This window comes from Amorphus suaedae (genome assembly GCF_053629675.1).
This window is the reverse complement of sequence record NZ_JBRJIT010000001.1, coordinates 1,701,672-2,155,815: the sequence shown is the minus strand read 5'-3', so window position 1 is coordinate 2,155,815 and position 454,144 is coordinate 1,701,672. Positions and strand designations below refer to the sequence as shown.

Annotated in this window: 403 protein-coding genes, 3 tRNA genes, 4 pseudogenes and 2 riboswitches (2 of these 412 only partly in view); of the genes and pseudogenes, 215 read left to right on the top strand and 195 right to left on the bottom strand. The window is 68.4% G+C overall.

The window, feature by feature from the left end; translation table 11 throughout:
* The 7 genes from AB7M35_RS09685 to cobM all read left to right on the top strand — a co-directional run.
* Positions 1–458, top strand: the 3' portion of a protein-coding gene (locus AB7M35_RS09685) for a HupE/UreJ family protein (protein WP_453959233.1). Its footprint begins 133 nt before the window's first position; 458 of the gene's 591 nt are visible here — the last part of the coding sequence; its start codon lies off the left edge, out of view; its stop codon occupies positions 456–458.
* Positions 459–642: 184 nt separating this feature from the next.
* Positions 643–1,851: a sirohydrochlorin chelatase gene (locus tag AB7M35_RS09680; RefSeq protein WP_453959231.1), complete on the top strand. Its 1,209-nt coding sequence runs from the start codon at positions 643–645 to the stop codon at positions 1,849–1,851.
* Positions 1,848–2,504, top strand: coding sequence for a precorrin-8X methylmutase (locus AB7M35_RS09675; protein WP_453959229.1), 657 nt, complete (start codon positions 1,848–1,850; stop codon positions 2,502–2,504). The genes AB7M35_RS09680 and AB7M35_RS09675 overlap by 4 nt, the downstream gene beginning before the upstream one ends.
* Positions 2,501–3,706, top strand: a complete 1,206-nt coding sequence (gene cbiE / locus AB7M35_RS09670) for a precorrin-6y C5,15-methyltransferase (decarboxylating) subunit CbiE (RefSeq protein ID WP_453959228.1) — start codon at positions 2,501–2,503, stop codon at positions 3,704–3,706. Before AB7M35_RS09675 ends, cbiE begins: the two co-directional genes overlap by 4 nt.
* A complete protein-coding gene (cobI, locus tag AB7M35_RS09665; protein ID WP_453959226.1) occupies positions 3,703–4,410 on the top strand; it encodes a precorrin-2 C(20)-methyltransferase in 708 nt (235 codons plus the stop codon). Before cbiE ends, cobI begins: the two co-directional genes overlap by 4 nt.
* Positions 4,401–6,227, top strand: coding sequence for a precorrin-3B C(17)-methyltransferase (gene cobJ / locus AB7M35_RS09660; protein ID WP_453959224.1), 1,827 nt, complete (start codon positions 4,401–4,403; stop codon positions 6,225–6,227). The genes cobI and cobJ overlap by 10 nt, the downstream gene beginning before the upstream one ends.
* Positions 6,224–7,027: a precorrin-4 C(11)-methyltransferase gene (cobM, locus tag AB7M35_RS09655; protein WP_453959223.1), complete on the top strand. Its 804-nt coding sequence runs from the start codon at positions 6,224–6,226 to the stop codon at positions 7,025–7,027. The genes cobJ and cobM overlap by 4 nt, the downstream gene beginning before the upstream one ends.
* Here the strand turns inward: cobM and AB7M35_RS09650 are convergent.
* Positions 6,999–7,745, bottom strand: a complete 747-nt coding sequence (locus AB7M35_RS09650) for a cobalt-precorrin-6A reductase (RefSeq protein ID WP_453959222.1) — start codon at positions 7,743–7,745, stop codon at positions 6,999–7,001. The genes cobM and AB7M35_RS09650 overlap by 29 nt on opposite strands.
* A 3-nt stretch (positions 7,746–7,748) precedes the next feature.
* The gene (locus AB7M35_RS09645; protein WP_453959220.1) at positions 7,749–8,846 is read right to left on the bottom strand and encodes a cobalt-precorrin-5B (C(1))-methyltransferase; all 1,098 of its coding nucleotides are present in this window, start codon (positions 8,844–8,846) and stop codon (positions 7,749–7,751) included.
* Between the two features lie 32 nt (positions 8,847–8,878).
* Here AB7M35_RS09645 and cobA point away from each other — a divergent pair, with 32 nt between their 5' ends.
* The 3 genes from cobA (at position 8,879) to AB7M35_RS09630 (ending at position 15,192) form a co-directional block, all read left to right on the top strand.
* Complete coding sequence (gene cobA, locus AB7M35_RS09640; protein ID WP_453959217.1) at positions 8,879–9,712, top strand: uroporphyrinogen-III C-methyltransferase; 834 nt, start codon at positions 8,879–8,881, stop codon at positions 9,710–9,712.
* Positions 9,702–11,009, top strand: coding sequence for a cobyrinate a,c-diamide synthase (locus tag AB7M35_RS09635; RefSeq protein WP_453959215.1), 1,308 nt, complete (start codon positions 9,702–9,704; stop codon positions 11,007–11,009). The genes cobA and AB7M35_RS09635 overlap by 11 nt, the downstream gene beginning before the upstream one ends.
* Positions 11,010–11,361: 352 nt before the next feature.
* Complete coding sequence (locus AB7M35_RS09630) at positions 11,362–15,192, top strand: PAS domain S-box protein (RefSeq protein WP_453959212.1); 3,831 nt, start codon at positions 11,362–11,364, stop codon at positions 15,190–15,192.
* Between the two features lie 219 nt (positions 15,193–15,411).
* On the opposite strand, the gene AB7M35_RS09625 is transcribed toward AB7M35_RS09630, so the two are convergent.
* From AB7M35_RS09625 to AB7M35_RS09615, 3 genes are all read right to left on the bottom strand, one after another.
* A complete protein-coding gene (locus AB7M35_RS09625) occupies positions 15,412–16,251 on the bottom strand; it encodes a DUF2189 domain-containing protein (RefSeq protein WP_453959210.1) in 840 nt (279 codons plus the stop codon).
* 229 nt (positions 16,252–16,480) lie between these two features.
* On the bottom strand, positions 16,481–17,440 hold the full coding sequence (gene dusA / locus AB7M35_RS09620) for a tRNA dihydrouridine(20/20a) synthase DusA (protein WP_453960688.1): 960 nt from the start codon (positions 17,438–17,440) through the stop codon (positions 16,481–16,483).
* A 481-nt stretch (positions 17,441–17,921) separates the two neighbouring features.
* Positions 17,922–18,200 carry a thiamine pyrophosphate-dependent enzyme gene (locus tag AB7M35_RS09615; protein WP_453960686.1) on the bottom strand — a complete coding sequence of 93 codons (279 nt, stop codon included), beginning with the start codon at positions 18,198–18,200 and terminating at the stop codon, positions 17,922–17,924.
* 36 nt (positions 18,201–18,236) lie between these two features.
* On the opposite strand from AB7M35_RS09615, the gene AB7M35_RS09610 reads away from it, so the two are divergent.
* From AB7M35_RS09610 to AB7M35_RS09590, 5 genes are all read left to right on the top strand, one after another.
* Positions 18,237–19,928, top strand: a complete 1,692-nt coding sequence (locus tag AB7M35_RS09610) for an amidohydrolase (protein WP_453959207.1) — start codon at positions 18,237–18,239, stop codon at positions 19,926–19,928.
* Positions 19,929–20,040: 112 nt separating this feature from the next.
* Positions 20,041–20,997 (top strand): TAXI family TRAP transporter solute-binding subunit, encoded by a 957-nt coding sequence (locus AB7M35_RS09605; RefSeq protein WP_453959206.1) that lies wholly within the window; start codon positions 20,041–20,043, stop codon positions 20,995–20,997.
* A gap of 26 nt (positions 20,998–21,023) precedes the next feature.
* Positions 21,024–22,979, top strand: a complete 1,956-nt coding sequence (locus AB7M35_RS09600) for a TRAP transporter permease (protein ID WP_453959203.1) — start codon at positions 21,024–21,026, stop codon at positions 22,977–22,979.
* On the top strand, positions 22,976–24,706 hold the full coding sequence (locus tag AB7M35_RS09595; RefSeq protein ID WP_453959200.1) for an amidohydrolase: 1,731 nt from the start codon (positions 22,976–22,978) through the stop codon (positions 24,704–24,706). Before AB7M35_RS09600 ends, AB7M35_RS09595 begins: the two co-directional genes overlap by 4 nt.
* A gap of 10 nt (positions 24,707–24,716) precedes the next feature.
* Entirely contained in the window at positions 24,717–25,679 is a 963-nt protein-coding gene (locus tag AB7M35_RS09590) for an alpha/beta hydrolase (protein WP_453959198.1), read from the top strand.
* On the opposite strand, the gene AB7M35_RS09585 is transcribed toward AB7M35_RS09590, so the two are convergent.
* From AB7M35_RS09585 to dctP, 10 genes are all read right to left on the bottom strand, one after another.
* Positions 25,676–26,380, bottom strand: coding sequence for an ABC transporter ATP-binding protein (locus tag AB7M35_RS09585; protein ID WP_453959196.1), 705 nt, complete (start codon positions 26,378–26,380; stop codon positions 25,676–25,678). The two genes, AB7M35_RS09590 and AB7M35_RS09585, sit on opposite strands and share 4 nt — an antisense overlap.
* Positions 26,377–27,144 carry an ABC transporter ATP-binding protein gene (locus AB7M35_RS09580; RefSeq protein WP_453959194.1) on the bottom strand — a complete coding sequence of 256 codons (768 nt, stop codon included), beginning with the start codon at positions 27,142–27,144 and terminating at the stop codon, positions 26,377–26,379. The genes AB7M35_RS09585 and AB7M35_RS09580 overlap by 4 nt, the downstream gene beginning before the upstream one ends.
* Positions 27,144–28,988 carry an ABC transporter permease gene (locus tag AB7M35_RS09575; RefSeq protein ID WP_453959192.1) on the bottom strand — a complete coding sequence of 615 codons (1,845 nt, stop codon included), beginning with the start codon at positions 28,986–28,988 and terminating at the stop codon, positions 27,144–27,146. The genes AB7M35_RS09580 and AB7M35_RS09575 overlap by 1 nt, the downstream gene beginning before the upstream one ends.
* 61 nt (positions 28,989–29,049) lie before the next feature.
* The gene (locus tag AB7M35_RS09570; protein ID WP_453959191.1) at positions 29,050–30,267 is read right to left on the bottom strand and encodes an ABC transporter substrate-binding protein; all 1,218 of its coding nucleotides are present in this window, start codon (positions 30,265–30,267) and stop codon (positions 29,050–29,052) included.
* Positions 30,264–31,160, bottom strand: a complete 897-nt coding sequence (locus AB7M35_RS09565) for an N-acyl homoserine lactonase family protein (protein WP_453959188.1) — start codon at positions 31,158–31,160, stop codon at positions 30,264–30,266. Before AB7M35_RS09565 ends, AB7M35_RS09570 begins: the two co-directional genes overlap by 4 nt.
* Positions 31,161–31,386: 226 nt before the next feature.
* Positions 31,387–32,118 (bottom strand): class II aldolase/adducin family protein, encoded by a 732-nt coding sequence (locus tag AB7M35_RS09560; protein ID WP_453959186.1) that lies wholly within the window; start codon positions 32,116–32,118, stop codon positions 31,387–31,389.
* Between the two features lie 35 nt (positions 32,119–32,153).
* Positions 32,154–33,935 (bottom strand): thiamine pyrophosphate-binding protein, encoded by a 1,782-nt coding sequence (locus AB7M35_RS09555; protein ID WP_453959184.1) that lies wholly within the window; start codon positions 33,933–33,935, stop codon positions 32,154–32,156.
* Positions 33,936–34,003: 68 nt separating this feature from the next.
* Entirely contained in the window at positions 34,004–35,317 is a 1,314-nt protein-coding gene (locus AB7M35_RS09550; RefSeq protein WP_453959182.1) for a TRAP transporter large permease, read from the bottom strand.
* Between the two features lie 8 nt (positions 35,318–35,325).
* Complete coding sequence (locus tag AB7M35_RS09545) at positions 35,326–35,829, bottom strand: TRAP transporter small permease (RefSeq protein ID WP_453959180.1); 504 nt, start codon at positions 35,827–35,829, stop codon at positions 35,326–35,328.
* 67 nt (positions 35,830–35,896) lie between these two features.
* Positions 35,897–36,871, bottom strand: a complete 975-nt coding sequence (dctP, locus tag AB7M35_RS09540; protein WP_453959179.1) for a TRAP transporter substrate-binding protein DctP — start codon at positions 36,869–36,871, stop codon at positions 35,897–35,899.
* 245 nt (positions 36,872–37,116) lie between these two features.
* Between dctP and AB7M35_RS09535 the strand changes: the two genes are divergently transcribed.
* Together AB7M35_RS09535 and recQ are read left to right on the top strand one after the other, a co-directional pair.
* On the top strand, positions 37,117–38,007 hold the full coding sequence (locus tag AB7M35_RS09535; RefSeq protein WP_453959177.1) for a LysR family transcriptional regulator: 891 nt from the start codon (positions 37,117–37,119) through the stop codon (positions 38,005–38,007).
* A 112-nt stretch (positions 38,008–38,119) separates the two neighbouring features.
* Positions 38,120–39,916, top strand: a complete 1,797-nt coding sequence (recQ, locus tag AB7M35_RS09530) for a DNA helicase RecQ (protein ID WP_453959176.1) — start codon at positions 38,120–38,122, stop codon at positions 39,914–39,916.
* Positions 39,917–39,964: 48 nt separating this feature from the next.
* On the opposite strand, the gene AB7M35_RS09525 is transcribed toward recQ, so the two are convergent.
* The 5 genes from AB7M35_RS09525 to AB7M35_RS09505 all read right to left on the bottom strand — a co-directional run bounded on the left by AB7M35_RS09525 (position 39,965) and on the right by AB7M35_RS09505 (position 46,460).
* Positions 39,965–41,545 (bottom strand): sulfatase family protein, encoded by a 1,581-nt coding sequence (locus AB7M35_RS09525; RefSeq protein WP_453959175.1) that lies wholly within the window; start codon positions 41,543–41,545, stop codon positions 39,965–39,967.
* Positions 41,542–43,536: a TRAP transporter permease gene (locus tag AB7M35_RS09520; protein ID WP_453959174.1), complete on the bottom strand. Its 1,995-nt coding sequence runs from the start codon at positions 43,534–43,536 to the stop codon at positions 41,542–41,544. The genes AB7M35_RS09525 and AB7M35_RS09520 overlap by 4 nt, the downstream gene beginning before the upstream one ends.
* 66 nt (positions 43,537–43,602) lie before the next feature.
* Positions 43,603–44,562 (bottom strand): TAXI family TRAP transporter solute-binding subunit, encoded by a 960-nt coding sequence (locus tag AB7M35_RS09515; RefSeq protein WP_453959173.1) that lies wholly within the window; start codon positions 44,560–44,562, stop codon positions 43,603–43,605.
* Positions 44,563–44,634: 72 nt separating this feature from the next.
* The gene (locus AB7M35_RS09510; protein ID WP_453959172.1) at positions 44,635–45,615 is read right to left on the bottom strand and encodes a LysR substrate-binding domain-containing protein; all 981 of its coding nucleotides are present in this window, start codon (positions 45,613–45,615) and stop codon (positions 44,635–44,637) included.
* A gap of 230 nt (positions 45,616–45,845) precedes the next feature.
* The gene (locus AB7M35_RS09505) at positions 45,846–46,460 is read right to left on the bottom strand and encodes a DUF938 domain-containing protein (protein ID WP_453959169.1); all 615 of its coding nucleotides are present in this window, start codon (positions 46,458–46,460) and stop codon (positions 45,846–45,848) included.
* A gap of 264 nt (positions 46,461–46,724) precedes the next feature.
* Between AB7M35_RS09505 and AB7M35_RS09500 the strand changes: the two genes are divergently transcribed.
* The 5 genes from AB7M35_RS09500 to AB7M35_RS09480 all read left to right on the top strand — a co-directional run bounded on the left by AB7M35_RS09500 (position 46,725) and on the right by AB7M35_RS09480 (position 51,700).
* The gene (locus AB7M35_RS09500) at positions 46,725–47,225 is read left to right on the top strand and encodes a MarR family winged helix-turn-helix transcriptional regulator (protein WP_453959167.1); all 501 of its coding nucleotides are present in this window, start codon (positions 46,725–46,727) and stop codon (positions 47,223–47,225) included.
* A gap of 169 nt (positions 47,226–47,394) precedes the next feature.
* On the top strand, positions 47,395–48,996 hold the full coding sequence (locus tag AB7M35_RS09495; RefSeq protein WP_453959165.1) for a UbiD family decarboxylase: 1,602 nt from the start codon (positions 47,395–47,397) through the stop codon (positions 48,994–48,996).
* A gap of 120 nt (positions 48,997–49,116) precedes the next feature.
* Positions 49,117–50,085 (top strand): ABC transporter substrate-binding protein, encoded by a 969-nt coding sequence (locus AB7M35_RS09490; RefSeq protein ID WP_453959164.1) that lies wholly within the window; start codon positions 49,117–49,119, stop codon positions 50,083–50,085.
* Between the two features lie 8 nt (positions 50,086–50,093).
* The gene (locus AB7M35_RS09485) at positions 50,094–50,900 is read left to right on the top strand and encodes an ABC transporter permease (protein WP_453959163.1); all 807 of its coding nucleotides are present in this window, start codon (positions 50,094–50,096) and stop codon (positions 50,898–50,900) included.
* An 11-nt stretch (positions 50,901–50,911) separates the two neighbouring features.
* Positions 50,912–51,700: an ABC transporter ATP-binding protein gene (locus tag AB7M35_RS09480; RefSeq protein ID WP_453959161.1), complete on the top strand. Its 789-nt coding sequence runs from the start codon at positions 50,912–50,914 to the stop codon at positions 51,698–51,700.
* Between the two features lie 14 nt (positions 51,701–51,714).
* Here the strand turns inward: AB7M35_RS09480 and AB7M35_RS09475 are convergent, their stop codons facing one another.
* Positions 51,715–51,981: a hypothetical protein gene (locus tag AB7M35_RS09475; protein WP_453959159.1), complete on the bottom strand. Its 267-nt coding sequence runs from the start codon at positions 51,979–51,981 to the stop codon at positions 51,715–51,717.
* Positions 51,982–52,120: 139 nt separating this feature from the next.
* Here AB7M35_RS09475 and AB7M35_RS09470 point away from each other — a divergent pair, with 139 nt between their 5' ends.
* Positions 52,121–53,734, top strand: a complete 1,614-nt coding sequence (locus AB7M35_RS09470) for a GMC family oxidoreductase (protein ID WP_453959157.1) — start codon at positions 52,121–52,123, stop codon at positions 53,732–53,734.
* Between the two features lie 18 nt (positions 53,735–53,752).
* Here AB7M35_RS09470 and AB7M35_RS09465 read toward each other — a convergent pair whose 3' ends face one another.
* Positions 53,753–54,367: an isochorismatase family protein gene (locus AB7M35_RS09465; RefSeq protein ID WP_453959155.1), complete on the bottom strand. Its 615-nt coding sequence runs from the start codon at positions 54,365–54,367 to the stop codon at positions 53,753–53,755.
* A 47-nt stretch (positions 54,368–54,414) separates the two neighbouring features.
* Here AB7M35_RS09465 and AB7M35_RS09460 point away from each other — a divergent pair, with 47 nt between their 5' ends.
* Entirely contained in the window at positions 54,415–55,068 is a 654-nt protein-coding gene (locus AB7M35_RS09460; protein ID WP_453959153.1) for a TetR/AcrR family transcriptional regulator, read from the top strand.
* Between the two features lie 145 nt (positions 55,069–55,213).
* Positions 55,214–55,327, top strand: a pseudogene (locus tag AB7M35_RS09455) (hypothetical protein); the annotation flags it as partial.
* A 15-nt stretch (positions 55,328–55,342) separates the two neighbouring features.
* Here the strand turns inward: AB7M35_RS09455 and AB7M35_RS09450 are convergent.
* The 12 genes from AB7M35_RS09450 to AB7M35_RS09395 form a co-directional block, all read right to left on the bottom strand.
* Positions 55,343–56,170, bottom strand: a complete 828-nt coding sequence (locus AB7M35_RS09450; protein WP_453959151.1) for an alpha/beta fold hydrolase — start codon at positions 56,168–56,170, stop codon at positions 55,343–55,345.
* A gap of 4 nt (positions 56,171–56,174) precedes the next feature.
* Positions 56,175–57,239, bottom strand: a complete 1,065-nt coding sequence (locus tag AB7M35_RS09445; RefSeq protein ID WP_453959150.1) for a threonine aldolase family protein — start codon at positions 57,237–57,239, stop codon at positions 56,175–56,177.
* Positions 57,240–57,255: 16 nt separating this feature from the next.
* Positions 57,256–57,813 (bottom strand): DoxX family membrane protein, encoded by a 558-nt coding sequence (locus tag AB7M35_RS09440; protein ID WP_453959148.1) that lies wholly within the window; start codon positions 57,811–57,813, stop codon positions 57,256–57,258.
* Entirely contained in the window at positions 57,801–58,589 is a 789-nt protein-coding gene (locus AB7M35_RS09435; protein WP_453959146.1) for an HvfC/BufC family peptide modification chaperone, read from the bottom strand. The genes AB7M35_RS09440 and AB7M35_RS09435 overlap by 13 nt, the downstream gene beginning before the upstream one ends.
* Positions 58,579–59,469 (bottom strand): MNIO family bufferin maturase, encoded by an 891-nt coding sequence (bufB, locus tag AB7M35_RS09430; RefSeq protein WP_453959144.1) that lies wholly within the window; start codon positions 59,467–59,469, stop codon positions 58,579–58,581. The genes AB7M35_RS09435 and bufB overlap by 11 nt, the downstream gene beginning before the upstream one ends.
* A gap of 102 nt (positions 59,470–59,571) precedes the next feature.
* Positions 59,572–59,877, bottom strand: coding sequence for a BufA1 family periplasmic bufferin-type metallophore (locus AB7M35_RS09425; protein ID WP_453959141.1), 306 nt, complete (start codon positions 59,875–59,877; stop codon positions 59,572–59,574).
* A 121-nt stretch (positions 59,878–59,998) separates the two neighbouring features.
* Positions 59,999–61,159: a DNA replication/repair protein RecF gene (gene recF, locus AB7M35_RS09420; RefSeq protein ID WP_453959140.1), complete on the bottom strand. Its 1,161-nt coding sequence runs from the start codon at positions 61,157–61,159 to the stop codon at positions 59,999–60,001.
* A 17-nt stretch (positions 61,160–61,176) separates the two neighbouring features.
* Positions 61,177–62,295: a DNA polymerase III subunit beta gene (dnaN, locus tag AB7M35_RS09415; RefSeq protein WP_453959138.1), complete on the bottom strand. Its 1,119-nt coding sequence runs from the start codon at positions 62,293–62,295 to the stop codon at positions 61,177–61,179.
* A 363-nt stretch (positions 62,296–62,658) separates the two neighbouring features.
* Positions 62,659–64,110 carry a chromosomal replication initiator protein DnaA gene (gene dnaA / locus AB7M35_RS09410; RefSeq protein WP_453959136.1) on the bottom strand — a complete coding sequence of 484 codons (1,452 nt, stop codon included), beginning with the start codon at positions 64,108–64,110 and terminating at the stop codon, positions 62,659–62,661.
* Positions 64,111–64,254: 144 nt separating this feature from the next.
* The gene (locus AB7M35_RS09405; RefSeq protein ID WP_453960685.1) at positions 64,255–64,695 is read right to left on the bottom strand and encodes a rhodanese-like domain-containing protein; all 441 of its coding nucleotides are present in this window, start codon (positions 64,693–64,695) and stop codon (positions 64,255–64,257) included.
* 723 nt (positions 64,696–65,418) lie between these two features.
* Positions 65,419–65,685, bottom strand: coding sequence for a 30S ribosomal protein S20 (rpsT, locus tag AB7M35_RS09400; RefSeq protein WP_453959134.1), 267 nt, complete (start codon positions 65,683–65,685; stop codon positions 65,419–65,421).
* A 423-nt stretch (positions 65,686–66,108) separates the two neighbouring features.
* Positions 66,109–66,882, bottom strand: a complete 774-nt coding sequence (locus AB7M35_RS09395; RefSeq protein WP_453959132.1) for an enoyl-CoA hydratase — start codon at positions 66,880–66,882, stop codon at positions 66,109–66,111.
* A gap of 295 nt (positions 66,883–67,177) precedes the next feature.
* Here AB7M35_RS09395 and zapE point away from each other — a divergent pair, with 295 nt between their 5' ends.
* From zapE to AB7M35_RS09350, 9 genes are all read left to right on the top strand, one after another.
* Positions 67,178–68,326: a cell division protein ZapE gene (gene zapE, locus AB7M35_RS09390; protein ID WP_453959131.1), complete on the top strand. Its 1,149-nt coding sequence runs from the start codon at positions 67,178–67,180 to the stop codon at positions 68,324–68,326.
* Between the two features lie 141 nt (positions 68,327–68,467).
* Positions 68,468–69,430 carry a malate dehydrogenase gene (gene mdh, locus AB7M35_RS09385; protein ID WP_453959129.1) on the top strand — a complete coding sequence of 321 codons (963 nt, stop codon included), beginning with the start codon at positions 68,468–68,470 and terminating at the stop codon, positions 69,428–69,430.
* Positions 69,431–69,493: 63 nt separating this feature from the next.
* Entirely contained in the window at positions 69,494–70,684 is a 1,191-nt protein-coding gene (gene sucC / locus AB7M35_RS09380) for an ADP-forming succinate--CoA ligase subunit beta (protein WP_453959128.1), read from the top strand.
* Positions 70,685–70,782: 98 nt separating this feature from the next.
* Positions 70,783–71,694, top strand: a complete 912-nt coding sequence (gene sucD, locus AB7M35_RS09375) for a succinate--CoA ligase subunit alpha (RefSeq protein WP_453959127.1) — start codon at positions 70,783–70,785, stop codon at positions 71,692–71,694.
* Positions 71,695–71,936: 242 nt separating this feature from the next.
* Positions 71,937–74,900 (top strand): 2-oxoglutarate dehydrogenase E1 component, encoded by a 2,964-nt coding sequence (locus tag AB7M35_RS09370; protein ID WP_453959124.1) that lies wholly within the window; start codon positions 71,937–71,939, stop codon positions 74,898–74,900.
* Between the two features lie 58 nt (positions 74,901–74,958).
* Positions 74,959–76,527 (top strand): 2-oxoglutarate dehydrogenase complex dihydrolipoyllysine-residue succinyltransferase, encoded by a 1,569-nt coding sequence (odhB, locus tag AB7M35_RS09365; protein WP_453959122.1) that lies wholly within the window; start codon positions 74,959–74,961, stop codon positions 76,525–76,527.
* A 39-nt stretch (positions 76,528–76,566) separates the two neighbouring features.
* Positions 76,567–77,325, top strand: a complete 759-nt coding sequence (locus tag AB7M35_RS09360) for an SDR family oxidoreductase (protein WP_453959120.1) — start codon at positions 76,567–76,569, stop codon at positions 77,323–77,325.
* A gap of 68 nt (positions 77,326–77,393) precedes the next feature.
* The gene (gene lpdA / locus AB7M35_RS09355) at positions 77,394–78,794 is read left to right on the top strand and encodes a dihydrolipoyl dehydrogenase (protein WP_453959119.1); all 1,401 of its coding nucleotides are present in this window, start codon (positions 77,394–77,396) and stop codon (positions 78,792–78,794) included.
* A gap of 239 nt (positions 78,795–79,033) precedes the next feature.
* Positions 79,034–79,615 carry a DUF1003 domain-containing protein gene (locus AB7M35_RS09350; protein WP_453959117.1) on the top strand — a complete coding sequence of 194 codons (582 nt, stop codon included), beginning with the start codon at positions 79,034–79,036 and terminating at the stop codon, positions 79,613–79,615.
* Between the two features lie 573 nt (positions 79,616–80,188).
* On the opposite strand, the gene AB7M35_RS09345 is transcribed toward AB7M35_RS09350, so the two are convergent.
* From AB7M35_RS09345 to fabA, 11 genes are all read right to left on the bottom strand, one after another.
* The gene (locus AB7M35_RS09345) at positions 80,189–80,557 is read right to left on the bottom strand and encodes a lipopolysaccharide assembly protein LapA domain-containing protein (protein ID WP_453959115.1); all 369 of its coding nucleotides are present in this window, start codon (positions 80,555–80,557) and stop codon (positions 80,189–80,191) included.
* 139 nt (positions 80,558–80,696) lie between these two features.
* Entirely contained in the window at positions 80,697–80,990 is a 294-nt protein-coding gene (gene ihfB / locus AB7M35_RS09340) for an integration host factor subunit beta (protein ID WP_453959114.1), read from the bottom strand.
* Positions 80,987–81,988, bottom strand: coding sequence for a signal peptide peptidase SppA (gene sppA / locus AB7M35_RS09335; protein ID WP_453959113.1), 1,002 nt, complete (start codon positions 81,986–81,988; stop codon positions 80,987–80,989). The genes ihfB and sppA overlap by 4 nt, the downstream gene beginning before the upstream one ends.
* 199 nt (positions 81,989–82,187) lie before the next feature.
* Entirely contained in the window at positions 82,188–83,507 is a 1,320-nt protein-coding gene (locus AB7M35_RS09330) for a bifunctional folylpolyglutamate synthase/dihydrofolate synthase (protein ID WP_453959111.1), read from the bottom strand.
* A 12-nt stretch (positions 83,508–83,519) separates the two neighbouring features.
* The gene (accD, locus tag AB7M35_RS09325) at positions 83,520–84,476 is read right to left on the bottom strand and encodes an acetyl-CoA carboxylase, carboxyltransferase subunit beta (RefSeq protein WP_453959109.1); all 957 of its coding nucleotides are present in this window, start codon (positions 84,474–84,476) and stop codon (positions 83,520–83,522) included.
* A gap of 34 nt (positions 84,477–84,510) precedes the next feature.
* The gene (trpA, locus tag AB7M35_RS09320; RefSeq protein WP_453959108.1) at positions 84,511–85,362 is read right to left on the bottom strand and encodes a tryptophan synthase subunit alpha; all 852 of its coding nucleotides are present in this window, start codon (positions 85,360–85,362) and stop codon (positions 84,511–84,513) included.
* Positions 85,350–86,564 carry a tryptophan synthase subunit beta gene (gene trpB, locus AB7M35_RS09315; protein WP_453959106.1) on the bottom strand — a complete coding sequence of 405 codons (1,215 nt, stop codon included), beginning with the start codon at positions 86,562–86,564 and terminating at the stop codon, positions 85,350–85,352. The genes trpA and trpB overlap by 13 nt, the downstream gene beginning before the upstream one ends.
* 49 nt (positions 86,565–86,613) lie before the next feature.
* Positions 86,614–87,330 carry a phosphoribosylanthranilate isomerase gene (locus AB7M35_RS09310; protein WP_453959104.1) on the bottom strand — a complete coding sequence of 239 codons (717 nt, stop codon included), beginning with the start codon at positions 87,328–87,330 and terminating at the stop codon, positions 86,614–86,616.
* On the bottom strand, positions 87,327–88,196 hold the full coding sequence (gene fabI / locus AB7M35_RS09305; RefSeq protein ID WP_453959103.1) for an enoyl-ACP reductase FabI: 870 nt from the start codon (positions 88,194–88,196) through the stop codon (positions 87,327–87,329). The genes AB7M35_RS09310 and fabI overlap by 4 nt, the downstream gene beginning before the upstream one ends.
* Before the next feature lie 85 nt (positions 88,197–88,281).
* Positions 88,282–89,499 carry a beta-ketoacyl-ACP synthase I gene (gene fabB / locus AB7M35_RS09300; protein ID WP_453959102.1) on the bottom strand — a complete coding sequence of 406 codons (1,218 nt, stop codon included), beginning with the start codon at positions 89,497–89,499 and terminating at the stop codon, positions 88,282–88,284.
* Between the two features lie 261 nt (positions 89,500–89,760).
* Positions 89,761–90,291, bottom strand: coding sequence for a 3-hydroxyacyl-[acyl-carrier-protein] dehydratase FabA (fabA, locus tag AB7M35_RS09295; protein ID WP_453959100.1), 531 nt, complete (start codon positions 90,289–90,291; stop codon positions 89,761–89,763).
* Positions 90,292–90,702: 411 nt separating this feature from the next.
* On the opposite strand from fabA, the gene irrA reads away from it, so the two are divergent.
* Positions 90,703–91,158: an iron response transcriptional regulator IrrA gene (gene irrA, locus AB7M35_RS09290; protein WP_453959098.1), complete on the top strand. Its 456-nt coding sequence runs from the start codon at positions 90,703–90,705 to the stop codon at positions 91,156–91,158.
* A 111-nt stretch (positions 91,159–91,269) separates the two neighbouring features.
* Here the strand turns inward: irrA and AB7M35_RS09285 are convergent, their stop codons facing one another.
* On the bottom strand, positions 91,270–91,821 hold the full coding sequence (locus AB7M35_RS09285; protein ID WP_453960683.1) for an SH3 domain-containing protein: 552 nt from the start codon (positions 91,819–91,821) through the stop codon (positions 91,270–91,272).
* Between the two features lie 303 nt (positions 91,822–92,124).
* Between AB7M35_RS09285 and AB7M35_RS09280 the strand changes: the two genes are divergently transcribed.
* Entirely contained in the window at positions 92,125–93,120 is a 996-nt protein-coding gene (locus tag AB7M35_RS09280; protein WP_453959096.1) for a 2-hydroxyacid dehydrogenase, read from the top strand.
* Between the two features lie 35 nt (positions 93,121–93,155).
* On the opposite strand, the gene AB7M35_RS09275 is transcribed toward AB7M35_RS09280, so the two are convergent.
* Positions 93,156–93,743, bottom strand: a complete 588-nt coding sequence (locus AB7M35_RS09275; RefSeq protein WP_453959094.1) for an N-acetyltransferase family protein — start codon at positions 93,741–93,743, stop codon at positions 93,156–93,158.
* Positions 93,744–94,209: 466 nt separating this feature from the next.
* Between AB7M35_RS09275 and AB7M35_RS09270 the strand changes: the two genes are divergently transcribed.
* Positions 94,210–94,731 (top strand): AprI/Inh family metalloprotease inhibitor, encoded by a 522-nt coding sequence (locus AB7M35_RS09270; RefSeq protein WP_453959092.1) that lies wholly within the window; start codon positions 94,210–94,212, stop codon positions 94,729–94,731.
* Between the two features lie 141 nt (positions 94,732–94,872).
* Here the strand turns inward: AB7M35_RS09270 and AB7M35_RS09265 are convergent, their stop codons facing one another.
* Both AB7M35_RS09265 and AB7M35_RS09260 read right to left on the bottom strand, forming a co-directional pair.
* Entirely contained in the window at positions 94,873–95,676 is an 804-nt protein-coding gene (locus AB7M35_RS09265; protein ID WP_453959090.1) for a lipid II flippase Amj family protein, read from the bottom strand.
* A gap of 95 nt (positions 95,677–95,771) precedes the next feature.
* Positions 95,772–97,046, bottom strand: coding sequence for a DUF2254 domain-containing protein (locus tag AB7M35_RS09260; RefSeq protein ID WP_453959088.1), 1,275 nt, complete (start codon positions 97,044–97,046; stop codon positions 95,772–95,774).
* 292 nt (positions 97,047–97,338) lie between these two features.
* Here AB7M35_RS09260 and recA point away from each other — a divergent pair, with 292 nt between their 5' ends.
* The 3 genes from recA to AB7M35_RS09245 all read left to right on the top strand — a co-directional run bounded on the left by recA (position 97,339) and on the right by AB7M35_RS09245 (position 102,995).
* Positions 97,339–98,430, top strand: coding sequence for a recombinase RecA (gene recA / locus AB7M35_RS09255; RefSeq protein ID WP_453959086.1), 1,092 nt, complete (start codon positions 97,339–97,341; stop codon positions 98,428–98,430).
* A 438-nt stretch (positions 98,431–98,868) separates the two neighbouring features.
* Positions 98,869–101,538 carry an alanine--tRNA ligase gene (alaS, locus tag AB7M35_RS09250; RefSeq protein ID WP_453959085.1) on the top strand — a complete coding sequence of 890 codons (2,670 nt, stop codon included), beginning with the start codon at positions 98,869–98,871 and terminating at the stop codon, positions 101,536–101,538.
* A gap of 152 nt (positions 101,539–101,690) precedes the next feature.
* Positions 101,691–102,995 carry a cyclic nucleotide-gated ion channel gene (locus AB7M35_RS09245; protein ID WP_453959084.1) on the top strand — a complete coding sequence of 435 codons (1,305 nt, stop codon included), beginning with the start codon at positions 101,691–101,693 and terminating at the stop codon, positions 102,993–102,995.
* Positions 102,996–103,159: 164 nt separating this feature from the next.
* Here AB7M35_RS09245 and AB7M35_RS09240 read toward each other — a convergent pair whose 3' ends face one another.
* Positions 103,160–104,725: a 2-isopropylmalate synthase gene (locus tag AB7M35_RS09240; RefSeq protein WP_453959083.1), complete on the bottom strand. Its 1,566-nt coding sequence runs from the start codon at positions 104,723–104,725 to the stop codon at positions 103,160–103,162.
* A gap of 573 nt (positions 104,726–105,298) precedes the next feature.
* Between AB7M35_RS09240 and AB7M35_RS09235 the strand changes: the two genes are divergently transcribed.
* Together AB7M35_RS09235 and AB7M35_RS09230 are read left to right on the top strand one after the other, a co-directional pair.
* Complete coding sequence (locus tag AB7M35_RS09235) at positions 105,299–106,513, top strand: NADP-dependent isocitrate dehydrogenase (protein ID WP_453959081.1); 1,215 nt, start codon at positions 105,299–105,301, stop codon at positions 106,511–106,513.
* A 247-nt stretch (positions 106,514–106,760) separates the two neighbouring features.
* Positions 106,761–107,663, top strand: coding sequence for a class I SAM-dependent methyltransferase (locus AB7M35_RS09230; RefSeq protein ID WP_453959080.1), 903 nt, complete (start codon positions 106,761–106,763; stop codon positions 107,661–107,663).
* 75 nt (positions 107,664–107,738) lie between these two features.
* Here the strand turns inward: AB7M35_RS09230 and AB7M35_RS09225 are convergent, their stop codons facing one another.
* Positions 107,739–109,124, bottom strand: coding sequence for a multicopper oxidase family protein (locus AB7M35_RS09225; protein ID WP_453959079.1), 1,386 nt, complete (start codon positions 109,122–109,124; stop codon positions 107,739–107,741).
* 235 nt (positions 109,125–109,359) lie between these two features.
* On the opposite strand from AB7M35_RS09225, the gene AB7M35_RS09220 reads away from it, so the two are divergent.
* The 3 genes from AB7M35_RS09220 (at position 109,360) to AB7M35_RS09210 (ending at position 111,324) form a co-directional block, all read left to right on the top strand.
* Positions 109,360–110,100, top strand: coding sequence for a CatB-related O-acetyltransferase (locus AB7M35_RS09220; RefSeq protein WP_453959077.1), 741 nt, complete (start codon positions 109,360–109,362; stop codon positions 110,098–110,100).
* Positions 110,101–110,189: 89 nt separating this feature from the next.
* The gene (locus tag AB7M35_RS09215; RefSeq protein ID WP_453959075.1) at positions 110,190–110,900 is read left to right on the top strand and encodes a helix-turn-helix transcriptional regulator; all 711 of its coding nucleotides are present in this window, start codon (positions 110,190–110,192) and stop codon (positions 110,898–110,900) included.
* A gap of 52 nt (positions 110,901–110,952) precedes the next feature.
* Positions 110,953–111,324 carry a VOC family protein gene (locus AB7M35_RS09210; RefSeq protein WP_453959073.1) on the top strand — a complete coding sequence of 124 codons (372 nt, stop codon included), beginning with the start codon at positions 110,953–110,955 and terminating at the stop codon, positions 111,322–111,324.
* A gap of 109 nt (positions 111,325–111,433) precedes the next feature.
* Here AB7M35_RS09210 and groL read toward each other — a convergent pair whose 3' ends face one another.
* Together groL and groES are read right to left on the bottom strand one after the other, a co-directional pair.
* Positions 111,434–113,068, bottom strand: a complete 1,635-nt coding sequence (groL, locus tag AB7M35_RS09205) for a chaperonin GroEL (protein WP_453959071.1) — start codon at positions 113,066–113,068, stop codon at positions 111,434–111,436.
* Positions 113,069–113,117: 49 nt separating this feature from the next.
* Positions 113,118–113,432, bottom strand: coding sequence for a co-chaperone GroES (groES, locus tag AB7M35_RS09200; protein WP_453960681.1), 315 nt, complete (start codon positions 113,430–113,432; stop codon positions 113,118–113,120).
* 336 nt (positions 113,433–113,768) lie between these two features.
* Here groES and AB7M35_RS09195 point away from each other — a divergent pair, with 336 nt between their 5' ends.
* From AB7M35_RS09195 to AB7M35_RS09180, 4 genes are all read left to right on the top strand, one after another.
* Positions 113,769–114,038, top strand: a complete 270-nt coding sequence (locus tag AB7M35_RS09195) for an usg protein (protein ID WP_453959070.1) — start codon at positions 113,769–113,771, stop codon at positions 114,036–114,038.
* Between the two features lie 142 nt (positions 114,039–114,180).
* Positions 114,181–114,543 carry a PH domain-containing protein gene (locus AB7M35_RS09190; protein ID WP_453959069.1) on the top strand — a complete coding sequence of 121 codons (363 nt, stop codon included), beginning with the start codon at positions 114,181–114,183 and terminating at the stop codon, positions 114,541–114,543.
* 320 nt (positions 114,544–114,863) lie between these two features.
* Positions 114,864–116,201 (top strand): hypothetical protein, encoded by a 1,338-nt coding sequence (locus AB7M35_RS09185; protein WP_453959067.1) that lies wholly within the window; start codon positions 114,864–114,866, stop codon positions 116,199–116,201.
* 287 nt (positions 116,202–116,488) lie between these two features.
* Complete coding sequence (locus tag AB7M35_RS09180) at positions 116,489–118,471, top strand: autotransporter domain-containing protein (RefSeq protein ID WP_453959066.1); 1,983 nt, start codon at positions 116,489–116,491, stop codon at positions 118,469–118,471.
* A gap of 117 nt (positions 118,472–118,588) precedes the next feature.
* On the opposite strand, the gene AB7M35_RS09175 is transcribed toward AB7M35_RS09180, so the two are convergent.
* The 5 genes from AB7M35_RS09175 to AB7M35_RS09155 form a co-directional block, all read right to left on the bottom strand.
* Entirely contained in the window at positions 118,589–119,401 is an 813-nt protein-coding gene (locus AB7M35_RS09175; RefSeq protein ID WP_453959064.1) for a transporter, read from the bottom strand.
* A 157-nt stretch (positions 119,402–119,558) separates the two neighbouring features.
* On the bottom strand, positions 119,559–120,260 hold the full coding sequence (locus AB7M35_RS09170) for a Crp/Fnr family transcriptional regulator (protein ID WP_453959063.1): 702 nt from the start codon (positions 120,258–120,260) through the stop codon (positions 119,559–119,561).
* Positions 120,261–120,559: 299 nt separating this feature from the next.
* Positions 120,560–121,549 (bottom strand): HAD family hydrolase, encoded by a 990-nt coding sequence (locus tag AB7M35_RS09165; RefSeq protein ID WP_453959061.1) that lies wholly within the window; start codon positions 121,547–121,549, stop codon positions 120,560–120,562.
* A gap of 76 nt (positions 121,550–121,625) precedes the next feature.
* The gene (locus AB7M35_RS09160; protein ID WP_453959059.1) at positions 121,626–123,191 is read right to left on the bottom strand and encodes an arylsulfatase; all 1,566 of its coding nucleotides are present in this window, start codon (positions 123,189–123,191) and stop codon (positions 121,626–121,628) included.
* A 383-nt stretch (positions 123,192–123,574) separates the two neighbouring features.
* The gene (locus AB7M35_RS09155; protein ID WP_453959057.1) at positions 123,575–125,269 is read right to left on the bottom strand and encodes a tannase/feruloyl esterase family alpha/beta hydrolase; all 1,695 of its coding nucleotides are present in this window, start codon (positions 125,267–125,269) and stop codon (positions 123,575–123,577) included.
* 201 nt (positions 125,270–125,470) lie between these two features.
* Here AB7M35_RS09155 and AB7M35_RS09150 point away from each other — a divergent pair, with 201 nt between their 5' ends.
* The gene (locus AB7M35_RS09150; RefSeq protein WP_453959056.1) at positions 125,471–126,574 is read left to right on the top strand and encodes a glycosyl hydrolase family 8; all 1,104 of its coding nucleotides are present in this window, start codon (positions 125,471–125,473) and stop codon (positions 126,572–126,574) included.
* A 54-nt stretch (positions 126,575–126,628) separates the two neighbouring features.
* Here the strand turns inward: AB7M35_RS09150 and AB7M35_RS09145 are convergent, their stop codons facing one another.
* A complete protein-coding gene (locus AB7M35_RS09145) occupies positions 126,629–127,633 on the bottom strand; it encodes a SphA family protein (RefSeq protein ID WP_453959054.1) in 1,005 nt (334 codons plus the stop codon).
* Positions 127,634–127,877: 244 nt separating this feature from the next.
* On the opposite strand from AB7M35_RS09145, the gene AB7M35_RS09140 reads away from it, so the two are divergent.
* Together AB7M35_RS09140 and AB7M35_RS09135 are read left to right on the top strand one after the other, a co-directional pair.
* Entirely contained in the window at positions 127,878–129,422 is a 1,545-nt protein-coding gene (locus AB7M35_RS09140; protein ID WP_453959052.1) for a sulfatase-like hydrolase/transferase, read from the top strand.
* A 590-nt stretch (positions 129,423–130,012) separates the two neighbouring features.
* The gene (locus tag AB7M35_RS09135; RefSeq protein ID WP_453959051.1) at positions 130,013–131,200 is read left to right on the top strand and encodes an MFS transporter; all 1,188 of its coding nucleotides are present in this window, start codon (positions 130,013–130,015) and stop codon (positions 131,198–131,200) included.
* Here the strand turns inward: AB7M35_RS09135 and AB7M35_RS09130 are convergent.
* The 4 genes from AB7M35_RS09130 to AB7M35_RS09115 are packed head-to-tail and all read right to left on the bottom strand — an operon-like array spanning position 131,186 to position 134,655.
* Positions 131,186–132,664 (bottom strand): flavin monoamine oxidase family protein, encoded by a 1,479-nt coding sequence (locus AB7M35_RS09130; RefSeq protein WP_453959050.1) that lies wholly within the window; start codon positions 132,662–132,664, stop codon positions 131,186–131,188. The two genes, AB7M35_RS09135 and AB7M35_RS09130, sit on opposite strands and share 15 nt — an antisense overlap.
* The gene (locus AB7M35_RS09125; RefSeq protein WP_453959048.1) at positions 132,661–133,335 is read right to left on the bottom strand and encodes an HAD family hydrolase; all 675 of its coding nucleotides are present in this window, start codon (positions 133,333–133,335) and stop codon (positions 132,661–132,663) included. The genes AB7M35_RS09130 and AB7M35_RS09125 overlap by 4 nt, the downstream gene beginning before the upstream one ends.
* Positions 133,332–133,913 (bottom strand): D-lyxose/D-mannose family sugar isomerase, encoded by a 582-nt coding sequence (locus AB7M35_RS09120; protein ID WP_453959046.1) that lies wholly within the window; start codon positions 133,911–133,913, stop codon positions 133,332–133,334. The genes AB7M35_RS09125 and AB7M35_RS09120 overlap by 4 nt, the downstream gene beginning before the upstream one ends.
* 1 nt (position 133,914) lies before the next feature.
* A complete protein-coding gene (locus AB7M35_RS09115; protein ID WP_453960679.1) occupies positions 133,915–134,655 on the bottom strand; it encodes a class I fructose-bisphosphate aldolase in 741 nt (246 codons plus the stop codon).
* On the opposite strand from AB7M35_RS09115, the gene AB7M35_RS09110 reads away from it, so the two are divergent.
* From AB7M35_RS09110 to AB7M35_RS09090, 5 genes are all read left to right on the top strand, one after another.
* Complete coding sequence (locus AB7M35_RS09110) at positions 134,572–134,844, top strand: hypothetical protein (protein ID WP_453960733.1); 273 nt, start codon at positions 134,572–134,574, stop codon at positions 134,842–134,844. The two genes, AB7M35_RS09115 and AB7M35_RS09110, sit on opposite strands and share 84 nt — an antisense overlap.
* Before the next feature lie 849 nt (positions 134,845–135,693).
* Entirely contained in the window at positions 135,694–136,413 is a 720-nt protein-coding gene (locus AB7M35_RS09105; protein WP_453959044.1) for an EAL domain-containing protein, read from the top strand.
* Between the two features lie 1,103 nt (positions 136,414–137,516).
* Positions 137,517–142,937: an autotransporter domain-containing protein gene (locus AB7M35_RS09100; protein WP_453959043.1), complete on the top strand. Its 5,421-nt coding sequence runs from the start codon at positions 137,517–137,519 to the stop codon at positions 142,935–142,937.
* 259 nt (positions 142,938–143,196) lie between these two features.
* Positions 143,197–143,739, top strand: a complete 543-nt coding sequence (locus AB7M35_RS09095; protein ID WP_453959041.1) for an invasion associated locus B family protein — start codon at positions 143,197–143,199, stop codon at positions 143,737–143,739.
* A 496-nt stretch (positions 143,740–144,235) separates the two neighbouring features.
* Complete coding sequence (locus tag AB7M35_RS09090; protein WP_453959039.1) at positions 144,236–145,372, top strand: helix-turn-helix transcriptional regulator; 1,137 nt, start codon at positions 144,236–144,238, stop codon at positions 145,370–145,372.
* 77 nt (positions 145,373–145,449) lie between these two features.
* On the opposite strand, the gene AB7M35_RS09085 is transcribed toward AB7M35_RS09090, so the two are convergent.
* From AB7M35_RS09085 to AB7M35_RS09030, 12 genes are all read right to left on the bottom strand, one after another.
* Positions 145,450–145,815: a transposase gene (locus tag AB7M35_RS09085; RefSeq protein WP_453959037.1), complete on the bottom strand. Its 366-nt coding sequence runs from the start codon at positions 145,813–145,815 to the stop codon at positions 145,450–145,452.
* A gap of 340 nt (positions 145,816–146,155) precedes the next feature.
* The gene (locus AB7M35_RS09080) at positions 146,156–147,373 is read right to left on the bottom strand and encodes a GIY-YIG nuclease family protein (protein ID WP_453959035.1); all 1,218 of its coding nucleotides are present in this window, start codon (positions 147,371–147,373) and stop codon (positions 146,156–146,158) included.
* Positions 147,366–149,411, bottom strand: a complete 2,046-nt coding sequence (locus AB7M35_RS09075; RefSeq protein WP_453959034.1) for a DEAD/DEAH box helicase — start codon at positions 149,409–149,411, stop codon at positions 147,366–147,368. The genes AB7M35_RS09080 and AB7M35_RS09075 overlap by 8 nt, the downstream gene beginning before the upstream one ends.
* Positions 149,408–151,135: a GmrSD restriction endonuclease domain-containing protein gene (locus tag AB7M35_RS09070; protein ID WP_453959032.1), complete on the bottom strand. Its 1,728-nt coding sequence runs from the start codon at positions 151,133–151,135 to the stop codon at positions 149,408–149,410. The genes AB7M35_RS09075 and AB7M35_RS09070 overlap by 4 nt, the downstream gene beginning before the upstream one ends.
* Before the next feature lie 178 nt (positions 151,136–151,313).
* A complete protein-coding gene (locus tag AB7M35_RS09065; RefSeq protein ID WP_453959031.1) occupies positions 151,314–151,895 on the bottom strand; it encodes a hypothetical protein in 582 nt (193 codons plus the stop codon).
* Positions 151,892–154,642 carry a class I SAM-dependent DNA methyltransferase gene (locus AB7M35_RS09060; RefSeq protein WP_453959028.1) on the bottom strand — a complete coding sequence of 917 codons (2,751 nt, stop codon included), beginning with the start codon at positions 154,640–154,642 and terminating at the stop codon, positions 151,892–151,894. The genes AB7M35_RS09065 and AB7M35_RS09060 overlap by 4 nt, the downstream gene beginning before the upstream one ends.
* 90 nt (positions 154,643–154,732) lie before the next feature.
* A complete protein-coding gene (locus tag AB7M35_RS09055; RefSeq protein ID WP_453959027.1) occupies positions 154,733–155,836 on the bottom strand; it encodes a tyrosine-type recombinase/integrase in 1,104 nt (367 codons plus the stop codon).
* 4 nt (positions 155,837–155,840) lie between these two features.
* Positions 155,841–156,284 (bottom strand): helix-turn-helix domain-containing protein, encoded by a 444-nt coding sequence (locus AB7M35_RS09050; protein ID WP_453959025.1) that lies wholly within the window; start codon positions 156,282–156,284, stop codon positions 155,841–155,843.
* Positions 156,285–156,331: 47 nt separating this feature from the next.
* Entirely contained in the window at positions 156,332–156,544 is a 213-nt protein-coding gene (locus tag AB7M35_RS09045; RefSeq protein WP_453959023.1) for a helix-turn-helix transcriptional regulator, read from the bottom strand.
* A 132-nt stretch (positions 156,545–156,676) separates the two neighbouring features.
* Positions 156,677–157,369, bottom strand: coding sequence for a hypothetical protein (locus tag AB7M35_RS09040; protein ID WP_453959021.1), 693 nt, complete (start codon positions 157,367–157,369; stop codon positions 156,677–156,679).
* Between the two features lie 94 nt (positions 157,370–157,463).
* A complete protein-coding gene (locus AB7M35_RS09035; protein WP_453959019.1) occupies positions 157,464–158,678 on the bottom strand; it encodes a tyrosine-type recombinase/integrase in 1,215 nt (404 codons plus the stop codon).
* Between the two features lie 166 nt (positions 158,679–158,844).
* Positions 158,845–158,929 (bottom strand) — tRNA-Leu (locus tag AB7M35_RS09030).
* A 615-nt stretch (positions 158,930–159,544) separates the two neighbouring features.
* Here AB7M35_RS09030 and AB7M35_RS09025 point away from each other — a divergent pair.
* Positions 159,545–160,519 (top strand): complex I NDUFA9 subunit family protein, encoded by a 975-nt coding sequence (locus tag AB7M35_RS09025; RefSeq protein WP_453959018.1) that lies wholly within the window; start codon positions 159,545–159,547, stop codon positions 160,517–160,519.
* Positions 160,520–161,130: 611 nt separating this feature from the next.
* On the opposite strand, the pseudogene AB7M35_RS09020 reads toward AB7M35_RS09025, so the two are convergent.
* Positions 161,131–161,928: pseudogene (locus tag AB7M35_RS09020) on the bottom strand (undecaprenyl-diphosphate phosphatase); the annotation flags it as partial.
* 267 nt (positions 161,929–162,195) lie between these two features.
* Between AB7M35_RS09020 and AB7M35_RS09015 the strand changes: the two are divergent.
* From AB7M35_RS09015 to AB7M35_RS09000, 4 genes are all read left to right on the top strand, one after another.
* On the top strand, positions 162,196–162,888 hold the full coding sequence (locus AB7M35_RS09015; RefSeq protein WP_453959017.1) for a glutathione S-transferase family protein: 693 nt from the start codon (positions 162,196–162,198) through the stop codon (positions 162,886–162,888).
* Between the two features lie 82 nt (positions 162,889–162,970).
* Positions 162,971–164,092 (top strand): tRNA epoxyqueuosine(34) reductase QueG, encoded by a 1,122-nt coding sequence (queG, locus tag AB7M35_RS09010; protein ID WP_453959015.1) that lies wholly within the window; start codon positions 162,971–162,973, stop codon positions 164,090–164,092.
* A 140-nt stretch (positions 164,093–164,232) separates the two neighbouring features.
* On the top strand, positions 164,233–165,165 hold the full coding sequence (locus tag AB7M35_RS09005) for an SDR family oxidoreductase (RefSeq protein WP_453959013.1): 933 nt from the start codon (positions 164,233–164,235) through the stop codon (positions 165,163–165,165).
* Positions 165,166–165,239: 74 nt separating this feature from the next.
* Positions 165,240–165,551: a hypothetical protein gene (locus AB7M35_RS09000; RefSeq protein ID WP_453959011.1), complete on the top strand. Its 312-nt coding sequence runs from the start codon at positions 165,240–165,242 to the stop codon at positions 165,549–165,551.
* Between the two features lie 23 nt (positions 165,552–165,574).
* Here AB7M35_RS09000 and AB7M35_RS08995 read toward each other — a convergent pair whose 3' ends face one another.
* The 5 genes from AB7M35_RS08995 to rpsD form a co-directional block, all read right to left on the bottom strand.
* Positions 165,575–166,663, bottom strand: a complete 1,089-nt coding sequence (locus AB7M35_RS08995) for a TRAP transporter substrate-binding protein (RefSeq protein WP_453959009.1) — start codon at positions 166,661–166,663, stop codon at positions 165,575–165,577.
* Complete coding sequence (thiD, locus tag AB7M35_RS08990) at positions 166,660–167,478, bottom strand: bifunctional hydroxymethylpyrimidine kinase/phosphomethylpyrimidine kinase (RefSeq protein WP_453959008.1); 819 nt, start codon at positions 167,476–167,478, stop codon at positions 166,660–166,662. Before thiD ends, AB7M35_RS08995 begins: the two co-directional genes overlap by 4 nt.
* Positions 167,475–168,140 (bottom strand): thiamine phosphate synthase, encoded by a 666-nt coding sequence (gene thiE, locus AB7M35_RS08985; RefSeq protein WP_453959007.1) that lies wholly within the window; start codon positions 168,138–168,140, stop codon positions 167,475–167,477. Before thiE ends, thiD begins: the two co-directional genes overlap by 4 nt.
* Complete coding sequence (locus AB7M35_RS08980) at positions 168,133–168,882, bottom strand: hydroxyethylthiazole kinase (RefSeq protein ID WP_453959005.1); 750 nt, start codon at positions 168,880–168,882, stop codon at positions 168,133–168,135. Before AB7M35_RS08980 ends, thiE begins: the two co-directional genes overlap by 8 nt.
* Positions 168,883–168,977: 95 nt before the next feature.
* A riboswitch (TPP riboswitch) is annotated at positions 168,978–169,078 on the bottom strand.
* A gap of 122 nt (positions 169,079–169,200) precedes the next feature.
* Positions 169,201–169,818, bottom strand: coding sequence for a 30S ribosomal protein S4 (gene rpsD / locus AB7M35_RS08975; RefSeq protein ID WP_453959004.1), 618 nt, complete (start codon positions 169,816–169,818; stop codon positions 169,201–169,203).
* Positions 169,819–170,077: 259 nt separating this feature from the next.
* Here rpsD and AB7M35_RS08970 point away from each other — a divergent pair, with 259 nt between their 5' ends.
* The 3 genes from AB7M35_RS08970 to AB7M35_RS08960 all read left to right on the top strand — a co-directional run bounded on the left by AB7M35_RS08970 (position 170,078) and on the right by AB7M35_RS08960 (position 172,516).
* Positions 170,078–170,977 (top strand): helix-turn-helix domain-containing protein, encoded by a 900-nt coding sequence (locus AB7M35_RS08970; RefSeq protein WP_453959002.1) that lies wholly within the window; start codon positions 170,078–170,080, stop codon positions 170,975–170,977.
* A gap of 97 nt (positions 170,978–171,074) precedes the next feature.
* Positions 171,075–171,776 carry a YbhB/YbcL family Raf kinase inhibitor-like protein gene (locus tag AB7M35_RS08965; RefSeq protein ID WP_453959000.1) on the top strand — a complete coding sequence of 234 codons (702 nt, stop codon included), beginning with the start codon at positions 171,075–171,077 and terminating at the stop codon, positions 171,774–171,776.
* 50 nt (positions 171,777–171,826) lie between these two features.
* Entirely contained in the window at positions 171,827–172,516 is a 690-nt protein-coding gene (locus AB7M35_RS08960; RefSeq protein WP_453958998.1) for a class I SAM-dependent methyltransferase, read from the top strand.
* Between the two features lie 21 nt (positions 172,517–172,537).
* Here AB7M35_RS08960 and AB7M35_RS08955 read toward each other — a convergent pair whose 3' ends face one another.
* The 6 genes from AB7M35_RS08955 to AB7M35_RS08930 form a co-directional block, all read right to left on the bottom strand.
* A complete protein-coding gene (locus AB7M35_RS08955) occupies positions 172,538–172,879 on the bottom strand; it encodes an antibiotic biosynthesis monooxygenase family protein (protein WP_453958997.1) in 342 nt (113 codons plus the stop codon).
* Positions 172,880–173,065: 186 nt separating this feature from the next.
* Positions 173,066–174,145 carry an ABC transporter ATP-binding protein gene (locus AB7M35_RS08950; RefSeq protein ID WP_453958995.1) on the bottom strand — a complete coding sequence of 360 codons (1,080 nt, stop codon included), beginning with the start codon at positions 174,143–174,145 and terminating at the stop codon, positions 173,066–173,068.
* The gene (locus AB7M35_RS08945; protein WP_453958994.1) at positions 174,142–174,963 is read right to left on the bottom strand and encodes an ABC transporter permease; all 822 of its coding nucleotides are present in this window, start codon (positions 174,961–174,963) and stop codon (positions 174,142–174,144) included. Before AB7M35_RS08945 ends, AB7M35_RS08950 begins: the two co-directional genes overlap by 4 nt.
* A 34-nt stretch (positions 174,964–174,997) precedes the next feature.
* Positions 174,998–176,062 (bottom strand): extracellular solute-binding protein, encoded by a 1,065-nt coding sequence (locus tag AB7M35_RS08940; RefSeq protein ID WP_453958992.1) that lies wholly within the window; start codon positions 176,060–176,062, stop codon positions 174,998–175,000.
* Positions 176,059–176,838, bottom strand: coding sequence for an ABC transporter permease (locus tag AB7M35_RS08935; protein WP_453958990.1), 780 nt, complete (start codon positions 176,836–176,838; stop codon positions 176,059–176,061). Before AB7M35_RS08935 ends, AB7M35_RS08940 begins: the two co-directional genes overlap by 4 nt.
* 51 nt (positions 176,839–176,889) lie before the next feature.
* Positions 176,890–177,564 carry a TIGR00725 family protein gene (locus tag AB7M35_RS08930; RefSeq protein ID WP_453958989.1) on the bottom strand — a complete coding sequence of 225 codons (675 nt, stop codon included), beginning with the start codon at positions 177,562–177,564 and terminating at the stop codon, positions 176,890–176,892.
* A 27-nt stretch (positions 177,565–177,591) separates the two neighbouring features.
* Here AB7M35_RS08930 and AB7M35_RS08925 point away from each other — a divergent pair, with 27 nt between their 5' ends.
* Positions 177,592–178,398: a DeoR/GlpR family DNA-binding transcription regulator gene (locus AB7M35_RS08925; RefSeq protein WP_453958988.1), complete on the top strand. Its 807-nt coding sequence runs from the start codon at positions 177,592–177,594 to the stop codon at positions 178,396–178,398.
* Positions 178,399–178,431: 33 nt separating this feature from the next.
* Here the strand turns inward: AB7M35_RS08925 and AB7M35_RS08920 are convergent, their stop codons facing one another.
* Together AB7M35_RS08920 and AB7M35_RS08915 are read right to left on the bottom strand one after the other, a co-directional pair.
* Positions 178,432–179,475 (bottom strand): aldo/keto reductase, encoded by a 1,044-nt coding sequence (locus AB7M35_RS08920; RefSeq protein ID WP_453958986.1) that lies wholly within the window; start codon positions 179,473–179,475, stop codon positions 178,432–178,434.
* A gap of 158 nt (positions 179,476–179,633) precedes the next feature.
* The gene (locus AB7M35_RS08915; protein WP_453958984.1) at positions 179,634–180,641 is read right to left on the bottom strand and encodes an LLM class flavin-dependent oxidoreductase; all 1,008 of its coding nucleotides are present in this window, start codon (positions 180,639–180,641) and stop codon (positions 179,634–179,636) included.
* A gap of 211 nt (positions 180,642–180,852) precedes the next feature.
* Between AB7M35_RS08915 and AB7M35_RS08910 the strand changes: the two genes are divergently transcribed.
* Both AB7M35_RS08910 and AB7M35_RS08905 read left to right on the top strand, forming a co-directional pair.
* Positions 180,853–181,443 (top strand): TetR/AcrR family transcriptional regulator, encoded by a 591-nt coding sequence (locus tag AB7M35_RS08910; protein WP_453958982.1) that lies wholly within the window; start codon positions 180,853–180,855, stop codon positions 181,441–181,443.
* Between the two features lie 95 nt (positions 181,444–181,538).
* A complete protein-coding gene (locus AB7M35_RS08905; protein WP_453958980.1) occupies positions 181,539–182,639 on the top strand; it encodes an alkene reductase in 1,101 nt (366 codons plus the stop codon).
* Between the two features lie 239 nt (positions 182,640–182,878).
* On the opposite strand, the gene AB7M35_RS08900 is transcribed toward AB7M35_RS08905, so the two are convergent.
* Both AB7M35_RS08900 and AB7M35_RS08895 read right to left on the bottom strand, forming a co-directional pair.
* Positions 182,879–184,057, bottom strand: a complete 1,179-nt coding sequence (locus tag AB7M35_RS08900) for a class II histone deacetylase (protein ID WP_453958979.1) — start codon at positions 184,055–184,057, stop codon at positions 182,879–182,881.
* A 95-nt stretch (positions 184,058–184,152) separates the two neighbouring features.
* Positions 184,153–185,214: a class I SAM-dependent methyltransferase gene (locus AB7M35_RS08895; protein ID WP_453958978.1), complete on the bottom strand. Its 1,062-nt coding sequence runs from the start codon at positions 185,212–185,214 to the stop codon at positions 184,153–184,155.
* 272 nt (positions 185,215–185,486) lie between these two features.
* On the opposite strand from AB7M35_RS08895, the gene AB7M35_RS08890 reads away from it, so the two are divergent.
* Together AB7M35_RS08890 and AB7M35_RS08885 are read left to right on the top strand one after the other, a co-directional pair.
* A complete protein-coding gene (locus tag AB7M35_RS08890; RefSeq protein WP_453958977.1) occupies positions 185,487–186,065 on the top strand; it encodes a TetR/AcrR family transcriptional regulator in 579 nt (192 codons plus the stop codon).
* A gap of 137 nt (positions 186,066–186,202) precedes the next feature.
* Positions 186,203–187,291 (top strand): GlxA family transcriptional regulator, encoded by a 1,089-nt coding sequence (locus tag AB7M35_RS08885; protein ID WP_453958976.1) that lies wholly within the window; start codon positions 186,203–186,205, stop codon positions 187,289–187,291.
* On the opposite strand, the gene AB7M35_RS08880 is transcribed toward AB7M35_RS08885, so the two are convergent.
* Positions 187,273–188,373: a class I SAM-dependent methyltransferase gene (locus AB7M35_RS08880; protein ID WP_453958974.1), complete on the bottom strand. Its 1,101-nt coding sequence runs from the start codon at positions 188,371–188,373 to the stop codon at positions 187,273–187,275. The genes AB7M35_RS08885 and AB7M35_RS08880 overlap by 19 nt on opposite strands.
* 100 nt (positions 188,374–188,473) lie before the next feature.
* Between AB7M35_RS08880 and AB7M35_RS08875 the strand changes: the two genes are divergently transcribed.
* Positions 188,474–189,538: a GlxA family transcriptional regulator gene (locus AB7M35_RS08875; RefSeq protein WP_453958972.1), complete on the top strand. Its 1,065-nt coding sequence runs from the start codon at positions 188,474–188,476 to the stop codon at positions 189,536–189,538.
* A gap of 4 nt (positions 189,539–189,542) precedes the next feature.
* Here AB7M35_RS08875 and AB7M35_RS08870 read toward each other — a convergent pair whose 3' ends face one another.
* From AB7M35_RS08870 to AB7M35_RS08860, 3 genes are all read right to left on the bottom strand, one after another.
* Entirely contained in the window at positions 189,543–190,154 is a 612-nt protein-coding gene (locus AB7M35_RS08870) for an N-acetyltransferase family protein (protein ID WP_453958970.1), read from the bottom strand.
* A 172-nt stretch (positions 190,155–190,326) separates the two neighbouring features.
* Positions 190,327–190,890 carry a TetR/AcrR family transcriptional regulator gene (locus AB7M35_RS08865; RefSeq protein ID WP_453958968.1) on the bottom strand — a complete coding sequence of 188 codons (564 nt, stop codon included), beginning with the start codon at positions 190,888–190,890 and terminating at the stop codon, positions 190,327–190,329.
* 12 nt (positions 190,891–190,902) lie between these two features.
* Positions 190,903–191,376, bottom strand: a complete 474-nt coding sequence (locus AB7M35_RS08860) for a nuclear transport factor 2 family protein (RefSeq protein ID WP_453958966.1) — start codon at positions 191,374–191,376, stop codon at positions 190,903–190,905.
* 175 nt (positions 191,377–191,551) lie between these two features.
* Here AB7M35_RS08860 and AB7M35_RS08855 point away from each other — a divergent pair, with 175 nt between their 5' ends.
* On the top strand, positions 191,552–192,082 hold the full coding sequence (locus tag AB7M35_RS08855; RefSeq protein WP_453958964.1) for a GNAT family N-acetyltransferase: 531 nt from the start codon (positions 191,552–191,554) through the stop codon (positions 192,080–192,082).
* 40 nt (positions 192,083–192,122) lie between these two features.
* Here AB7M35_RS08855 and AB7M35_RS08850 read toward each other — a convergent pair whose 3' ends face one another.
* The gene (locus AB7M35_RS08850; RefSeq protein ID WP_453958963.1) at positions 192,123–192,659 is read right to left on the bottom strand and encodes a hypothetical protein; all 537 of its coding nucleotides are present in this window, start codon (positions 192,657–192,659) and stop codon (positions 192,123–192,125) included.
* Between the two features lie 607 nt (positions 192,660–193,266).
* Here AB7M35_RS08850 and AB7M35_RS08845 point away from each other — a divergent pair.
* A complete protein-coding gene (locus AB7M35_RS08845) occupies positions 193,267–194,139 on the top strand; it encodes a hypothetical protein (RefSeq protein WP_453958961.1) in 873 nt (290 codons plus the stop codon).
* Positions 194,140–194,208: 69 nt separating this feature from the next.
* Here AB7M35_RS08845 and AB7M35_RS08840 read toward each other — a convergent pair whose 3' ends face one another.
* The 3 genes from AB7M35_RS08840 to AB7M35_RS08830 all read right to left on the bottom strand — a co-directional run bounded on the left by AB7M35_RS08840 (position 194,209) and on the right by AB7M35_RS08830 (position 199,904).
* Complete coding sequence (locus AB7M35_RS08840; RefSeq protein ID WP_453958959.1) at positions 194,209–195,594, bottom strand: pyridoxal phosphate-dependent decarboxylase family protein; 1,386 nt, start codon at positions 195,592–195,594, stop codon at positions 194,209–194,211.
* Between the two features lie 233 nt (positions 195,595–195,827).
* Entirely contained in the window at positions 195,828–199,088 is a 3,261-nt protein-coding gene (locus AB7M35_RS08835; RefSeq protein WP_453958957.1) for an autotransporter outer membrane beta-barrel domain-containing protein, read from the bottom strand.
* Between the two features lie 147 nt (positions 199,089–199,235).
* On the bottom strand, positions 199,236–199,904 hold the full coding sequence (locus tag AB7M35_RS08830; RefSeq protein ID WP_453958955.1) for a DUF998 domain-containing protein: 669 nt from the start codon (positions 199,902–199,904) through the stop codon (positions 199,236–199,238).
* Between the two features lie 366 nt (positions 199,905–200,270).
* Here AB7M35_RS08830 and AB7M35_RS08825 point away from each other — a divergent pair, with 366 nt between their 5' ends.
* On the top strand, positions 200,271–200,729 hold the full coding sequence (locus AB7M35_RS08825; protein WP_453958954.1) for a DUF1236 domain-containing protein: 459 nt from the start codon (positions 200,271–200,273) through the stop codon (positions 200,727–200,729).
* Positions 200,730–200,857: 128 nt separating this feature from the next.
* On the opposite strand, the gene AB7M35_RS08820 is transcribed toward AB7M35_RS08825, so the two are convergent.
* The 3 genes from AB7M35_RS08820 to AB7M35_RS08810 form a co-directional block, all read right to left on the bottom strand.
* Entirely contained in the window at positions 200,858–201,601 is a 744-nt protein-coding gene (locus AB7M35_RS08820; RefSeq protein ID WP_453958952.1) for an N-acetylmuramoyl-L-alanine amidase, read from the bottom strand.
* Positions 201,601–202,299, bottom strand: coding sequence for a TerB family tellurite resistance protein (locus AB7M35_RS08815; protein ID WP_453958950.1), 699 nt, complete (start codon positions 202,297–202,299; stop codon positions 201,601–201,603). The genes AB7M35_RS08820 and AB7M35_RS08815 overlap by 1 nt, the downstream gene beginning before the upstream one ends.
* Before the next feature lie 129 nt (positions 202,300–202,428).
* Positions 202,429–204,639 carry an alpha/beta fold hydrolase gene (locus AB7M35_RS08810; protein ID WP_453958949.1) on the bottom strand — a complete coding sequence of 737 codons (2,211 nt, stop codon included), beginning with the start codon at positions 204,637–204,639 and terminating at the stop codon, positions 202,429–202,431.
* A 171-nt stretch (positions 204,640–204,810) separates the two neighbouring features.
* Here AB7M35_RS08810 and AB7M35_RS08805 point away from each other — a divergent pair, with 171 nt between their 5' ends.
* From AB7M35_RS08805 to AB7M35_RS08795, 3 genes are all read left to right on the top strand, one after another.
* Positions 204,811–205,278 carry an Hsp20 family protein gene (locus AB7M35_RS08805; protein WP_453958947.1) on the top strand — a complete coding sequence of 156 codons (468 nt, stop codon included), beginning with the start codon at positions 204,811–204,813 and terminating at the stop codon, positions 205,276–205,278.
* A 223-nt stretch (positions 205,279–205,501) separates the two neighbouring features.
* Positions 205,502–206,269 (top strand): trimeric intracellular cation channel family protein, encoded by a 768-nt coding sequence (locus tag AB7M35_RS08800; protein ID WP_453958945.1) that lies wholly within the window; start codon positions 205,502–205,504, stop codon positions 206,267–206,269.
* Between the two features lie 170 nt (positions 206,270–206,439).
* Positions 206,440–207,912 carry a pyruvate kinase gene (locus AB7M35_RS08795; protein WP_453958944.1) on the top strand — a complete coding sequence of 491 codons (1,473 nt, stop codon included), beginning with the start codon at positions 206,440–206,442 and terminating at the stop codon, positions 207,910–207,912.
* Positions 207,913–207,952: 40 nt separating this feature from the next.
* Here AB7M35_RS08795 and AB7M35_RS08790 read toward each other — a convergent pair whose 3' ends face one another.
* Positions 207,953–208,705: an SDR family NAD(P)-dependent oxidoreductase gene (locus tag AB7M35_RS08790; RefSeq protein WP_453958942.1), complete on the bottom strand. Its 753-nt coding sequence runs from the start codon at positions 208,703–208,705 to the stop codon at positions 207,953–207,955.
* A gap of 98 nt (positions 208,706–208,803) precedes the next feature.
* Between AB7M35_RS08790 and AB7M35_RS08785 the strand changes: the two genes are divergently transcribed.
* The 4 genes from AB7M35_RS08785 to AB7M35_RS08770 all read left to right on the top strand — a co-directional run bounded on the left by AB7M35_RS08785 (position 208,804) and on the right by AB7M35_RS08770 (position 213,927).
* The gene (locus tag AB7M35_RS08785; protein WP_453958940.1) at positions 208,804–209,706 is read left to right on the top strand and encodes a cupin domain-containing protein; all 903 of its coding nucleotides are present in this window, start codon (positions 208,804–208,806) and stop codon (positions 209,704–209,706) included.
* An 868-nt stretch (positions 209,707–210,574) separates the two neighbouring features.
* Positions 210,575–211,462: a 5'-methylthioadenosine/S-adenosylhomocysteine nucleosidase family protein gene (locus tag AB7M35_RS08780; RefSeq protein ID WP_453958938.1), complete on the top strand. Its 888-nt coding sequence runs from the start codon at positions 210,575–210,577 to the stop codon at positions 211,460–211,462.
* Between the two features lie 30 nt (positions 211,463–211,492).
* Positions 211,493–213,433 (top strand): HEAT repeat domain-containing protein, encoded by a 1,941-nt coding sequence (locus AB7M35_RS08775; RefSeq protein ID WP_453958936.1) that lies wholly within the window; start codon positions 211,493–211,495, stop codon positions 213,431–213,433.
* The gene (locus AB7M35_RS08770) at positions 213,430–213,927 is read left to right on the top strand and encodes a deoxycytidylate deaminase (protein WP_453958934.1); all 498 of its coding nucleotides are present in this window, start codon (positions 213,430–213,432) and stop codon (positions 213,925–213,927) included. Before AB7M35_RS08775 ends, AB7M35_RS08770 begins: the two co-directional genes overlap by 4 nt.
* A 63-nt stretch (positions 213,928–213,990) precedes the next feature.
* On the opposite strand, the gene ilvD is transcribed toward AB7M35_RS08770, so the two are convergent.
* A complete protein-coding gene (ilvD, locus tag AB7M35_RS08765; protein WP_453958932.1) occupies positions 213,991–215,667 on the bottom strand; it encodes a dihydroxy-acid dehydratase in 1,677 nt (558 codons plus the stop codon).
* Positions 215,668–215,866: 199 nt separating this feature from the next.
* Between ilvD and AB7M35_RS08760 the strand changes: the two genes are divergently transcribed.
* The 3 genes from AB7M35_RS08760 (at position 215,867) to infA (ending at position 218,896) form a co-directional block, all read left to right on the top strand.
* The gene (locus AB7M35_RS08760; protein WP_453958931.1) at positions 215,867–216,766 is read left to right on the top strand and encodes a LysR family transcriptional regulator; all 900 of its coding nucleotides are present in this window, start codon (positions 215,867–215,869) and stop codon (positions 216,764–216,766) included.
* Positions 216,767–217,125: 359 nt separating this feature from the next.
* Entirely contained in the window at positions 217,126–218,712 is a 1,587-nt protein-coding gene (locus AB7M35_RS08755) for a DEAD/DEAH box helicase (protein WP_453958929.1), read from the top strand.
* Positions 218,630–218,896, top strand: a complete 267-nt coding sequence (gene infA / locus AB7M35_RS08750) for a translation initiation factor IF-1 (RefSeq protein WP_453958928.1) — start codon at positions 218,630–218,632, stop codon at positions 218,894–218,896. The genes AB7M35_RS08755 and infA overlap by 83 nt, the downstream gene beginning before the upstream one ends.
* A 142-nt stretch (positions 218,897–219,038) precedes the next feature.
* Here infA and AB7M35_RS08745 read toward each other — a convergent pair whose 3' ends face one another.
* Positions 219,039–220,235 (bottom strand): TIGR03032 family protein, encoded by a 1,197-nt coding sequence (locus tag AB7M35_RS08745; RefSeq protein WP_453958927.1) that lies wholly within the window; start codon positions 220,233–220,235, stop codon positions 219,039–219,041.
* A gap of 83 nt (positions 220,236–220,318) precedes the next feature.
* The gene (locus AB7M35_RS08740) at positions 220,319–220,996 is read right to left on the bottom strand and encodes a TetR/AcrR family transcriptional regulator (RefSeq protein WP_453958926.1); all 678 of its coding nucleotides are present in this window, start codon (positions 220,994–220,996) and stop codon (positions 220,319–220,321) included.
* Between the two features lie 294 nt (positions 220,997–221,290).
* On the opposite strand from AB7M35_RS08740, the gene AB7M35_RS08735 reads away from it, so the two are divergent.
* The 10 genes from AB7M35_RS08735 (at position 221,291) to hpxZ (ending at position 233,467) form a co-directional block, all read left to right on the top strand.
* Complete coding sequence (locus AB7M35_RS08735) at positions 221,291–222,487, top strand: ABC transporter substrate-binding protein (RefSeq protein WP_453958925.1); 1,197 nt, start codon at positions 221,291–221,293, stop codon at positions 222,485–222,487.
* 79 nt (positions 222,488–222,566) lie between these two features.
* A complete protein-coding gene (locus tag AB7M35_RS08730) occupies positions 222,567–223,442 on the top strand; it encodes a branched-chain amino acid ABC transporter permease (RefSeq protein WP_453958923.1) in 876 nt (291 codons plus the stop codon).
* Positions 223,439–225,928: a branched-chain amino acid ABC transporter ATP-binding protein/permease gene (locus AB7M35_RS08725; RefSeq protein WP_453958921.1), complete on the top strand. Its 2,490-nt coding sequence runs from the start codon at positions 223,439–223,441 to the stop codon at positions 225,926–225,928. Before AB7M35_RS08730 ends, AB7M35_RS08725 begins: the two co-directional genes overlap by 4 nt.
* A gap of 32 nt (positions 225,929–225,960) precedes the next feature.
* Positions 225,961–227,199 carry an amidohydrolase family protein gene (locus tag AB7M35_RS08720; protein ID WP_453958920.1) on the top strand — a complete coding sequence of 413 codons (1,239 nt, stop codon included), beginning with the start codon at positions 225,961–225,963 and terminating at the stop codon, positions 227,197–227,199.
* The gene (locus tag AB7M35_RS08715; RefSeq protein ID WP_453958918.1) at positions 227,196–228,404 is read left to right on the top strand and encodes an amidase; all 1,209 of its coding nucleotides are present in this window, start codon (positions 227,196–227,198) and stop codon (positions 228,402–228,404) included. Before AB7M35_RS08720 ends, AB7M35_RS08715 begins: the two co-directional genes overlap by 4 nt.
* A 159-nt stretch (positions 228,405–228,563) precedes the next feature.
* Complete coding sequence (locus AB7M35_RS08710; RefSeq protein ID WP_453958917.1) at positions 228,564–229,586, top strand: TRAP transporter substrate-binding protein; 1,023 nt, start codon at positions 228,564–228,566, stop codon at positions 229,584–229,586.
* The gene (locus tag AB7M35_RS08705) at positions 229,583–230,134 is read left to right on the top strand and encodes a TRAP transporter small permease (protein ID WP_453958915.1); all 552 of its coding nucleotides are present in this window, start codon (positions 229,583–229,585) and stop codon (positions 230,132–230,134) included. The genes AB7M35_RS08710 and AB7M35_RS08705 overlap by 4 nt, the downstream gene beginning before the upstream one ends.
* A 19-nt stretch (positions 230,135–230,153) precedes the next feature.
* Positions 230,154–231,443, top strand: coding sequence for a TRAP transporter large permease (locus AB7M35_RS08700; RefSeq protein WP_453958913.1), 1,290 nt, complete (start codon positions 230,154–230,156; stop codon positions 231,441–231,443).
* Between the two features lie 42 nt (positions 231,444–231,485).
* A complete protein-coding gene (locus AB7M35_RS08695; protein WP_453958911.1) occupies positions 231,486–233,078 on the top strand; it encodes a gamma-glutamyltransferase family protein in 1,593 nt (530 codons plus the stop codon).
* A 14-nt stretch (positions 233,079–233,092) separates the two neighbouring features.
* A complete protein-coding gene (hpxZ, locus tag AB7M35_RS08690; protein ID WP_453958910.1) occupies positions 233,093–233,467 on the top strand; it encodes an oxalurate catabolism protein HpxZ in 375 nt (124 codons plus the stop codon).
* Between the two features lie 51 nt (positions 233,468–233,518).
* Here the strand turns inward: hpxZ and AB7M35_RS08685 are convergent, their stop codons facing one another.
* From AB7M35_RS08685 to AB7M35_RS08670, 4 genes are read right to left on the bottom strand one after another with little or no spacing between them, the layout of a single operon-like run.
* Entirely contained in the window at positions 233,519–234,313 is a 795-nt protein-coding gene (locus tag AB7M35_RS08685) for a cyclase family protein (RefSeq protein ID WP_453958909.1), read from the bottom strand.
* The gene (locus AB7M35_RS08680; protein ID WP_453958907.1) at positions 234,310–235,554 is read right to left on the bottom strand and encodes an SDR family NAD(P)-dependent oxidoreductase; all 1,245 of its coding nucleotides are present in this window, start codon (positions 235,552–235,554) and stop codon (positions 234,310–234,312) included. The genes AB7M35_RS08685 and AB7M35_RS08680 overlap by 4 nt, the downstream gene beginning before the upstream one ends.
* The gene (locus tag AB7M35_RS08675; RefSeq protein WP_453958905.1) at positions 235,554–236,723 is read right to left on the bottom strand and encodes a thiolase family protein; all 1,170 of its coding nucleotides are present in this window, start codon (positions 236,721–236,723) and stop codon (positions 235,554–235,556) included. The genes AB7M35_RS08680 and AB7M35_RS08675 overlap by 1 nt, the downstream gene beginning before the upstream one ends.
* Entirely contained in the window at positions 236,720–238,336 is a 1,617-nt protein-coding gene (locus AB7M35_RS08670; RefSeq protein ID WP_453958903.1) for an AMP-binding protein, read from the bottom strand. The genes AB7M35_RS08675 and AB7M35_RS08670 overlap by 4 nt, the downstream gene beginning before the upstream one ends.
* A gap of 98 nt (positions 238,337–238,434) precedes the next feature.
* On the opposite strand from AB7M35_RS08670, the gene AB7M35_RS08665 reads away from it, so the two are divergent.
* A complete protein-coding gene (locus AB7M35_RS08665; RefSeq protein WP_453958901.1) occupies positions 238,435–238,971 on the top strand; it encodes a winged helix DNA-binding protein in 537 nt (178 codons plus the stop codon).
* Positions 238,972–238,981: 10 nt separating this feature from the next.
* On the opposite strand, the gene AB7M35_RS08660 is transcribed toward AB7M35_RS08665, so the two are convergent.
* Positions 238,982–239,731 carry an SDR family NAD(P)-dependent oxidoreductase gene (locus tag AB7M35_RS08660; protein ID WP_453958899.1) on the bottom strand — a complete coding sequence of 250 codons (750 nt, stop codon included), beginning with the start codon at positions 239,729–239,731 and terminating at the stop codon, positions 238,982–238,984.
* Positions 239,732–239,941: 210 nt separating this feature from the next.
* Here AB7M35_RS08660 and AB7M35_RS08655 point away from each other — a divergent pair, with 210 nt between their 5' ends.
* From AB7M35_RS08655 to AB7M35_RS08635, 5 genes are all read left to right on the top strand, one after another.
* A complete protein-coding gene (locus AB7M35_RS08655) occupies positions 239,942–240,988 on the top strand; it encodes a TRAP transporter substrate-binding protein (RefSeq protein WP_453958898.1) in 1,047 nt (348 codons plus the stop codon).
* Between the two features lie 128 nt (positions 240,989–241,116).
* Positions 241,117–241,656 (top strand): TRAP transporter small permease subunit, encoded by a 540-nt coding sequence (locus tag AB7M35_RS08650; RefSeq protein ID WP_453958896.1) that lies wholly within the window; start codon positions 241,117–241,119, stop codon positions 241,654–241,656.
* The gene (locus AB7M35_RS08645) at positions 241,653–242,999 is read left to right on the top strand and encodes a TRAP transporter large permease (protein WP_453958894.1); all 1,347 of its coding nucleotides are present in this window, start codon (positions 241,653–241,655) and stop codon (positions 242,997–242,999) included. Before AB7M35_RS08650 ends, AB7M35_RS08645 begins: the two co-directional genes overlap by 4 nt.
* A gap of 302 nt (positions 243,000–243,301) precedes the next feature.
* Positions 243,302–243,691 (top strand): DUF983 domain-containing protein, encoded by a 390-nt coding sequence (locus AB7M35_RS08640; RefSeq protein ID WP_453958892.1) that lies wholly within the window; start codon positions 243,302–243,304, stop codon positions 243,689–243,691.
* 139 nt (positions 243,692–243,830) lie between these two features.
* The gene (locus tag AB7M35_RS08635; RefSeq protein ID WP_453958891.1) at positions 243,831–245,207 is read left to right on the top strand and encodes an aminotransferase-like domain-containing protein; all 1,377 of its coding nucleotides are present in this window, start codon (positions 243,831–243,833) and stop codon (positions 245,205–245,207) included.
* 469 nt (positions 245,208–245,676) lie between these two features.
* Here the strand turns inward: AB7M35_RS08635 and AB7M35_RS08630 are convergent, their stop codons facing one another.
* Positions 245,677–247,743 carry a sensor histidine kinase gene (locus AB7M35_RS08630; protein WP_453958890.1) on the bottom strand — a complete coding sequence of 689 codons (2,067 nt, stop codon included), beginning with the start codon at positions 247,741–247,743 and terminating at the stop codon, positions 245,677–245,679.
* 140 nt (positions 247,744–247,883) lie between these two features.
* Here AB7M35_RS08630 and AB7M35_RS08625 point away from each other — a divergent pair, with 140 nt between their 5' ends.
* The 3 genes from AB7M35_RS08625 (at position 247,884) to AB7M35_RS08615 (ending at position 257,511) form a co-directional block, all read left to right on the top strand.
* On the top strand, positions 247,884–248,591 hold the full coding sequence (locus AB7M35_RS08625) for a response regulator transcription factor (protein ID WP_453958889.1): 708 nt from the start codon (positions 247,884–247,886) through the stop codon (positions 248,589–248,591).
* A 493-nt stretch (positions 248,592–249,084) separates the two neighbouring features.
* Entirely contained in the window at positions 249,085–256,137 is a 7,053-nt protein-coding gene (locus tag AB7M35_RS08620; RefSeq protein WP_453958887.1) for an autotransporter outer membrane beta-barrel domain-containing protein, read from the top strand.
* A 177-nt stretch (positions 256,138–256,314) separates the two neighbouring features.
* Entirely contained in the window at positions 256,315–257,511 is a 1,197-nt protein-coding gene (locus tag AB7M35_RS08615; RefSeq protein WP_453958885.1) for a TIGR03032 family protein, read from the top strand.
* A gap of 204 nt (positions 257,512–257,715) precedes the next feature.
* Here the strand turns inward: AB7M35_RS08615 and AB7M35_RS08610 are convergent.
* Positions 257,716–257,922: pseudogene (locus tag AB7M35_RS08610) on the bottom strand (transposase); the annotation flags it as partial.
* Between the two features lie 630 nt (positions 257,923–258,552).
* Here AB7M35_RS08610 and AB7M35_RS08605 point away from each other — a divergent pair.
* On the top strand, positions 258,553–259,716 hold the full coding sequence (locus AB7M35_RS08605; RefSeq protein ID WP_453958883.1) for a tyrosine-type recombinase/integrase: 1,164 nt from the start codon (positions 258,553–258,555) through the stop codon (positions 259,714–259,716).
* A 27-nt stretch (positions 259,717–259,743) separates the two neighbouring features.
* Here AB7M35_RS08605 and AB7M35_RS08600 read toward each other — a convergent pair whose 3' ends face one another.
* Together AB7M35_RS08600 and AB7M35_RS08595 are read right to left on the bottom strand one after the other, a co-directional pair.
* Complete coding sequence (locus AB7M35_RS08600) at positions 259,744–259,872, bottom strand: hypothetical protein (protein WP_453960732.1); 129 nt, start codon at positions 259,870–259,872, stop codon at positions 259,744–259,746.
* 87 nt (positions 259,873–259,959) lie between these two features.
* A pseudogene (locus AB7M35_RS08595) lies at positions 259,960–260,214 on the bottom strand (very short patch repair endonuclease); the annotation flags it as partial.
* Between the two features lie 106 nt (positions 260,215–260,320).
* On the opposite strand from AB7M35_RS08595, the gene AB7M35_RS08590 reads away from it, so the two are divergent.
* Complete coding sequence (locus AB7M35_RS08590) at positions 260,321–261,853, top strand: DNA cytosine methyltransferase (RefSeq protein ID WP_453958881.1); 1,533 nt, start codon at positions 260,321–260,323, stop codon at positions 261,851–261,853.
* A gap of 11 nt (positions 261,854–261,864) precedes the next feature.
* Here AB7M35_RS08590 and AB7M35_RS08585 read toward each other — a convergent pair whose 3' ends face one another.
* Genes AB7M35_RS08585 through AB7M35_RS08570 form a run of 4 tightly spaced genes read right to left on the bottom strand, consistent with a single transcriptional unit; the run spans position 261,865 to position 270,473 of the window.
* A complete protein-coding gene (locus AB7M35_RS08585; RefSeq protein ID WP_453958879.1) occupies positions 261,865–263,550 on the bottom strand; it encodes an NERD domain-containing protein in 1,686 nt (561 codons plus the stop codon).
* The gene (gene drmB / locus AB7M35_RS08580; protein ID WP_453958877.1) at positions 263,550–265,409 is read right to left on the bottom strand and encodes a DrmB family protein; all 1,860 of its coding nucleotides are present in this window, start codon (positions 265,407–265,409) and stop codon (positions 263,550–263,552) included. The genes AB7M35_RS08585 and drmB overlap by 1 nt, the downstream gene beginning before the upstream one ends.
* Positions 265,399–268,593, bottom strand: coding sequence for a helicase-related protein (locus AB7M35_RS08575; RefSeq protein ID WP_453958875.1), 3,195 nt, complete (start codon positions 268,591–268,593; stop codon positions 265,399–265,401). The genes drmB and AB7M35_RS08575 overlap by 11 nt, the downstream gene beginning before the upstream one ends.
* Before the next feature lie 5 nt (positions 268,594–268,598).
* Entirely contained in the window at positions 268,599–270,473 is a 1,875-nt protein-coding gene (locus AB7M35_RS08570; protein ID WP_453958874.1) for a UvrD-helicase domain-containing protein, read from the bottom strand.
* A gap of 372 nt (positions 270,474–270,845) precedes the next feature.
* On the opposite strand from AB7M35_RS08570, the gene AB7M35_RS08565 reads away from it, so the two are divergent.
* Complete coding sequence (locus tag AB7M35_RS08565) at positions 270,846–271,118, top strand: helix-turn-helix domain-containing protein (RefSeq protein WP_453958872.1); 273 nt, start codon at positions 270,846–270,848, stop codon at positions 271,116–271,118.
* 558 nt (positions 271,119–271,676) lie between these two features.
* Positions 271,677–272,075: a hypothetical protein gene (locus AB7M35_RS08560; RefSeq protein WP_453958871.1), complete on the top strand. Its 399-nt coding sequence runs from the start codon at positions 271,677–271,679 to the stop codon at positions 272,073–272,075.
* A 162-nt stretch (positions 272,076–272,237) separates the two neighbouring features.
* On the opposite strand, the gene AB7M35_RS08555 is transcribed toward AB7M35_RS08560, so the two are convergent.
* Positions 272,238–273,260, bottom strand: coding sequence for a rolling circle replication-associated protein (locus AB7M35_RS08555; RefSeq protein WP_453958870.1), 1,023 nt, complete (start codon positions 273,258–273,260; stop codon positions 272,238–272,240).
* 135 nt (positions 273,261–273,395) lie between these two features.
* Between AB7M35_RS08555 and AB7M35_RS08550 the strand changes: the two genes are divergently transcribed.
* The gene (locus tag AB7M35_RS08550) at positions 273,396–274,466 is read left to right on the top strand and encodes a PGN_0703 family putative restriction endonuclease (protein WP_453958868.1); all 1,071 of its coding nucleotides are present in this window, start codon (positions 273,396–273,398) and stop codon (positions 274,464–274,466) included.
* A 69-nt stretch (positions 274,467–274,535) separates the two neighbouring features.
* On the opposite strand, the gene AB7M35_RS08545 is transcribed toward AB7M35_RS08550, so the two are convergent.
* Positions 274,536–274,625 (bottom strand) — tRNA-Ser (locus AB7M35_RS08545).
* A 435-nt stretch (positions 274,626–275,060) separates the two neighbouring features.
* Here AB7M35_RS08545 and rplU point away from each other — a divergent pair.
* The 21 genes from rplU to AB7M35_RS08440 all read left to right on the top strand — a co-directional run bounded on the left by rplU (position 275,061) and on the right by AB7M35_RS08440 (position 294,063).
* Positions 275,061–275,384, top strand: a complete 324-nt coding sequence (gene rplU, locus AB7M35_RS08540; RefSeq protein ID WP_453958866.1) for a 50S ribosomal protein L21 — start codon at positions 275,061–275,063, stop codon at positions 275,382–275,384.
* Between the two features lie 67 nt (positions 275,385–275,451).
* Positions 275,452–275,721 carry a 50S ribosomal protein L27 gene (rpmA, locus tag AB7M35_RS08535; RefSeq protein WP_453958864.1) on the top strand — a complete coding sequence of 90 codons (270 nt, stop codon included), beginning with the start codon at positions 275,452–275,454 and terminating at the stop codon, positions 275,719–275,721.
* 161 nt (positions 275,722–275,882) lie between these two features.
* A complete protein-coding gene (locus AB7M35_RS08530) occupies positions 275,883–276,413 on the top strand; it encodes a GNAT family N-acetyltransferase (protein WP_453958862.1) in 531 nt (176 codons plus the stop codon).
* 230 nt (positions 276,414–276,643) lie between these two features.
* On the top strand, positions 276,644–277,684 hold the full coding sequence (gene obgE, locus AB7M35_RS08525) for a GTPase ObgE (protein ID WP_453958860.1): 1,041 nt from the start codon (positions 276,644–276,646) through the stop codon (positions 277,682–277,684).
* A complete protein-coding gene (proB, locus tag AB7M35_RS08520) occupies positions 277,681–278,835 on the top strand; it encodes a glutamate 5-kinase (protein WP_453958858.1) in 1,155 nt (384 codons plus the stop codon). The genes obgE and proB overlap by 4 nt, the downstream gene beginning before the upstream one ends.
* Complete coding sequence (locus AB7M35_RS08515) at positions 278,829–280,133, top strand: glutamate-5-semialdehyde dehydrogenase (protein ID WP_453958856.1); 1,305 nt, start codon at positions 278,829–278,831, stop codon at positions 280,131–280,133. Before proB ends, AB7M35_RS08515 begins: the two co-directional genes overlap by 7 nt.
* Positions 280,130–280,762, top strand: a complete 633-nt coding sequence (locus AB7M35_RS08510; RefSeq protein ID WP_453958854.1) for a nicotinate-nucleotide adenylyltransferase — start codon at positions 280,130–280,132, stop codon at positions 280,760–280,762. Before AB7M35_RS08515 ends, AB7M35_RS08510 begins: the two co-directional genes overlap by 4 nt.
* A 235-nt stretch (positions 280,763–280,997) precedes the next feature.
* A complete protein-coding gene (rsfS, locus tag AB7M35_RS08505; protein WP_453958852.1) occupies positions 280,998–281,414 on the top strand; it encodes a ribosome silencing factor in 417 nt (138 codons plus the stop codon).
* A 76-nt stretch (positions 281,415–281,490) separates the two neighbouring features.
* On the top strand, positions 281,491–281,973 hold the full coding sequence (rlmH, locus tag AB7M35_RS08500; RefSeq protein WP_453958850.1) for a 23S rRNA (pseudouridine(1915)-N(3))-methyltransferase RlmH: 483 nt from the start codon (positions 281,491–281,493) through the stop codon (positions 281,971–281,973).
* 362 nt (positions 281,974–282,335) lie between these two features.
* Positions 282,336–283,493 (top strand): murein hydrolase activator EnvC family protein, encoded by a 1,158-nt coding sequence (locus AB7M35_RS08495; protein WP_453958849.1) that lies wholly within the window; start codon positions 282,336–282,338, stop codon positions 283,491–283,493.
* Positions 283,490–284,818: a S41 family peptidase gene (locus AB7M35_RS08490; RefSeq protein WP_453958848.1), complete on the top strand. Its 1,329-nt coding sequence runs from the start codon at positions 283,490–283,492 to the stop codon at positions 284,816–284,818. Before AB7M35_RS08495 ends, AB7M35_RS08490 begins: the two co-directional genes overlap by 4 nt.
* 195 nt (positions 284,819–285,013) lie before the next feature.
* Positions 285,014–285,514, top strand: coding sequence for an RNA pyrophosphohydrolase (locus AB7M35_RS08485; RefSeq protein WP_453958846.1), 501 nt, complete (start codon positions 285,014–285,016; stop codon positions 285,512–285,514).
* 223 nt (positions 285,515–285,737) lie between these two features.
* Positions 285,738–286,433 (top strand): BA14K family protein, encoded by a 696-nt coding sequence (locus AB7M35_RS08480; protein WP_453958845.1) that lies wholly within the window; start codon positions 285,738–285,740, stop codon positions 286,431–286,433.
* Positions 286,434–286,637: 204 nt separating this feature from the next.
* Positions 286,638–287,195 carry a BA14K family protein gene (locus AB7M35_RS08475; RefSeq protein WP_453958843.1) on the top strand — a complete coding sequence of 186 codons (558 nt, stop codon included), beginning with the start codon at positions 286,638–286,640 and terminating at the stop codon, positions 287,193–287,195.
* Between the two features lie 98 nt (positions 287,196–287,293).
* The gene (locus AB7M35_RS08470; RefSeq protein ID WP_453958842.1) at positions 287,294–287,869 is read left to right on the top strand and encodes a hypothetical protein; all 576 of its coding nucleotides are present in this window, start codon (positions 287,294–287,296) and stop codon (positions 287,867–287,869) included.
* Positions 287,870–288,184: 315 nt separating this feature from the next.
* Entirely contained in the window at positions 288,185–289,045 is an 861-nt protein-coding gene (purU, locus tag AB7M35_RS08465) for a formyltetrahydrofolate deformylase (protein ID WP_453958840.1), read from the top strand.
* A 203-nt stretch (positions 289,046–289,248) separates the two neighbouring features.
* Complete coding sequence (locus AB7M35_RS08460) at positions 289,249–290,826, top strand: FMN-binding glutamate synthase family protein (protein WP_453958838.1); 1,578 nt, start codon at positions 289,249–289,251, stop codon at positions 290,824–290,826.
* Positions 290,827–290,937: 111 nt separating this feature from the next.
* A complete protein-coding gene (gene gloA, locus AB7M35_RS08455; RefSeq protein WP_453958837.1) occupies positions 290,938–291,378 on the top strand; it encodes a lactoylglutathione lyase in 441 nt (146 codons plus the stop codon).
* Positions 291,379–291,440: 62 nt separating this feature from the next.
* The gene (locus AB7M35_RS08450) at positions 291,441–292,433 is read left to right on the top strand and encodes an amidoligase family protein (RefSeq protein ID WP_453958835.1); all 993 of its coding nucleotides are present in this window, start codon (positions 291,441–291,443) and stop codon (positions 292,431–292,433) included.
* Positions 292,430–293,164, top strand: coding sequence for a gamma-glutamyl-gamma-aminobutyrate hydrolase family protein (locus AB7M35_RS08445; RefSeq protein WP_453958834.1), 735 nt, complete (start codon positions 292,430–292,432; stop codon positions 293,162–293,164). The genes AB7M35_RS08450 and AB7M35_RS08445 overlap by 4 nt, the downstream gene beginning before the upstream one ends.
* Entirely contained in the window at positions 293,161–294,063 is a 903-nt protein-coding gene (locus tag AB7M35_RS08440) for a DMT family transporter (RefSeq protein WP_453958832.1), read from the top strand. The genes AB7M35_RS08445 and AB7M35_RS08440 overlap by 4 nt, the downstream gene beginning before the upstream one ends.
* Here AB7M35_RS08440 and AB7M35_RS08435 read toward each other — a convergent pair.
* A complete protein-coding gene (locus AB7M35_RS08435; protein ID WP_453958830.1) occupies positions 294,021–294,236 on the bottom strand; it encodes a DUF1674 domain-containing protein in 216 nt (71 codons plus the stop codon). The genes AB7M35_RS08440 and AB7M35_RS08435 overlap by 43 nt on opposite strands.
* A gap of 120 nt (positions 294,237–294,356) precedes the next feature.
* Between AB7M35_RS08435 and htpX the strand changes: the two genes are divergently transcribed.
* From htpX to purH, 4 genes are all read left to right on the top strand, one after another.
* On the top strand, positions 294,357–295,325 hold the full coding sequence (gene htpX / locus AB7M35_RS08430; protein WP_453958828.1) for a zinc metalloprotease HtpX: 969 nt from the start codon (positions 294,357–294,359) through the stop codon (positions 295,323–295,325).
* Positions 295,322–296,704, top strand: a complete 1,383-nt coding sequence (rsmB, locus tag AB7M35_RS08425) for a 16S rRNA (cytosine(967)-C(5))-methyltransferase RsmB (RefSeq protein ID WP_453958826.1) — start codon at positions 295,322–295,324, stop codon at positions 296,702–296,704. Before htpX ends, rsmB begins: the two co-directional genes overlap by 4 nt.
* Before the next feature lie 271 nt (positions 296,705–296,975).
* Positions 296,976–298,637 carry a heparinase II/III family protein gene (locus AB7M35_RS08420; RefSeq protein WP_453958824.1) on the top strand — a complete coding sequence of 554 codons (1,662 nt, stop codon included), beginning with the start codon at positions 296,976–296,978 and terminating at the stop codon, positions 298,635–298,637.
* A gap of 149 nt (positions 298,638–298,786) precedes the next feature.
* Complete coding sequence (purH, locus tag AB7M35_RS08415; RefSeq protein ID WP_453958822.1) at positions 298,787–300,403, top strand: bifunctional phosphoribosylaminoimidazolecarboxamide formyltransferase/IMP cyclohydrolase; 1,617 nt, start codon at positions 298,787–298,789, stop codon at positions 300,401–300,403.
* 77 nt (positions 300,404–300,480) lie between these two features.
* Here purH and AB7M35_RS08410 read toward each other — a convergent pair whose 3' ends face one another.
* The 3 genes from AB7M35_RS08410 to mutM all read right to left on the bottom strand — a co-directional run bounded on the left by AB7M35_RS08410 (position 300,481) and on the right by mutM (position 303,163).
* A complete protein-coding gene (locus AB7M35_RS08410; protein ID WP_453958821.1) occupies positions 300,481–301,374 on the bottom strand; it encodes a leucine-rich repeat domain-containing protein in 894 nt (297 codons plus the stop codon).
* 314 nt (positions 301,375–301,688) lie between these two features.
* Positions 301,689–302,237 carry a hypothetical protein gene (locus tag AB7M35_RS08405; RefSeq protein ID WP_453958819.1) on the bottom strand — a complete coding sequence of 183 codons (549 nt, stop codon included), beginning with the start codon at positions 302,235–302,237 and terminating at the stop codon, positions 301,689–301,691.
* A gap of 44 nt (positions 302,238–302,281) precedes the next feature.
* Entirely contained in the window at positions 302,282–303,163 is an 882-nt protein-coding gene (mutM, locus tag AB7M35_RS08400; RefSeq protein WP_453958817.1) for a bifunctional DNA-formamidopyrimidine glycosylase/DNA-(apurinic or apyrimidinic site) lyase, read from the bottom strand.
* A 128-nt stretch (positions 303,164–303,291) separates the two neighbouring features.
* Here mutM and ubiE point away from each other — a divergent pair, with 128 nt between their 5' ends.
* Both ubiE and ubiB read left to right on the top strand, forming a co-directional pair.
* The gene (gene ubiE / locus AB7M35_RS08395; protein WP_453958815.1) at positions 303,292–304,074 is read left to right on the top strand and encodes a bifunctional demethylmenaquinone methyltransferase/2-methoxy-6-polyprenyl-1,4-benzoquinol methylase UbiE; all 783 of its coding nucleotides are present in this window, start codon (positions 303,292–303,294) and stop codon (positions 304,072–304,074) included.
* A gap of 4 nt (positions 304,075–304,078) precedes the next feature.
* A complete protein-coding gene (ubiB, locus tag AB7M35_RS08390) occupies positions 304,079–305,662 on the top strand; it encodes a 2-polyprenylphenol 6-hydroxylase (protein ID WP_453958813.1) in 1,584 nt (527 codons plus the stop codon).
* 42 nt (positions 305,663–305,704) lie between these two features.
* Here ubiB and AB7M35_RS08385 read toward each other — a convergent pair whose 3' ends face one another.
* On the bottom strand, positions 305,705–306,490 hold the full coding sequence (locus AB7M35_RS08385; protein ID WP_453958811.1) for an alpha/beta hydrolase: 786 nt from the start codon (positions 306,488–306,490) through the stop codon (positions 305,705–305,707).
* Between the two features lie 126 nt (positions 306,491–306,616).
* Here AB7M35_RS08385 and AB7M35_RS08380 point away from each other — a divergent pair, with 126 nt between their 5' ends.
* Positions 306,617–307,777: a glycosyltransferase family 4 protein gene (locus AB7M35_RS08380; RefSeq protein WP_453958810.1), complete on the top strand. Its 1,161-nt coding sequence runs from the start codon at positions 306,617–306,619 to the stop codon at positions 307,775–307,777.
* A gap of 224 nt (positions 307,778–308,001) precedes the next feature.
* Positions 308,002–308,544 carry a translation initiation factor IF-3 gene (infC, locus tag AB7M35_RS08375; protein WP_453960676.1) on the top strand — a complete coding sequence of 181 codons (543 nt, stop codon included), beginning with the start codon at positions 308,002–308,004 and terminating at the stop codon, positions 308,542–308,544.
* 404 nt (positions 308,545–308,948) lie between these two features.
* Here the strand turns inward: infC and AB7M35_RS08370 are convergent, their stop codons facing one another.
* The 4 genes from AB7M35_RS08370 to AB7M35_RS08355 all read right to left on the bottom strand — a co-directional run bounded on the left by AB7M35_RS08370 (position 308,949) and on the right by AB7M35_RS08355 (position 311,011).
* Entirely contained in the window at positions 308,949–309,233 is a 285-nt protein-coding gene (locus AB7M35_RS08370) for a DUF6460 domain-containing protein (RefSeq protein ID WP_453958809.1), read from the bottom strand.
* A gap of 119 nt (positions 309,234–309,352) precedes the next feature.
* The gene (locus AB7M35_RS08365; RefSeq protein ID WP_453958808.1) at positions 309,353–309,853 is read right to left on the bottom strand and encodes a periplasmic heavy metal sensor; all 501 of its coding nucleotides are present in this window, start codon (positions 309,851–309,853) and stop codon (positions 309,353–309,355) included.
* On the bottom strand, positions 309,850–310,299 hold the full coding sequence (locus AB7M35_RS08360) for a hypothetical protein (protein WP_453958806.1): 450 nt from the start codon (positions 310,297–310,299) through the stop codon (positions 309,850–309,852). Before AB7M35_RS08360 ends, AB7M35_RS08365 begins: the two co-directional genes overlap by 4 nt.
* Positions 310,300–310,360: 61 nt before the next feature.
* Entirely contained in the window at positions 310,361–311,011 is a 651-nt protein-coding gene (locus AB7M35_RS08355; RefSeq protein WP_453958805.1) for an RNA polymerase sigma factor, read from the bottom strand.
* Between the two features lie 296 nt (positions 311,012–311,307).
* Between AB7M35_RS08355 and AB7M35_RS08350 the strand changes: the two genes are divergently transcribed.
* The 4 genes from AB7M35_RS08350 (at position 311,308) to AB7M35_RS08335 (ending at position 316,554) form a co-directional block, all read left to right on the top strand.
* Positions 311,308–313,266: an acetoacetate--CoA ligase gene (locus tag AB7M35_RS08350; RefSeq protein ID WP_453958803.1), complete on the top strand. Its 1,959-nt coding sequence runs from the start codon at positions 311,308–311,310 to the stop codon at positions 313,264–313,266.
* Positions 313,267–313,324: 58 nt separating this feature from the next.
* A complete protein-coding gene (locus tag AB7M35_RS08345) occupies positions 313,325–314,668 on the top strand; it encodes a DUF2252 family protein (RefSeq protein WP_453958801.1) in 1,344 nt (447 codons plus the stop codon).
* A 177-nt stretch (positions 314,669–314,845) separates the two neighbouring features.
* Positions 314,846–315,733, top strand: coding sequence for an HpcH/HpaI aldolase/citrate lyase family protein (locus tag AB7M35_RS08340; protein WP_453958799.1), 888 nt, complete (start codon positions 314,846–314,848; stop codon positions 315,731–315,733).
* On the top strand, positions 315,733–316,554 hold the full coding sequence (locus tag AB7M35_RS08335; protein WP_453958797.1) for an exodeoxyribonuclease III: 822 nt from the start codon (positions 315,733–315,735) through the stop codon (positions 316,552–316,554). Before AB7M35_RS08340 ends, AB7M35_RS08335 begins: the two co-directional genes overlap by 1 nt.
* Positions 316,555–316,568: 14 nt before the next feature.
* Here the strand turns inward: AB7M35_RS08335 and gluQRS are convergent, their stop codons facing one another.
* Entirely contained in the window at positions 316,569–317,471 is a 903-nt protein-coding gene (gluQRS, locus tag AB7M35_RS08330) for a tRNA glutamyl-Q(34) synthetase GluQRS (RefSeq protein ID WP_453958795.1), read from the bottom strand.
* Between the two features lie 141 nt (positions 317,472–317,612).
* Between gluQRS and AB7M35_RS08325 the strand changes: the two genes are divergently transcribed.
* A complete protein-coding gene (locus tag AB7M35_RS08325; RefSeq protein ID WP_453958793.1) occupies positions 317,613–318,254 on the top strand; it encodes a DNA-3-methyladenine glycosylase family protein in 642 nt (213 codons plus the stop codon).
* An 89-nt stretch (positions 318,255–318,343) separates the two neighbouring features.
* Here the strand turns inward: AB7M35_RS08325 and AB7M35_RS08320 are convergent, their stop codons facing one another.
* Positions 318,344–318,604: a GlsB/YeaQ/YmgE family stress response membrane protein gene (locus AB7M35_RS08320; RefSeq protein WP_453958792.1), complete on the bottom strand. Its 261-nt coding sequence runs from the start codon at positions 318,602–318,604 to the stop codon at positions 318,344–318,346.
* A gap of 213 nt (positions 318,605–318,817) precedes the next feature.
* On the opposite strand from AB7M35_RS08320, the gene AB7M35_RS08315 reads away from it, so the two are divergent.
* The 14 genes from AB7M35_RS08315 (at position 318,818) to pnp (ending at position 334,477) form a co-directional block, all read left to right on the top strand.
* Positions 318,818–319,471, top strand: a complete 654-nt coding sequence (locus AB7M35_RS08315; protein WP_453958791.1) for an alpha/beta hydrolase — start codon at positions 318,818–318,820, stop codon at positions 319,469–319,471.
* A gap of 119 nt (positions 319,472–319,590) precedes the next feature.
* Positions 319,591–320,148 (top strand): HNH endonuclease, encoded by a 558-nt coding sequence (locus AB7M35_RS08310; RefSeq protein ID WP_453958790.1) that lies wholly within the window; start codon positions 319,591–319,593, stop codon positions 320,146–320,148.
* 372 nt (positions 320,149–320,520) lie between these two features.
* The gene (locus tag AB7M35_RS08305) at positions 320,521–321,291 is read left to right on the top strand and encodes an SDR family NAD(P)-dependent oxidoreductase (RefSeq protein ID WP_453958788.1); all 771 of its coding nucleotides are present in this window, start codon (positions 320,521–320,523) and stop codon (positions 321,289–321,291) included.
* Positions 321,292–321,417: 126 nt separating this feature from the next.
* Complete coding sequence (locus tag AB7M35_RS08300; RefSeq protein ID WP_453958787.1) at positions 321,418–322,344, top strand: ABC transporter ATP-binding protein; 927 nt, start codon at positions 321,418–321,420, stop codon at positions 322,342–322,344.
* Positions 322,341–323,102, top strand: a complete 762-nt coding sequence (locus tag AB7M35_RS08295) for an ABC transporter permease (protein WP_453958786.1) — start codon at positions 322,341–322,343, stop codon at positions 323,100–323,102. Before AB7M35_RS08300 ends, AB7M35_RS08295 begins: the two co-directional genes overlap by 4 nt.
* Before the next feature lie 337 nt (positions 323,103–323,439).
* Entirely contained in the window at positions 323,440–324,039 is a 600-nt protein-coding gene (gene rimP, locus AB7M35_RS08290; RefSeq protein ID WP_453960675.1) for a ribosome maturation factor RimP, read from the top strand.
* A 71-nt stretch (positions 324,040–324,110) separates the two neighbouring features.
* Positions 324,111–325,721: a transcription termination factor NusA gene (gene nusA / locus AB7M35_RS08285; RefSeq protein WP_453958784.1), complete on the top strand. Its 1,611-nt coding sequence runs from the start codon at positions 324,111–324,113 to the stop codon at positions 325,719–325,721.
* Positions 325,722–325,770: 49 nt separating this feature from the next.
* On the top strand, positions 325,771–326,415 hold the full coding sequence (locus AB7M35_RS08280) for an RNA-binding protein (RefSeq protein WP_453958782.1): 645 nt from the start codon (positions 325,771–325,773) through the stop codon (positions 326,413–326,415).
* A 50-nt stretch (positions 326,416–326,465) separates the two neighbouring features.
* Complete coding sequence (gene infB, locus AB7M35_RS08275; RefSeq protein ID WP_453958781.1) at positions 326,466–329,462, top strand: translation initiation factor IF-2; 2,997 nt, start codon at positions 326,466–326,468, stop codon at positions 329,460–329,462.
* Positions 329,463–329,537: 75 nt separating this feature from the next.
* Positions 329,538–330,200, top strand: a complete 663-nt coding sequence (locus tag AB7M35_RS08270) for a class I SAM-dependent methyltransferase (protein ID WP_453958779.1) — start codon at positions 329,538–329,540, stop codon at positions 330,198–330,200.
* A gap of 36 nt (positions 330,201–330,236) precedes the next feature.
* Complete coding sequence (rbfA, locus tag AB7M35_RS08265; protein ID WP_453958777.1) at positions 330,237–330,638, top strand: 30S ribosome-binding factor RbfA; 402 nt, start codon at positions 330,237–330,239, stop codon at positions 330,636–330,638.
* Positions 330,635–331,636 (top strand): tRNA pseudouridine(55) synthase TruB, encoded by a 1,002-nt coding sequence (gene truB, locus AB7M35_RS08260; RefSeq protein WP_453958775.1) that lies wholly within the window; start codon positions 330,635–330,637, stop codon positions 331,634–331,636. Before rbfA ends, truB begins: the two co-directional genes overlap by 4 nt.
* Positions 331,637–331,870: 234 nt before the next feature.
* Entirely contained in the window at positions 331,871–332,140 is a 270-nt protein-coding gene (gene rpsO, locus AB7M35_RS08255; RefSeq protein WP_453958774.1) for a 30S ribosomal protein S15, read from the top strand.
* 213 nt (positions 332,141–332,353) lie between these two features.
* Complete coding sequence (pnp, locus tag AB7M35_RS08250) at positions 332,354–334,477, top strand: polyribonucleotide nucleotidyltransferase (protein ID WP_453958773.1); 2,124 nt, start codon at positions 332,354–332,356, stop codon at positions 334,475–334,477.
* 101 nt (positions 334,478–334,578) lie between these two features.
* Here the strand turns inward: pnp and AB7M35_RS08245 are convergent, their stop codons facing one another.
* Positions 334,579–335,508: a LysR substrate-binding domain-containing protein gene (locus AB7M35_RS08245; RefSeq protein WP_453958771.1), complete on the bottom strand. Its 930-nt coding sequence runs from the start codon at positions 335,506–335,508 to the stop codon at positions 334,579–334,581.
* A gap of 277 nt (positions 335,509–335,785) precedes the next feature.
* Here AB7M35_RS08245 and katG point away from each other — a divergent pair, with 277 nt between their 5' ends.
* Both katG and AB7M35_RS08235 read left to right on the top strand, forming a co-directional pair.
* Entirely contained in the window at positions 335,786–338,005 is a 2,220-nt protein-coding gene (katG, locus tag AB7M35_RS08240) for a catalase/peroxidase HPI (RefSeq protein ID WP_453958770.1), read from the top strand.
* 478 nt (positions 338,006–338,483) lie between these two features.
* A tRNA-Arg gene (locus tag AB7M35_RS08235) sits at positions 338,484–338,560 on the top strand.
* Between the two features lie 252 nt (positions 338,561–338,812).
* On the opposite strand, the gene AB7M35_RS08230 is transcribed toward AB7M35_RS08235, so the two are convergent.
* The 4 genes from AB7M35_RS08230 to AB7M35_RS08215 all read right to left on the bottom strand — a co-directional run bounded on the left by AB7M35_RS08230 (position 338,813) and on the right by AB7M35_RS08215 (position 342,532).
* Positions 338,813–339,523 carry an arylmalonate decarboxylase gene (locus AB7M35_RS08230; protein WP_453958768.1) on the bottom strand — a complete coding sequence of 237 codons (711 nt, stop codon included), beginning with the start codon at positions 339,521–339,523 and terminating at the stop codon, positions 338,813–338,815.
* Positions 339,520–340,998 carry a tripartite tricarboxylate transporter permease gene (locus AB7M35_RS08225; protein WP_453958766.1) on the bottom strand — a complete coding sequence of 493 codons (1,479 nt, stop codon included), beginning with the start codon at positions 340,996–340,998 and terminating at the stop codon, positions 339,520–339,522. The genes AB7M35_RS08230 and AB7M35_RS08225 overlap by 4 nt, the downstream gene beginning before the upstream one ends.
* A gap of 69 nt (positions 340,999–341,067) precedes the next feature.
* Positions 341,068–341,541 carry a tripartite tricarboxylate transporter TctB family protein gene (locus tag AB7M35_RS08220; RefSeq protein WP_453958764.1) on the bottom strand — a complete coding sequence of 158 codons (474 nt, stop codon included), beginning with the start codon at positions 341,539–341,541 and terminating at the stop codon, positions 341,068–341,070.
* A gap of 28 nt (positions 341,542–341,569) precedes the next feature.
* Positions 341,570–342,532, bottom strand: a complete 963-nt coding sequence (locus AB7M35_RS08215; RefSeq protein WP_453958762.1) for a tripartite tricarboxylate transporter substrate binding protein — start codon at positions 342,530–342,532, stop codon at positions 341,570–341,572.
* A 168-nt stretch (positions 342,533–342,700) separates the two neighbouring features.
* Here AB7M35_RS08215 and AB7M35_RS08210 point away from each other — a divergent pair, with 168 nt between their 5' ends.
* The 3 genes from AB7M35_RS08210 (at position 342,701) to AB7M35_RS08200 (ending at position 345,578) form a co-directional block, all read left to right on the top strand.
* Entirely contained in the window at positions 342,701–343,861 is a 1,161-nt protein-coding gene (locus AB7M35_RS08210) for a mandelate racemase/muconate lactonizing enzyme family protein (protein ID WP_453958761.1), read from the top strand.
* A 4-nt stretch (positions 343,862–343,865) separates the two neighbouring features.
* Positions 343,866–345,014 carry an alpha-hydroxy acid oxidase gene (locus AB7M35_RS08205; RefSeq protein ID WP_453958759.1) on the top strand — a complete coding sequence of 383 codons (1,149 nt, stop codon included), beginning with the start codon at positions 343,866–343,868 and terminating at the stop codon, positions 345,012–345,014.
* 66 nt (positions 345,015–345,080) lie between these two features.
* Entirely contained in the window at positions 345,081–345,578 is a 498-nt protein-coding gene (locus AB7M35_RS08200) for a MarR family winged helix-turn-helix transcriptional regulator (RefSeq protein WP_453958758.1), read from the top strand.
* Between the two features lie 43 nt (positions 345,579–345,621).
* On the opposite strand, the gene meaB is transcribed toward AB7M35_RS08200, so the two are convergent.
* The 10 genes from meaB to AB7M35_RS08150 form a co-directional block, all read right to left on the bottom strand.
* Positions 345,622–346,644, bottom strand: coding sequence for a methylmalonyl Co-A mutase-associated GTPase MeaB (gene meaB / locus AB7M35_RS08195; protein WP_453958756.1), 1,023 nt, complete (start codon positions 346,642–346,644; stop codon positions 345,622–345,624).
* 58 nt (positions 346,645–346,702) lie between these two features.
* Positions 346,703–347,254: a DUF1131 family protein gene (locus AB7M35_RS08190; protein WP_453958754.1), complete on the bottom strand. Its 552-nt coding sequence runs from the start codon at positions 347,252–347,254 to the stop codon at positions 346,703–346,705.
* A 95-nt stretch (positions 347,255–347,349) separates the two neighbouring features.
* Entirely contained in the window at positions 347,350–347,760 is a 411-nt protein-coding gene (locus tag AB7M35_RS08185; RefSeq protein ID WP_453958752.1) for a DUF3574 domain-containing protein, read from the bottom strand.
* 112 nt (positions 347,761–347,872) lie between these two features.
* Positions 347,873–348,568, bottom strand: coding sequence for a 5,6-dimethylbenzimidazole synthase (gene bluB, locus AB7M35_RS08180; protein WP_453958750.1), 696 nt, complete (start codon positions 348,566–348,568; stop codon positions 347,873–347,875).
* Between the two features lie 42 nt (positions 348,569–348,610).
* A riboswitch (cobalamin riboswitch) is annotated at positions 348,611–348,850 on the bottom strand.
* Positions 348,851–348,944: 94 nt separating this feature from the next.
* Positions 348,945–349,400 (bottom strand): hypothetical protein, encoded by a 456-nt coding sequence (locus tag AB7M35_RS08175; RefSeq protein WP_453958748.1) that lies wholly within the window; start codon positions 349,398–349,400, stop codon positions 348,945–348,947.
* Between the two features lie 800 nt (positions 349,401–350,200).
* On the bottom strand, positions 350,201–350,683 hold the full coding sequence (locus AB7M35_RS08170; protein ID WP_453958746.1) for a cytidine deaminase: 483 nt from the start codon (positions 350,681–350,683) through the stop codon (positions 350,201–350,203).
* Positions 350,684–350,691: 8 nt separating this feature from the next.
* Positions 350,692–352,854 carry a methylmalonyl-CoA mutase gene (gene scpA / locus AB7M35_RS08165; protein WP_453958745.1) on the bottom strand — a complete coding sequence of 721 codons (2,163 nt, stop codon included), beginning with the start codon at positions 352,852–352,854 and terminating at the stop codon, positions 350,692–350,694.
* Positions 352,855–353,229: 375 nt separating this feature from the next.
* Positions 353,230–355,203: a methylmalonyl-CoA mutase family protein gene (locus AB7M35_RS08160; RefSeq protein ID WP_453958743.1), complete on the bottom strand. Its 1,974-nt coding sequence runs from the start codon at positions 355,201–355,203 to the stop codon at positions 353,230–353,232.
* A 164-nt stretch (positions 355,204–355,367) separates the two neighbouring features.
* Positions 355,368–355,778, bottom strand: a complete 411-nt coding sequence (locus AB7M35_RS08155) for a DUF4332 domain-containing protein (protein WP_453958742.1) — start codon at positions 355,776–355,778, stop codon at positions 355,368–355,370.
* A 113-nt stretch (positions 355,779–355,891) separates the two neighbouring features.
* Positions 355,892–356,278, bottom strand: a complete 387-nt coding sequence (locus tag AB7M35_RS08150) for a DUF2267 domain-containing protein (RefSeq protein ID WP_453958740.1) — start codon at positions 356,276–356,278, stop codon at positions 355,892–355,894.
* Positions 356,279–356,458: 180 nt separating this feature from the next.
* Between AB7M35_RS08150 and AB7M35_RS08145 the strand changes: the two genes are divergently transcribed.
* The 5 genes from AB7M35_RS08145 (at position 356,459) to AB7M35_RS08125 (ending at position 361,878) form a co-directional block, all read left to right on the top strand.
* A complete protein-coding gene (locus tag AB7M35_RS08145; protein WP_453958738.1) occupies positions 356,459–358,051 on the top strand; it encodes a helicase HerA-like domain-containing protein in 1,593 nt (530 codons plus the stop codon).
* Between the two features lie 81 nt (positions 358,052–358,132).
* Positions 358,133–358,345: a hypothetical protein gene (locus AB7M35_RS08140; RefSeq protein ID WP_453958737.1), complete on the top strand. Its 213-nt coding sequence runs from the start codon at positions 358,133–358,135 to the stop codon at positions 358,343–358,345.
* A 245-nt stretch (positions 358,346–358,590) separates the two neighbouring features.
* The gene (locus AB7M35_RS08135; protein WP_453958735.1) at positions 358,591–359,973 is read left to right on the top strand and encodes a dipeptidase; all 1,383 of its coding nucleotides are present in this window, start codon (positions 358,591–358,593) and stop codon (positions 359,971–359,973) included.
* A gap of 66 nt (positions 359,974–360,039) precedes the next feature.
* Entirely contained in the window at positions 360,040–360,633 is a 594-nt protein-coding gene (locus AB7M35_RS08130; protein WP_453958734.1) for an HdeD family acid-resistance protein, read from the top strand.
* A 168-nt stretch (positions 360,634–360,801) separates the two neighbouring features.
* On the top strand, positions 360,802–361,878 hold the full coding sequence (locus AB7M35_RS08125) for an NAD(P)H-dependent flavin oxidoreductase (RefSeq protein ID WP_453958732.1): 1,077 nt from the start codon (positions 360,802–360,804) through the stop codon (positions 361,876–361,878).
* A gap of 24 nt (positions 361,879–361,902) precedes the next feature.
* On the opposite strand, the gene AB7M35_RS08120 is transcribed toward AB7M35_RS08125, so the two are convergent.
* Positions 361,903–362,565, bottom strand: a complete 663-nt coding sequence (locus tag AB7M35_RS08120; protein ID WP_453958730.1) for a haloacid dehalogenase type II — start codon at positions 362,563–362,565, stop codon at positions 361,903–361,905.
* A 321-nt stretch (positions 362,566–362,886) separates the two neighbouring features.
* Between AB7M35_RS08120 and AB7M35_RS08115 the strand changes: the two genes are divergently transcribed.
* Positions 362,887–363,741, top strand: coding sequence for a branched-chain amino acid aminotransferase (locus AB7M35_RS08115; protein ID WP_453958728.1), 855 nt, complete (start codon positions 362,887–362,889; stop codon positions 363,739–363,741).
* Positions 363,742–363,949: 208 nt separating this feature from the next.
* On the top strand, positions 363,950–364,546 hold the full coding sequence (locus AB7M35_RS08110; RefSeq protein ID WP_453958726.1) for a superoxide dismutase: 597 nt from the start codon (positions 363,950–363,952) through the stop codon (positions 364,544–364,546).
* Between the two features lie 88 nt (positions 364,547–364,634).
* Here AB7M35_RS08110 and AB7M35_RS08105 read toward each other — a convergent pair whose 3' ends face one another.
* The 4 genes from AB7M35_RS08105 to AB7M35_RS08090 form a co-directional block, all read right to left on the bottom strand.
* A complete protein-coding gene (locus AB7M35_RS08105) occupies positions 364,635–364,952 on the bottom strand; it encodes a hypothetical protein (RefSeq protein WP_453958724.1) in 318 nt (105 codons plus the stop codon).
* A 132-nt stretch (positions 364,953–365,084) separates the two neighbouring features.
* Positions 365,085–365,435, bottom strand: coding sequence for a hypothetical protein (locus tag AB7M35_RS08100; RefSeq protein ID WP_453958722.1), 351 nt, complete (start codon positions 365,433–365,435; stop codon positions 365,085–365,087).
* A gap of 168 nt (positions 365,436–365,603) precedes the next feature.
* On the bottom strand, positions 365,604–365,849 hold the full coding sequence (locus AB7M35_RS08095; RefSeq protein WP_453958720.1) for a hypothetical protein: 246 nt from the start codon (positions 365,847–365,849) through the stop codon (positions 365,604–365,606).
* 135 nt (positions 365,850–365,984) lie between these two features.
* On the bottom strand, positions 365,985–366,716 hold the full coding sequence (locus AB7M35_RS08090) for a DUF1194 domain-containing protein (protein WP_453958718.1): 732 nt from the start codon (positions 366,714–366,716) through the stop codon (positions 365,985–365,987).
* Positions 366,717–366,942: 226 nt separating this feature from the next.
* Here AB7M35_RS08090 and AB7M35_RS08085 point away from each other — a divergent pair, with 226 nt between their 5' ends.
* Entirely contained in the window at positions 366,943–367,773 is an 831-nt protein-coding gene (locus tag AB7M35_RS08085; RefSeq protein ID WP_453958716.1) for an MBL fold metallo-hydrolase, read from the top strand.
* Between the two features lie 10 nt (positions 367,774–367,783).
* Here AB7M35_RS08085 and AB7M35_RS08080 read toward each other — a convergent pair whose 3' ends face one another.
* From AB7M35_RS08080 to msrB, 4 genes are all read right to left on the bottom strand, one after another.
* Positions 367,784–368,203 (bottom strand): PIN domain-containing protein, encoded by a 420-nt coding sequence (locus tag AB7M35_RS08080; RefSeq protein ID WP_453958714.1) that lies wholly within the window; start codon positions 368,201–368,203, stop codon positions 367,784–367,786.
* Positions 368,203–368,436, bottom strand: a complete 234-nt coding sequence (locus AB7M35_RS08075) for a type II toxin-antitoxin system prevent-host-death family antitoxin (RefSeq protein ID WP_453958712.1) — start codon at positions 368,434–368,436, stop codon at positions 368,203–368,205. The genes AB7M35_RS08080 and AB7M35_RS08075 overlap by 1 nt, the downstream gene beginning before the upstream one ends.
* Before the next feature lie 132 nt (positions 368,437–368,568).
* A complete protein-coding gene (locus tag AB7M35_RS08070) occupies positions 368,569–370,689 on the bottom strand; it encodes a S9 family peptidase (RefSeq protein WP_453958710.1) in 2,121 nt (706 codons plus the stop codon).
* Complete coding sequence (gene msrB / locus AB7M35_RS08065; RefSeq protein WP_453958708.1) at positions 370,679–371,113, bottom strand: peptide-methionine (R)-S-oxide reductase MsrB; 435 nt, start codon at positions 371,111–371,113, stop codon at positions 370,679–370,681. Before msrB ends, AB7M35_RS08070 begins: the two co-directional genes overlap by 11 nt.
* Before the next feature lie 283 nt (positions 371,114–371,396).
* On the opposite strand from msrB, the gene AB7M35_RS08060 reads away from it, so the two are divergent.
* From AB7M35_RS08060 to AB7M35_RS08025, 8 genes are all read left to right on the top strand, one after another.
* Positions 371,397–373,787 (top strand): putative monovalent cation/H+ antiporter subunit A, encoded by a 2,391-nt coding sequence (locus AB7M35_RS08060; protein WP_453958706.1) that lies wholly within the window; start codon positions 371,397–371,399, stop codon positions 373,785–373,787.
* The gene (locus AB7M35_RS08055) at positions 373,784–374,203 is read left to right on the top strand and encodes an MnhB domain-containing protein (protein ID WP_453958704.1); all 420 of its coding nucleotides are present in this window, start codon (positions 373,784–373,786) and stop codon (positions 374,201–374,203) included. Before AB7M35_RS08060 ends, AB7M35_RS08055 begins: the two co-directional genes overlap by 4 nt.
* Positions 374,203–374,580: a Na+/H+ antiporter subunit C gene (locus tag AB7M35_RS08050; RefSeq protein WP_453958702.1), complete on the top strand. Its 378-nt coding sequence runs from the start codon at positions 374,203–374,205 to the stop codon at positions 374,578–374,580. The genes AB7M35_RS08055 and AB7M35_RS08050 overlap by 1 nt, the downstream gene beginning before the upstream one ends.
* 40 nt (positions 374,581–374,620) lie before the next feature.
* Positions 374,621–376,150: a Na+/H+ antiporter subunit D gene (locus AB7M35_RS08045; protein ID WP_453960673.1), complete on the top strand. Its 1,530-nt coding sequence runs from the start codon at positions 374,621–374,623 to the stop codon at positions 376,148–376,150.
* Positions 376,150–376,623, top strand: coding sequence for a Na+/H+ antiporter subunit E (locus tag AB7M35_RS08040; RefSeq protein ID WP_453958700.1), 474 nt, complete (start codon positions 376,150–376,152; stop codon positions 376,621–376,623). Before AB7M35_RS08045 ends, AB7M35_RS08040 begins: the two co-directional genes overlap by 1 nt.
* Complete coding sequence (locus AB7M35_RS08035; RefSeq protein ID WP_453958698.1) at positions 376,620–376,943, top strand: cation:proton antiporter; 324 nt, start codon at positions 376,620–376,622, stop codon at positions 376,941–376,943. The genes AB7M35_RS08040 and AB7M35_RS08035 overlap by 4 nt, the downstream gene beginning before the upstream one ends.
* Positions 376,943–377,347: a monovalent cation/H(+) antiporter subunit G gene (mnhG, locus tag AB7M35_RS08030; RefSeq protein ID WP_453958697.1), complete on the top strand. Its 405-nt coding sequence runs from the start codon at positions 376,943–376,945 to the stop codon at positions 377,345–377,347. Before AB7M35_RS08035 ends, mnhG begins: the two co-directional genes overlap by 1 nt.
* A gap of 295 nt (positions 377,348–377,642) precedes the next feature.
* The gene (locus tag AB7M35_RS08025; protein ID WP_453958696.1) at positions 377,643–378,077 is read left to right on the top strand and encodes a MucR family transcriptional regulator; all 435 of its coding nucleotides are present in this window, start codon (positions 377,643–377,645) and stop codon (positions 378,075–378,077) included.
* Between the two features lie 140 nt (positions 378,078–378,217).
* On the opposite strand, the gene AB7M35_RS08020 is transcribed toward AB7M35_RS08025, so the two are convergent.
* Complete coding sequence (locus tag AB7M35_RS08020; RefSeq protein ID WP_453960670.1) at positions 378,218–378,406, bottom strand: hypothetical protein; 189 nt, start codon at positions 378,404–378,406, stop codon at positions 378,218–378,220.
* Positions 378,407–378,795: 389 nt separating this feature from the next.
* Between AB7M35_RS08020 and AB7M35_RS08015 the strand changes: the two genes are divergently transcribed.
* Both AB7M35_RS08015 and AB7M35_RS08010 read left to right on the top strand, forming a co-directional pair.
* Positions 378,796–379,167, top strand: a complete 372-nt coding sequence (locus AB7M35_RS08015; protein WP_453958695.1) for a helix-turn-helix domain-containing protein — start codon at positions 378,796–378,798, stop codon at positions 379,165–379,167.
* Entirely contained in the window at positions 379,164–379,706 is a 543-nt protein-coding gene (locus tag AB7M35_RS08010) for a DUF6456 domain-containing protein (RefSeq protein WP_453958693.1), read from the top strand. The genes AB7M35_RS08015 and AB7M35_RS08010 overlap by 4 nt, the downstream gene beginning before the upstream one ends.
* 45 nt (positions 379,707–379,751) lie before the next feature.
* Here AB7M35_RS08010 and AB7M35_RS08005 read toward each other — a convergent pair whose 3' ends face one another.
* Positions 379,752–380,189, bottom strand: a complete 438-nt coding sequence (locus AB7M35_RS08005; protein WP_453958691.1) for a SufE family protein — start codon at positions 380,187–380,189, stop codon at positions 379,752–379,754.
* A 72-nt stretch (positions 380,190–380,261) separates the two neighbouring features.
* Entirely contained in the window at positions 380,262–380,672 is a 411-nt protein-coding gene (locus tag AB7M35_RS08000) for a DUF5330 domain-containing protein (protein ID WP_453958690.1), read from the bottom strand.
* 319 nt (positions 380,673–380,991) lie between these two features.
* Between AB7M35_RS08000 and AB7M35_RS07995 the strand changes: the two genes are divergently transcribed.
* Both AB7M35_RS07995 and AB7M35_RS07990 read left to right on the top strand, forming a co-directional pair.
* Positions 380,992–381,741: a peptidoglycan-binding domain-containing protein gene (locus tag AB7M35_RS07995; RefSeq protein ID WP_453958689.1), complete on the top strand. Its 750-nt coding sequence runs from the start codon at positions 380,992–380,994 to the stop codon at positions 381,739–381,741.
* Between the two features lie 53 nt (positions 381,742–381,794).
* On the top strand, positions 381,795–382,133 hold the full coding sequence (locus tag AB7M35_RS07990) for a DUF1491 family protein (protein WP_453958687.1): 339 nt from the start codon (positions 381,795–381,797) through the stop codon (positions 382,131–382,133).
* A gap of 10 nt (positions 382,134–382,143) precedes the next feature.
* On the opposite strand, the gene AB7M35_RS07985 is transcribed toward AB7M35_RS07990, so the two are convergent.
* Together AB7M35_RS07985 and AB7M35_RS07980 are read right to left on the bottom strand one after the other, a co-directional pair.
* Positions 382,144–382,890, bottom strand: coding sequence for an EAL domain-containing protein (locus tag AB7M35_RS07985; RefSeq protein WP_453958686.1), 747 nt, complete (start codon positions 382,888–382,890; stop codon positions 382,144–382,146).
* Positions 382,891–383,134: 244 nt separating this feature from the next.
* The gene (locus AB7M35_RS07980) at positions 383,135–383,854 is read right to left on the bottom strand and encodes an EAL domain-containing protein (RefSeq protein ID WP_453958684.1); all 720 of its coding nucleotides are present in this window, start codon (positions 383,852–383,854) and stop codon (positions 383,135–383,137) included.
* 226 nt (positions 383,855–384,080) lie between these two features.
* Between AB7M35_RS07980 and AB7M35_RS07975 the strand changes: the two genes are divergently transcribed.
* On the top strand, positions 384,081–384,593 hold the full coding sequence (locus AB7M35_RS07975) for a YcgN family cysteine cluster protein (RefSeq protein ID WP_453958681.1): 513 nt from the start codon (positions 384,081–384,083) through the stop codon (positions 384,591–384,593).
* A 42-nt stretch (positions 384,594–384,635) separates the two neighbouring features.
* Here the strand turns inward: AB7M35_RS07975 and AB7M35_RS07970 are convergent, their stop codons facing one another.
* A complete protein-coding gene (locus AB7M35_RS07970) occupies positions 384,636–385,109 on the bottom strand; it encodes an Lrp/AsnC family transcriptional regulator (protein ID WP_453958680.1) in 474 nt (157 codons plus the stop codon).
* 150 nt (positions 385,110–385,259) lie between these two features.
* Between AB7M35_RS07970 and ald the strand changes: the two genes are divergently transcribed.
* The 7 genes from ald to AB7M35_RS07935 all read left to right on the top strand — a co-directional run bounded on the left by ald (position 385,260) and on the right by AB7M35_RS07935 (position 391,863).
* Positions 385,260–386,396, top strand: coding sequence for an alanine dehydrogenase (ald, locus tag AB7M35_RS07965; protein ID WP_453958678.1), 1,137 nt, complete (start codon positions 385,260–385,262; stop codon positions 386,394–386,396).
* Positions 386,397–386,594: 198 nt separating this feature from the next.
* Positions 386,595–387,611 carry a TRAP transporter substrate-binding protein gene (locus AB7M35_RS07960; protein WP_453958677.1) on the top strand — a complete coding sequence of 339 codons (1,017 nt, stop codon included), beginning with the start codon at positions 386,595–386,597 and terminating at the stop codon, positions 387,609–387,611.
* On the top strand, positions 387,608–388,156 hold the full coding sequence (locus AB7M35_RS07955; RefSeq protein WP_453958675.1) for a TRAP transporter small permease: 549 nt from the start codon (positions 387,608–387,610) through the stop codon (positions 388,154–388,156). Before AB7M35_RS07960 ends, AB7M35_RS07955 begins: the two co-directional genes overlap by 4 nt.
* On the top strand, positions 388,153–389,457 hold the full coding sequence (locus tag AB7M35_RS07950; RefSeq protein WP_453958674.1) for a TRAP transporter large permease: 1,305 nt from the start codon (positions 388,153–388,155) through the stop codon (positions 389,455–389,457). The genes AB7M35_RS07955 and AB7M35_RS07950 overlap by 4 nt, the downstream gene beginning before the upstream one ends.
* Positions 389,458–389,497: 40 nt before the next feature.
* Positions 389,498–390,643 carry a cobalamin-independent methionine synthase II family protein gene (locus tag AB7M35_RS07945; RefSeq protein ID WP_453958672.1) on the top strand — a complete coding sequence of 382 codons (1,146 nt, stop codon included), beginning with the start codon at positions 389,498–389,500 and terminating at the stop codon, positions 390,641–390,643.
* Between the two features lie 141 nt (positions 390,644–390,784).
* Positions 390,785–391,390 carry a glutathione S-transferase family protein gene (locus tag AB7M35_RS07940; RefSeq protein ID WP_453958670.1) on the top strand — a complete coding sequence of 202 codons (606 nt, stop codon included), beginning with the start codon at positions 390,785–390,787 and terminating at the stop codon, positions 391,388–391,390.
* A complete protein-coding gene (locus AB7M35_RS07935; protein ID WP_453958668.1) occupies positions 391,387–391,863 on the top strand; it encodes a PaaI family thioesterase in 477 nt (158 codons plus the stop codon). Before AB7M35_RS07940 ends, AB7M35_RS07935 begins: the two co-directional genes overlap by 4 nt.
* A gap of 40 nt (positions 391,864–391,903) precedes the next feature.
* On the opposite strand, the gene AB7M35_RS07930 is transcribed toward AB7M35_RS07935, so the two are convergent.
* Positions 391,904–392,659 (bottom strand): SDR family NAD(P)-dependent oxidoreductase, encoded by a 756-nt coding sequence (locus AB7M35_RS07930; protein ID WP_453958666.1) that lies wholly within the window; start codon positions 392,657–392,659, stop codon positions 391,904–391,906.
* A 135-nt stretch (positions 392,660–392,794) separates the two neighbouring features.
* On the opposite strand from AB7M35_RS07930, the gene AB7M35_RS07925 reads away from it, so the two are divergent.
* Positions 392,795–393,703: an AraC family transcriptional regulator N-terminal domain-containing protein gene (locus tag AB7M35_RS07925; RefSeq protein WP_453958664.1), complete on the top strand. Its 909-nt coding sequence runs from the start codon at positions 392,795–392,797 to the stop codon at positions 393,701–393,703.
* An 86-nt stretch (positions 393,704–393,789) separates the two neighbouring features.
* Here the strand turns inward: AB7M35_RS07925 and AB7M35_RS07920 are convergent, their stop codons facing one another.
* The 3 genes from AB7M35_RS07920 to AB7M35_RS07910 all read right to left on the bottom strand — a co-directional run bounded on the left by AB7M35_RS07920 (position 393,790) and on the right by AB7M35_RS07910 (position 396,217).
* A complete protein-coding gene (locus AB7M35_RS07920; protein ID WP_453958663.1) occupies positions 393,790–394,428 on the bottom strand; it encodes a LysE family translocator in 639 nt (212 codons plus the stop codon).
* A 134-nt stretch (positions 394,429–394,562) separates the two neighbouring features.
* Complete coding sequence (locus AB7M35_RS07915; protein WP_453958661.1) at positions 394,563–395,723, bottom strand: iron-containing alcohol dehydrogenase; 1,161 nt, start codon at positions 395,721–395,723, stop codon at positions 394,563–394,565.
* Positions 395,724–395,833: 110 nt separating this feature from the next.
* On the bottom strand, positions 395,834–396,217 hold the full coding sequence (locus AB7M35_RS07910) for a winged helix-turn-helix transcriptional regulator (RefSeq protein ID WP_453958660.1): 384 nt from the start codon (positions 396,215–396,217) through the stop codon (positions 395,834–395,836).
* 119 nt (positions 396,218–396,336) lie between these two features.
* Here AB7M35_RS07910 and AB7M35_RS07905 point away from each other — a divergent pair, with 119 nt between their 5' ends.
* Positions 396,337–397,128, top strand: a complete 792-nt coding sequence (locus AB7M35_RS07905) for an SDR family oxidoreductase (protein ID WP_453958659.1) — start codon at positions 396,337–396,339, stop codon at positions 397,126–397,128.
* 70 nt (positions 397,129–397,198) lie between these two features.
* Here the strand turns inward: AB7M35_RS07905 and AB7M35_RS07900 are convergent, their stop codons facing one another.
* On the bottom strand, positions 397,199–397,849 hold the full coding sequence (locus AB7M35_RS07900; RefSeq protein WP_453958658.1) for a TetR/AcrR family transcriptional regulator: 651 nt from the start codon (positions 397,847–397,849) through the stop codon (positions 397,199–397,201).
* A 268-nt stretch (positions 397,850–398,117) separates the two neighbouring features.
* On the opposite strand from AB7M35_RS07900, the gene AB7M35_RS07895 reads away from it, so the two are divergent.
* Positions 398,118–399,545: an HlyD family secretion protein gene (locus AB7M35_RS07895; RefSeq protein WP_453958657.1), complete on the top strand. Its 1,428-nt coding sequence runs from the start codon at positions 398,118–398,120 to the stop codon at positions 399,543–399,545.
* A 244-nt stretch (positions 399,546–399,789) separates the two neighbouring features.
* Positions 399,790–401,304, top strand: a complete 1,515-nt coding sequence (locus tag AB7M35_RS07890) for a DHA2 family efflux MFS transporter permease subunit (RefSeq protein WP_453960667.1) — start codon at positions 399,790–399,792, stop codon at positions 401,302–401,304.
* A 105-nt stretch (positions 401,305–401,409) separates the two neighbouring features.
* Here AB7M35_RS07890 and AB7M35_RS07885 read toward each other — a convergent pair whose 3' ends face one another.
* Positions 401,410–401,799, bottom strand: a complete 390-nt coding sequence (locus tag AB7M35_RS07885; protein WP_453958655.1) for a hypothetical protein — start codon at positions 401,797–401,799, stop codon at positions 401,410–401,412.
* 211 nt (positions 401,800–402,010) lie between these two features.
* Positions 402,011–402,748 carry a sulfite exporter TauE/SafE family protein gene (locus AB7M35_RS07880; RefSeq protein ID WP_453958653.1) on the bottom strand — a complete coding sequence of 246 codons (738 nt, stop codon included), beginning with the start codon at positions 402,746–402,748 and terminating at the stop codon, positions 402,011–402,013.
* A 114-nt stretch (positions 402,749–402,862) separates the two neighbouring features.
* On the opposite strand from AB7M35_RS07880, the gene AB7M35_RS07875 reads away from it, so the two are divergent.
* The 5 genes from AB7M35_RS07875 (at position 402,863) to AB7M35_RS07855 (ending at position 407,604) form a co-directional block, all read left to right on the top strand.
* Positions 402,863–403,624, top strand: coding sequence for an IclR family transcriptional regulator (locus tag AB7M35_RS07875; protein ID WP_453958651.1), 762 nt, complete (start codon positions 402,863–402,865; stop codon positions 403,622–403,624).
* A gap of 115 nt (positions 403,625–403,739) precedes the next feature.
* Positions 403,740–404,699 (top strand): ABC transporter substrate-binding protein, encoded by a 960-nt coding sequence (locus AB7M35_RS07870; RefSeq protein ID WP_453958650.1) that lies wholly within the window; start codon positions 403,740–403,742, stop codon positions 404,697–404,699.
* Between the two features lie 61 nt (positions 404,700–404,760).
* Complete coding sequence (locus tag AB7M35_RS07865; RefSeq protein ID WP_453958648.1) at positions 404,761–405,516, top strand: ABC transporter permease; 756 nt, start codon at positions 404,761–404,763, stop codon at positions 405,514–405,516.
* Between the two features lie 11 nt (positions 405,517–405,527).
* Complete coding sequence (locus AB7M35_RS07860; RefSeq protein ID WP_453958647.1) at positions 405,528–406,355, top strand: ABC transporter ATP-binding protein; 828 nt, start codon at positions 405,528–405,530, stop codon at positions 406,353–406,355.
* A complete protein-coding gene (locus tag AB7M35_RS07855; RefSeq protein ID WP_453958646.1) occupies positions 406,339–407,604 on the top strand; it encodes an amidase family protein in 1,266 nt (421 codons plus the stop codon). The genes AB7M35_RS07860 and AB7M35_RS07855 overlap by 17 nt, the downstream gene beginning before the upstream one ends.
* 110 nt (positions 407,605–407,714) lie before the next feature.
* Here the strand turns inward: AB7M35_RS07855 and ampH are convergent, their stop codons facing one another.
* Positions 407,715–408,845: a D-alanyl-D-alanine-carboxypeptidase/endopeptidase AmpH gene (gene ampH, locus AB7M35_RS07850; RefSeq protein ID WP_453958644.1), complete on the bottom strand. Its 1,131-nt coding sequence runs from the start codon at positions 408,843–408,845 to the stop codon at positions 407,715–407,717.
* Positions 408,846–409,128: 283 nt separating this feature from the next.
* Between ampH and AB7M35_RS07845 the strand changes: the two genes are divergently transcribed.
* The 4 genes from AB7M35_RS07845 (at position 409,129) to AB7M35_RS07830 (ending at position 415,554) form a co-directional block, all read left to right on the top strand.
* Positions 409,129–410,826, top strand: a complete 1,698-nt coding sequence (locus AB7M35_RS07845; protein ID WP_453958643.1) for a ShlB/FhaC/HecB family hemolysin secretion/activation protein — start codon at positions 409,129–409,131, stop codon at positions 410,824–410,826.
* 206 nt (positions 410,827–411,032) lie between these two features.
* Entirely contained in the window at positions 411,033–412,619 is a 1,587-nt protein-coding gene (locus AB7M35_RS07840) for a serine hydrolase (RefSeq protein WP_453958641.1), read from the top strand.
* 92 nt (positions 412,620–412,711) lie between these two features.
* Complete coding sequence (locus AB7M35_RS07835; protein ID WP_453958639.1) at positions 412,712–414,307, top strand: serine hydrolase; 1,596 nt, start codon at positions 412,712–412,714, stop codon at positions 414,305–414,307.
* A gap of 47 nt (positions 414,308–414,354) precedes the next feature.
* Complete coding sequence (locus tag AB7M35_RS07830; protein WP_453958638.1) at positions 414,355–415,554, top strand: serine hydrolase domain-containing protein; 1,200 nt, start codon at positions 414,355–414,357, stop codon at positions 415,552–415,554.
* A gap of 45 nt (positions 415,555–415,599) precedes the next feature.
* On the opposite strand, the gene AB7M35_RS07825 is transcribed toward AB7M35_RS07830, so the two are convergent.
* The 3 genes from AB7M35_RS07825 to AB7M35_RS07815 form a co-directional block, all read right to left on the bottom strand.
* Positions 415,600–417,081: a methyl-accepting chemotaxis protein gene (locus AB7M35_RS07825; protein ID WP_453958636.1), complete on the bottom strand. Its 1,482-nt coding sequence runs from the start codon at positions 417,079–417,081 to the stop codon at positions 415,600–415,602.
* Positions 417,082–417,245: 164 nt separating this feature from the next.
* Entirely contained in the window at positions 417,246–417,740 is a 495-nt protein-coding gene (locus tag AB7M35_RS07820; RefSeq protein WP_453958634.1) for a copper chaperone PCu(A)C, read from the bottom strand.
* Between the two features lie 200 nt (positions 417,741–417,940).
* Positions 417,941–418,450 carry a hypothetical protein gene (locus tag AB7M35_RS07815; RefSeq protein WP_453958632.1) on the bottom strand — a complete coding sequence of 170 codons (510 nt, stop codon included), beginning with the start codon at positions 418,448–418,450 and terminating at the stop codon, positions 417,941–417,943.
* Between the two features lie 141 nt (positions 418,451–418,591).
* Between AB7M35_RS07815 and AB7M35_RS07810 the strand changes: the two genes are divergently transcribed.
* On the top strand, positions 418,592–420,973 hold the full coding sequence (locus AB7M35_RS07810) for a mechanosensitive ion channel domain-containing protein (protein WP_453958630.1): 2,382 nt from the start codon (positions 418,592–418,594) through the stop codon (positions 420,971–420,973).
* Positions 420,974–421,037: 64 nt separating this feature from the next.
* Here AB7M35_RS07810 and AB7M35_RS07805 read toward each other — a convergent pair whose 3' ends face one another.
* Entirely contained in the window at positions 421,038–421,868 is an 831-nt protein-coding gene (locus AB7M35_RS07805; RefSeq protein WP_453958628.1) for a sulfite exporter TauE/SafE family protein, read from the bottom strand.
* Between the two features lie 413 nt (positions 421,869–422,281).
* Between AB7M35_RS07805 and AB7M35_RS07800 the strand changes: the two genes are divergently transcribed.
* The 4 genes from AB7M35_RS07800 (at position 422,282) to AB7M35_RS07785 (ending at position 426,080) form a co-directional block, all read left to right on the top strand.
* Positions 422,282–423,010 (top strand): PIG-L deacetylase family protein, encoded by a 729-nt coding sequence (locus tag AB7M35_RS07800; RefSeq protein ID WP_453958627.1) that lies wholly within the window; start codon positions 422,282–422,284, stop codon positions 423,008–423,010.
* Positions 423,010–423,702, top strand: a complete 693-nt coding sequence (locus AB7M35_RS07795) for a 4-carboxy-4-hydroxy-2-oxoadipate aldolase/oxaloacetate decarboxylase (protein ID WP_453958626.1) — start codon at positions 423,010–423,012, stop codon at positions 423,700–423,702. The genes AB7M35_RS07800 and AB7M35_RS07795 overlap by 1 nt, the downstream gene beginning before the upstream one ends.
* An 8-nt stretch (positions 423,703–423,710) precedes the next feature.
* Positions 423,711–424,769: a 4-oxalomesaconate tautomerase gene (locus tag AB7M35_RS07790; RefSeq protein WP_453958625.1), complete on the top strand. Its 1,059-nt coding sequence runs from the start codon at positions 423,711–423,713 to the stop codon at positions 424,767–424,769.
* 102 nt (positions 424,770–424,871) lie between these two features.
* The gene (locus tag AB7M35_RS07785) at positions 424,872–426,080 is read left to right on the top strand and encodes a LysR family transcriptional regulator (RefSeq protein ID WP_453958623.1); all 1,209 of its coding nucleotides are present in this window, start codon (positions 424,872–424,874) and stop codon (positions 426,078–426,080) included.
* A 9-nt stretch (positions 426,081–426,089) separates the two neighbouring features.
* Here the strand turns inward: AB7M35_RS07785 and AB7M35_RS07780 are convergent, their stop codons facing one another.
* The 4 genes from AB7M35_RS07780 to AB7M35_RS07765 all read right to left on the bottom strand — a co-directional run bounded on the left by AB7M35_RS07780 (position 426,090) and on the right by AB7M35_RS07765 (position 430,625).
* On the bottom strand, positions 426,090–426,773 hold the full coding sequence (locus AB7M35_RS07780) for a dienelactone hydrolase family protein (protein ID WP_453958621.1): 684 nt from the start codon (positions 426,771–426,773) through the stop codon (positions 426,090–426,092).
* A gap of 115 nt (positions 426,774–426,888) precedes the next feature.
* Positions 426,889–427,776 (bottom strand): amidohydrolase family protein, encoded by an 888-nt coding sequence (locus AB7M35_RS07775; protein WP_453958619.1) that lies wholly within the window; start codon positions 427,774–427,776, stop codon positions 426,889–426,891.
* Between the two features lie 5 nt (positions 427,777–427,781).
* Complete coding sequence (locus tag AB7M35_RS07770) at positions 427,782–429,512, bottom strand: thiamine pyrophosphate-requiring protein (protein ID WP_453958617.1); 1,731 nt, start codon at positions 429,510–429,512, stop codon at positions 427,782–427,784.
* 123 nt (positions 429,513–429,635) lie between these two features.
* On the bottom strand, positions 429,636–430,625 hold the full coding sequence (locus AB7M35_RS07765) for a DODA-type extradiol aromatic ring-opening family dioxygenase (RefSeq protein WP_453958616.1): 990 nt from the start codon (positions 430,623–430,625) through the stop codon (positions 429,636–429,638).
* Positions 430,626–430,850: 225 nt separating this feature from the next.
* Here AB7M35_RS07765 and AB7M35_RS07760 point away from each other — a divergent pair, with 225 nt between their 5' ends.
* A complete protein-coding gene (locus AB7M35_RS07760; RefSeq protein ID WP_453958614.1) occupies positions 430,851–431,645 on the top strand; it encodes a siderophore-interacting protein in 795 nt (264 codons plus the stop codon).
* 11 nt (positions 431,646–431,656) lie between these two features.
* On the opposite strand, the gene AB7M35_RS07755 is transcribed toward AB7M35_RS07760, so the two are convergent.
* The 11 genes from AB7M35_RS07755 to hemN form a co-directional block, all read right to left on the bottom strand.
* Positions 431,657–432,199 (bottom strand): methylated-DNA--[protein]-cysteine S-methyltransferase, encoded by a 543-nt coding sequence (locus AB7M35_RS07755; RefSeq protein ID WP_453958613.1) that lies wholly within the window; start codon positions 432,197–432,199, stop codon positions 431,657–431,659.
* An 85-nt stretch (positions 432,200–432,284) separates the two neighbouring features.
* Positions 432,285–432,914, bottom strand: a complete 630-nt coding sequence (gene ureG, locus AB7M35_RS07750; RefSeq protein ID WP_453958611.1) for an urease accessory protein UreG — start codon at positions 432,912–432,914, stop codon at positions 432,285–432,287.
* Entirely contained in the window at positions 432,911–433,846 is a 936-nt protein-coding gene (locus tag AB7M35_RS07745; RefSeq protein ID WP_453958609.1) for an urease accessory protein UreF, read from the bottom strand. The genes ureG and AB7M35_RS07745 overlap by 4 nt, the downstream gene beginning before the upstream one ends.
* Entirely contained in the window at positions 433,836–434,453 is a 618-nt protein-coding gene (gene ureE / locus AB7M35_RS07740; protein WP_453958607.1) for an urease accessory protein UreE, read from the bottom strand. Before ureE ends, AB7M35_RS07745 begins: the two co-directional genes overlap by 11 nt.
* Positions 434,454–434,631: 178 nt before the next feature.
* Positions 434,632–436,341 carry an urease subunit alpha gene (ureC, locus tag AB7M35_RS07735; RefSeq protein WP_453958605.1) on the bottom strand — a complete coding sequence of 570 codons (1,710 nt, stop codon included), beginning with the start codon at positions 436,339–436,341 and terminating at the stop codon, positions 434,632–434,634.
* Between the two features lie 68 nt (positions 436,342–436,409).
* Complete coding sequence (locus AB7M35_RS07730) at positions 436,410–436,904, bottom strand: GFA family protein (protein WP_453958603.1); 495 nt, start codon at positions 436,902–436,904, stop codon at positions 436,410–436,412.
* Between the two features lie 50 nt (positions 436,905–436,954).
* Positions 436,955–437,314, bottom strand: a complete 360-nt coding sequence (locus tag AB7M35_RS07725; protein WP_453958601.1) for a GFA family protein — start codon at positions 437,312–437,314, stop codon at positions 436,955–436,957.
* Complete coding sequence (locus AB7M35_RS07720; RefSeq protein ID WP_453958599.1) at positions 437,311–437,616, bottom strand: urease subunit beta; 306 nt, start codon at positions 437,614–437,616, stop codon at positions 437,311–437,313. The genes AB7M35_RS07725 and AB7M35_RS07720 overlap by 4 nt, the downstream gene beginning before the upstream one ends.
* A 90-nt stretch (positions 437,617–437,706) precedes the next feature.
* Positions 437,707–438,009, bottom strand: coding sequence for an urease subunit gamma (locus AB7M35_RS07715; RefSeq protein ID WP_453958597.1), 303 nt, complete (start codon positions 438,007–438,009; stop codon positions 437,707–437,709).
* A gap of 121 nt (positions 438,010–438,130) precedes the next feature.
* Positions 438,131–438,988 carry an urease accessory protein UreD gene (locus tag AB7M35_RS07710; RefSeq protein WP_453958596.1) on the bottom strand — a complete coding sequence of 286 codons (858 nt, stop codon included), beginning with the start codon at positions 438,986–438,988 and terminating at the stop codon, positions 438,131–438,133.
* A gap of 152 nt (positions 438,989–439,140) precedes the next feature.
* Positions 439,141–440,493 (bottom strand): oxygen-independent coproporphyrinogen III oxidase, encoded by a 1,353-nt coding sequence (gene hemN, locus AB7M35_RS07705; RefSeq protein WP_453958594.1) that lies wholly within the window; start codon positions 440,491–440,493, stop codon positions 439,141–439,143.
* 176 nt (positions 440,494–440,669) lie between these two features.
* Between hemN and AB7M35_RS07700 the strand changes: the two genes are divergently transcribed.
* The 6 genes from AB7M35_RS07700 (at position 440,670) to AB7M35_RS07675 (ending at position 445,996) form a co-directional block, all read left to right on the top strand.
* The gene (locus AB7M35_RS07700) at positions 440,670–441,719 is read left to right on the top strand and encodes an AbrB family transcriptional regulator (RefSeq protein ID WP_453958592.1); all 1,050 of its coding nucleotides are present in this window, start codon (positions 440,670–440,672) and stop codon (positions 441,717–441,719) included.
* A 148-nt stretch (positions 441,720–441,867) separates the two neighbouring features.
* Positions 441,868–443,529 carry a cytochrome-c oxidase, cbb3-type subunit I gene (gene ccoN, locus AB7M35_RS07695; protein ID WP_453958590.1) on the top strand — a complete coding sequence of 554 codons (1,662 nt, stop codon included), beginning with the start codon at positions 441,868–441,870 and terminating at the stop codon, positions 443,527–443,529.
* 15 nt (positions 443,530–443,544) lie between these two features.
* The gene (ccoO, locus tag AB7M35_RS07690; protein ID WP_453958589.1) at positions 443,545–444,279 is read left to right on the top strand and encodes a cytochrome-c oxidase, cbb3-type subunit II; all 735 of its coding nucleotides are present in this window, start codon (positions 443,545–443,547) and stop codon (positions 444,277–444,279) included.
* Positions 444,280–444,283: 4 nt separating this feature from the next.
* The gene (locus tag AB7M35_RS07685; protein ID WP_453958587.1) at positions 444,284–444,475 is read left to right on the top strand and encodes a cbb3-type cytochrome c oxidase subunit 3; all 192 of its coding nucleotides are present in this window, start codon (positions 444,284–444,286) and stop codon (positions 444,473–444,475) included.
* A gap of 6 nt (positions 444,476–444,481) precedes the next feature.
* Positions 444,482–445,351, top strand: coding sequence for a cytochrome-c oxidase, cbb3-type subunit III (gene ccoP / locus AB7M35_RS07680; protein ID WP_453958586.1), 870 nt, complete (start codon positions 444,482–444,484; stop codon positions 445,349–445,351).
* A gap of 357 nt (positions 445,352–445,708) precedes the next feature.
* Positions 445,709–445,996, top strand: a complete 288-nt coding sequence (locus tag AB7M35_RS07675) for a DUF1127 domain-containing protein (protein ID WP_453958584.1) — start codon at positions 445,709–445,711, stop codon at positions 445,994–445,996.
* 507 nt (positions 445,997–446,503) lie between these two features.
* Here the strand turns inward: AB7M35_RS07675 and AB7M35_RS07670 are convergent.
* From AB7M35_RS07670 to AB7M35_RS07655, 4 genes are all read right to left on the bottom strand, one after another.
* On the bottom strand, positions 446,504–446,797 hold the full coding sequence (locus tag AB7M35_RS07670; protein ID WP_453958582.1) for a hypothetical protein: 294 nt from the start codon (positions 446,795–446,797) through the stop codon (positions 446,504–446,506).
* Between the two features lie 307 nt (positions 446,798–447,104).
* Positions 447,105–447,866, bottom strand: a complete 762-nt coding sequence (locus AB7M35_RS07665) for a YrhK family protein (protein WP_453958580.1) — start codon at positions 447,864–447,866, stop codon at positions 447,105–447,107.
* A gap of 85 nt (positions 447,867–447,951) precedes the next feature.
* Positions 447,952–449,097, bottom strand: a complete 1,146-nt coding sequence (locus tag AB7M35_RS07660) for a helix-turn-helix domain-containing protein (RefSeq protein ID WP_453958579.1) — start codon at positions 449,095–449,097, stop codon at positions 447,952–447,954.
* A 122-nt stretch (positions 449,098–449,219) separates the two neighbouring features.
* Entirely contained in the window at positions 449,220–451,217 is a 1,998-nt protein-coding gene (locus tag AB7M35_RS07655; RefSeq protein WP_453958577.1) for a copper amine oxidase, read from the bottom strand.
* Between the two features lie 282 nt (positions 451,218–451,499).
* Between AB7M35_RS07655 and blaOXA the strand changes: the two genes are divergently transcribed.
* Positions 451,500–452,306 (top strand): class D beta-lactamase, encoded by an 807-nt coding sequence (blaOXA, locus tag AB7M35_RS07650; RefSeq protein WP_453958575.1) that lies wholly within the window; start codon positions 451,500–451,502, stop codon positions 452,304–452,306.
* 79 nt (positions 452,307–452,385) lie between these two features.
* On the opposite strand, the gene AB7M35_RS07645 is transcribed toward blaOXA, so the two are convergent.
* Positions 452,386–453,318: a GGDEF domain-containing protein gene (locus AB7M35_RS07645; protein ID WP_453958573.1), complete on the bottom strand. Its 933-nt coding sequence runs from the start codon at positions 453,316–453,318 to the stop codon at positions 452,386–452,388.
* Positions 453,319–453,798: 480 nt separating this feature from the next.
* Positions 453,799–454,144: the end of an acetoacetyl-CoA reductase gene (gene phbB / locus AB7M35_RS07640; RefSeq protein ID WP_453958571.1), read on the bottom strand. Its footprint extends 383 nt past the window's final position; the window shows 346 of its 729 coding nt (coding positions 384–729); its start codon lies off the right edge, out of view — the gene reads right to left on this strand; it ends in the stop codon at positions 453,799–453,801.

Here is a 454,144-nt window from a genome sequence, read left to right as displayed (position 1 = left end):
ACATGCTGGCGATGATCGCGGTCGGCCTTCTCGGTGCCTCCCTCGGCGGCCGCTGGATGTGGGCGCTGCCGGCGACCTTCGTTGCGGTGATGATCGCGGGCGGTATCGCCGGCGTCTCCGGCGCCCCGCTGCCCCTCGTCGAGCTCGGCATTAAGGGCTCCGTGGTGGTGCTCGGCCTCGCCATCGTGTTCGGCGCCAACGTCTCCGGCGTTGCCGCGGCGGCGCTCGTCGCCGTCTTCGCCCTCTTCCACGGCCATGCCCACGGCACCGAGATGCCGGCCTCCGTCGCCGCGCTCGAGTACGGCGCCGGCTTTGTCGCGGCGACCGCGATCCTCCACGCGGTCGGCCTCGGCCTCGGCCTGTCGACCGGCTTCCTCGCCGGCCGCACCGGCGTCGTGGCGCGCCAGATGGGCGGCGGCGCCATCGCCGCGCTCGGCCTCGTCGTGCTGCTGGCCTGACGGCCGGCGCGTTCCGGCCGCGGCGCTCCGGCGCCGCCGGCCGGTCCGGCACGCTCGCCGTCGCCCCGGTCCGGGCCCCTCGGGGCCGGCCGGGATGCGCTCACGTGGTTGAAACTGGAGCCGTGATCACCGGCCCGGCGAGGTCGCCGGCCGGCGGGGCTCCGGCATTTGAAAGGCTCACTCCATGACCGGCACCGACGCCCAGGCGCTCGGCGTTATGATCTGTGGTCACGGCTCCCGCTCGCAGCCGGCGGTGGCCGAGTTCGCGACCGTGGCCACCGCGCTCGCCACCCGCTTTCCCGACTGGCCGGTGGAATACGGCTACCTGGAGTTCGCCAACCCGGTGATTCGCGACGGCCTCGACCGGCTGCGCGAGAAGGGCGCGACGCGCATTCTCGCCGTCCCCGGCATGCTGTTTGCCGCCGGCCACGCCAAGAACGACATCCCGTCGGTGCTCAACACCTACGCCGCCGCCAACAACATCCGCATCGACTACGGGCGCGAGCTCGGCATCGACACCAAGATGATCCGGGCGGCCGGCGACCGCATCCGCGCGGCGCTGGAGGAGGCCGACCGCACCTACGGGCCGCGGCCGGTCAGCGAGACCTGCCTGGTGGTCATCGGGCGCGGCGCCTCCGATCCGGACGCCAACTCCAACGTCTCCAAGATCGCCCGTCTGCTCTGGGAAGGCTTCGGCTTCGGCTGGGCCGAGACCGGCTATTCCGGCGTCACCTTCCCGCTGGTCGAGCCGTGCCTGGAGCACGTCGCCCGGCTCGGCTTCAAGCGGGTCATCGTGTTCCCGTACTTCCTGTTCACCGGCATCCTCATCGACCGGATCTACGGCTTCACCGACGCCGTCGCCGCCCGCCATCCCGAGATCGAGTGGATGAAGGCGCCCTATCTCAACGACCATCCGCTGGTGGTCGACACGCTGGCCGAGCGCGTGCGCGAGATCCTCGAGGGCCAGAACCTCATGAACTGTGCGCTCTGCAAGTACCGCGAGGCGGTGCTGGGCTTCGAGGGCGAGGTCGGCCTGCCGCAGGAGAGCCACCACCACCACGTGGAAGGTATGGGCGCCACGGCGCCGGGCTCCTCGGTGGCCGACTGCGCGCTCTGCGACACCTTCTGCACCGGCGAATGCCGCCTCGTGGGGGCGGGCCACGACCGCGGGCACGGCCATCATCACCATGGCCACGGCCACTCCCACGATCACGGAGACGGCCACACCCACGCGCACCATCACGATCACGACCATGACCATGCGCACAGCCACGATCATGGCCATTCGCATGATCACGGCCACGATCACGCCCACCATCCCTATCCCCACGCCGACCACCCGCTCGGACCGGTGAGCGTGCTGTCGCGCCGCGGGACCGGCTCGGACACGTGACCGGCGTCGGCGACAGGGTGCGCTTCGACTATCTCCGCGATCCCGCGGCGATCTACCGGCGCTCGTTCGACCTGGTGGCCGAGGCCTGCGATCTCGGCGCGCTGGCGCCGGGCGACCGGCCGATCGCGGTGCGCGTCGTCCATAGCTGCGGCATGCCGGACATCGTCGGCGACCTCCGCTTCGGCGGCGAGGTCGGCGCCGCCGTGCGGGCCGCCGTCGTGGCCGGCCGGCCGGTGGTGGTCGACAGCCGCATGACCGCCAACGCCATCCATTCCGCCGCGCTGCCGGCCGGCGCGCGGGTCGTCTGCGGCCTCGATCATCCGGACGTCGCGGCCCACGCCGACCGGCTCGGCACCACGCGCTCCGCCGCCGGTCTCGCGCTGCTGCGCGCCGAACTCGACGGCGCCGTGGTGGTGGTCGGCAACGCGCCCACCGCGCTGTTCGCGCTCCTGGAAACCATGCTCGACGACGGCGTGCGCCCGGCCGCGATCCTCGGCTTCCCCGTCGGCTTCGTCGGCGCGGCCGAATCGAAGGACGCCCTGGTCGACCACGCCGGCGACGTGCCCTTCGTCACCGTCCTCGGCCGCCGCGGCGGCAGCGCCATGGCCGGCGGCGCACTCAACGGGGCACTGCTCGGGGGAGGGGACGCATGAGCGTCTGGCTGACCGTCATCGGCATGCACCCGGACGGACGTCTCGCCGAGCCGGACCGCGCCCGCGCGGCTCTCGACGCGGCCGACGCGGTGTTCGGCGCCGCGCGTCACCTGGAGGCCGCCGGCGTGCCGGCCGAGCGCCGACGCCCCTGGCCGACGCCGTTTTCCGAGGGCCTCTCCGCGCTGCATGCGCGAAAGGGCACGCCCACCGTCGTGCTCGCCACCGGCGATCCCATGCACTTCGGCATCGGCGCCACCCTCGCGTCCCACGTTCCGGCCGACGAGATGGTCGTGCTGCCGGCGCCGTCGGCGTTCTCGCTGGCCGCCGCGCGCCTCGGCTGGCCCCTCGACGGGGTTGCCTGCGTCTCGCTGCACGGCCGCTCGGTGGACGCGCTGGCCCGCCATCTGCAGCCGGGGGCGCGGATCATCGCGCTCACCAGCGACGCCGCAACGATCGCCACCGCCGTCGGCCTGCTGCGCGGCCAGGGCTTCGCCACAAGCGAGGTCGTCGTGCTGGAGGCGATGGGCACCGACCGCGAGCGCCGCACCGACATCGAGCCCACCGACATCGTCGGCGGCGCCTTCGACGATCTCAACACGCTGGCGATCCGCGTCCGCGCTTCCGAGGGGGCGTTGACGCACCCCGCGGTTCCGGGGCTCGACGACGACGCCTTCGCCCACGACGGCCAGCTCACCAAGCGCGAGGTCCGCGCCGTCACGGTGGCGGCGCTGGCGCCGGCGCCGGGCGCGCTGCTGTGGGATCTCGGCGCTGGCTCCGGGGCGGTCGCCATCGAGTGGATGCGCGCCGCCCCCCATGCCCGCGCCATCGCCTTCGAGAAATCGGAGGAGCGGCTGGCGATGATCGAGACCAACCGGCGCGCCCTCGGCGTGCCGGAACTGGAGATCGCCGCCGGCGACATGCCGGACAGCCTCAAGGACCGGCCGGCGCCCGATGCCGTCTTTCTCGGCGGCGCGGTGTCCGACGCCGCGCTGTTCGACACCGTCTGGGCGCGCCTTGCGCCCGGCGGCCGGCTGGTCGCCAACGCGGTCACGCTGGAGGGCGACGCGGCGCTCATCGACCGCCAGGGCCGTCATGGCGGCGACCTCGTGCGGATCGACGTGGCCGAGCAGGACGCCGTCGGCCGGTTCCGCGCGCTGCGCCCGCGCATGAGCGTCCTGCAGTGGCGGGTGGTGAAGTCATGAGCGGCGGCCATCTCCATGTGGTGGGCGTCGGCCCCGGCGATCCGGACCTCCTCACCTTCAAGGCGGCGCGGATCATCGCGGCCGCCGACGTGCTCGCCTATCCGACCACCGAGAGCGGCCAGGCCCGGGCCCGCCAGATCGCGGCGGCCCACATCGCCCCCGGCACCCGCGAGATCGGCTTCCTGATGCCCATGCGCACCGAGCGCGAGCCGGGGCAGGCGGCCTACGACGAGGCGGCCGAGCGCATCTCGGCCGAGCTCTCCGCCGGCCGCACCGTCGCGCTGCTCTGCGAGGGCGACCCGATGTTCTACGGCAGCGCCATGTACCTCTTCGAGCGCCTCGCCGCGCGCTTTCCCACCACCGTGGTTCCCGGCGTCACCTCGCTGACGGCGTGCGCGGCGGAGGCCGGCCGGCCGCTCTGCGCCCGCAACGAGGTCCTGAAGGTGCTGCCGGCGCCGCTGCCGCCGGAGCGGCTCGCCGCCGAGCTCGCCAGCTGCGACGCGGCTGCGATCGTCAAGGTCGGCCGCCACATCGACACCGTCCGCGGCGTGCTGCGCGCGCAGGGGCTGGAAGCCTCCTCCGTGCTGGTCGAGCGCGCGACGGCGCCGGACCAGGCGGTGACGCGGCTGGACGCGCTGCCGGAGGGCGCGCGGCCCTATTTCTCGACCATCCTGGTCTACCGGGGAGAAGAAAAATGGCGATGACGCCGGCGCTCTTCGTGCTGACCGAGCGCGGACTGGAAACCGCCGAGCGGGTCCGCGAGATCCTTGGCGACTGCACCGTCGTGGCCGGCCAGTCGGCGCGGCGCGACGAGACGGTCGCCGGAAGCTTCGGCGAGGAGATGCGCGCGGCGTTCGCGGCCGGCCGGCCGGTCGTCGGCATCTGCGCCACCGGCATCATCGTCCGCCTGCTGGCGTCGGCGCTCGCCGACAAGCAGTCCGACCCGCCGGTGATCGCGGTGTCGGAGGACGGCTCGGCCGTCGTGCCGGTGCTCGGCGGCCACCACGGCGCCAACGACATGGCGCGCAAGCTCGCCGCCGGCCTCGGCGGCGTCGCCGCCGTCACCACCGCCGGCGACCTGCGCTTCGGCGTCGCCCTCGACGATCCGCCCCAGGGCTGGAGCCTGTCCAATCCGTGGGACGCCAAGGCGGCCATGGCGGCGCTTCTCGACGGCGCCTCGGCGGTCATCGACCCGGCGCTCGACTGGCTCGACGATGCCCGCCTCCCGCGCTGGGAGTTCGGCGAGGTGCGCCTGCTCGCGTCGGTGGCGCGCGCCTGGCCGCTGGACGATGACGACGACGGCATGGAGACCACCGCGCTCATCTACCGGCCGCGCTCGCTGGCGCTCGGCGTCGGCACCGATCGCGGCTGTCCGCCCGAGGACCTGATCGCCCTGGTCGACCAGGCGCTGGAGGACGCCGACCTCGCCGACGAGGCGATCGCCTGCGTGGTCTCCCTCGACCGCAAGGCCGACGAACCGGCGGTCCATGCGCTCGCCGCGCATCTCGACGTCCCGGCCCGCTTCTTCACCGCCGAGGAGCTGCGCGCCAGCGAACCGCGGCTCGCCAATCCGTCGAGCGTCGTGCGCGCCGAGGTCGGCGTCGCCGGCGTCTGCGAGGGTGCAGCCCTCGCCGCCGCCGGTCCGGAAGGCAGGCTGGTGGTGGAAAAGGTGAAGTCGGCGCGCGCCACCTGCGCGATCGCCATCGCCCCGCGGCCCATCAATCCGGCCGCCGTCGGCCGGGCCCGCGGCCGCCTGTCGGTGGTCGGCATCGGCCCCGGCCAGCAGGAATGGCGCAGCGGCGAGGTGACCCGGCTGCTCACCCGCGCCACCGACTGGGTCGGCTACGGCCTCTATCTCGATCTCGTCGCCGATCTGCAGCGTGGCCAGGCCGAGCACCGCTTCGACCTCGGCGCTGAGATCACCCGCGTGCAGCACGCGCTGGCGCTCGCCTCCACCGGCCGCGACGTGGCGCTGATCTCGTCGGGCGACGCCGGCATCTACGCCATGGCGACGCTGGTCTTCGAGTGCCTCGCCGATGCCGCCGCGACCGATGCGGAAAAGCGGGTCGAGGTCGTCGTCGCGCCCGGCATCTCCGCCGTCCAGGCCGCCGCGGCCCGCCTCGGCGCGCCCATCGGCCACGACTTCTGCTGCATTTCCCTGTCCGACCTTTTGACGCCGTGGGAGGCGATCGAACGCCGCATCCGCGCCGCCGCCGAAGGAGATTTCGTCATCGCATTCTACAATCCCCGTTCGCTCCGCCGCCGCGACCAGCTGCCCCGCGCCATGGCGATCCTCGCCGAGGCGCGGCCCGCCGACACGCCGGTGATGGTCGCCGGCGACCTCGGCCGGCCGCGCGAGCGGCTGGCGGTCACCACCATCGCCGACTTCGATCCGGCGACCGTCGACATGATGTCGCTGGTGCTGGTGGGCTCGTCGGCGACGCGGACGCTGGAGCGGGGCGACGGCAGCGTGCGGGTCTACACGCCGCGCGGCTACGAGGCGAAGCGGGGGGCGGCATGACGGTCCATTTCATCGGCGCCGGCCCCGGCGCGCCCGACCTCATCACGGTCCGCGGCCTCGCCCTCATCAAGTCCTGCCCGGTCTGCCTCTACGCGGGCTCGCTGGTTCCGGTCGAGGTGGTCGCCGAGGCCCCCGAGGGCGCGCGGGTGATCGACACCGCCCCCATGAACCTCGACGAGATCATGGCGGAGATCGAGGCGGCCCACGCTGCCGGCCACGACGTCGCCCGCGTCCATTCCGGCGATCCGTCGATCTACGGCGCCATCGGCGAGCAGATCCGCCGGCTGAAGGCGGCCGGCATTCCCTACGACATCACCCCCGGCGTGCCGGCCTTCGCCGCCGCCGCCGCCGAGCTGGGCCTGGAGCTGACGCTTCCCGACGTGTCGCAGACCGTCATCCTGACGCGCACGGCGATGAAGTCGTCGTCGATGCCCAATGCCGAGGACCTAGCGACGCTGGGCGCCTCGGGCGCGACGCTGGCGATCCACCTGTCGGTGCGCAACCTCCGCCACGTCGAGCGGGAACTGGTGCCCCACTACGGCGCCGACTGCCCGGTGGTGGTGATCTTCCGCGCCACCTGGCCGGATCAGGAGATCCTGCGCGGCACGCTGTCGGACATCGCGGAGAAGGTGCGCGCCGCCAAGCTCACCCGCACCGCCCTGGTGCTGGTCGGGCGGGTGCTCGACACCGAGGACTTCACCGATTCCGCCCTTTACGACCCGAACCACAAGCACATCCTGCGGCCGGGCAAAAAGAAGAAGAAGGAGACGGTCAGGGAGCGGCAAGATGCCGGCGGATGAGCGTCACGCACGCCTCGACGTCGGCGGCATGGGCCGCCGGCTGGCCGCCCGGCCGGTCGACCATGATCACCGGGATCCCGCGCTCGCGCGCCGCCTCCAGCTTGGCCGCGGTCGCCGCCCCGCCCGAGTTCTTGGTCACCAGCACGTCGACCTTGTAGCGGGAGAGCGTCGCGCGCTCGTGCTCGAGGCTGTAGGGCGGGCGATCGCGCACGAGGCGGATGCGCTCGGGCAGCGGATGCTCGGGCGTCTCGATGGTGCGTGCCACGATGGTCACGTCGGTGCGGCGCAGGAACGGGCAGAGCTCCTGGCGGCCGACGGTGACGAACACGCGCGCCCCGGGGGCGAGAGCCGCCGCCGCCGCGCCGAGGTCGGCGACATGGGTCCAGCTGTCGCCCTGCTCGGCGGTCCAGCCGGGCCGCTCCAGCCTGAGATAGGGGCGCTCGGCCAGCCCGGCCGCGCCCTTCGCCGCCACCGAGATGCGCGCCGCGAACGGATGGGTGGCATCGACCAGCAGGTCGACCGCCTCGGCCGCCAGGTAGTCGGCGAGGCCGGCCTCGCCGCCGAAGCTGCCGCGGTGGATCGCGCCCTTGCGCGGCATCGGCTCGGCGGTGCGGCCGGCCAGCGCGGTCACCACGCTCAGCCCGCCGTCGTCGGCCAGCCGGTCGGCCAGCGCGCGCGCCTCGGTGGTGCCGCCCAGGATCAGAATCTTCGCCGTCATGGTCTAACCGTCATGGGCGATGATCCGTCCGCTCCGGTCGACCACCAGCACGTCGACGGCGACCGGATGGCCGGCCACCACGCGCTCGGCGCGCTCCCGCGCCGCCCGGGCGACCGGGGCGGCGAGGTCGATGCCGTCGGTGGCCGCGATGGACAGCGCGTCGGCGGCCGTGTTGGCCGCAAGGATCGCCGCGCACACCTGTTCGCTGGCGCCGGCGGTCCGCGCGGTCTGCGCCAGCCACTCGAAATCGACCTGGCTGCGGCCGGAATGCAGGTCCAGGAACCCCTGGGCGAGCTTGGTCAGCTTGGCGAAGCCGCCGGCGACGGTCACCCGGTCGACAGGGTGGTTGCGCAGGTACTTCAGCATCCCGCCGACGAAGTCGCCCATGTCCAGGAGCGCGATGTCGGAGAGGCCGTGATGGGCCTTCACGGCGGCCTCCGAGGTCGACCCGGTGGAGCCGGCCACATGGGTGAGCCCCGCCGCGCGCGCCACGTCGATGCCCCGGTGGATGGAGTGGATCCACGCCGAGCAGGAGAACGGATGGACGATCCCGGTGGTCCCGAGGATCGACAGCCCGCCGACGATGCCGAGGCGCGGGTTCCAGGTCTTCGCCGCCAGCTTCTCGCCGGTGGGCACCGAGATCTCGATCTCTACGTCATGCGGTCCGCCGAGCCCGTCCGCCAGCTCGTTGACCACGTCGCGCATCATCTGCCGCGGCACGGGGTTGATGGCCGGCTCGCCGGGCGGGATGGGCAGACCCGAGCGGGTCACGGTGCCGACGCCCTTGCCGGCGCGGAACACGACGCCGGTGCCGCGCACGCCCCGGCGCACGGTGGAGACGATCAGCGCGCCGTGGGTCACGTCGGGGTCGTCGCCGGCGTCCTTGATGATGCCGGCCGAGGCCCAGCGGTCGCCGTGGTCCTCCTGCGCCAGCGCGAAGGCGGGGCGCTCGCCCTTCGGCAGCAGGATCTCGACGGGATCGGGAAAGCTGCCGGTCACCAGCGCGGTGTAGGCGGCCTTGGTGGCCGCCGTGGCGCACGCGCCGGTGGTCCAGCCGCGCCGCAGCGTGCGGCGCATGTCGGCGGGCGGTGCGGTCAGCATGGCGGCGCGGTCTCCGCCCCGGGAGGTGCCGCATGAGCGTGGACACCGGCGACCGGACCTTCGCGGCGCTCGACCGCGCGGCCTTCCCCGAATTCGAGCCCGGAACCGTGTGGCTGGTCGGCGCCGGACCGGGCGCGCCCGGGCTGCTGACGCTGCTCGGCTACCATGCGCTCACCCGCGCGGATGCGGTCGTCTACGATGCGCTGGTGGGGACCGAGATCCTGGACTGGGTACCGCAAGGGACGCTTCTCGAATATGCCGGCAAGCGCGGCGGCAAGCCGTCCGCTCACCAGAACGACATTTCCACCCGCCTGGTCGACCTGGCCCGCTCGGGCAAGCGCGTGCTGCGACTCAAGGGCGGCGACCCGTTCATGTTCGGCCGCGGCGGCGAGGAATGCCAGACCCTTGCTGCGGCCGGCGTGCCGTTTCGCATCGTGCCCGGCATCACGGCCGGCATCGGCGGTGTCGGATATGTGGGGATACCGGTCACCCACCGCGATACCAACCACAGCGTTCTGTTCCTCACCGGTCATGATTCGTCCGGCACCGTGCCGGCGGGCGTGAACTGGTCGGCGGTGGCCACGGCCGCGCCGGTGCTGGTGATGTACATGGCGGTGAAGAATCTCCCCGACATCGCCGCCCGGCTGCTGGAGGGCGGCCGCGCGCCCGCCGATCCCGTCGCCATCGTGTCCCATGCCACGCTCCCGGAGCAGAAGGTGGTGGATTCCACCCTCGGCGAGGTCGGCGCCCTGGCGGAATCGGGAACGCTCACCACGCCGGCCATCGTCGTCGTTGGTCCCACAGTCAGCTTGCGCCAGGATGTCGGGCGCTATGTCGAGCGCATGGGGGTCGGCCGTGTCGGCTGACGAACCGGAATCCGTCGGGCTGGTCGTCGCGGCGCCGTCGTCCGGCTCCGGCAAGACCGTCACCACCCTCGGCCTCGCGGCCGCGCTGCGGGCCCGCGGCCTCCGGGTCGGCGTCGCCAAGGCGGGTCCGGACTACATCGATGCCCGCTTCCACGACGCGGTCTCGGTGCGGCCGGCGCCCAATCTCGATCTCTGGGCGATGCGGCCCGATCTGGTCACGTCCATCGCCGCCGACGCGGCCGCGGGCACCGACGTGTTCCTCGTCGAGGGGGTGATGGGCCTGTTCGACGGGCCGGCCGCCGGTCCCGGCTCCACCGCCGATCTCGCGCGCCACCTCGACCTGCCGGTGGTGCTGGTCGTCGATGCCTCCCGGCAGTCGGCGTCGGTGGCCGCCCTGGTCCACGGCTTCACCTCGTTCGACCCGACCGTCGATGTCTGCGGCGTCATCCTCACCCGCGTCGCCAGCGACCGCCACGAGGCCATGCTGCGCGCCGCCCTGGAGGCCGCCGGCCACCTGTGCCTCGGCTGCGTCCGGACCGACCCGGCGCTCGTCCTGCCGTCCCGTCACCTCGGCCTGGTCCAGGCCGGCGAGCATCCCGATCTCGCCGCCTTCGCCGAGGCCGCCGGCCGCGCGGTCGCCGCCGGCGTCGATCTCGATGCGCTCCTGATGACGGCGGCGGCACCGCCCGAGGCCGCGCGGCCGGCGACCCTCGCGCCGCTCGGCCAGCGCATCGCGGTGGCCCGCGACGCGGCCTTCGCCTTCGCCTATCCGCACCTGCTGTCCGGCTGGAAGGCCCAGGGCGCCGAGATCATGGCGTTCTCGCCGCTCGCCGACGAGGCGCCGGATCCCGGCGCCGACGCGGTGTTCCTGCCGGGCGGCTACCCGGAGCTGCACGCCGGCCGGCTTTCGGCTGCGGTCCGCTTCCACCAGGGGCTTCGCGACCACGCCGCCGCCGGCCATCTGGTCTACGGCGAGTGCGGGGGCTTCATGGCGCTCGGGCGCGGGCTCGTCGACGCCGATGGCGTCGAGCATCCGATGGCCGGGCTCCTCGACCACGTCACCAGTTTCGCGGAGCGCCGCCGCAGCCTCGGCTATCGCCGGGTCCGCCACGCCGGCCCGCTGCCCTGGCCGGCCGAGCTGCGCGGCCACGAGTTCCACTATTCCTCGCAGACGAGCCCGGCGTCGGGCACCCCGCTTTACGAGGTCGCCGACGCCACCGGCGCGGTCCTGCCGGCGGCGGGAGCGGTGCGGGGATCGGTGTGCGGGTCCTATCTCCACATCCTGGACGGCGCCTGAGCCGGTCCGTCCGTTCGCGACGGTCGTCCCGCCCGCCGGTCCGTCGGGATGTGGATTCGCGGGCGCCGGGCGCCGGCCTGGTGCGACTCTGAAATTGAACTGGATGCGGCTTCCGCCGGGATGGCGTAAAGTTGATAGACGGTGTGCAGAAGTACGCTTAGGAGGTCTTATTCGCGGCTCGCGCTGAAGTCGTGAGATGTCCCGTCTGACAATTTGATGATACGCTCAATGCAATAGGGCGGTGGCGTGTCTTGGCGTTGCCGTACCCGGCTTTCGAACGGCAAAGACTCCTGCACCCATGACGAAGCGCGTAGGTTCTACGGATCGGTCTGGCAGGCCGGGCACGAAAGAGATGGCTCGCGCCATTCGTCGGTCGTTCAACGAACTGGTTGCACGCAGCTCGTCGCCGTTTCAGGCCCTCCTTCAGCCGGCTGCCCTGCTGCTCCTGGGCATCGCCCTCGGCGAGGTCGCCCCCGGCGTCGGCTTCCCGCTCCTGTTCCTCGCCTCCGTGGTGGTGGCCTGCGTCAACATCCTGCTGATGTTCAACTTTCGCCGTTCGGTGCGGCGCGGGGACAGGCCCAACTACTGGCATGGATGGTTCGTCTTCGGCGCGGCGCTGAGCGGCCTCGTGTGGGGCATTGCGGCGCTGGTCCTGTTCCACCCCGAGCAGGGCACCGGCCTGTCCGGCTTTCTGGTGCCGCTCTTCCTCGGGGGCTTCTCCGGCGGCTATGCCGCGTCGCGCGCCGCCAGCCCCGTGTCGGTGATCGCTTTCGTCGTCCTCTCCATCGGCCCGCTGGTCGGCGTCCTGATCGCCAGCGGAACCGGCTCGGCCTACGGGCTGGCCGGCATCCTGTCGTTGTATAGCGCGCTTCTCGGCCTGCTTTGCCTCAACAGCTACAGGTCGTTGCTGGAGGCCACCTCGCTGCGGCTGGCCCGCGATCGCATGAACGCGCAGTTGCGCGAAAACGCCGCAACCCTGTCGAAGATCGCCGCCAACCTGCCGGGCATGATCTTCCAGAGCGTCATCCGGCCGGATGGCACCGGCTATCTGACCTACACGAGCGAGGGCATCCGCGACCTCTTCGGCCTCTCGCCCGAGGAGGTGTACAAGGACATCACGCCGATCCTGGACCGGATCGATCCGCGTGACCGCCCGCGGGTCATGGAAAGCGTGGCCCGGGCGACCGAGCAGGTGCGGACCTGGTCCGACGAGCACCGGGTGATCCACCCCCAGAGAGGCGAGATCTGGGTCGAGATCAACGCCACCCCGGAGCGGCGGGGCGACGGGAGCCTGCTGTGGCACGGCGCCGTGCGGGAGACGTCCGAGCACCGCCAGCTGATCGACCGGATCCGCGTCCAGGCCATCGCCATGGACGCCGCCGACGCGGGCATCGCGATTCTCTGCGCGGCGACCACCGACCATCCCATCGTCTACTGCAACTCCGCGTTCGACAGCATGGTCGTCGAGCCGGAGGCCTCGGCGCGCGGCCGCACGCTGAAGGAATTCCTGGAGGACGAGGGCGGCATCTTCGGCGCGCGCCTCGAGGCCGCGTTCGAGAGTGGCGCGCCGACGCCGTTCCGGCTGCGCTTCCGCCGCCGCGGCGGCGCGGCGTTCTGGGGCGAGGTGACGCTGTCCCAGGTGCATCGCCCCGATGGCATGCTCTCCTACTTCACCGCGGTGATCAGCGACGTCACGGACCGGCTGCGGATCGAGGCCGACCTCAAGGCGAGCGAGGCGCGCTACCGGTCCATCGTCGAGGATCAGGTCGACCTCATCTGCCGGTTCCGGCCCGACACCACACTCACCTTCGTCAATCCCGCCTACGCCCAGGCCTTCGGCCGTTCGATGGACGAGCTGGTCGGGCGGCCCTTCATCGCGTTCCTCCCGGCGGCCGATCGCTCCCGGGCGCTCGCCCATCTGAGCCTCGTCACCCCCGACGATCCGATGCGGTCGTTCGAATACAAGGTGGAGCTGCCGAACGGCGAGATCCGCTGGCAGTACTGGACCGACCGGGCGATCTTCGACGACGACGGCGCGCTGATCGAGTTCCAGTCGATCGGCCGCGACATCACCGATCGCAAGCGGATGGAGGCCGAGCTGCGCTCCAGCGAGGCGCGCTACCGCTCCATCGTCGAGCAGCACCTCGACATGATCGTGCGGTTCACCCCCGACAGCGCCATCACCTTTGCCAACGAGATCTATTCCCGGCAGATCGGCGTGCCCGTCGGCGAGATGGTCGGCTACCGCTTCATCGAGCACGTGCCCGAGGCGGAGCGGCAGATGGTGCTCGACCACTACGCCAGCTTCACGCTCGCCGAGCCGTGGAAGACGTTCGAACACACCGCGGTCCTCAAGGACGGTCGGGTCCGGCTGCACCAGTGGACCGACCGTGCCCTCTTCGACGCAGCCGGAAACGTCGTGGAGATCCAGTCGATCGGCCGCGACGTCACCGACGCGAAGCAGCGCGAGGACCGGATCCGCCTGCTGGCGGCCGTGTTCGAGGCGACCCGAGACGGCGTGTTCGTGCTCGATGCGCGCCTCAAGGTGGTCACCGTCAACGAGGCGTTCGCCCGCATCACCGGCTACAGCCAGGCGGAGGTCGCCGATCAGGACCTCAGGCGCATTCCGCCGGTCCAGGCGACCGCCGAACTCATCGGCGAGATCCGCCGGTCGATCCGCGAAAGCGGCTTCTGGAAGGGCGAGACCTGGGGCCGGCGCAAGGACGGCAGCCTCATCCCGCTGCTGTGCTCGGTCAACGTCATCCACGGCGAGGGCGGCGAGGTCCTCAACTACGTCGGCGTCTTCACCGACATCACCCGCCTCAAGCAGACCGAGCAGCGGCTGGTGGAGCTTGCCCACAACGACGAGCTCACCGGCCTGCCGAACCGGCGCAAGTTCGTCGCCGAGCTGAAGACCGCGCTCACCGTCGCCGGCCGCGACGGTCACGGGGTGGCGGTGCACTTCCTCGATCTCGACGACTTCAAGTACATCAACGACACCTACGGCCACGAGATGGGCGACCGGCTGCTGATCGGCGTGGCCGAGCGGCTGCGCACGGCGCTGCGCGATTCCGACATCGTCTCGCGCTTCGGCGGCGACGAGTTCCTGATCCTGCAGAAGTCGGTGCGCTCGAAGCTGCAGGCGAGCGCGCTCGCCGAGCGGGTGCGGGCCTGCTTCGAACGCCCCATCGAGATCGACCGCGACCGCGAGATCTTCGTGGAGACCTCGATCGGCATCGCCCAGTTCCCCGAGGACGGGGCCGACGCGATGGACCTGATCGGCCATGCCGACGCGGCCGCCTATCACGCCAAGCGCAGCGGCAAGGGCAGCTACCAGTTCTACGACGGCGCCTTCACCCGCGCCTCCGCCCAGCGCCTCGACGTCCAGGCGAAGATCCGCGGCGCGCTCGCCCGTCAGGAGTTCGTCGTCTACTACCAGCCCGTCGTCGACATCACCGGCACCCGCACCATCGGCATGGAGGCACTGGTGCGCTGGCAGAGCCCGGACCGCGGGCTGGTGCTGCCGGGCGAGTTCGTGCCGATCGCCGAGGAGACCGGCCTGATCTTCGAGATCGACCGGATCGTGCTGTTCGAGGCCTGCCGGCAGATGCGCCTGTGGCAGACGCGGATGCTTCAGCCGGGGCTGGTCTCGGTCAACCTGTCGCCGCGCGAGCTGGTGGTCGACGACACCGAGACCACCATCCGCTCGGCGCTGGAGTATTCCGGCCTGCCGGGCGAGTTCCTGGAGATCGAGGTCACCGAGACGGCGCTCATGCATTCCGGCGACCGTGGCGACCGGCTCTTGAAGCGCCTCAAGGAAGGCCTCGGCGTCAAGATCGCCATCGACGACTTCGGCCGGGGTTCGTCGTCGCTGGAGCGGCTGCACGAGATGCCGGTCGACAAGCTGAAGATCGACCGCTCCTTCGTCACCGCCATCGACACCTCGGTGGAGAAGTACGCGATCTGCGAGCTGATGGTCGTGCTCGGCCAGAAGCTGGGGCTGACGATCCAGGGCGAGGGCGTCGAGCGCGAGGAGGAGTTCGCCACCCTGCGCAAGCTCGGCTGCGGCCAGTTCCAGGGCTTCCTGTTCGGCAAGCCGATGACAGCGGCGGCGATGGAGCAGCGGCTCCGGCTGGAGGGCGCGGCCAACGACGCGAGCGCGCGGGGGACGTCGGCGCACTGAGCGCTCGCAGGCGAAGTGGGCACCGGTTCGCCGTCCGCGAGCGCGGCAAGACCAGAAGCGCTCGCAGGCGAAGTGGGCACCGGTTCGCCGTCCACGCGCGGGAAGACCTGCCATGGTTTCGGGCAAAGGGGGAGCGCTTCGACGTCGCCAGGCGCGTCGGCGCGAAGGCGCGCGCCGTCTATCCGCCCGTCGGGCGGGACGTCCGGCGCGGGCGGGCGGTCAGTCGACCGCGCGGCGGTAGAGATGCCAGGTGGTGAAGCCGATCACCGGCAGCGCCACCAGGAGCCCCACCAGGAACGCCGCCATGCCGGCGGCCACGACCACCGTCACCAGCGCGCCATAGACGAGAAAGGCCCCCGGGCTCTTCATCACCGCCCGGGCGCTGGTCGTGCAGGCGGTGAGCACGTCGACGTCGCGGTCGAGCAGCATCGGCGCGCCGACCACGCCGATCAGGAAGGTGGCGCCGGCGAACAGGGCTCCCACGGCGGTACCCATAATCGCGTAGCGCGCGCCTTCGGCGGTCGTCAGCACCAGGGAGATGATCTCGCCCAGCGACCAGCCGGGATGGCCGAACATCTCGTCGTGCAGGAAGTCGGCGCTGGCGATCCAGACGACGGAGAGGATCAGCAGCACGCATCCGAAGATGGCGATCTGGCTGCCGCCGTGGCGCAGCCCGGCGCCGACGACGGCGGGCAGGGTGATCTCCTCGCCGGTTTCCAGGCGCCGGCTGATCTCGTAGAGGCCGAGCGCGACGCCCGGGCCGAGCAGCAGGAAGGCGCTGAGCGCCGGCACGATCAGGTAGTCGCGGTCGTTGGCCAGAAGCACCGCCAGGATCACCGCGCCCGCCGCCGCGTAGACGAGGCCGAAGCCCATCCCCGCCAGCGGGTGTTCGCGCCAGTCGGCCATGCCGGCGCCGAAGGCGTCCCGCACGTCGCCGAGCGTGATCCGCCGCACCGTCGGCTTGCCCTGGTGCGTTGCCGCTTTCGGGCGATGGCCATTGGCTCCCAGATCGCCGTGGATCATCGTCGTCCTCCCGAAACTCGTGCTTCTGGTCGCCATGGCGGCAACCTCCTTCTTGCGGGGCCTTTCGGGAGCCTCCCCGAAAACTGTTACCCAAGCTAGAAGGAAAATACGTCCCCGGGGTTGCTTCAGATCAACCGTCGAGCGCGGAGGTCGAGTTGGGGGCATCGGCGCCGTGGCGGCCCGAGGGGATGTGCCGGTCGGGGGCGGCGGGGAGGGAGATCGGGTCGCGTGGCCGCGGCGCCCGGATGCGGCAGGGCGTAAGGGCTCAGGCCGCCTGGCGGCGTCCCGCCAGCTGCCGCCGCGCGGCCAGCGCATCGGCCAGCACCTCGGCGCCTGCATCGGCGCGGCAGGCCTCTTCGGCCAGCGCCCGCCGCCAGGCGCGGGCGCCCGGCGCGCCGTGGAACAGCCCCAGCATGTGCCGGGTCAGCGTCGCGGGGCGGGCGCCCGCCGCCACCAGCTCGGCGAGGTAGGGGATCATCTCGGCGGCCACCTCCAGCGGATCGGGATCGGGCGCGGTGCCGCCGTAGAGCCGCCGGTCCACCTCCGCCAGCAGCGCCGGCGTGTGGTAGGCGGCGCGGCCGAGCATCACCCCGTCGACACGGGCCAGGTGCGCCTCCGCCTCGTCCAGCGTCGCGATGCCGCCGTTGATGCCGACGAACAGCCCGCCGAGGCGCGCCTTCAGCCGGTAGACGCGGTCGTAGTCCAGCGGCGGGATGGTGCGGTTGTCCTTGGGCGACAGCCCCTGCAGCCAGGCCTTGCGGGCGTGCACCCACAGCGCGTCGGTGCCGGCATCCGCCACCGCGTCGGCGAACCGGTCGAGGCCCGTCTCCGGGTCCTGGTCGTCGATGCCGATGCGGCACTTCACCGTGACCGGGATCGACACCGCCGCCTTCATCGCGGCGACGCCGCGCGCCACCATGTCCGGATCGGCCATCAGGCAGGCGCCGAAGAAGCCGTCCTTCACCCGGTCGGACGGGCAGCCGACGTTGAGGTTGATCTCGTCGTAGCCGAACGCCTCGCCGACCCGCGCCGCCTCGGCCAGCAGCGCCGGCTCGTTGCCGCCGAGCTGCAGGGCGATCGGGTGTTCGGAGGCCGAAAAGCCGAGCAGCCGCTCCCGGTCGCCGTGCACCACGGCCTGGGCGGTCACCATCTCGGTGTAGAGCAGCGCGTGCCGCGTCAGCTTCCGGTGAAACGCCCGGCAATGCCGATCCGTCCACTCCATCATCGGAGCCACAGCGAAGCGATGCTCGCCGAGCCTGGCCGTCTTCTCCGGAAGCCCGGCGGTCTCGGCCGTGTCTTTGATGCCCGGTTGCGTCACGTTCGTCCTATTTCGCCCATTTCGGTTCGGAGCTGCGACAGTGTCGCAGGCGTCCATGCGGATGTGGTAGCGCCGGGGCACGATTGTAGAGCGTACCCGCATGAATGGATCGAAAGCGTATCTAGCGCAGATCTCCATTCGAAAGAACGGGGCAACCGTCCTTCGGGAGAACCGCACCTTCGATCGTCGCCGCGGTCGCTTGGATAAGCACACTCGAGAGGGAGTTGCGAACCCGGAGAAGCGGGCTCGCACTCGACCGTCGCGAACGACCGAGCCCATCTCGCAGTCATCTTTTCGGTCTACCCGCACCCGCAGGCACTGGAGATCAACGGTCGTTCCCGGCGGGAACGACCGTCTCGGGCTTGCAGGAAGCGCAGTCGCCGCGCCGTCAGGCGACGCGGTCGCCCTTCTTCATCTTCACGGCCCGGTTGTCGACGCCCGGCAGCATCTTCGCCGGATCGCGGGTAACGACGACGTCGAGGACCACCGGCCCCTTGTGTGCGATCGCCTGCTCCAGCGCCGCGGCGATGTCGCCTGGCTGTTCCACGCGGATCCCGGTCAGCCCCATGGTGCGGGCGATCTCGGCATAGTTGGTCTCTGCGAGGTCGGAGGCGTGGTAGCCCGCCTCGCAATCACCGAAGACGGAATTTCGTTTTTCCTGGGTGATGTGGTTTTGTGGTCTCTTCGATTGGTGGAGGCCCGGGTGACGACAGGATCAGTACCCGACCGAATCGTCCTCGGTCGCATTCAGACGCTCGATGAACGAGATGCCACCGGCGAGGCCGTTCTGATCTCGTCCGGCAGGGTGGTCGCCATCGGCGGCCGGGCGGACATCCTCCGCTTGCGCGCGCCGGGCACCGAGGTCGAGGACTTCGGAACCGCCGCGATCGTTCCGGGCTTCAACGACGCCCACGCCCATCTCGACAGTTTCGGCCTGACGGAGCTGCGCCCCGCGCTGGGCGCGCCCGCCTCGGTTGCAGAGCTTCAGGCGCGCATCGCCGAACTCGTCGCCATAACGCCGGCGGGCGAATGGATCGTCACGATGCCGCTCGGCGAGGCGCCGCATTATTTCGACCAGGCGACCTTTCTCTCGGAAGGGCGCCTGCCGACACGGTGGGAGCTCGACGCGGTCGCTCCGGACCATCCGGTCTACATCTCCAGCCCGCACGGCTACTGGGGCGAACCGCCCTGCTACGGCATCCTCAATTCCAGGGGGCTGGCTGCGAACGGGATCGACCGCGATACGCGGCCGCGGAGTGCCTCCGTCGACATCGCCAGGGATGCCTCCGGCGAGCCGACGGGCGTGATCGTCGACCGCAGCCCGTTGCAGCTCTCGGAGCTCGACATCCTGACGGACGTCCCCAGGTTCACGCCCTCGGAGCGCCGGGAGGGGCTGCGGCGGGCCATGCGCCTCTTCGCGGCCAAGGGCACCACCAGCATCTACGAGGGGCACGGCTGCGCGCCGGACGTCGTCGATGGCTTCCGGCAACTGCACGAGGCGAACGAGCTCCTCGTCCGCACCAGTCTCGTGGTCAGTCCGACCTGGTCGACCGTGGCGGAGGCGGAAGCGGCGATGTCCGACTGGCTGGCCTTTGCCCGCGGCAGGGGGCTGGGCGACGACATGTTGCGGATCTCCGGGATCTTCGTGGCTTTCGGCGGGGATCCGGTGGTTCGCGAACTCGTCAACCGGCGCAAGCGCGACCTCGGTTGGGGGGCAAGCGTTCGACAGGTGAGCACGCCCGAGGAATTCGAGCAGCTGTGTTTCGCCGCGGCCCGCACCGGCCTGCGTGTCCACACGCTTGCCTCCGACCGGCTGCGCGACCTGGTGCCGATCCTCGAGCGGATCTCGGCCCGCTATCCGCTTCCCGGCCGGCGCTGGGTGGTGGAGCACATCAGCCGGGCGGAGGCCCCGGATCTCGATGCCCTCGGCCGGCTCGGCGTCGGTGTGACCCTGATCCCCGTCCACTACCTCTGGAAGTCCGGCCACAAGTTCGCCGGCCTGGACGAGGCGCAGCTCGACCTGCTGTCCCCGGCCCGTTTCCTCGTGGAGCGCGGGATCCCCGTCGCCGCCGGGACCGACGCGGTTCCGAACGATCCGCTGTTCACAATGTGGTCGATGATGGCACGCCGCTCGCGCACGTCCGGCCGGGTGATGGGGGAGGGCGGATGTCTCGATGCGCGCACCGCGCTCCGCCTGGTGACCACCGCCGGGGCCTGGTTCAGCTTCGAGGAGCATCGCAAGGGCCCGCTGTCGCCGGGATATTGCGCCGATCTGGCGGTGCTGTCCGCCGATCCGACCGCCGTGCCGACGGACGCGGTCAGGGAGATCGCGTGCGTGGCCACCATGGTGGGCGGCCGGTGGACGCATCGATCCGACGGTCAGGTGGACGGATAAAGCGAAGATCGTTGCGAAAATCGATTTTCCGACTTACGCTTTCGATCAAACAAGGCCGAAACGGCCAGATCCGGCTCCAGCCGGGCGACCCCTTGACCAGAGAGGTGATGAAATGCGGACTCGTTTTCCGTCCAGAGTGTGTGGTGTCGTCGGTGGCCTTCTCGGTGCGGCGATCGTCGCGGCGGGTCCGGCCGCGGCGCAGGGCGCGATCGGCGTCGGTTCGGCCCAGGCCGGCGTGACCGTCCAGTACGCCACCGCGATCGCCAAGGCGGTCTCGGAAGGCACCGACTACCAGATGCGTACCCAGCCGCTGGCCGGCACCGGCCAGTATGCGCCGCGGGTCAATGTCGGGGATCTGGAGTTCGGCGTCTCGAACATCATCGAGACCACCTATTCGCAGAAGGGCAGCGGCATGTTCGAGGGGCGGCCCAATCCGAACCTGCGGCTCGCCGCCACGCTGTTCTCCGCGCCGATCACCTTCTTCGTTCCGGAACCGTCGGGCATCGAGGCGCCGGACCAGCTGGAGGGGGCGCGCGCGCCGAGCGGATGGAACGCGCAGCGCCTCGGCGAGTATCTGTTCGAGGGCTTCTTCGCCAACAAGGGACTGTCCTACGACATGGTCCGGCCGGTTCCGGTGACCGGCCTTCGCAGCATGTGGGAGCTGTTCGGCCAGGGCGAGCTGGATTTCGCGCTGGGAGCGCTGAATGGCGCGGTGCTGCAGGAGCTTTCGGCGAAGGTGGGCGGTCTGCGCTACTTCCCGCTGGACGAAAGTCCGGAAGCGGTCGCGCGGCTGCAGGAAGTCCTGCCCGGTGCATACGTCACGGCGGTGAAGGTCCGCGACAGCGACGAGGTCGTGCCGTCGCTCGCCTACGATTTCGTTCTGTTCACCAGCACCGAGATCGACGACGAATTGGTCTACGATGTCGTCAAGGCGCTGCACGAGAACACCGAGTCCCTGGCAGCCTCGGTCAACGGATGGGATCCGAAGTTCGCGATCGCCGACAGCCCCGTCGAATACCACCCCGGTGCCATCAAATACTACAAGGAGGTGGGCCTGTGGCCGAACTGAGGTCCGCAGGCTGAGGCGCGCGGCAGATGACGGATACCTTGGCCGAAGCGGAAAGCGAGGGCGGGGCGCTTCCGCCCCCCTCGTGGCCCGTGTCGATCGCGGCAGCCGCCATAACGGTGATCGCCGTTCTCTGGGCGGTCGGCTTCTTCTGGCGGATGGGCTACGCGGTCTATACCGAGCAGCCGCTCGCCGCGATGCTGGGCCTCGGCCTGTTCGTCGTCTTCCTGACCCGCAGCTGGGGCGGCCACAAGGTCGCCCGTCCGGGCTGGTCGGGGATTGCGCTCGCGGTGCTCTCGCTCGCCGTATGCGCCTACATCGCCTACGACTATCCGCGCCTTGCCCAGGACATCTATTACAATCCGGTCGAGACCTTCATCGTCGGAGGCCTTGCCGGCCTGCTGGCGCTCGAGGGCGTCCGCCGGGCCTCGGGCTGGCCCCTGGTGATCGTGTTCGCGGTGTTCTTCGCCTACGCGCTCCTCGGCCACCTGGCTCCAGGCGTCCTCCAGGGCCGCAGCGTCCCGGTGTTCCGGCTCGCTCCGATCCTCGGGCTCGACAGTTCCGCGCTGTTCGGAACGCCGCTCGCCGTGGTCGGCACGATCGTCATCGCCTTCATGCTGATGGGACAGCTGCTGTTCGTCACCGGGGGCGGTGAGTTCTTCACCGACCTGGCGAAGTCGCTCACCGGCCGGCAGCGCGGCGGCGCGGCGAAGATCGCGGTGCTCGCTTCCGGTTTCTTCGGGTCGATCTCGGGCAGCGTCGTCGCGAATGTGACGTCCACCGGCATCATCACCATCCCGATGATGAAGCGGACGGGCTTCAAGCCGCACGTCGCCGCCGCCATCGAGGCGGTCGCGTCGAATGGCGGCCAGCTGATGCCGCCGGTGATGGGCGCCGCCGCGTTCCTGATGGCCGACTTCCTCGGCATCGGCTACGGCGAGGTCATCCTCGCGGCGCTCATTCCGGCGATCCTGTACTTCTTCGCCGTCTTCCTCCTGATCGACTTCGAGGCCGCGAGGGAGAAGATCGCGCCGCCGCCCGATGCGTTGATGCCGAAGGCCCGCGCGGTTCTCAAGGAAGGCTGGTTCTTCTGCGTTCCGTTCGCCGTCCTGCTCGTGCTGATGTTCCGCTACAACCTGAACCCGGAGACGGCTGCCCTGGCCGCCGCCGCGACCATCTTCGTGTTCGGGCTGTTTCGCGGCTATGGCGGCAACCGCATCGGCTTCGGGTCCATCTGGCAGGCGCTCGTCGCCACGGGGATGACCTCCGTGCAGATCCTGGTGATCTGCGGGGTCGCCGGCATGATCATCGGCATCATCAACGTGACGGGCCTCGCCTTCTCGATCGGCCTGGTCCTGACCCAGATCGGCGGCGCCAGCCTGTTCCTGCTGCTTTTGGTCACCGGCTTCATCTGCATCCTGCTCGGCATGAGCATGCCGACGACGAGCCTCTACATCCTGCTGTCGACGCTGGTGGTGCCGTCGCTGATCGACCTCGGCGCGATGCCGATCGCGGCGCACTTCTTCGTGCTCTATTTCGGCATCATGTCGTTCGTGACGCCGCCGGTCGCCTTCGCGGCGTTCGCCGCGGCGAACATCGCCGACGCCTCGCCGATGCGCACCGGCTGGACGGCCATGCGCTTCGGATGGGTCGCCTACATCGTGCCCTTCGTGTTCATCTACTCCCCGTCGCTGCTGATGCAGGGCGATCTCCTCCACATCGTCGTCAGCTCGGCGACGGCGGCGCTCGGCGTCGCCTATGTCTCGGCCGCGATGATGGGCTATTTCCGTGTCGCGCTGTCGCCGGCGAAGCGCGTTGCCGCGGTCCTGGTGGGCGCCTGCCTCCTGGTGCCGAGCGATGCGCTGCCGTTCGGGATCGCCTTCAATATCGCGACCCTCGCGGTTGCCGTGCTCCTGATGGTCGCGGAAGCGCGACGGCCGGCCGCGGCCGCGAGCCCGGTCACAGACAAGCCGGTGCTCGAGTGACCGATCTCGTTCTTCTCAACGGCGTCGTGCACACCGTCGACGCGACCGACAGCGTCCAGCAGGCCGTCGCTGTTTCTGCCGGCCGGATCGTCGCCGTCGGGACGAACGAGGAGGTTCGGGCGCAGGCGTCCCCGGGCGCGCGGATGATCGACCTCGCCGGCCGCACGGTCGTGCCGGGGTTCGTCGACGCCCACCCGCACCTGGACGCGGTCGGGCTGCGGCTGTCCAAGCCATCGTTCGGCCTCCCGAGGTCGATCGAGGACGTGCTTGCGGTGGTGCGCGGCGAGGCGGCGGCGCGGCAGCCGGGCGAGTGGATCGTCTGCAATCCGGTCGCCAGCGAACCGGATGTCTTCGCCTATCCCGCGGCGCTCGCCGAAGGGCGCTGGCCCGATCGGTACGACCTCGATAGCGCCGCTCCGGACAATCCGGTCTATATCGAACCGGAGGCGCTGACGGCTCCCGGCGTGGCGATCGTCAACTCGCTCGCGCTGAAGATTGCCGGGATCACGGCGGACACCGAGGTGCCCGACGGCGTGCGGATCCTCGTCGATGCCGACGGCCAGCCGACCGGGGTCATCGAGGACGACAATTTTCCGAAGCGGCTGCCGGACCAGTACGGGACGATGCGCCCGAACTGCGCCCTGTTCCCGATGATCCCGCCGCTCACCCACGACGATATGGTGGCCGCCGTCCGCACCGGCATGCGCGCCTTCAATCGGCGCGGCGTGACGGCGATCTACGAAGGCCACGGCATCCCGAAGCCGCAGCAGCGCGCCTATCTGGACCTCTACCATCGCGGCGAACTCACCATCCGCACCTATTTCGTGGTCTCGTTTCCGGTCCCGCTCTACCGCGATCAGGCCGGCGGTCGGGCCCTGATCGCGGAAACGTCGCTCTATGCCGGTGGCAACGGGTTCGGCGACGACCTCCTCAAGCTCGGGGGGCTCGGCTTTTCCTTCGACAGCGCGACGGCGATCGGCGCCTCGCTGATGCGCGAGCCCTATGTCGGCGCGCGCGGGGTGCCGTGGCACGGCGTGCAGCACGTCGACGAGGCGACCTTCGAGCAGATCGCCCTGGATGCGGCCAAGGCCGGTCTCCGGGTCCAGGTCCAGTGCTCCGGCGGGCTTGCGATCGACAAGGTGCTGGCGGCGTTCGAGGCCGTCGACCGGCAGGTACCGCTTGCTGGAAAGCGATGGGCGATCGAGCACTGCCAGTTTCCGTCGTCGGAGAACATGGCCGTGTGCCGGCGCCTCGGCCTGGTGGCGACCAGCACGGCGAACTTCCTGTGGAACTACGGAGACATCTACCGTCGGTCGCTCGGGCAGGAGCTTTCCGACGACGCCGTGCCCTATCGCGACTGGATCGATGCGGGCGTGATGATCGCGCAGTCCACGGACGGGCGACCCTCCGATCCGCTGTTCGCGATCTGGCAGATGCTGGCGCGCCAGGACGGCATCGCCGGCGGCACGTTCGGGCTTCCGCGGCAGAAGATCACGCGGCAGGAGGCGCTGCGCCTCTACACCTACAACGCCGCCTACTGCGCCTTCTGGGAGAACGTGATCGGCTCCATCGAGCCGGGCAAGTATGCCGATCTCGCCATCCTCTCCGACGACATCATGACCATTCCCGAAGACGCCATCCCCGACGTCGCGGTGGAGGCCACCTTGCTCGGGGGAGACATCGTCCATGACGCCGGCGTGTTCGATGCGGGCGAAGCGGCTCGGTAAAGGAGGATCAATGAGCGAAACGAGCCAGGCGGGGCAGGGCGGCCTCTTCGAAAACCTCACGGACGAAGACCGCGCGACGCTGCATGACATCCGCAGCGGTTGGAACTCCGGCGTCGACGCCCGCCGGGCGAAGGTGATGCGCATCTATGCGCCGCTCGCCGCCGCCCGTCCGAAGGATGGCATGCGGATCCACCGCGACCTGTCCTATGGCGATGACGACCGCCAGATCCTCGATGTCTTCGCCCCGGAAGGCGTCCGCGGCGCGCCGGTGCTCGTCTATGTCCACGGCGGCGCGTTCGTGCTCGGCAACAAGAGCGCCGACGGCGTGATCTACGACAACGTGCTCGCCTGGTTCGCGCGCCAGGGCTTCGTCGGCGTCAATGTCGAGTATCGCCTCGCGCCGGCAGCCGGGTTTCCGGGCGGTGCATTCGATACCGGCCTTGCGGTCCGCTGGATCGCGGAGAATATCGCGGAGTACGGCGGAGACCCGGACCGGATCGTGGTGATGGGCCATTCCGCCGGGGGGACCCATGTCGCGTCGTATCTTCTCGATCCGGACGTCGGCATCGACGTCGCCGCCGGCGTGAAGGCGGCCGTCCTGGTCAGTGCGCGGCTGAAGGCGGACATGGATCCGGAGAACCCGATGCGGGAGAACGTTGCCGCCTACTTCGGCGACGATCCGGAGTTCCTCGCCGCGCATTCGCCGACGACGCTCGCCAGAAACGCCCGCTGGCCGATGCTGGTGGCATTCGGCGGCTGCGAGAACCGCTACCTCGATCTCTACGGGCTGGAGTTTGCCTCCCGCGTCGGGGCGGCGACGGGAGTGGCGCCGCGCGTCGTGCAGCTTCCCGAGCACAACCACTTCTCGATCGTGGCGCATTTCGACACCGGCGAGGAGGTGCTGGGCCGCGAGATCCTGCGCTTCCTGGAGTGGGAGGCCGGCATCGCCGCGCCGGCGCGCGAGCGCGCCTAGACTGCGAGATAGGCGGCGCGCAGCGCCTCGTCGTCGAGCACCGCCCTGATCGGTCCGTCGAACCGGATCTCGCCCTTCTCGATGATGAAGGCGTGGGTGGCGACCTCCGCCGCGAAGAACATGTTCTGCTCCGACAGCAGGATGGTAACCCCCTCGTCGCGCAGCGACTTCAGCATGCCGGCCATCTGCTGGACGATAACGGGGGCCAGGCCTTCGGAGGGCTCGTCCACGAGCATCATCTTCGGCGCGCCCATCAGGGTGCGGGCGAGCGTCAGCATCTGCTGTTCGCCGCCGCTCATCTGGTTGGCGCGCCGGTTGCGCATCTCCGCGAGGTTCGGAAAGACCGTGTAGATGCGCTCGGGAGACCAGCCCGCCGTCATGCGCCCCCTCGGCGCGCCGACCTTCAGGTTCTCCTCGACCGTCAGGTCGGTGAAGATGCGCCGGTCCTCGGGCACGAAGCCCAGCCCTCGTCGGCAGATCTCGAAGGGACGGAGGCGGGAAATGTCGTGACCGTCGAAGACGATGCGCCCGCTCTTCTGCGCCATCAGCCCCATGACGGAGCGCAGTGTCGTGGTCTTTCCGGCTCCGTTGCGGCCCAGGATCACGCCGATCGAACCCTTGGCGATCGACAGGGAGACGTCGGAGAGGATGTGCGCCTTGCCGTAGTAGGCGTTGAGGCGCTCCAGGGTGAGGATGCTCATCGGGCGGTCTCCACCGGCGGGGCGGCGCTGTCGGATCCGCCGAGATAGACCTCCCGCACCTGCGGGTCGGCCCGCACCTGCGCGGGATCGCCGGACGCGATGATCCGGCCACGGTGCAGCACCTCGACCCGGTCGGCGTAGCGGAAGATCGTATCGACGTCGTGGTCGGTGACGAGGACGGCGATCGAACGCTCCCGGGTCAGCGACTGCGCCAGCCGCATCAGCGCGTCGCGCTCGCTCGGCGACATGCCGGCGGTCGGCTCGTCCATCAGCAGCAGGCGCGGCTCGTTGGTCAGCGCCAGTGCGAGCTCCAGGCGCTTGAGGTCGCCATAGGCCAGGACGCCGGCGGCGCGCTCGGCCTGGTCCGCCATGCCGACGGCTTCCAGAAGCCGGTCGGCCTCGTCCACGTGGCGCTCGCGCGTGGCGCGGCCGATCGCGTAGCGCCGCCCGTGGTGGGAGAGAAGGCCCACCTGGACGTTCTCACGGACGGTCATGGACGCAAAGGTGGCGGTCACCTGGAAGGACCGCCCGACACCGCGGGCCCAGATCCTGACCGGCGACAGCCCGAGCAGCGTCTCGCCGGCAAGCTCGGCGGTGCCGGAGTGGGCGGGAACCTGGCCGTTGATGGCGTTGAAGCAGGTCGTCTTTCCGGCGCCGTTCGGCCCGATGAGCGCGACCATCTCGCCGCTCGCGACGTCGAGATCGACACCGTGGACGACGGTTCTGGCGCCGTAGCGCACGACGAGGTTGCGGACCTTCAGCATCAGGGCGTCTCGCTGCCGCGCACCAGGCGGCGCGCGATGCCGGACAGCCCCTGGGGCAGCAGCAGCACCAGGGCGAGGATGAGGGCGCCGAGGACCGCGCGCCAGAGGTCGGTATGGCGCATGACCTCGCCTTCCAGCCCCTGCATGGTGGCGGCGCCGATCAGCGGCCCGAAGATAGTCTGCACCCCTCCGAGGAGCACCATGACGAGGGCGTCGATCGACCGCGTCACATGGATGTAGTCGGGGAAGACGCTGCCGTTGGCGAAGGCGAAGAAGCCTCCGGCGAGCCCGGCCGCCGCGCCCGCGATGACGAACCCGAGCCAGCGCGTCCGGCGGATCTCGATCCCCAGCGCCTCCGCCCTGAGGCCGGAATCGCGGGCGGCACGCAAGGCGTAGCCGAGCGGGGCGTGGAGCAGGTGGCGCATGATGAGGACGGCGAGTATGCCGCCGACGACGACGGCCTCGTAGAAGATGGTCCGGTCCTGGAAGATGCCGCTCGCCCAGACGCCGATGATGCCGTTGTCGCCGCCGGTCACGTCGTACCACTGGAACGCCACCGACCACGCCATCTGGGCGAAGGCCAGGGTCAGCATCGCGAAGTAGACGCCGCTGAGGCGGACCGACAGCCATCCGAACACGACCGCGCCGGCGGCGCCGGCGCAGACCGCCGCCGGCATGGCCGCCAGGAAGGGCCAGCCCAGGTCGCGGGTGACAAGCGCCGCGGCATAGGCGCCGAGGCCGAAATAGCAGGCGTGGCCGAACGAGATCATCCCGCCCGGCCCGAGGATGAAGTAGAGGCTGGCGGCGAAGATCATCATGATGACGAGCTGCACCGCGATGGTGATCTGGTAGCTGCCCACGACGAGCGGCAGCGCGGCGAGCGCCAGGGCGAGGGCCACGCCGGCCAGGGTCGCGAGGCCTCCCGCCCGCCGCAGCGGCGGCTCCATGGAGAATTCGTGGGGCTTGTTGAGCGACTCCGGCCGGCCGAACAGGCCCCAGGGGCGGATCACCAGCGTGACCGCCATGACGAGGAAGGTCAGCACCAGCGTGAGCGAGGGAAACAGGACGGTTCCGGCCGCGTGCAGCAGGCCGATGATCAACGCGGCGACGAAAGCTCCGGGGATCGATCCCATTCCGCCGATCACGACCACCGCGAAGGCCTCGGCGATCGCCGAGTTACCCATGCCGAGGTTGACGGCTTCACGCGGGATCTGCAGCGCTCCGGCCAGTCCCGCGAGCGCGCTGCCGAGGAAGAAGACGCTGGTGAACAGCCACACCTGGTTGACGCCGAGGGCGCCGACCATTTCCCGGTCCTGGCTCGCGGCGCGCACGAGGATGCCCCAGTGGGTCCGGCGGGTGAGCAGCCAGAGCCCGGCGAGCACCAGCGGGGCGATGGCGATCAGGATCAGGTCGTAGACCGGGATGGGCTGGCCGAACAGGCGCACCGCGGCGGGGATGCCGGGCGCTCGCGGACCGAGCAGGTCCTCGGAGCCGAACACCAGCAGCAGCGCGTCTTCGGCGATGAGGGCCACGGCGAACGTCGCCAGCAGCTGGAACAGCTCCGGCGCGCCGTAGAGCCGGCGCAGCAGCGTCAGCTCCAGGAGCGCCCCGAGAAGCCCGCAGAACAGGGCGGCCCCCACGATGCAGAGCCAGAAGCCGACGGGGCTGCTGCCGAAGTTCACCGCCAGCCAGTACCCGACATAGGCGCCGATCATGAGCAGCGCGCCGTGGGCGAAGTTCACGATCTTGGTGACGCCGAAGACCAGCGACAGCCCCACCGACACCAGGAACAGGATCGAGGCGGTCGCCAGCCCGGCCATGATCTGAGCGAACCAGAAGCCCATGTGCTCCGAAACCGAAGGAGGGAAGGGTGGGCCGCCGCGTCGCGACGGCCCGGCTGTGCCGTCAGTCCTTCGGGCGAAGCGCCCGGGCGTCCTCGTCGCTCGGCAGGACCGTCTCGCCGGATACGTACTCGAAGTCGGTCATCGTCCCCTTGCCGTCCTCCAGCGCGATGGTGCCGACGAACATGCCGAGGGTCGACTGATGGTCGGAGGCGCGCATGGTGATCGGGCCGAGCGGCGTGTCGACCTTAAGGTCGCCGAGCGCCTCGATGATCGCCTTCGGCTCCGTCGACCCGGCCTTCTGGATCGCGGCGGCGACGACGTTGGCGGTCACGTAGCCGCTCAGCGAGCCGGCGCGCGGATAGGTGCCGTACGCCTTCTGGTAGGCCTCCACGAAGCGCTTGTGTTCGGCGAGCTCGATCTTGTCCCAGGGGTATCCGGTGACGATCCAGCCTTCGGGTGCCTCGGCGCCCAGCGGATCCAGAAACTCCGGCTGTCCGGTCAACACGCTGACGACCGTCTTGTCCTCGAACAGCAGGCGGTCGTTGCCTTCGCGGACCAGCCGCACCAGGTCGGGGCCGAACGTGGCGTTGAAGATCGCGTCCGGGTTCTCGCGCGCGATCACCTGGGCCACGGCGCCGGCATCGATCTTTCCGAAGGTCGGGTACTGCTCGACGACGAACTCGACCTCGGGCTTCTTCTCCTTGAGGAGGGCCATGAAGCTGTCGGCGACGGAATGCCCGAACTCGTAGTTCGGGGCGATGACCGCCCAGCGTGTGGCGGGAAGCGTGGCGGCGACGTTCGCCAGCATGGCCGCCTGCATGTAGGTGCTGGAGCGGACCCGGAACGTGAAGTTGTTGCCGTGCTCCCAGGTCAGCGCATCGCTCAGCGCCTCGGAGGCGACGAACGGGATCCCGGCCTGCTTGGCGTACTCGGCGACGGCGAGGCCGATATTGGAGGCGAAGGTGCCGGTGATGACGGCCACCTTCTCGTTCAGCGCCAGCTCGTTGGCGGCGCGCAGCGCGTTCTCCGGCTTGCCGCCGTCGTCGCGGGTGATCAGTTCCAGGGGCCGGTCCAGCACGCCGCCGGCGCTGTTGATCTCGTCCACCGCCATCGTCAGACCGTTGCGGTAGGGCTCGGCGAACGCGGCCATCGTCGAGTAGCTGTTGATGTCGCCGATCTTGATCGGATCGCCGGACTGGGCGAGCGCGCCGCCCGCCGCCAGCGGCGCGAGCAGGACGGTCGACAGGATGGCTGCCGGAAGCCGGTGTCTCTTGGTCATCGTGATCCCCTTGTGGTTTGCTGATCCACCCCGGTCAGCCGTGATCGGCCCGCCCCTGCGCGCAGTTCCGCGACGGGGTTGGCGCCCGCAACGAAGCTCGGAACCTGCTCGAACAGGCGCATGTCGTGGCCCGGAGAGATCCGGTGGAAGGCGTCGTCGCCGACCAGCTTCAGGATGCGGCGGTAGCAATCGACGAGATTCCACGCGTTGCCTTGGTGATAGCCGGGCGGCCACATGCGCTCGAGATTGGCGTAGGTGACGACGTTGTCGCCGGCGATGACGTAGGGACCTTCCGGGGTCCGGAGCTCGATCCACTGGCAGCCGAAGCAATGCGCGTCGGCCTCCAGGTGCAGGACGAGGCCGGGATGGATTTCCGCGTCGCCGTCGAGAAAGCGGACCCGGCCGGACTGCACGGCGTGCTCGATCGACGGCCAGTCGTCGGGATTCATCGAAGACATCGGCCAGCGCGCCTTGCTGCCGCCGTCGGAGGCGGCAACCACGTCGCGCCAGCAGCGGTATTCCCGCTCCTGGAGATAGATCGGCACCTCGGGAAAGGCGGCGAGATTGCCGGCGTGGTCGAAGTGGAGATGGGTCAGGATGATCGCGTCGATATCGGCGGGGGTCAGGCCGACCTTGGCGAGGACCTGGTCCGGGGTCTCGAAATCATCGAAGCGGCGGCCGGTCATGGACTCGCCGCCGGAGAAGCCCGTGTCCACCAGGAAGACGCGCCGTTCGTCGGGGGTTTCGGCCACGATGACCGAATAGATCATGGGGATCGGGACCGTCCCCTGATTGCTGGCAACCGGGGCCCCTTCGAGGAAGTCCCTGTGCATCTGCCCCTTCGCGAAGCAAAGCGTCCAGGCCGAGTAATCGGGGTTTTGGGCTGCCGTCATCACCACCTCACGAATTGCGAGTAGGAAATAGAAAATCGAGAAGGTCAAGAAATATCGTTTTTATTGCCTTCAACTGAATGCGAGGGGGAGAGTTGGCTTTGCCAGTGGCGGGGTCGTCGACACTGTCCCGGCCGCCGCAGCTACAGGGTTCGGCCCGTCGGAGCGACGGGTCGATCATCGATTTTCCAACCCAGCCCCTGGTTGAGGCCCGGTTCCGGCCGCACGCCTACGATCCGGACGGCCGGGCGGGGGCGTCGCCGAGCTGGCGCACGTAGTAATTCCACGAGTGCGAGATGTGGGTCGGCTGCATGATCTGGCCGTGCCGGCGGGCGCGTTCCTCCGCCGTCGGGAACGCGCAGCGCATGCCCGACGACAGCCCGAGCACGTGGGCCCGGCAGGCGTGTTCCAGGAACACGCCGATCATCGTCGCGTGGGGGATCGAGGTGCCGCAGAAGGTGACGCCGTGGTTCGCCATCATGATCGCGAACGCCGTCGGTCCGAGGGCGGCCGCCAGGTCGGCGCCCAGCTCCGGGGTGTTGATCAGCGCCGACGTGCTCTCGTGGCGCGGCAGCTCGGTGAAATAGTCGGCGTCGAGCGTGAACGGCAGCAGCGGGTCGATCGAGGCGGAGAACAGGCAGGCGTGGAACGGGTGGGTGTGGGCGGCGACCTGCACGTCGGGGCGGGCCCGCAGGATCTCCGAGTGGATGACCCACTCGGAGTGGCGCCCGCCGTCGCCGGCAAGCTGGTTGCCCTCGAAGTCGAGGAGGATGAAGTCGTCCGGCCCGGCGATCTCGCCGAGGCCGGCGGCGTTGCGCTTCAGCCAGAGGCCCCGCCCCTCGGGGTCGCGCAGCGACAGGTGGCCGAGGGTCATGTCGCCGTGCCCCTCCATCTCGAGGATCCGCGCGGCGCGGGCGAGGTCGTCGAGCAGGGCGTGCGGCGTGCTGATGGCGGCGGTCATGGTCGGCTCCGGTGCGTCGGCGGGCGATCGTCGGGTCAGGACGGCTTGCGGTTCAGGCTGGTGGCCATGGCTTTGGAGTAGCCGGGGAGAACGCGGGCCTCGACGACGCACACGCCGCCGTCCCGAACGGTCTTCACGGCCTTGCGGACGGCCTCGGTGAGCGCGGTTCCGGTCGCGACCGGACCGATCGCCTCCGCGCCGAACGAGCGGGCGAGGCCGGTGACGTCGACGTCGGGGTCGGCGATGCGCTGGCCGATCCACTTGTTCTCCACGGGCCGGCCGCGTTCCCGGGCCACCCGTTCCTGGTGGACCTCGTCGTTGTAGAAGGCCCCGTTGTTGCAGACCACGACCAGCAGCGGCAGGTCGTAGTGGACGGCGGTCCAGAGCGCCGACGCCGCCATCAGGAAGTCGCCGTCGCCCAGCACCGCCACCGGCAGGCGCCCCGTTCCCTTCAGCGCCAGCGCGGCCCCGACGGCGATGCCCGGACCGGACCCCAGCCCGCCGCCGCCGTCGCCGCCGAGATAGTCGAGCGGATGGTGGAAGTGCCAGAGCGGTCCGTCCCAGCCGAGCGGCAGCTTGGCGAAGGTGACGGTCTCGCCCTCCAGGCCCCGCCCGAGCGCGGCGGCGAGCCCCGGCACGTCGATGGGCTCGTCGGGATCGATGTCGGGGGCGCCGGGCGCGGTCGGAAGGTCGCCGAACGGCGCGTCCGGATCGCCCAGGCCGAGCGCCTCGGAGAGGTCGTCGACGGCGGTGTCGGGATCGCAGGTCAGGTGGCAGTCGACCGGCGGCAGCGCCTGGTGGTCCTTGCTCCAGCCGCCGTGGACGTGGTGGTCGATGGAGGCCTGGACGATGCGCGTCTGCGGGCTGCCGGCGGCGCCGAACGCCGTCTTCAGGGTGCCGGCGAGGTCGATCCAGTCGAGGCTGAGCACGACGTCGGCGGCCCTCAGCGTCGACAGCGCCTCCGCGTCGAGGAAATAGCCCGGCGCGCCGCTGTGCAGCGGGTGGTCGGTCGGGAAGCTCGCGGCGGTCTTCAGGTCGGTGATCACCCGGGCGCCCAGCGCCTCGGCGAGCGCCACGCGCCGCTGCCATCCCAGGGTCGACCGCGAGACGCGGCCGCACAGGATCACCGGGGTCCGCGCCGCGCGCAGAAGCGCCACCGCGTCGGCAACGGCCTGGCGCGCCGCGCGGGCCGGCGGCGGCGGCACGAAGCGGGCGACGTCCGGCGCGGCCACCGGCGCCGTCAGCGCCTCTTCCTGGACCGAGGCGTCCATGCAGACGTAGGTGGGTCCCTGCGGCGCCGTGCGCGACAGGAGGTTCGCCCGGAGCACCGCCTCCAGCGTGGCCGGGACGGAGGCCGGCTGGTCGTCCCACTTCACGAACGGGCGCACCAGCGCGCCCTGGTCCTGGGCCGTGTGGATCCAGTCGATCCAGGGGCGCCGCTTGGCGGCGTCGACCGGCCCGGTCGCCCCCAGCACCACCATCGGCACCCGGTCGACCCAGGCGTTGAAGATCCCCATCGAGCCGTGCAGCAGGCCGACGTTGGAATGCAGGATGGTGACCATCGGCTCGCCGGTGACCTTGGCGTAGCCCTGGGCGATGGCGACGGCGGTCTCCTCGTGCAGGCACAGCAGCATCTGCGGGTCGCGGTTGCCGTTGAAATTGACCAGGCTGTCGTGCAGGCCGCGGAAGCTGGCGCCCGGGTTGAAGGCCACGTACCGGAAGCCGAGGGCGCGCAGCAGCGCGGCGATCGCGTCGCTGCCCCAGCCGGTGGGGGTCTCGGCCGGAACCGGCCGTTCGATCTCGTTCGGCACGAGCATTGGGGTCTCCGCGTCAGGATGGGCGCAAGGCGGGGGCGGGGTCGCCGGAAGGGGCGTCTGGGAGCCGCTCATCGCGACAGGCTCGGCAGCCACGTTCCGAGCTGCGGGAAGCCGACGATGAGGGCGATCGCGATGATCTGCATGAGCGTGAAGGGGGCGGCCGCCAGGTAGATCTGCCGCATCGTCGTGCTGCTCGGCACCACGCTCTTCATGGTGAAGAGCAGCAGCCCGAACGGCGGCGTGGTCTGCCCCACCTCCAGCGCCACCAGCATGAGCACGCCGAACCAGATCGGCTCGACGCCGACCTCGCGGACGAGCGGAATGAAGAAGGGCAACGTGATCAGGATGATCGACAGCGGGTCCATCAGGCAGCCGAGCAGCAGCACTACGACCAGCATCCCCAGCACGACGACGAGGGGGGTGAGCTCGAAGGAGTTCAGCAGCGAGAGCATGCCGCCGGTCGCGCCCGAGAAGGCGAGGATCTGCGAGAAGGTCAGCGACGCCGCGATGATGAAGAAGATCGTGACGGTGATCTTGCCGGTCTGCAGCAGCGCCTTGTTGAGCGCCTTCCAGCTCAGGCAGCGGTAGCAGGCCGCCGCGATCACCGCGCCGATCGCGCCCAGCGCCGCCGATTCCGTCGGCGTGGCGAAGCCGGTCAGGATGCTGCCGACCACGATCACGAACAGCGACATCAGCGGCAGCACGTAGACCAGGAACGGGCGGACCCGCTCCCAGGCCGTCATCGGCGGCGCGTCGTAGACCGGCGCCAGCGTCGGGTTCAGCGTGCAGCGGGTGATGATGTAGGCGACGTAGAGCGTGGCGATGATCAGCGCCGGCAGGATGCCGCCGAGCAGAATGCCGGTGATGGAGATGCCCGACATGCTGCCGAGCAGCACCGCCATCGACGAGGGCGGAATGAGCATCGCGAGGCCGCCCGACCCCAGGATCGGGCCCAGCGACATGCCCGGGTGGTAGCCGCGGCGGCCCATTTCCGGGATCAGCGTTCCGCCCAGGAGGGCGGTGTTCGCCATCGAGGAGCCCGACAGCGCCGCGAACACGGTGCCGCACGAGACCGCCACCAGCGACAGCCGGCCGGGAATGCGCACGATCAGCCGGTCGATGGCGTCGATGGCGCGGAACGCCACGCCGGTCTGGAACATGATCTCGCCCATCAGCACGAACATCGGGATCGGCGAGAGCGAGAAGTTGATCAGCCCCTCGTAGGAGTTGCGCACCAGCTGGGCGAGGCCGGCCTCGCCGCCGAAGAAGATGATCGCGCCGATCACGTTGGCGCCGAAGAAGGCGAGCGCGACCGGCACCCCGAGGAACATCGGCACCATGACGGCGGCCATGAGGAGGAGAAAGGCTGCTTCCCAGCTCATCGCGCGCCTCAGACCGTGATGGTTTCGTGGGGCGCGGCATCGCCGTCGCCCGACCGGCGGACGAGCTGGCGCACGAGCTCGACGGTGAACAGCAGCATGCCCGCCAGGATGACGGCGAACAGGACCCATTCGGGGAAGACGAAGTTCTTGTAGACCATGCTGCCGGACGACCACGCGTCGGCGAGCGCGGTCCAGGCGGAGAAGCACACGGTGGCCGAGATGGCGATCGAGATGATCCCGACCGCCGCGCTCAGCACCCGGCGCGTCCGCCCGCGGGTCCGCATCAGCAGCATGTCGACCGAGACGTGGGCGCCCCGGCGCAGCGCCGGCGTGATGCCGATGAACGTCATCGCGAACAGCGAATACTCGATCAGCTCGAGCATGCCCTTCAGGCCGATGAAGCCGAGGTTGCGCAGGAACACGTCGATGCCAATCGCGATCGCGATCAGCCCGATCAGCATGCCGGGGATGTATTCCAGCACGTCGAGAAGGCGGTGGTACGCACGCGGCATCTGACGATCCCTGCGGCCAGAGGGCGGGGTGCGGACCGGAGGACGATCCCTCCGGTCCGGCGGGGCCTTACTTGTAGACGAGCACGCGGAGCTCTTTGCCGAACTCCGGCGCCTGGGCCTCGATGTTGTCCCACGAGGACTCGTAGGCGAGGGTGCGCAGCTTCTCGCCTTCCGCCGCGTCGAGGGTGATCACCTCCATCCCCTCGCTCTCCAGCGCATCGGCCGCGGCGGCGTCGCCGTCCACCAGCGTCTGGGCGATCTCGGTCTCGGTGTAGTCGCCGATCGTCTCCAGGAAGGCCCGCTGGTCGTCGGTGAGGCCCTTCCAGGTGTCCAGGTTGATGGCGATCAGCACGCTGGAGGCATAGAAGCCCGGCTCGATGCGGTACTTGGTGACCTCCTGCCAGCCGCTCGGCTTCACCTCCGAGGGGATGTTGATGTAGGCGTCGATCACGCCGCGCTCGAGCGCGGTGTAGATCTCGCCGCGCGACGTCTCGACAGGCACGGCGCCGGCCGCGTCGACGAAGGCGCGGTAGGTGCCCGTGGTGCGGATGCGCAGGCCCTTCAGGTCGTCCACCGAGTGGATCGGCTTGTTGGAGAAGATGTTGAACGAGACCTCGCCGAAGTGGGCGAGCGGATAGGCGTTGGCGCGCTCGGCGAGAACCGTCTTGAGGGCGTCCCAGGTGCCGTTCTCGCGCATCTCGGAGAGCGGGATGGACGGCTGGCTCAGCCCCTCGATGCCGGGGACGAGGCCGGACAGGTAGCTCGGCGGCACGCCGATGATGTCGACGATGCCGCTGCGCAGCGCGCTGCCGAGCTGGCGGGACGGGATCGCCTCGGGACCGACGATCCCGTCGATCTTCACCAGCCCCTCGCCCTTCGCGTTCACCGCGGCAACGAAGTCCTCGAACGCCTTGCGGAACAGCGAGTCGCCGGCCGGAATGAAGTAGGCCGCCTTCAGGGTGGTTGCTTCCTGCGCCGAGGCGGCGAACGGCGCGCCCACGAGCGCCGCGCACAGGCTGGCGGCGATGGCCAATCGTTTCATCGAGTCTCTCCCACTTGCAGTATCCGAGCTGGGACGATCGATCGGACAGCGCCTGTCGCTCGGCGCGCGTCCGCCCCTCGTTTCGTCGTCCCCCGGAACGAACCGCCAGGCCTTGCTGCCGACGGATCCGGACGGTTTCCAGTGTCGGGCCGCCCCAATCCATAAGGCAAATAGGATTTGAGCATTCAGTCGATGCCGGATTGATATAGCTTGGGTCCGGCAATCGCCTGGCGTGGAGGCTCCCCGTGAAGATCGCCCAGCTCCGCTATTTCGCCGAGATCGCCGACACCGGCAGCTTCACCGCGGCCGCGGTGAAGCTCGGCGTGGCCCAGCCGGCGCTCAGCCGCCAGATCCGCAACCTCGAGGAGGAGCTCGGCTCCACGCTGCTGCTGCGCCACGGCCGCGGCGCGGAGCTCACCGAGGCCGGCATCCTGCTCCTGGAACGCGCGCGCTTCCTGCTGCACGCCGTCGAGGAGACGAAGCTGGAGCTGATGTCGCGCGCCGAGACGCCCACCGGCACCGTCCGGCTCGGCTGTCCGCCGTCGCTGGCGCGCGCCGCGGTGCTGGGGCCGCTCACCGATTTCCTCGCCCGCTATTCGCGCGTCTCCGTCGTCCTCGAGGAGGCCTCCAGCGACTCGCTCCTGCAGGGCGTGCTCACCAACGCCCTCGACCTTTCCATCGTGACGACGCCGCCGCCGCATCCGGACCTCGTCATCCAGCCGCTGTTTCAGGAGCCGATGTGGGTGTTCACGGCGCCGGGGGCCTGCGCGCCGGGCACGCCGTTCAGCCTGGAGGAGGTCGTGGCCATGCCGCTGATGATCTCGCGCCGGCCCCACGGCGTGCGGGTGGAGCTGGAGCGGCGGGTTGCGGCCGCTGGCCTCGCCATGACCATCGTGCTGGAAACCAACGCCTGGCAGGTCATCCGCGACCTCATCCTGGCCGGCGTCGGATGCTTCGTCGCCTCCCGCTCGGCGCTGGAGGAGGACGTGCGCAACGGCTTCCTGTCGGGCGGTCCGGTCGCGGACTACACCGTCTCGCGCGGCCTCATCCGCCGCGCCGATCGTCCCATGTCGCGCGCCGTGATGGAGTTCAGCCAGGTGCTGGTCAACACCCACGCCGCCCGGGACGGCCGCTGACCGCCTTCCGGGAAAAACCCTCGGGCGCGGACGCCGCGCTCCCTCCGCTGTCGTGATTTCGGGGCGGGGCCGCTATAAGGGGCGTTCCCGTGATTCACCCAAGCCGAGCCCGATGACCGCCGCCCTCGACACCCTCAAGAGCGTCTATGGCTACGATGCCTTCCGGGGGCCGCAGGCGGAGATCGTCGACCACCTGATCGGCGGCCGCAACGCCTTCGTGCTGATGCCGACCGGCGGCGGCAAGTCGCTCTGCTACCAGATCCCCGCCATCGTCCGGCCCGGCATGGGGCTCGTCGTCTCGCCGCTGCTGGCGCTGATGGCCGACCAGGTGACGGCGCTGCGGCAGGCGGGCGTCCGCGCCGCCGCCCTCAACTCCGACCTGCCGCCCGACGAGCGCCAGGCGCTGTGGGACGACATCCGCGGCGGCCGCCTGGACCTCCTCTACGTCGCCCCGGAAACCCTGCTGCGCCCCGACGTGCTCGACCGGCTCGCCCAGGCGCCGCTGTCGCTGATCGCCATCGACGAGGCCCATTGCCTGTCCCAGTGGGGCCACGACTTCCGCCCCTCCTACCGCCAGCTCGACGTCCTCGTCTCCCGCTTCCCCGACACGCCGCGCGTCGCGCTGACGGCCACCGCCGACGCGCCGACCCGCGCGGAAATCCTCGCCCACCTCGACATCGCCGACGCCGACGCCTTCATCGCCGGCTTCGACCGCCCCAACATCCGCTACGCCATCGAGGAAAAGGACAATCCGCGCGCCCAGCTGAAGGACTTCCTGAAGCGCCACCCCGGCGAGAGCGGCATCGTCTACTGCCTGTCCAAGCGCAAGACCGAGGAGACCGCCGCCTGGCTGCGCGAGCAGGGCTACGACGCGCTCGCCTATCACGCCGGCATGGACAAGGCGGTCAGGGCCGCCAACCAGACGCGCTTCCAGCACGGCGAGGCGGTCATCATGGTGGCGACCATCGCCTTCGGCATGGGCATCGACAAGCCGGACGTGCGCTTCGTCGTCCACATCGACCTGCCCGGCAGCATCGAGGCCTACTACCAGGAGACCGGCCGCGCCGGCCGCGACGGCCTGCCGTCCGACACGCTGATGCTCTACGGCTACCAGGACATCGCGCTGCGCAGCCGCTTCATCGAGGAGACCGACGCCCCCGACCAGCGCAAGCGGACCGAGCGCCAGAAGCTCGACGCGCTGCTCGGGCTGGCCGAGACGGCAAGCTGCCGCCGGCAGGTGCTGCTCTCTTATTTCGGCGACCGCTGCGAGCCCTGTGGCAACTGCGACACCTGCGCCGTGCCGCCGACGCTGTTCGACGGCACCATCGCCGCCCAGAAGGCGCTGTCGTGCATCTACCGCACCGGCGAGCGCTTCGGTCAGGCCCATGTCGTCGACGTGCTGCTCGGCGTGCAGAACGAGCGCATGGCCCAGTTCGGCCACGACCAGATCTCCACCTTCGGCATCGGCACCGAGCACGACAGCCGCGCCTGGCGGGCGATCCTGCGCCAGCTCATCGCGCTCCGCTTCATCGACGTCGATCTCGCCGGCCATGGCGGCCTGTCGATCGCCCCCGCCGGCCGCAACTTCCTCCGCGACAAGCCGACGCTGATGCTGCGCGAGCCCACCGCGCCCCGCGCCCGCCAGGGCAAGGCCGCGCGCACCGCGGCGCAGTCCTCCATGCCCGAGGCCGACCGCGCGCTGTTCCAGGCGCTCCGGCAGAAGCGGCTGGAGATCGCCCGCGAGAACAACATCCCGCCCTACGTCATATTCCACGACAAGACGCTGATCGAGCTGGCGGCGGCCCGCCCCACCTCGCGCGCCGAAATGGCGACCGTACCCGGCATCGGCGAAGCCAAGCTCGAGCGCCACGGCGCCGCCTTCCTGGCGGTCATCGCGGACCACGTCTGACGCGGCCGCGCGAAGAGACGGTGCGCCGGGCGGCCCCCGTCGCCGCCGTCACGCCCGCGCGGTGGGGCAGAGCCGCATGTCGCGCAGCGCCAGCTGGCGCAGGCAGAGCTTCTCCAAGAGGTCGGCCTTGCGGGCCGATGCCTCGGTCGCGTCCCAGAGGTTGGCCATCTCGTCGGGGTCCTCGGCGAAGTGATAGAGCTCGCCGCGCCCGGGCGCCTGCTCGAACAGGCTGAGCCGCCAGCCCTCGTGCACCACCGACAGGATCGCCGAGCGCGCGTCGGCGTCGGCGAACACCGAGATGCCCGGGTCCTCCACCACCACCGGCAGGTTCGCCGCATCGGCCGCGAACAGGTCGCGCCCCTGCATCCCCACCGGCACCTTCAGGCCCGCCCGCTGCAGCAGCGTCGGCGCGAAGTCGATGGCGCTCGCCTGGATGTCGGTGGTGGCCTGGGCGCCCGCCGCCTGCGGGTCGCGCCACAGGAACGGCACCCGGATGACGCTCTGGTAGTGCAGGCCCATCTTCAGCACGGTGCCGTGGTCGCCCATGTAGTCGCCGTGATCGGACATGAAGCAGACCACCGTGTCGCGGTCGAGCCCGCGCGCCTTCAGCGTCGCCATCACCCACGCCAGCTCGTCGTCGATGAACGAGATCGAGCCGTAGTTCAGCGCCAGGATGCGGCGCATCCCGGCGGCGTCCACGTGATACGGCCAGTGCGAGTTCGGGTCGGTGTCGCCCATCCGGTAGGCTTCCAGCACCGCCTCCGGCAGGTCGTTGCGGTCGCGCACGGGGCTGTCGAACGAGGCCGGCAGGTCGAGGCTTTCCGGGTCGTACATGTCGAAGTAGCGGTCGGGCGGCGTGAACGGATGGTGCGGATCCGGGAACGACATCACCAGCAGGAACGGGTCGTCGGCCGTCTGGGCCTCCAGGAAGGCGCAGGCCTCCTCGGCCACGTAGCGCGTCGGATGCAGCGCCTCGGGCACCGCTGTCCGCCAGCACTGGGCGGTCCGCTCGCTCTCACGGTCGAGCGCGTTTTCCGGCCCGCGCAGGCTGTCGGGATCGGGATGGCGGTCGCGCAGCCAGCCGGTGTAGTGGCCGTCCACCTGGTCGCCGTGGCCGATGCACAGGCGCACGTGCTCGAAGCCGTAGTAGGGCTCCGGCAGCGACGCGGCTGGGTCGGCGTGCCAGCGGCTGCGCGCCTCCAGCCCGTAGCCGTCGCCGGTGCGCTGGGTGCGCCACGCGCGGTGCACGCTCGCGTCGACCTCGTCGCCGGCACCGCCGGTCTTGCGCGGTGGCGCGGGGATGTTGGTGACGTTCTGGAAGTGCGCCTTGCCGATGAGCGCGGTGCGGTAGCCGGCCGCCCGCAGCACGTCGGCATAGGTGACGCTCTCCGGCGACAGCGGGATGCCGTTCTGGCGGCAGCCGTTGACGGTGGAGATCTGCCCCGTCGCCAGGCAGGCCCGGTTCGGCTGGCAGATCGGGTTGGAGACGTAGAAGCGGTCGAAGCGCGTGCCGCCCCGGGCGATCGCGTCGATGGTCGGCGTGCGGACCTGGCGGTTGCCGTAGCAGCCGAGGTGATCCCACCGCTGCTGGTCGGTCATGATGACGAGAAAGTTCGGACGGCGGGTCATGCGGATTCCACGATTGGGCCGGCAGCCGGAGCGGGCGACCGTGCGGCGAGCGCGCTGCGGAGGTTCCACAGCGCCAGCAGGCAGCCCAAAGCGGCGCCGGCAAGGTCGGTCCACAGCGGCAGCGTGTCGGTGTGCGGGATGAGGAGGAGCAGGCCGGCCACGCCCAGCAGCAGCCGCTGCACGGGTGGCACCCGGGCGAACAGCCGGCCGACCACGGCGGCGGAGATCAGCCAGACGCCGCCGAGCGCGGTGGCGGTGGCGAGCACCACGTTGCCCGGGTCGCCGATCAGCAGCAGCGCCGGGGAGCAGACGAAGATGAACGGAATCGCGTAGGCCGACCAGCCGAACGCCATCGCCGACCAGCCGGTGCGCATCGGCCCGGCGCCGCTGATGCTCGCCGCCGCGAAGGCGGCGATCGCCACCGGCGGCGTGATCATCGACATCATGCCGAAATAGAGGACGAACAGGTGGGCGGCGATCGGCTGGATGCCCACCTCCACCAGCGCCGGAGCGATCAGGGTGGCGAGCAGCAGGTAGACGCCCAGCGTCGGCATGCCCATGCCCAGCACGATGCTGGCGACCGCCGCGATGACCAGCAGCGCCGGCAGGTTGCCGGCCCCGAGGCCGACGAGCGACAGGGTGATGGCGAAGCCCAGCGCCGAGACGTTCATCACGCCGATGACGATGCCCGCTGCGGCGCCGATCATCACGATGTCGGTGACCGCGAGCCCCGTGGAGGCGAGCACGCCCGGCAGCGCCCGGAGCGACAGGCCCATGCCGCCGGGACCGTTGCGCAGCCGCAGGCCGAGGCCGATGACGACGACCGTCGCGGCGGCGAGCACGGCGGCGTACTCCGGCTGCTGGTTCAGGCTGAACAGCGCGTAGATCAGCACCGCGAACGGCAGCGCGAAGATGCCGCCGGAGGCCAGCACCGCGCGCATCCGGGGCAGCGTCTTCGGGTCGGCGGCGACCAGGCCGTCGCGGGCGGCGAGCAGGTCCACCTGGATGAACAGCGCCGCGTAATAGAGGAGCGCCGGCACCAGCGCCGCCAGCACCACGTCGGCGTAGGAGATCTGCAGGAGCTCCGCCATCAGGAAGGCGGCCGCCCCCATCACCGGCGGCATCAGCTGGCCGCCGGTGGAGGCGACGGCCTCGATGGCGCCGGCCTGGTGCGGCCGGTAGCCGGCCTTCTTCATCAGCGGGATGGTGATCACCCCGGTGGAGGCGACGTTCGCCACCGCGCTGCCCGACACCGATCCGAACAGGGCCGAGGCGGTCACCGCCACCTTGGCCGGGCCGCCGCGATAGCGGCCCATCAGCGACATGGCGAGGTCGGTGAAGAAGGCGCCGCCGCCGGCCTGGTTGAGCAGGTTGCCGAACAGCACGAAGGAGACGACGACGGTGGCGACGATCAGCAGCGGCAGGCCCAGCAGCGCGCTGCTGTCGTTGCTCAGGTAGACGATCAGCCGTTCCGGGGAGACGTGGCGGCCCTGCAGCGCGCCGGGCACCAGGTGGCCGAGCAACGCGAACCCGATGCTCGCCAGCACCAGCACCAGCATCGCCAGCCCCGCCGCCCGGCGCAGCCCCTCCAGGGTCAGGACCAGCAGCACGGCGCCGACCACGAGGGCGTCGGTCGGCCGCATCCACAACCGCTCCAGCAGCGACGGGTAGTAGAGCGCCACGTATCCGGCGGCGGCCAGCGCGGCGGCGGCCGCGAGTGCGTCGTACCAGGGCAGCCGGCCGCGCTCGCCGCCGGAAAGCGGCCGCGACAGGTAGACGACGGCCAGCGCGATGCCCAGGAAGGCCGCGACGAACTGCTCGTTGTAGAAGGCGACGCCGAGAAGGCGCGGCACGTCGATCGCCCAGGCGACCGAGAGCACCGGGATCAGTCCCGCCAGCGTCGCGGTGATCGCCCCGGTCAGGCGCCCGCCGGGCAGGCGGGCGGCGCCGGTCTCGATGCCGTCGGCCGGCAGCTCAGTGGTGGTCGACATGTCCGGCCCCTCGCCGCGATGCGCCGCCCGCCGCCGTGGCGGCGGTCTGCCTGATCGGAAACGGCGCTACTTGGCGCCGACGCCGGCCGAGGCGAAGTAGGCCTGGGCCGCCGGCTGGAACGGCACGTCGGCGACCGGCTGGGTCACCAGGGCGCCGTCCATCTCGCGGAAGCCGGGGAAGATGCCGACCAGCGCCTCGCGCTTCTCCCAGATTGCCTGCGCCACCTTGGCCACCACCTCGTCGCTCACCTCCGGTCCGGCGAACAGCACGAAGGTGCCGGACATCATCGGCGTCGGGCCCATGATGCCGGGCCGGTTCGGGCGCGGCGCGACGGTGGCGACGTAGGCGCCGGGCGTCAGCTTGCGGATGGTCGCGTCGGCCTCCTCGGTATCGGGCACGGCCAGGAACCGCACGCCGCCCACCGACGCGTCGGCCTGGGAGACGATGCCGGAGCCGGGCGAGAAGATCGCCGCGTCGACGCTGCCGCTCATGAACGCCTCGACGCCGCGGATGCCGTTGGGCACCGGCACGACGGTCACGTCGTCCATGCTCATGCCGACGGTGGCGAGCGTCGACGCCTCGTAGTTGGCGAGCACGCGCTGCTGCGGGAACTGGCCGGCGACGCGCTTGCCCTTCAGGTCCGCGAGCGCCTTGATGTCGCTGTCGGCCTTGACGATGAACCCCGACGAGAACGGCAGCAGGTTCGCCACCACCCGGAGCCCGTCCATCTTGTGGCCGGAGAACTGGTCGGCGCCGGCATAGGCCGCGGCGACCATGTCGCTGGAGGCGATGGAGAATTCCAGGTCGCCCATCTGCACCTGGGGGATCGTGGCGTCCGGCCCGCCGGCCGGCAACACCCGCATCTGCAGGCCGGTCTCCTCGGTGACCACCCGCGCCACCGCCGCGCCGATGGTGTAGGCGAGCGATCCCTGCGGCAGCGTGCCGATGCTGTAGGTCTGCGCCGCGGCCGGTCCGGCCGCCGCCAGCGTCACGGCGAGCGCCGCCCCAAATGCCATCCGTTTCATGCCAGGTCTCCCGTTCCCCTTGGATTGCGGAAAAGGCTAGCACGCCTTGGATATGTGCATTTTATGCAAAGTTCACTTGTGACTATGCCTGTTCTGCATATCGCTCGGCGCCAGCCCCATCTCGGCGCAGGTGGTCTCCAGCAGCCGGGCGAAATAGAGCTCCAGCGCCCGCCGCTGGCCGCCCTCGCGCCAGAACAGGCCGACCTCCTCGACCACCTCGTCGATGCCGACGGCGAGTTCGGCGAGCGCGCCGGTCTCCTCCTCGCGGCGGAAGGTGCCGACGGGCAGGAACATCACCGCGTCGGAATCCAGAAGCAGCGCGCGGGCGATGCCCAGTGCGCTGATCTCCATCCGGTCGCGGGGCAGCGGCAGGCCGCGCCGGTAGAACACGCCCTCGATCATCGGCCGCACCGGGGCGCTGGCGGCCGGCAGGATCCACGGCGCGTCGAGCAGGTCGGCGAGGGCGGCGGCGCCTGCCCGGCGGGCGGGGTGGCCGGCCCGGGCGAACACCCCCCAGCGCTGGCGGTAGAGCGGCTGGGTGGTCAGTCCGTCGCCGCCGTCGTGGGGGCGCAGCCGCCCGATGACGAAGTCGAGGTCGCCCGAGCGCAGGCTCGCCGCCATCTGCTGGTAGAGGCCCTCGATGACGGTGACCATCAGCCCCGGCCGCTCCCGGCGCGCCTCGATCAGCGCCTGGGGCAGGGGGCCGCCGGCCCCGTTGGGCAGCGTCCCAATGGTCAGCCGTCCGGCGTGGCCGCGCTGCAGGTCGTCGATCTCCTGGGCGGCCACCCGCATGGAGGAGAGCGCGGCGCGGGCGTGCGAGACAAACACCTCGCCGGCGGGCGTCGGGCTGACGCCGCGCGGCGAGCGGACGAACAGCGGCTGGCCGACGATCCGCTCGATCTCCATCACCGCCCGCGACACCGCCGGCTGGGTCATGTTCATCCGCCGGGTGGCGTGCAGGATGCTGCCGTGCTCGGCCACCGTCGACAGGATCTGGAGCTGGCGCAGGGAGAGGCGCGACAAGAGCAGCGTCCTGTCGTCTCGATCGGCCATGGGGTCCCCTCCCGCTGCCTCCGGTGCCGCCGGCACGCGGGCCCCCCTCCCGGGCGGGACCGAACGCTTCTGCCTGCGGTCCATTCCGTCTGGCACGGAATGCGCGTCACGGCCAGATGGCACTCTCGTCGCTGCGCGTGGCCACGCGCGCAGGAACGCGCGAAAAAGCGCAAGAACGCGCAGGATCGCGCACCCGAAATCCGGCGCGTTCCGCTGCGCGCGCGCACCTCTCAGGCGTCGGCCACCTTGCGGAAGACAACCGTGAAATTGTTGGCGGGCATCTCGACGATCTCCTCCAGCCGCAGGCCCGCGGCCTCGGCTTCCGCCGCGACGTCCGCCAGGTCGCGGATGCCCCAGGCGGGATCGCGGGCCTTCAGGTCGGCGTCGAAGGCGTCGTTGGAGGGCGCCGTGTTCCGGCCGTCGCGGCGGAACGGCCCGTAGAGCACCAGCGGCGCGCCTTCGGGCAGCAGCCGGCCGGCACCGCGCATCAGGGCGGGCGTCGCGGCCCACGGCGCGATGTGGATCATGTTGATGCAGACGACCGCGTCGGCCTTGGTGACCGGCCAGTCTCCACCGATGACGTCGAGGTCGACGGGCGGGCGGACGTTGGCGAGGTCCTCGGCGGCGACCCAGGCCGCGATCGACCGGCGTCCCTCGTCGCCGGGCTCGCTCGGCTGCCAGTCGAGGCCGGGCAGGGCGCGGGCGAAATGCACCACGTGCTGGCCAGTGCCGCTGGCGATTTCCAGCACCAGCCCGCGATCCGGCAGCACCCGCCGCAGGACCGACAGGATGGGATCCCGGTTGCGGGCGACCGCCGGGGCGTCGCGCCTGTGATCGGTGCTCATGGGCATGTCCTGCGGCGTTTCCTGGCTTCAGGGCGGTCCGGGCGAGCGCTCCGGCATGACGGCTTTGCGGCCCGGCCCCGCCGTCTGGCGTCGGGCTTGCATTGCAACTTGTCCTATACTCGCCTGCCCTGACCGGCCGCAACGGCCGGTCCCGTCCCTGGAGCCGGGGGGCTCTCAAGGGAGGCAGGTCTGCGGGCGACGAGGATCCGGGGCCTGTCTTGCAGTCGACATCCCGCCTTCCCGGGCGACAGGAGGAATGGATCCATGCCGCAGACCCAGGGGCCGGAGCGCGCCATCGAGGACACGCTAGACATCGAGCCGCCGCAGCCGCTGCAGCAGGAAACGGTCGGCTACCTGATCAACCTGATCGCGCGGCTGCTGGCGCAGTCGCTGAAGGCGCGCAACGGCGCCGGCGGCGTGATGCCCGGCCAGTACCCGATCGCACTGGAGCTGCTGCGCCACGACGGCGCCACCCAGCGCGACCTCTGCGAGGCGGTGCGGATCGAGCAGGCGACGGTGGCCAACACCCTGAAGCGAATGGAGCGGGACGGCCTGGTGGAGCGCCGGCCGACGTCGGACAACGCCCGGCTTGCCACCAACCATCTGACGCCGCTGGGACGGCGCCTGGCGGCCATCGCCGTCGAGAATGCACTGGATGTGAACCGGGTCGCGTTCGAAGGTCTCGACCCCGCCCAGTGCTCCGAACTGCGCGAAACGCTGAGTGGAATAGCGTTCCGTCTCGAAGCGGAGTTGAGGAAAAGATAGTCTCCTTTGCTCAATATTTGCGCACGACTGGATCCTAGACAGTTATAGCTAGCTATGAAATGATTTTGGTCAGGCCAAGGCTTGGCGGACGACAGTAAACGAAGTCGATCCAGCCGGCACACGCAGTTCAAGAGACCGGATCGGCCGCCGGCGGAGCCGCAGCGCCACCATGCACGATACCGAATCCTTCCGCGGGTTTCTCGACCGGCTCCGGGCCGATGGCGAGATGCTCGACCTCGAGCAGCCGGTCGACATCCGTCACATCGCGACGCTCGTCGACCAGTCGGACAAGGCGCTCTTCTTTCACAACGTCATCGGCTACGACCGGCCGGTGGTGTCCGGCATCATCCGCACGCAGAAGCGCGCGATCATGTCGCTCGGCTGCACCACCTATCCCGAGATCGAGGCGAAGCTGAAGAAGGCGATCGACCATCCGGTCGAGTCGCATTCCGTCCAGGGCTCGTCCACCGACGAGGTGGTACTGACCGGCGACGACGTCGATCTCTACCGCCTGCCGATCCCGATGAGCTCGATCTACGACGGCGGCCCGATGATCACCGCGGGCATCACCATCGCCCGAGATCCGGACTACGGCCTCAACGCCGGCATCTACCGCTTCATCGTCAAGCAGAAGAACCTGACGGGCATCGACATCGTCACGCCCAACAACATGCGTCTGTTCGCCCAGCGGGCGTTCGAGGCGGGGCGGACCTGCCCGATCTCCATTTCCATCGGCAACCATCCCTACGAGATCATGGGCTCGGGGTTCCGCGCCCCGCTCGGCATGGACGAGATGTCGGTCTCCGGTGGCCTGCGCGGCGGACCGGTGGACCTGGCGCCGTGCTCCACCATCGACGTGCCCTACATCGCCAATTCCGAGATCGTGCTCGAGGCGGAGATCCTGCCGACCGGCTGGGTCTATCCGGAGGGCCGCTTTGGCGAGTTCACGCGCCTGATGGGCGGCCTGCACTGGAACCCGATCGTCCGCATCAACGCCATCCGCATGCGCAAGGACGCGGTCTACTACGCGCTGCACATGCCGTGGGAGAACACCTGGCTGGCGGCGCCGACGCGCTACACGGCCATCCGCCAGGCGCTCAAGACCGCCGGCGTCCAGGTCAAGGACATCAACGTCACGCTCGGCGGCTGCGCCTTCTGGCACGCCGTCATCTCCATCAAGAAGCAGGCCGGCGAGGGCAAGAACGCGCTGCTCGCGGCGCTGTCGGTGATGGACCTCAAGCATGTGGTGGTGGTCGACGACGACATCGACGTCTTCAACCCGGTCGACGTGGAATGGGCGATCGCCACCCGCGTGCAGGGCGACAAGGACATCATGGTCGTCACCCACGCCCGCGGGAAGCCGCTCGACCCGAGCCTGCCGCCGACGCCTCCGGGCCAGGTGCCGACGACGGCCAAGGTCGGCATCGACGCGACCATCTCGGAAGGCATTCCGAAGGAGCGCTACGAGCGCATCGCCTACGCCTACGCCGACACCGCCAAGATCGACGACTACGTCGGCGGCAAGTCGGACGCGCCCGGCACCGCCGGCGACGAGGCCGACGTGGACGCGCTGGCCGACCAGATCGCCGAAATGATCGGCGCCGAGCCGCGCTACTACACCGACATCGCCGACGCGTTCTCCAGCTACGACTTCGTCACGGTCGCCAAGGCGCTGGGCCGCCTGCACGAGACCGAGCGGCTCTGGCAGGACCCCCGCGGCCGCATGTGCCTGCGCGGCTCCGAATTCGCCGCCAAGCCGCCGGGCGCCTGAGCGCCGCCGTGACCCAACTCCGACACGACTCGTACTGACCACCGAAGAAACGCCTGGAGATAGAAGCAGAGCGGTGGAATCGCCTCAGGACCAAAACGCTTTCCTGAAAGGGGACAATCCATGCTTCCAGTGTTCCGACGTCTGACTGTTCTTGCCGCCCTCGTGCCGGTCATCGGCCTGGGCGCGCTTCCGGCCCACGCTGAAACGGAGCTCAAGGTCGGCGCCGCGGCGAACTCCGCCGGCTCCCTGCCCATCGTCGTCGCCGACCAGCAGGGGCTCTTCAAGGAAGAGGGCCTCACCTACGAGCGCATCGACTTCAAGGGTGGCGCGCCCGCCGTGCAGGCGCTTGCCGCCGGCTCGATCGACATCTGCATCTGCGCGGCCGACCACGCCGCCCGCCTGGAACAGCGTGGCCTCGGCGGCGCGGTCCTGGTGGCGCTCGCCAGCCAGCACAGCTACGCGCTGATGGCCAACGCCGACTCGCCGGCGAAGGGCTTCGCCGACCTGAAGGGTCAGAAGCTCGGCATCACCTCGGCCGGCAGCCTGACCGACAACACCATCCGCTACGCCATCAAGGAAGCGGGCTTCGACGCGGACAAGGACTTCGAGCTGATCGCCATCGGCCGCGGCGGCGCCATGCGGGCCGCGCTCGAGACGGGGGCCATCGCCGCCGGCATGTTCACCACGCCGGACATCCAGCTCAACCTGGCCGAGGACGGCAAGTACAAGCTCGTCGAGGACTTCCGGGTGATGAAATACCCGGCCCAGGATCTGGTCGTCACCGACTCCTGGCTCGAGAAGAACCCCGAGACGGCCGAGAAGGTCACCCATGCCATCGTCAAGGCACTGGCGATGATCCAGGAGGACCCCGCGGTTCTGAACGAGGCGATCAAGGAGATGTTCCCGAAGTTCGACGACGCGCTGGTCACCCAGGTCGCCAAGGACGTCGCGGCCGGCTACCTCTCCCCGGACGGCGTCATGAGCGAGGAAAGCTACCAGGTCCTCAACGACATGCTGGCGGCCTCCGACCCCAGCTACAAGGCCGTGCCGTACGAAGACGTCATCGTGACCAAATACTTCGCGAAGTGAGCGGCACCATGACCGACACGGCAAATGCGGACGAGCGACAGCTCGTCCGCCAGGGCAACGGACGGAAACTGCTGGTCGGTCGCAAGGCGCTCGAGCAGATCGCGGTCATCGTGGTTCTGCTCGGGCTCTGGGAGTTCGCGTCCCGGACGCTTCTCAACCCGTTCTGGTGCAGCCGGCCGACCATGATCGCCGAGCGCATCTGGGAGCTCGCGGTCAGCGGCGACCTGTGGATCCATACCAGCACGACGGTGCAGGAAGCCGGCCTGGGCCTGCTCCTCGCCGCCGTGATCGGTATTCCGCTCGGCATCGGGCTCGCCCGCGCGCCGCGCATCGCCAGCATGTTCGATCCCGTGATCATGGGCCTCTACGGACTGCCGCGCGTCGCCCTCGCGCCCCTCTTCATCCTCTGGTTCGGCATCGGCCTGTTCTCCAAGATCATGATGGCCTTCACCATGGTGGTCTTCATCTTCCTCCTGAACGTCATGGAGGGCATCCGGACCATCGACCAGGACCATCTCGACCTGATGCGCTCGATGCGCGCGGGCCGCTTCTATCTCGTCTACCGCGTGCTGCTGCCGGCCGTCGTGCCGTGGATCCTGGCCTCCTTCCGCATCGGTGTCGGGCTTGCCCTGATCGGCGCGGTCGTCGGCGAGCTCATCGGCGCGAGCCGGGGCCTCGGCTGGTACGTCGAGAGCTCGGGCGGTCAGCTCGACACCACCGGGGTGTTCACCGGCCTGGTCGTGCTGATGGTCCTGGCGATGCTCGCCAACCAGCTCATCGGGTTTGCGGAACGGCGGGTGATCAAATGGCGCTGAGGGAGTCCACCGTGACCGCAGAACCCACCTCGTCGGCCGTGACGGCCAAGCTGAGGGATCTCCGGATCGCCTTTCCGCGCCCCGACGACGATCCGCTCCTGGTCATCGACGGCATCTCGCTGTCGGTGGGAGAGGGCGAGTTCGTCGCCGTCGTCGGACCGAGCGGCTCCGGCAAGTCGACCATCCTCCGGGCCATGTGCGGCCTTCTCGCGCCGCAGAGCGGCGACGTGATCGTCAACGGCCGTCACGTCACCGAGACGCCGGCCGAAGTCGGCTTCATGTTCCAGAAGGACGCGCTGCTGCCCTGGCGGACCGTCGCGGAAAACATCCGCGTCGGCGCCGAGCTGGGCGGCACGCCGGCCTCTGAGCGGGCGGAGCAGGTCGCCGGGCTGATCCGGCTCCTGCGGCTGGAAGGCTTCGAGAACGCCTGGCCGAAGCAGCTCTCCGGCGGCATGCGGCAGCGCGTATCGCTCGGCCGACTGCTCGCCTACCGCCCATCGCTGATGCTGATGGACGAGCCGTTCGGGGCGCTCGACTACCAGACCAAGATCGCCATGGGGTTCGAGCTCCTGCGGGTCTGGGAGGCGGAGCGGCGCTCGATCGTCTTCGTCACCCACGACATCGAGGAGGCGGTGGCGCTGGCCGACCGGGTCGTGGTGTTCAGCGCCCGGCCCGCCACGATCGTCGCCGAGTACAAGGTCGACCTGCCGCGTCCCCGTCACACCCGCGCCATGCGCCAGGATCCGGCGTTCACGCGCCTGACCGACGCGATCTGGTCGGACCTCGCGCTTCCCGACTGAGGGCGCGCGCCGGCCTACCCGTCGCCGAACAGCCCGCGGACGGCTTTGGTCGAGCCGTCCGCCATGCCCATGAACTTCGGTCGCCCGGCGAGCTCTCCGACGAACAGCGACGTCCCGTCCGCCAGCTGTTTCTTGACCGCGTGGTAGAGCCGCGACTGGCTGGCGTCGGTCGTGCACACGAAGAGGCGCGGGCCGAGCGCCACCGCCTCGCCCGGAAAGTCGAGCGGCCGGTCCGGATCGTCGCCGTTCCCGGCTCCCACGCTCACTACGAAGATTGCCATCCTCTCTCCATCCCTGCCTGATGATGCCCCGGCGGACTTGCGCCGGAGCCGCTTCGCGATTCACAGATAGGGAAGAAGACGTCGTCGAGTCTCCCGCCGTCTCGGGAAGGGAGCGAAAAGGCGTGCGGGAGGGGAACCGGTGCAGGACCTGGGGAACTACGACTACATCGTCGTCGGCGGCGGCTCGGCCGGCTGCGTGCTCGCCAACCGGCTGTCGGCCGACCCGCGCCGCAAGGTGCTTCTGCTGGAGCGCGGCGGCCGCGACAACTGGATCTGGTTCCACATTCCGGTGGGCTACCTGTTCGCCATCGGCAATCCCCGCGCCGACTGGATGTTCACCACCGAGGCCGAGGCCGGCCTCAACGGCCGCAGCCTCGCCTATCCGCGCGGCAAGGTGCTCGGCGGGTCGTCGGCCATCAACGCCATGCTCTACCTGCGCGGCCAGGCGGCCGACTACGACGCGTGGCGGCAGATGGGGCTTGCCGGCTGGGGCTGGGACGACGTGCTGCCGGTCTTCCTCCGCCACGAGGACCACATCGACGGCGCCGGGCCGTTCCACGGCAGCGGCGGCGAATGGCGGGTGGAGCATCCGCGCATGCGCTGGAAGATCCTCGACGAGATCCGCACCGCCGCCGAGGGCGTCGGCATCCCCAAGGTCGACGACTTCAACACCGGCACCAACGAGGGCTCGTCCTACTTCCAGGTGAACCAGAAGGCCGGACGGCGCTGGAGTGCGGCGCGCGGCTTCCTGAAGCCGGTGCTCGGCCGGCCCAACCTGCGCGTCGAGACGGACGTGCACGTCCACCGGCTGGTGATCGAGGAAGGCCGGGCCCGCGCCGTGCTGTTCGACCGGGGCGGCGAGGAATTGAGGGCGTCCGCCGACGGCGAGATCGTGCTGTCCAGCGGGTCGGTCGGCTCGCCGCTGATCCTCGAGGCGTCCGGCATCGGCGATCCGGAGCGGCTGTCTGCCGGCGGAATCGATGTCGGGTGCGCGCTTCCCGGCGTCGGCGAGAACCTGCAGGACCATCTGCAGATCCGGCCGGTCTACCAGGTGAGCGGCATTCCGACCCTCAACGGCCTCTACGCCAACCTGTTCCGTCGGGCGATGATGGGCGTCGAGTACGCGCTGCGCCGTACCGGGCCGCTGACCATGGCGCCATCGCAGCTCGGCGCCTTCGCCCGCACCTCCGACGCCTATGCGACGCCCAACGTGGAGTTCCACTTCCAGCCGCTATCGCTGGACAAGTGGGGCGACGGGCTGCACCCGTTCGACGCCTTCACCGCCAGCGTCTGCAACCTGCGTCCCACCAGCCGCGGCTCGATCCATCTGGGCCGCGCCGGGGACGGCACGCCGAAGCCGCTGATCAGTCCGCGCTACCTCTCCACCGAGGCGGACCGGCAGGTGGCGGTGGACTCGCTGAAGCTGGTGCGGCGGATCGTCGGCCAGCCGGCGCTCGCTCCCTATCAACCGAAAGAGTATCTGCCGGGGCCGCAGGTGGAGAGCGACGCCGACCTCCTGAAGGCGGCCGGCGATCTCGGCACCACCATCTTCCACCCGGTCGGCACAGCGAAGATGGGCACCGACGACGACCCGATGGCGGTGGTCGATGCGCGGCTGAAGGTGCGCGGCGTCGACGGCCTACGGGTGGTCGACGCCTCGATCATGCCGACGATCGTCTCCGGCAACACCAACTCGCCGACCATCATGATCGCCGAGAAGGGCGCCGGGATGATCCTCGAGGATGCGCGCTGAGGCTGGTGGGCGCCGGCCTCAGCCGAGTGCCGCGACGATGGCGTCGACGGAGCGCACGCGGCTGACCCGTGGCAGCGTCCGTTCCACCGCCACGGCATGCAGATCTCCGAGCGAGCTGCAGGCGTCTTCGGCGACAATCACCGAATAGTTCGCCTGCCAGGCATCGCGGGCGGTCGTTTCGACGCCGAAGTTCGTGGCAATGCCGCACAGGACGACCGTGTCGATGCCCCGGCGGCGCAGCTGCAGGTCGAGCTCGGTCCCATAGAAGGCGCTCCACTGCCGCTTGGTGACAGAGAAGGCGGCGGGCAACGCCTGGATTTCAGGAGCAAGATCCGACCAGCCGTCCGCGGATCCGCCCTGCGGCAGCATCATCGGCTGGTCGACAAGCCCGTGCGGCGTGTCGCTGCCATCCCCGGCGAAGGCGATGCGGACCGGAACGATCGGTGCCTTGGCTGCGGCGAAAGCATCGCCGAGGCGGGCTGCGGCCGCCACGACGGCGGAGCGGTCGTATGGGGCGAGGGGGAAGGACAAGGTTCCGGTCTGGATGTCGATGAGGACCAGCGCGGTCGTGCTTGGGTCGAGCGAAAGTGGCATTGTGATCTCCGGGCCGGAACGAACCGATGCGGCCGCCATGACGGATAGGGATATGTGAGGACGTCCTCACAAAAATATTTATGAGTATGAGCTCACAAAAGTCAACGCCGGCTACGGACGCTGCCGCGAAGACCGCCAAGGCACCAGCCCGCAAGCGCGGCCGGGCCCGTGTGGCGGCCTTGCAGAAGGCGGGTGCCGAGGTGTTTGCCGAGACGGGATACGAGGCGGCGACGATGACCGGGATCGCGGCGCGCGCCGGCGCCTCTATCGGCTCGCTCTATCAATTCTTCCCGGACAAGGAGCAGCTCGCTGCGGCGATCCACGGCGCCGCCCTGGAGGATCTGGTCGCCCGGATCGATGCGCTGGTCTCGGTGTGCTCCGGAAGGTCGCCGGCCGAGACGTCGGACCGGCTGTTCGCCGCTTTCGACGCCTTCCTCGACGACCATCCCGCATTCGCGGTTCTCGGCGACCGCAAGACCATCGACCCGGCGGCGAAGACGCAGGCGCGGGCCCGGCTTCGGAGCGTCCTTTCCGCCCTCTTCGCCTCGGTCTCGCCCGAGGTTCCCGAACCGCGACGTCCGGCACTCGCGGCGGTCGCGCTGCAGCTCATGCGTCTCGTCGCCATCATGCGGACCGACGATGACCCGGCGATCCGCAAGACGGCCGGCCACGAGTTGAACCGCATGTTCCGCCGCCACCTCGAAGAGGCGGCCGGAGTCGGATCCGATTCGGCGGTGTGAGGGGACCGGCCTGGGGCATTTCCCGTCGGATCGGCGCGCCCGGACTGCGGAGCAAATCGCTCAAGGGGCCGAATCCGGAGCCATTTCCGATTGATCTGCTGCCCCCGACCTGGACGGAAACGGCTCCCTTTCGCCCGGAGACCCGATGGCGGTGGTCGACGCCTCGATCATGCCGACGATCGTCTCCGGCAACACCAACTCGCCGACCATCATGATCGCCGAGAAGGGCGCCGGGATGATCCTCGAGGATGCGCGCTGAGGGCGGGCGTCGGGCTCAGCCCGCGCCGAAGAGGCGCAGCGCCGCGGCGACGATCGCCTCCGGGGCATCCTCCTGCACAAGATGGCCGGCGCCGGGGACCTCGGTCAGCTCGCAGTTCGGGAGCATCGCGGCGAAGCGCCGGCCGGTCTCGATCGGGATCCAGGCGTCTTCGGTTCCCCAGAGCAGGCGGACGGGGCAGCGGAGCGTGCCGTAGCGCCCCTCGATCTCGTCGGTGTAGGCCATGTCCATCTGGGCGATCTGGCGATAGAAGGCCGGCTGCCCGGCCTCCCCCAGCCAGGGCGCCAGGTACGGGGCCAGCGCCGCATCGTCCATCGACCGGCTGACCGCGCCGCGGATGTAGGCGGCCAGGATCGCGCGCTGCAGATAGTCCGGCACGCCGGCAAACGCCGCCTCGTGCTGGCGGACGTGCTGGACGAACGGCGAGCCCCACGGCCGGATCGCCACCGGATCGACCAGCAGCAGGTTCTCGTAGTCGCGGCCGTTCAGGAAGTGCGCCCTCAGCACCGTCGCGCCGCCGAAGTCGTGGGCGACGACGCTGGGCCGCTCAAGCCCCCAGTGATCGAGGAGGGCGGCGAACACGTGGTTCTGCACGCCGAGCGAGACGTCCTGTCCGGCCCGCTTCTCCGACTGGCCGTAGCCGAGCAGATCGAAGACGTGAACCTGGAAGGTGCGGGAAAGCTCGCGGGCGATCCGCCGCCAGACGTAGGACGAGAACGGCGTGCCGTGGACGAGCACGACCGGCCGGCCTTCTCCGAACCGGTCGCAGGCGATCGCCTGACCCTGGAAATCGAACCGGTCGCGAAGATCCCAGTCTGTGCTCATGGATCTAGGCGTCGTTGGTGCCCAGCGCGGCGAGAAACGCGTCGATCTCGGCGTCGGTGGTGGCGAAGTTGGCGATCATCCGCACCCGCGTCTCGCCAGGGCGTGGCGCCTCGTCGGCGGTGGCTCCCCGGGTTCGCCAGGGATAGAGGGTCGCGCCGGCGTCCTGGACCCGCTTCAGCGTCTCGTCCTCGATGTGCGCGAACACCTCGTTGGACTGGCACGGCCAGGCGAGCCGGGCCTTCGGCGAGGCCTCGATGCCGGCCGCGAGCCGGGCGGCCGCGGCGTTGGCGGCGCCGGCGAGCTCCAGCCAGTGGCCGCCCTCCAGCATCGCCAGCATCTGCGCGGCCACGAAGCGGCTCTTGGAGAACAGGTGGCCGGCCTGCTTGCGATGGGCCTCGACCTCGGGCGCCTTCGCCGCGTCGAAGACGACGATCGCCTCGCAGCACCAGGCGCCGGTCTTGGTCAGGCCGAGGGAGAGGATGTCGACGCCCGATTCCCAGGTGATCTTCGCCGGACTGACGCCCAGGTGCGCGACCGCGTTGGCGAATCGGGCGCCGTCCATGTGGACCGCCATCCGCCGGCCATGGGCGGCGTAGCCGATCGCGGCGATCTCCTCGGGCGTGTAGACGGTGCCCGCCTCGGTCACCTGGGACAGGCTGACGACGCGCGGCGTGCCACGCTGGAAGGAGCCCTGGGGATAGTGGCCGAGCACGGCCTGGAGCGCCTCGGGAGTGATCTTGCCGTTGGCGCCGGGGATCGAGACGAGCGTGAGCCCGCGTCCCAGGAAGGCGGGGGCGCCGCCCTCGTCGACGGCGATGTGCGCGTCGGCGTGGCAGAAGCCGATGCCGCCCGGGCCGGAGGTGGAGGCGAGCGACAGGGAGTTGGCGGCGGTGCCGGTCGCCACGAAGTAGACGTCGAGATCGGTCTCGAAGACCTCCCGGAGCGCGGTGGTCGCCTTGGCGGTCAGCTCGTCGGTGCCGTAGGCGGGGGCGAGCCCGGTCGCGGCCTCGGTGAGCGCGGTCGCCACCCTGGGGCTGACGCCGGCCCAGTTGTCGCTGGCGAAGTTCATGCGGTCTCCGTCGGGATCAGCGACGCAGACTTCGGCCAAGAAGCGCGTCGAGCGAGAGGAAGCCCGGCCCCTTCAGGACCAGGACCAGAAGGACGAACACCCAGAGCGTCCGCTGGTCGGCGATCAGGGAGCTCGGGTCGCGGCTGAACAGGCTGCCGACGGTCTCGGCGCCGACGTCGTGGCCGTTGATATCCGTATAGGTCATGACGGCGATGAAGGCGATCATGCCAACCGATGCGAGCCGGGTAAACAGGCCGACCACGATGAGGATCGGCAGCACGAACTCGGCGTAGGTCCCGAGATAGACGATCAACTTGTCGGGAAACACCGGGATCGCCGACGTGTTGTAGCTCACCTCCTCCATCAGCTTCGGCAGGATCTGGGCGTAGGCGCCGACCGAGACCTGGAAGAATCCCAGGACGCCGTCGCCGACCTTCGTCAGCGCCGAGCGGAAGAAATAGAGGAACAGGACGGCGGCGAACACGAACCGCGCCGCGAGGCCGAGGAACCAGCCGCCGAGGATCCGGTCGAGGGCGTTGAACGCGCTGGCGTGGAGACGCATCAGGATGGACATGGTCGGTGGCCTTCTTCTTGTTGGACGGTGAGCGCGCCGGCGGTGAGGAGAAGCGTCAGGCTTTCGGCGAGATCGAAGCCGGCGTGGGCGGCCGCGGCGGTCTCGGCCGCCGCGGCGAGCGGCAGGCCGTCGCCGAGGGCGCGGGCGAAGGCGGCGGTGCCGGCCGGCAGCCGGTGCACGCCGACCTCGATGCCCGGGCGGACGACGAGCGCATCCTCGCCGTGCGCCGGCAGCACCGCGGGCACGGGACCGTCGCCGCGGTTGGCGCGCCAGATGGTCACCAGCGGATGGACCGAGCAGACGATGCGCGTTGCCGGATGAAGCGCGAGCCGGGTCTCCGCCAGCCGCTCGGCCGGGATCCGCGCCAGCGCCCCGGCGGCGAGCGGCGCGGCCTCGGCGGCGTGGTAGGCCGCCAGCCAGGCCGCTTCGAGCCGCGCCACGTCCGGCACGTACGGGTAGGCGGCCAGGCTCTCCAGGCCGGCGAGGAAATCCGGAAAGGTCGCGCCGTAGCGGAACAGCAGCGGCGAGGCGGGCTTCTCGGCGGCGGCGTAGGCGCGGGCGGCGGCCCGGAAGTACGCCTCGCCGACGAGGCGCCGGACGGCCGGGAAGGTCGCCGCAAGGGCATGTACGAGGGTCGCGGCGACCGTGTTGCGATAGACCTGGAAGCGCTTCGGATCGCGGGCGCCGTCGGGTCCGGTCAGCCCGTCCGGCAGGTCGGCGCCGGCATCGCAGACGGCGGTGAGGAAGCCGGCGCGCCGCAGGTGCTCAGACGGCATGGCGGACCTCCGCGCCGGACGCGATCTCTCGCAACACCGTCTCGGCCCGGGCCGCCTCGCCGGCGAGCACCGGCCACACCGGCACGTCGCTGTCCCATTCGATGAGGGTCGGGATCGGCCGGCCGGCGCGCGCGAGCGCGCGGGCGTAGAGGCCCCACACGTCCTCGCAGACCGCGCGGTCGTGGGTGTCGATCAGCAGCGGCCGGCCGGCGGAATCGCGGTCGGGGGCGTGGCCGCCGAGATGGATCTCGCCGACGACATCCATGGGAAACGTGGCGAGGTAGGCGTCGGGATCGGCCTGCCGGTTGGCGCAGGCGACGGCGACGTTGTTCACGTCGAGGAGCAGCCCGCAGCCGGTCCGCCGCGCCAGCTCCGCCAGAAAGTCCGTCTCCGCCAGGCTGGTCTCGGCGAAGGCGAGGTAGGTCGACGGATTCTCGATCAGGATCGGGCGGCCGAGCGCCTCCTGCACCTCGTCCACGTGCCGCGCGACGGTGGCGAGCGTCGCCTCGGTGTAGGGCAGCGGCAGCAGGTCGGGCACGTAGACGCCGTCGTGGGTCGACCAGGCGAGATGCTCCGACACCAGGCCCGGATCGGTCCGCGCGACGACCGCGGTCAGCCGGGCGAGGTGGTCGCGGTCGAGCGGGCCGGTGCCGCCGATCGACAGGCCGACGCCGTGCACCGACACGGGGTAGCGCTCGCGGATCGCCGCCAGCAGGCGGTGGGGCGCGCCGCCGTCGCCCATCTGGTTCTCCGCGTGCACCTCGAAGAAGCCGACGTCGGCGCCGTCGAGGATGTCCCGCACGTGCTCGAGCTTGAGCCCGACGCCCGCGCGGGCCGGAATGGCGGCCGCCACGCGGGCGGAGAGCGCCGTGGCTGTCATGGGATCCATCCTCGCCGCGCCGGATGCCGGCGGCCGGGCCGTATTCAAACCCTTGCACAATTGCCGTTCGTCCGGATCCGACAGATCCGGAGGGGCCATGCCCTAGGAGGCGGACTTCTCCGGCAGGTCGCGGTCGAGCTCCTTAAGGCTGCCGTGGCGGTCGCCGGGCAGTTCCATGGTGGTGCAGGTGCCCCTGGGAACGAGCTTCCAGGCGTTGCCCTGGTAGTCGACCGTCGAGGTCGCGGCGCAGGTGGTGCCGGGACCGGCCGCGCAGTCGTTCTCGCCGGCGAGCGCGACGCCGAAGCATTTCTCCTTGTCCTCGGCGGCGGCCGCCGGCGTTGTGGCGGCGGCGAGCGCGCTGGCGATCGCCCCGGCCAGCGCGGCGGTCGAATAGGTCTTCGCGGTCATGTGGATCCCTCCCTGGATCGGGGCGCGCAGCGGTCACCGCCCCGTCGTCGGCACCAGAAGACCCGATCGGGCACGGCAAGCGAAAATCAACAGCCCGCGACCGGCGCGTGACCATCGCCGGTCAGGCGGAGAGCGTGCCGTTGGAGACCTGGAACACCTGCGCGCGCGCGCCGATCGCCTCGAACAGGATGGGATCGGTGCCCGTCATGAAGGTCTGCCCGCCGAGGCGGTCGAGCCGGTCGAACAGCGCGGCGCGGCGGCCGGGATCCAGGTGGGCGGCGACCTCGTCGAGGAGCAGGACCGGCGCGCGCGCGTTCTCCTCGGCGACCAGGCTGGCGTGGGCGAGCACCAGGCCGATCAGCAGCGCCTTCTGTTCGCCGGTGGAGGCCTGGGCGGCCGGCATCTGCTTGTCGGCGTGGGTGACGACGAGGTCGGTCCGGTGGGGGCCGGTGAGGGTGCGGCCGGCCGCCCGGTCGCGCGGCCGGCCCTCGTGGAGGAGCCGGCGGAAGGCGTCGGTGAGGGCATCGAGGTCGCCGCCGAGTTCGTCCGACAGGGCCTCGATGGTGCCGTCGAGCGCCAGCTCCGCCCGCGGAAACGAACCGTCGTCGGTCGCCACCGACGCGAACGCGCCGCGGAAGCGGCCGACGAGGCGGGCGCGGGCCCGGGCCATGGCGGCGCCGTGGCGGGCGATCTCGGTCTCGATGGCGTCGAGCCATGCCGCGTCGGCAGAGGGATCCTCCAGCAGCCGGTTGCGGTGGCGGACCGCCTTCTCGTAGGCCGAGGCACGCGGCCCGTGGGCGGCGTCGAGGCCCATCACCAGCCGGTCGACGAACCGCCGCCGGTCGCCGGCCGGCCCGGTGAACAGGCCGTCCATGGCGGGCGTCAGCCAGAGCACGTCGAGGTGGGCGAGCAGCGCGTCGGAGGTTCCGGCGTCCTCGCCGTCGATGCGGATGCGGCGTGCCCGCGGCGCGCCGGGTTCCGGCTGCAGCCCGGTGCCGATGGCCACCCGCGCGCCCCGGCTTTCCAGCCCGACGTGGACGGTCCAGCCGCCCGATCCGCCGACCCGGGCGACGGCGTCGTAGGTGGCGCGCCGGAGGCCGCGGCCCGGCGACAGGAAGGAGACCGCCTCGAGCAGGTTGGTCTTGCCGGAGCCGTTGGCGCCGACGAGCACCACCGAGCGGCCGTCGAAGGCGACCGGCAGGGCGGCGTAGTTGCGGAAGTCGGTCAGGGTGAGGGCAGTCAGCGCCACGCGGGCGACGGACGGGGAAGCCGCGTCCGTCATGCCGGGATCCGCCGGGGTCACACCCGCATCGGCATGAGAACGTAGAGCGTCCGGTTCTCGCCGATGTCGTGCACGAGGGTGGGGGAGCCCGGATCGGCGAGCTTGAACTCGGCGGTCTCGGTCTCCAGCTGGCCGGCGATGTCGAGCAGGTAGCGCGAGTTGAAGCCGATATCGAGCGGCTCGGCGTCGTACTCGACGGCGAGTTCCTCCGTGGCGCTGCCGGAGTCCGGATTGTTGACCGACAGCACCAGCTTGCCCGGCTGCAGCGACAGCTTCACGGCGCGGCCGCGCTCGCTCGACACGGTGGACACGCGGTCCACGGCGTTGGCGAACTCCTGCCGGTCGACGTGCAGCGACTTGTCGTTGTTCTGCGGGATCACCCGGACATAGTCCGGGAAGGTGCCGTCGATGAGCTTGGAGGTGAGGACGACGGTCTCGAACGTGAAGCGGATCTTCGCGTCGGACAGCTCGATCTTCACGGTCTCGTCGGCGTCCTCGATCAGCCGCTGGATCTCGCTGACGGTCTTGCGCGGCACGATCACGCCGGGGATGCCGTTGGCGCCCTCGGGGGCCGGGACCTCGGCCTGCGCCAGGCGGTGGCCGTCGGTGGCAACGGCGCGCAGCATCGGGCCCTCGGGGGTGTCGACCGAGTGGAGGTAGATGCCGTTCAGGTAGTAGCGGGTCTCCTCGGTGGAGATCGCGAACTGGGTGCGGTCGATCAGCCGCTTCAGCTGGCCCGCCTTCAGCGCGAAGGAGTGGGAGAAGCTGCCGGTGGTGATGTCCGGGAAATCCGCCTCGGGCAGGATCTGCAGCGAGAAGCGCGAGCGGCCGGCCGACAGCGTCAGCGTGGCGCCGTCGCTGTTGGTCTCCAACACGATCTGCGCGCCTTCCGGCAGCTTGCGGACGATGTCGTGGAACATGTGGGCCGGCACCGTGGTGGCGCCGCCCTGTTCGACCATCGCCGGAACCTGCTCGGTCACCTCGATGTCGAGGTCCGTCGCCTTGAGGTTCAAGGCGCTGCCGTCAGAACGGATCAGGACGTTCGACAGAATCGGGATCGTGTTGCGCCGTTCGACCACGCGATGCACGTGGGTGAGCGATTTCAGCAGGTGGGCCCGTTCCAGTGTCGCGCGCATGGCCTTGAGACGTCCGAAATGCTGTTGTCTACGAAGGACGGTCGACGCTTGGGATGCCGTCGCCCGGCCCGGGGGCTGGGGCTGCCGCTAAGTGCCGGCAGGTCGCCTTCGGGGGAGCGCAAGGTGCCGTCTACGGGGGCGGGATGCAAGCCCCGGGGGACGCTCATCCGGCGAAAAAGTGCCGCATCCGAGCCTTTTGGGCAATGCGGCGCCGCTTCTTCCGCGTGCCGGGGCTCGAAATGCCGCCGGCGGGGCTCTCCTGGCGGTCCCTCGTCGCCGGGTCCGACGCGGATCCGCCAGCCGCGGGGTGTGCCCGAGGCTGGCGGAAAGGGCGTCCGGAGAGGAAGGGGAAGGGCCCCCGGATCAGGCGTCGAGGAGCCGCTTCAGCGTCTCGATGTCCTCGGCGAGCGTGCCGTCGGAGCCCATCAGGCTGTCGATCTTGCGAACCGCGTGCAGCACCGTGGTGTGGTCGCGGCCGCCGAAGCGCCGGCCGATCTCGGGCAGCGAGCGCGGGGTGAGCGACTTCGCCAGATACATAGCCACCTGGCGGGGACGGACCACGGCGCGGGTGCGGCGGGCGGAGAGCAGGTCGGCCTTCGACACGTTGAAGTGCTGGGCGACGACGCGCTGGATGTCCTCAATCTTGGGACGGCGGCCTTCGCGGGCCTTCAGGAGGTCCTTCAGGGCGCCTTCGGCCATCTGCATGTTGATGGCCGCGCCGGTGAGCTGGTTGTGGGCGACGAGCCGGTTGATGGCGCCGTCCAGGTCGCGGCCGTTGGTGGTGACCGAGCGGGCCACGAACTCCAGCACCTCGCCGGGGAAGTCGAGCTCCGGGAAGGCGGCCTTCTGGGCGCCGATGCGGCTGGTCAGGATCTTGGTGCGCAGCTCAAGGTCGGGCGCGCCGATCTCCACCGACAGGCCGCCGCCGATGCGCGAGCGGACGCGCTGCTCCAGCCCGTCCAGCTCGCCGGCGGGGCGGTCGGCGGCGATCACCACCTGGCGGGCGCCGTCCACCAGCGCGTTCAGCGTGTGGCAGAATTCTTCCTGGACCTTGCCGCCGTGCAGGAACTGCAGGTCGTCGATCAGGAGGAGGTCGATGTCGCGCAGCATGTCCTTGAAGGCCAGCGCGGTCTGGTTCCGGAGCGCCACCACGAACCGGTACATGAAGTGCTCGGCGGTCAGATAGAGGACGCGGCGGGGCGCATGCTGGCGGGCCTCGGCGGCGATCGCCTGCAGAAGATGGGTCTTGCCGTAGCCGACGGCGCCGTGGACGAACAGCGGATTGAAGGCGGCCTTCTCGCCGGAGTGGGCCAGCGCGACCTTCCGGCCGGCGGCGAGCGCCAGCATGTTGGACGGGCCTTCCTCAAAGCTGTCGAGGGTGAAGCGCGGGTCGAGCGGCGACCCGTCGAGCGCGTCGTGGGCATCGACCTCGCGCGGCGTCGGCGTGGTCATGCTCGGCGCGGTCGTCTGCGTCGGCCGGGAAGGGGCGGAGGACCGTGCGGCCGGCACCGACGCGAGGGGACGGGACGTGGCGCAGGGGCTGCGGACGGCGCTGCGCACGACGTACTCGATGCGCCGGATGTCGCCGGTTTCCTTCTGCCACAGCTGCACGATGCGGTCGCCGTAGTGGTTCTGCACCCACTGGCGGATGAACGGCGTCGGCACCGAAAGCTGCACCACGGAGGCGGCGCGGCTCTCGAAATTGATCCGGGCGAACCAGCTCGAATAGACGTCTTCGCCCAGCTCATGCCGCAGGCGTGCTTTCACACGTCCCCACTGGTGGTCGGGGGCTGGTTCGATCTGCGCCGTCGCCATCGTGTAGTCTCCTAATCCGCTTGTCTCTTTCGTCCGCCTCAGTGACCGGCCCGGTTTTTGGTGCGCTTTTCGCGCTGATTATATGAGCCGGCTATGCTTTTTGCGGCGCTGCGCGCCGCCACAGTCCATGTTCGCGTCAGGTCCTCAGGATTGAATCCACGGGAGTCCGGCGGCCTTCCAGCCCGCCACGCCACCGCGATGGTGGTGCGCGTCCTGGGGCCCCTCGAAGCCGTCGGAGATGTTGTAGGCTGCCCGAAGGCCGGAGGCCGTCATGGCGATCGCCGCGGCGCGGCTGCGCGCGCCGGAGCGGCAGAGGAAGAACACGGGGGTATCGGCCCCGGCGTTCCGCTCGCGGAGCGCTTCTGACACGCCATCCACGAACCCCGGGTTAACGTCCATCTCCGGAAAGCGCTGCCACTCCACCAGCACCGGCTCCTTGCCGGCGCCTCGCAGGTCGGCCAGGCCGACGAACGTCCATTCCGCGCGGGTCCGCACGTCGACGAGCACGGAGGTGGAATCTTCGGAAAGAACCTTCCAGGCGTCGGTGCTGGGGATGTCCCCCGCATAGGCTTGTTCGGACGTCATCGACAAAATTTCCCTCGTGATGTCGCTGCGGCAGCGCCATCGAATTCAACGTTCGAATGGTCAAGGCTGAAGCCGCTCGCCACCGCATCGGCGGCACAGCAGGGTTCAGTTGTCTGGTGTCGGAAGGACAGTGTCCCCGTGGCGAATGATAACGAGTACCACTCTCCATTACTCAAAGCATGAAAAGTATACGCGTGATTTACTACAAATTTTGGATTTATTGTTATCTGCAACAGGGTGGCCCCCGCTGATGACTTGAAGATACACAGGCCCTTCGCGGGCCGCAACCGCCAGAGATGACCAAATCGTAAACGCCGGGTCGGTTCGGCGGTCGCCGTCCCGATCCGTTGTGTTCGGCGAATCGGGCAAGCCATTTCGACTCAAAGGATTCCTGTCGCCGGGGGGACGGAAACGGCGGTCGGAACAAAGGCGGCAAAAAAATAATTGGCGGGCTACTTGACTCTTCAGGCCTTAGGCAAAACCCGGGAAGCTTGAATCGACCTATCCCTAAGCCTATGAAATCGCGGGATTTTCCGTGACACGGAGCGGGTGGGCGCGAAGGCTCCGGAATGCCCCGGAATTCTTAGCCGGGTAACGCTTGTGGACAGAAGTGGAAACCCGCGAAGGCCGCGGATCCGGGCTGTCGGAGGCCAAAAAAAATCGGGCCCGGCGATGCCGCCGGGCCCGATTTTGAACGTCTCGATAAGGCGACGATGCCGGCTGTCAGGCCGGCAGGCCCTTGATGCGCTGCGCCAGTCGCGAAACCTTCCGCGAGGCGGTATTGCGATGAATAACGCCCTTGGTGGCCGCCCGCATGATTTCGGGCTGCGCCTGGGTGAAGGCGGTCTTTGCCGCGGCGGCGTCGCCGGAGCTGATCGCTTCTTCGACCTTGCGCACAAAGCTGCGCATGCGGGACCGGCGCGCCTTGTTCACTTCCGTGCGGCGCTCGATCTTGCGAGCCATTTTCTTAGCCGATCGCGTGTTGGCCATCGACGCTCCTGTCCTTGTTCCGATCGACCCGTTTGGAACCCCCAGCGGTTCCGAACGAATGATCCCGTTCGCATGTCCGGAACCGCTGTGTCGCGACGGCGTGGTCGCGGGCCGTTCCGGGTCGGGGCGGACCAGCCGGCGAACGCGCGGACGCGGACGGGCTGCTCCAGTATTCTGTCCCGGTCTTCCGATCGTCGGTGACCCGAGGGGCCAGCCAGACGCGGAAGGATCCGGTCGCTCGAGGACGCCGAAGCCGCGGTCCGAAACGATGCTTCGGGGAAGCCCGTCTCAACACCGTTACAGCAGCACGGCATCCTTGGATAAGGGCGCGTCTATACGCCGCCGCGGCGCCCCGGTCAACGGTGAAAGGGCATCGCGGCGGTGCGCGCGAAGCCCAATGCCGCGGGGTCCGGCGCGGCGGGCCTACTTGTTCCGGAACTGCGGCGTCCGCTTGGCGGCGAACGCGTCCATGCCTTCCTTCTGGTCGGCGGTGGAGAACATCGCGTGGAACAGCCGCCGTTCGAATCGGACGCCCTCGGCGAGCGTCGTCTCGTAGGCGCGGTTGACGCTCTCCTTGGCCATCATGACGATCGGCTGCGAGAAGCCGGCGATCTTCTCCGCCGCGGCGATCGCCTCGCCGAGGAGCTCGTCGGCCGGAACCACCCGCGAGACCAGCCCGGAGCGCTCGGCCTCGGCCGCGTCCATCATCCGCCCGGTGAGCACCATCTCCATCGCCTTCGACTTGCCGACGAAGCGGGTGAGGCGCTGGGTCCCGCCGGCGCCGGGCATGACGCCGAGGGTGATCTCCGGCTGGCCGAACTTCGCGGTGTCGGCGGCCAGGATGAAGTCGCACATCATGGCGAGCTCGCAGCCGCCGCCGAGCGCGTAGCCGGCCACCGCCGCGATCACCGGCTTGTGCATCGTCGCGACCTGGTCCCAGGAGCCGATGAAGTCGCCGACATAGGCGTCGACGAAGTCCAGCGTCGCCATCTCCTTGATGTCGGCGCCGGCGGCGAAGGCGCGCTCGGAGCCGGTGAGCACGGTGCAGCCGAGGTTCGGGTCCGCCTCGACGATGCGCAGCGCGGTGACGAGCTCGCCGATCAGCGCCCCGTTCAGCGCGTTCATGGCCTTCGGACGGTTGAGCGTGATGATCGCGACCTTGCCGCGCGTCTCGTAAAGAATGTTCTCGTAGGCCATGGGTCCTCCCCTGGATGCAGCCGGCGGGCGCTGTCCGGTGCCGGCACGTCGCCGCGATCTCGCGCACGTTTGCCCGCAGGGCGGCCTGCGGGCCGGTGGGGTGCGCCGACCGGGTGTCCTGCCAGAAGCGGTAGCGAAGCCGTGGTGTCCTTTCAACCTCGATCAGCGCCCGCCGCAACCTTGCCGCCCGCCGCTGCGTTGGCCAGGGCATTCCCCCGTCCGGTGGGATCGGTTAGGTGATCAGCCAGTCGAGGGCCGTTCCGCCCGCCTCTCCGTGTCCAAGGGTATTAGAAGTATGCCGACAGCCTCCGTGCTCGATCGCTACGACGCGCTGGTCGCCTCCGGAAGCTTGGATCGCGATCCGGCGCAGGAGGCGGTGGCCCAGCGCCTGGGCGAGCTGTGCGACAGCCTCGCCGATCGCCCCGAGCCCGGCCGCTCCGGCAGCATGATCGGCCGGCTCCTGAAGGGGCGGAGCTCGGGCGTCGTCAAGCTGAAGGGGCTCTATCTCTGGGGGGAGGTGGGCCGCGGCAAGACGATGCTGATGGACCTCTTCTTCGAGGCGGCCCCGGTGGAGCGCAAGCGGCGCGCCCACTTCACCAACTTCATGGCCGACGTCCACGCCCGCGTGCACAAGACGCGGCAGGCGATCGCCGCCGGCGAGATCAAGGGCGACGACCCGATCCCGCCCGTCGCCGCCTCGATCGCCGAAGAGACCGAGCTCCTGTGCTTCGACGAGTTCTCCGTCACCGACATCGCCGACGCGATGATCCTGGGCCGGCTGTTCACCCGCCTGTTCGAGCGCGGCGTGGTGCTGGTCGCCACCTCCAACGTCGCCCCCGACGACCTCTACAAGAACGGCCTCAACCGCGGCTTCTTCCTCGGCTTCATCGATCTCATGAAGCACAACGTCGAGGTGGCCCGCCTCGACGCCAACGCCGACTACCGCCTCGACAAGCTGGCCGGCACGCCGATGTACTTCCTCACCGGCGACGAGGAGCAGGTGGCGGCGATGGGCCGGCTGTGGCGGCGCCTGCTCGGCGGCCGCGAGCCGGCGCCGGAGAAGCTCACCGTGGTCGGCCACCCGGTCGCCGTGCCCCAGGCCGCCGGCGGCCTCGCCCGGTTCGCGTTCGCCGATCTCTGCGAGAAACCGCTCGGCGCCAGCGACTATCGCGCCATCGCCGACCGCTACCACACCGTGTTCGTCACCGACGTGCCGCCGCTTTCCCCGGAAAAGCGCAACGAGACGAAACGCTTCATCACCCTGATCGACGTTCTCTACGACACCCACGTGCGGCTGATCGTGTCGGCGGCGGCCGAACCCGATCACCTGTTCACCGGCGACGAGGGCACGGAAGCCTTCGAATTCCGGCGCACGGCCTCCCGTCTGGTGGAAATGCGCTCGGCCGGCTACGTCGAGGCCTGCGAGACGATGCCGATGACTTGATCGGCAAAACCGGCCGAATTGGGCGGGCGTCGTGTCTTGAACCTCTCTGCCAAAGGGAGTAGTGACACCCCCGGTTCGCCCTCCGGCGCCACTCTGTATTTTCTTCTCCGTTTCGCAATCATCACAAGGGGACCGGTTCTCATGGCGCGCACCAAAATCGCATTGATCGGCGCCGGCCAGATCGGCGGCACGCTCGCGCTCCTGGCAGGCTTGAAGGAACTGGGCGACGTCGTCCTGTTCGACATCGCCGAGGGGACGCCGCAGGGCAAGGCGCTGGACATCGCGCAGGCATCCGCGGTCGAGGGCTTCGACGCCGAGCTCACCGGCGCGAACGGCTACGAGGCCATCGCGGGCGCCGACGTGGTGATCGTGACGGCCGGCGTGCCGCGCAAGCCGGGCATGAGCCGCGACGACCTGCTCGGCATCAATCTGAAGGTCATGGAACAGGTCGGCGCGGGCATCCGCGACAACGCTCCGGACGCCTTCGTCATCTGCATCACCAACCCGCTCGACGCGATGGTGTGGGCGCTGCAGAAGTTCTCCGGCCTGCCCACCAACAAGGTGGTCGGCATGGCCGGCGTGCTCGATTCCGCGCGCTTCCGCTATTTCCTCGCCGAGGAGTTCAAGGTCTCCGTCGAGGACGTGACGACCTTCGTGCTCGGCGGCCACGGCGACACCATGGTGCCGCTGGTGCGCTACTCCACGGTGGCCGGCATCCCGCTTCCCGATCTCGTGAAGATGGGCTGGACCACCCAGGAGAAGCTCGACCAGATCGTCCAGCGCACCCGCGACGGCGGCGCCGAGATCGTCGGTCTGCTGAAGACCGGTTCCGCCTTCTACGCGCCGGCCTCCTCCGCCATCGAGATGGCCGAGGCCTACCTGCGCGACAAGAAGCGCGTGCTGCCCTGCGCCGCCTACCTCGACGGGGCCTACGGCCTCGACGGGATGTATGTCGGCGTGCCGACCGTCATCGGTGAGGGTGGCGTCGAGCGGATCGTCGAGATCACCCTCGAAGGCGAGGAAAAGACCGGCTTCGAGAAATCGGTCGAGTCGGTTCGCGGTCTGATGGACGCCTGCAAGGGCATCGCTCCGCAACTGAAGTAACATGCCGAGGGCCGGGTCGCCCGGCCCTCAGATTTTCGCTCCGCGAGAGGCCGGGAGACGCACGTGAACATCCACGAATATCAGGCCAAGGAAGTGCTCAAGGGCTACGGCGCGCCGGTAGCCCAGGGCATTGCCATCACCGATGCGGCCGAGGCCGCGACTGCTGCCGGCAAGCTTCCCGGACCGCTTTATGTGGTGAAGAGCCAGATCCACGCCGGTGGACGCGGCAAGGGCAAGTTCAAGGAACTCGGCCCCGACGCCAAGGGCGGCGTCCGCCTTGCCAAGTCGGTCGACGAAGTTGCCGCCTTCGCCAAGGAGATGCTCGGCAACACCCTCGTCACCAAGCAGACGGGCGACGCCGGCAAGCAGGTCAACCGCCTCTACATCGAGGACGGCGCCGACATCGACCGCGAGCTCTACCTGTCGCTGCTCGTCGACCGCACCGTCGGCCAGGTGGCCTTCGTCGCCTCGACCGAGGGCGGCATGGACATCGAGACCGTCGCCGAGGAGACGCCCGAGAAGATCGTCACCATCGCGATCGACCCGGAAGCCGGCGTGACCGACGCCAACGCCAAGGCGCTCTGCGACGCGCTGAAGCTCGAGGGCGCGGCCCGCGACGACGGGATGAAGCTCTTCCCGATCCTCTACAAGGCGTTCACCGAGAAGGACATGAGCCTTCTCGAGATCAACCCGCTGATCGTGATGACCGACGGCCGCCTCCGCGTCCTCGACGCGAAGTGCTCGTTCGACGGCAACGCGCTGTTCCGCCACGACGACATGAAGGCGCTGCGCGACGAGACCGAGGAGGACGCCAAGGAGATCGAGGCGTCCAAGTACGACCTCGCCTACGTGGCGCTCGACGGCGACATCGGCTGCATGGTCAACGGCGCCGGCCTCGCCATGGCGACCATGGACATCATCAAGCTGTACGGCTCGGAGCCGGCCAACTTCCTCGACGTCGGTGGCGGCGCGAGCAAGGAAAAGGTCACGGCGGCGTTCAAGATCATCACGGCCGATCCGAACGTCAAAGGCATCCTGGTCAACATCTTCGGCGGCATCATGCGCTGCGACATCATCGCCGAGGGCGTCGTCGCCGCGGTGAAGGAAGTCGGGCTGAAGGTGCCGCTGGTGGTGCGCCTCGAGGGCACCAACGTCGACAAGGGCAAGGCGATCCTCAACGAGAGCGGCCTCGCCATCACGGCGGCGGACGATCTCGACGACGCCGCCAAGAAAATCGTCGCGGCCGTGAAGTAACGCAGGTCAGCGGGTCCGGGCGGGGCGTCTTCGAGAAGACGAGGCGCCAGTCCGGACCGTTACTTCGCGACTTGATGCATAGGTAAAGAAGGCACGTTATGTCCATTCTCGTCGACAAGAACACCAAGGTGATCGTGCAGGGTCTGACCGGCAAGACCGGCACCTTCCACACCGAGCAGGCGCTCGCCTATTACGGCACCCAGATGGTCGGCGGCACGCATCCCAAGAAGGGCGGCGAGAAGTGGCACGGCACGGCCGGCGGCAAGCCCGTCGAGCTGCCGATCTTCGCGTCCGTCGCCGAGGCCAAGGACCGGACCGGGGCGACCGCCTCGGTCATCTACGTCCCGCCGGCGGGTGCCGCTGCCGCCATCGAGGAGGCGATCGACGCCGAGATCGCGCTGATCGTCTGCATCACCGAGGGCATCCCGGTGATGGACATGGTCAAGGTGAAGGCGAAGCTCGACAAGTCGAACTCGCGGCTGATCGGCCCGAACTGCCCCGGCGTGCTGACGCCCGAGGAATGCAAGATCGGCATCATGCCGGGCAACATCTTCCGCAAGGGCAACGTCGGCATCGTCTCGCGCTCCGGCACGCTGACCTACGAGGCGGTGTTCCAGACCTCCAACGAGGGCCTCGGCCAGACGACCGCCGTCGGCATCGGCGGCGATCCGGTGAAGGGCACCGAGTTCATCGACATGCTGGAGATGTTCCTCGCCGACGACGCGACCCAGTCGATCATCATGATCGGCGAGATCGGCGGCTCGGCCGAGGAGGACGCCGCCCAGTTCATCGCCGACGAGGCGAAGAAGGGCCGCAAGAAGCCGATGGTCGGGTTCATCGCGGGCCGCACCGCCCCGAAGGGCCGCACCATGGGCCACGCCGGCGCGGTGGTTTCCGGCGGCAAGGGCGGCGCGGAAGACAAGATCGCTGCAATGGAAGCGGCCGGCATCAAAGTGTCACCGTCGCCGGCGCAGCTTGGCAAGACGCTCTCCGCTCTGCTGAAGGGCTAGGCGGAAGCAAGATCCGGTCTGGCGCGCGCGTCTGACCGATACGAATTGACTTCCGGGCAGCTGGCCGACGCCGATTTCAACCATCGGTTTCCGGCGATCTGCCCGGAATTGCTCTCAAGGCCTCGAAGGCGGGGCAGGGATGTGTTTGGATATGTTGCGTCTGCAGGACGGTGACGCCATCTTGCAGTCGGCACGGCGCAGGACAAGGAGGGGGCCCTACGGGGCCCCATAGCGTTAAAGCGATGGCATCACAGGATCCGAACGAAGCGTTTCGGCAAACGTCCTTTCTCTACGGCGGCAACGCCGCCTATCTCGAAGATCTGTACGCCCGTTTTCAGACCGATCCGGATTCGCTGGACGCTGAGTGGCAGGCTTTCTTCTCCGCGCTGAAAGACGATAAGAATCAGGTACTTGCCGAGGCGCGTGGCGCCCCCTGGCAGCGCCCGGACTGGCCGATCCCGGCGAACGGCGAGCTGGTCTCCGCCTTCGACACCGACTGGCGGCGGTTCGAGGTCGCGATCGGCGACAAGATCAAGGGCAAGGCCCAGCAGAAGGGCGTCGAGATCTCCGAGGACGAGGCGCTGCGGGCGACCCGCGACTCGGTCCGCGCGCTGATGATGATCCGCGCCTACCGCGTGCGCGGCCATCTGCATGCCGATCTCGACCCTCTCGGCATCGCCCGGCTGGAGGATCACGACGAGTTGAAGCCGGAGAGCTACGGCTTCACCGAAGCCGACCTCGACCGCCCGATCTACATCGACAACGTGCTCGGTCTCGAGTTCGCCTCCATCCGCGAGATGAAGGCGATCCTCAAGCGCACCTACTGCTCGACCATCGGCGTCGAGTTCATGCACATCTCCGACCCGACCGAGAAGGCCTGGATCCAGGAGCGCATCGAGGGCCCGGACAAGGGCATCGAGTTCACCGACAACGGCAAGAAGGCGATCCTCAACAAGCTGATCGAGGCCGATGGCTTCGAGAAGTTCCTGGGCGTCAAGTACACCGGCACCAAGCGCTTCGGCCTCGACGGCGCCGAGGCGCTGATCCCGGCGCTCGAGCAGATCATCAAGCGCGGCGGCAACCTCGGCCTGCGCGACATCGTGCTGGGCATGCCCCACCGCGGCCGCCTGAACGTGCTCGCCCAGGTGATGGGCAAGCCGCACCGCGCCATCTTCAACGAGTTCAAGGGCGGCTCCTACACCCCCGACGACGTCGAGGGTTCGGGCGACGTGAAGTACCACCTGGGTGCCTCGTCGGACCGCGAGTTCGACGGCAACAAGGTGCATCTGTCGCTGACGGCCAACCCGTCGCATCTGGAAATCGTCGATCCGGTCGTGCTGGGCAAGGTGCGCGCCAAGCAGGACCAGATGTCCGACGCCGAGCGCACGATGGTGATGCCGGTGCTGCTGCACGGCGACGCCGCCTTCGCCGGCCAGGGCGTCGTGGCGGAGTGCTTCGGCCTGTCGGGCCTGAAGGGTCACCGCACCGGCGGATCGCTGCACTTCATCGTCAACAACCAGATCGGCTTCACGACTAACCCGCGCTTCGCGCGCTCGTCGCCCTATCCGTCCGACGTGGCGAAGATGATCGAGGCGCCGATCTTCCACGTGAACGGCGACGATCCGGAAGCGGCGGTCTACTGCGCGAAGATCGCGACGGAGTTCCGTCAGCAGTTCCACAAGCCTGTCGTCATCGACATGTTCTGCTACCGCCGCTTCGGCCACAACGAGTCCGACGAGCCGGCGTTCACCCAGCCGCTGATGTACAAGGTCATCCGGGATCACCCGTCGACCCTGGACATCTACGCCAAGCGCCTCGTCGACGACGGCGTGGTCTCGAACGACGAGTTCGAGGGCATGAAGCAGGCGTGGCGTGACCGGCTCGAGCAGGAATACGAGGCGGGCGAGGGCTTCAAGCCGAACAAGGCCGACTGGCTGGACGGCCGCTGGAGCGGTCTCGGCATCGCCGACAGCCCGGACGACCCGCGTCGCGGCAAGACCGACGTCGACGCCGACACGCTGAAGCAGATCGGCGAGAAGCTCACGCAGATCCCGGAGGACTTCCATGCCCACCGGACCATCAAGCGCTTCCTCGACAACCGCCGCACGATGATCGAGACGGGCGAGGGCATCGACTGGGCGACCGGCGAGGCGCTGGCGTTCGGCTCGCTGCTGGCGGAAGGCTTCCCGGTCCGCCTGTCGGGCCAGGACGTCGAGCGCGGCACCTTCTCGCAGCGTCACTCGGTGCTCTACGACCAGGAGACCGAGGACCGCTACATCCCGCTCAACAACGTCTCGGAGAACCAGGCGCGCTACGAGGTCATCAACTCGATGCTCTCCGAAGAAGCGGTGCTCGGCTTCGAGTACGGCTATTCGCTCGCCGAGCCGAACACGCTGGTGTGCTGGGAAGCCCAGTTCGGCGACTTCGCCAACGGCGCCCAGGTCATCATCGACCAGTTCATCTCGTCGGGTGAGCGCAAGTGGCTGCGCATGTCGGGCCTCGTGCTGCTGCTGCCGCACGGCTACGAGGGCCAGGGTCCGGAGCATTCGTCGGCCCGCCTCGAGCGGTACCTGCAGCTCTGCGCCGAGGACAACATGCAGGTCGCCAACTGCACGACGCCGGCCAACTACTTCCACATCCTGCGCCGTCAGATCCGCCGCGACTTCCGCAAGCCGCTGATCCTGATGACGCCGAAGTCGCTGCTGCGCCACAAGAAGGCGGTGTCGCGCCTCGACGAGATGACGCCGGAGACGAGCTTCCACCGCATCTTGTTCGACGACCTCGATCCGAACACCGGCCACGAGGGCGGCGGTCTGGTCTCCGACGACAAGATCCGGCGCGTCGTGCTGTGCTCGGGCAAGGTCTATTACGACCTGCTTGAGGAGCGCGAGCAGCGCGGCGTCGACGACGTCTACCTGATGCGCGTCGAGCAGCTCTACCCGTTCCCGTCGAAGTCGGTGCTGAACGAGTTCAAGCGCTTCCCGAAGGCGGAGATGGTGTGGTGCCAGGAAGAGCCGGCGAACATGGGCGCCTGGTCGTTCGTGCGTCCGTTCCTGGAGTGGGTGCTGGCGCAGGCCGGCACCAACCAGACCGCGCCGCGCTACGCCGGCCGCAGTGCCGCGGCGTCGACGGCCACCGGCCTGATGTCGAAGCACCTCGCCCAGTTGAAGGCTTTCCTCGAGGAGGCGCTGGGCCCCTCGTCCTGAGGCGGCCCACCGTCCCCCCGACCCCGAATTAGATCACAAGCATACGGAAACAGGCGCCATGGCCAGCGAAATCCGCGTTCCCAACCTCGGGGAATCCGTCACCGAGGCGACGATCGCCCAGTGGTACAAGAAGGAAGGTGACACCGTCGCTCAGGACGAGCCGCTGGTGGAACTGGAAACCGACAAGGTGACCGTCGAAGTCCCGGCCCCGAGCGCCGGCACGCTGGGCGAAATCGCGGTGAAGTCGGGCGAGACCGTCGAGGTCGGCGCGCTCCTGGGCATGATCTCCGAGGGCGGCGGCGCCGCCGCGGCGAAGACCTCCGGCTCCGACGCGAAGAAGTCGGAGGCCCCGAAGGCCGAAGAGAAGCCCGCGCCGAAGGCCGAGGCGTCCGAGGACAAGCCGGCCGCCGGCGGCGGCGAGGACGTGTCGATCAAGGTGCCGTCGCTGGGCGAGTCCGTCACCGAGGCGACGATCGCCAAGTGGTTCAAGAAGGAAGGCGACAGCGTCGCCGAGGACGAGCCGCTGGTGGAGCTGGAGACCGACAAGGTCAGCGTCGAGGTTCCGTCGCCCGCCGCCGGCACGCTCGGCTCGATTTCCGCCAAGGAAGGCGACACCGTCGAGGTGGGCGCGCTGCTCGGCAAGGTGACCCCGGGCGCCGGCGGATCCGCCAAGGCGTCGTCCGCTCCTGCCAAGAGCGAGGCTCCGGCCGCCAAGCAGAGCGGCGGCTCCGACGGTGGCATGCCGCCGTCGCCGTCCGCCTCCAAGCACATGAAGGAGGCGGGGCTCTCCGCCGATCAGGTGTCCGGCTCGGGCAAGCGCGGCCAGGTCCTCAAGGAGGATGTGCTCGCCGCGGTCGAGAAGGGCCTGACGGCCGGCAAGGAGGCAGCCCCCCAGGCGCCGCGCGGCCCGTCCAACGACGAGGACGGCGCGCGCGAGGAACGGGTCAAGATGACCCGCCTGCGCATGACCATCGCCCGCCGCCTGAAGGACGCGCAGAACGCCGCCGCCATGCTCACCACGTTCAACGACGTGGACATGGGCGCGGTGATGGAGCTCAGGAAGTCCTACAAGGACCTGTTCGAGAAGAAGCACGGCGTCCGTCTCGGCTTCATGGGCTTCTTCGCCAAGGCCGTGATCCAGGCGCTGAAGGAGATCCCGAACGTCAACGCCGAGATCGACGGCAACGAGATCGTCTACAAGAACTACTACCACATCGGCGTGGCGGTCGGCACCGACAAGGGCCTCGTGGTGCCGGTGGTGCGCGACGCCGACCAGCTGTCGATCGCCGGCATCGAGAAGACCATCAACGACTTCGGCAAGCGGGCCCGCGACGGCCAGCTGAAGCTCGACGAGATGCAGGGCGGCACGTTCACCATCTCCAACGGTGGCGTCTACGGCTCGCTGATGTCGACGCCGATCCTCAACGCGCCGCAGTCGGGCATCCTCGGCATGCACCGCATCGACCAGCGCCCGGTCGTGCACAACGGCCAGATCGTCATCCGGCCGATCATGTACCTGGCGCTCTCCTACGATCACCGCATCGTCGACGGCAAGGAAGCCGTGACGTTCCTGGTGCGCGTCAAGGAGGCGATCGAGGATCCGCAGAGGCTCGTGCTGGATCTCTGATCCGGCACCCGGGAGGTCGCGTTCGCCAGATGGTTAGTCGTGGCTGACGGAGTTCTCATCGTGACGGGTGGCAGCCGCGGCATCGGGGCTGCCACGTCCCGCATGGCCGCCAGGGCCGGCTACACCGTGCTCGTGAACTACGCGCGCGATGCCGCCACCGCCGAGGCCCTCGTCGGCGAGCTCCGCTCGGCCGGCGGCAGCGCCGAGGCCGTCCAGGCCGACGTCGGCGACGAGGCGGCCGTGCTGGCCCTGTTTGAGGCGGCCGACCGGCTCGGACGGCTCGCCGGCCTCGTCAACAACGCCGGCGTCGTCGATCTGGTCGCCCGCGTCGACGAGATGTCGGTGGCGCGGCTGCGCCGGATGTTCGAGATCAACACCATCGGCCTCATCGTCTGCGCCCGCGAGGCGGTGAGGCGCATGTCGACCCGCCACGGCGGGGAGGGCGGCGCCATCGTCAACGTCTCCTCGGCCTCCGCAAAGCTCGGCTCGCCCGGCCAGTACGTCGACTACGCGGCGGCCAAGGGCGCGGTGGAATCGTTCACCGTCGGCCTCGGCCGGGAAGTCGTCCGCGAGGGCATCCGGGTCAACGCGGTGCGGCCGGGGATCATCGACACCGAAATCCACGCCAGCGGCGGCGCGCCCGACCGCGTCGCCCGCGTGAGCGACCAGATGCCGATGGGCCGTGTCGGACGGCCCGAGGAGGTCGCGGAAGCGATCCTCTGGCTTCTCTCCGACGCATCGTCCTATACAACGGGCGCGATCATCGACGTTTCCGGCGGCCGAGCCGTCGCGCCCTGAACCCGATGTCGGTGTGGCGCCCGTAGCGGCGAATGTGCCGGCCAAGTGATCCCAAGAGAGGCAATCTCATGTCCAGCTACGACCTCATCATCATCGGAACCGGCCCTGGCGGCTATGTCTGCGCGGTGCGCGCCGCCCAGCTCGGCATGAAGGTGGCCGTCGTCGAGAAGCGCGCCACCCACGGCGGCACCTGCCTCAACGTCGGCTGCATCCCGTCCAAGGCGCTGCTGCACGCCTCCGAGCTCTACGAGGAGGCCGGCCACGGCTTCGCCGGCATGGGCATCAAGGTGCAGCCGGAGCTCGACCTCGCCGGGATGCTGGCCTTCAAGGACGACGGCGTCGACGGCAACGTGAAGGGCGTCGACTACCTGTTCAAGAAGAACAAGATCGAGGCCTTCCACGGCACCGGCACCATCGAGGCGCCGGGCAAGGTGAAGGTCACGCCGGAGGACGGCGAGCCGCAGGTGCTGGAGACCAAGGCGATCGTGATCGCCACCGGCTCCGAGGTCTCCAGCCTGCCGGGCATCGAGATCGACGAGAAGAAGATCGTCTCCTCCACCGGCGCCCTGGAGCTCCCGGAAGTCCCGAAGCGGCTGATCCTGATCGGCGGCGGCGTCATCGGCCTGGAGCTCGGCTCGGTCTGGCGCCGGCTCGGCTCGGAGGTGACGGTGGTGGAGTTCCTCGACCGCATCGTGCCGAACGAGGACAAGGAGATCTCCAAGCAGTTCCAGCGCATCCTCCAGAAGCAGGGGATGACCTTCAAGATGTCGTCGAAGGTCACCGGCGTGGTGCCCGAGGGCGACGCGCTGAAGGTGACGGTGGAGCCCGCCAAGGGCGGCGACGCGGAGACGCTGGACGCCGACGTGGTGCTGGTCTGCGTCGGCCGGCGCCCGTTCACCGACAATCTCGGCCTCGACGAGGTCGGCGTCGAGCGCGACGACAAGGGCCGGGTGAAGACCGACGGCCATTTCAAGACCAACGTCGACGGCATCTACGCGATCGGCGACGTGATCACCGGCCCGATGCTCGCCCACAAGGCCGAGGACGAGGGCATCGCCGTCGCCGAGATCCTGGCCGGCCAGGCCGGCCACGTGAACTACGACGCGATCCCGAGCGTGGTCTACACCTATCCGGAGGTCGCCTCGGTCGGGAAGACCGAGGAGGCGCTGAAGGCCGACGGCATCGAGTACAAGGTCGGCAAGTTCCCCTTCACCGCCAACGGCCGCGCCAAGGTCAACCGGACCACCGACGGCTTCGTGAAGATCCTCGCCGACGCCAAGACCGACCGCGTCCTCGGCGTGCACATGATCGGCCCGGACGTGGGCAACATGATCGCCGAAGCCGTCCTCGGCATGGAGTTCGGGGCGGCGGCGGAAGACATCGCCCGCACCTGCCACGCCCATCCGACGCTGCCCGAGGCGGTGAAGGAAGCGGCGATGGCCGTCGACGGTCGCGCCATCCACATGTGAGTTCGCCCGCCCGGTGCCCTCGGGGCTGGCCGGGCCTCCGATCTCACTCGCAGCACGCGCAAGCGCCCGCATCCTCGATGCGGGCGTTTCGCGTTCCGGCCCCGCCGCGCGGCCGCGTGGCCCTCGCCCGGCCGTCATCCCGGCGCTAGGCTCGCCGCCATGGACCGACTCGCGATGCCGGTTCAGGTCGGCCGGCGGACCGGCGACGGATCGCGGGGCGTGCGTTCGGAGAGATCGAAATGGACCAGAATGTCAGGGGCCTGGCGGAACGCCTTCTGCAGCGCGGCTACGAGGATCTGCCCGACCGGGAGAAGCGCGTCCTGCGCCAGGTGGCCAAGCGCGTGGCGATCTCCCAGAACGTCAACGAGCGGTTCAGCGAGAAGCTGACCTTCGGTCAGTGGCTGGCCGACAGGGTGGCCGCCTTCGGCGGCTCCTGGAGCTTCATCATCCTGTTCTTCGTGGTGCTGATGCTGTGGGTGGTCCTGAACACTGTGTGGCTCTCGGCCAGCGAGGTGTTCGACCCCTATCCGTTCGTGTTCCTGAACCTGGTGCTGTCGATGCTTGCGGCGATCCAGGCCCCGGTCATCATGATGTCCCAGAACCGGCAGGCCCAGAAGGACCGCCTCGCCGCCACCTACGACTACGAGGTCAACCTAAAGGCCGAGGTCGAGATCATGAACCTGCACGAGAAGCTGGACGACGTGCGGATGCGCCAGCTGGAAACGCTGCTGCGCCTGCAGGGCGAGCAGATGCAGTGCCTGAACGATCTGTTGCGGAAGTCCGGGGCTACGGCGGCGCGAGAATCAGACGGTCAAGACTAGCCGTAGCGCGCTGCGCCCATCTATTCAGTAACTAGGCGCAAAAACGAAGCGTAATTTCAATAGAAATTAACTAAATTTTAGCTTTTGGCTCCACCAAGAAATTGAGCGCTGACATAATCTGCAGGCAGCTATCCAGTTTCCTGCGCTGGAGTCTGGTGGTTGCACGAATACGGCAAGGTATGACTTGCCATATGGTCCCACGCCGTACGGCCCCTTTCCGTACCCCTTAACATCAGAAGCTTTATGCTTGATGTTTAAATGCTTGAGGCCGTTGGCCAACTCGCTGAGTACTCTAATGTCGGGATTTTGCTCTGCGAGATGAGATCTAAATATTATCTCATCTCTGGAGGCGAGGGAGTCTATATCAAGCAATTCATCTTTTTTCAGCTTGTGGAATGCCCAGTCCGGAAGGTGATTTATTAGCAGTATTGAGTTGTATGCAGCCAGAATGTCTTCTGGGGACTGGGAAAAAGCCTCAGATGATCGCTGGCAAAGTGAAAAATATTCGCGAACAGAGGTTATGCCGAAAATTTCACTGCTTGATCTGTCGCGCGCCATACTTGAGCCGAACCATCAGGCGCGGTGGGTGAGCCCGAGCGGTTCGCCGCGGCGCGAGGCGGGCAGGGCGGTCATGGTGGGCTCGGGCGGCGCCTTGCGGATGGTCTCGACCTCCTCGCGCAGGTGGCGCGCCTCGGCCCGCTTGCGGCGGGCTTCGCGGCGGAAGCGGCCCTGGCGCAGCCATACCGACAGGCCGCCCAGCACGACGCCCAGCGCCAGGCAGGCGAAGATCACCCAGTAGAGCGGGAGCGTGATGGCGAGGCCGGTCTCGGCGGGACGGAAGGGGTCGAGGGAAATGCGCACCGGCCCCCGGTTCGCGACGGCGAGCAGGGCGAGAAGGATGGCGATCGGAACGAAGATCAGGGTCTCGATAAAGCGCTTCACGGCGGTCCAGTCTCCTGATCAGCCCTGTGTCGGACGATATCACCTTATCGGTGCTGTGGCAGCCTCGCGTCGGGCATCGCCGAAGGCGCGGGTCAGGGGCAGCGTCGCTCGCGGCGGGCCGGCGCCCCGGCGCGGCGTCTCAGTCCCCGTCGTATCCGTTGTTGAGACGCTCGCGCATCTCCTTGCCCGTCTTGAAGAACGGGACGTGCTTGGCATCCACCTCGACCTGGTCGCCGGTGCGCGGATTGCGCCCGACGCGCGGCGGCCGGCTCTTCACCGAGAAGGCCCCGAAACCGCGCAATTCGACGCGGTCGCCGCGCGTCATCGCATCGGAAATCTCGTCGAGGATCGCGTTGACGATGTTCTCGACGTCGCGCTGGTAGAGATGCGGGTTTTGCTCAGCAATCCGCTGCACCAATTCCGATTTGATCATGGGACCCGCCTCTGTCGCCCAACGTCTTCGGGTGGATTTGGACCGTGCCAAAGCGACACCAGACCGTCAAGCTGCACGGGTCCGCCAAGTGAGAACGGCAGCGCGCCATCGATGCCGACGGCGCCAAGCAGCCGGTCGGCGACCCGATAGGCGATCCGCGAGGTGAACGGAAGGTCCTCGAACTCGTCGGTCGTCTTCCAGGTCCGCACCGGCAGGGTGACGTCGACGCCGCGCTCGCGGCCCAGCCAGTCGACCGCCTGCGCCTGGTCGCCGATCTCGTCGATCAGCTTGGCCTGAAGCGCCTGGTTGCCGGTGAACACGCGCCCGTCGGCCAGCGCGCGGGCCGTCGCGTCGTCGAGCTTGCGGCGCTCCACCACCAGTCCCACGAACCAGTCGTAGGAATCCATCACGATGCCCTGGAGCATGTCGATGGCGGCCGGCGGCGCCGGATCGAACGGCGAGGGCTCCGCCTTCAACGGGCCGCTGTGGACCATGTTGACCTCGACGCCGAGCTTGGCGAGCAGGTCGTGGATCTGACCGTACTGCATCAGCACGCCGATCGAGCCGGTGAGCGAGGTGTAGTGGGCGATGATGTGGTCGGCGGAGAGCGCGACCATGTAGCCGGCCGAGGCGCCCAGCGTGCCGATCTGGGCGACGACCGGCTTCTTCTCGGCGAGCTTGCGCAGCGCGTTGTAGGTGACCTCGCCGCCGGTGGTGCTGCCGCCCGGCGAATTGATGAAGAGGATGACGCCCTTCACGTTGTCGTTCAGCGCCATCTCGTCGATCAGCTCGACGGTGTCGCGGTCGTCGGTGATCACGCCTTCGATGGGCAGGCGCGCGATCTGCGGCGTGTTGCGGCCGATGCCGTCGGTACCGAAGAAGGCGAATGCGATCACGGCGATCACCGCCACGATGGCCACGACCGCAAGCGCGCGCCAGACCGTAACCGACCGGCGCAGCCTGCGGCGATCGACCAGGACATCGGCATCAAGGCTCATTGCGGTCTCCTTTCCCGGCTCCGTCTCCGGGAGCGGACGATCGGTCCCGGCGGTCGCTGTCGGCGTCCGGAACGGGCGCGACCATACATGATCTGGCGAACCATGTCCGTTGTGAATTCAAGGACTTGTTGCCGATTTCGTGGGCATGCACCGGTCGTAAACGCCCGCGCGCGGGCGGCGTTCCGCAGGGCGTGACGCCTCAGACGGGCGGCGTCCCGTTCTGGGCCAGCACGTCGCCGGCCAGATAGAGCGACCCGCAGATCAGGATGCGCGGCGGCGGCTCGAAGCGCCAGCTCTCCGACAGCAGCCGGAGCGCGGTGAGCACGCTCGACACCGGCTCGGCGGTCACCCCGGCCGTCTCGGCCATGTCGGCGAGCGGCCCCGGCTGGATCGCCGCTTCCGAGCCGAACACCGTCACCGTGAAGACGTGGCGCACCAGTCCCGAGAACGGCCGGAAGAAGCCCACCGGATCCTTGGTGGCCAGCATCCCGCTGATCAGGAACAGCGGCCGGGAGACCCGGTCTTCGAGGTCCGCCATGAAGGCGGCGAGCGCCTCGCCGGCGTCCGGGTTGTGCCCGCCGTCCAGCCAGATCTCGGCGCCCGGCATGGCCGCGTCGACGATCTTGCCGCGGGTGAGACGCTGCAGGCGGGCCGGCCACTCGACGTTCTGCAGCGCCTTCTCGGCGCTGTCGAGGCCGGACCACAGCCCGCCGGCGCGCAGCGCGGCGATCGCCGTGCCGGCATTGGTGATCTGGTGGCGGCCCGGCAGGCGCGGCGGCGGCATGTCGAACAGCGCCGTCTCGTCCTGGTAGATGAGCCGGCCGCGCTCTTCCATGACCGACCATTCCTGGCCGCCGAGGTGCAGCGGCGCGCGGGCGCGGGCCGCGGCCCGCTCGATCACCGCGGTGATGGCGTCGGACTGGGGCGCGGCCACCACCGGCCGCTCGCGCTTGATGATGCCCGCCTTCTCCTCGGCGATCGCCTCGACGGTGTCGCCGAGGAAGCGCTGATGGTCGAGCCCGATCTGGGTGATCACCGAGACCAGCGGCTGGTCGATCACGTTGGTCGCGTCGAGCCGGCCGCCGAGGCCGGTCTCCAGCAGGAGCACGTCTGCCGGCTGCTCGGAGAACAGCAGGAAGGCGGCCGCCGTGGTGATCTCGAAGAAGGTGATCGGCGCGCCGTCGTTGGCCTGCTCGGCCCGCTCCAGCGCATCGGTGAGCATCTCGTCGTCGACGAAGTGCCCGCCGCCGGGCGCGGCCAGCCGGATGCGCTCGTTGAAGCGCACCAGATGCGGCGAGGTGTAGACGTGCACGGCCTTGCCGTCGGCTTCCAGCGCGGCGCGCAGGAAGGCCGTCGTCGATCCCTTGCCGTTGGTGCCGGCGATGTGGATCGTCGGCGCCAGCCGCTTCTCCGGATTGCCGAGCGCGTCGAGCAGGCGCGTCATGCGCTCCAGCGACAGGTCGATGACCTTCGGGTGGAGCGTCAGCAGGCGCTCCAGGATGGCGTTGGTGTGATCCATGGAAGGTGCGGCTTAGGCTGTCTGGTCTGCGGGGACGCCGTCCGCCGCGACGGCGGGGCGATCGCCCTTGGCCGCCGCGAGCGAGGCTTCGGCCAGCGGCACCGGCAGCGAGGCGGGGTCCGGCTGGTGCGTCAGCAGCCGCAGGGTGCGCGCGAGCGTGGCGCGCATCTCGTGCCGGTGGACGACCATGTCGACCATCCCGTGCTCCAGCAGGTACTCGGCGCGCTGGAAGCCCTCGGGCAGCTTCTCGCGGATGGTCTGGGCGATGACGCGCGGGCCGGCGAAGCCGATCAGCGCGCCCGGCTCGGCGATGTGGATGTCGCCCAGCATCGCGTAGGACGCGGTGACGCCGCCGGTGGTCGGGTTGGTCAGCACGACGATGTAGGGCAGGCCCGCTTCCTTCAGCGCCATCACGGCCGCGGTCGTGCGCGGCATCTGCATGAGCGACAGGATGCCCTCCTGCATGCGCGCGCCGCCGGAGGCGGCGAACAGCACGAACGGCAGGTGCTCGTGGCGGGCGAGGTCGAGGCCGGTGATCAGTGCCTCGCCGGCGGCCATGCCGAGCGAGCCGCCCATGAAGTTGAAGTCCTGCACCGTGACGACGGTGTCCAGCGTCTCGATGCGGCCGCGGGTGACCATCACCGCGTCCTCGCGGCCGGTCTTGGCGCGGGCGTCCTTCAGCCGGTCGGAGTAGCGGCGCTCGTCGCGGAACTTCAGCGGGTCGGCGACGACCGACGGGGTCGCGATGGTCTCGTAGGCGCTGCCGTCGAAGAGCAGCTCGAGGCGCCGGGCGACCGGAATGCGCATGTGCACGCCGGAGTTCGGCACCACGTACTGGTTGGCCTCGAGATCGCGGTGGAACACCATCTCGCCGGTCTCGGGACACTTGATCCAGAGCTTTTCAGGCACCTCCCGCTTGTTCAGGAAGGAGCTGATCTTCGGCCGGATGACGCTGTTGATCCAGTTCACGGGTGAAACCCCTCGGTCATGCGTGGACGCGCTCTCAGGCGGCTGCGCCGGTGCGCGCGGTGCGGATCCCAGCGGAAAGGCTGCGCACCATATCAAGCACGGCGGGCACGGTCGCCGCCGTTGCCTTACCGCCGTCATCGAGCGAATTTGCGACGGCGCCGACCAGCGCCGAGCCGACGACGACGGCGTCGGCCGCGGCTGCGATCTCGCGCGCCTGTTCGGGCGTCCTTACTCCAAAGCCGACCGCCACGGGAAGGGGGGTGTGCCCGTTGATCCGCTGGACGGCCGCCGACACGCGCGCCGGATCGGGCGCCGCGGTGCCGGTGATGCCCGCGATGGACACGTAGTAGACGAAGCCGGAGGTGTTGGCGAGCACCACCGGCAGGCGGGCCTCGTCGGTGGTCGGGGTCGCCAGGCGGATGAACGCCAGTCCCGCCTTCAGCGCCGGCAGGCACAGCTCGGCGTCCTCTTCAGGCGGCAGGTCGACGATGATCAGCCCGTCGACGCCCGCCTCGATCGCGTCGGCAAGGAAGCGGTCGCGGCCGTAGGAGTGGATCGGGTTGAAATAGCCCATCAGCACGATCGGCGTCTCGTCGTCGGTCGCGCGGAAGGCGCGCACCATGTCGAGGGTCTTCGGCACGGTCTGGCCGGCCTTCAGGGCGCGCAGCGAGGCGGCCTGGATCGCCGGTCCGTCGGCCATCGGGTCGGTGAACGGCATGCCGAGCTCGATCACGTCGGCGCCGGCGGCCGGCAGCCCGTCGAGCATCGCCTGGCTGGCGGCCTGGTCGGGGTCGCCGGCGGTGAGGAAGGTGACCAGGCCGGCGCGGCCCTCGGCCTTCAGCTTCGCGAAGCGGGTGTCGAGGCGGGCGACGGTCACAGGTCCCATCCCATGGTCTTGGCGATGGTGTGGACGTCCTTGTCGCCGCGGCCGCACAGGTTCATCACGATGATCCGGTCCTTGTCCATGCCCGGCGCCATCCTGGCGACCTGGGCGAGCGCGTGGGCGGGTTCCAGCGCCGGCAGGATGCCCTCGGTGCGCGCACACAGCGCGAACGCCTCCAGCGCCTCCTGGTCGCCGATCGGCACGTAGGAGACGCGGCCAGTCTCCTTCAGCCACGAGTGCTCCGGCCCGATGCCCGGATAGTCGAGGCCGGCGGAGATTGAGTGGCCCTCGAGGATCTGGCCGTCGGCGTCCTGCAGCAGATAGGTGCGGTTGCCGTGCAGCACGCCCGGCCGCCCGGCGGTCAGCGACGCGCAGTGGCGGTCGCCGTCGAGCCCGTCGCCGCCCGCCTCGACCCCGGTGATCGCCACGTCGGGGTCGTCGAGGAAGGGATGGAACAGGCCGATGGCGTTGGAGCCGCCGCCGACGCAGGCGACGAGCTGGTCGGGCAGCCGTCCCTCGGCCTCCAGGATCTGCGCCCGCGCCTCCCGGCCGATCACCGACTGGAAGTCGCGCACGAGCTCGGGGTAGGGGTGCGGCCCGGCGGCGGTGCCGATCAGGTAGTAGGTCGAGTCGACATTGGACACCCAGTCGCGCAGCGCCTCGTTCATGGCGTCCTTCAGCGTACCGGCGCCCGAGGTCACCGGGATCACCTCGGCGCCGAGCAGCTTCATGCGGAACACGTTGGGCTTCTGCCGCTCCACGTCGGTGGCGCCCATGTAGACCACGCAGGGCAGGCCGAAGCGCGCGCAGACGGTGGCGGTGGCCACCCCGTGCTGGCCGGCGCCGGTCTCGGCGATGATGCGGGTCTTGCCCATGCGGCGGGCGAGCAGGATCTGGCCGAGGCAGTTGTTGATCTTGTGGGAGCCGGTGTGGTTCAGCTCGTCGCGCTTGAAGTAGACCTTGGCGCCGCCGAGCTCCTCGGTCAGCCGCTGGGCGAAATAGAGCGGCGAGGGGCGGCCGGTGTAGGTGGCGTGCAGCCCGTCGAGCTCGGCCTGGAAGGCCGGGTCGGCCTGGGCGGCGCGGTAGGCGGCCTCCAGCTCCAGGATCAGCGGCATCAGCGTCTCGGCGACGAACCGGCCGCCGAAGACGCCGAAATGGCCGGAGGCGTCGGGTCCGGATCGGAAGGTGTTCGGCTGGTGGGTCACGACGGTTCGGCTCGCTCGGGTTTCGGGACAGGTCGGACGGGACGAGGCTTCAGGCGGTTTCGCGACGCGGCGCCGCGCCGGCGGTGGTCTGCTCGGCCCGGCGCGCCGCCGCGACGAAGGCGGCGATCCGCGCCGGATCCTTGCGGCCCGGGGCGGCCTCGACGCCCGACGAGACGTCGACCGCGGCCGGGCGCACCCGCGCCACCGCGTCCGCGACGCTGTCGGGATCCAGCCCTCCGGAAAGCATGAACCGCAAATGGGGGTCAAGCGTGGCGAGCAGCGACCAGTCGAAGGCGGCGCCGTTGCCGCCGGGCCGGGTCGCGTCCTTCGGCGGCTTGGCGTCCAGCAGCAGGTGGTCGGCGGCGTCGCGGTAGAGGTCGAGGCGGGCAAGGTCGGCCGCCGTCGCGATGCCGATCGCCTTCATCACCGGGAGCCCGTGGGCGCCGCGCGCCGCGCGGACGCGCTCCGGGCTCTCCGACCCGTGCAACTGCAGCATGGTCGGCGCCACGGTGCGCGCGATGTCCGAAAGCGCCCGGTCGTCGGCGTCGACGGTCAGCGCGACGATCCCGGCCCGGCCCCGGGCGCGCGCGGCCAGCGCGGCGCCATCCTCCAGCGACAGGTGCCGCGGGCTCGGCGGAAAGAACACCAGCCCGATCATGTCGGCGCCGGCGTCGAGCGCGGCGTCCACGGCGGCCGCGTCCGTCAGTCCGCAGATCTTGATCAGCAGGCGGTCAGCCGCACCGTCCGCGCGGCCGGACGGGCTCATCCGCTCGCGCGGGTCGGCTCGATCGGCCGCCCCGCCGCCTCCATCTCTTCCTCGACCAGCTCGCGACGCTCTTCGGCCTTGAGCTCGTCGAGCTGCGGCATGGAGATGATGTTGTAGCCGGAATCGACGAAGTGGATCTCGCCGGTCACGCCGCTCGACATGTCGGAGAGCAGGTAGAGCCCGGTCCCGCCGATCTCGTCGATGGTCACCGTGCGGCGCAGCGGCGCGTGCTTGCGCTGGTAGTTGAACATGAGCCGCGCGTCGGTCACGCCGGCGCCGGCGAGCGTGCGCACCGGACCGGCGGAGATCGCGTTGACGCGGACGTTCTGGCTGCCCAGGTCGGAGGCCAGGTAGCGCACCGAGGATTCCAGCGCCGCCTTGGCGACGCCCATGACGTTGTAGTTCGGCATCACGCGGCTGGCGCCGCCGTAGGTGAGCGTCACGATGGAGCCGCCGTCGGTCATCAGCGCGGCGGCGCGCTTGGCGGCTTCGGTGAACGAGAAGCAGGAGATCACCATGGTGCGCACGAAGTTCTCGCGGCTGGTGTCGCAGTAGCGGCCCTTCAACTCGTTGCGGTCGGAATGGGCGATCGCGTGGACGAGGAAGTCCATCGAGCCCCACGTCTCGCGCACCGTGTCGAACACGGCGTCGACGGAGGCGGTGTCCTCCACGTCGCACGGCACCACAAACGGCGAGTTGACGGAATCGGCCAGCGGCTTCACGCGGCGGCCGAACTGGTCGCCCTGATACGTGAAGCCAACTTCGGCGCCCTCGTCGGCGAGGCGCTTGGCAATGCCCCAAGCGATCGAATGGTTGTTCGCGACGCCCATCACGAGGCCGCGCTTGCCCGCCATCACTCCCGCCATTCGATCAACCTCCTGGAGCAGAACGGACCGTTCCGCTCTTGCCGTTCCGATGTCTAAGGGACGCCGGGCAAGGGCCCGTCGCCGACTACCCGTCGTAACGCTTCAACACGATGGATGCATTGGTCCCGCCGAACCCGAAAGCGTTCGACATGACGCATTCCAGATCGACGTTGTCCTGGCGCTCCCGCACGATCGGCACGTTCGCGAACGCCGGGTCGAGCGTCTCGATGTTGGCCGATTCGCAGATGAAGCCGTGCTTCATCATAAGGAGCGAGTAGATCGCCTCGTGGACGCCGGCGGCGCCCTGCGAGTGGCCGGTCAGGGACTTGGTCGCCGAAATGGGCGGAATGTTGTCCCCGAACACGGTCTGGATCGCCTCGATCTCGCGCAGGTCGCCGATCGGCGTCGAGGTGGCGTGCGGGTTGATGTAGTCGATCGGGCAGCCGGCCTGGTCGACGGCCATGCGCATGCAACGGGCGCCGCCTTCGCCCGACGGTGCCACCATGTCCATGCCGTCGGAGGTGTGGGCATAGCCGACGAGCTCGGCGTGGATGGTCGCGCCGCGCGCCTTGGCGTGTTCCAGCTCCTCGAGCACCAGCACGCCCGCGCCGCCGGAGATGACGAAGCCGTCGCGGTTGGCGTCATAGGCGCGAGAGGCCTTGGCCGGCGTGTCGTTGTACTTGCTCGACATGGCGCCCATGGCGTCGAACAGCACCGACAGCGTCCAGTCCAGCTCCTCGCAGCCGCCGGCGAACATGATGTCCTGCTTGCCCATCTGGATCTGCTCGTAGGACGAGCCGATGCAGATGTTGGTGGTCGCGCAGGCGGCGGAGATCGAGTGGTTGAGGCCCTTGATCTTGAACCAGGTGGCCAGCGTCGCCGACGCGGTCGACGACATCGCCTTCGGCACCGCGAACGGTCCCACGCGGCGCGGGCCCTTGTCGCGGGTGATGTCGGCGGCTTCGACGATCGTGCGGGTCGACGGTCCGCCGGAGCCCATGATGATGCCGGTGCGGATGTTGGAGATCTCGTTCTCCTCCAGCCCGGCGTCGGCGATGGCCTGGTCCATGGCGACATGGTTCCAGGCGGTACCGCCGCCGTGGAAGCGCATCGCCCGGCGGTCGACGACCTCCTCCGCGTTCAGCGTCGGCGCGCCCTGGACCTGCGAGCGGAACCCGAGTTCGGCATATTTCTCGGCCCGCACCACGCCTGGCCTGGCGTCGCGCAGCGAGGCCAGAACCTCATCGGTGTTGTTGCCGATCGACGACACGATCCCCATGCCGGTGACGACGACACGTCTCATTCAGGCCTCCGTAGGTGTTCGCCGGCGCCGAAGCGGCCGGGGCGGGCGACCGTGCCTGCCCGGCGCTCCTTCACATCGAAGCTGATCATTTCCTGGACCTCCCGGCGAGTCCAAATGCCTCCGGTGCACGACCAAGATGGGTGACGGCACCCATCGCCCGGGATCGTGACCAATTCCCTTAAGCTGGAGCGGCCGGTCCGCGGCCACAAGGCCGCATTCCGGACCGGTCATGCCGTCTCGGCAGCGCGAGCGGCTCGCCGGTCAGGCTGCGGCCGGCGCTTCGTCCACGAACAGGCCGACCCGAAGGCCCTGGGCGCTGAAGATCTGTTCTCCGTCCGCCTTCACCCAGCCGTCGCCGATGCCGAGCGTCAGCCGGGAGCGCATGATGCGCTTCACGTCGACGCCGTACTCGAGCTTCTTGACGGTCGGCAGCACCATGCCGGTGAACTTGACTTCGTTCGTCGACAGGGCCCGTCCGCGGCCCGGCGCCCCGAGCCAGCCAAGGTGGAAGCCCAGCATCTGCCACAGGGCATCGAGGCCCAGGCAGCCGGGCATGACCGGGTCGCCCTTGAAGTGGCAGGCGAAGAACCAGAGGTCGGGCCGGATTTCGAGTTCGGCGGTGATGTGGCCCTTGCCGTGCGCGCCGCCATCCTCGGCAATCGACGAGATGCGATCGAACATCAGCATGGGCGGAAGCGGAAGCTGGGCGTTTCCAGGACCGAACAGCTCACCGCGACCGCACGCCAGGAGATCCTCGTACTCGTAACTGGAGCGGCGTTCTTCAGTGGTCATGCCGGTATCGTTTCCCTATGTCCCTTTGGCCCGGGCAGATGGTGGGCGCACCGGCGGTGCGCTGCCATGCCCCAGGCTCCCGTCGTCGCGTTCCCCGGCCCATGTTCTGTGAACAATCGCGAGGAACACGCGACGGGCGGTTTCCTAACACAGGCGATCCGGGTCGCAAAGCCACCGTTGTGGGCACCGCTTCCCGTCCGAAGCTGCGACATCATGGCCCGGCCGTCGGCCGAATGTTGCGGCGGGCGGGGCGCACTGCTAATTTAGACTATTGTGATCGGCTTTTAATACGGTTACATACGCAACGATATTCCCTGTTGTGGAAATCCGCCGGAACAGGCACGGCTTTGTTTTGGCCCAGCTCGACGCTATGTACGCGTCATGACCACTGTCGGAGACAAGGAGACAGCGATGCAGGTTGCCCGCTCGCATCACGACCACCTTCATGCGGCCGCGACGGCGCGGGACATCAAAGCGATGCTGCGTGAAGCAGGGCTCCGTCCGACCCGCCAACGCGTCGCGCTCGCCGATATCCTGTATCGGCACGGCAATCGCCACATCTCCGCCGAGCAGCTGCACGAGGAGGCGATCTCCGCCCGCGTGCCGGTCTCGCTGGCGACCGTCTACAACACCCTGCACCAGTTCACCCAGGCCGGCTTCCTGCGTGAAGTCGCGGTGGACGGCACCAAGACCTATTTCGACACCAACGTCACCGACCATCACCACTTCTTCAACGAGCTGGACAACACGGTCGTCGACATTCCGGGCAGCGGCCTGTCGATCGACGACGTGCCGACCCCGCCGGAAGGCATGGAGATCGTCCGCGTCGACGTGGTCGTCCGCATCCGGCCGATCCAGCGCAGCTAGGATGCTTCCGGCGCGGGCGGTGACCGCTCCGCCGGATCCCTTCGGGGACCGAATCGACTTCGCATCGGCGCCCCTCGGGGCGCCGATTTGCGTTTGGGGGCCCGGCGGGCCTCAGTCGAACGTCTCGTTCGGGTAGACGCCGAACAGCGTCTTCTGGGAAATGAAGCCGTGCCAGTTGGAGCCGGACACCTCGCACCAGGCTCCGTCGCAGCTCTTCACGTCGCCCAGCACCTTCGGCTCCAGCAGGGCCGCGACGCGTCCGTTGTCGTCGGCGGCCACGTAGATGGGCACCGGATCGGTGCGCCAGGGGGCCACCAGCGCGGTGCGGCGCGACGACAGCAGGCTGTGATAGACCCAGCCCTCCGCGCCGTCCGAATCGCGGATGCGACGCCAGTTGTCGAATTCCTGGACGACCTCCACGGGCCAGCCGGTGCGCTTGAAGGTCCATTTCACGGCATAGTCGGTGCCCGGTCCGGCGCGCACGTTCACCTCGGCGGACTTCAGGCTCACGAAGCGCGGCAGCGGCAGCCCGCTCGGGCCCTTCTGGACGGCGCCGGGCGTCTGGGCGATGGCGGGGGCGGGCAGGCAGGCGAGGACGCCTGCGGCGAAGAACAGGCCGGCGAGCCAGCGCCGGCGCGTGAGTGCTGTGGTCAAAACGGGCACTGCCTGGCTCATGGATGGATCTGGGGACCCTAACCGATCCCCGGCGGCGATGACATCGGGACTCTCGGAACGGGTGGTCACGGGGTGGTTTCCTCGCGTCGGATGGCGCGGCTGTCCCCAGGCTGACGCCCTCGTTCGGCCTGCCCGCGCGCAACCGAGGGGCGGTGGTGCAGTGCCGAGTTGAGTTTCAGGCGCGGTCTGCTAGACGTTCTGACCTTGTGCCGGGGGGTGGCCGTCTGATCAGATGGACGCTTGCCGGTATAGGGTAAAGGAAGCTTCAACAGCTCTGGCGAGTGGCGCGCAATGGCAAAGAAAAAGCCTCTGGTGGTGGTCACCCGGAAATTGCCGGATGCCGTTGAGACCCGCATGCGCGAGCTCTTCGAGACGCGACTCAATCTCGACGACAAGCCGATGACCCAGGCCGAACTGGTCGAGGCGGCGAAGGTCGCCGACGTGCTGGTTCCGACGATCACCGATCGCATCGATGCCGCAGTCCTGTCCCAGGCCGGTCCCAACCTTCGTCTGATCGCGAATTTCGGCAACGGTGTGGACAACATCGACGTCGACACCGCGACCAACCGCTCCATCACCGTCACCAACACGCCGGGCGTCCTCACCGAGGACACCGCCGACATGACCATGGCGCTGATGCTGGCCGTGCCGCGCCGCCTGATCGACGGCATCCGGGCCATCGAGGCCGACGCATGGGGCGGCTGGTCGCCCACCTGGATGCTCGGACGGCGCATCTGGGGCAAGCGCCTCGGCATCGTCGGCATGGGGCGCATCGGCACCGCGGTCGCCCGCCGCGCCAAGGCGTTCGGCATGTCGATCCACTACCACAACCGCCGCCGCGTCTCGCCCGAGCTGGAGGAGAGCCTGGAGGCGACCTACTGGGACAGCCTCGACCAGATGCTGGCGCGGATGGACGTGGTGTCGGTGCATTGCCCGCGCACGCCGGCCACCTTCCACCTTCTGTCGGCGCGCCGGCTGAAGCTGATGCGGCCGGAGGCCTACATCGTCAACACGGCGCGCGGCGAGGTGGTGGACGAGGCGGCGCTGATCCGGCTCCTGGAAAACGGCGAGGTCGCCGGCGCCGGGCTGGACGTGTTCGAGCACGAGCCGGCCGTCAATCCCAAGCTGATGGCGCTGACGCGCTCGGGCAAGGTGGTGCTGCTGCCGCACATGGGCTCGGCCACCATCGAGGGCCGCATCGACATGGGCGAGAAGGTGATCATCAACATCCGCACCTTCATGGACGGGCATCGCCCGCCCGACCGCATCCTGCCGTCGATGCTCTAGCGCCCGGTCCGATCGGACGCTGAGTGTTGAGCCGCTCAGCCGCGGGTGGTCATCAGCCGTCCCACGTCGAACATGACGTTGGCGACGCTGGAGCTCTCCTCGATCGCCTCGCGGGCGTAGGTGAACACCGTCCGGCGCGGGGGCGCCACGTGCCCCACGACCTCGTCGCCGATGATCTCCAGGTCGGCGGCAAAGCCCGCCGCCAGCCGGCGCATGGTGCGGTTGGAGGCCTGGCAGGTCACGATCACCCGGCGGATGCCGCGCGCGCAGGCGGCCGACAGGATCCGCTCCATCAGCGCGGAGCCGATTCCCTGGCCCTGCCAGTCGCTCTCGACCGAAAAGGCGGCTTCGGCGGTGGAAATGTCCATCGCGCCCAGCGGATGCAGCTCGGACACGCCGCGCAGGACGTCGTCCTCGAAATAGCCGTACAGCACCGCATCGCTCGCCATGGTGCGCGCGGCGTAGGCCTCGAGGAAATGCTCGGACACGGCCAGGCCGAAGCGGCCGCGCCGGGTGACGGGGTCGAGGCGCAGAAGATGCAGGCGGAAGCCTTCTTCGTCGCTTCTCCGCAACCGCCGGTACTGGCCGGTGCGGCTCGGTGAGTTCATGTTGCGGTGCGGCATTGGTTGCTCCTGCAATCCGAAGACAACCCGCGCTCAGGCTTCCATCCCAGTCGATTCTTCGCGTACACCCTGAATAGGTGTGGCATGCTGGCCGGGCAAGACGGCGCGCCGGGACCCAGCCATGCTTATTGTGCACTGCACAGTATGGCGTGGGGATGTCCGCTTTCCGACGGCGCCGCGGCCATGCTCCGGCGGGACCGTCCCGACCGAGGCGGCCAGCGCGGTATGTCCGGCGGGCATTGCGAAAGCGCGGGCGCGGCGTCAAATGCAAAGACGGCGCGATCGGCCTGATTCAAGCCATATCCCGGGGTCATCAAGGGGCCGTGCAGGCCCGCTTAGACTGGCCGCGCGAAAAAAAAAGCGGAAAAACTGCCGGCAGACGTCAAGGTTGCATAAACTTTCTGCGACCAAACACGTTGTTGGATCTGTATCCCGATCGAGGAAGCGGAATAGGAAGTCTGACGACATGCCCTTCAAGACATGGACCTTCGCCCTGGTGGCCACCGCGGTCGCCCTGGCCGGCTGCACGAGCACCTCGACGCGCTATGCGACCCCGCTTCCCGCGACGCCCAGCCAGCCGGTGAGTTCCGGGCAGCTGCGTCCGATCGAGCCGACCCCGCCGCCGGTCGAGCAGCCGGTCGTCGAGGAGGAGCAGGTGACCACCGAGACCCAGGTCGCCGCGCTTCCCGACCAGACCGCCGCGCTCGACCTCCAGCGCACCGATCTTCTCGGCGGCTGGGGCGTCACCTCCGGCGGCGAGACCTGCCAGCTGTTCATGACGCTGACCACGTGGACCGGCGGCTACCGCGCCTCGACCCGCGGCTGTCAGGGCGAGGAGCTCTCCAAGGTCTCCGCCTGGGAGCTGTCGGGCAAGCAGATCGTCCTGAAGAACAGCGAGGGCGGCAACGTCGCGACGCTGCTGGCCACCCAGGCCGACAACTTCAACGGCGCCACCGTCGGCGGCCGCGCCATCTCCGTCTACCGCTAGGGCCTTCACGACCGGGTGGTCTCACCCGGTCGACCGGAAACGGCCCGACGCCACGACGCCATCCAGAAGCCGTCCCGCATCGCGCGTGCGGGGCGGCTTCCGTGCGTCTCGCCGACCCCGTGCCGACCCCTCAGTCCCGCGTCAGAGCAGCCGCGCCACCCAGGCGATCAGGTGGGCGCTCGGCACCAGCAGCGCCTGCGCCAGCAGCGTGCCGAGCAGGCGGCTCGCCACCATCCACACCACCACCCGCCGGAACCGGGGCTCGCTCTCGCGGCCGCGCACCACGTCGTCGGTGAGCCCGGCCAGGTACGGGTCGATCACCACGAACAGCGCGATCGTCGCCACTCCGTTGACGATCGACGACAGCGTGGCGGCGGTGACGCGGAAGGCCGGATCGATCGAGCCGGCGTAGATCGCCGCCAGCACGCCCACCGTCCACAGCGCGTTCGCCACCACGTTCAGCGCCAGGATCGACCACGAGACGTCGCGGCCGGGGCTGAGGCCCCGGAGGTTCGCCAGCCGCGGCAGCGCCAGCGACCGCCGCAGCACAGTGAACCCGGAAGGCGTCATCGCCCGGGCGACCAGTCCGGGCACCGAGCGGTCGCGGGCGAAGCGGTCGACGCCGCTCACCGCGATGCGCTGCATGGTGGGGATCATCAGCCCGCCGACGATGGTGGCGAGCGACGCCGCCCCGAGGATCAGGCTGAAGTCGAGCAGCAGCGGGTGCGCCACCAGGCCGAGGATGTCGGTCTCCACCCGCTTGGCGATGAACGGCCCCTGGAACGAGTTCGACGTGCGCGAGACCAGCACCAGGATGTTGAACAGCGACAGCGCCGTGGCGATCCGCCCGGTGCGCACGCCGGCGATGCGGAACGCGTAGGCCAGCGTGCCGACCAGGTGGATGACGAAGGTGAGGGCGAGGATGAAGGCGAGCTGCAGATCCACGTCGCGTGAACCCCGGGAAGCCCGGCTGTCAGGCCGGCGCCGGCGGGGGGACGGGGCCGCCTGAGGCGGAGATTACAGCCACCATCGCGGCGGGTTCATGGCCGAGCGGCCTCCGGCGCGGGTGTTTTTGCGGCCATCGCGACGGCGCGCACCCGTTCCTTTTCCTCCTCCAGGTGGAGCGCGGCCTCGCTGCGCTTCAGCGCCATTTCCGACTGCCGGTACGCGCAGGCCGCGAACTCGGGGCCGCCGATCTCCGCCAGCGCCGTGAAGGCCTTCTGGAGCCGGATCTGCACCTCGGCGAAGCCCGCGCCGTCCCGGGCGATCGGCGTGAACATGTCCTCGAACAGGTCGTCGGTCTCCAGGCGGGCGAGCCAGATCCGCGAATAGAGCTGTTCGCCATCCTCGGCCGCCTCGGCGGTTGCGTGCCATTCGGCCAGAACGCGCACCCCACGGCCGATGATGTCGATCGCCGTGCCCGGGTCGTTGATGCCGGGCGAGAGCGCCCGCGAGGCGATCTCGGCCAGCACCGACAGGCCGAAGCGGGGGTCGCTGTCGTAGGTGCGCAGGTCGTCGATGGAGAACGAGCTGGCGATCAGCGGGCGGGCCTCCTCGATGTCGTTGCCGTTCACCCACGCCAGCGGAAAGCGCGGATGGACGAAGCGGCCGGGCGGCGCGTTGATGTAGATGTCGACGGCGTGGTCCTCGGCGATGTCCGCCAGGCCCGCCATCGCCAGGTGCTGCACGTAGCCGACCCGGTCCGGGTAGATGGCCACCGCATCGGGCGGAACGGAGCCGAGCGGCCGGGCGCCCAGCGTCGGGCTGCGGCCCCGGGCGGCCAGCGCGGAGCGCGTGGCGTCTTCCACCCGTTCGGTCGGCTCCTCGATCCGCCCCATGCTCGACAGATGGTCGATCCAGCGCAGCATGGTCAGCACGATCAGCAGCACGACGACGGTGGTGACCGCGAACAGGATCACCCGGCCGCGATCGCCGTAGGCTCCGGTGGACAGAGCGATGATCCCGACGAGGCTGAACAGGAACGAGCCGATAAAGGTCCCGAGCGCGTTCTGGGCGGTGCTGTCCTGCAGCAGCAGCCGGGTGGCGCGCGGCGTCACGTTGCTGGTCACCGACGAGTAGTGGGTCACCATCACGCTCAGCGAGAAGGTGGTGACCGCCAGCATGCTCGAGGCGAGGATCTTCAGGATGTCGTCGACGGCGTCCGCGCCGATGGTCGCCGACAGCTTGTAGGGGATGAACGGGCCGATGACGGTGGCCGCGAGCGCCGAGATGACGGCGAGCACCGCGAACAGGCTGGCGCGAACCCACAGCTTTCTCGTGATCTGCAGGAGGATCCATTGCCACTTGGAAAGCATGCGTGTCCCGATCGTGCTGAGGGCGTGCGGACCCGAGACCGCGACGGTGGTCAACGGCGCCCGCCCCTTTTTGGTTCGCAGTATGTTACGGGAGGGGCAGGACAAATCGCCATCGAATTGATTCTCCGGGCTTTCCGGCGGAGCGAAAGTACCGCGCTGACCCGGCCGATGGACGCCATCGAAAGGATGAAACTTCAACCGTGAAAAAAGAACATATTGCGAACATGAACAAAACGAGTACACTCACCTTGTTTGAAACGTACCCGGCGTCGTGAGACATAGGAGACCACGAATGGCGCAGTCGAATCTGAAGTTGGTCGAGGGATCCTCCATGGACAAAAGCAAGGCGCTGGACGCGGCGGTCTCCCAGATCGAGCGATCGTTCGGCAAAGGCTCCATCATGAAGCTTGGCGCAGGCCAGGTGGTCGAAGTGGAGTCCGTGCCGACCGGCTCGCTGGGGCTCGACATCGCGCTCGGCATCGGCGGATTGCCGCGCGGCCGGGTCGTCGAGATCTACGGACCGGAATCGTCGGGCAAGACGACGCTGGCGCTGCACACGGTGGCGGAAGCCCAGAAGAAGGGCGGCATCTGCGCGTTCATCGACGCCGAGCACGCGCTCGACCCGATCTATGCCCGCAAGCTCGGGGTCGGGATCGAGGACCTGCTGATCTCGCAGCCCGACACCGGCGAGCAGGCGCTGGAAATCTGCGACACGCTGGTGCGCTCCGGCGCCATCGACGTCCTCGTCATCGATTCGGTGGCGGCGCTGACGCCGCGCGCCGAGCTCGAGGGCGAGATGGGCGACCAGCTGCCCGGCCTGCAGGCGCGGCTGATGAGCCAGGCGCTGCGCAAGCTCACGGGCTCGATCTCGCGCTCCCACACCATGGTCATCTTCATCAACCAGATCCGGATGAAGATCGGCGTCATGTTCGGCTCGCCGGAAACCACCACCGGCGGCAACGCGCTCAAGTTCTACGCCTCGGTCCGCCTCGACATCCGCCGCATCGGCGCGATCAAGGACCGCGACGAGGTGGTCGGCAACCAGACCCGCGTGAAGGTGGTGAAGAACAAGCTCGCCCCGCCCTTCCGCGAGGTCGAGTTCGACATCATGTACGGCGAGGGCGTGTCGAAGGTCGGCGAGCTCCTCGACCTGGGCGTCAAGGGCGGCATCGTCGAGAAGTCCGGCGCCTGGTTCTCCTACGACAGCCAGCGGCTCGGGCAGGGGCGCGAGAACTCCAAGCAGTTCCTGCGCGACAATCCGGACGTCGCGGCGACGATCGAGGCGGCGATCCGGCAGAACGCCGGGCTGATCGCCGAACGGATCGTCGGCGTGGCGGAGCCGGACGCGGAAGGCAGCGAGGCGGATCTCGCCGCCGACGGCTAGGACCTGATCCGAGCGGGCGGAGACGCCCGATCGATCGGACACGGCTCCGGCACCGACCGCCTGGGCACCGCGCCCCGGGCCGGTTCACCGGCTCTCCGGCGCCTCCATTGCATCCGGCCGGCCCCCTCGGGCCGGCCGCTTTGCGTCTGGCGGGGTCTTGTCTGTCCGGCGCCTGGCGGTCAGCGCCCGCGACAGGCCGTGCCTTCCGTCGGAAACGGCCTGCGTCCACAAGACCGACCGCCCGGCTTCCGGCTCTGATACGCTCGTTCCGCGACCCGGAGGGCGGCAGGGCTGGGCCCGCGCGGCATCGAACCCCGCGCAACGCAGGCGGCGTGTTCACCGCGATCGAAGACGCGCTGTGGACAGGACCGGGTGCACGTCTATAAATCCGGCAAAACGGAGATCCGGCGGGAGCCGCCGGCACCAACGGGCAGTTTCATGAGCGGCGTCAACGAAATCCGGTCCCACTTCCTGGAGTACTTTGCGCGCGAGGGACACGAGATCGTCTCGTCGAGCTCGCTCGTCCCGCGCAATGACCCCACCCTGATGTTCACCAACGCCGGGATGGTGCAGTTCAAGAACGTCTTCACCGGCCACGAGCACCGGGCGATCCCGCGCGCGGTGACGGCCCAGAAGTGCGTTCGCGCCGGCGGCAAGCACAACGACCTCGACAACGTCGGCTACACCGCCCGCCATCACACCTTCTTCGAGATGATGGGCAACTTCTCGTTCGGCGACTATTTCAAGGACCGGGCGATCGAGCTCGCCTGGAACCTGGTCACCAGGGAGTTCGGGCTGCCGGCCGACCGGCTCATCGCCACCGTCTATTCCGAGGACGACGAGGCCTACGACCTCTGGAAGAAGATCGCCGGGCTGCCGGAGGATCGGATCATCCGGATACCGACCTCCGACAACTTCTGGCAGATGGGTGACACCGGCCCGTGCGGTCCGTGCTCGGAGATCTTCTTCGACCACGGTCCGGATGTCCCCGGCGGTCCTCCCGGGTCGCCGGACGAAGACGGCGACCGCTTCATCGAGATCTGGAATCTCGTGTTCATGCAGTTCGACCAGCAGCCGGGCGGCGAGCGGCTGTCGCTGCCGAAGCCCTCGATCGACACCGGCATGGGGCTGGAGCGGGTCGCGGCGGTGCTGCAGGGCGTCCACGACAACTACGACATCGACCTGTTCCGGGCGCTCATCGCCGCCTCGGAGGACCTGATCGGGGTGCCGGCGGAAGGCTCCCAGGCGGTCAGCCACAAGGTCATCGCCGACCATCTCCGCGCGACGAGTTTCCTCATCGCCGACGGCGTGATGCCGTCGAACGAGGGCCGCGGCTACGTGCTGCGCCGGATCATGCGGCGTGCCATGCGCCACGCCCAGCTTCTCGGCGCGCGCGATCCGGTGATCTTCAAGCTGGTGCCGACGCTGGTCCGGGAAATGGGCCGTGCCTATCCCGAGCTCGGCCGGGCCGAGGACATGATCGCCGAGACGCTGGAGCTCGAGGAGGACCGCTTCCGCCGCACGCTGGAGCGCGGCCTGGCGCTGCTCGACGAGGCGACCGAGCCGCTCGGCCAGGGCGCGACCCTCGACGGCGAGACCGCCTTCAAGCTCTACGACACCTACGGCTTCCCGCTCGACCTCACCCAGGACGCGCTGCGCGGTCGCGGGCTCACCGTAGATGTCTCCGGCTTCGAGGCGGCGATGGAGCGCCAGCGCGCCGAGGCCCGCAAGGCCTGGTCCGGCTCCGGCGACGCCGCCGTGGAGACCGTCTGGTTCGCCGTGAAGGACCGCGTCGGGGCGACCGACTTCCTCGGCTACGAGACCGACGTCGCCGAGGCGATCGTCACCGCGCTCGTCGCCGACGGCAAGGAGGTCGACCGGCTCGAGACCGGCATGAGCGGCGCGGTGGTGCTGAACCAGACGCCGTTCTACGGCGAATCGGGTGGCCAGGTCGGCGACACCGGCACCATCTCCGCCCAGGGCGTGCGCTTCCGCGTCACCGACACCCAGAAGAAGGCCGACGGCGTCTTCGTGCACCTCGGCACCGTCGAGGAAGGCGTCCTGGTCCGCGACCTGGCGGTCGATCTGGCGATCGAGTCCGAGCGCCGGACGGCCATCCGCGCCAACCATTCCGCCACCCATCTCATCCACGCGGCGCTGCGGCAGGTGCTCGGCACCCATGTCGCCCAGAAGGGTTCGCTCGTCGCGCCCGACCGGCTGCGCTTCGACTTCTCCCACAACAAGCCGATTTCGGCGGAGGACGTCGCCAGGATCGAGGACATCGCCAACCGCATCGTGCTGCAGAACGACCGCGTCTCCACCCGCCTGATGGCGCTGGAGGATGCCGTCGAGGCCGGCGCGATGGCGCTCTTCGGCGAGAAGTACTCCGACGAGGTGCGCGTCGTGTCCATGGGCCATGAGCCCGGTGCCAACGGCCGCAACACGGTCTATTCGATGGAGCTGTGCGGCGGCACCCATGTCGGCCGCACCGGCGAGATCGGCCTGGTCACGGTCGCCTCCGAAAGCGCGGTGTCGGCCGGCGTCCGCCGCATCGAGGCGTTCACCGCCGATCACGCGCGCCGCTATCTCGACGGCCAGGACAAGCGCCTGCGCGAGGTCGCCGGAGCGCTGAAGGTGTCTGTCGCCGACGTGGTCGAGCGCGCCGCCGCCCTCATGGAGGACAAGCGCCGGCTGGAGCGCGAACTCGCCGACGTCCGCAAGAAGCTCGCGCTCGCCGGGCCGGCGGTCGCCGGCGGCGGCGACGAGGTGAAGACGGTCGGCTCCACCCGGTTCATGGGCCGCATCGTCGACGGGATCGGCGGCAAAGACCTGAAGAGCCTGGTCGACGACGCCAAGCGGAAGATCGAATCCGGCGTCGTGGCGGTCATCGGCCGCGCCGACGACGGCAAGGCCGGCATCGTGGTCGGCGTGACCAGCGACCTGACGGGCCGGTTCAACGCCGTCGATCTGGTGCGCGCCGGATCCGAGGCGCTCGGCGGCAAGGGCGGCGGCGGCCGTCCCGACCTCGCCCAGGCGGGCGGTCCCAACGCGGCCGACGCCGACGCCGCCATCGCCGCGGTCGAGGCGGCCGTCGCGGCCGTCGGCTAGGGCATTTGCCGTCCGGGTCGCCTCGATCCGGAGGCGACGGAACGGCGCAAGGTCTTCGGTCCGGGGCCCATTCTCATCGATCCGGTGATGCCGGCCGATCGGGGAAGGCTCCGGGTCAGGTAGTGCGGGCACGCGAGGCGGGGAGGGGCTGAATGGCATCGGACGGCCGCACCGCCGGGCGTGGACCGGGGAACGGTCGCAGGCGCGCGCCCGTCGCCGTGGCGCGTCCGGTTCCGCTCGGCTGGCGCGAGAGGGCCCGGCGCAAGGCCTATTTCCTGCTGGAGAGCGACGGATCGCCCGACCCGTGGGCGCTGGCGCTCCGCTACGCGCTGATCGCGCTCGTCATCTTCAACGTCGTCATCGGCCTTGCCGCCACCAGCCCCGAGATCCGGGGCGGCAACGAGCCCCTGTTCATCGCCATCGAGCTGGTCACGCTGGTGCTGTTCGCCATCGAGTACGCGGCGCGGATCTGGTCGGCGGTCGAGCATCCCCGCTATCACGGGCTGCCGCACTGGAAGGCGCGCCTGCGCTACGCGCTGACGCCTGCCGCCCTCATCGACGCCATGGTCATCCTGCCGCTCGCGGTGGCGCCGTTCGTCGCCATCGACCTGTCGTCGTTCTTGTTCCTCAGGGTCGTCCGGCTGCTCAAGCTGTTCCGCTATTCCAGCGGCATGGCGGCGCTCGGAGAGGCGGTGTTCGCGGAGCGTCGGGCACTGCTCGCCTGCACGGTCATCCTGGTGGCCGTCGTCCTGATCTCCGCCACCAGCATCACCCACGCCGAGCGGTCGGCCCAGCCGGAGATCTTCGGCAGCATCGTCAAGTCGCTCTGGTGGGCGGTGGTGACGATCACCACGGTCGGCTACGGCGACGCGGTGCCGGTCACCCCGCTCGGCCGGTTCATCGCGGTCGCCACCATGGTGGTCGGCTTCGCCTTCATTGCGCTGCCCACCGCCATCCTGTCGTCCTCGTTCGCCGAGGTGATCCGCCGCCGCGACTTCACCATCACCTGGGGCATGATCGGCCGGGTGCCGGCCTTCGCCAGCCTCGACGCGGCCACCATCGTCCGCATCATGCCGCGCCTCGTCGCCCGCACCTACCACGCCGGCGACATCGTGGTGCACCTGCACGAGGCCCCCGCCGATCTGCACATCCTGGTGTTCGGCACCCTGGAGGGTGAGCCGATGCCCCCGGACCGGCAAGACGACGAGGCCGAAGCGGCCGGGGATGTCCCCGCCGACGGGGCAGCGAGTGACGAACCGCCCGAGCCGGTGATCTTCCGCGAGGGGGATATGTTCGGCGGCCCGATTGTGCTGACGGACCTCGGGACCGATGGCCCGGTGGTCGCCACCGTCACCGCCCGCCTCCTGATCCTGCCGGAGGACGACCTCAGGGTCATCGCGCGTCGGCGCCCGGACATCTTCGCGGTGCTGGCGAAGGGCGGGCCCGCCGAGAGCTGAGGCGCGTGCGCGCGCGCAGAAACGCGCAAGATCGCGCAGATTCGCGCATTTTCGCGCAGCCTGCCGCTCGCGCTGCGCGCGCGCAGAACGCGCAGCCGCTAAGCACGAAAAAAGCCCGCGATCCTGCGATCGCGGGCCTTCGGTTTCGTCGCCGGGCGAGGGAGTTAAGAGGCCTCGCGGACGCCCTGGGCGTGGATGCGCTTGATGGCGATCTTGTTGAGCGCGGCCACATAGGCCTTCGCGGAGGCGACCATGGTGTCCACGTCGGCGCCGCGGCCCGAGGCGATCCGGCCGCCGTCCTCCAGCCGCACCGAGACCTCGGCCTGGGCGTCGGTGCCCTCGGTCACGGCGTGCACCTGATAGAGCGACAGGCGCGCCTCGTGCGGCACGATCTGCTTGATCGCGTTGAAGGTTGCGTCGACCGGACCGGAGCCCTGGGCCTCCTGGGTCACGTGCCGGCCGTCGATCTCCATGGTGACGATCGCCTTCTGCGGCGCGCCGGTGCCTGCGATGACGGTCAGCGAGATCACCCGCATGGTCTCGCCGGCAATCGCCATCTGATCCTCGACCAGAGCCTCGATGTCCTCGTCGTAGACGTGCTTCTTCTGGTCGGCGAGATCCTTGAAGCGCTTGAAGGCATCCTCGAAGGCGTTCTGGCCCAGCTCGAAGCCCAGTTCCTTCAGCTTTTCGCGGAAGGCGTGGCGGCCGGAATGCTTGCCCATCACCAGCGAAGTCGACTTCACGCCGACGTCCTCCGGCTTCATGATCTCGTAGGTCTCGGCATGCTTCAGCATGCCGTCCTGGTGAATGCCGGACTCGTGGGCAAACGCGTTCTTGCCGACGATCGCCTTGTTGTACTGGACCGGGAAGCCGGAGACCGTCGAGACCAGCTTGGAGGCCCGCATCATGTAGGACGGGTCGATGTTGGTGCGGTAGGGCAGCACGTCGCCGCGGGTGCGGATCGCCATCACCACCTCTTCCAGCGCGGCGTTGCCTGCCCGCTCGCCGAGGCCGTTGATGGTGCACTCGATCTGGCGCGCGCCGCCGGCAACGCCGGCGAGCGAGTTGGCCACCGCCATGCCCAGGTCGTCGTGGCAGTGGACCGAGAACGTCACCGCGTCGGCGCCCGGCACCTTCTCGATCATCGTCGCGAACATCGACCGGTACTCGTCCGGGGTCGCGTAGCCGACCGTGTCGGGCAGGTTGATGGTGGTGGCGCCGGCCTTGATGGCCGCCTCGACGCAGCGGCACAGATAGTCGAGCGGGGTGCGGGTCGCGTCCATCGCCGACCACTCGACGTCGTCGATCAGGTTCCGCGCCCGGCCGACCGTCGCCGTGATGATGTCGAGAACCTCTTCCTGGTTCTTGTTCATCTGGTGGGCGAGGTGGATCGGCGAGGTCGACACGAAGGTGTGGATGCGGCCGCGGCGGGCGTCGCGCACCGCTTCGCCGGCACGGTCGATGTCGGCGATGACGGCGCGGGCGAGGCCGGCGACGACGGAGTTCTCGGTGCGCCGGGCGATGGTCTGCACCGCCTCGAAGTCGCCCGTGGAGGCGATCGGGAAGCCGGCCTCGATGATGTCGACGCCCATCGCGTCGAGCACCTCGGCGACCTGTACCTTCTCTTCCAGCGTCATCGACGCGCCGGGCGACTGCTCGCCGTCGCGCAGCGTGGTATCGAAGATCTTGATCTCGGCCGGAGCGTCGACCGTCGGGGTCTGGGTGGTCATGGCTGTATCTCTCTCAAGGTCGGCCCGCGCAGGCTGATGATGAAGATGCGCCGGGGCCGAGGGTGTCCTGGGCTCGCCTCGTCAATCCTCCCCTGAGAGCCTGCCCGAACGGGCTGCCAGCACTCAGGGGCAGCTAAGGAGGAGAATCCGGCCGAGAAGAAGGGTGCGGGCGCTTGCGGCGTCCGTTGTCAGTGCGATCCGGAGCTTTTTCGTCTGCTCGACGGGCACGCTGAGTTTCCCGGTTTGATCACCCGAATGAACGGTCCGGTCGGACCGCTGGCAAAATCTCTACTGAAAACGCGGTGAAAGTGCAACAGGCGCGCCGGACGCGGCGTGGTGCGGATGGGAAGGTGCGATCGCAGCGTCCCGGCGCGGCCCGGGCGCGCGCATCGGGATCGGGTCTGCCGGATTTTGTTGGCCGGCCGGGGGCGGAATGCGATGCCCATTCTTCACTTTTCGGGTGTCATGACCTAGAAGAACGGCCGCACCCAGAATTTTTTCGCGTGCGACCGGCCGCCGGGGTCCTCCCGCCGGCTCCGGTTCGTTCAGGCTAGCACCGAGGTCCGTTCCCACATGGCAAAGATCAAAGTCGATAACCCGGTCGTCGAGCTCGACGGCGATGAGATGACCCGGATCATCTGGGACTACATCAAGAAGAAGCTGATCCATCCCTATCTCGACATCGACCTTCAGTACTACGACCTCAGCGTTCAGAAGCGGGACGAGACCGACGATCAGATCACGATCGATGCGGCAAACGCGATCAAGGCCTGCGGCGTCGGCGTGAAGTGCGCGACCATCACCCCGGACGAGGCGCGCGTCGAGGAATTCGGCCTGAAGAAGATGTGGCGGTCGCCGAACGGCACCATCCGCAACATCCTCGGCGGCGTGATCTTCCGCGAGCCGATCATCTGTCGCAACGTGCCGCGCCTGGTGCCGGGCTGGACGAAGCCGATCATCGTCGGCCGTCACGCCTACGGCGACCAGTACCGCGCCACCGACTTCCGCTTCCCGGGCAAGGGCAAGCTGTCCATCACGTTCGTCGGCGAAGACGGCCAGACCATCGAGCATGACGTGTTCGACTCGCCGGGCGCCGGCGTGGCGATGGCCATGTACAATCTCGACGAGTCCATCAAGGACTTCGCCCGGGCCTCGCTGAACTACGGCCTGATGCGCAACGTCCCGGTCTATCTCTCCACGAAGAACACGATCCTGAAGGCCTACGACGGCCGCTTCAAGGACATCTTCCAGGAGATCTTCGACAGCGAGTTCAAGGCGCAGTTCGACAAGGCGGGCCTGACCTACGAGCACCGCCTGATCGACGACATGGTCGCCGCGGCGCTGAAGTGGTCGGGCGGCTACGTGTGGGCCTGCAAGAACTACGACGGCGACGTGCAGTCGGACATCGTGGCCCAGGGCTTCGGCTCGCTCGGCCTGATGACCTCGGTGCTGATGACCCCGGACGGACAGACCGTCGAGGCCGAGGCCGCCCACGGTACCGTCACGCGCCACTTCCGCCAGCACGAGCGCGGCGAGGAGACCTCCACCAACTCCACCGCGTCGATCTTCGCCTGGTCGCGCGGCCTCGCCCACCGGGCGAAGCTCGACAACAACGACGACCTGAAGACCTTCGCAGAGACGCTGGAGAAGGAAACGATCGGCGCGATCGAGGACGGTCACATGACCAAGGACCTCGCGCTGCTGGTCGGCGCCGACCAGGCCTGGCAGTCGACCACCGGCTTCCTCGACACGGTCTCCGACCGCGTCGCCAAGGCGATGGGGATGTAACCAGCATCCACCGCGACGGCGATCTCTCCGGCGTTTGACCGGCCGGTCGACCCGGAAGTCCCTCCGTTTGCAGACTGCAGACAAGGCCCGCGCCCTCTCGGCGCGGGCTTTTTCGTGGGCGCGGTGATGCTTGAACCCGCGCGCATGTGACGCAATACTCGCCTTCGGATTGCGGGGCTGGTGGGCCCGCTGTGATGTAAGAGCGCGTTGCCGGACATCGGGCTCGCGCCGGATGGAGGGGGCGAGGATGAACCAGCGAGAGGCATTCCGGCCCGTCGACCGGGAAACCGCGGGAACGCTGTCCGCGGCCGAGGCGATCCAGTACCACTACGACAACGAGACGCGGTTCTTCTCGCTGTTCCTGGATAAGACGCTGTCCTACAGCGCGGCGCGCTTTCACGTGCCCAACCGGGCCGCGCCGGTCCTCGACAATCTCTACGACGCCCAATGGGCGAAGATCCGCTTCCATCTCGATGCCCTGCAGCTCACGCCGGGCGCGCGCATCCTTGACGTCGGCTGCGGTTGGGGCGCGGTGCTCGCCGCCGCGGTGACCGAGTACGAGGCGCGCGGCGCAGTGGGGCTGACGCTCTCCAGGGACCAGCGCGACCATATCGAGGGGCGCAACCTGAAGGGTGTCGAGGTCCGGCTCGCCGACGTCTACGAGGCGGAGCTGGACGGGCCGTTCGACGGCATCGTCTCCGTCGGTGCCTTCGAGCATTTCGCCCGGCCGTCGATGGACAAGGCGGAGAAGATCGAGGCTTACCGGGCGTTTTTCGAGATCTGCCACAAGAACCTGATGCCCAACGCGCTGCTGTCGCTGCAGACCATCGTCTGGGACACGCCGACCTTCGAGGAGGCCAAGACCTGGATCCCGGAGACCGTGTTCCCGCAGTCCGACATCCCGTTCATCGACGAGGTGGTGACCGCCAGCCACCCGCTGTTCCGGCTGGAATATCTGGAGAACCGGCGCGAGGACTACATCCTGACGCTCGACCAGTGGATCAAGAACCTGCGGGCGAAGAAGGACGAGATCGTCGCCACCTGGGACCAGGAAAAGTACGACTTCTTCGAGCACTACCTGCGCAATTCCAAGCTCGCCTTCGCGCGCCGCAAGAACGCGCTCTCGCGCTTCGTGCTGCGGCGGCGGTAGCGCGCGGGACCTGCGCGTTCTTGCGCGTTTCTGCGCTTTTTTGCGCGCGCGCAGACAACAGCCGCGCGCAGCGCCTCAGGTGACGCGGAAGAAGCCGGTCATGCCGGTCTTCTGGTGCTCGATGATGTGGCAGTGGAACACCCAGTCCCCGAGATTGTCCGCCTTGAGCGCCAACTGCACCTTCTCGTCCGGCCGGATGAGGTAGGTGTCGGTGTAGAGCGGCAGGACGGGTCCCTTGGTCGACTGCAGGACCTTGAAGGTCATGCCGTGCAGGTGGATCGGATGCGAATGGGGCGTCCGGTTGGCCATTTCCAGGACGTAGGACTGGCCGAGCTTCAGCTCGTAGAGCGGCTCGTGGGGATCGGGCGTGTCGCCTGACCACGGCACCTTGTTGATGGCCCAGAAATTGTAGCCGAGCGATCCGCAGAAGCTTTCGGTCACCGGGGCGCCCTCGGCGGTGGCGGACAGCTCCAGCGGCAGCACCGTGGCGCTGCCGAGGTCGGCGACGCCGATCGGGTTGGCGGGGAGGGCGGTGACGTCGCCCAGCGCACGGCCCAGCGGTCGGCCGGTCGCCCGGAAGCTGGCGACCACGTACGGGCTGCTGGTCTGGTAGTTCATCAGCCGCGCCGTCGCGCCTTCCTCCGCCGGCATCAGCACGGCGAGGTCGAGGCGCTGGCCGGGGCCGAAGGTGAGGCTGTCGAAGGCGAACGGCTCGGCCACCGGGTTGCCGTCGACGGCAACGACCATCGCGGAGGCCCCCTCCAGCTCGAATCGGTAGATGCGGGTGACGTCGGTGATGGCGATGCGGACCCGCGTGAGGCCGCCGGCCGGCACGTCGTACTGCGGCGCGACCTTCCAGTTCGCCGTATTCACGGTTCCGAAGGTGCCCGAGCGGGCGGCGGTGCGCGGCTTGAACTGGGCGATGAACTGGCCCTTGCCGTCGAGCCGCCAGTCGCGAAGGTTGAGGGCGACCTCGTGGTCGAAGGGTGGATCGTCGGGGTTCTCGACGATGAACAGCCCGGCCAGCCCGTGCCCCATCTGGGTCAGCGTGTTGCAGTGGGGGTGGTACCAGAAGGTGCCCGCGTCGGGCGGCGCGAAGGCATAGTCGAAGGTCTGGTCCTGGTAGACGTAGGGCTGGGTCAGGAAGGGGACCCCGTCCATGGCGTTGGCGATGCGCATGCCGTGCCAGTGGATGGTCGTCGGCTCGCTGAGCCCGTTGACGAGACGGGCCGCGAACGGATCGCCCTGGCGCACCCGGATCACCGGCGGCTCGGGCCCGTCGTTCCAGGTCATCACGCCCTTCGTCGTGGAGGTCCCGTCGAGGACGGCGGTCGTCTCGTGAGCCTTCAGCTCCATCGGCATGGCCGCTCGGACCGAACGCCAGGTGCCGGCCACGCCCAGGCCCGCACCGGTGAGGGAAAGAAGTCCGCTGGTCTTCAGGAGATTTCTGCGGGTGATCACGGCGGTCTACTCTTTCCGGGCAAATCCGAGATAGTTTAGAATTGTTATCATAAAGATGTCGGCCGGAATTCCCGACGGGTCGGCATGTATAATTCGAGGCAATCCCTGAATGGGCGAGGTGGCGCGCCAACGCAATGCGGCGTTCTTTCGCAGGAGGATCGGGGATGGGCGCCGTCGGTGCAGCGCCTTCCCGGCGCATGCGCGAGGCCGGTGACTTGCGCAGCCGGCGCGTCCCGTGCTTTTGGCTGTCCCGGGGCCGCCGGAGGCCTCGACCGCCCAGAGCAAGGAATTCGCCGTGCCGCTTCTCGACCCCGCCAAGAAACACCCGATGACGATGCCCGACGGGATGGTGGTCGAGCAGACGGTCCACCTGTCGCAGGTGATCGACCATCCGCGGATCGAGGTCGGGGATTTCTCCTACTACCACAATTTCCAGGTGCTGCCGGACTACGCCGCCTTCCTGGCGCCGTACCTGTTTCCGCTCAGCCCGGAAAAGCTGGTGATCGGCAAGTTCTGCCAGTTCGCCCACGGGGTCCGCTTCATCACCAGCTCCGCCAACCACGACGCCAGCGGCTTTTCCACCTATCCCTTCCCGACCTTCATGCTGACGCCGGGGATGACCCGCGACGACATCCTGGCGCTGTTCGACATCCCCGGCCGCAAGGGCGACACGGTGATCGGCAACGACGTGTGGATGGGCATCGATTGCCTGGTGATGCCGGGCGTGACCATCGGCGACGGCGTGATCTGCGCGGCGCGTTCGGTGATCACCCGCGACGTTGCGCCCTACACGGTCGTCGGCGGCAATCCGGCCCGGCCGGTGCGGCGGCGCTTCGACGAGGCGACGATCGAGGCGCTCCAGGAAATCCGCTGGTGGGACTGGCCGGCCGAGGTGATCGAAGCCAACCACCGGGTGATCAGCGGCGGCGATCTCGATGCCCTGCGCCGGGTGGCCGCGTCGGTGTCGCGCGGCTAGCGGCGACGACGGGCAGGGACGCGCTCGAGAGTTGGGCTCGTCGAACATCCTGACATGATCTGGCAGCAGCATCGTGCGATGCTGGGACCATGTCGCGCTCCCAACGTCTCTTCGACCTTCTGGACCTGCTGCGCACCCGCCGGCGCCCGGTGAGCGGGCAGGTGCTCGCCGACGCGGTGGGCGTGAGCCTGAGGACGGTCTACCGCGACATCGCCACCCTGCAGGCCATGGGCGCCGCCATCGAGGGGGAGCCGGGGCTCGGCTACGTGCTGAAGCCCGGCTTCCTGATGCCGCCGCTGATGTTCTCCATCGAGGAGCTGGAAGCGCTGATCGTTGGCTCGCGCTGGGTGGCGGAGCGGGGCGACGACCGGCTGAAGGGGGCGGCCACGGAGGCGCTGTCTCGCATCGCGGCGGTGCTCCCGAAGGACCTCCGCGACGAACTCGATGCCTCCACCCTCGTCATCGGTCCCGGCCGGGAGATCCCGCCGGACGCGCTCGATCCGGCGCTGCTGCGCGCGGCGATCCGCGCCGAGCGCAAGCTCGCGATCGACTACGGCGATGCCTCCGGGGCGGCGTCGCGGCGGACCGTCTGGCCGTTCGCGCTCGCCTACTTCGATCAGGTGCGGGTGCTCGCCGCCTGGTGCGAGCTGCGCCAGGACTTCCGGCACTTCCGCACCGACCGGATTCGCTCGGCGGAGATGCTGCCCGAGCGCTATCCGCGGCGGCGGCAGGTGCTGGCGCGGGAATGGGAGGCGGCGCGGGCGCGCCGGCAGGCGGATGAGGCTGCTGACAAAAACTGACAGCAGGTGCGTCTAGGGTCGGTTCCATCGCAACACGGCAACGGAGCCGACCATGACCGCCCATACCGTTCTTCTCTACGTGTCCAGCCCCGAAGCGAGCGCCCGCTTCTACGCCGACCTGCTGGGCCTGGAGCCCGCGCTCGTCAGCCCGCCGTTCGCCCTCTTCAAGCTCGCCTCCGGCACCGAGCTCGGCCTCTGGGATCCGAACGTCGTCCAGCCCGCGCCGGACGGCGGGGCGGGCGGCGGCGAACTCGGCTTCAAGGCGGCGAGCCCGGAGGAGGTCGATGCCACCTACGAGACCTGGAAGGCGCGCGGGGCGACGATCACGCTGCCGCCCACCAGCCTCGGTTTCGGCCGCAGCTTCGTCGCGGTGGACCCCGACGGCCACCGGCTGCGCGTCTACGCGATGTCCCACGACGTCTGAGGGCTCGGGCCCCCGGGGGCGCGACACGAAAAAAGGCGCGGGATCGCTCCCGCGCCTTCGATCGTGTCCAGGAGGCTCGGGCGGCGAACCGCCCGAGCCGACTTGGACCTTAGTAGTCCATGTCGCCCATGCCGCCCGGCATGGCGGGAGCGCCGCCATCCTTCTTGGGCTTCTCGGCGACCATCGCTTCGGTGGTGATCAGCAGGCCGGCGATCGAGGCGGCGTCCTGAAGGGCGGCGCGCACGACCTTCGTCGGGTCGATGATGCCCATCTTAAACATGTCGCCGTATTCGCCGGTCTGGGCGTTCCAGCCGAAGCCGAACGTATCGTTCTCGAGGATCTTGCCGACGATGACCGAACCCTCTTCGCCCGCGTTGATCGCGATCTGGCGGGCCGGAGCCTGGATCGCCCGGCGAACCATGGCGATACCGGCCTTCTGATCGGCGTTCGCGGAGTTGAGGCCGTCGAGCACCTTCATGCAGCGCAGGAGAGCGACACCGCCGCCCGGAACCACGCCTTCTTCGACGGCCGCACGGGTGGCGTGCATGGCGTCGTCGACGCGGTCCTTCTTCTCCTTCACCTCGACTTCGGTCATGCCGCCGACGCGGATGACGGCAACGCCACCGGCGAGCTTGGCCAGACGCTCCTGCAGCTTCTCACGGTCGTAGTCCGAGGTGGTCTCCTCGATCTGCGCCTTGATCTGCGACACGCGGGCTTCGATGTCGGACTTCTCGCCCGCACCGTCGACCACGACGGTCTCGTCCTTCGTGATGGAGACCTTCTTGGCGGTGCCAAGCATGTCGACCGTGACGTTCTCGAGCTTGATGCCCACGTCCTCGGACACCACGGTGCCGGCGGTCAGGACGGCGATGTCCTGCAGCATCGCCTTGCGGCGATCGCCGAAGCCCGGCGCCTTCACGGCCGCGACCTTCAGGCCGCCGCGCAGCTTGTTGACCACCAGGGTGGCCAGCGCCTCGCCCTCGACGTCCTCGGCGATGATCAGAAGCGGACGGCCCGACTGGACCACGGCTTCGAGCACCGGCAGAAGCGCCTGCAGGTTGGAGAGCTTCTTCTCGTGGATGAGGATGTACGGATCGTCGAGCTCGACGCGCATCTTCTCCGCATCGGTCACGAAGTACGGCGAGATGTAGCCGCGGTCGAACTGCATGCCTTCGACGACTTCGAGTTCGGACTCGAGCGACTTGGCTTCCTCGACGGTGATGACACCCTCGTTGCCGACCTTCTGCATCGCCTCGGCGAGGTAGCGACCCACTTCGGTGTCGCCGTTCGCGGAGATGGTGCCGACCTGGGCGATCTCTTCGTTGGAGGAGATCTCCTTGGCCTTCGCGGCGAGCTCGGCCAGAACCGCCTGGACGGCGAGGTCGATGCCGCGCTTCAGGTCCATCGGGTTCATGCCGGCGGTCACCGCCTTGGCACCTTCCTTGACGATCGCCTGGGCGAGAACGGTCGCCGTGGTCGTGCCGTCACCGGCCATGTCGTTGGTCTTCGAGGCCACTTCGCGCACCATCTGGGCGCCCATGTTCTCGAAGCGGTCTTCCAGCTCGATCTCCTTGGCGACGGTGACGCCGTCCTTGGTGATGCGCGGGGCGCCGTAGGACTTTTCGATGACGACGTTGCGACCCTTCGGGCCGAGGGTCACCTTGACCGCGTTGGCCAGCGTGTCGACGCCCTTGAGCATCTTGTCGCGAGCGGCGGTCGAAAACTTAACTTCTTTGGCAGCCATAGTGATGTTCTCCCTTGAGAGACTGCGTTGACGGCAAGAGCCGTGCGGATTACGCGGCGGCCTTGGCGGCGGCGGTCCCTTCCAGGACACCCATGATGTCGCTCTCCTTCATGATGAGGAGATCTTCACCGTCGATCTTCACTTCGGTGCCGGACCATTTGCCGAAGAGGACGCGGTCGCCGGCCTTGACGTCCGGCGTGACGAGTTCGCCGGCTTCGTTGCGGGCGCCCGGGCCGACGGCGATGACTTCGCCCTGCTGCGGCTTTTCCTGGGCGGTATCCGGAATGATGATGCCGCCGGCGGTCTTGGTTTCGGATTCGATACGGCGGACGACGACGCGGTCGTGTAGCGGCCGGAACTGCATGATGTGTTCCTCCTGATGAACCAGATTTCTGATTTCGGTGACTGAAAGTCCCCCGCACGGGCCGCATCCGTCTTCGGCAGGCGGGCCGTGTGGTGCTGAGATGGGAGGGCCCATCACCGGTAGCAAGGTACCTGACACACTTTCTTGGCACTCGCCAGCGGAAAGTGCTAACAGCCCCGCCGCGCCGCCGGCCATCCATGCGGACGCGAGATTGGCAGCAATCGCGGGGGCGTGCTGCCAACTATCTGAAATCAAACATAAAAATGGAAAGCCGTCTTGCCTTCGGCGGGGTTGCAATGCACCATTTCACAGGCGCTTGCAACACCGAGGGGACCGATGATCGATTCCGCTTTCGACCGCCAGATGGACGGCTACGGGCTGACCACCGCGAAGATCCTCTACCGGATGCCGGATCACCCGGCGCTGCTGCAGACCTATCTGTGGCAGGACTACGATCTCGCGCCCGCCTTTCCCGAGCTCAAGCGCTTTCTGGAGTTCTGGCGCCGCGAGCTCGACGGCGCGCTGCATTCGGTCGACATCGGCTACCGGCAGCTGATCGGCGGCTGGGAATGGCGGTCGGTGGACGCGCTCTCGCACCTCCACTGATTTCGTCGGCGCGAAACCGTCGCGATTTGGGTAGGGTGGCCTCGCGGGCCGTGCAGGCCGGCGCCGATGGTCGCGTGGGCGACGTCGCTCCGGCAGCGCGCACCCGCTTCGCGCCGTCTTTCCGCAGGTCAGGATTTCCCCGATGCCCATCCGCTACCAAGCCCATCCGTCGATGTTCAAGAGCCATCCGTTCCTGTTCATCCTGTGCGTGATCCTGATCCCGGCGGTCGTCGGGGTGATCGCGCTGATCGTCTGGTGGCTGTTCAACCGCGCCACCACGGTCACCGTCGGCGACGAGCGGATCGCGCTGGACCGCGGGCTGCTGTCGAAGGAGCACACCGAGATCGAGCTGTCGTCGATCCGCACCGTGAAGATCGACCAGTCGCTGCTCGACCGCATGCTCGACGTCGGCACGCTGCGCATCTACACCGCCGGCGACGCGCCGGAACTCGAGATGAAGGGCCTTCCGGAGCCGGCGAAGCTGCGCGAGGTCCTGCGGCCCTGAGCCGCCCTGCCGGCCGTGCAAGGCGGCCGGATCGCCCGCGGGCGGACGATGGGGCAGGTCGGCGATGGAACGCCGCCGCGCCAGCGCCGTTGCTGTCCGGGGCCCGAAGCATCGGGTGATTCTTCGGAAATCGGGGCGGTCGATCGGCCGCCGCCACACCTTCTCCCAGTTTTGGCGTAGATGTTCGGCGCGAGAGGCGTTGAACATCGCATCCAGAAGTGGATGCTGATCACACCCGTGCCGGCGGAGACCGCCGGCACCACGGCGAAAACGGTGTTCCGAACCAGGCCGGTCCGGTGCGCTCGACGGGAGAGACTTCTTTGACCACAGCGCGATTTCGTTGCAGCGCCTGCGGAGAGCCGCTGGTTCGCCCCGTTCTGAGCTGCCCCTATTGCGGCGCCTTCCGATCGGCCGTCGCGCTCGACGGGACGGAGCCGCCGCCGCCGCGCGCCGACGGCGATGCGCCCGAGACCCTGCCGCCGGAGGCCGCCTGGAGCGAGCCAGCCGAGGCGCCCCGTCGCGACGAACGCGACGTGGCCGAGGCGGACGAGATCCATCCGCATCCTGCAGACATGCATCCCGCCGAGGCGCCGCGCGACGTCGCGCCCGACCCGGCCTTCGTCCCGCCCGAGCCGCCGATGGCCGAGCCGGTCCGGCCGGCGCCGCCGCCGATCGACGACGAGCCGGCCGGCCCGACGCTGGAGACTGGGGCGGACGCGGATCGCGACGACGCGGACGATGAGCTTGAGGAGCCGTACGAGGAGACCGCCGGGCCGCGGCCCGCCGAGGACCGCTCCGTGCTCGGCGCGGTGCCGGGCGCCGGACGCGCGGCCGAGCCCGATCGCGGCCGCCGCGCCGGGCGGGTCGAGCCGACCGTGTCGGGCGGACGTCCGCGCCCGCCGCTCACCGCCGAACCCCGCCGCGCCGGACGTCTCGATCGCGGCGCCGCCGTGCCGCCGGCCGACGACGAGGCGACCGTCGAGCAGGACCGTGACGACGACGGCGTCGAGGGGCCGCGGGAGCCGGCGATGCCGCGCGCCCCGTCGCGCCGCCGGCGGGCCGAGCCGGAGCTGCGCCGTCCGGTCGGCGAGGCCGCGGCGGCGGGCAGCGCCTGGCTGGCGTCGGACGCCCGGGACACCGACGGCGAGGACGAACCCTCCATCGACGACGTGCTGGAGGAGGCCGAGCCGCAGCCGCGCCGCAGGGGCCGGCGCCGCGCCCGGGACGACTACGGCTCCGCACAGGACGATCATCGCGAGAAGCGGCGCGGCAACGGCGGCTGGATCGCCCTGCTGCTGTTCCTGCTGGTGATCGCCGGCGGCATCGCCTACGCGGTCTACTGGATCGACAAGGCCGGCCTCACCGATCTGCTCCGCAGCCCCAACCACGAGGTCTCCAGCCTCGGCGAGGCGAGCGAGGTGTCGGTGCCGGGGGAATGGACGACCGTTCCGACGCCCGGCGCGGGCGGGGCGAGCGAGGTGCTGGTCAGCGCCGACGGACCGTTCCGCATGCGCGTCGACGGCACCGTCTACACCCTCGACGGCTCGACCGCCGTGCGGGTGCCGGTGAAGGACTCCACGCTCCTGGAGCTGAAGGCGCTGGGCAACCCCGTCACCGCCAGCGTCACGCGCCTCGGCAACGCCGCCGGCGCGCAGTAGGGGCGGTCAATCCCGGGCGCGCCAGCGCGCGCCCGGCCGGTGGATTGCGCGCGGCGATTGCCCCATCGGTTGCAATCTGAGGTCATTCCTTTGCTAGGCTCGTCACCTGCTCGGTAATCGACCGGAGGTGGCGGGTGGGACAGCGATTGCCGGGGCGTGCCGAAGGGGAGCGGGCCGGTTGCGGCGCGGCCGGCATGCCCGGCCGGCCGGGGAACGCGCCGACGACGTCTTCCTCCCGTTCATCGCGGGGCCGCCATGGCCTCGGAGCCGCTCTCGCCGGCCTCCTCGTGGTCGCCGCCACCGGCGTGGCCGAGGCCCAGAACTGCAAGTCCGACGGCGGGCTGCGCTATCTGGGGAACGCCGCTGACGCGTCCGAATCGGTCTGGCTGTCGGGCACGGTGGCGGGGTCCTTCGAGCTCGAGGCGGCCCAGCAGAGCCAGGTCGTCGACCAGTGGTCGCTGACCAGGAGCGGGCTGCACGTGTCGCGCTCGCCGGTGGTGTCGTCCGGCAACGGCGGGACCCACAAGCTCTACGCCACCGGCAACGGCAAGCCGTGCCTCATCGATACCCAGAACCAGAAGGGCGGGATCACCCTGCCGCCCAACATCACGCTGCCCGGCATCGTGCTGCCGCCGATCGGCAACCTGTTCCCGGACTTCCAGCTTCCCTCGCTGCCGGGCGGCGCGACGCCGCCGATCGGCAACGTGCCCATCGGCGGGCTGATGCCGACCCGGCCCGGCGCGCTGCGGCCGCCATCGGGGGTGACCCCGCCGGTCGGGACGGTGCCGCCGACGGGGGTGATGCCGACGCGGCCCGGGGCGCTGCGGCCGCCGTTGGGAGTGACGCCGCCGATCGGAACGGTGCCGCCCTCGGGCGTCATGCCGACCCGGCCGCCGGGGACGGCCGTGACACCGATCGCGACACTGCCGCCGACGGGCGTCATGCCGACACGGCCCGGTGCGCTGCGGCCGCCATCGGGGGTGACGCCGCCGATCGGAACGCGGCCGCCTGCCGGGGTGATGCCGACCCGGCCGCCGGGGACGGCCGTGACACCGATCGCGACACTGCCGCCAACGGGGGTGATGCCGACGCGGCCCGGCGCGCTGCGGCCACCTTCGGGAGTGACACCGCCGATCGGGACCGTTCCTCCGACGGGCGTCACGCCGACCCGGCCGCCGGTCGGCGGCCTCACGCCCACCGTTCCGCCCACCGGCGGGCGCCCGACGACGCCGACGCAGCCGCCGACGGGCCTGACGCCGACGGTACCGACCGCTCCCGATCGGCCCGGCGGCGTCGCGCCCGGCGCGGTGGCGCGGGGCGAGGAGGGGGCGGCGCTGCCGGAGGATCCCTGTTTCGACGTGCCGCGCGACGACGAGGATGCGGCGGAGACCGAGGCGCGGCGGCGCGACTGCCTGCCCGCGCTGCTGGAAGGGCCGCCGCTGACGACGGGCCGCGATCTCGCCCCGCCGAGCCTCTGGAACGCCTGGAGCGACGCCAAGCTGGTCGGCGTCTCCGACCGCCGGTTCGGGCTCGACATGGATTCGCTGTTCGGCAGCGCCGCCATCGGCATCGACCGGAAGGTGCGCGAAAACCTGATCGTCGGCGTGTCGCTCTCCTTCGACCAGGGCCGCACCACCGGCTACGACGGGACGCTGGAGGTGAACACGCGGGGGGTGTCCATCGGCCCCTACGCGGCGCTGCGGCTCTCGGAGCACTGGGCCACCGATGCCTCGCTGAGCTTCGGTCAGGTGGAAAGCGACCTGCGCCTCAGCGTGCTCGACGGCAGCTACACGACCCGGCAGGTGACGGGCACGGTCAACCTCTACGGCCAGTACCTGCTGCGCGGGTTCTTCCTGCGTCCGAAGGTCGGCATCACCTACGCCTACATGAACAGCGATGCCTACGATCTCGCCGGCACCGTGCGTGGTCGCGCGGTGCGGGTCGGCATGCCGAGCGACGCGTACAATTACGGCGTGGCGACCGTCTCCGCCGAGGTCAGCCGCCTGTACGTCCTCGACCGGGGCACCTACCTGATGCCGTTCGCGGAGCTGGGCGTCGACTACGAGTACGAGCGGCCGGGCGACGGCGAAATCCTGACGGGCGACCTGCAGCTCGCGACCTCGTCGCCGTGGGCGGGGTCGCTGGAAGCCGGCGCCCGGATGCTTTTCTCCAACGCGCTGCAGGTGGAGACGAGTGCGGCCTACCGGAGCTTCGGGCAGGCGAACCTGGACATCTGGGAGGGCCACCTGAACGTGTCGATCGCGTTCTGAGCCGCCAGGCGGGGACGGGGCGGTCGACCGCCTGCGCCGGGCGATGCGCCGACCGCGGGCGATGGCCCCGTAGCCGTTGTCTTTCGCCGGCCCGGCACGCAGACCGCCGGCACCGCTCTAGTTCTTCTTCGGGAACAGGAAGGTGATGCCGACCTTGCCGCCGAAGCCCTCGGCGGCGGCGGGCCCGCTCGCCGCCCAGTAGCGAAGCCCCGCCTGCAGGCTGATCGGCTGGCCCTGGATCGTCACCAGCTTGCTGACGGCGGCGTTGATGGGGACCGACCAGTCCTCGGTCTCCCAGTCGTAGGTCGTCTCGGTGTTCAGCGAGAAGGTCCAGGCGTCGGCGGTCGTGTAGGAGAGGAAGGGCTGCAGGAAGGTGGCATTGATCGGGTTGCGGTCGTCGTGGCCGGCAAACGACCAGATGTGGTTGGCGAGCAGCCCGTAGGTCCAGGGGCCCGTCTGCTTCAGGGCGACGCCGGTCGGACCGGCCCCCCAGCGTTCCGAGCCCAGCAGCGGGTCTGTCGCGGTCGGCAACAGGAACACGGGGCCGACGCCCCAGGTGAGGCCGCCCGGACCCGTCGCCCTGGGCGACAGGAACAGGCTCTGGACCGTGTCGCTGAGCCCGAACTGGCGACCGGAATTGCCGGCAATGTCGTCCTGCCAAACGATCGGCGTGATCGTCCGGGAGATGACGTTCCAGTCGTCGCTCAGCGCAATCGGGATCACCGGCTGGATGGTGACGCCGGTGCGGTACCCGTCCTCCGGCCCGAAGCCGCGGTCGTAGTTGTAGATGAACGGCACGCTGATCAGCGACGCGATGGGATTGGAGAGCTGCTTGGCGAGGTCGGCGTCCTGGGCCCGCGCCTGATGGGGGTGGGCGAGGGCGGCGAGCACGGCCGAGGAAAGAAGTGCCATGATCGTGAAGCGTGGCATGACCCGAAGCTCCCGACACCGGTCCGGCGAGGACGAGAACGATCCGGGGACTATAGACAATCTTGAGGCCTGAAATGCACTGAGAATTGCAATTTGAGGTTTTGAGTCCCTGGTTGCTTCAGCGGACTGCTTGGCGCCGAAGCCGAAGCCCGCGCGGTCAGCCGGGCGCGGTGGCGGCCTTCTTCAGGGCAGCAAGGTCACGGATCACCAGGTGGCCGTAGCCGACGTCGACCAGACCGCGCGCCGACAGCTCGGAGAGGATCCGGCCGACCGCGTTGCGCGACATCGCCGACAGCTCCGAAAGCTCAGTCTGGGTGACGTCGATGCGCAGACCGCGCGTCTCGCCGGCGCGTTCGAACGCGTTGCCGGCAAGCCGGCACAGGATGGCGGCGACGCGCACGGCGGGGCTGGCGATCAGCATGTCGTCGTAGGCCCTGAGCGCCATATCGAGGTTCATGATCGCGTTCACGGCCACGTGGCGCCAGAAATCGGGGACGGAGGCCGCGAGTTCGTCGATCGCTGACAGGGGAAGCACCATCAGGGACGTTGGCCGCCGGACCACCACCCCGACACGGCGGGGCTCGCGGGTGATCGCCATCCCCTCGCCGAACCAGAAGCCCGGACGGCCGAGGTGGGCGAGGTAGGGGCCGTGCTCGCGCGGCGCGATCATCACGGCCAGCGATCCGGACACCAGCCCGAACATGCCGCCCGTCTCGTCGCCCAGGTGATAGACGGCCTCGCCCGGTCCGTAGGACCGCAGCGCACAGCGGTCGAGGATGGCGGTCCGGACGGGCTCCGGAAGCCGCGACAGCCATCCGCGGGTCGACAGGACGTTTCGTGCGGCAGCCGTCTCCGGCATCGATCTTCCTCGTTGGCACGCGGCACGTGATGGCCCGCAGCGTGGAGGTGCTGTGCGAGCTTCGGTCAGAGGATGACCTCCGTCGATCCCCTTTTTACGGTTCGGAAGCCGATACGGATTTTCGTGAGGCTGCGCTCCGCAGGCTGCCGGGCGGCAGGGCGGTGGTACGGGCAACGGGAGGGGGAAGGAACGGGCGCGGCACCTGAACTCGTGCATCGGCCGGCCGCCTCGTCAGGGAGTCGTGCGGACGCGGTTGCGGCGGCGGCCGCAACCCGGTCGGGCGCGGACCGCGCCACGCCCTACTGGAGCTCCCACGGGAAGACGGTGCGCCAGTCGGTCTTCATGTCGACCACGGTCCAGCCGCGGTCGCCGGCCTGGTCGAGCGCCTGGTCCAGGCCGCCGATCTTGGAACCCCGGTCGTAGGCCCATTCGCGGTCCGCATCGGTGTGATGGACCAGGATGGCGAGGCCCTGGCGGGGGCCGCCCGTTGCGAACTGGAGCATCTGCAGGTCGCCATCGGAGTTGCCGCCGGCGATGACCGGGCGCCGGCCGATGTGGTGGTCGATGGCGACGGGCTTGCCGGCCTTGTCGTCGTAGAAGAACAGTTCCGGCAGCTTGCGGGTGTCGGCGCGATTATCGGAGAGCGCGAACTCGGCCTTGATGCTGGAGCCGACGACCTGCTCGGGCGGAATGCCGTAGGTGGTCTCGGCGAAGGCGCGGATGAAGTCGATCCCTCCGCCCGAGACGATGTAGGTCCGGTAGCCGTTCTCCCGCAGATAGGAGAGCAGCTCCAGCATCGGCTGGTAGACCATCGTGTCGTAGGGCTGGCCGGTCTTCGGATGTCTGGCTGAAGCGAACCAGGCCGTGACCTCGTCCTTGAACGCGTCGGTGGTCATGCCGGCGTGGGTGAGGGCGATGATCTGCAGAAGGCCCTCGTGCCCGCCGGCGAGGACGCCTTCCATGTCGCCCTCCGCGGCCGCCTTGATGGCCGGGCTGCGCTCCTTGATCGACGGGTCGGCGGCGGCCATCTCGCGCGTCCTGTCGAGGGCGAAGGCGAGCTGGAAGTAGAACGGCTGCTCGGCCCACAGGGTGCCGTCGTTGTCGAAGACGGCGATGCGTTCCGACGGATCGATGTAGCGCTCGCTTCCCGGGGTCGTCGTCGCCGCGACGAAGTCGACGATCGCCGATTTCGCCGCGCCGGAGTTCCAGGACGGCAGCGGATCGGCCAGACCCGGCACCATGCCGGCCAGCACGAAGAGAGCGACGATTGCCAGTCGAACGGCGCGCATGGTCCAGCTCCGCTGCATGATCCCCGGAGCCGCCGGAACCGGTGCGGTCCCGGCGGCTCCTGTCTGTCGGCCTGCCTCAGTTGCCCATGCCGGACTTGATCTGCTCCTCGATGGTGCTGAGGTTGAAGGAGCCCGGCGTCTGGCTTGGCGGATACTCCTGCATGGTCTTCAGGAACTGGCCGGCCAGGGCCTGGATCGGCACGATGATGAAGGCCCGCTCGAGCAGCCAGTCGTAGTAGACGTTGGCGTTGTGCTGGGCGCGTTCGAACGGGTCGCGGCGCAGGTTGAAGATCTGCGGCACGCGCAGCTCGACGAAGGGCTCCTGCCAGACGCCGAACGCCTCGCCGCGGTTCTCCAGGAACACGACCTTCCAGTCGTCGTAGCGGGCGGCGACGATCTGGCCGTCGTCGTTGACGTACCAGAACTCGTGCCTCGGCGAGGTGTCGGTCTCGCCCTCCAGGTAGGCGGTGAGGTCGTAGCCGTCGATGTAGTTGCGGTAGTGCCGGCCGTTGAGGTCGACGCCCTCGCGGAGCTCTTCCTTGATGTTCGGCTCGCCGGCGATGGTGGCGAAGGTCGGCAGCCAGTCCTCGTGGGCGACGATGCCGTTGAGGGTGACCCCTTCGGGGAAACGCCCCGGCCAGCGTACGAAGGCGGGCACGCGGTAGGCGCCCTCCCAGTTGGAGTTTTTCTCGCTGCGGAAGGGTGTGGTGCCGGCATCGGGCCAGGTGTTGTAGTGGGGGCCGTTGTCGGTGGAGTACATCACCAGCGTGTTGTCGGCGATGTCGAGTTCGTCGATCAGCGCCAGCAGCTCGCCGACGTTCATGTCATGCTCGACCATCCCGTCGTGATACTCGTTGCCGCTCGGCCCCGAGATGCCGGTGTGCTCCTCGCGCACATGGGTGCGGAAATGCATCCGCGTGCCGTTCCACCAGACGAACCAGGGCGTTCCCGCCTCCGTCGCCTTGATGATGAAGTCCTTCGCGGCCTGCACCGTCTCGTCGTCGATGGTCTCCATCCGCTTCCTGGTGAGCGGGCCGGTGTCCTCGATGCGCTGGGTGCCGTCGCCGTTGGCCCAGGAATGAATGACGCCGCGCGGTCCGAACTGCTCGCGGAAGGTCTTGCCGTTGGCGAGCATCATGTCGCCCGGATAGTCGCGGTTCTCCGGCTCTTCCTCGGCGTTAAGGTGGTAGAGGTTGCCGAGGAACTCGTCGAAGCCGTGCATGGTGGGCAGGTGTTCGTCGCGGTCGCCCTGGTGGTTCTTGCCGAACTGGCCGGTGGCGTAGCCCTGCGCCTTCAGCACGGTCGCCATGGTGACGTCGGTCTTCTGCCAGCCCTGTTCGGCGCCGGGCAGGCCGACCTTGGTCATGCCGGTGCGCACCGGCACGTTGCCGCCGATGAACGCCGCGCGGCCGGCGGTGCAGCTCTGCTGGGCGTAGTAGTCGGTGAAGGCGATACCCTCATCGGCAATACGGTCGATGTTGGGCGTCTGGTATCCCATCATGCCGCGGTTGTTGTGGCTGATGTTCCAGGTGCCGATGTCATCCCCCCAGATGACCAGGATATTCGGCTTCTGCGGCTCCTGGGCCGTCGCGGCTCCGGTGACCGCCACCGCGAACGCGGTCGCAAGCAGCAAGCGTTTCATGGAACGTCTCCCCTGTATCGTCCGACGTCGTCGCGTGTGTCGGCGCGTCTGCTTTTCTTGTTTCTTTGTCTGGTCGTCCGGTGGCTCGTCTGTCGTGTCGGGTGCGGCGCACATGGGCCTCCGGCGCGGACGCAACCGGTGGTCTGGCGCGCCGGACAAGGCCCCGGAGGGCGCGTGAAGGCCACCGTGACCGGCCCATGGCGCGGGACCATGGGACCGGTGGCGGCGTTCCGTCGGCATGTCTTGGGGGAAGATTAGGGGGCGGTCGGGCACGGGATTGCACCAAAGGTTGCGATCTCCCGAAAAGTTTATTGCCACCTGCCGCAGCCCGCCCGGGGGGCGCCGCGGGCGCGGGCGGCCCGAAGGCCGCCCGGCAGCGTGGACTATTCGCAGCGGAAGCTGGAGGCGTCTTCCAGGTCGCCGCTGCCGTCGTAGCGGGCGACCGTCGGCCAGGCGCAGAGCGGGCGGCTGCGCGTCCGGCTCCAGCCTTCGGGGATCTCCAGATTGTCGGCGCGGACGGTGGCGACCGGGGAGGCGGGCGCTTCGTCGTTCTCCACCCAGTCGACCAGGTCGCGGAACAGCGAGATGTCGTCGGTGGACGGGCCGCCCGAGCAATGGGTCATGCCCGGGATCGGGTAGAGCCGGGCGACGGAGGCCGCGTCGCCGCCGGTGTTGGCGTCCAGCTTTTCGTACCAGGCGATGGTGTCGTTGATGGAGAATGTCGGGTCGCTGACGCCGTGGAAGAGGATCATCTTGCCGCCGCTCGCGCGGAAGTCGGCAAGGTCCGGGTCATCGGCATGGGGCGGCGTCATGAACGCCATCGGGGAAACGGGGAAGGCATCCGTGGTGGCGAAGATCTTCTCCGCGTCCGTGTCCAGGTCGAACCCGGACTGGAAGGCGCGAAGCGCTTCCGGCGTGCCGTCGACCTCGGTGGGGGGCGTCGTGAAGATCATCGCCAGCGATGCTCCGCCGAGCGTCGTGGTCAGCGGGTAGTTGTCCCAGGGCTTCACCTTGCTCTCCAGGCGCCACAGCCGCCAGTTCTCGCCGCCGAGGCCGGTGTCCCAGGGGAAGGCGGCGTAGAGCGACCGGCCGTCGGAGGTCGTCGGGCCGGCCAGGAAGCCCTGCAGGGCGGTCGTCTGCGCCTTCGTCAGGCACCCGGAACCGCCCTCGGCGCCGCAGGCAAGCGTCGCCGGGTCGAAGGTCGCCTGGCACTGCCGAAGGTCCCCGATGATGCCGTCTTCCGCCCCGTCCAGCGCGTCGCACGCCGCGCGCACCTTCTCGCCGACCAGCCGCATGTCGTCCCGGGAGAAGGCGGAGCGAAGCTCGAGCCCGTTGCGCTCGGCGGCCTGGATGTCGTTCGGGCCCTTCAGGGCCGCCTTCGGCAGGTTGAAGCCGGGGGCACCCGCCAGGATGCCATCGTAGAGATCCGGGGTCCGTTCGGCCGCCACCATGCCGTGCCGCCCGCCGTTGGAGCACCCGACCATGTAGGAATAGGCCGGCGGCTCGCCGTAGCGGGCGTTGAGCACGTTGACCGCCAGAGCGTAGAGCTTCGGGGTGGACTGGTAGCCGTAGTCGAGCCGCGCCTGGGCATCGAGCCCGAACGCGCTGCCGCCGGCCAGCCCGCGTTCCGGGAAGCCCTTGGCGTCATGGCCCGCGTCGGAGCTGAGCACGGCATAGTGGTGCGAGAGGGCGTTGTCGGCGGTCCCGCCGCCGAGGAGTTTGCCGACGGCCGGCACGACCACGCCGTCCGCGCCGCCGTTCGCCTGGTGGAAGAAGCGACCGTTCCACGTGTCCGGCAGACGCATCTCGAAGCCGATCGCGAAGCTCTTGCCGTCGGCACCGGTGCGCTGGTCGAGCGCGCCGCGCAGGATGCAGTGCGGCACCGCGGCCTCCTCCATGCCCTCCACGTGCTCGACCGAGGTGATCGCCAGGTTGTCCGTGCCGATCGCCTCGGCCGTGAGCGTGTCGCACGGGGCGGGCGAGGCGTCCTGGGCGCCCGCCGCGGCGGGCGCAAGGGCTGCCAGCGCGCATCCGAGGAGCACGGTTCGGCGGGTGGCGTCCTTCGGTCGATGGAACATGGTGATCCTCCCTGGTCAGGCTCAGGCGGCCTGTTGTGTTTTGCCGGAAGTATACCTCAGGGCCCCTGACATTCCAGTCCTCCGGCGGCGCGTGCGAGCGGCTCAGTGAGGCGGTTTTGAAGCAGCGCGCCCGGAGCGATGGTACACTCGGGGATCCGTCGCCCGTTCTGGGGCAGGGGAGGCCGGGGGAGGCGCTTCGCCATGAGGACGCACCGACTTGCAGGGGCATTGCTGGCGGCGGTTGCCGCGTTCGCCGGCGCGGGAGCCGCGGTCCGCGCCCAGGACCTCTATCAGGGCCCCGTGGCGACCCAGATGAGCCCGGAATTCTACGAGTGGTACCGCTACCAGGCGACGCCGTTCTTCAACCGCTACATGAAGCCGGACGGGCGGATCTTCGATCCGGAGAACGGCGGCATCAGCCACTCGGAAAGCCAGGCCTACGGCATGGCGATCGCGTTTGCCGCCGATGCGCCCGAGACCTTCGACCTTGTCTGGAGCTGGACGCGCGACACGCTGCGCAATCCCGACGGCCTGCACGCGTGGAAGTACGACCCCTATCGCGGCATCGTCGACCGCAACAACGCCACCGACGCCGACCTGATCATCGCGGCGATCCTGAGCCTCGCGGCGAAGCGCTGGAACCGCGGCGACTATCTCGCCTATGCCGCCGAGACGGCGCGGGCGCTCGGCAACGCCGTCCTGGTCGAGTACCGGGGACAGGTGGTGATGCTGCCCGGCAGGGAAGGCTTCCTGCCGCCGTCGCAGCCGGACGGGCCGGTGGTCAACCTGTCCTACTACCACTTCGACATGATGCAGATCGTCGCCGACCTCGCCCCCGGCCAGCCGTGGCATCGCGCCATGCAGGCGGGCTGGTCCTTCTATGAAAGCGTGCTGCGCAACTGGAATCCGAGCGACTGGACCTCCGTTGCGGATCCGAGCCATCCGGTCCCGGCGCGGAACTTCCCCAAGCGCTCCTCCTACGATGCGATCCGCGCGCCCATCAACATGCTGTCGGTGCCATGGGGATCCCGACCGGAGCTCCTCGCCATCGTCGACGACCGCTACGAGCAGCATGGCGGCCTGCCGGGCATCTACGACCCCGCGATCGGCCGGCGGGTGGGCGACATGGACGGAAGCGGCTACCGGATCATCGCCGCGGCGATCGACTGCGTCGCCGACGGCAACCCGATCCCGCTGGAGCTCCTGAACTTCCGCCCGGAGACCTATTTCGGCTCGGCGCTGCACCTGATGGTGATCCACCAGCTCTACACCAAGCACCCCTCGTGCATCCGGCTTAGCGGCTGAGCACGCCGGCGGCCGGCCGGGCGCGGCCCGGCCTCTGGCTGACGGGCGCGGACGCTATTTGCCGACGCCCAGCGGGAACGACACCGTCAGGAAGCCGGACGTGCCCTGAAGCCGGTTCTCGACCGCGAACTCCTGGTAGACCTTCGCCTTGAACGACACCGGCGTGCTGGCGATCTTGGCGTCGTAGGCCATCGTCCCGCCGATGGCCGCCACCTGGCCCTTGAAGTCGCCGAGGGTGGCGCCGGGTCCGCTGTCGGCGGTGATCTGGCGGTAGTAGTAGCCCGCCACGCCCAGCGAGAAGGCCGGCGTCAGATACTTCGTGGCCGCCCACTCGGCGTGAAACTCGGTGCCGGTGCGATAGTCGGTGGCCGGGTTCTCGCCGTTGAAGGTGACCCCGAGCGCGGCGGAAAGATCGATGCCGCGGGTCATGTCCAGCCACGTCGCGGCGCCGTAGAGATCCATGCCCCAGCGATGGAAGGCGAGGTTGGCGATCTGGCCTTCCTGGTAGTCGCCGATCGGGACGTTCACCAGCGTCCCGGCCGTCCAGTGAAAGTTACCCGCGTGCCAGCCGATCGAGGCCCCGACGACCGGATCGCCGACGGTGAAGACGTCGTCGTCGATCGACGCGCCGAGACCGAGGCCCGGGACCGCCGCCCGGGCCGAGACATTCTGGGTTCCCACCGGGATGGTCGCCTGGAGCGCCAGGTTGCCGCCCATGAGCGGGACCTTGGTGGACCACAGCCCGGTGAGAAGGTCGATGGCGGCGGTCGCTTCGACGTCGGCGACGATCCGCCCGCCGATGGGCAGGTCGCGGCTGGCGCTCGCCGAGCCGCTGTAGAGGTAGAGGTCGTTCTGGATGTAGACGCCGGGCGGCGGCACCACCCCGGCCAGCGCGGCGCGCGTGCCGAGAAGATAGAAGCCGGTGCCGCTCTCGGCGGCTTGCGCCCGCCCGGCCTGCCCGGCGATGGCCGTGATCGCCGCTATTGCCAGCACCGCCGTGACGTATCGCGCGCCCGCGCGACGACCGGCGAAGATTTCGCGTCCCGTGGCCTTGCCCATGGCTGTCCTCCCGCTCGGGCCGCCGTGACCCGTGCAGCTTCCGGACCCCCGCCGCCTCCACCCGCGTAGTTTCCGGGGCGGAGGATATCAGCCAAGCCGTAATTCCCGGTAGTGGGGCTTGTCCAAGTTCAATCTTTCGTGTTCGGCGCCGTTCGGCGGACGCGGGGCTTCTGTCCGGCGGGGCGCAACCTGTGATAGGCTGCGGGCAAAGAAAGATACGTGGCATCTTGAGGGAGGGTGCGCCATGTCCACGGCATTCTGGAAGACGGCCGCCCTGGCGGTCACGATGATCCCCATCGCTCCGCTGGCCGCGCAGGAAGACCGCCGGCCGAACATCCTGGTGATCTGGGGCGACGACGTGGGGATGTGGAACATCTCCGCCTACCATCGCGGCATGATGTGCTGCGAGACGCCGAACATCGACCGCATCGCCGAGGATGGCATGCTGTTCATGGATCACTACGCCCAGGCCTCGTGCACGGCGGGGCGCGCGGCCTTCATCACCGGCCAGTACCCGGTGCGTCTCGGTCTGAGCACCGTCGGCCTGCCGGGCTCGCCCATTGGTCTCCAGCAGGAGGATCCGACGCTTGCCGAGATGCTGAAGCCGCTCGGCTACGCGACGGGCCAGTTCGGCAAGAACCATCTCGGTGACCGCGACGAGCACCTGCCGACGGCGCACGGCTTCGACGAGTTCTTCGGCATCCTCTACCACCTCAACGCCGGCGAATACGTCGAGCAGGACGACTATCCGACCGAGGCCGTGGAGGCGGCCGGCCTCGGCCAGCGCGGCATCATCCACTCCTACGCGGCCAAAGACGGTGGCGCGCAGCGCATCGAGGACCTGGGCAACTTCGGCACCGAGCGGCAGAAGACGCTGGACCAGGAGGTTCTCGACGAAAGCAAGCGCTTCATCCGCGAGGCCGTCGCCGACAACAAGCCGTTCTTCGTGTGGCACAACACCACCCGCATGCACTACCGGACCAACCTCGACGACCACTACGCCGGCATCACCGGGACCGGGAACGTCTACGCCGACGGCATGACGGAGCTGGACGACGACGTCGGCGAGCTTCTCGACCTGCTCGAGGAGCTGGGCGTGGCCGACGACACGATGGTGATGTTCTCCACCGACAACGGCGCCGCCTCGAACTCCTGGCCGGACGGCGGCAACCAGCCGTTCCGGGGCCAGAAGGGCGTCGGCGGGTACGAGGGCGGCTTCAAGGTACCGATGGCGGTGAAGTGGCCGGGCGTCATCCCTCCAGGCACGACGACCGGCGAGCTGATGAGCATGGAGGACTGGGTTCCCACCATCATGTCCGAACTCGGCCAGCCGGACCTGAAGGAGCGCCTGCGGGACGGGACCGAGATCGGCGACCGGTCCTACAGGGTCCACCTCGACGGCTACGACCAGGAACCGATCCTGACCCGGTCCGGACCGAGCAACCGCAAGGAGTTCTTCTTCTTCACCGAGACGACCTTCCACGGCCTGCGCTACGGCGAGTGGAAGTTCCTGTTCACCGAGCAGGACAAGTGGTTCAACGGCGTCCAGAACAAGATGACGTCGCCGCTGATCACCCGGCTCGACCTCGATCCCTTCGAGCGCTTCCACGAGGCCCGCGGCTTCGACGAATGGCAGGAGAACCGGTCTTGGGCGCTGACGCCGGCGATGGCGGTCGTCCAGCGCTTCGTGCAGTCCTTCGAGGCATTTCCGCCCCGCCAAGCGAGCATGAACCTCGACACCAGCACGATCATGACCGACATCACGGAAGGCGCCACGCCGAACCAGTGAGGCTGCGGGACACTTGCGGTCGGGCGGAAGCGTCCGGCAGACAAGGCGTCGCTTGGGGCCGGATATCGTGAGCCATTCCTGCTCATTCTGAGCCTTTTCCGCCCGCATCGTTCGATCCGAGCGGAACGGGCGTCGGTCGAATCAGGACGCGAAACGCGTTCATCAAACGCTGGGCCAGCACTCCCCTCAGCGAGCGCAGACGGCCTGGGTGCACTTGCTCGACCTTCCCTACGCCGGCGCGACCAAACGGCGGGCTGGGCTTCGCCTCATATTCGCGCGCGGTTGTATCGGGGCGAGTGCAAGGCAACGACCGCCGACCCGGAGGTCGCTTTTGCGGCGCGCGCCTGCATGATCTCGATGCTATGCAACGGGTGACGGCGAAACGCGCGCCGCCAACGTTTCGTTCGCCCTTCGCCGATCTCGGTGGCGCGGCCGAAGCGCTCGTGAACGGGGCTCTTCTGGTGCGCAAGGCGCCGGTCGGGCGCCGCCATCTGCCTGGTCGGCAGCGCGTGCTCTGTCGCCGTCGAGTCCCTCCCGAAATGGCGATCCGGCCCGGGACATGTCCCCCTGTTCAGGAATGCGGTGTTTCCATGAGCCGAGACGTCCAGCCGAGGCTCCTCACGGCGCTCTGCTACGCGGCGATGATGTGCCTGGCGATCGGGATCAATCTGCTGCCGGTGTTTCTCACCAGCATCGGCGCCAGTTTCGGCGACGGCAGCGCGCTGAGCCGGGAGGAACTGGGCCGGCTGGGCGCGGCGGCGTTTGCCGGACTGGTGGCGGGCATCCTGTTGACCGGGACGCTGGCCGATCGGTTCGGTGCCAAACCGTTCGTGCTGCTGGCCAATGTTCTGACCGTCCTCGGACTGCTGGGGATGGCGGCGTCGCCGACGTTCTCGGTGCTGCTGGCCATGGTGTTCGTGGTCGGGCTCGGCGCCGGGATGCTCGACATGATCCTGAGCCCGGTGGTGGCGGCGCTCAATGTGGAGCGGCGCCTCGCGGCCATGAACTGGCTGCACTCGTTCTATCCCGTCGGAGCCGTGGCGACGATCCTGATCGGCACGACGGCGCTGGCATTCGGTGTCGGCTGGCGTGTGGTGTGCGGGCTGACCGTCGTCCTGCCGCTCGCGCTGCTCCTGGCCTTCCTGCCCATGCGCTTTCCGGCCCTGGCCATCGACACGGGGCGGACGTCGGTGCGCGCGCTCTGCTCTAAATCCTGGTTCCTGGTGGCGTTGGCCGTGATCTTCCTGGGCGGGGCGACCGAGCTGGGCATGGCACAATGGCTGCCGGCCTACGCCGAGACGTCGCTGGGGTTTTCGCCGACGGTGGCGGGCGTCGGGCTGCTGCTGTTTTCCATTGCCATGGCGCTCGGACGCATGGCCGTGGGCGCGCTGGAAGGGCGGGCGAACGCCTATGCCGTCCTCATCGCGGGCGGCGCGCTTTCGGTGGTGCTTTTCCTTCTGGGGGCGTTCCTGGACAATCCCTTCTGGGCGCTCGCGGCCTGCGTGGCGGCAGGGTTCACGGGCAGCAGCCTCTGGCCGACGATGCTCGCCGTGGCGGCGGATCGATACCCGGGTGGCGGCGCCGGCATGTTCGCCGTGCTGGCGGCGTTCGGCAACGCGGGAGGGATCCTCATGCCCTGGGTCATCGGCGTCGTGGGCGATGCGCGCGATCTGCACTGGGGGCTGGCGACGTCGGCCATCGCGCCGCTGCTCATGCTGCCGCTGGTCTGGCTCCTGTTTCGCCGGGAAACCCGCCCGTCGGCCTCACTTGCCGGGTAGATCGAGCGTCCCGGCCAGCTTGCGGGCCAGCCTGGCGCCGCTGTGCAGCGCACCCTCCATGTAGCCGCCGAACAGGAGGCTCGTGTACTCGCCGGCGAAGAACAGGCGATCCTGGAAGCCGGCCTCGAGGTTCGGATAGACGGTGGTGACCTCTCCGAGGTCCGGACAACTGTAGCCGCACAGCGTCCACTTCTCCTCGGGCCAGCCCATGAACATGGTCTTCTCGACGTGGGCGGCATAGCCGGGGTAGATCGCCTCCAGATAGCCCTTCATCTTTTCGTCGCGCGATGCCGGGCCGAAGTCGAGGCAATCCTGCGCCGCCTGCCCGCCAGAGAAGACGCTGAGACAGGCGGGCTGGTCGTCCGTCACGCCCTGCGCGTCGGTGCCTTCCCAGGTTTCGCCGACAGGGGTGTCGGTCAGCGAGATGGGCTGGAGGCCGCTCTCCCGCCAGAACGGACGGTAGACTTTGGAGAGATATTTGACGGTTGGACCGGTGGACGGCTGGTATCCCGCGGGCAGCCCCGGCTCGATCTCGAAATGCGTCCAGGCGCTCGGCGGAACGGTCAGGACGACGGCATCGCCCTCGACGGTCTTTCCGTCGGCCTGGTCCAGGGCAACGCCGGACGCGGTGAGACGAATGCGGGAGACGGGCGTGCCCAGACGAATCTGGTCCTGGCCGATCGCCTCGGCGAGCTTGAACGCCAGTGTCTGGTTGCCGCCGACACAGCGGTAAACCTCCGACTCGATCCAGAAGCGTTCATGGCCGCCGCCGGCGACGCCGGAGATCGCGCCCAGGTAGCTTTCCCGCTCCGGCCAGGCCGCGTTGTCGTTGGCCAGCAGCGTCAACGCGCCATGCCGCGCGTCGTCGTCCACGGGCCAGGAGGCGAACGCGCTCGCCACGCTCAGGCGGTCGAGGCGGGCGGCATCCGGCGTTTTCCATGGGGCGTCGAGATCGACCGTTCGGGCGTCGGCGTTCATTTGCTCCAGGACCTGCTGGAGGCGATCCCAAAGCGACACCAGCTCGGCGTCTTCGTAGCGCCTGCCGTTCAGGATGATCGGTGCGGCCTCTTCGTCGAGCTCGGTGACGTCACGGAATTCCAGCCCGAAATGGTCGCCGTAGGCCATCCAGGTCGGGTGATTGGAACCGATCAGCTCGGCGCCGCCTTCGACCACGCGACCCTCGATGAACCTGTCCAGCGACAGAACGCGGCCACCGACGCGGTTGCGGGCTTCGAGCACCGTGACCCGGGCGCCGGCCTGGCGGAGCTGGAAGGCGCAGCTCAGGCCGGCAAATCCCGCGCCGACGACGACCACGTGCGGCGCGGCCGCGGCGGCGCCGGCAAACCGTCCCGAGAGCAACAGGCCGCTGCCGGCCAGCGCCCCTTTCAGGAACTGGCGGCGGCTGGGCCCGCCCTGCGTCGCGCCGACCCGACGGGCGATGCTGCCCAGATGGCCGGGTCTCATCGGGCGCCCTCCGGCAGGGTCGAGAGCCAGTCCACGGCTGCGTGGAGCGAGGGGAAAACCCCCGATGCCTGGGCCGCGATCTCCGGCGTCGCCGGCAGCAGATCGGGGATGAGGACCACGGACATGCCGGCGGCGCGCGCGGCAAGCACGCCGCTGTGGGCGTCCTCGAAGACGAGGCAATGCTCCGGCCGATGCGCCAGCGATTCCGCGACCTTCAGGAACGTCTCGGGATCGGGCTTGCCGCGGCGGATCTGGTCGCCGCCCACCACGACGGAGAAACGGTCGAGCATGGCGTGGCGCTTGAGGCGCTCGCGGGCTTCCTCCGTCCTGGTCGAGGTGCCGACGCCGCAGGGGATGTTCCTCTGCGCCGCCCAGTCGAGGGCGGCGTGAACCCCCGGCTTGAGGGGAATGCCGTCGGCCTCGACGATTGCCTCGTATCGCACGCGGGCATCGTCGCGGAAGCGCTCCAGCGGGAAACGCTCGCCGAATTGCGCGACCAGGCGCTTCTCGCAGTCGGCGATGGTGATGCCGATCAGGGTCATGAAGATCTGGTCGGTCAGATCGAAGCCCAACGCCGCGGCCGCGGCCGACCATGACCGCTTGTAGACGCCCTCGGTATCCAGGAGCAGTCCGTCCATGTCGAAGATGAGCGCGTGGGGTTGCTGCTTCATGGCTGCGCGTCCGTGTTGAAGCCGCCGAATTCCGGAGCTTCGTCAGGCTCTATGGCGTGGAAGATATCCACCCTCGGGTCGGCGAAGAAGTTGTCCGTCGCCTCGTCGCACCACGTGCTCACCTCGCCGATGAGCGTATCGGGCGCGGAGGGCGAGAACTCGTGCCAGATCCCGGGCACGAGGGTGATGCGTTCGCCGGGGGTCAGCACGAAGGCTTCGCCGGACGCGACGGTGCGCTCCTGCCCGTTGACCTGAACGCGCACGGACCCGGTGGCGGGGTGCGTCAGCGGATTTTCTTTCCAGAGCGTCATCCGCACGGCGCCGGACCGGCAGATGATGTCTTCCTTCTTCTTCCCGTGCGTATGCGTCGGCGTGACCATGTCCGGCCGCGCGTACATGATCTTCTCGCAATACTCCGGTTCGTTCGCCAGGAGCACCTCGACCAGCCCGGCGGAGCTGTAGTGGCCAAGACCGAAATCCGTGGCCGCCCACTGCGGTTCGGGCGGCAGCGCCCAGTTCATCCGCCGAAGACACGCGGCCGCCTCGCGGCACAGCAGGTTGACGTCGCTCTGCTTCATGTCAGCCTGCCTGCTTGTCCGCGTTCAACTGCTTCAGGGCCTCCTTGGCGGACATGCCGCCATGCAGAATGGCCTGCAGCGAGCGGGTCATCGCCGCCGGGTTCTCGTGCTGGATGACGTTGCGGCCATAGATGAGCCCGGCCACGCCCTGCGCCACCAGGCGCTCGGTGTGCTCCAGCACCTCGAGGTCCGAGGCCTTGCTGCCGCCGCGAACGGTGACCGGAACGCCCGAGGCCGCCTCGACCACGAGATGGAACTCCTCCTCGGGTTCGGTCGAATCGGTCTTGATGATGTCCGCGCCGAGCTCGGCCGCCATGCGCGCGAGCGTGGTGACGCGCTGGGGGTTGCCGTCGCCCACATAGCCGTCCGCGGTCTTCCGGAAGGACAACGGCTCGATGCCCAGCGGCATGCCGTAGCGGTCGCAATCGCTTTTCACCCGAAGCACGTTTTCCACGCACTGGTTCAGCATTTCCGGATGGCCGTCGATGTCCAGGAGGTTGAGCAGGATGCAGGCGGCATCCAGGCGGAGCGCGATCTCCACCGCGTTGTCGAACACCCGGCAATGCAGGTGCGAGACGGGCAACTCGGTGTTGTAGAAGTTGGCGGGATCGACACGGAGCATCAGGCCCGGCTTGGCCCTGCCCGGAAGGCGCTGAAGATGCGGCGCCTCGCCGACGGAGAGCAGGACTCCGTCCGCGCCAGCCTCGGCAACCGTCCCGACGATCTTCGGCATGTTCTCGATGCCGGGAAGAAAAGCGGCGTTGTTGAAAAGCGCGTGATCGATGGCAACGATCAAACTCCGCTGCGAAGCGGGGTCGAAAAGGCGCTGCAGCCGGAATTTTTCCATCGTATTCCCCCAATTTCCAATATATTCTACTTCGTACTTGTAGTCATCGTGCCGCTTTACTGCCCGAAGTCGACGCTTGTGTAAATTGTAGTTTCAGAATTACGCTCTCGGGACCTTGCCGACTGGAACGCCCCGTGCCCTGCGGAGGCGCTTTTCTCCCGTCCGCGGGCGATGCGGGGGAAGCGCGATTTCGCCCCCAGACGCGCGGTCGCCGGGCCCGCAGCGATCCCGCTCCCCGAAGGCTGCGCCGTCATCCGGCACCAGCGCCGGCGGGTGTATCGGATCAGACCGGTTGCCCCCGATCCGGGCAGCCGCAAAGGCCCCGGCCAGGAGGTCAGCGCTGCGCGGTGCCCTTCATGGGCAGTCTGGACGGGATGTGCCGGCGGTCTCAGCGAGCCATTGTGCCTCTCACGCGTGCGTCCCCGGCCCCGAGATGCGGAGCGCAGGTCGAGCCGTCGCGTTGGTGTCTCAGAGACGTGGCTGGAAGTTTGCCTGCCGGCGTCGCGCAGGCCGGTCACCGAGCGGTGCAAAGACCGACTCGAAGCGTCCGGCCATTCGACTTGCAGCGATGCAATCGGTTCGACCCTGCAGAGGCGTCTCCCGGCTTCGGATCTGTCGTCGGCGACCACAAGGACGTTCTGTCATGTGATCCGTGGCTCGATCGCATCCATCCGGATGATCGCGCGCGCGCTTTTGGCTGTGACCGAAGCCTGGATTGCTTGCATCGCACGACCGGGAGTCACTATCCGTGTCGATCATCAGGATAGTGCTCCAAATCTAGTGCATTTGACCTAAAAATAGTCCATTTGATCTAAGGTAATCGCCTATTCAATTCAAATGCTTTAGAAAAATATCCGCGTCTTATTTGACGAATTCAGGATCATAACTTATGACATAGCTGATGGTGTGGTCGATCGGATCGGATGATCGGAAATGGTGTCCACGATTGCGTGCGATTTTACCATCGCCTTTCAGCCGGTCGTAAATCTGGCCGATAAAAGCACCATGGCGTATGAGGCTCTGGTTCGAGGGCCAAAAGGGGAACCTGGCGAGACTGTTCTTCTTAACGTCAGTCCCCATTCTCGCTGCGAATTCGACAAGGTGTGCCGGAGAGCTGCCTTTCGTTTGGCCGAAAAGCTTCAGCTTTGCGAGACGGGAACCAAGCTTACCGTCAATTTTCTGCCAAGCTGCATCGACCAAACTTCTGATTGGTCGCCCGCCGCCCAGTTCGCGTCAGAGACGGGCTCCTTGGCACTCGACCGGATCATCTTCGAGTGCCGCGATTCAAAGTGGCTGGATACAGGCAGCGCAATCCGCGCCTTCCGGGAATATCGATCCTCCGGATTTCTCACCTCCCTCGACAATTTCGGCCCAACGGCCCCCAGCCTTGAGCTGCTCTCGCAATTTCAGCCTGATTTTGTGAAGCTCAGCGTCAGTGTGGTGCGCGGTGTAGATAGCGACGTCACAAAGCAAAAAGTGGCCGCTCACGCGCTTCGCTACCTTCGCGATCTCAACATTCAGCCAATTGGTGTCGGTGTGGAGACGTTAGGCGAACTTGAAATACTAAGAGACCTTGGCCTGCAACTGTTCCAAGGCTATCTCTTCGCTCGCCCCGCGCCTGGGTGCCTCGTCGCGCCCAACTTTCCCAGCTGATCTCGAGTTTCGTATCCATATCGCATGTGTTTGAGCCCGTTCGGAGGTCGGATTCGAACTTTTTTGCGATGTTGATTCAGATTTCAAAGTAAAGAAGAATGAGTCTTATTTTGATAATTGATTTATGATTTATATTAATACTTATTGTTTTGAGTTTTCGTCGGCGGGTGCAAACTAGATGTATTATAATATAAATCTGTAATTAGCCCAAGCCTGCCCCCGGCTTGAAGCTGGGTGATGGGCGGCTCACGGCATGATTCTTCGCCGTCTCGGCGAAGCTGGAGACCCGATGCGGTATCGGCGACGCCGTTGCGACGATGAAGGGTTGCACCTCATCGCTCCACTCCAACCGCAGGCCCCGAAGGCGATCACCGTGCTTCAGAGACCAGACGGCCGGGATTCGACGGCAATCACGGCAACAACAGCCAAGCCCGGTACACACTAGAATTGAGGACAGGCAGGCTCCGGGTGGCTGGCCGTTCACGGGCCGTTTCCGCGAGTTCTCATGCCGCCTTGCGGCAGAATCAAACCACTTCACGCCGATATCTTGCGGGAGGTCAGGGCCCGTGGCTCATCCATATGTTGCATAAATGCGCCAATCACGGGTTTCCCGTCGAAACCAGGGCTCTGCGCGGTCAAAATTCGCGCTGGAGATTGCGGATCAAATTAATCAATTTTTATCAGCTACTTATAGGTGTGCCGGATTGTGGAGGCAGGCCCGGGAAGGGCGAGCCGTGGACCTCGCTCACGTAAACCTAGTTCATTTGCATCATTGACCTTGGCAATACCTGTGCAGCAGCTTCTGCCTACTTCGCACGTAGTATTCGGTGGAAGCAGAGGGGCTGGGCGGTATGCGCGGAATTGGGCGGGTGAATGTGCGCGGGTCGGGTAGTCCGGACCGAGTCCTGCGCGATCGTGACAGTCTGTTGACCCGTAGCGCGTTGACGCCCGTCCCAACGTCTCTTCGGGCGAGCAGAAGGCGTAATGCCGCAAAGGCCGTGGTCACTGGAGGCGCCGCGGCGTTCGTCGCTTCGCTCGCCGCAATGGCTCCTGCGACTGCCCAAACCCTCAATGGCACTGGGCAGGCGGATTTTGATGCCTTTATGGCTCAGGCGACCCAGCCAGGCGCCGACTATACGGTCAACGTCACCGCCGGCCCCACATCGAACAACATTGTCGTCGGGTCCGATCTTGTGCTGCCGGGGGAGGCGACCGGTATCGATCTGAACTTCCTCGCGCCGACCAGCAATCTCTCGGATGCGGCCCGTGTGAGTGTCGAGAGCGGCGCCCAGTTCACTATTCAGGATGGAGCCAATGTCACGTTCGAAGGCAATGGCCGCTTCAACTTCGGCACGGGAGGCGCAGTCGGCTCAGGCCTGATGACCGGCGGAAGTCTTACCCTGGGCAATAGTGGCACATACTCGACCTTCAATATCGGCTTTGGTGTGACCGGAACGGGATCGCAGTCCGGCAGCGGAACCTATACGCAGAACGCCGGCCACGTGCAGCTCAACGGCAGTGCGCTCCAGATCGGCGTGCAGGACGCCCTTGGCCGCTACTCCATGAACGGCGGCAGCGTGAACCTGACGCGTGGGTCCACGATCTATGTGGGTGAATACACCCACGGCGACGGCGTTCTTCAGATAAGCGGGAACTCACAGTTCACGACCGAAGACGTTGCATCCGGTAGTGGTACGCAGATCTTCATCGGCCAGAACGGGGGTGTTGGCACGATTCTTCAGGACGGGCAGGGGTCGCTGGTCGATATCGATTCCGGGGCCAACGCGTTCTGGTTCGGTAGCACAGACGGCGGTCCTGTCGGCGGACACGGCACGTACGACCTGCGAGCCGGACAGTTTAAAGTCCAGGGCACCAACGGCATCATTTTCGGCCAGGGTAGCGGTACCACCGGCGATTTCCTCCAGAGCGGAGGCGAATTCACTGCCAATACCCGGGTCGTAATCGGCGGCGCCGGCACCGGCACCTACAATTTGTCCGGCGGCACGTCGACGATGAACAACGGCCTTGTGGTTGCCTCCGCGGGCGGCAGCACCGGCACGGTCAATCAGACCGGCGGTGCGCTGACCGTCGTGGGCGGCCTGTCGCTCGGGTCAAATACCGGCGTGGCCACCTACAACCTCAATGGCGGCACGTTCACCGTCGATGGGATCACCGGCAACGCAAGCTCCGGCTTGACCTTTGGTGGCGGCACGTTGATCGCCTCCCAGAGCTTCGCGACCTCGTCCGCCTTTGCGACCAACTTCGCGGCGACGTCAGGGATCACGGTCAACGGCTCGGACACGGTCACCTGGAACAGTGCAATCACCGGAGCCGGGGGGCTGACCAAGACCGGCACCGGCACGCTGGCTCTGACCACTGACAACAGCACCTACACAGGCGCGGTTTCCTTGCAGGGCGGTACGCTCGCGCTCGAAGCAGCGAATGCGCTGAACGGCAATTCCCTCGCCACCGCGGCCGGGACGACGTTGGACATCACCGGGCTGGCGACCGGGGCGACCGTCGCGATCGGCGGGCTCTCGGGCGGCGCAACCATCAATCTGGGCGATAGCGACCTGGTGGTCTCCATTGCCTCGGGCCAGCAGCAGGCCTTCACGGGGACGATCAACTCCGATCAATGGGGCTATGAATCGAATCCCGGAACCTTTCACAAGATCGGTGCGGGCGACCTGCTGATCAACGGCTCGACGATGAACAAGGGTGAAAGTTTCATCGTCGCCGGCTCTATGACCCAGAGCGCCGGGTCCACCGCGTGGTCGAATATCAACGTGGGCAGCGGTGCCGGCGCCGACGGGACGCTCTTCGTCTCGGGCGGCGACCTGACGCTGAATGTCGGCATGCGGGTCGGCGATTTCGGCGGTACCGGCGTGGTCAATCAGACGGGTGGCACGGTCACGCTGCAGCAGACTTGCGACGACAACGATCGCTGTGCGTCCCTCAATGTCGGCAATCAGGGCGGTACCGGCACATACTCCATCAGCGGCGGCAGTCTCGTCCTCGCCGGCGGCAGCCACACCATCGGTCGCAGCACCGGTTCGCGAGATGCAAGCACCGGCACCCTCAACATCAGCGGGACCGGCTTGGTTGAGGTGCGTCCGGATGACAGCCGAGGGTTCATGGTCATCGGCGACCGCGACAACAGCACCAACAACAGCACGGGCGTCATCAATCAGACCGGTGGCACGCTGCGGATCGTCGACAATTCCGAGCTTTACCTCGGTGGTTATGGCTCCGGCACATACAACCTGAACGGAGGCGTGCTCGAAATCGGTTCCGACAACCTCCTTGGCCTCTACGGTGGCGGCAACACCACCGGCCGCTACGACTTCAATCTTGGGGGCGGCACGATCCGGGTCATCGGCAGCGACCTCGTAACGGCGGTCGACGCCGAGCTCACGGGCTCGTCGACATCGACCATCGACACCAACGGGTTGAACGCGACCTGGAAGGGCACCCTGACGGGTACCGGCAATCTTGCCAAGGCCGGCGTCGGCACACTCATCCTGCCCACGGCCAACAGCTTCACCGGCGGTGTGTTCCTGCAGGGCGGAACGCTTTCCCTTGAGACGTCAACGGCCCTCAACGGAAATGCGCTGACGACGTCCGGCGGGACAGTCTTCGATATCTCCAGCCTGTCCGGGGCCACCGTCAACATCGGAAGCCTGTCGGGCGGCGGCACCGTGTCGCTGGGAAACAATGAACTCGTGTCGACGATTGCTTCCGGTCAGATGCCGGCCTTCTCCGGTACGATCTCGTCGGGCGGCGCCGGTACCTTCGTCAAGGCCGGGGCAGGGACGCTGGAGATCGGCGGCTCCACGCTGTCGAACAGCCAGGCCTTCGTAACCGCCGGTGGGCTCAGCCAGGGCTCCGGCACTTCAACCTGGTCGACCCTCAACCTCGGGCGCGGCTCTGGAACGGCCGGTACGCTTAGCGTGTCCGGCGGATCTCTCACCGTGACAAATGCGCTGAGTGTTGGCGCCTCGGGCGGGAGCGGCATCATCCAGCAGACGGGTGGCACACTGGCTCTGGCCAGCGGCTCCGCTCTGACTCTCGGCGGCACGGGGACGGGCACGTACAATCTCTTGGGTGGCACGCTTGCTGCAGGCGGCAGCAGCCTCAATGGCTCGACCGGCCGATACGCGTTCAACCTCGGCGGTGGTACGCTCCAGGTAGCGGGAAGCGACCTCAACACCTCGGTCAATGGGACACTGAACGACGGCACAGCCTCCACGATCGACACCAATGGGTTGAATGCCTCGTGGGGCGGCACGCTGTCTGGGTCCGGTGCGCTGCGCAAGAGCGGTGCCGGAACCCTGAGCCTGCTCAATGCCAACTCCTATACCGGCGGCACCTATCTGAACGGCGGCACCCTCAGCGCAGTCCAAGGGGCCGTTGGCACCGGCAAGCTGGTGTTTGAATCCTCCAGCACCTACGCGTTCGCCAGCGGCTTCACGCTTGCCAACGACGCCACCTTCAATGAAGGCGCTATCGGCAGCTTCAGCGTCGCCCAGAACGATACGGCGACCCTGTCCGGCCAGCTCTCCGGCGCTGGCGGGCTTGCGAAGGTCGGTCTGGGCGAGCTGCTTCTGACGGGGGTGAACAACAGCTATACCGGCCCGACGCAGGTCAATCAGGGCCGCCTGGTGGCCACCACGGCAGGCGCTGTTTCGGATGTCTCTCCGGTCAGCGTGGCCAACGGCGCGGTGTTCGAGCTTCGCGGTGTCGCCGAGCAGATCGAAAGCCTCGATGGCGACGGTGAGGTCGTGCTCGGTGAAGGCACGCAGCTGTCGGTCATCGGAACGAACAACTCCACGTTTGCCGGTTCGATTACCGGGACCGGCGGCCTCAACAAGGGCGGCTCCAGCTCGCTCACGCTTACGGGCATCAACACCTACAGTGGACCGACCGCAATCGATGGCGGAACGCTCTCGGTGGTCGGAGAAATCACCAACTCCGATGTGGCGGTCAACGCGGGTGGCACACTCAAGGGCACCGGCCGCGTGAAGAGCTTCGTGGTCAATGCCGGCGGCACGGCCGCTCCGGGCTTGTCGCCCGGGACGCTCACCGTGACGACCAACCTCACGTTCCGTCCCGGCTCGACCTACGTGGCTGAGATCGAGAACGGCGTGAGCGACAACATCATCGTGCAGAGCGGCGTCGCGACCATCGAGGACGGCGCGAACCTGAGCCTGCAGCTGACGGGCGCCCCGACCCTCGAGCAGTCCTACACGATCCTTCAGGCCCAATCGGGGTCCATCGTGTGGAACGATGGCTTCACGGTGACGAGCAACTTCTCCCGGCCGCTGATCGAGAATGCCGTGCAGTATTCGCCTTCGGCCGTCACCGTTACCTATGCGGGGCTTGCCGCCCCGTGGTCGACGGTGGTGAGGGGCACGAATGCCGGAGCGGCGGCCAATGGCGTGCAGTCCCTTGGCCTCGGCAATCCGGTCTACAACGCGGCGGTCTTCCTGGAGGACGAGGGGCGGATCGACCGAGCGTTCTCTCTGCTTTCCGGCGAAATCAACGCCTCGGCCAAAAGCGTGCTCGTGGGTGACAGCCGGTTTGTCCGCAATGCGGTGTTTGATCGGTTGGTCATGGCCAGCGGAGGTGCCGGGGCAAGCGGCATGACGACGGCCCCCCTCGGCTATGCATCGAATGGGGACGGCGTTGCCCCCACCGCAGACCCGATGGGGACGGTCTGGGCCGAAGGGTTCGGGTCCTGGGGATCGACCGACGGCGACAGCAATGTTTCCAGTCTCGACCGGAACAGCAGCGGCGTGTTCATCGGCGCCGACAAGTTGGTCAGCGCGTGGCGGCTGGGTGTGTTCGGCGGCTTCAGCCACACCAACTTTGATGTCGATAATCTGAGTTCCAGCGGAGACGGCGACAGCTACCACGCGGGTCTGTATGCCGGAACGAACTGGCAGAACGTGCTGTTCCGCGGCGGTGCGGCCTACAGCTGGAGTGATCTCTCCACGACCCGGTGGGCAAGTCTTCCGACGTCCCAGACGCTTTCGGCCGACTATAGCGCAGGTACCGGTCAGATCTTCGGCGAGGTGGGCTACGACGTCCAGGCCGGACAGGTGGGGTTCCAGCCGTTCGCCGGTCTCGCCTATGTGAACCTCCACACCGATTCGTTCACCGAGACGGGCGGAGCTGCGGCCCTGACGTCTGCCAGCGACTCGACCAGCGTGAGCTACACCACTCTCGGCGTCCGCGCTTCCGCAGACTTCGTCTTGGGCACCCTTCTCGCTCGGGCCGACGGTATGGTCGGATGGCGTCATGCCTTCGGGGATGTGACGCCGGAGACGAGCTACACCTTTGCGGCGGGGGGCGCCCCCTTCACCGTGGAAGGCGTGCCGATCGGAGAGAACGCCTTCCTGCTCGACCTCGGCCTGAGCGCATGGGCCCACAACGGGGTGAGCGTCGGTGTGGCCTACAGCGGCGAGTTTGCCAGTGACGCCAGCGACCAGAGCGTCAGTGGCAACGTGAGCTGGACCTTCTGATCATCTGCTTCTCTGCGTGGCCCTGCCAATCGACATGGCTGTGGCTCGCGCCGTCCAAGCGCGGGCTACCCATTTCGGGCGCCGAGGCTGCCTCGGACGCCAGCTTTGGCAGGGCAAGACCCACTCGGGGGGCGATCAGAATCGAGCAATCGCCCGACACTTTCCGGGGTTCGGCAGCGGACTGGACCAACGCGAAGCGAGGGAACGGAGTATGGGCTCGACGATGCACAGCACGCGGAAAGGCGGTGGCGAGGGACGCTTGCGGGGGCTTTCCGGCGGGCTCGCCGCAGCATTCGTGCTGATGCTTGCTGCGCTGGCGACGGGCGGGCAGGCGCGTGCCCAGGGACAGGGACAGCCCCCGGCCGGGGCGACGGCCAAACCGAGCACTGCGCCGGAGGCGCCGTGGTCTGCGCAATGCATCGCGCCCAGCCGCGACGCGCCGCCCAACTGCCAGATCGAGCAGCGGGCGGTGGTGACGGAAACCGGGCAGCTGCTGCTTCTGGTGACCATCGCGGTGCCGGGCGACTCGCGCCAGCCGGTGATCACCATCCGCACTCCGCTGCAGCTGTTCCTGCCGGCGGGCGTGCGCATCGACATCGACGGGCGCAACGCCGAGAAGCTGGAATTCCGCACCTGCGACCAGCAGGGCTGCTACGTGCGCAATCCGATCTCCAGCGCGACGCTGGCCGCGATGTTCAAGGGCCTGAAGCTGAACATCATCCTTGAGAACCTCAACAACCAGCAACTCACCGTACCGATGTCGCTGTCGGGCTTCACCGACGTCTACGGCAAGGTCCGCTAGACCGGCCGATTTGCGGCGTTCATCGCCGCGTAGCCTGTCGATGGGGGCTCGGACAGGCAGCACGACAAATGAGAAGCGATCCAAGGCAAGGGGGAGCCAGTGCTCGATCTCACACGCGACGCTGCGTCGGTCTTCGGCAGGGGCGACGGTCGGCCTTCCAGTGGAGTGTCAGTAAACGCCGAGGAGAGAGGCGGTTCGTTGGGGCCAAGACCAAGACGAATACTTTTGCCAAAAATGCTTCAGCTTCTGTGTTCTCCCTCGACGTATTAAGCAAAGAATTCAGTAATATTTCATGATAACAATATAATAAAATAATACAAAATGTTAGAACGTCGTTTGCGGCCTGACAGTTACTTATCACGGATATCAAATAGTAATCTAATTACAGTGTAATAGATAATCTAAATAGTTGGAGACATGCCGATTCGAAGATTTATTTGTGGTTATTGTACTAAATCAATAAAACTAAATACGAATTAGTTATGGTTGGGGGTCTATGCGGCCGTCTGAGATTGAGACTATTCAAAAGTTATACCAGGGACACGCTGATCCGACAGCTTATCGGTCGGCGTTGGATGCTTTCTCTGCGCCCTTTCCGGGCATTCGTACCTTGTTGCACGTCGAAGGCTGGAGGGATCACGTCTTCTCACTATCCAGTGTCTATTGGAATTTAAGCTTCGAGGAGATTCAGGAGGCTGCCCAACTCTCACATCTCAATCCGTTCCTGAGCGAGGGGGATGTGAAGAAGTTTGGCCGGCGATTTTTCAGTTCTTTAGAGTATATCTCCCAGGATGAGGTCAGAAAAAGCGAGTATTACGATATTGTCCTGAGGCCGAAGGACGAGTTGGACACGGCCTACGCCTTCACGGTCATCGAGGACCAGAGGTCATTTTTTGGCTTCAGTGCGACAGTTCCAGCTGGCTACAGTGAGGCCGACCGCATTGAGCTGAAAGGGGCAATGGAGCGCATTCGTCCCCACGTCCAGCGGTCTTTTCAGATTGCCCGCGAAATTATGAGGCGTACTGCGCACGATCAGGCCGGTCTGCTTATCGAGCAGATAGGGACCCCCGTCGCTGTTTTCGACGATGCACATAGACTTATCGCCCAAAACATCAGGGCGGAGACGTTCTTCGGTAAGAACGACGCACTCTCTCTCTCGTCCGAAGGGGTAATCATCTCTCGGGATAAAGCAACGGACGATTGTCTTCGTGTCGCTTCCGCCCGCGTGATGAGTGACCTTCTCGCAGTCGGGCCGGTACGGGTGTTGCGAGAGGGGCGGTCTAGATTGATTCTGTATTTTGTGCCTGTCGCGGGATATGAGGGTTTCAACCCGCTTGTCAGGCCATTTATTCAAGGGTTTCCCGCCTATTTGGTCTATATTCTCGATCCGGACGATGTCGATCCCGCGCCTCGCGAATTGTTAGTCAAGGGAATGGGACTCTCCGGTGCCGAGGCACGACTTGCTATGCTGCTGCACGATGGTGTCTCGGTAAAAGAGGCAGCCGAACGATCCGCCATTACCTATGCCACTGCTCGAAATCAACTTGCCTCGATAACTCGAAAGCTGGACCTTACGCGTCAGTCGGAGTTGGCTGCGCTACTTGCCCGCATCACGGCTCGGATACCGCGTTGAGGAGCGTGCGGGCGGGCAGATGACCAGGGTGTTGTCAGGGGCAATGGCGGACCAGCGCGCACAAAGATCGCAGACTTTCATGTTGTTCTGAGCGGGCCCGGTCCTTGAACAGATTTGCGGGTGGTCGTGGCTGCTCTCCACGCCTGTTGATCGGCTTCGATGCTGCTGAAGTGGACCATGGTGGGCGGCTCTCCGCCATGGGAGGCGTGAGGCCGCTGGTGGTTGTAGAAGGCGATCCAACGACCGATGCCTGCCTTGGCCTGCGACCCGGTCTTCCATGCGCGCAGGGAGACGCATTCATACTTCATCGACCGGCAAGGCTGCTCGATGAAGACGTTGTCGAGGCAGCGTCCCTTGCCGTCCATGGAGATCCGGGTTCCGACCCGCTTCGGCCGGTCGGTCCAGGCGAAGGACGTGGGCTGCGAGCCTTGATCGGCATTCATGATCTCTGGCGGGCCGAAGCGATGGTTCGCCTCTGTTGGTTTCCCTGTGCGGGTCCGAGCCCTTATTGGGGCCAGCTACCAACAAAAATACCAACAAGCGAAGTGGACGCCAACAGACGCCCCCGGACCACGCTGGACTGCAGATAACAAAAAAGCCCGGAAATCCGGGCTTCTTGGTTCATTTCGGACTGTCTGAGACAGGGAAATGGTGCCAGGAGAGGACTCGGCCGATACGATTAATAGATTGATATTAATCGTTAAAATAAACTCAGCTTGGATCGATACCCCCAACCATACCCCCACTGGCTCGTCGTTAGGGCGTAGGCGCTGGCTCAATTTTCTAGGCGGAGGGACCGATCTTGCGCAGTTTCGCGAGAGACGGATCGTAAACAAAATTCTCAATGCTGCCGTCCCTGATCTTCTCAATCGCCTCGTCGATTACGAAATAGGGCACAAGAAACCATTCACGCGGGACGACAGGCTGGCCGAAACGATCCTTGATCTCGATGTCGAGGCGGGCCGGGCCGAAAACCCGATGGATCAGGTTTTCCAGCCGGGTTCGGTTGATGTTGAACAGCTTGTAGGTGGCGACGACCTCGACATCGGCAAGGAGGAAGGTCGGATCGAGCTTCGCGTTGGCAATGCGTCGTTTGATGTCACCACCAGTGACACCGATCTTGTGAACAAGGCCACGATTGGCGGCGACGACAGGGTTATCCGATGTGCTGCGCAGGACGTAGATAGTGCCACTGGCAAGGTCGTCCGGCTGGCTCTCGCCGGAGAATAGTGGCCCGGCATTCGGTTCCGACACGCGACGGCTGGTCTCGTCCTTGTAGAGGGCGCGTTGCAGGGAGCGGAGCAACAGGTTGCTTTCCGTTCCGTTGGAATAGATGACGCGCAGCCGGGCATCGCTCTCGCCATTCGGCGCTTTGAAGGGAGCACCGACTTCGGCGACGTAAGCGGTCTGGCCCCCAAGGATGAAAAACTCTCCAGCCGTGATGCTGGTTTTCAGGAAACCCGCGTCCTTGCGAATGGGCTGAGTGATGCGCTCGCCGCTGTCGAGGCCGTTTTGCACGGCGACGAAGAGGGGCTTGAACCGGTCGAAGTCCTCACAGCGTTCGCGGTTGGCGATTTCCTCGGCGGCGCGCTTGTCTGCAGACGATCGGACATGACGAAGTTCGGTGATGTCGCCGGGGGCGGTATCGCCCACGCCGAGCTGCGCCAGAAGTTCGTCATCGTCGAGTTCGTCGGATACTTCTCCCGCTATGGGAGGCCCGCCGGCCAGAAGCCCTTGATGGTCGAGCGGTTCGATAACCGCGCGGCAGTCAGCCTGGTCCCGCAACCGGTCGAGCCTAACGGCATAGATGCGCTCGAAGATGTCTCGATCCTCACCATGCTGTGGCGCGCGCCCGTGCTCTTCGACGAAACGCTGGATCTCCTCGAAGCCGGCGATGATCCGCTCTTCGCGCGGCGTCCGGCTGGACGCCTTCTTAGCCTCGGTCTCGACACCGAGTTCAGCCAGCAGGGCGTCGTCTTCGTCGGTGAAGCCCTTAGCCACGCGCCGCCTCCGACTGCATGCGTTGAAGGAAAGCCACGCCCTCGGCCATGCGCTTTTCCCAGGCGTCCGGCGACGTGATCGAAGGCAGCCGGCCGCGCTCCTGCTTGAATCTCAGGGCTCGCTTGGCAAGCTCCCGCGCCTCCTCGATGGTGAGGTTGACGCGCTTGGCCCCAATCACGGCCGCGACCTGTTTAAGGCTCTCCTCGGTCATCGCCTTGGAAAGAATGGCATAGGCTTCGCCGAATGGATTGATGCGGTCGATCAGGTCGATGTCCAGTTCGCGGACGTCCATCAGGATCTTTCGGATCCCGTCGATCAAAGCCGTGTTCCCCGTGCTGGACGCTTCTCCACCCGGATTGAGCAGTGCCTTCGCCTTTTGCGTCAGGTTGAGCGCCGCGACGGCGTGCTGACGTACGGCCTCCTGATCCTCCTGATTCAGCTCGGGGTATTTATCCTTGATGATCTTGCCCATGCGGAGCTGGGTCAGATCTTCCGGCACCAGATCGGCATCGAACAAGCCGCGCTCGATCGTGGTCTTGTCCTGCACGAAGCTGGCAATGACCTCGTTCAGATCTTGTCGGCAGATGCGCTGCGCTTCTTCGCTCTTCGGCTCGACAAGGCCCTTGATCTCGATCTGGAATTCGCCGGATTTATCGTTGAAGCCGACATTCGTTTTGTTCGGATCATAACCGCCCTCGCCATAGTCGAAGCCGTCCACCGGGCCGCTGGCCGGGTTCTTGGGTTTGAACTCGAAGCGCGGCGCGAGCACCTGCTCCATAAGCAGGCTGGCGGCGATGGCTTTGAGCGTGTCGTTGACGGCCTCGGTAACGGTTTCTTCCGAGGCATCCGGCTCGGCGATCAGGTTGGTGAACCGGGCGCGCAGCTTGCCGGGCGCGTCGCGGGTGGCGCGGCCGATGATCTGAACGATCTCGGTCAGGCTCGACCGATAGCCCACCGTCAGCGCGTGTTCGCACCAGATCCAGTCGAAGCCTTCCTTCGCCATGCCCAGTGCGATGATGATGTCCACGTGGTCGCGGTTGTTCTTCTGGCTGGGGTCCTTCAGCGCGGCAGACACGCGCTCGCGCTTGGCCGGGTCGTCGTCGACCAGATCGGCGATGCGAAGGATGCGGCCGTCAGCCGTGCGAACAAGCTGGAAGCCGGTCGCCGGATCGGAGCCCTGCCAGTCTCCCAACTCCTCAATGATGTGCTCGACTTCCCGGATCTTGTCCTTGGTGCTCTCGCGCGAGTTGACGCTCGGAATATGGACAATGGTTTTCTCGGAAGGATTGAGCACCTTAAGGATGTCGTCGGCGTAGGAGCCAGCATAGAAGAAATAGCCGATGTCGAGCTGCTTTAGGTACTCATAGCCGTTGAGCTGCTCGTAGTAGGTATAGGTGACTTCGTCGAACTTTAACTCGTCTTCGGGCGCAAGCACGGCATCGGCATCGCCCCTGAAATAGGAGCCCGTCATGGCGACGATGTGCACGCGGTCGCGAGCGAGGAGCGCTCCAAGATGCAGGCCAAGCTTGTTGTCCGGGTTGGCCGAGACGTGATGGAACTCGTCTACGGCGATCAGCCGGTCGTCGAAGGCTTCCGCCCCAAGCCGGTCCACGGCGAAGCGGAAGGTGGCGTGAGTGCAGACGAGCACCTTGTCGTCGCTCTTCAGAAACGCCTCGACCGAATTGACCTTGCCGCCGTTGTCCGCGCCAGGGGCGTTGCAGAGGTTCCATTTGGGCGCGACGGTCCAGTCGGCCCAGAAGCCGTGCCGGGACAAGGGCTCGTCGTGGAAGCTCGCGCCGATGGACTTTTCGGGCACCACGATGATTGCCTGCCTGCACCCCTGGTTGGCGAGCTTGTCCAGCGCGATGAACATGAGCGCGCGGCTCTTGCCGGAAGCCGGCGGTGACTTGATGAGCAGGTACTGCTCGCCCCGCTTTTCGTAGGCAGCCACCTGCATGGGCCGCATGCCCAGCTCATTCGCCCTCGTTGAGGCTCCGGTTCCGGAGTAGGAAACGGAGACAGTGGGGGTCTGTTTCATGGCTGAAGGTTCACGGTCGGGATGGAGCCGTCGCAGAGCGTTCTCATGTGCTGCGCGATCACTTTCGCCCGGGCGTCCAGGAACGCTTCGTAGTCGCCACTGACGAGCGCTTCATAGGGGATCAGATGGCTGGCAAGGCGATGGCGAACCTCGGATTCGCCAAGGCTCGCTGCACGTGCCCGTTCCTCGATATATTGCTTCGGGGAGCTGGCCGCGATCTTGCGGTTCGTTGCCCAGCTGATCAGCGCGCAGTTCAAGGCGCAGCTGACCCGATCATCGTCGCGGTCTCCGCCCAGCGCGTGGACTGGATAGATGTGGTGGAACTCGCGTCGCGTGACGCTCTCGGGGCTGGCCTTTGCGCCGTTGGCGAAATCGTGCCCCCCGGCACGGAGCGATGTGGCGAGAATTGCGCGAGGCAATCGGTCCCTCCGTCCCGGCCAGCCGGCGAGCTTCAGCTCTTCCGGTTCGGGAAGCCTGTAGAGCTCTTCGTCGAAAAGTTCGCACTTCACCTGTGATGAGCGATCCTGAAGCAGTTCCTTGATGGTGCGATAGTCCATGAAGGAGCGGGTGGCCGACGTTTTTCCGTAACGGTCGGTGAAGCAGCAGCGCCAGAGGACCTTGCGCAGCATCGATCGCGCATATCCCTCATCATCGAATCCGTCTTCACGGATATCCGCCCACAGGGCGCACAGCAGGTAGACCGCCACGTCGGTTGGAACGCACTTGTCATTGAAGATCGCTTCTTCGCGCAGAAATGTGAGGCCGCGTCGAAAGCCATTCATGATCCGTGGCCAGTTTTTGGCGAAGGTTCCGCCGAAGTCCTTTTCCAGATACGTCTTCTTGAGCGGTGGCCTGCCATCGATCAGCGCGGCAACAGAGAGAAGGATGTCTTCGATCCGCCCGAACTCCTTCGCTGCAGGGACCTCCTCGAAGAGCTCGGCCACCTTCTCGTGCAACGATTGCCCGGCTGCCTCTTCCAACTGCGCCACGACGATGTCGAAGTCCTTCAGCGGTGACGCCGACGTGTTCATCTTGATGAAGACATCGAGGGCCGTCTCCCGGCTGGTCTCCACGCCAAGGGAAAGGAAAGGCACCATGTAGCTGGCGACTCGCTGGCGCAGTTCGTGGATCCGGCTTAGCTGGGTGAAAGACAGTTCATGTCCTCCCGAGCGAACGGCGCTGAGCCATTCCTCCAACTTCTTCTCGCCTCCACGGCCAGGTCGGAAACAGCTGAGAGGGATCCGGCCGCGCTCGTAAGTATCAGGCGGATTGTCTACCCAGACCGGCTGACGCACGCCCTTGCGATCCCACCGCTTGACCCGCTCGATTAAGGGCAGGTCAGGCTGCGGGGCACCCTCATCGGCGCCTTCTTCGGGTTCGGCGGTCATATCGAGAGCGGCAAGAAGGGTCAGATCATCATAGTTGTCTGTCAGGCCGCGCCAGAGCGCGGTCATGCGTTGCTGGCCATCTAGAAGATGCATGTTTGGCCGCCCGCTCGGGGCCGGGGCGCCGACGATCGGTCGCGAAAGAAAAGGTTCATCGTTGCCGATTTCCAGGATGAGGAGCACGCCGACCGGCAACGGCGGCTTGCGCAGGATGTTCTCGAAAAGACCGACGATCTGGGCGTGCTTCCAGGCCTCATGCCGCTGAAAGCGGGGCAGTACGATCTGCCCCTGCTCGATCATCGAAAACCACTGTTCAATGGATTTGCTTCTGGCTTCCAAGGCTCCCCCCGTCGTTCTTGGCTCGGTCTGCGGCGGTCATCCGCGTGTATGGCTCAAACAGATAGTCCAGCCGCATGGTCATGATCCTGTTCCCGCATGGCCAATGGAAAAGGCCCGTTGACCGACGTTTTTCTCTTTTGCAGGGATCGGGGCCTGATAGGCGGCACGGAGAAACGTCTCAATAGTCGCCGTTTTCGAAGGCGGAGATTTTCTTTTCAAGATACCAGATGGGGTCCCAGTCGCTGTTAAGCGGGGTGTGGCTCTTCGCTGATATCCCGAAGTTGCGACGGAGGTCGTTCGCAAGCTCCAGAGCGTCCAAGCCTAGCCGGGCATAGCCTTCTCTGCGTGGTTTGAAGAAATCATCATAGTCCGGCGGATCTGCATGTTCGCTGCAGGCGGAAATGTGCCTGTCCGTGCTTTTTGCCTTGTTCGGCAGGGCGAGCGTGCGGTGCATCAGCTCCTCAGGCAGGCTACGCCATGCGATGTCATCCGGAAACGCGGGCGGCTGAGGCGTCGAGACTTGCTCTTCGTGGTACTCCTCGCCGTGTTCAGTGCATCCTGCCGGGCGTCCCTGCGCCGTGCCATCATCATAGACGACGTCAAGGCAGTCACTGGCATAGTCTTCCAGGATGCAGATCAGGCGGATTGCCGAATAGGACCCTTCACGGCGGCGTTGGAGCCAGGATGTCCATACGTCCTTCGAAATTGCGATCACGCTTCCGACGACGACGCCAATCAGCCCGATGAGCGCTTCGCTCATGCCGCGCCCTTCGCCGCCGTCATCTCCGTATAGAGCTCGAACAGCTTTTCCAGCCGCTCGGTATCGTTGCGGAAGCGGCGGCCGATATAGATGCGCTCCAGCACCTCGTCGTTGCGGTCGTGGGCGGCGCGCAGGTCGTCCGGCATCGTTTTCGGATCGTAGAGATCGGCGATGGTTGCCGGGAAATGCGCCTCGCGCGCCAGCAGGATGTCCTCGGCGCAGCGGGTCAGGTCGGCCTTGTTCTTTTCGGTCAGCCTGGGAACGGGGAAGGTGTTCCAGCCAAGGGTGTTGGAATATGCAAAATCGGTTCGCGTACGACCACAAACCGTAGCGATCCAAGACAGGTGGAGCTTTGAGGATAGAAATGCCAAAACCCACAGAGGTTCATCAAGCAGCGCGAAGCTTTGACTAGTGAGAACCGTCGGGGCGCGCACTATACCCACAGGAAGGTGCTTCCTGTTTTCAGAAGTAATTCTGGGGAGGACGATGGTCCATGATTTCGCCTCTCGCATTTCACGAAACTGGTGCGCTGTTTGAGCCATCTGGTTTGCGCCCTTGTCGCGGCTGCTCAAGCGAAGAGAGCGAACCTCTAAAACTCTTTGTCGAACTCCTTCATTTTTGAGTGCGTCATCGAGATCATCGTCGTTGATCCAAAGGCAATAGACGGGCTCTCCACGAATGAAGTCCGCAGATCCGACGATAGGTCTAATAAATCTTTTCCGATCTAGGTCGGAGAGATTAAGTTTATCTACTTCTGATAGAGGCATTCGCAAATATCCGCCGTCTACAACCTTGTTCCCGAAAACCATTTTGGGAAGGCTGGGTGCTGGTGTGCTTTGTTTCTCCACTATGACGTTTTCGCCTGGGGCGAGATAAGCGTTTATATTCGCTGCCTCTCTCAAAACAGTTTCTCGCCGCTCATTCCAAGAATATAAGTATCGAAGGGCGCCTGCGTGATCAGAAATCCCAATAATGGCGACTGTGACGCCTGCATTGTGTGATGCTAAATTTGCCCACTTGAAGCTCGTGTGCGCGAAAGCGATCTCGTGACCTGTCTGAAAGACTAGTGGCCAGAGGATGGGTACCTGCTGCCCCTGACAGATCGAGTTGGTGGACACAAAAGCGGAGGTTGTATTGGTCTTTGTGCCGTAATCGGCGGCCTTCATGAACCAGCCGGCGACGTAGTCGAGCGATTTCCAGCTCTTGGTTCTATGGCCGAAGATGGCCTCCAAATCTGACTTCTGCTCGGCCGTCTGCCAGGTCGATCCAAGATAAGGCGGATTTCCGCAAATATACGTCTCGCCGCCTTCGTTTTCGAAATCGATCTGCGCCTGATCGAGCGGCGTTTGAAATAGGTCATCGGCCTGGTGCTTCACGCCCGTTCCCGTGGGCGGGCAGATACTGAGCCAGTCGATGCGGAGCGCGTTGCCGCAGGTGATCCAGTTCTGCGCGTCGAGGGGCAGGAAATCCCGGAGCGCCTCTTTCTGGCCGCGATAAACGACGTCGCACTGATATTCCGCGATGATTAGAGCGAGGCGGGCGATCTCGGCTGGGAAGTTGCGCAGTTCGATGCCCCGGAAGTTAGTGAGCGGAATGTCGCTCTTGCGCCCGTCTTCCTTGCGGCGCCGATTGATCTCCGCCTCGATCGCCCGCATTTCCTTGTAGGCAATGACCAGAAAGTTGCCGGAGCCGCAGGCCGGATCGAACACGCGGATGCGCGCCATCCGGCCCCGCAGGTTCAGGAGCTTGCGGGCGTTATCTCCGGCCGCCTCCAGTGTCTCGCGCAGATCGTCAAGAAAGAGCGGGTTCAGCACCTTCAGGATGTTCGGCACGCTCGTATAGTGCATGCCGAGCGCACCGCGCTCCTCGTCGTCGGCGACCGCCTGGATCATCGAGCCGAAGATGTCCGGGTTGATCTGCTTCCAGTCCAGATTACCGATGTGGAGCAGATAGGAGCGCGCGATGCGGCTGAAGCGCGGCACCTCCAGGCTGCCGGAGAAGAGGCCGCCGTTGACGTACGGGAAGTGATCGGCCCAGGGGCGCAGCTTCGCCGCCGCGCGCTGCGCGATCGGAGTGTTCATGGCGCGGAAGATTTCGCCGATCACATGCTCCGTGTCGGAGGCGTCCCGCGCGCTCATCTGCGCAATGGTGGCGGTGAACACGCCTTCGCCGTTGAAGATGTCGGTGTCCTCGGCGAAGAAGCAGAAGATCAGCCGGGCCATGAAGTGGTTCATGTCCGGACGGCGGGCATCGGTGCCCCAATCGGGATTATTCGACAGCAGCTCGACATAGAGCTGGTTCAGGCGCCGGGTGGCGCGGATGTCGAAGGCGTTGTCGCGGATCTGCTTGACGGTGGTGATGCCGGCGAGCGGCAGGAACAGGCCGAAATGGTTGGGGAAGTCGGCATAGGCGCAGGCGACCGTCTCGCCCGAGGCCAGATCCTCCGCCTCGAAGATGTCGCCGTCGGTCGCCAGAATAAACTTCGCCTTGGCCCGCGCTGTCGCCGGGCTGGCCTTCAGGCGGCCAAGGGTTTCCGTGACCTCACCGGGAGCGGCGGCGGCGATATGGATGTTGTTGGTCTGAAGGACGCCGCCAACGTCGGATTTGTTGGACTCGCCCTTGCGAAGGCGCTTGAGGGTCGTTTCCTTGTTTCCGAATGCCTGCAGGAAGAGATAGGGGAACTCTTCGGCGTCAAACGGCTGCTCGGCCAGATCGGAAATGGCCTTTTCGATTTCGACAGCGTTCATGCCCACTCCTCGCGCCAAACCTGAGATTGCGACAGGGCGCGTTGGTCGGCATTGAACCCGAATTCGCCGAGAGCGCAAACGCTGTCGTGCTCATCCGGCCCGCCGGGCGCCGTGCCGGGCCAGCAACGCCGCCAGCTCGCTCGCCAGCGCTTCGCCCTCCGGTGCTTCTCCAGCCATCGCGCCGATCACCTCGCCTTGCCGATGCGGGTCGATTCGCCCGTATGAGGTGAGCGTGGTGGAAATGTTGTCGTGGCCGAGGTTCTGGCTCCAGGCCTTCAGCTCCTCCGGTGTTCGGCACATGGTTTGTGCCAGATGGCCGAGCGTGTGCCGGAACGAGTGCGGCGGGAAATAGGGAAGGTTCGCGCGGGTAAATGCCTTCCGGAATATCTCCCGTACCGGTGAGGCATTGCTCCAATGCTCCCGCTCGATGCCAACCGGTTCGAACGCGCCGTTCTCGGCAAGGCCCATGCGGGTTCGCGGAAAGATTGGATCCGTCGGCCCAAAGAGGTGGACTGTCCGCAGTTCCTCAATCCAGTCGATGGCGATGGCGGCGAGGTCGTCACCCACGGGAAAGAAGAAGGTGGCGATGGCCTTGGCGAACTTGGTCTCGACGGTGTCGGGGTCCTGCCGAACCAGCGGGGGCGTGCGCGCCGTATCCACATGGCCGAGCGACAGCGACACCAGCGCGCGGTCGCGGATGCCGGTCAGGAGCATGAAAGCGAGCAGGGCCCTATTCCTGCGGTCCAGAACGCTCTCGGTCGGCACGGCGGCGATCGCGGCGCGGACCTGTTCGAGGCTTGGGAAGTCCCGCAGCTTGGGCGCCTTTGCGCGCGCGGCGTCCCTGTTCGAAGGTGTGAGATAGTCGATGTCGGCCCGATGAATCCGGGACTTGAAGCCAGGCTGCCAGGCGAGCCAGATGAAGAAGTCCTTCAAGGTCGTGAGGGTCGTTGCCTGTGTCGAAGCGCTCAACGTCTCGCCGGTGCGGACGCCTTCCGTTCCGGCCAACCGCTCCTTGAAGCCGATCGCCTGTTCGCGCCGGAAGGTCTTGAAGTCCTTGCGGCCGGTGTACGCCTCATACCGCGCGAGCGCCTTGCGCACCGCGTCGAGGGTGGCTTCGCTCTTGCCCTTGGCTTCCCGCAGGTAGCGGATGTAGTCCCGTTTCAGGCGCTCATTGGACGGGTTCACTTTGGTCATCGGTTCATGCCTCCTGGAAAGCACGGTTTGCGTTGGGTTCGGAACAGTCATTCATTCGTTCCGAACCCAGCGTGTGCAGGTCGATCAGGAGGGCGAGTGCCGGAATGTCGGCGCACCGCACCGTGCGATGCATGGGGGTCTCGCAGAGGGCGCAGAGAGCGGCAAGCCGGGCGATCTTTTCGTTGCGGTAGGATAGGTCCGCCGTCCTGCCCCAGGGCGGGCGCGGTGCGCGGCACCGGAAGCAGTAGAACTCGTCGGGGCGGCACGTCTGCCGACGCTTCTCTCGGCGCTTCGCAAGGAAGGCCTTCAGGTCCGCGCCATGGATCAGGAGCGGGCGCCTGTCATCGATCGCTTGCAGGCCTTCCTTCAGCCACCGTCGCACCGTGTTGCGGTGGACGCCGAGGAGTTTCGCCACCTCGGCAACCTCATAGGTGACGCCCTGCTTCACGCGTTGGGCGGAAGGCCGTCGCCGAGTGTTCCGGCCGCGCATGGGCGTCACCCCCGTCGGCCGGTCGCGATGCGCTCGTCGATCCAGTCATCGACCTCCGCCTCGATCCAGGCGACGCATCGTTCCGACAGGGCGATGGGCTGGGGGAAGCGTCCCTCGCGCATGTAGGCGTAGATCGTGCTTCGGCTGAGGCAGGTCCGCGCCTTCACCGCTTCGAGGCGGATGAGGGAAGGGCGGCGTTCGGTCCCATTCGGTGTCATCGGTTTCATCCGTGTCTTGCTGAACATGGATGGACGATGAGCCGTTTGCTGACAGCGAAATAGCGGGCTGCGTTGGAAAAAACCAAGCGTAGCCAGAGCTATAGAGCCTACCTCGGGATAACCGGCGCTTCCCTAAAACGGTATCTCGTCATCAAGGTCGATACCGCCATAACCCTGGGGACGGTTGCTCGTAACCGTAGGGTGCGCTTGGCCAAACCCTCCCCCGTGTTTCGTCTCAACTTTGGGGGTGGTTGGGGCGCCTCCTGAAGGCTTCCAATTCGCCACCTTGGCAATTTCCTCGATTCCGGTGGCGTTCGGTGTGCCGTCTTTGTTCACAAGGCCGAGTTCAGCCGCGTGCTCTTTGAGCCAATTCTCCAGCGCCTTCTTTGGCGACTTGCCGCGCAGACGGTCGGGATCGGAGGTTACGGCCTTCCAAGCGGCATTCGCGGCGGAGAGCTTAACCGCGTAAAATGGACTGTATCTATCCTCGACCTGTTCGCGCGGCGCAGGAGCGTGGAAGAAACCGCCGGCGACGCCTGACATGACTAGCCAGACTTTAAGTTGGCCGACGTCAATAAGGCTTGAGTAAAAATCGATGCCATCGCCGTGGCTCTCCCCATATACTGCCTTGTGGAGATGGAGACGTTCATCTTCGATCGAATGCCGAAGAGCGCTTATTATCGGTAAAACCTCGTGCCGCGTTTCTTTTGACCAGTCCTGGAATAAAAGATCCTCAAAGTCTGCGGGATCGCGCTCGGTCATGAGAAGGGCGATTTGATAGATCGTGAACTGCTTAACGATGCGCCATCGCTCTAGATTGGCCATGCTGCGTCACCACCTGATTCGCTCTTGTTAGTCTCGAATCAATTGGCGTCGATTCCAATGCCGTCTGAAGATGACCGATGATCGGTCATCGCAGCTATGCGTTGGCCAACTGCGGAACGGCGCCACCAACGCGTAGCGTGTCAAGGTGGTCTGCCCACCACGCCATCATCTTCACGCGTTCGTCCCAATGTTCGCCGCGCAGATAGGCTCGACGAACTTCGTTATTTTCGGTGTGCCCTAACTGGCGTTCGATCGCGTCGGGGTTCCACAATCCGCTTTCGTTGAGGAGCGTAGAGGCCGTGGCACGGAAGCCGTGTGCCGTAGCGACGTCTGGTCCAAAGCCAAGGCGGCGCAGCGCTCCGTTCAGCGTGTTCTCGCTGATAGGCTTCTTCGCCGCTCCGATGCACGGGAAGGCGAATGCGTTAGCTCCTGTGACGGCTTGGAGTTCGCGCAATATGACGATTGCCTGCGGTGGCAATGGTATCCGGTGAGGGCGGCGCATCTTCATCCGCTCGGCCGGGATGGACCATACCGCCTTTTCAAAGTCGAATTCCGGCCACCGCGCAGCGCGCAACTCTCCAGGACGGGGAAAAAGGATCGGCAAAAGGCGCAATGCGGCTGTTGTCGCCGGCTGGCCACCGTAACCGTCAATTGCCCGCAGCAAGATGCCCAGTTCCGTCGATGAGGTGACAGCCGGTCGGTGGCGCACTTTTGGAGTGGTCAGGGCGCCCCGAAGGGCAATCGTCGGGTCGTTCTCGATCCGGGCGGTGGCGATGGCGTACCGGAAAACGGAGCCGGTGACGGAACGAAGCCGCCGTGCCGTCTCATGATGCCCTCTTGCCTCCACTTGCCGAAGTGCTGCCAACACGTCGGCAGAACTCACGGTCGCGATATCTCGGTCGCCGAAGTGGGGGTATGCGAAGTCCAGGAGCCAGCGCCGCTTTCCCAGCGTGATATCGGCAAGCCCTTCGCGTGTGAGCTTTCCAAGGTGCTCCTCGGCGACTGCACGAAAGGTATTTACCGGTGCCGCCTTGGCGGCCTGTTGCGCGTGCCTCTTGAGTGCGGAGGGGTCCAGGCCCTCGGCGAGGGCTTTTCGTGCCTCATCCCGGCGCTCGCGCGCCCGCGCCAGCGATACGTCGGGATAGGCGCCGATAGAAAGGAGCTTTTCACGCCGCTCAATGCGGAATTTTAGCCGCCAGAGCCGTGACCCCGTCGGATTGACTAAAAGGTAAAGGCCGCCACCGTCCGCAAGCTTGTAAGGCCGATCTTGCGGCTTGGCGTTTCGGATGGCCGTATCGGTCAGGGGCATTGGGAGAGGGCATCCGCCGGGGGTATCGCGTCGATACCCCCGAACATACCCCCACATCGGCCGGCTGCCAACGGGTACCCCCGGACCGTCCCGGACCTTGTTGGCCGGGAGGTTCTAGCGTTTCCGTGGATTTTCGGAGCTTTTGAAGCTTCACTAGAAGCCGCGATGGTGCCCAGGAGAGGACTCGAACCTCCACGCCTTGCGGCACACGGACCTGAACCGTGCGCGTCTACCAATTCCGCCACCTGGGCTGGTGCGGCCCTCCACCTACGGCGCCGGCCGGGCGATGTCAATCAGTCTGACGCGGCTTGTTTCGGGTCGGGCGGATTTACCCACGGATCTCGTCGCGATGGGGCCGACAGGGCAGGGGAGAGGCGTGCGGTTCGCCACCGGACTGGCGGAGGGGAGCGGTCGCGGCGCCGGGAGCGGGGCGCTCCGGAACCTCGGCCGGATCTGGGTGGCTCGGGATACGGTGTGCGGTCACCGCGCCGTGTGGGCTGTTCGGTCGAGGCCATTGCCGGGGCGGGGCGGGAGCCCGGACGCGGCGGCAGTCCGAGCGAGGCGCGGGACCGGACAGTTGGGCCGAGGGGGGCGGGCCAAGCGGCTGGTCTTTCAAGGCGCGTGCACCAATTGTCCCGTCAGCCGCATCGGCCGGGGCGGACAAGAGGGATGGTCCGGTGCGGGCTCGTCGCGGGACCCAGCAGGGAGATCGCGGTGGAGCGCTTCCGGCACGGCCTGCTGCGACCCGGTCCTGTGAAAATGCCGCTCGCAGACTGGTTCCAACGCGTCCGGAAAAGCTCTAGAGAAGGGGCCGAAAGCGAAGCGATGCGGGCAGCGGCCGCGACCGGCGCGAGGAGATGGGAACGATGAACGAGATCCGTGGCGACAAGCTGGTGACGGTCTTCGGCGGGGCCGGTTTCCTTGGCCGCTATGTGGTCCGCCAGCTGGCGCAGCGCGGCTGGCGCATCCGCGTCGCCGTGCGCCGCCCGGATCTCGCCGGTTTCCTGCAGCCGCTCGGTTCGGTCGGCCAGATCAAGCCGGTGCAGGCGAACGTGCGCTACCGCGAATCGGTCGACGCCGCGGTGCACGGCGCCGACGCGGTGGTGAACCTCGTCGGCATCCTCGCCGCCTCCGGCCGCCAGTCCTTCGCCGCCGTCCAGTCCTACGGCGCCGCGCAGATCGCCGATTCGGCGCGCGAGCACGGGCTCGACCGGATCGTGCAGATCTCGGCCATCGGGGCGGACGCGGAATCGGAGTCCTCATACGCCCGCTCGAAGGCCGAGGGCGAGGCCGCGGTGCTGGAGACGCTGCCGGCCTCGGTGATCATGCGTCCGTCGATCCTGTTCGGGCCGGAGGACGAATTCTTCAACCGCTTCGCCGAGATCGCCCGGCTGTCGCCGGTGGTTCCGGTGGTGGGCGCCGACACGCGGTTCCAGCCGGCGTTCGTCGGCGACGTGGCCGAGGCGATCGCCTGCGCCGTCGAGGGCAAGGCCCGCCCCGGCGCGGTGTACGAGCTGGGCGGCCCGCAGGTGAAGACGTTCCGCGAGCTGATGCAGATCATGCTGGACGAGATCGACCGGCCGACGAAGCCGATCGTGGCGATCCCGTTCGGGCTGGCGACGCTGCAGGCGAAGCTGATGAGCGTGCTGCCGAAGCCGCCGCTCACCACCGACCAGGTGAAGCTGCTGAAGTCCGACAACGTGGTGTCGGCGGCGGCGGAGGCGAACGGCCGGACCTTCGCGGGCCTGGGCATCGTGCCGGACACGCTGGCGTCCGTGCTGCCCACCTACCTGTGGCGCTTCCGCCCGACCGGCGAGTTCAGCCGCCAGCAGCACTCGTAGAGCCTGGAGCCCTTTCCGTCCGGATCGCTCAGATCCGGCCGATGGGCAGTGCTCCCGGACTGATTCCCCTTGAGATAGCGTGTTGCGGGACGCGCAGACCGCCATGCGGCGGGCTCGTTCGCGGCCGCCCGTCGGTGGGCCGTGTCCGCCGTGGCGCTGGCGCGCCGGCATTGGCTGGCCGCGTAGGCGCTCCAGGACCCCCGTCAGGGCTTGCGGGGCGGCAGCGGCGGGTTGGTCTTCGGCAACGGCGGCAGCGTGGCTGTGGTCGCCTGCGGCTGCGGCGCTGGCGCGGTGTTAGGGGCCGGCGGCTTAAGCTCGATCTGCGGCGGTTCGCGGAACCGCTGGTCGAAGGCGCTTTCGTTGAACCGCGGGACCCCGTCCTCGGCGACGCTGCCTGCGCTGTTGTCGGTCTCGCCGGTTTCGCTGCTGTTGCCGTTGCCGGCCTCGGTGGGGGTGGGCACGATGGCGCGCATGGCGCCCTCGCTGGCGTTCTGCGGCGCCGGCACGATGATCGGCCCGGCGCTCGGCGGGGCGGCCAGCGAGGTGGATTCCGGCAGCGGGCCGGCGTCACGCGGCGGCAGCGCCGGACGGGTGGCGGTCGCCGGCGAGGTGAGGAACAGGGCGATCAGCCCGACGATGCCCACCGCGATCCGCCAGTAGGCGAACGGCGCGAAGCCGTGGCGCGAGACGAAGTTCAGCAGCGAGCGCACGACGATCACCGCGGCAATGAAGGCGGCGACGAAGCCGATGGCGATCACCAGCGCGTCGTCCATCGAGAGGGCGTCGCGGTTCTTGTAGAGGTCGTAGGCGAAGGCGCCGGCCATGGTCGGCAGCGCCAGGAAGAAGGAGAACTCCGCCGCCGAGCGCTTGTCGGTTCCGAACAGCAGCGCGCCGCCGATGGTGGCGCCGGAGCGCGAGACGCCCGGCACCAGGGCGAGCGTCTGGAAGCAGCCGATGGTGAGGGCCAGCCAGAGCGGGTAGGAATAGGCGTCGGTGTAGCGCGGCCTGAGCGGCATCCGGTCCAGAAGCAAGAGCAGGACGCCGCCGACGATCAGCATGGTGCAGATGAGGGCCGGCGATTCGAACAGCACCGCCTTGATGAAGCCGTGCAGCAGCACGCCGGCGACCGCCGCGGGAAGAAAGGCGACGACGATGCCGATGAGGAACCTTCGGGCCTTCGGATCCGTTGGAAACGCCACCACCATGTGCCACAACCGGCTGAAGTAGACCCAGAGGATTGCCAGGATCGCGCCCAGCTGGATCAGCACTTCGAAGGTCTTGCCGGTGCTCTGGAAGCCGAGGAAGTGGCCGAGGAGCAGGATGTGGCCGGTCGAGGAGACAGGTATGAACTCCGTGAGCCCCTCGACGAATCCGAGGATCACGGCGCTGACGATGGTATCTGCCTCCATGGGAGCTCCGCTGCCTAGTCTGTCTGATCATGGTCAAAAGCGAAAAAACCGGGCTAAAGATCACACCATGCACGCCTTCCGGCCCGCATGCCCAATCCTCGCCATGACTGAGGTGTTGGGTCCGCGTGCGCGGCGGCGGCGAGTGACCCGCCCGGTCGTTTAAACTGACTGTTAACCTATTAGATTCGAACGGTTTTCCTCCACCGCTTTTCCGCACTTGGGACTGCCGGTAAATCCAAGTTCCCCTTCCCAGGCGCGACGCGCGAGATGTTCACGGTCTATCATCATCCCTTTTCCCCGTCCTGCCGTTTCGTTCGCCTCGCGCTCAGCGAGTACGAGACGCGATTCGATCTCGTGGCGGAGCAGATCTGGCAGCCGCGCGAGGCGTTTCTGCGGCTCAATCCGTCGGGCGAGGTGCCGGTCGTCATCGAGAACGACGGGCCGCCGCTGTGCGGGGCGAGCGTCGTCATGGAGTATCTGGAGGACACCCGCGGCTATGCCGCCGGCAAGCGCCGCCTGATGCCCGACAATCCCGATGCGCGCGCCGAGGTGCGGCGGCTGACGGAGTGGTTCCTGTCGAAGTTCCACGACGAGGTGTCGGGGCCGTTCGTCGGCGAGCGCATCTACAAGATGGAGATGCCGCCGGCGGCGGGCGGCGGCGCGCCGGACTCCGCGTCACTGCGCGCGGCGCGGGCGAACATGAAAAACCATCTGCGCTATCTCGGCTATCTGGTGTCAACGCGCGACTGGCTGGCCGGCGACACCATCACCTTCGCCGACCTCGCGGCGGCGGCGGCGCTGTCAGCGATCGACTATCTGGGCGAGGTGCCCTGGCAGGAAGACGCCGCGGCGCGGGCCTGGTACGCGCGCATGAAGTCGCGCCCGTCGTTCCGGCCGATCCTCTCGGAAAGTGCGCGGGGCGTGCGGCCGTCGCTGCACTACGCGGACCTCGACTTCTGACGCCGCGCCGTTGCGCGTCGCCCAGACCCGGACGAAGGTGAGCGGACACACGACACCTGCGACCGCGACGGTTCGGAGGGACATGGCCCAGGACCTTCAGACGGACGAACGGCCCGCGCCGCAGGCGCGGCTGTCGGCGTTCGTCAAGGCGCGGGCCGCTGACCTCGGGTTCGACGCGGCCGGCGTCCTGAGGTCGGATGCGGTGCCCGGCGAACTCGGCGAACGGCTGTCGACCTTTCTCGCCAGCGGGCGCCATGCCGGCATGGACTGGCTCGCCGACAAGGCGGAGTGGCGCCGCCACCCCAACGCGCTGTGGCCCGATGCCCGGTCGATCGTGATGGTGGCGCTGAACTACGGGCCGGACCTCGATCCCCTTGAGGTGCTCGCCTGCCGCGACCGCGCGGCGATTTCGGTCTATGCGCGCCACCGGGACTATCACGACCTGATCAAGGGCCGGCTGAAGACGCTGGCCAGCCAGCTGGTGGCGCGGGCGGGCGGCGACGTGAAGGTGTTCGTCGACACCGCGCCGGTGATGGAGAAGCCGCTGGCGGCGCTGGCCGGGCTCGGCTGGCAGGGCAAGCACACCAATCTGGTGTCGCGTGAGCACGGCTCCTGGCTGTTCCTGGGGGCGCTCTTCACCACCCTCGATCTCGCTCCGGACGCCGCCGAGACGGACCACTGCGGGTCGTGCCGGCGTTGCCTCGACGTGTGCCCGACGGACGCCTTTCCCGCGCCCTACCAGCTCGATGCCGGGCGCTGCATCTCCTATCTCACCATCGAGCACCACGGCCCGATCCCGCATGAGTTCCGCAAGGCGATGGGCAACCGGATCTACGGCTGCGACGACTGCCTCGCCGTCTGCCCGTGGAACAAGTTCGCGACTGCGACGCAGGAAGCCAAGCTCGCGGCGCGCGACGATCTGGTCGATCCGCCGCTGCGCGAGCTCGCGGGCCTCGACGATGCGGCGTTTCGCGCGCGGTTCTCCGGATCGCCCATCAAGCGCATCGGCCGCAACCGGTTCGTGCGCAACGTGCTGGTAGCGATCGGCAATTCGGGCCGGCCGGAGCTTGCGGACGCGGTCGAGCCGCTGATCTCCGACCCCGATCCCGTGGTCCGGGAGGCGGCGGGTTGGGCGCTCGGCGAACTTCTGCCATACGATACGGCGACCGGGATCGGCGCAACGCATGCGCCCCGATCGCCATGACCCCGGTCCGGAGCGATCCGGACCGGTGACCATCGATACCAGACCCCAGGGGCATCACAGGGGTGGTGAGCGGGGTTCCGCTTTCGCCGCGCCTCCCTGGGCCACCAGTCCGATCCACTGAACACAATGGGAGGCCGTGCGTGCTGACCACCACCAACGAGCCCAGCTCCGATCCCCACGCCACCGGCGAGGGGTCCACGATCCGACTGGTCTGTCTGGGGTTCGGCTACAGCGCCAGCGCCCTTGTCGAGCGCCTAGACACGCGACGGATCGACGTCACCGGCACGACGCGCGACCCGGAAAAGGCAGACTCGCTGCACCGGCGCGGCATCCGCACGATCCTGTTCGACGGCACGAAGGCATCGCCGGCGCTCGCCGACGCGATCCGCCATGCCACGCACGTGGTCGTGTCGGCCGCGCCGAACGAGCAGGGCGACGCCTTCCTCTGGCACCACGAACGCGACCTGGAGAAGGCCGAAAACCTCAAGTGGGTGGGCTACCTGTCGACCATCGGCGTCTACGGCAACCATGAGGGCGGCAAGGTAGACGAGCGCACCGCCTGCCTGCCGACCACCGACCGTGCGGTGTGGCGGCTGGCCGCCGAGACCGCCTGGTCGGCGTTCGGCAACCGCACCCACGTGCCGGTGTCGCTGCTGCGGCTCGCCGGCATCTACGGCCCCCGCCGCAACCAGCTGAAGCAGCTCGCCGAAGGCACGGCCAAGCGCATCATCAAGCCGGGCCAGATCTTCAACCGCATCCACGTCGACGACATCGCGCTGACCATCGAGCGGGTGATGGAGCGGCCGGCGTCGCGCATCTACAACGTCGTCGACGACAAGCCGTGCCCGCCGCAGGAGGTGGTGGAGTTCGCCGCCCGGCTGATGGGCGTCGAGCCGCCTCCGGAAGTCCCCTTCGAGGAAGCGAACCTGTCGCCGATGGCGCGCACCTTCTACGGAGACGTGAAGACCGTCTCGAACCTGCGGCTTCATGACGAGCTTGGCGTCCAGCTCCAATACCCTACCTATCAGGAAGGGTTGCGGGAGCTGTGGGAGTCTGGCCGGTGGCGCGGCTGAGCCGTCCCTCTCCCGGGGATGAGACATTCTCCCAAGAAGAGACATGCTCTCAAGAAGAGACGAGGGACCGCGCGATGACGGGCAACACGAGACGCAGGCGCCTGGTCGCTGGCATGGCCGCCGCCGCGCTGCTGGCGGCCACGATGACCGGCGTGAGCGCGCCGGCCGAGGCGCAGAGCACCCAGCAGCGGCTGCAGAACCAGCAGGAAAACTCCCGGCAGAACCTGCAGGGATCGACCAACCAGCTGAACCAGAGCCTGCGCAACACCCAGAACCAGATCAACAACCGGGCCAACATCCAGGGCCTGGAGCAGCGCCAGACGATCCAGAACATGCAGCAGAACCAGATGCAGCCGACCTACCAGCGGGACCTGAACAACCGCTGACCGGTCGGGATGCCGCCTGGAGGTCAGCCCATGCGGGCGCGCAGGTAAGATTCGATCGAGTAGGTGCCCCAGCCGCCCATGGTCGCGCGGGTGTCGCGATAGGACTGCACGATCCGTTCCGACATGGGATCCTTGGCCGCGATGGAATCGTAGATCGCCGCGGCGATCGGCTCGGCCGCCGCCAGGATATCCGCCGGCACGAGGCGGACGTCGGTGCCGCCGGCCCTGAGGGCCTTCAGGCTCTCCGCGTTGCGCCAGCCGGCCTCGGACAGCGCGCGGGCGTGCTCCTCGGCGCAGGCGGCCGCCACGACGGCCTGGAGGTCGGTCGGCAGCGCGTCGTATACCGCCTTGCGGACGATCACTTCCCCGGTGCCGTTCGGCTTGTTGAAGCCCGGGCCGTAGTAGTACTTCGCGACCTTCTGCATCCCCAGCGAACTGTCGCTGTAGGGGCCGAGCAGCTCGGCGCCGTCGACGAGCCCGGACTGCAGCGCTCCGAACACCTCCGACGTGGGCATCGACACCGGCGTTGCGCCGAGCTGGCGCAGGATTTCCGCGCCGAGGCCGACAATGCGGACCTTCAGCCCCACCAGATCCTCTTTGGACTCCATCGGCCGGTTGAACCAGCCGGCCATGTTGAACTCGGTGTTGCCGGCCATGAACGGCTTGACGCCGAAGTCGGCATAGAGTTCGTCCCACAGCGCCTGGCCGCCAGCGGCGTCGATCCAGGTCATGTGCTCGCGCGGCGTCAGCCCGAACGGTGCGGTGGTGAACAGCGGCGCCGACGGCATCTTGCCGGACCAGTAGATCGCGGCCGTGTGGGCCATGTCGGCGGTGCCGTTCTGGACGGCGTCGAAGGTCTCCAGCGCCGGCACGAGCTCGCCCGCGGCGAAGATCTCCACCGTCAGACGCCCGCCCGAGAGCCGGCCGATGGCTTCGGCGACCCGCTCGGCGGACACGCCCGGCCCTGGCAGGTTCTTCGGCCACGAGGTGACCATGCGCAGGCGCTGCGTGTCGCCGGCGATGGCCGGCCGGGCGAGTGCCGCGGTGCCGCCGGCGGCGACGGCGCCCCTGATCAAGGCGCGGCGGCTGAGCTTTGGTGTCGGATCCGTCATGTCGATCCTCCCTGCCAGAATGCGTGGAAATGGTGCACGGGGCCGTGCCCCTTGCCGATCGTCAGCGTGTCGGCCGCAGCCAGCGCCGCCGTGAGGTAGACCTTGGCGGCCTCGACGGCGTCGGCAAGCGGCATCCCCTTCGCGAGACCCGCGGCGATGGCCGACGACAGCGTGCAGCCGGTGCCGTGGGTGTTCCTGGTGTCGATGCGCGGGGCGACGAACCACCGCGGCGCGGCATCGCGGGTGACCAGGATGTCGGCCGACTCCTTGCCCGTCCCGTGGCCGCCCTTCAGCAGCACGGCCTCGGGCCCGAACGCCAGCAGGCGCTGGGCCTGGGCGGCCATCTCGTCGCGGGTGGTGGCGGCTTCGCCCTCCAGCAGCCGCGCCGCCTCGGGGAGGTTCGGGGTGATGACCAGGGCGCGCGGCAGCAGCACGTCGCGCACCTCCGCCACCGCGGCATCGTCCAGGAGCGGGTCGCCGGAGGCGGCGATCATCACCGGGTCGAGCACGACGTTGCGGGCGCCATGGGCATCGAGGGCATCGGCCACGGTGCGGATCACCACCGGCTTCGACAGCATGCCGATCTTGGTGGCGTGGACGGTGAGATCGTCGAACACGGCATCGATCTGCTGGCGGATGAAGGCGGGCGGCACGTCGTGGATGGCGCGCACGCCCTGGGTGTTCTGGGCGACGAGCGCGGTCATCGCCGAGGCGCCGAACACGCCGAGGGCGGCAAAGGTCTTGAGGTCGGCCTGGATGCCGGCGCCGCCTGTGGGATCGGTGCCGGCGATGGTCAGCGCAATCGGAGTGCTCATGAAGTGGCGGTCTTCCCTGAGGTGAGGGCGGTGTCGACGATATGGCGGAGGTCCCCGGCGGCGGCGGCCGGATCCGCGGCCTTCGAGACGGCGGAGATCACGGCGACGCCCTCGGCGCCGGCGGCGATCACCGAGGCCGCCGTGTCGGCGGTGATGCCGGCGATGGCGACGCGGCCGAGGTCGGGCGCGCGGGCGTCGAGGAAGGCGCAGATCTCCGCCAGGCCGTCGAGGCCGATGGGGGCGTTACGGTTCTGCTTGCTGGAGGTGGCGAACACGCCGCCGATGCCGACGTAGTCGACGAGCTTGACGGGAACGGCCTCGGCCTCCGCCATGGACCGCACGGTGAGGCCGACGACCGGATCCGGGCCGAGGAGGCGGCGGGCGTCGTCGGGGGCCATGTCGGTCTGGCCGATGTGGACGCCGTCGGCGCCGGCGGCGAGCGCCACGTCGATGCGGTCGTTGATGAGGAGCGGCACGCCGCTGCCTTCGATCGCCGACAGGATGGCGCGGGCTGTGGCGACGAGTTCGCCGGTCTCGGCGGTCTTGTCGCGGTACTGGAGCAGCGTCGCCCCGCCGTCGACGGCCAGGCGCGCAAGCTCGGCGAGCGGCCGGCCTTCGGCGTGTTCGGGGTCGAGAATCACGTAGACGCGGACGTCAACCACGGCTGATCCTTGCGTATCGTTCGATGATGTCGGGGTCGATCTCGCCAATCTCGTCGATCAGGCGGACGGCGAAGGTGCCGGGACCGGGATTGCCTTCCGCGGCGCGCTCGGCGGCCACACTCCACGCGACGGTGGCGGCGGTGGCTGCCAGCAGCGAATCCGTTTCCACCGCCCGGCAGGTGGCGATCAGGGCGGACAGCGCGCAGCCGGTGGCGATCATCCGCGCCAGCAGCGGATGGCCGTTGTCGACCAGGATGGTGCGGTCGCCGTCGGACAGGCTGTCGCGGGCGCCGGTGACGGCGACGACCATGCCGTCGCTGCCGAGGTGCGGGAAGAGGGCGGCCATCTCGGCGGTGTTGCCGCGCACGATGGCGGGCCGGGCCTCGATGAGGCCGAGCGCGAAGGCGCGGCGTGTGGCCACCCGGTTCACCTTGACCGGATCGAGCACCCAGGCCTTGCCGTGTTCGCGGGCGGCGGCGACCGCCACCTCGATGCCGGCGCGGCGTTCGGGATCGAGCGTGCCGAGGTTGACCAGCAGCGCGTCGGCGCTTTCCACCAGCGCCGCCACCTCGTCGGCGTGGATGGTCATCGACGGCACGGCGCCGAGCGCGGTGAGCACGTTGGCGGTGAAGTTCTGGGCAACGGTGTTGGTGATGCAGTGGACCAGCGGCGCCCAGTCGCGGACGCGGGCGATCACCGCGCCGACGGCGGCGGCATCGATCCTGCCGGAGGCGCCCGTCATGACGCGCGCGCGTCCCGACCGTCGACGCGCGATCGACGGGTCCGTTGGCCCGGCAGGCTGATCTGGTGGAAAAGGGGGCCGCCCAAGGCGGCTTTGAAGGCCGTCATCTCAATCCCTCCGCCGGCATGACCCGGATCAGGTTCGCAGGGTTGGCAGGATCGCCTCTCAGCCCGTCCGGGCACCCCTTTGAGACAGTTCGCAAGATGTAGCCAGCACCGTCCCGTTGCGCAAGGGGTGCGGCTTCAGACCGTGCGGGTCAAACGAAAAGGCCGCCCCGAAGGGCGGCCTGAACGGTGTCGCGATGACCGGAAAGGCGGATCAGCGCGAGTAGAACTCGATGACCAGGTTCGGTTCCATCTTCACCGGGTACGGCACGTCGCCGAAGCCCGGAGCGCGGTTGTAGACCGCGGTCATCTTGGAGTGGTCGGTGTCGATGTAGTCCGGCACGTCGCGCTCGGCGAGGCTGACGGACTCGAGCACCAGGATCATGTCCTTGGAGCGCTGGCGCACCTCGATGACGTCGCCGACCTTGCAGCGATAGCTCGGGATGTTGACCTTACGGCCGTTCACCATCACGTGGCCGTGGTTCACGAACTGACGCGCGGCGAACACGGTCGGCACGAACTTGGCGCGGTAGACGATGGTGTCGAGGCGGCTCTCCAGCAGGCCGATCAGCCGCTCGGAGGTGTCGCCCTTCAGCCGGACGGCTTCGTCGTAGATCTTCCGGAACTGCTTCTCGGAAATGTTGCCGTAGTAGCCCTTCAGCTTCTGCTTGGCGCGAAGCTGAATGCCGTAGTCGGAAAGCTTGCTGCGGCGGCGCTGGCCGTGCTGGCCGGGGCCGTACTCGCGCTTGTTGACCGGGCTCTTCGGGCGACCCCAGATGTTTTCGCCCATGCGGCGGTCGAGTTTGTGCTTCTGCGAATGGCGCTTCGACATAAAAACCGTGTCCTTCGTGTTGCGATGTTCTTGAGAACGGATGTTCTTTGGGAACGATGGACACGCCCCCTCCTCTGCCCAGATGGTCAGGGCTGACAGGGACGGTGCGAAGCTACGCCACATCCCACGGGTGCGTGAAATCCGCCAGCGTTGCCGCCAGCGAAGGGCCGTGAGATAGGCGATAGCGGCGCCCAAGTCAAATCGGCCGGTGAAAACCGGGCGCCAGCATGAGCCGCCAGTGCGACCAACGGACCGAGCCATGACCCAGAACCGATCCGGCGATCCGCGCCGTGCGCTGCTCACCGCCCTCCGTCCCTTCGCGGAGATCGACACGCGCCATCTCCTGGAGGCGGACCAGCATACGCCGATGACCGCCTTCGTCACCCGCACCCGCGAGGCGGTGGGCGAACTCGTCATGCCGGCGGCGGCGCTGGTTGTGGTGATCGAGGGGACCAAGGAGGTGCTGTGGGGCGCCGAGCGCCGGACCTACCGCCCGGGAGATGCCATCGCGCTCGCGGCGGGCACGCACGTGGACGTGGTGAACGTGCCGGATGAGGGCACCGGCGTCTACCGGGCGCTGTGCGTGACTTTTCCGCGCGACCTGGTGATCGAGGCGGCCCGGCTGTGGCCGAGCCTGGCGGACGCGCGGGCGGAGCCGGGTACCGCCGTCGCCCTCGACGATGCCCTCGGCTCGGCGATCGTCCATGCGGGCGAGGCGCTGGCCGGACAGGCGGGCACGTCGCGGCGGGTCGTGGAACACCGCATCATGGAGATCCTGCTGGTGCTTGCCGAGCGGGGCGTGCTGCCGATCGCGCCGAAGTACGTGGAGCGTTCGGTCGTCGAGGCGGTGCGGCTGATGATCCGGCACAAGCTCGACTTCGCGTGGACGCCGGCGCTCGTCGCCGGGCGGCTGTCGATGTCGGAAGCGACGCTGCGCCGGCGGCTGAAGGGGGAGGGCGAGACGCTGCGCGGCCTCCTGCTGTCGGAGCGCATGCGCGCGGCGCGGGTGATTCTCGCCGAGCGGGACGCCGACGTCGCCGATGCGATCGCCGCGACGGGCTACACGTCGCGCTCGCACTTCGCGCGCCATTTCCAGGAGGCCTTCGGCGTCCTGCCCTCCGCCGTGCGCGGCAGCCGCCGCGTCCGCCCCGACGCCTGATCGGTTCCGGCGCATTCCTGACCGGACCGGGTCCGCCCGCCGCCCCGCTCCCGCCTATCGTCCCGTCCGCAAGATCCCGACGAGATGGAGACGGAGCATGGCTGGATATCGGATGGCGAGGATGGGCATTGCGGCGGCGGCATTCGCGCTGGTGGCCGCGTCGGCGGCGGCCGGAGAGGCACTGGACGTGACCATCGGGGATGTCGATGCCGCGGGCCGGTTCGCCGACAGCGCCGCCTTCTGCCCGCCGGAGGGCGCGGCCGAGACCAACGTCAGTCCCGAGGTCCGCTGGGGCGCGGGGCCTGACGGCACGAAGTCCTACGCCCTGCTGATGACCGACGCGGACGTCCCGGCAGACCTGTCGCTCATCAACAAGCCCGGCGTGACCATCGCGACCGACGCGCCCCGGGTCACGATCCACCACTGGGTGCTGGTCGACATCCCGGCCTGGCAGAGCGGGCTGGCGCGCGGCGTGGAGAGCGAGCGCCTCGTCGCCGGCGGCAAGCCGATCGGCCGGACCGACCACGGCCTGCGCGGCGCCAACGTCTTCACCGCCTTCCTCGCTGGCAACGCCGACATGGCCGGGACCTACGGCGGCTACGACGGCCCGTGCCCGCCGACCAACGATCTGCGCGCCCACCGCTACCGGATCGAGGTCTTCGCGCTCGACGTGCCGACGCTCGGGCTGAGCGGCGCCTTCACCGGCGCCGATGCCGAAGCCGCCATGAAAGGCCATGTGCTCGCCCGCGGTTCGGCGACGGCCACCTACAGCCTCAATCCGGCGGTGGCCGGCCAATGACGGACATGCCACAAACGGCACCAATCACCGCAGAGCCGGAGAACCGCGCCATGACGGCGTCGCCATCGCCTTCCGCCCCGATCTTCACCCGCCACGCCCGCGCATATGATGCCATGCGGCGCGGGTTCATCCCGTGCTTCGACCGCTTCTACGGAACGGCGCTGGATCTCATCGGCAATCTCCGCCGGGAGCAACCGCTCCGCGTGCTGGATCTCGGCGCCGGCACAGGGCTGTTCGCCGCACTGCTGCTGGAGCGGATGCCGGATGTCCGGGTCACCTGCCTCGACGCATCCGAGGGGATGCTGGACGAGGCACGTGCCCGGTTCTCCGGCGACGATCGCGTGGACTTTGCCCTCGCCGACATGGCGACCGCCGACCTGGGCGGTCCGTGGGACGTGGTGATGTCGGCGCTGGCGATCCATCACCTGGAGCACGAGGCGAAGAAGGCGCTGTTCGCCCGGGTGCGCAACGCGCTGGTGCCCGGTGGGCTGTTCGTCAACGCCGAGCAGGTGTTGGGCCCCACTCCGGCGCTGGAGGAGCGCTATGGCCTCAAATGGCTCGCCGACATTCGGGCGGCCGGCGTGCCCGAGGACGAGATCGCCAAGGCCCGCGAGCGCATGCGGTTCGACCGGTGCGCCAGCGTCGAGGACCAGCTCGCCTGGATGCGTGAGGCGGGCTTCCGCGACGTGGACTGCAGCTTCAAGAGCTGGCGGTTCGCGGTGCTGAACGGCCGGGCATGACCCGGCCGTCCGGCGCCGGGGCTATCCCTTGCCGACGCGGGCTTGCGGCGCCTCGAGGGTGAAGACCACGTCGTAAAGGCCGGGCGACGCCGTGGCGAACGCCTTGTTGCCGTCGAGGTAGCCGCGCTCCTTCAGGTGCTCGATCACGCGGCGGGCGGCATCGAGGTCGGCGCTCTGGGCGTAGTTCACCACCCGCGTTCCGTCGCGGCTCCTGTGGAGGCTGGCCGACAGCCAGCCCGGGACGCGGCTTGCTTCGCGTGCCGCCTCTGAGAGGTAGGCGATCAGCCTGTCCTGGCCGCCTTCGGGCACGGTGAAGACGTTGATCTGGGTGACGATGTCGGTGTCGCTGCGGATGATCGGCATGGATGTCTCTCCTCGGTCTGTCGAGGCGCGAGACGCCGAGGGCAGGCGGGAGGTCGACGAGATAACCGCGGACACGCGCCAAGCCCTCGGCGCGGAGCGCGCCGGTTGCTTGCCGCGGGCTCGCCCGAAGCGGGCGAGGCGGAGCGCCGGGTTCCGCGACGGGCGCGGCAGCCGGCGGGGGCGGGCTTACCGATGCCGCCCCTGGTCCTTTTCGACGTGCTCAGGATCGGCGATCGAGGCCGCCGGCGCAAGCAGCCCGTCGTTGTCCACGCCGACTGCGATGTCCTCGCCAGGAACGTAGGGGCGGGCGCCGGGCGCGTAGGCGACGAGCGCCTCGCCGCGCGGGCCTTCCAGGTCGAGCCGCTGGCGGGCGCCCTCGAACAGCGCCGCGGTGACCCGAAACGTCAGGCCACCGCCGTGGCCGACGACGGCCGCCTCCGGCCGGAAGGCGAGCGTCGTCGGACCGTTTGGTCGGCCCGGCACCGGCACGGTCCCGGCGGCCGTGGTGAAGACGCCATGCTCGACGGTGCCGTCGAGCCGGTTCACCGGACCGAAGAAGCCGGCCACATAGTCGCTCTGGGGGGAATAGTAGACGTCGCGCGGGGAACCGACCTGCGCGATGCGGCCGCGGTCCATCACCACCAGCCGGTCGCCCAGCGTCAGCGCTTCGGCCTGGTCGTGGGTGACGTAGAGGGCGGTGGCGCCCTGGGCGCGGATCATCGCGGCGATCTCGGCGCGCAGGCCCTCGCGCAGGCCGGCGTCGAGGGCGGTCAGCGGCTCGTCGAGCAGGATGATGCCGGAGCGCGGCGCGAGCGCCCGGGCCAGCGCCACCCGCTGGCGCTGGCCGCCGGAGAGCTGGTCGACGCGCCGGCCGGCGAACTCCTCCAGCCGGGCGGTGGCGAGCAGCTCCTTCACGCGCTCGGCGCGCTCGGTGCGCGACCAGCCCTGGACGCGCAGCCCGTAGCCGATGTTGCCGGCGACCGACATGTGCGGGAACAGCGCGTAGGACTGGAACACCATGCCGACGCCGCGCTTCTCGATCGGGAGCGCCGTCACGTCGACACCGTCGAGCAGCACCTTGCCGCCTGGATCGGGGGTGTCGAGGCCGGCGACGAGGCGCAGCAGCGTGGTCTTGCCGCAGCCCGAGGGGCCGAGCAGCACGACGATCTCGCCGGCGGCGATCGACAGGTCGACCGGGGCGAGCGCGCGGGTGCCGTCGGCGTAGGTCTTGGCGCAGCCTTCCAGCCGCAGCTCCTTGCCGTTCATGCCGTCCTCCGCACGCGCGGCCGCACCAGCTCGGCGACGCCCATGACCGTGCAGGCGAGCGCGATCAGGACAAGGGACATGGCGGCGGCGGCGGGCAGGTCGGCGCCGGAGTCGGAGATCTTGGAGTAGAGGACCATCGGGAGGATTGCGATCTGGGTTCCGGAAAGGGCGAGCGCGGTGCCGTAGGCGCCGAGCGCTACCGCCGCGCAGAGCGCGAAGGCGACGAGGCAGGCGGGCGCCACCTGGGGCAGCAGGATGTCGCGGAAGGCGCGCAGCGGCGAGGCGCCGAGGGCGCGCGCGGCGTGAAGCTGCTCGGTCTCGAAGTTGGCGACGACCGGGAAGATGACCAGCACGGCGCGCGGGATGAGGTAGTAGCAGTAGGCGATGGCGAGCCCGGCCGGGGTGTAGATCAGCCCGCCGACGACGGCCGGATCGGCTCCGAGATCGGCGAGCAGCATCGTCACGAAGCCGGAGCGGCCGAACACCAGGATGAAGCCGTAGGCCACCACCAGCCCCGAGAACGACAGCGGCACCGCGATCACGGTGAGCAGCATCGTCCGCCGCGCCGGCGACAGCCGTGCCAGGTGCAGCGACACGCCGAGCCCGACCGCGGTGGAGACGAACGGCGCCAGCGTGCCCAGCACGGCGCTGCCGACGAGACCGCGCCAGAACACCGGATCATCGAAGACGGTCGCGAACGCGCCGCCACCGTCGGAGAAGGCCTCCGTCACGATGCCGGCGAGCGGCCACACGAGGAAAAGGACGAGAAAGGCGCCGGCGGGAACCGCCAGCGCCCATTTCAGGACCGACGCGCGCATGATGCCTCCGGCGCGCCGTCCGTATCCGCGTGGATCATTGGCCGAGCACGGCCTTTGCCCACGCCGCGTCAATCTCCGACTTCATGGCCTTCGCCTTGGCGACGTCCAGCGGCTGGAGCTGCGGGGCGGCGGGCATGGCGTCGGCGACGCTGTCGGGCAGCTTCACGCCCGGCACCGAGGGACGCACGTAGCCGTCGGCGAAGCGGGCCTGACCCTCGTCGGTCATGATGAAGTTGAGCCACAGCTTCGCGGCAGCCGGGTTCGGGCCGTCCTTGACCATGCTGATGGCGTAGGGGGCGGCGGCGGAGGCTTCCTCCGGCATCACGACCTCGACCGCGTCGCCCATGCCGTCCTTGAACTTGGCCTTCAGGCCGTCGTTCTCGTAGCCGATGTAGATCGGGATCTCACCCTTGAGGAACTGGGCGTAAGGCGTGGTGCCGACGGTGCGCAGGACGTTGCCGGACTTGTGCAGCTTGGCGAGGTAGTCGATGCCCGGCTGGATGTCGTCCATGGAGCCGCCGTTGCCGAGCGCCGCGCCGAACACGACGACCTGGCCCTGGCCCGTGGAGCGGGGGTCGAGATAGACGATCGAGCCCTTGTACTTCTCGTCGAGCAGGTCGGCCCAGCTCTGCGGCACGTCCTTCACCAGGTTGGTGTTGACCAGGAAGGCGACGTTGAGGGTGTGGATTGTGAACCACTTGCCCTCCGGATCCTTGAACGGATCCGGCAGCTTGTCGAAGTTGACCGGCTGGAACGGCGCCACGACGTCCTTGTCGACCGCGTCGAGGGCGGAGCCGGCGAAGTAGTAGGCGGTGTCGGCCTGGGGCCGGTTGCGCGACTTGTCGAGGGCGACGACCGTCGCGGCGGAGCCGAGGTCGTTGTAGACCATCTCGACTTCCGGATAGCGCTCCTTGAAGGCCTTGAACTGGGCGCCCCAGTTGGCCCAGGTCGGGCCGGTGTCGAAGGAGACGACCATGCCCTCTTCGGCGGCCTGGTCGTAGAGGGTCTGCTCGCCGTCATAGAGCTCCGGCCCGTCAAACGCCTGGGCGGAGGTCGCGAGCGCGACCGCCGCCGCGGCGGTGGCGATGAACATCTTCATGAGAGGGACTCCCTGTTGGTGACCGCGGACAGCGTCGCCGCGGCGGTTCCGGTGAGAAGCGAAAGCACGAGGAGAATGACCGTCGCCGCGCAGGCGAAGCCCGTCGCGCCGTAGAAGGCCTGCAGGAGGACGATCGGGTAGGTGCGGTCGAGAAAGCCGGCGATCAGGTTGGACAGCTGGAACTCGCCGATGGAGATCGCCGCCACCGTGACGAGGCCGGTGAGGAGGCTGGTGGCCGACACCGGCACGACGATGTCGATCAGCCGCCGCCAGAAGCCGGCGCCGAGTGAGCCGGCCGCCGCCTCGAGCTCGCCGAGCTTCAGGGCCGCCATGTCGTTCATCAGCGTGGCGACGAGGTAGGGAAGGGTCAGCAGGACGTGGCCGGCCACCAGCAGGAAGAACGAGCCGAGCCAGGGCGTCATCGCGGTGGAGAAGGCGATGATGAAGCCGAAGCCGAGGGTGATCTCGGGGGCGGCGACCGGCACCAGCATGACGAGGCGCACCAGCCGTGAGGCCGATTTCCGGCCCGACGTCACCGCCGCGTAGGCTAGCGGCAGGCCGAGGAGGGCGGCGACGAGGCAGGTCGCCCCGGTCACCCGCAGGCTGGTCCAGAAGGCGCGCGCGAAGCTCGGGTCGTCGAACACCGCCCGGTACCACTCGCCGGTCATGCCGGTCGGCAGCAGCGTGTTCGTCCAGCTCTCTCCGAACGAGCCGACCGCCAGCAGCGCGATCGGCAAGGCCAGATAGACCAGATAGGCCCATGTCACGAGAGCCATCGTTCCCCCCTTGGTGGTCGAGTTCTTACATATCGCGGGCGATTGTAAGTTTTATGACGTTAGCGAGAGGCGTCCGTCTTGTTGGGTGTCGGTCTGCACGTCGGCGTCGTCGAGGGAGAGAAGATGATGCACCAGACGGTCGATGGCCGCATCGGCATCGCTGCACGTCACGGCTCCGGGCACGTCCGGGGCGCCTTCCAGCGCCAGCACCAGCCGCTCCCATTGCAGGCCGTAGGCCATTTCCGACAGCGTGCCGTAGCCGCCGCCAACCGCGATGAGGGCGGTGCAGGCGCGCGCCAGGATGGCGTTGCGGGCGGCGCCGATGCCGGTGGCGATGGGAATCGCGACATAGGGGTTGGCGCCGGTCCACTCCTCGTCGGGAAGCAGGCCGATGGGCTGTCCGCCGGCTTCGAGATTTCCCCGGCAGGCGGCTTCCATCACGCCGCCCTTGCCGCCGCACGCCATCTGGACGCCGAGCGTGCCGAGGGCGTGTCCGACCTCGTAGGCGACCTCGTTCTGGCGGCCGTTGGGCTCGCGGGGGCCGATGACGCCGACGGGAATGCGGCGCACGCGGGCGCCGGACATGACCAGGCGGAGCCCCTCGCGGGCGCCGATGGTGGTCAGCCCGGCCGGCGCGTCACCCGCCACCCAGGCGGCCGCCCAGGGATCGAAGCGCTCGTTTCCTCGCCAAAGAATGCCGTCGCCGCTACGCTTGAGAAGTGGCATGCGCGATCTCTTGTGTGGTAATTCAGAATGCCGATGAACGAAATCTTACATGATCCGGACGCGATGGGCGAGCGGCGTGAGCAGATTCTTTCCGTGCTGCGCGAGGCGGGCTTCGTCACCATCGACGGGCTCGCCCAGCGCTTCGGCTGTTCGGCACAGACCGTGCGGCGCGATCTCATCGCCATGGACCAGGCCGGACTGCTCAAGCGCTTCCATGGCGGCGCCGGGCTGACCGAGGCCGTCGCGCGGCCGAGCTACACCGCCAAGCAGGGCATCAACACCTCCGGCAAGGGGCTGATCGGGCGGGCGGCGGCCGCCCTGGTGCGCTCCGGCGACACACTGTTCTTCGACGTGGGGACGACGGTGGAGGCGGCGGCGACAGCGCTGGTGAAGACCCTCGACCAGAAGGGACCGTCCGACCTCCGCGCGGTCTGCGCCGGCCTGAAGGCGGCGATGATCCTGGCCGGCGCGCCGGGGGTGAAGGTCGAGGTGCTGCCGGGCGAAGTCAATACGCCGGACGGCGCGATCACCGGCGCGGCCGCCACTGCGGCGCTGGCGGACCTGCGCCTCGACCACGCGTTTCTCGGCGTCTCCGCGTTCGACGCGGACGGCTCCGCCTGGGATTTCGACCCGGCGAAGGTGGCGGTGAAGCGCGCCGGCATCGCCGCGGCGCGCGACGCGTGGGCGCTCGCCGACGCCAGCAAGTTCGCGCGCGCCGCCGGCCGGCGGGTCTGCACGCCGCGCCAGCTCCGGGGCGTGATCACCGACGCCCACCCGGCCGCCGACCTCGCGGCGGCCTTCGAGGCGGCCGAGTGCGCGGTCGTTCTGGCGTAGGCGCGGCGGAGAAGGCCCGGCCGCGCCGACGTCTCAGCGCTTGCTTTGCGCCAGCTGGTCTGCCCGGTAGCGGGACTGCCGCTCCAGCATCCAGCCGGGGTATTCGGCGGGCAGCGCGGTGACCGCATCGATGGCGGCAAGGTCGTCCGCCGACAGCTCCACATCCACCGCCCCCAGATTGTCCTCAAGCTGGTCCACCCGCTTGGCCCCGACGATGACGCTGGTCACCACCGGCTGGTGCAGCAGCCAGGCGAGCGCGATCTGCGCGACGCTGACGCCCTTGGCGTCGGCGATGGTGCGCATGGCGTCGATGGCGTCGAAGGCGCGGTCCCGGTCGACCGGCGGGAAGTCGAAGGTCGCCCGGCGTCCGTCGCCGGCCGTCTGGTTGTCGCGGTCGTACTTGCCGCTCAGCAGCCCGCCGGCGAGCGGGCTCCAGACCATCAGCCCCAGCTTCTCCGACGTCAGCATCGGCACGATCTCGCGCTCCAGGTCGCGGCCGGCGACGGTGTAGTAGGCCTGGAGGGATCGGAACGGCGCCAGGTTCTTGCGCTCGGAGATGCCGAGCGCCTTGGCGATCTGCCACGCCGCCCAGTTCGACACCCCGACGTAGCGGACGTGGCCGTGGCGCACGAGGATGTCGAGCGCCTCCAGCGTCTCCTCGATGGGGGTGAGCGGGTCGAAACCATGGATCTGGTAGAGGTCGATGTGGTCGAACTGCAGTCGTTTCAGGCTGGCCTTGGCCTGGTCGATGATGTGATAGCGCGTCGCGCCGCGCTGGTTCTGCCCGTCGCCCATGGGACCGAGAACCTTGGTGGCCACCACGACCTCGTCGCGGGGCACGCCGACGTTCTTGAGCGCCTGGCCGGTGATCTCCTCCGACAGGCCCCTGGCATAGACGTTCGCCGTGTCGATGAAGTTGATGCCGGCGTCGAGCGCGGTGCGCAGAAGGGCGTCGGCCTCGGGCTGCTGGACGGCGCCGATGTCGCGCCACGCCCCTTGGCCGTCCCCGAACGTCATCGTGCCGAGGCACAGTTCGGAGACGAAGAGGCCGGTCTGTCCGAGCGGATTGTATCGCATGTCTGAACTCATCGGTTGAGGGTGAGGCGGCTGCCCGGCCGCGGTGTCGCGGTCGGCCGGGCGCGCGCGTCGACTGTGTGGGGAAGCCGGAGCGGAAAGCGGTTCGCCGGGCCGCGGAACCTCGCGGCGACCGGTGAACCGGGGGCTCCGGCCGGCAGCTATTCGGCGGCGGAGGCCATATCGAGGTCGCGCATCGCCTCGGCGGCGATCTCGAACGATCGCAGCCGCTTGTCGTGGGCGTGGATCTGGCCGGCGAGGATGACCTCGTCGGGCGCGTAGTGGCCGATCAGCTTCTTGAGCTGGGTCTTCACGCTCTCCGGGCCGCCGAACGCGCTGCAGGCCAGCGCCTCCGAGACCATCGGGATGATGCGGGGATCGAGCTTCTCCTCGACGTTCTCCACCGGGCGGGGCAGCGGCCCAGGGTTGCCGGTGCGCAGGTTGGCGAAGGCCTGCTGCATCGACGACATCAGGTAGCGGCCCTCGGCGTCGTCGGCGCCGGCGAATACGTTGATCGCCAGCATGAAGTAGGGCCGGGCCAGGTGTTTCGACGGCCGGAAGGTGGTGCGGTAGATCTCGATGGCGTGGGAAAGGGCCGCCGGCGCGAAGTGCGAGGCGAACGCGTAGGGCAGGCCGAGATGGGCGGCGAGCTGCGCCCCGAAGGTGCTCGAGCCGAGGATCCAGACCGGCACGTGGGTGCCGACGCCGGGGATCGCCCGCACCCGGGTCGCCGGATCGGCGTCGTCGAAATAGTCCATCAGTTCGACGACGTCCTGGGGGAAGGTGTCGCCGCCGCCGAGATTGCGGCGCAGCGCCCGCGCGGTCGCCATGTCCGTCCCCGGCGCCCGGCCAAGACCGAGGTCGATGCGGTCGGGAAACAGGGTCGCCAGCGTCCCGAACGCCTCCGCCACCATCAGCGGCGCGTGGTTCGGCAGCATCACGCCGCCGGAGCCGACGCGGATGGTCGAGGTCGCGGCCGCGACCTGGCCGATCAGCACCGCGGTGGCGGCGCTGGCGATGCCGGCCATGTTGTGATGCTCGGCCAGCCAGTAGCGGTTGTAGCCGAGCTGTTCGGCGTGGCGGGCGAGGTCGATGGTGTTCCGCAGCGAATCGGCGGCGGTTCCGCCTTCGGGAATCGGGGACAGGTCGAGCAGGGAATAGGGGATCATCGAAGCCTCACGCGTTCGCTCAGCACATCGGCGGGGACGGGAGATCGCGTCTCGCGGCCCGGAAATGGCTGTCTGGTCATCTGCTCCGCGCCATCTCGGAGCGCTCGGGCGGTGTCTTGGTCGTACAGTTGGGGTGGAGGCGGCCCTCCGGCGACCCCCTGTGACGCACTTGGCGTTGATTTCCGGACCGATCGGTCCATATTGTCAAGTCATGGAAGCGACCCGCACCCGACCCCGCACCGGCCCCGGCCGCCCGCGCGCCTACGACGAGAGCGCGGCGCTCGATGCCGCGTTGCAGGTTTTCTGGACCAAGGGGTTCGAGGCGACGACCCTCGACGAGCTGACGGCCGCGATGGGCCTCAGCCGGTCGAGCTTCTATGCCGGGTTCGGCTCCAAGGAGCGGGTGCTGCTGGCCGCGCTGACCGCCTATTCGGACGCGGCCCTCGCCGCCCTTGCCGAACTGGCGCACAAGCCCGGCGGCGAGGCCGTTCCGGCCATGCTGTCGGCGCTCGCCGATCCGAAGGGCGGGCCGCGCGGCTGCATGCTGGTGAACTGCATCGCCGAACTCGCGCCGCACAACGAAGAGGTGAAGGAGGTCGGCCGCCGCCATCTCGACCGCATCGAGCGGCTGTTCGCCGAGGCGCTGTCGCCGTCGGATCCGGATGCCGCCGCGGGCCGCGCGCGTGCGCTCTCAGCGCTCGCCATCGGAACGCTGACGCTGCGCAAGTCGGGCCTGCCACCGGAGGCGATTTCCGCGGCGCTGGACGAGGCGCGGTCGCTGTTCGGGCCTCCCGCCGGCTGAGACCCCTTCCGCCCGGCATTTTCGTACCTATTTTTGGACTGAACAGTCCTGAATTCAGAGTTCTCCCAAGACCTGACCAACCGGAGCCGCCTCCCATGACCACCCCGAAGCTCTTCACCCCGCTCAAGGCGGGCGCCATCGACCTCAAGAACCGCATCGTGATGGCGCCGCTGACGCGCAACCGCGCCCGCGCAGAGGATGACGCGCCCTACGACATTCACGTCGAGTACTATGCCCAGCGCGCCGGCGCCGGCCTGATCGTGACCGAAGCCAGCCAGATCAGCCCCGAGGGCAAGGGCTACGCCTGGACCCCCGGCATCTACAGCCGCGCCCAGGTGGCCGGCTGGAAGGCGGTGACCGACGCGGTCCACGCCAGGGGCGGCCGCATCGTCCTGCAGATGTGGCACGTCGGCCGCATCTCCCACACGGTGCTGCAGCCGGACGGCCAGGCGCCGGTGGCGCCCTCGGCGATCGGTGCCAAGGCCAAGACCTTCGACGGCGAGGGCTTCGTGGAAACCTCCGAGCCGCGTGCGCTGGAGCTGTCGGAGATCCCGCGGGTGATCGAGGACTACCGCAAGGCGGCGCGCAATGCCGTGGACGCCGGCTTCGATGGCGTCGAGATCCACGCCGCCAACGGCTATCTGATCGACCAGTTCCTGCGCGACGGCGCCAACCGGCGCACCGACGCCTATGGCGGTTCCATCGAGAACCGCACGCGCTTCATGCGCGAGGTGGTCGAGGCGGTGACCGAGGTGTGGGGCGCCGACCGGGTCGGGATCCGCCTGAGCCCGTTCTCCGCCGCCAACAACCTGACCGATTCCGATCCGATGCCGCTGTTCGAGCGGGCCGTCGACATCCTCAACGGCTTCGGGCTCGCCTATCTCCACATGGTGGAAGGCCAGACCGGCGGGTCGCGCGAGCTGGACGAGGGCCTGTCCATCGAGGCGCTACGGGCGCGGTTCGACGGCGTCTACATGGCCAACAACGGCTACGACCGGCAGATGGCCATCGACGCGGTGGAAAGCGGCAAGGCCGACCTGGTCGCCTTCGGCCGGCCCTACATCGCAAACCCCGACCTCGCGGAGCGGCTGGAGCAGGACGCGCCGCTCAACGCGCTCGACCCCGACACCCTCTATGGCGGCGGCCGCAAGGGCTACACCGACTATCCGGCCCTCGCCGAGACCCAGGCCGCCTAGGGCAAGTCCCGTTCGGATCGACGCGATCCGAACGCACCGGAATTGTCCAAATGATTGAAGCCGGAGCCATTTCTTGTTGACCAGGTGGTTCCACCTGGTCGGAGAAGGCTCCTGGGCCGACCAGACACGGGCCTCGTTCCCCCTCCGCGAGGTCCGCCCGGCCGGGACCGTTCCTCCATTCCAGTCCCGGTCGAAATGGGGCCGGTCGCGCACGCCGCGGCCGGCCCTTTCTTTGTCCCTCAGGCCGCGTCGCGCTGCCGGCCGATGCCCTTCGCTGCACGTTGCGGCGCAGAGTTCTCCGCGCGGCCGAGAGCCGGCGAGACGCCGAGAATGCGGCCCAGCGCCTCGATCCGAACCGCCTGGTGGAGCTGCAGGTCTTGTCCGCCGATGTCGGCGTACCAGGCGAGAAGCGGGTCCTGAACGGCCGTGCGGATGCCCGACAGCTCCTCCATCACGGCGAGCGCGCAATAGGCCGCGTAGCTCGGCGAATATCCGCCTTCCTGGCAGAACAGCACCCGCCCTCCGGCATGGACGTCGGCGATGTCCCGCACCGCCTTCGTCATCTGGCGGAACGTCTCGCTGGTGCAGAGCATCCGGCCGAACGGATCGCCGATCGCCGCATCGAAGCCGCAGGCGACGATGACGAACTCCGGCCGAAAGGCCGCGAGCGCCGGCAGCACGATCTCGTCGAACGCCGAGAGATAGGCGCCGTGGCCGGAGCCAGGCGGCAGCGGAAGGTTGAGGTTGGAGCCGAGGCCCGCACCTTCGCCGCGCTCGTCGACCCCGCCGCTGTCGGCCGGATAGTAGCCCTCCTGGTGGAGCGACACGGTCAGCACGTTCCGCTCCGCGTAGAAGGCCTTCTGGGCTCCGTTGCCGTGGTGGACGTCCCAGTCGATGATCGCGATGCGCTCGATCCCGTGAACCGCCTGGAGGTGCCGCGCGGCGAGCACCGCGTTCGCGAACACGCAGAAACCGCGGCCACGCTCCCGCTCGGCATGGTGGCCGCGCGGGCGGACGAGGGCGTAGGCGTTGCGCACGTCGCCCCGCACGATCCGATCTGCGGCCTCGATGCAGCCGCCGGCCGCAAGCCGCGCGACCGGCAGGCTCGAACGCGAGACCAGGGCGCTGTCGCCGGCATCGCCGCCGCCGCCAGCCGCCAACGCGGAAAGCCGGTCGAGATAGGCGCTGGAATGGGCGCGCAACAGTTCCTGCTCGCCGGCCGGTCTCGGGGCGATCGGCGCGAGGCCGGAGGCAAGCCCGCTGGCCTGGAGAAGGCTCCAGATGCGGCGCTTGGACTCCAGCCCGTCGGCGGAGGAAAAGGGGGCGTTCCAGCCGTTCGGCGACGCCGGCGCCGGGTCGTAGCGCGCGAAGCGCTCGTCCCAGACCAGTCCCGTGCGATCGCCTTGAGTAGGCGTCATTTTCAGTCTCCCATCGAATGAAGTGCCGCGTGCCTCTAGAGGTCCGCCCGCGCCGCGCGGCTCGGGCGGACTTTCGGGGCAGCGGCGCGGGGCCGCTATCTTCGGGCCTCGATCACCATGTTGAACGGGGTCGCGAACGTCCGGCGGACCTTCGACAGTCCCGCCTGTTCGCAGACGGCGGCGAGCTCGCGGGCCCCGGCCTGGGCGCCGAGCACATGCGTGCCCCGCTCCGAGATCGCGTGGGCGCAGCAGAGCGTCGTGGAGGCCGCGTAGTAGAGCCGCCCGACCGGGTTGAAATTCTCCTCGACGCGATCTCCGGCGAACGGCTCGATCAGCATGACGGTGCCGTCAGGGGCGAGCGTCTCGGCCGCGTGAGCCAGGGCATCGACCGGGAACCCCATGTCGTGCACGCAATCGAAGAAGCAGACGAGGTCGTAGCCGCGATCCGGATAGCTGCGGGCGTCGCCGACCTCGAAGCGCACGCGATCCCCGAGGCCGGCCTCTTCGGCGAGCGCTCGCGCCGCGGCGATCGATCCGGCATGGGCATCGACGCCGAAGAAGCGCGAGTTCGGAAACGCCTTCGCCATCAGCACGGTCGAATGTCCGTGGCCGCAGCCGACGTCGATCACGGTGATTCCGGCCTCGAGCCGCTCCGCCACGCCGTCGAGCGACGGGATCCAGTCGGAGATCAGGTTCGCCTTGTAGGAGTTGCGGAAAAACGAGGCGCAGCCGCAGTACAGGCGTTCGTCGTGATCGCCCCAGGCGATGCCGTCGCCCGTCCTGATCGCCTCGGCGGCGCGAGGAGCGTCCTGCCAGAGCGAGGCGACGACCTCCCAGGCGTGCGGCACGAACACGGCGCTTCCGTCGTCGGCGAAGACCTGCTCCTGCTCGGGCGTCAGCTCGTAGGTGGCGTTGGCGCGGTGATAGGCGACATAGCCGCCGGCCGCCTGGGCGTTCAGCCATTCGCGCACGTAACGCTCGGTGCAGCCGCTGCGCCCGGCGACCTCGGCCGCGGTGAGGGGGCCGGCACCGGCCATGGCCTTGTAGAGGCCGAGCCGATTGCCGATGGACACCATGACGCCGGCATATCCGGCCGAAAGGTCGGAAATCGCCTGGGTGGTCAGCGCCGCGAGCCTGTCGTGATTGATCGCGTTCATCCTGTTTCTCCTTGGGCTGGCCGGAGCCGCCCATTGGCGCCCCGGCGTTTCTGCAGCGCGACCATGCGTGCGGAGCGCCCTCACAACGAGTGCGTGCAAGGTCAGGAACGGGTCATTTGTGCCATTCGGTGGTGGCCAGAGCGGTTCGACAGTCGACAGGGCACCGGCCGAAGCCCGCCGCCGGCCCTTGCTGGACAATCGGAAATTTAAACGTACATTGGTGTGTAATGAAAATATCTCACGACGTCAATATGGATGCACGATCAAGTGCAGTGAAATCGAAGACCCGCCCATACACGCTGAAAAAGCGTGCCGAGCGGCAGGCGGAAACGCGGCAGCGCATCGTCGATGCCGCCATGGGGCTGCACGCGACCGTCGGTCCGGCCTTCACGACGCTGACCATGGTGGCGGAGCGCGCCGGCGTTCAGCGCCACACGCTCTATGCCCACTTTCCCGACGAGCGGGCCTTGCTGCTCGCTTGCTCCGCCACCGCCCTGGAGCAGGACCCGCTGCCGGATCCGGAGCCCTGGCGGGCCGTTCCTGATCGCGACGAGCGCCTGCGAGCCGGTCTCGGTGCGATCTACGCCTGGTACGGCCGCAACGAGGGGCAGGCGGCCTGCGTGCTCCGCGACGCGGAGTCTCACGAGCTGACACGGGAGATTGTGACCCTGCGGATGGGTCCGCTGTTCATGGCCTTCCACGAAGTCCTCGGGGCGGAGCTCGATCATACCGGGCAGGCGATGTTGGGGCTGGCGCTCGGCTTTCACACCTGGCGCAGCCTGGTGCGGGAAGGCGGGCTCGCGCCGGATGAAGCGGTGGATGCGATGGTCCGGGCGATAGGGTCGGCCTAGCGCGACGTCGCCAGATGAAACGCGCCCGCCGCGCGAACGACTGCCGGCGTCATGCAACCCAAAATGCGCGTTGACCCTTCGCACAACGGGTGCAAGAACGGTCGTCATCCAGTCATCTCTGCGTCGGGACAACGACCATGCCGGATGATGGTCGCCAACTGCATGTGAGCATCGTCGCGTTCCCCGATGCGATGATGTCGACGCTCGCCGGCATCCACGACGTCCTGTCCTCGATCCCGTTCCTCGTCGAAACCGGCCAGTTGCCTCCGATGGCGCCTCCCTTCCGCGTCGAGATCGTCGGCGCGGAGGCCGGAAAGTTGCCGCTCGCGAGCGGCATGCCGATCGAGGTGCAGCGGTCCGTCCGCGACGTCGGGCGCGCCGACATCGTGATCGCGCCGTCGCTGCTGCTCACCGATGGCGTCTGGCAGAAGGGGCGCCACGGCGAACTGGTCGACTGGATGTCCGAGCAGCACAGGCAGGGAGCCGTTCTGGCGTCGGCCTGCTCGGGCCTTTTCCTGCTCGCCGAGACCGGCGCCTTCGACGCGCACGAGGCCACGGTGCACTGGGGCTTCGAGCGCGTTTTCCGCCAGACCTATCCCGGCATCCCGGTCTTCCCGGAACGCCCCCTCGTCGTGTCCGGCGAGACGGAGAACCTCGTTTCCTCCGGCGCCTCCATGTCGTGGCACGACATGGTGCTCTATCTCGCGGCGCGGAACGGCGGGGCCAACGTTGCCCAGGCGATCGCGCGCTTCTTCGCGCTCCAGTGGCACTGGGACGGACTATCGCCCTACATCGTGTTCGACGGTCAGTCCGACCACGGCGACGCGACGATCGCGGATGCCCAGAGGTGGCTGGCGGACCATTTCTCGGTGGGCTCGCCGGTTGAGGAGATGATCCGCCGCTCGGGGCTCGCCGAGCGCACCTTCAAGCGGCGCTTCACGGCGGCGACGGGCCGGTCGCCGATCGACTATGTCCAGCGGATGCGCGTCGAGGAGGCCAAGCGGCGTCTGGAGAGCACCGCGGAACCGATCGAGACGATCAGCTGGCAGGTGGGCTACGAGGACCCCGCCTTCTTCCGCCGCCTGTTCAAGCGGGTGACCAGCCTGTCGCCGGGCTCTTATCGGCGGCGCTTCCAGATCCCCGAATACGCCAGGCGGCGGGAAGGGGCCGGCCGGCCGGCGCCTGGGCCGACCGGCGTGACCGTCCGTCAGGGACGGCAGACGTAGTAGAAGTTCTGCGCGTCGTGGGGCAGCTCGTGGACCTCGACGCTGCCAAACCCAGCCTCCCGGAAGTAGCGCTCGGCGACTTCGCGTCCCCACATTGCGCCCAGTCCCTCGCCGCCCTGCGCCAGCGAGACCGGGGTGCAGTGCATGCAGGACACGGTGTAGAGCAGCGTCGCCAGCGGATGGTCCCGGTCGCCGTGGTGGTGGCTGGTTCCCTGCACGTCCTGGGCGAGATAGACGCCGTCCTCGGCGAGCGTCCGGCGGATGCCGGCCAGCAGCGCCCGCGGCTTCGCCTGGTCGTGCACGGCGTCGAAGCTGGTCACGAGATCGAAGCAGGCGGGCGGCGCGCTGACGTCGAAGTCGGAGAGGTCGCGCACCTCGAACGCGATGTTCTCCAGACCTTCGGCCGCCGCCTGGCTCCGCGCCCAGCCGATCGCTTCCTCCGACAGGTCGAACCCGGTGAAGCGGCTGTTCGGAAACGTCCGCGCCAGCAGGTGCAGCGCCCGGCCGCGGCCGCAGCCGACGTCCAGCACCCGGATCCCTGCCTCGAGCCGCTCGGTCAGGCCCGGGACGAGCGGCAGGATCGCGTCGACGAGGGCCGGCAGCACGGTCAGGCCGCTGTCTTCGGCCATCACCTCGTGAAAGCGGGTGTAGCGGGCGTAGGGCACGCCGCCGCCCTCGCGGAAGCAGCGCACGATGTCGTCCTCCACGCCGCCCAGAAGCGGGATGTACTGGGCCATGCCGGCGAGGTTGGCGATCCCGTCGCGGGTGAGCAGCGCGGCGTGCTCGGCGGGAAGGGCGTAGGTCCCGTCGGACGGATCGTGCGCGACGATCCGGGCCGCCGTCATCGCCCCCAGCCACTCGCGCACGTAGCGCTCGCTGCAGCCGGCGGCGCCGGCGAGACCGGCGATGGTCGTGGATCCGGCGCGCTCCAGCGCGTCGAACAGTCCGCTGCGATGGCCGACCGAGACCATCAGCAGCATGGCGGCCTCGTTGAGGGCGGCGACCAGCCGGGTTTCGAACCCGGCGAGGCGGGCTTCGTCGAAGTCGGCCGGATCGAGAGAGGGGTCCGCGTGCGCATCCATGGGTGCCTCCATGCGTTTGGTGCGTGTGAGGCGACGGGCATACGTCCTCGGGTGGAAATCGGCTAAAGTCGTTCAGGACGCAAACGGGACGAATGCGCCAATGACCACGGACAGACGCCCTCTCACCGCGGCGCTCCTGGTGGTGCCCGACAGCACCGCCTCGACGCTCTACGGCATGTTCGACGTGTTCGCCTCGGTCGGCCGGGACTGGCCGTTCATCACCACCGGCACGCCGGGCGAACCGCTGATCCGCCCGGTGCTGGTCGGCGCCGACCGGACGCCCGTCCGCGCGGCGAACGGCGTGGCCCTGCAGCCGGACCTCGGCTTCGCCGAATGTCCGACGCCGGATCTCATCTGCATCTCCGACCTCTTCGTCGCGCCGGAGGCGGGCGTGGCGGACCGCTATCCGGAGGCGGTCGCCTGGCTGCGCGCGGCCCATGCCGCCGGAGCCACCATCGCGGCGGCGTGTTCGGGCGCGCTTCTTGTTGCGGAGGCCGGTCTTCTCGACGGTCACGAGGCCACGACCCACTGGGCCTATTGCGACGCGCTGGCGAAGGGGTACCCGGAGGTGACGGTGAACGGGGCGCGCGTGCTGGCGGCGTCGGGAGAGGGGCAGCGCGTGCTCACGGCCGGCGGCGGCACCTCCTGGCAGGACATGGCGCTGTTCCTGATCGCGCGCTTTTTCGGCACCGAGGAGGCGATGCGGATCGCGCGGATCTATCTGCTCGACTGGCACGCCAACGGCCAGTTGCCGTTCGCCGTGCTCTCCAACACCCGCAAGGCGCTGGATGCCCAGATCGCCGACTGCCAGGTCTGGCTCGCGGACCACTACGCGCAGCCGCATGCGGTCTCCGCGATGGTGGCGCGCAGCGGCCTGTCGGAACGTTCCTTCAAGCGGCGCTTCACCCAGGCGACCGGGATGCCGCCCATCGACTACGTGCACACGCTGCGGCTGGAGGAGGCAAAGCAGATCCTGGAGACGACGGACCTTCCCGTCGAGGCGGTGGCCGTGGACATCGGCTACGAGGACGCCAGCTTCTTCCGCCGGCTGTTCCGCCGCAAGGTCGGGCTGTCGCCCTCCGACTACCGCCGCCGCTTCCGCACCGTGCGGGTCGCGCTCGCCGCCGCCCGGCCGGCGCAGGAACGGGCGATGCCGGCCGGGTAGGCGGTCAGTCCCGGCCGCCCGGCCTGGTCATCAGGACCACGTCCTCGTCGTAATAGGGCTGGCAGGGGTGGTCGAGCACGGGCCGCGAGGCGACGGTCCGGTAGCCGAGCCGCTCGTAGAGCCGCAGGGCATCGGTGTTCTGCGAGAACACCTGGATGCTGAGTTCGCTCGCACCCGCCGCGACGGCGTGCTCCTGGGCGGCCCGCATCAGCGCGGTGCCGATGCCGTGGCCGCGCAGCCCGGGCCGCACGGCAAGCGCGTTGACGTAGAAGCTGCCCGGCGCCTCGTGCTCCAGTTCCACGAACGGCCGGATCGCGGCGGGCAGGCTGACGATTTCCGCGCGGTCCGCGTCGCTCGGTTCGCCGATCACATAGCCCAGCATCATGCCCGCCGGCCGGCCGGCGAATTCGGCGATCAGGGCATTGGTGTAGGAGAAGCCGCCCTGCGTGCGCCGGGCCCGCTGCGCCCCGACGTCCAGCGCGCTTTCCCCCGCCTGGGCGCTCTGCCCCCACAGCCACGTCGGGATGCCCTCGCCGGCGATGTCGATCATGCGCGCCAGGAACGGGGCGTCGGCGGGCAGGGCGGCGCGGATGGTGATGCGCGTCTGTACGGTCATGGCTCTGGTCCTCGGGCAACGGGCGGGGCAATGCTCTCCTGCAACCGGGTCGCGGTGCTGTGGAGAGGCGTGGCCGGCGCGTGCGGCCCAGATGCCCCGAAACCGGCGTCCCGTTCAGGTGCGGACATGCCGCAACCGGGACGATCGTGCCATTCGCGGCGTGAGACGGCGATCAGCGCCCCCTGTCCAGCCGCGCCGCCAGCCGGTCGAGGGTCCGGGTGAAGCAGGCCGGATCGTCGTGGGCGCGCGCCAGCACCAGCGCGCCCTGGATCGCGGCCATGGCGTCCTCCGCCAGCGCGGCGGCGTCGACGGCGGGGTGGCCGGCTTGCACGAGCGCATCGCGGAGCGCGTCCTCCCAGCGGCGGAAGTAGGAGCGGATCGCCTCGGCGAAGCGGTCGCGGGCATCCCCCAGCGCGAAGATCCCCACCAGGCAGGCCCGCCGGCCGGAGCGGAAATAGGCATCGGTCTCGGTCAGCATGGCCCGGATCCCGGCCGCCGGATCCTCCGCGTCGCGCAGCGGCGCGAACACATGTGTCTCGAACCAGCCGTCGATGTGGGCGAGCACGGCCCCCGCCATGTCCTCCTTCCCGTTCGGGAAAAAGTGGTAGAGGCTACCCTTGCCGAGCCCCGTCGCCTTGCCGATCAGCGACAGGCTGGCGGCCTCGTAGCCGTGCTCGCGGAACACCTCGACGAGCAGGGGGACGACGTCCTGGCGCTCGGCCACGGTTCGGGCCATGGGGGCGGCCCCTCAGAGGCCGAGATCGGAAAGGCCCGGGTGGTCCGCCGGCCTCGGTCCGCTGCGGTCCCAGGAGAACTTCCGCTCGTCGGGCTCGATCGCCAGGTCGTTGATGGAGGCGAACCGCCGGGCCATCAGGCCGGCGTCGGTGAATTCCCAGTTCTCGTTGCCGTAGGAACGGTACCAGTCTCCGGCGTCGTCGTGCCACTCGTAGGCGAACCGGACGGCGATCCGCGCGCCTTCGAAGGCCCAGAGCTCCTTGATCAGCCGGTACTCGTGCTCGCGCGCCCACTTGCGGGTGAGGAAGGCGACGATCTCCTCGCGGCCTTTCGGAAACTCCGACCGGTTCCGCCAGACGCTGTCGACGGTGTAGGCGAGCGAGACGCGCTCGGGATCGCGCGAGTTCCATCCGTCCTCGGCGCCGCGCACCTTGGCGATGGCGGTCTCCCGGGTGAACGGCGGCAGAGGCGGGCGGGTCTCCGGCATGGCGGTCTCTCTGTACCAATCGGTCTAATTTGTACCGATTGGTAAAGCCGAGAACCTGATCCTGTCAATCGGGCCGGCCGCAAAAGTGATCGGGGGAGGGGCTTTCCAGCGGCCAGCCGACGCGCGAGTGTGGCCTAAGGGGCGAACCCGTGAGGTGACCGGTCTGGTGGGGTCCATGATCATTCGCGATACCGCCGATGGAGATGTCGGCGCGGTGCTCGATGCGCAGCGGCAGGCGTTCGGCCGGGAGGCGGAGGCGGACCTGGTCCGGGCGCTGCTGTCCGATCCGACGGCGGAGCCCCTCATCTCCCTGCTGGCGGTTCGCGACCACCTTCCCGTCGGCCACATCCTGTTCACCCACGCGAAGGTCGGCGACCAGGACCGGCCGGCCGCGTCGCTGCTGGCGCCGCTCGCCGTGCTGCCCAGGGTGCAGGGAAGCGGCGTCGGCCGGGCGCTCGTCGCCGAGGGGCTGGCCCGCTGCGCCGCCGGCGGCATCGCGCTGGTGTTCGTGCTCGGCGATCCCGCCTACTACGCCCGCTTCGGGTTCACCCCGGCGGCGCGCCACGATCTGGCTCCTCCCTTCGCCGTTGCGCCGGAGCACGCGGAGGCCTGGATGGTGCGCCCCTCCTGCGAGGGCGTGCTCGCCCGGACCCGCGGCAAGGTCCGCTGCGCCGACGCGCTGATGCGGCCGGAGCTGTGGGCCTGACGGCCCGGTGCCGACGGCAAGACAGCAGACGGGACCGAATCTAGGTGCGGACAATTATTTCGACGGCGCTTAGAGGCACGTCGAGACCATCGGCCACCAGTTTCTTCGCCTGCATCAAGACCGATACTGCCGAGATGCTATCGCCATTTCCGGCATCCCGGACATGTGTGTTGACAGGTGCTGCGCCGACATGTTCGTCCGGCAGATCAGAAATCGGCTTCCATTCTAGCGCGGCCGCATCGATGCCGATTTTATCGAGCGAGGGGAAATACTGTGTCGGGCTCGCGCTATTCAGCGGGATTTTTGGACCGTTGACGATGGCGTACTCCGACATTTCGACGCGAAACCTATCCGGAGTCTCGCTTGACGGAACCACTCCGCTAATTTTTCCGACCAAGAATGCGTGTTTGTGGGGCTCGTTTCCTTCGGCTTTGTAAGGCCCTTGCTGATGGCGGACGCACACAACGTAAGCGCAGCGGCTGGCGCGACGCGGGCCGATGACCCACGATTGAGTGCCTCCATCATGGACGATGTGGCGAGCGCTCTTGAAAGTGAGGACGGTCAGGACTTCAGTCATCTGGATGCTCCACGAGATGATTGGGATGGAGTGGTTAGATGCGATAGATGGATGACATAGATGGAGATGTCAAGCCGCATCTCCACATCGTCTCGATCGGGGCATCTGGCCCCGCCCTGTCCGGTCGTGCCGGAGCACGCGGACGCCTGGATGGTGCGCCCCTCCTGCGAGGGCGTCCTCGCCCGGACCCGCGGCAAGGTCCGCTGCGCCAACGCGCTGATGCGGCCGGAGCTGTGGGCCTGAAAGGGCGCCACGACCAGCCGGACACGGCGGGGCCTGTGCGCATCCAGGCGCGTGTTTCCGCGACCAAATAATTTGCGTCCCCCGCCGCCGGAGCCGGAACATTTGTCTCCCGATCGTGGTTGTCGAGTGCCACAACGACATCTGGAGACAAAAGATGGGCCGCTCAATTCTTCTCTGGTTCCTCGGGGTTCCGATTCCGATCATCATTCTTCTGGCCCTCTTCTGGCACTAGAAGAATTCCGGCTCCGGTCGTCCAGATCCGAGCCAAGAGGAATCGTTCAATTTCTCGGCGTCTAAGCCAACTCCTGCCGACCGGGTGATCCACTCCGTCGCATCAGGCTCTGGCCCTACAGGACACAAAAACATGGCAACCGTCGTCGCCGATCCCGCGGGATCGACCGTGCCCGCTTATGTCGCGGGTGAAATGCCAAACCTCGAATCCTCTCGCTCGGGCATTTCCTGGGGCGCGATCATCGGTGGTGCCGTCGGCGCCCTCTCGGTGTCGCTGGTCCTCTCGAGCCTTGCCGGCGGCCTCGGCTTCGCCAGCGTCTCGGCGTGGCCGGACAGCGGTGCCTCGCTCGCCGGCATCGGCGTGGGCGCCGTCATCGCGCTGGTGGTGGTGCAGTGGCTTGCCGCCGCGTTCGGTGGCTACCTCACCGGCCGTCTCCGTACCAAATGGGCGGCGATGCATTCCGACGAGGTGTTCTTCCGTGACACCGCCCACGGCTTCCTGGCCTGGGCGCTGGCGACCCTCATCGTTCTCGGCGGCCTGATGACCGCTGCCGGCACCGGCGTCGGCGCTGCCGCCGTCGTCGGATCCGGCGCCGCGCAGGGCGCCAGCGCCGCCGCGGTGGGCCAGAGCATGGACGGCAGCGACGGCTATCTCGTCGACACGCTGTTCCGCACCGATCCGAACGCCACCGCCGCCACGGAACCGGCGACGCCGGCCGAAGCGCGCGGCGAAGCGGGCCGCATCCTGGCGCGCGGCGTCTCCGACGACCTGTCGCCGGCCGACCGCACCTACCTCGCCAGCATCGTCTCCCGCCGCACCGGCCTCAGCCAGGCGGACGCCGAGGCGCGGGTTGATCAGGTGATCGTCTCGGCCCGCGAAACGGCGGAAGAGGCCCGTCAGGCGGCTTCCGTCGGATCGTTCGCGCTGGCCATCTCGCTTGCGATCGGGGCGTTCGTCGCCGCGGCCGCCGGTGCGCTGGGCGGACGTCATCGCGACGAACTCTGAGGCGTCAACCTGACGCCCATCGCCTTCGACTGAAGCAGCGCCGCCGGATCCTTCCGGCGGCGTCTTTCGTTATTCCGCCGCTTCCCGCGCACGCACCGATTTCAGCGCTTCGGCAAACGCCGCCGCCGCGCGGTCGATGTCGGCGGGCGTCGTCGCCCACGAACACACGCTGAAGCGGATCACCGCGCGGTCGGCGAAGCGGGCGCCGCCCACCCAGCATTCGCCGGAGGCCTGGATGTGGGCCATCACGGCCTCGGTCTCCCGGTCGTCGGCGCAGGCGACCAGCAGCTGGTTGAACACCACGTCGTTGAGGACGGCATAGCCGTCGGCCGCGAGCCGGTCGCGCATGCGGCAGGTGAGCGCGTGGAAACCGTCCACGAGCTCTGCGAGCCCCGAACGACCGAGATATTTCAGCGCCGCCCAGATCTCGATGGCCCGCGCCCGCCGCGACATCTCGGCCGTGTAGGTCATTCCGTCGCGCTGCTCGCTGTAGGTGATGTACGAACCCGATGCCTGCATGGCGTGGACCAGCGCGTCGCGGTCGCGGCAGAGCACGATGCCGTTGTCGTATGGCGCGTTCAGCGTCTTGTGGGCGTCGGCAGACCACGAGGTCGCGAGCTCGATGCCGGCCACATGCCGCTTCAGCGTCGGCGAGGCGGCGGCCCAGAGCCCGAACGCCCCGTCGACATGCACCCAGGCACCGGCGTCGCGCGCCTTGCCGCAGATGGCGGCGAAGTCGTCGAAGGACCCGGAGTTGACGTTGCCGGCCTGAAGGATCAGCAGCGTGCGGGAATCCAGCGCGGGTATCAGGTCAGCACGGATGCGGCCCTGGTCGTCGGTCTCCACCACCTCGATGGAGCGGGTGCCGAGCCCCAGGAGCGCCACCGCCTTGGCCACGGTGCCGTGGATCTGGCGGCTGGTGACGATGCGGATCGGCGGCGCGCCGGCGAGGCCGTCGGCGTTGACGTCCCAGCCCTGGCGCTGCAGCACCCGGTAGCGGGCTGCCGCCAGCGCGCAGAAGATCGCCTGGGAACTGCCGGTGACGAAGCCGGCGACGGTGTCCTTGGGCAGGCCGAACAGGTCACGCAGCCAGCCTTCGGTCACGTCTTCGATAGTGGCCGCGACCGGCGAGAGCAGGTAGAGCGCGCTGTTCTGGTCCCAGGCGTCGGTGAGCTTTTTGGCGGCGAGCGCCGTCGGCACGACGCCGCCGATGACGAAGCCGAAATAGCGGCCGCCGATCTGGGAAACGGTGGCGGGACTTCCGAGCGCGTGCAGCCGATCCAGGATCGCGGCGCCGTCGCCGGGCGCCTCGGGCAGCGGCTCGCGGAAACCGTCGAGGGCGGCGATCGCCGCGTCGGTGGGGAAGACGTGGCGGTCCAGTGCGCCCTTCACGTAGGCGCGGGCGTGGGCGCCGGCGCGGTCGAGCAGATCGAGATCGCGGAACTCCCGGAACATGCGATCGCGAATCCCGCGGCCTGCGTCATCCGTGCCCATCATCCTGCCCTTGCTGTCCAACAATCCGAAACGGACGCCGCTCGGCCCGATCGCGGGAGATCCCCCCGCAGGGCATCGGCTCCGTCCGATCATGCTGGGTAGTCGCGCGGCCGCGAATGTCAATCCGCGACGCGTCGCGCCGCCGGACCGGCATGGAACCGCCGGATGCTCGAGGTGGCCCGCGCTGGCCTCCCTCAGAACGTGAACGACAGGTGGCCGGAGGCGGAGTGCTCCTGGGTCCCGCTGCCGATGCGGCCGTCGTAGCGGACGGAGACCTCGGCCGACTGGAAGGCCGAGAAGTCGAGGCCGGCGCCGACCACCGCCGCGTCGCGGGCGATCGGGGCGCCGATGACCGTGAACGCCGCGCCGCTCTGGGAGAAGGCGAGGTCGGCCTCCGGCTCGACGTCGCCGAAGGCATGCTGCCAGCCGAGCGTCGCGTGGGGGCGCAGCCAGCCGCCGCCGACGGGATAGAGCCTGGCGATCCTGAGCCCCAGCGTCGACAGGGTGTTGGACTGGGTGTCGCCGCCGCCCGACAGCGCGGTGAGGCCGGTTCCCTCGCTGAACGAGTCGGTCGTGGTCGACACGAAGGCGAGGCCGGCGAAGGCCGAGACGTCCGCCTGGGCGAGGCCGAGGTCGACGGAGCCCTCGCCGAAGATCTGGCCGGTGGTGGCGGAGTAGTCGGCGTCGTTCGTCTCCGAGTAGCCGGGGAACGCGACGAGGCGGTCGGTTTCCACGTCGTGCCACGACCAGGTGCCGCCGAGGGTCGCGCGCAGGCGGCCGAACTCGGCGCCGCCATAGGCCGCGATGGTGGTCGAGCCGGCGGTGCCGGAGGCGGAGAGGTCGGCCGCCTTGAAGCGGCTGGCGCCGTAGCCGGCGGCGAGCCCCACCCGGCCCCAGTCGTGGATGGCGGCGTCGATGCCGCCCAGCGTGCCGGCGAGCGACGTGGTGAGCTCCGAGGCGTTGAAGCTCGCGTCGGTGTCGCCCCAGTTGCCGTAGGCGGAGATCCAGGCGCTGGCGGTGACGCCCGGAAGCGGCGCGGCGGGGGCGCCGTTGGCGGCGAAGGCCGGGCCGCCCGACATCTCCGCGAAGGCGGCCTCCAGCCGGTTCGCCACCGTGCTGCGCACCACCGTCGCATCGTTCTGCAGCGTGGTCAGCGCCGAGGCGTGGATCTGGCCCGAGAGCTGGTCGGAGGCGACGTCGTACTGGGCGACCGTCAGGTGGGTGAGCGGCAGGTCGAGCGCGGAGCCGGGGACGAAGCTGTCCAGCGCCGCGCCGACGGACTTCTGGTTGTCGGTGACGCCGGCGGACGCGTAGGTGACGCCGCTGCGGGTGACCACCAGGGAGGCGGTGGTGGGCGCGTAGGAAAGCCCGGTGGTGAGGAACGGGTAGCTGGCGTCCGGGAACAGCCCGCCGACCAGGGTGTCATGGGTGCCGCTGACGCCGCCGCCGGCGGTCAGGAACACGTAGGACGCGCCGAGCACCGGCACCAGCGCCGGGTTCTCGATCGCAACGACGGTGCCGCCGGCCAGCGTCGCAGTGCCGCCGACGGTGAGGAGATCGACGGTGCCGTCGGCTGAGACCTCCACCTCGCGGGTGGCGCCCGGGCCGAAGGTGTAATTGCCGGTGACGGTCATGGTGCCGACCGAGTTGCCGGTGGCCAGCGTGCCGCCGTCGGACACGACGAGGTTGGTCACGGTGCCCGTGCCCTGGACGCGGCCGGTGGAGGTGAGCGTGCCGGTGACGGTGCCGTTGTTGGCAAAGGTGCCGGCGTTCGTCACGTCGCCGGTGATCGTGCCGGAGGTCTCCACGGTGGTGATCCCGTAGTTGGAGACCGCCCCCGTCACCGCGCCCGAGAGGTCGAACATGCCGCCGCTGTCCACCGTCACGACCGCCGCGGCCGATCCGGAGACGGCGAGCCGGCCGGAGAGGTCGAACATGCCGCCGGAGCGCACCGTCACGGCGCTCGCGAGCGCGTTGGTCACCGCGAAGGTGCCGGATTCGACGGTGGTGTGGCCGGTGTAGGTGTTGGCGCCGTTGAGCGTCACGGTGCCGGCGCCGTTGAGGGTCAGGCTGCCGGAGCCGGTGAGAGCGGCGTTGAAGGTGGCGGTCGTCGTGGCGGCGATGGAGGTGGCGCCGCGCAGCAGCACCTGCATGTCGGTGGTGAAGGGGTTGGCGAAGTCGAGCTGGCCGAGCGCCGAGATCACCGGCGTGACGGTGACGGTGGTGCCGGCGCGCTGCGAGTTCATCACCCCCAGGTAGCCGTTGGTCGGGTCGAACAGGTAGTCGAAGCCCTTGTAGAAATAGATGCTGGAATTGAGGAAGGAGGCGGTCTCGGACCCGCTCACCCAGATGATCCCGTTCGGCGCCTGCGGATTGCAGTTGGCCGGCTGGGGCGTCTGGGCGCACTGGTTGCCGACCACGAACGAATAGCTGACGAGGCTGCCGGCATCGAGCACCTGCACGGTCACCAGCGTGCCGTCGGCGAGCGACCCGGACTGCGGCGCGCCGGGGATGTGCACGAACCCGTCGGTGACGCCGGTGTCGGCCAAAAGCACGCCGCTGGAGGGGCCGTTGGCGCCGACCTGCACGGACATCGGGGCCTGGGTCCAGTTGCCGGTGCCCTGGCTGTCTGTGGTCTGCTGCAGCTTGCCGTAGGCGAAGTTGGAGGTGTTGGAGGCGTTCAGGCCCACCTCGATCTTGCCGTCGCGGATGATGTAGCCCTGGTTGAAGGTGGAGGTGCCGCCGTCGATGTTGACCAGCGGGTTGTAGGCGAGCGGAGTGACGCCGGCGTTGTCGAGCTGGCCGGCCAGCGATTTCTTCTGCGCGGCCGTCATCGTCTGGAAGTCCATCGAGTTCACCGCGATGGTGCTGGCGTCGGCGCCAAGCGTGTTGCGGCCGAAGCCGACGCCCATCATGGCGATGTTGCCGGTCTCCGAGCAGTTGCCGGAGTTGCCGCCGACGCCCAGGCAGTGGCGGTGCATGACGGCGAGGACCGGGACGCTGGCGGTCACCAGCGCGTTGTTCGCGGTGTTGCGGTAGGTGACGGTCGCCTGGGTGAGCACGCCGGTCACCAGCAGGCCGGAGGAGTTGTAGAAGGCCCAGCCGGGCGAGCCGGTGAGGGCTGCCTTGTTGCTGCTGATCAGATCCGCGGTGATGACGATGCCGGTGGAGCCGGTGTCCATCTCCACGTTGACCGGTGCGTTGGTGCTGGTGGCGCCGACGTTGAGCGAGATGTCGTAGTTGTAGCGGTTGTCGGTGCTGCCGGTCGGCTGGATGGCGTAGGAGGTTCCGCCGGTGTCGTAGAGCGACCAGGACTGGGCGTCGGCCGGTGCCGGCCGGAGCGCGGCGGCGAGGCACCCGGCGATCAGCAATCCGGCGATGAGGACGGCGCGCGGGCGCGGCGGGCGGGACGGCGAACAGGCGACGAAACGGTCTGCAGCGAACGGATCTGCCACGGCGCGGGCCCCCACCCTAAGCACTAAATGGACGAATCTCGTCCGATATCATTCCCGCAATCGGGGATTGCGCAAGCCGGGATCTGAAGCGGGCTCGCGGATCGGCGCGGGGTGTTGCGCCGGAGCCGCAACGCAGCGCGGGCGGCGCTACCGTGCGGGGCGCCGATTGGCCGTCGGATCGGCGTGGGCGAACACCCTGACGCCGGCCACCACGAACCAGAGCGTGGCGGACGTGGCCGCCACGCGCTCCATGCCGCCGCGACCGAGATCGAGATAGATCCCGCCGGCGTAGAAGCCGAAGGTGGCGAGCACCACCAGGCCGCAGAGGACGCTGAAGACGGCGAAGCCGCGCTCGCGGCGCCACGTGGCCAGGCCCATCAGCACCATGCCGATGCCGCAGAAGCTGAAGTCGGCCACTGCGCCGACCGCATGGACAAGCGGGCGGGTCGCCACCGTGGCGGATCCGACGAGGATGGCGCCGACGCCGGCGCCGGCCAGCACGACGAGCGCCGCCCGCGCCAGGCGGGTGTCGGGCCAGGCCCGCCAGGTGAGCAGCGCGCCGGCGATGGTGAGAAGGCCGACCAGGATCATCCCGCCGTTGAAGAGCGCGTGGAGCGGGGAACAGGTATCGATTTCGGGACCGCAGAACGGGATGCCGAGCGCGCTGATGTCGTCGTCGCGCATGGTGTAGTTCGAGGCATGGCCCTGGGCCACGATCTGCACCGCGAACAGCTGCACGGTGGCGAGCCACGCGAACGCACCGGCGAGGGCGGCAGGGCCTGCCGGGGCAGGGGCGGTGGAAGGGCTGGATGGCACGATGGGGATCCTGGTCCGGCAAACGGGCGGGCGCGATGCGTGCCCCCATCGGTCATACGAGACCGCGCGCCAATCGGATCGTCTCGTTCCGCCCGGGAAGGGACCCGGCCGGCAGGCGCCGGCAGGCCCCGTTCTACGGGCTTCGACGCGCCCCGGGCCTGATCCGAGCGCGCTCGCCAGGGGCCATTCTTTGCCGCCCCGCCAAAATTTCCGGGGAACAAAATGCAGACGGGGTCGTTGCCCGAACCGTGAACGGGGCGGGAGCGCTCTCACCACATCGAGCGCTCTTCGCGGCTGCCTCGACCGCCGCCAGCCGGGTGTGAACCTGGACGGGGACGGTCCCGACACAGCAAAGGAGTACCGATCATGAACAAGTTCCTCACCCTCGCATCTGCCGCCACCATCGCCATTGCCACCGCGGGTGCCGCGCCGGCGCTGGCGCAGGACGCGACGATGACCGGCGTCGTCGGCGGAGCCGCCGCGGGCGCGGTCATTGGTGGGCCTCCCGGGGCGGTCATCGGTGCGATCGCCGGTGGTACCGTCGGCGCGACGGCCGACACCACCGAGGCCGAGATGAAAAAGGGCCAGCCGGAGAAGGTCCACGTCGTCAAGCAGGTTCCGCGCGAAGTCGGCACCTATGCGATGCAGAAGCCGGCCCCGCGCGTGACCGTCCAGGAACCGGTCCGCATCGGCGAGCCGCTTCCGAAGACCGTGAAGGTCGTCAGGGTGCCGGACTATCCGCAGTACGCCTACGCCAACATCAACGGCCAGACGGTCGTGGTGGACGCGCAGACGGGCAAGGTGCTCGGCGTCGTCAAGGGGTAACCCCCTTGGCCTGATCCTGAACCTATGACGAAACGCGTTACGCGGGCCGGCTGTTGCCGGCCCGTTTGCGTTTCCGCGCGCGGCAGGCATCTCCCCGCCAACACCGCGGCTTGAGAGCGGCACGCGACCTATTCCCGCAACAGCCGGTCGAGGGTGTCGAGGGTCGAAATGTCGGCGCGCCCGTCGATCAGCGCCGGGCGGTAGTGGCGCTGGAAGGCGGCGACCACCGTCTCGGTGCGGTCGTCGTAGCGTCCGGTCTCCTCGAGCATGTAGCCGAAGGCGGCAAGGCCCCGCTGGACGCGCGCCACCGCCTCGCCCGCATCGCCGGGGCCGAGCGACGGGCCGTCCTCGATCGGCGCCGGCGGCACGAAGGCGCCGATGCCCACTTCGGCGAAACGCGCCCACGGGAATTTCTCACCGGGGTCGATCTTGCGGCCCGGAGCGATGTCGGAATGGGCGACGACGTTCCGGCCCGGGATGTCCCAGCGCGCCATTATCCGCCCGACCAGGGCTTCCACCGCGTCGATCTGGACGTCGGGGAAGGGCACGTAGCCGTGGTCGTGGCCGGGGTTGGCGATTTCGATGCCGATGGACGCGGCGTTGAGGTCGCGCAGTTCGTGCCAGCCGGAAACGCCCGCGTGCCAGGCGCGGTCCGCCTCGTCGACCGACTGGACGATGCGGCCGTCCTCGAAGACGAAATAATGGGACGACACCTTCGAGCGCGGATCGCACAGCCAGTCCAGCGCGCCCTCGGCCGTCGGCATGCCCGTGTAGTGCAGGATCACCAGCGACGGCCGGGTGCCGTTGCGGCCGTCGATGTTGGGCGAGGGCCGCCATGAAGCATGAGGATCGCGGCCGGAAGGAGCGCCCATCACCGGATCCCGCGCTCGCGGCGGATCTGCTCGTAGGCGGCGTTGATGGCGGCGAGCCGGTCGTTGGCGATCTCCACGAACTCCGGCGGCACGCCGCGCGCGATCATCCGGTCCGGATGATGCTCGATCACCAGCTTGCGGTACTGCTGCCGGAGCGCGTCCGGATCGGCGTCGGGATCGATGCCCAGAACGAGGTAGGGATCGATGGCGCCCTCGCGGATGTGGCGCGCCTTGAGCCGGCGGAACTCGAGCTCCTCGATGCCGAAGATCTCCGCCACGCGCTCGAGGAAGCCGAGCTCGTGCTCGTGGACGATGCCGTCGGCGGCGGCGATGCGGAAAAGCACGTCGAGGATGTCGACGAGGAAGGCGTGGTCGTCCTGGAACAGGCGGGCGATCCGCTCGGCGTAGCTCTCGAAGCCCGCCACGTCCTGCTGGGCCAGCCGGAACAGCCGGTCGATATTGCGCTCCTCGCCGGCGGGGATCTGGACGTTGCGCCAGAACACCGCGACCTCCTCGGTGGTCACCACCCCGTCGGCCTTCGCCATCTTGGCCGCGAGCGCCACGATCGCCGCCGTGAACGCCACGGCGCGGCGCTCCTCCTCGGTTCCGGCAACGGTCTCCACCACGCGCTCGACGAGGTCGGCGCCAGCGGTGGTGACGTCCTGAACGGCGTGGGTCACGCGGGACCAGATCGACATAGGAGAGGGCCCAGGGTGCAGGATCAGGGTGAAGCCGGATCGAACCGATCGGCGGTCAGGACCGTGATGGCATGGTCTGCCGGGCAGGGAAAGTGTGCGGCAAACCGGGGCCCATTTTTCCGGCCCGGCTCACCGCTTGCCCCGCCCGCGCCTGACCGGACGCGGCGTCGGCCGGGCGCCGCCGCCGATCTTGCGGCGCGAGGTGCCCGACGCGGCGGCCTCTGACGGGTCGGACGCCGTAGCGGGGCCGTCGTCTTCAGGCTCGGCGGTCGCACCGGAGGTTTCGGCCGCATCGGCATCGGCCAATGCCACCGGCTCGGCCTTGGCGGATTCGTCTTTCGACTCGGACGGCTCGACACCGTCCGACGGTGCGGCGGCAACCTCGGCGGCGTCGACGCCCGTCGTGATGGGGTCGCTCGTCTCGGTGGCTACGGGTGCGGCGGTGTCCCCGACGGCGGTCGCCTCGGGCGCCGGCTCGGGTGTTTCGGACGCGGTCTTGAAGGTGATCGTCCCTGCGGGCACGCCGTCGGACTGGGTCATCTCCGCCGTCGGTTCGGCCTCGCTTTCCGGTGCTGCCGCGGTCGGGTCGCCGGTCGCGTTCGCGCTGTCGGACGGTTGTTCCGGGACGTCGCCGGTGGCCTCGTCGGTCGGGGTCGCGGCGGCATCGGTCGGGGCGCCCGTGTCGCGGCGCCGGAACAGCCGGCTGACCCGCCCGGTGCCATTGCCGCCGGCGGCTCGCACCGCGGTGTCGTCCGCCGCCGCGTCGCTCGCGGCGGGGTCCGGGGCGGGTTGCTCCGTGGTGGTGGGTCCGGTCTCTGGCGCCGTGGACGGTCCCTGCCAGGCCTGCGGCGACGGGCGCGTCTCGCCCCGCGTCGCCTCGGCGACCAGGTTGGCGGCGGCCGCGAAGGCCGCTTCGGCGGCGTTGGTCTCGGCGGCCTCCTGCGAGCGGGAGGCATCGTCGTCGGCCGGCTCGGTGGGCGCGGTCTCCGGGGCGGTGGCTTCGTCGGCGGATTCCGCTTCCGGCTCGGCCGCCTTGCGCCTGCGGAAGAAGCCGAACCGGGACCGCTTGGCGACGGCCGCGGCTTCGGGGGCGGGCGGCGCCAGCGTCTCGGAGGCGCGCGCTTCCACGGTATTGTCGGTTTCGGCCGTGGGCTCCGCCGCAGCATCGGCGCTCGCCTCGACGGGCGTGGTCGTCGCGGTTTCTACGGCGGGGCGCGTCTCGACGTTCGAACCGTCGTCGGCATGCTCCGGCCCGGTCGCGGCGAGGTCCGGAGCTTCGGGTGCCACCGGCGGCTCGGCCGGCACCGGGGCGAGTAGGGTCTTCGGCGGCGCGATCTTGACCTTCGGCGGGGCGATGTCGGTGGGCAGCCGCAGGCCGGTGCCGGGAATGAAGGCGTCGAACGCCGCCCAGAACAGCGTCCGGAAGCCGGTCCGCTCCATCAGGATCTCGTGGCGGGCGCCGGGGATCATCACCCGGCCGCCGCCGCGCAGCGTCTTGGCGAAGCGCTCGATCGCCCGCACCGAGACCACGGTGTCCATGCCGCAGGCCACGATCAGAACCGGGATCTTCAGCTCGTCGCCGAAGCCGGGCTCGTTCAGCGTCCGGATGGCGCGGTTGGCGGCGGCGTACCAGCGCACGGTGGGGGCACCGAGCCCGAGCCGCGGCTCCGCCCTCAGCACTGCCTGGGTGCGGGCGAAGCGCCGGCGGTCGGAGGTGACGACGTTGGTCTCGAAGGGAACGTCCTGCGGCGCCGGCGCGCGGCCCGGGCGAAGCGAGCTGCGGGCGAGCCCGACGGCGGCGGCGACACCGGCCGCGTTCTTCGCCCAGCGGCTGGAGGCGCGCTTGTCGGCGAGCTCGATCAGTGGCGCGGTCAGCACCATGCGCTCGATCTGGTCGGCAAGCCGGCTGGCCGCCAGCAGCGCCACGGCGCCGCCCATGGAGTGTGCGAGCAGGTAGAAGGGGCGCGGCAGGCCGCGGATGGCGGCGCCGGCGACGGCGGCCTCCAGATCGTCCACGTAGTCGTCGAAGTCGGCCACATGGCCCTTGGCGACGTTGCGCAGGAGCCGGCTGGAGCCGCCCTGGCCGCGCCAGTCGAAGGCGGCGACGGCGAACCCGCGCGCCTGCAGGTCCTCGATGGTCTCGGCGTATTTCTCGATGAACTCGGCCCGGCCGGTGGCGATGATCACCGTCCCCTGGGGCTCGTCGACGGCGGCCGGCCAGGCGGCAAAGCGGAGCCAGACCTTGCCCTTGTTGAGGTAGAGCCAGTCGGTTTCGCCGCCTTCGGGAAGCGGGTTTTCGGCCGTCTCGACGAGGGTCGGCTGGGCTTGCGGATCGACCATTTTCGGCGCCTTCGAAATCTTGCACCCGGAGAGAGGCAACCCATATCACGAATTGCGGACGCCCGTGGAGGGTCCGCGCCTTCGGGGTTTCGTCCGGCCAGAACGGCGGACGGGTCAACCGGCAGAAATCCGGTCCCGAAGGGTGCAACCTCGCTACTTTGGAGGAAGACCATGCGTCATTTCGACCTGAGCCCCCTTTATCGTTCGACTGTCGGCTTCGACCGGCTGTTCTCGATGCTGGACACCGTCGGCGCGCCCGACGCCGGCTCGACCTACCCGCCGTACAACATCGAGCGCACCGCCGAGAACGACTATCGCATCACGATGGCCGTTGCCGGCTTCGCCAGCAGCGATCTCACCATCGAGGTCCGCGAGAACACCCTCACCGTTAAGGGCGAGAAGACCGAGGACCTCGAGGAGAACAAGGAAGTTCTCCATCGCGGCATCGCCTCGCGCGCCTTTGAGCGCCGCTTCCAGCTCGCCGACCACGTGGTGGTCAACGGCGCCAGCCTGGAGAACGGGCTTCTGCACGTTGAGCTGAAGCGCGAGATTCCCGAGGCCAAGAAGCCCCGGCAGATCGAGATCCAGGCGCCGGCCAGCCAGCGCAAGCAGATCGAGGCGGAGGTGGAGGCGGCCTGACACCCTCTCCGAGAGGAAAAGGCCGTCCGCATCGGACGATAGACGACCGTTGGGGCGTCCCGGGAGACCGGGGCGCCCTTTTTGCGTCGGCGCCGGCCCCCACGGCATTCCATGGCTACCGTGGACGCATATGAGTTGTAAGGTCGGGACGGGATCCGGTGCGTCGGGTCCCATCGCTGAGCCGGGGCGCAGGGGGCTCCGGGCGCAGCAGGGGGCCGCGTCCATGATCGAACACCATCTGTCGACCCTGTCCGGCCAGGGCTGGTTCCTTGCGGTCGACCTGCTCGGCACCTTCGCCTTCGCCCTGTCGGGGGTGATCATCGCCCGCGAGGAGGACTACTCCTACTTCGGCTGCCTGGTGATGGCGCTGCTGCCCGGCGTCGGCGGCGGGCTGATCCGCGACGTCATCCTCGACCGCTCGCCGCCGGCGATCCTGCAGTCGCCCATCTACGTGCTGCTGATCGTGGCGACCGTCGGCGTTTCCATCGCCTTCCTGAAGCTCGTCGACCGGCTGAGGGGGCGCTCGCTCCTGTTCTTCGACGTGGTGGACTGGTTCGTGCGCCATCGCAACCGCCTGTCGCCGACGCTGCTGCTCGGCGTGTCCGACGCCATCGGGCTCGCGACCTTCACGGTGATCGGCGTGCTGGTCGCCCACCGCATGGACGCGCATCCGCTGTGGCTGTGGGGCCCGGCGTTCGCCGCGCTCACCAGCTCCGGCGGCGGCATCGTCCGCGACGTGGTGCGGGCGCGGGCCGACAACCCGACCCTGAAGGGCGCCTTCTATGCCGAGATCAGCGTGCTGTGGGGGCTGATCTATTCGCTGTTCATCCTCTACCTGCAGCCGATGGCGATGGTGACCTTCCCGGTCGTGCTGGCGGTGACGCTGGTGGTGATGGTCGGGGCGTTCGCCATGCGGATGATCGCGATGCGGCGGGGCTACCGCGCGCCGCTGGTCAGCCCCGGCAAGCGCGTCGTCCGCGAGGACTGGTAGGCGGTCACAAAACCGATGCGCACGGCGCCTATGGCTGGCGCCGCGTGATCGCGCACGGGCGCGCGGAATCGCGCACGATCGCGCAGCCTTGATTGCGCGCAAGGGGGCCGCGCGCGCGGGCGGCTATGGCTCGGATCCATCCGCGCGACGCACGCACGAAGGAACGCGCCATGAGCGACCCCGTCCGCCTTCTCGCCGAGATCGACGCCCTGATCGCCGACGTCGCCGCCGACGCGGCGGCCGCGCGCGCCGCCTGGGCGGAGTGGGACATCCGGCCGGACTTCGCGCCGAGCGCCGACAACCTCGCCGCCTACCTGGCGCTGCGCCACCGCGACCTGCGCCGGCTGCAGCGCGCCCTGATGGCCATGGGGCTGTCGTCGCTGGGCCGGCTGGAAAGCCGCGTGCTGGCGACGCTCACCGCGGTGCGCGCCGCGCTGGCCGCGATGACCGGCGCGGCGCCGACGCCGCCAGCCGACGAGGCGGCGTTCTTCGCCGGCGAGGCGCGCCTCGACGCCCGCACCGCGCACCTGTTCGGCGCGCGCGGGCCCGGCCGGCAGACGGCGCTGATGGTGACCTGCCCGAGCGAGGCGGCCGACGACCCGGCCTTCATGCGGGCGCTGGCGGAGCGCCGGGTCGACGCGATCCGCATCAACTGCGCCCACGACGACGCCGGCGCCTGGGCCCGGATGATCGCCCACGCCCGCCGGGCGGAGGCGGACACCGGCCACCGCATGCGCGTGTTCATGGACCTCGCCGGCCCGAAGATCCGCACCGGCGCCGCCCGGCTGCGCGACGGCGCGAAGCGCGTCCACCCGGACGACCGCATCGCCATCGTCGCCCCCGGCCGCCTTGCCGGCGCGCTCGCGGGGCGCTGCGCGGCGGCGGTGGAATGCACGCTGCCCGACGTGTTCGGGGCGGCGCTGCCCGGCCACCGCGTGTTCATCGACGACGGCCGCATCGGCGCGGTGATCGAGGAGGCCGACGGCGGCCGGATTGTCGCCCGGGTGACGCGCTGCGACGGCGACGGCGTCAAGCTGAAGCCGGAGAAGGGCCTCAACTTCCCCGACACCGAGCTCGACGTGCCGGCGCTGACGGCCAAGGACGTCGCCGACCTCGCCTTCGTCGCCGCCCACGCCGACGCGGTGGAGTTCTCCTTCGTGCAGACCGCCGCCGACGTCGCCCGGCTGCAGGCGGCGCTGGCCGCGGCGTGCCCCGACGGCTGGCAGGAGATCGCGCTGGTGCTGAAGATCGAGACGGCGCGCGCGGTGCGCAACCTGCCGGGCATACTCGTGCGCGCCGGCGCCCGCCAGCCGGTGGCGGTGATGATCGCCCGCGGCGACCTCGCCATCGAGATCGGCTTCGCCCGGCTGGCGGAGATGCAGGAGGAGATCCTGTGGATCGGCGAGGCGGCGCAGGTGCCGGTGATCTGGGCCACCCAGGTGCTGGAGCAGCTGGTGAAGAAGGGCGTGCCCACCCGCTCCGAGCTCACCGACGCGGCGATGGGCGGGCGCGCCGAATGCGTGATGCTCAACAAGGGCCCGTACCTCATGGAGGCGGTCGACGCCCTCGACGGGCTGCTCGGCCGGATGGGCGACCACGTCCACAAGAAGACGCCGCAGCTCCGCCGCCTCGGCAGCTGGTGAGGGCGGCGGCGGCCGCCGCCCCGGTCCCGGCCCGGTCCTCTCAGGCGGCGTCGGCCAGGGCCACCGCGTCGGCGCCGGCGGGGAGCCGCATCGGGCAGGCGGGATCGGTCGCCGCCCGCCACACCGCCTCCGCCACGTCGCCCGGCAGGGTGAGGTCGCCCCCCTCCTGCTGCCAGGCGGCGAAGACGGCCTGCGCCATCGCGCCGTAGGCCTCGGGGATCTCCATCCCCATCCGCTCGCGGGCGTTGTCGCCGAAGGCGGTGTCCGGCGCCCGGCCGGGCAGCACCAGGCGGGCGCGCACGCCGAAGCCTTCCAGCTCCAGCGCCAGGCACTCGGTGAAGGCGTTCACCGCCGTCTTGCTGGCCGTGTAGACCGACAGCAGCGGCAGCGGCACCAGCGTGACGGTGGACGTCACGTTGACGACCGTGCCGGCGCGCCGCTCCCGCATCTGCGGCAGCACGGCGCGCGTCATCGCGATGGTGCCGATCGTGTTGGTCTCGAAGACCTCGCGGATCATCCGGTCCGACAGGCCCTCCACGGCGTTGAGCAGCCCGACGCCGGCGTTGTTGACCAGCACGTCGACCGGCCCGGCCGCTTCCACCGCGGCGGCGATGCTGGCCGCGTCGGTGACGTCGAGCGGCAGGACGCGCATCCGCTCGGAGACGGGCAGCAGGCCCTCGCGCGGCGTGCGCATGGTGGCGACGACGGACCAGCCGCGGTCGTGGAAGAGGCGGGCCGTCGCAAGGCCGAAGCCGGACGAGCAGCCGGTGATGAGGACGGTCTGGGTGGTCATGGGGGAAGCCTCCGGTTGTCTGGGTGAGGGGACGCTAGCCCGCGGCGTCCGGACGATCTATCATCCGGCGTCCGAGTTTCATTGGGATCCGTCCGGAAATGTCCGATCCGCTCGCCCAGATCGTCTCCCTCCTCAAGCCCAGCGCGTCGTTCTCCAAGCAGGTGACCGCCGGCGGCCGCTGGATCGTGCGGCGCACCGCCGTGGGGCGCCCCTTCTACTGCGCCATGCTGGAGGGATCCTGCCTGCTGCACCTGCCCGGCGAAGCGCCGCTGCGCATCGACCGCGGCGACTTCGTGCTGGTGCCGATGGCCCAGGACTTCGCCACCACCAGCCTGGTGCCGCCGCCGGAAGGCACGCGCTCGCCGCGCGTCGAGGTCGGCCCCGGCGTCTACCGGCTGGGCGACCCGGAGGCGCCGCCGGACGCGCGCATGCTGGTCGGCCACTGCCGCTTCGGCTCCGACGACGCCAGCCTGCTGGTGCCGCTGCTGCCGCGGGTCGTGCACGTCGCCGGCGAGGACCGGCTGACCACGCTGCTGGCCCTGGTCGACGGCGAGACGCGCGCCGCCCGACCGGGGCGCGACGTGGTGCTGGAGCGGCTGCTGGAGGTGCTGCTCATCGAGGCGCTGCGGTCCTCCACCGGGCCCGACGCGCCGCCGGGGCTGCTGCGCGGGCTCGCCGACGACCGGCTCGCCGTGGCGCTCCGCCAGATGCACGCCCGGCCGACCGAGGCGTGGACGGTGGCCGACCTTGCCCGCGCGGCGGGGCTGTCGCGCTCGACCTTCTTCGAGCGCTTCCGCCGCGAGGTCGGCACCGCGCCGATGGACTACCTGGCCGGCTGGCGCATGGCGCTCGCCAAGGACCTGCTGCGCCAGGGCCGGGCCGGCGTCGCCCAGGTCGCCGAGCGCGTCGGCTACGCCTCCGCCAGCACCTTCAGCGTCGCCTTCACCCGCCACGTCGGCATGCCGCCGGCGGTGTATGCGCGCGGCGCGCGGGCGGGGTGAGGGGGAGGTTTTGGTCCGCTCACGCCGAGCGTGCAAAGCTCGCTCGGCGTGAGCGCAAAGAAAACAAACACCTTCATCCCCGCGCCGTCTCCGGCCGGGGGTGTTCGGAAAACAGGGATCGGTGGGGCGCGAAACGGCGGCCATCCGATTGAATTGTTTGCGGTCGCCTTTCGGCGCCCCACCCTGGCGTTTGCACCGATGCAGCCACCCTTCTCCCAAGGGCGGAAAGGAGTAGGACCTTCCCACCCCTCCACCGGGCAGCGGACGCCGCGCAGCCGCACAGCACCTCTAGTAAGGCGGCTTGCGAGAGCCGCGTGTTCGAGGCCATGCGCGGCGCGTCCCGCCTTTCGTCCCGGCGGACACCACTCGCCATCGGCACACCGAGCCTGCCCGTTCGTTACACGCGCGCGCGCCCGGCCGTCAGGCCCTCAACCCACGTGGCGGTCGGTCCGGCACGGCTCCCAGCGGGTCAAGCGACATGGGGGAGGATACGGGAGGACGGAGGGGGTGGGAATAAATGGGCGGCGGATGACCACGCGGCTGGCCTTCGCGAAGCGCGCGACCCACTCCGCTCGCCCAATCGAGAACCGGAATCGATCCTAAATTGGCTGAAAGTGCGGCTGAAACGGCTTGGCCGGCACGATAATGCGCCCTTCGACCCGGTTGCGTATGAGACACTCGGAAGTCCCATCCCGCTTCGCGTGAAGGTTGCCTTATGTGGCCTCGTGCGTATTCTGGGATCGGCCCTCTGTTAAGGTTCATTTCCCTCATCAATGACAGCAATGTTGATCGGAACGAGCGTGTGCGCGCAATTCGCTAGAGCCGTCGTTAGCCCGATCAAACCTGCGCGTTTAAGGAGATTTGCAAGTTGCAGGATTCTGCACACTCCTCTCAGAACCCAGATTGGGTTCGGCTACCGGCGCGTAGTGGCAACGCGCTGGTCGCGATCATCACAATTGTCGAGGAGGAGTATACGGCGGTTCGGAAGCTGGGCGATTTCAGTGAGTTCGTTAAGAACACTGCTTACCTGCGTCGGACAGAGATCTGTCTCGGCGTGTACGATGTCATCCTCGCTAGAAGCGCGGATCGAAGCAACACTCCATGTAGCGAACTAGTTCGGAACATTGTTGAGAATTTCAGGCCGGAATTCATTATTCTCTCTGGGATAGCCGGTGGTGTCCACAGCCGAGACGGTATTGAGCTCGGAGATGTTGTCGTTGCAGATCATGTTGACTGGTACGAGATGCGAAAGATCTCTGGCGGTAAGGACGTTATCCGCAAGCAGGCGTTCGACCATCCATCTATTTACTTGCGCGATACCATAACTCAGCGCGTGAAGCACGCGGGCCGCTGGCTCGACCGCGTCGCGATCGGGCGGCCCGCAGAGGGAAAGCCAAAGGTGCTCGAAGGCAATCTTATTGCGGGAGACAAGATTCTCGGCGACGGACAAAATGAGTACCAGCGCAAAATTCTTGAAGAATTCGACAAGGCGCTGGCGGTCGATATGGAGTCCTATGGTTTGGCTAGGGGGGTCTACCACGCCAGGAGTGCAAGGCACTACAACCTGAACTACCTTATCGTCCGCGGGATATCCGATCTCGTCGACGACGAAGGCAATGATGATCAACGGAAGGAATGGCGCGATTATGCCGCAGCGACGGCCGCAGCCTTCGCCCTCTGTGTTGCAGACGAAATCGTTGAGATATGCCACAAGCAGTCTTATATAGAACAAAGTCAGAACACGGCGGGTGCGTGACGAATGCGCCCGGACAACGCAGGTAGCTCCATGAATTCGGATGTCGAGCTGGCGAAAGAATATCTCAGGCGGCTGGGGGAACCGATTTCCTTATCCGTTGCCATTTGCGAGGATTACTCTGCCCTCCTCCGCGGCGAACATGGTCGACCGCTTTCGCACAAGGACCTGCTAGCTCAGGCCGCGCAGCGCGGACGCATCATGCTTTCGGGTCGCGGAGGGTCAGGAAAGAGCACCATCATGCGCCGACTCGTTGTGGACGGCGCGGAGGCGGGCAAGACGCCGCTCTTTGTCGATCTTTCTCGCTGGGACCATGAAGCCAGCGAAGAATGGCAGAGGCGGCGCGAGGGTGTGAGAGAAACGATCGATCTATTGCTGCGGCGCTTCGGCTCTGGCGAGACTGATGTTGTCGTTCTGGATTTCTTGCCGGCCCATAGAGAAAAATTGCTGGTCATCGATGGGCTGAATGAAACGCCCGGTTCCATTGCCGATGACATCCTTTCTGCATGTGACCAAGCTGCTTCGCTCTTCGTGAATTGTTCCGTCATCATTTCGGACCGGCTGGTCCGACGGCGCACGGATGGCGATAATCGTTGGTATCTCGCGATGCCACTCGACGTCGACCTCGACGAGACGCGAAAGCACTTAGACGTTGACGCTCTTGGCGTTTCGCAGAGGCGGCTGCTCGAGAGTCCATACTTCATCGACAAGGCGATGAAGGGTGCGTTGAGGAATTCCCCCCTTGCTACTATCCGAGATTTTGTTGAGAGCCGCGGGAAGTTAGATGCAGCTGGCATGGATCTTGCCGCGGAGGTTGCGTTCACCGCCTACCAGCTGGACGAATCCCGTTCATTCGATCCGGCACACTTCCGTGGAGGCGCTTACGTCGAGCAGACACTACTTGCAGGCGGGGTCCTGACTGAGGTCCCAGGCGGGCGACGGGCGTTTAACCATCATTGGATACATGACTACCTCGCGGCCAAATACGTAGCTTCCCACCCGGATCTTTGGAGCTTCGAGCGCCGGCATGCCTCGTTGGACAGCCTGACGTTCAAAGCCAACTCCTTCGACGCGGTGGCGTTCGTGCTGGAGCTTTTGTGCTTAGAAGCTAAGGACGAGTTTCTCCGGGCCGTATACGACTGGAATCCTTATGCGGCTGGATATGCATTGGCCGAGGTCGAAGAAATTTCGCCAGAGAGCATTTCTCGCCCACTGAGGACCATCATCCTCGCCATGCTCGCCGAAAAGAAATTCGATCGACACTACCTCACAGCGCGCAGGGCGCTCGACGCCCTAGAGTTGTTCAAGGACGATGCCGCGGTCGCGCTGCGGAATGTCCCGAACCATGAGGCCCTGATTGGCCTCATCTCAGCGGAGCCAGATCATTCCGAGCTGTTTTCCAAATGGAAGGCCTTGTTCACCCTCCAAAGCCAAACAGTCGCGCACGACACCGTTGTGGACGCGGTCGAAGGTGATGATTCTATTATCGGTTGGACGGCTGCGAACGTTCTAAAGCGATTGTCGCTGACGGACTGCGCGGTTGATCGACTCGTAGATAGTGCGAAGAATGGGTGGCCAGTGGTACGGTGGCGGGCATGCCACGTGATGGGAAGCGTCGTCAATGAGAGGTGTCGAGAGGCACTACTCGAACGCGTCACAAACGATGACGACGAGAACGTCCGGTACGGTGCAATTCGGTCGCTGGTTGAACTTGGCTCATACTCGCGGGAGTTGGCCGTGCGCTTGGTCGATGACCTCCAGCCGCGGCTTGATATCATCGCCACGTCGCCGCGGGTCATGACTGAGCTTAAGCGTGCGGTGTTTCTTTCGACTAGCTTTATACCCGCAGGATGGTCAATGGAGATTTCGAGGCTTTTCTATGCACGGGCCGACCTTGCTACAGAACCCAGCGATATGGAGGCTTGGTTCAAGCTCGCTTCCGAATTACGTCAGCATGATCGAATTGCAGCATGATCAGTCCGGACTGGCAGGAGCGCTGGGATCGCAGATTCCTTGAGCTCTGCAGGATATTCGGAACTTGGAGTAAAGATCGTTCGGCGGGGACCGGTTGCGTAATCGTGGGGCCAGACCGGTTGCTTAGGGCGTCAGGCTATAATGGCTTCGTACGCGGTGTTGATGACGATATATCAGCGCGTCACGAGCGGCCTGCTAAGTATTCATGGACCGAGCATGCCGAGCGCAACGCAATATACAATGCTGCGAAACTAGGCATATCGCTGGACGGATGCACGGTATACGTGAATTGGTTCCCATGTGTCGATTGTGCCCGAGCTATTGTGCAGTCTGGGGCGATTAGGCTCGTTGGATTGCAGCCCGACCATTCCGATCAACGTTGGGGCGCGGAGTTCGTGTTTGCTTCAGCGATGCTCCAAGAGAGCGGCGTTGATGTTTCACTGTACAACTATCCCGATCTTGAAGCCCGGAATTTGGCACATAGAATGGGCTAGCAACTTGATGCGAGTTTAGCCGCCCACCCAAAGCGGGTGAGCGGCGGGAAATCTGGGTGAACCTCAGTTCGTCGCCGCACCCTCGCTGGCGCTTTTCGCCAGCTTGGCGAACTTGGCGAGGACGCCTCTTGTGTAACGAGGCTCGGGCTTCTTCCAAGCCGCGCGGCGCTTGGCGATTTCGGCGTCGTCGACGTTGAGCTGCAGCAGGAGCTGGTGGGCGTCGATGGTGATGCTGTCGCCCTCCTGGACGAGCGCGATGGTGCCGCCCTCGATGGCTTCCGGCGTCACGTGGCCGACCACCATGCCCCAGGTGCCGCCGGAGAAGCGGCCGTCGGTGATGAAGCCGACCGAGTCGCCGAGCCCGCGGCCGATGATGGCGGAGGTGGGCGCCAGCATCTCCGGCATGCCCGGGCCGCCCTTGGGGCCGAGATAGCGCAGCACCAGCACGTCGCCGGCCTGGATTTTGTCGGACTGGATCGCCTCCATCGCCGACTGCTCGTCGTCGAAGACGCGGGCCGGGCCGGTGATGACCGGGCTCTTCAGGCCGGTGATCTTGGCGACCGCGCCGCCCTCGGCGAGGTTGCCCTTCAGGATCGCCAGGTGGCCCTGCTTGTACATCGGGTTGTCGATGGTGCGGATGACCTCCTGGTCGGCGCGCGGCTGGTCGGGCACGTGCTCGAGCTCCTCGCCGATGGTGCGGCCGGTGATGGTCATGCAGTCGCCGTGGATGTGGCCGGCGTTGAGCAGGATCTTCAGGACCTGCGGGATGCCGCCGGCCTTGTGCAGGTCGACCGCCATGAAGCGGCCCGACGGCTTCAGGTCGCAGAGGACCGGCACGGTGCGGCGGACGCGCTCGAAGTCGTCCAGCGTCCACTCCACCTCGGCCGCGTCGGCGATGGCGAGGTAGTGCAGCACCGCGTTGGTGGAGCCGCCGGTCGCCATGATCAGCGCGACGGCGTTCTCGATGGACTTGCGGGTGACGATGTCGCGCGGACGCAGGCCGCCCTTGCGCACCGCCTCGACGAGGACGCGGGCGGACTCGGCGGCCGAATCCACCTTTTCCTGGTCGGGGTTGGCCATGTCGGAGGAATAGAGCAGCGACATGCCGAGCGCCTCGAAGGTCGAGCTCATGGTGTTCGCCGTGTACATGCCGCCGCAGGAGCCGAGCGACGGGCAGGCGTTGCGCTCGATGCCCTCGAAGTCCTCCTCGCTCATCTTGCCGGCCCGGTAGGCGCCCACCGCCTCGAAGGAGGAGACGATGGAGAGGTCCTTGCCCTTCCATTTGCCCGGCTTGATGGTGCCGCCGTAGACGTAGATCGACGGCACGTTGGAGCGGCACATGCCGATCATGCCGCCCGGCATGTTCTTGTCGCAGCCGCCGATGACGACGACGCCGTCCATCCACTGGCCCTGCACGCAGGTCTCGATGCAGTCGGCGATCACCTCGCGGGAGATCAGCGAGTACTTCATGCCCTCGGTGCCCATGGACATGCCGTCGGAGATGGTCGGCGTGCCGAACATCTGCGGGTTGGCGCCCGCCTCGCGGATGGCGGCGTCGGCGGCATCGGCCAGGCGCTGCAGGCCGGCGTTGCACGGCGTGATGGTCGAGTGGCCGTTGGCGATGCCGATCATCGGCTTGGAGAAGTCTTCCTTCTTGTAGCCGAGCGCGTAGTACATCGCGCGGTTGGGGGAGCGCTCGACGCCCTGGGTGACGTGCTTGGATCGGTCGTTGGCGGCCATGTCGGTTTCCTTCCCGCGTGTTCTGGCAATGGCGTCCGGGCGGCGCCGGCGGACGGGGCGGGGCCCGCGCGAGGTGGCGCGGCGCCGATGCCCCGGCCGGATCGCCGGCCCGAGTGTGGCGGAGCTTAGACGCTTTCCAAAGCCAACAGGAAATATATTATTCAGGTCTTATTGGGTCGTTTTGTGTATCAGTGGTCCCATGAACCTGCGCCAGCTCCGCCAGTTCCTCGCCGTCGCCGACGAGCTGCATTTCGGCCGCGCCGCCGAGCGCCTCGGCATGACCCAGCCGCCGCTCAGCCAGTCGGTGCAGGCGCTGGAGGAGGAGCTGGGGGTGCAGCTGTTCGCCCGCACCAGGCGCTCGGTGGCGCTGACGCCGGTGGGGGCGGCGTGGCGGGCGCACGCGGAGCGGCTGATCGCCGAGGCCGACGGGCTGCCCGACATCGCCCGCAGGCTGGCGCGCGGCCAGCTCGGCGTGCTCCGGCTGGCGTTCGTGTCGACCGCCGACTACTCGATCCTGCCGCTGCTGGTGGCCCGCTTCAAGGCGGCCTATCCGGAGGTCGAGGTGCAGCTGCGCGAGACCACCAGCGACCTGCAGATCGAGGCGCTGCTGGCCGGCAGCCTCGACGCCGGGCTGATCATCCCGCAGACGGGGCTGCACGTGAGCCTCGCCTACCTGCCGCTGGTGCGCGAGCCGCTGGTGGCGGCGGTGCCGGAGGCGTGGATCGCCGAGGGTCGGGTGCGCGCGCCGGGCGGCGTGCTCGACCTCGACGACGTGCTGGACGAGCCGCTGATCCTGTTCCCGCGCCGCATCGCGCCGGACTTCCACGACATCGTCACGGGGGCCTACGCGGTGCGCGGCGCCAGCCCGCGGGTGTTCCAGGAGGCGATCCAGATGCAGACCATCGTGGCGCTGGTGGCGGTCGGGCTGGGGCTGGCGCTGGTGCCCCAGTCGCTCACCGACCTCGGCCGCTCGGGGGTGCGCTACCTGGCGCTGGCGGGGAAGGCGCCGGAGGTGGAGACCGGGCTGGTGTGGCGGCGCGACGCGGGCCTGCCGACGGTGGCGCACCTGGTGGAGATGGCGGCGGCGACGGCGGCGTGAGGGGCGGCGCGGGCAGGGGTCATCGGCGCGGCGGGCCGGGGGCGGCGAAACGGCGGGATATGATGCAGTGCGGCAAAGCCATTGCTTTTTGGTGGACGACGGTCCATATAGCCTTCCAAGCACGCGTGGACGGGACGTCAAGTTCCGAAGCTGCTTCTCCCATATATATTCGCTGAGTGCCCGGCACGTGGGGTCCTCGCGACCTCGCCAGAGCGGTTCCTTGTCCTCAGGGATGGGACGCCCTCTGATTGTTTTTGCGGTCGACTGTCGATCCGGGGGCATCCGCTCCCAGGGCCGGGCTCGATCCCGGTGGTCGCGCCTTTGACGTGCGTGTCCGCCGTACTCAACGAAAGAGACCTTTGACACAGTTTTCAGATCTCGGCCTCTCCGTGCCGATCCTCACCGCGCTCACCGCCGAGCGCCACGTTACCCCGACCCCGATCCAGGTCCAGGCGATTCCGCCGGTGATGGCCGGCCGCGACCTCCTGGGCATCGCCCAGACGGGCACGGGCAAGACGGCCGCGTTCGCGCTGCCGATCCTCAACCACATCGCCACCAAGCCGAAGTCCGTCCGCGGACGCGGCACCCGCGTGCTCGTGCTGTCGCCGACGCGCGAACTGTGCAGCCAGATCCAGGAGCGCTTCGAGGCCTACGGCTCGAAGATGCCGCTGCGCACGGCGCTGGTCATCGGCGGCGTGTCGATCGGCCGCCAGAAGCGTGACGTCGAGCGCGGCTGCGACGTGGTCATCGCCACGCCGGGCCGTCTCCTCGACCTCGTCGAGCAGCGCGCGCTGTACCTGAGCGAAGTCGAGATCCTGGTGCTCGACGAAGCCGACCAGATGCTCGACATGGGCTTCATCCACTCGATCAAGGCGATCGTGGCGAAGCTTCCGAAAGAGCGTCAGAACCTGTTCTTCTCGGCCACCATGCCGAACGCCATCGCGACGTTCGCCAACAACATCCTGACCGATCCGGTCGAAGTCGCGGTGACCCCGGTCGCCAAGACGGCGGACCGCGTCGCGCAGGAGGTCATGTTCGTCGACACCCAGCACAAGACCGACGCGCTGGTCCACGTCCTGAAGAAGGACGAGGTCAAGCACGCGCTGGTGTTCACCCGCACCAAGCACGGCGCCGACAAGGTCGTGAAGAACCTGGTCCGGATGGGCGTGCCCTCCGAGGCGATCCACGGCAACAAGTCCCAGGGCCAGCGCGAGCGCACGCTCGCGGCGTTCCGCAAGGGCTCGATCCGCGTGCTGGTGGCCACCGACATCGCCGCCCGCGGCATCGACGTGGAAGCCATCAGCCACGTCATCAACTACGAGCTGCCGCACGTCGCGGAGACCTACGTCCACCGCATCGGGCGGACGGCGCGCGCCGGCAACGAGGGCAACGCCATCACCCTGTGCGCGCCCGCCGAGAAGAGCCTGCTGCGCGCCATCGAACGGCTGATCAAGCAGTCGGTGCCGATCGTGGCCGCGCCGGAGGGCATGGAAGCCCGTGGTGGCGGCGGTGACGAGCGCGACGAGCACCGTGGCGGCAACCGCAACGGTGGCCGTCCGCCGCGTCGCGACGGTCCGCGTCCGGCCGGTGGCCGCTCCGACGGCGCAGGCCGTCCGCAGGGCCGCTCCTTCCGCGACGGCGATCGCCCGCAGCGCGCCGACGACCGCTCCGGCGGACAGGCGCACCGCGGCAACCGTCCGGCGGCTGCCAACGGCCAGTCCCAGGGCGGCCATTCTCGCGACGACGGCGGAGCTTCCGGCGTCGGCGATATGAGCTTCATGCAACCGAAGCGCCCGGCGCGCGCTCGCCCTCACGGGTCGTCCGCCGCACCGGCAGCTTCCCAGAAGACGGAAAGGAATGACCATGGCCAAGGAAGACCTGATCGAGTTCGAGGGCGTCGTAACCGAGGTGCTCCCGGACGGAAACTTTCGAGTGCGGCTGGATAACGACCACCAGATCCTCGCCTACTCGGCCGGCCGCATGAAGAAGCATCGCATCCGGACGCTCGCGGGCGACCGGGTGACGGTGGAGATGACGCCCTACGATCTCGACAAGGGCCGCATCACCTTCCGCCACAAGACCGAAGGCGCAGGCCCGTCCGGCCCGCGCCGTTCGTTCCGCCGGCACTAGTCTCTCCGTCCGTCCGGGTCGATACGATCCGGACGCGGGGAGGGTGCCCGGACACGGTCCGGCACACGACATGAAAAAAGGCGTCCCGAGCGATCGGGGCGCCTTTTTCGTTTGTCCCCAGGCGGACGAAACACGCGGTGGTTCAGCCCGGCACGTGCCAGCCGCGCTCGGCGAGCGGCCGGTCCGGCGCCTCGATGGTGATGAAGCTGGCGAGGTCCGGCCCGAAGGTGGGCAGCGCCATCGGGCAGCGCACGCCCGGCAGCACCCGCACGTCGAACAGCTCGCGGATGCCGCCCTCCAGCCGCAGCCACTCGACGATGTCGCCGTTGCGGGTGTTGACGATCTGGATGCCGCACCAGGCCTCGCCGCCGCGCTTCTCCAGTTCCTCCTGCAGCGGCAGGCCGGAGAAGACGCCCTCGTGGCGGGCGAGCGACAGGCCGACCACGGCGTGGCCGGCGTGGAAGGACAGCCCGCGCAGGAAGCCCGGACAGAAGGCGACGCGCTCGCGGGCGCCGTTCTCCAGATCGATGCGGGTGAGATAGCCGTTGCCGGAATCGAGCATCCACAGCGCGCCCTCGTGGAGGCGCGGCGAATGGGGCATCGACAGCCCCTCGGCGACGATCTTGTCGGTCTCCACGTCCACCACGACGCCGCCGTCGCGGCGATGGTTGCGCCAGCCGTCGACGATGTCGGTGGTCGACACCGAGGTCACGTAGCGGGGCACGCCGTTCTCCATGGCGAGCCCGTTGAGATGGCAGCGGTCCTCCGGCGCGAGCTTGGAGATATAGGGCGGCCGCCAGACCGGCTTGAAGGAGTGGACGACGCTGTCGGTGGCCAGGCACGAGTACTTGGTGTTGACGAACAGCAGCCGGCCGGCGGTGTCGATGCCGAGCTCGTGGACGTCGAGATCGGAGACGGTCTGGCCGCGGCGGGGCACGTAGAGCCGGTCGAAGTGTTCGTTGGCGCGCTCGTTCGGCCCGAGCACGTTCTCGAAGCGCCAGATCTGGGCGAGGCCGGCCAGCAGCAGCCGCTGGCTGTCGCCGATCAGCCCCATGGCGCGCACGAAGTTGCGCTGGTGCAGGGAGAGGGCGCCGTCCGGCTGCACGCCGACCAGGAAGAGCTGCCCGGTCTGGTAGGAGGTGAAGGCCAGCGAACAGCCGTTCATCGCCAGCCACTGCGGGAAGCCGCGCGAACAGGTGATGCTGGTCTGGATCTGCTGGGGCTGCTGCGCGGCGGCGCCCGGAGCGTCGGCGGGCGGCGGGGCGCCTTCGGTCGCGGGCGGCGTCGCGGCGGGCGCTGGCCCATCGGTCTCCGGCTCGGTGGGTTCGCGGTCGCTCATCTGACGGTCAACTCGGCTGGCATCGACGGAACGGTCCGCCCCGCCTAAGGCCTGCCCGGCCGGCTGGCAAGGCTTTGCGCAGCCTAGGCGGGCTGACGCGGGGCCGTCAGATAGGTCATCACGACGTCGATCGCGTGGGCGCGGCGCTGGGTGAGCCACTCGGCGTCGCCGAGGTCGCGCTGGAACATCGCCGACAGCGTGTGGCGCTGGGCGAGATGGGTGATGCACAGCGAGAGGATCGTCACGTAGAGCTGCGCCGGATCGATCTCGGTCTGGAAGACGCCGCCGGCGCGGCCGCGGGCGAGCAGGTCGTCGATCGCCTGAAGAAGCGGCAGCGTCGTGTCGGAGACCATCGGGAGCGCGCGGGCGAAGCGGCCCGACGCCATGTTCTCGTTGCGGATGATCGCCACGAAGTCGGGGTTGTCGCGCAGATAGTCGAAGGTGAACTCGACGAGCCGCCGCATGCCGTCCCGGGGCGGCAGGGCGCCGAGGTCGAGCTCGCGCTCGTGGGCGCGGATCCGGGCGTAGGTGTCTTCCAGCGCCGCGAGGTAGAGCTCCTCCTTGCCGCCGAAGTAGCGGTAGATCATCTGCACGTTGGCCTCGGCCGCCCGCGCGATCTGGTCGATCCGCGCCCCGCTCAGGCCGTGCTGCGCGAAGGCGTGGCGCGCCGCGTCGAGAATGCGCCGCCGCGTCGCTTCGGCGTCGCGCTTGTGAGGCGTGCGGCGCGAGGGCTTCGTCGTCTTGATCGTCACGAGGTCCACATTCTCCGGCTCCACGATTTTCGATGGCGACTGACGTGCGCCAGTGCCTGCACATAAGGCATGTGGCGCCTGTCTGAACAGACCCGGCGTGGCACGCGCGGAAGCGCGGAGGCGCGCGACGGGCCGGCCGCGGAAAAAAATGTATGTAAAAATTTGCTTACACGCTGCATTTCTCCGTTGGCAGCGGCCTTCCATCGTCGACGCGACCCCGATCTGGCCCGACCGTTGCAACGTCTCCCCGGGTAGCAGGCGCACTCCCGCCTGTGAACACCAATCCGAAAGGGGAGAGTCGACATGAAGACGACCTCGAGGCTCAGACTGCTGCCGGCCATGGTCGGCGTCTCCATCGCCGCGTTTGCGCTTGCCGCCCCGGCGGGGACGGCGCAGGCGGCCGATCCCATCAAGCTCGGGCACGTCGCCGCTCTCTCGGGCGCGTCGGCGCAGTCGGGCGAGGCGATCACCCGCGGCCTGCAGGTGGCCATCGACGAAATCAACGCGTCCGGCGGCCTGCTCGACGGCCGGATGATCGAACTCATCCAGCGCGACGACGAATCCAAGCCGCCGAAAGGTCTCATCGCGGCGCGCGAGCTGATCTTCAACGAGGATGTCGCGGCGTTCTTCGGCGGGATCGATTCCCCGGTGTCGCTGGCCATCGCGCCGCTCGCCAACCAGGAAAAGACGCCCTTCATGGGGGTCTGGGCGGCGGCCACCGGCATCACCCGCAACGGCGCCGAGCCGAACTACGTGTTCCGCGTGTCGGCGATCGACGCGCTCGTCGACGTGAAGCTCCTGAAGTACGCCAACGACAAGTTCGGCGCCTCCAAGGTCGGCCTCATGCTGATCAACAACCCGTGGGGCGAGTCGAACGAGAAGGGTCTCATCGCCGCCGACGAGGCCAACGACACGGTCGAGATCGTCGGCGTCGAGAAGTTCGAGGGCTCCGACGTCGACATGACGCCGCAGCTCACCCGCCTGAAGGATGCCGGCGCCGAGGCAATCATCCTCGTCGTCAACGCCCCTCCCGGCGCGCAGATGATGAAGTCGCGCGAGCGCATGGGCTGGGATGCCCCGGTGATCTCGCACTGGGGGATCTCCGGCGGCCGCTTCCCGGAACTCGCCGGACCGACGGCGGGCGACGCCCACTTCGTGCAGACCTACTCGTTCTTCGGCGAGCAGAGCGACGTCGGGAAGTCGTTCCTCGAAAAGCTCATGGCGAAGTATCCCGAGATCAAGGGACCCGAGGACGTGTTCTCGCCGGTGGGCACGGCCAACGCCTATGACGCCATGCACCTGGTCGCGATGGCCATCGAGCAGGCCGGCTCCACCGACGGCGACGCCATCCGCGAGGCGCTGGAGAACCTCAAGGGCACCTACGTCGGCCTGATCAAGACCTACGAGAAGCCCTTCTCCGCCGAAGACCACGACGCGCTCGGGCCGGACGACTACGTCATGGTCCGCTACGAGGGCGACAAGGTCGTTCCGACCGAGTGACGCGGGACGCGGCCGGCCGGCTCCCGCCCGCCGGCCGCTTCCAGACTTCGCGACACGCAAGGCGGCAGACGGAACCCAGATGCTCTTCCTATCGGCACTGATCACCGGCCTCGGGCTCGGCAGCATGTACGGCCTGCTCGCGCTGGGCTTCTACGTGACCTTCGTCGTCTCCAAGACGGTCAACTTCGCACAGGGCTCGACCATGATGCTGGGCGCCGTGCTGTGCTTCACCTTCTGGGTGACGCTCGGCTGGCCGGCGCCGCTCGCCATCGTGATCGCGCTGATCGGCTGCGCCCTGTGGGGCGTGGCGGTCGAGCGCATCGCCGTGCGCCCGTTCGTCCGCCGCCATTCCGAGGCCTGGCTGATGGCGACGGTGGCGCTGGGCATCGCGCTCGACAACGTCATCCTGTTCACCTTCGGCCGCGATCCCCGCGGCATGCCGCCCACCCCGCTGGTCACCGAGACGTTTCTCGTCGCGGGGGTGCGGGTCCAGCCGCAGCAGGTCCTGATCCCGCTGGTGGGCATCGGCCTCGCCATCGCCCTGACCGTCTTTTCCAGGCGCACCCGCCACGGGCTCGCCATGCTGGCCGTCGTCCAGAACGAGGCGGCCGCCCGCCTGATGGGCATCAACGTCGCGGTCGCCGTGTCGGCCGCCTTCGCCATGTCGGGCTTCTTCGCGGGCGTCGCCGGCATCCTGATCGCGCCGTTGTTCACCATCTCGTCGACCATGGGGACGATGTTCGGCATCAAGGCCTTCGCCGTCGCCATCCTCGGCGGCATCACCAACCCCTGGGGGGTGATGTGCGCCGGGCTGCTCTACGGGGTCGCCGAGGCGCTGATCACCGCGAGCTTCGGCTCCACCTACACGCAGATCACGGCCTTCTCGCTGGTCATCGTGGCGCTTGCGCTGCGACCCGAGGGCCTGTTCGGACGGGCGGGCGTCAAGAAGGTATGAAGATCTCCCATCTCATCCTCGGCGCCGTCCTCGTCGGGCTGGCGCTGGCCGCGATCTTCGCCGGCAACGGCTACCAGCTCTACATCCTGTCGCTGATGGGGCTGACGGCGATCGTCGGCATCGGCCTCAACATCCTGGTCGGCATGTCGGGCCAGATCTCGCTCGGCCATGTCGGGTTCTATGCGATCGGCGCCTACACGGTGGCGATCCTGACCGTCGACCACGGCGTCAGCTTCTGGGTGGCGCTGCCCATCGCCGGCGTGCTCGCGGGCGCGGCGGGCGGCCTCCTCTCGGTGCCGGCGCTGCGGGTGCGGGGGCCGTACCTGGCGATGATCACCATCGCCTTCGGCTTCATCGTCGAGCAGAGCGCGGCCGAGCTCGACGGGCTCACCGGCGGCTGGAACGGCATCATGGGCATCCGCCCGCCGCAGATCCTGGGCCTGAGCTTCAGCCAGCGCGAGATCGCCCTGTTCGTGCTGCTGCTGATGCTGGTGGCGCTGTTCGTCTATGCGCGCATCAGCCGGAGCCCCTGGGGCAAGGCGCTTCGGGCGCTGCGCGATTCCGAAGTCGCCGCGCAGTCGATCGGCCTCAACCCGGTGCTGCTGCGCTGCGTCGCCTTCGCGCTGTCGGCCGTCTTCGCCGGCATCGCCGGGGGCGTCTACGGCACCATGAGCGGCTTCATCAGCCCGGAGAGCTTTCCGTTCTTCGAATCCATCCTCTTCCTGCTGGTGGTGATGATCGGCGGCGCCGACACCATCCTCGGGCCGGTCATCGGCGCGGTGATCATCGTGCTCTTGCCCGAGATCTTCTCGTCGCTGGCCGAATACCGCCTGCTGTTCGTCGGCATCCTGCTTCTGGTGGTGCTGCGCATCGCGCCGAGCGGCATCGTCGGCAGCGTGCTCGGGCGGCTCGGGCGCCGCCGGCCGGCGACCGTCCCCAAGGCGCCCGCCGACGCGCACGACCTTGCGGCGCGGCACGGCACCGGGCGCAGGCTCGAGGTCGACAACGTGTCGATCTCGTTCGGCGGCGTGCGGGCCGTGCAGGGGCTGAGCTTCACGGCCGAGCCCGGCCGCATCACCAGCATCATCGGCCCCAACGGCGCGGGCAAGACGACGGCGCTGAACCTCATCGCCGGCTTCTACGCGCCGGACAGCGGCCGGGTGATGCTGGGCGACGAGGACCTGACCGGGCGTTCGTCGCACCGGGTGGCGCGCGCCGGCGTCGCGCGGACCTACCAGACGACGCAGCTCTTCGAGCACATGAGCGTGCTCGACAACCTGCTGATGGCGATGGTGCGCGGCCGGGTGGCGGCGCGCGATCTCGCCGCATCGCTGGAGACGGCGGAGCGGCGCGCCAGGGCGGAGGAGCTGCTGTCGTTCGTCGGCTACCGCGGCGACATCCGGACGCGGGCCGGCACGCTTGCCCACATCGACAAGCGCCTGGTCGAGATCGCCCGGGCGCTCTCCTTCGATCCGGAGATCGTGCTGCTCGACGAGCCGGCGGCGGGGCTCGGCGACGAGGACACGGCGCATCTGGCGCGGCTGCTGCGGCGGCTGGCCGACGCCGGCATCACGGTCATCCTGATCGAACATGACATGACCCTGGTGATGGGGATCTCCGACCACGTGCTGGTGCTCGATTCCGGCGCCAAGATCTCCGAGGGCGAGCCGGCCGTCGTGCGCAAGGATCCGCTGGTGCTGGCCGCCTATCTGGGCGAGGGGGCGGCCGCGATGCCGGTCCGCACCGGTCCGGCGCGCCAGGGCGAGGTCGCGTTCCGCGTCGAGGGGCTGACCGCCTCCTACGGCGCCAGCGAAGTGCTGCACGGGATCGATCTGGAGGTCGCAAGCGGCGAACTGGTCGCGGTGCTGGGCGCCAACGGGGCCGGCAAGTCGACGCTGATGCGGGCCGTCAGCGGACTGCACCGGCCCGTCGGCGGCCGCGTCGCCTTCCAGGGCGCCGACATCGCCGCCGTGCCGGCGGACCAGATCGCCCGGCGCGGCCTGGTGCTGGTGCCGGAGGGCCGGCAGGTGTTCCCCGAGCTGACCGTCGTGCAGAACATCCGGCTCGGCGCCTATGGCCGCCCGCCGGCCGATCTCGACGCCGAGGTGGAGCGGATGCTGGCGCGGTTCCCGCGGCTGCGCGAACGCGCGGGGCAGCGCGCCGGGCTCCTCTCGGGCGGCGAGCAGCAGATGCTGGCGATCGCCCGCGGGCTGGTCGCGCGGCCCGAGGTGCTGCTCCTCGACGAGCCGTCGCTCGGCCTGGCGCCGTCGCTGATCCAGGAACTCTACACGATCCTCGCGGAGCTCCGCGACGACGGCGCGACCATCCTCCTGGTCGACCAGATGGCGGAGATGGCGCTCGCCATCGCGGACCGCGCCTACGTGCTGTCGTCCGGCACCATCGTCGCCGGCGGACCTGCGGCGGAGATCCGCGACAGCCGTCTGCTGGAGGAAGCCTACCTGGGCGGCGCCACCGCCGCTTCCTGACACCGACCCGAGAAAGCCTGAGGAGCGCAACCATGGACCTCATCCTGAAGGACGCCCGACTGCCCGGCGATGCCGGCCGCAGCGTGGACATCGGCATCGCGGACGGCCGGATCGCGGCCATCGAGCCGGACCTGGCGGCCGAGGGCGAGACGATCGACCTCGGCGGGCGGCTCGTCTCGCCGGGCTTCGTGGAAACCCACATCCACCTCGACAAGTCCTGCATCCTCGACCGCTGTTCCTCCCGACGCGGCGATCTGGAGGAGGCGATCAGCGAGGTCGCGAAGGTGAAGAAGGACTTCACCGCCGAGGACGTCTACGAGCGGGGCCGCCGGACGGTGGAGAAGTGCCTGCTGCAGGGCACGACCCACATGCGCACCCACCTGGAGGTCGACCCGGTCGTCGGGCTGCGCAGCTTCGAGGGCGTCATGAAGCTCGCCGAGGACTATGCGTGGGCGATCGACATCGAGATCTGCGTGTTCCCGCAGGAGGGGCTGCTCAACTATCCCGGCACCGACGAGCTGATGGTCGAGGCGATGAAGCGCGGCGCCAAGGTTGTCGGCGCGGCGCCCTACACCGACACCGATCCGCACGGCCAGATCGACCGGATCTTCGAGATCGCCCGAGAGTTCGACGCCGACATCGACATGCATCTCGACTTCGGCACCGACGGCTCCAGCCTCGACCTCGAGTATGTCTGCGACCTGGCCGAGCGCTACGGGCGGGGCGGCCGCACGGCGATCGGCCATGTCACCAAGCTCGCCTACATCGCTCCCGAGCGGCTCGAGGCGGTGGCGGCGCGGATGGCGGATGCCGGGGTGGCGCTCACCGTGCTGCCGTCGACCGACCTGTTCCTGATGGGCCGCGACCGCGACCACGCCCGCACCCGCGGCGTCGCGCACGCCCACGAGCTGCTGCACCACGGCGTGAACTGTTCGCTGTCGACCAACAACGTGCTGAACCCGTTCACGCCGTTCGGCGACTGTTCGCTGCTGCGGATGGCCAACCTGAACGCCAACATCTGCCACGTGGGCGCCGCCGCCGACATCGCCGAGTGCTTCAACATGGTGACCACGCGCTCGGCCCGGCTGATGAACCTGACGGACTACGGCCTGGAGGTCGGCAAGTCGGCCGACCTGGTGGTGGTCGACGGGCCGACGCCGCAGGCGGCGGTCGCGGAGCTGGCGCCGGTCCTCCACGCCTTCAAGCGCGGCCGCCGGACCCTGACCCGGCAGCCCGCCGAGCTGCATTTCCCGAACCGGGGCCACGCATGACGGCGACCGATTACTCCGCCGCCACGCCCGCCAACGACAGCCTCGGCGCCTTCTGCCCGGACAACCAGATCGCGCTGGCCGGCTCGGGCGAGGGCCCGCTGGCGGGACTGTCCTTCGCAGCGAAGGACGTCTTCGACATCGTCGGCGCGGTGACCGGCAACGGGCATCCGGACTGGCTGCGGACCCACGCGCCGGCGACACGCTCCGCCGTCGCGGTGGAACGGCTGCTTTCGGCCGGCGCCGACCTGGTGGGCAAGACGATCAGCGACGAGCTCGCCTATTCGCTCACCGGCGAGAACTTCCACTACGGCACCCCGATCAACCCGGCGGATCCCTCGCGGGTGCCCGGCGGGTCGTCGAGCGGCTCCGCGTCGGTGGCGGCGGCGGACGCGGTCGATTTCGCGCTCGGCTCCGATTGCGGCGGGTCGGTGCGCGTGCCGGCGAGCTATTGCGGGGTCCTGGGCATGCGGCCGACCCATGGCCGGATCTCCCTGGAGGGTGCCGTGCCGTTCGCGCCGAGCTTCGACTGCGCCGGCTGGTTCGCGCGCGACGCGGAGGTCTTCGAGCGGGTCGGCCGGGTGCTTCTGGAAGACCAGTCGCCGGCAAGCCCGATGGTCCGGCTGCTGGTGCCCGCCGACGCCTTCGCGATGCTGGAGCCCGAGCTGCAGGACGCGCTCCTGCCGGCTCTCGACCGGCTCGGGGCCGAGGTCGCACCCGGCGAGCCGATCGAGCTGGCGGAGGAGGGGCTCGATGCCTGGTCGGAGACGTTCCGGACCGTGCAGGCGGGCGAGATCTGGCAGTCCATGGGCGCCTGGATCGACGCCGTCCATCCAGCCTTCGGCCCCGGCGTGAAGGAGCGCTTCGAGGCGGCCAGTCAGACCGACCCGGATCTGTTGGAGCGCGCCAAGGTCCATCGCCGCGAGATCACCGCCCACCTCGACGCGCTGCTGCAGCCCGGCACGGTCATGGCATTGCCGACCGTGCCGCGTACCGCTCCCGAGCGCGGCGGCGACGTGGCCGTGATCGAGGTGGCCTACCGGCACAAGGCGATGAACCTGCTCTGCGTCGCCGGTCTCGCAGGGCTGCCGCAGATCTCGCTGCCCCTTGCTCGCCATGACGGACTGCCGCTCGGTCTTTCCATCGTGGCCGCGCGGGGCAGGGATGTGGATCTCCTGGCGCTTGCCTCGCGCGTCGTCGGACGCTGACAAATCGCCCGTCGTGTCTGCCATTGAGGCGGGTTTGCATAAACTTTGCGCGTGCAAAAGGAATAACCGGCGTTAGTCTGTATGTAAGTGTTTACTTACAAATTGGCCGCTTGTGCGGATCCCGCGCGACGGCTTGTCCCGGAAGCAGAAAGGTTGTCCATGTTCCTCAACATCCTCGACAATGCCCGCGGTGTTGCGCCGGCCGGTCTCGCTCTGGCGGCAGCCCTCATGGCCAGTACGTCCGTTCAGGCGCAGGAAGTCCTCAAGTTCCATCACGACCTTCCGGCAGACTCCGCCCAGCACATGGGGGCGGAGCGGTTCGCGGAACTCGTCGAGGAGCGGACCAACGGTGCCATCGACGTCCAGATCTTCGCCAACAATGCGCTCGGCGATGACGTCGAGGTGGCTCAGCAGATGCAGTTCGGCGCCGTTCAGGCCGCTCCGATCCCGACCGCAAAGCTCTCCAACTTCGCGCCGAGTCTGCAGCTCATCGATCTGCCGTTCCTGTTTCCCAGCCCGGAGGTGACGTACGCCTTCCTCGACTCCGACGTCGGGATGGAGGTGCTGTCCCAACTCGAGGCGTCCGGCTTCGTCGGCGCCAGCTTCTGGGAATCCGGCTTCAAGCAGCTCACCTGCAACCACGAGGTCACCGGCCCGGCCGATCTCGATGGCCGCAAGGCCCGCGTGATGGAGAGCCCGCTGCTCATTGCCCAGTTCGAGGAGCTTGGCGCGACGGCCATTCCGATCGCGTTCTCCGAGACCTACTCCGCCCTGCAGCAGGGCGTGGTGGAATGCCAGGAGAATCCCATCGTCTCGATCCTCAAGATGAAGTTCTACGAGGTTCAGGACTACATGATGCTGTCGAACCACGGCTATCTTGGCACGGCGATGATCTTCTCCAAGGTCTGGTTCGACGGGCTGGATGAGAAGACGCAGACCATTCTTCTGGAGTCTGCCCGGGAAGCCGGTGCCTACCAGCGCGAGAAGTCGGCGGAGCTGCAGCAGGGCTATCTGAAGGAGATCGCCGACGCCGGCACGACGACGATCGTCGAACTGACCCCCGAACAGATCGGAGCCTTTTCCGAGGCGATGAAGCCGGTGCACGCGCAGTTCGCCGACAAGATCGGCCCGGATCTGCTCGAGCGCACCTACGTCAAGATCGACGAGCTCAGCGCCCAATGACGGGCACTTCCGCCCCCGGGAACCAGACGCCGAACGCCGCCTCAAGCGGCGTTCGGGCCGTCCTGCGTATGGTGGACAGGGGGCTGACGGCGTTCGAGGCCGTCCTGCTCGTGGTCGCGCTTTCGGCGTCCGTGCTCTTTCTCGTTGCCGACATCGCCCTGCGCGTCACCGTGAATGTCGCCCTTCCCTGGGCGGCGGAGGCGACCCGCTACGCGATCGTCTGGCTGGTCTTCATCGGTGGCGGCCGGGCGGCGTTGGTCGGCGCCCACATCACCATCGATGCGCTTCCGGAATTCCTGCCGCCGCAGGCGGGCCGCATGGTGACCCGGGCCGGGTTCGCGGTTTCCGCGGCCGCGTGCGCGATCCTCGCCTGGTACGGGATCGGTCTGGTCCGGACGATGATGGCCTTCCGCCAGCTTTCACCGTCGCTGGAGATCCCGATGTGGTGGATCTACCTGGCGCTGCCCATCGGCTTCACCCTGATGACGGTCCGCTTTGCCCAGGCCGCGGTCTCGCCTCCGGTCCAGCACGCCGGCTCCGCCGCCTGATCCGCCGGGAGACATTCGAATGCCGCTGGGATTTGCTGCTGCCGTCTCCGTCCTTCTGGCCCTGAGCGTCCCCATCTTCGTGGCGCTCTGCCTGCCGGTCATCGCCTTGCTCGCGACCACCACCTCGACACCGCCGGAGCTGGTCATCCAGCGGCTGTTTTCCGGCGTCGACAAGTTTCCGCTGATGGCGATCCCGTTCTTCATCCTGGCGGGCAACCTGATGGCGACAGGAGGTCTCTCGCGCCGCCTGACCGACCTGGCCGTCTCGCTGGTCGGGGCGCTTCCGGGCGGTCTCGCCATGACGTCGGTGGCCAGCTCGATGTTCTTCAGCGCGATCTCCGGATCGAGCCCGGCCACCGTGGTCGCCGTCGGCAAGATCATGCTGCCGGCCATGGGCGAAGCCGGCTACCGCAAGCCGTTTTCCATCGGACTTCTGATGAGCGCCGGCTCGCTCGGGATCGTGATTCCGCCGTCGATATTCATGATCGTGTACGGCGCGGTCACCGGCGTCTCCATCGGCGCGCTGTTCCTGGCCGGGCTGGGGGCGGGGCTGATCTACGGCGCCGTGTTCATGGCGATGTCGATGATCTACGCCTGGCGCGTCGGCCTGGCGCGGGGCGCGGTCTGGTCGGCGCGCGAGATCCTGCGAAACCTCAAGGCTTCCGCCTGGGGCCTGGCGATCCCCGTCATCGTGCTCGGTGGCATCTATGGCGGGCTGTTCACCCCGACGGAGGCGGCCGCCGTCACCGTTGCCTACGCCGCCTTCGTGACCATGGTGGTCTACCGCGAACTCGACCTGAAGGGGCTGCTCGCCGTCCTGCTGGAGTCCGCCGTCACCACCGCGCAGGTGATGATCGTGGTCGCCGCGGCCTCCGCCTTCGCCTGGTATCTGACGACCTCGGGTTTTGCGGTCGCGGTCCAGGCGCTGCTTGCCGATATCGGCGACGATCCGGTGAAGGTGCTGCTCGTCATCAACGTGGTGGTGCTCATCGCAGGCATGGTGCTCGACCCGAACTCGATCATCATCATCCTGGTGCCGTTCCTCTTCGTGCTGGCGACAAGCGCCGGCATCGACCCGATCCATCTCGGCGTTGTGCTGTCGGTCAACGCCGCGATCGGCATGTTCACGCCGCCCTTCGGCCTGAACCTGTTCGTGGCGAGCACGCTCGGGGTCACCTATCGTCAGGCGGTCACCGGCTCCGCGCCGTTCATCCTGGTCGCGCTGGTTGCGCTCGCCGTCATCACCTACGTTCCGCAAGTGAGCCTCTGGCTGCCCTCCCAAGTCTATCAGGGGATCGCCGGCAACTGACCGGTGCCGACCCGAACCGCAATCGACAACGAGGCTGACGACGTGCTGAACACGCCACGCGCCTACGGCGGCATGACGACCGCGCCGCATCACCTTGCCAGCCGCGCCGGCGCCAGGGTGCTGGAGCAGGGCGGCAATGCCGTCGAGGCGATGGTCGCCATGGCCGCGACCATCGCGGTCGTCTATCCGCACATGAACGCCATCGGCGGCGACGGCTTCTGGCTGGTGCACGCGCCGGGCCGGGCGCCGGTCGCGATCCAGGCCTGTGGTCCGGCGGCCGGGCTGGCGACGCCGGAGCACTATGGCGAGCTCGGCTTCGCGGACGCTATTCCCGGGCGCGGCGGCGCCGCCGCGCTGACCGTCGCCGGCACCATCGGCGGCTGGCAGCAGGCGCTTGCTCTCGCCGGCGAACTGGGCGGGGGGATGCCGCTGGCCGATCTCCTCGGCGATGCGATCGGCCACGCCCGCACCGGCGCCGCCGTCTGCGCCAGCCAGGCGCGGCTGACCGCCGACAAGCTGGCCGAGCTGAAGGACGTCCCGGGCTTCGCCGGCGCGTTCCTCGCGGATGGCGCGGTGCCGGCGGAGGGCGCGCGCCAGCGGTTCCTGCCGCTGGCGGCGACGCTTGAACGCCTCGCCGAGGCCGGACTCGACGACTTCTATCGCGGCGACGTGGCGCGCGCGCTGGCCGCGGATCTCGAGGCCGCCGGCAGCCCGCTGCGGCTCGCCGACCTCGAGGCGTACCGGGCGCGCCGGGTCGCGCCGCTGTCGCTTGCCATCGACGGGGCGCGGCTGTTCAACATGCCGCCGCCGACCCAGGGCGCGGCGTCGCTTGCCATCCTCGGCATCCTCGATCGGCTGGGCTGCCGCGACACCTCCGGCGCGGCGTTCGTGCACGACGCGGTGGAGGCGACGAAGCAGGCCTTCCTCGTCCGCAACGCCGCCGTGTTCGACCCGGCCTACATGGACGTCGAGCCCGCCCAGCTCGTGAGCGAGGCGGAAATCGCGCGCATGGCGTACGCGGTCGACCGCGACCGGGCGGCGCCGTGGCCGCAGCCGTCGGCGCCTGGCGACACGATCTGGATGGGCGCCGTGGACGGCGAGGGCCGGGCGGTGTCGTTCATCCAGAGCATCTACTGGGAGTTCGGCTCGGGCGTCGTCTCCCCCGCCACGGGCGTGCTCTGGCAGAACCGCGGCATGAGCTTTTCGCTCGACTGCCGGCATCCGAACCGCCTGGCGCCCGGCCGGCTGCCCTTCCACACGCTCAATCCGGCGATGGCGCTGTTCGCCGACGGCCGCACCATGGCCTACGGCACGATGGGCGGCGAGGGGCAGCCGCAGACCCAGGCGGCGGTGTTCGCGCGCTATGCCTGGGGCGGGCTCGGCCTCCAGCAGGCGGTGACGGCGCCGCGCTGGCTGCTCGGCCGCACCTGGGGCGCCGACAGCACCAACCTGAAGCTGGAGGCCCGTTTCGCCCCGCAGACCGTCGATGCGCTGCGGCGCGCCGGGCACGAGGTGGAGCTGGTCGCAGACTTCTCGGACATGATGGGCCATGCCGGGGCGCTGGTGCGCCACCCCGACGGGCTGCTCGAAGGCGCCACCGACCCGCGCAGTGACGGCTGCGTGGCCGCGTTCTAACCAGGAGATCAGCGATGGACATCAACCTTCCCGACGTGAAGGCGGAGGTCGAGGAGGCGTTCGCGCGCTACGAGACGGCGCTGGTGACCAACGACGTCGCGGTTCTCGACACGCTGTTCTGGGAGAGCCCGCACACGATCCGCTACGGCGCTGGCGAGAACCTCTACGGCTACGACGAGATCCGGGCGTTCCGGGCGGGCCGCAGCAGCAAGAACCTGGACCGCACCCTGCGCCGGACGGTGATCACCACCTACGGCCGCGACATGGCCACGGCGATGACGCTGTTCGAGCGCGAAGGAAGCGCCACCGGGCGGCAGAGCCAGACCTGGATGCGCACGCCGGACGGCTGGAAGGTCGTCGCGGCCCACGTGAGCGTGATGGTGGGCTGACGCGGCCCTTCCGAAACGGCCGCGTCACGGCTTCCGGGGAAGACCAGAGGTCTAGCGGCGCGGCACGATCGCCAGCACGCGCAGCGGGCTGCCGCTGCCCTTGCGGATCTTCAGCGGCGGGCAGATGAGCACGGCGCCGTGCGGCGGCAGGCGGTCGAGGTTGGTCAGGCACTGGAGGCCGTAGCGGTTCGCCCCGTGCAGGTAGAAATGCGCCGGATAGGGCGGGCGCAGGTGCGCGGCCTGGCCGGCATCGGTCCCGATGGTCTCGGTGCCGAAGCCGATGATGTCGCGCTCGTCGACGAGAAACCGCACGCAGTCGGGGTCCGGACCCGGCGTGTGCTGGCCGGCTTCATCGTAGTTCTGGAACGCGGCCGGGTCGGTGCGCTTCGACCAGTCGGTTCGCATCAGCACCCAGCTGCGCGGCGGGATCCGGCCGTGGTTCTCCTCCCACCGCTTCACGAAGTCCACCGTCAGGAGGAAATCCGCGTCGGCATCGGACTCGCGCACGCAATCGATCACGCAGACGGGGCCGACGAAGCTCTGGGCCGGGATCGTGTCCGTCGTGTTGTCGGGGAGGTTGCGGCCGGACACCCAGTGGATCGGCGCGTCGAAATGGGTGCCGGTGTGCTCGCCGCAGGAGAAGTTGTTCCAGTACCAGGACGCGCCCCGCTCGTCGTAGCGGGAGATCTCCTCCATCCGGAACGGGGCGCATTGCCCGAATTCCGGCGGCAGCGCGATCTGCGGAAAGTCCGGCGACAGGGTGTGGGTGAGGTCGACGACCTCGAGCCGGCCGGAGGCCAGATCCGCCACCAGACCGGCCAGGGTAGCATCGGCGGGCACCGTCATGCCGTGAGCTCCATCTCGAGCACCTTCGGATCGGCGCGCCAGCGATCGTGCCAGTCGCGGGCGACGGGGTCGGGATAGAGATCCTCAAGCCCGTCCTCGAGCGCCCGCATGGTCGCCGAGGCGAGCTTGTCCGGTGCCAGCTTCGGGGGCAGCTCGAGCTGGTTCCAGTCCTCGTCGACCGGGCCGGGGAAGACGTTGAGGACCCGCAGGCCGGACGAGCGGAAGTCCGAGCGCAGGCATTGGGCAAGCGACAGGGCCGCCGCCTTCGACGCGGAAAACGTCCCCTGCTGCGGGTAGTTCGCCAGCGCGAAGACCGAGAGGATGTTGACCCACGCCACCGCGTTCTTCGGCTTTTCCGCCGCGCGGGAACACATGGCGGGACCGAAGGCCTGGGCGAGGCGCAGCAGGCCGAGATAGTTCACCTCCATCTCCGCCCGCGCCGTCTCCACGCCGCGCCGAGACAGCGCCGAATGGGTGCGGTGGAACTCCGCCGTGTTGATCAGGATGTCGACCTTCCCGCCGATCTGTCCGGCGAGGGTGTCGACCGACTGCACCTCGGTGACGTCGAGCGGAAGCATGGTGATTCCGGGGTTGGCCTCCAGCGCCTTGAAACCCTGCGGGGCCTTCCACGGCTCGGTCACGCCGACCCAGACGGTGTTGGCCCCGGCCTTCAGGGCCGCCAGCGCCATCGCCTGGCCGATCTCGGAGCGGCCGTCCGTCACCAGCACGTTGCGCCCCTTCGGCGCGTTGCCGAACACCTTCAGCAGCGGGTCGTCGGTCATGTCCGGAACATCCTTTTCGGGAAGGGCGACGAGAACGGCCCGTCCGGCCCTGTCCAGGTAGGCACGCACGCGCACCCGCCCGGGGGCGTCCGGGCAGGCTCCGTGCAGGAAGGCGACGACGCTGACGCCGCACGCGAGACGGACCAGGCCCGTCTTCCACGGGGCCTGGTCGCGGAAATAGAGCTCGTAGGGACGGCGGACGACCGTCGTCGCCAGCAGCGTCCCGGTGCCGTCGCGCTCGCGCCATTCGAGGCGGTCCGACAGGCACACGCGGCAGGCCTCGCGCGGCGGATACTGGACGGCGCCGCAGTCGCGGCACTCCTGCAGGGCGAACCGCCCGACGGCCGCCGCCGCGCTCAGGCCGAGGGCGTGCCGGGTGCGCGCCACCGGCGGGAGCGTCGGCCGTCGCGGGGCGAGAACCGGATTGCGGTGCTTCGGATGGGTCTCGGGTTCGGTCATCACGCTGCCGCCAACACCGCCGCGCCGGTCGACAGGCCGCGGTCGTAATTGATCATCCCGAACCCGCTGACGAGGCCGAACCGCGCGTCGGGCACCTGTCCGCCCAGCGCCTGGCCGCTCAGCTGCCGGATCGCCTCGACCAGGCCGAGATAGCCGCCGGCCGCCCCCGCCTGGCCCACCGAAAGCTGGCCGCCCGAGGTGTTGAGCGGAAACGAGCCGGCGTTGGTGAGTTCGTTCTCCTGCACGAAGCTCCTGGCCTCCCCCTTGCCGCAGAAGCCGAGGTCCTCGAGCTGCAGGAAGATGATGATGGGGTAGTCGTCGTAGGCTTCGACGAAATCGATCTGGTCGTGGGAGATGCCGGCCTGGGCGAAGAGGTCGTCCCGGTCGGCCGCCCAGCCTCCGCGCTCCTGGATCGGGTCGTCGGCGAAGGCGTTGTGCCGTTCGATGGCGCCAAGCAGGTGCACGTAGGGCAGCCCGTTCTCGCGGGCGGTCTCCTCGCGCATCACCAGGAACGCCTCGGCGCCCGCGCAGGGCATGACGCAGTCGTAGAGACGGATCGGATCGGCCACGAGCGGGCTGTTCAGGTACTGGTCGAGGGTCAGCTCGGAGCGGAACATGGCATGGGGAAAGTCGAGCGCATTCCGCCTCTGGGCGACGCACACCCTGCCGAAATCCGCCGGCTCGACATCGAAGTGGCGCATGTAGTGGTCGGTCAGCAGCGCGAAGCTCGCGTTGGGACCGCCGGAGCCGTACGGGTAGACGGCATCCTGGGCGAACTGGCTGAAGGCGGCGGTCGAGCGGCGGAAGGAGTCCGTCTGGTTGGTGTCGCCGGCGACGCACGCGACGATATCGGCGTCGCCCACCTGCACGGCTCTCGCCGCACGGCGCAGCGCGATCATGCCGCTGGCGCCGCCGAGCGGCACGTAGTCGAGCCAGCGCGGCGACAGGCCGAGATGTTCGGTCACGCCGATCGCCGTGTCCGGCGCCAGCGAGAAGCTCGTGGCACACAGCCCGTCGATGCGCTGCTTGGGCAGCCCGGAGCTCTGCACCAGCTCGCGCATGGCGCGGCCGAGGAACCAGTGCGCGCCGCGCACGGAGAAGCGCTCGTACGGAATGCTGACGGGCGTGGTCAGGACGACGCCGTCGTACCCCATTCTCCGACGCGTCATCCGGCTGCCTTCCGCATGGCCTGCTTGCGCGCGCGCAGGTCATGGCAGGCCGGGTCTTCGGCAAGGTTGGCGATCAGGTCGCCGAGATCGGCCTTGCGGACCTTCTGGGTGGACGTCGTCGGCAGGGCGTCGCGCAGGGCGACGTATCCGGGCAGCTTGTAGTAGGCGAGGCGCTCGGCGCAGTGCTCGAAGATGCTGTCGGCCAGGGCCGCGCCGTCGCCGGGCGCGCGCGGCACCACGACCGCCAGCACCTCCTCGCCGCGCAGCGGATCGAGGACGGCGACGACGGCCACCTGCGCGACGCCCGGATGGGTGCCGATCGCGGCCTCCACCTCGACGGCGGCGATGTTCTCGCCGGAGCGGCGGATGATGTTCTTCTTGCGATCGACGAAGAACAGGCTGCCGTCGTCGCCGCGGCGCATGATGTCGCCGGTGTGCAACCAGCCCCCGGCCCAGATCTCGTCGGTCGCGGCGTCGTTCTTCAGGTAGCCGGAGAAGAACCGGCGGCGCGGATCGTCGTCCCGGGCGCGCAGCAGGAGCTCGCCGGGCTCCCCGGACGCGACGTCGTGCCCCGCGTCGTCGACGAGCCGCGTCTCGACGGGCGGCCCCGGCCGGTCGGGGCGACCGAGACACCGCTCGCCCACGTGGCGCGGGTCCTCGGCCGCGCACAGGATGCCGGCGCCGCCTGTCTCCGTCATGGCCCACCCCTCCAGCAGGGGCACGCCGAAGCGCGTCTCGAAGGTCGCGTGATGGTCGGGATGGACGCCGCCGCCCATGCCGAAGCGCAGTCCGTGGTCGCGGTCGCCTTCGTCCTCCGGCAGCGCAAGCAGGATGGCCGGCATGACGCCGAGATAGTGGAAGCAGGTGGCCCGGGTTTCCCGCGCCGTCCGCCACCAGGAGCGCGGGTGGAAGCGATCGATGATGATCTGGGCGCCGCCCGAGGCGAGCATTCCCATGAAGGAGTTGCCCATGGCGTTGACGTGGAAGCTCGGCAGCGGCGTCATCAGCCGCTCCTGCCCCTCGCGCAGCGAGATGTGGCCCGCCTGCGCGCCGTACCAGTCCGACCAGCCATGGAAATAGGCGTTCGACAGCAGGCAGCCCTTCGGCCGCCCCGTGGTGCCGGAGGTGTAGATCAGCGCGCACTCTGCCCGTGCCGGGTCGGCTGGCGCGGGGCCCGCCGGCGTGGCGGCCCGGGGCAGCTCGTCGGCGTCGCTGGCCACCAGCGGCACTGCCAGCCCGGCCCCGCCTTCGTGCGCCTGTCCGGCACGCGCCGGCAGATGGACGAGCAGGCAGCTTTCGCTGTGCTCCAGAAGGTAGCGCAGCTCGTCGGAGGTGTAGTCCGGATTGACCGGAACGACGCTCGCGCCGAGGCTGTTCAGCGCCAGCCAATGGAAGAAATGCGCGGGCCGGTTCTCCAGGAGCAGCGCCACCCGGTGGCCGGCGCCGTAGCCGGCGGCGCGGTAGCGCGCGGCCAGCGCCTCAACCTCGGCGAGCGTCTCCGCGTAGCTCCAGCTTGCCCGGTCGAGCGACCAGAGCGCCTGCACGTCGGCCGGAAGGACGAACAGATCGTTCGTCGCAAACCGGGCCGCCTGGGCGCGGAGCAGGTCGTGCACGCTGCCGATGCCGGCGCGTTGACTTTCTTGCGGTAGTGCGACTTGTTCCGCTGTCATCTGACCTGGTTCGCGCGACATGTTGAAAGGTTGAATTCGGGATGGCGGCTAAGAAGGCTTCGCAGCGAAAGCAGACCGCCGAAGGCGAAGCGTCGAACGGCAGCGACTACGAAACGAAGTTCGCGGAGTTCGAGTATGCGATCTGGCATCTGGGCGCGGCGTTCGCGCGCTGGCGGCGCGACTGCCTCGGCTCCGTGTCCGACGTGAGCCTCAGCAGCACCGAGGCCTCGATTCTGCACGCCGTGCACATGAACGGCACCACCAAGGGCCTGGTGGAGATCGGCCGCCTGCTGCACCGCGACGACATGACGAACATCCAGTACGGGCTGAAGAAGCTTGGCCAGCTCGGTCTGATCGAGAAGCGCGGCAACTCGCGCAAGAACATGACCTACTCGGTCTCCGCGCGCGGCGACGAGATCATCGGCGCCTACCTGGAACAGCGGCGCAAGGTGCTGCTGCGGCTGTTCCAGCAGGTCGCGCCGGCGCCCGAGAACCTCGACAGCCTGATCCTGCAGATGCACGTGATGATCGGCATCTACGACCAGTCCGGCGATCTCATCATGCACCGTCAACCGTGACATCATCCGCTCACTGCATCCTGTAGCCGCCGTTGACGTCGATGGTCGCGCCGGTCACCCAGGCGCCCCCTTCGCCAACGAGGTAGCTGACAGCGGCGGCGACATCGGCGGCCGCGCCGACGCGGCCCATCGGGATCTTTTCCACCAGCCCCGGAACGCCGGCGGGATCCATGGCGCGGTCGAACATGGCCGTCTTCACCGGGCCGGCGGCCACGCAGTTGACGGTGACGCCGGAGCCCGCCACCTGGCGCGCGGCGATCTTCGTGAGCCCGAGGATCGCGGCCTTCGACGCCACGTAGCAGGGGTCGCCGCGGTAGCCGCCGAGTTGGGCCGCGGCGGAGGAAAGGGTGACGATGCGCCCTCCGGTCACCGGCCTGTCGCGATGCCGGCGCAGGTATTCGCGGATGCACAGAAACGTGCCGCGCGTGTTGACCGCCTGGATCCGCTCCCACTCGTCGAGCTCGATGTCGGCGAGGGTGGCCGCGCCCCGTCCCTCCGACATGATCCCCGCGCACAGGACGAGAACGGCCACCTGGCCGAGTGTGTCGCCGACCGTGTCGAAGGCCGAGGCGACCGAGGCTTCGTCGGTCACGTCCAGCCGGCAGGCCATCGCCTCGCCACCCGCGCCCCGGACGTCGGAGACGAGGCCGTCGAGCGCGGAGGCGTCCAGATCGGTGGCGGCGACGCGGCAGCCGCTTTCGGCCAGCGCCAGGGCGCATGCCCGGCCGATCCCGCCGGCGGCGCCAGTGACGAGTGCCACACGGTTTTCCAAAGCCTGCACCGCAGCAACTCCAGTCGCGACGCGCCGCGGCACGATGCCGAGCAACTCACTATGCAAAAATTACCGGACAAAATGCACTTGTCAAAAGCTAAATTACCATATGAGATGGTCGTCAACGTGATGGAAAGCACGCGGCGGGGCCTTTGTGGGCAACCGCCAGAAAGATCATCAATCAGAGGACAAGGGCATATGATCCGTACCATGGGTGTGGCCGGCCTGGCCGCGATGACGCTGACGGCGTTCGCCTCGTTCGCTCCGCTGCAGGCTCAGGATTCCGTATCGCTGAGCGTCCAGAGCGCCTGGCCGCTCACGCTGCCGGCCAGCGGCCGGGACGCGCAGCACTTCGCCGACGCGATCAACGAAGCGTCCGGCGGCACGATCGAGATCGAGCTGTACGGCGCCGGCAAGCTCGTTCCGTCGCTGGAGATCTTCGACGCCGTCCAGCGCGGCACGCTCGACGCGGGCTACACGACCCCGCTTTACGTCGCCGGCAAGTTCCCGGCGCTGCAGCTGTTCGGCGGCGTGCCGTTCGGACCCGACGCGATCGCGTACCTCGGCTGGATCTACAACGGCGGCGGCCTCGACATCTGGCGCGGCATCTATGCGCAGCAGGGCGTGATGACCGTGCCCTGCGGGCTGATGGAGGCGGAAGCCGGCGGCTGGTACAAGAAGCCCATCGAGACGGAAGCCGATATCGAGGGCCTGAAGCTCCGCTTTGCCGGCCTGGCCGGCGAGGTGATGAAGAAGATGGGCGCGTCCGTCGTGCTGCTGGCCGGCGGCGACATCTTCCCCAACCTCGAGCGCGGCGTGATCGACGGCACCGAATTCTCCATGCCCGCCATCGACACCATCATCGGGTTCGACGACATCGCGAAGAATTACTATCTGCCGGGCTGGCACCAGCCGGCCGCCATCAACGAGCTGATCATCAACCTGGCCAAGTGGGACGCCATGAGCGACGCCCAGCACAAGCTGATCGAGCTCACCTGCCGCGAAACCATGCTGTGGGGCGTGACGTCCACCCTCACGGAGAACGCCGCCGCCGTGAAGTCCTTCAAGGAGAACGGCGTGGAGATCCGCGAATTCTCTCCCGAGCTGCTCGCGGCTTTCGAGGAGAAGACCGCCGAGGTGATGGCTGAACAGGCCGAGAAGGACGCGGACTTCAAGCGGGTCTGGGACTCGCTCGAGGCCTATCGCGCCAGCGTCGCCGACTGGACGAACGTCGGCAAGGACTGACGCCGTTTCCCCAGGCGGGCCGATCGCGGGTCAACACCCGGTCGGCCCGCAATGGCTTCCGCTTCAACCCGTCGAGCCGTTCCGCTTCGATCCGAACGGACAGCTCCAGCGCCGGCCGTCATCCCGCCATGAACACCCTGCTCCGCGGCACGGCCGCAGCCATCGACCAGGTGACCGGCGCCATCGGGCACGCCGCTTCGCTGCTGCTGCCGGTCCTGATGCTGGTGATCGTCGCCAACGTCGTCCTGCGCTACGGCTTCGGGCTCGGCCTGGTGGAGATGGAGGAACTGCAGTGGCACATCAACGGCATCGTCATCCTCGGCTGCCTTGCCTACGCCTACCGTGACGACGCGCACGTGCGTGTCGACGTGCTGCACGCCAACTTCTCTCCCCGGCGCAAGGCGATCTTCGAGCTCCTCGGCGGGCTGTTGCTGCTCATGCCGTTCGTCATCGGCATCTGCTGGTTCGCCTGGGGCACCTTCGCCTACTCCTTCTCCATCCGCGAAGGGTCGCTGATGCCCAGCGGGCTTCCCGCCCGCTACATCATCAAGTTTCTCATGTTCGCCGGCGTGTTCCTGCTCGGGCTGCAGGGCGTCGCCGAGATCTGCCGCGCCATCCTGACGCTGCGGAGCGATCCGAAGGCCTCCGACCGGCAGGTGTCGCGGTGACACAAGAGGCCATCTTCGTCGCCCTGATGTTCCTGGTCTTCGCCGGCGGGCTGTTCGCCGGTTTCCCTGTGGCGTTCGTGCTTGGCGGCACCGGGGTCCTGTTCGCCATCCTGGGCGACCTGCTGCCGAGCATCGGCATCAAGGTGCTGGCGGGGACGAACTTCATCGGCTTCTCGTCGGACCGCATCTTCGGGACGCTCTCCAACTACAGCCTCGTGCCCATCGCCATGTTCGTGTTCATGGGGCTGATGCTGGAGCGGTCGGGAGTGGCGAGCCGGCTGCTGGTGGCCATGGAGCGGGTGATGCGGCGCGTCCCCGGCGGCCTCGGCCTCTCCGTGGTGCTGATCGGGCTGGTGCTGGCCGCCTCCACCGGGATCATCGGCGCATCGGTGGTGCTGCTGGCGACGGTGGCGCTGCCGGCGATGCGCAGGGCAGGGTACAACGTGCCCCTCAGCCTTGGCACGGTGGCCGCCTCCGGCTGCCTCGGCATTCTGATCCCGCCCTCGATCATGCTCATCGTGATGGGCGACCAGCTGCGGCTTTCGGTCGGCGACCTGTTCATGGCCGCGGTCATCCCCGGCGCGCTGCTGGCGCTGATGTACGCGGTCTACCTGGTCGTCCTGTGCGCAATCCGGCCGGATCTCGCCCCGCCGCCGCAGGCCCCGGTCGAGGATGACGGCAACCCGATCGTCGAGCTCGTCCGTGCGCTGGTGCCGCCGATCCTGCTGATGGCGGCCGTGCTCGGGTCGATCTTCTTCGGCATCGCCTCGCCCACGGAGGCTTCGGGCGTCGGCGCGCTGGGCGCGACCATCCTGGCCGCCTCCGACCGCCGCCTCAACTGGGAGACGCTGAAGGAGGTCTGCTACGGCACCGGCAAGACGACCGCCTTCCTGTTCGCCCTGATGTTCGGCGCCAGCTGCTTTTCGGTGGTGCTCAGGGGCTACGGCGGCGACGAGGTCATCGAGGGCGCCATCACCGGCCTGCCGTTCGCGCCGGAAGTCGTGCTCGGCGTGGTGCTGCTGGTGGTGTTCCTGCTCGGCTTCGTCCTGGACTGGATGGAGATCGTGCTGATCATCGCGCCGCTGACCGTGCCGGTGGTCGTGTCGCTCGGCTTCGATCCGGTCTGGGTGGCGATCCTGATCGCGATCTGCCTGCAGACATCGTTCCTGACACCACCGGTCGGGATGGCGCTCTTCTATGTGAAGAGCGTGGCGCCGGGCGACGTCACCACGCTGCAGATCTATCGGGGCATCGTGCCGTTCGTGATCCTGCAGCTGCTGGCACTCGCCGCGGTCTGGGCGTTCCCGTCGCTCGCCCTCATGCTGCCGAAGATCGCCTACTAGGCGGCCGAACCCGGCAGGACGCCGCCCGAGCGTCCGGGCTCGCTGGAAGCCCTCCAACGGTGCGCACCACGGCCCGCAACGCTCAGCCATCCGGGCCTCGGCGAGATCCTCCTCCGCTTCCACGTGCCAAGGCCGGTTGCGGGTGGCCAGGAGGGCCTGGGCCGCTTTCCCATACGCGCGCAGAATAGACCCATACAATTTGTCGCATTGTATGGATCGGGTGATGCTGACATTTGCGAAGGACGGGGATGGCCGCAGTCGGCATCCCGGCCCGAACAGCGCAGACGGAAGGCAACCGAACCATGGCAGGCAACACCACACACTGGCCCCCGCTCGAGCCTTGGCGCGTCGGGATCAAAGGCCGGTGCCCCCGCTGCGGACAGGGGCACCTGTTCAAGGGCTTCCTCAAGCTCGCGCCCGGATGCGAGGTGTGCGGGCTCAGCTACGACTTCGCGGATCCGGCCGACGGTCCCGCCTTTTTCGTGGTCTGCTTCTTCTGCGTGCCGTCGGTCTTCTTCGCGGTCTGGGCGGAGATCGCGTATGAGCCGTCGATCTGGTTCCACATCTTCGTCTCGCTCCCGGTCGTCCTTTTGACGTGCATCCCGCCGCTGCGGCCGCTAAAGGGCTGGCTGGTCGCGAGCCAGTTCTACTACAAGGCCGAAGAGGGCAAGCTGGTCGGCAGCGGCGAGTAGCCTCACCTTTCCGGGGTGGCCCGACCGGCCGGCAATCGTCGCCTAGGCGGCAAACCCCCGGTGTATGGCGAAGTCGCGCCGCGCAGGCCATACAATCGGCGGGACATCCCGCTTCGCGGGCAGACGGAAGAGACGCTGCATGTGGACACCGCGGCTGGCCGAGACCGCTCGGCGAAAATATCTCGGCATCGTCGAGGCGCTGGAGGACGACATCCGGTCGGGGCGGGTCGAGCAGGGCGAGCGGTTGCCGCCGCAGCGTGCCATTGCCGAGGCGCTCCAGGTCGATCTGACCACGGTGACCAGGGCCTTCAACGAGGCGCGCCGCCGGGGACTGGTGGCGGCCCAGCCGGGCCGGGGAACCTTCATTCGCGCCGGGATCGGCGGCGACCGCGGCGACACCGAGCCTGGTCAGCTCGACCTCAGCATGAACATTCCCTCGCAGCCCGCCGACGTCGCCTTCGAGACGCTCATCCCGCAAGGCATCGCCGACGTGCTGGGCGGCGCGCGGGGGCTGATGAACCTCCACTATCGCCCGAGCGCCGGCGCAGACCCGGACCGGGAGGCCGGCGCAAGCTGGCTCGGCGGCCGGATCGGCAACGCCGCGTCCGAGCGGGTGATCGTGACCGCAGGCGCCCAGAGCGCGCTCTACGCCGTGTGCGAGCTGCTGCTCCGCCCCGGCGATACCCTTGCCGCCGGCGCCATGACCTACCCGGGCCTCAAGGCGATCGCGCTTCAGATGGGCCTGGCGCTGAAGCCGCTGGAGATGGACGAAGACGGCATCCGGCCGGAGGCGTTCGAGACGCTGTGCCGGGAGAACGCGCCGCGGGCGCTCTATGTCGTGCCCAGCATCGACAATCCGACGACCGCCACGCTTCCGGAGGCGCGCCGCCGGCGGCTGGCGGAGACCGCCCGCAGGCATGGCGTGGCTCTGATCGAGGATGACCCGTACGCGCCGTTGCGGTCGACGCGGACGGCCGCGCTGGCGGAGATGGCGCCGGAGATCACCTGGCACATCGCGACGCTGTCCAAGTGCGCCACGCCGGCGTTGCGGGTCGCCTATGTTCTCGCTCCGACCGCGGCTCTGGCCGAGCGGCTCGCCGGCGTCCTGCGGTCGACGGTGCTTATGGCGCCGCCGCTGATGTCGGCGCTCGCCACCCGCTGGATCGCCGACGGCACCCTGGACCGGATCACCGCCTCCATTCGGGCGGAGAACGCGGGCCGTCAGCTTATCGCCCGCACGATCCTCGCCGATCTCGACTTCGCCGCCGATCCGCATGGCCATCATCTGTGGCTGCGCCTGCCGGCCCCGTGGCGGGCCAGCGATTTCGCCGGGCACGCCGAGCGCGCCGGCATTTCCATCGTGCCGAGTTCGGCCTTCGCCACGTGCCCCCATCCGGAGGAAGCGGTCCGGCTCTCCCTCGGGGTGGCGCCCGATCGCGGCGACCTCGAGGACGTTCTTCTCAGGCTCGTCGATCTGATCCTGCGGCCGTCGCCCGGCCCGACGTTCGTCGTTTAGGCCGGCCGGGGCGCGGCCGCCTTCCTATCCCCATCCGCCCTGGAGAAGGCGCGCGCCGCGCGCGAGGGTCGCCGCACGGGCGCAGAACGAGGGTGGCCACACAGGCGCAGAACATGTCGGCCGCCGCATCGGCAAGGGCGGTGATGGCCGTGCCCTTCGGGACCGCTACGACCGCCAGTATCGCACCGCCTGCGGAGTCGGCATTGCCTCCGAGAGCGCCTCGTGGGTCCGCTTCGCGCCCATATCGGCTGTTGGCGCAAGGATGATACATCGCCAGAAGCAGACGTTTGCGCTGCTACGGTACGTTGGCACTGGCACCCGCGGCGGTCATTTCCCTTGGCTTCGAAGCAGATGGAATGCGGACATGCGACAACCGCAATCCGTCAATCGCCCGAATGACAGCTGGTGGCGTCGCGATGAGGAACAGGGTTTTGTACCACATCGTCTCGGAGACGCAGCGAGAGGCTCTTCAGAACGCCGGAAAAACAATGCGGGCGGCAACGCCCTTTTCTTTGCGCGTCTCGATGCCGAACGTACCTTCGTGCGCCGAAGCGATCTGCCGAACGATGTTCAGACCCAGCCCCGTACCTACAACGCTTCCGGCGTTGGAGGCCCTGAAATAACGCTCTGAAACCCTTTCGACTTCGTGCGGCGGAATGCCAATTCCTTCGTCCTCGACTTCAATTGAAAGGTTTGTGCCGTCGCGGGCGACGCGTACGGTGACCGGTCGGTCCGGCTCGGAGAATTTCGTTGCATTGTCGATAAGGTTTGAAAGAGCGATTGCCAGCATGTCGGGATCGAGACTTGCGTGGTCCGCCTCTTCGATGCGGTGAAAGCTCGACAGGATCGTCCGCCCCGGAAGCAGATCGCCGCTGCGGGTCAGCGCATCCGTCACCGTGGCGATGACCGGCACGGAGCGCCGGTCGGCCTTCGCAGCGTGCCCCTCCATTCGGCTCCGATCGAGGGAGACGTCCATGATCTCGACAAGCCGCCGGACGGCCGTCTCGATCTGGCCGATGCGCTTGCGGTTCGCTTCGTCGTTGGAGGCGAGGCCATGGCGAAGGGCCGTCACGCTGGATCGGATCACAGCCAGCGGCGTCCGGTACTGGTGGGTCACCACGTCGACGAAGCGCACCTGCTCCCGCTGGGCGGCGCGCTCGTGTTCAAGCGCTGTCTCGGCCGCATTCTTGGCGACGACGAGTTCCTCCGTACGGACCCGGACGAGATCGGTGGCGGCGCGTTCGGCGCGTCGCGCGACCCTCAGTTCCTCGCTCTCCCGTTGCAGACGGTCCAGCGCGCTGGCGCGCTGCATCAGCGAGATCGTCATCAGGGCAATGAAGAAGACGGCGCCCAACACGTTCAGATTCATCGCTGCGGGCGGCAGTGTCACGACGCCCATCAGCGCGGCATCGTAAGGGATGATGACGGCGGCGTAGACCAGGCAAGCGATGGCCGAAACCGTGCGGCCGACCTTCTCCTTCAGTGCCAGCCGGATGTTGACCGCCGCGAACACCGCCAGCAGGGCCATGATGACGGCCATGTTCGGCACGATCACGGCGCCGTAGAAGCCGAACAGCGTGGCGACGATGCTCGCCAGTGTGAACCCCATGACGGCCCGCCCCGTCCAATAAAGCCACGGAGTCTGTGTCTTCGCGTTGGTCTGGGCCAACATGAACCCAAGGCCGAAGAAGTGGAGCATCAACAGGGCAATAAAGGCGACGTAGTCGGATGCGAATACACCGAGAATCCGGTTGTCGCCGACGATATCGAAGCCGCCCAGCGAATAGATCGTCACCGCAAGCCAGATCAGGAAGCCTGAGTACCAGAAGAAAACGGGCTGCCGCAAACGGGTCCAGTTGTAGAATTGGAGCAGCCCGAGAGCGACAAGAAATGCGAAGATCGCTCCCAGCGTGAAGCTGTAATTGGCGGCACTGCGCGACAGTTCGGACAGGTTGGAAACGGTCGCCCGCATGGTCAGCGAACTGGTGGTCTCCACTCTCAGGAAAATGTCGACCGTTTCGGCATCCGGCGGGGCGAGCTTCATCGCCTGAAACGGGGGGAAGAAGATGCGTTCGCGGGAGAGGGCGTGGTCGCCGAGTTCGGTCATGTCGAAATCGGCGGCTGATGAGGGATCGCCGGTGCGCGGGACGTAGACGCGGACCGAATCCAGGAAGTTCGGCTGCAGCCACAGAAAGAGATCGGCAGGCCAGGACCCGTTGCGGCGGAGCGTTGTCCGAAACCAGACGGCATCCGGTGTATAACCGAGGGCAACCGGACCGGGGACAGGCCGAAACCGGTCCTGTTCCGCTCCGAATGCCACGTCCTTGAGGTCGAGCCGGTGGTGAGGATCCCGAAGCATCGACAGGTGGCCCGTCAGAGCTTCTCGGGAAAAGCCCGGACCGACGATGACATCCGCATCCGCAGCAGTCGCATCGTTGCTGGAGAGCAGGCCGAAGGCCATCACGAGCAGGGCGATGAGGGCTACGAGGGCTATGAGGGAGATGAGGGGACGCTTCGGTTTGGTCCGGCGGTGCATCACTCTCTCGCTTCGATCGCCCGGGGGTCTCGGATAGATGTACGGTCTGGTAAGGGATTTTCGGAGCCTCTCGTCACGGGAGGCGCTCGGGCGACGCAGCCCGCCGAAGAAATATCATGCATGAAGGGTGCATTTTCCCGATGGCAGAGATCGTTCTGGTCGAAGATGACAGCGAGCTGCGTCGCAGTCTGAGCGATTGTCTCGAAGTGATGGGCCATTCCGCGACGGGCGTCGGCAGTGCCGTCGAACTCTACCAACTGTTGGCGACAAGGTCGTTCGACGCTGCTGTCGTCGACATCAACCTGCCGCACTATGACGGCTTCAGCGTCGTCGAGTATCTCGCCAGAGCGACCGACGTGGCGATCATCGTTGCGTCCGCGCGCAACGCGCTGGAGGACCGGGTGCGGGGCTACCGGTCCGGCGTCGACATCTACATGACCAAGCCCATCGATCCGGAGGAGCTTTCTGCCGCCATCGAGAGCCTGGGTGCGAAGCGGGCGGCCCGTACAGGACAGGTCGATCCGGTCTGGATCTACAATTCCGACGACATGTCGCTGACCGCGCCGAACGGCAAATGGGTCGGACTGACACGACGCGAGACGCTTTTCATGGCGCATATGGCGAATGCCCCTGAAGGGGCAGCGTCTCGCGATGATGTTCTCGGGGCGCTTGGAGGCGGCGCTCAGGACAACGGGCGAGCCAAGCTCGATACATTGGTCTCCCGGCTGCGCAGCAAGGTCCGGCAGCGAACCGGCCTGTCTCTTCCCATCGATACGGTGCAGGGCAGTGGGTTCGCTGCCTCCGGGCGCTTCGTCGCGTCCGACAAGCGCCGCACGGGAAGTCTCTGATCACGTCAGAAGCGGGAAGGCGGAGGCGCACCGCGCGGTCGGCAGGCGTGCGGCGGTCTGTGGGCTGCGCCGAGCGGCCAGCCGGTCCGCCGCTGCGTGCCGCCCAACGCGACAAGGCCGCTTTGCCAGCCCCGTTCCCCGTCGCGGTCCCGGGTCCGCCTGATCGTCTTGGGCGGGAGACTCATTCGTGCGTGGCCAGAGCCGTCAACACTCGTGACGATCTGTCTTTCTCGCGCAAGAAAAGAAAGAAATCTTACAAAAAGTACAGAAACTGTATTTCCTACAGAAGGATCAGCATCCAGAGCGCGAGAATCATGTAATTTTCCCCCGAGAAATATCAAAGTTCTCTCATTAAGCTCCATAAAGCGCCTTTTATTCATGACCATTGCCGATCTATAGGCTAGCCTTGCGCAAGCATGGGTTGCTTCATGGTGGTCAGTCACAGGCGACGGTTCCGCCTGGTCGCGGTTTACTAGATTCGGGTTGGGGTAAAATGAGCGCATCACACGGTAGCAAGCAGGACGCGTCCGTCTCCGAAAACGCCAACGATGGCTCCAGCCCGACAAGAAACCGGATTCGCAAGCACCGCCTGAAGCGCGTCGCCTCGTCGCTTCTGTTCCAGTCCACGGCGCTCGCCGGCACCTTCGCCGGCATGCCCATCCCTATGTATTCACGCGCCTATGCCCAGTCGGTGTCGTGTGGACCCCAAAGTCTGCAGACCGAGACCGCCTCGGGGTTTTCGAAGGGCAGCGATTTTAACGATAGAAATCCGGGTTCTTCACAGCAGACGATTGAATGCACGATTTCGGCCGGCACCCTGACGTCGCCGCAATACGGCTATGCCGGGCCGTACATGGTGCTGAAGGAGCCCGGCAACAAAGGCACCGACCTGTATCGTGGCCGTACCTACTACCCGCACTCCAACTGGGGTTGGGACTCGCCAAGCATTTCGATCACGAACAATGCAGACATAAGCGTCAACGGCTCCGCTGGTACTCAGCTTCTGAAGGGCCAGGCGCAGGGGGCAGGGTTGGATCCGAGCAATCTGCGCATTGCTCCGACGCAGTACAATGCACTGGGCGCCGTCTCGCTCGGCGCCCTCAACTGGAGCGGCACCGACGACAACGAGCTGACCGGCGCCGGCGGCGGCGGCAACGTGGTGATCGTCAATAGCGGGGACGTGTCGAGCCGCGCGGGAGGCGCGATCTTCGCGCTCTCGATGGGAGGCACCAACAAGCACGCGCCCAAAGCGGGCTATGCGCGTTCATCCAGCGGTTCGGCTGGATACGTTGGCGTTACGTCGTTCGGTTCCGTCACCGGAAGCGATTTCGGCATTGCCGCGTTCTCGATCGGCGGCCCGGCCACCTATTCCAGCAAAGACGACAATATCAACGGCGGAAACGGCGGAGTCGTTGCGGTAAACGTCTATGATTCGGTGACATCGACCAGTCGGGGTCCAGCGATCGCCGCGATATCCTATGGCGGCAACACCCCCTACAATCTCAACAGCTTCGGAGACCAAGTCGCCGGCGGTACCGGGGGCTCTTCAGGCAACGTGACGGTACGGGTCGGCTCCGTCTACAGCCAGACGCTCCACACCAATTCCAATCCCATGGCCGGCACTATCAGCACCAACTCGGCCGGTGAGATCAGACTCGGCACAAAGTATCAGTCGATCCAACTGATGCGCACTACCGGTGCGGCGATCCTCGCGCTGTCGCGCGGCGGCGACGGTCTCCCGCGAATCGGCCTGGGCGGCGGGGCTGGCGACGTCGCAGTCCATATCTATGGAACGAAGACGACCAGCGTCGAGACAAGTGGAGGCTATTCCGCCGGGATATTGGCGATCAGCCAGGGCGGTGCCTCGCTGGGGGGGGCAGCGGGTGCGGCAGGTGGCGACGTCACGATCACCGTCAGTGGCGGCGGCACGGTCAGCGCCAGGAATTCCTATTCGCCGGCTATCGTCGGCCAGTCTCTAGGCGGTGGCGGAACAAGCTACAGCAAAGGGTCCCAGGGTAAAGGTGCGTCCGCGGGCAATGTGACGATCAACAACGACTTTGCCATCACCACCCAAGGGTACCATTCCGCCGGTATCGTCGCCCAGTCGATCGCCGCAGCGGCCGATGCGGGGTCGGCATATAACAAAGGGACCAACCCGGTCAGCCTGGGCGACACCAGCACCTATGGGTCGACCAGCGGCGCCGTCAGTGTGACCAACAGCGGCGTGATCAAGGTATACGGGGCCGATTCCCATGGCATCCTGGCCCAGTCGATCGGTGGCGGCGGCGGCACGATGCGCTCGACCGGCGGGCTCGAAACGACGACCTACGGTTCCGTTGCCGTTCTGCAGACGAGCTCTCCGCCAACCGGGACCTACCAGAGCCTTGGCGGTCAAAGTGGCGGTTCGCATGGCTATGCCGTCACCGTTACCAACACCGGCGACATCACCACCTTTGGTGGTTACAGCTCCATCAACGGTGCGCCGGTGTCGAACAATTTCGACTTGCCGACACTGGGCGGCGGTATCGCAATCCTGGCGCAGTCGCTCGGCGGCGGCGGCGGGACCAACACCGGACCGGGCGCCGTCGGCTCGATCGGCCCCAGCCCGAACAGCAACAGCGACGGCGACGCAGGCAGCAATGGCGGCACGGTCAAAGTTTACAACAACGCCAGCCTGACCACCTATGGCTCCGAAGCCCACGGTATCGTCGCGCAATCGATTGGCGGCGGCGGCGGCGTTGGCCGCAACAGGAAGGGCCTGTTCCACACGGTGGGCGGGAACGGCGGTTCCGGCGGTGGCGGCGGCTATGTCTTCGTTGATCAGCAGGATGGCGCGATCTCCGTGAGCGGCGACTACGCCATGGGCGTGGTCGCCCAGTCGATCGGCGGCGGCGGCGGCGCCGGCGGTCAGGCGACCGACTGGGGTCTGTTCTTCTCAAGCGCCACCGGCGGCAAATCCGGCGGCGGCGGTGACGGCGGCAAGGCCAAGGTGGCTCTATCTGCGGACACCTCGACCGGGGGCGATCACGGCACGGGCGTCCTGATTCAGTCGATCGGCGGCGGCGGAGGCATCGGCGGCAATGCCAAGTCGAAGGGCTTCGGGCTCGGCATCGGTGTCTCCATTGCCCATGGCGCCTCCGGCGGCGGCGGCGGCGACGGCGGTGAGGTCGAAGCGTCGCTCCACGGCAGCGTGACGACGGCTGGCCTCGATTCCCAGGGGCTGGTCCTGCAGTCGATCGGCGGCGGCGGCGGCAGCGGTGGTCAGGCAACCACGAAGGCGATTGCCGAAGGCGTGCCGATTGACGAGGACGTCACGGAGACCGTTTCTCTCACCGTTTCGATCGCCCACGGCGGCTCCGGGGGGACCGGCGGTGACGGTGGCAACGTCTACGCAGCGCTCTACTACGGGAGCTCGATCTCGACAGCGCAGGACGGCTCCGGCGCGATCGTGGTGCAGTCCATCGGCGGCGGTGGCGGCAACGGAGGCGATGCCACCGCCAGCTCCGCCGCAAAGACGATGACCGGGGTCCTCAATGACCTCAAGAAGGCCCATGGCGAAGGCGGCGACGACGCGGAAGATGCCAAGGACGCCGACGAAGCAAAGGACGCCGACGAAGCTAAAGATGCCGAAGATGCCGGCGACGACGACGCGGATCCGATCAACTTTTCACTGAACATCAATGTCGGGCTCGGTGGCAGCGGCGGGGGAGGTGGCGACGGCGGCGACATATCCATCTTCAACGGCGGCAAGATCGTTACCCAGGGCCGCTACTCGGACGGCATCCTGGCGCAGTCGATCGGCGGCGGCGGCGGCAATGCCGGCACGGGCTCCGGCTCGACCAAGGACGCGAGCGGGATTCAGTCCGCTCAGGCCAATGTGAGCCTTGGCAACACCGGAGGCGGGGGCGGCGACGGCGGCACGATCAACATCGGACAAAAGTATTCGAACGCGTCGATCACGACATACGGGCACGTCTCGCGCGGCATGTTCGCTCAATCGATCGGCGGCGGCGGCGGCAACTCGGCCGGCGGCGGCGGGGCAGGCGATGCCGACTGGACGATCGGCCTCAACCTCGGCACCGGCGCAAAAGGGACCGCGGGCGGAAACGGCGGCAACATTTACGCCTGGAACCAGGGGACCATCACGACCCACGGCGACTGGGCCGACGGGATGCTGGTCCAGTCGATCGGTGGCGGTGGTGGCGCGGCCGGGTCCGGCAAGTCGTCTCTCTCGATCAAATACGAGGAAAAAGAAAACTCCGATGACGACGCCGGCGATGCAACCGGGGAAAACGAGGGCGAGCAGGCAGCTGGTGCGGCTGCGAACCACGCCGGCCTCAAAAAGGAGCACGAAGTCAACCTCGGCCTGACCCTCGGGGCGGCCGGCGGTTCGGGCGGCGATGGCGGCAATATCGTTGTCGGCATGTGGGCATCTGGTCAAAAAGGTGTCTATTTCGGAACGGGGACGATCGTGACCACCGGCACGGCGTCCTCGGGCATCGTCGCCCAGTCGGTCGGTGGCGGTGGCGGTGCAGCGGCGGTCTCCTCCGGCAGCGACGCTTCCGACGACAAGACGAGCAAGAAATCCAACGACAAGACGTCCAGCGCGACCCTGACCCTCGGCGGTTCCGGCGGGAGCGGCGGCCAGGGAGGCTCGGTCACCGTGTTCGCAACTTCGGTCGCCACCAGCGGCTTTTCCTCCCACGGCATCGTGGCCCAGTCGATCGGCGGTGGCGGCGGCGTCGGCGTGTCCTCCGGTCTGGCCGTCGACAAGGTCAACCTGGGCCTGGGCGGGGGCGGAAATGGCGGCGGCGGTCAGGGTGGCACGGTGAAAGTGACCACGTTCCAGGAAAGCCAAATCTCGACCCAGGGCGAGGCCGCGCACGGTATCATCGCTCAGTCGATCGGCGGTGGCGGCGGCCTCGGCATGGTCGCGCTCGGCACCGCAAGCAAGGTGAATGACGACACGCTTTCCGACATCATCTCCGTCAAGCTCGGCACGACATCGACACAGGGGGGGAATGCCAACGCACTCAATGGCTACCAGGTCAGCATCACCCACCAGGGGGCGGTGACCACGGCCGGAGAACGCGCGGTCGGCATCGTGGCGCAGTCGATCGGCGGCGGCGGAGGGTTCGTCACCGCGTCGGAAGCCGCGTTCTCGTCGGTTTCGTTCCAATCGGGCCAGACGCCGGGCATGGGCAACAGTGTGACGGTCGATCTCGATCAGGGATCGTCGATCGTCACCACGGGTGACGGTGGCATCGGCATCCTGGCCCAGTCGATCGGCGGCGGCGGTGGTGTCGCCGCCGACCTCAATGCCAAGATCAACGTTTATTATGTGAACAGTTCATCGGCGCGCAGCTCATACGGATCGGGCACGGAGAGAGGCTCGCAGGCCGTAGAGGTCAATATCTATTCGGGTGCGTCGATCACCACCAGCGGCTCCTACGCGCATGGCATCTTCGCCCAGTCCGTGGGAGGGGCGGGCGGCATCTTCGAGAAGAACGGCAAGACCTATGCCGGCTCGCTGCACCAGAACGGCAAGAACACTGATTCGACGATCACTGTGACCGTCGAAGGGTCAGTCGTCACGAAGGCCGACAACGCCTGGGCAATCTGGGCACAGAACCAGGATGCAATGGTCAATGTTACCGTCTACTCGGGCGGCACTGTGTCGGGCTCGACGACAACGTCGCTGACCGGCGGTGCCATATATGCTGCCTTTGACGCCGGGTACGGAGCCAGCTTCAGCAACTACGGAACGATCATAGGCAATGTGATCACGTCCGCCGGAGGTGTATCCTCGGTGTACTCGACCGGTACGGCTCAGTCCGGAGGATCCGTTTCGATCTATACGAGCGCTCCAGTCAACTCCCTGTTCGCCAACCAGGGCACAGGCACCTTCGTGACCGGCGGCATTGCCGGTGTCGGTACCCTTCTGAACGCCGGCACCATGAACATCGGCGGCACGAACACCTTCATGACCACCGACGTGACCGGTGATCTGGTCGGCGTCGGTACCTCCGATCGCGGCAGCGTCTACGACGTCGTCGAGAAGCGGCTCGCCAAGGCCTTCTCCCAGTTCTCCTACTATGACGGGATCGAGAAAAAAGTCTGGCGCGATGCCAGCGGAAGCCGGGGCGGCCTGATCGACGATCTCGATCTCGACATGGAATATGGCGGGGGCGACAAGCTGAACGTCCGTGGCAACCTGTCCGGCACCTGGGGCGTGGCCCTCTCGCCCGAGGCGCTGCTGCCGAACACCCGCACGGAGTTCCTCAACGTGCAGGGCAGCAACAGTGCGGACCTCTCCATCCTGCCGAGCATGGTCTTCACCTTCACCGACCCGACGACGTCCGCGAACGGATGGACGGGGTTCCAGGTCGCGAGCGCCAACTTCGCCAACACCGGCGTATCGGGGCTGTCGCCGAACTCGGCAGAGGTCAGCCGCGGTCTTCAGGATGCCTGGGACCGCCTCCAGGCCGGCACGGCCCAGCACATCAGCTACGGGCCCGACGGACTTTCGCTTGCCAAAGCCTTCGGCGCCCTGCACGAGGCCACACCGCAGACCTTCGACGACATGCTGTTCGCCCTGTCCTCGGAGACCTCGCTCGCCACCCTGGCCGATGCGCCGCAGGGGGCACTTGCGGCAGCGAGCTCGGTCCTGTCCTGCCCGGCTTTCACGACCGACGGCCTGCTCCTGCAGGAAGGCGAGTGCACCTGGGGCCGGTTCCTGGGCATGCGGTCGGAGCATAGCGCCCACGATGGATTCAAAGGCTACAAGGAGCAGACCACCGGCTTCGCCGCCGGCGGCCAGAAGGCGCTGGGGGACGGCTGGTTCCTCGGAGGAAGCCTCTCCTACGAGGACAGCTGGTACAAGAACGACTCCGGCACCCAGAAGCTGGAAAACCAGTCGATGACCGGTGCCGCGGCGCTGAAGAAGGAGGTCGGCCAGTGGCTCTTCGCCGTCGCCGGCGGCGCCTCCTACAACTGGGGGGAATCAACGCGCTACATGACGCTCGGCAGTCTGTCGGGCGTCGGCACGGCGGAGCCGAACTCCTCGGTGTTCTTCGGCCGCGCGCGTGCCAGCTACGAGATGATCTTCAACGACCATTTCTACATGCGCCCGATGGTCGACCTCGACGTGGTCACCGCGCATCAGCCGGGCTACCGGGAACGCGGCCTGGATGGCCTCAGCCTGATCATCGACGACAGCACGAATACGGTGTTTTCCGTCACGCCGGGGGTTGAGATCGGCACCCGCGTGAACGTCAGTCCGGATCTGCCGGCCAGGCTCTTCGCCGGCGCGGCCGTCTCCTTCCTGTCCGAGGATTCCTTCGAGGTGAGCTCGCGGTTCGCCGGCATCTCGGAGATGGACGGCTTCCTCACCAAGACGGCGGTCAACGACACGGTCGGTCACGTGACAGCGGGTGTCGATCTGCAGGAGGTTCACGGGCTGCAGCTGAAGGTGCAGTACGAGGGCAGCTTTGCCGACAACTTCCAGTCCCACGGCGGCTCGCTGCGCTTCGGCTACCGGTTCTAGTCGGTCCTCCGGTTCGAAAAGCCGGCATCCTGGGGGGCGTCGGCTGTTCGACGTGTCCTGCGGACCTGCAATTCGCCGCGGAGCTGTGTCCGGTTTCGCCCCATTCTTCCCTGCCTCGTCGGTCCAGCCGCACCAGCGCGCGGCCGAGGAGGGCCAGCTTCAGAATCCGAGTTCGTGATGAGTGATTTGGACAAGACCCAGGACGAGCCAGACGCCGCACCAGCGGCAGATCGGGCCGACGCGACAGCCCCGCCGCCGGCCGACGCGCCCGGCGCGCAGCCGGCCCAGCCGCCGGAGGCCTTGCAGACCCAGGTCACCTGTTCGCGCGGCTTCCCGCAGTGGCTGGCGATGCACGGCTGTTCGCTGGCCTTCACGTCCTACCAGACGGGCCAGCTGTTCCTGGTCGGCGTGCAGCCGGACGGCGCGCTCTCCCTGCACCAGCGCAACTTCGTCCGCGCCATGGGGCTGATCGGCGACAGCCAACGGCTGCTGCTGGCAGGCCTCGCCCAGATCTGGCGCTTCGAGAACGTGCTGGGGCCGAACGAGCGGGCCAACGAACACTTCGACCGGCTCTACGTGCCCCGCCGCGGCCAGACCGTGTCCGACCTCGACGTCCACGAGCTCGGCATCGACACCGCCGGCCGGCTGCTGTTCGTCAACACCAAGTATTCGTGCCTGGCCACCGACAGCGTCGTGCACTCCTTCAAGCCGGTCTGGCGGCCGCCCTACATCTCCAAGCTCGCGCCGGAGGACCGCTGCCACCTCAACGGGCTCGCCATGGAGAACGGCGTGCCCCGCTACGTGACCTCGGTGTCGACCACCGACATCGTCGACGGCTGGCGCAACCATCGCCGCGACGGCGGCGTCGTGGTGGACGTGGAGACCGACGAGATCGTCGCCGAGGGGCTGTCGATGCCCCATTCGCCGCGCCTCCACGAGGGCGCGCTGTGGATGCTCGATTCCGGCAACGGCTATCTCACCCGCATCGATCTGGAGAACGGCGCCCGCGAGCGCGTCGCCTTCTGCCCGGGCTTCCAGCGCGGGCTGTCCTTCCACGCCGGCCACGCCGTGGTCGGCCTGTCGCTCGCCCGCCACGAGGGCGTGTTCTCCGGCCTGCCGCTGCAGGAGGAGCTGGAGAAGCGCGGCGGCGAGGCCTGGTGCGGCATCCAGATCGTCAACACGCGCAACGGCGACATCGTCGAGTGGCTGCGGCTGGAGGGCGGCATCCGCGAGCTGTTCGACGTGCGGGTGCTGCCGGGCGTGCGCTGCCCGATGGCGCTGCCCACCTTCGGGCCGGATCTCGCCAGCTTCATCACCATCGAGGCCCCCGACCGCCCGCTGTCGGAGCGCGGCTGGAATCCCACAACGACCTGAATTGGTTGGCCGGGCCCGCCCTGTGTCCCGGGACGCCGCACATCGGAGGGCCTGCGAGCGGACCAAACCGGCGTCCGCCGCCTTCGCCGGTCGCGTTGCCGTATGGCGCTCGGTAGTCGTCTCGGTTGGCCTGCTGCGTGCCAGGGTGGGGGCACATAACCAGTGGCAGACGGCTGTGGCGATGCAGACCGCGGCAGGGCAGTTGGCGGCCCATAGGGCAAAGCGATTGTAGACGGTCTTGCGAGGTCCATCGGCTGATGGCGCATCAAACCAGCGCGACGTCAACACATGCACGATGCCGCTGCTCACCCGGCGATCATCGACCCGCGTCTTGCCGCGCGTATCGGTCGGAAGCAACGGCTGACGCCGATCAAACTGGTCTTCAGTGAGCCAGAAGCAATCGCGATCCATCGGTGATCTCCCTTCGGAGACCGTGAATCACAAACCCGCTCCAACAGAATCGCCCTTATGGGTCCTGACCCCAGGGAGGGGCGCCCTTTACGGACTTCTAGGCTGGAGAGCCGCCAGTCCGATTCCGGCCACCAGCGGTCACTGTTGCTGCAGTGAAAGGACGTCTCTGTTGAGACCTCATCTCATTTGACGATTCGGTCAAAACCCCAGACGCAGCGCGCTTTCTATCTGCGGCTGATATGGCCTTTGCAGGGTGTTTCGGGGGTAGGGCGGGGGATGGGGTGTAGCGAGCCCAATGGCGTTAGAAACCCGCCGCTTTAGCAACTATGGCACCCAAGTCGCGCACGCGCCGCGTTTGTCAGGCAGGCGCCGAGGCCGCCATATCGCCGGCGGGTATTTTGGTGGGTAAGCCGGTCGGACGGCAATTTTGCTTATTAAACTCCGCTGGGTTGGCGGAATTTATGGCGGAGAGGGAGTCCGCCATTCAACTGTCCGTCCCCGTCCATCCTCGTCCCGCTATGTCCGATAAATGGACGAATTTTCAGCGAGATAAGAGTGTTCTCTGCCCGCCCCTGTTCGGGTATGTTCGTCGCAATCCGGTGTATCCAGTAGGGCAGAAAGTAGGGCAGGATGGCTCGGTCACTCAATCGCCTTAGCGCTCGAAAGGCGGCCTCTCTGACCGCTCCAGGACGCTATGCGGACGGCGGAAATCTGTACCTGCAGATCTCGTCCAACGGTGGGAGGCGGTGGACCTTCAAGTACACATTCAGAGGTAGGGGGCACGAGCTGGGGCTCGGCTCCTTTAAGTCGGTCTCGCTGTCGCGGGCTAGAGAGAAGGCGAAGGAGTACAGGGAACTGCTCGCCGAAGGGCGAGATCCGAAGGACTTCCGAGCGCGCGCGGCACTGGTCCCCACCTTCGGTCAATTCGCTGACGAGTTTGTCAGTCAAATGTCGGCCCAGTTTCGCAACGCCAAGCATGTCGCCCAATGGCGCATGACGCTGACCGAATACACAGCTCCCATGCGTGACCTCCCTGTCGACAGCATCGGGACCGACCACATACTGGCAACACTGCAGCCGATTTGGACCACAAAGGCTGAAACCGCTAGCCGGCTACGGGGAAGAATCGAGCGCGTGCTGGATTCTGCAAAAGCCAAGGGGTTGAGGGACGGCGAGAATCCGGCCCGATGGCGAGGTCATCTCGAGACCTTGCTGCCGAAACGGCAGAAGCTAACCCGAGGCCATCACCAGGCCATGCCTTATAAGCAATTGCCTGCCTTCGTGGACAAGCTCCGGCGGACTGAAAGCTCCTCGGGCCGCGCATTGGAGTTCCTGATCCTGACAGCCTCGAGAACGAGCGAAGTCATTGAAGCTCGATGGACTGAAGTCGATTTTGAGCAGGCCATATGGTCTGTGCCTCCACACCGAATGAAAGCTGGCCAACTCCACCGCGTTCCGCTTTCGCTCCGTGCTATCGAGCTTCTCGGTGAAATGAAATCGCTGAAGTCGGGTGAGTTTATATTCCCCGGCCAGAGACCAAACCGGCCATTGTCGAATATGGCCCTCTCCAAAGTTCTGGATCGGCTACAGGCCAAGTGCACTGTGCACGGCTTTCGATCATCGTTTCGGGACTGGGCGGCCGAAGAGGCGGAGGCGCCGCGAGAGGTCGCCGAACTCTGCCTTGCTCACAATATTGCAAGCGCAGTGGAGCGAGCATATCAGCGAGGTGATCTACTCTATTCTCGCCGAAAATTGCTTGATAGTTGGCAATTATATTTGTTTCATGGCCGCTGAATTCGGGCCGAGGTTGATCTGCGTGAGCTAATCAGGAGTATTATTTTTTCTTTCCGGCCTTTGCGCGGCTTTTTTGTTCTCAAGTAATTCAATCTCGCCGAAGGTTATTTGAGATCCATTTCCCACCAGCCAGGCGGCAAGTCGGTCGGTGACCATTTGAACTTTCTCTGTATTCCTCAGAGAGCACTCCCAAATGGTCGCTACACGCCAACCGCTTTCGAGCAGCGAAGCATGGATGGCAGAATCACGCGCAACGTTTGCTTCGAATTTCGCCCGCCAGAATTCTGGCCGAGTCGAGGGGTTGGTGGTGTAGCGACACCCTTCATGGCGATGCCAAAAGCAGCCGTGTACAAAGACTGTGGCTTGGTACCTTGGAAGGACCAAGTCGGGTCGCCCCAGAATCTCTCTTGAATGAAGCCGATATCGGAAACCGCGCGCGTGCAACGCCCGCCTCAGCGCTAGCTCGGGCTTCGTGTCCTTTCCCCTGATCCCCGACATCATTCGGGAGCGGGTCTGCTGATCCACGATATCAGTCACATGCGTCCTGGTTTTCGTCCCTGGACCTAGTATAAACCGGTTGAATGAAGTTCGTCAGGAGCCTGATTTGCCTTCGATTTTTGGCATCGTCGATCTGTTCGCCGGCCCCGGCGGACTTGGCGAGGGGTTTGCATCCCTTGTCGAGGACGGCCACGCGCCGTTCCGGATCGGCATCTCGGTTGAGAAGGAGGCATCGGCGCACCGAACCCTGATGCGGCGCGCATTTCTTCGCGAGTACCGGTCGCGTCATGGCAGCTTGCCGAAGCAGTTCATCGAATTCCATGCGGGGGAAACTGCTGAATCGGACTGGGCGGAAGTCGACGCGTCTGCCTGGCGGTTAGCCGTAGAGGAGGCCCGCGGTCTCGAACTTGGCACCGAGGTCGCAGCAACGGCGATCGATGCCGCCATCGAGAAACTGAAGTCGGGGTACGACGACACGATCCTGATCGGCGGCCCGCCGTGTCAGGCCTACTCCCTGGTGGGTCGAGCCCGCTCGAGGGGCAAGGTCGGGTATGTGCCTGAGGAAGATGAACGGCACTACCTGTTCCGCGAGTACATCAGGGTGCTCGACAGGCTCAGGCCGGCAGCCTTCGTTATGGAGAACGTCAAGGGCATGTTGTCCTCGACGGTCGAGAGCCGGCTCGTGTTCGAGATGCTGATGGAGGACCTCACCTCCCTCTGCAATGGCCATGGTCATCAATACGAACTCCGTGCCATTCGGATCGAAGAGGGGAAGATGAGCCTGCGGGAGGCGATGCGACCTTCGGACTTCGTCGTGCGTGCCGAAGAGTTCGGCGTTCCGCAGCGGCGTCACCGGGTAATCATCGTCGGAATCAGGTCCGATCTGGCTGCCAAGGCTGCGGGCGCCAGCTTGGCCGTCTCCGAGCGGACGCGGACAGTTAGTGACGTGATTGGAGCGATGCCGTCCTTGCGCAGTGGCCTCAGTCGAGGGGCAGACAGCGCGGCAGACTGGCGGCAGGAGATTGTCGATGCAGCAAGCCGGTTGGCGCGCATTCACCACGAGAAGGATAGCGAACCGCTCCGCAGGGCATTCTCTTCCTTTGCAAGGCGCATGGCGAAGGAAGCCCCGCGCAGTCGGAAGGACACACAACTTGCCGAGGGCTACGGGGGGGCGAACGATGAACTGCTGAACTGGCTCGAGCGTCCGGACCTTCGCGCAATTGCCCAGCACGAGACGCGAGAACATATGGCGTCGGATCTTGGTCGTTACCTTTTCGCAGCTGTGTTCGGGGCCGTCCGGGGTTACAGCCCGAAGGCCGCCGACTTTCCACTCGCACTGAGCCCGGATCATCGCAACTGGCACAGCGGGGTGTTCAATGACCGGTTCCGGGTCCAGCTGGCCGATCAGCCCTCAACCACGGTCACGAGCCACATCTCAAAGGACGGTCATTACTTCATCCATCCCGATCCTCTGCAGTGCCGCAGCCTGACGGTACGTGAAGCTGCGCGTCTTCAGACATTCCCCGACGACTACCTGTTCATGGGCAATCGGACCCAGCAGTACGTCCAGGTCGGTAACGCCGTGCCGCCGTTCCTCGCGCGACAGATTGCAAGGCTGATCCTCAGCGCGCTGGCTTGAGGGCAGAATGCTCAAGCATCCGACAATCCCTCCGACAACCACTTCGCCTCCGTTGGCGATGACACGACGCACAGATATGCCCGCGCCCTCGAGAAAGCGACATAGGCAAGTTCGCGTCGCTCCATTTCGTCGCCGCTGACAATCAGGACTATTGCGGCGCGTTCCAGGCCCTTGAAGCGACGCACGGTGTCCACGACCACGTCTTCGAGCGTCATGGTTTCGGCGTCGGTGAGCGGAATGCTGGTCCCGCGGCTTCTCTCAAGGAAGCTCGCCCGGGCGGCAGGACCGTTGACGAGCACAGCTATGTCACCGGGGGCTACTTCTTCGTTGAAGACGAGCCTTCGAAGTTCCCGGAATGCCGCTTCAATCTTAGCGTCCGGATTCTCTGCGGTGACCCAAGACACTTCAAGGCCATCAGGCCCGTCCGCGATGGTGTCCTGTCCCGAATAGTGGACCGATGCGGCATTGTGGATGTTCTTGGTGTTGCGAAGGTTTCGGGAAAGGCGAATCGGAACCACGCTCAGATCGCGAACGCCATCTCCAGCGCTCTCGTAGACCCGTTGATTGCTGTCCATAAATACGCGGACGCGCCCACCGGGCAGAAGGCAGGCATCCAGTGCGATCCACCAGTCGTCACGGAAATCCTGACCTTCGTCGACAATGACGGTATCCCATCGGAGTGCAGGCTGAAACTCCATTGCACGATAGAGCGCGTTCGGCAGCGCACTTTCGTAGAGTTCCCTTTCACTGATTCCGGCTGGCGTCGAGACACCTGCCTTCCGCGAGATCTGTCCGCACAGGACGTGAAATCCGGCGACCGTGAGGTTGTCGGTATTTCTCAGCTTTCGTTCCAGGTTGCTTGCCAGTGGACGGCTGTGACAGGTCAGGAGTGTCTTCCGTCCGGCAGCTGCGGACCTGAGCGCTTCCTCGATCGCTAGGACAGTCTTGCCCGTACCTGCACCACCCCGGACAAGCGCCCGCGGGATATCGGCAATGATGTCGAGGATCTGGTACTGGGATGGCTCAAGGACGCGAAACTCCGTATCGGCTTCCGCCAGCGCGGCGCCAATCCGGAAGCTGAGCGTAAACGGATGCGCCAGAAGTCGTTCCAGGGCAGCAATCCCGTCACGACCCAGCGGTTCGCAGTTGTCAGGGCGCTGACCAGCCTTCAGCCGCTTGGCAACCCATTCGCCCAGCCCCTCGCGAAATTGCCTTGAACAGCAGAAAATCCGGGCCGGACGATCCGCACCGAGATTGCCGGGAACCGACCCGGCGCTCGGGAAAATCACACCGTGAGCGGCATGAATGAAGCGGCTAGGCCACCTCGGTGAATCGCTGAGCCGTTTCAGGATTTCATGTTTTGCGCTGCGCGCTTGCGCCACTGGATCCTTGATCTTGTGGACGAACCCGCCGTGATCCGTGCTGCGCCACTGGCCGTCGCTCGGGTCGAATGAGATTTCCCTGCCGCCCTTGACCTCGATTGCGAGAATGCCGTGTTCAGGGTGTGCGATCAGGAAATCGCATTCGCCGTCCTTCTCGTTTCCCAGCCTGTCGGTGCCCAGCCAGGGGCTCGAGTAGAAGACATGGAAGCTGTCGTCGAGCACTTCGGCAAGGCGATCGTACACGCGAACCTCTGCCTTTCGCCTTGGATCATCCAGAATCGAACGAGGAAGCTTTCTTGGCCAGAGTACTGCCATCAACTTCTCCGAAGCATGTCTTCGAAGTAGCCGAGACCAGAGCCCGTCCCGTCGCCGGTCAGAAGTCCACGGTCAAGGAAGCTGTTGAACGCTTCACACGATGTCTCTGGAGCGAGGCAGCAGGCGTGGCAGACCGAATGGGAGTAACTTTTCTCCGCTCCCATCATGTCGGTGATGCAGAGCGGGTCCGAGGAGCACCACTCGATCGCATCGATTGCACGTTGCAGGATGCCCGCAATTCGCCCCGCCTTCCCCTGCCGCTCGAGTCCTCCGAGCGTTCCATCCGAGTCGGGGGTCGCGGTATAAATGAGGAGTCCGGCCATCTTCTCTTCGCCAGTCCCGGCATAGATCCTTTCCTGTAGTGACGCTGAGGAGTAGCCACATTCCAGCGTAAGCTGACGCATGAGAGCGTGCGCGAGAGTGTGGCAGAGCATGTAGCGTGGGGTGATCGCTTGGGGTGGCTTTGCGTCTTCTCCGTACCGTTCCTTCCGATCCGCCTGGTGCCGCGCCTCGCACTCGGAAACGCGCGCCACGACCTCTGGCCGGGTTTCCCAGCTCGACAGGCGTTCCTCGCTCAGGGCGAGAAAGATGCCTTCGCCGCGGACCTCGACGGCTGGCAGCCATTCGAGCGGCTCCTTGGAGAGACGCGCCACCTCTGGCGAGTCGGGATCGCCGGGTGGGTTTATGCGGGTGAAGCCCTTGATGGCTCGGATCTCCCTGAGGCGGACAGCCCTCACCACCCGGGAAATCCATGAAGCAATCTCCGAGGCGACGGCCTCCCGGCGTGTCTCGAAGTCGATGTCGGGCGTTCGACTTCGGCCGGGTTCCGTGACGAACTGTCGATACTCTGCAGGTCTCAGATCATCGGTCCGCAGCTGTCCGTAGGACGTGAGACGGGCGCGGATTGCCTCCGCCAGTTCGGCGGGCGACATTTCGAGGTCCTTGAGAACGCTCTCAAGATCGCCCTTCGCAAGGAAGCCGATGTATTCTTCGAGCTTCGACAGGTCGTCGAGGTTCGTCAGGGAACTCCACCAGTCGCCCAACACTTCCTGAAGGCGGTCCGACCACGGCGGAATGCTCAGCGCGGACTCCGTTACTGCGAAATAGAGGTTCGAGGCACCTCGCTGAACGGCGTACTGCTCCTTGCCGCAGCTCTCATCGCCATCGGCCAGCCATGGTCGATGGCCGCGACATTTGGGGCCGCGTTCCCACGTCTTCTTGGAGAACACGCCATCCATCGATCGGCGTGCGCCGCACTTCGGACAGCTGAGGATCAGACCGGCGAGGCCCGGCCTCTCGGACCGCAGGATAAGCCCCGGATGGCGATCCGTGTTTTCCCGCTTCGCGACCGAGCATTCCGGCTTGTGTCCGACCCACCAGTCCCACGGAAACTCGTCAACATGTCCATGCTTGCATGCCATGACGAAGCGGACAGGAATGACGAAGACCTTGCTGTCGCCATGCGCTTTTTCGGTGCATGTCGGGCAGTAGCGGTAGGCCTTTCCCGGGTCGTTCTTCCATCGGCGCTCCGGCTTGATGACATCGCAGCTGGGGCATTGCAGCCATTTCGGAAAGCGCACGGCGACAAGACGCCGAGCATCCGGATCGTCGTCCTTTCCCCGCTCCAAGGTCACAGGAGGCGTTCTGAATCCCTTGACGCCGAGCTTCTTCTGGAGGCGCGTCTCGCGGATGACCTGCGGGTGTGCCAGTCCCGCCGGGGGGAAGGAGCGATCCCATTCCTCGAGCCCGGCGGCGATGCCAGAGACGGCACCTCCACCTGCTCTGAAATCCACGACGGAACCGGGACCAAATGTGGAAACGACGGCGCTACGCCGCAGCTCCTGCAATTCATTCTTCATGCGTATCGTCCTTTGCCCTCAGTACTGGGGCCATCCTGAACGGCGTTCCGGCCTCGACGGTCCGCATGGAGTTGAGGGTGGGCCAGGCGGCGCCGGCATCGCGGCCGGCAGCCCGACGGGCGGCAGCGCGCTCGGCACTCTGAAGAAGGGATTTCCCCCCCTTGTAGTCGCTCCAGTAGACCGTCGGCGATCTCGCTCGCCATATATCGAGACGGCGTTCGAGCTCATCTCGCACGGCCGTCTCCTCTGGATCGATCCGTTTCGCCCGCTCGACAATGAGGTCGATGAGATCCATCGCCTCGTCTTCCGCCTCGTCTTCCATCCGAGGGGAGCCGAGCATGTCAGGAACCAGATGGCGTACCACCGCCACAAGCGCGGCATGCAGCGCCCTGTCGCGAGCACGTGATGCGAAGGGGGTGACGCTGGTCGCTTCCACATCCCTGTACAAGGTACGGTGCCAGCTGCAGAACGTCTCGAAATGCGAACGGTCCCTTGCCTTGGCGTTGTTGAGGACTGTCACGACAAGGCCGCTCACGTCACCGCGCCCCACGCGGCTTGTCGACTGAATATACTCGGCGATAGTCTTTGGCTGCCCGTTGACCAGCATCAGACCCAGCCGGGAGATGTCTACGCCAACACTCACCATGTTCGTCGCCAGCACTGCATCGACCGCGCCGGGAGCACCAACCTTGATATCAAGAAGGTCGAGCATCTCGCGGATCTCCTCCTGCGTCCGGCGAGAGGTGAGTTCTTCCACATTGCTGAGAGGACGCTTCTCTTCCGACCGAGCGTTCGCGTAGAGCGCAATACTATCGGTGACGTCATCCTGCATCAGGACAAGGGCGCCGCCGAGTTCCCGAAGGGAGTTGAAGTAGCCGACAAGTGTCCAATAGGCGTCCCGACGGACATCATCGCCGAATGCTCCGAAGGCGGTCTGCAGCAAGGAGCCGGCCACCGCCTGAAGGGTGAACTTTGCGGATCGGCCCGCTGTTGTGACCCCGAGGTATCGCCGTCCTTTGGCGCTGGGGCGGCGGTCGCGCACGGCGAACCCTGAGTTGTCATGGTCGATGGCCGGCGGCGGAAACTGGAACGCCTCGCGATCGAAGAGGGCCAGGACCTGTTCCGGCGCCCTGCGGATCGTAGCCGTCGAGCCGATGACCTTGGCGCGATGTCCGCGCGCAGCGAACATCAGATCGAATGCTGCCTCATAGACGCCCGCAATTGTCCCGAGCGGACCCGAAATGAGATGCAGCTCATCCTGGATGATGAGGTCCGGAGGTGACCCTACCGAGATGGCGAACAGGCTGTTGGTTCGCTTTTCACGGACCACCTGCGCGAACTTGTCTGTCGTTCCAATGATCAGCGTCGGGCGATTGTCGTAGACATCCTCGTCTACGGTATGAACCGGGAGCAGCCCGTACATCGCGCATTCGGGGTTCTCGCACGATACCTCCACGGGCGATGTCGGGCTTGCTATCGACCAGTTCAGCTTCGACTCGCAGGCAGGACAACGTGCGAGTTGCTTTGGCGAAGCCACCTCCTGCGAACGCTGAACGATGGAAGCGTACGCGGCGGTTCGCTTGTTGGGGGTAGCATCACCACCAACCCACAGGCCGATCGAGAAAGGCTCCTCGCCCTGAAGTGGCAGTCCCTCGGGAGCCGCTACCCGACCGGAGCGGATGGCCTCAAGGGCCACGATCATCGCGGCGGAACGCGCAAACTGCTGGGTTGTAAGAAGACGAAGCGTGTAGCGCATAAGGGCGCAAACGCCGCTGTGGTCGTCTGCACGGTCGGAGAGGCGACGGTAGACTGCGATGCACGCGATCAGCGCCAGATACGCCTCGGTCTTGCCGCCACCCGTCGGGAACCAGAGCAGGTCCATGACTCCTCGGTGCTCATGATCCCGGATCATCGACGACGGAGCGCTCAGAAGCAGAAAGCCCAGCTGGAACGGGCGCCAGCGAAGGGGGCCATGACGGCTCTTCGACTTGTCCCACGAGTGCTGCAGGTGCATGGCGAAGTTTGCCAGCTGGAAGGCTCTCCGCAGCCGCGGATTGGCGCCGAGTTCATCAACCGAGGCTCGCATGCGGCTCAGCGCCTTGTCGCACTGAATGAGATGCGCCTCGGCAACATGCTTCAGTTTGGGGGCGATATCCCCGGCATCTTCCAGCCGTTTCCGCTGCGTCTCGATCCACCGTGCATAGGCGCTGCAGAAGGTGATAAGTCCGTTCTGAAGGGCTGTTGGATCGGCGGAGGCCAGCGCCTCGGCCAGAAGGGGGTCGAAGGTCCCGCGCTCCTTTCCCAGTTCGGCGAAATACGAATGACCATTGGGATCCACACCCTCGACAATGGCCGAGGGCAGCCATGTCGTCGCAACCCATCGAGCGTGGGGGTGTGAGCCTGCCGAAGCCTCTGCCTCTTCCCACTCGGCCGAACAGACGTGGCCGACGGCAAATTCCGCCACGTTCCTGTAGAGAAGCGCTCCGCTTTCCTCGTCGGTGACCATGCCCGTTTCGCCGTCAGTCGTCGGTTTTGCCGGAGCTGCACGCCTTGGAGGTTTCGGGACCAGCAGAGTACCCTCGCAGGGCTCGATGCGGAGCGAGGTCTGAAAGAGAGATGCCGCCTCGATCTCGTTTCGATCCTGCTCCGGAACCACCGAATTGACCAGAGCGAGGGTTACCAAGACGGTATCCGCAGCCTTGATGCATCTGACGCTGAGGGAAACGTCGGGAAGCCCTTCGCCGTGTTCGGCAAGCCGGATCTCGCGCGTCGGACCCGGCGACAACTCGAGGGCCGGAATTTGGACCCCGTGAGGTTGCCGAACCCATACATAGCCATCGTCGCGTTTCTCGGCCCGATAGGTCCCGAAGCTGCAGACGACGCGTACCTGCGCGATACCATCCGCCTTTGCGCTGAAGGATGCGCCAGCGACGGAAGGCTTTTGAACCGATCCGGTTCGGACCGCATCACTCTCGCCATTACTCTCTTCCGCGGCGCCCGCTCCTGCGGTGCCGAGGCGTTCGTCATCCTCCCCCGACATGGCAGTGCGCTGAGGCCACAGGATGCCGGTCAGGTAGACATCGGAAGGCCGGGCTGCGAGCTCCTCGTCTTCGGCCCGGGGGCCGACAAGGTCCTCGGCAAGCCTGAGGGCAACGATGTCTCTGTCCTCTGATCTGTCCTGCATGAGAGCTATCTCCGACGGAAGAAAAAGAATGGAGGGAAGGCCGCGATTCTCGGCGCGAGGACGAAACCGGAAGAGGCCCAAGGCTCGTTGAGCGTCTCGATGTCGCTGTCGTCGGGACCCAGCACGATCGTCGCGCTGCCCTGACCCCGGACATGGTTCACGTAGCCTGGCGGCTTGTGACTGTACCTCTGCTTCTTGCTCTCGAGTATCTCCCACAAGTCGAATGTCAGATTGCGAGACATGACGCCGACACAGGGACCTTCGTCGCCGACCCGGATACTGTAGCGCCAATCGAGGTCGGGATCCGCTTCCAGCTTGTATGTGGTGACGACATCCGCGGCCTTTGCGAGGAAGGTCTGACCGGTTGCCGCATCGGCTGCACTGAACTCGCTGCGGCCGACAAGGCCGCGAGCGGTAATGTCGCCGTCGCGACCGACTTCAACCATCGTGGACTTGCCGTTCCTCGCGGACCGATGAACCCGGCCCGATGCGAGCGTTGACGCTCGAAAAGCGTTGCTCTCGCCGACGATGAGGGACGTGCGCGCGCGCGTGGCCCCGACGAAAAGGACCCTTGCTTCCTCTGCCTCGTCCTCGACCGTCTCGAATTCTGCGCCGTTCGGAAGCAGCAACACAACGTTGATGGCCTCACGCCCCTTGCTGGCGTGGATCGTTCCAACGATCGGTCCCTGGAGGCCATACTCGGGAAGGGTCAGTTCCAGCGGAGGACGGGCCTGGCCCAGACGCCTTCTGAGCTTCTGCATGTCGACCGATCCATCTCTGCGCCCTGCAACGCGCAAGAGGTGCTGCCATGCTTCGGCCGGCCCATAGTGCGGCGCAGCCTTGTTTTCGATCCGCGTAGCCCAGAGATCGAGAAAATGCCGCTCGGCCAGGTAAGGCTCGACGAAATCCGAGAAGCAGATTGCAAGCCACGCCGGGAGCGTCGCTCCGTATCCTGACAGGCGTAGCCGATGAGGGAGGTCACAGAACTGCGCCGCCATCAGCACTTCGCCGCGGGTTCTGAAGAGCAGAAGATCGTCTCTTGTAAAGTCGGCGACCTTCATCTGGGTCCACTTCAAGCCCTTCCTGTCTGCAAGCTCCCGGATTCTTTCCGCCGTCTCGGCGTGAAAGCCGTCGCGATGCCTTTTCTTGTCGAGGACATCCTTCCGCAGATCGGAGAAGATCTTTTGCAGTCCCGGTGACGAAGTGCGATAAATCTCCTTCAGGATCAGCGTTTCGAAGCCCAGAGATCTTTGCGCGCGCAGCCTTTCGAGAAGCGCTTTCCCTGGCTTGGCAGCGCCGCCCTTGCGATGTCCAAGGCTGTCGTCCGAAAACCCATAGATGGCTTGCGCCTCGTCAGCGAAGACTGTGACGCCGCAATCAGACGGCAACCTCTTCACCAGCTCCTCGATCAGGTCTGCTCGCTGCCCTACGAGGTCTTGTGCCTCGTCGATGACAACATGCTCGACCTGTGACAGTTCATCGGCCACATCGTCATCAGACTTCAGGAGATCGATGACCCTGGCGATGTTCTCCTCATAGGACCCGGTCAGCATCGCATTCGGGTCGTGCCCGGAGTGGATGGACCATGCGTGAGAGTCGATCGTCGCTATCCTGATCGCGAGGGAGGCATCGCCGACGTAGGAATGCAGCCGCGCGCGAATTTCTGCTACTGCGGTCCGGGTAAAGCTGATCATCCACGTATTGCTAGGCTCGACATCCGCCTCACTGATCAGGTGAGCGAGGCGCGCGCAAGCGACAGCCGTCTTGCCTGTTCCGGGACCTGCATCCACGATTATTCTTTTTAGACTTTCGCAGGTGACAACATATTCCTGCTGCGCATCCATAGTCATAAAAGGATTGTGGCAGACTGGATGATCCATTGTAGCCTTATTCTAGTGGGGTGTGGACGCCTCAATTGGACTTTCGCGCGCTTTTTTGCACTAGAGTGACTTGTTGATTGAGATTTGGCTGGTGAATTAGGTGCCGGATGCGGTCGCTTGGCAGATTAAGTGCGCCCAGAGCTGATCGGCGGCCGCCCACAGCTTCGTCGCGGCGTCATTTGTGACCATTCTTCTGCAGCCCCCCACTCAACCCAAAGTGCGGCAACCATGCCCCGCCAAGCTCTCCAGCGAAAGGGGGCGGGCGCTGATTGTTCGAAACGCAGCCCAGCGCCGAAAGATTCCGCTCCAGCCTGACCCGGACCGGCGTTGGGCGCCGCCTATATCGGCGCACCATAGCGAAGGAGCGTCGACATGAAGGATCGGATACCGGGCGCCTTGGGCGTCAACGATTTCTGCGAATGGGCGGGACTGGGACGGACGAAGGTCTACGAAGAGATCGCGGCCGGCCGCTTGCCTGTCTTCAAAGTAGGGAGGCGAACCCTCATCACGATGAACAGTGCGCAAGGCTGGCTGCACCGTGCGTCCGGCTGCGCGGTAAAGTCCGTGGCTGAACCCGCCGACCCGGCGAGCGTACGGACAAGAGGCCGTCGCGGGCAGGGCGCAAACGCGATTGTGGCCGGCTGATTCTGGCCGACGGCTTTTCGAGCGGTTCACCTATAGCCAGCCCACAGAGGGCCCCGGTCTCGACGCTAATCAGGCGTTTTGGGAACAGCCGGGTGAGTTGACCGAAGGGCATCGGTCGAAAGCGGTCTGCACTCTACGATGTGGAACCGCAGGAGTGGGCTCCGGTACTCCACGCCCCACGGACTATCTTGCCGCTGATGGATTGGGCGGCGAGATCTTTGTCAGCGTCCATGAGCGGCGCGTAAAGGCCGACAGCAGGACCCCGGCCTCCCCGTCACAGGGTTGCGTCCAGTCCAACGGCGATCGACGGCATGGCTCCGACGGTAGAGTCCCCCGTTTCGCTTGGCTCCGCCGCTTGGCGGCGGAGCCTTGCCTAAGGCAAGGAACGGCTCTCTCTGGGCATCCACCAACGGTAGAGCCTTCTCAATCCCCCTCTCTACCTTCTCCCCACTGCCTCCCTACCTGATGGCTCTCAGCCCATTTCCCTGAGCATCTTCCTCTGGACTTGGCGGCATCTGCGGCGAAGCCCTACCCGGAAAACCAGACCGGACGAAATCAATGAGCATCGAGACCGGCGAGCCGCGAGTAGGGATCTTCTGGTCCGTCACCGATGGAGCCAGAAACCATCTGTGCGTAGATGCGACGCCGCTAGGCGAAGCGGAGTGGTACGGTGAGCATCTGACCCATTCCCGCGGTCACTTCGAAGTCTGGGAAGAGTGGCGGCGGACTGGCGTTTCTGGCCTCAAGCGGCTTGGTCTGCCGGCCGCTATCGCGTTCTTCGAGTACGAGGACTTCCCGAGGGGGCGGGTGGTTTTCGACCGGGCCGGAGGCCGCTTCAAGGTCTATGCCGATCCGAGAATTCAAGGGTCCGGGGAGGTGGGGGCGATTGTGTCGCTCTTCGGCTTGGACGGAGAAGATTGGATCTTGCTCTCTGACGAGCACTATCGGCCAGTCTGAGCGTTCGGCGGCTTGAGCCGCGCGTAACCACAACCACAGCCGCCCTCAAATGCCGTTGATTCTGAACGTCTTTTCGCGTGTCGGCGTATGTCTTGCGCCTCTGTATTGCCTGCCAAGCTTGCAATACAGAGGCCCGTTTTCTCCACGTTTGCCGGCGTTCAGCTATTCTTTAGACCAAAGGTCGTTGAGCGTTTTCGCCATTTCCCTTGCCTGTCGTGCCGCTTCGCGACGCGCAACACGCTCTGGGTCGAGGTGGAAGGCATCGAGGCTCCAAAAGCGCTCAATTCCTGCGCCGGTTCGGAAGTCGACTGCCGACACGAAGCCCGCCTCGTTCTGTTGCCGCTCGCTGAGGCTCTCGGAGATTCTGACCCGTTTCAGCGTCATCCTGCCTGGATCGCGAGACTTGACCTTCAGCGCCTGCGCCCAAGGGGCATTGTTCTTCGGACACCAGACTTGTTTGTCCAAGCCCTTGAAAATATAGCGGAACCAGGCCAACTGGTTAAGCTCTGTCACGCGCTTTCGCTTCTTGGGCCAGACAGCGAGGGTGCCATTCGGTCGATAAGGCAGCGTTCGTGCCGTTCTCTTGATCCATCCGCCAAAGTCGTCAAGCCGATCAGCGGGGATATGAAGCATCGCGTGAGTATGCAGACCATGCTTCGGTCCGTTCTCCAATATGGCGATGTAAACGGTTTGCGATCCGCGTTGATGGTTCCAGTTGCGGAGGCGATCGAAGAATGACTTGAGCGCCTCCTCTACCTCGAACTCGTCGTGGCAGCCCATCGCCTCAAGACCGAGGGTCAGCTCGACATTGAACGCGAAACCCAGAAGGTTCGCAAACCCTATGGCGCGATAGGCTTCTTCGAACTGATGCAGCGAGATCCAATCGGTCGCCTGGAAGGGCCGTTTCTCAAAGGCTTCCTTCGCGAGGATCCTCTTGAACTCTTTGAAGGTCCGCCCGTAGGCGGCATTTGCGACGTCAGGATCGACGCCTATCCGCAAAGAAAGCCACTCATACTCCCCGATCGGTCCCCCGCGCTCCGGAGGCGTGTCGCCTGCTTGCGCCGCAAGGCGAGTGATCGGCGATGGCGGAAAAGGGCTGGGTGACGGCAAACTCTTTGTTGCCGGGCCGTCATCCTGGCGCCAATGCGGAGGAAATGTCAAAAATCGGGGATCAATGTCGACCATATGCTGGCCTCCCAAAGTGATGTGAAAACACACAAGGGGCCGGCGCTCGTCGCAAGCCCAAGCTATATAGGAAAAAACGGCGATTTCGCTTAGCGTGGCGGCGAACTTTTTGGCCTGAAGAGCCAGAATCCAGCTGTGAAGCTGATCTGTGTGATCAATTTGCAACGGATTCTCGACATGGCAGACAGCAATCAACGTCTTGGGGACCTGCCCCTTCCGCTTGTTCCACACTCCATTCGGAGCGCGTTTCACGTCGACGAACGAGCCGACAGCCGATTCACGGGATGCGCTCGCCTCCTCCAGGCGCTCTGGAGGGAAGCGCGCTGTCTGCCGATGGGGCGGCGGGAAACGTCGAATGGAAAGACGCGACTGCTGGGGAGCCTGCTTTCGCCAGAGGCAGCAAGAGCGGGCGCGGCCTTCCTAACTCCCGACATCGCCCGGATTACCTGGCGGGAGTGTGCCTACAGGGAACCCGGCGCTCTCATCGAGGAGGAGCGGCTTTGGGGAAATCTGCTGTCCAGCCAGGGCCTCACTTTCAATCTCTTTGCTCTGGCCCGGACCGACAGGAACTATGCGACCGCCGTCTTCTCGGCTCTCGCCCCAGAGACGATCGGTGAGGTCCAAGAGGTGCGCTTCGAGCATTCGCCTGGACGAGGAAAGGCCGACTATATCGGCGACCACACAGCGCTTGATCTGGTTGTTCGAGGGCTATCGCCCGACGGGCGGCCCGCCATTCTCGGCATAGAGGTCAAATACGCTGAACAGTCGGGCCAGGCGTATCGACGGGAAACCGAGGTTCTGATCGAGCGCTCGCGTGAAGCTGGGCTCCATCGGGACGTTAGCGGAGCGCTCTTCAGAGATGCACATCTGGCGCAGTTTGCCGCTGAGCACCTGCTGACCTACTGCATCTCCAAACGGATGGACGAATCTGTTGCAGGGGCGTTTATGGTGATTGCGCCTGAGGACAATGCGTTCATTCAGTCGAGCTGCGACCGGTATGAAGAGGCGTTGACTGAAGGAGATGGCGCCGTTGCGTTCATGAACGTCAGCCTGGAGCGGTGTATCGACGTTATCGGCGAAGCCGGGTGGTCGGACCTTGGCGCCCTGCTCAGCGAGCGTTACGCTGACTTCTCTCCCGTTCATGCATTGATTGATGAATGGGAGCCGACGTTCGAACATCCGGCATCAACGGGCGTCACAAAATAGGGCCGCCAATAGGGCCCTAACGGGCCCATCTCAAATTTCTAAATGATGCCAGTATGTTGCGAGCTTGAATGGCGGAGAGGGAGGGATTCGAACCCTCGGAACGCTTGCGCGCTCAACGGTTTTCGAGACCGCCCCGTTCGACCACTCCGGCACCTCTCCGCGAAGCACTGATAGACTCGGTCGTCCAACGGCCGCGGACCATAGCCATTGACCCTTGCCCCGACAAGGGCATCTGACGCCCCGTTCGCGTGTTTTTCCCCAAGCATCGAAGAACGGCGGGACAAGGCTGGTGATCTGCGCCGCGCTGGCGTACAGGAGGGAGCCGTGGGCGTCGCGGGCTCTTGCGTGAAGCGCTCGCGACCCCACTCTAGTCCTGCGTCACAATTCAGGCCGATCCCGCGTTGACAGGACGCGGTCTACGGCTATATTGCACGGCCTTCGGCAAAGGTTTGGATTGATGGGGCTCGTCCCCTTCATCAGGCGCCCCGGATGTGGGCCGCCAGACGATCGGGACCGGCCTTTCGAGCTGCCGCCTCTCTCGGGAGCGGCGCGTTTTCGACAACACAGATTTTTAGAAGAACTGGTCGAACGACGATGTTTGCAGTGATCAAGACCGGCGGGAAGCAGTACAAGGTCGCCGCCGGCGACCGAATCCAGGTTGAGAAGCTCGACGGCGAAGCCGGCGCGACGCTCACCTTCGACAGCGTGCTGATGGTGTCCGGCGACGACGGCCTGACCGTCGGCGCCCCGCTGATCGAGGGCGCCACCGTCGCCGGCGAGATCGTCGACCAGAAGCGCACGCGGAAGATCATCATCTTCAAGAAGCGCCGCCGGAAGAGCTCCCGCCGCCGCAACGGCCACCGTCAGGCGTTCACGACGGTCCGCATCACCGACATCAGCCTCGGCGCCGCCGCTTAACCAGCGCGCGCAGCTTCAACGAGGTTCCCGGCGCAGGCCGGGCAGGATTAGAGAGAAGGTCTAAGTCATGGCTCATAAAAAGGCAGGCGGTTCCTCCCGCAACGGTCGCGATACCGCTGGTCGTCGTCTCGGCGTCAAGAAGTATGGCGGCGAAGTCGTGATTCCGGGCAACATCATCATCCGCCAGCGCGGCACGAAATGGCATCCGGGTACCAACGTCGGCATGGGCAAGGACCACACCATCTTCGCGCTCGTCGAAGGCCAGGTGAAGTTCCAGTCCATCGCCGGTGGCCGCACCACCGTGAACGTGGTCCCGGCTATGGAGACCACCAGCTAGGCCGGCACGAGGGCGACCCTCGCGCCGGTGTCCCGTGACCCGGCGATCGAGGCTCAGTTGACGCGAAGGGGAGACGGGACGACCGCCTCCCCTTTGTCGTTTCAACGCGAGCGCGCCCGATGGATATCCGTGTCGATGCTTGGTCTGATCACCTTCCCCTGTTGACCTCTCGCTTCGCCCTGGCTGGAATCGGCAAGGCCCACATCGCCGCCATCGCCGACCTGGGCAACGACTTCGAGATTGCCAAGAACACCTCGCGCGTGCCGTTTCCGCTGACGACCGATGCCGTCGCGGGGTGGCTGGCGGGACACGGGCCCGACGAGCGGGCGCTGCGCATCTGCGACCGGGACGACGATGCCCGCATCCTCGGCGTGGTCGGCCTGTCGTTCCCGCTGGAGGGGCTCGGCGACCTCGGCTGCTGGGTGGGCCGGGCGCACTGGGGCTGCGGCGTCGCCACGGAGGCGGCCCACGCCGTCATCGACTTCGGGTTCGAGACGCTCGGTCTCGACGCCATCGAGGCGTCCTGCCGGGTGACCAATCCGGGATCCCGGCGGGTGATCGAAAAGTGCGGGTTCCAGCCGTGCGGACACGGTCTGATGCACAGCATCGCCGTCGGCGGCTCGGTTCCCATCGAGCGCTACGGTCTTGACCGCAAGACCTGGTACTCGTTGAAGACATGGGCGCGCGCCTAGGGCATTTCCCGTCCGGATCGGCCGATCCGAGCGAAAGGGAACTGCCCGATGGTTTGTGTCTGGAGCCGTTTCTGACCGATCGGGTGATGTCACCTGATCGGGAAGGGCTCTGGGGCCATAGCCGGCCCCGGCATGCGTTGTAGGAGATCCGCGGTCGACGGCAGGTGCCGTCGACGCGGCTGAGAAAGACCCGGCCGGCGCATGCGCGCGGTCGGGAGGTGAGGCGGCCCGTGAAGTTTCTCGACCAGGCCAAGGTCTTTGTCCGCTCCGGCGACGGTGGCGCGGGTTCGGTCTCGTTCCATCACGAGAAGTTCGTCGAGTTCGGCGGACCCGACGGCGGCGACGGCGGCCGCGGCGGCGACGTCTGGGTGGAGGCCGTGGACGGCCTCAATACGCTCATCGACTACCGCTACCAGCAGCATTTCAAGGCGCGCCCTGGCATCCACGGCATGGGCCGCAACCGCACCGGCGCCAGCGGCGACGACGCGGTGCTGAAGGTGCCCGTCGGCACCGTCGTGCTGGAAGAGGACAACGAGACGGTCATCGCCGACCTCGCCAAGGCGGGCGACCGGATCTGCCTGGCCAAGGGCGGCAACGGCGGCTTCGGCAACGCCCGCTTCAAGTCGTCGATCAACCAGGCGCCGCGCCGCGCCAATCCGGGCCTGGAAGGCCAGGAGCGGTGGATCTGGCTGCGCCTCAAGCTGATCGCCGACGCCGGCCTCGTCGGGCTTCCCAACGCCGGCAAGTCGACCTTCCTGTCGCGCGTCTCGGCCGCCCGGCCGAAGGTCGCCGACTATCCGTTCACCACCCTGCATCCGGGCCTCGGCGTCGTGTCGGTCGACACCCGCCGGTTCGTGCTCGCCGACATTCCGGGCCTCATCGAAGGGGCCCACGAGGGCGCCGGCATCGGCGATCGCTTCCTCGGCCACGTCGAACGCTGCCGCGTGCTGCTGCACCTGGTCGACGGCACCGAGGAGGACGTGGCCGCCTCCTATCGCACGGTGCGCACCGAACTGGTGGCGTACGGGAACGGCCTTGAGGACAAGGACGAGATCGTCGCGCTGACCAAGGTCGATGCGCTGACGGAGGCGGAACGGCAGGAGAAGGCGCAGGCGCTCGGCCGCGCAGCCGGCAAGGTGCCGTTCCTGGTCTCCGCGCCGACGGGGGAGGGGGTGGACCAGGTGGTGATCGCCCTCCTGAAGACCATCGACCGGGACCTCGAGGCCGAGGCCGCGGCGCTCAACACCCAGCCTGCGGAATGGCGCCCATGACTGCGCGCATCGCCGATTGCCGCCGGGTGGTGGTGAAGATCGGCTCGTCGCTGCTGGTGGATTCGGCGACGGGCACGGTGAAGAGCGGCTGGCTGGCGAGCCTCGTCGACGACCTCGCCCAGCTGTCGCGGGGCGGGGCGGACATCATCGTCGTCTCGTCGGGCGCGATCGCGCTCGGCCGAGGCGTGCTCGGCATGCCGCGCGGCGCGCTGAAGCTCGAGGAGAGCCAGGCGGCGGCCGCCGTCGGCCAGATCGCGCTGGCACGCGCCTGGTCGGAGTTTCTCGGCGAGCGCGGCATGACCGCGGCGCAGGTGCTGCTGACGCTGGGCGACACCGAAGAGCGCCGCCGCTATCTGAACGCCCGCTCGACCATCGAGACGCTGCTCGGCAAGGGCGCGGTCCCGGTCATCAACGAGAACGACACGGTGGCGACCAGCGAGATCCGCTACGGCGACAACGACCGGCTGGCCGCCCGGGTGGCGACTATGGCGAGCGCCGACTGCCTGATCCTGCTGTCGGACGTCGAAGGCCTGTACACGGCGCCGCCGGCGCTCGATCCGGACGCGACGCTGATTCCCGTCGTCGAGCGGATCACGCCGGAAATCGAGATGATGGCGGGCGCGGCCGGATCGGAGCTGTCGCGCGGCGGCATGCGGACGAAGATCGAGGCGGGCCGGATTGCCACCGAATCGGGAACGGCGATGGTGATCGCCTCCGGGCGGCGCGACCACCCGATCGGCGCCATCGACGCCACCGGACAGGCGACGTGGTTCCTGGCGCACGCCGAACCGGCCGCCGCCCGCAAGACCTGGATCGCCGGCAAGCTGGAAACGCTGGGCACCATCGTCATCGACGACGGGGCGGTGCGGGCGCTCGCCGCGGGCAAAAGCCTGCTGCCGGCCGGGGTTGCATCGGTCGACGGAAAATTCGACCGTGGCGACGCCGTTCGCATCCTGGACCGGGACGGAAACGAGCTCGGTCGTGGCCTGATCGCCTACGATTCGGCCGACGCGGCGCGGATCGCGGGAAAGAATAGCCGGGCGATCGAAGGGATTTTGGGGTATCGGGGGCGCACCGCCATGGTGCATCGCGACGATCTGGTGCTGCAGGCGGTGTCCCGGAACGTCGGCAAGGGAGCAGGGGTATGCTGAGTACGGCGGCGAGCGTCGCGAACCTCGCACACGACGGCGACAGCGTCGAAGCCACGATGCGCGCGATCGGGCAGCGTGCCCGCGCGGCGGCCGACGTGCTCGCGACCGCGCCGGCGGAGCAGAAGACGCGCGCGCTGCACGAGATGGCGCGGGCCGTTCGGGCCTCGGTGACCGATATTCTTTCCGCGAACGCCGAAGACGTGGCCGACATGACCGCTTCCGGCACCGCCCAGGCGATGATCGATCGCGGCACGCTGAGCGCCGCGCGCATCGAGGCGGTCGCCGCCTCCATCGAGGTGGTCGCCGCGCTGGACGATCCGGTGGGCCAGATCATCGCCGACTGGCGCCGGCCGAACGGCCTGGAGATCGAGCGCGTCCGCACGCCGCTCGGCGTCGTCGGCATCATCTACGAAAGCCGCCCCAACGTGACGTCGGACGCCGGCGTGCTGTGCCTGAAGGCCGGCAACGCCGCGATCCTGCGCGGCGGCTCGGACACGCGCCGCAGCGCCGCCGCGATCCACCGTGCGCTGGTGGCCGGGCTGGAAGCGGCGGGCCTGCCGGCCGACGCGATCCAGATCGTGCCGACCCGCGACCGTGCGGCCGTCGGGCTGATGCTCACTGGCCTCGACGGCAACATCGACGTCATCGTGCCGCGCGGCGGCAAGAGCCTGGTCGAGCGCGTCCAGGCCGACGCGCGCGTGCCGGTGTTCGCGCACCTGGAAGGCATCTGCCACGTCTACGTCCATTCCGCCGCCGACCTCGACATGGCGCGGACGATCGCCGTCAACGCCAAGATGCGGCGCACCGGCATCTGCGGGGCGATGGAAACGCTGCTGATCGACCGCGCCGTCGTGGACACCCACCTCGTGCCGATCGTCACCGCGATCCGCGACGCCGGCTGCCTCATCCGCGGCGACGAGACGGTGGTGGCGCGCGTTCCCGGCTCCGAAGCGGCGAGCGAAGCCGACTGGTCGACCGAGTATCTCGACGCGATCCTGTCGGTGAAGGTCGTCGACGGCCTCGACGCCGCCATCGCGCACATCGGCCACTACGGCTCGCACCACACAGATGCCATCGTGACGGCCGACGAGGCGGCGGCGGCGACGTTCCTGTCGACGGTCGATTCCGCCATCGTGGTGCACAACGCCTCCACCCAGTTCGCCGACGGAGGCGAGTTCGGGATGGGCGCGGAAATCGGCATCGCCACCGGCCGCTTCCATGCGCGCGGGCCGGTGGGGGTCGAGCAGCTGACCAGCTTCAAATACCGGGTCCACGGATCCGGGCAAACCCGCCCATGAGCGACAGCCTCTTGAGCGACGGCAACCGGCCGGACTACCTGCGCATTCCGTCGGTCGGGATCGGCCAGCGCATCGCGCTGTTCGGCGGCACGTTCAATCCGCCTCACAAGGGGCACCGCCACGTGGCGCTCACCGGGCTGTCGCGCCTGGGCGTCGACCAGGTGTGGTGGCTGGTCACGCCGGGCAATCCGCTGAAGTCGCACGACGGGCTGGGCAGCCTGGACGAGCGGGTGGCGATCACCCGCGCCTACGCCGACCACCCCCGCATGGTGGTCACCGCCTTCGAGGCGAGCTACAACTTCCGGTATACGGCCGACACCATCGCCTTCATGCGCCGGCGGCTGCCGACGGTGAAGTTCGTCTGGCTGATGGGAGCCGACAACCTCGCGACCCTGCACCGCTGGCAGAAGTGGCGCGAGATCATGCAGCTGGTTCCGGTGGCGGTGGTGGACCGGCCCGGCGCCTCGATGTCGGTGATGTCGTCGCCGGCCGCCAGGGCTTTCGCGGCCGCGCGGCTGCCGGAGACCCAGGCTGCCGCGCTTCCGGGCGCCGCGCCGCCGGCGTGGACGTTCCTGCACGGGCCGCTCGATCCGACCTCGTCGACGGCCATGCGAAACGGACGGCGCTGACGAAGTCTTGAAAGTGTCACTCCGACACCCCTATCTTTTGTTGTGGCGGCGGATTCGCCGTCCATGGCATCCTTGAGATGCTTGGGTATCCCCGGGCCGGCCTGTCGGCCGCGCGCAAACGGGATGCCGACATGACGCTTGGGCACCCGGTTCGGATCATTCGGCCGTGGATGGGCTCAAGCGGTGGTCGAACGGTCGCGCGTGCGCGGCATGACGAAAGGACACACAGTCGACCATGACATTTGAGGCAGAGGGCGCGACTCTCGTTCGTGAGCCTCACGAAGGCAGTGTTTCTCCAGGCGATATGTCGGAAGAAGCGCTTCGCATCGTCCTGGAGAGTCTCGACGACTCCAAGGCCGAAGACATTGTTCCGATCGACGTGACGGGCAAGACTCCGCTCGCCGACCACATGGTGGTGGCCTCCGGCCGCTCCCATCGCCACGTTGGCGCGGTCGCCGACCGGTTGCTCCGTGACTTGAAGGACGGCGGCATGGGCACGCCCCGGGTCGAAGGCATGAGCACCTGCGACTGGGTGCTGATCGACACGGGCGACATCATCGTCCATCTCTTCCGTCCCGAGGTCCGCGACTTCTACAACATCGAGAAGATGTGGCTGGCGGACCAGTCGGCAAACGTACAGATGGTCGGCTGATCCCGGCCCGGGCTGCGGCTTGCCGCGGACCCGCGCCGCCAGGCGACACAAGAGTTGAGGCACCGCGCAAGGCGTGATGCGGATCGGTATCCATGCGGTCGGCCGGCTCAAGAATGGGCCGGAGCAGGACATCGTTGCGCGTTATGTCGACCGCGCGAAGCGCGTCGGCGGCCAGATCGGGCTGGAGATCGCGGACATCCGCGAGATCCCCGAATCCCAGCTGTCCGGCGTCGACGGCCGCCGCGAAGCCGAAGCCAAGGCGCTCACCCGCGGCCTTTCCGAACGTTCCCGCATCATCGCGCTCGACGAGCGCGGTCGTGACACCGACAGCGTCGCCTTCGCCGAGATGCTGGCGGGCTGGCGCGACGAAGGCGTCGGCGAGACGCTGTGCGTCATCGGCGGGCCGGACGGGCTGGACCCGGACCTGCGCCGCCGCGCCGACCACGTGATGGCGTTCGGGCGGGCCACCTGGCCGCACATGCTGGCCCGCGTCATGCTCTGCGAGCAGATCTACCGGGCCACCACCATCCTCAGCGGACACCCCTACCACCGCGCCTGAACCGCGCCGCGCTTTCGACGAAGCGGCCGGGTGCTGGACAGTCCCCTAACCATGTGTTCACAGATGCGGAGCAGGGTGGGGCCGCGGCACGGGCCGCCGGATCGATCCGCTGATTCGCGATGCACTGCCGGATGCCCGCCTGGCCGTCCGGAAACGCTGGAGACCTGCCGGAGATGACCGCGAGCGCGCGGCAGCCCAAGCTGAAAAGACGGGGCGGAGGCCCCGGGCTGCGCGGCGTGCTTCTCGCCGTCGCGACGGTGGCGGCCGTTGCCGGGCTCGCGGGCGTCCCCGGTCCGGGGCTCGCCCAGCCGGTCGAGACCGACGAGGCCGCCCGCATCGAGGCGCGGCAGAAGGAACTCGAGGTGCTGCGCCAGCAGATGCAGCTGAGCGCGGAGCGGGAGAAGGAGCTCGCCGACGAGGTCGCGGCGCTCGACCGCGACCGGGCATCGCTCACCGAAGACCTCGTGCAGACGGGCGAACGCATTGCGCGGCTCGAACGCCGCGTCTCCGACAGCGAGGCCCGGCTGGCACGCCTTTCCGAAAACGAACAGGGCATCCGCGCCTCGCTCAACGCGCGCCGCGGCGTGATCGCCGAGGTGCTCGCCGCCCTGCAGCGGATCGGCACCAAACCGCCCCCGGCCATTGCCGTGCAGCCCGAGGACGCGCTCGCGGCGGTGCGCAGCGCCATCCTGCTCGGCGCCGTGGTGCCGGAACTCAACGTCGAGGCAGAGGCGCTGGCGGCGGATCTCAGCGCGCTGACGACGCTGAAGGCGCAGATCGCCGAGGAGAAGGAAGCGGTCGCAACCGACCTCGCCTCGCTTAACGAAGAGCGCACGCGCGTTGAACTTCTCGTCAACGAGAAGAAGGCGCAGCAGGACCAGCAGGTCGCCGCGCTGGACGCCGAACGCAAGAAGGCCGAGGCGCTTGCCGGCCGCGCATCGTCGCTGCAGGACCTCATCGATTCGCTCGAGCGCGAGGTTGCGAGCGCCCGCAAGGCCGCCGACGCGGCCCGCTCGGCGAGCGGTGCGACGAGCAAGCCGAGCGTCGGGGATGCCGGCCGGCTGTCGCCGGCGGTGGCCTTCGCGAAGGCCCGGGGAAGCCTTCCCTATCCGGCGCAGGGCGCAGTATTGCGCCATTACGGCGACCTCGACGCCACCGGCGACGCCGCCAAGGGCGTCTCCATCCAGACGCTGCCGCAGGCCCAGATCATCGCCCCCGCCGACGGCTGGGTGGTGTATGCCGGCCCGTTTCGCAGCTACGGGCAACTCTTGATCCTGAATGTCGGCGATGGATATCATGTCCTCTTGGCCGGCATGGATCGTACCGACGTCCAGCTCGGACAGTTCGTTCTCGCCGGAGAACCGGTGGGGGCCATGGGCTCCAAAAGATTTGCAAGCGCGGCAACGATGGACATCGAATCGCCGCGACCTGTGCTCTATGTAGAATTCCGAGAAGATGGATCTTCCATCGACCCCGACCCCTGGTGGTCGGCGCGTTCAGACGAAGAGGTTCGTGGATGATGAAACGTTTTACCCTTGTCGGGGTGGGCGTGCTGGTCGGGGCCCTGGGTGTGGCCACGCTGGATGGTGCACGCTGGCTACCCACCGGCGTGGCCGAAGCGGCGTCATCCGACACCTATCGGCAGCTCAACCTGTTCGGCGACGTGTTCGAGCGGGTCCGCAACGACTACGTCGAGCAGCCCGATGACCAGAAGCTGATCGAGACTGCCATCAACGGCATGCTCCAGTCGCTCGATCCGCACTCGTCCTACATGCCGCCGAAAGACTTCCGCGACATGCAGGTCCAGACCCGCGGCGAGTTCGGCGGTCTCGGGATCGAGGTCACCATGGAGGACGAAGTCGTCAAGGTGGTGACACCCATCGACGACACCCCGGCCGCCAAGGCCGGCATCCTCGCGGGCGACCTGATCATCCAGCTCGACGGCGAAGCGGTGAAGGGTCTGACCCTCGCCGAGGCGGTCGAGAAGATGCGCGGGCCGGTGAACACCGACATCACCGTCACCGTCGTGCGCGACGGCACCGACGAGCCCTTCGACATCACCATCACCCGCGAGATCATCAAGATCCAGTCGGTGAAGTGGCGGGCCGAGGACGACATCGGCTACATCCGCATCACCCAGTTCAACGAGCGCACCTTCGACGGCCTGAAGGAAGCGATCGACGATCTGGAGGAGGAGATCCCGGCCGACAAGCTCAAGGGCTTCGTCCTCGATCTGCGCAACAACCCCGGCGGTCTGCTCGACCAGGCGATCGCCGTGTCCGACGTCTTCCTGGACCGCGGCGAGATCGTCTCGACCCGCGGCCGCGAGGAGAACGACACCCAGCGCTTCAACGCCCGCTCGGGCGACCTGGTCGACAGCAAGCCGGTCATCGTGCTGGTGAACGGCGGGTCCGCCTCGGCCTCGGAGATCGTGGCAGGCGCCCTGCAGGATCACCGTCGCGCGACGATCCTGGGCTCGCGCTCCTTCGGCAAGGGATCGGTGCAGACCATCATCCCGCTGGGCTCCAACGGGGCGCTGCGTCTGACGACGGCGCGCTACTACACCCCGTCGGGCCGGTCGATCCAGGCGAAGGGCATCGATCCGGACATCGAGGTCGATCAGCCGCTGCCGGAGGATCTTGCCGGCAAGGTCAAGGCACGCGGCGAGGCCTCGCTGCGCGGCCATCTGGAATCGGCCGACGGCGAGGAGGAATCCGGTTCCTTCGCCTACGTCCCGGCCGAGGTGAAGGACGACCAGCAGCTGAAGGCTGCGCTCGATCTGCTGCGCGGCATCCAGGTCAACTCGGCGTTCCCGCCCAATCCGGAATCGGGCGTGCCGAACTGATCCGCCAGACATCGACGACAGTTAAGCGGGGCGCCTCACGGGGCGCCCCGTTTTCGTTTCGGCGGCCTGCGGGCAGGCGGCCCGCGCCGGGCGGGCGTCGTCCTTGACCCGATCCGTCCGGCCCGGCATACCCTGCGGCCGGTCGGCGGGACCCGCCGCCGGGTCCGCCCTGTCCCCGAGTGTCGAGGTGCCGCCTTGGTCGATCCCAGCAGCCTGCCGTATCGGCCGTGCGTCGGCGTCGCGGTGTTCAACCCCGCCGGCGACGTGTTCATCGGCGAGCGCCGCGACGGGTCCGAGCACTCGCAGGTCGAGATGGCGTGGCAGATGCCGCAGGGCGGCATCGACGAGGGCGAGGAGCCGCTGGCGGCGGCGCACCGCGAACTCTTCGAAGAGACCTCGATGTCCTCGGTCTCGCTGATCGCCGAGGCACCGGGGTGGGTCACCTACGATCTCCCGAGCGAGCTCCTCGGTGTCGCCTGGAAGGGCAAGTACCGCGGCCAGCGCCAGAAGTGGTTCGCCTTCCGCTTCGAGGGCGCCGAAGACGAGATCAACGTCCTGTCGCCGCCGCACGGCCACAAGCCGGAGTTCGTCTCCTGGCGATGGGAACGGCTGGAGCGGCTGCCGCAGCTCGTGGTGCCGTTCAAGCGGGGCGTCTACGAGCAGGTGGTGGCGGCGTTCCGTTCCATCGGCGGCTGACCGGCAGCGGCCTTCCCGACAATTTGAACCATCGGACCCGGCGTCCGCCCCATATCACGTGGGGAGCGGAGTGGCGCGTGCCCGAGATGCGCCATCTTTCGTTCATGTGCGGTTCAGGCGGGATCTGTCAGAACCGAGCGTGAAGGGGGTCGTGCGTGGGCAAGACCGATGGGAACCCCGGTTGGTATCCTCGCGTTTTACGCTGGTGGAGAAAACGATCATGATGAAAAACAAGATTCTCGCCCTCGCCCTCGCCGGCGTCACCGGATTTGGAACGATGGGTGCCTCGCTGGCGCCAGCCCAGGCTGTCTCCGGCTTTCCCGCCGCGCCCACGGCCGACACCGCGATCATCAAGGTCCAGGGCGTCAGCCAGTGGAACGCCGGCGAAGGCCGGACCTATCTGGGCCCCAACGACAGCCGCGGCCAGCCGGACAGTCCCCGCGTCGAAGCGCGGCGTGACCGTCCCAATCGGGACGATGACGGCCGGAACGACCGGCCGCAGCGCCGCTACGACGGCGATCGGGGCGATCGCTATGCCCGCGACCGTTACCATGACAATCGCCGGTACTACGACAACCGCCGCAACTACAATTACAACCGCAACCCGAATTGGCGCGGCGAGCGGCGCTACTATCAGGGTCGCTACTGGCGGCCGGCCAACGACGGCTGGTACGTCTACAACGACGGTGCGTGGATCGCGGCAGGCGCCCTCGGCCTTGCGGCCGGTGCCATGCTCGGCTCCGCCATGTCGCAGCAGCAGTCTCCCGCCACCGTCCAGAGCGGCGCTCCGGTAACGGCCACCGGCATCCCGCCGTGGACGCCGGCCTGGTACCAGTACTGCTCGCGCAAGTACAAGTCGTTCAACGCCCAGACGGGGCTCTACCTCGGCTACGACGGCAAGTATCACTACTGCCAGTAGCCGACGCGCCGGCCAGGGCGGATGCACCTGGCCGGCTTGATCACCGGCTCCCGGAATGAAGGCCGGAGTCAGGTCTCGGGGTGTCCGCCCGTCGGCCGGTTGTCGCGGCCGCGTGACGGCTCCCGGATGCCGCCGATCGCCGTGACAGGGCGGGCGGCCGAGCCAACCCCTCCGTCGGCTCGCACGTATCGGGAAGGAATGGTTATGCGTCGATCTCTTGCTCTCGTCACCGCCCTCAGCCTGTCGCTCACGTCGCTGCCGCTCGCGGCGGCGAACGCCGCACCCGCGGGACTGGCGGGCGTCGTGGCCCCGGCCGTGCCGGAAACGGCGGTTCAAGACGTGCAGTACCGCCGCGGCTATCACCACGGTCCATATCGCGGCTACTACGGCGGCCCCCGCCGCGGCTACGGCTACTACGGCGGCCCGCCGCGCGGCTACTATCGCGGTCCGGCGTGGCGGGGCGAACGTCGCTACTATCGCGGGCGCTACTGGCGCCCGGCCAACGACGGCTGGTACGTCTACAACAACGGCGCCTGGGTGGCCGCAGCGGCCCTCGGCCTCGCGGCGGGCGCGGCGCTCGGCGCGGCGGCGGCCAACAACCAGGCCCCGGCTTCCGTGCAGGCGGGTGCGCCGGTGACGGCGACCGGCATCCCGCCGTGGACGCCGGCCTGGTACCAGTACTGTTCGCGCAAGTACAAGTCGTTCAACGCGCAGACCGGGCTCTATCTCGGCTACGACGGCAAGTACCACTACTGCCAGTAAGCAATCGACAGGGCGGCGGTTTACCGTCGCCCGTCTGACCTGGACTGAGACTGTCGGGCGGCGGGCATTCGGCCGGAAAATCGGCCACGGAGATCGTCATGAATACACTCAACAAGGGTATCGCGCTGGCGGTGCTGGTTACCTTCGGGGCCGCCTGCCAGACCGCGTCCGCGATGCCGGCCGCAATGGCCGGCGCCGGCTTCGGCTCCGCGGCCACCGAAATGGCCAAGCGGCCGGTCGAAACCGTCGGCGGCCGCCACTATCGCGGCGGCTACTACGGCGGCGGGGGGTACTACGGCGGTGGCTACAACAACGGCGCCGCGGCGGCTGCGACCGCCGGGGTGATCGGTCTTGCGGCCGGGGCGATCCTCGGCGGCGCGATCGCCAGCCAGAACCAGAACCGATGCTACGGCGGCGGTTGCTACGGCTACGGTTATGCCGCGCCGCCGCAGCGCGTCTACGTCGCCCCGCCGGTCTATGCGGCACCGCCCGTGTACGCGGCTCCGCCGGTCTATGCCGCCCCGGTCTATGTGGCGCCGCGGCGCTACGTCCAGCCGCCGGTGGTCTACGAGCGGCCGCCAACCATCATCTACGAGACCTCGCCCTACGTCGGGCCGGCGACGGATCCGTCCGGCTGCTACGACGTCGGCGCGCGGGTCGTCTGCCCCTACTGAGTTCGGCCGGGGCCGATCGCCGCATCCGCCCCGGATCACCGAGCCGCGCACCAGGTCGCGTCGGAACCCGCCGTCCATGAGCCGCCCTGATCATCGCGATCAGATTTGGACATGGTCGGCAGGGATCCGGCGCGATTTTCGTTCGGTCCGCCTCGGGATTCTCCAGACGGTGCGGCCGGGTGGTCGCATTTCGGGGCCGATATGACGCCCGAGGCCCGACAGCGGCGGGGCGGGAACGTGTAGGTTGCCGGGCGTCCGGTTTTCTGCCAATCGAGACGTCCGCCGTTCCCGTCCCCACGCTGCGAGCGCTGCCCCATGTCCGATCCCGTTCGTCTGGTCCTGAACCTCTCGTGCGAAGACAAGCCCGGTATCGTGGCGGGCATCGCAGGGACGCTGGCGAATTCCGGTTGCAACATCCTCGACAGCGCGCAGTTCGGCGACCCGGAGACGGGGCTGTTCTTCATGCGCGTCGAGTTCGTGGCGCCGGCCGGCGTCACCCGGGAGGACGTGTCGGCGGCGCTGAAGTCGGTGGCGACGCGGTTCACCATGGACTGGGCGGTCTACGACGCCGCCGACCTGCTGCCGATCCTGGTGATGGTGTCGAAGTTCGACCACTGCCTGCTGGATCTCATCTACCGCCAGCGGATGGGATCGCTGCCGGTGAGGATCGTCGCCGTGGTGTCGAACCACGTCGACGCCAAGCCGATCGCCGACATGAACGGCATCCCTTTCCACCACGTACCGGTCACGCGGGACACCAAGGCCGAGGCGGAAGCCCGGATGCTGGAGATCTTCGCCGAGACGGGGGCCGAGCTGGTGGTGCTCGCCCGCTACATGCAGGTGCTGTCGGAGGACCTGTCGGCGCGGCTGTCGGGGCGGGTGATCAACATCCACCACTCCTTCCTGCCGGCGTTCAAGGGCGCCAAGCCCTACCATCAGGCCCATGCGCGCGGCGTGAAGCTGATCGGCGCGACCGGCCACTACGTGACGTCGGACCTCGACGAGGGGCCGATCATCGAGCAGGACGCCGAGCCGGTAAGCCACGCCCACTCCGCCAACGAACTGGTCGCCATCGGACGCGACATCGAGGCGCGGGTGCTGGCGCGCGCCGTCAAGGTCCATGCCGAGCGCCGGGTCTTCATCAACGGCGTCAAGACGGTCGTCTTCCGTCCCTGATCCCGTCGCGACCGCCGCGCATCCTGCCGCATTCCTTCATCCGTCCGTGATCCGTGCGCCGACGGGCTTTCTGCCGGCCGCCTGATCGCCTATCACTGGTCAAATTCCAGAATGCGGCGGGGACCCCATGTCACCCGGCCGTTGCGGGATGAACGCTATGCGTACCGGGATCGGCGGATGCCGGCGCCGGAGGTGGGGGAAACATGGTCCGCAAGATTTTCTACATCGCGTCAGTCGTCGCCATCATCGTGGTGCTGTCGGCAGGTGGCCTGGCGCATCCGTTCTTCTGGCTGTTCGTCGTCGTCATCCCGCTGGTGCTGCTCGGCCTCTACGACATCTTCCTGTCCGGCCACAACGTGCTGATCAACTACCCGGTGATCGGGCATTTGCGGTACGCGTTCGAGTTCATCAGCCCCAACATCCGCCAGTATTTCATCGAGACGAATTCCAGCGGGCGGCCCTTCAACCGGCTGCAGCGCGACCTCGTCAGCGAGCGCGCGGAGGGCAAGCCCGACTCGCTCGCCTTCGGCACCCAGTACGACGTCAACGAGGTCGGCTACCACCGCGCCAACCACTCGCTGGCGCCGAAGGTCGTGTCGGAGGAGGAGAGCCGGGTGATGGTCGGCGGCCCGGCCTGCACCAAGCCCTATTCCGCCTCGCGCCTGAACATCTCGGCCATGAGCTTCGGCGCGCTCAGCGCCAACGCCATCATGGCCCTCAACAACGGCGCGCGGCTGGGCGGCTTCGCCCACAACACCGGCGAAGGCGGCATCAGCCCCTACCACAAGGCGGGCGGCGGCGACCTGATCTGGCAGATCGGCACCGGCTACTTCGGCTGCCGGACGGCGCACGGCGGCTTCGACGCCGAGCTGTTCCGGCAGAAGGCGACGCAGGATCAGGTCAAGATGATCGAGATCAAGCTGTCGCAGGGCGCCAAGCCCGCCCACGGCGGCGTGCTGCCGGCCGCGAAGATCACCCCCGAGATCGCCGAGATCCGCGGCGTGCCCATGGGCGTCGACTGCATCTCGCCGCCGGCGCACCGGGAGTTCTCCACGCCGGAGGGACTGCTCGAGTTCGTCCAGAAGCTGCGCGAGCTCTCCGGCGGCAAGCCGGTCGGCTTCAAGCTCTGCGTCGGCCGCCGCAAGGAGTTCATGGGCATCTGCCGGGCGATGATCGAGACCGGCATCAAGCCGGACTTCATCACCGTCGATGGCGCCGAAGGCGGGACGGGCGCGGCCCCGATCGAATATTCCGACCGGCTCGGCATGCCGATCCTGGAGGGACTGGTCTTCGTCCAGAACTGCCTCGTGGGCGCCGGCCTGCGCGACGACATCAAGATCATCGCCAGCGCCAAGACGGTGTCGGGCTTCGACATGGTGCTGAAGATCGCGCTCGGCGCCGACATGGTGAACGCCGCCCGCACGATGATGTTCGCGGTCGGCTGCATCCAGGCCCTGCGCTGCCACCTCAACACCTGCCCGACGGGCGTGGCCACCCAGGACCACGGTCGGGCGCGGGCGGTTGACGTGGACCTCCGCCAGCTCCATGTGGCCAACTACCACCGCGCCACCGTGAAGAGCCTTCTGGAACTGGTGGGGGCGATCGGCCTCGACGACGTGGACCATCTCGGGCCGCGCCATATCTATCGCCGCGTCGCCGACCAGACCGAGAAGAACTACGCGGAGATCTATGATTTCGTGCCGCCGAACAACTTCCTCGGCAACGACATCCACGCCTACTACAAGCCCCATTGGGACCTTGCGAGCGCCCAGGCGTTCTAGTCGGCAGCTGGCCCTGCCGGCCGCGCGTGCCGCCCGCAAGGGATGGCGCCGCCGGGTGCGCGCCACCCGACGGCAAGGCCGCCCACGATCGATCATACGGAGGAGTCCCACATGCAGTATCTGCACACCATGGTCCGCGTCCGCGACATCGACGAGTCGCTCGATTTCTACTGCGGCAAGATGGGCATGACGGAGGTCCGGCGCGTCGAGAGCGAGCAGGGGCGGTTCACGCTGATCTTCCTGTCCGCCGACGAGGACGTTGAGCGCGCCAAGGCCGACCGTGCGCCGCTGCTCGAGCTCACCTACAACTGGGATCCGGAGACCTATTCCGGCGGCCGCAACTTCGGCCATCTGGCGTTCCGCGTCGATGACATCTACGCGACCTGCCAGCGCCTGATGGATGCGGGCGTCACCATCAACCGGCCGCCGCGCGACGGCAACATGGCGTTCGTGAAGTCGCCGGACGGCATCTCCATCGAACTGCTGCAGAAGGGCGAGGCGAAGGCTCCGGCCGAGCCGTGGTCGTCCATGCAGAACACCGGCAGCTGGTAGCCGACACAGGGTCCGGCAAGCCAGATTTTCTCAGCCCGACCCCGGGCAACGGGAGCGGACGGATGGTTCTCAGAAACACCCCGACCTCTTCCGGACCGTCCGTGCCGGTGGCCCTGGCGCCGCCGTGGACGGTCGGGGCGGAGGGCAATCCCCGGCGCGTCGGCGTCGAGGTCGAGTTCGCCGGCCTGGACACGGCCGACACCGCCTACATCGTCAAGTCGCGGCTGGGCGGGTCGGTCCGCTCGTCCGATCCCCACCGCTGGACGGTGGAGGGGACCGAGTACGGCACCTTCACCATCGAGCTAGACAGCCGCTACGCGCATCCGGGCGAGCGCTCGGGCCCGACCGACCTCGCCATGCGGGAAGCGTTCGGCCGCGTCGCCTCGATCGTCGTGCCGGCCGAGATCATCGCGCCGCCGGTCTCCTACGAGCTGCTGCCGAAGCTGGACGAGCTCGTGCTGGCGCTGGCCGCCGCCGGAGCCCAGGGCACCGGCGAGTGGGCGCCCTATGCGTTCGGCCTTCACCTCAACATCGAAACTCCGTCGCGGGACATCGGGCCGGTCCTGAAGATCTTCCGCGCCTTCCTGCTGCTGTCGCCCTGGCTGCGGCGGCGGATGCAGCTCGATCCGACCCGCACGCTGCTGCCGTTCATCGACCCGTTCCCGACGGATTTCGTCGACTGGGTCGTCAACGCCGGCGACACCGTAGACGCCGACACCTTCATCCGCGCCTACTGCCGCGCCAATCCGAACAAGCATCGCGACCTTGACCTGCTGCCGCTGCTGGCTTCCATGGACGAGGCGCTGGTCGCGCACGCGCTCGGACATCCGCCGAAGGCCAAGCGCCCCACCTTCCACTACCGGCTGCCGGATGCCCGGGTGGGCGATCCGGGCTGGTCGATCACCGGCGAATGGAACCGGTGGGTGATGGTGGAGGAGCTGGCATCCGACGACCATCGGCTGGAATTGCTTTCGCGGGCCTGGCGGCGGTGGCGCGCCTCCTGGCTGGCGGGCGAGCCCGACTGGGATGCGATGGTCGACAAGGTGATGTCTTGAGTGAACGGCCGCTGATCGGAGTGACCACGTCGGCGAAGGGCGGGTGGCGCAGCTACTTCATGACGGCCATCGCCATCCGGGTGACGGGCGGCCGCACCGTGCGGATCGTGCCGGACGACGACATCGAGACCCTGATCGGCACGCTGGACGGCCTGATCGCCGGCGGCGGCGACGACATCTCGGCGCATCTCTACGGCGGCGAGATCGTCGCCGACGTCCGTCTCGATCCGGATCGCGACGCGCTGGAGATCGGCCTGATGCGGCGGGTGCTGCCGGGGCGCATCCCCGTGCTCGGTATCTGCCGGGGCGCCCAGATGTTGAACGTCGCGGCCGGCGGCAACCTGATCGCCGATATCTACACCCTCGACGCACCGCCGCCGAAGCTCCGGACGATCCTGCCGCGCAAGACTGTGACGCTGGTCCAGGGCAGCATGCTGGCGCGCATCATCAAGCTCCGGTGGATGCGGGTGAACGCGCTGCATCACCAGGCCATCGACCGTCTCGGCGACGGGCTAAAGGTGGTGGCGCGCGACAAGGCGCTGATCGTCCAGGCGATCGAGGCGACCGGCAAGCCGTTCCGCATCGGCGTCCAGTGGCACCCGGAGCTCCTGATCTTCAAGCGGTCGCAGCGGCGCCTGTTTCGCGCGCTGGTGCGGGATGCTATGCGGTTTGCCGCCGATCCCGACCGCCACACCACAACAGACGCCGAGCAAGGCGCGGAGCCCAAATGACCGATCAGATGAAGGGGACGCTCCTGACCGTTGGGGGCGTGCTCATCCTGTCGCCGGACGCCATGCTGATCCGGCTGATGTCGGCCGACCCGATGACGATCATCTTCTGGCGCGGGGTCGGCATCTTCTTGGTCGTGGGGATGCTGGGCCTGATCCGCCATCGCGGCGCGCTCAGGGCCTATGCCAGGGCATGCGGCTGGACGGGGCTCGCCATTTCGGTGTGCTTCGCGATCTGCCAGCTCGCCTTCGTGGGCGGGGTGGCGACCACCAATCCGGCGCGCATCCTGGTGATGGTGGCGGCCACGCCGCTGTGCGCGGCGATCGCCAGCCGCGTGCTCCTGGGCGAGCGGATCGCGCCGTCGACGGCGATCGCGATCGTGGCCGGCCTTGCCGGGGTGGCCATCATGCTCTCGTCGCACCTGACCGAGGCCGGCAATTGGACGGGCGACCTGATCGGAGCGGTGGTGCCGATCTCGCTGGGGCTCGCCTTTACGCTGATCCGCAAGCTGCGTGCCTCGGACGTCTGGCTGCTCTATTCGCTGGCCGGGCTGATCGTGGCCGTCGCGGCGGCGCCGTTCCGCCAGACCGGCCTGCTCGCCGGCCCGGATCTCCTGTGGGCCGCGATCCTGGTGCTGCTGGTGGTCCCGGTCTCGTTCACGCTGATCACCCAGGGCCCGCGCTTCATCACCGCCGCGGAGGTCAGCCTGATCATGCTGCTGGAGACGATCCTCGGCCCGGTCTGGGTGTGGCTGGTGGTGGGCATCGTGCCCACGGTTCACGCCGTCGTCGGCGGCGCGGTGCTGCTGGCGACCCTTGCGCTGCACTCTTGGTGGCGGCTGTCGCAGAGGCCGGTCGTTCAGAAGTCCGAGGCGATGCCCTTGACCTCCCAGTCGCCGTAGCGCGCGGGATCGAGGCCGCCCCGTCCGCCGATCTCCTCTGGCTGGGCATCCTGCTCCGCCTTGCGGCGCGCCGATGCCTCGGCCAGCGCGCGCTTCGCGGCGTCGCTCAGGGGCTTCGTCTCGGTGGCAGCGGCGATCGGCTGGCTGGCCTGGTAGTCGGGCGTATCCGTCATGATGTCCTCTTGTCCGCGGCAACGCTTGTCGCCCCGCTGGGCCGCGACCATCTATAGGACGCCAGCGGCCGCGCGTCGAAGCGTGGTGGTGATATGAGTCTTCAAGGGACGACCGACTAGATGAATTTCTTCCGGACCGCACTCCTCCTCGCGGCCATGACGGCGCTGTTCATGGGCATCGGCTTCATGATCGGCGGACAGTCCGGCATGCTGATCGCGTTCTTCGTGGCGGCCGCGATGAACGTGTTCTCCTACTGGAATTCCGGCAAGATGGTCTTGTCGATGCACAACGCGCGCGAGGTCGATGCGCGCAGTGCGCCGGAATTCTACAACCTCGTGGCCGAGCTGGCGGCGCGCGCGCAGCTGCCGATGCCGCGGGTGTTCATCCTCGACGAGGATCAGCCCAACGCCTTCGCGACCGGCCGCAACCCGGAAAATGCCTCCGTTGCCGCCACCCGCGGCCTGCTGCAGATGATGAGCCGCGAGGAAATCGCCGGCGTGATGGCGCACGAGCTCGCCCACGTGAAGCACCGCGACACGCTGATCATGACCGTGACCGCGACGCTTGCCGGCGCGATCTCGATGCTCGCCAACTTCGCCTTCTTTTTCGGCGGCTCGCGCAACAACAACAATCCGCTGGGCATCGTTGGCGTGCTGCTGACGATGATCGTGGCGCCGCTTGCCGCGATGCTGGTACAGATGGCCATCAGCCGGACCCGTGAATATTCGGCCGACCGGATGGGCGCGGAAATATGCGGCCAGCCCTTGTGGCTCGCCTCCGCGCTGGAAAAACTGGAAGCAGGAGCGCGTCGCATTCCCAACCCCCAAGCCGAACGCAACCCGGCAACCGCCCACATGTTCATCGTGAACCCGCTGTCCGGCCAGCGCATGGACAACCTGTTCTCGACCCATCCGAACACCGCCAACCGCGTGGCCGCGCTGGAGGAGTTCGCGAGCGAGATGGGGCAGGGCGAGGGCGCGGTCCTCGGCCGCGCTGGGCCGGTGGGCCGCGGCTACGGGCGCGGCTCGGTCCCGCAGACCGGTGCCTCCGTTCGCCCGACCTCGCGCCGGCGCGGACCGTGGGGATGAAGTCTCCCGCGGCCAGCAAAGCACCGTCCTCCCGCCCGCATTCCCATCGCTCCCGCCGCCCGTCGGTTCCGGGCTTCGCCGCCCGTGAGCTCGCCGTCGACGTCCTGGAGCACATGGGAAGCGAACAGCTGCCGGTGGACGCGGTGCTGGAGACCAGCAAGATCTCCCGCTGCTTCGATGCGCTGGAGCCGCGCGACCGCGGCTTCATGCGCACGCTGATCGGAGCCGTCCTTCGCCGGCGCGGCGAGATCGACGCGGTGCTCGCCAAGCTCCTCAACCGGCCGCTGCCGCGCTCCGCCGGCCGCGCCGACACGATTCTCCGGCTGGGCCTCGCGCAGATCCTGTTTCTCGACGTCGCCGATCACGCGGCGGTGCATCTTTCCGTCGATCTGGCCAAGGCCGAGGCGTCCTCCGCCGGCTTCTCGGGCCTCGTCAACGGCGTCCTGCGCCGCGCCGGCCGCGAGCGCGACACGCTGCTCGCGGACATCGACGGCCCGGTCGTCAACACGCCCGAGTGGCTGTTCCAGCGCTGGACGAAGATCTACGGCCGCGAGACCACCCGCCGAATGGCGGAGGCCCACATGGTCGAGGCGGCCCTGGACCTGACGGTGAAGTCGGACCCTGAGGGCTGGGCGGAACGGCTGGAGGGCATCGTGCTGCCGACCGGCACCGTGCGCACCATCGCCGGCGGGCCGGTTACCGAGCGCCCCGGCTTCGACGAGGGTGCCTGGTGGGTCCAGGACGCGGCGGCGGCGCTGCCGGTGCGCCTGATGGGCGATGTCGCCGGCAAGCGCGTCGCCGACCTGTGCGCGGCCCCCGGCGGCAAGACGGCCCAGCTGGCGGCGGCCGGCGCGGTCGTGACGGCGGTCGATTCCAACGCCGGCCGGCTGACGCGGCTCAAGGAAAACCTCTCCCGTCTGTCGCTTGAGGCCGAGGTGGTCTCGGCCGATCTCAGGACATGGACGCCGGCGGAGCTCTTCGACGCGATCCTGCTGGACGCGCCGTGCACGTCGACCGGCACGATCCGGCGGCAGCCGGACGTCGCCTGGCTGAAGCGGCCGAAGGACGTCGCCTCGCTCGCCGACCTCCAGGCGAAGCTGCTCGAGCGCGCCGCAGGCTGGGTGAAGCCCGGCGGCATGCTCGTCTACTCGACGTGCTCGCTGGAGCCGGAGGAGGGAGAGGAGCGCGTCGCCGCGTTCCTGGCCGCGCATCCAGAGTTCACCGCATCGCCGGTCACGCCGGACGAGCTTCCGGGTCTGGAAGATGCGATTTCGCCGGACGGCTGGCTGCGCACGCTGCCCTCGCACTGGCCGAACGACGAGGCACGGCTGAGCGGACTCGATGGCTTTTTCGCAGCGCGAATTTTAAAAACAGTCTAACCGTCGCTGGACGACTCGCGGCGGGGCTCCTATTCCGGGGGTCTTGGGGCATCGCATCCGATCGCGCATCGCGTGACTTGGAGCGTCATTCCTTGTCTTGTGGGTCGACTTGTAGCGTCGACGGGTCCGAATCGGGGGCGGGTGTCGTCAGCCGAACTGTTCTGGAGTCTGAACCGCGCCAATGGCGAAACGCACCGGTTCCGATTGGTGGCACCTTTGGTCGCTTGCCATCCAGAAGACGGTAGGATCCCATCTGCCGGGCAGATGGGACGTGATCGGCCCATTTGCGCAGACGACGCCCTCGCGGCTGGTCATCGCCCCCCAGGACATCCGCACCGCCGACCCCACGGTCGCCACCGACATCTACGCCGGCCTGTTCACCTTTGCCGGCCATTCCATCGACGTCGGCGGCAATTCGCCGTTCATCGTCGTGCCGCCGTCGCAGGAGTGGGCCCGGGCGCTGCACGGCTTCTCGTGGCTCCGCCATCTGCGCGCGTCGGAATCCGCGCTGTCGCGCTCGAACGCCCGGGCGCTCGTCGACGAGTGGATCCGGCTGGGGCCGAAGCTGTCGCCCGAGGCGTGGGAGGACACGGTGGCGTCGCGGCGGCTGCTCTCCTGGCTGTCCCAGTCGCCGCTGATCCTGGAAGGCTGCGACCACGCCTTCTATCAGCGCTTCCTCAAGGCCATCGGCCGGCACGTCAATCACCTGCGCTGCGCGCTCGCGCGCTCGTCCGACGGGCTGCCGCGCATGCGGATGGTGATGGCGCTGACGGCCGCGGCCGCCGCCATTTCCGACCAGCCCGGCTTCGCCCGCTGGATCACCAGGGCGCTCGATCGCGAGATCAACGAGCAGGTGCTCGCCGACGGCGGCCACATCTCCCGGAACCCGGGCGTCATCCTGGAATTGCTGGTCGACCTGCTGCCGATCCGGCAGGCGCTGTCCGTCCGGGGCATCACGCCGTCCCAGACGCTGGGTGACGCCATCGACCGGATGATGCCGATGGTGCGGTTCTTCCGGCACGGCGACGGCACGTTCGGCCTGTTCAACGGCATGGGAACGACGCCCACCGATCTCGTCGCCACCGTGCTCGCCTACGACGATTCGCGTGGCACCTCGCCCGGCAACGCCCGCCATTCGGGCTATCAGCGGCTGGAGGCCGGCGGCGCCGTCGTGCTGATGGACACGGGCCTGCCGCCGCCGCTGCGCTTCGGCCGCGAGGCGCACGCCGGGACCCTGTCGTTCGAGTTCAGCGACCGGGCGAACCGCATCATCGTCAACTGCGGCATGCCGAGCAGCGGCCGGGCCATCTGGCGCGACCTGGCGCGCACCACCGCCGCCCATTCCACCCTCGTCGTCGAGGACACCTCGTCGGCCCGGATCCTGCCGCCCAAGGGCGTCGGCGCGACGCTGGGCCCGCTGCTCTATCACGGCCCCCGCGAGGTCGACGTCTACCGCCAGGAGAGCGCCGACCAGATTTCGGTGGTCGCCGATCACGACGGATACGCGGCGAAATTCGGTGTCGTGCACGAGCGAACCATCGTGCTGTCGTCCGACGGGCGGGTCGTCATGGGCCGCGACCGGCTGACCCCGACGCCCAGGGGCGCGCGCGAACAGACGCCGTTCGCGATCCGCTTCCACCTGCACCCCTCGGTCAAGGCGAACCGAAGCCAGGGCGGCCAGAGCGTGCTGCTGGTCTGCGACGACCGCTCGGCCTGGCGCTTCGTGGCGGAGGGCGCCGACCCGGAGCTGGAGGAATCGGTGTTCCTCGTCGGCTCCCACGGCATGCGGCGCACGGCGCAGATCGTGCTCTACGGCCGCGTCTCCGGCGAGACCGAGATCACCTGGCGGCTGGAGAAGGAGGCGGAGCGCGTCCGCACGCGCAAGCGCCCGAGCGCCGAGGAAGGTGAGGATGAAGCGCCGCTTCTGATCTGAGGCCCGCCGCCACGGCTTCCGGTGACCGACCGAAATGTGGTACCCGCCTCCTCGAACGGTCGGGAAGGGTCCACCACATCTGGCGGATCTCCCCCGTCCCGGCCCCCAAGCTCACGTTTCTGCCGTCTCGCTCGAAAGGATACCCCCTCATGGTGACCGCGCCGTCGTCCGTGGCTCTTCCCGATCGCGTCGCCGTTCGCCGCGCCCTGATCTCCGTCTCCGACAAGACCGGCGTCGCCGAGTTCGCCGCGGCGCTGGCCGCCAAGGGAGTCAGCCTGCTCTCCACCGGCGGCACGGCGGCCACGCTGAAGGCCGCGGGGCTCGAGGTCACCGACGTCTCCGACGTCACCGGCTTCCCGGAAATCCTCGGCGGGCGCGTGAAGACGCTGCATCCGCTGGTGCACGGCGGGCTGCTCGGCATCCGCGACGAACCCGAGCACGCGAGCCAGATGGCGGAGCACGGCATCGAGCCGATCGACCTCCTGGTGATCGACCTCTATCCGTTCGAGAAGACGGTTGCGGCCGGGGCGGAATTCCGCGCCGTCATCGAGCAGATCGACATCGGCGGGCCGGCGATGATCCGCGCCGCGGCCAAGAACCACGCCTACCTGACGGTGCTCGTCGATCCGGCCGACTATGCCCGGGTCCTCGAGACGCTCGAGGCCGGGGAGGGCGCGCTGCCGTTCGCGCTGCGCAAGCAGCTGGCCGCCAAGGCGTTCGCGCGCACCGCGGCCTACGATGCGGCGATCTCCGGCTGGTTCGCCGGCGAGGTCGACGAGCCGGACCAGACCTGGCGCTCGCTCGGCGGCCGGCTGATCTCCGAGATGCGCTACGGCGAGAACCCGCACCAGCAGGCGGCGTTCTATCGCGCCGGTGCGGCGCGCCCGGGCGTCGCCACCGCGCGCCAGGTGCAGGGCAAGGCGCTTTCCTACAACAACATCAACGACACCGACGCGGCCTTCGAGCTGGCCGGCGAGTTCGATCCGGCGCGCACCGCGGCGGTGGCGATCATCAAGCACGCCAATCCGTGCGGCGTGGCCGAGGGCGAGAGCATCGTCGCCGCCTACCGCAAGGCGCTGCTGTGCGACCCTGTCTCGGCCTTCGGCGGCATCGTCGCGCTCAACCGGCCGCTCGACGCGGAGGCGGCACGCGCCATCACCGAAATCTTCACCGAGGTGATCATCGCGCCGGGCGCCAGCGAGGAGGCGATCGGGATCGTCGGCGCCAAGAAGAACCTGCGCCTGCTGCTGACCGACGGCCTGCCGGACCCGCGCACCGACACGCCGATGTTCAAGTCGGTGGCCGGCGGCTTCCTGGTGCAGGACCGCGACGGGTCGGTGGTCGAGGACTGCGACCTGAAGGTCGTCACTGCGCGCGCGCCGAGCGCGCAGGAACTGGCAGACCTGAAGTTCGCCTGGCGGGTGACCAAGCACGTGAAGTCGAACGCCATCGTCTACGTCAAGGACGGGGCGACGGTGGGCGTCGGCGCGGGCCAGATGAGCCGGGTCGATTCCGCGCGGATCGCGGCGCGCAAGGCCGCCGACGCGGCGGAGGCGGCCGGCATAGCCGAGCCGCTGACGCGCGGATCGGTGGTGGCCTCCGACGCCTTCTTCCCGTTCGCCGACGGGCTGCTGGCGGCCATCGACGCCGGCGCCACGGCGGTCATCCAGCCGGGCGGGTCGATGCGCGACGACGAGGTCATCAAGGCGGCGGACGAAGCCGGCATCGCGATGGTCTTCACCGGCGTGCGCCACTTCCGGCACTAGGCCGCCCGCAAGCCCCGGCGCCGTGGCCCTTCCCGCAAGGTCGACGGCTCCCGGTCGGCGCGTCGGTCGGAAGCGCGTTAGGCCGCGTGCCGGGACAGGAACGACTGGACGCTCTCGCGGCTGGACAACGTCTGCCAGTCGAGCCCCAGCGCGGTCACGTCGATGGTCGCGAAGGCGTCGTACTCGGACTTCGACAGGGGCATCCCGATCGACAGGCTGCGCAGCTCGGGCAGGGCGGCGAGCGGCGAGAAGTCGCTGACCGCCGTTCCCTGGATGCCGAGCCGCCACATGTGAACCATCTCCGACAGCGGGTGGACCGTGCGGATCTCCGAGCGCGACAGCTCGAGGTTCTTCAGGTCCCTGATCTCCGCGACCGGCTCGATGTCGTCCACCTGCGTGAAGCCGGCGTCGAGGAGGCTGAGCTGCGACAGCGCGGCGAGGGGCGTCAGGTCCGAGACCATCGTGCCGTTGAGGCGAAGGTCGCCCAGCCCCGCGATCTGGCGGATCGGCGCGACGTCGGCGATCGGCGTGTGCGAGGCGTCGAGCTGGCGCATATGGACTTGGCCGCCAAGCGGCGACAGATCCGCGACGGTCGTCTGCCGGATTACCAGCGTCAGCAGCGACCTGAGCGTCTCGCATCCGTCGAGGCAGGAGATGCGCGTGCGCGGCGCGAACAGGTGGGTGAGCCGGTGCAGGCCGGCCAGCGGCCGGATCTCGGCGACCGGGGTGTCGGAGATGTCGATGACCTCCAGCGTTTCCAGCTCGGCGAGGGGGGAGAGGTCGCCGACGCACGTCTCCGACAGGTAGATTTCCTTCACGCAGGTCAGCGCGGCGAGAGGCGAGACGTCGTCGACGTCGCGGGCGCCGCCGAGGTCGACGATCTCGGCGTCCACGGGGATCTTCTGGCCGCCGATGTCGATGACACGGGTGGCACCGGCGAGACGATCGATGAAGCTCGAAATCAGCGACATGGGGCTCTCTCGTGCGAAATCGCCGTCGCGTGCGCCTCGCCGAAGGGACTGCCGGCGAGGGAGCGGCGTCCGGAAAGTCTCGCCGCGACTTCGGTCAATCTTGTGACCAAACTGCGCCGCGAGCGCGCTTCCGGTGCCGGACCCGAATTCCGTCCCGCCGAGGCCATCGCCCGAAAGATCCTCCCACACACGCGCATCGCGAAGGCCTTGGGACCGCGCAGCAAAGCCCGTCGCGACCGAGGCCGTCGCGGGGGCTCGGGTGGTCGAGCCCGGGGGCCGGCTTCACCGGCCCCCGCGGGAGCCGTCGGTCGGGGTTAGAACGACGGCCGGTCCGCCGTGGACGGGGCGGTGAAGGCCATGCCCGACACCGTCCAGGTCCAGTCCTCCATCGGCGCCTTGCAGTCGGAAATCATCACGTCGTCGCAGCGCCCGGCCGGCGGTTCGGCGCCGACGGACAGGCCGAACCAGGCCTTGTCGCGCTTGAAGGTGACGCTGGTGGAGCCGGGGCCGTCCGCGTCGTAGGCGGGCACGCGCGTCCAGCCCTTGTACCCTTCGCCGACGACGGAGAGCTGCGTCAGATCCTTCGACACGCCGGTTGCGGTGCCGGACAGCAGGCACGCGTTGCCGACGAGGTTGGTGTACATGTAGGCGTCGGCGCTGCCGATGGTGGAATCCACCGAGACGCCCGTCCGGTCGCTCACGTCCTTGGCGAGCGCGGCGCAGTCCTGCTCGGACAGCGGGGAGACGGTGATCGACGACTGGCTGTGCGCGGCCGTCGCCGCCAGAAGGAGCGTTGCGAGGGCCAGGAGCGGCATTGCGCGTCCCGCCGATCCGGGGACGTTGAAGCGGCAAACGGTGTCCATGATCTCTCCTATTGGTCGTTCGGCGGCGTCCGGCTGGCCGCAGTCTACCTCTGGCACTCGGGGCAGAAGAAGGTCGACCGGCCGCTCTGGACGATGCGGGTCACGGTTCCCCGGCAGTCCGGGCGCGGACAGGGTTCGTGCTCGCGATCGTAGACCGCGAAGGTGTGCTGGAAATAGCCCATCGAGCCGTCGGCCTGCACATAGTCGCGCAGCGACGAGCCGCCCGCCACGATGGCGTCCGCGATCACCGCCGTGATGGCGTGGGCGAGGCGCTCGGCCCGTTCGGTGGGGCGCCCGTCACGGCGGACGATGGTGCCCGCGGCCCGGCGCGGCGACAGGCGGGCGCGCCACAGCGCCTCGCAGACGTAGATGTTCCCGAGCCCGGCGATGACGCCCTGGTCGAGCAGCGCCGCCTTCAGGGGCGCGGCGCGTCCGGCGAATCGCTCCGCCAGGAAGGGGCCGCTGAGGGCATTGCCGATCGGCTCGACGCCGAGCCCGCGGATGAGCGGATGCGCGTCGAATTCGTCGTCGGCGATCAGCGACATGTAGCCGAAGCGGCGCGGGTCGTTGTAGACGACGCGGGTGCCGCTATCGAGATGGAAGACGACGTGGTCGTGGACGGGGTTCTTGCTGCGGGCGTGGTGGAACGCGCCCGGCGTGTCGGCGTCGCCGTCCTGCTCCATGCGGAACGAGCCGGACATGCCGAGGTGCATCAGGAGCACGGTCCCGTCGTCGAGGTGGGTGAGCAGGTACTTGGCGCGGCGGCCGAGGCGGAGCACGCGCCGGTTCGCCAGCCGATCCGCGAATCGCTCCGGAAACGGAAAGCGCAGGTTGGGGCGGCGCTGCTCGACGGCCAGGATGGTGCGATCGACGAGGTGGGGCTCAAGGCCGCGCTTGACGGTCTCGACTTCTGGAAGCTCGGGCATCACAAAGACTGTCGCTGGCGGAGGGTGCCGGAGCGGCGGGGCGATGGCCCGGCCGACCCGGCGATGGTCGTCACCATAGCCGCCATGCATTGGGACCGCTATCGTCCCGCAGGAAAGGTCTGACATCCATGAGCGACACCGACATGCGCGAGCGTAAGGCCGGAGAACTTCCGTTTGGCTTCCGCCAGGTGCAGGCCCGCGAGAAGCAGGGGCTGGTGGACGACGTCTTCCACCGCGTCGCCCAGCGCTACGACATCATGAACGACCTGATGTCCGGCGGCCTTCACCGGCTCTGGAAGGACGCTTTGGTCAGCTGGCTCGCACCGCCGAAGGGAACGCGCGCCGGCTACAAGGTGCTCGACGTGGCCGGCGGCACCGGCGACGTGGCGTTCCGCATCCTCGATCGCGGCGGGCCGGCGGTGAGCGTCACCGTCGCCGACATCAACGCCGCCATGCTGGGCGTCGGCGCGGAGCGCGCCCAAAAGCGCGGCGCCGACAAACGCACCCGCTTCGTGCAGGCGAATGCCGAGGCGATCCCGTTCGCCGACCGCAGCCACGACGCCTACACCATCGCCTTCGGCATCCGGAACGTGCCCGACCGCGCGGCCGCGCTGGCCGAGGCCTACCGTGTGCTGAAGCGCGGCGGGCGCTTCATGTGCCTGGAGTTCGCGCCGGTGGATCTGCCCATCCTGAAGCGCGTCTACGACACCTATTCGTTCCAGGTGATTCCCCGCATGGGGCGCGCCGTGACCGGCGACGACCAGCCCTACCAGTATCTGGTTGAATCGATCCGCACGTTCCCGATCGCCGAGCGGTTCGCCGTGGAGATCGAGGACGCGGGCTTCGAGCGGGTGTCGTTCCGGCCGTTCTCGGGCGGGATCGCCACCATCCATTCCGCCTTCAAGGTCTGAGGGGATGCCGCTTCAGGTCGCGCCCTTCCTGCGCCTCGTCAATGCCGGCTTCGTCCTCGCGCGCGAAGGGGTCTTCGGGCTCGTCGCGCTGCCGGACCTGCCGCCCTCGGCGCGCTTCGCCATCAGCGTGGCGCGCCTTGCCGAGCGGCGCGGCGTCAAGCGCACCGACGCGGCCGCCCGGCTGACCCAGGCGCTGAACCGGCTCGGGCCGTCTTACGTGAAGCTCGGCCAGTTCCTGGCCACCCGGGCCGACGTGGTCGGCGCGGATGCGGCCGCCGAACTGGCCAAGCTGCAGGACGAGGTCCCGGCGATCTCCGACGACGCGGCGCGCCTGGCCGTCGCTGAGGGGTTGGGCCGCTCGCTCGACGAGGCGTTCATCGAGTTCGGGCCGTCGGTGGCCGCCGCCTCGATCGCCCAGGTTCACCGGGCGACCGTCCTGGATGCCGACGGGTTCGTGCGCGACGTGGCGGTGAAGGTGCTGCGGCCGGGCGTCGCCGGCCGGTTCGCCCGCGACCTGGAGAGCTTCTACCTCGCCGCCCGGCTGGTGGAGCGCTTCGCGCCCCAGGCCCGCCGGCTGCGGCCGATCGCCATCGTCGACACGCTCGCCCGCTCGGTGCACCTGGAGATGGATCTGCGCCTGGAAGCGGCCGCGCTGTCGGAGATGGCGGAGAACTGCGCCGAGGATCCGGGCTTCCGCGTCCCCTCGGTCGACTGGTCGCGTACCACCAAGAGCATCCTCACCATGGAGTGGATCGACGGCATCAAGCTGTCGAAGATGGATCTGGTGCGCGAGGCGGGGCTGGACATGCAGCTCCTCGCCGAGACGGTGCTGCAGTCGTTCCTGCGCCACGCGGTGCGCGACGGCTTCTTCCACGCCGACATGCATCCGGGCAACCTGTTCGTGGAAGAGGACGGAACGCTGGTGGCGGTGGACTTCGGCATTACCGGCCGCCTGAATAAGGACGAGCGCTCGTTCCTGGCGCGCATCCTCTACGGCTTCATCCGGCGCGACTACAAGATGGTGGCCGACGTGCACTTCGAGGCGGGCTACGTGCCGGCCGACCAGGATCCGGACGTGTTCGCCCAGGCGCTCAGGGCCATCGGCGAGCCGATCCGCGACCAGACCGCCCAGGACATCTCCATGGCGCGGCTGCTGACCCAGCTGTTCGAGGTCACCGAGCTGTTCGCGATGACCACCCAGCCGCGGCTGATCATGCTGCAGAAGACGATGGTGGTGGTGGAGGGCGTCGCCCGCACCCTCGATCCGCGCCTCGACATCTGGCACGTGGCCGAACCCGTCATGCGCCGCTGGATGGAGGAGCACATCGGTCCCGCCCACTTCATCCAGGAGGCCGGACAGGGGCTCTCGGCGCTGTCGCGCTTCATGACCGAGTTCCCGGACTTCGTCGACAAGATGAGCCGCGCCAGCCACGGCCTCACCGGCATGGCGGAAACGGGTCTGATCCTCGCCGCCGAGACCGTCGATGCCATCGCCGAAGCGGAGGCGCGCCGCAGCCGCTCGCGCCAGGCGGCGCTGTGGCTGGGCGCGATTTCGCTGGCCGTCATCGCCGTCTCGGTGGCGTTCTAGACCGCCGCGCGCGCGGGCGCGGGATTGCGGACGGCAAAGGCCCTAGTCCTCCTCCGACAGCCCTTCGACGGTGGCGAACAGCCGTTCGATGTCCTGGGGGCGGGAGAGGCGATGGTCGCCGTCCTTGATCAGCGTCAGCACGACGTCGTCGCGGGCGAGCCGGGAGACCAGGTCGCTGACGTGGGACCACGGCACGTCGGCGTCCTGCACGCCCTGGAGGATGTGGACCGGGCAGGCTGTCTCGATCGGCCCGGCGTCGTAGAGCAGATTCCGGCGGCCGTCCTCGATGAGCGCGCGGGTGATCGGATACGGATCCTCGCCGTAGGGGGAGGGGCGCAGCCACACGCCGTCGCGCTCGATGGTGTCCTTCACGTCCTGGGGGAAGGCGGCCCACATCAGCCGCTCGGTGAAGTCAGCCGCCGGCGCGATCAGCACCATGCCCGCCAGCCGGTCCGACTTGCCGGCCGCCTGGAGCCGGCGCGCCAGCAGGAGCGCGATCCAGCCGCCCATGGACGAGCCCACCAGGATCGTCGGCCCGGTGCAGAAGGCGTCGAACACGGCTTCCGTCTCGTCGAGCCAGCGGGAGATGGTGCCGTCGACGAAGCGGCCTTCCGATTCGCCGTGGCCGGAATAGTCGAAGCGCGTCACCCGGCGGCCGGTGCGCGCGCCCCATTCGTCCAGCGCCACCGCCTTGGTGCCCTGCATGTCCGACATGAAACCGCCCAGCCACAGCAGTCCGGGGCTGTCGCCGGGCCGGTCGCGCACCGCGATGCGGCGGGCGTCGGCATCGGTCCCGACGGTGAGAAAGTGCGGTGCGGTGTCGCTCATTTGCCTGCCTTCGCTCCGGTGCTATCGTCGCCGTCCCCTGGCATAGCGATCTCCGGCGCGCGATGCCAATCTCCCCGGGCCCGTGCACCGAGCCGGGGCACGATCCCTCATCGTCGAGCCGCATCCGTGTCCAGACCGACCGTCCTGCAGATCGTTCCCGAACTCCACACGGGCGGCGCCGAGCGCACGGCGGTCGACGTGGCGGCCCGCCTGGTGGACGAGGGCTGGCGCGCCATCGTGCTGTCGGACGGCGGGCAGCTCGTCGACGAGCTGAAGGCCACCGGGGCGGAGCACGTGGCGTTTCCCGCCCGGACAAAGAACCCGTGGCGGATGCGGCGCAACGCGGCGGCGATCGCGGCGATGGTGCGCGAGGAGGGGGTCGACATCATCCATGCCCGTTCGCGCGCGCCGGCCTGGTCGGCGCTGTGGGCGGCGCGGCGCACCGGACGGCCGTTCGTCACCACCTATCACGGCGCCTACAACCAGAAATCCTGGCTCAAGGGCGCCTACAATTCCGTCATGGCGCGCGGCGACGTGGTGATCGCCAACTCCGGCTACACCGCCGACCTCATCCGCACGCGCCATCCCTTCGCGGAAGGCCGGATCGTCACCATCCACCGCGGCACCGATCTCGCCGCCTTCGCCGATCCCGGCCTCCCGGAGCGCGCGGCGGCGCTCAGGCGCCAGTGGGGGGTGCCGGAAGGGGCGCGGATCATCCTGCAGCTCGCCCGCCTCACCGGCTGGAAGGGCCAGGCGGTGGTGATCGGCGCGCTGGCGCAGCTGGCCTCCCGGCCGGACTGCGTGGCGGTGCTGGCCGGCGACGCGCAGGGCCGCGAGGACTACGTGGCGGGGCTGCGCGCGCGCGTTGCCGAGCTCGGCCTGGAGGGGCGCGTGGTCCTGCCGGGCCACTGCAGCGACGTGCCGGCGGCGATGGAGGCCGCCGACGTGGTGGTGGTGGCGTCGATCGAGCCGGAGGCGTTCGGGCGCGCTGCGGTGGAGGCGCAGGCCGCCGGCCGGCCGGTCATCGTGTCGGAACTCGGCGCGGTCGGCGAGACGGTGGCGACGCCGCCCGCGGTCGGCGAGGCCGAGCGCACCGGCTGGAAGGTGCCGCCCGGCGATGCCGCCGCGCTGGCCAAGGCGCTTGCCTCGGCCCTCGACCTCGACGCGGATGCGCGCGCCGCGCTTGCCGACCGAGCGCGCGCCCATGTGCGTGGGGCCTTCTCGCTGGAGGCGATGACCGACCGGACGATGGCCGTCTATCGCGAGCTGCTCGGGCGTCGCGGCTAGGCCGTTCCCGGCCGTTCGCGCGGGTTTCCGCGCAATCCGGCGTTGACTTCCCGGACCAAAGCCCCGATCTTCATCGCAGGCCGCTTTCGTGGCGTCCTGACGGATCGAGTTCAGGAGCCCCGGCGCTTTGCGTGCGGGGCTACGGGTGTTCTCTCCCGCCTGCTCGGCCCCTTTTCTCGCCGCGAACCGCGTCCTGTCCCTGAACAGACTAGGAGAAACGTACCATTCGCCGTCCGCACCGCGCTCCGCCGCCCACCAAAGAAGGGCCGCGCATCAATTCCGAGATCCGTGTTCCGCGGGTTCAACTTGTCGACGCCGAAGGCAACAACCGGGGTGTCGTCGAGACAGACGAAGCCTTGGCCATCGCCGAGGAATCCGGTCTTGATCTCGTAGAGGTCTCTCCGAACGCCGATCCGCCCGTCTGCAAGATTCTCGATTTCGGCAAGTTCAAGTATCAGAGCCAGAAAAAGGCTGCCGAAGCGCGCAAGAAGCAGAAGACGGTCGAGGTCAAAGAGATCAAGATGCGTCCGAACATCGACACGCACGATTACGACGTGAAGATGCGGGCGATGAAGCGTTTCTTCGACGAAGGTGACAAGGTCAAGGTGACGTTGCGGTTCCGGGGGCGCGAGATGGCGCATCAGGAAATCGGCATGGACCTGCTTCGCAAGGTCAAGTCGGAGACCGAGGACTTTGCCAAGGTCGAGTCCGAGCCGCGCCTCGAAGGCCGGCAGATGGTGATGGTGCTGGCTCCGGCCAGCCGCTGATCGCCTCGTCGAACTCCCGGCGCATGCGAGGGACGGGGGAAGGGGCGCGCATGCGCCCCGCCATCCTCCGCCCCTTGAGCCGCGCCGCCGCGTGAACCCTACCGCCGCCTAGGCGCCGCAGGCCGCATCGCAGCCGCCTTCGTGGCGAGAGTTGCACCGGGGCCGGACTGTGGCGGCTCCGCGCGCCGACCCGTCGATCACCGGTCCGGGTCCCCGGCGCCCTTTCGAGCCCTCAGCTTCAATCCATCGGAATAGTCGGGATCGTCCGCCGGTTCGGCAGGTTGGTCGCACCGCAGATCCACGTGCCCGCCTGACGCGGCCCCGAAGCGGGAGAGGCATCGCGCGCGGGTGGAATCTCCGCGGCAGTCCCCAAAGCCAGGCCGCTCCGGCCCGGCCGGGACGCGCTAGCCCCGCGAGCGCACCGTCTCCAGCACGCGCACGACGAACCAGATCGGCACCACGATCATCCCGCCCAGCAGCAGGTACTGGCCGATCTCCACGACCACGTCCCAGCCGATGGTCGGCAGGTGGCGGATCCAGTCGGTCAGGTAGAACACGATGTCGCCGGGGGTGAAGCCGATGGCCGCGAACGCCAGCCCGACGACGAACGAGAGCACCACCAGCTTGATCAGCACCTGGCCCGGCGAGCCGCCGAGAAAGCGGCGCATGAGGGAACGTTGCTCGGTCATGTCAGGCGATATCCTCGGTCTGGGCGCGCCGCGCCGGGGTGGGCCGCGTCCGTCCCTATATCAAGGTGCGGCGGTCCGCGTCTTCAAGCCTCGACGTGACGGGCCGGCTCCGGCCGTGGTCATTCCGGGGGCGGCGGGGGGAGGTCGTCCGGCGGCGGGCCGTCGGGGGGACCGTGCCGCCGATCGAAGTCATGATCGCGCAGTCCGATCCGGGCGCGCACGTCCGCAGGGGTCTGGGCGACGATCCGCTCAAGGGCGGCGTGCCCCGCCTGCTGAAGCGCCAAGGTGTTCGCCTGGATCTCGTCGAGGACGCTCTTCAGGGCGTCGGGATCGAAGGGCTCCGCCCGCATCACCGCGAACATCTTCCTGCGATCCGCGCGCAGGGCCTCGAAGTGGGTCTTCACGGACGGGTCGTTGAAGAGATCGTCGCGAAGCGCCGCCCGCATCTCCTGGGGGAAGGCCCGGTCGGCGGCGGTCATGAAGGTGGAGAACCCGCCGCGCGGCGGCGGGTGCGGCATGAACATCCGCGCCGAGACGAAGCCGCCGAGCGTGAAGTTGAGTGCGAGCGACACCGCCAGCGCGACGAGCACGCCGATCGCCCAGCCACCGCGCAGCGTCATAGGCTGTCTCCCGCCGCAAAGCCGTCGTCCTGGCCGACGCCGAGCACCAGCACCGCCACGTCCTCGCCCTGGGACCAGGACTGCCCAGACTGCCGGTCGATCACCAGGCCCAGGGTCGCGCCGAGCGCGATGCAACCCACCGCGACACACGCGAAGGCCGCCATCCGCGCCGGCGTGAAGAGATGGAAGCCGGGGCCGGCGGACTGACGTTCGCGCACCCCGGAGAGAATGCGCCCGACCGTGGCGGAGTGAACCGGGGAGGGGGCGACGAGGCTACGCAAGTCGGCGTCGAGGGTGCGGCTGGCGTCGAGGAGGCGGCGCGCCCGGTCGTCGCGCGCAACCAGCGCGGTGACGCTCTCGGCGGTGCCGCGCGGCCAGGCGTGCGCGTCCGACCCGTATCGGTCGATCAACGCTTCCAGGTCCGCCAGGGTGAAAGGTCTGCTCATCCGTCCTGCCTCCGCGAGTGCCGCCGTCCGTCTGCGGACCCGCAACCCGTTCGATCGTTGTTCATGCGCCGCTTTCGGCCGTACCCGAGGCCTCGCGGTCAAGCTTGTTCTGTCGCAGCGTGCGGCGTGCCCGGACGAGAAGCTGCTCGGCGGCGCCGTCGCTGACCCCCAGCCGCGCCGCGATCTCCGACGTGGAGATGTCTCCCGATGCCGCCAGCAGGATTGCCGCGCGCTGGCGCGCAGGCAATGCCTGAATGTTCCGTGCCACGGCCTGCAACTCGTCGCGGACGACCGCCCCATGCTCCGCGCCGGGATCAGGTTCGACCGGATCGTCGACGCTGTCGAGGCCGACGAGCCGCCGGACCTTCTTGCGCCGGTCGAGATCGATGCACCGGTTCAGCGCGATGCGATAGATCCACGTCGACACCTTGACGCCGCGCGGGTCCCATCCGCCCGCCTTGCGCCACACCGACCAGAAGGTGTCCTGCACGACGTCGTCGGCATCGGCCGACGAGCCGGTGAAGCGGCGCGCGAGCGCATGGATGCGACCGGTATGGCGCTGCACGAGCTCGGCAAACGCCCGCTCGTCTCCGCGCGCGATGAGCGCGAGAAGCCTGGCGTCCCCGTCCTCGGTTGCGGTCGTGTCCACGATGGTCGTCGGATCGATCTTTCGTGTCCGCGGTCCGGCGACCGCATCAATGGAAGCGGCCATGGGAACCTCTCAATGGGTCGTTTCCACGGCGCGACCACCGGTCCCGCAACGCGCGATATAACTCATGTCACCTGCCCCGGGGGAAGTGCTGCTGGTGCACGCGATGGGTGTTGCATGGCCTCGCTCGACGTTCGTGTCTGCCGTACCTGTCACCCTGAACGTCGTCGGCCGCTCCTTCCTACGCCGCTTCTTGAAATTCGATGGCGCGCGTACCTTGTGAGGGTCCGCGGCGGGGTGGTATCCCAGCTTCCGCCCCGTCGGCATCCGACCTGAACTCCGAGAGAGGACCATCGCACATGACGGCAGACCAACCGCTGTGGACACCTTCGAAGGAGCGGATGGCGGACAGCGCCATGACGGCGTTCATGGGATTTGCCGGTAAGCGGGCGGGCCGGAGCTTCGAGAGCTTCGACGACCTGCACGCCTGGTCGGTGTCCGATCTCGAGGGCTTCTGGTCGGCGGTGTGGGATTTCTGCGGCGTCGTCGGCGACAAGGGCGACCGCGTGCTGGTCGACGCCGACAAGATGCCGGGTGCCGCCTTCTTCCCCGATGCGCGCCTCAACTACGCGGAGAACCTGCTGCGCCGGAACGACGATGGCGATGCCGTCGTCTTCTGGGGCGAGGACAAGGTGCGCCGCCGGATGAGCTGGCGCGAGCTCAACGATCTGGTCTCCCGGATGCAGCAGGCGCTCGCGGCGGCCGGCGTCGGGGTCGGCGACCGGGTGGCGGCGATGATGCCGAACATGCCGGAGACGACGGCGCTGATGCTCGCCACCGCCTCGCTCGGCGCGACCTTCTCCTCCTGCTCTCCCGATTTCGGCGAGCGCGGCGTGCTCGACCGGTTCGGCCAGATCGAGCCCAAGGTCTTCGTGAGCTGCGACGGCTACTGGTACAACGGCAAGCAGATCGCCGTTGCCGATAAGCTGGCCGCCATCGAGTCCCAACTGCCCACCGCCGAGCAGATTTGGATCGTCTCCTACCTGGAGCAGGCCGAGGACGTGGCGGGTCGCCTCAAGCGCGCCAAGCCGCTGGAGCAGGTGCTGAAAGGCTTCGAGGCGAAGCCGGTGGCCTTCGAGCGACTGCCCTTCAATCATCCCCTCTACATCCTGTTCTCGTCGGGAACGACGGGTGTCCCGAAGTGCATCGTGCACTCGGCCGGCGGCACGCTGCTGATGCACCTGAAGGAGCAGCGCCTCCATTCGGACGTGAAGCCCGGCGACCGCGTCTTCTACTTCAGCACCTGCGGCTGGATGATGTGGAACTGGCTGATGTCGGCGCTCGCGTCCGAGGCGACGCTGCTGCTCTACGACGGCTCGCCGTTCGCTCCGAGCGGCGAGATCCTGTTCGACTATGCCGACCAGGAGAAGATGACGCTGTTCGGCACCTCGGCGAAGTTCATCGACGCGGTGGCGAAGGCCGGGCTGGTCCCGATGGAAACCCACGACCTGTCGACGGTCAGGCTGATGACCTCGACCGGCTCGCCGCTGGCGCCGGAAAGCTTTTCGTACGTCTACGAGAAGATCAAGCACGACATCCACCTGGCCTCGATCTCCGGCGGCACCGACATCGTCGCCTGCTTCGTCCTCGGGATCCCGATCAAGCCGGTCTACAAGGGCGAGATCCAGGGGCCGGGGCTGGGCCTCGACGTGCAGGTCTGGTCGGAAGACGGCCATCCGATCCGCGAGGGCAAGGGCGAGCTCGTCTGCGCCCGGCCGTTCCCCACCATGCCGGTGATGTTCTGGAACGATCCCGACGGTGCCAAGTACCGCGCCGCCTATTTCGAGCGGTTCGACAACGTCTGGTGCCACGGCGACTTCGCCGAGTGGACGCCGCACGGCGGCCTGATCATCCACGGCCGGTCCGACGCGACGCTCAATCCGGGCGGTGTGCGCATTGGTACCGCGGAGATCTACGCGCAGGTCGAGCAGATCCCCGACGTGCTGGAGGCGCTGGCGATCGGCCAGACCTGGGACAACGACGTCCGGGTCGTGCTGTTCGTGCGGCTGGCGGAGGGTGCGACGCTCGACGAGGCGCTGGAGAAGCGCATCAAGACCCAGATCCGCAGCGGTGCCAGCCCGCGCCACGTGCCGGCAAAGATTGTCGCGGTGGCGGACATTCCGCGCACCAAGTCCGGCAAGATCACCGAGCTCGCCGTGCGCGACGTGGTGCATGGCCGCGAGGTGAAGAACAAGGAAGCGCTGGCCAATCCCGAGGCGCTCGATTTCTACCGCGACCTGCCGCAACTGGCCGACTGATCCGGAACTTCGGCCATCGACGGGAGGTTGCCCAGGCGCGCGACACGGAGGGCCGACCATGGACGCCGGACGCAACGCCCGGCTCGAGGAGATCCTCGAGGAGATCTACCGGATCGACGAGGTCGACCTGCTGTCGGAGAACGGCTCGGGCAAGCACGCCGACATGGCCGGCTCGCCGTTCGCCTTCTACCGGGGCACGGCCAGCCTGTTCTTCCGCGATCTGGCCACCGGCCGCCTGGAGGTGGAGGTGTCGCGGGGCTCGATCACCCGCATCCAGGGCGACAGCCATTTCGAGAACTTCGGCTTTCTCACTGAGGGCGGCGCCTGGGCCGCCCCCCACCACGTCATCTTCTGCCCCAACGACTTCGACGATGCCGGCGTCGGCTACGCCGAATGGGACCTGATGCGCTACGCGGCGAGCCTGTTTCTGGCCGCCGACCGGGCCCGCTGCGACGTCGACGGGACCTATGTGGACTGGCCCGCCGACCGGGTGGCGCAGTCGCCGGGGTTCGCCGCGGCCCGCAAGGCAGCCAAGCGCTTCTTCAAGGCCTACCGCAAGACCTGCAAGGCGATCGCCCAGCGGCCGGACGACTGCTGGGACGAGGCCGTCTGCAACTTCCCGTCCGGCCATTTCCTGCATCCCTTCGAGACGAAGGCCAAGGCCCGCGCCGTCGGGGGCGAGGACTTCACCACCAAGTCGAAGCTCGCCAAGGACGTCGATCTCGGCGCGCCCGTGCCGCGCCTCGCGCACCAGCCCGGACGGATCGATCGGCTGCTGGGGCCGCGGGCGGGCGCGGTCGCGGAGGCGTTCCGCCCCTATGTCGACGATGCGATCTGCGACGTGGCGATGCGCTACGGTGCCGGTCTCGGGGCGCGCAACGCCGACCGCTACTACCTTCTCGTCGGCCCGGACGATGTGTCCAGGGACGGCCAGGACTGGCGGGAACTCCTGGAACTCTATCACTTGGTGGAGGTGAAGGAGCAGCGGCCGCCGGCCTTCCTGCCGCACTTCCCCGACATCGATCCGGCCAACCGGATGTCGGTGGCGCGGCTGGTGATCGACTGCCAGCGGCTGATGCAGCGCCGGGCGGACCGGGTGCTCGATCACGTCCACTGGAACGGCCGGAGCTGGCTCGTGCGCACCCGGCACCACTCGAAGGCCGGCGTCGACGCGCACGAGCTCGCCGACGGAGACCTGACCGACAATCTCGTCGATCACGCTGAGGCGTCGGCCCGGGCGCTGGCGCTCTCCCACGGGCGTTCCGACAAGCGATCCCGCCGTTTCGAGTGCCACATGATCGACCGGCTCCGGCACGACGACATCCGCCGGCTGGTCGACAGCGCGCAGGATTACGCGGTGCGCGTGGTCGCCGACTGGGCGATGCTGCGGCGTGCGCGATAATGCGCTTTTCTGCGCGTTCTTGCGCGATCGCGCGCAAAGCGCACCGCGCGCCGCTCACACGGGTTGCAACCGCGCCCCGGTTTGCTATCGAGGGATCCCGCAGGTGTTCAAGAGGGCGCAGAGGCACCGACAGGGGTCTCCGCGCAGGCTGACGCCACCGTCCCACCGGGAGTGCCCATGACCGATATCCGTCCGCGCCGCAGCGTCCTCTACATGCCCGGCTCCAATGCCCGCGCCCTGGAGAAGGCCCGCACCCTCGATGCCGACTGCCTGATCTTCGATCTCGAGGACGCGGTGGCGCCGGACCAGAAGGAGACGGCGCGCGCCCAGGTGCTGGCGGCGGTCGAGGCGGGCGGCTACGGCCACCGCGAGATCGTGCTGCGGATGAACCCGCTTTCCTCGCCGTGGGGCATGGCCGACCTGGAAGCGATCGCGGCGAGCAACGCCGATGCGATCCTGGTGCCGAAGGCCGAGACCGTCGACGACGTGATGTCGATCGGGCGGGTGCTGTCGCGGCTCGGCGCGCCGGCGAAGCTGAAGATCTGGCTGATGATGGAGACGCCCCGGGCCGTGCTCAACGCCGGCTCGATCGCCGAGGCCGTGGAGGAGGACGCCGGCCGGCGCCTCGACGCGCTGGTGATCGGCACCAACGACCTCGCCAAGGAGACCCGCGCCCAGATCGTGCCCGGCCGGGTCACCATGCTGCCGTGGATCGCGACCTTCGTCGCGGCGGCGCGGGCGAACGGGCTGTCGATCCTCGACGGCGTCTACGGCGACATCGACGACCTGTCCGGACTGACGGAGGAATGCCGCCAGGGCCGCGACCTGGGGATGGACGGCAAGACGCTGATCCATCCGAAGCAGATCGAGGTGGCGAACCGCACGTTCGCGCCGAGCGGCGCAGAGGTCGCCTGGGCGCGCCGGATCATCGAGGCGTTCGCGCAGCCGGAGAACGCCGGGCGGGGCGCCATCGCGCTGGACGGCAAGATGGTGGAACGCCTGCACGCCGAGATCGCCGAGAAGACGGTGGCGCTGGCCGATGCCATCGCCGGGCGCACCCAGTGATGGCGGGCAGCGGAACCGCCGACCGGCTCGTCGTCGCCACCTGGAACATCAACTCGATCCGCGCCCGGATCGCGCTCGTCGACACGTTCGTCGCCGCCTACAAGCCCGACGTGCTCTTGCTGCAGGAGACGCGCTGCCCGGACGACCAGTTCCCGCGCCAGGCGCTGGAGAAGCTGGGCTTTCCCCACGTCGTGGTGAACGGGCGCAAGGGGCACCACGGGGTGGCGATCGCCTCGAACCGGCCGATCGAGCGCGTCAGCCGCGAGAACATCGCCGACATCGACGAGGGCCGTCACATCTCGGGCGTCATCGAGGTGGGCGGCAAGCCGGCGGCGCTGCATTCGGTCTACATCCCGTCGGGCGGTGACGAGCCGGACCCGGAGATCAATCCGAAGTTCCGCGCCAAGCTCGCCTATCTCGACGCGTTCGCGCCGTGGAGCGTGCTGTCGTCGGCCGAGCCGAGCCTGGTGGGCGGCGACTTCAACGTGGCGCCGCAGCCCGACGACGTCTGGTCCCACAGGCAGCTCCTGAAGATCGTCAGCCACACGCCCGGGGAGACCGAGCGCCTCGACGCGGCGCTGATGGCCGGCCGCTGGATCGACGTGGTCCGCCGCGACATGCCGCCGCCGGAGAAGGTCTTCACCTGGTGGAGCTACCGCAACCGCGACCACACCGTCGCCAACCGCGGCCGCCGGCTTGACCACATGTGGGCCTCGCCGTCGCTGGCCGACCGGGTGAGCGACGTGCGCGTGGTCGCCGAGGCGCGGAGCTGGGAAAAGCCGTCCGACCACGTCCCCGTGCTGGTCACCATCAACGGCTGAGCGACCCGGACCGGCTAGCCGCCGGGGCCGGCCTCCAGGCCGATGCGCCGCCGCACCTCGGCGGCGGAGAGCCCGCCGGCGCGCAGCTCGCGCAGGCTGGTGGACCCGGACGACTTGGAGAGCTTCCGCCCGTCCGTGTCGAGAATCAGCCGGTGGTGCCGGTAGACCGGGGCGGGCAGGCCGAGCAGCGCCTGCAGCAGCCGGTGGATCGAGGTGGCGTGGAAGAGGTCCTGGCCCCGGATGACGTGGCTGATCCCCTGCGCCGCATCGTCGACGACGACGGAGAGGTGGTAGCTGCCCGGCACGTCGCTGCGGCCGACGACCACGTCGCCCCAGGCGGCCGGATCGGCCCGCACCTCGCCGGTCTCCCCGCGCGGTCCCGCGTCGAGCTCGCGAAACGTCAGGGGAGCGTCCACCCGCGCCAGCGCGTCGTTCATCCTGAGCCGCAGGGTGGCCGGCCGGCCGGCTTCGATCCGCTCGCCGATCACCGCCTCCGGCAGGAACACCTCGTCCGGCGGCACGTGCCAGCCGCCGTCCGGATCGCGGCGCCAGGGCGTGCCCGCCGCATCGGCGGCGGCGGCGGCGTCGGCGATCTCCCGACGGGTGGCGACCGAGCGGCGGATGAGCCCGATGGCGTCCAGACGGGCAAGGGCGTCCTCGTATGACTCCACATGGTCGGACTGGCGCCGCACGTCCGGATCGAAGGCGAGCCCGAGCCAGCGGAGATCCTCGAAGATCGCTGCCTCGAACTCCGGCCGCGCGCGGTTGGTGTCGAGGTCGTCGATGCGGATGAGGAAGCGTCCGGCGCGGGCCTCGGCCGTCTCCGCGTTGAGGATTGCGCTGAGCGCGTGACCGAGATGAAGATAGCCGTTGGGGCTGGGCGCGAAGCGGACGGTCGGAGGGCTTTCGTCGGCCATGGGGCGGGTCACACGGTGCTTGCGGGTCACGTGAGCGGTAGCGGGTATGGGGCGATCATGACAAGCGCGCGATCACGCAAGGCGCCGGCGAAGCGTCCGGCGAAACGCACGGTTCCACCGCCTCCGCGCCCGGTCGCGGGATTGCGGCCGATCGAGACCGACGCCGACGTGGCGGCCGGGCTGGAGGCGCTGGTCGACCTCGATCCGAGGCTCGCCCCGGTGCGGGACCTCGCCGGCGAACTGCCGCTGCGGCTGCGCCAGCCGGGCTTCGAGGGACTGGCGCGGATCATCGTCTCGCAACAGGTGTCGGTGGCCAGCGCCACGGCGATCTGGAACCGGGTGATGGCGGGCCTCGGCGAGATGACCGTCGCGCACATGTCGGCGCACGACGACGACGCGCTGCGCGGGATGGGCCTGTCGCGCCCGAAGATCCGGGCGCTGCGGGCGATCTGCGCGGCGGTGGACGGAGGGCTGGACCTGGGCGGGGTGGCGGTGCTGCCGGCCGACGAGGCCCACGCGCTGCTGTGCACGGTGAAGGGCGTCGGGCCCTGGACCGCCGACATCTACCTGCTGTTCTGCGCCGGCCACCCGGACATCTTCCCGGCCGGCGACATCGCGCTGCAGAACGCGGTCGCCGACGCGCTCGGGCTGGAGGCGCGGCCGACCATCCCGGAACTGCACGAGATCGCGGCGGCCTGGTCGCCGTGGCGAGGCATCGCCGCCCGGCTGTTCTGGGCCTACTACGGCGCCCGCAAGGCCGGCCGGGACGCGCTGCCGGTCTGAGGCCGGGCGGCGCCTTCGGAGGCCGGATGCAAAAAGGGCACCGGTCGCGACCGGTGCCCTTCGCAGTCCGATGCCGTTGCGCGGCACGCCTACATGGCGCGGCGCAGCAGCCTGTAGATCAGCAGCAGGATCAGCGCGCCGACGATGGCCGTCAGCAGCGAGGGAAGCGAGAGGCCGCCGACGACGGTGCCGATGCCCAGCGCGGTGCCGACGTAGCCGCCGACGAAGGCGCCGGCGATACCGATCAGCATCGTGACGAAGAAGCCTCCCGGGTCATTGCCCGGCATGATCAGCTTCGCGAGCGCGCCGGCGATAAGGCCAAGTATGATCCAGGAAAGGATAGTGAGCATTCTGAAGAACCCCCGTTTTTATTGACCTTCGGCAAACTCGTACGCCGGAACTTGGTTCCACCTGCGTATCAGACCTTGTCCCACCCAAGATGACAATATCGGATGGCCTCCGTGCACCGGACTCTTGCCGGTGAGGCAGGCCGCTGGACCCGCCACCCGCCGCCGTGAAAGGGTGTGGCGGGGCGCGCACGGCGAACACGGAGACAGGCTTACATGGTCGAACTGGACGGTCCGCGACTGGAACCCGCCTCGGGAGAGGCGCCCACCGGCCTCGTGGTGCTGCTGCACGGATACGGGGCCGACGGCGCCGACCTGATCGGCCTGGCGGAGATGTGGGCGCCGCACCTGCCGACCGTCGCGTTCGTGGCGCCGAACGCGCCCGATCCCTGCGGCATGGCGCCGATGGGCCGGCAGTGGTTTCCCCTGACGCTGCGCGATCCGTCGGAATACTGGCGCGGCGTCACGGCGGCGGCGCCCGTGCTCGACCGGTTCCTGGACGCCGAGCTGGCGCGCGCCGGGCTGGACGACAGCCGGCTGGTGCTGGTGGGGTTCAGCCAGGGCACGATGATGGCGCTGCACGTCGCCTTTCGGCGGCCGCGGGCGCTCGCCGGCCTGATCGGCTACTCCGGGCGGCTGGCCGGCCCCGAGCGCCTCGGCGAGGATCTGCGCCACCGGTTTCCGGTGCTGCTGGTGCACGGGGCGGCCGACGACGTGCTGCCGGCCGAGCTGACCGAGCAGGCGGCCGAAACGCTGTCGGGGCTCGGCGTGCCGGTGACGTCGCGAATCGAGCCCGGGCTCGGGCACGGGATCAACGAAACCGGATTGCGGCTCGGTGCCGAATTTCTGGGCAAGGTGCTGCCCGAATGAGGTGGGCTATCCGGACGGTAAGCAACGGGGCATATTTCACAACAGTGACATAGAGCCTATACATAAGTTCAGTCACGCATCCGAAGTTGGCGACTCAACTGAGGGACGAGGGACAGCGAGTGAGCATTGCGGTATCTCCCGATGCGCATCCTACGTTGGTGCTGAATGCGGATTATCGGCCCCTGAGCTACTATCCGCTTTCGCTCTGGTCGTGGCAGGACGCCATAAAGGCCGTCTTCCTCGACAGGGTGAACATCGTCTCGGAGTACGAAGCGACGGTCCGAAGTCCGTCTTTCGAAATGAAGCTTCCGAGCGTCGTCTCGCTCAAGACCTACATCAAGCCCGCCCGCTATCCCGCCTTCACCCGCTTCAACGTCTTCCTGCGCGACCGCTTCGAGTGCCAGTACTGCGGCACCCGGGAGGACCTGACCTTCGATCACCTGATCCCGCGCTCCCGCGGCGGCCTGACCCTCTGGGACAACGTCATCGCCGCCTGCTCGAGCTGCAACCTGCGCAAGGGCAACAAGTCCTGCCGCGACATGGACATGTGGCCGCGGCAGATGCCCTACCGGCCGACGGTCCAGGACCTCCACAACAACGGCCGCCTGTTCCCGCCGAACTATCTCCACGACAGCTGGCTCGACTTTCTCTACTGGGACACCGAGCTGGAGCCCTAGAGCCTCCTCCGCTCGGAGGGCCCGCCGATCGGGCCCGGCTCCGGATTCCGACCCCCGACCGATTCCCTCCCGCGCCGATCGACCGGAGCAGACCGGGCCATGCGCGCGCCGCGCGCCGCCCGGCCAGCCGATTCGCCCGGCCGGCCGGCGCGGATTCCCGTCCCCGGGACCCGGCGGCTGGCGCGGATGGCGGCGCCCGCTTTGGTTCGGCCCGCCAAACCTGATAGATCCGGGATGGCTTCAGGGAGCGATGCGTCTGGCGCGCTCGTGTTTTCGCCCGGACGGGTGCCTGTCGGCGCGACCGCCGGGCAATGCCGGCGCGCTCACCGGTGCGGTCGCCGAACAAGAGAAATAAGACAGAGGAGACAGGACATGGATCTCGCAAGCCGCCTTGCCGGCCGCCGTGTGCTCGTGACCGGCGCCTCGAGCGGACTGGGCGCGCACTTCGCCCGCGTCGCGGCCCGGGCGGGGGCGCGGGTCGCGGTTGCCGCGCGCCGCAAGGAACGTCTCGACGGGCTGGTGGCCGAGCTGATGGCCGAGGGGGCCGCCGATGCGCTGGCGGTCGAGCTGGACGTGACGGCGGAGGGGTCGATCGAGGCCTGCTGCGACGCGGTGACCGGCGCCTTCGACGGCATCGACGTGCTGATCAACAACGCCGGCATCGCCACCGAGGGCTGGGCGCTGGACCAGTCGGCGTCCGACTTCGACAACGTCATGGCGGTCAACGTGCGCGGCGTCTGGCTGATGGCCGTCGCCGTGGCGCGCCGCTGGCGCGATGCCAAGGCGACGGGGATCGTGGTCAACATCGCCTCGGTGCTGGGCGAACGGGTCGCCACCGGCGTCGGCCCCTACGCCGTCTCCAAGGCGAGCGTGATCCAGATGACCAAGGCGCTGGCGCTGGAGTGGGCGCGCCACGGCATCCGCGTCAACGCCATTGCGCCGGGCTACTTCGCCACCGATATCAATGCCGCGTTCTTCGACAGCGACGCGGGGCAGGGGATGATGAAGCGCATCCCCATGCGCCGGATCGGGAACCTCGAGGAGCTCGACGGAATTCTGTTGCTGCTGGCCACCGACGCCTCGAGCTTCATGACCGGCGCCATCATTCCGGTCGACGGGGGACACCTCGTCTCGTCGCTCTGACGACGCTCTGGCCACGGCCATCATAATTCTGTACTGAACAGTCCCGAATATGGCGGACCCTCCCGTGAAGCGCGCGTTCGCCGCCTTCCGCCCGCGTCCGTCCCACGCCAAGGCAGAAATGACAGCATGCCTCCCGTGATTTCCATCAGCAGCCTTTCCAAGGTCTACGACAGCGGCTTCGAGGCGTTGAAGTCGGTCGACCTTGCGATCGAGAAGGGCGAGATCTTCGCGCTGCTCGGTCCCAACGGCGCCGGCAAGACGACGCTGATCTCGATCGTCTGCGGTCTCGTCAACGCCAGCCACGGCTCCGTGACCGTCGACGGCCACGACATCGTCACCGACTTCCGCGCGGCGCGCGCGCTGATCGGGCTGGTGCCGCAGGAGCTGACCACCGATGCGTTCGAATCGGTGCGCGACACGGTGAAGTTCACGCGCGGCCTGTTCGGCAAGCCGCGCGACGACGCCCTCATCGACCGGGTGCTCAAGGACCTGTCGCTCTGGGACAAGCGCGACAGCCAGATCCGCACGCTGTCGGGCGGCATGAAGCGCCGCGTGATGATCGCCAAGGCGCTCGCCCACGAGCCGCAGATCCTGTTCCTCGACGAGCCCACGGCGGGCGTCGACGTGGAGCTTCGGCGCGACATGTGGGACGTGGTCCGGGGGCTGCGCGATTCCGGCGTGACCATCATCCTGACCACCCACTACCTGGAAGAGGCCGAGGAAATGGCCGACCGGATCGGGGTGATCTCGAAGGGCGAGCTGATCCTCGTGGAGGAGAAGAGCACGCTGATGCGCCAGCTCGGCCGCAAGCAGCTCACCCTGATCCTGCAGGATCCGCTGACGGCGGTGCCGGCGGGGCTGGGAGAGTATGACCTGGTGCTCTCCGACGACGGCAGCGAGCTGGTCTACACCTACGACACGCGGGGCGAGCGGACGGGCATCACGTCGCTGATGACCAGCCTGCGGGATGCCGACATCCGCTTCCGCGACCTCTACACGGTGCAGAGCTCCCTTGAAGAAATCTTCGTCAATCTTGTGAGGGAACGGCGATGAACCTGCGCGCGGCCGCCTCGATCTACCGCTTCGAGATGAACCGGACCTTCCGGACGGTGCTGCAGAGCATCATCTCCCCGGTGGTCTCGACCTCCCTCTATTTCGTCGTCTTCGGCGGCGCGATCGGCTCGCGGATCCAGGAGGTGGACGGGGTCAGCTACGGCGCGTTCATCGTGCCCGGGCTGATCATGCTCACGCTTCTGACCCAGTCGGTCTCCAACGCGGCGTTCGGCATCTACTTCCCGAAGTTTACGGGCACGATCTACGAGATCCTCTCCGCGCCGGTCTCCTACGTGGAGATCCTGCTCGGCTACGTCGGCGCGGCGGCGACCAAGTCGATCGTGCTCGGGCTGATCATCCTGGCCACGGCGGCGCTGTTCGTGCCGATCCGCATCGAGCATCCGTTCGTGATGATCGCCTTCCTGGTGCTGACGGCGGTGACCTTCAGCCTGTTCGGCTTCATCATCGGCATCTGGGCCGACGGCTTCGAGAAGCTGCAGCTGATTCCGCTGCTGTTCATCATGCCGCTGACGTTCCTGGGCGGCACGTTCTATTCGATCTCGATGCTGCCGCCGATCTGGCAGAAGATCACCCTGATCAATCCGGTGGTCTACCTGGTGTCGGGATTCCGGTGGTCGTTCTACGGCACCTCGGACGTTCCCGTGGCGATCTCGCTGGCGATGACGCTGGTGTTCCTGGTCGCGTGCCTCACGGTGATCTGGCTGATCTTCCGGACGGGCTGGCGGCTCCGGCCCTGAGCGGGCATCGACTGCCTTGCGTTTCGGGCCGCATCGGCTATATTTGGGGCTGATCCGAACATCTCTATCGGCATCCTGACGGATGCGGACTGAGAGTGGGGCCCCCGGGCACCCGCTCTTTTTTGCTTACCCGGTCTCAAGTCTCCGTCCGCCGCTCCGGCGGCGGGCAGCGCCCAGCAGGGGCGGTCCCGTTTCCGGGCCGGGTGAGGCAAGTGTCACGAACGGTCCCGTTCCGGTCGCCGCGACCGGAAGGGCGGCCGTTCAGCCCCGACGACAACAGAATGGATTGCGTGTGAACGCTGTCGAGAAGCACGACGAAGACATCGAAGGCGCGGCCATGGAGCCGCGCGTCGTTCACGAGCAGGGGCTCGATGCCCGCGTGGCGGCGATCGTCGAGCCGGTGATCGAGGACCTCGGCTACCGGCTGGTGCGCGTGAAGGTGACCGGCCAGAACGGCTGCACCCTGCAGATCATGGCCGAGCGGCCCGACGGCACGATGACCGTCGAGGACTGCGAGACGGTGAGCCGGGCGGTGTCGCCGGTGCTCGACGTCGACGATCCGATCGACAAGGCGTACCACCTGGAAATCTCGTCGCCCGGCATCGACCGGCCGCTGGTCCGCAGGTCGGACTTCGACCGCTGGATGGGCCACGACACCAAGGTCGAGCTGGCCCGCCTGCACGACGGCCGCAAGCGCTTCCGCGGCATCCTGCTGGGCACCCGCGGCGACGCCATGGTGATGCGCCTCGACGGCACCAAGACGACGGAAGAGGCCGAGGTGGCGCTGCCGATGGAAGACATCGCCGACGCCCGCCTGGTGCTGACCGACGCGCTGATCGAGGAAGCCCTCAAGGCCGACCGCCGGGCCCGCAAGGCCGCCGGCGGCAGCGAGGCCGACGACGACGGCAGCGACGCCGACGACAACGACGACGCCTGAGGCGCTTCAGGTCCGGATTGGAATGAATTGGCTCGGTCCCGACGAAGGGCTGACCGGAGGAAGAAAAGACAATGGCCGTTAGTGCAAACCGCCTGGAACTTCTGCAGATCGCCGATGCAGTCGCCCGCGAGAAGTCGATCGACCGCACCATCGTGATCGCGGCGATGGAAGACGCGATCCAGAAGGCGGCGCGCTCGCGCTACGGCTCGGAAACGGAAGTGCGCGCCGAGATCAACCCGAAGACCGGCGACATCCGCCTGCAGCGGCTGCTCGAGGTCGTCGAGGAGGTCGAGAACACCGCCACCCAGATCGACCTGGACGAGGCCCGGCACCGCAATCCGGCGGCGCAGCTCGGCGACTACATCTCCGAACCGCTGCCGCCCATCGACTTCGGCCGGATCGCCGCCCAGTCGGCCAAGCAGGTCATCGTGCAGAAGGTCCGCGAGGCCGAGCGCGATCACCAGTACGACGAGTTCAAGGACCGCATCGGCGAGGTCGTGAACGGCGTGGTGAAGCGCGTCGAGTACGGCAACGTCATCGTCGACCTCGGCCGCGGCGAGGCCATCGTGAAGCGCGACCAGCTGATCCCGCGCGAACTGTTCCGCAACGGCGACCGCGTCCGCGCCTACATCATGGACGTGCGCCGCGAGCAGCGCGGTCCGCAGGTGTTCCTGTCGCGCACGCATCCGCAGTTCATGTCGAAGCTGTTCCGTCAGGAGGTCCCGGAGATCTACGACGGCGTCATCGAGGTGAAGTCGGTCGCCCGCGATCCGGGCAGCCGCGCCAAGATCGCGGTCGTGTCGAACGACTCCTCGATCGATCCGGTCGGCGCCTGCGTCGGCATGCGCGGCAGCCGCGTGCAGGCCGTCGTGCAGGAGCTGCAGGGCGAGAAGATCGACATCATTCCGTGGAACCCGGACGCGGCGACGTTCATCGTCAACGCGCTGCAGCCGGCCGAGGTGAGCAAGGTGGTCCTCGACGAGGACGCCGAGCGCATCGAGGTGGTGGTGCCCGACGAGCAGCTGTCGCTGGCGATCGGCCGGCGCGGACAGAACGTGCGCCTCGCCTCCCAGCTCACCGGCTGGGACATCGACATCCTGACCGAGCAGGAGGAATCCGAGCGCCGGCAGAAGGAATTCCAGGAGCGCACGGTGCTCTTCGTGGACGGCCTCAACGTCGACGAGGTCGTGGGCCAGCTGCTCGCCTCCGAAGGCTTCACCTCCATCGAGGAAGTCGCCTACGTGGAATCCGACGAGATCGCCTCGATCGAGGGCTTCGACGAGGAGACGGCCGAGGAGATCCAGGCCCGCGCCCGCGAGCACCTGGAAGAGCGCGAGCGCCAGCTCGACGAGGAGCGCCGCACGCTGGGCGTCGAGGACGACCTGCGCGACATCGACGGGCTGACCACGGCCATGCTGGTCGCGCTCGGCAAGGACGGCGTGAAGACGGTCGAGGACCTGGCGGGCTGCGCCACCGACGACCTGGTCGGATGGGTGGAGCGCAAGCAGGGCGAAGTCGAACGCCACGCCGGCGCGCTGTCGGAGTTCGACGTGAGCCGGGCCGACGCCGAGCAGATGATCATCGCCGCCCGCCTGAAGATCGGCTGGATCACCGAAGCCGATCTCGCCCAGCCGGAGACGGAAGAGGGCGAAGAGGACGCCGCGGACCAGCTGGAGGCCTAAGGCCGGTGGCGGCCAGGCGCGACTTGGCGGAACGGAGAACGGGGCAGCCATGCCGCGCAGCAACAAGCCCGCCGAGCGGCAATGCCTGGTCACACGGACGTCGGCGCCTCCCGAACAGCTGATTCGGTTCGTCCTCGATCCCAACGGGAAGGTCGTGCCGGATCTGAAGCGCGAACTGCCCGGACGCGGGGTCTGGGTCACCGCGAGCCGGGCGGCGGTTGAAGAGGCGGAGCGAAAGCGCCTATTCTCGCGCGGGTTCAAGGAGCAGGTGACGGTCGAGCCGGGACTGGCGGACCGCATCGAGACGCTTCTGTGCGAGCGCGCGCTGGCTTTCCTGAGCCTGGCCCGCAAGGCGGGTCTGGCAATCGACGGATTCGGTTCCGTCGAGGCGTCGATTGCCCGCGACACACTCGCCTGCCTCGTCGAAGCAAGTGACGGAGCGGCGGACGGACGACGCAAACTGGGACAGGCCGTCAAGCGGCGTTTCGGAGTTTCCGACGCGATTCCGCTTGTGGCGAGTTTTGACGCCTCCCAATTGAGTTTGGCATTGGGGCGCGATCTTGTGATACATGCGTGCCTGAAATCGGGCCGGGCAAGCACCGGATTCCTTGAGCGCGCAGACCGACTTGAACGCTACCGGACGGGTCGTGGCGCGACAGCGCCCCTGTTCGAGCGCACAGGTATTGAGATATAGCGGACGCAGGGCGGTGGGCGCATGGCCCGACCGTAGGATCGAAGGCAAGTATGAGCGACACGAATAACACCGGCGACAAGACCCTGAGCGTTGAGCGCAAGAGCACTCTCTCCCTCCGCCGCGGAGTGGAGCAGGGGACCGTGCGCCAAAGCTTCAGCCATGGGCGGTCGAAGGCGGTCGTGGTTGAGAAGAAGAAGCGGCGCGTCGTGGTTCCGGGTTCGCCGGAAGCCAAGGCCCAGGAAGCTGCTGCCCAGGAGGCGGCCGCGCAGGAGGCTGCCGCCGCGCAGGAGGCCGCCGCCGCGAAGATCGCGCAGGCGAATGCCGCCGCAGCGGAACTGGACAAGGCCGCCGCCGAGAAGGCCGCGACTTCGGCCAAGCGCGTCGAGGAAGCAGCGCCGGACGCCGAGGCGCCGGCCGCAGCCGAGCCGAAGGCCGCTCCGGTTGCCGAAGAGGCTCCGGCCCCGGCTCCCGTCGAGGCGAAGGCCCCGGACGCACCGGAGGCCCCCGCCCCGGTGGAGGCTGCCTCCGCTCCGGTGGCCAAGCCCGCAGCGCCGGCCGCACCGGTCGCGCGCGCTCCGGCCGCACGCACCCCCCAGGCTCCGCCGCAGGCCCGTCCCGCCCGCCAGGACCAGCAGCGTCCGCGTGGACGCGACGATGCCCGCCGTGACGGCGCATCGCGCGGCCCGGCGCGTGGCGGACAGCAGATTCACCGCACCCTGACCGAGCAGGAAGCCAAGGCCCGCGCCGCGGCGCTGGCGTCCGCGCGCGTCAACGAGGTGGACGACCGCCGCCGCGCCGAGGAAGAGGCCCGCAAGGAGCGGGAAGAGCTCGACCGGATCCGCCGCGAGCAGGCCGAGGAAGCCGAAGCCAAGCGCGTCGCCGACGAGGCCCGCCGCAAGGCCGAGGCCATCGAGGCGCTGCGCGTCCAGCGCGAAGGCACGCCGTCGCCCGCCGATGCGGAAGCCGCCATGCCGGCCCCCGACGGCGAAGGCCGTACGGATCGCCGCAGCGCGCCCAAGGCGAAGGACGCCGAGGGTTCGCCGGCGCGTCGCAAGACCCAGGCCGAGCTCGACGACGAGGAGGCCGAGAAGGCGAAGGCGAAGCGTGGCCGCGGCGGTGTCGCCGTGCCGGCCAAGCCGACGCCGAAGACCGACGAGCGTCGCCGCACCAAGCTGACCATCACCACCGCCCTCGAGGACGAGAATGAGCGCGGCCGCAGCCTTGCGGCCATGCGTCGCCGCCGCGAGAAGGAAAAGCGCGCCGCCCAGACCGGGCCGCGCGAGAAGATCGTCCGCGAGGTCATCCTGCCGGAGACCATCACCATCCAGGAACTCGCCAGCCGCATGGCCGAGCGGGGCGTGGACGTGATCAAGCTGCTGATGAAGCAGGGCGAGCTGCACAAGATCACTGACGTGATCGACGCCGATCTGGCGGAAATGATCGCCGAGGAAATGGGCCACACGGTCAAGCGCGTGTCGGAATCCGACGTCGAGGAAGGCATCTTCGACCAGCCGGACGACGACGGCGTGCTGATCACGCGTCCGCCGGTCGTGACCATCATGGGCCACGTCGACCACGGCAAGACGTCGCTGCTCGACGCGATCCGCAAGGCGAACGTCGTGTCCGGCGAAGCGGGTGGCATCACCCAGCACATCGGCGCCTACCAGGTCGAGCAGGACGGTCAGAAGATCACCTTCCTCGACACGCCGGGCCATGCGGCGTTCACCGCCATGCGTGCCCGCGGCGCGACGGCGACCGACATCGTCATCCTCGTGGTGGCGGCCGATGACGGCGTCATGCCGCAGACGATCGAGGCGATCCATCACGCCCGCGCCGCCAGCGTGCCGATCATCGTGGCGATCAACAAGATCGACAAGCCGGGCGCGGATCCGAACCGGGTGCGCACCGAGCTGCTGCAGCACGAGATCGTCGTGGAATCGATGGGTGGCGACACCCTCGAGGTCGAGGTCTCGGCGCTCAAGCAGACCAACCTGGACAAGCTGCTGGAAGCGATCCTGCTGCAGACCGAAGTGCTCGAGCTGAAGGCGAACCCCGACCGCGCGGCGGAAGGCATCGTCATCGAAGCGAAGCTCGACCGCGGTCGCGGCCCGGTGGCGACCGTGCTGGTCCACCGCGGCACCATCAAGGTGGGCGACATCCTGATCGCCGGCACCGAGTGGGGCCGTGTCCGCGCCCTGGTCGACGACCACGGCCGTCAGGTCACGTCGGCCGGTCCGTCGATGCCCGTCGAGGTGCTCGGCCTGCAGTCGACCCCGCACGCCGGCGACCGCTTCGCGGTGGTGGAGAGCGAGGCCCGTGGCCGCGAGATCGCCGAGTATCGCCAGCGCCTGCGGCGCGAGAAGCAGTCGGCCAAGCCGGTCGCCCGCGGCTCGCTCGAGCAGATGATGAGCGACCTGAAGACGTCGGCCGGCCGCTCCGAGTTCCCGCTGCTCATCAAGGGCGACGTGCAGGGCTCGGTCGAGGCCATCATCGGCGCGCTCGAGAAGCTGAACACCGACGAGGTCATCGCCCGCGTGCTGCATTCCGGCGTGGGCGCGATCACCGAATCCGACGTGACGCTCGCCGAAGCGTCGGGTGCGGCGATCATCGGCTTCAACGTCCGCGCCAACCGCCAGGCCCGCGACGCCGCCGATCGGGCCGGCATCGAGGTGCGCTACTACAACATCATCTACAACCTGATCGATGACGTGAAGGCCGCCATGTCCGGCATGCTGTCGCCGGAGCGTCGCGAGACGTTCCTCGGCAATGCCGAGATCCTGGAGGTGTTCAACATCACCAAGGTCGGCAAGGTCGCCGGTTGCCGCGTCACCGAGGGCATGGTGGAGCGCGGTGCCTACGTCCGCCTGATCCGCGACAACGTCGTGATCCACGAAGGCAAGCTCTCGACCCTCAAGCGCTTCAAGGACGAAGTGAAGGAGGTCCAGGGCGGCCAGGAGTGCGGCATGGCCTTCGAGAAGTACGAAGACATGCGCGTCGGCGACGTCATCGAGTGCTACCGGGTCGAGGAAATCGCGCGGTCGCTCTAGACCGCGCGGTGACGCCAACCCTGAGCTTTCTCCGCCGCGGGCACCTTGCCTGGCCGCGGCGGGCGGAGAGACTCGATGCTGGATATCGCTCCCAATTCGGCGGGAAACAGGTTCCGGGCCCAGCGGTTCGCGCTGTTCCGCGCGCTGCTTGACGAGGTCCTCGCCGGCCTGCCGGCGGGCGAAACCTGCCGGGTCCTCGATATCGGCGGGACGGCCGGTTACTGGGACGCGTTCGGCGGCGATCTGCCGTGGGAGCGCATCTCCGTCACCATCACCAACCTGACCGCGCAGGACACCCAGGGGTCGCCGGTCCGCGCGGTGGTGGGCGATGCCCGCTCAATGCCGGACTTCGCGGATGGGAGTTTCCACATCGTCCATTCCAACTCGGTGATCGAGCACGTCGGACGGTGGCGGGACATGCAGGCGATGGCCGGCGAGGTGCGGCGGCTGGCCCGCGCCTACTTCGTCCAGACGCCGTATTTCTGGTTTCCGATCGAGCCGCATGCGCGCACGCCGTTCGTGCAGTTTCTCCCGGAGCCGCTGCGCTACCGGCTGTTCATGACCCGCCGCAACGGCTTCTACGCCAAGGCGACCGACCTTTCCCACGCGATGGACATGATCCAGGACGCGAACCTTCTCGACCGCTCGCAGATGCGGGCCCTGTTTCCCGACGCCGACATTCGCGCCGAGCGGGCGTTTGGCCTGATCAAGTCGCTGATCGCCATCCGCCGCCCGTGAGGCAGCCCTTCCACATTCAACTCGCAAGTCGTTCCGATGTCCCTGTCCCAACGCCAACTGCGTGTCGGAGAACTCGTCCGCCACGCCATTTCCGACATCCTGATCCGGGGTGACGTCCACGGGCTCGGCGTGCCGAGCCAGATGATCACCGTGCCCGAGGTGCGGATGAGCCCGGACCTGAAGATCGCGACCGTGCTGGTGATGCCGCTCGGCGACACCATCGACCGGGACCGCACGATCCGGGCGCTGGCGGATGCGCGCAAGCAGATCCGCGGCCTGCTGGCCCGGCGCGTCGAGCTGAAGTTCGTGCCGGACGTCCGCTTCATCATCGACACGCGCTTCGACGACGACGACGCGATCACCGAGCTCCTGAACGCGCCGGAGGTCCGCAAGGACCTGGACGGCGACGAGCAGGCCGAGGGCGGAGACGACAAATGAACGCCCTGACCCCGGAGCTGCAGCCCGAACCCCAGCCGACCGCCAAGCCGCGCAAGAAGGGCGGCAAGCCGCCGCGCCGCAAGCGCGACGTCAACGGCTGGCTGGTGCTGGACAAGCCGATCGGCCTGACCTCGACCGAGGCGCTCGGCGCGGTGAAGCGGCTGTTCAAGCCGGAGAAGGCCGGCCACGCCGGCACCCTCGATCCGCTGGCCTCGGGCCTGCTGCCGATCGCCTTCGGCGAGGCGACCAAGACGGTGCCCTACGTGGTGGACGGCCGGAAGGTCTACCGGTTCGTGGTGCGCTGGGGGCAGGAGACGGAGACCGACGACGCCGAGGGCGAGGTCGTGGCGTCGTCCGACGAGCGCCCGGCCAGGGCCGACATCGAGGCGATCCTCGACCGCTACGTCGGCGAGATCCAGCAGATCCCGCCGCGCTATTCGGCGATCAAGGTGGCCGGCGAGCGCGCCTACGACCTGGCGCGCGACGGCGAGGTGGTCGAGCTCGCCGCCCGCACCATCACCGTCTACGCGCTGCGGCTGGTCGACGTCCTCAGCGACGACGAGGCGGTGTTCGAGGCGGAGTGCGGCAAGGGAACCTACGTGCGGGCGCTGGCGCGCGACATGGGCCGGGACCTAGGCGTGCGCGGCCACGTGTCGAACCTGCGCCGGCTGGCCGTCGGCCCGTTCGGCGAGATCGACATGATCACCCTCGACGCGCTGCGCGAGATGGCCGAGGCGGAGAACGGCGAGGCGGCGCTCGACACGCACCTGCGCGCCATCGAGACGGCGTTCTACGCGCTGCCGTCGGTGACCGTGGACGGCAGCGACGCGGGGCGCCTGCGCCGCGGCCAGGCGGTCATCCTGAAGGGCCGCGACGCGCCGATGTTCGAGGGCGAGGCCTACGCGGTGGCGGCGGGCAAGCTGGTCGCGCTCGGCGCGGTGGAAAGCGGCATGTTCAATCCGCGGCGGGTGTTCCGCCACACCGAACCGCGCCGCTGAGGCGCTCTGCGGCCGCTGACGCGGATTTGTCTGGCCTCGCGGGCCGGAATTGCGTATGAGTGCCGCCGTGAGCCGGGGAGCGCTGTTTCCCGGCCCACTTGTATTGGGCGACCATGCTGGACGACATCCCGGCTTCGGCCGCCCCCCGATGGACGGGCGAATGTGCCTCCATCGCAGTCATTTCCCACAAGACAGCCTGGCCGCCACGCGGTCGGGCGCCAAGAAAGGACCACGATGTCGATCACGACTGAACGCAAGCTTGAACTCATCAAGGAATTCGGCAAGTCCGAGACGGACACCGGCTCGGCCGAGGTCCAGATCGCGATCCTGACCGAACGGATCGTCAACCTCACCGCGCATTTCAAGACCCACGCCAAGGACAACCATTCCCGCCGCGGTCTTCTGATGCTGGTCAGCCAGCGCCGCCACCTCCTGGACTATCTTCGCAACATCGAAGAGAGCCGCTACCAGGACGTGATCAAGCGTCTCGGCATCCGCCGCTAACAAGCGCGTTTGCCTCCGGCCATGGGGGGCGGCCGCCGTCCCCCATGCCACACACCGAAAACGGAGCTACGCCGAGCCATGGGGCAGGATCGCACGGCAAAGGGGCAGGGTCATCGCTAAAGCAATTCCGCGCGAAGCGACTGGAGCCGCTCCTGTGTCTTGCCGTCTTGCCCATGGTCCGTCGTGCCGTTCCCGCATGACGAAAGGATAACCATGTTCGAGATTCACAAAGAGACCATCGACTGGGGCGGACGCCCGCTCACGCTCGAGACCGGCCGCATCGCGCGCCAGGCCGACGGCGCCGTCCTCGCCACCTACGGCGAGACCACCGTGCTCGCCACCGTCGTCTCCCAGAAGGAGCCGAAGCCGGGCTTCGACTTCTTCCCGCTGACCGTCAACTACCAGGAAAAGGCGTTCGCCGCCGGCCGCATCCCGGGTGGCTTCTTCAAGCGCGAGGGGCGCCCGAGCGAGCATGAGGTCCTGACCTCGCGCCTGATCGACCGCCCGATCCGTCCGCTGTTCGCCGAAGGCTACAAGAACGACACGCAGGTGATCATCACCGTGCTGTCGCACGACCTGGAGAACGCCCCGGACATCGTCGCCATGGTCGCGGCCTCCGCCGCCCTGACGCTGTCCGGCGTGCCGTTCATGGGGCCGATCGGCGGCGCCCGCGTCGGCCTGATCGACGGCGAGTTCGTGCTGAACCCGGAAGTCGACCGCGTCGCCGACTCCAAGCTGGACCTTATCGTCGCCGGCACCCATGACGCCGTGCTGATGGTCGAGTCCGAAGCGAAGGAGCTTTCGGAAGACGAGATGCTGAAGGCCGTCATGTTCGGCCATCGCGGCTTCCAGCCGGTCATCGAGGCGATCATCCGCCTCGCCGAGAAGGGCGCCAAGGAGCCGCGCGAGCACAACGTGCCGGATCACTCCGCCGTTCTCGCCAAGGTGAAGGACCTCGCCGAGGCCGACCTGCGCGCCGCCTACCAGATCCCGGTGAAGTTCGAGCGTCGCGACGCCATCTCCGCCGTCAAGGAGAAGGTCGTCGCCGCGCTCTGCGTCGACAACGGCAACGGCGAAGTCGTCGCCAAGGAAGTGGTCAACAGCCTCTTCAAGTCGCTCGAGGCGTCGATCGTCCGCGGCCGCATCCTCGACGACAAGATCCGCATCGACGGCCGCGATCTGGAGACCGTCCGCCAGATCGAGTCGGAAGTCGGCATCCTGCCGCGCACCCACGGTTCGGCGCTGTTCACCCGCGGCGAGACCCAGGCGATGGTTGTCACCACGCTGGGCACCGGCGACGACGAGCAGTTCGTTGACGCGCTGGAGGGGACCTACAAGTCCACCTTCATGCTCCACTACAACTTCCCGCCGTTCTCGGTCGGCGAGACCGGCCGCATGGGTTCGCCCGGCCGCCGCGAAATCGGCCACGGCAAGCTCGCCTGGCGCGCCCTGCGTCCGGTGCTGCCGCTGCACCATGAGTTCCCGTACACGCTCCGCGTCGTGTCGGAAGTGACGGAGTCCAACGGTTCGTCGTCGATGGCGACGGTCTGCGGCACCTCGCTCGCCCTGATGGACGCCGGCGTTCCGCTGAAGCGTCCGGTGGCCGGCATCGCCATGGGCCTGATCAAGGAAGGCGACCGCTTCGCGGTGCTCTCCGACATCCTCGGCGACGAGGATCACCTCGGCGACATGGACTTCAAGGTGGCCGGTACCGAGGCGGGCGTGACCTCGCTTCAGATGGACATCAAGATCGACGGCATCACCGAGGAGATCATGAAGGTGGCGCTCGAGCAGGCGAAGGCCGGCCGCGCGCACATCCTCGGCGAGATGTCGAAGGCGCTGACCGAGGCCCGCACGGACCTCGGCGAGTACGCCCCGCGCATCGAGGTGATCAAGATCCCGGTCGACAAGATCCGGGAAGTGATCGGCACCGGCGGCAAGGTGATCCGCGAGATCGTCGAGAAGACCGGCGCCAAGATCGACATCTCCGACGACGGCACGGTGAAGGTGGCCTCCTCCGACGGCAAGGCGATCACCGCCGCGCTGAACTGGATCAAGGGCATCGCCGCCGAGCCCGAGGTCGGCCAGGTCTACGAGGGCACGGTCGTGAAGACCGTCGACTTCGGCGCCTTCGTGAACTTCTTCGGCTCCCGCGACGGCCTGGTGCACATCTCCCAGCTGACCAACGGTCGGCCGGAGAAGGTCACCGATGTCGTCAAGGAAGGCGACAAGGTCTGGGTCAAGCTGCTCGGCTTCGACGAGCGCGGCAAGGTTCGCCTGTCGATGAAGATCGTCGACCAGACGACCGGCAAGGAAATCGACGGCGAAGCGGCCTGACCGCTTCCTTCCTTCGATCGATCATCGATGCGGCGCCTCCCTCGGGAGGCGCCGTTTTCGTTTGTGGCTGGTGTCGTCCGGCCGGAGGCGCCGGGCGCGGCTCAGAGCGCCGGCGCGCGCGTCGCCCGGTCGCAGCCGGCGGCTTCCGCGCAACCCGTCAGCACGCGCCCCAGTGCGGCGAAATCGGCCTTGCGGGGCGACGACTGGCGCCAGACCAGCCCGACGTCGCGCTTGGGCGCGGGATCTGCAAAGCGCAGCAGCGTGATGCGCGGATCGATCACCTCCGCCGACATGCTCATTTCCGGCAGCAGCGTCACGCCGAAGCCGTTCGCCACCATCTGCAGGATGGTGGTGAGGCTGGAGGCGCCGAAGCGGCTGTGCAGGTCGGAGCGCACCGCCTGGCAGTAGGCGAGCGCCTGGTCGCGCAGGCAGTGGCCTTCCTCCAGGAGCAGCAGCGGCGCCTTGGCGATGATCTCCTCGGCGCTCGCGCCCGGATCGTCGAAGGCGCCGGCCTTCACCGCCAGCACGAACGGATCCTCGAACAGCGTGGCGGTCTCCACGTCGCGGCCCTGCGGGGCGACGGGCAGCGCCACCAATGCCACGTCCAGCGCGCCGGCGAGCAGCTCGTCGAGGAGTGTCGCGGTCAGGGATTCGCGGATCGACAGCTCCAGACCCGGAAAGTCCTGCTGCAGCCGGGGCAGCGCTTCCGGCAGCATGTAGGGCGCGATGGAGGGTATCACCCCGAGGCGGAGGGAGCCGGTGAGCACCTCGGCGCGGTGATGGGCGTGATCGACCAGATCGCGCGCCTCGGTGAGGATGCGCCCGGCCCGGCGGGCGATCTCGATGCCGTCCTCGGTAAGGCGGATCTCGCGGGGGAGGCGCTCCACCAATTGCAGCTTCAGTTCCTCTTCCAGCAGCCGGATCTGCTGGGAAAGGGCCGGCTGGGTGACGGCGCATTCGTCGGCGGCGCGGCCGAAATGCCGGTTGCGGGCGAGCGCGTCGAGATAACGGAGCTGCTTCATCGTGACCATGGTCGATTAGATAATCTAATCGGCACGCGCATTCAAACAAATTGGAACTTATAAAAGCTCTGGGGCAGAATGCGCCTGCGTGGATCCGGCAGGGCCGGGTCCGCCGTCAGGGGCACGTGCCATGGTCGGCGCCCCCGCCACCCAGCCGGACGCCGGCGCCGCAAGGCGCTGGGGCGCGGCGCCACGGAGGTCTCCGTTCGCGGGGATATCCGACTGGCCGGTGGACGGGTCGCGGCCAGCGCTAGGGCAAGAATCAGAACTGCGAGTGGAGAGAAACATGGACGCGAAAGTCGACAACTCGGGCAAATGCCCGGTCATCCACGGCTCGACCAACACCAGCATGCGGTCCAACCGCGACTGGTGGCCGAACCAGCTCAACCTCAAGGTCCTTCACCAGTTCTCGTCCCTCTCCGATCCGATGGAGCCGGACTTCAACTATCAGACGGCCTTCAAGACCCTCGACTACTGGGCGCTGAAGCAGGACCTGAAGAACCTGATGACGGACAGCCAGGATTGGTGGCCGGCCGACTTCGGACACTACGGGCCGTTCATGATCCGCATGGCCTGGCACTCCGCCGGCACCTACCGCCAGGGCGACGGCCGCGGCGGCGGCGGACGCGGTCAGCAGCGCTTCGCGCCGCTCAACTCCTGGCCGGACAACGTCAACCTCGACAAGGCCCGCCGCATCCTGTGGCCGGTGAAGCAGAAGTACGGCAACAAGATCTCCTGGGCCGACCTGATGATCCTGGCCGGCAACGTCGCGCTGGAGTCCATGGGCTTCAAGACGTTCGGCTTCGCCGGCGGCCGCGCCGACGTGTGGGAGCCGGAAGAGGACGTCTACTGGGGCGCCGAGGAGGCCTGGCTGGAGCTCAGCGGCGGCCAGAACAGCCGCTATTCGGGCGAGCGCGAGCTGGAGAACCCGCTGGCGGCCGTGCAGATGGGCCTCATCTACGTCAACCCGGAAGGCCCCGACGGAAACCCCGACCCGGTCGCCGCGGCCAAGGACATCCGCGACACGTTCGGCCGGATGGCCATGAACGACGAGGAGACGGTGGCGCTGATCGCCGGCGGTCACTCCTTCGGCAAGACCCATGGCGCGGGCGACCCGATCGCCGTCGGCGTCGATCCGGAGGGCGGCGTCCTCGCCTCCCAGGGCCTCGGCTGGGAAAGCAGCCACGGCACCGGCCTCGGTGACGACACCATCTCCTCGGGCCTCGAGGTCACCTGGACCAAGACGCCGACCCAGTGGAGCAACAACTTCTTCGAGAACCTGTTCGGGTTCGAGTGGGAGCTGGAGAAGAGCCCCGGCGGCGCCCACCAGTGGGTGGCCAAGGATGCGCCGGAGATGATCCCGTTCGCGCACACGCCTGGCAAGTTCCGCAAGCCGACGATGCTGACCACCGATCTCTCGCTCCGCTTCGATCCGGAATACGAGAAGATCTCGCGCCGCTTCTTCGAGAACCCGGACCAGTTCGCCGACGCGTTCGCCCGCGCCTGGTTCAAGCTGACCCACCGCGACATGGGCCCGAAGACGCTCTATCTCGGCCCGGAAGTGCCGGACGAGGATCTGCTCTGGCAGGACCCGATCCCGGAGTGCGACCACATCCTCGTCGACGACGTGGACATCAAGGAGCTGAAGGCGAAGATCATCGGCTCCGGTCTCAGCGTGACCGAGCTGGTGAAGACGGCCTGGGGCGCGGCGGCGAGCTTCCGCGGCTCCGACAAGCGCGGCGGCGCCAACGGCGGGCGCATCCGCCTGGAGCCGGCGAAGAACTGGGAGGTCAACGAGCCGGCGCTGATCGCCAGGGTGCTCGGCGTGCTGGAAGGCATCCAGCAGGAGTTCAACGCGGCGCAGGACGGCCACAAGAAGATCTCGCTTGCCGACCTGATCGTGCTCGGCGGCTCCGCCGCGCTGGAGAAGGCGGCGATCGACGCCGGCCATCCGGTCGAGGTGCCGTTCTCGCCGGGCCGCATGGACGCCAGCCAGGAGCAGACCGACGTCGAGGCCTACGCCGTTATGGAGCCGGTCGCGGATGCGTTCCGCAACTTCCAGAAGGCCAAGTTCGCCATCCACGGCGAGGAGCTGATGCTCGACAAGGCGCAGCTCCTGCGGCTGACCGCCCCGGAGATGACCGTGCTCGTCGGCGGCATGCGGGCGCTCGGTGCCAACCACGGCGATTCGCGGCACGGCATCTTCACCCACCGGGTGGGCCAGCTCACCAACGACTTCTTCGTGAACCTGCTCGACATGGGCACGAAGTGGACCCCGGTGGACGACGACGAGGACGAGTTCGAGGGCCACGATCGCAAGACCGGCGAGCTCAAGTGGACCGCGACGCGCGTCGACCTGGTGTTTGGTTCCAACTCCCAGCTTCGGGCGCTCGCGGAGGTCTATGGCCAGCGCGACAACCAGCACAAGTTCGTCAAGGACTTCGTGGCGGCCTGGGTGAAGGTCATGAACGCCGACCGCTTCGACCTGCGGCCGGAACTGATCTGATCCGGCAGGCATCCGCCCCGCGCCTCGCGGGGTGAGCAAGAACACGAAGGCCGGCGCGTCGACAGGGTCGAGGCGCCGGCCTTCTGATTCCGGCGGGCCTGCGCGGGCCGCCGCGGGCCGCCGGGTCGCCGACGACCGGCGCCGAAGGATCGCAGGGGCGGGCGGGGACCGTTTCCCGTCGTTGATCCGACGACAGGGAGGCCGGGCTTCGACGACGCGCCGGCCTCCTTTCGTGGGGCGATTGCCCGCGGGGGTGCGCTGATCCGGGTGCGGGGACGTGCTGGGACGGCGCGGCCGGCCTGGTCGGATGGGGCGTTCAGCAGCAATGCTTGGATGAGTGTCAAAAACCGGTTCGAAGCGCTTGCAATCGAACGCTCCACGGAATAGGCATGTCGCTCCGACGGGGTCCCACCCTGTCGGCGCGGTCTTCGAGACGGATCTGACCTCGTTCTGGTCGACACTCGAATGGATCGCACGGGCGCCGGTAGCTCAGCTGGATAGAGCACCAGACTACGAATCTGGGGGTCGGGGGTTCGAATCCTCCCCGGCGCGCCACTCGCTTCGCGATGGCCGCATCCTTTGCCCAAGTGCCGCACGACCATGGTTCGATGCGGCGCGCCACGTTCCTCGATGACATTTCAGACGCTGTGAAACGGGCCGTTCGGCGGCCCGGGCGGATCGCGTGAACCCGGCCGTTCGGCGGTCTGGCCCATGGCCCACCCGCGCTCGGTCCGCGCTTCGCCCTGCCGCCCGTTCGGAGGCGATGGTCCCGTGCCGATTCCCGCCAGGTCGCCGCGCTGGGGCCGCTCAGGCGATCTCGAAGAGGCGGCCGAAGCCGGGGCGGGGGGTGTGGACGCCGGCGAGGCGGGCCAGGTCCCAGACGCCGGCGGTGGCGCTGGTGACGACCGGCAGCGGCGTCTCGGCTTCCAGCCGTCGCACGCAGTCGAGCGTCTGCAGCCCGCCGCAGGAGATCAGCAGCGCGTCGGGCGTCTCGGCGGCGGCGATCGCCGCGCGGCCTTCGTCCACCAGCCGCTCGGTGCCGACGCCGGCGACGTCGGCCACGGCGCGGATGTTGAGGGAGCGCAGGGCGGCGATCTCGAAGCCGTTCGCCTCCAGGAACGCGGCGAGCATCCGGTTCACGTCGTCCTCGTAGGCCGTCAGCACCGCGAGGCGGCGGGCGGAGAACGCCTTCAGGGCGCGGACGATCGCCGTGCTCATGGTGGAGGAGGGCCTGCCGGAACGATCGGCGACGAGGTCCGTCAGCTCGTCGTTGAAGCCGGCGCCGCGGAAGAAGCTGAGCGAGGTTCCCATCACCCCCACCACCGAGGCGCCCTCGGCGGCGAGCGATGCGGCCGCGTCGCCGACATGGGCGGTCACCCGCGCGTAGTCGTCGCCGGCCATGGCGTTGAGGCCGAGGCCCCGGGCGACAAAGCGGGTGTCGGGATAGACGGCCGAGGCCTCCGGCGGGACCTCGCCGGCCGCGGGCGGAACGATCATGCCGATGGCGGGGCTGGTCATCCGGCCGCCTCCTTGCGCGCGGGCTTGAGCTCGTTCCACAGAGACCAGACCAGCGAGGCGACGGCAACCGCCATGAACGCGGCGCAGACGGGGCGGGTGAACAGCGGCATGTAGCTGCCGTCGTAGATGACCAGCCCGGAGCGCAGGTTGGTTTCGGCGATCGGGGTGAGGATGTAGGCGATGACGAACGGTCCGGCCGGCACGCGCGCCTTGGCCATCACGTAGCCGAGCACGCCGAAGCCGAGCATCGCCCAGATGTCGAAGAAGCGGCTCGACACGGTGAACGCGCCGATGAAGCAGAACACCACGATGGCCGGGAACAGGTAGAACTTGTTCACGTACATGAGGCGGGAGAGCAGCGGCGTCGCCACCCACATGATCGCCAGCATGGCGACGTTGGCGGCGAACGCGCCGGCGATCACCGTGTAGGCGATCTGGGGGTTCTCGGCGAACAGCAGCGGGCCGGGGTTGAGGTTGTGGATGACCATCGCCCCCAGCAGGATGGCGGTGATCACCGAGCCCGGGATGCCGAGCGTGATCAGCGGCACCAGCGCGCCAACGGTGCCGGCGTTGTTGGCGCTTTCGGCGGCGATGATGCCCCGCTCCTCGCCGTGGCCGAAGCGCTCGGGGGTCTTGGAGACGGCCTTGGTGACCGAATAGGCGGCGATCGAGGCGGTGGTGCCGCCGACGCCGGGCAGGATGCCGATCCAGGATCCGATCAGCGAGGAGCTGATGAAGGTGCCGGCATAGTCGCGCAGGTCGCGCAGCCGCATGGCGACGCGGGCGGAGCCGCGGATGCGCTCCATCGGCGGGCGGCCGGCGCTCTCGCAGTCGACGAGCACCTGGCCCAGCACCAGCACGCCGAGGATGACCGGCAGCAGCGAGAAGCCGTTATCGAGGGCGGAGAAACCGAAGGTGAGGCGCAGGTTGCCGGAGACCGGATCGATGCCGGGCATGGACAGCAGCGCGCCGAGGGCGGCGGCCAGCAGCCCGTTGAGCAGCGAGCCGCGCGACACCGCGGCGATCAGCGTGAGCGCGACCACCGTCATCGCGAAGATCTCGTAGGGCCCGAAGCGCACCGCCACCAGCGACAGCGGCGGCGACAGCACGGCGAGGATCGCCCAGGCGATCAGGCCGCCGATGAAGGAGGCGAGCACGCCGAGGCCGAGCGCCCGGGCGGGCTGGCCGCCGGCGGCCATGGGGTAGCCGTCCAGCGTCGTCATGATGGCGGCCTCGGTGCCGGGCATCCGCATCAGCGTGGCGCTGATCAGGCCGCCGGTGGTGGCCCCGATGTACATGGAGATGAGCAGCAGCAGCGCGTCCGCGCCGTCCATGAAATAGGTGGTCGGCAGGGCGAGCGAGATGACCACGGCGCCGGAGAGGCCCGGGATGGCGCCCACCAGGATGCCGACCGCGGTGCCGATCAGGATCCACCCGAAGCCGGTGGTGAACACGTAGAGATAGGTGTCGAGCATGGTTCGCCTCGAGGCGTTGGATCCGACGCGATGGGAGGCCGGAGCGGGACCGTGGCTGCGGATCCGGACTCAGAGATCGACGTAGAGGAAATGCTTGAAGAGCAGGTCGAGGCCGATGCTCGTGCCCACGGCGACCGCCAGCAGGACCAGCAGGGCCCGGGGCGTCAGCCGCCCGACCATCACCCAGGTGGCGACGAACAGGAACACGCTGGTGACGATGCGGAAGTCGACGTCGGTCCGGGCGAGCGCCAGCAGGTAGAGGACGGCGAGGCCGAGCATCCCGGCCGAGCCGAGCATCCGGCCGGTGCCCGCTTCGTCCTCGGCGTCCGCGGAGGCGGGCGTGCAAAAGAGGATGACCATCCTCAGCGCCACGAGCGCCAGCATTCCGATGGCGATGGCCCGCGGGAACGCCGCGGTGCCAAGCTGTTCGTAGGGGGAGGTGGTGACCGACGCCAGGCCGTAGAGGCCCAGGCCGGCAACCGCGGCCGCGATGGTCAGGAAGACCACCGCAGCCGGATTGTCGCGAACTCCGGCGCGCTTCATCCGATTTGCCCTCGGGACGGGTTGCCGATCAGTTCTTCGCGGAGGTCTTCTTCACCAGCTCGACGACGTCGAGATAGGACTGGTAGTCCGCGTCGACCGCCTGCTGCAGCGCGTCGCCGGTGAGAACCTTCAGCTCCTCGCTGTTGTTGGCGAGGTAGGTCTGCACCTCCTCGGTCTCCAGTGCCTTCTGGAGGACGCCGGCGAGATAGGCGACGCGGTCCGCCGGGGTGCCCTTCGGGGCCCAATAGCGGCGGCGAAGGCAGCCTTCCACGTCGTAGCCCTGCTCCTTGGCGGTGGCCAGGTCGGGCGCGGCCTCGAAACGTTCGGCGCCGAGGGCGGCGAGCGGACGGAGGTCGTTCTTGCCCTTGGTCAGCCACGGGGCGGACATCAGCGCCATGTCGGTGAAGCCGCCCTTCATGGAGGCGAAGCGCTTGGAGGTGCCGCCGGTCGGGACGATCGCCCACTGGGTGTCGCCGAGCGACATCAGCTGGGCGGACGGGAAGTGGGTCGAGCTGCCGATGTCGTCGGCCTGCTTGAGCTTGCCAGGGTTCTCCTTGGCGTAGGTCATCAGGTCGTCGAGGGTCTTGAACTGGGAGTCGATCGGCACGGCGACGAACAGGCAGCTCTCGCTCGCCTGGATCACCGGCTGGAGATCGGCCGGGCCGTACTCGACGCGGCCGAGGGCGGACACGGCGAACAGCTCCTGGTGGATCTGCAGCAGCGTGTAGCCGTCCGGCTCCGCCGTCAGAACCTGACGCGTTCCGACGGTGCCGGCGGCGCCGTCGGCGTTGACCACAACGAAGGGCACCGGCAGCAGGTCGTGCTTGTCGATGGCGGCCTGGACGGCGCGGGCGAGGCCGTCGGTGCCACCGCCGGCGCGGAACGGCACGATGAGCTTGATCGGCTTGTCGGGATATTCGGCGAGTGCCGGATGCGCGGCGACACCCAGTCCGAGCGTGGCGGCAACAGCGGCGGCTACGAGGGTTCTCATAGGCTTCAGTCCTCCCGTTGAATCTGATGGGCGCGTCGAGGCGCCTCTTGCTTGATCTGCAGAAATTAGTTTTGTATCCAACGTTCTTGTTGTCAACGATCTTGCGTTAGATTTTTTCCAAGTTGCGATCGGCGGCAAGCCAGAATCGAGAAAAAAAGGGAGAAGCGCGTGAACCTGTCGATCGAGGAAGTGACGGCCTATCCGGCCTATATCCCGGTGACGCTGCCGCTTGGGACGCTGAAGGCGGAAACCGCCCTGTCGTGCGTCGTTGTGGAAATCCGCACCACCGACGGCGTCGTCGGCCACGGCTACACGGCCATCACCGACGAGGAAGTCGTCGCGGCCGCCGTGCGCGAGGTGGTGGCGCCGAACCTGAAGGGGCTCAACGCCCTCGATCGCGAGCTGATCGCCGAGCGACTCTACTGGATGCTCTCCCCGCGCGGCCAGACCGGCTATGCGAGCCATGTGGTTTCCGCCGTCGACCTGGCGCTTTGGGACATCCTCGGCAAGGCGACGGGGCAGCCGTGCTGGCGCCTGCTCGGCGGCGCGCGCAGCGAGGTGCCGCTCTACGTGACCTTCGGATTCGGCTCGCTCGACCGCGACCAGCTCGGCGAGGCGGCGACCTACCTGAAGGCCGACGGGGTGACCCGGTTCAAGATGGTGGTCGGGCACCATGCGCTGCAGCGGCGCGCCCACCACCGCGACATCCATGCCCACGTGCTGGAGGACATCGAGCGGGTGCGGGTCGTGCGCGAGGCGATCGGCGACACCTGCGAGCTCTACGTGGACGCCAACTGCAGCCTCGATCCGACCTGGGCGCGCTTCCTGGCGGACCGGATGGCGGAATACGACATCTCGTTCTTCGAGGAGCCGGTGCGCGACAACGACGTCGTCCGCATGCGGGATCTGCGCGAGCAGACCGGCATGCCGGTGGCGGCGGGCCAGAACGAGGGCCAGCTGTTCCGCTTTCGCGACCTGCTGGTCGGCGGCGCGGTCGACGTGATCCAGCCGAACGTCGTCATCTGCGGCGGCTTCACCGCCGGCCTGAAGATCGCCGGCATGGCCCAGGCCCACAACGTCGAGATCGCCAACGGTGGCGCGTTCCCCTTCCACAACATGCACCTGCATGCCGGACTGGCGCATGGCGGCCTCGTCGAGTGGCACCTGATCTCGGTGGAGATGTGCAAGGAGCTGTACTCCGACCTGCCGGAGCGCAACGGCTCGATGCTGACGCTTCCGGAAACGCCGGGGCTGGGCTTCGTCGCCGATGCGGACGCGCTGCGCGAATACGCCAAGCGCCCGACCTCGCGCGGCACCGGCAAGGGCTGAGGCGATGGCCGGCAGCTGGAGCTCGGTCGACGATCTGCGGCTCAGGGCCCGACGCCGTCTGCCGCGGTTCGCCTTCGACTTCATCGACGGCGGCGCGGGCAACGAGGCGAGCCTCCGCCGCAACGTCGAGGCCTATGGGCGCGCGACGCTGACGCCGCGCGTGCTGCGCAACGTCGACGGCGATCTGGCGACCGCCACGCCGTTCTTCGGCCGGACGTGGCGGGTGCCGTTCGGCGTCGCCCCGATCGGCATGGCCGGCATCGCCTGGCCGGGGATCGACGGCTGGCTCGCCGCCGGCGCCGAGCGCGCCGGCGCGCCCTACACCGCCTCGACCCCCGCCACCGACACGCTTGAGGCGCTGCGGCAGGCGGCGCCGACCTCGTCGTGGTTCCAGCTCTACGTGGGCAAGGAGCAGTGGATCGTCGACGACCTGCTGCGCAGGGCGGAGGCGGCCGGCTACGACACCCTGCTGGTGACCGCCGACGTGCCGAAGCCGGGCAAGCGGCTGCGCGACATCCGCAACCGCTTCATGCTGCCCTTGCGGCCGAGCGCGCGGATGGCCTTCGACGTGGCCACGCACCCGGCGTGGTCGCTGGCGATCGCCCGCTCTGGCTCGCCGCGCTTCCGCAACCTGGAGACCTATACCGAGAGGAGTTCGGCGAGCTCGCTGGCCGAGTTCATGGCCTCGCAGAGCTCCGGACGCCTCGACTGGGGGCTGTTTGACGAGATCCGGGCGACCTGGAAGGGCCGGCTGGTCCTGAAGGGGGTGCTGTCGCCGGCCGACGCCGTCGAGGCGGTCCGCCGCGGCGCCGACGGAGTGGCGGTTTCCAACCACGGCGGCCGGCAGCTCGCCTCCGCGCCGGCGACCCTCGACGCGCTGGGCGCGGTCCGCGCGGCGCTCGGCCCGGACGTTCCGGTCCTGCTCGACGGCGGCATCCGCAGCGGCGAGGATATCCTCAAGGGGCTGCTGGCGGGGGCGGACTTCGTGCTGATGGGGCGGCCGTTCGTCTACGCCGTCGGGGCCTATGGCCAGGCGGGCGCCGAACGGGTGTTCGATCTTCTCCGGGCCGAGCTGGTCAACGCCATGGCCCAGATCGGCCTCGCCGACATCGCGAACCGCGCCGACTTCACGGACTGCTTGCGCCTCGGCTGAGGCCGTTGCATCGAAGTGCCGGCGCCCGCGCCAGCACGAATTGGCCAGCATGGAATGGATGAAGTCGTGAGCATCGTCGAAAGCAGCCGCGAGACCGCCAGCCCGCCCGAGGTCGAGCTGGGGCTCCTGGAGGAGTTCGTCGGCTTCTACCTGCGCCTGGCCTACGAGAGCGCGTTCCAGGATTTCTCCCAGGTGCTCGGTCCCGATTCGCTGAAGCCGGGCAACTTCGCGCTGCTGTCGCTGATCCACGAGAATCCCGGCATCACCCAGACGGTGCTGGCGCGCGCCAGCGGCCGGGACAAGTCGAGCGTGACGGCCGGTCTGCGGCAGCTCGAGGACAAGGGCCTGATCGAGCGCACCCGCCTGGAGGACGACCGCCGCTCCTACGCCAGCCGGGTGACGCCGGAAGGCCTGGTGGTCTACGAGCGCATCGCCGACAAGGCCCACACCCACATGCGCCGGCTCGACGACATCATCGGCGACCGCAAGCCGATGCTGATGGCCGCCCTCAAGGACATCGTCGCGGGGCTGGCGCAGAAGGCCGCCGACGACAAGCTCGGCTGAGCGGCCGGGGCGGGCGCCGCGCTCCGACGGGGCATTGGCGGAGCTAGATCTCGCCCAAGCCCATCATCCGGGCGATCTCGTCGGCCGCCACGGTTGCGGCGACCTCGCCGTCGCCCACCGAGCTCTCCAGCTCGCGCACCCGAGAGCGGACGTCCGGGCGCATGTGGATGGCGGCCATCATCTGTTCGCGGATCATCGTCCACATCCAGGCGACCTGCTGGCGCTGGCGCTTGGCGTCGAAGCTGCCGGTCTTCTCGCCGCTGGCGCGGTGGTTCAGCACCTCCTGCCACAACCGCTCCAGGCCGTCGCCGGTGAGGCCGGAGACGGTGATGACCGGCGGCCGCCAGGCGGCGTCGGAGGCGGTCAGGATCTGCAGCGCGCTGCGGTATTCCGCCGCCGCCTGCATGGCCCGGGGCGCGTTGTCGCCGTCCGCCTTGTTGACGGCGATGACGTCGGCGATCTCGATGACGCCCTTCTTGATGCCCTGCAGCTCGTCGCCGGCGCCGGGCAGGCCGAGGACGAGGAAGGTGTCGACCATTTCCGCCACCGCCGTCTCCGACTGGCCGATGCCGACGGTTTCCACCAGCACCACGTCGTAGCCGGCCGCCTCGCACAAGAGCATCGTCTCGCGGGTGCGCGCGGCGACGCCGCCGAGCGTGCCGGCCGAGGGGGAGGGTCGGATGAAGGCGTTCGGATCGACGGCGAGGCGCTCCATCCGCGTCTTGTCGCCGAGGATCGAGCCGCCGGTGCGGGTGGAGGAGGGGTCGACCGCCAGCACCGCGACGCGGTGGCCGGCCTTGGTCAGCATGGTGCCCAGCGCGTCGATGGTGGTGGACTTTCCGACGCCGGGCACCCCTGTGATGCCGAGGCGGACGCCGCCGCCGGTGTCGGGCAGCAGCGCCTGCAGGAGGCCGCGGGCGCGCCTGCGGTGGTCGATCTTCTTCGATTCCACCGTCGTGATGGCGCGGGCGAGCGCCGCCCGCTTGCCGGAGCGGATGCCGTCCAGGAGACGGTCGAGCTCCGGATCGGGTCCAGTCGGGGAGGGGGTGTCGCGATCGCTCGTCATGGGGCTCGAACTTTGCCCCAGATTCGCCGCGGCCGCGACACCCGGGAGGGACGGCCGGTCAGGACTTCCAGATGATGCGCTGAAGCTCGGCATCCTTGAGGTCGCTGGCGCTCGGCAGTTCGTCGAACGGTCCGCGGTAGCCGGGGATCGCGAACACCAGCGTCACGTCGCTGGCGCCGCGCGACGGGCATACCGCCATGCCGCGCCACAGGTTGCGGCCGACGCGGCAGGAGGAGCGGCTGACGCCGGCCTGGGCCATCGACATGCCGATGCGTTCGCCGCGCGGACCGGTCAAGTGCTGGGTGACGCCGTGGACCTCGCCGACCATGCCGTTCGATCCCTTGAAGACCTGGATCACCTGGATGCCGTCGCGGAACACCGCGAGCGTCCACGAGGTGCTGTTCTCCTGGGCCGTCTGGACGGTGCGGACCTCGCCCCACGGAAGCGCTTCCTTCAGCGCGGACTCCGAATAGCGGGTCGAGCCGTTGACCGGGCCGGCGCCGCTGCTGGTGATGCTGAGGTAGGTCTCGGTCGGGTAGGTGGCCTCGTCGCCGCTGGAAACGCAGCCGGCCAGCGACAGGGCGAGCGCGGCAATCAACGCGAAACGCATGGTGTCTTTCCTGGTTACAGGGTGAGAAAACGGAGCGGCCGGACGTCGGGTCCGGCCGGCGGGGCCCATAGGGCGCCAACAGAGTGAACGAACGGTCAATCCGCGACGACCTCGACGGGCTGGCGCGTATGGAAGACGCCTGTCTGGTGGAAGCGTTCCTTGTAGATCGACTTCAGTTCGCCGAGTTTGCCGGTCGCCTCGGCCGTGTCGGGATGGACGATGACGAGCATCTTCGTCGTTTCGGTGAGGACGCCCGAGGCTTTGGTGGAGGTCCCCTGGCCGTAGGCGGACAGGACCGTCAGCCCGTCGGGAAAGCGCGGGGTGACCTCGTCGGCGAGGAATGTCGACCACTCCTGCTCGCTGACGCCGCCGTCGGGACTTTCCATGCCGAAGTAGATCGTCGACTGGACCATGGCGGTGTCGGATTGCGCCGATGCGTCGCGGCCCATGAGGGGAGACGCGGCGAGGAACGCGGCAAGGACGACTGCAACGATGAAGCGCGGCATGGGAACCCTCCGTTGGCGATGTGTTTTTCTGTCCGCCGGAAATAGCATTCTTTCACGTGTTTGAGCATTCCCCCGTCGGCGGCGCGGCGCACGGCCCCGTGATCGCCGGCCGTCACGCGCTCCAGCGGTCGTGGCGGACGACGGCGTCGAGCGGCAGGCGCGATGCCCAGCGCCGCGCCTCCAGCTCCGGACGGTCGAACAGCCGGTCGACGAAGCCGACGCAGAGATAGGCGACGATCGCGACCTCGGACGGGATGCCGAGGATGGCGCGCACGTCGGCCTCGCGGAAGATCGACACCCAGCCGACGCCGACCCCTTCGGCGCGGGCGGCGAGCCACAGATTCTGCACCGCGCAGACGGTCGAGTAGAGGTCGGTGTCGGTCTGGTGGGTGCGGCCAAGCACCACCGGCCCGCCGCGGCGGCGGTCGCAGGTGACGCAGATGTTGAGGGGCGCCTTGCGGATGCCTTCGAGCTTCAGCGCCCGGTAGCGCTCCGCCCGCTCCCCCACGAACATGGCGGCGGCCTCGGCGTTGGCGGCGAGGAACGCGGCGTGGATCTCGGCCCGCACTTCCGGGTCGCGGACGAGCAGGAAGGTCCACGGCTGCGACAGCCCGACGGACGGCGCCGCGTGGGCGGCCTCCAGGATCCGCCGGAGCACGTCGTCGGGCACGGGATCGGCGCGGAACTCGTCGCGCACGTCGCGCCGGCTGCGGATCGCCCGGTAGACGGCGGCACGCTCGGCCGGATCGAACGCGCCGGCGGGCACGAGAAGGTCGGCGGACGGGTCGGGGACGGCGGAATGCGGCATGGGTCGGCCTCGCGACGGCAACGCCCCGCCGCGATCCAGGCGGAAGGGCCATCGCGTTCGGCCGGTCTTCTGGCTCCGGTTCATCCCCGTCCGGCGCCTTCCCGGCCCAGAGCAGTTCCCGTTCGGATCAAGCGATCTGAACGAAAGGGAATTGCTCGTCGATTGGTTGGCCAGTGGCAGTCTGCCGGACAGGTCCCCGTTACAGCGTCGGGCACGCTACGGATTTGCACCGCATTTCCGATTCTCCCGCGCGAGGCGGGCACCGAACGGGCCAAGTCTGGCGAAACGGGGCCGCCGGAGCAAGGGCCGCGGTGTCAGGGGCGATCATTCCGACGGGGGCGTGTCGGGTTCTTCCCTGTCGGGAGAGGTCGGGGCATCAGTCGTTCGGGCAGACGAGATTGACGCCGAGCGTGTAGCAGCCGCTCGCCCGGGTCCGGGTCGGGGAGGGCGGCCCGATCGAATCGGAGCCCGGATCGGGACGGGCCTCGCGCGGGCCGATCTCGTCCGGATCCGGCTGGGTGGAGGCCGGCGCCGTCCCATAGGGAACGCCGTAGCCGGGCGGCGGTCCGGAATTCCGCCAGGCCCAATCGCCGATCGCGTCCAGCCCGACCGCGCCGGCCGCGGCGGCCGCGCCCCAGTCCGCCGCGTCCCGCTTGTCGTACATCGACGGGCTGTAGCGGTCGGCCTGCCAGTTCGCTGGCGGAGCGTTGAAAGGCTGCTGTCCGCCCGAAGGCGCGCCGTAGCCACCGTCCGGCCCGGCGCGGGACGGCGACCGGCTCCAGCCCCGATCGTCCACGCGCTGGATGGTACGGGCGTGCGGCGCATCCGCCATCGCCGCGGCTCCCGCATGACCCGCCAGAGAACCGGCCGATGCCGTTGGCGCGCCGATCAGACCGACCAGCCCCACGGCCATGAGAGCGAGGCGAGCGGAGCGGCAGCTCGGTGTGAAGGCGCGCATTTGGTTTTCCCCGGCCAGGCATCAGCGGATGCGGCAAGGAAACGGCTCGAGCCTGTCGCCAGGCTTGCCTATCCGGAAGCAGGGCGTCGATCATGTTTGCGCGCACTCGCGACAAGTCGGCGGAGCCGCGTAAGCCACGCCGTGGGGATCACAACGCATGCTCGCTTTCCCGGCGCGAGACGGACGTTAGCAGAGCGCTTATTCTGCAAAATCTCAGAGATACACTACAAAAATACTAAGTTTGGAAATCCTAGCCGCATGCTTTTGTAAAAGATAAATCTAAAGTCACTGGTTGCAATTTATACCATAGCAGGGTGAATAGATCCTCGGAGACTGCGTAGCATACGGGTTGTTCGCTGACTCATTCGAGTACGGACTTCCGTAACGACCGTAGGGGTTATTAATTGAGTCTGGGCTATAGGGACTTCCGTAACGACCATATGGGTTGGCGACAGAGTTTGGATCGTAGCGATTGTTATTTAAGTTACCAAGGTATCGACCATCTTGAGAGCGCAGATAAGGTGAGGACTGCGCAAAAGCATTCGTGATGGCGATGAGTGAAACTATGGTGACGACTATGGTGCGGCGCATCGCTTTCTCCTATCCGAAGGCTAATATCCTGCACCCTTCGGTGGTGTTGGGCAAATGACCTCTTGTCTTGATTTGTGTGACGCTCAGCCGGGCAGCGACGCCCGCCCGAAGGCGTGCGGCAGCAGGGCGTCGATGGAGGTGGCGAGCACCCGCGACAGGTCGCCGGCGCAGCACAGCACCGGAATGTCGGCGTTGGCGAGGCCGGCGAACTCGGCGATCATCTGCCGGCACCGGCCGCACGGGGTGACGATGGCCGAGGCGGTGCTCCCCGCGCTCTTCAGGTGGCCGGTGACGGCGATGGCGGTGACGACGCGGTCGCCGGCGTTGTTGGCGGCCACCAGCGCGGCCGCTTCGGCGCAGATCGCCAGCCCGTAGGAGGCGTTCTCGAGGTTCGACCCCTGGTAGACGGCGCCGGACGCGGCGCGCACGGCGGCGCCAACCGCGAAGCGGGAATAGGGGGCGTGGGCGTTGGCGGTGGCCGCGTAGGCGGCGCGGCAGAGGGACTGGTCCTCGGCCGAAAGCTCGGCCAGCGGCCGGCCGCCCTCATCGGCGTCCGGGGCGGTCACCGGCGGGCTCACTCGGCCGCCTGGCGGGGCGCGTAGCCGAGCTTTTCGTTGAGCTTGGCGATGAGGTCCACCGCGGCATCGGCGATCACGGTGCCGGGCGGGAAGATCGCGGTGGCGCCGTCGCGGTAGAGGGCCGCGTAGTCCTGGGGCGGGATGACCCCGCCGACGACGATGAGGATGTCCTCGCGCCCCTCGTCGGCAAGTGCGGCTTTCAGCGAGGGCACCAGCGACAGGTGGCCGGCGGCGAGCGACGAGACGCCGACGATGTGCACGTCGTTCTCCACCGCCTGCCGGGCGCATTCCTCGGGCGTTGCGAACAGCGGACCGATGTCGACGTCGAAGCCGAGGTCGGCGAAGGCCGAGGCGATCACCTTCTGGCCCCGGTCGTGGCCGTCCTGGCCCATCTTGGCGACCAGGATGCGCGGCCGCCGGCCGTCGTTCTCCTCGAACGCCTCGACCAGCTCCTGAACCTTCCGGATCTTCTCGCCCATCGATCCGCTCTCCCGCTTGTAGACGCCCGAAATGGTCCGGATCTCGGCCTTGTGGCGGCCGAACACGGCCTCCATGGCGTCGGAGATCTCGCCGACGGTGGCCTTGGCGCGGGCCGCCTCGATGGAGAGCGCCAGCAGGTTCTCGCCCCCGGCTGCCCCGGCGGTCAGGCGCTCGAGCGCGGCCTTGGTGGCGGCCTCGTCGCGCTCGCCGCGCAGCCGCGCGAGCTTCTCCACCTGGCTCTTGCGCACGGCGGCGTTGTCGACCTTGAGGACGTCGATCTCGGCCTCGTCCTCGGGCTTGTACTTGTTGACGCCGACGACCGTCTGCGCGCCGGAATCGATGCGCGCCTGGGTCTTCGCGGCGGCCTCCTCGATGCGCAGCTTGGGGATGCCGGCCTCGATGGCCTTGGCCATGCCGCCCAGCCCCTCGACCTCCTCGATGTGGGTGAGGGCGCGGGCCGCGAGATCGGCGGTCAGCCGCTCGACGTAGTAGGAGCCGCCCCACGGGTCGATCGGGGTGGTGGTGCCGGACTCCTGGGCGAGCAGGATCTGGGTGTTGCGGGCGATGCGGGCGGAGAAGTCGGTCGGCAGCGCCAGCGCCTCGTCGAGTGCGTTGGTGTGCAGCGACTGGGTGTGGCCCTGGGTGGCGGCCATCGCCTCCAGGCAGGTGCGGACCACGTTGTTGAAGGGATCCTGCGCCGTCAGCGACCAGCCGGAGGTCTGGCAGTGGGTCCTGAGCGACAGCGACTTTTCCGACTGGGGCGCGAAGTTGTCGCGCATCAGCTTGGCCCAGAGCAGGCGGCCGGCGCGCAGCTTGGCGATCTCCATGAAGACGTTCATGCCGATCGCCCAGAAGAAGGAGAGGCGCGGCGCGAAGGCGTCGATGGACATGCCGGCGGCGACCCCGGCGCGGGCGTATTCGATGCCGTCGGCCAGCGTGTAGGCGAGCTCCAGGTCCGCCGTCGCGCCCGCTTCCTGCATGTGGTAGCCGGAAATCGAGATCGAGTTGAACTTCGGCATGTTGGCCGAGGTGTAGGCGAAGATGTCGGAGATGATCCGCATCGACGGCTTCGGCGGGTAGATGAAGGTGTTGCGGACCATGAACTCCTTCAGGATGTCGTTCTGGATGGTCCCGGCGAGCTTCTCCTGCGGCACGCCCTGTTCCTCGGCCGCCACGATGAACAGCGCCAGCACCGGCAGGACGGCGCCGTTCATGGTCATCGACACGCTCATCCGGTCGAGCGGGATGCCCTGGAACAGGGTGCGCATGTCGAGGATGGAATCGATGGCGACGCCCGCCATGCCCACGTCGCCGGCCACCCGCGGGTGGTCGGAATCGTAGCCGCGGTGGGTCGGCAGGTCGAAGGCCACCGACAGGCCCTTCTGGCCGGCGGCGAGGTTGCGCCGGTAGAAGGCGTTGGATTCCTCCGCCGTCGAGAAGCCGGCGTACTGGCGGATCGTCCAGGGCTGCTGGACGTACATGGTCGGGTAGGGGCCGCGCACGAAGGGCGGCAGGCCCGGATAGCTGTCGGCGAAGCCCAGCCCGGCGCGGTCGTCGGGGCCGTAGACGGACTTCACGGAAATGTCCTCGGGCGTCACCCAGGCGTCGCCGGCGTCCATCTGGGCGGAGACGGTGGGCGTCTTCCAGGCAATCTCAGAGAAATTGGGCACCGCCGTCATGGGCGTGATCCTCTTTGGAACAAGAGCAAGCCAACAGCTCACTCTCATCAAATTCTCGCAAACTGAGACCATTCCCGCAATTCTATGACCGCGGATTGAGCCTAGCTAAGGGCGTTCAACCGATAGAGACCACGAGCGACTCGGACAAAGAGCTCTGAGTTTTTTCCGTTTCCAACTGCATGCTTCGGTAAGAAGACACCGTAGGTCCTGTCCGCCCAGCCCGGGCAAGCTCGCTTCACCATTGCTGCATTGAACGGCTCATCAAGCTTCCCGAAGCGAACGGCAGCAAAGATCTCAGAGGCAAGTATCTTCATCTGCCAAGCTCCTCTGAGTGGTGCTTTGGACGGGACCCAAGTCTTGATTTCAAATGCTTTCTCAGTCGCCGATCCCGAGCCGGGCGTGCAGCGCCGACAGCGCCTCGACCAGGTCGATGCCGGCGTACAGGAACCCGTCGATGCCGGCCTCGTGGTAGTCGGCCTCCGCCGTGCCCGGCTTGCCGGCGAGATAGACGGTGGCGATGCCGGCCTGCTTTAGGGCGCCGACGGTGGCGATGGCCATCTCGGCGTAGCGCGCGTCGGACCCGGCCAGGCAGACGCAGCGGACGCCGGCGCTGGCGGCGGCCTCGGCCACCTCCTCCGGCGTGTCGTGGGTGGCGGCGGCCGAGGTCATCAGGCCGCCCGCCTCCAGGGCCGCCTTCGCCCAGCCGGCGCGGGTGGCGTTCTCGGCGAGCGGACCGAGGCCGGCGATCATAACGGTGCGGTCGATGGGATCCTCGACGGTCTCGGCGGCGTCGCGCAGCGCCTCGAACGGTTCGGCGAGCCTGGTCGCGGGCAGCGGCGCGGTGGTGGTGATGGAAGCAGGCGCGGCTCTCGTGCCGGCGCCGATGTCGGCGAGGCTGGCGCCTGCGCCGGCGGCGGCCACCAGCGCCACGAAGGCCTTGCCGCCGCCTTCGGCCGGCAGGTCGAGCGGCTTGCCGGGCGCCGGGGCGACCGGCGCGTCGGGTGCCGGCTGCACGTCCACCGCGCGGTCGGGCAGCAGCGGAAACTCCGAGGTGCCGACGATCGGCAGCGCGCGCCGGCGCACGGCGGCGGCGCGGCGGTCGCGCTTCTCCGCGATCTGGCCCTGCCACCAGCCGGAGGCGAGCGCGGCCGGCAGCCCGCCCTTGCGCTCGATGGCGCGGAACAGGTCCCACGCCTTGCCGGCGAGCGCCTCGGTGCGCGCCTCCACGCCGCCGGAGCCGGCGGCGGGATCGACGACGTGGTCGACGTGGCTTTCCTCGATCAGCATCGAATGGGTGTTGCGCGACAGCCGCCGGGCAAAGCGGTCGGGCAGGCCGATCGCCTGGGTGAACGGCAGGACCGTCAGCGAATCCGCCCCGCCGACGCCGGCCGCGAAGGCGGCGACCGTGGTGCGCAGAAGGTTCGTTGTGGGGTCGAAGCGGGTCATCATCCGCCACGCCGTCTCCACGTGGGTATGGGCGCGGGCATCGGGCACGCCGCACTCGGCGGCGACCTTCGCCCACAGGCGTCGCAGCGCCCGGATCTTGGCGATGGTGGCGAACTGGGACTGGTCGCCCGACAGCGCGAAGCCGACCAGCGGCAGCGCGTCGGCGACGGCGAGCCCGCCGTCTACGTAGGCGCGCAGATAGGCAAGCGCCGCGCCGAGCGCCGAGGCGAGCTCCTGGGCGTCGCTGGCGCCGCCGTTGTGGAAGGGGCGGCCGTCGGCGAGGAAGTAGGGCGCGCGGAAGCCGCGGGCGTGCAGCGCGCGTGCCGTGTCCCCGGTGCGCTTCGCCACCTCGTCCCACGAGGCGGAGAGCTTGCCGGCGACGGCGCCGCCGCCGAGCGGGTCGAGGCCGAAATGGAGATCCATGGCGGCGGGGTCGTGGCCGCGCCGCTCGACGAGGGCAGCGGCCAGCGCCGCGAGGCCCCGGCCGGCGGCGCCCGCCTCCAGCCTGAGCGGCGCCATGTCGAGCATGACGCCCGACAGCGCGCGGTCGAGGCTGTCGAGATCGGTGATGCGCACGCCGCCGCCATAGGACGTGGGCGCGGCCGGCAGCACCAGCGTCAGGCCGGCCGCGCCCGCGTGAAGCTCGCGCAGGGCGATGTCGTTGGCGGCCTCGGGATCGGCAACGTCGATGCGCTGGATCGCGGCCCAGCGGCCGGCGCCTGCACGGCCGAGCGGCACGGAGCTCGTGGACGGAGGATAGAGCGGCGCCAGCTCGATGCCGTCGTCGGTGGTGGCGACGAGGCTGTCGAACGGGCGGCCCTTCAGGGCCTTGTCGACGGCGGCGCGCCAGGCGGCTTCGGTGGCGGCGGTCTCGTCGAGCCTGAAGAGGGCGTTCTCGTCCACGGGGCTTCTCTCGTCCTTCGCGGGTGGGGCCATCCGGTTATGGCGCCGTCGCGTGGCCCGACGCAAGCGCAAGGGTGCGCACGCCCAGGTCGCACGCCGTACGCCGCGTCCGCCTTGACCCAGCGCAACCGGACGCGGCACGCGTCCGGCCATCGCCGGTCAGCTCAATAGGTCATCATCGGGGTGAGCGACTTGGCGTGGGCGACCCACGCCTCGACGCGCTTCTCGCTGGGCACCAGGCGCACCAGCTTCTTCTTGCCGTTCACCTCGGCCATCTTCTCGGCGAGGTTGGCGGCCTTGCGGGTCCGCAGCTCCTTCACCGTGTCGACGCCGGCCGCCTCGAGGAGCTCGGAATACTCCTCGCCGACGCCGCGCACGCGCATCAGGTCGGCCATGTTGGCCCACTTGAGGATCTGCTTCTCCTGGAGCCCGGTGGCCGAGGCGACGGCCTTGCGGCCCTTCGGATCCTTGGCGCGCTGCAGGAGCGTGCCGGTGGTCTTGATGCCCGCGGCCGCCAGCTTTTCGGTGTAGGCCGGTCCGATCCCCTCGATCTTCGCAATCGAATAGTTCGTCATCGTGGCGTTTCCCTCTCCGCTTTATGTGCAACCCAACGGGGACATGATGCCGCCGTTTCGCGGTCGCGGCTAGCGCGGAGGGGGGAGGGGAACCGGCGAGGCGAAGGGCCGGCTCAGACGAACTGGGACAGTCCCGGGATCTTCTGGATGACGCGGTCGACCACCTCGTCGCCGGCCTGCTCGCGGGCATAGGCGACCAGCTCCTTCACGACGACCTGGACCTGGCCCATGCCGAGGCCCGCGGCGGTCAGCTCGTTGAAGGCGGCCATGGCGCCCATGCCGCCGCCCATCAGGCCGCCGAGACCGCCGAGCAGGCCCGACTTTCCGGCCTCGCCGCGCTCTTCGATCATGTGCTCGGCACCCGGCATCTTGTCGATCAGTTCCTTGGTCTCCGGCGGTCCGTCGCGGTTCAGGAAGTTGACGATGATCGAGATCGCCTTTTCCGCCGTTCCGCGGTCCAGCCCGGTCCGCTCCACGATGCGGTTCACCAAAGCGTCCATGTCGTCACTCCCGTTCCGGGTCGTTGCGTTGCCTGTCGGCGCAGATAGCCACAGGACGCGGGGCGGGAACAAGGCCCGGCGCGGCGAATCCCGCGCGATGTCGGCCGCGATCGGGGCGGCGCCGATTGAGGCGGCAGGGGCGCGGCCCTATAAGCGGTGAAACGACGGGAGGGACGCGGCATGCTGCTTCGGGACGACGCGATTTTTCTGGGGGCAAGCGGCCAGCCGGAATACCTGGTTCTGAAGCGGGCCAACCGGCACGGCCTGGTAACGGGGGCGACGGGCACCGGCAAGACGGTGACGCTGCAGATCCTCGCCGAGGGGTTCTCCCGCGCCGGGGTGCCGGTGTTCTGCGCCGACGTGAAGGGCGACCTCTCCGGCATCGCGGAGACCGGCGTGCCGAAGGACTTCCTGGAGAAGCGCGCCCGCAAGATCGGCTTCGCCGACGAATACGCGTTCTCCAGCGCGCCGACGACGTTCTGGGACCTGTTCGGCGAGCAGGGGCACCCGATCCGCGCGACGGTGTCGGAGATGGGGCCGCTGCTCCTGTCGCGGCTGATGGACCTCAGCGACGCGCAGGAGGGCGTGCTCAACATCGTCTTCCGGCTCGCCGACGACCAGGGCCTGCTGCTGCTCGACCTGAAGGACCTGCGCGCGCTGATCGCCCACGTGAGCGAGAAGGCCGACGAGCTGTCGCGGCTCTACGGCAACGTCTCCAAGGCCTCGGTGGGCGCCATCCAGCGCCAGCTGCTGGTGCTGGAGGAGCAGGGCGGCGACAGCTTCTTCGGCGAACCGGCGCTCGCCATCGCCGACCTGATGACGACGGATCCGGCCAGCGGACACGGCGTCGTCAACGTGCTGGCGGCCGACCGGCTGATGAGCAGCCCGCGCCTCTACGCGACGTTCCTGCTGTGGCTCTTGTCGGAGCTGTTCGAGGAACTTCCGGAGGTGGGCGACCCGGACAAGCCGAAGCTCGTGTTCTTCTTCGACGAGGCGCACCTGCTGTTCGACGAGGCGCCGAAGGCGCTGGTCGACAAGGTCGAGCAGGTGGTGCGGCTGATCCGCTCGAAGGGCGTCGGCGTCTATTTCGTCACCCAGAACCCGCTCGACGTGCCCGACGCGGTGCTCGGGCAGCTCGGCAACCGGGTGCAGCACGCGCTGCGCGCCTTCACGCCGAAGGACCAGAAGGCGGTGAAGGCCGCGGCCGACACGTTCCGTCCCAACCCGGACCTCGACACGGCCCAGGCGATCACCGAGCTCGGCGTCGGCGAGGCGCTGGTCTCGACCCTCGACCTGGAGGGCGTGCCGTCCATGGTCCAGCGCACGCTGATCCGTCCGCCGGAGGGACGGCTCGGGCCGATCACCCCGGAAGAGCGCAAGGCGAAGCTCGCCGCCAGCCCGCTGGGGAAGACCTACGACACGCCGGTCGACCGGGAGTCGGCCTACGAGATCCTGATGCGCAAGGCCGAGGAGACGGTGCAGACCGCCGAGGAGGGGACGGTGGCACCGGAACCCGACCAGCCGATCTCCAAGGATACGCCCGGCGCGGCAAAGGAGACCGGCGGCCTCGGCGGCTTCTTCGGATCGATTTTCGGTATCGGCAGCGGGCGCAGCCGGCGGCTGTCGTCGTCGCAGCGGGTCGCCCGCAGCGTCGCCAGGAGCCTGTCCAATCAGGTGGCGGGCGAGATCGGCCGCCAGATCGGCGGGCGGTCGGGATCGACGGTCTCGAAGGCCGTCGTGCGAGGGGTTCTCGGCAGCCTGCTGCGCAGATGACATCCCGCGTGGCCCTCGAGGTGGAACGAGTGCGGCCGGCCCGTGTTGTGATTCAGGGATGAATCACGAGATTGGATGTACATGCGTGGAATTCTGATCGTCTTCGTCGCGCTCTCGGCGATGCTGGGCATCGTCCTGATGGTGCTCGCGGTCCAGAACGGGGGATTCCAGCAGGCGGGCGCGGTGGTCGACCGGCAGCTCGGCACCGCCGGCGTCGATGCCGGGCGGGTCGTGGAGCAGGCCGGCGATGCGATCGAACGCACCACTGAGCGGGTGCGGGACGCCGCCAACTGACCGTCGCCATCCGCGACGGCCCGGGCCTCTGATCCGGGCGGTCTGGGCTCCGTAAGCCTTTACATCATGTGTCCGTCGCAAACGGGAGGACCGTTGCGGCGAAGCTCCCAGCGCGCGCCGTTCCGCTGTTGCGGCGACCCGTCATCCTGCGCCATAGGTGAAAGGCAAGCGGGGCCGACGATGCGGGCAGACGAAGCCGGCGTTCGTGGACCCGCTCCTGACATCGAAGGTGCAGCGAGGCGACCATGAGCATCGACGCGGTTCTCTCCCGGATCGACCGGGATCTCGACCAGAGCCTCGAGCGACTGTTTTCCCTTCTCCGGATCCCGTCCATTTCCACCGACCCGGCCTATGCCGGCTCCTGCCGCGAGGCGGCGCAGTGGCTGGCCGATGCGCTGTCGGAGATCGGCTTCGACGCCAGCGTGCGGCCGACCGACGGGCAGCCGATGGTGGTCGCCCACTATCCGGCCGGATCGCGGTCGCCGGACGGGCGGGTGCTGTTCTACGGCCATTACGACGTGCAGCCGGTCGACCCGCTGGAGCTGTGGGAATCCGACCCGTTCGAGCCCCGCATCGCCACCCGGCCGGACGGCTCGAAGATGATCGTCGCGCGCGGCGCGGCCGACGACAAGGGCCAGCTGATGACCTTCGTCGAGGCGGCGCGCGCCTGGATCGCCGAGACCGGGGGCCTGCCGGTACCGGTGACGATCCTGTTCGAGGGCGAGGAGGAATCCGGCAGTCCGAGCCTCGCGCCGTTCCTCAACGCCAACGCCGAGGAGCTGAAGGCCGAGGCGGCGCTGGTCTGCGACACCGGCATGTGGGACCGGGACACGCCGGCGATCTCGGTGTCGCTGCGCGGCCTGGTCACCCACGAGTTCACGGTGACGGCGGCCGACAAGGACCTGCACTCGGGCCTGTTCGGCGGCGCGGCGCGCAACCCCAACCATGTGGTGGCCAAGATCCTGGCCGACCTCCACGACGCCGACGGGCGCGTCACCATCCCGGGCTTCTACGACGGCGTCTCCGAGACGCCGGCCGACGTGCGCGCCCAGTGGGAAGGGCTCGACTTCTCCGAGGAGGAGTTCCTCGGCCAGGTCGGGCTGAAGACGCCGGCCGGCGAGACCGGCCGCAGCGTGCTGGAGCAGATCTGGGCGCGGCCGACGGTCGAGGTGAACGGCATGATCGGCGGCTACACCGGCGCGGGCTTCAAGACGGTGATCCCGTCCCAGTCCTCCGCCAAGGTGTCGTTCCGCCTGGTCGGCGAGCAGGATCCGGACACCCTCGTGGAGGCGCTGCACGCCTTCGTGCGCGCGCGCATTCCCGACGACTGCACGGTCACCTTCAAGAGCCACGGCGCGAGCCCGGCCTTGAAGATCCCTCTCGACAGCGCGATCCTGCAGACGGGCAAGGCGGCGCTGTCGGCCGAGTGGAACGTCGATCCGCTGATGATCGGCATGGGCGGATCGATCCCGATCGTCGGCGCCTTCAAGAGCAAGCTCGGGATGGACACGCTGCTGGTCGGCTTCGGCCTCGACGACGACCGCATCCACTCGCCCAACGAGAAGTATGAGATGTCCAGCTTTCACAAAGGCATGCGATCATGGGCCCGCATGCTCGGAATGTTGTAGCGTCGCGTGATTCGGCTGAAGAAGAACGCGCCACGGCGCGTCGGACATGAGTGAAGGGATGGGGACATGGCGAGCCTGGACGTAGAAAAGACCGCACGGTCGGTCTTCGGAGATCTGCATCGCAACTGGGGATGGCTGCTGGCACTCGGCATCCTGATGGTGGTCCTCGGCATGGTCGGCCTCGGCATGACCTACTGGCTGACGGTCTTCGCGGTGATCTGGTTCGGCGTGCTCGCCGGCATCGGCGGCATCGCCCAGCTGATCGGCGCGTTCCGCCACAAGGGCTGGAAGTCGACGCTCTGGCACGTGCTGATCGGCCTCGTGTACCTGGCCGCCGGCATCGTCATGGTGGCCCTGCCGATCGCCTCGGCCGTCTGGCTGACGCTGTTCATCGCCGCGTCGCTGGTCGCCATCGGCGTGATGCGGCTGGTGATGGCCTTCCAGGTGAAGGGCGGCGCGGCCGTCTGGCTCGGCCTGGCCGGTGCCGTGTCGATCCTGCTGGGCGGCATGGTATTCGCCAACTGGCCGATCTCCGGCGCCTGGGTCATCGGGCTGTTCGTGGCGATCGACCTGATCTTCCACGGCATGGCGCTGATCTCGGTCGCCCTGGCGGCGCGCTCGCTGCCGATGGACCCGCCGGCCGGCAAGCCGGTCCGCTGAAGGAACGCTGCGTCGGCGCCCACGGGCCGGCGCAAAAGGGACCCGTCGCCCGTCGGTGCGCTTGCCCCGGACGGGCGCGGGACCATCTTCCATTCCTGTACGGGTGGGGCGAACGGGCGTAACGTCCGGCGCGGGTGCGACGCACGGGCAAGGACGGGAGTAGCCGACATGTGGCCGGACCGCCGTGTAACCGACCTTCTCGAGATCGATCTGCCGATCATCCAGGCGCCCATGGCGGGCGCCCAGGACGCGGCCCTGGCGGCGGCCGTCTCCGCCGTGGGCGGGCTCGGCAGCCAGCCCTGCGCGATGCTGTCGGCCGAGGCGATCCGCGCCGAAGTCGCCACCATCCGGGCCGCGACGGACAAGCCCTTCAATCTCAATTTCTTCTGCCACGTCCCGAGCGATCCCGACGCGCACGCGCTGGCCGCCTGGAAGGCGCGGCTCGGCGACTATTACGTCGAGCTGGGTCTCGACCCGCGCATGGAGGTGTCCGCCCCCAACCGCGCGCCGTTCGACGCGGCGATGGCCGATCTGGTCGACGAACTGGGGCCGCCGGTGGTGAGCTTCCACTTCGGGCTGCCGTCGGAAGACCTTCTCGAACGCGTCCGGGCGACCGGCGCGGTGGTGCTGTCCTCGGCGACGACGGTGGCCGAGGCGCACTGGCTGGAGGACCACGGCGTCGACGCGATCATCGCGCAGGGCGCCGAGGCGGGCGGCCACCGCGGCATGTTCCTGACCCGGGCGGTCGCCTCCCAGGTCGGCACCTTCGCGCTGGTGCCGCAGGTGGTCGATGCCGTGTCGGTGCCGGTGATCGCGGCGGGCGGCATCGCCGACGGACGGGGCATCGCGGCGGCCTTCGCGCTGGGGGCCGCGGCCGTGCAGGTGGGCACAGCCTATCTCCTCACGCCGGAGGCGACGATTTCGGACCTGCACCGGGCGGCGCTGTCGCGCGGCAGCGCCGACGAGACGGCGCTCACCAACGTGTTTTCGGGCAAGCCCGCGCGCGGCCTGGTCAACCGGGTTATGCGCGAGGTCGGCCCGCTCGCGCCCGAGGCGCCGCCGTTCCCGACGGCCGGCGGCGCGCTGGCGCCGCTGAAGGCGAAGGCCGAGCAGGCGGGGTCGCCGGACTTCTCGTCGCTGTGGTCGGGGCAGGCGATGACGCTGGCCCGCGCCGAGCCGGCCGCCGCCGTCACCACGCGACTGGCGGCGGAGGCAGAGGCGTGCCTGGCGCGGCTGGCCGGATAGCGCCGGACGGAATGCGGGAAACGGCTAGTCCAGGTTGACCAGCCCCTCAATCGACGGCAGCACGGCCGCCGGCGGCAGGTCGTGGTACTCGTCCGGCTGGCCGGACCGGTTGATCCAGACAGTGCGGAAGCCGTAGGCCGTCGCGCCCGCGATGTCCCAGCGGTTCGACGACTGGAAGGAGACAGCCTCGGGAAACACCCGGAAGCGGTCGGCCACCAGCTCGTAGACGGCCTCGGCGGTCTTGTAGGTGCGGATCTCGTCGACCGAGACGATCTCCTCGAACAGGTCGGCGATCCCGGCCGATTTGGCGGCGCTCTCCAGCATCGCCGGCGAGCCGTTCGACAGGATGGCGAGCCGCGCGCCCTTGTCGCGGAGCGCTGTGAGGACCTTCGGGATCTCGGGATAGCAGTCGAGGCTGCGATAGGCCTCCAGCAGCCGGTCGCGCAGGGCCGGATCGACGGCGGTGACCTTGCGGATCGCGAAGTCGAGGGCCTGCTCGGTGAGCACCCAGAAATCCTCGTAGCGGCCCATCAGGGCCCGCACCCACGAATACTCGAGCTGCTTCTGGCGCCAGATGTCGGACAGCAGCTGCGCGTCGGCGCCGACCCCGGCCGAATGGCGGCGGACGGCGGCGTGGACGTCGAACAGCGTGCCGTAGGCGTCGAAGACATAAACGGCGTGGGCCATCGCGCGGGCTCCCAAGGGTTGAGCGTCCGTTCTGCACGCACGCGGCGGCGGCCGCAAGACCGGGCGGGCGGTCCGGCGCGGACCGGGGCCATCGGTCGCGGGGCGGAGGTCTGACCGAGGGGCCGTTCCGGGGCGCTCGGTTGCCGCTTATCGGCGCGGGAATGCGCCGGATCAATGTGCCGGAGGGCAAGATCCTCCCTCATTCGCCGTCCGCCCCGCCGACTTTGAGGACGTTTTTCCCGTCGGGGGCGGCATGGTTGACGGCATGCCGGGATCGGCGTTCGATCCCGCCCACACATTGCAGGATGAAGGAACGGTGCGATGACCGAATGGTCGCAGACGTGGAGCTGGCTCGACGGCGAATGGATCGCGGGCAACCCGCCGATCATCGGGCCGCGCACCCATGCCGCCTGGCTGGGTTCGAGCGTGTTCGACGGCGCGCGGTCGTTCGAGGGCGTGATGCCGGATCTCGACCAGCACTGCGCGCGGGTGAACCGGTCGGCCGAGGCGCTGGGCCTGAAGCCGACCATGTCGGCCGGCGCGATCATGGAGCTGACCCACGAAGGCGTCGGCAAGTTCGACAAGGAGACGGCGCTCTACATCCGGCCGATGTACTGGGCGGAGGACGGCGGCTACATGGCGGTCGCCGCCGATCCGGAGACGACGCGGTTCTGCCTATGCCTCTACGAGACGCCGATGCCCGGGCCGTCGGGGACCTCGGTGACGGTGTCGCGCTTCCGTCGGCCGTCGCTGGAGACGATGCCCACCAACGCCAAGGCCGGCTGCCTCTATCCCAACAACGCCCGCGCCCTGACGGAGGCGCGCGATCGCGGCTTCGACAACGCGCTGGTGCTCGACATGCTGGGCAACGTTGCGGAGCTCGCCACCTCCAACGTCTTCCTGGTGAAGGACGGCAAGGTCGCCACGCCCGCGGCCAACGGCTCGTTCCTGGCCGGGGTCACCCGCAGCCGGGTGATGGACCTGCTCGGCCGCGATGGATACGACGTGCACGCGACATCGCTGACGGTCGCCGACTTCATGGACGCCGACGAGATCTTCACCACCGGCAACTACGCCAAGGTGGGGCCGGTGACCCGCATCGAGAACCGCGAGCTGCAGGCGGGGCCGGTCGCCAAGCGCGCCCGAGAACTCTACTGGGACTGGGCGCACGCCTGAGCGCGGAGGACGCCGGACGGTCGACGCGAGCATTCGGCGCAACCGGTGCGCATCAGGGGGCGGGAACGGTCCGCGCTGCAACCGAACCGGCCGCTTCGGCGTTGTCCCGACAACGCGAGCCGCTTATGGTCTCGCCCGACGGCGGCGCCGGCACCGACCTGGTGCGCTTCGGTGTCGCCCAAACCCCGGTTTCGCACGGAGGAACATCATGGCGTTCGAACTTCCCAACCTTCCTTACGACTACGAAGCGCTCCAGCCGTACATGTCCAAGGAGACGCTCGAGTACCACCACGACAAGCACCACAACGCCTATGTCACCACCGGCAACAAGCTGATCGAAGGCACCGGCCTTGAGGGCAAGTCGCTCGAGGACATCGTGAAGGAGAGCTACGGCTCGAATCCGGGCCTCTTCAACCAGGTCGGCCAGCACTACAACCACACCCACTTCTGGAAGTGGATGAAGCCGAACGGCGGCGGCAAGTCGCTGCCGGGCAAGATCGCCGAGCGCGTCGACGCCGATCTCGGCGGCTACGACAAGTTCCGCGAGGCGTTCATCAACGCCGGTACGTCGCAGTTCGGTTCGGGCTGGGCCTGGCTGGCGCTGCGCGACGGCAAGTTCGAGGTGATGAAGACCCCGAACGGCGAGAACCCGCTGGTTCACGGCGCGACGCCGCTGCTCGGCTGCGACGTGTGGGAGCACTCCTACTACATCGACTACCGCAATGCCCGGCCGAAGTACCTCGAGGCCTGGTTCGACAGCCTGGTCAACTGGGACTACGTGCTGGAGCTGTACGAGGCGGCCTGATCGGCCCTCGCGTACGTGCCAACGACGTCACGAAGCGCTGTCGCCGGTCTCCGGCGGCAGCGTTTTTCGTTTCAGCGGCCGACCGGGGTCAGTTGCGCGGCTTGCACTGGTTGTAGATCTGCACGCCGGTGACGAACACCTGGGCCTGCATGCGCCAGGCCTCGCATTCCGCCTGGGTCGGGAAGCAGCCGGCGAACGAGATCGCGATGGAGCGGCCGTCCGCCTCGCGGTTGCCGGAGACGCGGCCTTCCCACGGGAACGTCGGGTTGCGCCGGCAGTTGGGGGCCGCGCGCTGGAGCTGGGAAATCAGATATTCGGTGGAGGGAGCGGCAAAGACGGGTGCGGCCGCGCCGGTGCCGAGAAGCACGGCGGCGGAAAGGCCCAGGATGCGGGCGAGCGCAATCATGACGGGTGACCTCGGTGGGACGTTCGCGATTGCGGAGAATGCTAGTCGACGGCCGCCCGCCCCGCGAGACACAGCGGCGTGTGCGGGCGGGCAATCACGCAGATGTGTCGGGCGCCGCGGGCTGATGCCGGATCAGCGCTCGCGGCACTCGTCGTAGAGGATTCGGCCCTGCATGGAGCCGGTCATCCGCAGGCGCCAGAGGGTGCATTCGCGCAGCGTCGGGAAGCAGCCGACGAGCGACACCGCCTGCTCGTGCTCGTAGTAGGTGCTCTCGGAGTTGCCGGAGACGCGGCCCTGCCAGGCGGCGGTCGGGCGCGCCGCGCAGCTCGGCGTCATTGCGCGCATTTCGGGGTTCGACAGCGGCGGCGGACCGAACCAGTGCTTGAGGAAGCCGAGGGACACCTCGGCCGAGGCCGGGGCGGACGCGAGCGTCGCCGCCGCGAACAGGCCGGCGGCAAGGGTGCGGAGTGCGGATCGGGTCATCAAAGCCTTCCGAAGTCGGGACACGCGACGGGTACAGATCCATATAGGCACGATCGGGCCGGTTCGCCGCCCGAGATCGTGCCCGACGGGCACGGACGCGGCAGGGGACCGGGACCGTGCACAGAATCCCACGTCGCAGCCCCGGGGGCAACCGCGGGCGCGCGACCGTCAGCGCGGCTTGCAGGTGGCGAAGATCAGCCGGCCGGTGACGAAGCCCGACGCTGGGCCCAGCCAGCGTTCGCATTCCTGCTTGGTCGGGAAGCAGCCGAGGAAGGACACCGGGACCGAGCGGTCGTTGCCGGGATCGATGGCGTTGCCGGAGACCCGGCCTTCCCAGCGGTAGTCGGGATGCTCGTGGCAGAGAGGCACGTTGTTCTGGATGCGGATCGCCTGCTCGAACGACGATTGCGCCATCGCGGCTCCCGCCGTCAGAGCCAGAATCAGAGCTGCCACCCCCAGCCGAATCCGCATCGCTGTCCTCCCCATCGTCACCGCCAGATCGCCGCGCCGACTGTTCGCGAGAGGAGGGCCGGGCGTCAAGGGCCGAGCTTACGGGAAAGCGGCCCCTTGCTTCGCCGGGGCGACCTCGTCCAGCGCTGCGATCTCCAGGATCATCTTGCGCCGGACCGCATCGGCGAACGTCGTCGCCCCATCGGCCACCATCACGAAGGCGCCGGGACCGCCGGTGACGTCGCGCTCGTAGTGCAGCCGCAGCTGCGGCGCCGGCATCGCCATCGACATGCCGCCCGGCCGGTCGATCAGCAGCGCGTTGATGACGATGCCCCGTGCGACGGCGTCGTCGCGGGCCGCCGTCACCGGCCGGCCGCCGATGTTCGGCCCGTCGCCCGACACGTCGATGACCCTTCGCAGGCTGTCGATGTCGTTGGTCTCGATCTTGTGGACCGAGTAGTCGATCGCCGCGGAGATGGAGTTGTAGCCGTAGGCGGCGCGCGGGGCGGCGACGAGCGCCTGGGCGAACTGCTCCGCCGAGGCGCTGTCCTCCACGATGGTCCAGTCGACGATGGTGTGCTGGGAGGCGGGGCCGCCCCATTCCACGTAGGCGATGGCGATGCGGCCGTGGATGCCGGTCACGATGGTGCGCATCACCTCCACGCTGCGGATCGCGTCGGCGTACCCCTGGCGCTGCAGCCGCAGTTCGTCGTCGTCGATCGAGCCGGACCCGTCCGCGGCGAGGACCAGTTCCACGTCGACGGCCTCGGCCGCCGCCGCCGGGGAGGCGGCAAGCAGCGCCGCCAGAAGGATCCACGTTCGCTGGGTCATGTCCGCCTCACCGCAAGAACCGGGCCGCTCGAACGACCGGCCTGATAGGGGAACTGGGGCGGGGCGCGCATCCGGCAAGGCGGGCGGCGAAGGCAATCGGACAACGCGCGACGATCTTGATCGCGGACGTCGCGGGGGACTAAAGCGGGGCCGGGCCTTCCGCTTCCGCCGCCGCCTCGCGGTCGCAGATGCGGACGGGCCGCCGGCGCCGATGGAGGAGAGCACGATGACGGGTCCGATGTGTGTCGCCTGCGGGACCGAGTTCCCGGATGCCCCGTCACCGGAGATCTGCCCGATCTGCGCCGACGAGCGCCAGTTCGTGCCGCCGGGCGGCCAGGCCTGGACCAGCCGCGCGGCGCTCGCCCGGAACCACCGCAACGCCTTCCACGAGGTGGAGCCCGGCCTCCTCGACATCGGCACCGAGCCCGGCTTCGCCATCGGCCAGCGGGCGTTCCTGGTGTCGACGCCGCACGGCAACGTGCTGTGGGACTGCCTGTCGCTGGTCGACGCCGCGACCGTCCGGATCATCGAGGCGCTGGGCGGGCTTGCGGCGATCGCCGTCTCGCATCCGCACTTCTATTCGGCGATGGCGGCGTGGAGCGAGGCGTTCGGCGGCGTGCCCGTCTGGCTGCACGCGGCGGACCGGGAGTGGGTCATGCACGGCGGCGAGGCCGTCCGGTTCTGGTCCGGGGACGCGACGGAGCTGCTGCCCGGCGTAACCGCCGTGCGCACGGGCGGTCATTTCGCCGGCGGCACGGTGCTGCACTGGGCGGATGGCGCGGAGGGGCGCGGGACGCTCCTGACCGGCGATCTTCTGCAGGTGGCGCCGGACCGGCAGTCGGTCTCGTTCCTGCGCAGCTATCCGAACATGGTCCCGCTGTCGGCCACGGTGGTCCGGCGCATCTGCGCCCGCGTCGAGCCGTACGCCTTCGACCGGATGCACGGCGCCTTCCGCGGCCGCACCGTCACGCGCGGCGCCAAGGCGGTCGTGGCCCGCTCCGCCGCCCGCTACATCGACGCCATCGAGGGCCGCGGGCCGGCGGACGCGGAGGAGTAGGGGGGAGGGGTCAGCGGTCCCAGGGATTGATGATTTTGATGCCGGTCGGCTCGAAGTCCTTCTCGTTCCGGGTCATGACGGCCATCCGGTGAACGCTCGCGGTTGCGGCGATCAGGCCATCCGACGCGGCGAGCGTCCTGCCGGTCTCCCGACAGGTCGCCGTCATCTCACCCCAGCGCTGCGCGACTGGCGTATCGATGGGCAGGATCCGATCCGCGTAGCCGGATTCCAGGCCGGCCAGCCAGGCGGTCAGCGCGTCCCGCCGCGCGCCGGCGGCAAGCCGGGCGATGCCGGCGGTCAGTTCGCCGATCGTGATCACGCTGAAGAACACGTCGGATGGAGGGAGCGCGGCGACGGCTTCCTTGACCTGCCGGGAGCCGTTCGGATGGCGCACTTCGGAAACGACGCAGGTGTCGACGAGGATGCGCATCAGAGGTCGCGCATCGGCGATCGATCGCGCTCGATGGGCACATCCTCCAGTGAAGGGCCGGCCAGAAGGTAGTCGACCACGCTCGGACTGGAGCCGGTCAATCTCTGATAATCCGCTTCCGACAGCACGATGACGGCCTCCTGGCGGCGCGTCACGCGCTGCGGACCTTCCCTCAGCGCCCGGCGCACCACCTCGCTGAAACGGTTCTTGGCGTCCGCCAGTTGCCAGCTCACCATGTTACTCCCCAATCTGGCTAGATTGTCTAGATTATATGGTGTGCGGCTGGCCCGCCTCAACAAAAAAAGCGGCGAGGCATTGGCTTGCCTCGCCGCTGATTGGATGGTGCCGGCCGGGGAGTGAGCGGATTAAGCCCCGATCCGCTCCTCTACCGCGCCGGTGATGGTCAGCGCGAAGGCCTGGACGAGGGCGACTTCCTCGAGACGCTTGAAGCGGCCGGAGGCGCCGCCGTGGCCGGCGTCCATGTTGGTCTTGAACAGGATCAGCGGGTCGTTGGTCGCGGTCGCGCGCAGCCGCGCCACCCATTTCGCCGGCTCCCAGTAGGTCACCCGCGGGTCCGACACGCCGGCCAGCACCAGCATTGACGGATAGGGCTGGTCGGTGACGTTGTCGTAGGGGCTGTAGCCGTGCAGCCGGTCGAACGCCTCGGTGTCCTCGATGGGGTTGCCCCACTCGGGCCACTCGGGCGGCGTCAGCGGCAGCGTTTCGTCGAGCATCGTGTTGAGCACGTCGACGAACGGAACCTCGGCGACGATGCCGCGGAAGCGGGCGGGCGCCATGTTGGAGATCGCGCCCATCAGCATGCCGCCGGCCGAGCCGCCCTGGGCGACGATCCTGTCCGGGGCCACCCATTCGTCGGCGACCAGGCCCTCGGCCACGGCGATGAAGTCGGTGAAGGTGTGGGTCTTCTTCTCGCGCCGCCCGTCCCGGTACCAGTGGTAGCCCTTGTCGCGGCCGCCGCGGATGTGGGCGATGGCGTAGACGAAGCCGCGATCCACCAGCGACAGGAAGTTGGTGTTGAAGCTCGCCGGGATGGTGATGCCGTAGGAGCCGTAGCCGTAGAGCAGGCACGGCGCGGTTCCGTCGATCGGCGTGTCGCGCCGGTAGAGGATAGAGACCGGCACCTCCTCGCCGTCGGGGGCGGTGAAGTGGAGGCGGCGGGTGGCGTAGAGGGCGGGATCGTGCCCGGACGGCACCTCCTGCTGCTTGCGCAGGGTGCGCTCGCGCGTCGTCATGTCGTAGTCGTAGACCCGCGCCGGCGTCGTCATCGACGAATAGGTGAAGCGCAGCATGGTGGTGTCGTATTCGTAGCCGCCGACCAGCCCGAGGCTGTAGGCCTCCTCGTCGAAGGCGATGGCGTGCTCGTGGCCGTCGGAGAGATCCCGGATGACGATGCGGGGCAGGCCGTCCTCGCGCTCGAGCCGCACCATGTGGCCGGCGAACACGGTCATCGACAGGATCAGCCGGCCTTCCACGTGCGGCACCAACTCGCGCCAGTTCTCGCGGCCGGGCGCGTCGACGGGTGCCGTGACGATCCGGAAATCCTCGGCGCCGTCGGCGTTGGTGAGGATGTAGAGGAGGTCGCCGGCGCCGTCCTCGACGTCGTATTCCTGCTCGGTGACCCGCGGCGCGACCAGGCGCGGCGGCGCCTCCGGCGCCCGGGCGTCGATCAGGTAGACCTCGGAGGTCTCGTGATCGTGGGTGTCGATGACGATGAACCGGTCGGACAGGGTGCGCCCGACGCCGACGAAGAAGCCCGGATCGGTCTCCTCGTAGACCAGCACGTCGTCGGCCGACGAGGTGCCGAGGGTGTGGCGGTAGACGCGGGCCGGGCGGTGGTTCTCGTCGAGCTGGATGTAGAACAGGCTCCTGCCGTCGTCGGCCCAGACGATGCTGCCGGCGGTGTTGTCGATCGTCTCCGCCTTGTCGGTGCCGGTGGCCAGATCGCGCAGGTGCACGGTGAAGAGCTCGCCGCCCGTCTCGTCGGAGGCCCAGGCGAGCCAGGCGTGGTCGGTCGAATGCTCCACGCCGCCGAGCCGGAAGTAGGCCTTGCCCTCGGCCTCGACGTTGGCGTCCAGCAGCACCGTCTCGTCGCCGCCGTCGCGGGGGCTGCGCACGATGATCGGATGCTCGGCGCCTTCCACGAAGCGCATGCCGTAGGAGTAGGGGCCGTCGGGCGAGGGGACGGCGGAATCCTCTTCCTTGATGCGCCCCTTCAGCTCGTCGAACAGCGCCGCCTGCAGCCCGGCCGTTCCGGCCATCATGTCCGTGGCGTAGGCGTTCTCCGCCTCGAGATAGTCGCGGATGTCCGGCGCCAGCACGGTCGGATCCCGCATGACGTCGCGCCAGTTGTCGGCGCGCAGCCATGCATAGGGATCGACCAGCCGGCGGCCGTGGACGGTGCGGCTGACGGGCGAGACCTTGGCGATCGGCGCGACGGGCGTGGCGGTGGTCAACTCAACGGTCATCTTTGTCCGATCCGCCGGCGGCCTCGGGCTGGAAGTCGAGGGCGACGCCGTTCATGCAGTAGCGCTCGCCGGTGGGACGGGGACCGTCGGGGAAGACGTGGCCGAGATGGGCGTCGCAGGTGGCGCAGCGAATCTCCACGCGCGTCATGCCGAACGAATGGTCCTCGTGACGGGTCACCGCGTCCGGCGTGATCGGCTCGAAGAAGCTCGGCCAGCCGCTGCCGGATTCGTACTTGGCATCGGTGCGGTAGAGCGGCGCGTCGCAGCACACGCAATGGAACACGCCCGGCCGCTTCTCCTCCAGATACGGGCCGGAGAAGGCGCGCTCGGTGCCGTGGTTGCGGGTCACCTGGTACTGTTCCGGCGTCAGCTGCGCGCGCCATTCGGCGTCGGACTTGCTGACTTTTGTCTTGCTGTCGGTCATGGCGGAGGATCCTGTTTGAGCGCCGCGGGGCGAATGCGGCGCGTGTCAGACATGGCCAGACTTAAGAAGTCCGATCAAGCCGGGCAAGCCGGAGGGTCCGGAGCCTCCCTGGAAGGCGACTGGTTCCAGGGTGCGTCAATTTTCTCTCTCCGGTCGCTTGCCCACGGTTCGGGCGAACGATATTCACCAAGCTGCGGAGGTCGATCCGTACGTCCTTGGCATTGGCCAAGCCCATGTTCCCGTCCGGCATCAACGCCGGCTCTTGTCCAGGAGGCGCCCGCGCATGCCGCCGAGTGCGATCGACGGAACGCTCCTATTTGCGCTTGCGCCGTTCGTCGCCGCTGCTCTCGGTCCCTGGCTGACGGGCATTACCGGGCATCGCGCCGGATGGATCCTGGCGATCGTCCCGGCGCTCCTGTTCGTTCACTTCGCCGGCATGTTGCCGACGGTCGCCGACGGCACAGTCCTGCACGCCGCGGTGGCCTGGGCGCCGTCCCTCTCGGTCAATTACTCGATCCGCATCGACGGGCTGTCGCTCGTCTTCGCGCTGCTGATCACCGGGATCGGCACGCTGATCGTGATCTATTCCGGCGGCTACATGAAGGGCCACCCCCAGCAGGGGCGGTTCTTCTCGTTCATCCTGATGTTCATGGGCGCGATGCTGGGGCTCGTCCTGGCCGACGACCTGATCTCGCTGTTCATCTTCTGGGAGCTGACGTCGATCACGTCGTTCCTGCTGATCGGCTTCGACCACGCGCGCTCCGCGGCGCGGCGGGCGGCGCTGCAGGCGCTGGTCATCACCGGCGGCGGTGGACTGGCGCTGCTGGCAGGCTTCCTGCTGATCATGGCGGCGACCGGCGCCTCCAGCATGACCGACGTGCTGGCCGCCGGCGACGTGATCCGCGACAGCGGCCTCTACGTGCCGGTGCTCATCCTGGTGCTCGCCGGCGCGTTCACCAAGTCGGCGCAGGTGCCGCTGCACTCGTGGTTGCCGAACGCCATGGAGGCGCCGACGCCGGTGTCGGCCTACCTGCACTCGGCGACGATGGTGAAGGCCGGCGTCTATCTGCTGATGCGGATGAACCCGGCGCTCGGCGACACCGCGCTGTGGACGACGATCCTGCCGATCTTCGGCGGCGCGACCTTCCTGGTCGGCATGGTGATGGCGGTGCGCAACACCGACCTGAAGCAGATCCTCGCCTACACCACCGTCGCCTCGCTGGGCCTGCTGGTGATGCTCACCGGCATCGGCACCAAGCTCGCGATCGAGGGCGCGGTGCTCTATCTTATCGCCCACGCGCTGTTCAAGGGCGGCCTGTTCATGGTCGCCGGCACCATCGACCACGAGACCGGCACCCGCGAGATCACCGGCCTCGGCGGCCTGCGCGGCGCGATGCCCATCACCTTCGTGGCGGCCCTGCTGGCGTGCATTTCCATGGCCGGCCTGCCGCCGATGATCGGCTTCGTCGCCAAGGAGGTGCTGTATGACGGGGCCTGGCAGGCGAGCGGCATCTCGCTGCCGCTGATCGTCGCGCTGGTCGGCAACGCGCTGATGTTCGCGGTCGCCGCGATCCTGGTGGTGAAGCCGTTCTTCGGGCGCCGGCCGGAGCTTCCCAAGCACGCCCACGAGGGGCCGATCTCGCTCTGGCTCGGCCCGCTGACGCTGTCGCTGCTGGCGCTCGGCACGGTCGTCCTGCTGTCGGAGACGGCCCACTACCTCGTGGGCCCGATGACCAGCGCGATCGTCGGCGAGCAGCTGGAAATCCACCTGCATCTGTTCCCGACCGAGCTCTCGCCGCCGGTCATCCTGACCCTGATCACCATCGCCGCCGGCATCGGGCTGACGGTCGTGTTCACGCCGCTGCGCGCCGCCTTCGCGGGGCTGATCACGGCGATCGGCTGGGGGCCGGACCGCGGCTTCGACCAGGTGCTGCGGTCGCTGGTGTTCTTCGCCAGCGGCGTCAGCGACTTCTTCCAGCCCGGCCGGATGAAGGGCTACGTCTCGATCACCTTCACGGTCACGGCGGCCGCGCTGCTGGTGCCCATGTGGCTGTTCGACGAATGGCCGAGCCTGGCGCTGAGCTGGCCCGACGCCCCGTTCTATTTCTGGGTGGTGTTCGCCATCGCGGCGGCCAGCCTCTGGGCGGTGCTGGTCTCGGCGACCCGGCTGATCGCCATCGTGAACCTCGGCATCCAGGGCACGATGGTGGCGATCATGTTCATGCTCTACGGCGCCCCGGACCTGTCGTTCACCCAGTTCATGATCGAGGTGCTGTCGGTCATCATCCTTGCCCTGGTGATGACGCGCCTGAACCTCAGCCCGAGCGACCACCGCAGCTGGGGCACGCGGCTGCGCGACGGCACCGTCGCGATCGCCTGCGGCGCCGGCTTCGCGCTGACGCTGATGGCCGTGGTGGAGCATCCATTCGATCCGCGGCTGTCGGAATTCTTCGCCGACTATTCCCGGGTGATCGCCCATGGACGCAACATCGTGAACGTCATCATCGTCGACTTCCGCGCCCTCGACACGCTTGGCGAGATCGCGGTGGTGATGATGGCCGGCCTGGCGATCCTGGCGCTGATCCGGCTGCGCACGCGCCAGGTCGGGGACGAGAGGAAGACGCCCAATCTCCGTGAAGGGGAATCGCTCAAGGAGGCGGCGCGCGACGCATGAACACGATCATCTTTCGCACCATTGCGCCTTTCCTGGCCGCGCTGGCGGGACTGTTCTCCGTGTTCGTGCTCCTGCGCGGACACAACGAGCCGGGCGGCGGCTTCATCGGCGGGCTGATCGCGGCGTCGGCGCTGGCGATCTACGGCATCGCCTGGGGCGTGGCGCCGGTCCGCCGGGCGATCGTCGTCCATCCGATCACGCTCGCCGGCTTCGGCGTGTTCCTCGCGGCGATGGCCGGCTTCCTGTCGTTCTTCACCGGCAACGCCTTCCTGCACGGCCTGTGGATCACCATCCACTTCTTCGGCGTGGAGATCCCGCTGTCCTCCGTCATGATGTTCGACATCGGCGTTTACTTCACCGTCGTCGGCACCATCTCGACCATCGGGCTGACGCTCGAGGAGCCGGGGTACGACTGATGGAACCGGTCTTCGCAATTCTCGTCGGGATCTTCTTCGCCGCGGGCATCTACCTGATCCTGTCGCGGCGCACCGTGCGGATCATGATCGGCATCGTGATCCTCGGCAACGCGGTCAACCTTCTGATCTTCACGGCCGGACGGATGACCGTGGCGGTGCCGCCGATCATCCCGCACAACATGCCGACGCCGTCCGACGTGGTCGCGAACCCGCTGCCGCAGGCGCTGATCCTGACGGCGATCGTCATCTCGTTCTCGCTGTTCGCCTTCCTGCTGGTGCTCAGCTACCGCACCTTCCAGGATCTCGGCACCGACGACATCGACGAGATGCGCGACGCGGAACCTGCCGAGCGGCCGCTGCCGCCGATGGAGTACTGACGTGGCGGGACCGACCTTCACCGTTGATCTTGCCGAGGCGATGATCGTCGCGCCGCGTGTCGCGGTCGACTGGCTCGTGATCGCGCCGGTGGCCCTGCCGCTGGCCGGCGGCGCGCTTTGCCTGATGCTGCGCTCGCGGATCGACCTGGCCGCGCGCCTGTCGGGCCTGATCCTCGGGCTCCTCGTCCTGCTCAACATCGGGCTGCTCTACGAGGTCTCGACCAAGGGCATCGTGATGATGGCCATGGGCGACTGGCTGCCGCCCTTCGGCATCGTCTTCACCGTCGACATCCTGGGCGCGATCCTGGCGCTGACGACGTCGGTGGTCGGCCTGGCGGGGGTGATCTACGCGGGCGTCGACATCGACACCGGTCGGCGGCGGTTCGGCTTCCACACCTTCTATCTGCTGCTGATCGCCGGCGTCTCCGGTGCCTTCCTGACCGGCGACATCTTCAACCTCTACGTCTGGTTCGAGGTGCTGCTGATCGCCTCCTTCGGCCTGCTGATCCTGGGCGGCGAGCGCGCCCAGCTCGACGGCGCGATGAAGTACGGCGTCCTCAACCTGCTCGCGACGACGCTGTTCCTGGTGGCCGTCGGCCTGCTCTACGGCCTCGTCGGCACGCTGAACATGGCCGACATCTCGCTTGCCGTGAACAAGCTGCCGCCGGGCGCGCCGATCGGCGTGATCGCGACGCTGTTCTTCGTCGCCTTCGCGATGAAGGCGGCCGCCTTTCCGCTGAACTTCTGGCTGCCGGCCTCCTATCACACGCCGCGCATCGTGGTATCGGCGGTCTTCGCCGGGCTGCTGACCAAGGTCGGCGTCTACGCGCTCCTGCGCATCCTGGTGATGCTGCTGCCGGAAAGCCGGGCGCTGCTCGCCGACGTCGTGCTCTGGGTGGCGATCGGCACGATGCTGGTCGGCGCCTTCGGTGCGCTCGCCCAGGGAGAGCTACGCCGCCTGCTCGGCTTCGTGGTGATCTCGGGCATCGGCATCATCCTGGTCGGCGTGGCGATGGGGACCAACGAGGCGCTCGCCGGCGCGATATTCTATTCGGTCCACTCGATCGTGGTGATGACCGCGCTCTATCTCGCCACAGGCGCTATCGAGCGGCTGGCCGGCACGTCGTCACTGCGCTCGGCGAGCGGCCTCTACCGGGCCGATCCGACGCTCGCGGCGCTGTTCCTGATCCTCACCTTCGCCGTCTCCGGCCTGCCGCCGTTCTCCGGCTTCTGGCCGAAGGTGATGCTGGTCCAGGCGACGATCTCGAGCGGCCTCGGCTGGGTGGCGGCGGTGATCCTGTTCTCCGGCTTCCTGACCACCATCGCGATGGGCCGGGTGTGGCTCCTGATCTTCTGGCGCGATAGCGTCGGCGCAGCGCCCTCCAGGCCGGCCGATGCCGGTCCGGCGGCGCGCACCACGGTCATGGTGTCGATCACCATGCTGGTCGTCATCGTCATCGCGCTCGGCATCCTGCCGGACGGGCTGATGCGGGGGTCGCTGGAAAGCGCGCGGAGCCTGACGGATCCGGCCGGTTACATCCAGTCGGTGCTCGGGAGCGGAGGAAGCTGATGTCGGTTCTTCTCGCCAACGTCCTGCTTGCACTCGCCTGGGGCGCCATCACCGGCAGCTTCGATTTCCTGAACCTGCTGTTCGGCTTCGTGCTGGCCGCGTTGGCCCTGTCGCTGATCCGCGAACAGATCGGCACCAGCGGGGCGGTCGAGCGCGTCTGGCGCGCCTTCACGCTGGCCTGCCTGTTCCTCTACGAGCTGGTGATGTCGTCGGTGCGGGTGGCGATCATCGTGCTGTCGCCCGGGCGCGTTCTGCGGCCGGCGATCATTGCCTATCCGCTGCAGGTCGACCGCGACTTCGAGATCACGCTGCTCGCCAACCTGATCACGCTGACCCCGGGCACGCTGTCGATGGACGTGTCGGAGGACCGGCAGACGCTGTTCATCCATTGCATCGACGTTCCCGACGTGGACGCCGTGATCGCCGACATCCGCAACGGGTTCGAGCGCAAGATCATGGAGACGTTCCGATGATCGACGTCAGTATCTTCCTGGAGATCTGCATCGACATCGCCTTCGCGTTGCTGTCGATCTCCTTCATCCTGATCGTCTACCGGATCGCCACCGGCCCGACCTTGCCGGACCGGATCCTCGCCCTCGACATGATGGTGGCCGTGGCGATCGGGTTCATCGCGACGTTCGGCGTGCGCAGCGGCTTCTACCTCTACGTGGACATCGCGATCGCGCTCGGCCTGATCGGCTTCCTGTCGACGGTCGCCTTCGCGCGCTTCCTGCTGGCGCGGGGCTCCACCGAGGACAGCCCGGTCGGCCGCGACGACGGGGAGGCCGGCTGATGGTGGCGCAGGTGATCGACATCGTCGTCGGCGTGATGCTGGTGATCGGCGCGTTCTTCGCGCTGGTCGCGGCCATCGGGCTGGTCCGGCTCGACGACGTCTACATGCGGATGCACGCCGCCAGCAAGGCCGGTACTCTTGGCTCCGGTGTACTTCTTCTTGCGCTCGCGGTGGAATCCCAGCAGCTCGACGTGGTGACGCGGGCCATCGCCGGCGTGGTCTTCTTCATGCTGACGGCGCCGATTTCCGCGCATCTGCTTGCCCGGGCCGCCTATCTCGTCGGGTATCGGCCGTGTAAAGCCACGTATCGCGACGCTCTCGCCGATACGATCGTCCAGCCCGAGGGCCTCGGCGATCCCGCGGCCAATTTAGAACGCGACGATCCGGCCAAATACACCAACTGATTGCCGGGGCCTGTTCTCGGTTCGTCTACGGTGACTTGCCGCATCCCGCCGGACCTTCCATCAGGACCGACAGCAAAACTTCGGTGAATTGTCACTTTTTGGGGCAACGCCGAGGTGATGACACTTGTCTTTTGAAATTTCAGACTTATACACTCGCTTAGCCTGACAAGTTGACGATTCACTTTGCGAGATTGATGCCGAGGAAGTTTGCGCCCACGCGGTTCGTGTATGTGGCCAAATAATGACTTTCTTCCGCCGGCATCCTCGAGAGAACCCAGCAAAAAGCGAGTTACAAATGAGCGAGATGACGCAGGACCCGAATTTCATCGACCTGACGGTTGATATCGTGTCCGCCTATGTCAGTAACAATTCCGTCTCGGCGCAGGATCTTCCGAACCTTATCCATGAGGTTTACAGCGCCCTCCGCAAAACCAGCGGCGACGCCATGGAGCCGGAGCCGGAGCCGTTGAAGCCCGCCGTGCCGCTGAAGAAGTCGGTGACGCCGGACTACATCATCTGTCTTGAGGACGGAAAGAAGTTCAAGTCGCTGAAGCGTCACCTGCGCACCCACTACAACCTGTCGCCGGAAGAATACCGCGAGAAGTGGGGCCTGGCCGCCGACTATCCGATGGTTGCGCCGAACTACGCCGCCGCCCGGTCGGAACTGGCCAAGCGCATGGGCCTCGGCCAGCAGCGCAGCCGCACCCCGGTCAAGGGCCGCAAGTCCTGAAAGCGGTCTGAGCCGGTTGCCCGCCGTTCGCGGCGGCATCGGAGCCGGTCGTCCTGACCGGCGCTCCTGAACGAATTGGCCCGCGGGTGATCCCGCGGGCTTTTTTTTGTGCCCGGCCTCGGCAACTGCCGCCTGCCGCGTCAGTCCCGCGACGTCAGCCCCGCGTGCTCGCTCGCGAGCGCCTGCTTCAGCGCGAGGTGGCGGTTGAGGTCGTAGGTCCAGTGACCGGAGATCCCGCGCCGGCGCTCGGCCCTGAGCGCCCGCTCCAGCCTCGCGATGACGGCCCGCCGCCCCGCGGGCGTGAGGTCCGCCCGTTCGGCCTCGGTCAGCGGGATGATGCGGCCGATCCTCGCGCGCGTCACGCCCGGCGCGGGCGGCGCTCCGTCGGACGGGAGCACGGGAAGGGCGGTTGCCCGAGGGGACCATCGGCGCATCGGATCGCAGCTCCTGAAATCGATGAACGTCGATCCAGTGTGCGGCCGGCCCCGGACCCGGGGACAACATCGCCGCGATCGCTCTCGCCTTCCCCGGACGCGCCGGCGTACCCGTTGCCGGCGAAACTTATCCCCGCCGATCAGCCCCCATCGTAAAACCGGTGAATAGGTATAAAATCCTAGATCATCGGGCGCCGCGGTTTGCCGGCGGTCCGTCAGTGGAGGTCGGTGGTATGTGGGATGTGTGTCCAGCGGGCGTTGTGGAGGCCGGGCGAATTGCGGGGGTGGCGGGCGCCGACCGGCAGGCGGTGCGCCGGGTGATCGAGACGACCGTGGCGGCGAGCTTCGACCTGCCGGTCGTGGAGCTCGCGGCCGCGACGCGGCGTTCGGCGCCGGTCGCCTTCGCCCGCCAGGTGGCGATGTACGTCGCCCACGTCGGGTTGGGCCTGTCGCTCACCGAGACCGGCGCCCTATTCGGGCGGGACCGCACCACCGCCGCCCATGCCTGTCGGGTGGTGGAGGACCGGCGCGACGACGGCGACCTCGACTGCCTTCTGGATGCGATCGAGGCGGTGGTCGTCTCGTGGACGCTGACGCTGGACTGGTGCCGCGGGATGCGGCAGCCGGAGCCTGCGGGCGAGACGCGCGTGGCATGAGCGGAACCAGCAGAACCCGCAAGGAGGCGCCGGCCGAGCCCGCGATCGATCTCGATGAAAGCCCGCTCGGCTGGCTTGCGCGGCGGCGCGACAAGGCCGGAAAGCCGATCCTGGATGGCGCCCAGCTGATGGCGGGTGAGCGGCTGCGCCTCGACTTCACGCGCGGGCAGATGATGCCGCGCATGTCGGTCGACCTCTCGCTCGGCATGAACGGGGGCGGGCGCAGCGGCAGGACCGGCGGGTTTCAGGATCTCTCGGATTCGGCGATGGCGGCGCGCGACCGGGTCAACCGGGCGCTTGGCGCGGTGGGACCGGAGCTCTCCGGCCTGCTGGTCGACGTCTGCTGCTTCCTGAAGGGGCTGGAGCTGGTCGAGCGGGAGCGCGGCTGGCCGGGGCGGTCGGGAAAGGTGGTGCTGCTGATCGCGCTGTCGCGGCTGGCCGATCATTACGGCTATGGACGCGAGGCGCGGGGGGCCGAGCGGTCCGGCGGCCCGACCCATTGGGGGGCGGCGGACTACAGGCCCCGTATCGAGCCGTGACCGGCCCGCGAGGCCGCGGAGCGGCGGTGCCCCGTGCGGGAAGGGTCAGGCGTCGACGAGGGCGCGTTCGGCGTCGCGGCGGATGCGGCCGACCATCGCCGACAGTCCGTTGGAACGCTGCGGCGTCAGGTGCTCGCGCAGCCCGAGGGTGGCAAGCGTCGCCTCCGGGTCGATCTCGAGGATCTCCTGCGCGGTGCGGCCGGAGTAGAGCGCCAGCACGATGGCCACGAGGCCGCGGACGATGTGGGCGTCGCTGTCGCCCTGAAAATGCAGGTGAGGGCCGTCCGCCTCCTCGCTGACGCGGGTGTCGAGCCATACCTGGGACACGCAGCCACGCACCTTGTTGGCGTCGGTGCGGGCGTCTTCCGGCAGCGGGGGAAGCTCCTTGCCCAGCTCGATCACGTAGCGGTAGCGCTCCTCCCAGTCATCGATGAGCTCGAAGGCTTCGACGATGGTGGCGATATCCTGAACGGCGTCGGTCATTGGGTCTCCCTGTCGGCTTCCCTCCATATAGAGACGATCCGGCCGAGGGGAAACGCCTGCGGGAGGACAGGATCAGACGGGCGGGCGCCGGTCGCCGCTGCCGGCCTGCCAGGCGGGGGCGCGGTCGTCGGGCGTCAGCGTGCCGGTGGCGGCGGGCGGAACCGCGGCGTCCTCGTTGCCGGCCAGCGCCTCGTCGAGGATGTAGGCGAGCGTCGCCGCGCCGTCGCGCAGGCGGGTGCCGAGGGCGGACAGCACCGAGCGCCCGGCATCGCAGGCTTCGGCCTGGCGGTTGCAGAAGCCGGACACGTCGCTGACGGCGCCCTGAAGGGCGGTCACGGCTTCCTTCGACGACACTTCCGGCTGGGGCTGTACCAGGGGCGCGGCGGAGGCCGTCTCCCGGCTTTCGGGGCGCGATTGGGCGAATGGCAGCACGAGCAGAACGATCGTGAACCAGAACGCGGCGCGAATGAGGAATCCGATCATGGGTCTCGTCCGAACGTGACAGCACGGCGTGCGGCGCGATGCCCGGATGGCATGGCAGCCGACGGTGGCGACCCTCGCACACCGCGTTTGAAGGTTAGGTTGTCCGGATCGCGACAATTCGATCGATTCGCACCGTGCGGGCCGCGCACCCGCAAGCGATGGCTGCCGCACGGCGCGGAACGTGGCGGGAAGGGGGCAGGTTCAGCGTTCCTTAAGGGGCGTGCGGCAACACTCCGCCAGCACGAGGGTCCGCCGGGGCCGCTCGATCCGACGAGACCCTGACCGCCAAGCAGCCGGAAGACGATAGCCCGTGACCGCGATGAAGGCAGATCGAACCCGCCGGACGAAGGAGCCGGACGAGGAGGAGGCGATCGGCCTTGCCGGCCGCGCGGCCGCGGCCGTGCGCGCCCGGCCGAAGGCGGTGCTGTTGACGCTCGCCTCGGTCTTCTCTCTGACGGCGATTTCGGTCAACGCGCTCTACCTTCAGCCCGGCAAGCATCCCGCGCCGATGTTCTCCCATCAGCCGGCGCCCGTGCGCACGGCGTCGCTCTCCGATGACGTGGCGCCCGCTCCGGCGACGCTGCCGGCGACGTCTGCCGGGCAGGATCGGGAGACCGCCCCTGCGCCCCCGCCGGACAACATGGTCGCCGCGATCCAGACGGCGCTGAAGGCGCGCGGCCTCTATTCGGACGCCGTCGACGGCGCCATGGGGCCGGCGACCCGGGCCGCGATCTCCGCCTACGAGCAGAAGATGGGCCTCGACGTGACCGGCGCCCCGAGCCTCGGGCTGCTCGCGAGCCTCTCCGGGCCGGCGACGAAGCCGCCGTCTGCTCCGTCCTCCACCGCCTCGCAGGGCTCGTCCACGCCCTCGCGGGCGGTCGTTCAGCGGTTGCAGAAGGCGCTTGTCGCCGCGGGCTACGGCCCGATCACGGTCGACGGCCTGTACGGGTCGGAGACCGCCGGCGCGATCCGCCGCTATCAGCTCGATCACGGCATGTCGGTGAACGGCAACGTCTCCGATCCGCTGCTGGCGAAGCTCGGGGTTGTGGCGGGCCAGCCGGAAGGCTAGCCAGTCTTCGAGCGCCGCCGCGCGGCCCGCCACCAACGCGAACCGGATCCCCCATGCGCCTCACCTCGTCGATCTGGGTTTCGGCCTACCTCCGGCGCTGCCAGGGCGAGGGCGTGTATGGCGTCGTCGCGCGCCATGGCGCGGAGGAAGCGGGTGCCATCTTCCTGCGCGTCAACCGGCTCGACGGGACCTGCGACCTCTACGGCCCGGCGCCCCAGTCGTTCTCGGAAGACGGGGCCGATGAAGGGTGGGGCGGTCGCCGCTTCGAGCCGCTGCTGACGGGCTGCCCGGAAGCGGAGGCGGACGTGCGCATGGCGCGGGAACGGAACTTCGATTCCGATCTCTGGCTGGTCGAGATCGACGATCGCCAGGGACGCGTGTTCCTCGACTGAGGCGGCAGCGTCAGGCCGGAAACGTCGGGTCCGCGAGCGCCTCGAAGGCGGGCCGGGCGATCAGATAGCCCTGGACGAGTTCGACCCCGAGGTCGACAAGCACGTCCAGCTCGGACCGGGTCTCGACCCCTTCGCAGATCGGCTGGATGGAGAACTCGTCGAGCATTCTCAGAACGTGCTTCAGCACGGTGCGCCGCGCCGGCTCGATGTCGATGTCGCGCACGAGATCCATGTCGATCTTCACGATGTCCGGCTGGAACCGCGCGAGCAGCGACAGCCCGGCCTGACCCGCGCCGAAGTCGTCGATGGCCGTCCTGAAGCCGATCGACCGGTAGGTCTCCAGGATGTTCACCACGTGCGGCACGTCGACGCTTTCGTCCTCGGTGAACTCGAAAATGATCTGATCGAGCGGAAACCCCGTCCGCCTGGCGGCGATCAGGGTCTGGCGGATGCAGGCCGCGGGCTCGTAGACGGCGTTGGGAAGAAAGTTGATGGAGAGGTTCTGCCCCGAAGCGGCCATCCCGAGCCGGGTCGCCATCTCGATCGCCCGGACCCGGATCTTCTGGTCGAAGGCGTACCGGTTCTGCGGCGTGAGCTGGGACAGGACCGCGCCCGCGCTCTCGCCGTTCACCCCGCGCACCAGCGCTTCATGCCCGAAGATCGACTTGCGCGGCAGATCGACGATCGGCTGGAACGCCATCGCAAAGGGTAGGTCGAAGGCTTCGCCGTTCCGGCAGCCTTCACACGCAACATTCACGCGAATTCATCTCCACTTCCTGGGGCGGTGGGTGAAAGGTCGAACTAGCGTAACATCGATCATCCGCCGCCGGTTCCCAAGCTGCCCTGACGTCAAACGGTGTAGCGATCCGAAGGGCACGAACCCAGACTGCGCGTTCTGAATTGGCCGGACCTTGCATCGTCGCGATCGCGATCGGTAGCGCCATGGCCGCAGGACGATATGCGCCGCGGTACCGCGCGATGCCGGGGCGGGGCGCCGCGGGTCAGGCCGGAAAGCGGGGCGTTGCCAGGCGCTCGAAGGCTGGGCGCGCGAAGAGAAACCCTTGAAGGAGGTCCACCCCAAGGTCTGTCAGGGTCGCGAACTCGGCATAGGTTTCGACACCGACGCAGATGGGACGAATGTTCAGTTCACGGAACCAGCGAATCGCATTCTTGACCATGCGGCGCTTGGCGTCGTCTCTGTCGATATTGTGCACCAGGCGCATGTCGATCTTGACGAAGTCCGGCTGAAACTTCGATAGGAGTTCCAGGCTCGCGTGGGTCGGACCGAAATTGTCGAGCCCCGTCTTGAAGCCCATCTCCCGATAGGCGGTGAGGACCTCGGTGGTGTGGGGCACGTCCAGCGACTCGTTATCCCGACATTCGAATACGATGCGTTCAAGCGCGAGATGGGCATCCTCCGCAGCCTGGAATATCCTGGCCAGGCTGGCGACTGGCTTGCGAACCAGGTCGGGGCGGAAATTGATCGACAGGTTGGCGGGTGTGTCTGCGAAATGCAGCCGATCGGCAAGTCGGATTGCTGTCAGGTGGCATAGCTGGTCGAACGCATAGCCATCGCCGGAGTCGAGGTTGAGGAGGAGTTGCGGCGCCGCTTCGCCGCGCGGGCCGCGGACCAGCGCTTCGTGTGCGAAGACACTGTCGTTCGCCAGATCGACGGTCGGTTGAAAGGCCATCGTGAGCGTTTTCCTGAATTCCAGCCCCACCCTCTGACCTCTTCCCAAGCCCGCAGGCTTCGCTTCAAACTTGGGTCAGTGTTGCATGCCAATTTTGAACGGATCTTTGCCTTTTGTGTCATACGGGCACCACATCCTCGCCAGGATTTTTCTACCAAGTGCGCAACTGCGCGCGCTTCTCCGAAGCCTCGTATGCGCTCGATGCGGCCCGATTTCGGGCTCCATGATCGCTTCTGACGCCGAAAGTTGAGGACGAATGTCCGGACCCCGCGACCCTGTGATCCTCGCCGGTCTCGCCGATGGCACCCTTCCGGCCGAGGATGCCGAGCGGCCATTCTGGGAGACCAAGACGCTCGACCAGATGAGTGGGCCGGAGTGGGAATCGCTCTGCGACGGGTGCGCGCGCTGCTGCCTCAACAAGCTCGAGGACTGGGACACGGGCGAGATCCACTGGACCCATATCGCTTGCCGGCTGCTCGACGACGGCACCTGCCGCTGCCGCGACTACGAGAACCGGTCCGACATCGTTCCCGACTGCATCCAGCTCGATCCGGCCGCCATCCGCGAACTCACCTGGCTGCCGCCCACCTGCGGCTACCGCCTCGTGGACGAGGGAAAGCCGCTCTACTGGTGGCATCCGCTCGTCTCCGGAGATCCGGACACCGTGCACCAGGCCGGCATCTCGGTGCGCGGGCGGACGATCTCGGAAGAGGGGATCGAGCTGGAGGACTACGAATTCCACCTGGCCGCCTGGCCGGGCGAGGAGTGAGGGCCGCCGGATACCGGCCCGATACCTCAGTCCGCGCCGCCGCTAGCGCGGGGCCGTCGCGCCCACCGGCACCGACCGGTCCACCACGTCGCGCAGCGCGAAGCTCGACTGGATGCGTGCCACGTGGGGCAGCCGCGACAGCTGGCTCTTGTGGATGTGCTCGTAATCCTCGATGTCGCGCGCCATCACGATGACCAGGTAGTCGTCGCTGCCGGCCATCAGGAAGCAGCGCGTCACCGACGGGCAGGTGATGATCGCCGTCTCGAAGGTGGACAGCGCCTCCTCCGACTGGCTGTCGAGGGTGATGCGCACGATGACGGTCGCCGTCATGCCGAGCGCCTTGAGGCCGAGCACCGCCCGGTAGCCGGCGATCACGCCGCTTTCCTCCAGCAGCCGCTGGCGCCGGGCAACCGCCGTTGCCGACAGCCCGATCCGCTCGGCAAGCTCGACGTGGCTGGCGCGTCCGGTGTCGGCCAGCGCGTCGATCAGCTTAAGGTCGAGACGGTCGAGTTTCATAAATCGCCGGATTCAATCGCAGATGTGCAATTTCGTGATGCTATCACGCACAGAATGGCGTCGCCATCCTGCAGAAAGCCCGGAAACGCCGCGCCATCGGCATTATCTGACAAGGATCTGCAACGCAGCCACGCAATGGGAGCGGAAGACATGCTTGTCGGTGTGCCGAAAGAGATCAAGCCACAGGAATACCGCGTTGGCCTCACGCCGGCGTCGGTGCGTGAATATGTGGCCGCGGGCCACGACGTGATCGTCGAGAGCGGGGCCGGGGAGGGCATCCACGCCGACGACGCGACCTACGAGGCTGCCGGCGCCCGCATCGTCGCCGACGCGAAGGCCGTGTTCGACGCGGCCCAGATGATCGTCAAGGTCAAGGAACCCCAGCCGGTCGAGTGGGCCATGCTGCGGCCGGACCAGATCCTGTTCACCTATCTTCATCTCGCCCCCGATCCGGAGCAGACCAGGGGGCTCATCGCCTCCGGCGCGACCGCGATCGCCTACGAGACCGTGACCGACCGCCTGGGCGGCCAGCCGCTGCTGGCGCCGATGAGCGAAGTCGCCGGGCGGCTGGCGATCGAGGCGGCCTGCTTCTCGCTGCGCCGCAATTCCGGCGGCCGTGGCCTGCTGATGGGCGGCGTGCCCGGCGTGGCGCCGGCCCGCGTCGTGGTCATCGGTGGCGGCGTCGTCGGCACCCATGCGGCGCGCATGGCCATCGGCCTCGGTGCCGAGGTCACCATTCTCGACCGCTCCGTGCCGCGCCTGCGGGTTCTCGACGACCAGTTCGATGGCCGCGTGCGCACCCTCTACTCGACCACCGATGCGCTGGAAGCCGAGGTGATCGCCGCCGACGTGGTGATCGGCGCGGTGCTGGTTCCGGGCGCCGCCGCGCCGAAGCTCGTACGCCGGCCGCTTCTGAAGCGCATGAAGCCCGGCTCGGTGGTCGTCGACGTGGCCATAGACCAGGGCGGGTGCTTCGAGACCTCCCATGCCACCACCCACGACGACCCCACCTACGAGGTCGACGGCGTGATCCACTACTGCGTGGCGAACATGCCGGGCGCGGTGCCGATGACGTCTGCCGCCGCGCTGAACAACGCCACCCTGCCGTTCGGCCTGGCGCTGGCGGGCAAGGGGCTCGCGGCGCTGACCGACGATCCGCACCTGCTGGCGGGGCTCAACATCCATCGCGGCCAGGTGACCAACCGGGCGGTGGCCGACAGTCTCGGCCTGCCGTTCGTCGCGCCGCAGACGGCCCTTGCGGCCGGCAGGACGGCCGCCGCCGCCTGACGCGACGCGGGTTTCCCGGCCGGGCCGGGAGGGCACTGGGGCAAGGGGAGGAGCGGTCCGCTCTTCCCCTTTTTCATGTTCGCCTTGCGGCACGGTGCGTTCGGTTTCACAATCGATAATTGCAGGCCCGGGCGCGCGTCGCACCAGGCCGCACAAGAGCCGGATCAATCCGGCCGCACCATTTCGAGGGGAGGAATCATGGTCCACGTCATCCACGCGCTCGTGCGGCGGGTCGTGCCCGTCGCTGCCGCGGCCGGCCTCGCGCTGCCGCTTGCCGCTCATGCCGAGACGCTGAAGCTCGCGCATTTCGTGCCGCCCGCCCACATCGTCACCAGCTCGGTGGTCGAGCCGCTCGTCGAGGGCGTCGCGAAATCCAGCAACGGCGATCTGGTAATCGAGGTCTATCCGGGCGGCGAACTCGGGGCAGGGCCGATGGAGCAGTACGTCCGCGCGCTGAACGGCGTCGCCGACATCACCTGGGGCGTGTCCGGCTACACCTCCTCCCAGTTCCCGAAGTCGATGATCGCCGAGATGCCGGGCGCCTTCCCCGACAGGGGCAAGGGCTACGAGGCGATCTGGCGCGCCTACGACAAGCACCTGACGAGCGAGTATCCGGGCACCAAGCCGCTGGCGCTGTGGGTGAGCGAGCCCAGCGTGTTCATCATGCGCGACAAGGAGATCCGAACGCCCGCCGACCTCACGGGCCTGAAGATCCGCGTCTCGGGCGACGTGTCGGCCCGGCTGATGGAGGCGTTCGGGGCGACGCCGGTGCACATGTCGGCGTCGGAGACCTACAACGCGCTGCAGACGGGTCTGGTCGACGGCTGCGTGACGGGGGCGAGCGCCATCCGCGACTTCAAGTTCGACGAGGTGGCCAACAGCTTCACCGTCGGTCCGGCGCTCGGCAGCGTGATGTTCTACCTGGTCATGAATCTGGATCGCTACGAGCAGCTCACCGACGCGCAGCGGGCGGCGCTTGACGCCAACATCGGCGAGGCGCTGTCGGCAAGCGGCGAGGCCGGCTGGAACAAGCGCGCCGGGGAGACGCTGGCCGCGCTCAAGGCCGACCCTGCGAAGACGGTGATCGTGCTGTCGGAGGCGGAGAGCAAGCCGTTCGACGACATCGCGTTCGCGCTGCGCGACAAGGTCATCAAGGAGATGGACGCCAACGGTCTCGACGCGACGGCAACGCTCGCGACCATGCAGGGCAAGTGAGCCGGAGCGTCCGGGCCGGCGGGTTCGGCGTCGCGCGCCGGGTGGCCGATCTCCTCGCCGACGCATCGGCGGCCATCGGCGGCGCGGCGCTCGTCGCCGCCGGGGCGATCATCGTGATCGACGTCGTCGGCCGGGTGTTCGGGGAGCCGCTGCGCGGCGCCCAGGATCTCGCCCAGATGGCGCTGGTGCTCATCGTCTTCGGCGGCATGGCCTTCTGCGACCGGATCGGCGGTCACGTGTCGGTCGACCTGTTCGAGACCAGCTTTTCGGCGCGCGCCAACCTCTGGTTCGCGGCGTTCGCCAACGCCCTCGGCGCGTTGATCTTCATCCTCATCGCGGTGGAGATCTGGGAGTCCTCGAAGATCTCCCGGATGCTGAATCTCGCCACCAACATCCTCAAGCTGCCGAAGGCGCCGTTCCAGTACGCGGTCGCCGCCTTCTGCGTCATCACCGCGCTCGGCATGCTGGTGCGGATGGCCGACGGCATCGCCCGGGCGCGGGGGCGGCTGCCGGCGGACCAGTCCGGCGAAGGGCGCGCCCCGTGACGGCGGTCGCCGCCGGGCTTGCCGGACTGGCCGTCTTCCTGGCGCTTCTCGTGATCCGGGTGCCGGTGGCGTTCGCCATGTTCGTCGTCGGCCTGGTCGGCGTCTCGGTGTTCAACTCGCCCTCTTCGGCGCTCAGCCTGCTGGCCAGCGAAAGCTTCACGCTCGCCTCCAGCACCGAGCTGATCGTCGTGCCGCTGTTCATCCTGATGGGCAACATCGCCACCGAGGCGGGCATGAGCCGCCGGCTCTACGACGCCGCCTATGCGTGGATCGGCGCGGTGCGCGGCGGGCTCGCCTCGGCGACCGTCGTCGGCTGCGCGGGGTTCGCCGCGCTGTGCGGCTCGTCGGTCGCCTCGGCGCTGACCATGGGCCGGGTCTCGCTCGGCGAAATGAAGCGCTTTTCCTACAGCGACCGGCTGTCCACCGGCGCGGTGGCGGCCGGCGGCACCCTCGGCATCCTCATCCCGCCGTCGACGGGTTTCGTCGTCTACGCGATCCTGACCCAGCAATCCATCGGCCGGCTGTTCCTCGCGGGCGTCGTGCCGGGCATCCTGCTCGCCACGCTTTTCGTCCTCGCCATCACGATCATCGCCTGGCTCCGGCCGGCACAGGCGCCGCGCGGGCCCGCCGTCGGCTGGGCGGAGAAGCGCGCGGCGACTTGGGGGGCGGTGCCGATCCTGCTCATCATCCTCGTCACCATCGGCGGCATCTACATGGGCGTCTTCTCGCCCATCGAGGCGTCGGCGGTGGGCGCGGCGCTGGCGCTGCTGTTCGCGGTGCTCGGCCGGTCCCTGTCGATGGCCGGCTTCCTGAAGGCGGTGCGCGATGCGGTCGCGACGACGGCGACGGTGATGCTGATCCTGATCGCCGCCCACATCATCAACCCCTTCATCGCGCTCACCCACATCCCGGCGCTGGTGGGGGAAGCGCTCACCAGCCTGCCGCTCGGCCCCACCGGCATCATGCTGGTCATCCTCGCCTGCTACCTGGTCCTCGGCTGCTTCCTGGAGGGGCTGTCGATGCTGGTGCTGACCATGCCGATCTTCTTTCCGCTGGCGACCTCGCTCGGCTTCGATCCGATCTGGTTCGGCGTCGTCGTCGTGATCACCCTGGAGATGGGCCTCATCAGCCCGCCGGTCGGCGTCAACGTGTTCATCGTCAAGTCGGTCGCGCCGGAGGTGCCGCTGAAGGAGATCTTCGCCGGTGTCGCGCCGTTCTGGTTCGCCATGCTGGCGCTGGTGCTGCTGCTGATGCTGTTCCCGGGCCTTGCACTGATGCTGCCGGATACGATGATCGGATGAGACAAGGGCGGGAACCGCCGGACGTGAACGGGAGAGAGCCATGAAGCGCAGCGACGACCGCATCCTCACCACCCATGTCGGCAGCCTGCCCCGCCCGCAGGCGCTGCTCGACGCCGTCGCCGAGGCGCGCCGGGGCGGCGACAGGGCGGCCTTCGAGGCGGTGCTCGCCAGCTCCGTCGCCGACATGGTGCGCCGGCAGGCGGAGGTCGGCATCGACATCGTCAACGATGGCGAACTCGGCAAGTCGGGCTGGGCAAACTACGCGATGGAGCGGATGAGCGGCTTCGAGCCGCGCCCCGAGACGCTCTATCCCGCCATCTGGCTCGGGCGCGACCGCCACCGCTTCGCCGAATTCATGAAGGCCGAGTTTCCGCGCGGCGCCGAGGGCACGCCCGGCCACGCCTGCATCGGCGAAATCGCCTACCAGGACCGCCACAGCGTCCGGCGCGACCTCGCCAACCTCAGGTCGGCGGTCGCGCGCGTCGACGTAGAGGACGTGTTCTTCACCTGCGTGGCGCCGGCGAGCGTCGGCTACGACGCCGCCAACGAGTTCTACGGCAACGAGCGCGACTACGTGTTCGCCATCGCCGACGCGCTGCGCGACGAGTACCGCGCCGTCCACGAGAGCGGCGTGGTGCTGCAGGTCGACGACGCGGTGCTCGCCAACATGTACGACCATCTCGTCCAGCAGAGCCCGGAGCGCTACCTGGAATGGGCGGAGCTGCGGATCGCCGCCCTCAACCACGCGCTGGAGGGCATTCCCGCCGACCGCATCCGCTACCACGTCTGCTTCGGCAGCTGGCACGTGCCGCACGTGGCCGACGCGCCGCTGTCGGCGATCGTCGAGCTGATCCTCAGGGTCAATGCCGGCGCCTATGCCATCGAGGCGGCCAACGTGCGCCACGAGCACGAGTGGCGGGTCTGGGAGACCACCCGCCTGCCGGACGACAAGATCCTGATCCCCGGCGTCATCACCCACCACACCACGACGGTCGAGCATCCGCGGCTGGTCGCCGACCGCATCGTCCGCTTCGCCCGGCTGATCGGGCGCGAGAACGTCATCGCCGGAACCGACTGCGGCTTCGCCCAGGCGGAGGGAATCCAGCGGGTCCATCCGTCGGTGATGTGGGCGAAGTTCGAGAGCCTGGCCGAGGGCGCCCGCATCGCCACGTCCGAGCTGTGGTGACCCGCCGGGCGGTCGGGGCCGCGCGGAGGACAGTGGATTTTTGGAGTGGCGGCGCCGGGCCGGGTGGCCCATTCTGGAGGCAACCGCCGGAGCGTTCCGCCCCGTCCCACCGCCTTCCACCCGAGTGATGGATCCCAGCCCGTGAAGCTCTTCTATTCCCTGTCGTCTCCCTATGTCCGCAAGGTCATGGTGATCGCGCTCGAGACCGGCCAGGCCTCCGACATCGAGAAGCTGCCCTCGGCCGCGAGCCCCGTCGCCCGCGACGCGACCATCGTGGCGGTCAATCCGCTCGGCAAGGTGCCGACCCTGATCCTCGACGACGGCTCCGCCCTCTACGACAGCCGCGCCATCGCCATGTATCTCGACGCCCGCCACGACGGCGCGCCGCTCTATCCGGCCGACGGCCCGGAGCGCTGGACGGTGATGCGCTGGGAAGCGCTCGCCGACGGTCTGCTCGATGCCGCCCTGCTGCTGCGCTACGAGACGTTCATGCGTCCGGAGGAGAAGCGCTGGCCCGAGTGGATCGCCGGCCAGTACGAGAAGATCGCCTCCGCCCTCGACGTGATGGAAGCCGAGATCGGCGGACGCGGCGAGATCGACGCCGGCCTGATCGCGGCTGGCTGCGCCCTCGGCTACCTCGACCTGCGCTTCGCCGACCTGGGCTGGCGTGACAGCCATCCGGCGCTCGCCGCCTGGTTCGCCGGCTTTGCCGAGCGGCCCTCGATGGTCGCCACCAAGCCGGAATGAGCGAGCGGGCTTTCGATCCCGCCGCGCACGGCTGGGAACCCTACACCGACGACGGCTTTATCGGCCTCGTCGGTCCGCTGTGGATCCGCGCGAAGGAGCCGGCGCCGGACTTCGCCTTCATGGCGCAGTCCAAGCACCACAACCGGCGCGGCGTCGTGCAGGGCGGCATGCTGATGACCTTCGCCGACCGGGCGATGGGCATGACCTGCTGGTACCACAACGAGAAGAAGCCCCAGGCGACGATCCAGCTCAACGTGCACTTCGTCGACGCGGTGCAGGTGGGCGAGTTCGTCGAGGCGCGCTGCGAGGTCGTCCGGCGCACCAAGTCGCTGATCTTCATGCGCGGCACGCTGATGGTGGGCGCCCGCATCGTCGCCACCGCCGACGGGGTCTGGAAGGCGGTGCGCAGCGCCTCGGGCGTCGCGGAGCCGAGTTCGACAGGCTCTCGGGACCCCGCGCGCCCGGATCACTGACGGTCCACACCCCAGGCAGTCCGGCGTGGACCGTCAGCCGTCAGATGCGCTGACCGCCAGACACCTCGATCCTCTGGGCGTTCACCCAGCGATTGTCCTCCGACAGGAGGCTCGCGATCATTGGGCCGATGTCGTCCGGCAGACCGACGCGGCCGAGCGCCGTCATGTCCGCGAAAACCTTGTTGAGATCCGCCGTGTCGCGGACGGCGCCGCCGAGGAAATCGGTCTCGATCGCGCCCGGTGCCACCGTGTTGACCGCGATGCCGCGGTGGCCGAGCTCCTTCGCCATGTAGAGCGAGAGCACCTCGACGGCGCCTTTCACCGCCGAATAGGCGGAGAAGCCGGGGAACGCATTCTTGGTCAGGCCCGACGACAGGTTCACGATGCGGCCGCCGTCTTCGATCAGCGGCAGCAGCGCCTGCGTCAGGAAGAACACGCCCTTGAAGTGGACGTCGACGAGGGTGTCGAACTGCGTCTCGGTCGTCTCCGCGAGCGACGCCATGTCTCCGTGGCCGGCGTTGTTCACAAGATGGTCGAACGTCTCGCGCTGCCAGGTCTCGCGAAGGCCTTTCCGCAGCGCATCCGAAAACGCTCCGAACGTGCCGACATCGCCGACATCCAGCTGCAGCGCGATCGCCTTGCGGCCCAGCGCCTCGATCTCCGCGACGGCGGACTGTGCTTCCTCCTTCTTGCTGCGATAGGTCAGCGCCACATCCCCGCCATGTCGGGCGATGCTGAGAGCAGTGTTCCGGCCCAGCCCGCGGCTGCCGCCGGTCACGATTGCGATTTTGGTCATCGGTCTCATTCCCTGTGTGGATACGATCCCGATATCGCGTCGAAGCGAGGGCGTTTGTTGCCGGAAGCGCGACGATTCTTGCCTATTCCTCCCAAGGCCGGTGCGTGGTGGCGGACGATCGGTTAGGCTTCAGCGATGTCCGAAACGCTGCTCGATACCGTTCGCCGGCACACCCGCGCTCACGCGGATCCGTCAGGCGTCGCGCCCACGCCGATCACCGGCCTGACCGCGATCACCTCGCTCGCTCCAAGCGGGCTGGATTATGCGATCTCGCGGCCGCTGGTCGCGCTGGTGCTGCAGGGAAGCAAGCAGGTGGCGATTGGAAACCGGTCGGTGCTGCTGAGCCCGGGCGATTCCCTGTTGATCACCGCCGACGTTCCGACGGTGAGCCAGATCACCCGAGCGAGCGTTGCCGCGCCCTATTATTCCCTGGTGATGGATCTCGATCCGGCGGTGATCGCCGGGCTGGCGGTGGAGCTGGAGGCGGATGCTCCCGTCGACCGTCCGGCGGTTCTGGCCGGCCCCACCGAGGCCGAGGTCGCGGACGCCGCGCTGCGCCTGATGCGCTTGCTCGATCGTCCCGAAGCGGTGCCGGTCCTGCGTGACCAACTCGTGCGGGAAATGCATTACTGGCTGCTGGCCGGCCAGCATGGCCCGGCCATTCGGCGACTGGGCTGGGCCGGTGGCCATCTCAGCCGGATCGCGCGCGCCGTCGCGGTCCTGCGGACCGAATTCGCCGAGACCCTCCCCGTCGATCGGCTTGCAGCGGTGGCGGGCATGAGCCCCTCTTCGTTTCACCGCCATTTTCGCGCCGTGACGTCGCTGTCTCCGCTGCAGTTTCAGAAGCAGCTGCGTCTGATCGAAGCCCGGCGGTTGATGATTTCACAGGGTATGCCGGCCAGCAGCGCCGCCTTCACCGTCGGCTACGAGAGCGTGCCGCAGTTTACCCGGGAATATGCCCGGATGTTCGGTCGGCCGCCCGTTCGGGACAGGAAGTCCGCGCGGAATGGAGTGGCCATGACGGGTGTGGGAGGGCCGCGATAGGGCGATGCCGATCGGCTGACGCCCCGCGGCCATCGCCGGCACGCTCGTTCCTCAGGAGCCGGACGCGTCAGGGTATCCCGGGGGCGTCAGACGACCGGCCGGTAGGTCGCCAGCTTGTAGCCGAAGCCCAGGAACACGGCGCCGGTCACGCCCTTGATCCAGCGCTGGACGCGCCGTCCCCGGGCGACGACCGAGAGCCTGGAGAACAGCACCACGATGGCGCTGAACCAGACGAGATTGATCATCGAATGCAGGAAGACGAGCACGAAGGCGGACATCCCTGACGGATCGCCGACGGGGATGAAGTGCGGAAACACCGCCAGGTAGAACATCGACACCTTGGGGTTCAGCCCGTTGGTGAGAAGCCCCTCGACGAAGGCCTTGCGCAACGTCCGGCGGCGCCGCGCCGGGGCGACGCTGGCCGGGGTATCCTGCCCCTTGAAGGCAGCGACGATGGCCTTCAGCCCCACCCAGCACAGATAGGCGGCGCCCACGTACTTGACGATGGCGAACGCGGTTGCCGACTGGACCAGGATGATCGACAGGCCGAGGATCGAGAGCGCGCCGTGCACGTAGAAGGCCACGAAGAAGCCGGCGATGTTGGCGAACCCGGCGGCGCGCCCGGAGGTCGGCACGGTCTTGGCGATCAGGACGCCGTTGGGGCCCGGGGAGGTGACCAGCAGGGTGGCGGCCAGCCCGAAGGCGAGAATCTCCGACCAGCCCATGACGCGATGGTCCCTTCCCTCAGGCGCCCGAGCGCAGGCGCCAACGCGGGGCGGATCATCGCACGAGGCCGTCGCGGGGCGAACCGACAGTTTCGCAGGGCTTCACGGGCCTCGCCCGCGCGCCGCGCATGGCCTCACCAGGCGGCGCGGTAGATCGCCAGCGCGTCGGCGCGGGTGAGGGGGCGCGGGTTGTTGACCAGGAGCCGGGTCTGCTTCATGGCGTCGTCGGCCATCATCTCCAGCGCGCTCTCCGGGATCTCCACGTCGCGCAGCCGCCGTGGCAGGCCGCAGCGGATCGACAGGTCCTGCAGGTCGTCGGCGAAGGCCGCGGCCCGGCCCTGGGTGCCGATCTCGGCCAGTTTCGGAAACACGATCGGGGCGATGTCGGCGTAGACCGCGCCGCTGGTCTCCGCGTTGAAGCGCAGCACGTGCGGCAGCACCAGCGCGTTCGAGAGCCCGTGCGGCACGTGGAAATGGCCCCCGATCGGGTAGGCGAGGGCGTGCACGGCTGCGACGGGCGAATTGGCGAAGGCCTGGCCGGCCAGCATCGAGCCCAGCAGCATGTCGGCGCGGGCGCTCTTGTCGGCGCCGTCGGTCACCGCGCGCTCCAGCGCCCCTCCCATCAGCCGCAGCGCCTCGCAGGCGAGGGTGCGCGACACCGGGTTGTTGTTGGCGCTGGCCGAGGCGAACGCCTCGATGGCGTGGACCATGGCGTCGACGCCGGTGGCGGCCGTGACGGCGGCCGGCAGACCGTAGGTGAGCTCCGGGTCGAGGAGGGCCACGTCGGGCAAAAGCAGCGGCGAGACGACGCCCATCTTCTCGCTGGTGCCGGTGGTCACGATGGCGATGGGGGTGACCTCGGATCCGGTCCCGGAGGTGGTCGGCACCAGCATCAGCGGCAGGCGGGGCCCCTTCGCGTTGCCGATCCCGTAGGCGTCGGCGAGCCGCTCGCTGCCGCTGGCGAGCAGCGCCACCAGCTTGGCGGTGTCGAGCGACGAGCCGCCCCCGAAGCCGATCACCGCGTCTGCGCGGTGCGCGCCGGCGGCGGCCGTGGCTGCCTCGACGACGGCCTCCGGCGGATCCGCCGCCACGTCGGAGAAGATCGACACCTCGATGCCGGCGGCCGCCAGCGAGGCGACGCAGGGGTCGACGAGCCCGACGCGCACGAGCCCCGGATCGGTGACCAGCAGGATGCGCGTCCAGCCGCGCGCGGCGGCAAGCCCGCCGATCTCCGCCGCCTTGCCCTCGCCGAAGACGATGCTCGGGGCGGTGTTGAAGGTGAACGGTGCGGTCATGCGGTTTCCCCTCCCGGCTGGGTGCCGATCCGATCGATTCGGTATTTGTCCGGACAATAGTCGATCTCCGGGTCGGGGCGAACCCGTCTCGACGACGTGGCGCCGCCGCGTCAGGCGGTTTCCGCCTCGTCGGCCGCGTCGCCGATGAGCTTCGGCCGGATCTCCTCGGGAGCGGCCTCCGCCCACATCAGCAGCGCGTCGAGGGCGGGGCAGAGCGCCTGCCCCCAGTCGGTCAGATGATACTCCACCCGCGGCGGGACCTCGTGATGGACGATGCGGGTCACCACGCCGTCCGTTTCCATCTGCCGGAGCTGCTGGATCAGCATCTTCTGGGAGATGCCGGGGATCGCGCGCTCCAGCTCGGAGAACCGCAGCCGCTTGCCGCCGAAGAGGTGGAACAGGATGACCAGCTTCCACCTGCCCTCCAGAATCCGCAGGACATTCTGGATCCCGCGCGCGCCGAGGGACGTCGTGTAGTCGGGTCGCTTACGCATGGGTAAGTACCTTACTTTTTCGTGCGTTCTTGTCGATTGGGGAGTTATGGCGCACCTGACGTTGAAGGCAAGCCGCCGGGCGGTCTCCCGCGGCACGACATCGACGGAAGGAGCATCAGATGACGGGATCAGATTACGCCCGCGAGTTCGCCGACCTGCGGGTGGTGGTGACCGGTGGCACCAAGGGGGCCGGCGAGGCGGTGTTTCGCCGCTTCGCCGCCAGCGGGGCGCGGCTGATGACCGCCGCCCGTTCCGACCGGCCGGAGCACGTGCCCGAGCCCGCCTTCGTCAAGGCCGATCTCGCGACGGCGGAAGGGTGCGCGGCGCTCGCGGAGGCCGCCATGGCGCGGCTTGGCGGCGTCGATATCCTGGTCCATGTGGTGGGCGGGTCGAAGGCGCCGAGCGGCGGGTTCTCCGTCCTCGACGACACGGCGTGGCGCGACGAACTCGACCTCAACCTGATGAGCGCGGTGCGCCTCGACCGCGCGCTGGTGCCGTCGATGGTGGAGCGCGGGTCCGGCGTTGTGGTGCACACCTCCTCCATCCAGCGCCGCCTGCCACTCCACGACAGCACCATCGGCTACGCCGCCGCGAAGGCGGCGCTGTCGACCTACAGCAAGGCGTTGTCCAAGGAGGTCGGGCCGAAGGGCGTCCGGGTCAACGCGGTCGCGCCGGGCTGGATCTACACGACCGCGGCCGAAGCGCTCGTGCAGCGGATCGCCGAGGGAGCGGGGATCACCGAGGAGGGGGCGCGCCAGACCATCCTGGACGCGCTCGGCGGCATCCCGCTCGGCCGGCCGTCCCGGCCAGAAGAGGTGGCCGAACTGATCGCGTTCCTGGCCTCCGACCGGGCGTCGGCGATCCATGGCGCCGAGTACACCATTGATGGCGGTACCGTGCCGACGGTCTAGGAGCCGGTTGAGGTGTTGTTACTGCAGTCCGCCGGGGCGACCGGCGGGCCGGTCCTGACGGCGCGGTGGCCTACCCCTTGGTGCCGTAGGCCTTCAGGAACATCCGCACGGCGCTTTCGACGGTGGTCTTGACCTCTTCCTTGTCCGGCGTGTCGACGAAGCCGAACAGCAGGCGCTTGACGATGGTGCCATGGCAGAGGTTGAGAAAGTTGGCGGCGGCGAAGGTGGTGTCCTCGTCGATGGACAGCCGGCCGCGCTCCACCTGCCGGTCCAGATAGTCGGCCAGCCGGTTGATGCCGAAGCAGGGGCCCATCTCGAAGAAGGTGCGCCCCGCCTCGGGGAATTTCTCCGCCGCGCCCATCACCATGCGGATCAGGGCGATGTGCTGCGGGGCGGTCATCATGGTCAGGAAGCGTTCGCCCAGCGCCTGCAGGGTGGCGCCGATCTCGGCCTCGTCGTCGGTGACGATGCACATCTGCTCGGCGGCTTCCTGGCGGTCTACCATGACCAGCGCCTGGAACAGCTCTTCCTTGTTGCGGAAATAGACGTACAGCGTCCCCTTCGACACCTTCGCCGCCTGGGCGATCTTGTCCATGCTGGCGCCGTCGAATCCTTCTGCCCGGAACACGCGGCGGGCGCCTTCCAGGATCTCGGCGCGCTTGGCGTTGCTGGAGGTCGCGGCGGTCTTGCCGCGTTCGGGCGGCTTTACGGGCTTGTTCATCGGGCGTTACTCGGCGCTGGGCGTCGGGGCATATCCCGTCAGGGACGGCGGCTGTCTGATCCGGTTTCCGGCGACCATCGTAACACGATTGACTGTCCGCTGTTCCGCGGCCGCCCGTTCTGAATGTCGACCTCCGGAATTGCAGGTCTCGCATGCTCACTGTGCATTGACCGAACCGTTCAGTCAATGCTAGCTTCCGCGGAAATTGACCGAACGGTTCGGTAAATATCCAGAAAAGACGACAGTTATGAAGCGGAGCAGCGACACGATGACCCTCGGTGAGGCTCAGAATCGTGACGGGATTTCGGCCGCGCCCGGCGGGATGCCGACCGACACCGCGGGGGCAGGTAGTGCGTCCCCCGCGGGTCGGGCGGTCCCCGGAAACGACGCGGGGCGGGAGCTCGCCCGCAAGCCGGACCACGAGCTTCCCTCCCAGCCGGCGCCTGCCGCCGGGGGCAATCTCAGCACCGACGTCGCGCATCCGGCGCCGCCGCGCAAGAAGAGCCGGAAGCGCCTGGTGCTGTTCGCGATCCTCGTGGCGGCGCTCGGATTCGGCGTCTACGAGGGCAATCACTGGTGGACCGTCGGCCGCTTCGAGCTGTCGACGGACGACGCCTACCTGGATTCCGACATGTCGGTGCTGTCGGCCAAGATCGGCGGCTACGTCGCCTCGGTCGACGTCGACGAGAACCAGCACGTCCGGACCGGCCAGGTGATCGCGCGCCTCGACGACGGCGACTACAGGCTCGCCGTGGAGGCCGCCCGCAACAAGATCGACATGCAGGAAGCCACGATCGATCGCATCGACGTGCAGATCGCGGCCGCGCGGGCCAAGATCGACGAGGCGCGTGCCAACCTCGACAGCGCCCAGGCGGGCCTCGACTTCTCCGAGGGCGAGTTCGGCCGCAAGACGACGCTTTCCGAGCGCGAGTTCGCCAGCAGGCAGTCGCTCGACACGGCGCGTGCCGACCGTGACAAGGCCCGTGCGGCGGTCGCGGCGGCCCAGGCCGCGCTGGTCTCCTCAGAGGCGAACGTGTCGGTCCTCCAGGCCGAGCGGGTCGAGGCCGAGGAGACCCTGAAGAGCCTGCGCACCGCCCTCGACCAGGCCAAGCGCGACCTGTCGTTCACCGCCATCCGGGCGCCGGTCGACGGCGTCATCGGCAACAAGGCCGTGGACGTCGGCGAACTGGTCCAGGCCGGATCGCGGCTGGCCGCCGTGGTGCCGCTCGACAGCGTCTACGTCGACGCGAACTTCAAGGAAACCCAGCTGGAGAAGATGCGGGCCGGCCAGACGGCCACCGTCACGGTGGATTCCTATCCCGACCGCACCTTCACCGGCGAGGTGGAGAGCATTTCGCCGGCCTCGGGCGCGCTGTTCAGCCTGCTTCCGCCGGAGAACGCCACCGGCAACTTCACCAAGGTCGTCCAGCGCCTGCCGGTGCGGATCAAGCTGTCGCCCGAATCGACCGCGGATCACGCGCTGCGGCCGGGCATGTCGGCGGTGGTCACCGTCGACATCCGCACGGGGCCGGGCTCGGAGGCCCGGGCGGCCGAAGCGCGGGAAGCCTCGATGGGCGACCGGGCCATGGCCGCCGTGACGGGGCTGGTCGATCGTGTCCGCGGCCTGCTGGGCCTCGACGCGGCCCAGGGCCCGCAGCACACGGCCGCCGCCGCAGAGGCCGCCGTCGCCAACTGACGCATCTCCCCGCCGGGTCCCTCGGGGCCGGGCGGAGAAGCACCGCCGGAAGACCGTCCGGAACCGGTCTCGGCCGGGCGTTCGCGCCTCGCCGGACCCATCCCCTGAACGAGCAAGCGCGGGCGGCGGATGACCGCCCGCGCTCCGTTCCCTACGTCGCGATCCAGGGCGCCTGAATTCCGTGAGCACCACCACCGCCATACCGGCGCCCGCCGCCGCTTCCGCCGGCCTCGACCGGCGCAAGATGACCGCCTTCATCTTCATGGTGTTCGGGATGTTCATGGCGATCCTGGACATCCAGATCGTCTCGGCGTCGCTGTCGGAGATCCAGGCGGGGCTGTCGGCGTCGGCCGACGAGATCTCCTGGGTGCAGACGAGCTACCTGATCGCCGAGGTCATCATGATCCCGCTATCGGGCTTCCTGTCGCGGGCGTTCTCGACGAAGTGGCTGTTCGCCGGGGCGTGCGCCGGCTTCACGTTCATGAGCTTCATGTGCGCGACCGCCACCTCCATCGACCAGATGATCGTCTACCGGGCGCTGCAGGGCTTCATCGGCGGCGGCATGATCCCGACCGTCTTCGCGGCGGCCTATTCCGTCTTCCCGCGCGAGAAGCAGCCCATCGTGGCGCCGATCATCGGCCTCGTGGCGACGCTGGCGCCGACCATCGGGCCGACCATCGGCGGCTACCTGACGGAGCTGTTCTCCTGGCACTGGCTGTTCCTGATCAACATCATCCCCGGCATCGCCGTCACCATCGCGACCATCACGCTGGTCGACTTCGACGAGCCTGATCTGTCGCTGCTCGACCGCTTCGACTGGCTGGGCCTGCTGTTCATGGCGGGCTTCCTGGGCAGCCTGGAGTACGTGCTGGAGGAGGGCGCCGCCAACGACTGGTTCGACGACCGGCTGATCGTCTTCTTCGCCGTGCTGTCGGCGGGCTCCGCGCTCGGCTTCTTCTGGCGCGCCTTCACCGCCAGCGAACCCGTCGTCGACCTGAGGGCGTTCTCCAACCGCAACTTCGCCACGGGCTCCGCCTTCTCCTTCGTCATGGGCATCGGCCTTTACGGGCTGACCTATCTCTATCCGATCTATCTCGCCCGCATCCGCGGCTACTCGGCGCTGATGATCGGCGAGACGATGTTCGTCTCCGGCATCGCGATGTTCCTGACCGCCCCGTTCGCCGGCCGCCTGGCCGCCAAGATCGATCCGCGCGTGATGATCGCGATCGGCTTCTTCGGCTTCGGGCTCGGCACCTGGCAGGCCTCGCACATCACGTCCGACTGGGATTTCTGGGAGCTGTTCATGCCGCAGGTCCTGCGCGGCGTCTCGCTGATGCTGTGCATGGTGCCCATCACCAACCTGTCGCTGGGCACGCTGCCGATCTCGTCGCTGAAGAACGCGTCCGGGCTGTTCAACGTCACCCGCAATCTCGGCGGGGCGGTGGGGCTCGCGATCATCAACACGATCCTGACCAACCGGGCCGACATGCATGCCGCGCGTCTGTCGGAGAGCGTGCGCTGGGGGCGGCCGCCCGCCGACGAGGCCGTCGCCACGATCACCCAGGGGCTGTCGTCGCTGGGGCCGGACGCCCACGCCGGCGCCATCTCCCGGATCGTCCAGATGGTCAGCCAGCAGGCGAGCGTCATGGCGTTCGCCGACGTCTTCTACGTGCTGACGGGGTTGTTCTTCCTGCTGATCCTGGCCACGCCGCTGATGCGGCGGCCGGCGCCGCTGCCCTCGGGCGCCGGCGGCCACTGACGGCGCCTGCCCGGTTGGGGCCACCCTGGGCCAGCCGAATGGCGTCGGGGGCAAGGGCGGGCCGGCCATCGCAATGGCCGGCCGCGCCGAGGCGATGGGTGCAGGTCAGTTGGCGGTGTAATAGCCGCCTTCGCCGCTCTTGACGTTGCGGTTGTAGTAGCGGTCGCCCTCCTTGTAGACCTCGAGGCTCAGGTTGATGTCGCCCGACATGACGAGGATGCCGCTCTTGGTGATCTTGTAGCGCCCCTTCTGGCCGCTCTTGTTCACCCATGTTCCGTCGGCAAGATACTTCGTCGAGTGCTGGCGCGACTGAACCGTCTTGCCGACATAGGCCGCGGCGATCTGGTCCTGCGTAAGCTTGACCCGGGTGGTCTTGACGAGCTGGACCGACGAGATCCCGCTCTGCGGGGCGTAAGGAATCGCGCCTGCCGAAGCGGTCGGCGCGGCGAGAACGACACAGGCGAGGGCAACGTATCCCAGGCGTCTTGCACGCATGTCTGGCTGCTCTTTTCTTCTGTTCGTGATGGTCGGGGGGCGTGCTGCCGGCAGTCGGCTGGTGGGCGCGATCCTGGCCGGCAGGGGCGCGAGTGGACCCGATTCATTGCCCATTTTGCGGGCTGCTGCAACCGGCGCGCGAGGCCCGGGGCGGCCCTTTCCGATCGGGCGAGATTCCTGATCCGGCCGAAATGGCTTCGGATTCAACGCTCTAGGACGTCAGGGCCGAGACGACGAGAATCGATGCCGACCCGACGACGATCGCGATCGACAGCGCATCGATCACCCGCCGGTTCATCGACCACGGGGTGCTGCGGCCGAGGTGGTCGCCCACCAGCGCGGCCGGGCACAGGATCACGGCCAGCAGGGCGGAGGACCGGTCCATCCCGCCGGCGATCAGGTGGCCGGCCAGGGCGGCGAGCGTCAGAAGGGTGAACATGGTGATCAGCGTGGCGCGGCGCGCGTCGAGGCTGAGGTCGCGCAGGCGCATCAGGTAGAGGAGCAGCGGCGGCGCCGGCATCGCCGCCAGGCTGTTCAGCAGCCCCGCCAGGAAGCCGCTGACCGAGCCGCCGAGCCAGCCGGCATCGATCGGTGGCCGGTTGCGCCCGAGGATCGGGGCGAGCGCCGACAGCACGCTGACGCCCACCAGCAGCCGCAGCGTGCGGTCGTCGACCGCGTGCTGGATGGCCAGCCCCACCGGGACCGCCAGCAGGCCCGCCCCCAGCAGCCACGGCAGCAGCCGCCAGCGGGTGTCGCGCACGATCAGTTGGGTGTTCCGGGCACCGAGGAACAGCTGGAGGATCAGCGTCGCCAGCACCGCCTGCTTCGGGCCGATCATCAGCGACAGCAGCGACACGGTGACCATGGCGAAGCCGAACCCGGTCATCCGGCGCAGGCCGGCCGCGAAGACGACGATGGCGCAGCCGATCGCAACGACGTGCCAGGGCATGAGGCGGGCTGATCCGGGGTTCGGGGGAGGGGCCGCGAGGCTCTGAAGCTTGCCTCCAGATCGGCCGGATGCTAACGGGCAATGATGAAAAAACAAGACGCAGAAGCCCGATAAATGGAAAATCAGACTGCGCCCAACTCCGCCATTTCCCGCAGCGTGGAGCTTCTGGAGGCGGTCTCCCGCCACCTTCGTCCGCTCGGCGTGCAGGAGCTCGCCCTCGAGCTGAACCTTCCCCGCCAGAGCGTCCACCGGCTGGTCTCGCAGCTGGAAGCGCTGGGCCTGGTCTCCCGCGAGCCGGGCTCGGACCGCTTCAGCGTCGGGCCGCGCCTGCGGTCGCTGTCGCTCAGCTGCATCTCCAGCTACCAGCAGACCAGCGGCACCCACCAGATCCTGACCAACCTGGTCGGGGAGATCGGCGAGACCTGCAACGTCGGCATGATCGACGGCAACCAGATCGTCTACATCGACCGCGTCGAGTGCGAGTGGCCGCTGCGCGTGCAGTTGCGGCCGGGCAGCCGCGTGCCGGTCTACTGCACGGCGATCGGCAAGCTGCTGCTCGCCTTCGCCGAAAGCCGCACCCGCCAGAAGATCCTCGCCTCCGTCGAGCTCCGGCCGCTCACCGACAACACCATCACCGATCCCGTCCTGCTCGATCTGGCGTTCGAGGAGATCCGGGTGCGCAACTTCTCCCTCAACCGGGAGGAGGACGCCGTCGGCCTCGTCGCCATCGCGGTCCCGATCCGCGATCCCTCGGGTGCGGTCGTCGCCGGCCTCGGCATGCATGCGCCGACGGCGCGCATGTCGGTGGAACGGGCCAAGGGCTTCCTGCCCAAGATGCGGGCGGCGGCCGAGGAGATGGCGGCGGCCATTTTCTGAAAAACGGGACGTGACGTCCCGAAATTTGACAGCCCTCTTTTGCGGTGCAATATTTCGGTCGTGAAGCGCGCCGCACTGCGGTCGCGTGCGCCACCGACAAGAGGGAATCGGTCGAATGAGACGCATACTGATTGCGATCGCCGCCGCGTCTGCCTTCGCGGCCACGGCAAGCCAGGCAGCGGAAAAGATCAGTATCGGGGTCCAGCCCGCGACGCAGCCGATCTACATCGCCAAGGCGGCCGGGTTCCTCGCGCCGATCGAGAAGAAGTACGACGTCACCTTCGAGTTCGAGAACTTCTCGTACGGGGCGCCGGAGAACCAGGCCATGGCGGCCGGCGCCATCCAGATGGCCAGCGCCGGAATGGGGCCCGCCATCGTCGCGGCCGCCCGTCTCCCGGCCAAGCTGGTGGCCATCACCATCCTCGATCAGACAGCAATTATCGTGCCGACCGGTTCGGAGATTAAGTCCGTCGCCGATCTGAAGGGCAAGAAGATCGCCTATCCCGGCCGCGGGTCGCAGCAGTATCCGCTGCTCATCAAGGCGCTGGCGGACGCCGGCATGACCGAGGACGACGTCGAGCTGTTCAAGACCAAGGGCTCCGACGTCGGCAGCCTGATCGCCTCCAAGCAGGTCGATGCGGGCGTCACCTGGGATCCGCACATCTCCTCGGCGCTCGCCGATGGATCGGCCGAGGTGCTGCTCACCTCCAAGGCGATCCTGCCGATCAAGGACGGCCACTACATCGGCAACGGCTTCTACATCCGCGAGGACTTCATCGAGGCGCACCCGGACATCGTCCAGGACGTGGTCGATGCGCTGGTCAAGGCGGAGAAGCTGATCCTGTCGGAGCCGGAGACGGCGATCGACATGTGGGAGAAGGAAATCGGCTTCCCGCGCAAGGTGATCGAGTACTCCCTGAACCAGGGCATCTCGGTCTACACGGCCGACATTACGCCGGACGAGAAGGCGGTCGCGGAATACACGACCTTCCTGAAGTCCGCCGAGATCCTCTCCGCCGAGGATGCGCCGAAGGTGGATGCCTCGTTCGCGGCCAAAGCCAAGAATGCCGAATAGTCTCGGCACCCAGGCCGCCCCGGTTGCGGGGCGGCCAGCACCCGCGAGGACCAGTTCCCCCATGCATGCGACCCGCCGGGTCTTCGCTGCCGTCGGGCCTTACCTGCTGGCGGCTCTGGCCATCATCCTGGTCTGGCAGATGGCCGTCACCCTTCTGGCGCCGCCGGTCACGATCCTCCCGCCGCCGTCGGTCGTCGGCGCCACCTTCATGGAAGAGCTGCTGTCCGGCGATCTCCTGACCAACGCCTGGGTGTCGATCGCCCGCGTGGTGGTGGCGTGGCTGCTGTCGGCGGTGATCGCCATCCCGCTCGGCGTGGTGATGGCGCGCAGCCGGGCGGCGGAACGGTTCATCAATCCGGTCGTCGAGATCTTCCGCCCGATCTCGCCGCTCGCCTGGATCCCGCTCGCGATCCTGTGGTTCGGCATCGGCGAGTCCGGCAAGGTCTTCATCATCTTCGTGGCGACCTTCTTCCCGATCCTGCTCAACACGGTCGACGGCGTGAAGCGGATCGACCCGGTGCTGCTCCGGGCCGGGCGGGTGCTCGGCTGCGACACCCAGTTCGACCTGTTCCGGCGCGTCATGCTGCCCGCCTCGCTGCCGTCGATCCTGGTCGGCCTGCGCATCTCGTTCGGCACCGGCTGGGCGGCGATCATCGCGGCCGAGCTCGTCGCCGCCAACTCCGGCCTCGGCTACCTCATCTCCGACGGGATGGAGATCCTGCGGTCGGACCTGGTCATCGTGGGAATGATCGTCATCGGGATCATCGGGGTGCTGGTCGATTCCCTGTTCAAGCTCGCCCTGACCCGTTTCGAATGAGAGCCGATCCGATGCAAAGCCCATCCCAGACGGCCGCCGGCGTGCTCGTTCCCCAGATCGAGATCGACCAGACGAGCAAGCACTTCTACGACGGCAAGGGCGAGTTCGTCGAAGCGCTGAAGCCGCTCTCGCTCACCGTCAACGAGGGCGATTTCGTCGCCATCGTCGGCCCGTCCGGCTGCGGCAAGAGCACGCTCCTGAACATCCTCGGCGGCTTCGACAAGCCCACCGCCGGCCGCGTGCTGGTGGACGGCGAGCCGATCTCGGGACCCGACATCCAGCGCGGCATGGTGTTCCAGGACTACGCGCTGTTTCCCTGGCTCTCGGTCCTCGACAACGTCGCCTTCGGGCTGCGCAAGACCCATTCCCGGGAGGAGGCGCGCACCGTCGCCCGGGAATGGCTCGAGCTCGTCGGGCTCGGCGATTTCGCCATGAAGGCGCCCAAGCAGCTGTCGGGCGGCATGAAGCAGCGCGTGGCGATCGCCCGCACCTTCGCCACCAACCCCAAGCTGATCCTGATGGACGAGCCGTTCGGCGCCCTCGACGCGCTCACCCGGCGGTTCCTCCAGCAGCAGCTCCTCAACATCTGGAGCAAGCACCGCAAGACGGTGGTGTTCATCACCCATTCGGTGCAGGAGGCGGTCTACCTCGCGACACGGGTGGTGGTGTTCACCGCGCGGCCGGGGCGCATCAAGCGCGACCAGGCCGTCGACCTTCCCTATCCGCGGAAGATCACCGATCCGGGGTTCCGCGAGGTCGAGGCGATGATCTTCGAGTCCCTCGACGAGGAACTGGCGAAAACCTTCAAGCTGGAAGCGTCGGATGGCCATGCAGACTGAGGCCGTGGCCCGGCAGGGCGCCGACACTTCCCCGTCTCAGACGGACCGCCCGCCCTCGGTGCTGCGCGAGCTCGACCGCGACGTGGGCGCCTTCTGCGCGATCTTCGACGCCCCCGAGGCGCCGCCGACCGCCTCCGCCTCCGGGTCGCTGGCGGGACGCGGCTTCGCCGTCAAGGAAGTGCTGGACCAAGCCGGCCGGAACGCCGGCTGGGGCCTCGATCTACTGAAGGACCGGGTGGCCGAAACCACGGCGCCGGTGGTCTCCCGGATTCTGGAGGCGGGCGCCGTCTGCGTCGGCACCACCCGGTCGACGGCGCTGGCGATCACCGGCGACAGCGGCACGCGCAATCCGTGGGACCTGACGCGCACGCCGGGCGGCTCGTCGGCCGGCTCGGCCGCCGCGGTGGCGATCGGGGCGGTGGACTTCGCCATCGGCACCCAGACGGTCGGGTCGATCGTCCGCCCCGCCGCCTATTGTGGGGTCGTCGGGTTCAAGCCGACCTTCGGCCGGGTGCCGACCGAAGGGGGCATGTGCCTGTCGGCGGAGCTCGACCACGTCGGCTTCCTGGCGAAGGACGTGGCGACCGCCCGCGACGCCTACGCCCTCTTCGATCCGGTGCCGGAAGCCCCCGCCGATCTCGGCAATCTGCAGCTCCTGTTCCCGGACATGGGCTTCGACATCGCGCCCGAGGCCGGATGGCCGGGCATCGCCGACGGTGTCCGCGCCGCGGCGGGACGGCTCGGCTGGCGCGCCGCCGCGAGCGCGCTCCCCGAAGGCGTCGCGGCCAAGGAAGAGGCGATCCTTCGCATGCTGCTCGTCACCGGCATTCACGCCAATCACGGCGACTGGATCCGGCGCAACGCCGACAAGCTGCCTGAGGAGCTGAGCGTGCTCGAGGCCGAGGGCGCGCGCGCAGGATCCGACGGGCTCTCCGAAGCGATCGCCGCACGCGACCGCGTCCGTGCCCTGATGGATGCGGCGGTTCCCGACGACGCTGTCCTGGTGATCCCGTCGATCATCGACGTCGCCCCGAGGATCGGGGAGGGGACCGGCCGGCGCGACCCTCAGAGGCTGGCGACGCTGATCGGATGGCCGGCCCTCAGCCTGCCGTGGGGAACGGCGGCGACGTCCGACGGCGCGCGCCTGCCCCTCGCCGTGCAGCTCGTGGCCAGGCGCGGCCGCGATCACCTCCTGCTCGACGTTGCGGACCGGCTCGAAGGCCTGGCGCCTGCGCCGGTGCGCACGTAGACGAGCGCCCGCGCCACGCGCGAAAGCCCGGCCCTCCAGACGTGAAAAAGCCCGCGCGGGAGTGTCCCGCGCGGGCTCCTGCAGTGCGGTCGCCCCCGCCGCCGGCAAGCTCACTGGTTGACGAGCGTTCCGATCATCTCGTTCACCGTCGCCGCCATGCCCATGGCGGCGGAAAAGTCGTAGGCGTTCACCGCCACGAACATGCCGACGTCGTGGGCCGGCGCGAACGCCATGTAGACGAAGATGCCCTGCATGCCGCCGGCCTTCTGCAGGATCGTCGGCCGGTCCGCCGTCCGCTCCATCACCACCCAGCCGAGGCCGACCGCGTCCATGTGGCCCGATTCGTCGTAGCCGGAGGCGACCTCAAGCGCGTCGCGCGGGATGTAGGCCGCGTGGTCGAGAAGCCGCATTTCCGCGTTCTCCGCCGAGAAGCGGTCGAGATGCCAGCCGATCCAGCGCAGGATGTTGTTGGCCGTCGAATAGAGCCCGCCCGAGCCCTCGATCAGGCCGCTGGTCGGGATGTCCGGCAGCGGCTCGCCCTTGAAGCCGTGTCCCTGCATCGCCGTGGAGATGTCGGCCGGCAGGTCGAACCCGGTGTCGGTCAGCCCGGCCGGATCCAGCACCCGCTCCTTCAGGAGCTCCCGGTAAGGCTTGCCGGCGGCGGTCTCCAGCGCGACGGCCAGCAGGTCGTAGGCGTAGTTGGAATAGATCCCGCTGGTGCCGGGCGCGAACAGCAGCGGATCACCGTTCAGGCTCTCGATGAAGGCCTCCTTGGTGATCGTGGCGTTCGGATCGTCGGCGGGCGCGTCGGGGCGCTCGAGCTCGCGGGGGAGGCCGCTGGTGTGGGTGGCGAGGTCGATCAGCCGGATCTCCTTGCCGTCGCGCGAGGGGATCGTGACATCCCAGCCGATGCGCGACTGCAGCGTGTCGGTGAACTTCACCGTTCCGTCCACGACGAGGCTCGCCAGCGTCGCGCCGGTGAACACCTTGGTGATCGAGCCGATGCGCAGGGGCGTGTCGCCGTCGGGCGCGACGCCGCTGCCCTCGCGGATCTCGCCGAAACCGGCGACGGCCGTCTCGCCGTTGCGCACCGCGCCGATCACCAGCCCCGGCACGCCGGTCTCGAAGTACAGGATGGCGCCGTTGAACCCGACCATCTCGGTCAGAAACGGGTCATCGGCCCTGGCCGGTGCGCTCGCCGCCAGCATGATGGCAGCGGTCGCCCAGAAAAATCGCTTCATGGCAGAGGAAACCCCCTTCGTCCTCTTTCGCGGCTGACGTTCCAAAGTCATGCGCCAGTCCTGGTTGCTGGAAATCTGTATTGGCGAACGCGAAATAGATTTGCCGGGAGTGAGGCAGTCAATACGATTTGGGTAGAAATTCATGGATTTTCCATTGATTTCCAAGATTAGACATTGGTCGACTTGGCCGGGCTGGATACGATCGAAGAGTCGGCAAGGCACGGTCGTTCCGCTCGGGATGGGGCATCCTTCGCCGCGTCGTCTCGGGCGCTGAGGAACTGGAATGCGGGTTGGGGAATGGTTGGACGGCCGCGGCATTCTGCCGGGCCGCGCGATGGCGGCCCTCGGCCTGCTGCTGCTCGTCGCGTCTCCGGCGCAGGCGCAACTCGCGGACGAGCTGGAGCGCGCGCTCAGCACGCCCAGCACGGTGATCGAGCGCTTCACGCCGCCGCCGAAGCGCGGCACCGTCACCATCGAGGTGCAGGACAAGCGCAGGCTGGTGCCCGAGGCGGAAGCCCGGAAGATCCTCTTTACCCTCCGCTCGGTGACGGTCGAAGGCGCCGTGACCGTGCCGCCCGAGGCGCTCGCCGCGGTCTGGTCCGACAAGCTCGGCACCCGCATCAGCCTTGCCGATCTCTACGGCGTGGCCGACGCGGTCGAGGCCGCCTACCGCAAGGCCGGCTACTTCGCGGCGGCGGTGGTGCCGGAGCATGACGTCAGCTCCGGCAACGTCCGCATCGTCGTCTACGAATCCTACCTTCGCGAGATCACCGTGCGCTCCAACGTGCCCGGCCTCGAGCGCCGCCTGGCACCCTACATCGACCGTCTCACGTCGATGCGGCCGATCCACATCAAGACCGCCGAACGCCAGCTCCTGCTGATGAGCGACCTCGCCGGCCTGGCGGTCAACGGCCTGTTCAAGCGCCCCGAGGGGGCCTCGGGCGGCGGCAGCCTCGATCTGGAGATCACCTTCACCCGCGCTTCGGGCAGGGTCGCGCTGGACAATCTCGGCGACGACACCGCCGGCCCCGTCGAGCTGTCCGGCCAGGTCACCTTCAACGACGTGTTCGGCATGTTCGAGTCCACCAGCGTCGTCGGCATGACGATCCCGGACGCGCCGGAGGAGCTGATGTTCTTCCAGCTCAGCCAGGACGTCCCCATCGGCACCCGTGGCGTCCACGCCGGCTACCTCCTCACCCGGCTGACCTCGAAGCCCGATGACGTGGTCGACATCGATATCGGCGTGACCCAGGTGAGCGTCTTCGCCAGCTATCCGGTGCTGCGCACCATCGACCGCAGCCTGTTCGCCGAGGTCGGCTTCGAGACGCGCGACACCAACCTCGACATCATGGGCAATCCGATACTGCGCAGCAGCGCGCGGTGGATGTCGGCGTCGCTCAACGCGGAGCAGTCGCTGTGGCGCGGCGTCGCCAAGCTCGGTGCCTCGTTCGGCCAGGGCGTCGACGGGCTGGGCTCGAACGACCGCGACGATGTCCTTTCCGGCCGCCCCGGCGTGCCGGCGGACTACCGGTTCGTGTCCGGAACCCTCGACGTCTCCCAGTCGCTGTGGCAGCGGGCCAGCCTGCGGCTGCGCGGCGCCGGCCAGTATGCCTTCGATCCGCTGCCGCAGGCGGCGCAGCTTCATCTCGGTGGCGATCCCTACGGCCAGGCGTTCGACGGCGCGGCGCTGTCCGGCGACAGCGGCATCGCCGGCACGGTGGAGATCAACCAGGGCGTCGATCTCAGGGTCGACTGGCTGGGCCGCACGGCCCTGTTCGCGTTCGCCGACTACGGCAAGCTTTGGAACCGCGACGTGGCGATCGACTACACCGAGGCGTCGCTCGGCTCGGCCGGCTTCGGGCTGCGCGCGCTCGTCGCCGACCATCTGCGCGGACAGCTGATGCTCGCGGTGCCGTGGGAGGCCGACGCGGTGGACGACCCCGGCACCCGGGTGTTCTTCCGGCTGGCGGCGGAGTTCTGAGGTCTGCGGCCGTCCTGTTTCCAGTCTTTTCCAATCTCTCCCGTTGGGAGCCTGGGCCGGGGGCTCTAGAGCATGGGTGGGTCAATTCGGCCCGATCCGGACGACGGGCCGGCGCGCGGTCGAGCGCGCCGAGGCCCGCCGATCACGATGCCGCTTTCGGTGCGGCCCCAGGATCGGGCGAAGGGCAAGGGTTCAGGAGGGGTATCATGCGGGTCAATCGGATCGGTAACGGGCGGGCCATGGGCGCGGCGCTCTTCGCGGGGCTGGCGCTGACCTGCGCGGGCGCCGGGCAGGCGGCGGCCGAGGAGGAGCTGCTTCCGCCGCCGATGGCGCCGGGCGTGATGATCCCCGACGGCCAGATCGAGCGGGCGCTCGACGCCCTCGACGGCGTGGCCACCGACGTGCTCGCGCGCGCCGGCATTCCCGGCATGGCGGTCGTCGTGGTGCGCGACGGCAAGACGGTGTTCGCCAAGGGCTACGGGGTCCGCAAGGTCGGCGAGGACGCCACCGTCGACGCCGACACCGTCTTCCAGATCGCCTCGCTGTCGAAGTCGATCAGCGCCACGGTCGTCGCCCATGCCGTCGGCCAGAACCGAGTGAGCTGGGACACGCCGCTGGTCCAGTACCTGCCGTGGTTCGAGCTGTCCGACCCGTACGTGACCAGCCATGTGACGGTCGGCGACATGTTCGCCCATCGCTCGGGGCTGCCGCCCCACGCGGGCGACACCCTCGAGGATATCGGGTTCGACCGCGAGGAGGTCCTGAAGCGGCTGAAATTCCTGCCGCTCAACAGCTTCCGCGACACCTACGCCTACACCAACTTCGGGCTCACCGCCGCCGGAGAGGCCGTTGCCGCCGCCGTTGGGACCGACTGGGAAACGCTGGCTGAGACGACCATCTTCAAGCCGCTCGGCATGACCTCCGCCAGCTACCGCTTCGACGACTTCGTGAAGCACGAGAACCGTGCCCCCGGGCACGTGCCGATCGACGGCGGCTGGGAGGTCCGGGCCGCCCGTCAGCCCGATGCCCAGGCGCCGGCGGGTGGCGTGAGCGCGTCGGTGAACGATATCGGCAAGTGGCTGGCGATGGTTCTGGATGAGGGCGGCGACATCGTCCCCAAGACGGCGCTGCTGCCGGCCCTCCAGGCGCAGATGTCGAGTGGCACCATGCCGTCCCCCGCCGCCCGGCCGGGCCTTTACGGATACGGCTTCGGCACTGGCGTCGATGCCTCCGGGCGGGTGGTGCTCAGCCATTCCGGCGCCTTCGCGATGGGAACCGGCACCAACTACATGATGCTGCCCCTCGACAACATCGCCATCGGCGTGCTGACCAACGGCTCGCCGGTCGGCGCGGCGGAAGCGGTCTCGCGCACCTTCATGGACCTGGTGGAGTTCGGCGAGCCCGAGCGCGACTGGTTCGCGGCCTACGCGCCCCGCTTCGCTCCGATGATGGATCCGGTCGGCGAACTGGCGGGCAAGCAGCCCCCGGCCGATCCGAGCGGTCCCGGCATGGACGACCAGCTGCTCGGCACCTACGACAGCACGTATTTCGGGCGGATGGAGATCGCCGACAGCGGCGAGGGGCTGGTGGTGAAGCTCGGGCCGGGGCCGATGACCTACCCGCTGACCTACTGGGACGGACGGACCTACGTCCTGCAGCCGCGCGACGAAAACAATCCGGAAGGATCGGTCTCGATGCTGACGTTCGCGCCGGCCGGGCCACGGGAACGCGCGACCTCGGTCACCATCGAGTTCCTGAACGGCAACGGTCTCGGAACGTTCACGCGGGACTGACCGGGATCCTTCGGGCGGACGGATGACGACTCCTGGTCGCACCGTCCGCTGGTAGGATGCCGGCTGCGATCGGGAGGTTCAGGGGGAGATCCATGCCGAAACCTGCGGGATTTGCGACGGGCACGCGCGGGACGGCGCTCGCCGCCGGCGTCGCCATGATCATCGGCCTCGCCGGTTCGTCGGTGGTGCGGGCCGACGAGACGGTGCCGCCGGATCTGGCGTCGATCGGGACCATCACCGGCGCGCACATCGATGCCGCCATCGACGGCCTCGACGCCAATGTGGCGGAGATCATGCGGCGCTCGGGCACGCCCGGCGTCGCCGTCGCGGTGGTGCGCGACGGCAAGACGGTCTTCGCCAAGGGCTATGGGGTGCGCAAGGCCGGCGAGGACGCCCGTGTCGACGCCGATACCGTGTTCCAGCTCGCCTCGATCTCGAAATCCATCAGCGGCTCCGTCGTGGCACATGAGGTCGGCACCGGGCACGTCACCTGGGACACGCCGCTCGTCCAGTCGCTGCCGTGGTTCGAGCTGTCCGACCCGTACGTGACCCGCCATGTGACGGTCGGCGACATGTTCGCCCACCGGTCCGGGCTGCCCGGCCAGGCCGGCGACCTTCTGGAAGGCCTCGGCTTCGATCGGCGTCAGATCCTGGAGCGCCTGCGGCTGATGCCGCTGGCGAGCTTCCGTGACACCTACGCCTACTCCAATTTCGGCCTCACCGCCGGCGCGGAGGCGGTCGCCGCCGCGTCCGGAAAGGACTGGGCGGACCTCGCCGACGAGGTGCTGTTCGCGCCGCTCGGCATGGCCTCCACGAGCGCGCGCTTCGCCGATTTCGCGGCGCGCGGAAACCGCGCCGCCGGCCACGTGCTGGTCGACGGCGTCTACCAGCCGAAGTTCGTCCGCATGCCCGACCCCCAGTCGCCGGCGGGCGGCGTCTCCTCGTCGGTGAACGACATGGCGCGCTGGATGTCGATGCTCCTGCAGGATGGCGCCTTCGAGGGCCGCGAGATCGTCGCCGCCGAGCCGCTGCGCCAGGCGATGCAGCCGCAGATCGTCAGCGCGCCCGCCGCCACCATCGCCGGCCGGCCGCGCTTCTATGGGTTCGGCTTCACCCAGACGATCTCCTCCTCCGGCCGTCTGCTGATCGGCCACTCCGGCGCCTTCTCGGTGGGGGCGGGGACGACGTTCTCGGTGATCCCGTCGGCCGACGTGGCGATCGTGGTGCTCACCAATGCCGCACCCAACGGCACCGCGGAGGCGATCGTCCGCCAGTTCGAGGACGTGGTCCAGACGGGTGCGGTCGAGCGGGACTGGTACGCGCTCTTCAACGGAGCCTTCAGCCAGATGCTGGCGGCGGAGGGCGAACTCGTGGGCCAGCCGCGGCCGTCGGACCCGGCGGCCTCCGCCGATCCCGCCGTGCTGGCGGGCACCTACGACAATGCCTTCTACGGACCGGCGGAGATCGCCGCCGGCGCCGACGGGCTGACCCTGAAACTCGGGCCGGCGGGCGTCACCTTTCCGCTCGCCCACTGGGACGGCGACACCTTCACGTTCGATCCGTTCGCCAACGACGGGGTCGTCGGATCGGTGTCCCGCGTCGTGTTCGACGTGGAGGGTGGCGCGGCGCGGGCCATGACCATCGAGGCCTTCGACAACGAGGGGCTCGGCACCTTCGAACGGCACTGACCGGCGGCATCAGGCGTCGTGCGCTTCAACGGATGGGGGGAACGGGCATGACGTGGAAGATCGAGACGGGCGGGCCAGGCCGGCTCATGCGGGCGGGCGCGCTCGCGGCCATGCTGTCCATGCCGGCGGCCCACGCGCTCGCCGCCGACGCGCCCGGGCCGTGCCAGGCCGGCGAGGCCCCGGCGAACGGCGACTGCCGCCCGGTGGAGGAGATCGCGGCCGCCATCCGCGCGATCGTCGAAAAGGGCGTCGGGACCTTCGACCTGACGGCGGCCCTCGTGAAGGTCCGCATCGGCGACGTGGAGATCATGAACGAGGCGTACGGAACGTCGATGACCGGGGTTCCGGCCACCACCGCCATGCACTTCCGCAACGGCGCCGTGGCCATCGCCTACATGTCGACCGTGCTGCTGCGCATGCAGGAGGAGGGGCTTCTCAGCGTCGACGACACGCTGTCCACCTGGTTCCCGGATTATCCGAAGGCCGACGAGATCACCCTCCACATGCTGATCACGTCGACGTCGGGCTATGCCGACTACGTGAACCTCGACTACCTGCCCCTCTACGAGGACCCGTTCCGGCAGTTCACGCCCGATGAGCTGATCGCCATCGCGTTCGGGCGCGACATGGTCTGCGACCCCGGCACCTGCTTCGCCTACGCCCACACGAACTTCGTCATCCTGGGAGAGGTGATGAGCAAGGTGGCCGGCAAGCCGCTCGAGGAGCTGATTGCCCGCTACGTGCTGGAGCCGCTCGATCTGCACAACACCCGCAGCGAGCACACGGCCGTCATCCAGGAGCCGGTGCTGCATGCCTTCACCAGCGAGCGCGGCGTGCTGGAGGACTCCACCTACTGGAACCCGTCGTGGACCCTGGCGCGTGGCGCGGTGATGACCACCGACATCGGCGACCTGCTGACCTCGGCGATCGCCATCGGCTCCGGGAGCCTGCTGTCGGCGGCCTCGCACGAGGCGCAGCTTGCCGAGGGGGCCGACGGCGTCGGCCGGTTCGTCGACAAGGTGCACTACGCGATGGGTGTCTTCATGACCAATGGCTGGGCCATCCAGACGCCGTCCTTCGCGGGCTACGCGGCGGCGATGGCCTACCTGCCTGAGGGGGAGATCGGCGTCGCGCTGGCGGCGACCAACGGGGCCGGCACCCCGGACGAACCGCGGGCCACCGATGCCATGTTCGCCGAGATCGGGGCGTATCTCGCCCCGGACCGGAAGCCGCTGTTCGCGCGCTGAACCGGTTCGGGGAGGCGAACCGGTTCAGCGTCGTCCAGGCTGGCCTCAGGAGGCCAGCTGCATGGACGCCTGGCGGACCTGGCGGGTCGCGTTGTCGACCTGCTGGGTCGAGGCGGCGATCGCCGACATGTTCTCCATGATGGTGTCGACGCCGTGCGAGGCGGTGTGCATGTTCATCGACATGTCGCGGGTGACCGCCGCCTGCTCCTCGACCGCAGAGGCGATCCCGACCGAGATGGAGTTGATCTCGGTGATGCGCTGACCGATGGCCGACAGCGCCGTGACGGCCTGCTCGGTGGTGCCCTGAACGGCGGCGATGTGCGCGCTGATCTCGTCCGTGGCCTTCGCCGTCTGTCCGGCGAGGTTCTTCACCTCGGCGGCGACCACCGAGAAGCCGCGACCGGCATCGCCGGCACGGGCGGCCTCGATGGTGGCGTTCAGGGCAAGCAGGTTGGTCTGCGCGGCGATGTTGTTGATCAGGTTGACGATGTCGCCGATGCGCTGGGCGGCTTCCGACAGCCCGCCGACGATCGTGTTGGTGCGGTCGCCCTCTTGAACGGCCTCTTCGGAGATCCGCAGGGCGTGGCCGACCTGCTGGCTGATCTCGGCCACCGAGGCGGCCAGTTCCTCGGCGCCGGAGGCGACCGCCTGGACGTTCGAGGAGGTCTGCTGCGAGGCGCTCGCGGCGGTGGCCGCCTGGCGCGTGGTGTCGCTGATCTCCTGGGCGATCTGGCCCAGGTCGGAATCGATGTCCTTCTGCAGCGCTTCCCGGCGCTTCCGCAGCTCCACCTGGGGCGTGCGGTCGGTTGCGAACTTCACCACGCCGATCGGGTGGCCGGTGGCATCGAGGATCGGGTTGTAGGACGCCTGGATCCAGACGTCCCGGCCGCCCTTGCCGATCCGCTTGAACTCCGCGACCTGGAACTCGCCGCGCCGCAGGGCTTCCCAGAACGCGCGATACTCGGCGGTCTCGCGGAATGCCGGCTCGACGAACATGGAGTGATGTTTGCCGACGATCTCGTCCAGCGAATAGCCGAGGGCTTTCAGGAAGTTGTCGTTGGCCTCGACGATGGTGCCGTCCATGTCGAACCGGATGATGGCCTGGGACCGCGAGATCGCCTCGATCTGGCCCTCGAGCAGCGCCGTGCGCATCTTCTGGGCCGTGACGTCGGCGGCCACCTTGACCACCTTCACCACCTTGTCGCCATCCATCACGGGGCTGTAGGTGGCCTGCAGCCAGACTTCCTTGCCGCCCTTGCCGAAGCGCTGGTATTCGGCGGACTTGGCCACGCCCGCGCGCAGGTCGGTCCAGAAGGCCTTGTATTCGGGGCTCTCGGCGTCGTCCTTCCTGGCGAAGATGCGGTGGTGCTTGCCGACGATTTCGTCCAGCTGATAGCCCATCAGCTTGAGGAAGTGCGGGTTGGCGGTCCGAATCGTGCCGTCGGGCGAGAACTCGATGATGGCAAGCGATCTGGCCAGGGCAGCGAGAACACGGCTGGCGTCGGCATTCGGCGCGAAACGGAGCATCTGAGATCACTCATTTGGAGCGGCGGATAACTCACTTTGGTTGACGTAGCTTGCGCGGGCATTGCTCCCGATGCGCGCCGAACAGCCGTCGTTCCGCCCCGTCGATCCCGTCGCGGGCTGCCCGTTCGGCCCGGATGGCGCCGAACGGGCAGCGGTCGCGGGGTCTACTGCTTGTCCATCTTCATGTGATGGCCGTCGCCGGCCGGAGCGGGCGCCCCGGGAGGCGTCGCGGTCAGGTCCAGCTCGACCGATCCGGCCTTCTCGAAGGTGAGGGTGACCGGCACGAGGCTGCCCGTCTCGATCGGCGCCTGAAGGCCCATGAACATGATGTGCGCGCCGCCGGGGGCGAGCTGCACCGTCTCGCCGGCCGGCACCGGGATGCCGCCGTCGATGGGGCGCATCTTCATGACGCCGTCGGCCATCTCCATGGTGTGGAGCTCGACCTTCCGGGCGATGGGGGAGGCGGCGCCGACCAGCCGGTCGTCGGTGTCGCCGGTGTTGGTGATGGTGACGAAGCCGCCCCCGTTGGCCGCGCCGGGAGGCGTGGCGCGGGTCCACGGGACCGAGATCTCAAGGTCGCCGACCTTGACGTCGTGGGCGCTGGCGGGAGCCGCGGCGAGGAGGACGGCGGCGGCGACGGCTGCGATGAGAGTGCGCATGGGGTTTGCTCCATAGGCAGATCGGGAAAACGCCTTCGCGGTTCTCCGTGCGGATCTGCGTGGGTGGAAAGGTCGGATGCGGGACGCGCGCGTGCGCATGTCCGTGCGGATCTGTCTCGAAAGGCGCGGACCCGGCGGGATCCGCGTGACCGGTCGTGTCGCGCGACGGTCCGACCGCGCATCGCGGCCGCACAGTCGGGTCAGGCGCGGGCGGGGGGAGCGCGCGCTTCGGGAACCAGGCGAACGGCGCGTGGCGCGGCCGCCGCGACGGCCACCGCCGTCGGCGCGCCGGACAGGGCGGTGCGCGGGAGCGGCAGGCTGGCCGGGGTCGGCGGCAGGCAGGCGCCGGTCAGGCACGTGGCGCGGCAGAGCGCCGTGCAGCAGGCCGCCGCGTGGCCGGCATCCGGACCGGACCCGTTGCCGTCGGTCGGCACCAGGGCGCCGGAACACAGCACGCTGGCCGGGGAGGGGGCCGAGCCCGCCATGGCACCGCCGGCGACCGCGCCCATCAGCCCCTGCAGGACGACGAGATAGGCGATGAGCGAGACGATTGCCCCGCCCAGACCCCGGTCCGCCATCAGAAGCCGCATGGTGCGCATGGATCCCTGATAGCCGACCTCGACCGCCCGCGCCATGGCGCCGGGCCGTCCGCGTCCTGCGCCATGGTGTCCCGCCGCGCCACGCCGCAGCGGGTCGGGACCCGCGGTCATGGCCGGGCGGAAATCCGCCGCCGGGCGAAAGGGTCGTGGACAGATCCGCCTCGCTTTGCAACCCTTTGGCGGGGTGGACACCTGTCCGTCCGGCCGCTTTAACGAAGCCGTCTCGTTCGCCGTTTCTGATCCGGGTGTCGCATGCGCAGTTTTCTGGTTGCTCTCGTCCTCTCCTTCTTCCTGACCGCCGGGGGGGCGTCCGCGCAACTGGGCCTGCCACTCGGAACCGGCTCCGGTTCAAGCGGCGGCAGCGCCGAGAGCGCGCCGGCCGACGGCTCCGGCGAGGCGGCCGCGGGCGCCGGGCCGGCGGGCTCGGTCGAGACGCTGATCCAGATCCTGGAAAACGACGAGGCGCGCGCCGAGCTCATCAACAAGCTCAAGGCCAGCGCCACCGATGGGGCGCCCTCCGCGGCAGCGCCCGCCGACGAGGATGTCGGCCCGGCGCGGCTGGCGGCGGAGTACACCCGCTCGCTCGCCAACAAGGCGGGCGAGGTGGTCGCGACCTTCGGCCGGGTGGGCGAGGACCTCGGCGAGGCGTTCAGCGATACCGGCCGCGTCGATCTCGAGCGCGTCGGCCGCACCGTGCTCAATCTCGCTCTGTCGATGGCGGTGGTGTTCGGCGCCTTCTTCGTGCTGCGGCTCCTGGCGCGCGGCCCGATGCACCTGTTCGCGCGCCGCGCCGAGGGCAAGGCGTGGCCGTCGCGGGTGATGTACCTGGTGCCGACGCTGCTGGTGGAGATCGGCACGATCGTGCTCGCCTGGCTCGCCGGCTACATCTTCTCGATCTATTTCGGCCGCGTCGGCGAAATGAGCATCTACCAGACGCTCTTCCTCAACGCGTTCATCGTCATCGAGGCGGTCAAGCTGGTCGCGCGCCTGATGTTCACGCCGAGCTTCCCGTCGCTGCGCTTCGTGCCGCTGGGCGATACCGGCGCCACCTACTGGTATTTCTGGCTGAGCCGGCTGATCAGTATCGTCGGCTACGGCCTCTTGTTCGTCGTGCCGGTGGCGGCCGCCGAGGTCTCGCCGCGCTTCTCCGACGCGCTGAAGGTGCTGGTCGTCCTCACCGCCATCGTCATCACCATCCTGATCGTGCTGCAGAACAAGACGCGGGTGCGCGCCTTCCTGCACCGGCGCATGGAGGCCGGCAAGACCGACGCGCTGGGCCGCTTCTTCGCCTTCCTGGGCAACCACTGGCACCAGATCGCGATCCTCTACCTGCTGGCCTTCTTCGTGGTCTGGCTGGTCAATCCGCTGGAGGCGCTGCCCTTCATGCTGCGCGCCACGGTGGAATCGCTGATCGCCATCGTCCTCGGGGTCATCGTCACCGCGTTCGTCTCGCGCACCATTTCCTTCGGGCTGCGACTTCCGCCGGACGTGAAGGAGCGCCTGCCGCTGCTGGAAACGCGGCTGAACGCCTTCGTGCCGACGGTGCTCAAGGTCGTCCGGCTGATCGTGCTGGTCGGCGTGCTGCTGGCGATCGCCGACGCCTGGAACCTGGTCAAGGTGTTCGACTGGATGCTGTCGGACGACGGCCAGGGCTTCTTCGGCAAGATCCTGTCGGTGCTGATCGTGCTCGCCATCGGCGGCGGCATCTACCTCGCGGTCACCTCGTGGATCGAGTACCGGCTGAACCCCTCCTACGGGCGGCCGCCGACGGCGCGCGAGACGACGCTGCTGTCGCTGCTCAAGAACGCCTTCTCCATCGTGCTCGGCGTCATCGTGTTCATGCTGGTGCTGTCGGAGATCGGGGTGAACATCGGCCCGCTCCTGGCCTCGGTCGGCGTGCTGTCGCTGGCGTTCTCGTTCGGCGCCCAGAAGCTCGTCCAGGACGTCGTCACCGGCGTGTTCATCCAGTTCGAGAACGCCATGAACACCGGCGACGTGGTGTCGGCCGGCGGCATCTCGGGCGTGGTGGAGCGCCTGTCGATCCGCTCGGTGTCGCTGCGGTCGCTGGACGGCACGCTGCACATCGTGCCGTTCTCGTCAGTCGACGCGGTGTCCAACTTCATGAAGGGCTTCGCCTACCACGTGGCGGAGATCGGGGTCGCCTACCGCGAGAACATCCCGGACGTGAAGCAGGCCATGTTCGATGCCTTCGACATGCTGAAGGCGACCGAACACGGCCCCAACATCATCGGCGAGCTCGACATGCAGGGCATCACCGCCTTCGGCGATTCCGCCATCACCGTGCGGGCCCGCATCAAGACCCCGCCCGGCAGCCAGTGGGGCGTCGGCCGCGCCTACAACGAGATCATCAAGGAGGTGTTCGACGCGCGCGGCATCGAGATCCCGTTCCCGCACATCACGCTCTACATGGGCGAGGACAAGGCCGGCAACGCGCCGCCGATGCGGGTGGTCAACGAACGCCGGCCCGCCGCCGCGCTGACCGAACAGGCCGAGGAAGCGGCGTCGGCGGACGCGGCGCCGACCGACCCGTCGCAGGAAGGCGTCGTGGAACCCCGCAAGGGTCCGATCACCCCGTCCAACCAGGACGGTCCGGACGCAGAGGGCGAGCGCTGACCGGAGAGGGCGCAGGAGAGGAACGGACAGGCCGGCCGGAGCCGGCCTGTCGGGGACTGACCGGTCAGAAGGCCGAGGACAGCATCTTCACCGCGGTGATGGCCAGGAAGACCGCGAAGGCGAGCTTCAGGTAGCGCTGGTTCAGGCTGTGGGCGAGGCCGGCGCCGATCGGGGCGCACAGGAACGTCACCGGGAAGATGACGATCGCCGCCGGCACGCTGATGTAGCCGAGCGACAGCGGCGGGCGGCCGTCGACGCCCATGCCAGACCAGATGAAGCCGAGGACGCCCGGCACCGCGATCAAAAGGCCGATCGCCGACGCCGTTCCCACCGCCTTGTGGATCGGGAACGAGAACGACGACAGCGTCGGCACCGACAGCGTGCCGCCGCCGATCCCCATCAGCGACGAGAACAGGCCGATCACGAAGGCGATCGCCCGGTTCACCCAGCTGCTCTTCGGCAGCTGCTCGCTGATCACCAGCGTCTTCGGGATCGCCATGTTCACCGACACGGCGAGCGCGATGATGCCGAAGATGAACAGCAGGCCCTGGCCGTCGATGACCTTGGACAGGCCACCGCCGATCAGCGCGCCGACCGCTACCGCCGGGCCCCACAGCTTCAGCAGGGAGATGTCCACGGCGCCGCGCTTGTTGTGGGCGCGCATCGACGAGATCGAGGTGGGGATGATGGTGGTGAGCGACGTGGCAACGGCGATCGGCATGGCGATCGCCGGGTCGAAATGCAGCGTCGTCATGATCCAGAACAGCACCGGCACGATGACGATGCCGCCCCCGACGCCGAGCAGTCCGGCCAGGACGCCGGCCACGACGCCGGTTGCGATCAGCCCGACCGTGAGCTGGATCAGAAGGGTGGTCGAGTATCCATCGATTGTCATGACGGCCTTTTCGGGAGTCTCGCCTGGACCGTCGCGGACGGTCGTGTGCGGGGTGCCGGTGGTCCGCGTCGGGGGAGGCCTCGGCGGCTCGGCGGAAAACGAAGGGATCGGCGCCTGACGGCGGTCGTCGATCGGCGGGGCGGACCGGCACACGGCGCGCCGGGTGCTCTCAGCTAGCAAATATCGGTATTCTGGGGAAGGTGCGACATTGGGCGGCCGCGCCGCGCGGTCTGTGCAGTGAGCTTATGTTCGGCGGCGGCTTCGAATTTGGGCAACGCCGCCCGAGCCCCTATTGTTCGCCCGGAAAAGAAAACACACACGGGAGGATCGCGCCGGGACGCCGGCGGCCGCACGGCCGCGCCGCCTCGCGCTCCGCCCGGCCCCCGTTTCGACACCCAGCCAGGAGTTCTTCCATGAGCAAGACAGCGCTCGTCATCAGCGCCCATTCCGCCGACTTTGTCTGGCGGTGCGGCGGCGCGATCGCGCTCCACCAGAAGCAGGGCTACGAGGTCACCGTGGTCTGCCTCTCCTATGGCGAGCGCGGCGAAAGCGCCAAGCTGTGGAAGCAGGAGGGCATGACGCTGGAGAAGGTGAAGGCCGAACGCCGCAAGGAGGCCGAGAACGCCGCCCAGGCGCTCGACGTCCACGACATCCAGTTCTTCGACGTCGGCGACTACCCGCTCGATCTCGGCCGCGAGACCCAGGACCGCATGGTCGACGTCATCCGCGCCGTCCAGCCGGCCTTCATGATGAGCCACTCCAAGTGGGACCCGTACAACACGGACCACATGTACACGACCGACTTCGCGCTCACCTGCCGGATGATCGCCCAGGCCTGGGGCCACAACCCCGGCCAGAAGGTGCTCGGCGCGCCGCAGCTCTACCTGTTCGAGCCGCACCAGACCGAGCAGATGGAATGGAAGCCGGACACCATCCTCGACATCACCGAGGTGTGGGACAAGAAGTGGGCGGCGATCCAGTGCATGCAGGGCCAGGAGCATCTCTGGCACTTCTACGAGAACGTCGCCGAGAACCGCGCCAACCACTTCCGCCGCAACTCCGGCGGCCAGTCCGGCGGCCGCGACTCCCGCTACGCCGAAGCCTTCCAGTCGGTCTTCCCCCGCACCGTGGACACGCTGTGATGGCCGGCTCGACCACACAATCCGGCATCGTCGTCCAGACCATCGAGCGCGCAGACCAGTCGGTGATCGACGGGCTCGGCGCATGCGGCGTGGCCACCGTGCACGAGGCGCAGGGCCGCAAGGGCCTGCTCGCCGCCTACATGCGGCCGATCTATCCGGGCGCGCGCCTGGCGGCCTCCGCCGTGACGATTTCGGCGCCGCCCTGCGACAACTGGATGGTCCACGTCGCCATCGAGCAGCTCAAGGCCGGCGACATCCTCGTCCTCGCGCCGACATCGCCGTCCGATGCCGGCTATTTCGGCGACCTGCTTGCGACGTCGGCCAAGGTGCGCGGCTGCAAGGGGCTGGTGATCGATGCCGGCGTGCGCGACACCCGCGATCTGACCGAAATGGAATTCCCGGTGTGGTCGAGGGCGGTCTTCGCGCAAGGCACGGTCAAGGAGACGCTCGGCTCGGTCAACGTGCCGGTCGTCTGCGCCGGCGAACTGGTCAATCCGGGCGACGTGATCGTCGCCGACGATGACGGCGTCTGCGTGGTCCGCCGCGAAGAGGCGGCGGACGTGCTCAAGAAGGCGCAGGCGCGCGAGGCCAACGAAGCCGAGAAGCGGGCCCGTTTCGAGGCCGGCGAACTCGGCCTCGACATCTACGGCATGCGCGAGCAGCTCGCGGCCAAGGGCCTGAAATATGTCTGAGAGGCATCATGTCTGAGACCGGCGTGCCGTGCATGTGGATGCGGGGCGGCACCTCCAAGGGCGGCTACTTCCTGAAGTCCGACCTGCCGGCCGATCCGGCCGCGCGGGACCGCTTCCTGCTCCGCATCATGGGCTCGCCCGACGACCGCCAGATCGACGGGATGGGCGGGGCCGACCCGCTCACCTCCAAGGTCGCGGTGATCTCGAAGTCGGAGCGCGAGGGCGTCGACGTCGACTACCTGTTCCTGCAGGTCTTCGTCGACCAGGCACTGGTGTCCGACAGCCAGAACTGCGGCAACATCCTCGCCGGCGTCGGGCCGTTCGCGCTCGAGCGCGGTCTCGTGGAGGCGGCGGGCGACAAGACCGACGTCCGCATCTTCATGGAGAACACCAGCCAGATCGCAGTGGCCACGGTGGAAACCCCCGGCGGCCGCGTCACCTACGCGGGCGAGGCGCGCATCGACGGCGTGCCCGGCACCTCCGCGCCGATGGGCATCGTCTTCGAGGACACCGCCGGCTCCACTTGCGGGGCGCTGCTGCCCACCGGCAACGCCGTCGATACCGTCGAGGGCGTCGAGGTGACCCTCATCGACAACGGCATGCCGTGCGTCATCCTCGCCGCCGCCGATTTCGGCATCAGCGGCGACGAGACGCCGGCGGAGCTGGAGGCGAACGACGCGCTCCGCGCGCGCGTCGAAAAGATCCGCCTCGCCGTCGGGCCGATGATGAACCTCGGCGACGTGCGCGAGAAGTCGGTGCCGAAGATGACGCTGGTCTCGCCGGCCAGGAACGGCGGCTGCATCTCCACCCGCACCTTCATCCCGCACCGCGCCCACAAGGCGATCGGGGTGCTCGGCGCGGTGTCGGTCGGCACCGCCTGCCTGCTCGACGACGGTCCCGCCGCCCGCATCGCCAGCGTGCCGGACGGCCGGGAGAAGTCGCTCTCCATCGAGCACCCGACCGGCGAGTTCACCGTCATCGCGACGATGGACGATGCCGGCCAGGTCCAGTCCGCCGGCGTGCTGCGCACCGCCCGCAAGCTCATGGACGGGACGGTGTTCGCCTGATCCCTGCGTTCGCGGACACGTTCTGCGAACGCAGGCCGCGACAGAATCAGCGCATCGCACTAGTCTCCGGCGCACCATGACCTCCCAGCGACCGTCGGGGCGATGCGCGAGTATCCGAACCTCCGCCATATCAGGCTGATCGATGCCGCCGTGCGCCTTGGCTCGCTGACGCGCGGCGCCGACGCCGTCGGAATTTCCCAGCCCGCCGCCTCCCAGGCGCTCGCCCGGCTGGAGCGGCTGTTCGGCGGCCGGCTGCTGGAGCGCGCCGGCGCGCGGGTGGTGGCGACGCCGCGCGGCGAGGTGGTGGCGCGCCGGTCGAAGCGCGCGCTGGGGCTGCTGAAGTCCGGCCACGCCCGGCTCGCGCGGCTCACCAAGTCCGGCAGCCGCGCCGCCGATCTCGCCGAACCCCAAACCTCGATGACCCATCTGCGGGCGCTCGCGGCCTTCGCCGAGACCGGCAGCTTCTCCGCCGCCTCGCGCCGCCTGCGCCTCACCGAGCCGTCGGTGCAGCGCGCCGCCCGCGAGATGGAGCAGATCGCCGCGGTGCCGCTGTTCGACGGCGGCGGCCGGCATCTGGTGCTGTCGCCGGCCGGCCGGCTGCTCGCCCGCCACGCGACGCTGGTGCTGAAGGAGATCGACGCCGCCTTCGACGAGATCCGCGAGCTCTCCGGCGCCTTCGACGGCCGCGTGGTCATCGGCACGCTGCCGCTGGTGCGCACGCGCATCGTCCCGGCCGCCGTGGTGGCGTTGACGGAAAAGCGTCCCGAGGCCGACGTGGAGATCGTCGACGGCCCCTATGACACGCTGATTCAGGATCTCGCCAACGGCCGCGTCGACATGCTGGTGGGTGCGCTGCGCGAGGACCTGGCCCAGCGCGACCTCACCCAGGAGGCGCTGTTCACCGACGACCTGTCGATCGTCGCCCGCGCCGGCCATCCGCTGGCCCGCACGCGCGTCAGCGCGGCGGCGCTCGGCCGCTATCCGTGGGTGCTGCCGCGCGAGGGCACGCCCAGCCGGGCGATGTTCGACCGGCTCGCCGCGCGCTTCGAGGCCGATCGCCCGGCTGTGGGCATCGTCGAGACCGGCTCCCTGGTGGCGCTGCGCGGCATCCTGATGCAGTCGAACCGGCTGACCATCCTGTCGCGCCGGCAGATCCTGTTCGAGGAGGAGGCGGGGTTCCTCACCGTCCTGAACTTCAAGCTTGAGGATACCGCCCGGCCGATCGGGCTCACCACCCGCGCCGACTGGCAGCCGACCGCCCTGCAGGCCGATTTCCTGGCGGAACTGCGCCGCGCGGTGGCGGACGGCTGAGCCCGCCGCTCAGACCTCGTAGCGGCCCATGTGCCGGTCGAGGAAGGCCAGCGTGCGCTCGCCGGCGATGCGGCTTGCGTCCGCGTCGAAGGACGCGCGGTGGTCGCAGTTGAAGCCGTGGCCGGCCGGGTAGGTGTAGATCTCCACGTCCGGGCGCTTGCGGCGCACCTCCTCCACGTCCGCCATCGGGATCGAGTGGTCGGTCTCGCCGAAGTGCAGCATCGTCGGGCAGTGCGGCTGGTTGTCGGCCATCTTCACCACCATGCCGCCGTAGTAGCCGATGGCGGCGGCCAGGCCGTGCCAGCGGGTCGCGGCGGCGAACGCGATGGAGCCGCCGAGGCAGTAGCCGACGATGGCGACCGGCCCGTGCTCGGCCAGATAGTCCTTGGCGGCTTCCGTGTCGCGCATGAAGGCGTCGAAGTCCGGATTGGCGATGAAGCCGCGCGCCGCCTTGATCTCCTCCTCGCTGTAGCCGGACTCGAAGCCCGGCTGGGTGCGGTCGAACAGCGCCGGCGCCAGCGCCAGGTAGCCGGCCTGGGCGAACCAGTCGCAGACCTCGCGGATGTGCGCGTTGACGCCGAAGATCTCCTGCACGACGACGACGCCGCCCTTGACCGGACCTTCCGAAGGGGTGGCGAGATAGGCGCCGAGGGTGTGTCCGTCGCTGGCGGTCAGGGTGATGTGTTCGCCCATGGGTCGCTTTCCTGGTGTCTCGGTTGGCGGGAAGCGGACGCTTCCCCGGTCGGGTCGCGCGCCCGGGAGCGGGCCGCGCGCGGGTGGTGGCGCGACCCGGTCTCGCGGGCCGCCCTCAGTCGGTAAAGTAGAGCTTTGTCGGGTTGTCGACGAGCAGGCTCTGCATCAGCGCCGGGGTCGGCGCGATCAGCGGCAGCAGGTCGACCAGTTCGCCGTCGTTGGGCATGAAGCGCTTGATGTTCGGGTGCGGGAAGTCGGTGCCCCACAGCGTGCGGTCGGGGAACCGCTCGACGAGGCCGCGGGCGAACGGCACCGCGTCGTGGAACGGCGGGCCGGCGCGCGAGATGCGCTCGCAGCCGGACACCTTCACCCAGAAGCGCTCGTCCTCCATCAGGTCCTGCAACAGCCGGAAGGCCGGCTGGTCCAGGCCCTGGCTGGCATCCACCCGGCCCATGTGGTCGATGACCATGGTCAGCGGGATGCGCTTCAGGACCGGCGCCAGCGTCTCCAGCCGGTCCGCCTCGAAGTGCACCACCAGGTGCCAGCCGAGCGGCGCGATCTTGTCGACCACCCGAAGCACGCCGTCGATGTCGGCGTCGGCGCCCAGGTGGCTGACGAAGTTGAAGCGCACGCCCTTGATGCCGCCGTCGTCGAGCCGCTTCAGCTCGTCGGCGGAGACGTCCGGGTCCACCATCGCGATGCCCTTGTAGCGGCCGCCGCTGGCGGCGATCGCGTCGAGCATCGCGGTGTTGTCCTTGCCGTGGCAGCTCGCCTGCACGATCACCGACCGCTCGATGCCCAGGTGCTTGTGGAGCGCGAACAGCGTCTCCTTGCCGGCGTCGACGGGGGTGTAGGTGCGGCCCGGCGCGTAGGGGAACACGTCGCCGGGTCCGAAGACGTGGCAGTGGGCGTCGCAGGCGCCCGCCGGCAGCTTGGTCTCGGGGGTCTTCGGGTGGGTGTCGTAGGGAAGTCCGCCCGCTGCCGGTTTGCTGTCCACGTCCATCTCGCTTAGGTCCTCGCGTCGCGTTTTGCCTGGTCGTCCGAATATTCCGTCAGAACGTTGAGCACGGCCGGACGGCCCTCGTGCTCGACGGCATGCAGGGCGCGGGCGAGCGCCGCCGGCAGATCGTCGGCGTGCTCGACCTTCTCGCCGTAGCCCCCCGAGGCTTCTACGACCTTTTCGTAGTCCGGGGTGGGTTCCAGATAGGTCAGCGGCGCATGGTTGCTCTGCGCCGCCGCGCCGTCGGGATAGACGCCCAGCGTCGCCCGGCGCACCGCCGCCCACATGCCGTTGTTGATGATGACCGTCAGGGTCGGGATCTCCATCGACCGCGCCATCATGTGGGCGGGCGTCGGGTTGCCGAACATGTAGCTGCCGTCGCCGACGACGGCGATCACCCGCCGCTCCGGCGAGCCGAGCTTCACCCCCAGCGAGGCACCGAGACCCCAGCCGAGGCCGCCCGCCGACGGGGTGGAGAAATAGGTGCCCGGCTCGGAGAAGCTCATGTGCACGATCGGGAACGGCGTCTCCAGCACGAAGGCGTCTGTCGGCCGCTGGACGTCGGCCAGGCACTTGGCGAGCCAGGCGTTGGACGAGGGACCGGCGCCGCCCTTCGGCGGGTTGGCCGCCAGCGCTGCGCGCTTCTTCTCCTGCTTGGCCTCGAGCCAGGAGCGGCGGCCGGCCAGCACGTCGTCGGCGGCAGGCGCGGTGGCCAGCGCCTGCAGGATCGACACGGCATCGCCGGCAACCGACGCGGTGACCGGGAAGGTGCGCATCGGGTAGCGCGAGAACAGCGGGTCGACGCCGAGGTGGAGCACCTTCGCGTCGTCGGCGAGCGTGTGGTGCGAGGGGATCCACGGCACGTCGCATTCGGCCACGATCACCAGGTCGGCGTCGCCGATGTGCGGCGTCACGTCGTAGCCCAGATGGGACGGATGGGCGCTCGGCAGCGCCATGTAGCGCGGCCGGTAGGCGACGACGCCGATGCCCTGCGCCTCGGCGAGGGCGGTGAGGGCGGCGACCTCGTCGGCGGTCTTGCCGAGGCTCGCGCAGACGAGCAGCGGCCGCTTCGCCGCCGACAGCAGCTCGGCCGCCTCGGCGAGCGCCTCGGCATTCGGGGCCGGGGCCGGCGACGGCGGGGTGGCCGGCGTCGGAACCGGGCCCGTCGCATGGGCCGACAGCACCTCGCGCGGCAGGGTCATATAGATGGGACCCTTCGGTTCGCTCATGGAAATCGCCAGCGCCCGGTCGACGGCGGAGGCCGCGTGTTCCGGATAGCGCAGCTCGTAGTCCCACTTCACGAACTCGCGCACCATCGCGCCCTGGTCGAACATCTCCTGGCCCCAGTGGATGAAGGCGTTGCGCGCGCCCGTCATGCCCTCCTCCAGCACCGGCGTGCGGCCGGCCGCCAGGAACACCGGCGTGCGCTCGCGCGAGGCGTTGATCAGCCCGCAGATCGCGTTGGCGGTGCCGACGTTGACGTGCAGGATCACCGCCTGCGGCCGCCCGGTGGTGAGGTAGACGCCCTGCGCCATGCAGATGGCGACGTTCTCGTGGGGCACCGTCACCGGCATCGGCATCGTCCGCCCGGAGGCCGCGGCGTTCGAGAACGCCTCGATGATCGGGGCGAAGTCGGTGCCGGCGTTGCCGAACACGTAGTCGACGCCCCGCGCGGACAGGGCGGAGAGGAAGATTTCGGCGCCGGAGGCCTGGGTGGCGGTCTGGGTCATCTTGTTCATGGTGCGTCTACTCCCGCGATCTCGGCCGCTCGGCCTGTTCTTCCGGTGCTGCGTCGCGCCGGGTTCATCAGGAACCCTTACACAGCCGCCGCCCGCTGCCAATTCGGGAAATCGGGGAGATGATTATTGCCACACCGCGAACCCCATGCCACAGCCGGTGCCGGCTTCCGACCGGTAGCAGGGGATGTACTTCTGCCACGCGGTCTGAAGATGTTCGCAGGCTCCGGCCACGGTGATCCAGTTGCGCACCTCCGAGGTGCCGGAATTCAGCCGGGCCGTATCGATGGACGCGAGCGCCTCGGCGTCGCCGCTGCGGCAGGCCGTGAGGATCATCCGGTCCAGTTCCTCGTCGACGGTGAAATGGCTGAGGCCGCCGGAACCGAGGATGCCGATGCGCTGGTCGCCGGGGAAGCCGCGCACCGCCCGGGCGATGGCCTGGCCGAGCGCGTAGCAGCGACCGGGCCGTGGTTGGTTCGGCGGAAAGTAGGTGTTCAGCGCCACCGGCACGATCGGCACGATGCGCTCGGTCATCAGCCGCTGGTGGACGTAGCCGAACGCATGGCCCTCGCCGTGGGGACGGGCGAGCGTCTTCGCCTGGGAAATGTCGAACGCATCGTCCATCAGCGCGTTGATCAGGTGCTCGGCAAGGACGTGGGCGACCGGGTAGTCGATCGGCCCGTCCTTGACGTGATACTGGGAGCGGGCGTGGCGCCAGAAGTCCGGCGCGTCGGCGCCCATCGACAGCGGGTTGTTCACGATCGTCTCGCCGCGATAGATCAGGATCGCGGGGAGGTTGTCCTCGCCGTACTGCTCGTTCTGGTCGTCGCCGATGATGATCAGGGCGTCCAGGTTGGCCGCGGCGATGTCCCGGTCGAGGCGGTCGATGGCGTCGGTGCAGGCCTGGGCGCGCTCGGCGAGTACCGCCGGCGCGATCTGGTCGCGGATCGCGGGATCGGCCTGTCCGAGGAGGTCGCCATAGGTCACCTGCCGGCCGAATCGGTCGAGGAGCTTGCGCCCGGAGGCGTCGATCTCGGCGTGCTTGGGATAGTCTTCGGGCGGGCTGTTCAGAAGCGGGCTGTGAGACGCCCCGATGCCCATCACGATGTCCGCCATGGGGTCCATCCCTCCCGATGTCGTTGCCGGCCGCGCGGCGGGATCGGCCTCGCTGCCCGCGCTTCTTCCGCGAGCCCGTCCCGCGGGACGTGTCGCCGGCCCGGACCGCCGTTCGCTCCCCGATCGGGGGGTCCCGGGTTGTTGAACAACTGTCTAAATGATTTCATCGCACAGGGAAAGTCCTGCGCCCGCCGTTCAAGGGCGAGATCCATCGAGGAGCCTGCCATGACCGACATCAACCCGGCCACGACTGCCGCCGGCACGACCCTGTCGCCCGACGATACGCCCGCCGTCATCGCCCGCGGGTCCGGCCCGACGCGCCGGCTCACCGTCGTCGAGGCCCACGACCTGACGCCGCACATGCGCCGCGTCAGCTTCGTCTTCGACGGGATCGAGAACTTCACCTACGAGCCGGGCCAGGCGCTGCTGCTGGCGGTGCCGCTGCCGGGCGACGGAGAATGGGGCCGGCGCGACTACACGATCCGCTCGCTCGACCGCAACACCAGTCGCCTCGACATCGATTTCGTCCTGCACGGCGATGCGCCGGGCGCGAGCTGGGCGCGGGGGGCGAAGCCCGGCGACGTGCTCCAGGCGCGCGGCCCTCGCGGCGCCACCGTGTTCGACGCGGTGGCCGACTGGCACCTGATGGTCGGCGACGAGACCTGCATTCCGGCGCTGTTCCACATCCTGGAGGAGATGCCGGAGGGAACGCCGGCGAAGGTGTTCATCGAGGTGGGGGACGCCGCCGACGAGCAGACCGTGGAGACCGCCGCCAATCTCGACCTCGTCTACGTGCACCGGACCGCGGCGAAGGCCGAGGACGACACCGGCCTGATGGACCGGCTCGAGGCGTTCGAGCTGCCGGCCGGCACCGGCCACGCCTACGTCATCGGCGAGACCGGCAAGGTGCGTCAGATGCGGCGCCGGCTCATCGAGCGCGGGCTGGCCAAGGAGCAGATCTCGGCGGAAGGCTACTGGCGCCCCGGCCGCATCGGCGGCCACGACCACATCCGCGACTGAGCGCGGCTGCTTTACCCGAACAGGTCCGGCTGCTCCTGGATCGCGCCTTCCATGGCCAGCAGCCGGCGCTTCAGCGCGATGCCGCCGGTGGCGGAAAAGCCGACCATCCTGCCGTCGGCGCCGAGCACGCGGTGGCAGGGCACGATGGGCGGGAACGGGTTGCGGCCGAGCGCCACGCCGACCGCGCGCGCCAGCGACACGTCGCCGAGCCGGTACGCCACGTCGCCGTAGGTCAGCGCCTTGCCGCGCGGGATCGCCCGGCAGATCGCGTAGACCGAGCGCTCGAAGTCCGAGACCGCCGCCATGTCGAGGTCGGCCGCGCTCAAGTCCGCGTCGTCGCCTGCCATGAGCGCGCGGATCGCGTTGGCGAGCGGGTGGAGGTCTGCTGGCAGGTCCACCCGCACGACACCGTCGAGTCCACGGGTCAGCCGTGCCCAGGCGTCGGCCTCCCTTGCCTCGGGCAGCCCGGCCCGCACGACGCCAGCCGGTCCCCAGGCGAGGCCGCAGTGCCCGAGCGGGGTAGCGAACGTGGTGGCGTGAACGGCGTCCGGCATGTTGGTGGCTCGGCTGGAGGGACTGCCGCAAGTGTGGAGCGGAGCCGGATCCCGCTCAACCCGATTTCGGACAGCCCTCAGCCTGCTACTGCTTCGACGGCGCGAGCCCGCCTTTCTCCACCAGGAACGCCAGGATCGTGTCGAGGCCCTGCCGGGTCTTCATGTTGGTGAAGACGTAGGGGCGGTCGCCGCGCATCCGCCTGGTGTCGGCGTCCATCACCTGAAGCGACGCGCCCACCATGTCGGCAAGGTCGATCTTGTTGATGACCAGCAGGTCGGAGCGGGTGATGCCCGGGCCGCCCTTGCGCGGGATCTTCTCGCCGGCCGACACGTCGATGACGTAGATCGTCAGGTCCGCCAGCTCCGGCGAGAACGTCGCGGCCAGGTTGTCGCCGCCCGATTCGATCAGCACCACGTCGAGGGCCGGAAAGCGCTCGCGCATCTCCGCGATCGCCGCGAGGTTGATGGAGGCGTCCTCGCGGATCGCCGTGTGCGGGCAGCCGCCGGTCTCCACCCCCATGATCCGCTCGATGGGCAGCGCGTCGGCGCGCGTCAGGATCAGCGCGTCTTCCTTGGTGTAGATGTCGTTGGTGATGGCGGCGATGTCATAGGCGTCGCGCATCGTCTTGCACAGCGCCTCCATCAGCGCCGTCTTTCCGGAGCCGACCGGGCCGCCGATGCCGACGCGCAGGGGTCCGTTGGGGGAGAGGGTCATGTGCGGAACAGCCTCGTGTACTGGGTCTCGTGGCGCATGGAGGCGATGTCGGCGAGCAGCGCGCAGCCGCCGAGATCGTCGAGGGTGGAGCCTGCCGCCTGGTCGGCGATGCGGGCAATGACCGGCTCGAGCCGGGCGAGGGTCGCCTGCCCGTCGGTCTGGCCGAGCGGGATCAGCCGCACCCCGGCCGACACGATGTTGGCGGCAAACGCGTGCAGGTAGGCCGTCAGCGTCGCGTCGAGGTCGACGCCGTGGTCGGCGGCCGCGACCGCCACCGCGACCGGATAGGCGAGCGGGCCGTCGGGCCAGGGCGCGGCGGCCGGCCAGACGGCTTCGGTGATCTTGCGGAAGGCGTCGCCCTGCGAGACGGTCTCGGTGCGCCGCTCGCGCGACGGATTCAGCGCCGCCGCCAGCTCGACGACCTCGGCGAGGGAGGGGGCGTCTGCATCGGGCGCCGGGCCCGTCGCAAGGCACACGTCCGCCACCGGCGTTGCTTCGCCGACAGATCCTGAGGCATTCCGCGCGGCCTCACTCTTCACTCCGCTCATTCCCGCGAAGGCGGGAATCCAGGGCGGGTTACTCGGGTCCTCGCCATGGGGCCCTGGAGTCCCGCCTTCGCGGGAATGAGCGGGAGAACGGGGATGCGCCGCATTTCCATCTCCGGCGCCCGTGGCCTTCACCGCCGCGTCCCCGGACGGGCAGCAGACCTCCTCCACCCGCGCCCGGTACGCCGCCGCCAGCAGGATGGCGTCCTGGCGGCCGGCGCCGTGGACGAGCACGTCGCCGACCCAGGCGGCGAGGCCATCGGCGTCGGTGACCGTGCCGGTCTCCACCTCCCATTCCAGCCCGTGGGAAAGCGTGAACGCCCCCACGGGATAGGACGGCGACAGCCAGGCCATCAGCCGGTAGAGGCCGCCGGCGTCAGTGGTCATGGGGCTTGCCCGGGGCGTGCGAATGGCTGTGGCTGTGGGAATGGCTGTGGCTGTGCCCGCCGCCCGCCTGCGCGTGGCCGTGGCTGGTCGCATGGCTGTGGCTGCCGTGGGCTTCCGCGTGCGCCTCGGCATGCGCGTGGCCGTGCGCCTCGCCGTGGGCATGGCCGTGGCCGCCCGTCGAGCCGCCGTAGGCGCCGCCTTCGGGGTCGAACGGCGCCTCGATGTCGCGCGCCCGCCCGCCCAGCCCGCGCACCATGTCGGAGATGACGTGGTCGCGGCGGATGAGGATGCGGCCGGCCTCGATCATCGCCGGCAGGTGCCGGTTCCCCAGGTGCCAGGCGAGCCGCAGCAGGTGGTGCGGGTCGTCGGCGGTCACCTCCGTCAGCGCCTCCGGCGCCGCCAGGACCTGCACGATCCGCCCGTCCTCCAGCACCAGCCCGTCGCCCGCCTGCAGCGCGGTCGCCTTGGGAAGGTCGAGCAGGAACGCCAGCCCGCCGTCGCCGGTAAGCGAGATCCGCCGCCGGTGCCGCCCGTCGAAGTCGAGGGTGACAGTGTCGGCGGGATCGCCGTAACTGCCGGCGGGAAGAACTTTCGAGGCGGTCAGCATGGCGCGTCCCCCCTTGCGCCGCCGCGCGGCGTGCGCCCGCAGTCGCCCTTCACTCCGCTCATTCCCGCGAAAGCGGGAATCCAGGGCAAAGGTCTCCGGCGCCGGCCGTGGTTCCCTGAACCCTGGCCTGCGCCGGCATGGGCGTCCGCGGGGAAGCCCGCCTGGCCCATCGCGCCTCTCAAAACAGGAAATACCGCTGCGCCATCGGCAGCACGTCCATCGGCGGGGCGGTGAGGATCTCGCCGTCGGCGCGCACCTCGTAGGTCTCCGGGTCTATCTCGATGTCCGGCGTCGCGGAATTGTGCACCATCGAGGCCTTGGTGACGGTGCGGGTGTTCTCCACCGGCAGCAGCGTCTTGTGGACGCCCAGCATCTTGCCGAGGCCGCCTTCGTGGGCGGCCTTCGAGACGAAGGTCACCGAGCTTGCGGCGAGCGCCCGTCCGAACTGGCCGAACATCGCCTGGGCGTGCACCGGCTGCGGCGTCGGGATCGAGGCGTTCGGGTCGCCCATCGGCGCCGCCGCGATCATGCCCCCCATCAGCACCATGTCGGGCTTCACGCCGAAGAAGGCCGGGTCCCACAGCACCAGGTCGGCGCGCTTGCCCGGCTCGATGGAGCCGATGTGGGCGCTGATGCCGTGGGCGATGGCCGGGTTGATGGTGTACTTTGCGATGTAGCGCTTGACCCGGACGTTGTCGTTGTCGCCGGTCTCCTCGGCCAGCCGGCCGCGCTGCACCTTCATCTTGTGGGCGACCTGCCAGGTGCGGATCACCACCTCGCCGACCCGGCCCATGGCCTGGCTGTCCGACGAGACGATGGAGAACGCGCCAAGGTCGTGGAGGATGTCCTCCGCGGCGATGGTCTCCTTGCGGATGCGGCTTTCGGCGAACGCCAGGTCCTCGGGGATCGCCGGCGACAGGTGATGGCAGACCATCAGCATGTCGAGGTGCTCGTCGACGGTGTTGCGGGTGTAGGGCAGGGTCGGGTTGGTCGACGACGGGATGACGTTGGGCAGCCCGCACACCTTCATGATGTCCGGGGCGTGGCCGCCGCCGGCGCCCTCGGTGTGGAATGCGTGGATGGTGCGGCCCTTCAGCGCCGCGATGGTGCTCTCCACGAAGCCGCTCTCGTTCAGCGTGTCGGTGTGGATCATCACCTGGATGTCGAACTCCTCCGCCACCGACAGGCAGCAGTCGATCGCCGACGGCGTGGTGCCCCAGTCCTCGTGCAGCTTCAGCGCGCAGGCGCCGTGCTTGATCATCTCCTCCAGCGCCGCCGGCTTCGAGGCGTTGCCCTTGCCGGAAAAGCCGATGTTCATCGGCAGCCCGTCGGCCGCCTGGATCATCCGGCCGATGTGCCAGGGGCCCGGCGTGCAGGTGGTGGCCAGCGTGCCGTGGGCCGGGCCGGTGCCACCGCCCAGCATGGTGGTGATGCCGGAGTTCAGCGCCTCGTCCACCTGCTGCGGGCAGATGAAGTGGATGTGCGCGTCGAAGCCGCCGGCGGTGAGGATCTTTCCCTCGCCGGCGATCACCTCGGTACCGGGCCCGACCACCACGCCGACCCCCGGCTGGATGTCCGGATTGCCCGCCTTGCCGATGGCGACGATGGTGCCGTCCTTCAGGCCGACGTCGGCCTTCACGATCCCCCAGTGGTCGACGATCAGCGCGTTGGTGATGACGGTGTCGACGGCGCCCTCATGGCGGGTGCGCTGCGACTGGCCCATGCCGTCGCGGATCACCTTGCCGCCGCCGAACTTCACCTCCTCGCCGTAGGTGGTGTGGTCGGCCTCCACCTCGATGAACAGCTCCGTGTCGGCGAGCCGCACCTTGTCGCCGACGGTCGGCCCGAACATGTCGGCGTAGGTCTTGCGGGAGATCTTGGCGGGCATGGTCGGTCTCCGGTGGAAGGGCGGTGGTCGCTTCGCGCGGCGTCAGGACAGGCGGGGCTGGGCGGCCATCACTCCACCCAGAGCCCTCGACTTTTGTGCCAGTCCTCGATGGACTGCTCGGGGTAGAGCTCGAAGGTCTGGTCTTCGGGGCCGATCTGCGGCTCCACCCACGACGCCTTGTATTTCAGCATCAGGTGGACGCTCTCCGGCGGCACCGGCAGGTCGGTGTCGATGGCGGAGGCAAGCGGATGGACCAGCTCGGGCCACGTCTCGTCGTAGAGCCACAGCGATGTGCCGCACGCGCTGCAGAAGTGGCGCACGCCCGACGAGAGGCGGGTCCCGCCGTCGTCCTCGTGGACCTTGGCGTGGAAGGTGGCGATCTTGTCCTCGCCCTGGATCTTCAGCGTGTCGGCGTCGCCCATGATGTTGATGGCGTAGCCGCCGCCTCCGCCGGTCTTGCGGCAGATCGAGCAGTAGCAGCGCTGGTAGGGATGCGGCGTGTGGCTCTCCACCGAGAACGTCACCGCGCCGCAGTGGCAGGATCCTTCGAGGGTCACGGGCATCAATGGGTCTCCTCGTCTTTCGTTCGGTCGGTCGTCTCGTCCGGCGCCGGTCAGCGGCTGGCGCCGTCGACGTGCTTCACCGGGATCGCGTCCAGGTCCACCCCGTCGAGGCAGCGGACGTTGATCGCCGCCATCTCCATGCCGTTCGGCGCCGTGCCGCGCGCGAACGACTCGATCCCGCAGGTCTTGCAGAACAGGTGATGGATGGTGCCGGTGTTGAACTGGTAGTCGCTGAGCGCGCTCTCGTCGGTCAGCAGCCGGAAGCTGGCCGCCGGGGTGAAGGCGAGCAGCGAGCCGAGCTTGCCGCAGCGCGAGCAGTTGCAGGAAATCACTTCGTCGATGGCCAGGTCGGCCTCGTAGCGCACGGCGCCGCACTGGCAGCCGCCGGTGTGGGTTTTCGGATCGCTCATAGCTTGCCCATCACCTTGCCCTGGAATCCGTAGACCTCGCGGGCGCCGGCCAGCGGCACCAGCGTCACGTCGCGCGTCTGCCCCGGCTCGAAGCGCACGGCCGAGCCGGCGGCGACGTCCAGGCGCTGGCCGCGCGCCGCGTCGCGGTCGAAGGCGAGCGCCTCGTTCACCTCGAAGAAATGGTAGTGCGAGCCCACCTGCACCGGCCGGTCGCCGGTGTTGGCCACCGTCAGGGTGGTGGTCGGGCGGCCGGCGTTCAGCTCGATCTCGCCGTCCGGCGTGATGACTTCGCCTGGGATCATGCAGCGGTCCTCCGTAGCGTCAAACGCGTTCGCTTCCAGGTCGTTGAAGAAGGCGTGCGGGCCGGCGGGTGCCGCCTTGCCGCGCCCCGCCTAGCGGATCGGATGGTGGACGGTGACCAGCTTGGTGCCGTCCGGGAAGGTAGCTTCCACCTGCACGTCGTCGATCATCTCGGCGATGCCCTCCATCACCTGCTCGCGGGTGATCACGTGGGCGCCGGCCTCCATCAGGTCGGCCACCGTGCGGCCGTCGCGGGCGCCCTCCACCACGAAGTCGGCGATCAGCGCCACCGCCTCCGGGTGGTTCAGCTTCACGCCGCGCTCCAGCCGGCGCCGGGCCACCATCGCGGCGGTGGCGATCAGCAGCTTGTCCTTTTCCCGGGGTGTCAGTCGCAACGGTGTCTCCTCCCAAGTCCAGCCTGCGGTCGGGCGCCGGTGCCCGTCCGCCCATGCGTCGACCGTGTCCAACGTCGTGCGGAGGGCGTCCCGGCTCGGGCGAGCAGGACTGTCTCCGCGGTCACAGCGACCAGACCCGCGGGACGCCGCCGGCGAGCGCGTCCACGAGGCCGGCCATCGCGCGGCGCAGCCGCTGGGCGTCGTCCGCCACGGCGCGCACCGCCAAAAGTCCGTCCCAGGCGCTCGCCCCGGCGGCGATCTCCGCGCCGTCGATGAGGCCGCGCGCTGCGTCGAGCCGGTCGCCCGCGTCCGGGGCCGCCAGGATCAGCGACGCCGTCGCCCGTCCGCCTGCAAGAGTTGCGCCTCCCTTGCCGGCCGCCACCACGTCCGCGTCGATCCGGAAGGCGTCGGCATAGACGAGCCGGCCGTCGCGGCGGATCCGCCACTGGTCGGCCAGCGTGCCCGCGCGCACCGTCTCGCCGTGCGCGGTCCGGCCGAGCACCAGCATCTCGCAGGCGAGCAGCCGCGCCGAGCCGGCCATGTCGATGGTCAGGGTGCGGGCCAGCCGGCCGCCGTCGTAGAGGATGGTCTCCTGCGGCAGCCAGTTCAGCGCCGCGTCGGCGCCGAGCGACAGCCGCACGTCGAGCCGGGCATCGGCCCCGGCGGCGCGGTAGACCTTCTCAGCCGCCTGGGTGGTGAGGGTGAGGGAGGTGCCGGCGGGTGCCGTCGCGTCGACCGCGAACACGTCGCCGTCGGTCAGCCCACCGGCGGTGTTCAGCAGCACCGCCTCGAAGCGGTCGCTGTCGGTGTGGGGAAAGCGGACCTTGAGCGAGCCCTCCTGGAAGGCCCGGTCGATGCGGGTGCGGCCGTCGGTGCCGGCCTTGACGGCGAGCCCGATGCGGCCGACGGCGCGCTCCAGCACGGGGCGCTGCCCGGCCGGAAGCGTGATCGTCTCGTCTGCCGGCGTCCGTGCATCCATCCGTCGAGGGGTCCCCGCCACGCGCGCGGATCGTCGGGTCGGACCCTTACCGCGCTTGGGGGGAGAATGGTCGGTTTTGGCGGCAGTGCAAAGCCGGTTCGCGAAAAAGCTGTGCGCGCGGCGCGGTTCCCCCGGCCGGTCGGCCGGGTCGCCTACACCGCCGCCGAGTGGCGGGCCTTGCCGCGGGCGAGGTAGGCGTCGAAGCACGCCGCCAGCACCCGCACGTAGGGGCGCCCGGCCCGGGTGATGTGCAGATGGGTCTTGTCCAGCCGCGCCAGCCCGTCACGGATCGGCTCCTTGAGCAGCCGGTCGGTCTCGTCGAGCAGCGCCAGCGCGTCGCCGAAGCGCGCCAGATTCGGATCGGCGAAGTCGACCGAGTAGGTGGTCATCAACTGCTCGATCACCGCGCCGCGCAGGCGGTCGTCGTTGGTCAGCGCGAAGCCGCGCGCCACCGGCAGCCGGCCGGCCTCCACGGCGCGGCGCCAGCCGCCCACGTCGGCGGCATTGGCCACGTAGCCCTGCGGCAGCTTGCCGATCGAGGAGGCGCCGATGCCGATCAGCGCCTCGGCGGTGTCGGTGGTGTAGCCCTGGAAGTTGCGGCGCAGCCAGCCGCCCTTCGCCGCGATCGCCATCGGGTCCTCGGGACGGGCGAAGTGGTCGAGGCCGATCGGGACGTAGCCGGCGTCCTCCAGCGCGGCGCGCATGGTCGCTTCCAGCAGCAGCCGCGCGTCGGCGCCGGGCAGGGCGCTCTCGTCGATCAGCCGCTGGTGCGCCTTCGCCCACGGAACGTGGGCATAGCCGAACACCGAGACCCGCGACGGCGCCAGCAGCGCCATGGTCGCCACCGTGCGGCGCACCGTGTCGGGCGTCTGGTGCGGCAGGCCGTACATCAGGTCGGCGTTGATCTGGGTCAGGCCGGCGGCGCGCAGGTGCGAGAACGCGGCATGCACGACGGTGTCCGGCTGCGGCCGTCCGATCGCCGCCTGCACCGTCGGGTCGGTGTCCTGGATGCCGAGGGAGACCCGGGTGATGCCGGCCTTGCTCAGCGTGCTGGCAAGCGTCCGGTCCACGGTGCGCGGGTCGAGCTCGATGGCGTGCTCGGCGTCGGGGGCGAGCGCGAAGGCCTCGCGCAGCCGGGCCGCCAGCTCGAGAAAGGTCCCGCCGGGGATCATGCTCGGCGTGCCGCCGCCCCAGTGGATGTGACTGACGGGCTGGCGCCGGCCGATCGCCGTGTGCACCAGCGCGATCTCGCGCGCCAGCGTCTCGGTGTAGGCCAGCACCGGATCCAGGCGCTTGGTCGCCTTGGTGGTGCAGCCGCAGTAGGCGCACAGCTCGCTGCAGAACGGCACATGCAGATAGAGGGAGACAGGGGTCCGGGACGGCAGCGCGGACAGCCATCGGGACGCGACGGCGGCGTCGACCGCGTCGGTGAAATGGGGCGCCGTGGGGTAGGAGGTGTACCGGGGCACGGCGCGTCCGGCATACTTTTCCGCGATCCTGTCCATGATGTGAAAGCCTCCCCCCGGTGCGCCTCCGGCGCATTGATCGACGTCAAAACGACGAAGGGGGCCTCCGTGTTCGCCCGCCTCGAAAATAATTCCGCGCGCCCTCTGCGGGCGGACGAGCCATGCGCGAGGCGCACTTGTCAGCCTCCCGTCCGCGTCGCATACACGGCCCCGTCGTGATCCTTGCCAACGCTTCCCTCCTTGGCCGCCTGGCCCTCACCCTGATGTTCTCCGCGATCGGTGGCGGGCTGTTCACGCTCGCCGGGGTTCCGGCGGGCTGGCTGTCGGGTGGCGCGGTGGCGGTGGCCATCGCGGCGCTCTCCGGCGTGCGGGTGGTGATGCCGAGCGCGGTCCGCCAGGTCGCGTTCCTGCTCATCGGCATCGGCATGGGATCGAGCGTCTCGCCGGACACCCTCGACCGGCTCGGCGCCTGGCCGATGTCCATCCTGTTCGTCGTCGTCTCCAGCGGCTTCGTGACGCTCGCGGCCTACCAGGTCCTGCACCGGGTCGGCGGCTGGGACCGGGTGACCGCCGTCTACGGCGCGGTGCCGGGGGCGCTCTCCTACGTGATGGCCGTCGCCGCCTCGAGCCCCGCCGACCTCCGCCGCGTGGCGCTGTCCCAGTCGATCCGGCTGCTGTTCCTGGTCGCCGTGCTGCCGCCGCTGATCGGCATCTTCGGCCATTCTCTCGAGCCGTCCGCGGTCGCCGACGTCCACGTCGAGGCCGGCTTCGTCGATCTCGCCGTCCTGTTCGGCGGCGGCGCGGCGCTCGGCTACCTGTTCATGCGCCTCGGCCAGCCGGCGGGCATGCTGCTGGGGCCGCTGCTGCTCAGCGCCGTGCTGCATGCCAGCGGCATCGTCACCACCTGGCTGCCCTCGTGGCTGCTGATCCCGGGCTTCCTGGTGCTCGGCGGGCTGATCGGCTCGCGCTTCGCCGGCATCGACCGGTCGCTGTTCGTGAAGATCGTGGGAGCCTCGGTGGCGGCGCTGGCGGCCGGCCTGGCGGTCTCGCTCGTCGCGGCGTTGCTGCTCATGGAGATCACCGGGCTGCCGGCGGGACAGGTGATTCTCGCGATCTCGCCGGGCGCGCTGGAATCGATGACGACGCTCGCCTACCTGCTCGGCTTCGACACCGCCTACGTCGCCGGCCTGCACTTCGTGCGCTTCCTGGTGATCACCGCGGCGCTGCCGGTGCTCGCCTCCCGGCTGAAATCGACGCCGCGCTGATCCTTCCCCCGCTTCCTGCCTGAAAACCTCCAGCGCCGACGGTCGCTTGACATACGTCAAGGCGGCGGAAGGCCCGCCAACTACGGTCCGGAGCGAACGGCCGACCGCCCTGTCGGCCGGCCGTCCTGCCGCCGACCGGAGTTGAGCTATGGCGCACGCCGCGACTGCCCCCGCACCGAAGATGATGACGCTGGAGGAGGGGCTCTATGCCGCCTTCCTCGCCGTCCTCGCGCTCGCCTGCCTGCTGATTGGCGGCAAGGCCTACGATTTCCCGATGAGCGTCCACGGCGTCCTCGGCGCTGTGATGGCGGCGATCGGCCTGTTCGCGCTGATGCGCCACTACATCGACCGGCCGGTCGAGCCGGTGCCGCAGTTGGTCGACGGCCTGCCCAACTACAACATGGGCCCGGTCCGCTTCGCCACCATCGCCGCGGTGTTCTGGGGCGTCGCCGGCTTCCTGGCCGGCGTCTACATCGCCTTCCAGCTCGCCTTCCCGGTGCTCAACTTCGACCTGTCGTTCCTGAGCTTCGGGCGGCTGCGTCCGCTGCACACCAGCGCGGTGATCTTCGCGTTCGGCGGCAACGTGCTCATCGCCACCTCCATGTACGTGGTGCAGCGCACCTCGCGCGTCAGGATGCTCGGCGAGATCACCCCGTGGTTCGTGGTGATCGGCTACAACGCCTTCATCGTGATCGCCGCGACCGGCTACCTGATGGGCGTCACCCAGTCGAAGGAATACGCCGAGCCGGAGTGGTACGCCGATATCTGGCTGACCATCGTCTGGGTCATGTACCTGGTGGTGTTCGCCGGCACGCTGATGCGGCGCAAGGAAAGCCACATCTACGTGGCCAACTGGTTCTACCTCGCCTTCATCATCACCATCGCGATGCTGCACGTGGTGAACAACCTGGCGCTGCCGGTCTCGGTCTATTCGTCCAAGTCCTACATCCTGTGGCCCGGCGTGCAGGACGCCATGGTTCAGTGGTGGTACGGCCACAACGCCGTCGGCTTCTTCCTGACGGCCGGCTTCCTGGCGATCATGTACTACTTCGTGCCGAAGCGGGCGGACCGGCCGGTCTACTCCTACCGGCTGTCGATCGTGCACTTCTGGGCGCTGATCTTCCTCTACATCTGGGCCGGCCCGCATCACCTCCACTACACGTCGCTGCCCCAGTGGGCCTCGACGCTGGGCATGACCTTCTCGATCATCCTGTGGATGCCGTCCTGGGGCGGCATGATCAACGGCCTGATGACGCTGTCGGGGGCGTGGGACAAGCTGCGCACCGACCCCGTGCTGCGCATGCTGGTGGTGTCGGTCGCCTTCTACGGCATGTCGACCTTCGAGGGGCCGCTGATGTCGGTCCGGGCGGTCAACTCGCTCAGCCACTACACCGACTGGACCATCGGCCACGTTCACTCCGGCGCGCTCGGCTGGGTCGGCTTCATCTCCTTCGGCGCCATCTACTGCCTGGTGCCGTGGCTGTGGAACAAGAAGCAGCTCTACTCGCTGCGGCTGGTGAACTGGCACTTCTGGATCGCGACCATCGGCATCGTTCTCTACATCACCTCGATGTGGGTGTCGGGCATCCTCCAGGGGCTGATGTGGCGGGCCTACAACCAGCTCGGCTTCCTCGAATACTCGTTCATCGAGACCGTCGAGGCGATGCACCCGTTCTACGTGATCCGGGCCATCGGCGGGGTGCTGTTCCTCATCGGCGGACTGATCATGGCCTTCAATGTCTGGATGACGATCCGCTCGGGCGAGCCGGTGGACGTCGAAGTCGCCGCTCCGGCGCCCGTGGCCGCGTAAGGGGGAGGCGAGACCATGTCGATTTGGCACAAGCACCAGTTCTTCGAGAAGAACACCGTCTGGCTGATGGTCGGCGTCCTCATCGTCGTCGCCATCGGCGGCCTGGTGGAGATCGCGCCGCTGTTCTGGCTGAAGAGCACCATCGAGAAGGTGGAGGGCATGCGCCCGTACACCCCGCTCGAGCTCGCCGGCCGCAACGTCTACATCCGCGAGGGCTGCTACCTCTGCCACTCCCAGCAGATCCGTCCGATGCGCGACGAGATCGAGCGCTACGGCCACTACAGCCTGGCGGCGGAGTCCATGTACGACCACCCGTTCCAGTGGGGCTCCAAGCGCACCGGTCCGGACCTCGCCCGGGTCGGCGGCAAGTACTCCGACGAGTGGCACCGCGCCCACCTGATCAACCCGCGCTCGGTGGTGCCGGGCTCGGTGATGCCGGGCTACCCGATCCTCGGGGAGACCGTCGTCGACGACGTCCTCGTGCAGCTCGACGTGAAGGCCAACGCCGGCATCGGCGTGCCCTACACGGCCGAGCAGGTCGAGAACGCGCGGATCGACTTCCGCGCCCAGGCCGACCCCGAGAACAAGAACGTCGACGCCTTCCTCGAACGCTGGCCGACGGCCGTGGTCCGCGACTACGACGGCGACCCGAAGAAGGTGACCGAGCTCGATGCGGTGATCGCCTACCTGCAGATGCTGGGCACCCTGGTCGACTTCAGCGTCTACGACGACCAGGCCAACTACAGGTGATGTCATGAGCTACGAAGCCGTTGCCGCCTTCGCCCAGACCTGGGGCCTTCTGATCTTCGTCGCCGTGTTCGGGGTGATCCTCGCCTACGCGCTGTGGCCGAAGAACCGCAAGAGTTTCGAGGAGGCTGCCCGCATTCCCCTCGAAGATGACAAGCCCGCGGCCGACGACCGGCCCGCCGGCCGCAAACCGGAGTAGACCGACATGGCCAAGAAGGACATCGACGCCGTGTCGGGCGTCGAGACGACCGGGCACGAATGGGACGGGTTGAAGGAGCTCAACAACCCGCTGCCGCGCTGGTGGCTGTACATCTTCTACGCCACCATCCTCTATGCGGTGCTGTACTGGATCCTGATGCCGGCGTGGCCGCTGCCGGACGGCTACACCAAGGGCCTGCTCGGCGAGAACCAGCGTCGCCAGGGCGAGCTCGCCTACCAGGAGGTGGTCGCCCAGCGCGCCGCCTTCGGCACCCAGATCGCCAACGCCGATCTTGCCGCCGTCAACTCCGACGCCGCCATGCTGGAGTTCGCCATGGCCCAGGGCAAGGCCGCCTTCGGCGACAACTGCGCGCCCTGCCACGGCTCCGGCGCCACCGGCTCGCCCGGCTACCCGAACCTGCAGGACGACGCCTGGCTGTGGGGCGGCTCGCTCGACCAGATCCACCAGACGATCGCCCACGGCATCCGCTCCGGCGATCCGGACGCGCACGTCGGCGAGATGACGGCGTTCGGCGACCTCGGCATCCTCGACCGGGCGCAGATCCGCGACGTCGCCTCCTACGTCCGCACGCTGTCGGGTCTGGAGCCCGCCTCCAACGTCGACGTTGCCGCCGGCCAGCAGGTCTTCGCTGACAACTGCGCCGCCTGCCACGGCGCCGACGGCAAGGGCAACCAGGAGCTCGGCGCACCGAACCTGACCGACAAGGTCTGGCTCTACGGCAGCGACATCGAGACGATCCAGACGACCATCACCCATGGCCGCGGCGGCGTCATGCCCGCCTGGACCGACCGCCTCGACCCGACCACCATCAAGTCGCTCGCGGTCTACGTCCACGGCCTTGGCGGCGGACAATAAGGGCGCCGCTGAAGGTCTGCCCCTCCTGACCCCCTGGATGGGGTTCTGACTTCCATGCCCGGCAGGCGGTTCCCCCAGCCTGCCGGGCATTTTTGTGCCCGGAGCGGGGCCCGGCGCGTCCGCCCGTGCCGCGCGGTTCCGGGTCTGGCGGGCGGGCTCCGGGCGCTTCGCCGTCTGCGGTGGTGGGTGCCAGGTTGCCTGAAAATTGGGCTCTGCCTGCACAAGGGCTGCGCAGACTGCATTGCTGCAATGCAACAATACCCGCTACCTGAAGGTGTCGAGTGAGCCTATCTGATGGGGCAGAGGAGATACCTCACCAAACCTGTCCGCGCCTGCGGCAAGAAAAGCTCTGAAGCCATGAACACGACCACGCTTAACTCGTCCACGGAATCCACCGGCATCCTCGGCCAGCTCGTCGGCGCCGTCCGCAAGGTTTCCGCCTTCGTCTGGGAAATGCACCAGATCCACGTCACGCACAGCGAGCTGTCCGCGCTGAGCGACCGCGAGCTGCTCGACATCGGCCTGCTCCGCTCCGACATCCGGTCGGTTGCCGAGGGCACCTTCCGCCGCACCTCCGAGCCGGCCGTGATCGCGACCGAAACGGCCGCCGTCTCCGACGAGCAGGACTACCGTCTGGCGGCCTGAGCCTTTTCCCGCCAGGTCCTTCACCTGGCGGATCAGAAATGGCTCCCTGACAGCTGAGCCTTTTCCGGCCAGGTCCTTCACCTGGCGGATCAGAAATGGCTCGCTGCAAGGCGCGCCTTTTCCGGCCAGGTGTTTCACCTGGCGGATCGGACATCGCTCGCTGACGATTGATGACTTCCGCGGCCGGGTGCGTTGCCTGGCCGTTCACGGATGGCCCGCCTGACATCCTCGCCGGAACCGGTCGCTGGTTATGCGTCGTCGGTTCTAGGGAAGGTGACGGGCGCCGCCTGCATGCCCGCCGGCGATCGCGTCGGCACCCACGGGACCGTCCGCGGGCGCGCGCTTCATCGCCGCCGCGTCGACCGCATTCCGTTCAAAGGCCTGCCGCAAGCGGTGGACGCCCAGCGTCCGCCGCTTTTTGCGTTCCGGTGGCGGGTGCTCCCGTGTCAGGCCGGCGCCGTCGGCCCGGTCGGGCGCAGGGCCTCGACGGGCCGACGGCGAAAGGCTCTAGTCCAGAAGCTGGCCGTCGCAGACGCCCGGGTCGTCGTTGGTCCCGCTGCAGCCGTCCTGGTCCTCGCTGTCTTCCATCTCGTCCATGGTCCGCTCCTCGCCGTCGAGCGAGCCGGGCTCGGTGCCTTCGCCGGCGCCGGAAATCTCGGCTTCCTCGGCGATGGAGGGCAGGTTGCCCGGCGCTTCGGCGGCGGGCGGGGCTTCGTTGCTCTCCCCCTTCTTGTGCTCCTGGGCCTGGGCTCCGGCGAGCGAGAGGAAGAGGATGCAGGCGGTGAGGGCGATGCGGTTCATGCGATGTCCTTGGCCTCGATACGCGGTCTGACTGGTCCGGAGGTGGATCCGCCCGGATCCGGTCGATCCGGACCCGGCGGCTTGGCTCCGGGGAGCTTCCAGGCGGAGCGGCAACCGGGCCACCGTCTGGAAACGAAATAAAACAACGGCTTGGCGCTATTCTGCCCCGCGCGGGGCTGCGGGGCGCCGCCGGGCGGTTCCCGTCAGGGCTAGCCCAAATCCGGTCCGGACGGAAGTGGCCACGTCGCCGGCGCCGGCCGCATGGGTCCGCTTCGGGGCGGGCCATCCCGCCGAATGCGCATCCGGTCTAGCGTCCGCCGGGGCGCCAGCCGGCGGGCATGGGGATCGGGCTCGCCGGGGTCCGCGCCCCGATCGCCTGCGCCATCACCCGGTAGGCGCGGCGATAGTTGATCAGCCCGCCCGCGAAGAACAGCCCGCTGCCGACGAGGTACTGCCAGGCCAGGAAGCCGTCGAGGGTCCGGCTGTCGGCCTCGCTGGCGAAGTTCCAGAGGTACGGGATCGAGGCGACGGCGAACAGCACCGAGCCGACCACGAAGGTCAGCGCGGTCAAATTCATCAGCTGCAGCGTCACCAGGTCGTCGGCCTGGACGATCTGCAGCACGTTGATCACCGCACCGGCCACGAACAGCAGGCTCCCGACGATGAAGCACCAGGCCCCGGCGGTGAACAGCCCCACGGTGGAGAGGAAGAACACGCTGCCCACCACGAACAGCAGCGTCCCGGCGAGGTAGCTCGCCCCCGCCCAGAACTCCAGCCGCTCCCACACGTCGGCGCGGGTCTCCTCGCGCCAGTGGTTGCGCACGAGCTCGGCCATGTCGTGCCCGGTGACCAGGAGGTAGAGCAGCGAGCCGGCGAAGAAGGTCCAGGCGCCCACGTCGGACCAGGCCGACAGCGCCGGGAAGAAGCAGATGCTGCCGGCGATGAACACCAGCCCGCCAACCTCGTAGACGACCGCGTTCACCGTCTCCCAGCGGAAATGCGCCTTCTGGCTCGGATCCGCGCCGACGAGATCGTGCATGCGCGGCCGGTTGACGAACAGATGCGGCATGAGGCGATGGGTCCCGGGGGCTTGCGGCGGTGTCCGGCGGGTCTGTCCCGGCCGGGGGGGAGGCCACCCTAGAGCATCCTGCCGGTCAGATCGAACCGCCGGGGTCGGCGGCGTTCGGTCCCCGCCTCTGTCTCGGCGCCATGCCGGTGCGGCGGCGGAAGGCGCGGGAGAAGGCGCTCTGGTCGGTGTAGCCGGCGCGGAAGGCGATCTCGGCGAGCGGCAGGTCGGTGGCCGCCAGCGCCCATTCGGCGTAGTCGATGCGCGCATCCTCCGCCAATGCGCGGAACGACAGCCCCCGGGTGCGCAGGTGCCGGCGCAGGCTGCGGTCGGAGAGGCCGCAGTCGCGGGCGATGTCGCGCTGGGTCAGCGGCCCGCGGCCGAGCCGGCGGTAGATCGCGGTGGCGACGTCGGGCTCGGGATCCGCGGCCGTCCGCTCCGAGGCCGGCCGGCGGCGCGTGCCGTCCGCCGATGCCCGTGCCACCCGGGGAGGTGGCTCGGATCCGCCGGACGCCTGCTGGCCTGCCGGCGCCGCCGCACCGCTCCGCGCCCGCACGCGCCGGACCGGCGCGGGGTCGGCCGGCGCCGTCCAGACGCCGGTGTCGACGGGCCGGTCCAGCAGGCTGGCCGGGAAGGCGATGAGGTTCACCGGCTCCTCGAAGATGGGCGGCACGCGGGTCAGCCGGGCGATGTCGGCGCCGGTGTCGCGGCGGTGCTCGAAGGCGACCGCCTCCAGGAAGTCTCCGGCCCCGATCGCGCGCCGGATGACGCCGTCGAAGAAGCCCAGCGTGAACTCCGCGTCGCGCGAGCGCGGCCAGATGCGCGGGTCGACGATGCGGTAGGTGAGGGTGCAGAGGTCGCCCTCCACGCCGAGACGGAAGTCGGAGCCGTGCTGGAGGGCGTCGAGCTCGGTGGCGAGCCGGGAGAGCAGCGTGCCCAGCCGGTGCTCGGCGCCGGCCCCCGGGAACAGCTGCGTCAGCGACGGGCCGGCGATGGCGCGGCCGCTCGTCCACAGCCGGGCGTGGTCGTCGCCTGGTTCGCCGGCGCACTGCATCAGGCGGGCGAACTGGGCAAGCGGGATGGCGTCGGCGGGGGGCGTCAGGGTGGCGGCGGCGCCGAGCCCGCAGGCCTCGAAGGCGCGGACCGCGTCGATCCGGTTCGCGCCGAACGCCTTGGCGATCAGCGGCAGGGGCTCTCCCGAGATGGTCGGCCCGTCGAAGGTTACCGCTCCCATGGCCGCGCGCCTTTCGCCTTGCCGGGCCAAAAGCCTCGCCGGGGAGGGGCAGGGTTGTCAATCACAAGCTGCGGGATCGGCAGGGGACCGCCGGGACGGGTCGTCCGCCCCGGCGGCAGGCCTCATTCGGCCGGCGTGCGGATGGTCAGCGCCGGGTTGTGGGCGAAGAAGTTGAAGGGCCGGATCAGGAAGCCCTTCCACATGGTCGACATCACCGGCCAGTCCTCGGTGTGCGGCACGTGGTGGAAGCCCATCGTGTACCAGGTCACGATGTCGGTGTTCTCGATGGGCCGGTCCTGCTCCACCCAGGTCGCCAGCGTGTCGGAGCCGTCGCTCTGGAAGGCATACGCGCCGCCGGCGTAGCGCTCGTCCGGCATGTAGGGCGTGTTCCAGAACGTGTACTCGATGTAGGCGTTGCGCTTCATCGGCGTGTCGCCGGCGAAGTCGAACGGCCCGTAGGCGACCGAGTTGTTGGGGATGATCATGTAGCCCGGCTTGTGGCCCAGCGGCCCCTCGGCGCCCATGTTCATCACGTGGTACATGGCCGGCGTGTCGGGGTTCACCTTGAAGCGGCCCTGAAGCTCGGTCTTTGCCGGCACGGTCTTGGTCTCCCACATGGACTTGCGCGGGATGTCGCGGTCGTGCTCGGCCGGCACCAGCCCCGTGCGCATGAAGGTGTTGTTCTGCCCGTCGACGTCGAAGTCGAGGCGGAAGTTGAAGTAGTGGTCGTGGTTGGGAGCGACCAGGTTCGGCGCGATCAGCGTGCCGTAGCGGGTCTCTTCCGCCGCCGTCGGATCGGACATCTTCTCCGCCGCCGCGCCCTTCACCGCGTCGAGGCCGGTGGAGCCCACCATCACGTCCATGCGGCCGTCCTGGTGGAACACGTAGTCGACGAGATAGTCGTAGTTGCCGACCTCGGAGGCGGACCGCACCACCAGCTGGGTGGCCGGGCGGCCTTCGGCGGGCACGAGCTGGTCCGGCGTCTGGGCGAAGATCTCGAAGTGGCGCCAGGCCGGATCGCCGATGTTGCGCTCAAAGATGCAGATGGCGTCGGGGATCGACAGCGGCGAGCCGTCGTCCTGGTGCACCACCGCCGGCAGGTAGGTGGCGTAGGCCGGGCAGTCGACGCCGGCGCGCAGCGGCGTCAGGAAGATGCCGAAGCCGTACTCGCCGCTGTCCATGTAGGTGCGCCAGTACCAGCCGTCGTCCGGGTCCATGTAGGGCACGAACACCTCCGACAGGTGCGCCTGGTACATCAGCTGGCGCCAGCGGCCCTGGTCGTTGACGTCGATGTTGGAGATCACCACGCCCGGCCGCTTGTCGACGCGGACCCGGAAGCGCCAGATGTCCCAGGTCACCAGCCCGTTCTCCACCGTGACGTTGGAGCCGTCGGGCTGGGAGAGCGTCGCCGGGTTCATTTCCGGGCGAAGCTCGCCGGTGCGCGCCCGCACCTCCTCGTCGGTGTAGCCCCAGCCGTCCTGCGGCACCGGCAGCGCGCCGGAATCCAGCACCTCGATCACCTCGTCGGCGTTGAGGTCGACGACGGCGTAGAGCCCCTCGATGGGCTTGGCGTAGAAGTTGGAGGTCTCCGGCAGCACGTAGCACGGCACCTTCAGGAGCCGCCGTCCCTCCTCCTCCGGCAGCCCGAACGAGCCGGCCGTCAGCGGCAGGCAGAACACGTCGTCCGGCGTCAGGCCGCGCTTCTCCAGTCCCGCCACGAAGTCCGGCGCCGAGGTGGCGAGGTCCATCGCCTCCAGGAATTCCGCCAGAAGCAGCATCGTCTGCTGATCGATCGGGGCGATGGAGGCCACCTTGTCGGCGGCGAGATCGACTTCCGCCACGAAGGCGCCGTCCGGCCGCTTCAGGTGCACCGTCACCATGCGCGGCTCCGGATCGCCTTCCTTCCAGGCGAGCACCGTCGCCTTGTCGGGTTCGTGCAGCGCGATGTAGGGGAACAGCGTGTCGTCGCCGGCGTCGCCGTTTTCGCGCAGCAGCGCCACCGCCTCGGTGATTTCCGCCTCGCTCAGCCCGTCGAGCGGGTGGGCGGAGACGGCGGGCGCGGCGGCCGCGAGCGCGATCAGGCCCGCCCCCGCGACGGCGCCTCGAAACATGGTGTGCATGGTCAGTGCTCCCGTTTTCGTCCTCTGGATCCGGCGGTCAGCCCGCTCTGGTGGCGAAGACTAGGCAAAGTGTCGCAGCCGCATTGTGCATTTCCGGCCACGCCGGCGGCCGTGTGCGCACCCTCGACGGCACCCGGGATCCCTCCGGTCCGGGACCGGCCGTTAACCCCTCGTTGACCATGATCGGCGTGCCCGCCCGGCCGCGCCGCCCGTCGCCACCGCGTGGCCGTCTTTCCACGCCACCCGTTGCGGCCCCACCCACGCGCGCGAAAGGACGCCTCGATGCGACACACCTGGACGACGGCCCTGGCGGCCCTTTTGGCGGTGGCCGCATGGGCGGCGCCGGCGAGCGCCGGAACGCTCTGCACCCTCGTCGTCGACGCCGCCGACGGGCGCACCGTGCTGGAGGAGGGCGACTGCGCGAGCCGCGTCACCCCGGCCTCGACCTTCAAGGTGGCGCTGGCGGTGATGGGCTTCGACGCCGGCTTCCTGAAGGGCCCACGCGATCCGGTGCTCGACTACCGCGAGGGCGACGTCGCCTGGCGGCCCGAGTGGAAGGCGCCGACCGACCCGACGCGCTGGCTGGAATATTCCGTCGTCTGGTACTCCCAGCGCATCACCCACGCGCTCGGCGCGGAAAGGCTTCACCGCTACGCCGTGGCGTTCGACTACGGCAACGCCGATCTCTCCGGCGATCCGGGCGCCGACAACGGCCTCGACCGGTCGTGGATCGGCTCCTCGCTCAAGATCTCGCCGCGCGAGCAGGTGGCTTTCCTGTCGAAGCTGGTGGCCGGCACCCTGCCGGTCTCGAAGCGCGCCATGGACCAGACCCGCGCCATCGTCGAGACGCGGCCGGCCGGCGGCTGGACCGTGCACGGCAAGACCGGCGCCGCCCTGCCGCGCAACGCCGACGGCAGCTTCGATCGGGCCCGCGGCTGGGGCTGGTACGTGGGATGGGCGGAGAAGGACGGGGCGACCTACGTCTTCGCGCGGCTGATCCGCGACGAGACGGCCCACAAGGTGCCGGTCGGCTTCCGCGCCCGCGACGGCCTGCTCGCCGAGTGGCCGGAGATGGCGGCCCGCTTCTGACGGGCGTCGGTGGCGGCGCGGCGGCCCACTGGGACCTGCGCCCGCCAGCCGGGTGAGCCGCGCCGGCGGGCGGATTCGGTCATTCCAGCGTCGCCCTGGCGGCGACGATGCGGTCCCGCCCCTCCGTCTTCGCCGCGTAGAGCGCGCCGTCGGCGAGCGAGATCAGCCCGTCCGGCACGCTCGCCGGCTTCGGGTAGGCCGTGCCGACGCCGATGCTGACGCTGACGCGGCCGTTCTTGCCGGCCGGAAACGGCAGATGCAGCGTGGCGATCGCCCGCTGCACGCTGCGCGCGATCACCAAGCCGCCCTTCTGGTCGGTGTTGCCGAGCACGATGGCGAATTCCTCGCCGCCGTAGCGGGCGACCAGATCGGTGGGCCGCCGCCCGAACGTGTTCAGCGTCTGGGCGATGGCTCTCAGCGCGTCGTCGCCGGCCAGGTGCCCGTTCAGGTCGTTGTAGGTCTTGAAGTGGTCGACATCGATCAGGAGCAGCGTCACCGGCTGCTCGATCCGCTGCGCCCGCTTGAACTCGTTCTGCAGGAAGGCGTCCAGCCCGCGCCGGTTGGTCAGGTTGGTCAGGCCGTCGATGTCGGCCATCTGGCGGATGAGCTCTTCCCGTTCCTTCTGGCTGGTGATGTTGACGTGGCTCGCGAGGATCAGGTCCTCGTCGTCGACCTGCATGCTCTCCAGGTGCACGTGCAGCCAGCGCCCGTTCTGGATGCGGATGTTGTAGTCGATCAGCACGCGCTCGTGGGTCAGCCGCAGGAAGTCGATGATGTTGGCGAACTGGCGCTGGCCGGACTTGGTGTCGATCAGCGAATAGAACATGTCGAAGTAGTTCGACAGCAGCGACACGCTGGCATTGCTGAAGGTGTAGTGGTCCGTCAGCCGGTTCCATGCCGCGTTCGCCCAGCGGATCTTGCCGGTCCGGTCGATGAGCGCCAGCTCGAAGGGAATGGCATCCGCCAGCTGGCGGTAGATTCCGGCGTCTCTCGCAAGGGCGTTCGCGTGCAATAGACCATTCCTTCAAAAATCAGGAGCCGGGCGAAATCGGAAGCGCGGTCAGGTGCTGAGCGAATCGAACGCCGCCCCACACGCGGATCACTCGGGACTGAGCGGCGTTTACGCGCGACTGAAAAGCACGAAAAACTGGCAACTGTTTCGGAGGGGAAGACGCCGACCCGGAAGGTCGCTTCCCGCACGCAGACGCTGTGTGAGGTCCGACCCCGTCTTCGGCGAGGGGGTGACGACGGACAATCCTGCGCCGGTTTGGAAAAGAACCCTCCTGCAACCGGATTGTTCCGCCCGCCGGAGCGCTATCCTCACGTATTCACGGGTCGGCTTGCCGGGGGCTTGCAGAGACGTGGCGGCCGGCCAGGATCGCGGTGCTCTCGCCTGGCCCGTCCGTGTCGGACGCTCACCGTTTTGACGGCCAGGCTGCGCCCGGGCGGGGCGCAGCCTGGCTGGATCTTTCGGATGCTCGCGGCGGGGCGCCTACCCGTTGGCGATGTACTGGGCGCCGTTGGCGGTCACCACCGAGCCGGTCATGAAGGCGGCGGCGTCGGAGGCCAGGAACGTCACGATCCCGGCGATCTCCTCGGCCTTGCCGAGCCGGCCGACCGGGATCTGCGCGATGATGCTTTCCAGCACCTTCTCCGGCACGGCGGCCACCATGTCGGTGTCGATGTAGCCCGGGCAGATGGCGTTCACGGTGATGCCCTTGCGGGCGTTCTCCTGGGCGAGCGCCTTGGTGAAGCCGATCACGCCGGCCTTGGAGGCGGAGTAGTTCGACTGGCCCATCTGGCCCTTCTGGCCGTTGATCGACGAGATGTTGACGATG

What these genes read in the sequence shown, in the direction of transcription:
- AB7M35_RS09425 (WP_453959141.1), bottom strand. Translation starts at nt 59,877, where the DNA reads ATGACCGCGAAGACCTATTCGACCGCCGCGCTGGCCGGGGCGATCGCC.
- AB7M35_RS09015 (WP_453959017.1), top strand. Translation starts at nt 162,196, where the DNA reads ATGTTCACGGTCTATCATCATCCCTTTTCCCCGTCCTGCCGTTTCGTT.
- mutM (WP_453958817.1), bottom strand. Translation starts at nt 303,163, where the DNA reads ATGCCCGAGCTTCCAGAAGTCGAGACCGTCAAGCGCGGCCTTGAGCCC.
- AB7M35_RS09260 (WP_453959088.1), bottom strand. Translation starts at nt 97,046, where the DNA reads ATGCTTTCCAAGTGGCAATGGATCCTCCTGCAGATCACGAGAAAGCTG.
- AB7M35_RS07995 (WP_453958689.1), top strand. Translation starts at nt 380,992, where the DNA reads ATGAAGGCAGATCGAACCCGCCGGACGAAGGAGCCGGACGAGGAGGAG.
- AB7M35_RS09155 (WP_453959057.1), bottom strand. Translation starts at nt 125,269, where the DNA reads ATGTTCCATCGACCGAAGGACGCCACCCGCCGAACCGTGCTCCTCGGA.
- rpmA (WP_453958864.1), top strand. Translation starts at nt 275,452, where the DNA reads ATGGCTCATAAAAAGGCAGGCGGTTCCTCCCGCAACGGTCGCGATACC.
- cobJ (WP_453959224.1), top strand. Translation starts at nt 4,401, where the DNA reads ATGGCGATGACGCCGGCGCTCTTCGTGCTGACCGAGCGCGGACTGGAA.
- AB7M35_RS08800 (WP_453958945.1), top strand. Translation starts at nt 205,502, where the DNA reads ATGATCGAACACCATCTGTCGACCCTGTCCGGCCAGGGCTGGTTCCTT.
- AB7M35_RS08345 (WP_453958801.1), top strand. Translation starts at nt 313,325, where the DNA reads ATGGACGCCGGACGCAACGCCCGGCTCGAGGAGATCCTCGAGGAGATC.
- AB7M35_RS07725 (WP_453958601.1), bottom strand. Translation starts at nt 437,314, where the DNA reads ATGAGCGATCCGAAAACCCACACCGGCGGCTGCCAGTGCGGCGCCGTG.
- AB7M35_RS09110 (WP_453960733.1), top strand. Translation starts at nt 134,572, where the DNA reads ATGCGGCGCCTCGCCGACGGAGAGCAGGACTCCGTCCGCGCCAGCCTC.
- AB7M35_RS09035 (WP_453959019.1), bottom strand. Translation starts at nt 158,678, where the DNA reads ATGCCCCTGACCGATACGGCCATCCGAAACGCCAAGCCGCAAGATCGG.
- AB7M35_RS09510 (WP_453959172.1), bottom strand. Translation starts at nt 45,615, where the DNA reads ATGGCCGATCGAGACGACAGGACGCTGCTCTTGTCGCGCCTCTCCCTG.
- AB7M35_RS08850 (WP_453958963.1), bottom strand. Translation starts at nt 192,659, where the DNA reads ATGACTGAAGTCCTGACCGTCCTCACTTTCAAGAGCGCTCGCCACATC.
- proB (WP_453958858.1), top strand. Translation starts at nt 277,681, where the DNA reads ATGACTGCGCGCATCGCCGATTGCCGCCGGGTGGTGGTGAAGATCGGC.
- AB7M35_RS08700 (WP_453958913.1), top strand. Translation starts at nt 230,154, where the DNA reads ATGCCGCTGGGATTTGCTGCTGCCGTCTCCGTCCTTCTGGCCCTGAGC.
- AB7M35_RS08970 (WP_453959002.1), top strand. Translation starts at nt 170,078, where the DNA reads ATGACCCAGAACCGATCCGGCGATCCGCGCCGTGCGCTGCTCACCGCC.
- AB7M35_RS08335 (WP_453958797.1), top strand. Translation starts at nt 315,733, where the DNA reads ATGGCGGGCAGCGGAACCGCCGACCGGCTCGTCGTCGCCACCTGGAAC.
- AB7M35_RS08855 (WP_453958964.1), top strand. Translation starts at nt 191,552, where the DNA reads ATGATCATTCGCGATACCGCCGATGGAGATGTCGGCGCGGTGCTCGAT.
- AB7M35_RS08125 (WP_453958732.1), top strand. Translation starts at nt 360,802, where the DNA reads ATGTGGCCGGACCGCCGTGTAACCGACCTTCTCGAGATCGATCTGCCG.
- AB7M35_RS09680 (WP_453959231.1), top strand. Translation starts at nt 643, where the DNA reads ATGACCGGCACCGACGCCCAGGCGCTCGGCGTTATGATCTGTGGTCAC.
- AB7M35_RS07800 (WP_453958627.1), top strand. Translation starts at nt 422,282, where the DNA reads ATGAGCAAGACAGCGCTCGTCATCAGCGCCCATTCCGCCGACTTTGTC.
- AB7M35_RS09585 (WP_453959196.1), bottom strand. Translation starts at nt 26,380, where the DNA reads ATGAGCATCCTCACCCTGGAGCGCCTCAACGCCTACTACGGCAAGGCG.
- AB7M35_RS08920 (WP_453958986.1), bottom strand. Translation starts at nt 179,475, where the DNA reads ATGCGATACAATCCGCTCGGACAGACCGGCCTCTTCGTCTCCGAACTG.
- AB7M35_RS07660 (WP_453958579.1), bottom strand. Translation starts at nt 449,097, where the DNA reads ATGGGAGCGGTAACCTTCGACGGGCCGACCATCTCGGGAGAGCCCCTG.
- purH (WP_453958822.1), top strand. Translation starts at nt 298,787, where the DNA reads ATGGTGACCGCGCCGTCGTCCGTGGCTCTTCCCGATCGCGTCGCCGTT.
- dnaN (WP_453959138.1), bottom strand. Translation starts at nt 62,295, where the DNA reads ATGCGCGCGACACTGGAACGGGCCCACCTGCTGAAATCGCTCACCCAC.
- AB7M35_RS07825 (WP_453958636.1), bottom strand. Translation starts at nt 417,081, where the DNA reads ATGCTCCGTTTCGCGCCGAATGCCGACGCCAGCCGTGTTCTCGCTGCC.
- AB7M35_RS08560 (WP_453958871.1), top strand. Translation starts at nt 271,677, where the DNA reads ATGAGCATCGAGACCGGCGAGCCGCGAGTAGGGATCTTCTGGTCCGTC.
- AB7M35_RS08155 (WP_453958742.1), bottom strand. Translation starts at nt 355,778, where the DNA reads ATGACGAACTATTCGATTGCGAAGATCGAGGGGATCGGACCGGCCTAC.
- trpA (WP_453959108.1), bottom strand. Translation starts at nt 85,362, where the DNA reads ATGGGACCTGTGACCGTCGCCCGCCTCGACACCCGCTTCGCGAAGCTG.
- AB7M35_RS08760 (WP_453958931.1), top strand. Translation starts at nt 215,867, where the DNA reads ATGAACCTGCGCCAGCTCCGCCAGTTCCTCGCCGTCGCCGACGAGCTG.
- AB7M35_RS08515 (WP_453958856.1), top strand. Translation starts at nt 278,829, where the DNA reads ATGCTGAGTACGGCGGCGAGCGTCGCGAACCTCGCACACGACGGCGAC.
- rsfS (WP_453958852.1), top strand. Translation starts at nt 280,998, where the DNA reads ATGACATTTGAGGCAGAGGGCGCGACTCTCGTTCGTGAGCCTCACGAA.
- AB7M35_RS07865 (WP_453958648.1), top strand. Translation starts at nt 404,761, where the DNA reads ATGCATGCGACCCGCCGGGTCTTCGCTGCCGTCGGGCCTTACCTGCTG.
- mdh (WP_453959129.1), top strand. Translation starts at nt 68,468, where the DNA reads ATGGCGCGCACCAAAATCGCATTGATCGGCGCCGGCCAGATCGGCGGC.
- AB7M35_RS09370 (WP_453959124.1), top strand. Translation starts at nt 71,937, where the DNA reads ATGGCATCACAGGATCCGAACGAAGCGTTTCGGCAAACGTCCTTTCTC.
- fabB (WP_453959102.1), bottom strand. Translation starts at nt 89,499, where the DNA reads ATGAGACGTGTCGTCGTCACCGGCATGGGGATCGTGTCGTCGATCGGC.
- AB7M35_RS09000 (WP_453959011.1), top strand. Translation starts at nt 165,240, where the DNA reads ATGACGGGCAACACGAGACGCAGGCGCCTGGTCGCTGGCATGGCCGCC.
- AB7M35_RS08055 (WP_453958704.1), top strand. Translation starts at nt 373,784, where the DNA reads ATGAACACGATCATCTTTCGCACCATTGCGCCTTTCCTGGCCGCGCTG.
- bluB (WP_453958750.1), bottom strand. Translation starts at nt 348,568, where the DNA reads ATGCCGCATTCCGCCGTCCCCGACCCGTCCGCCGACCTTCTCGTGCCC.
- ald (WP_453958678.1), top strand. Translation starts at nt 385,260, where the DNA reads ATGCTTGTCGGTGTGCCGAAAGAGATCAAGCCACAGGAATACCGCGTT.
- odhB (WP_453959122.1), top strand. Translation starts at nt 74,959, where the DNA reads ATGGCCAGCGAAATCCGCGTTCCCAACCTCGGGGAATCCGTCACCGAG.
- AB7M35_RS09210 (WP_453959073.1), top strand. Translation starts at nt 110,953, where the DNA reads ATGACCGCCCATACCGTTCTTCTCTACGTGTCCAGCCCCGAAGCGAGC.
- AB7M35_RS08635 (WP_453958891.1), top strand. Translation starts at nt 243,831, where the DNA reads ATGTGGACACCGCGGCTGGCCGAGACCGCTCGGCGAAAATATCTCGGC.
- AB7M35_RS08245 (WP_453958771.1), bottom strand. Translation starts at nt 335,508, where the DNA reads ATGGTCACGATGAAGCAGCTCCGTTATCTCGACGCGCTCGCCCGCAAC.
- AB7M35_RS09165 (WP_453959061.1), bottom strand. Translation starts at nt 121,549, where the DNA reads ATGCGCGCCGTTCGACTGGCAATCGTCGCTCTCTTCGTGCTGGCCGGC.
- hemN (WP_453958594.1), bottom strand. Translation starts at nt 440,493, where the DNA reads ATGGACAGGATCGCGGAAAAGTATGCCGGACGCGCCGTGCCCCGGTAC.
- AB7M35_RS09125 (WP_453959048.1), bottom strand. Translation starts at nt 133,335, where the DNA reads ATGAAGCAGCAACCCCACGCGCTCATCTTCGACATGGACGGACTGCTC.
- AB7M35_RS08605 (WP_453958883.1), top strand. Translation starts at nt 258,553, where the DNA reads ATGGCTCGGTCACTCAATCGCCTTAGCGCTCGAAAGGCGGCCTCTCTG.
- AB7M35_RS07975 (WP_453958681.1), top strand. Translation starts at nt 384,081, where the DNA reads ATGTCCGGACCCCGCGACCCTGTGATCCTCGCCGGTCTCGCCGATGGC.
- AB7M35_RS09240 (WP_453959083.1), bottom strand. Translation starts at nt 104,725, where the DNA reads ATGACCACCCAGACCCCGACGGTCGACGCTCCGGCCGAGATCAAGATC.
- ubiE (WP_453958815.1), top strand. Translation starts at nt 303,292, where the DNA reads ATGAGCGACACCGACATGCGCGAGCGTAAGGCCGGAGAACTTCCGTTT.
- AB7M35_RS08945 (WP_453958994.1), bottom strand. Translation starts at nt 174,963, where the DNA reads ATGCGCGCGTCGGTCCTGAAATGGGCGCTGGCGGTTCCCGCCGGCGCC.
- infB (WP_453958781.1), top strand. Translation starts at nt 326,466, where the DNA reads ATGAGCGACACGAATAACACCGGCGACAAGACCCTGAGCGTTGAGCGC.
- AB7M35_RS08655 (WP_453958898.1), top strand. Translation starts at nt 239,942, where the DNA reads ATGATCCGTACCATGGGTGTGGCCGGCCTGGCCGCGATGACGCTGACG.
- gloA (WP_453958837.1), top strand. Translation starts at nt 290,938, where the DNA reads ATGCAGTATCTGCACACCATGGTCCGCGTCCGCGACATCGACGAGTCG.
- AB7M35_RS08340 (WP_453958799.1), top strand. Translation starts at nt 314,846, where the DNA reads ATGACCGATATCCGTCCGCGCCGCAGCGTCCTCTACATGCCCGGCTCC.
- AB7M35_RS08745 (WP_453958927.1), bottom strand. Translation starts at nt 220,235, where the DNA reads ATGAGCGACCGCGAACCCACCGAGCCGGAGACCGATGGGCCAGCGCCC.
- rbfA (WP_453958777.1), top strand. Translation starts at nt 330,237, where the DNA reads ATGTCCCTGTCCCAACGCCAACTGCGTGTCGGAGAACTCGTCCGCCAC.
- AB7M35_RS09105 (WP_453959044.1), top strand. Translation starts at nt 135,694, where the DNA reads ATGGTGTCCACGATTGCGTGCGATTTTACCATCGCCTTTCAGCCGGTC.
- AB7M35_RS08350 (WP_453958803.1), top strand. Translation starts at nt 311,308, where the DNA reads ATGACGGCAGACCAACCGCTGTGGACACCTTCGAAGGAGCGGATGGCG.
- AB7M35_RS08885 (WP_453958976.1), top strand. Translation starts at nt 186,203, where the DNA reads ATGCCGGATGATGGTCGCCAACTGCATGTGAGCATCGTCGCGTTCCCC.
- AB7M35_RS08935 (WP_453958990.1), bottom strand. Translation starts at nt 176,838, where the DNA reads ATGGCTCTCGTGACATGGGCCTATCTGGTCTATCTGGCCTTGCCGATC.
- AB7M35_RS07905 (WP_453958659.1), top strand. Translation starts at nt 396,337, where the DNA reads ATGACGGGATCAGATTACGCCCGCGAGTTCGCCGACCTGCGGGTGGTG.
- AB7M35_RS08185 (WP_453958752.1), bottom strand. Translation starts at nt 347,760, where the DNA reads ATGCCGCGCTTCATCGTTGCAGTCGTCCTTGCCGCGTTCCTCGCCGCG.
- msrB (WP_453958708.1), bottom strand. Translation starts at nt 371,113, where the DNA reads ATGACCGACAGCAAGACAAAAGTCAGCAAGTCCGACGCCGAATGGCGC.
- AB7M35_RS07880 (WP_453958653.1), bottom strand. Translation starts at nt 402,748, where the DNA reads ATGCCCTGGCACGTCGTTGCGATCGGCTGCGCCATCGTCGTCTTCGCG.
- AB7M35_RS08035 (WP_453958698.1), top strand. Translation starts at nt 376,620, where the DNA reads ATGATCGACGTCAGTATCTTCCTGGAGATCTGCATCGACATCGCCTTC.
- AB7M35_RS08190 (WP_453958754.1), bottom strand. Translation starts at nt 347,254, where the DNA reads ATGCGTTTCGCGTTGATTGCCGCGCTCGCCCTGTCGCTGGCCGGCTGC.
- AB7M35_RS08300 (WP_453958787.1), top strand. Translation starts at nt 321,418, where the DNA reads ATGCCTCCCGTGATTTCCATCAGCAGCCTTTCCAAGGTCTACGACAGC.
- ccoO (WP_453958589.1), top strand. Translation starts at nt 443,545, where the DNA reads ATGTCGATTTGGCACAAGCACCAGTTCTTCGAGAAGAACACCGTCTGG.
- AB7M35_RS09280 (WP_453959096.1), top strand. Translation starts at nt 92,125, where the DNA reads ATGGCAAAGAAAAAGCCTCTGGTGGTGGTCACCCGGAAATTGCCGGAT.
- irrA (WP_453959098.1), top strand. Translation starts at nt 90,703, where the DNA reads ATGCAGGTTGCCCGCTCGCATCACGACCACCTTCATGCGGCCGCGACG.
- AB7M35_RS07970 (WP_453958680.1), bottom strand. Translation starts at nt 385,109, where the DNA reads ATGAAACTCGACCGTCTCGACCTTAAGCTGATCGACGCGCTGGCCGAC.
- AB7M35_RS08575 (WP_453958875.1), bottom strand. Translation starts at nt 268,593, where the DNA reads ATGCAGGACAGATCAGAGGACAGAGACATCGTTGCCCTCAGGCTTGCC.
- AB7M35_RS08600 (WP_453960732.1), bottom strand. Translation starts at nt 259,872, where the DNA reads ATGGTCACCGACCGACTTGCCGCCTGGCTGGTGGGAAATGGATCTCAA.
- hpxZ (WP_453958910.1), top strand. Translation starts at nt 233,093, where the DNA reads ATGGACATCAACCTTCCCGACGTGAAGGCGGAGGTCGAGGAGGCGTTC.
- AB7M35_RS07860 (WP_453958647.1), top strand. Translation starts at nt 405,528, where the DNA reads ATGCAAAGCCCATCCCAGACGGCCGCCGGCGTGCTCGTTCCCCAGATC.
- AB7M35_RS07895 (WP_453958657.1), top strand. Translation starts at nt 398,118, where the DNA reads ATGACCCTCGGTGAGGCTCAGAATCGTGACGGGATTTCGGCCGCGCCC.
- AB7M35_RS09550 (WP_453959182.1), bottom strand. Translation starts at nt 35,317, where the DNA reads ATGAGCTGGGAAGCAGCCTTTCTCCTCCTCATGGCCGCCGTCATGGTG.
- AB7M35_RS09065 (WP_453959031.1), bottom strand. Translation starts at nt 151,895, where the DNA reads ATGAGCGAAGCGCTCATCGGGCTGATTGGCGTCGTCGTCGGAAGCGTG.
- AB7M35_RS09275 (WP_453959094.1), bottom strand. Translation starts at nt 93,743, where the DNA reads ATGCCGCACCGCAACATGAACTCACCGAGCCGCACCGGCCAGTACCGG.
- AB7M35_RS08860 (WP_453958966.1), bottom strand. Translation starts at nt 191,376, where the DNA reads ATGCCGGAGACCCGCCCGCCTCTGCCGCCGTTCACCCGGGAGACCGCC.
- AB7M35_RS09085 (WP_453959037.1), bottom strand. Translation starts at nt 145,815, where the DNA reads ATGAATGCCGATCAAGGCTCGCAGCCCACGTCCTTCGCCTGGACCGAC.
- AB7M35_RS08625 (WP_453958889.1), top strand. Translation starts at nt 247,884, where the DNA reads ATGGCAGAGATCGTTCTGGTCGAAGATGACAGCGAGCTGCGTCGCAGT.
- AB7M35_RS08570 (WP_453958874.1), bottom strand. Translation starts at nt 270,473, where the DNA reads ATGGATCATCCAGTCTGCCACAATCCTTTTATGACTATGGATGCGCAG.
- AB7M35_RS09650 (WP_453959222.1), bottom strand. Translation starts at nt 7,745, where the DNA reads ATGACGGCGAAGATTCTGATCCTGGGCGGCACCACCGAGGCGCGCGCG.
- AB7M35_RS08095 (WP_453958720.1), bottom strand. Translation starts at nt 365,849, where the DNA reads ATGGCGCAATCGTCGTTCGAGCAGGCGATCCGCATCCAGAACAACGTG.
- AB7M35_RS08010 (WP_453958693.1), top strand. Translation starts at nt 379,164, where the DNA reads ATGAGCGGAACCAGCAGAACCCGCAAGGAGGCGCCGGCCGAGCCCGCG.
- bufB (WP_453959144.1), bottom strand. Translation starts at nt 59,469, where the DNA reads ATGACAGCCACGGCGCTCTCCGCCCGCGTGGCGGCCGCCATTCCGGCC.
- AB7M35_RS07755 (WP_453958613.1), bottom strand. Translation starts at nt 432,199, where the DNA reads ATGCCGGACGCCGTTCACGCCACCACGTTCGCTACCCCGCTCGGGCAC.
- AB7M35_RS09195 (WP_453959070.1), top strand. Translation starts at nt 113,769, where the DNA reads ATGATCGATTCCGCTTTCGACCGCCAGATGGACGGCTACGGGCTGACC.
- AB7M35_RS08490 (WP_453958848.1), top strand. Translation starts at nt 283,490, where the DNA reads ATGATGAAACGTTTTACCCTTGTCGGGGTGGGCGTGCTGGTCGGGGCC.
- AB7M35_RS09500 (WP_453959167.1), top strand. Translation starts at nt 46,725, where the DNA reads ATGCCGCAGACCCAGGGGCCGGAGCGCGCCATCGAGGACACGCTAGAC.
- AB7M35_RS08955 (WP_453958997.1), bottom strand. Translation starts at nt 172,879, where the DNA reads ATGCCGATCATCCGCAGCGACACCGACATCGTCACCCAGATCAACGTC.
- AB7M35_RS07935 (WP_453958668.1), top strand. Translation starts at nt 391,387, where the DNA reads ATGAGCGAGCGGGCTTTCGATCCCGCCGCGCACGGCTGGGAACCCTAC.
- AB7M35_RS08025 (WP_453958696.1), top strand. Translation starts at nt 377,643, where the DNA reads ATGAGCGAGATGACGCAGGACCCGAATTTCATCGACCTGACGGTTGAT.
- AB7M35_RS08965 (WP_453959000.1), top strand. Translation starts at nt 171,075, where the DNA reads ATGGCTGGATATCGGATGGCGAGGATGGGCATTGCGGCGGCGGCATTC.
- AB7M35_RS07845 (WP_453958643.1), top strand. Translation starts at nt 409,129, where the DNA reads ATGCGGGTTGGGGAATGGTTGGACGGCCGCGGCATTCTGCCGGGCCGC.
- AB7M35_RS08770 (WP_453958934.1), top strand. Translation starts at nt 213,430, where the DNA reads ATGATCAGTCCGGACTGGCAGGAGCGCTGGGATCGCAGATTCCTTGAG.
- AB7M35_RS07685 (WP_453958587.1), top strand. Translation starts at nt 444,284, where the DNA reads ATGAGCTACGAAGCCGTTGCCGCCTTCGCCCAGACCTGGGGCCTTCTG.
- AB7M35_RS08470 (WP_453958842.1), top strand. Translation starts at nt 287,294, where the DNA reads ATGAATACACTCAACAAGGGTATCGCGCTGGCGGTGCTGGTTACCTTC.
- AB7M35_RS07885 (WP_453958655.1), bottom strand. Translation starts at nt 401,799, where the DNA reads ATGCGTGCAAGACGCCTGGGATACGTTGCCCTCGCCTGTGTCGTTCTC.
- AB7M35_RS08995 (WP_453959009.1), bottom strand. Translation starts at nt 166,663, where the DNA reads ATGACGGATCCGACACCAAAGCTCAGCCGCCGCGCCTTGATCAGGGGC.
- AB7M35_RS08320 (WP_453958792.1), bottom strand. Translation starts at nt 318,604, where the DNA reads ATGCTCACTATCCTTTCCTGGATCATACTTGGCCTTATCGCCGGCGCG.
- AB7M35_RS08735 (WP_453958925.1), top strand. Translation starts at nt 221,291, where the DNA reads ATGAAGACGACCTCGAGGCTCAGACTGCTGCCGGCCATGGTCGGCGTC.
- AB7M35_RS08085 (WP_453958716.1), top strand. Translation starts at nt 366,943, where the DNA reads ATGACGGGTCCGATGTGTGTCGCCTGCGGGACCGAGTTCCCGGATGCC.
- AB7M35_RS08585 (WP_453958879.1), bottom strand. Translation starts at nt 263,550, where the DNA reads ATGGCAGTACTCTGGCCAAGAAAGCTTCCTCGTTCGATTCTGGATGAT.
- AB7M35_RS08295 (WP_453958786.1), top strand. Translation starts at nt 322,341, where the DNA reads ATGAACCTGCGCGCGGCCGCCTCGATCTACCGCTTCGAGATGAACCGG.
- AB7M35_RS08475 (WP_453958843.1), top strand. Translation starts at nt 286,638, where the DNA reads ATGCGTCGATCTCTTGCTCTCGTCACCGCCCTCAGCCTGTCGCTCACG.
- mnhG (WP_453958697.1), top strand. Translation starts at nt 376,943, where the DNA reads ATGGTGGCGCAGGTGATCGACATCGTCGTCGGCGTGATGCTGGTGATC.
- AB7M35_RS08435 (WP_453958830.1), bottom strand. Translation starts at nt 294,236, where the DNA reads ATGACGGATACGCCCGACTACCAGGCCAGCCAGCCGATCGCCGCTGCC.
- AB7M35_RS09060 (WP_453959028.1), bottom strand. Translation starts at nt 154,642, where the DNA reads ATGAACGCTGTCGAAATCGAAAAGGCCATTTCCGATCTGGCCGAGCAG.
- AB7M35_RS09485 (WP_453959163.1), top strand. Translation starts at nt 50,094, where the DNA reads ATGACCGACACGGCAAATGCGGACGAGCGACAGCTCGTCCGCCAGGGC.
- AB7M35_RS07870 (WP_453958650.1), top strand. Translation starts at nt 403,740, where the DNA reads ATGAGACGCATACTGATTGCGATCGCCGCCGCGTCTGCCTTCGCGGCC.
- fabI (WP_453959103.1), bottom strand. Translation starts at nt 88,196, where the DNA reads ATGGCGGGAGTGATGGCGGGCAAGCGCGGCCTCGTGATGGGCGTCGCG.
- AB7M35_RS07835 (WP_453958639.1), top strand. Translation starts at nt 412,712, where the DNA reads ATGCCGAAACCTGCGGGATTTGCGACGGGCACGCGCGGGACGGCGCTC.
- AB7M35_RS07795 (WP_453958626.1), top strand. Translation starts at nt 423,010, where the DNA reads ATGGCCGGCTCGACCACACAATCCGGCATCGTCGTCCAGACCATCGAG.
- AB7M35_RS08000 (WP_453958690.1), bottom strand. Translation starts at nt 380,672, where the DNA reads ATGATCGGATTCCTCATTCGCGCCGCGTTCTGGTTCACGATCGTTCTG.
- AB7M35_RS08070 (WP_453958710.1), bottom strand. Translation starts at nt 370,689, where the DNA reads ATGACCGTTGAGTTGACCACCGCCACGCCCGTCGCGCCGATCGCCAAG.
- AB7M35_RS08805 (WP_453958947.1), top strand. Translation starts at nt 204,811, where the DNA reads ATGCGTCATTTCGACCTGAGCCCCCTTTATCGTTCGACTGTCGGCTTC.
- AB7M35_RS08925 (WP_453958988.1), top strand. Translation starts at nt 177,592, where the DNA reads ATGCCGATGAACGAAATCTTACATGATCCGGACGCGATGGGCGAGCGG.
- ccoP (WP_453958586.1), top strand. Translation starts at nt 444,482, where the DNA reads ATGGCCAAGAAGGACATCGACGCCGTGTCGGGCGTCGAGACGACCGGG.
- rpsD (WP_453959004.1), bottom strand. Translation starts at nt 169,818, where the DNA reads ATGTCGAAGCGCCATTCGCAGAAGCACAAACTCGACCGCCGCATGGGC.
- AB7M35_RS09645 (WP_453959220.1), bottom strand. Translation starts at nt 8,846, where the DNA reads ATGCTGACCGCACCGCCCGCCGACATGCGCCGCACGCTGCGGCGCGGC.
- zapE (WP_453959131.1), top strand. Translation starts at nt 67,178, where the DNA reads ATGCCGACAGCCTCCGTGCTCGATCGCTACGACGCGCTGGTCGCCTCC.
- groES (WP_453960681.1), bottom strand. Translation starts at nt 113,432, where the DNA reads ATGCAGTTCCGGCCGCTACACGACCGCGTCGTCGTCCGCCGTATCGAA.
- ilvD (WP_453958932.1), bottom strand. Translation starts at nt 215,667, where the DNA reads ATGGCCGCCAACGACCGATCCAAGCACGTCACCCAGGGCGTCGAGCGC.
- AB7M35_RS08640 (WP_453958892.1), top strand. Translation starts at nt 243,302, where the DNA reads ATGGCAGGCAACACCACACACTGGCCCCCGCTCGAGCCTTGGCGCGTC.
- AB7M35_RS07710 (WP_453958596.1), bottom strand. Translation starts at nt 438,988, where the DNA reads ATGGATGCACGGACGCCGGCAGACGAGACGATCACGCTTCCGGCCGGG.
- AB7M35_RS09605 (WP_453959206.1), top strand. Translation starts at nt 20,041, where the DNA reads ATGCGGACTCGTTTTCCGTCCAGAGTGTGTGGTGTCGTCGGTGGCCTT.
- AB7M35_RS08280 (WP_453958782.1), top strand. Translation starts at nt 325,771, where the DNA reads ATGCCGCGCAGCAACAAGCCCGCCGAGCGGCAATGCCTGGTCACACGG.
- rsmB (WP_453958826.1), top strand. Translation starts at nt 295,322, where the DNA reads ATGAAGTCTCCCGCGGCCAGCAAAGCACCGTCCTCCCGCCCGCATTCC.
- AB7M35_RS07655 (WP_453958577.1), bottom strand. Translation starts at nt 451,217, where the DNA reads ATGCACACCATGTTTCGAGGCGCCGTCGCGGGGGCGGGCCTGATCGCG.
- AB7M35_RS08880 (WP_453958974.1), bottom strand. Translation starts at nt 188,373, where the DNA reads ATGGATGCGCACGCGGACCCCTCTCTCGATCCGGCCGACTTCGACGAA.
- purU (WP_453958840.1), top strand. Translation starts at nt 288,185, where the DNA reads ATGTCCGATCCCGTTCGTCTGGTCCTGAACCTCTCGTGCGAAGACAAG.
- AB7M35_RS07670 (WP_453958582.1), bottom strand. Translation starts at nt 446,797, where the DNA reads ATGAACCGCATCGCCCTCACCGCCTGCATCCTCTTCCTCTCGCTCGCC.
- AB7M35_RS09525 (WP_453959175.1), bottom strand. Translation starts at nt 41,545, where the DNA reads ATGACCCGCCGTCCGAACTTTCTCGTCATCATGACCGACCAGCAGCGG.
- AB7M35_RS09440 (WP_453959148.1), bottom strand. Translation starts at nt 57,813, where the DNA reads ATGTCCATCCTGATGCGTCTCCACGCCAGCGCGTTCAACGCCCTCGAC.
- AB7M35_RS08135 (WP_453958735.1), top strand. Translation starts at nt 358,591, where the DNA reads ATGAGCATCGACGCGGTTCTCTCCCGGATCGACCGGGATCTCGACCAG.
- AB7M35_RS09580 (WP_453959194.1), bottom strand. Translation starts at nt 27,144, where the DNA reads ATGCTGAAGGTCCGCAACCTCGTCGTGCGCTACGGCGCCAGAACCGTC.
- AB7M35_RS09310 (WP_453959104.1), bottom strand. Translation starts at nt 87,330, where the DNA reads ATGAGCCCGTCCGGCCGCGCGGACGGTGCGGCTGACCGCCTGCTGATC.
- AB7M35_RS08900 (WP_453958979.1), bottom strand. Translation starts at nt 184,057, where the DNA reads ATGACGCCTACTCAAGGCGATCGCACGGGACTGGTCTGGGACGAGCGC.
- AB7M35_RS08815 (WP_453958950.1), bottom strand. Translation starts at nt 202,299, where the DNA reads ATGTCGATCTGGTCCCGCGTGACCCACGCCGTTCAGGACGTCACCACC.
- AB7M35_RS09435 (WP_453959146.1), bottom strand. Translation starts at nt 58,589, where the DNA reads ATGCCGTCTGAGCACCTGCGGCGCGCCGGCTTCCTCACCGCCGTCTGC.
- AB7M35_RS08980 (WP_453959005.1), bottom strand. Translation starts at nt 168,882, where the DNA reads ATGACGGGCGCCTCCGGCAGGATCGATGCCGCCGCCGTCGGCGCGGTG.
- AB7M35_RS08775 (WP_453958936.1), top strand. Translation starts at nt 211,493, where the DNA reads ATGAATTCGGATGTCGAGCTGGCGAAAGAATATCTCAGGCGGCTGGGG.
- sppA (WP_453959113.1), bottom strand. Translation starts at nt 81,988, where the DNA reads ATGAGCCTTGATGCCGATGTCCTGGTCGATCGCCGCAGGCTGCGCCGG.
- AB7M35_RS08720 (WP_453958920.1), top strand. Translation starts at nt 225,961, where the DNA reads ATGGACCTCATCCTGAAGGACGCCCGACTGCCCGGCGATGCCGGCCGC.
- AB7M35_RS09565 (WP_453959188.1), bottom strand. Translation starts at nt 31,160, where the DNA reads ATGACGGCAGCCCAAAACCCCGATTACTCGGCCTGGACGCTTTGCTTC.
- AB7M35_RS09520 (WP_453959174.1), bottom strand. Translation starts at nt 43,536, where the DNA reads ATGTCGACCACCACTGAGCTGCCGGCCGACGGCATCGAGACCGGCGCC.
- AB7M35_RS08450 (WP_453958835.1), top strand. Translation starts at nt 291,441, where the DNA reads ATGGTTCTCAGAAACACCCCGACCTCTTCCGGACCGTCCGTGCCGGTG.
- AB7M35_RS07875 (WP_453958651.1), top strand. Translation starts at nt 402,863, where the DNA reads ATGGAAAATCAGACTGCGCCCAACTCCGCCATTTCCCGCAGCGTGGAG.
- AB7M35_RS09170 (WP_453959063.1), bottom strand. Translation starts at nt 120,260, where the DNA reads ATGCCGGAGACGGCTGCCGCACGAAACGTCCTGTCGACCCGCGGATGG.
- AB7M35_RS08405 (WP_453958819.1), bottom strand. Translation starts at nt 302,237, where the DNA reads ATGGACACCGTTTGCCGCTTCAACGTCCCCGGATCGGCGGGACGCGCA.
- AB7M35_RS07775 (WP_453958619.1), bottom strand. Translation starts at nt 427,776, where the DNA reads ATGGACGTGGACAGCAAACCGGCAGCGGGCGGACTTCCCTACGACACC.
- dnaA (WP_453959136.1), bottom strand. Translation starts at nt 64,110, where the DNA reads ATGGCGACGGCGCAGATCGAACCAGCCCCCGACCACCAGTGGGGACGT.
- AB7M35_RS08480 (WP_453958845.1), top strand. Translation starts at nt 285,738, where the DNA reads ATGAAAAACAAGATTCTCGCCCTCGCCCTCGCCGGCGTCACCGGATTT.
- ubiB (WP_453958813.1), top strand. Translation starts at nt 304,079, where the DNA reads ATGCCGCTTCAGGTCGCGCCCTTCCTGCGCCTCGTCAATGCCGGCTTC.
- ccoN (WP_453958590.1), top strand. Translation starts at nt 441,868, where the DNA reads ATGGCGCACGCCGCGACTGCCCCCGCACCGAAGATGATGACGCTGGAG.
- rimP (WP_453960675.1), top strand. Translation starts at nt 323,440, where the DNA reads ATGGAGCCGCGCGTCGTTCACGAGCAGGGGCTCGATGCCCGCGTGGCG.
- infA (WP_453958928.1), top strand. Translation starts at nt 218,630, where the DNA reads ATGGCCAAGGAAGACCTGATCGAGTTCGAGGGCGTCGTAACCGAGGTG.
- AB7M35_RS09150 (WP_453959056.1), top strand. Translation starts at nt 125,471, where the DNA reads ATGAGGACGCACCGACTTGCAGGGGCATTGCTGGCGGCGGTTGCCGCG.
- AB7M35_RS07925 (WP_453958664.1), top strand. Translation starts at nt 392,795, where the DNA reads ATGTCCGAAACGCTGCTCGATACCGTTCGCCGGCACACCCGCGCTCAC.
- AB7M35_RS09130 (WP_453959050.1), bottom strand. Translation starts at nt 132,664, where the DNA reads ATGAGACCCGGCCATCTGGGCAGCATCGCCCGTCGGGTCGGCGCGACG.
- AB7M35_RS08305 (WP_453958788.1), top strand. Translation starts at nt 320,521, where the DNA reads ATGGATCTCGCAAGCCGCCTTGCCGGCCGCCGTGTGCTCGTGACCGGC.
- AB7M35_RS07915 (WP_453958661.1), bottom strand. Translation starts at nt 395,723, where the DNA reads ATGACCGCACCGTTCACCTTCAACACCGCCCCGAGCATCGTCTTCGGC.
- AB7M35_RS08105 (WP_453958724.1), bottom strand. Translation starts at nt 364,952, where the DNA reads ATGATTGCGCTCGCCCGCATCCTGGGCCTTTCCGCCGCCGTGCTTCTC.
- AB7M35_RS09100 (WP_453959043.1), top strand. Translation starts at nt 137,517, where the DNA reads ATGGCTCAGGCGACCCAGCCAGGCGCCGACTATACGGTCAACGTCACC.
- AB7M35_RS08825 (WP_453958954.1), top strand. Translation starts at nt 200,271, where the DNA reads ATGAACAAGTTCCTCACCCTCGCATCTGCCGCCACCATCGCCATTGCC.
- AB7M35_RS08215 (WP_453958762.1), bottom strand. Translation starts at nt 342,532, where the DNA reads ATGAGAACCCTCGTAGCCGCCGCTGTTGCCGCCACGCTCGGACTGGGT.
- AB7M35_RS08730 (WP_453958923.1), top strand. Translation starts at nt 222,567, where the DNA reads ATGCTCTTCCTATCGGCACTGATCACCGGCCTCGGGCTCGGCAGCATG.
- cobA (WP_453959217.1), top strand. Translation starts at nt 8,879, where the DNA reads ATGAGCGTGGACACCGGCGACCGGACCTTCGCGGCGCTCGACCGCGCG.
- AB7M35_RS09490 (WP_453959164.1), top strand. Translation starts at nt 49,117, where the DNA reads ATGCTTCCAGTGTTCCGACGTCTGACTGTTCTTGCCGCCCTCGTGCCG.
- AB7M35_RS08895 (WP_453958978.1), bottom strand. Translation starts at nt 185,214, where the DNA reads ATGAACGCGATCAATCACGACAGGCTCGCGGCGCTGACCACCCAGGCG.
- AB7M35_RS07890 (WP_453960667.1), top strand. Translation starts at nt 399,790, where the DNA reads ATGACCGCCTTCATCTTCATGGTGTTCGGGATGTTCATGGCGATCCTG.
- cbiE (WP_453959228.1), top strand. Translation starts at nt 2,501, where the DNA reads ATGAGCGTCTGGCTGACCGTCATCGGCATGCACCCGGACGGACGTCTC.
- AB7M35_RS08060 (WP_453958706.1), top strand. Translation starts at nt 371,397, where the DNA reads ATGCCGCCGAGTGCGATCGACGGAACGCTCCTATTTGCGCTTGCGCCG.
- gluQRS (WP_453958795.1), bottom strand. Translation starts at nt 317,471, where the DNA reads ATGGCCGACGAAAGCCCTCCGACCGTCCGCTTCGCGCCCAGCCCCAAC.
- AB7M35_RS08915 (WP_453958984.1), bottom strand. Translation starts at nt 180,641, where the DNA reads ATGATCCCCTATTCCCTGCTCGACCTGTCCCCGATTCCCGAAGGCGGA.
- AB7M35_RS08270 (WP_453958779.1), top strand. Translation starts at nt 329,538, where the DNA reads ATGCTGGATATCGCTCCCAATTCGGCGGGAAACAGGTTCCGGGCCCAG.
- AB7M35_RS09625 (WP_453959210.1), bottom strand. Translation starts at nt 16,251, where the DNA reads ATGGCGACCAGAAGCACGAGTTTCGGGAGGACGACGATGATCCACGGC.
- sucD (WP_453959127.1), top strand. Translation starts at nt 70,783, where the DNA reads ATGTCCATTCTCGTCGACAAGAACACCAAGGTGATCGTGCAGGGTCTG.
- AB7M35_RS08840 (WP_453958959.1), bottom strand. Translation starts at nt 195,594, where the DNA reads ATGTTCCGGGAGTTCCGCGATCTCGATCTGCTCGACCGCGCCGGCGCC.
- AB7M35_RS09215 (WP_453959075.1), top strand. Translation starts at nt 110,190, where the DNA reads ATGTCGCGCTCCCAACGTCTCTTCGACCTTCTGGACCTGCTGCGCACC.
- AB7M35_RS08865 (WP_453958968.1), bottom strand. Translation starts at nt 190,890, where the DNA reads ATGGCCCGAACCGTGGCCGAGCGCCAGGACGTCGTCCCCCTGCTCGTC.
- AB7M35_RS08905 (WP_453958980.1), top strand. Translation starts at nt 181,539, where the DNA reads ATGACCACCCCGAAGCTCTTCACCCCGCTCAAGGCGGGCGCCATCGAC.
- AB7M35_RS07815 (WP_453958632.1), bottom strand. Translation starts at nt 418,450, where the DNA reads ATGACCGCGGGTCCCGACCCGCTGCGGCGTGGCGCGGCGGGACACCAT.
- AB7M35_RS07720 (WP_453958599.1), bottom strand. Translation starts at nt 437,616, where the DNA reads ATGATCCCAGGCGAAGTCATCACGCCGGACGGCGAGATCGAGCTGAAC.
- AB7M35_RS09140 (WP_453959052.1), top strand. Translation starts at nt 127,878, where the DNA reads ATGTCCACGGCATTCTGGAAGACGGCCGCCCTGGCGGTCACGATGATC.
- AB7M35_RS08130 (WP_453958734.1), top strand. Translation starts at nt 360,040, where the DNA reads ATGGCGAGCCTGGACGTAGAAAAGACCGCACGGTCGGTCTTCGGAGAT.
- AB7M35_RS09120 (WP_453959046.1), bottom strand. Translation starts at nt 133,913, where the DNA reads ATGAAGCAGAGCGACGTCAACCTGCTGTGCCGCGAGGCGGCCGCGTGT.
- AB7M35_RS08510 (WP_453958854.1), top strand. Translation starts at nt 280,130, where the DNA reads ATGAGCGACAGCCTCTTGAGCGACGGCAACCGGCCGGACTACCTGCGC.
- AB7M35_RS07780 (WP_453958621.1), bottom strand. Translation starts at nt 426,773, where the DNA reads ATGGGCGAACACATCACCCTGACCGCCAGCGACGGACACACCCTCGGC.
- AB7M35_RS07960 (WP_453958677.1), top strand. Translation starts at nt 386,595, where the DNA reads ATGGTCCACGTCATCCACGCGCTCGTGCGGCGGGTCGTGCCCGTCGCT.
- katG (WP_453958770.1), top strand. Translation starts at nt 335,786, where the DNA reads ATGGACGCGAAAGTCGACAACTCGGGCAAATGCCCGGTCATCCACGGC.
- AB7M35_RS08870 (WP_453958970.1), bottom strand. Translation starts at nt 190,154, where the DNA reads ATGACCGTACAGACGCGCATCACCATCCGCGCCGCCCTGCCCGCCGAC.
- AB7M35_RS09245 (WP_453959084.1), top strand. Translation starts at nt 101,691, where the DNA reads ATGGCATCGGACGGCCGCACCGCCGGGCGTGGACCGGGGAACGGTCGC.
- AB7M35_RS09445 (WP_453959150.1), bottom strand. Translation starts at nt 57,239, where the DNA reads ATGAACTTCGCCAGCGACAACTGGGCCGGCGTCAGCCCCAGGGTGGCG.
- AB7M35_RS08715 (WP_453958918.1), top strand. Translation starts at nt 227,196, where the DNA reads ATGACGGCGACCGATTACTCCGCCGCCACGCCCGCCAACGACAGCCTC.
- cobI (WP_453959226.1), top strand. Translation starts at nt 3,703, where the DNA reads ATGAGCGGCGGCCATCTCCATGTGGTGGGCGTCGGCCCCGGCGATCCG.
- ihfB (WP_453959114.1), bottom strand. Translation starts at nt 80,990, where the DNA reads ATGATCAAATCGGAATTGGTGCAGCGGATTGCTGAGCAAAACCCGCAT.
- AB7M35_RS07770 (WP_453958617.1), bottom strand. Translation starts at nt 429,512, where the DNA reads ATGAACAAGATGACCCAGACCGCCACCCAGGCCTCCGGCGCCGAAATC.
- AB7M35_RS09075 (WP_453959034.1), bottom strand. Translation starts at nt 149,411, where the DNA reads ATGAAACAGACCCCCACTGTCTCCGTTTCCTACTCCGGAACCGGAGCC.
- AB7M35_RS09395 (WP_453959132.1), bottom strand. Translation starts at nt 66,882, where the DNA reads ATGGCCTACGAGAACATTCTTTACGAGACGCGCGGCAAGGTCGCGATC.
- thiD (WP_453959008.1), bottom strand. Translation starts at nt 167,478, where the DNA reads ATGAGCACTCCGATTGCGCTGACCATCGCCGGCACCGATCCCACAGGC.
- AB7M35_RS09190 (WP_453959069.1), top strand. Translation starts at nt 114,181, where the DNA reads ATGCCCATCCGCTACCAAGCCCATCCGTCGATGTTCAAGAGCCATCCG.
- cobM (WP_453959223.1), top strand. Translation starts at nt 6,224, where the DNA reads ATGACGGTCCATTTCATCGGCGCCGGCCCCGGCGCGCCCGACCTCATC.
- AB7M35_RS08940 (WP_453958992.1), bottom strand. Translation starts at nt 176,062, where the DNA reads ATGAAGATGTTCATCGCCACCGCCGCGGCGGCGGTCGCGCTCGCGACC.
- queG (WP_453959015.1), top strand. Translation starts at nt 162,971, where the DNA reads ATGGCCCAGGACCTTCAGACGGACGAACGGCCCGCGCCGCAGGCGCGG.
- ureC (WP_453958605.1), bottom strand. Translation starts at nt 436,341, where the DNA reads ATGCCCGCCAAGATCTCCCGCAAGACCTACGCCGACATGTTCGGGCCG.
- alaS (WP_453959085.1), top strand. Translation starts at nt 98,869, where the DNA reads ATGAGCGGCGTCAACGAAATCCGGTCCCACTTCCTGGAGTACTTTGCG.
- AB7M35_RS09090 (WP_453959039.1), top strand. Translation starts at nt 144,236, where the DNA reads ATGCGGCCGTCTGAGATTGAGACTATTCAAAAGTTATACCAGGGACAC.
- AB7M35_RS08205 (WP_453958759.1), top strand. Translation starts at nt 343,866, where the DNA reads ATGGCCGGCAGCTGGAGCTCGGTCGACGATCTGCGGCTCAGGGCCCGA.
- AB7M35_RS07805 (WP_453958628.1), bottom strand. Translation starts at nt 421,868, where the DNA reads ATGACAATCGATGGATACTCGACCACCCTTCTGATCCAGCTCACGGTC.
- AB7M35_RS09135 (WP_453959051.1), top strand. Translation starts at nt 130,013, where the DNA reads ATGAGCCGAGACGTCCAGCCGAGGCTCCTCACGGCGCTCTGCTACGCG.
- AB7M35_RS08910 (WP_453958982.1), top strand. Translation starts at nt 180,853, where the DNA reads ATGGAAGCGACCCGCACCCGACCCCGCACCGGCCCCGGCCGCCCGCGC.
- AB7M35_RS08650 (WP_453958896.1), top strand. Translation starts at nt 241,117, where the DNA reads ATGAACACCCTGCTCCGCGGCACGGCCGCAGCCATCGACCAGGTGACC.
- AB7M35_RS07830 (WP_453958638.1), top strand. Translation starts at nt 414,355, where the DNA reads ATGACGTGGAAGATCGAGACGGGCGGGCCAGGCCGGCTCATGCGGGCG.
- AB7M35_RS08360 (WP_453958806.1), bottom strand. Translation starts at nt 310,299, where the DNA reads ATGAGCAGACCTTTCACCCTGGCGGACCTGGAAGCGTTGATCGACCGA.
- groL (WP_453959071.1), bottom strand. Translation starts at nt 113,068, where the DNA reads ATGGCTGCCAAAGAAGTTAAGTTTTCGACCGCCGCTCGCGACAAGATG.
- AB7M35_RS09330 (WP_453959111.1), bottom strand. Translation starts at nt 83,507, where the DNA reads ATGGATCACACCAACGCCATCCTGGAGCGCCTGCTGACGCTCCACCCG.
- fabA (WP_453959100.1), bottom strand. Translation starts at nt 90,291, where the DNA reads ATGACCACTGAAGAACGCCGCTCCAGTTACGAGTACGAGGATCTCCTG.
- dusA (WP_453960688.1), bottom strand. Translation starts at nt 17,440, where the DNA reads ATGATGGAGTGGACGGATCGGCATTGCCGGGCGTTTCACCGGAAGCTG.
- AB7M35_RS07990 (WP_453958687.1), top strand. Translation starts at nt 381,795, where the DNA reads ATGCGCCTCACCTCGTCGATCTGGGTTTCGGCCTACCTCCGGCGCTGC.
- AB7M35_RS09575 (WP_453959192.1), bottom strand. Translation starts at nt 28,988, where the DNA reads ATGGGCTTCTGGTTCGCTCAGATCATGGCCGGGCTGGCGACCGCCTCG.
- AB7M35_RS08820 (WP_453958952.1), bottom strand. Translation starts at nt 201,601, where the DNA reads ATGGGCGCTCCTTCCGGCCGCGATCCTCATGCTTCATGGCGGCCCTCG.
- AB7M35_RS09160 (WP_453959059.1), bottom strand. Translation starts at nt 123,191, where the DNA reads ATGAAACGCTTGCTGCTTGCGACCGCGTTCGCGGTGGCGGTCACCGGA.
- AB7M35_RS09600 (WP_453959203.1), top strand. Translation starts at nt 21,024, where the DNA reads ATGACGGATACCTTGGCCGAAGCGGAAAGCGAGGGCGGGGCGCTTCCG.
- AB7M35_RS09555 (WP_453959184.1), bottom strand. Translation starts at nt 33,935, where the DNA reads ATGCTCGTGCCGAACGAGATCGAACGGCCGGTTCCGGCCGAGACCCCC.
- AB7M35_RS08140 (WP_453958737.1), top strand. Translation starts at nt 358,133, where the DNA reads ATGCGTGGAATTCTGATCGTCTTCGTCGCGCTCTCGGCGATGCTGGGC.
- AB7M35_RS07930 (WP_453958666.1), bottom strand. Translation starts at nt 392,659, where the DNA reads ATGACCAAAATCGCAATCGTGACCGGCGGCAGCCGCGGGCTGGGCCGG.
- drmB (WP_453958877.1), bottom strand. Translation starts at nt 265,409, where the DNA reads ATGAAGAATGAATTGCAGGAGCTGCGGCGTAGCGCCGTCGTTTCCACA.
- AB7M35_RS07920 (WP_453958663.1), bottom strand. Translation starts at nt 394,428, where the DNA reads ATGGGCTGGTCGGAGATTCTCGCCTTCGGGCTGGCCGCCACCCTGCTG.
- AB7M35_RS09230 (WP_453959080.1), top strand. Translation starts at nt 106,761, where the DNA reads ATGAACCAGCGAGAGGCATTCCGGCCCGTCGACCGGGAAACCGCGGGA.
- blaOXA (WP_453958575.1), top strand. Translation starts at nt 451,500, where the DNA reads ATGCGACACACCTGGACGACGGCCCTGGCGGCCCTTTTGGCGGTGGCC.
- AB7M35_RS07675 (WP_453958584.1), top strand. Translation starts at nt 445,709, where the DNA reads ATGAACACGACCACGCTTAACTCGTCCACGGAATCCACCGGCATCCTC.
- AB7M35_RS08705 (WP_453958915.1), top strand. Translation starts at nt 229,583, where the DNA reads ATGACGGGCACTTCCGCCCCCGGGAACCAGACGCCGAACGCCGCCTCA.
- AB7M35_RS09460 (WP_453959153.1), top strand. Translation starts at nt 54,415, where the DNA reads ATGAGCTCACAAAAGTCAACGCCGGCTACGGACGCTGCCGCGAAGACC.
- pnp (WP_453958773.1), top strand. Translation starts at nt 332,354, where the DNA reads ATGTTCGAGATTCACAAAGAGACCATCGACTGGGGCGGACGCCCGCTC.
- AB7M35_RS07840 (WP_453958641.1), top strand. Translation starts at nt 411,033, where the DNA reads ATGCGGGTCAATCGGATCGGTAACGGGCGGGCCATGGGCGCGGCGCTC.
- AB7M35_RS08220 (WP_453958764.1), bottom strand. Translation starts at nt 341,541, where the DNA reads ATGAAGCGCGCCGGAGTTCGCGACAATCCGGCTGCGGTGGTCTTCCTG.
- AB7M35_RS07900 (WP_453958658.1), bottom strand. Translation starts at nt 397,849, where the DNA reads ATGAACAAGCCCGTAAAGCCGCCCGAACGCGGCAAGACCGCCGCGACC.
- AB7M35_RS08370 (WP_453958809.1), bottom strand. Translation starts at nt 309,233, where the DNA reads ATGACCGAGCAACGTTCCCTCATGCGCCGCTTTCTCGGCGGCTCGCCG.
- AB7M35_RS08090 (WP_453958718.1), bottom strand. Translation starts at nt 366,716, where the DNA reads ATGACCCAGCGAACGTGGATCCTTCTGGCGGCGCTGCTTGCCGCCTCC.
- AB7M35_RS09045 (WP_453959023.1), bottom strand. Translation starts at nt 156,544, where the DNA reads ATGACACCGAATGGGACCGAACGCCGCCCTTCCCTCATCCGCCTCGAA.
- AB7M35_RS07665 (WP_453958580.1), bottom strand. Translation starts at nt 447,866, where the DNA reads ATGCCGCATCTGTTCGTCAACCGGCCGCGCATGCACGATCTCGTCGGC.
- AB7M35_RS09515 (WP_453959173.1), bottom strand. Translation starts at nt 44,562, where the DNA reads ATGAAACGGATGGCATTTGGGGCGGCGCTCGCCGTGACGCTGGCGGCG.
- AB7M35_RS07760 (WP_453958614.1), top strand. Translation starts at nt 430,851, where the DNA reads ATGACCGACATCAACCCGGCCACGACTGCCGCCGGCACGACCCTGTCG.
- AB7M35_RS08810 (WP_453958949.1), bottom strand. Translation starts at nt 204,639, where the DNA reads ATGGTCGATCCGCAAGCCCAGCCGACCCTCGTCGAGACGGCCGAAAAC.
- AB7M35_RS09465 (WP_453959155.1), bottom strand. Translation starts at nt 54,367, where the DNA reads ATGGCGGCCGCATCGGTTCGTTCCGGCCCGGAGATCACAATGCCACTT.
- AB7M35_RS09545 (WP_453959180.1), bottom strand. Translation starts at nt 35,829, where the DNA reads ATGCCGCGTGCGTACCACCGCCTTCTCGACGTGCTGGAATACATCCCC.
- AB7M35_RS08785 (WP_453958940.1), top strand. Translation starts at nt 208,804, where the DNA reads ATGTCCGATCCGCTCGCCCAGATCGTCTCCCTCCTCAAGCCCAGCGCG.
- AB7M35_RS08565 (WP_453958872.1), top strand. Translation starts at nt 270,846, where the DNA reads ATGAAGGATCGGATACCGGGCGCCTTGGGCGTCAACGATTTCTGCGAA.
- AB7M35_RS08615 (WP_453958885.1), top strand. Translation starts at nt 256,315, where the DNA reads ATGAGTGATTTGGACAAGACCCAGGACGAGCCAGACGCCGCACCAGCG.
- rpsO (WP_453958774.1), top strand. Translation starts at nt 331,871, where the DNA reads ATGTCGATCACGACTGAACGCAAGCTTGAACTCATCAAGGAATTCGGC.
- AB7M35_RS09175 (WP_453959064.1), bottom strand. Translation starts at nt 119,401, where the DNA reads ATGCCACGCTTCACGATCATGGCACTTCTTTCCTCGGCCGTGCTCGCC.
- meaB (WP_453958756.1), bottom strand. Translation starts at nt 346,644, where the DNA reads ATGACGAGCGATCGCGACACCCCCTCCCCGACTGGACCCGATCCGGAG.
- AB7M35_RS08795 (WP_453958944.1), top strand. Translation starts at nt 206,440, where the DNA reads ATGAGCGACCCCGTCCGCCTTCTCGCCGAGATCGACGCCCTGATCGCC.
- AB7M35_RS07820 (WP_453958634.1), bottom strand. Translation starts at nt 417,740, where the DNA reads ATGCGCACTCTCATCGCAGCCGTCGCCGCCGCCGTCCTCCTCGCCGCG.
- AB7M35_RS08150 (WP_453958740.1), bottom strand. Translation starts at nt 356,278, where the DNA reads ATGGACGCTTTGGTGAACCGCATCGTGGAGCGGACCGGGCTGGACCGC.
- AB7M35_RS07765 (WP_453958616.1), bottom strand. Translation starts at nt 430,625, where the DNA reads ATGGCGGACATCGTGATGGGCATCGGGGCGTCTCACAGCCCGCTTCTG.
- AB7M35_RS08175 (WP_453958748.1), bottom strand. Translation starts at nt 349,400, where the DNA reads ATGGCGGATGCGCCGCACGCCCGTACCATCCAGCGCGTGGACGATCGG.
- AB7M35_RS09505 (WP_453959169.1), bottom strand. Translation starts at nt 46,460, where the DNA reads ATGAGCACCGATCACAGGCGCGACGCCCCGGCGGTCGCCCGCAACCGG.
- recA (WP_453959086.1), top strand. Translation starts at nt 97,339, where the DNA reads ATGGCGCAGTCGAATCTGAAGTTGGTCGAGGGATCCTCCATGGACAAA.
- AB7M35_RS08115 (WP_453958728.1), top strand. Translation starts at nt 362,887, where the DNA reads ATGACCGAATGGTCGCAGACGTGGAGCTGGCTCGACGGCGAATGGATC.
- AB7M35_RS08845 (WP_453958961.1), top strand. Translation starts at nt 193,267, where the DNA reads ATGGCAACCGTCGTCGCCGATCCCGCGGGATCGACCGTGCCCGCTTAT.
- AB7M35_RS09235 (WP_453959081.1), top strand. Translation starts at nt 105,299, where the DNA reads ATGGCAAAGATCAAAGTCGATAACCCGGTCGTCGAGCTCGACGGCGAT.
- AB7M35_RS07790 (WP_453958625.1), top strand. Translation starts at nt 423,711, where the DNA reads ATGTCTGAGACCGGCGTGCCGTGCATGTGGATGCGGGGCGGCACCTCC.
- ureG (WP_453958611.1), bottom strand. Translation starts at nt 432,914, where the DNA reads ATGACCCTCTCCCCCAACGGACCCCTGCGCGTCGGCATCGGCGGCCCG.
- AB7M35_RS08040 (WP_453958700.1), top strand. Translation starts at nt 376,150, where the DNA reads ATGTCGGTTCTTCTCGCCAACGTCCTGCTTGCACTCGCCTGGGGCGCC.
- AB7M35_RS08790 (WP_453958942.1), bottom strand. Translation starts at nt 208,705, where the DNA reads ATGACCACCCAGACCGTCCTCATCACCGGCTGCTCGTCCGGCTTCGGC.
- ureE (WP_453958607.1), bottom strand. Translation starts at nt 434,453, where the DNA reads ATGCTGACCGCCTCGAAAGTTCTTCCCGCCGGCAGTTACGGCGATCCC.
- ampH (WP_453958644.1), bottom strand. Translation starts at nt 408,845, where the DNA reads ATGAAGCGATTTTTCTGGGCGACCGCTGCCATCATGCTGGCGGCGAGC.
- AB7M35_RS08225 (WP_453958766.1), bottom strand. Translation starts at nt 340,998, where the DNA reads ATGCTCGACACCTATCTCTACGTGTTCACCACCGGCTTCGGGTGGATC.
- AB7M35_RS08410 (WP_453958821.1), bottom strand. Translation starts at nt 301,374, where the DNA reads ATGTCGCTGATTTCGAGCTTCATCGATCGTCTCGCCGGTGCCACCCGT.
- rpsT (WP_453959134.1), bottom strand. Translation starts at nt 65,685, where the DNA reads ATGGCCAACACGCGATCGGCTAAGAAAATGGCTCGCAAGATCGAGCGC.
- lpdA (WP_453959119.1), top strand. Translation starts at nt 77,394, where the DNA reads ATGTCCAGCTACGACCTCATCATCATCGGAACCGGCCCTGGCGGCTAT.
- AB7M35_RS08875 (WP_453958972.1), top strand. Translation starts at nt 188,474, where the DNA reads ATGACCACGGACAGACGCCCTCTCACCGCGGCGCTCCTGGTGGTGCCC.
- AB7M35_RS08100 (WP_453958722.1), bottom strand. Translation starts at nt 365,435, where the DNA reads ATGACCCGATCCGCACTCCGCACCCTTGCCGCCGGCCTGTTCGCGGCG.
- AB7M35_RS08725 (WP_453958921.1), top strand. Translation starts at nt 223,439, where the DNA reads ATGAAGATCTCCCATCTCATCCTCGGCGCCGTCCTCGTCGGGCTGGCG.
- AB7M35_RS08365 (WP_453958808.1), bottom strand. Translation starts at nt 309,853, where the DNA reads ATGACGCTGCGCGGTGGCTGGGCGATCGGCGTGCTCGTCGCGCTGGCG.
- AB7M35_RS08385 (WP_453958811.1), bottom strand. Translation starts at nt 306,490, where the DNA reads ATGAGCGACACCGCACCGCACTTTCTCACCGTCGGGACCGATGCCGAC.
- rlmH (WP_453958850.1), top strand. Translation starts at nt 281,491, where the DNA reads ATGCGGATCGGTATCCATGCGGTCGGCCGGCTCAAGAATGGGCCGGAG.
- recF (WP_453959140.1), bottom strand. Translation starts at nt 61,159, where the DNA reads ATGACGGACGCGGCTTCCCCGTCCGTCGCCCGCGTGGCGCTGACTGCC.
- AB7M35_RS09495 (WP_453959165.1), top strand. Translation starts at nt 47,395, where the DNA reads ATGCACGATACCGAATCCTTCCGCGGGTTTCTCGACCGGCTCCGGGCC.
- AB7M35_RS07785 (WP_453958623.1), top strand. Translation starts at nt 424,872, where the DNA reads ATGCGCGAGTATCCGAACCTCCGCCATATCAGGCTGATCGATGCCGCC.
- htpX (WP_453958828.1), top strand. Translation starts at nt 294,357, where the DNA reads ATGAATTTCTTCCGGACCGCACTCCTCCTCGCGGCCATGACGGCGCTG.
- AB7M35_RS07730 (WP_453958603.1), bottom strand. Translation starts at nt 436,904, where the DNA reads ATGCCCGTGACCCTCGAAGGATCCTGCCACTGCGGCGCGGTGACGTTC.
- AB7M35_RS08460 (WP_453958838.1), top strand. Translation starts at nt 289,249, where the DNA reads ATGGTCCGCAAGATTTTCTACATCGCGTCAGTCGTCGCCATCATCGTG.
- AB7M35_RS08005 (WP_453958691.1), bottom strand. Translation starts at nt 380,189, where the DNA reads ATGACCGACGCCGTTCAGGATATCGCCACCATCGTCGAAGCCTTCGAG.
- AB7M35_RS08315 (WP_453958791.1), top strand. Translation starts at nt 318,818, where the DNA reads ATGGTCGAACTGGACGGTCCGCGACTGGAACCCGCCTCGGGAGAGGCG.
- dctP (WP_453959179.1), bottom strand. Translation starts at nt 36,871, where the DNA reads ATGAAACGATTGGCCATCGCCGCCAGCCTGTGCGCGGCGCTCGTGGGC.
- AB7M35_RS07810 (WP_453958630.1), top strand. Translation starts at nt 418,592, where the DNA reads ATGCGCAGTTTTCTGGTTGCTCTCGTCCTCTCCTTCTTCCTGACCGCC.
- AB7M35_RS08710 (WP_453958917.1), top strand. Translation starts at nt 228,564, where the DNA reads ATGTTCCTCAACATCCTCGACAATGCCCGCGGTGTTGCGCCGGCCGGT.
- AB7M35_RS08120 (WP_453958730.1), bottom strand. Translation starts at nt 362,565, where the DNA reads ATGGCCCACGCCGTTTATGTCTTCGACGCCTACGGCACGCTGTTCGAC.
- AB7M35_RS07945 (WP_453958672.1), top strand. Translation starts at nt 389,498, where the DNA reads ATGAAGCGCAGCGACGACCGCATCCTCACCACCCATGTCGGCAGCCTG.
- truB (WP_453958775.1), top strand. Translation starts at nt 330,635, where the DNA reads ATGAACGCCCTGACCCCGGAGCTGCAGCCCGAACCCCAGCCGACCGCC.
- AB7M35_RS08080 (WP_453958714.1), bottom strand. Translation starts at nt 368,203, where the DNA reads ATGCGCATCCTCGTCGACACCTGCGTCGTTTCCGAAGTGCGCCATCCG.
- AB7M35_RS08045 (WP_453960673.1), top strand. Translation starts at nt 374,621, where the DNA reads ATGATCGTCGCGCCGCGTGTCGCGGTCGACTGGCTCGTGATCGCGCCG.
- AB7M35_RS09590 (WP_453959198.1), top strand. Translation starts at nt 24,717, where the DNA reads ATGAGCGAAACGAGCCAGGCGGGGCAGGGCGGCCTCTTCGAAAACCTC.
- scpA (WP_453958745.1), bottom strand. Translation starts at nt 352,854, where the DNA reads ATGACGGCGGTGCCCAATTTCTCTGAGATTGCCTGGAAGACGCCCACC.
- AB7M35_RS09475 (WP_453959159.1), bottom strand. Translation starts at nt 51,981, where the DNA reads ATGGCAATCTTCGTAGTGAGCGTGGGAGCCGGGAACGGCGACGATCCG.
- AB7M35_RS07910 (WP_453958660.1), bottom strand. Translation starts at nt 396,217, where the DNA reads ATGCGTAAGCGACCCGACTACACGACGTCCCTCGGCGCGCGCGGGATC.
- AB7M35_RS08680 (WP_453958907.1), bottom strand. Translation starts at nt 235,554, where the DNA reads ATGACCGAACCCGAGACCCATCCGAAGCACCGCAATCCGGTTCTCGCC.
- AB7M35_RS08685 (WP_453958909.1), bottom strand. Translation starts at nt 234,313, where the DNA reads ATGACGGTGCCCGCCGATGCTACCCTGGCCGGTCTGGTGGCGGATCTG.
- AB7M35_RS08355 (WP_453958805.1), bottom strand. Translation starts at nt 311,011, where the DNA reads ATGGCCGCTTCCATTGATGCGGTCGCCGGACCGCGGACACGAAAGATC.
- AB7M35_RS09145 (WP_453959054.1), bottom strand. Translation starts at nt 127,633, where the DNA reads ATGGGCAAGGCCACGGGACGCGAAATCTTCGCCGGTCGTCGCGCGGGC.
- AB7M35_RS08930 (WP_453958989.1), bottom strand. Translation starts at nt 177,564, where the DNA reads ATGCCACTTCTCAAGCGTAGCGGCGACGGCATTCTTTGGCGAGGAAAC.
- AB7M35_RS08145 (WP_453958738.1), top strand. Translation starts at nt 356,459, where the DNA reads ATGCTGCTTCGGGACGACGCGATTTTTCTGGGGGCAAGCGGCCAGCCG.
- AB7M35_RS09630 (WP_453959212.1), top strand. Translation starts at nt 11,362, where the DNA reads ATGGCTCGCGCCATTCGTCGGTCGTTCAACGAACTGGTTGCACGCAGC.
- AB7M35_RS09570 (WP_453959191.1), bottom strand. Translation starts at nt 30,267, where the DNA reads ATGACCAAGAGACACCGGCTTCCGGCAGCCATCCTGTCGACCGTCCTG.
- AB7M35_RS08230 (WP_453958768.1), bottom strand. Translation starts at nt 339,523, where the DNA reads ATGACCAGCCCCGCCATCGGCATGATCGTTCCGCCCGCGGCCGGCGAG.
- AB7M35_RS07745 (WP_453958609.1), bottom strand. Translation starts at nt 433,846, where the DNA reads ATGACCACTGACGCCGGCGGCCTCTACCGGCTGATGGCCTGGCTGTCG.
- AB7M35_RS09405 (WP_453960685.1), bottom strand. Translation starts at nt 64,695, where the DNA reads ATGACGTCCGAACAAGCCTATGCGGGGGACATCCCCAGCACCGACGCC.
- AB7M35_RS09025 (WP_453959018.1), top strand. Translation starts at nt 159,545, where the DNA reads ATGAACGAGATCCGTGGCGACAAGCTGGTGACGGTCTTCGGCGGGGCC.
- AB7M35_RS09450 (WP_453959151.1), bottom strand. Translation starts at nt 56,170, where the DNA reads ATGAGCACAGACTGGGATCTTCGCGACCGGTTCGATTTCCAGGGTCAG.
- AB7M35_RS08555 (WP_453958870.1), bottom strand. Translation starts at nt 273,260, where the DNA reads ATGGTCGACATTGATCCCCGATTTTTGACATTTCCTCCGCATTGGCGC.
- AB7M35_RS08630 (WP_453958890.1), bottom strand. Translation starts at nt 247,743, where the DNA reads ATGCACCGCCGGACCAAACCGAAGCGTCCCCTCATCTCCCTCATAGCC.
- AB7M35_RS08440 (WP_453958832.1), top strand. Translation starts at nt 293,161, where the DNA reads ATGACCGATCAGATGAAGGGGACGCTCCTGACCGTTGGGGGCGTGCTC.
- AB7M35_RS09040 (WP_453959021.1), bottom strand. Translation starts at nt 157,369, where the DNA reads ATGGCCAATCTAGAGCGATGGCGCATCGTTAAGCAGTTCACGATCTAT.
- AB7M35_RS08665 (WP_453958901.1), top strand. Translation starts at nt 238,435, where the DNA reads ATGGCGGCTAAGAAGGCTTCGCAGCGAAAGCAGACCGCCGAAGGCGAA.
- AB7M35_RS09560 (WP_453959186.1), bottom strand. Translation starts at nt 32,118, where the DNA reads ATGACCGCCGCCATCAGCACGCCGCACGCCCTGCTCGACGACCTCGCC.
- AB7M35_RS08675 (WP_453958905.1), bottom strand. Translation starts at nt 236,723, where the DNA reads ATGACGCGTCGGAGAATGGGGTACGACGGCGTCGTCCTGACCACGCCC.
- rplU (WP_453958866.1), top strand. Translation starts at nt 275,061, where the DNA reads ATGTTTGCAGTGATCAAGACCGGCGGGAAGCAGTACAAGGTCGCCGCC.
- AB7M35_RS08620 (WP_453958887.1), top strand. Translation starts at nt 249,085, where the DNA reads ATGAGCGCATCACACGGTAGCAAGCAGGACGCGTCCGTCTCCGAAAAC.
- recQ (WP_453959176.1), top strand. Translation starts at nt 38,120, where the DNA reads ATGACCGCCGCCCTCGACACCCTCAAGAGCGTCTATGGCTACGATGCC.
- AB7M35_RS08050 (WP_453958702.1), top strand. Translation starts at nt 374,203, where the DNA reads ATGGAACCGGTCTTCGCAATTCTCGTCGGGATCTTCTTCGCCGCGGGC.
- nusA (WP_453958784.1), top strand. Translation starts at nt 324,111, where the DNA reads ATGGCCGTTAGTGCAAACCGCCTGGAACTTCTGCAGATCGCCGATGCA.
- AB7M35_RS08950 (WP_453958995.1), bottom strand. Translation starts at nt 174,145, where the DNA reads ATGAACGGCAAGGAGCTGCGGCTGGAAGGCTGCGCCAAGACCTACGCC.
- AB7M35_RS09055 (WP_453959027.1), bottom strand. Translation starts at nt 155,836, where the DNA reads ATGACCAAAGTGAACCCGTCCAATGAGCGCCTGAAACGGGACTACATC.
- AB7M35_RS08960 (WP_453958998.1), top strand. Translation starts at nt 171,827, where the DNA reads ATGACGGCGTCGCCATCGCCTTCCGCCCCGATCTTCACCCGCCACGCC.
- AB7M35_RS09350 (WP_453959117.1), top strand. Translation starts at nt 79,034, where the DNA reads ATGGACCAGAATGTCAGGGGCCTGGCGGAACGCCTTCTGCAGCGCGGC.
- AB7M35_RS08110 (WP_453958726.1), top strand. Translation starts at nt 363,950, where the DNA reads ATGGCGTTCGAACTTCCCAACCTTCCTTACGACTACGAAGCGCTCCAG.
- AB7M35_RS07855 (WP_453958646.1), top strand. Translation starts at nt 406,339, where the DNA reads ATGGCCATGCAGACTGAGGCCGTGGCCCGGCAGGGCGCCGACACTTCC.
- AB7M35_RS09270 (WP_453959092.1), top strand. Translation starts at nt 94,210, where the DNA reads ATGCCCTTCAAGACATGGACCTTCGCCCTGGTGGCCACCGCGGTCGCC.